380 protein-coding genes, 23 pseudogenes and 1 riboswitch (1 of these 404 running past the window's edge) are annotated in these 461,373 nt (G+C 61.1%); of the genes and pseudogenes, 236 read left to right on the top strand and 167 right to left on the bottom strand.

Annotated elements, in window-relative coordinates; translation table 11 throughout:
* The 4 genes from F3Y30_RS23935 to F3Y30_RS23920 all read right to left on the bottom strand — a co-directional run.
* Window positions 1-74: the beginning of an SDR family NAD(P)-dependent oxidoreductase gene (locus tag F3Y30_RS23935; RefSeq protein WP_246753015.1), read on the bottom strand. It extends 715 nt beyond the left edge of the window; 74 of the gene's 789 nt are visible here — the first part of the coding sequence; its start codon is at window positions 72-74; its stop codon lies beyond the left edge, outside the window.
* A gap of 141 nt (window positions 75-215) precedes the next feature.
* Entirely contained in the window at window positions 216-728 is a 513-nt protein-coding gene (locus F3Y30_RS23930; RefSeq protein ID WP_203426787.1) for a DUF3833 family protein, read from the bottom strand.
* 168 nt (window positions 729-896) lie between these two features.
* Complete coding sequence (locus tag F3Y30_RS23925) at window positions 897-1,280, bottom strand: hypothetical protein (protein WP_246753014.1); 384 nt, start codon at window positions 1,278-1,280, stop codon at window positions 897-899.
* A 290-nt stretch (window positions 1,281-1,570) separates the two neighbouring features.
* Window positions 1,571-2,014, bottom strand: coding sequence for a DUF1810 domain-containing protein (locus tag F3Y30_RS23920; protein WP_203426785.1), 444 nt, complete (start codon window positions 2,012-2,014; stop codon window positions 1,571-1,573).
* A 454-nt stretch (window positions 2,015-2,468) separates the two neighbouring features.
* Here F3Y30_RS23920 and F3Y30_RS23915 point away from each other — a divergent pair, with 454 nt between their 5' ends.
* From F3Y30_RS23915 to F3Y30_RS23870, 10 genes are all read left to right on the top strand, one after another.
* Window positions 2,469-3,071: an amino acid synthesis family protein gene (locus tag F3Y30_RS23915; protein ID WP_203426784.1), complete on the top strand. Its 603-nt coding sequence runs from the start codon at window positions 2,469-2,471 to the stop codon at window positions 3,069-3,071.
* Window positions 3,072-3,087: 16 nt separating this feature from the next.
* Window positions 3,088-3,933, top strand: coding sequence for an alpha/beta fold hydrolase (locus F3Y30_RS23910; protein WP_203426783.1), 846 nt, complete (start codon window positions 3,088-3,090; stop codon window positions 3,931-3,933).
* Window positions 3,930-4,862 (top strand): flavin reductase family protein, encoded by a 933-nt coding sequence (locus tag F3Y30_RS23905; RefSeq protein ID WP_203426782.1) that lies wholly within the window; start codon window positions 3,930-3,932, stop codon window positions 4,860-4,862. Before F3Y30_RS23910 ends, F3Y30_RS23905 begins: the two co-directional genes overlap by 4 nt.
* Window positions 4,859-5,899: an LLM class flavin-dependent oxidoreductase gene (locus F3Y30_RS23900; RefSeq protein WP_203426781.1), complete on the top strand. Its 1,041-nt coding sequence runs from the start codon at window positions 4,859-4,861 to the stop codon at window positions 5,897-5,899. The genes F3Y30_RS23905 and F3Y30_RS23900 overlap by 4 nt, the downstream gene beginning before the upstream one ends.
* 5 nt (window positions 5,900-5,904) lie before the next feature.
* Window positions 5,905-7,371: an aldehyde dehydrogenase gene (locus tag F3Y30_RS23895; RefSeq protein ID WP_203426780.1), complete on the top strand. Its 1,467-nt coding sequence runs from the start codon at window positions 5,905-5,907 to the stop codon at window positions 7,369-7,371.
* Between the two features lie 5 nt (window positions 7,372-7,376).
* On the top strand, window positions 7,377-7,706 hold the full coding sequence (locus F3Y30_RS23890) for an NIPSNAP family protein (protein ID WP_203426779.1): 330 nt from the start codon (window positions 7,377-7,379) through the stop codon (window positions 7,704-7,706).
* 109 nt (window positions 7,707-7,815) lie between these two features.
* A complete protein-coding gene (locus F3Y30_RS23885) occupies window positions 7,816-8,826 on the top strand; it encodes an ABC transporter substrate-binding protein (RefSeq protein ID WP_203426778.1) in 1,011 nt (336 codons plus the stop codon).
* A 69-nt stretch (window positions 8,827-8,895) separates the two neighbouring features.
* Window positions 8,896-9,771, top strand: a complete 876-nt coding sequence (locus F3Y30_RS23880; RefSeq protein ID WP_203426777.1) for an ABC transporter permease — start codon at window positions 8,896-8,898, stop codon at window positions 9,769-9,771.
* Between the two features lies 1 nt (window position 9,772).
* A complete protein-coding gene (locus F3Y30_RS23875; RefSeq protein WP_203426776.1) occupies window positions 9,773-10,573 on the top strand; it encodes an ABC transporter permease in 801 nt (266 codons plus the stop codon).
* Entirely contained in the window at window positions 10,570-11,652 is a 1,083-nt protein-coding gene (locus F3Y30_RS23870; protein ID WP_203426775.1) for an ABC transporter ATP-binding protein, read from the top strand. Before F3Y30_RS23875 ends, F3Y30_RS23870 begins: the two co-directional genes overlap by 4 nt.
* A gap of 118 nt (window positions 11,653-11,770) precedes the next feature.
* On the opposite strand, the gene F3Y30_RS23865 is transcribed toward F3Y30_RS23870, so the two are convergent.
* The 7 genes from F3Y30_RS23865 to F3Y30_RS23835 all read right to left on the bottom strand — a co-directional run bounded on the left by F3Y30_RS23865 (window position 11,771) and on the right by F3Y30_RS23835 (window position 21,671).
* On the bottom strand, window positions 11,771-12,448 hold the full coding sequence (locus F3Y30_RS23865; RefSeq protein WP_203426774.1) for a GntR family transcriptional regulator: 678 nt from the start codon (window positions 12,446-12,448) through the stop codon (window positions 11,771-11,773).
* Between the two features lie 232 nt (window positions 12,449-12,680).
* Window positions 12,681-14,399 (bottom strand): cation:proton antiporter, encoded by a 1,719-nt coding sequence (locus F3Y30_RS23860; protein WP_203426773.1) that lies wholly within the window; start codon window positions 14,397-14,399, stop codon window positions 12,681-12,683.
* Between the two features lie 234 nt (window positions 14,400-14,633).
* On the bottom strand, window positions 14,634-16,028 hold the full coding sequence (locus tag F3Y30_RS23855; RefSeq protein WP_203426772.1) for a family 16 glycosylhydrolase: 1,395 nt from the start codon (window positions 16,026-16,028) through the stop codon (window positions 14,634-14,636).
* A gap of 435 nt (window positions 16,029-16,463) precedes the next feature.
* Complete coding sequence (gene fabI, locus F3Y30_RS23850; RefSeq protein WP_203426771.1) at window positions 16,464-17,249, bottom strand: enoyl-ACP reductase FabI; 786 nt, start codon at window positions 17,247-17,249, stop codon at window positions 16,464-16,466.
* Between the two features lie 27 nt (window positions 17,250-17,276).
* Window positions 17,277-18,455 carry an acetate/propionate family kinase gene (locus F3Y30_RS23845; protein ID WP_203426770.1) on the bottom strand — a complete coding sequence of 393 codons (1,179 nt, stop codon included), beginning with the start codon at window positions 18,453-18,455 and terminating at the stop codon, window positions 17,277-17,279.
* Window positions 18,456-18,458: 3 nt separating this feature from the next.
* The gene (locus F3Y30_RS23840) at window positions 18,459-19,415 is read right to left on the bottom strand and encodes a phosphate acetyltransferase (protein ID WP_203426769.1); all 957 of its coding nucleotides are present in this window, start codon (window positions 19,413-19,415) and stop codon (window positions 18,459-18,461) included.
* 21 nt (window positions 19,416-19,436) lie between these two features.
* Window positions 19,437-21,671 carry a DUF3141 domain-containing protein gene (locus F3Y30_RS23835; RefSeq protein WP_203426768.1) on the bottom strand — a complete coding sequence of 745 codons (2,235 nt, stop codon included), beginning with the start codon at window positions 21,669-21,671 and terminating at the stop codon, window positions 19,437-19,439.
* Window positions 21,672-22,049: 378 nt separating this feature from the next.
* On the opposite strand from F3Y30_RS23835, the gene F3Y30_RS23830 reads away from it, so the two are divergent.
* From F3Y30_RS23830 to F3Y30_RS23820, 3 genes are read left to right on the top strand one after another with little or no spacing between them, the layout of a single operon-like run.
* On the top strand, window positions 22,050-22,595 hold the full coding sequence (locus F3Y30_RS23830; RefSeq protein WP_203426767.1) for a sigma-70 family RNA polymerase sigma factor: 546 nt from the start codon (window positions 22,050-22,052) through the stop codon (window positions 22,593-22,595).
* Complete coding sequence (locus tag F3Y30_RS23825; protein WP_203426766.1) at window positions 22,582-23,355, top strand: anti-sigma factor; 774 nt, start codon at window positions 22,582-22,584, stop codon at window positions 23,353-23,355. The genes F3Y30_RS23830 and F3Y30_RS23825 overlap by 14 nt, the downstream gene beginning before the upstream one ends.
* A gap of 28 nt (window positions 23,356-23,383) precedes the next feature.
* Window positions 23,384-24,100 (top strand): Bax inhibitor-1/YccA family protein, encoded by a 717-nt coding sequence (locus tag F3Y30_RS23820; protein WP_203426765.1) that lies wholly within the window; start codon window positions 23,384-23,386, stop codon window positions 24,098-24,100.
* Window positions 24,101-24,205: 105 nt separating this feature from the next.
* On the opposite strand, the gene F3Y30_RS23815 is transcribed toward F3Y30_RS23820, so the two are convergent.
* From F3Y30_RS23815 to F3Y30_RS23770, 10 genes are all read right to left on the bottom strand, one after another.
* Window positions 24,206-24,976 (bottom strand): enoyl-CoA hydratase, encoded by a 771-nt coding sequence (locus F3Y30_RS23815; RefSeq protein WP_203426764.1) that lies wholly within the window; start codon window positions 24,974-24,976, stop codon window positions 24,206-24,208.
* Window positions 24,977-25,014: 38 nt separating this feature from the next.
* Window positions 25,015-25,911, bottom strand: coding sequence for a 3-hydroxyisobutyrate dehydrogenase (gene mmsB, locus F3Y30_RS23810; RefSeq protein WP_203426763.1), 897 nt, complete (start codon window positions 25,909-25,911; stop codon window positions 25,015-25,017).
* Entirely contained in the window at window positions 25,908-27,026 is a 1,119-nt protein-coding gene (locus tag F3Y30_RS23805) for an enoyl-CoA hydratase/isomerase family protein (RefSeq protein WP_203426762.1), read from the bottom strand. Before F3Y30_RS23805 ends, mmsB begins: the two co-directional genes overlap by 4 nt.
* The gene (lpdA, locus tag F3Y30_RS23800) at window positions 27,010-28,407 is read right to left on the bottom strand and encodes a dihydrolipoyl dehydrogenase (protein WP_203426761.1); all 1,398 of its coding nucleotides are present in this window, start codon (window positions 28,405-28,407) and stop codon (window positions 27,010-27,012) included. Before lpdA ends, F3Y30_RS23805 begins: the two co-directional genes overlap by 17 nt.
* 4 nt (window positions 28,408-28,411) lie before the next feature.
* Window positions 28,412-29,686, bottom strand: coding sequence for a dihydrolipoamide acetyltransferase family protein (locus tag F3Y30_RS23795; protein WP_203426760.1), 1,275 nt, complete (start codon window positions 29,684-29,686; stop codon window positions 28,412-28,414).
* 3 nt (window positions 29,687-29,689) lie between these two features.
* A complete protein-coding gene (locus F3Y30_RS23790; protein ID WP_203426759.1) occupies window positions 29,690-30,703 on the bottom strand; it encodes an alpha-ketoacid dehydrogenase subunit beta in 1,014 nt (337 codons plus the stop codon).
* A 1-nt stretch (window position 30,704) separates the two neighbouring features.
* Complete coding sequence (locus tag F3Y30_RS23785; protein ID WP_203426758.1) at window positions 30,705-31,937, bottom strand: 3-methyl-2-oxobutanoate dehydrogenase (2-methylpropanoyl-transferring) subunit alpha; 1,233 nt, start codon at window positions 31,935-31,937, stop codon at window positions 30,705-30,707.
* Window positions 31,938-32,008: 71 nt separating this feature from the next.
* Window positions 32,009-33,136, bottom strand: a complete 1,128-nt coding sequence (locus F3Y30_RS23780; protein WP_203426757.1) for an acyl-CoA dehydrogenase family protein — start codon at window positions 33,134-33,136, stop codon at window positions 32,009-32,011.
* A 25-nt stretch (window positions 33,137-33,161) separates the two neighbouring features.
* On the bottom strand, window positions 33,162-34,349 hold the full coding sequence (locus F3Y30_RS23775; protein WP_203426756.1) for an acetyl-CoA C-acyltransferase: 1,188 nt from the start codon (window positions 34,347-34,349) through the stop codon (window positions 33,162-33,164).
* Between the two features lie 29 nt (window positions 34,350-34,378).
* On the bottom strand, window positions 34,379-35,146 hold the full coding sequence (locus tag F3Y30_RS23770; protein WP_203426755.1) for a 3-hydroxyacyl-CoA dehydrogenase: 768 nt from the start codon (window positions 35,144-35,146) through the stop codon (window positions 34,379-34,381).
* Between the two features lie 198 nt (window positions 35,147-35,344).
* On the opposite strand from F3Y30_RS23770, the gene F3Y30_RS23765 reads away from it, so the two are divergent.
* Window positions 35,345-36,355: an AraC family transcriptional regulator gene (locus F3Y30_RS23765; protein ID WP_203426754.1), complete on the top strand. Its 1,011-nt coding sequence runs from the start codon at window positions 35,345-35,347 to the stop codon at window positions 36,353-36,355.
* A gap of 7 nt (window positions 36,356-36,362) precedes the next feature.
* Here the strand turns inward: F3Y30_RS23765 and ugpC (F3Y30_RS23760) are convergent, their stop codons facing one another.
* The 6 genes from ugpC (F3Y30_RS23760) to F3Y30_RS23735 all read right to left on the bottom strand — a co-directional run bounded on the left by ugpC (F3Y30_RS23760) (window position 36,363) and on the right by F3Y30_RS23735 (window position 42,548).
* Window positions 36,363-37,430 carry a sn-glycerol-3-phosphate ABC transporter ATP-binding protein UgpC gene (gene ugpC, locus F3Y30_RS23760; protein WP_203426753.1) on the bottom strand — a complete coding sequence of 356 codons (1,068 nt, stop codon included), beginning with the start codon at window positions 37,428-37,430 and terminating at the stop codon, window positions 36,363-36,365.
* A 5-nt stretch (window positions 37,431-37,435) separates the two neighbouring features.
* Entirely contained in the window at window positions 37,436-38,269 is an 834-nt protein-coding gene (locus F3Y30_RS23755; RefSeq protein ID WP_203426752.1) for a carbohydrate ABC transporter permease, read from the bottom strand.
* 4 nt (window positions 38,270-38,273) lie between these two features.
* The gene (locus tag F3Y30_RS23750) at window positions 38,274-39,197 is read right to left on the bottom strand and encodes a sugar ABC transporter permease (RefSeq protein WP_246753013.1); all 924 of its coding nucleotides are present in this window, start codon (window positions 39,195-39,197) and stop codon (window positions 38,274-38,276) included.
* Window positions 39,198-39,365: 168 nt separating this feature from the next.
* Window positions 39,366-40,625, bottom strand: coding sequence for a sugar ABC transporter substrate-binding protein (locus F3Y30_RS23745; RefSeq protein WP_203426750.1), 1,260 nt, complete (start codon window positions 40,623-40,625; stop codon window positions 39,366-39,368).
* A gap of 34 nt (window positions 40,626-40,659) precedes the next feature.
* Window positions 40,660-41,829, bottom strand: a complete 1,170-nt coding sequence (locus tag F3Y30_RS23740; RefSeq protein WP_203426749.1) for a PLP-dependent transferase — start codon at window positions 41,827-41,829, stop codon at window positions 40,660-40,662.
* A complete protein-coding gene (locus F3Y30_RS23735; protein ID WP_203426748.1) occupies window positions 41,826-42,548 on the bottom strand; it encodes a FadR/GntR family transcriptional regulator in 723 nt (240 codons plus the stop codon). Before F3Y30_RS23735 ends, F3Y30_RS23740 begins: the two co-directional genes overlap by 4 nt.
* Before the next feature lie 198 nt (window positions 42,549-42,746).
* Between F3Y30_RS23735 and F3Y30_RS23730 the strand changes: the two genes are divergently transcribed.
* Window positions 42,747-43,562: a class I SAM-dependent methyltransferase gene (locus F3Y30_RS23730; RefSeq protein WP_203426747.1), complete on the top strand. Its 816-nt coding sequence runs from the start codon at window positions 42,747-42,749 to the stop codon at window positions 43,560-43,562.
* A gap of 187 nt (window positions 43,563-43,749) precedes the next feature.
* Window positions 43,750-44,139 carry a low affinity iron permease family protein gene (locus F3Y30_RS23725; protein ID WP_203426746.1) on the top strand — a complete coding sequence of 130 codons (390 nt, stop codon included), beginning with the start codon at window positions 43,750-43,752 and terminating at the stop codon, window positions 44,137-44,139.
* 82 nt (window positions 44,140-44,221) lie between these two features.
* Here the strand turns inward: F3Y30_RS23725 and F3Y30_RS23720 are convergent, their stop codons facing one another.
* Entirely contained in the window at window positions 44,222-44,743 is a 522-nt protein-coding gene (locus F3Y30_RS23720; protein ID WP_203426745.1) for a winged helix DNA-binding protein, read from the bottom strand.
* Between the two features lie 104 nt (window positions 44,744-44,847).
* Between F3Y30_RS23720 and F3Y30_RS23715 the strand changes: the two genes are divergently transcribed.
* On the top strand, window positions 44,848-48,501 hold the full coding sequence (locus F3Y30_RS23715) for a hydantoinase B/oxoprolinase family protein (protein WP_203426744.1): 3,654 nt from the start codon (window positions 44,848-44,850) through the stop codon (window positions 48,499-48,501).
* Window positions 48,502-48,543: 42 nt separating this feature from the next.
* Here F3Y30_RS23715 and F3Y30_RS23710 read toward each other — a convergent pair whose 3' ends face one another.
* Both F3Y30_RS23710 and F3Y30_RS23705 read right to left on the bottom strand, forming a co-directional pair.
* A complete protein-coding gene (locus tag F3Y30_RS23710; RefSeq protein WP_203426743.1) occupies window positions 48,544-49,092 on the bottom strand; it encodes a HutD family protein in 549 nt (182 codons plus the stop codon).
* 306 nt (window positions 49,093-49,398) lie between these two features.
* A complete protein-coding gene (locus tag F3Y30_RS23705) occupies window positions 49,399-50,028 on the bottom strand; it encodes a TetR/AcrR family transcriptional regulator (RefSeq protein ID WP_203426742.1) in 630 nt (209 codons plus the stop codon).
* A gap of 138 nt (window positions 50,029-50,166) precedes the next feature.
* On the opposite strand from F3Y30_RS23705, the gene F3Y30_RS23700 reads away from it, so the two are divergent.
* The 4 genes from F3Y30_RS23700 to F3Y30_RS23685 are packed head-to-tail and all read left to right on the top strand — an operon-like array spanning window position 50,167 to window position 56,509.
* On the top strand, window positions 50,167-51,249 hold the full coding sequence (locus F3Y30_RS23700) for an efflux RND transporter periplasmic adaptor subunit (RefSeq protein WP_203426741.1): 1,083 nt from the start codon (window positions 50,167-50,169) through the stop codon (window positions 51,247-51,249).
* Entirely contained in the window at window positions 51,246-52,328 is a 1,083-nt protein-coding gene (locus F3Y30_RS23695) for an efflux RND transporter periplasmic adaptor subunit (RefSeq protein ID WP_203426740.1), read from the top strand. The genes F3Y30_RS23700 and F3Y30_RS23695 overlap by 4 nt, the downstream gene beginning before the upstream one ends.
* Window positions 52,325-55,408: an efflux RND transporter permease subunit gene (locus tag F3Y30_RS23690; protein ID WP_203426739.1), complete on the top strand. Its 3,084-nt coding sequence runs from the start codon at window positions 52,325-52,327 to the stop codon at window positions 55,406-55,408. The genes F3Y30_RS23695 and F3Y30_RS23690 overlap by 4 nt, the downstream gene beginning before the upstream one ends.
* A gap of 51 nt (window positions 55,409-55,459) precedes the next feature.
* Window positions 55,460-56,509, top strand: coding sequence for an adenylate/guanylate cyclase domain-containing protein (locus F3Y30_RS23685; RefSeq protein WP_203426738.1), 1,050 nt, complete (start codon window positions 55,460-55,462; stop codon window positions 56,507-56,509).
* Window positions 56,510-56,580: 71 nt separating this feature from the next.
* Here the strand turns inward: F3Y30_RS23685 and hutU are convergent, their stop codons facing one another.
* From hutU to hutI, 4 genes are read right to left on the bottom strand one after another with little or no spacing between them, the layout of a single operon-like run.
* Window positions 56,581-58,254 carry a urocanate hydratase gene (hutU, locus tag F3Y30_RS23680; RefSeq protein WP_203426737.1) on the bottom strand — a complete coding sequence of 558 codons (1,674 nt, stop codon included), beginning with the start codon at window positions 58,252-58,254 and terminating at the stop codon, window positions 56,581-56,583.
* Between the two features lie 16 nt (window positions 58,255-58,270).
* Window positions 58,271-59,071, bottom strand: coding sequence for an N-formylglutamate deformylase (gene hutG / locus F3Y30_RS23675; RefSeq protein ID WP_203426736.1), 801 nt, complete (start codon window positions 59,069-59,071; stop codon window positions 58,271-58,273).
* Window position 59,072: 1 nt separating this feature from the next.
* The gene (gene hutH / locus F3Y30_RS23670; RefSeq protein ID WP_203426735.1) at window positions 59,073-60,608 is read right to left on the bottom strand and encodes a histidine ammonia-lyase; all 1,536 of its coding nucleotides are present in this window, start codon (window positions 60,606-60,608) and stop codon (window positions 59,073-59,075) included.
* Window positions 60,605-61,861, bottom strand: coding sequence for an imidazolonepropionase (gene hutI, locus F3Y30_RS23665; RefSeq protein ID WP_203426734.1), 1,257 nt, complete (start codon window positions 61,859-61,861; stop codon window positions 60,605-60,607). The genes hutH and hutI overlap by 4 nt, the downstream gene beginning before the upstream one ends.
* A gap of 102 nt (window positions 61,862-61,963) precedes the next feature.
* Between hutI and F3Y30_RS23660 the strand changes: the two genes are divergently transcribed.
* On the top strand, window positions 61,964-63,310 hold the full coding sequence (locus F3Y30_RS23660; RefSeq protein WP_203426733.1) for a formimidoylglutamate deiminase: 1,347 nt from the start codon (window positions 61,964-61,966) through the stop codon (window positions 63,308-63,310).
* Between the two features lie 99 nt (window positions 63,311-63,409).
* Window positions 63,410-64,138: a histidine utilization repressor gene (gene hutC / locus F3Y30_RS23655; protein WP_246753012.1), complete on the top strand. Its 729-nt coding sequence runs from the start codon at window positions 63,410-63,412 to the stop codon at window positions 64,136-64,138.
* A 15-nt stretch (window positions 64,139-64,153) separates the two neighbouring features.
* Here hutC (F3Y30_RS23655) and F3Y30_RS23650 read toward each other — a convergent pair whose 3' ends face one another.
* Window positions 64,154-65,266, bottom strand: a complete 1,113-nt coding sequence (locus F3Y30_RS23650; protein WP_203426732.1) for a histidinol-phosphate transaminase — start codon at window positions 65,264-65,266, stop codon at window positions 64,154-64,156.
* 126 nt (window positions 65,267-65,392) lie between these two features.
* Between F3Y30_RS23650 and F3Y30_RS23645 the strand changes: the two genes are divergently transcribed.
* The 16 genes from F3Y30_RS23645 to eutC all read left to right on the top strand — a co-directional run bounded on the left by F3Y30_RS23645 (window position 65,393) and on the right by eutC (window position 83,643).
* Window positions 65,393-66,166, top strand: a complete 774-nt coding sequence (locus F3Y30_RS23645; RefSeq protein WP_203426731.1) for a glucose 1-dehydrogenase — start codon at window positions 65,393-65,395, stop codon at window positions 66,164-66,166.
* A gap of 255 nt (window positions 66,167-66,421) precedes the next feature.
* Window positions 66,422-67,561 carry an ABC transporter ATP-binding protein gene (locus tag F3Y30_RS23640; protein WP_203426730.1) on the top strand — a complete coding sequence of 380 codons (1,140 nt, stop codon included), beginning with the start codon at window positions 66,422-66,424 and terminating at the stop codon, window positions 67,559-67,561.
* Window positions 67,562-67,593: 32 nt separating this feature from the next.
* Window positions 67,594-68,709 carry a PotD/PotF family extracellular solute-binding protein gene (locus F3Y30_RS23635; protein WP_203426729.1) on the top strand — a complete coding sequence of 372 codons (1,116 nt, stop codon included), beginning with the start codon at window positions 67,594-67,596 and terminating at the stop codon, window positions 68,707-68,709.
* Window positions 68,710-68,772: 63 nt separating this feature from the next.
* On the top strand, window positions 68,773-69,717 hold the full coding sequence (locus tag F3Y30_RS23630; RefSeq protein ID WP_203426728.1) for an ABC transporter permease: 945 nt from the start codon (window positions 68,773-68,775) through the stop codon (window positions 69,715-69,717).
* Window positions 69,714-70,514: an ABC transporter permease gene (locus F3Y30_RS23625; protein ID WP_203426727.1), complete on the top strand. Its 801-nt coding sequence runs from the start codon at window positions 69,714-69,716 to the stop codon at window positions 70,512-70,514. Before F3Y30_RS23630 ends, F3Y30_RS23625 begins: the two co-directional genes overlap by 4 nt.
* A 39-nt stretch (window positions 70,515-70,553) precedes the next feature.
* On the top strand, window positions 70,554-71,882 hold the full coding sequence (gene hisD, locus F3Y30_RS23620; protein WP_203426726.1) for a histidinol dehydrogenase: 1,329 nt from the start codon (window positions 70,554-70,556) through the stop codon (window positions 71,880-71,882).
* A gap of 3 nt (window positions 71,883-71,885) precedes the next feature.
* Complete coding sequence (locus tag F3Y30_RS23615; RefSeq protein WP_203426725.1) at window positions 71,886-72,899, top strand: alcohol dehydrogenase catalytic domain-containing protein; 1,014 nt, start codon at window positions 71,886-71,888, stop codon at window positions 72,897-72,899.
* Window positions 72,900-73,041: 142 nt separating this feature from the next.
* Complete coding sequence (gene hutC, locus F3Y30_RS23610) at window positions 73,042-73,773, top strand: histidine utilization repressor (RefSeq protein ID WP_203426724.1); 732 nt, start codon at window positions 73,042-73,044, stop codon at window positions 73,771-73,773.
* A 54-nt stretch (window positions 73,774-73,827) separates the two neighbouring features.
* Window positions 73,828-75,120 (top strand): hypothetical protein, encoded by a 1,293-nt coding sequence (locus F3Y30_RS23605; RefSeq protein ID WP_203427590.1) that lies wholly within the window; start codon window positions 73,828-73,830, stop codon window positions 75,118-75,120.
* Window positions 75,121-75,124: 4 nt separating this feature from the next.
* The gene (locus F3Y30_RS23600; RefSeq protein WP_203427589.1) at window positions 75,125-76,270 is read left to right on the top strand and encodes an alpha-hydroxy acid oxidase; all 1,146 of its coding nucleotides are present in this window, start codon (window positions 75,125-75,127) and stop codon (window positions 76,268-76,270) included.
* A 419-nt stretch (window positions 76,271-76,689) separates the two neighbouring features.
* Window positions 76,690-78,525 carry an adenylate cyclase gene (locus F3Y30_RS23595; RefSeq protein WP_203427588.1) on the top strand — a complete coding sequence of 612 codons (1,836 nt, stop codon included), beginning with the start codon at window positions 76,690-76,692 and terminating at the stop codon, window positions 78,523-78,525.
* Window positions 78,526-78,762: 237 nt separating this feature from the next.
* Window positions 78,763-79,530: a DUF2092 domain-containing protein gene (locus F3Y30_RS23590; RefSeq protein ID WP_246753084.1), complete on the top strand. Its 768-nt coding sequence runs from the start codon at window positions 78,763-78,765 to the stop codon at window positions 79,528-79,530.
* Window positions 79,527-79,739 carry a hypothetical protein gene (locus tag F3Y30_RS23585; RefSeq protein ID WP_203427586.1) on the top strand — a complete coding sequence of 71 codons (213 nt, stop codon included), beginning with the start codon at window positions 79,527-79,529 and terminating at the stop codon, window positions 79,737-79,739. Before F3Y30_RS23590 ends, F3Y30_RS23585 begins: the two co-directional genes overlap by 4 nt.
* A gap of 199 nt (window positions 79,740-79,938) precedes the next feature.
* Window positions 79,939-80,937 (top strand): HAD family hydrolase, encoded by a 999-nt coding sequence (locus F3Y30_RS23580; protein WP_246753076.1) that lies wholly within the window; start codon window positions 79,939-79,941, stop codon window positions 80,935-80,937.
* A gap of 554 nt (window positions 80,938-81,491) precedes the next feature.
* Complete coding sequence (locus F3Y30_RS23575) at window positions 81,492-82,883, top strand: ethanolamine ammonia-lyase subunit EutB (protein ID WP_203427584.1); 1,392 nt, start codon at window positions 81,492-81,494, stop codon at window positions 82,881-82,883.
* Window position 82,884: 1 nt separating this feature from the next.
* On the top strand, window positions 82,885-83,643 hold the full coding sequence (gene eutC, locus F3Y30_RS23570; RefSeq protein WP_203427583.1) for an ethanolamine ammonia-lyase subunit EutC: 759 nt from the start codon (window positions 82,885-82,887) through the stop codon (window positions 83,641-83,643).
* 26 nt (window positions 83,644-83,669) lie between these two features.
* On the opposite strand, the gene F3Y30_RS23565 is transcribed toward eutC, so the two are convergent.
* On the bottom strand, window positions 83,670-84,686 hold the full coding sequence (locus F3Y30_RS23565) for an AraC family transcriptional regulator (RefSeq protein WP_203427582.1): 1,017 nt from the start codon (window positions 84,684-84,686) through the stop codon (window positions 83,670-83,672).
* 128 nt (window positions 84,687-84,814) lie between these two features.
* Here F3Y30_RS23565 and F3Y30_RS23560 point away from each other — a divergent pair, with 128 nt between their 5' ends.
* The 4 genes from F3Y30_RS23560 (at window position 84,815) to F3Y30_RS23545 (ending at window position 90,086) form a co-directional block, all read left to right on the top strand.
* Complete coding sequence (locus F3Y30_RS23560) at window positions 84,815-86,260, top strand: APC family permease (RefSeq protein ID WP_203427581.1); 1,446 nt, start codon at window positions 84,815-84,817, stop codon at window positions 86,258-86,260.
* Window positions 86,257-86,439, top strand: coding sequence for a hypothetical protein (locus tag F3Y30_RS23555; RefSeq protein ID WP_203427580.1), 183 nt, complete (start codon window positions 86,257-86,259; stop codon window positions 86,437-86,439). Before F3Y30_RS23560 ends, F3Y30_RS23555 begins: the two co-directional genes overlap by 4 nt.
* A gap of 75 nt (window positions 86,440-86,514) precedes the next feature.
* Window positions 86,515-88,500 (top strand): primary-amine oxidase, encoded by a 1,986-nt coding sequence (locus F3Y30_RS23550; RefSeq protein WP_203427579.1) that lies wholly within the window; start codon window positions 86,515-86,517, stop codon window positions 88,498-88,500.
* Between the two features lie 305 nt (window positions 88,501-88,805).
* Window positions 88,806-90,086, top strand: coding sequence for an O-antigen ligase family protein (locus F3Y30_RS23545; RefSeq protein WP_203427578.1), 1,281 nt, complete (start codon window positions 88,806-88,808; stop codon window positions 90,084-90,086).
* Between the two features lie 53 nt (window positions 90,087-90,139).
* On the opposite strand, the gene F3Y30_RS23540 is transcribed toward F3Y30_RS23545, so the two are convergent.
* From F3Y30_RS23540 to F3Y30_RS23530, 3 genes are all read right to left on the bottom strand, one after another.
* Window positions 90,140-90,997 (bottom strand): sulfotransferase, encoded by an 858-nt coding sequence (locus tag F3Y30_RS23540; RefSeq protein ID WP_203427577.1) that lies wholly within the window; start codon window positions 90,995-90,997, stop codon window positions 90,140-90,142.
* A 49-nt stretch (window positions 90,998-91,046) separates the two neighbouring features.
* Window positions 91,047-91,955 (bottom strand): glycosyltransferase, encoded by a 909-nt coding sequence (locus F3Y30_RS23535; protein ID WP_203427576.1) that lies wholly within the window; start codon window positions 91,953-91,955, stop codon window positions 91,047-91,049.
* Between the two features lie 470 nt (window positions 91,956-92,425).
* A complete protein-coding gene (locus tag F3Y30_RS23530; RefSeq protein WP_203427620.1) occupies window positions 92,426-93,592 on the bottom strand; it encodes a dihydrodipicolinate synthase family protein in 1,167 nt (388 codons plus the stop codon).
* 301 nt (window positions 93,593-93,893) lie between these two features.
* On the opposite strand from F3Y30_RS23530, the gene F3Y30_RS23525 reads away from it, so the two are divergent.
* From F3Y30_RS23525 to F3Y30_RS23505, 5 genes are read left to right on the top strand one after another with little or no spacing between them, the layout of a single operon-like run.
* A complete protein-coding gene (locus F3Y30_RS23525; RefSeq protein ID WP_203427575.1) occupies window positions 93,894-94,943 on the top strand; it encodes a LacI family DNA-binding transcriptional regulator in 1,050 nt (349 codons plus the stop codon).
* On the top strand, window positions 94,940-95,941 hold the full coding sequence (locus F3Y30_RS23520) for a Gfo/Idh/MocA family oxidoreductase (protein ID WP_203427574.1): 1,002 nt from the start codon (window positions 94,940-94,942) through the stop codon (window positions 95,939-95,941). The genes F3Y30_RS23525 and F3Y30_RS23520 overlap by 4 nt, the downstream gene beginning before the upstream one ends.
* A 10-nt stretch (window positions 95,942-95,951) precedes the next feature.
* A complete protein-coding gene (locus tag F3Y30_RS23515) occupies window positions 95,952-97,565 on the top strand; it encodes an acyl CoA:acetate/3-ketoacid CoA transferase (RefSeq protein WP_203427573.1) in 1,614 nt (537 codons plus the stop codon).
* Window positions 97,558-98,337, top strand: coding sequence for an enoyl-CoA hydratase/isomerase family protein (locus F3Y30_RS23510; protein ID WP_203427572.1), 780 nt, complete (start codon window positions 97,558-97,560; stop codon window positions 98,335-98,337). Before F3Y30_RS23515 ends, F3Y30_RS23510 begins: the two co-directional genes overlap by 8 nt.
* Window positions 98,337-99,845: an aldehyde dehydrogenase family protein gene (locus F3Y30_RS23505; protein ID WP_203427571.1), complete on the top strand. Its 1,509-nt coding sequence runs from the start codon at window positions 98,337-98,339 to the stop codon at window positions 99,843-99,845. Before F3Y30_RS23510 ends, F3Y30_RS23505 begins: the two co-directional genes overlap by 1 nt.
* Window positions 99,846-99,889: 44 nt before the next feature.
* Here F3Y30_RS23505 and F3Y30_RS23500 read toward each other — a convergent pair whose 3' ends face one another.
* On the bottom strand, window positions 99,890-100,942 hold the full coding sequence (locus F3Y30_RS23500) for a LacI family transcriptional regulator (RefSeq protein ID WP_203427570.1): 1,053 nt from the start codon (window positions 100,940-100,942) through the stop codon (window positions 99,890-99,892).
* 376 nt (window positions 100,943-101,318) lie between these two features.
* On the opposite strand from F3Y30_RS23500, the gene F3Y30_RS23495 reads away from it, so the two are divergent.
* The 10 genes from F3Y30_RS23495 to F3Y30_RS23455 all read left to right on the top strand — a co-directional run bounded on the left by F3Y30_RS23495 (window position 101,319) and on the right by F3Y30_RS23455 (window position 112,343).
* Window positions 101,319-102,533, top strand: coding sequence for an ABC transporter substrate-binding protein (locus F3Y30_RS23495; RefSeq protein WP_246753083.1), 1,215 nt, complete (start codon window positions 101,319-101,321; stop codon window positions 102,531-102,533).
* Window positions 102,534-102,704: 171 nt separating this feature from the next.
* Entirely contained in the window at window positions 102,705-103,586 is an 882-nt protein-coding gene (locus F3Y30_RS23490) for a sugar ABC transporter permease (RefSeq protein WP_203427568.1), read from the top strand.
* Between the two features lie 22 nt (window positions 103,587-103,608).
* On the top strand, window positions 103,609-104,463 hold the full coding sequence (locus tag F3Y30_RS23485; protein ID WP_203427619.1) for a carbohydrate ABC transporter permease: 855 nt from the start codon (window positions 103,609-103,611) through the stop codon (window positions 104,461-104,463).
* Between the two features lie 4 nt (window positions 104,464-104,467).
* Window positions 104,468-105,583 (top strand): sn-glycerol-3-phosphate ABC transporter ATP-binding protein UgpC, encoded by a 1,116-nt coding sequence (gene ugpC, locus F3Y30_RS23480; RefSeq protein ID WP_203427567.1) that lies wholly within the window; start codon window positions 104,468-104,470, stop codon window positions 105,581-105,583.
* Window positions 105,584-105,592: 9 nt separating this feature from the next.
* Window positions 105,593-107,101, top strand: coding sequence for a GMC family oxidoreductase (locus F3Y30_RS23475; RefSeq protein WP_203427566.1), 1,509 nt, complete (start codon window positions 105,593-105,595; stop codon window positions 107,099-107,101).
* On the top strand, window positions 107,098-107,874 hold the full coding sequence (locus tag F3Y30_RS23470) for a 3-ketoacyl-ACP reductase (RefSeq protein ID WP_203427565.1): 777 nt from the start codon (window positions 107,098-107,100) through the stop codon (window positions 107,872-107,874). Before F3Y30_RS23475 ends, F3Y30_RS23470 begins: the two co-directional genes overlap by 4 nt.
* Window positions 107,875-107,957: 83 nt before the next feature.
* Window positions 107,958-109,613, top strand: a complete 1,656-nt coding sequence (locus tag F3Y30_RS23465; protein WP_203427564.1) for a GMC family oxidoreductase N-terminal domain-containing protein — start codon at window positions 107,958-107,960, stop codon at window positions 109,611-109,613.
* A 10-nt stretch (window positions 109,614-109,623) separates the two neighbouring features.
* Window positions 109,624-109,941, top strand: coding sequence for a Dabb family protein (locus F3Y30_RS26525; RefSeq protein WP_246753075.1), 318 nt, complete (start codon window positions 109,624-109,626; stop codon window positions 109,939-109,941).
* A 6-nt stretch (window positions 109,942-109,947) separates the two neighbouring features.
* Window positions 109,948-111,210, top strand: a complete 1,263-nt coding sequence (locus F3Y30_RS23460) for a glycerate kinase (RefSeq protein WP_246753074.1) — start codon at window positions 109,948-109,950, stop codon at window positions 111,208-111,210.
* Window positions 111,211-111,326: 116 nt separating this feature from the next.
* Window positions 111,327-112,343, top strand: a complete 1,017-nt coding sequence (locus F3Y30_RS23455; protein WP_203427563.1) for an AraC family transcriptional regulator — start codon at window positions 111,327-111,329, stop codon at window positions 112,341-112,343.
* Between the two features lie 42 nt (window positions 112,344-112,385).
* Here F3Y30_RS23455 and F3Y30_RS23450 read toward each other — a convergent pair whose 3' ends face one another.
* A complete protein-coding gene (locus F3Y30_RS23450; RefSeq protein WP_203427562.1) occupies window positions 112,386-114,389 on the bottom strand; it encodes a tyramine oxidase in 2,004 nt (667 codons plus the stop codon).
* Window positions 114,390-114,752: 363 nt separating this feature from the next.
* On the opposite strand from F3Y30_RS23450, the gene F3Y30_RS23445 reads away from it, so the two are divergent.
* The 7 genes and pseudogenes from F3Y30_RS23445 (at window position 114,753) to F3Y30_RS23415 (ending at window position 122,914) form a co-directional block, all read left to right on the top strand.
* Window positions 114,753-117,731: an AAA family ATPase gene (locus F3Y30_RS23445; protein WP_246753073.1), complete on the top strand. Its 2,979-nt coding sequence runs from the start codon at window positions 114,753-114,755 to the stop codon at window positions 117,729-117,731.
* Between the two features lie 158 nt (window positions 117,732-117,889).
* Entirely contained in the window at window positions 117,890-118,273 is a 384-nt protein-coding gene (locus tag F3Y30_RS23440; RefSeq protein WP_246753072.1) for a cytochrome c family protein, read from the top strand.
* A 197-nt stretch (window positions 118,274-118,470) separates the two neighbouring features.
* Window positions 118,471-119,286, top strand: a complete 816-nt coding sequence (locus F3Y30_RS23435) for a cytochrome c oxidase subunit II (protein ID WP_203427559.1) — start codon at window positions 118,471-118,473, stop codon at window positions 119,284-119,286.
* Between the two features lie 52 nt (window positions 119,287-119,338).
* A pseudogene (ctaD, locus tag F3Y30_RS23430) lies at window positions 119,339-121,113 on the top strand (cytochrome c oxidase subunit I).
* Window positions 121,113-121,819 (top strand): annotated as a pseudogene (locus F3Y30_RS23425) (cytochrome c oxidase subunit 3). The pseudogenes ctaD and F3Y30_RS23425 overlap by 1 nt, the downstream one beginning before the upstream one ends.
* Window positions 121,820-121,830: 11 nt before the next feature.
* Complete coding sequence (locus F3Y30_RS23420; RefSeq protein ID WP_203427558.1) at window positions 121,831-122,550, top strand: heme-copper oxidase subunit III family protein; 720 nt, start codon at window positions 121,831-121,833, stop codon at window positions 122,548-122,550.
* Window positions 122,551-122,560: 10 nt separating this feature from the next.
* Window positions 122,561-122,914 carry a cytochrome C oxidase subunit IV family protein gene (locus F3Y30_RS23415; RefSeq protein ID WP_203427557.1) on the top strand — a complete coding sequence of 118 codons (354 nt, stop codon included), beginning with the start codon at window positions 122,561-122,563 and terminating at the stop codon, window positions 122,912-122,914.
* 138 nt (window positions 122,915-123,052) lie between these two features.
* Here the strand turns inward: F3Y30_RS23415 and F3Y30_RS23410 are convergent, their stop codons facing one another.
* The 8 genes from F3Y30_RS23410 to iolG all read right to left on the bottom strand — a co-directional run bounded on the left by F3Y30_RS23410 (window position 123,053) and on the right by iolG (window position 134,575).
* Window positions 123,053-124,261, bottom strand: coding sequence for a TIGR03862 family flavoprotein (locus tag F3Y30_RS23410; RefSeq protein ID WP_203427556.1), 1,209 nt, complete (start codon window positions 124,259-124,261; stop codon window positions 123,053-123,055).
* Window positions 124,262-124,433: 172 nt separating this feature from the next.
* On the bottom strand, window positions 124,434-125,459 hold the full coding sequence (gene adhP / locus F3Y30_RS23405; protein ID WP_203427618.1) for an alcohol dehydrogenase AdhP: 1,026 nt from the start codon (window positions 125,457-125,459) through the stop codon (window positions 124,434-124,436).
* A gap of 76 nt (window positions 125,460-125,535) precedes the next feature.
* Window positions 125,536-126,648 (bottom strand): ABC transporter permease, encoded by a 1,113-nt coding sequence (locus tag F3Y30_RS23400; protein WP_203427555.1) that lies wholly within the window; start codon window positions 126,646-126,648, stop codon window positions 125,536-125,538.
* A 1-nt stretch (window position 126,649) separates the two neighbouring features.
* On the bottom strand, window positions 126,650-129,442 hold the full coding sequence (gene rbbA / locus F3Y30_RS23395) for a ribosome-associated ATPase/putative transporter RbbA (RefSeq protein ID WP_203427554.1): 2,793 nt from the start codon (window positions 129,440-129,442) through the stop codon (window positions 126,650-126,652).
* On the bottom strand, window positions 129,439-130,500 hold the full coding sequence (locus tag F3Y30_RS23390) for an HlyD family efflux transporter periplasmic adaptor subunit (protein WP_203427553.1): 1,062 nt from the start codon (window positions 130,498-130,500) through the stop codon (window positions 129,439-129,441). Before F3Y30_RS23390 ends, rbbA begins: the two co-directional genes overlap by 4 nt.
* A 766-nt stretch (window positions 130,501-131,266) precedes the next feature.
* Window positions 131,267-132,610 carry an adenylate/guanylate cyclase domain-containing protein gene (locus F3Y30_RS23385; protein WP_203427552.1) on the bottom strand — a complete coding sequence of 448 codons (1,344 nt, stop codon included), beginning with the start codon at window positions 132,608-132,610 and terminating at the stop codon, window positions 131,267-131,269.
* A 291-nt stretch (window positions 132,611-132,901) separates the two neighbouring features.
* Window positions 132,902-133,399: a DUF2721 domain-containing protein gene (locus tag F3Y30_RS23380; protein WP_203427551.1), complete on the bottom strand. Its 498-nt coding sequence runs from the start codon at window positions 133,397-133,399 to the stop codon at window positions 132,902-132,904.
* Window positions 133,400-133,579: 180 nt separating this feature from the next.
* On the bottom strand, window positions 133,580-134,575 hold the full coding sequence (iolG, locus tag F3Y30_RS23375; protein ID WP_203427550.1) for an inositol 2-dehydrogenase: 996 nt from the start codon (window positions 134,573-134,575) through the stop codon (window positions 133,580-133,582).
* 223 nt (window positions 134,576-134,798) lie between these two features.
* Between iolG and F3Y30_RS23370 the strand changes: the two genes are divergently transcribed.
* The 7 genes and pseudogenes from F3Y30_RS23370 (at window position 134,799) to F3Y30_RS23340 (ending at window position 143,977) form a co-directional block, all read left to right on the top strand.
* Window positions 134,799-135,617 (top strand): MurR/RpiR family transcriptional regulator, encoded by an 819-nt coding sequence (locus tag F3Y30_RS23370; RefSeq protein ID WP_203427549.1) that lies wholly within the window; start codon window positions 134,799-134,801, stop codon window positions 135,615-135,617.
* A gap of 126 nt (window positions 135,618-135,743) precedes the next feature.
* On the top strand, window positions 135,744-137,660 hold the full coding sequence (gene iolC / locus F3Y30_RS23365) for a 5-dehydro-2-deoxygluconokinase (RefSeq protein ID WP_203427548.1): 1,917 nt from the start codon (window positions 135,744-135,746) through the stop codon (window positions 137,658-137,660).
* Window positions 137,657-139,480 (top strand): 3D-(3,5/4)-trihydroxycyclohexane-1,2-dione acylhydrolase (decyclizing), encoded by a 1,824-nt coding sequence (gene iolD / locus F3Y30_RS23360; protein WP_203427547.1) that lies wholly within the window; start codon window positions 137,657-137,659, stop codon window positions 139,478-139,480. The genes iolC and iolD overlap by 4 nt, the downstream gene beginning before the upstream one ends.
* A 1-nt stretch (window position 139,481) precedes the next feature.
* Window positions 139,482-140,408 carry a myo-inosose-2 dehydratase gene (gene iolE, locus F3Y30_RS23355; protein ID WP_203427546.1) on the top strand — a complete coding sequence of 309 codons (927 nt, stop codon included), beginning with the start codon at window positions 139,482-139,484 and terminating at the stop codon, window positions 140,406-140,408.
* A pseudogene (iolB, locus tag F3Y30_RS23350) lies at window positions 140,401-141,212 on the top strand (5-deoxy-glucuronate isomerase). The gene iolE and the pseudogene iolB overlap by 8 nt, the downstream one beginning before the upstream one ends.
* Before the next feature lie 154 nt (window positions 141,213-141,366).
* Window positions 141,367-142,485 (top strand): Gfo/Idh/MocA family oxidoreductase, encoded by a 1,119-nt coding sequence (locus F3Y30_RS23345; protein ID WP_203427545.1) that lies wholly within the window; start codon window positions 141,367-141,369, stop codon window positions 142,483-142,485.
* Between the two features lie 451 nt (window positions 142,486-142,936).
* Entirely contained in the window at window positions 142,937-143,977 is a 1,041-nt protein-coding gene (locus F3Y30_RS23340; protein ID WP_203427544.1) for a glutamine synthetase beta-grasp domain-containing protein, read from the top strand.
* 241 nt (window positions 143,978-144,218) lie between these two features.
* On the opposite strand, the gene F3Y30_RS23335 is transcribed toward F3Y30_RS23340, so the two are convergent.
* Window positions 144,219-146,291 (bottom strand): ATP-dependent helicase, encoded by a 2,073-nt coding sequence (locus tag F3Y30_RS23335; protein ID WP_203427543.1) that lies wholly within the window; start codon window positions 146,289-146,291, stop codon window positions 144,219-144,221.
* A gap of 298 nt (window positions 146,292-146,589) precedes the next feature.
* The gene (locus F3Y30_RS23330) at window positions 146,590-147,870 is read right to left on the bottom strand and encodes an FAD-binding oxidoreductase (RefSeq protein WP_203427542.1); all 1,281 of its coding nucleotides are present in this window, start codon (window positions 147,868-147,870) and stop codon (window positions 146,590-146,592) included.
* Between the two features lie 299 nt (window positions 147,871-148,169).
* Here F3Y30_RS23330 and F3Y30_RS23325 point away from each other — a divergent pair, with 299 nt between their 5' ends.
* Together F3Y30_RS23325 and F3Y30_RS23320 are read left to right on the top strand one after the other, a co-directional pair.
* On the top strand, window positions 148,170-149,123 hold the full coding sequence (locus F3Y30_RS23325) for a DUF1403 family protein (protein ID WP_203427541.1): 954 nt from the start codon (window positions 148,170-148,172) through the stop codon (window positions 149,121-149,123).
* Between the two features lie 3 nt (window positions 149,124-149,126).
* Window positions 149,127-149,795 (top strand): SMC-Scp complex subunit ScpB, encoded by a 669-nt coding sequence (locus F3Y30_RS23320; protein ID WP_203427540.1) that lies wholly within the window; start codon window positions 149,127-149,129, stop codon window positions 149,793-149,795.
* A 95-nt stretch (window positions 149,796-149,890) separates the two neighbouring features.
* Here F3Y30_RS23320 and F3Y30_RS23315 read toward each other — a convergent pair whose 3' ends face one another.
* On the bottom strand, window positions 149,891-151,012 hold the full coding sequence (locus F3Y30_RS23315) for an NAD(P)/FAD-dependent oxidoreductase (RefSeq protein WP_203427539.1): 1,122 nt from the start codon (window positions 151,010-151,012) through the stop codon (window positions 149,891-149,893).
* Between the two features lie 239 nt (window positions 151,013-151,251).
* On the opposite strand from F3Y30_RS23315, the gene F3Y30_RS23310 reads away from it, so the two are divergent.
* The 7 genes from F3Y30_RS23310 (at window position 151,252) to F3Y30_RS23280 (ending at window position 159,034) form a co-directional block, all read left to right on the top strand.
* Complete coding sequence (locus F3Y30_RS23310; RefSeq protein WP_203427538.1) at window positions 151,252-152,238, top strand: BMP family protein; 987 nt, start codon at window positions 151,252-151,254, stop codon at window positions 152,236-152,238.
* A gap of 24 nt (window positions 152,239-152,262) precedes the next feature.
* Window positions 152,263-153,720: an amidase gene (locus F3Y30_RS23305; protein ID WP_203427537.1), complete on the top strand. Its 1,458-nt coding sequence runs from the start codon at window positions 152,263-152,265 to the stop codon at window positions 153,718-153,720.
* A complete protein-coding gene (locus F3Y30_RS23300; RefSeq protein ID WP_203427536.1) occupies window positions 153,717-155,252 on the top strand; it encodes an ABC transporter ATP-binding protein in 1,536 nt (511 codons plus the stop codon). The genes F3Y30_RS23305 and F3Y30_RS23300 overlap by 4 nt, the downstream gene beginning before the upstream one ends.
* Window positions 155,242-156,291, top strand: a complete 1,050-nt coding sequence (locus F3Y30_RS23295) for an ABC transporter permease (RefSeq protein ID WP_203427535.1) — start codon at window positions 155,242-155,244, stop codon at window positions 156,289-156,291. Before F3Y30_RS23300 ends, F3Y30_RS23295 begins: the two co-directional genes overlap by 11 nt.
* Complete coding sequence (locus tag F3Y30_RS23290) at window positions 156,288-157,232, top strand: ABC transporter permease (RefSeq protein ID WP_203427534.1); 945 nt, start codon at window positions 156,288-156,290, stop codon at window positions 157,230-157,232. Before F3Y30_RS23295 ends, F3Y30_RS23290 begins: the two co-directional genes overlap by 4 nt.
* 52 nt (window positions 157,233-157,284) lie before the next feature.
* Entirely contained in the window at window positions 157,285-158,583 is a 1,299-nt protein-coding gene (locus tag F3Y30_RS23285; RefSeq protein ID WP_203427533.1) for an amidohydrolase family protein, read from the top strand.
* 103 nt (window positions 158,584-158,686) lie between these two features.
* Entirely contained in the window at window positions 158,687-159,034 is a 348-nt protein-coding gene (locus F3Y30_RS23280) for a hypothetical protein (RefSeq protein ID WP_203427532.1), read from the top strand.
* 78 nt (window positions 159,035-159,112) lie between these two features.
* On the opposite strand, the gene F3Y30_RS23275 is transcribed toward F3Y30_RS23280, so the two are convergent.
* Both F3Y30_RS23275 and F3Y30_RS23270 read right to left on the bottom strand, forming a co-directional pair.
* The gene (locus F3Y30_RS23275; RefSeq protein ID WP_203427531.1) at window positions 159,113-159,412 is read right to left on the bottom strand and encodes a DUF2934 domain-containing protein; all 300 of its coding nucleotides are present in this window, start codon (window positions 159,410-159,412) and stop codon (window positions 159,113-159,115) included.
* Between the two features lie 220 nt (window positions 159,413-159,632).
* Window positions 159,633-160,229 carry a CDP-alcohol phosphatidyltransferase family protein gene (locus F3Y30_RS23270; protein ID WP_203427530.1) on the bottom strand — a complete coding sequence of 199 codons (597 nt, stop codon included), beginning with the start codon at window positions 160,227-160,229 and terminating at the stop codon, window positions 159,633-159,635.
* 138 nt (window positions 160,230-160,367) lie between these two features.
* Here F3Y30_RS23270 and F3Y30_RS23265 point away from each other — a divergent pair, with 138 nt between their 5' ends.
* The 15 genes and pseudogenes from F3Y30_RS23265 (at window position 160,368) to F3Y30_RS23195 (ending at window position 176,882) form a co-directional block, all read left to right on the top strand.
* Window positions 160,368-162,134, top strand: a complete 1,767-nt coding sequence (locus F3Y30_RS23265; protein WP_203427529.1) for a bifunctional alpha/beta hydrolase/class I SAM-dependent methyltransferase — start codon at window positions 160,368-160,370, stop codon at window positions 162,132-162,134.
* A 7-nt stretch (window positions 162,135-162,141) separates the two neighbouring features.
* The gene (locus F3Y30_RS23260) at window positions 162,142-163,473 is read left to right on the top strand and encodes a phosphatase PAP2/dual specificity phosphatase family protein (protein ID WP_246753071.1); all 1,332 of its coding nucleotides are present in this window, start codon (window positions 162,142-162,144) and stop codon (window positions 163,471-163,473) included.
* Entirely contained in the window at window positions 163,470-163,910 is a 441-nt protein-coding gene (locus F3Y30_RS23255) for a hypothetical protein (protein ID WP_203427528.1), read from the top strand. The genes F3Y30_RS23260 and F3Y30_RS23255 overlap by 4 nt, the downstream gene beginning before the upstream one ends.
* Window positions 163,904-164,563 carry a lysophospholipid acyltransferase family protein gene (locus tag F3Y30_RS23250; protein WP_203427527.1) on the top strand — a complete coding sequence of 220 codons (660 nt, stop codon included), beginning with the start codon at window positions 163,904-163,906 and terminating at the stop codon, window positions 164,561-164,563. Before F3Y30_RS23255 ends, F3Y30_RS23250 begins: the two co-directional genes overlap by 7 nt.
* Window positions 164,560-165,492 (top strand): phosphatidate cytidylyltransferase, encoded by a 933-nt coding sequence (locus tag F3Y30_RS23245; RefSeq protein ID WP_246753070.1) that lies wholly within the window; start codon window positions 164,560-164,562, stop codon window positions 165,490-165,492. The genes F3Y30_RS23250 and F3Y30_RS23245 overlap by 4 nt, the downstream gene beginning before the upstream one ends.
* 205 nt (window positions 165,493-165,697) lie before the next feature.
* Window positions 165,698-166,570 carry an AraC family transcriptional regulator gene (locus F3Y30_RS23240; RefSeq protein WP_203427526.1) on the top strand — a complete coding sequence of 291 codons (873 nt, stop codon included), beginning with the start codon at window positions 165,698-165,700 and terminating at the stop codon, window positions 166,568-166,570.
* Between the two features lie 145 nt (window positions 166,571-166,715).
* Window positions 166,716-167,158 (top strand): annotated as a pseudogene (locus F3Y30_RS23235) (SRPBCC family protein).
* Between the two features lie 12 nt (window positions 167,159-167,170).
* A complete protein-coding gene (locus F3Y30_RS23230) occupies window positions 167,171-167,971 on the top strand; it encodes an FAD binding domain-containing protein (RefSeq protein WP_203427524.1) in 801 nt (266 codons plus the stop codon).
* A 46-nt stretch (window positions 167,972-168,017) separates the two neighbouring features.
* Window positions 168,018-168,500 (top strand): (2Fe-2S)-binding protein, encoded by a 483-nt coding sequence (locus F3Y30_RS23225; protein ID WP_203427523.1) that lies wholly within the window; start codon window positions 168,018-168,020, stop codon window positions 168,498-168,500.
* A 9-nt stretch (window positions 168,501-168,509) separates the two neighbouring features.
* Window positions 168,510-169,876 (top strand): annotated as a pseudogene (locus tag F3Y30_RS23220) (xanthine dehydrogenase family protein molybdopterin-binding subunit).
* A 3-nt stretch (window positions 169,877-169,879) separates the two neighbouring features.
* On the top strand, window positions 169,880-170,893 hold the full coding sequence (locus F3Y30_RS23215) for a molybdopterin cofactor-binding domain-containing protein (RefSeq protein ID WP_203427522.1): 1,014 nt from the start codon (window positions 169,880-169,882) through the stop codon (window positions 170,891-170,893).
* Between the two features lie 9 nt (window positions 170,894-170,902).
* Window positions 170,903-171,784 carry a MoxR family ATPase gene (locus F3Y30_RS23210; RefSeq protein ID WP_203427521.1) on the top strand — a complete coding sequence of 294 codons (882 nt, stop codon included), beginning with the start codon at window positions 170,903-170,905 and terminating at the stop codon, window positions 171,782-171,784.
* Window positions 171,781-172,941, top strand: a complete 1,161-nt coding sequence (locus F3Y30_RS23205) for a VWA domain-containing protein (protein ID WP_203427520.1) — start codon at window positions 171,781-171,783, stop codon at window positions 172,939-172,941. The genes F3Y30_RS23210 and F3Y30_RS23205 overlap by 4 nt, the downstream gene beginning before the upstream one ends.
* Window positions 172,925-173,812 carry an amidohydrolase family protein gene (locus F3Y30_RS23200; protein ID WP_203427519.1) on the top strand — a complete coding sequence of 296 codons (888 nt, stop codon included), beginning with the start codon at window positions 172,925-172,927 and terminating at the stop codon, window positions 173,810-173,812. Before F3Y30_RS23205 ends, F3Y30_RS23200 begins: the two co-directional genes overlap by 17 nt.
* Before the next feature lie 370 nt (window positions 173,813-174,182).
* Window positions 174,183-176,882 carry a DNA translocase FtsK gene (locus F3Y30_RS23195; protein ID WP_203427518.1) on the top strand — a complete coding sequence of 900 codons (2,700 nt, stop codon included), beginning with the start codon at window positions 174,183-174,185 and terminating at the stop codon, window positions 176,880-176,882.
* A gap of 33 nt (window positions 176,883-176,915) precedes the next feature.
* On the opposite strand, the gene F3Y30_RS23190 is transcribed toward F3Y30_RS23195, so the two are convergent.
* Genes F3Y30_RS23190 through F3Y30_RS23180 form a run of 3 tightly spaced genes read right to left on the bottom strand, consistent with a single transcriptional unit; the run spans window position 176,916 to window position 180,118 of the window.
* A complete protein-coding gene (locus F3Y30_RS23190) occupies window positions 176,916-178,457 on the bottom strand; it encodes a DHA2 family efflux MFS transporter permease subunit (RefSeq protein ID WP_203427517.1) in 1,542 nt (513 codons plus the stop codon).
* Entirely contained in the window at window positions 178,450-179,664 is a 1,215-nt protein-coding gene (locus tag F3Y30_RS23185) for an HlyD family secretion protein (RefSeq protein WP_203427516.1), read from the bottom strand. Before F3Y30_RS23185 ends, F3Y30_RS23190 begins: the two co-directional genes overlap by 8 nt.
* Complete coding sequence (locus F3Y30_RS23180) at window positions 179,657-180,118, bottom strand: MarR family transcriptional regulator (protein ID WP_203427515.1); 462 nt, start codon at window positions 180,116-180,118, stop codon at window positions 179,657-179,659. Before F3Y30_RS23180 ends, F3Y30_RS23185 begins: the two co-directional genes overlap by 8 nt.
* A 191-nt stretch (window positions 180,119-180,309) precedes the next feature.
* On the opposite strand from F3Y30_RS23180, the gene F3Y30_RS23175 reads away from it, so the two are divergent.
* Window positions 180,310-180,516, top strand: coding sequence for a hypothetical protein (locus F3Y30_RS23175; RefSeq protein ID WP_203427514.1), 207 nt, complete (start codon window positions 180,310-180,312; stop codon window positions 180,514-180,516).
* A gap of 81 nt (window positions 180,517-180,597) precedes the next feature.
* Here F3Y30_RS23175 and F3Y30_RS23170 read toward each other — a convergent pair whose 3' ends face one another.
* Together F3Y30_RS23170 and F3Y30_RS23165 are read right to left on the bottom strand one after the other, a co-directional pair.
* Entirely contained in the window at window positions 180,598-180,876 is a 279-nt protein-coding gene (locus F3Y30_RS23170; protein ID WP_203427513.1) for a hypothetical protein, read from the bottom strand.
* 156 nt (window positions 180,877-181,032) lie between these two features.
* Entirely contained in the window at window positions 181,033-181,533 is a 501-nt protein-coding gene (locus F3Y30_RS23165) for a ferritin-like domain-containing protein (protein ID WP_203427512.1), read from the bottom strand.
* Window positions 181,534-181,717: 184 nt separating this feature from the next.
* On the opposite strand from F3Y30_RS23165, the gene F3Y30_RS23160 reads away from it, so the two are divergent.
* On the top strand, window positions 181,718-182,449 hold the full coding sequence (locus tag F3Y30_RS23160; RefSeq protein ID WP_203427511.1) for a glutathione S-transferase: 732 nt from the start codon (window positions 181,718-181,720) through the stop codon (window positions 182,447-182,449).
* Between the two features lie 17 nt (window positions 182,450-182,466).
* Here the strand turns inward: F3Y30_RS23160 and F3Y30_RS23155 are convergent, their stop codons facing one another.
* Window positions 182,467-182,904: a CBS domain-containing protein gene (locus F3Y30_RS23155; RefSeq protein WP_203427510.1), complete on the bottom strand. Its 438-nt coding sequence runs from the start codon at window positions 182,902-182,904 to the stop codon at window positions 182,467-182,469.
* A 91-nt stretch (window positions 182,905-182,995) separates the two neighbouring features.
* Entirely contained in the window at window positions 182,996-184,813 is a 1,818-nt protein-coding gene (treZ, locus tag F3Y30_RS23150; protein WP_203427509.1) for a malto-oligosyltrehalose trehalohydrolase, read from the bottom strand.
* 205 nt (window positions 184,814-185,018) lie between these two features.
* Here treZ and glgX point away from each other — a divergent pair, with 205 nt between their 5' ends.
* Both glgX and F3Y30_RS23140 read left to right on the top strand, forming a co-directional pair.
* Window positions 185,019-187,118, top strand: coding sequence for a glycogen debranching protein GlgX (glgX, locus tag F3Y30_RS23145; protein WP_203427508.1), 2,100 nt, complete (start codon window positions 185,019-185,021; stop codon window positions 187,116-187,118).
* Window positions 187,119-187,159: 41 nt separating this feature from the next.
* A complete protein-coding gene (locus F3Y30_RS23140; RefSeq protein ID WP_203427507.1) occupies window positions 187,160-188,209 on the top strand; it encodes a DNA topoisomerase IB in 1,050 nt (349 codons plus the stop codon).
* Window positions 188,210-188,253: 44 nt separating this feature from the next.
* Here the strand turns inward: F3Y30_RS23140 and F3Y30_RS23135 are convergent, their stop codons facing one another.
* The 3 genes from F3Y30_RS23135 to F3Y30_RS23125 are packed head-to-tail and all read right to left on the bottom strand — an operon-like array spanning window position 188,254 to window position 189,321.
* Window positions 188,254-188,568 (bottom strand): DUF2934 domain-containing protein, encoded by a 315-nt coding sequence (locus F3Y30_RS23135; protein ID WP_203427506.1) that lies wholly within the window; start codon window positions 188,566-188,568, stop codon window positions 188,254-188,256.
* 58 nt (window positions 188,569-188,626) lie between these two features.
* Window positions 188,627-188,893, bottom strand: a complete 267-nt coding sequence (locus F3Y30_RS23130) for a DUF982 domain-containing protein (protein ID WP_203427505.1) — start codon at window positions 188,891-188,893, stop codon at window positions 188,627-188,629.
* On the bottom strand, window positions 188,890-189,321 hold the full coding sequence (locus F3Y30_RS23125; protein WP_203427504.1) for a CBS domain-containing protein: 432 nt from the start codon (window positions 189,319-189,321) through the stop codon (window positions 188,890-188,892). The genes F3Y30_RS23130 and F3Y30_RS23125 overlap by 4 nt, the downstream gene beginning before the upstream one ends.
* Window positions 189,322-189,690: 369 nt before the next feature.
* Between F3Y30_RS23125 and F3Y30_RS23120 the strand changes: the two genes are divergently transcribed.
* Both F3Y30_RS23120 and argE read left to right on the top strand, forming a co-directional pair.
* Window positions 189,691-190,470, top strand: a complete 780-nt coding sequence (locus F3Y30_RS23120; protein WP_203427503.1) for an SDR family NAD(P)-dependent oxidoreductase — start codon at window positions 189,691-189,693, stop codon at window positions 190,468-190,470.
* 232 nt (window positions 190,471-190,702) lie between these two features.
* The gene (gene argE / locus F3Y30_RS23115; protein WP_203427502.1) at window positions 190,703-191,854 is read left to right on the top strand and encodes an acetylornithine deacetylase; all 1,152 of its coding nucleotides are present in this window, start codon (window positions 190,703-190,705) and stop codon (window positions 191,852-191,854) included.
* Between the two features lie 282 nt (window positions 191,855-192,136).
* Here argE and F3Y30_RS23110 read toward each other — a convergent pair whose 3' ends face one another.
* The 8 genes and pseudogenes from F3Y30_RS23110 to F3Y30_RS23075 all read right to left on the bottom strand — a co-directional run bounded on the left by F3Y30_RS23110 (window position 192,137) and on the right by F3Y30_RS23075 (window position 200,465).
* Window positions 192,137-192,574, bottom strand: a complete 438-nt coding sequence (locus F3Y30_RS23110; RefSeq protein ID WP_203427501.1) for a YqaA family protein — start codon at window positions 192,572-192,574, stop codon at window positions 192,137-192,139.
* 43 nt (window positions 192,575-192,617) lie between these two features.
* On the bottom strand, window positions 192,618-193,136 hold the full coding sequence (locus F3Y30_RS23105; RefSeq protein WP_203427500.1) for a DUF992 domain-containing protein: 519 nt from the start codon (window positions 193,134-193,136) through the stop codon (window positions 192,618-192,620).
* Between the two features lie 360 nt (window positions 193,137-193,496).
* Window positions 193,497-194,393, bottom strand: coding sequence for a sugar phosphate isomerase/epimerase (locus F3Y30_RS23100; RefSeq protein WP_203427499.1), 897 nt, complete (start codon window positions 194,391-194,393; stop codon window positions 193,497-193,499).
* Between the two features lie 288 nt (window positions 194,394-194,681).
* Window positions 194,682-195,620 (bottom strand): ABC transporter substrate-binding protein, encoded by a 939-nt coding sequence (locus F3Y30_RS23095; RefSeq protein WP_203427498.1) that lies wholly within the window; start codon window positions 195,618-195,620, stop codon window positions 194,682-194,684.
* Between the two features lie 70 nt (window positions 195,621-195,690).
* Window positions 195,691-196,674, bottom strand: coding sequence for a ribose ABC transporter permease (locus F3Y30_RS23090; protein WP_203427497.1), 984 nt, complete (start codon window positions 196,672-196,674; stop codon window positions 195,691-195,693).
* 35 nt (window positions 196,675-196,709) lie between these two features.
* Window positions 196,710-198,259, bottom strand: a pseudogene (locus F3Y30_RS23085) (sugar ABC transporter ATP-binding protein).
* Entirely contained in the window at window positions 198,256-199,686 is a 1,431-nt protein-coding gene (locus tag F3Y30_RS23080) for a carbohydrate kinase (RefSeq protein ID WP_203427496.1), read from the bottom strand. The pseudogene F3Y30_RS23085 and the gene F3Y30_RS23080 overlap by 4 nt, the downstream one beginning before the upstream one ends.
* Window positions 199,683-200,465: a DeoR/GlpR family DNA-binding transcription regulator gene (locus F3Y30_RS23075; RefSeq protein ID WP_203427495.1), complete on the bottom strand. Its 783-nt coding sequence runs from the start codon at window positions 200,463-200,465 to the stop codon at window positions 199,683-199,685. Before F3Y30_RS23075 ends, F3Y30_RS23080 begins: the two co-directional genes overlap by 4 nt.
* Window positions 200,466-200,671: 206 nt before the next feature.
* Here F3Y30_RS23075 and F3Y30_RS23070 point away from each other — a divergent pair, with 206 nt between their 5' ends.
* From F3Y30_RS23070 to F3Y30_RS23060, 3 genes are read left to right on the top strand one after another with little or no spacing between them, the layout of a single operon-like run.
* The gene (locus F3Y30_RS23070; protein ID WP_203427494.1) at window positions 200,672-201,751 is read left to right on the top strand and encodes a class II aldolase/adducin family protein; all 1,080 of its coding nucleotides are present in this window, start codon (window positions 200,672-200,674) and stop codon (window positions 201,749-201,751) included.
* Between the two features lie 4 nt (window positions 201,752-201,755).
* Window positions 201,756-203,027 (top strand): FGGY-family carbohydrate kinase, encoded by a 1,272-nt coding sequence (locus F3Y30_RS23065; protein ID WP_203427493.1) that lies wholly within the window; start codon window positions 201,756-201,758, stop codon window positions 203,025-203,027.
* A complete protein-coding gene (locus tag F3Y30_RS23060) occupies window positions 203,027-203,872 on the top strand; it encodes a TIGR01459 family HAD-type hydrolase (RefSeq protein WP_203427492.1) in 846 nt (281 codons plus the stop codon). Before F3Y30_RS23065 ends, F3Y30_RS23060 begins: the two co-directional genes overlap by 1 nt.
* Before the next feature lie 71 nt (window positions 203,873-203,943).
* On the opposite strand, the gene F3Y30_RS23055 is transcribed toward F3Y30_RS23060, so the two are convergent.
* The 11 genes from F3Y30_RS23055 to F3Y30_RS23005 all read right to left on the bottom strand — a co-directional run bounded on the left by F3Y30_RS23055 (window position 203,944) and on the right by F3Y30_RS23005 (window position 213,828).
* Window positions 203,944-204,132 carry a hypothetical protein gene (locus F3Y30_RS23055; protein ID WP_203427491.1) on the bottom strand — a complete coding sequence of 63 codons (189 nt, stop codon included), beginning with the start codon at window positions 204,130-204,132 and terminating at the stop codon, window positions 203,944-203,946.
* 234 nt (window positions 204,133-204,366) lie between these two features.
* The gene (locus F3Y30_RS23050; RefSeq protein ID WP_203427490.1) at window positions 204,367-205,554 is read right to left on the bottom strand and encodes a saccharopine dehydrogenase NADP-binding domain-containing protein; all 1,188 of its coding nucleotides are present in this window, start codon (window positions 205,552-205,554) and stop codon (window positions 204,367-204,369) included.
* A 162-nt stretch (window positions 205,555-205,716) separates the two neighbouring features.
* A complete protein-coding gene (locus tag F3Y30_RS23045) occupies window positions 205,717-207,222 on the bottom strand; it encodes an aldehyde dehydrogenase family protein (RefSeq protein WP_203427489.1) in 1,506 nt (501 codons plus the stop codon).
* A 224-nt stretch (window positions 207,223-207,446) separates the two neighbouring features.
* A complete protein-coding gene (locus tag F3Y30_RS23040) occupies window positions 207,447-207,794 on the bottom strand; it encodes a cupin domain-containing protein (protein WP_203427488.1) in 348 nt (115 codons plus the stop codon).
* 22 nt (window positions 207,795-207,816) lie between these two features.
* Window positions 207,817-208,164, bottom strand: a complete 348-nt coding sequence (locus tag F3Y30_RS23035; protein ID WP_203427487.1) for a cupin domain-containing protein — start codon at window positions 208,162-208,164, stop codon at window positions 207,817-207,819.
* Window positions 208,165-208,172: 8 nt separating this feature from the next.
* Window positions 208,173-208,535: a cupin domain-containing protein gene (locus tag F3Y30_RS23030; protein ID WP_203427486.1), complete on the bottom strand. Its 363-nt coding sequence runs from the start codon at window positions 208,533-208,535 to the stop codon at window positions 208,173-208,175.
* On the bottom strand, window positions 208,528-209,820 hold the full coding sequence (locus F3Y30_RS23025; protein ID WP_203427485.1) for a glycosyltransferase: 1,293 nt from the start codon (window positions 209,818-209,820) through the stop codon (window positions 208,528-208,530). Before F3Y30_RS23025 ends, F3Y30_RS23030 begins: the two co-directional genes overlap by 8 nt.
* 18 nt (window positions 209,821-209,838) lie before the next feature.
* Entirely contained in the window at window positions 209,839-210,885 is a 1,047-nt protein-coding gene (locus F3Y30_RS23020) for an ABC transporter ATP-binding protein (RefSeq protein ID WP_203427484.1), read from the bottom strand.
* Entirely contained in the window at window positions 210,882-211,730 is an 849-nt protein-coding gene (locus F3Y30_RS23015) for an ABC transporter permease (RefSeq protein WP_246753069.1), read from the bottom strand. Before F3Y30_RS23015 ends, F3Y30_RS23020 begins: the two co-directional genes overlap by 4 nt.
* Window positions 211,727-212,524: an ABC transporter permease gene (locus F3Y30_RS23010; RefSeq protein WP_203427614.1), complete on the bottom strand. Its 798-nt coding sequence runs from the start codon at window positions 212,522-212,524 to the stop codon at window positions 211,727-211,729. The genes F3Y30_RS23015 and F3Y30_RS23010 overlap by 4 nt, the downstream gene beginning before the upstream one ends.
* A gap of 293 nt (window positions 212,525-212,817) precedes the next feature.
* On the bottom strand, window positions 212,818-213,828 hold the full coding sequence (locus F3Y30_RS23005; protein ID WP_246753068.1) for a spermidine/putrescine ABC transporter substrate-binding protein: 1,011 nt from the start codon (window positions 213,826-213,828) through the stop codon (window positions 212,818-212,820).
* Between F3Y30_RS23005 and F3Y30_RS23000 the strand changes: the two genes are divergently transcribed.
* The 6 genes and pseudogenes from F3Y30_RS23000 to F3Y30_RS22975 all read left to right on the top strand — a co-directional run bounded on the left by F3Y30_RS23000 (window position 213,827) and on the right by F3Y30_RS22975 (window position 219,833).
* Window positions 213,827-214,096, top strand: a complete 270-nt coding sequence (locus F3Y30_RS23000; protein ID WP_203427482.1) for a hypothetical protein — start codon at window positions 213,827-213,829, stop codon at window positions 214,094-214,096. The two genes, F3Y30_RS23005 and F3Y30_RS23000, sit on opposite strands and share 2 nt — an antisense overlap.
* Window positions 214,086-215,018 carry a GntR family transcriptional regulator gene (locus F3Y30_RS22995; protein ID WP_203427481.1) on the top strand — a complete coding sequence of 311 codons (933 nt, stop codon included), beginning with the start codon at window positions 214,086-214,088 and terminating at the stop codon, window positions 215,016-215,018. The genes F3Y30_RS23000 and F3Y30_RS22995 overlap by 11 nt, the downstream gene beginning before the upstream one ends.
* Window positions 215,019-215,023: 5 nt before the next feature.
* Window positions 215,024-216,295, top strand: coding sequence for a glycosyltransferase (locus F3Y30_RS22990; RefSeq protein WP_203427480.1), 1,272 nt, complete (start codon window positions 215,024-215,026; stop codon window positions 216,293-216,295).
* A gap of 41 nt (window positions 216,296-216,336) precedes the next feature.
* Window positions 216,337-217,823, top strand: a pseudogene (locus tag F3Y30_RS22985) (aldehyde dehydrogenase family protein).
* Between the two features lie 273 nt (window positions 217,824-218,096).
* Complete coding sequence (locus F3Y30_RS22980; RefSeq protein WP_203427479.1) at window positions 218,097-219,341, top strand: AGE family epimerase/isomerase; 1,245 nt, start codon at window positions 218,097-218,099, stop codon at window positions 219,339-219,341.
* 84 nt (window positions 219,342-219,425) lie between these two features.
* Entirely contained in the window at window positions 219,426-219,833 is a 408-nt protein-coding gene (locus F3Y30_RS22975; RefSeq protein ID WP_203427478.1) for a DUF3307 domain-containing protein, read from the top strand.
* A gap of 54 nt (window positions 219,834-219,887) precedes the next feature.
* Here F3Y30_RS22975 and F3Y30_RS22970 read toward each other — a convergent pair whose 3' ends face one another.
* Window positions 219,888-220,784 (bottom strand): hypothetical protein, encoded by an 897-nt coding sequence (locus F3Y30_RS22970; protein ID WP_203427477.1) that lies wholly within the window; start codon window positions 220,782-220,784, stop codon window positions 219,888-219,890.
* 372 nt (window positions 220,785-221,156) lie between these two features.
* On the opposite strand from F3Y30_RS22970, the gene F3Y30_RS22965 reads away from it, so the two are divergent.
* The 3 genes from F3Y30_RS22965 to F3Y30_RS22955 all read left to right on the top strand — a co-directional run bounded on the left by F3Y30_RS22965 (window position 221,157) and on the right by F3Y30_RS22955 (window position 225,085).
* A complete protein-coding gene (locus F3Y30_RS22965) occupies window positions 221,157-222,206 on the top strand; it encodes a helix-turn-helix domain-containing protein (RefSeq protein ID WP_348649879.1) in 1,050 nt (349 codons plus the stop codon).
* Window positions 222,207-222,299: 93 nt separating this feature from the next.
* Entirely contained in the window at window positions 222,300-223,700 is a 1,401-nt protein-coding gene (locus F3Y30_RS22960; RefSeq protein ID WP_203427475.1) for a transaminase, read from the top strand.
* The gene (locus F3Y30_RS22955) at window positions 223,697-225,085 is read left to right on the top strand and encodes a glutamine synthetase family protein (protein ID WP_203427474.1); all 1,389 of its coding nucleotides are present in this window, start codon (window positions 223,697-223,699) and stop codon (window positions 225,083-225,085) included. Before F3Y30_RS22960 ends, F3Y30_RS22955 begins: the two co-directional genes overlap by 4 nt.
* Here F3Y30_RS22955 and F3Y30_RS22950 read toward each other — a convergent pair.
* From F3Y30_RS22950 to F3Y30_RS22940, 3 genes and pseudogenes are all read right to left on the bottom strand, one after another.
* Window positions 225,067-226,425 (bottom strand): O-antigen ligase, encoded by a 1,359-nt coding sequence (locus F3Y30_RS22950; RefSeq protein ID WP_203427473.1) that lies wholly within the window; start codon window positions 226,423-226,425, stop codon window positions 225,067-225,069. The genes F3Y30_RS22955 and F3Y30_RS22950 overlap by 19 nt on opposite strands.
* A 7-nt stretch (window positions 226,426-226,432) precedes the next feature.
* Window positions 226,433-227,704 (bottom strand): polysaccharide biosynthesis/export family protein, encoded by a 1,272-nt coding sequence (locus F3Y30_RS22945; protein ID WP_203427472.1) that lies wholly within the window; start codon window positions 227,702-227,704, stop codon window positions 226,433-226,435.
* Window positions 227,705-227,757: 53 nt separating this feature from the next.
* A pseudogene (locus F3Y30_RS22940) lies at window positions 227,758-228,434 on the bottom strand (sugar transferase).
* 721 nt (window positions 228,435-229,155) lie between these two features.
* Between F3Y30_RS22940 and F3Y30_RS22935 the strand changes: the two are divergent.
* On the top strand, window positions 229,156-229,443 hold the full coding sequence (locus tag F3Y30_RS22935) for an exopolysaccharide production repressor protein (RefSeq protein ID WP_203427470.1): 288 nt from the start codon (window positions 229,156-229,158) through the stop codon (window positions 229,441-229,443).
* Between the two features lie 137 nt (window positions 229,444-229,580).
* Entirely contained in the window at window positions 229,581-230,597 is a 1,017-nt protein-coding gene (locus F3Y30_RS22930; RefSeq protein WP_203427469.1) for a glycosyltransferase family 2 protein, read from the top strand.
* On the opposite strand, the gene F3Y30_RS22925 is transcribed toward F3Y30_RS22930, so the two are convergent.
* Window positions 230,588-231,538 (bottom strand): polysaccharide pyruvyl transferase family protein, encoded by a 951-nt coding sequence (locus F3Y30_RS22925; RefSeq protein WP_203427468.1) that lies wholly within the window; start codon window positions 231,536-231,538, stop codon window positions 230,588-230,590. The two genes, F3Y30_RS22930 and F3Y30_RS22925, sit on opposite strands and share 10 nt — an antisense overlap.
* A gap of 74 nt (window positions 231,539-231,612) precedes the next feature.
* Complete coding sequence (locus F3Y30_RS22920; RefSeq protein WP_203427467.1) at window positions 231,613-232,578, bottom strand: glycosyltransferase family 2 protein; 966 nt, start codon at window positions 232,576-232,578, stop codon at window positions 231,613-231,615.
* Window positions 232,579-232,703: 125 nt separating this feature from the next.
* Between F3Y30_RS22920 and F3Y30_RS22915 the strand changes: the two genes are divergently transcribed.
* The 22 genes from F3Y30_RS22915 (at window position 232,704) to F3Y30_RS22810 (ending at window position 258,542) form a co-directional block, all read left to right on the top strand.
* Complete coding sequence (locus F3Y30_RS22915) at window positions 232,704-234,185, top strand: lipopolysaccharide biosynthesis protein (RefSeq protein WP_203427466.1); 1,482 nt, start codon at window positions 232,704-232,706, stop codon at window positions 234,183-234,185.
* Window positions 234,186-234,590: 405 nt separating this feature from the next.
* Window positions 234,591-235,700, top strand: a complete 1,110-nt coding sequence (locus F3Y30_RS22910) for an acyltransferase (RefSeq protein WP_203427613.1) — start codon at window positions 234,591-234,593, stop codon at window positions 235,698-235,700.
* Between the two features lie 64 nt (window positions 235,701-235,764).
* Window positions 235,765-236,508 carry a glycoside hydrolase family 16 protein gene (locus F3Y30_RS22905; RefSeq protein WP_281435475.1) on the top strand — a complete coding sequence of 248 codons (744 nt, stop codon included), beginning with the start codon at window positions 235,765-235,767 and terminating at the stop codon, window positions 236,506-236,508.
* 84 nt (window positions 236,509-236,592) lie between these two features.
* On the top strand, window positions 236,593-237,789 hold the full coding sequence (locus F3Y30_RS22900; RefSeq protein ID WP_203427465.1) for a glycosyl transferase family 1: 1,197 nt from the start codon (window positions 236,593-236,595) through the stop codon (window positions 237,787-237,789).
* On the top strand, window positions 237,786-238,784 hold the full coding sequence (locus tag F3Y30_RS22895; protein WP_203427464.1) for a glycosyltransferase family 2 protein: 999 nt from the start codon (window positions 237,786-237,788) through the stop codon (window positions 238,782-238,784). The genes F3Y30_RS22900 and F3Y30_RS22895 overlap by 4 nt, the downstream gene beginning before the upstream one ends.
* Complete coding sequence (locus F3Y30_RS22890) at window positions 238,781-239,728, top strand: glycosyltransferase family 2 protein (protein ID WP_203427463.1); 948 nt, start codon at window positions 238,781-238,783, stop codon at window positions 239,726-239,728. Before F3Y30_RS22895 ends, F3Y30_RS22890 begins: the two co-directional genes overlap by 4 nt.
* A complete protein-coding gene (locus F3Y30_RS22885) occupies window positions 239,725-240,735 on the top strand; it encodes a glycosyltransferase family 2 protein (protein ID WP_203427462.1) in 1,011 nt (336 codons plus the stop codon). The genes F3Y30_RS22890 and F3Y30_RS22885 overlap by 4 nt, the downstream gene beginning before the upstream one ends.
* A gap of 4 nt (window positions 240,736-240,739) precedes the next feature.
* Window positions 240,740-241,645, top strand: coding sequence for a UTP--glucose-1-phosphate uridylyltransferase (locus tag F3Y30_RS22880; RefSeq protein ID WP_203427461.1), 906 nt, complete (start codon window positions 240,740-240,742; stop codon window positions 241,643-241,645).
* Between the two features lie 161 nt (window positions 241,646-241,806).
* Window positions 241,807-244,152 carry a polysaccharide biosynthesis tyrosine autokinase gene (locus F3Y30_RS22875; protein WP_203427460.1) on the top strand — a complete coding sequence of 782 codons (2,346 nt, stop codon included), beginning with the start codon at window positions 241,807-241,809 and terminating at the stop codon, window positions 244,150-244,152.
* A 729-nt stretch (window positions 244,153-244,881) separates the two neighbouring features.
* A complete protein-coding gene (locus F3Y30_RS22870) occupies window positions 244,882-247,800 on the top strand; it encodes a monovalent cation/H+ antiporter subunit A (protein WP_203427459.1) in 2,919 nt (972 codons plus the stop codon).
* Window positions 247,800-248,138, top strand: a complete 339-nt coding sequence (locus F3Y30_RS22865) for a Na+/H+ antiporter subunit C (RefSeq protein WP_203427458.1) — start codon at window positions 247,800-247,802, stop codon at window positions 248,136-248,138. Before F3Y30_RS22870 ends, F3Y30_RS22865 begins: the two co-directional genes overlap by 1 nt.
* Window positions 248,135-249,760, top strand: a complete 1,626-nt coding sequence (locus tag F3Y30_RS22860) for a monovalent cation/H+ antiporter subunit D (RefSeq protein ID WP_203427457.1) — start codon at window positions 248,135-248,137, stop codon at window positions 249,758-249,760. The genes F3Y30_RS22865 and F3Y30_RS22860 overlap by 4 nt, the downstream gene beginning before the upstream one ends.
* Before the next feature lie 2 nt (window positions 249,761-249,762).
* On the top strand, window positions 249,763-250,239 hold the full coding sequence (locus tag F3Y30_RS22855; protein WP_203427456.1) for a Na+/H+ antiporter subunit E: 477 nt from the start codon (window positions 249,763-249,765) through the stop codon (window positions 250,237-250,239).
* A complete protein-coding gene (locus tag F3Y30_RS22850; protein ID WP_203427455.1) occupies window positions 250,236-250,517 on the top strand; it encodes a K+/H+ antiporter subunit F in 282 nt (93 codons plus the stop codon). Before F3Y30_RS22855 ends, F3Y30_RS22850 begins: the two co-directional genes overlap by 4 nt.
* Complete coding sequence (mnhG, locus tag F3Y30_RS22845; RefSeq protein ID WP_203427454.1) at window positions 250,514-250,903, top strand: monovalent cation/H(+) antiporter subunit G; 390 nt, start codon at window positions 250,514-250,516, stop codon at window positions 250,901-250,903. The genes F3Y30_RS22850 and mnhG overlap by 4 nt, the downstream gene beginning before the upstream one ends.
* Window positions 250,904-251,050: 147 nt before the next feature.
* Window positions 251,051-251,710: a GntR family transcriptional regulator gene (locus F3Y30_RS22840; RefSeq protein WP_203427453.1), complete on the top strand. Its 660-nt coding sequence runs from the start codon at window positions 251,051-251,053 to the stop codon at window positions 251,708-251,710.
* A gap of 110 nt (window positions 251,711-251,820) precedes the next feature.
* Window positions 251,821-252,555: an SDR family oxidoreductase gene (locus F3Y30_RS22835; RefSeq protein WP_203427452.1), complete on the top strand. Its 735-nt coding sequence runs from the start codon at window positions 251,821-251,823 to the stop codon at window positions 252,553-252,555.
* 244 nt (window positions 252,556-252,799) lie between these two features.
* The gene (locus F3Y30_RS22830) at window positions 252,800-254,185 is read left to right on the top strand and encodes an aspartate aminotransferase family protein (protein WP_203427451.1); all 1,386 of its coding nucleotides are present in this window, start codon (window positions 252,800-252,802) and stop codon (window positions 254,183-254,185) included.
* Window positions 254,186-254,252: 67 nt separating this feature from the next.
* On the top strand, window positions 254,253-255,305 hold the full coding sequence (locus F3Y30_RS22825) for an ABC transporter substrate-binding protein (protein ID WP_203427450.1): 1,053 nt from the start codon (window positions 254,253-254,255) through the stop codon (window positions 255,303-255,305).
* Between the two features lie 207 nt (window positions 255,306-255,512).
* Entirely contained in the window at window positions 255,513-256,583 is a 1,071-nt protein-coding gene (locus F3Y30_RS22820) for an ABC transporter ATP-binding protein (RefSeq protein ID WP_203427449.1), read from the top strand.
* On the top strand, window positions 256,580-257,755 hold the full coding sequence (locus F3Y30_RS22815; RefSeq protein WP_246753066.1) for an ABC transporter permease: 1,176 nt from the start codon (window positions 256,580-256,582) through the stop codon (window positions 257,753-257,755). The genes F3Y30_RS22820 and F3Y30_RS22815 overlap by 4 nt, the downstream gene beginning before the upstream one ends.
* Before the next feature lies 1 nt (window position 257,756).
* Complete coding sequence (locus F3Y30_RS22810; RefSeq protein WP_203427447.1) at window positions 257,757-258,542, top strand: ABC transporter permease; 786 nt, start codon at window positions 257,757-257,759, stop codon at window positions 258,540-258,542.
* Window positions 258,543-258,566: 24 nt separating this feature from the next.
* On the opposite strand, the gene F3Y30_RS22805 is transcribed toward F3Y30_RS22810, so the two are convergent.
* Window positions 258,567-260,522 (bottom strand): FUSC family protein, encoded by a 1,956-nt coding sequence (locus F3Y30_RS22805; protein ID WP_246753082.1) that lies wholly within the window; start codon window positions 260,520-260,522, stop codon window positions 258,567-258,569.
* Window positions 260,523-260,527: 5 nt separating this feature from the next.
* Window positions 260,528-260,995 (bottom strand): MarR family transcriptional regulator, encoded by a 468-nt coding sequence (locus tag F3Y30_RS22800; RefSeq protein WP_203427445.1) that lies wholly within the window; start codon window positions 260,993-260,995, stop codon window positions 260,528-260,530.
* Window positions 260,996-261,139: 144 nt separating this feature from the next.
* Between F3Y30_RS22800 and F3Y30_RS22795 the strand changes: the two genes are divergently transcribed.
* From F3Y30_RS22795 to F3Y30_RS22745, 11 genes are all read left to right on the top strand, one after another.
* The gene (locus tag F3Y30_RS22795) at window positions 261,140-261,607 is read left to right on the top strand and encodes an Lrp/AsnC ligand binding domain-containing protein (protein WP_281435474.1); all 468 of its coding nucleotides are present in this window, start codon (window positions 261,140-261,142) and stop codon (window positions 261,605-261,607) included.
* Window positions 261,608-261,942: 335 nt separating this feature from the next.
* A complete protein-coding gene (gene putA, locus F3Y30_RS22790) occupies window positions 261,943-265,632 on the top strand; it encodes a trifunctional transcriptional regulator/proline dehydrogenase/L-glutamate gamma-semialdehyde dehydrogenase (RefSeq protein ID WP_203427443.1) in 3,690 nt (1,229 codons plus the stop codon).
* 33 nt (window positions 265,633-265,665) lie between these two features.
* A complete protein-coding gene (proC, locus tag F3Y30_RS22785; protein ID WP_203427442.1) occupies window positions 265,666-266,487 on the top strand; it encodes a pyrroline-5-carboxylate reductase in 822 nt (273 codons plus the stop codon).
* Window positions 266,488-266,925: 438 nt separating this feature from the next.
* Window positions 266,926-268,092: a PAS domain-containing protein gene (locus F3Y30_RS22780; RefSeq protein WP_203427441.1), complete on the top strand. Its 1,167-nt coding sequence runs from the start codon at window positions 266,926-266,928 to the stop codon at window positions 268,090-268,092.
* A complete protein-coding gene (locus tag F3Y30_RS22775) occupies window positions 268,092-269,495 on the top strand; it encodes a sigma 54-interacting transcriptional regulator (RefSeq protein ID WP_203427440.1) in 1,404 nt (467 codons plus the stop codon). The genes F3Y30_RS22780 and F3Y30_RS22775 overlap by 1 nt, the downstream gene beginning before the upstream one ends.
* A gap of 172 nt (window positions 269,496-269,667) precedes the next feature.
* Window positions 269,668-270,600: an extracellular solute-binding protein gene (locus tag F3Y30_RS22770; RefSeq protein WP_246753065.1), complete on the top strand. Its 933-nt coding sequence runs from the start codon at window positions 269,668-269,670 to the stop codon at window positions 270,598-270,600.
* 83 nt (window positions 270,601-270,683) lie between these two features.
* Window positions 270,684-271,796: an ABC transporter ATP-binding protein gene (locus F3Y30_RS22765; protein ID WP_203427439.1), complete on the top strand. Its 1,113-nt coding sequence runs from the start codon at window positions 270,684-270,686 to the stop codon at window positions 271,794-271,796.
* Window positions 271,793-272,659 (top strand): ABC transporter permease, encoded by an 867-nt coding sequence (locus tag F3Y30_RS22760; RefSeq protein ID WP_203427438.1) that lies wholly within the window; start codon window positions 271,793-271,795, stop codon window positions 272,657-272,659. The genes F3Y30_RS22765 and F3Y30_RS22760 overlap by 4 nt, the downstream gene beginning before the upstream one ends.
* Before the next feature lie 13 nt (window positions 272,660-272,672).
* Window positions 272,673-273,455, top strand: a complete 783-nt coding sequence (locus F3Y30_RS22755) for an ABC transporter permease (RefSeq protein ID WP_203427437.1) — start codon at window positions 272,673-272,675, stop codon at window positions 273,453-273,455.
* A gap of 24 nt (window positions 273,456-273,479) precedes the next feature.
* Window positions 273,480-274,985 carry an aldehyde dehydrogenase gene (locus tag F3Y30_RS22750; protein ID WP_203427436.1) on the top strand — a complete coding sequence of 502 codons (1,506 nt, stop codon included), beginning with the start codon at window positions 273,480-273,482 and terminating at the stop codon, window positions 274,983-274,985.
* A 238-nt stretch (window positions 274,986-275,223) separates the two neighbouring features.
* Window positions 275,224-276,000 carry a diguanylate cyclase gene (locus F3Y30_RS22745; protein ID WP_203427435.1) on the top strand — a complete coding sequence of 259 codons (777 nt, stop codon included), beginning with the start codon at window positions 275,224-275,226 and terminating at the stop codon, window positions 275,998-276,000.
* Window positions 276,001-276,120: 120 nt separating this feature from the next.
* Here F3Y30_RS22745 and F3Y30_RS22740 read toward each other — a convergent pair whose 3' ends face one another.
* From F3Y30_RS22740 to F3Y30_RS22720, 5 genes are all read right to left on the bottom strand, one after another.
* On the bottom strand, window positions 276,121-290,199 hold the full coding sequence (locus F3Y30_RS22740) for a VCBS domain-containing protein (protein WP_203427434.1): 14,079 nt from the start codon (window positions 290,197-290,199) through the stop codon (window positions 276,121-276,123).
* Window positions 290,200-290,598: 399 nt separating this feature from the next.
* A complete protein-coding gene (locus F3Y30_RS22735; protein ID WP_203427433.1) occupies window positions 290,599-291,249 on the bottom strand; it encodes a ribbon-helix-helix domain-containing protein in 651 nt (216 codons plus the stop codon).
* Window positions 291,250-291,252: 3 nt separating this feature from the next.
* Window positions 291,253-292,545: an HlyD family type I secretion periplasmic adaptor subunit gene (locus F3Y30_RS22730; protein WP_203427432.1), complete on the bottom strand. Its 1,293-nt coding sequence runs from the start codon at window positions 292,543-292,545 to the stop codon at window positions 291,253-291,255.
* Window positions 292,542-294,704, bottom strand: a complete 2,163-nt coding sequence (locus tag F3Y30_RS22725) for a type I secretion system permease/ATPase (protein WP_203427431.1) — start codon at window positions 294,702-294,704, stop codon at window positions 292,542-292,544. Before F3Y30_RS22725 ends, F3Y30_RS22730 begins: the two co-directional genes overlap by 4 nt.
* Before the next feature lie 26 nt (window positions 294,705-294,730).
* Window positions 294,731-296,173: a TolC family outer membrane protein gene (locus F3Y30_RS22720; protein WP_203427430.1), complete on the bottom strand. Its 1,443-nt coding sequence runs from the start codon at window positions 296,171-296,173 to the stop codon at window positions 294,731-294,733.
* Between the two features lie 627 nt (window positions 296,174-296,800).
* Here F3Y30_RS22720 and F3Y30_RS22715 point away from each other — a divergent pair.
* From F3Y30_RS22715 to F3Y30_RS22675, 9 genes and pseudogenes are all read left to right on the top strand, one after another.
* Entirely contained in the window at window positions 296,801-297,226 is a 426-nt protein-coding gene (locus tag F3Y30_RS22715; RefSeq protein WP_203427429.1) for an OsmC family protein, read from the top strand.
* 358 nt (window positions 297,227-297,584) lie between these two features.
* A pseudogene (locus F3Y30_RS22710) lies at window positions 297,585-298,639 on the top strand (ABC transporter ATP-binding protein).
* 2 nt (window positions 298,640-298,641) lie between these two features.
* A complete protein-coding gene (locus F3Y30_RS22705; RefSeq protein WP_203427428.1) occupies window positions 298,642-299,568 on the top strand; it encodes an ABC transporter permease in 927 nt (308 codons plus the stop codon).
* Window positions 299,561-300,373 carry an ABC transporter permease gene (locus tag F3Y30_RS22700; protein WP_203427427.1) on the top strand — a complete coding sequence of 271 codons (813 nt, stop codon included), beginning with the start codon at window positions 299,561-299,563 and terminating at the stop codon, window positions 300,371-300,373. The genes F3Y30_RS22705 and F3Y30_RS22700 overlap by 8 nt, the downstream gene beginning before the upstream one ends.
* Before the next feature lie 19 nt (window positions 300,374-300,392).
* Window positions 300,393-301,427, top strand: a complete 1,035-nt coding sequence (locus F3Y30_RS22695) for an extracellular solute-binding protein (RefSeq protein WP_203427426.1) — start codon at window positions 300,393-300,395, stop codon at window positions 301,425-301,427.
* 66 nt (window positions 301,428-301,493) lie between these two features.
* Entirely contained in the window at window positions 301,494-302,675 is a 1,182-nt protein-coding gene (locus F3Y30_RS22690; protein WP_203427425.1) for a serine hydrolase, read from the top strand.
* A 66-nt stretch (window positions 302,676-302,741) separates the two neighbouring features.
* Complete coding sequence (locus F3Y30_RS22685) at window positions 302,742-304,370, top strand: amidohydrolase (RefSeq protein WP_203427611.1); 1,629 nt, start codon at window positions 302,742-302,744, stop codon at window positions 304,368-304,370.
* A 190-nt stretch (window positions 304,371-304,560) separates the two neighbouring features.
* The gene (aguB, locus tag F3Y30_RS22680) at window positions 304,561-305,433 is read left to right on the top strand and encodes an N-carbamoylputrescine amidase (protein WP_203427424.1); all 873 of its coding nucleotides are present in this window, start codon (window positions 304,561-304,563) and stop codon (window positions 305,431-305,433) included.
* 126 nt (window positions 305,434-305,559) lie between these two features.
* Window positions 305,560-306,459: a DMT family transporter gene (locus F3Y30_RS22675; protein ID WP_203427423.1), complete on the top strand. Its 900-nt coding sequence runs from the start codon at window positions 305,560-305,562 to the stop codon at window positions 306,457-306,459.
* A 20-nt stretch (window positions 306,460-306,479) separates the two neighbouring features.
* On the opposite strand, the gene F3Y30_RS22670 is transcribed toward F3Y30_RS22675, so the two are convergent.
* The 7 genes from F3Y30_RS22670 to speB form a co-directional block, all read right to left on the bottom strand.
* On the bottom strand, window positions 306,480-307,088 hold the full coding sequence (locus tag F3Y30_RS22670) for a 2-hydroxychromene-2-carboxylate isomerase (RefSeq protein ID WP_203427422.1): 609 nt from the start codon (window positions 307,086-307,088) through the stop codon (window positions 306,480-306,482).
* 195 nt (window positions 307,089-307,283) lie between these two features.
* Complete coding sequence (locus tag F3Y30_RS22665) at window positions 307,284-308,063, bottom strand: carbon-nitrogen hydrolase family protein (protein ID WP_203427421.1); 780 nt, start codon at window positions 308,061-308,063, stop codon at window positions 307,284-307,286.
* Between the two features lie 9 nt (window positions 308,064-308,072).
* A complete protein-coding gene (locus F3Y30_RS22660) occupies window positions 308,073-308,873 on the bottom strand; it encodes an ABC transporter permease (RefSeq protein WP_203427420.1) in 801 nt (266 codons plus the stop codon).
* Entirely contained in the window at window positions 308,870-309,724 is an 855-nt protein-coding gene (locus tag F3Y30_RS22655; protein WP_203427419.1) for an ABC transporter permease, read from the bottom strand. Before F3Y30_RS22655 ends, F3Y30_RS22660 begins: the two co-directional genes overlap by 4 nt.
* Window positions 309,721-310,758 carry an ABC transporter ATP-binding protein gene (locus F3Y30_RS22650; protein WP_203427418.1) on the bottom strand — a complete coding sequence of 346 codons (1,038 nt, stop codon included), beginning with the start codon at window positions 310,756-310,758 and terminating at the stop codon, window positions 309,721-309,723. Before F3Y30_RS22650 ends, F3Y30_RS22655 begins: the two co-directional genes overlap by 4 nt.
* Window positions 310,759-310,970: 212 nt before the next feature.
* Window positions 310,971-312,059 (bottom strand): ABC transporter substrate-binding protein, encoded by a 1,089-nt coding sequence (locus tag F3Y30_RS22645; RefSeq protein WP_203427417.1) that lies wholly within the window; start codon window positions 312,057-312,059, stop codon window positions 310,971-310,973.
* A gap of 74 nt (window positions 312,060-312,133) precedes the next feature.
* Window positions 312,134-313,183, bottom strand: a complete 1,050-nt coding sequence (speB, locus tag F3Y30_RS22640) for an agmatinase (protein WP_203427416.1) — start codon at window positions 313,181-313,183, stop codon at window positions 312,134-312,136.
* A 189-nt stretch (window positions 313,184-313,372) separates the two neighbouring features.
* Here speB and gcvA point away from each other — a divergent pair, with 189 nt between their 5' ends.
* From gcvA to F3Y30_RS22610, 6 genes and pseudogenes are all read left to right on the top strand, one after another.
* Complete coding sequence (gene gcvA / locus F3Y30_RS22635; RefSeq protein ID WP_203427415.1) at window positions 313,373-314,389, top strand: transcriptional regulator GcvA; 1,017 nt, start codon at window positions 313,373-313,375, stop codon at window positions 314,387-314,389.
* A gap of 27 nt (window positions 314,390-314,416) precedes the next feature.
* Window positions 314,417-315,585: pseudogene (locus F3Y30_RS22630) on the top strand (aminotransferase).
* A 320-nt stretch (window positions 315,586-315,905) separates the two neighbouring features.
* A complete protein-coding gene (gene repA, locus F3Y30_RS22625; protein WP_203427413.1) occupies window positions 315,906-317,156 on the top strand; it encodes a plasmid partitioning protein RepA in 1,251 nt (416 codons plus the stop codon).
* Between the two features lie 282 nt (window positions 317,157-317,438).
* The gene (repC, locus tag F3Y30_RS22620; RefSeq protein WP_246753081.1) at window positions 317,439-318,602 is read left to right on the top strand and encodes a plasmid replication protein RepC; all 1,164 of its coding nucleotides are present in this window, start codon (window positions 317,439-317,441) and stop codon (window positions 318,600-318,602) included.
* Window positions 318,603-318,898: 296 nt separating this feature from the next.
* Entirely contained in the window at window positions 318,899-319,528 is a 630-nt protein-coding gene (locus F3Y30_RS22615) for a TetR/AcrR family transcriptional regulator (protein ID WP_203427411.1), read from the top strand.
* 97 nt (window positions 319,529-319,625) lie between these two features.
* On the top strand, window positions 319,626-319,853 hold the full coding sequence (locus F3Y30_RS22610) for a heavy-metal-associated domain-containing protein (RefSeq protein ID WP_203427410.1): 228 nt from the start codon (window positions 319,626-319,628) through the stop codon (window positions 319,851-319,853).
* Window positions 319,854-319,894: 41 nt separating this feature from the next.
* Here the strand turns inward: F3Y30_RS22610 and F3Y30_RS22605 are convergent, their stop codons facing one another.
* Window positions 319,895-320,332 carry a helix-turn-helix domain-containing protein gene (locus F3Y30_RS22605; protein ID WP_203427409.1) on the bottom strand — a complete coding sequence of 146 codons (438 nt, stop codon included), beginning with the start codon at window positions 320,330-320,332 and terminating at the stop codon, window positions 319,895-319,897.
* Between the two features lie 51 nt (window positions 320,333-320,383).
* Window positions 320,384-320,575: a hypothetical protein gene (locus F3Y30_RS26520; protein ID WP_246753095.1), complete on the bottom strand. Its 192-nt coding sequence runs from the start codon at window positions 320,573-320,575 to the stop codon at window positions 320,384-320,386.
* A gap of 15 nt (window positions 320,576-320,590) precedes the next feature.
* Here F3Y30_RS26520 and F3Y30_RS22600 point away from each other — a divergent pair, with 15 nt between their 5' ends.
* The 5 genes from F3Y30_RS22600 to F3Y30_RS22580 all read left to right on the top strand — a co-directional run bounded on the left by F3Y30_RS22600 (window position 320,591) and on the right by F3Y30_RS22580 (window position 328,932).
* Window positions 320,591-322,675 (top strand): heavy metal translocating P-type ATPase, encoded by a 2,085-nt coding sequence (locus F3Y30_RS22600; protein WP_246753080.1) that lies wholly within the window; start codon window positions 320,591-320,593, stop codon window positions 322,673-322,675.
* A 150-nt stretch (window positions 322,676-322,825) separates the two neighbouring features.
* Complete coding sequence (locus F3Y30_RS22595; RefSeq protein WP_203427407.1) at window positions 322,826-324,682, top strand: adenylate/guanylate cyclase domain-containing protein; 1,857 nt, start codon at window positions 322,826-322,828, stop codon at window positions 324,680-324,682.
* Window positions 324,683-324,783: 101 nt separating this feature from the next.
* Complete coding sequence (locus F3Y30_RS22590; protein WP_203427406.1) at window positions 324,784-327,357, top strand: heavy metal translocating P-type ATPase; 2,574 nt, start codon at window positions 324,784-324,786, stop codon at window positions 327,355-327,357.
* A gap of 1 nt (window position 327,358) precedes the next feature.
* A complete protein-coding gene (cueR, locus tag F3Y30_RS22585; RefSeq protein WP_203427405.1) occupies window positions 327,359-327,769 on the top strand; it encodes a Cu(I)-responsive transcriptional regulator in 411 nt (136 codons plus the stop codon).
* A gap of 392 nt (window positions 327,770-328,161) precedes the next feature.
* Window positions 328,162-328,932 (top strand): CHAP domain-containing protein, encoded by a 771-nt coding sequence (locus F3Y30_RS22580; RefSeq protein ID WP_203427404.1) that lies wholly within the window; start codon window positions 328,162-328,164, stop codon window positions 328,930-328,932.
* Window positions 328,933-329,116: 184 nt separating this feature from the next.
* Here the strand turns inward: F3Y30_RS22580 and F3Y30_RS22575 are convergent, their stop codons facing one another.
* Window positions 329,117-329,509, bottom strand: coding sequence for a nuclear transport factor 2 family protein (locus tag F3Y30_RS22575; RefSeq protein WP_203427403.1), 393 nt, complete (start codon window positions 329,507-329,509; stop codon window positions 329,117-329,119).
* A 23-nt stretch (window positions 329,510-329,532) separates the two neighbouring features.
* A complete protein-coding gene (locus F3Y30_RS22570; protein ID WP_203427402.1) occupies window positions 329,533-330,159 on the bottom strand; it encodes a TetR/AcrR family transcriptional regulator in 627 nt (208 codons plus the stop codon).
* Between the two features lie 141 nt (window positions 330,160-330,300).
* On the opposite strand from F3Y30_RS22570, the gene F3Y30_RS22565 reads away from it, so the two are divergent.
* From F3Y30_RS22565 to F3Y30_RS22535, 7 genes are all read left to right on the top strand, one after another.
* On the top strand, window positions 330,301-331,383 hold the full coding sequence (locus F3Y30_RS22565) for a spermidine/putrescine ABC transporter substrate-binding protein (RefSeq protein ID WP_203427401.1): 1,083 nt from the start codon (window positions 330,301-330,303) through the stop codon (window positions 331,381-331,383).
* A gap of 196 nt (window positions 331,384-331,579) precedes the next feature.
* On the top strand, window positions 331,580-332,452 hold the full coding sequence (locus F3Y30_RS22560) for an ABC transporter permease (protein WP_203427400.1): 873 nt from the start codon (window positions 331,580-331,582) through the stop codon (window positions 332,450-332,452).
* Between the two features lie 2 nt (window positions 332,453-332,454).
* Window positions 332,455-333,243, top strand: coding sequence for an ABC transporter permease (locus F3Y30_RS22555; RefSeq protein ID WP_203427399.1), 789 nt, complete (start codon window positions 332,455-332,457; stop codon window positions 333,241-333,243).
* On the top strand, window positions 333,240-334,322 hold the full coding sequence (locus F3Y30_RS26790) for an ABC transporter ATP-binding protein (protein WP_203427398.1): 1,083 nt from the start codon (window positions 333,240-333,242) through the stop codon (window positions 334,320-334,322). The genes F3Y30_RS22555 and F3Y30_RS26790 overlap by 4 nt, the downstream gene beginning before the upstream one ends.
* A 150-nt stretch (window positions 334,323-334,472) precedes the next feature.
* A complete protein-coding gene (locus F3Y30_RS22545; RefSeq protein WP_203427397.1) occupies window positions 334,473-335,207 on the top strand; it encodes an MBL fold metallo-hydrolase in 735 nt (244 codons plus the stop codon).
* 14 nt (window positions 335,208-335,221) lie between these two features.
* Window positions 335,222-336,655, top strand: coding sequence for an aldehyde dehydrogenase family protein (locus F3Y30_RS22540; RefSeq protein WP_203427396.1), 1,434 nt, complete (start codon window positions 335,222-335,224; stop codon window positions 336,653-336,655).
* Between the two features lie 158 nt (window positions 336,656-336,813).
* Window positions 336,814-337,713, top strand: a complete 900-nt coding sequence (locus F3Y30_RS22535; RefSeq protein ID WP_203427395.1) for a DMT family transporter — start codon at window positions 336,814-336,816, stop codon at window positions 337,711-337,713.
* 75 nt (window positions 337,714-337,788) lie between these two features.
* Here F3Y30_RS22535 and F3Y30_RS22530 read toward each other — a convergent pair whose 3' ends face one another.
* On the bottom strand, window positions 337,789-338,220 hold the full coding sequence (locus F3Y30_RS22530) for a nuclear transport factor 2 family protein (protein WP_203427394.1): 432 nt from the start codon (window positions 338,218-338,220) through the stop codon (window positions 337,789-337,791).
* A 271-nt stretch (window positions 338,221-338,491) separates the two neighbouring features.
* Between F3Y30_RS22530 and F3Y30_RS22525 the strand changes: the two genes are divergently transcribed.
* The gene (locus tag F3Y30_RS22525) at window positions 338,492-340,315 is read left to right on the top strand and encodes a methyl-accepting chemotaxis protein (protein WP_203427393.1); all 1,824 of its coding nucleotides are present in this window, start codon (window positions 338,492-338,494) and stop codon (window positions 340,313-340,315) included.
* Between the two features lie 117 nt (window positions 340,316-340,432).
* Here F3Y30_RS22525 and F3Y30_RS22520 read toward each other — a convergent pair whose 3' ends face one another.
* Window positions 340,433-342,220: an IlvD/Edd family dehydratase gene (locus tag F3Y30_RS22520; protein ID WP_203427392.1), complete on the bottom strand. Its 1,788-nt coding sequence runs from the start codon at window positions 342,218-342,220 to the stop codon at window positions 340,433-340,435.
* Window positions 342,221-342,495: 275 nt separating this feature from the next.
* Here F3Y30_RS22520 and F3Y30_RS22515 point away from each other — a divergent pair, with 275 nt between their 5' ends.
* Entirely contained in the window at window positions 342,496-343,404 is a 909-nt protein-coding gene (locus F3Y30_RS22515; RefSeq protein ID WP_203427391.1) for a DMT family transporter, read from the top strand.
* A gap of 6 nt (window positions 343,405-343,410) precedes the next feature.
* Here F3Y30_RS22515 and F3Y30_RS22510 read toward each other — a convergent pair whose 3' ends face one another.
* The 5 genes and pseudogenes from F3Y30_RS22510 to F3Y30_RS22490 form a co-directional block, all read right to left on the bottom strand.
* Window positions 343,411-344,325: an SMP-30/gluconolactonase/LRE family protein gene (locus F3Y30_RS22510; RefSeq protein ID WP_203427390.1), complete on the bottom strand. Its 915-nt coding sequence runs from the start codon at window positions 344,323-344,325 to the stop codon at window positions 343,411-343,413.
* Between the two features lie 15 nt (window positions 344,326-344,340).
* Window positions 344,341-345,290: pseudogene (locus F3Y30_RS22505) on the bottom strand (ABC transporter permease).
* Window positions 345,287-346,234, bottom strand: a complete 948-nt coding sequence (locus F3Y30_RS22500) for an ABC transporter permease (RefSeq protein WP_203427389.1) — start codon at window positions 346,232-346,234, stop codon at window positions 345,287-345,289. Before F3Y30_RS22500 ends, F3Y30_RS22505 begins: the two are co-directional and overlap by 4 nt.
* Window positions 346,231-347,694: a sugar ABC transporter ATP-binding protein gene (locus F3Y30_RS22495; protein WP_203427388.1), complete on the bottom strand. Its 1,464-nt coding sequence runs from the start codon at window positions 347,692-347,694 to the stop codon at window positions 346,231-346,233. Before F3Y30_RS22495 ends, F3Y30_RS22500 begins: the two co-directional genes overlap by 4 nt.
* A gap of 73 nt (window positions 347,695-347,767) precedes the next feature.
* Entirely contained in the window at window positions 347,768-348,784 is a 1,017-nt protein-coding gene (locus F3Y30_RS22490; protein WP_203427387.1) for an ABC transporter substrate-binding protein, read from the bottom strand.
* Window positions 348,785-349,062: 278 nt separating this feature from the next.
* Here F3Y30_RS22490 and F3Y30_RS22485 point away from each other — a divergent pair, with 278 nt between their 5' ends.
* Together F3Y30_RS22485 and F3Y30_RS22480 are read left to right on the top strand one after the other, a co-directional pair.
* Window positions 349,063-350,325: a sensor histidine kinase gene (locus F3Y30_RS22485; RefSeq protein WP_203427386.1), complete on the top strand. Its 1,263-nt coding sequence runs from the start codon at window positions 349,063-349,065 to the stop codon at window positions 350,323-350,325.
* A complete protein-coding gene (locus F3Y30_RS22480) occupies window positions 350,322-351,053 on the top strand; it encodes a response regulator transcription factor (protein WP_203427385.1) in 732 nt (243 codons plus the stop codon). The genes F3Y30_RS22485 and F3Y30_RS22480 overlap by 4 nt, the downstream gene beginning before the upstream one ends.
* A 161-nt stretch (window positions 351,054-351,214) precedes the next feature.
* Here the strand turns inward: F3Y30_RS22480 and F3Y30_RS22475 are convergent, their stop codons facing one another.
* The 3 genes from F3Y30_RS22475 to F3Y30_RS22465 form a co-directional block, all read right to left on the bottom strand.
* The gene (locus F3Y30_RS22475; RefSeq protein ID WP_203427384.1) at window positions 351,215-352,786 is read right to left on the bottom strand and encodes a GMC family oxidoreductase; all 1,572 of its coding nucleotides are present in this window, start codon (window positions 352,784-352,786) and stop codon (window positions 351,215-351,217) included.
* Window positions 352,787-352,858: 72 nt separating this feature from the next.
* Window positions 352,859-353,389 carry a gluconate 2-dehydrogenase subunit 3 family protein gene (locus tag F3Y30_RS22470; RefSeq protein ID WP_203427383.1) on the bottom strand — a complete coding sequence of 177 codons (531 nt, stop codon included), beginning with the start codon at window positions 353,387-353,389 and terminating at the stop codon, window positions 352,859-352,861.
* Window positions 353,390-353,475: 86 nt separating this feature from the next.
* On the bottom strand, window positions 353,476-353,871 hold the full coding sequence (locus F3Y30_RS22465) for a VOC family protein (protein ID WP_203427382.1): 396 nt from the start codon (window positions 353,869-353,871) through the stop codon (window positions 353,476-353,478).
* 216 nt (window positions 353,872-354,087) lie between these two features.
* Here F3Y30_RS22465 and F3Y30_RS22460 point away from each other — a divergent pair, with 216 nt between their 5' ends.
* Together F3Y30_RS22460 and F3Y30_RS22455 are read left to right on the top strand one after the other, a co-directional pair.
* Entirely contained in the window at window positions 354,088-354,396 is a 309-nt protein-coding gene (locus F3Y30_RS22460) for a ribbon-helix-helix domain-containing protein (RefSeq protein ID WP_203427381.1), read from the top strand.
* 141 nt (window positions 354,397-354,537) lie between these two features.
* Entirely contained in the window at window positions 354,538-355,305 is a 768-nt protein-coding gene (locus F3Y30_RS22455; RefSeq protein ID WP_203427380.1) for an SDR family oxidoreductase, read from the top strand.
* Between the two features lie 46 nt (window positions 355,306-355,351).
* Here F3Y30_RS22455 and F3Y30_RS22450 read toward each other — a convergent pair.
* Window positions 355,352-356,175 (bottom strand): annotated as a pseudogene (locus tag F3Y30_RS22450) (MerR family transcriptional regulator).
* Window positions 356,176-356,373: 198 nt separating this feature from the next.
* Between F3Y30_RS22450 and F3Y30_RS22445 the strand changes: the two are divergent.
* Both F3Y30_RS22445 and F3Y30_RS22440 read left to right on the top strand, forming a co-directional pair.
* Window positions 356,374-357,651 (top strand): 4-aminobutyrate--2-oxoglutarate transaminase, encoded by a 1,278-nt coding sequence (locus F3Y30_RS22445; RefSeq protein WP_203427379.1) that lies wholly within the window; start codon window positions 356,374-356,376, stop codon window positions 357,649-357,651.
* 91 nt (window positions 357,652-357,742) lie between these two features.
* On the top strand, window positions 357,743-359,224 hold the full coding sequence (locus F3Y30_RS22440; protein ID WP_203427378.1) for an NAD-dependent succinate-semialdehyde dehydrogenase: 1,482 nt from the start codon (window positions 357,743-357,745) through the stop codon (window positions 359,222-359,224).
* A 198-nt stretch (window positions 359,225-359,422) separates the two neighbouring features.
* Here the strand turns inward: F3Y30_RS22440 and F3Y30_RS22435 are convergent, their stop codons facing one another.
* On the bottom strand, window positions 359,423-360,439 hold the full coding sequence (locus F3Y30_RS22435) for a fumarylacetoacetate hydrolase family protein (protein WP_203427377.1): 1,017 nt from the start codon (window positions 360,437-360,439) through the stop codon (window positions 359,423-359,425).
* 118 nt (window positions 360,440-360,557) lie between these two features.
* On the opposite strand from F3Y30_RS22435, the gene F3Y30_RS22430 reads away from it, so the two are divergent.
* Window positions 360,558-361,118 (top strand): DUF2585 domain-containing protein, encoded by a 561-nt coding sequence (locus F3Y30_RS22430; RefSeq protein WP_246753062.1) that lies wholly within the window; start codon window positions 360,558-360,560, stop codon window positions 361,116-361,118.
* Window positions 361,119-361,150: 32 nt separating this feature from the next.
* Here the strand turns inward: F3Y30_RS22430 and hmgA are convergent.
* A pseudogene (gene hmgA, locus F3Y30_RS22425) lies at window positions 361,151-362,508 on the bottom strand (homogentisate 1,2-dioxygenase).
* An 88-nt stretch (window positions 362,509-362,596) separates the two neighbouring features.
* Between hmgA and F3Y30_RS22420 the strand changes: the two are divergent.
* The 4 genes from F3Y30_RS22420 to fba all read left to right on the top strand — a co-directional run bounded on the left by F3Y30_RS22420 (window position 362,597) and on the right by fba (window position 366,931).
* A complete protein-coding gene (locus F3Y30_RS22420) occupies window positions 362,597-363,076 on the top strand; it encodes a MarR family transcriptional regulator (protein ID WP_203427375.1) in 480 nt (159 codons plus the stop codon).
* A 269-nt stretch (window positions 363,077-363,345) separates the two neighbouring features.
* On the top strand, window positions 363,346-364,563 hold the full coding sequence (repA, locus tag F3Y30_RS22415) for a plasmid partitioning protein RepA (protein WP_203427374.1): 1,218 nt from the start codon (window positions 363,346-363,348) through the stop codon (window positions 364,561-364,563).
* Complete coding sequence (repB, locus tag F3Y30_RS22410; RefSeq protein WP_246753061.1) at window positions 364,560-365,591, top strand: plasmid partitioning protein RepB; 1,032 nt, start codon at window positions 364,560-364,562, stop codon at window positions 365,589-365,591. The genes repA (F3Y30_RS22415) and repB overlap by 4 nt, the downstream gene beginning before the upstream one ends.
* 293 nt (window positions 365,592-365,884) lie before the next feature.
* A complete protein-coding gene (gene fba / locus F3Y30_RS22405) occupies window positions 365,885-366,931 on the top strand; it encodes a class II fructose-bisphosphate aldolase (protein WP_203427373.1) in 1,047 nt (348 codons plus the stop codon).
* A gap of 55 nt (window positions 366,932-366,986) precedes the next feature.
* Here fba and F3Y30_RS22400 read toward each other — a convergent pair whose 3' ends face one another.
* Complete coding sequence (locus tag F3Y30_RS22400; protein ID WP_203427372.1) at window positions 366,987-367,823, bottom strand: amidohydrolase; 837 nt, start codon at window positions 367,821-367,823, stop codon at window positions 366,987-366,989.
* 195 nt (window positions 367,824-368,018) lie between these two features.
* On the opposite strand from F3Y30_RS22400, the gene F3Y30_RS22395 reads away from it, so the two are divergent.
* Complete coding sequence (locus tag F3Y30_RS22395) at window positions 368,019-369,296, top strand: L-fuconate dehydratase (RefSeq protein WP_203427371.1); 1,278 nt, start codon at window positions 368,019-368,021, stop codon at window positions 369,294-369,296.
* A gap of 119 nt (window positions 369,297-369,415) precedes the next feature.
* Window positions 369,416-370,498: an alpha-hydroxy acid oxidase gene (locus F3Y30_RS22390; protein ID WP_246753078.1), complete on the top strand. Its 1,083-nt coding sequence runs from the start codon at window positions 369,416-369,418 to the stop codon at window positions 370,496-370,498.
* Window positions 370,499-370,859: 361 nt separating this feature from the next.
* Here the strand turns inward: F3Y30_RS22390 and F3Y30_RS22385 are convergent, their stop codons facing one another.
* Together F3Y30_RS22385 and maiA are read right to left on the bottom strand one after the other, a co-directional pair.
* The gene (locus F3Y30_RS22385; RefSeq protein ID WP_203427369.1) at window positions 370,860-371,315 is read right to left on the bottom strand and encodes a MarR family transcriptional regulator; all 456 of its coding nucleotides are present in this window, start codon (window positions 371,313-371,315) and stop codon (window positions 370,860-370,862) included.
* A 67-nt stretch (window positions 371,316-371,382) separates the two neighbouring features.
* Window positions 371,383-372,057, bottom strand: coding sequence for a maleylacetoacetate isomerase (gene maiA, locus F3Y30_RS22380; RefSeq protein ID WP_203427368.1), 675 nt, complete (start codon window positions 372,055-372,057; stop codon window positions 371,383-371,385).
* A 684-nt stretch (window positions 372,058-372,741) separates the two neighbouring features.
* On the opposite strand from maiA, the pseudogene F3Y30_RS22375 reads away from it, so the two are divergent.
* Window positions 372,742-373,579, top strand: a pseudogene (locus F3Y30_RS22375) (DDE-type integrase/transposase/recombinase); the annotation flags it as partial.
* Window positions 373,580-373,686: 107 nt separating this feature from the next.
* On the opposite strand, the gene F3Y30_RS22370 reads toward F3Y30_RS22375, so the two are convergent.
* The 5 genes from F3Y30_RS22370 to F3Y30_RS22350 form a co-directional block, all read right to left on the bottom strand.
* Window positions 373,687-374,931 (bottom strand): hypothetical protein, encoded by a 1,245-nt coding sequence (locus F3Y30_RS22370; RefSeq protein ID WP_203427367.1) that lies wholly within the window; start codon window positions 374,929-374,931, stop codon window positions 373,687-373,689.
* Between the two features lie 277 nt (window positions 374,932-375,208).
* Entirely contained in the window at window positions 375,209-376,132 is a 924-nt protein-coding gene (locus tag F3Y30_RS22365) for a hypothetical protein (protein WP_203427366.1), read from the bottom strand.
* A 545-nt stretch (window positions 376,133-376,677) separates the two neighbouring features.
* Window positions 376,678-377,370: an amino acid racemase gene (locus F3Y30_RS22360; protein WP_203427365.1), complete on the bottom strand. Its 693-nt coding sequence runs from the start codon at window positions 377,368-377,370 to the stop codon at window positions 376,678-376,680.
* 24 nt (window positions 377,371-377,394) lie between these two features.
* Window positions 377,395-377,619, bottom strand: a complete 225-nt coding sequence (locus tag F3Y30_RS22355) for a 4-oxalocrotonate tautomerase family protein (protein WP_203427364.1) — start codon at window positions 377,617-377,619, stop codon at window positions 377,395-377,397.
* A gap of 25 nt (window positions 377,620-377,644) precedes the next feature.
* Window positions 377,645-378,388 carry a glutamine amidotransferase gene (locus tag F3Y30_RS22350; protein ID WP_203427363.1) on the bottom strand — a complete coding sequence of 248 codons (744 nt, stop codon included), beginning with the start codon at window positions 378,386-378,388 and terminating at the stop codon, window positions 377,645-377,647.
* Between the two features lie 119 nt (window positions 378,389-378,507).
* Between F3Y30_RS22350 and F3Y30_RS22345 the strand changes: the two genes are divergently transcribed.
* Window positions 378,508-379,383, top strand: coding sequence for a LysR family transcriptional regulator (locus F3Y30_RS22345; RefSeq protein WP_203427609.1), 876 nt, complete (start codon window positions 378,508-378,510; stop codon window positions 379,381-379,383).
* Between the two features lie 409 nt (window positions 379,384-379,792).
* Here F3Y30_RS22345 and F3Y30_RS22340 read toward each other — a convergent pair whose 3' ends face one another.
* From F3Y30_RS22340 to F3Y30_RS22330, 3 genes are all read right to left on the bottom strand, one after another.
* Window positions 379,793-380,518, bottom strand: a complete 726-nt coding sequence (locus tag F3Y30_RS22340) for a L,D-transpeptidase (RefSeq protein WP_203427608.1) — start codon at window positions 380,516-380,518, stop codon at window positions 379,793-379,795.
* 126 nt (window positions 380,519-380,644) lie between these two features.
* A complete protein-coding gene (locus F3Y30_RS22335; RefSeq protein ID WP_203427362.1) occupies window positions 380,645-381,571 on the bottom strand; it encodes a LysR family transcriptional regulator in 927 nt (308 codons plus the stop codon).
* Between the two features lie 345 nt (window positions 381,572-381,916).
* A complete protein-coding gene (locus tag F3Y30_RS22330) occupies window positions 381,917-383,113 on the bottom strand; it encodes a succinylglutamate desuccinylase/aspartoacylase family protein (protein ID WP_203427361.1) in 1,197 nt (398 codons plus the stop codon).
* Between the two features lie 790 nt (window positions 383,114-383,903).
* On the opposite strand from F3Y30_RS22330, the pseudogene F3Y30_RS22325 reads away from it, so the two are divergent.
* The 3 genes and pseudogenes from F3Y30_RS22325 to F3Y30_RS22315 all read left to right on the top strand — a co-directional run.
* Window positions 383,904-385,877: pseudogene (locus F3Y30_RS22325) on the top strand (alkyl sulfatase dimerization domain-containing protein); the annotation flags it as partial.
* Between the two features lie 247 nt (window positions 385,878-386,124).
* On the top strand, window positions 386,125-386,718 hold the full coding sequence (locus tag F3Y30_RS22320) for an ankyrin repeat domain-containing protein (RefSeq protein ID WP_203427360.1): 594 nt from the start codon (window positions 386,125-386,127) through the stop codon (window positions 386,716-386,718).
* Between the two features lie 13 nt (window positions 386,719-386,731).
* The gene (locus F3Y30_RS22315) at window positions 386,732-387,244 is read left to right on the top strand and encodes a YHS domain-containing (seleno)protein (RefSeq protein WP_246753060.1); all 513 of its coding nucleotides are present in this window, start codon (window positions 386,732-386,734) and stop codon (window positions 387,242-387,244) included.
* 19 nt (window positions 387,245-387,263) lie between these two features.
* Here F3Y30_RS22315 and F3Y30_RS22310 read toward each other — a convergent pair whose 3' ends face one another.
* From F3Y30_RS22310 to F3Y30_RS22290, 5 genes are all read right to left on the bottom strand, one after another.
* Window positions 387,264-389,435: an adenylate/guanylate cyclase domain-containing protein gene (locus F3Y30_RS22310; RefSeq protein WP_203427606.1), complete on the bottom strand. Its 2,172-nt coding sequence runs from the start codon at window positions 389,433-389,435 to the stop codon at window positions 387,264-387,266.
* 473 nt (window positions 389,436-389,908) lie between these two features.
* Window positions 389,909-390,715 (bottom strand): GNAT family N-acetyltransferase, encoded by an 807-nt coding sequence (locus tag F3Y30_RS22305; RefSeq protein ID WP_246753059.1) that lies wholly within the window; start codon window positions 390,713-390,715, stop codon window positions 389,909-389,911.
* Between the two features lie 61 nt (window positions 390,716-390,776).
* Window positions 390,777-391,250 (bottom strand): nuclear transport factor 2 family protein, encoded by a 474-nt coding sequence (locus F3Y30_RS22300; RefSeq protein WP_203427359.1) that lies wholly within the window; start codon window positions 391,248-391,250, stop codon window positions 390,777-390,779.
* Window positions 391,247-391,870: a pyridoxamine 5'-phosphate oxidase family protein gene (locus F3Y30_RS22295; protein ID WP_203427358.1), complete on the bottom strand. Its 624-nt coding sequence runs from the start codon at window positions 391,868-391,870 to the stop codon at window positions 391,247-391,249. Before F3Y30_RS22295 ends, F3Y30_RS22300 begins: the two co-directional genes overlap by 4 nt.
* Before the next feature lie 123 nt (window positions 391,871-391,993).
* On the bottom strand, window positions 391,994-392,977 hold the full coding sequence (locus F3Y30_RS22290; RefSeq protein WP_203427357.1) for an MBL fold metallo-hydrolase: 984 nt from the start codon (window positions 392,975-392,977) through the stop codon (window positions 391,994-391,996).
* Window positions 392,978-393,279: 302 nt separating this feature from the next.
* Here F3Y30_RS22290 and F3Y30_RS22285 point away from each other — a divergent pair, with 302 nt between their 5' ends.
* The 3 genes from F3Y30_RS22285 (at window position 393,280) to F3Y30_RS22275 (ending at window position 396,742) form a co-directional block, all read left to right on the top strand.
* Entirely contained in the window at window positions 393,280-395,181 is a 1,902-nt protein-coding gene (locus tag F3Y30_RS22285) for a PAS domain S-box protein (protein WP_203427356.1), read from the top strand.
* Complete coding sequence (locus F3Y30_RS22280; protein WP_203427355.1) at window positions 395,171-395,791, top strand: response regulator; 621 nt, start codon at window positions 395,171-395,173, stop codon at window positions 395,789-395,791. The genes F3Y30_RS22285 and F3Y30_RS22280 overlap by 11 nt, the downstream gene beginning before the upstream one ends.
* A 717-nt stretch (window positions 395,792-396,508) precedes the next feature.
* Window positions 396,509-396,742 (top strand): hypothetical protein, encoded by a 234-nt coding sequence (locus F3Y30_RS22275; RefSeq protein ID WP_203427354.1) that lies wholly within the window; start codon window positions 396,509-396,511, stop codon window positions 396,740-396,742.
* 214 nt (window positions 396,743-396,956) lie between these two features.
* On the opposite strand, the gene F3Y30_RS22270 is transcribed toward F3Y30_RS22275, so the two are convergent.
* The 5 genes from F3Y30_RS22270 to F3Y30_RS22250 form a co-directional block, all read right to left on the bottom strand.
* Window positions 396,957-397,742: an SDR family oxidoreductase gene (locus tag F3Y30_RS22270; RefSeq protein WP_203427604.1), complete on the bottom strand. Its 786-nt coding sequence runs from the start codon at window positions 397,740-397,742 to the stop codon at window positions 396,957-396,959.
* 50 nt (window positions 397,743-397,792) lie between these two features.
* Entirely contained in the window at window positions 397,793-398,743 is a 951-nt protein-coding gene (locus tag F3Y30_RS22265; protein ID WP_203427353.1) for a sugar-binding transcriptional regulator, read from the bottom strand.
* A 22-nt stretch (window positions 398,744-398,765) separates the two neighbouring features.
* Window positions 398,766-400,235, bottom strand: coding sequence for an FGGY-family carbohydrate kinase (locus tag F3Y30_RS22260; protein ID WP_203427352.1), 1,470 nt, complete (start codon window positions 400,233-400,235; stop codon window positions 398,766-398,768).
* Window positions 400,236-400,311: 76 nt separating this feature from the next.
* Complete coding sequence (locus F3Y30_RS22255) at window positions 400,312-401,283, bottom strand: transketolase family protein (RefSeq protein ID WP_203427351.1); 972 nt, start codon at window positions 401,281-401,283, stop codon at window positions 400,312-400,314.
* Window positions 401,283-402,092 carry a transketolase gene (locus tag F3Y30_RS22250; protein ID WP_203427350.1) on the bottom strand — a complete coding sequence of 270 codons (810 nt, stop codon included), beginning with the start codon at window positions 402,090-402,092 and terminating at the stop codon, window positions 401,283-401,285. The genes F3Y30_RS22255 and F3Y30_RS22250 overlap by 1 nt, the downstream gene beginning before the upstream one ends.
* A gap of 212 nt (window positions 402,093-402,304) precedes the next feature.
* Between F3Y30_RS22250 and F3Y30_RS22245 the strand changes: the two genes are divergently transcribed.
* The 6 genes from F3Y30_RS22245 (at window position 402,305) to ribB (ending at window position 408,369) form a co-directional block, all read left to right on the top strand.
* A complete protein-coding gene (locus F3Y30_RS22245) occupies window positions 402,305-403,279 on the top strand; it encodes an ABC transporter permease (RefSeq protein ID WP_203427349.1) in 975 nt (324 codons plus the stop codon).
* A gap of 125 nt (window positions 403,280-403,404) precedes the next feature.
* The gene (locus F3Y30_RS22240; protein ID WP_203427348.1) at window positions 403,405-404,337 is read left to right on the top strand and encodes a substrate-binding domain-containing protein; all 933 of its coding nucleotides are present in this window, start codon (window positions 403,405-403,407) and stop codon (window positions 404,335-404,337) included.
* 26 nt (window positions 404,338-404,363) lie between these two features.
* Window positions 404,364-405,851: a sugar ABC transporter ATP-binding protein gene (locus F3Y30_RS22235; protein WP_203427347.1), complete on the top strand. Its 1,488-nt coding sequence runs from the start codon at window positions 404,364-404,366 to the stop codon at window positions 405,849-405,851.
* 14 nt (window positions 405,852-405,865) lie between these two features.
* A complete protein-coding gene (locus tag F3Y30_RS22230; RefSeq protein WP_203427346.1) occupies window positions 405,866-406,654 on the top strand; it encodes an SDR family oxidoreductase in 789 nt (262 codons plus the stop codon).
* A 5-nt stretch (window positions 406,655-406,659) separates the two neighbouring features.
* Entirely contained in the window at window positions 406,660-407,406 is a 747-nt protein-coding gene (tpiA, locus tag F3Y30_RS22225; RefSeq protein ID WP_203427345.1) for a triose-phosphate isomerase, read from the top strand.
* An 83-nt stretch (window positions 407,407-407,489) separates the two neighbouring features.
* A riboswitch (FMN riboswitch) is annotated at window positions 407,490-407,636 on the top strand.
* Window positions 407,637-407,745: 109 nt separating this feature from the next.
* Window positions 407,746-408,369: a 3,4-dihydroxy-2-butanone-4-phosphate synthase gene (gene ribB / locus F3Y30_RS22220; protein ID WP_203427344.1), complete on the top strand. Its 624-nt coding sequence runs from the start codon at window positions 407,746-407,748 to the stop codon at window positions 408,367-408,369.
* Between the two features lie 426 nt (window positions 408,370-408,795).
* On the opposite strand, the gene rpsU is transcribed toward ribB, so the two are convergent.
* Window positions 408,796-409,029, bottom strand: coding sequence for a 30S ribosomal protein S21 (rpsU, locus tag F3Y30_RS22215; RefSeq protein WP_203427343.1), 234 nt, complete (start codon window positions 409,027-409,029; stop codon window positions 408,796-408,798).
* A gap of 422 nt (window positions 409,030-409,451) precedes the next feature.
* Between rpsU and F3Y30_RS22210 the strand changes: the two genes are divergently transcribed.
* The 9 genes from F3Y30_RS22210 to F3Y30_RS22170 all read left to right on the top strand — a co-directional run bounded on the left by F3Y30_RS22210 (window position 409,452) and on the right by F3Y30_RS22170 (window position 418,098).
* The gene (locus F3Y30_RS22210) at window positions 409,452-410,870 is read left to right on the top strand and encodes an LLM class flavin-dependent oxidoreductase (protein WP_203427342.1); all 1,419 of its coding nucleotides are present in this window, start codon (window positions 409,452-409,454) and stop codon (window positions 410,868-410,870) included.
* A gap of 5 nt (window positions 410,871-410,875) precedes the next feature.
* A complete protein-coding gene (locus F3Y30_RS22205; protein ID WP_203427341.1) occupies window positions 410,876-411,643 on the top strand; it encodes an ABC transporter ATP-binding protein in 768 nt (255 codons plus the stop codon).
* Window positions 411,644-411,653: 10 nt separating this feature from the next.
* Complete coding sequence (locus F3Y30_RS22200; RefSeq protein ID WP_203427340.1) at window positions 411,654-412,535, top strand: branched-chain amino acid ABC transporter permease; 882 nt, start codon at window positions 411,654-411,656, stop codon at window positions 412,533-412,535.
* A 3-nt stretch (window positions 412,536-412,538) separates the two neighbouring features.
* A complete protein-coding gene (locus F3Y30_RS22195) occupies window positions 412,539-413,606 on the top strand; it encodes a branched-chain amino acid ABC transporter permease (RefSeq protein WP_203427339.1) in 1,068 nt (355 codons plus the stop codon).
* A 98-nt stretch (window positions 413,607-413,704) separates the two neighbouring features.
* Window positions 413,705-415,048, top strand: coding sequence for an ABC transporter substrate-binding protein (locus F3Y30_RS22190; RefSeq protein WP_203427338.1), 1,344 nt, complete (start codon window positions 413,705-413,707; stop codon window positions 415,046-415,048).
* A 24-nt stretch (window positions 415,049-415,072) separates the two neighbouring features.
* Window positions 415,073-415,846, top strand: a complete 774-nt coding sequence (locus F3Y30_RS22185; RefSeq protein WP_203427337.1) for an ABC transporter ATP-binding protein — start codon at window positions 415,073-415,075, stop codon at window positions 415,844-415,846.
* A 29-nt stretch (window positions 415,847-415,875) separates the two neighbouring features.
* On the top strand, window positions 415,876-417,129 hold the full coding sequence (locus tag F3Y30_RS22180; RefSeq protein ID WP_203427336.1) for an acyl-CoA dehydrogenase family protein: 1,254 nt from the start codon (window positions 415,876-415,878) through the stop codon (window positions 417,127-417,129).
* Window positions 417,130-417,203: 74 nt separating this feature from the next.
* The gene (locus F3Y30_RS22175; protein WP_203427335.1) at window positions 417,204-417,395 is read left to right on the top strand and encodes a hypothetical protein; all 192 of its coding nucleotides are present in this window, start codon (window positions 417,204-417,206) and stop codon (window positions 417,393-417,395) included.
* A 100-nt stretch (window positions 417,396-417,495) separates the two neighbouring features.
* Entirely contained in the window at window positions 417,496-418,098 is a 603-nt protein-coding gene (locus F3Y30_RS22170; protein WP_203427334.1) for a carbonic anhydrase, read from the top strand.
* A gap of 336 nt (window positions 418,099-418,434) precedes the next feature.
* Here F3Y30_RS22170 and F3Y30_RS22165 read toward each other — a convergent pair.
* Window positions 418,435-419,703, bottom strand: a pseudogene (locus F3Y30_RS22165) (SfnB family sulfur acquisition oxidoreductase).
* A 661-nt stretch (window positions 419,704-420,364) separates the two neighbouring features.
* Between F3Y30_RS22165 and F3Y30_RS22155 the strand changes: the two are divergent.
* The 3 genes and pseudogenes from F3Y30_RS22155 (at window position 420,365) to F3Y30_RS22145 (ending at window position 421,704) form a co-directional block, all read left to right on the top strand.
* On the top strand, window positions 420,365-420,838 hold the full coding sequence (locus tag F3Y30_RS22155) for an ATP-binding cassette domain-containing protein (RefSeq protein WP_281435473.1): 474 nt from the start codon (window positions 420,365-420,367) through the stop codon (window positions 420,836-420,838).
* Window positions 420,816-421,136, top strand: a complete 321-nt coding sequence (locus F3Y30_RS22150) for a TOBE domain-containing protein (protein WP_203427331.1) — start codon at window positions 420,816-420,818, stop codon at window positions 421,134-421,136. Before F3Y30_RS22155 ends, F3Y30_RS22150 begins: the two co-directional genes overlap by 23 nt.
* Before the next feature lie 73 nt (window positions 421,137-421,209).
* A pseudogene (locus tag F3Y30_RS22145) lies at window positions 421,210-421,704 on the top strand (RbsD/FucU domain-containing protein).
* An 87-nt stretch (window positions 421,705-421,791) separates the two neighbouring features.
* On the opposite strand, the gene F3Y30_RS22140 reads toward F3Y30_RS22145, so the two are convergent.
* The 7 genes and pseudogenes from F3Y30_RS22140 to F3Y30_RS22110 all read right to left on the bottom strand — a co-directional run bounded on the left by F3Y30_RS22140 (window position 421,792) and on the right by F3Y30_RS22110 (window position 426,685).
* Window positions 421,792-422,175 carry a type II toxin-antitoxin system VapC family toxin gene (locus F3Y30_RS22140; RefSeq protein ID WP_203427330.1) on the bottom strand — a complete coding sequence of 128 codons (384 nt, stop codon included), beginning with the start codon at window positions 422,173-422,175 and terminating at the stop codon, window positions 421,792-421,794.
* On the bottom strand, window positions 422,172-422,372 hold the full coding sequence (locus F3Y30_RS22135; RefSeq protein ID WP_203427329.1) for a type II toxin-antitoxin system VapB family antitoxin: 201 nt from the start codon (window positions 422,370-422,372) through the stop codon (window positions 422,172-422,174). The genes F3Y30_RS22140 and F3Y30_RS22135 overlap by 4 nt, the downstream gene beginning before the upstream one ends.
* A 273-nt stretch (window positions 422,373-422,645) precedes the next feature.
* Window positions 422,646-423,511 (bottom strand): annotated as a pseudogene (locus F3Y30_RS22130) (SDR family NAD(P)-dependent oxidoreductase).
* Window positions 423,508-424,293, bottom strand: a complete 786-nt coding sequence (locus F3Y30_RS22125; RefSeq protein WP_203427328.1) for a hypothetical protein — start codon at window positions 424,291-424,293, stop codon at window positions 423,508-423,510. The pseudogene F3Y30_RS22130 and the gene F3Y30_RS22125 overlap by 4 nt, the downstream one beginning before the upstream one ends.
* Window positions 424,294-424,302: 9 nt before the next feature.
* Window positions 424,303-424,896 carry a protein-S-isoprenylcysteine O-methyltransferase gene (locus tag F3Y30_RS22120; protein ID WP_203427327.1) on the bottom strand — a complete coding sequence of 198 codons (594 nt, stop codon included), beginning with the start codon at window positions 424,894-424,896 and terminating at the stop codon, window positions 424,303-424,305.
* Between the two features lie 62 nt (window positions 424,897-424,958).
* Complete coding sequence (locus tag F3Y30_RS22115) at window positions 424,959-425,549, bottom strand: hypothetical protein (RefSeq protein ID WP_203427603.1); 591 nt, start codon at window positions 425,547-425,549, stop codon at window positions 424,959-424,961.
* 557 nt (window positions 425,550-426,106) lie between these two features.
* Window positions 426,107-426,685, bottom strand: coding sequence for a L,D-transpeptidase (locus F3Y30_RS22110; RefSeq protein WP_203427326.1), 579 nt, complete (start codon window positions 426,683-426,685; stop codon window positions 426,107-426,109).
* Window positions 426,686-427,082: 397 nt separating this feature from the next.
* Here F3Y30_RS22110 and F3Y30_RS22105 point away from each other — a divergent pair, with 397 nt between their 5' ends.
* Window positions 427,083-427,838 (top strand): SDR family NAD(P)-dependent oxidoreductase, encoded by a 756-nt coding sequence (locus tag F3Y30_RS22105; protein ID WP_203427325.1) that lies wholly within the window; start codon window positions 427,083-427,085, stop codon window positions 427,836-427,838.
* Between the two features lie 765 nt (window positions 427,839-428,603).
* The gene (locus F3Y30_RS22095; protein WP_203427324.1) at window positions 428,604-429,497 is read left to right on the top strand and encodes a GGDEF domain-containing protein; all 894 of its coding nucleotides are present in this window, start codon (window positions 428,604-428,606) and stop codon (window positions 429,495-429,497) included.
* Window positions 429,498-429,900: 403 nt separating this feature from the next.
* Here the strand turns inward: F3Y30_RS22095 and F3Y30_RS22085 are convergent, their stop codons facing one another.
* Window positions 429,901-430,791 (bottom strand): alpha/beta hydrolase-fold protein, encoded by an 891-nt coding sequence (locus F3Y30_RS22085; RefSeq protein ID WP_203427322.1) that lies wholly within the window; start codon window positions 430,789-430,791, stop codon window positions 429,901-429,903.
* A 751-nt stretch (window positions 430,792-431,542) separates the two neighbouring features.
* Here F3Y30_RS22085 and F3Y30_RS22080 point away from each other — a divergent pair.
* Together F3Y30_RS22080 and F3Y30_RS26500 are read left to right on the top strand one after the other, a co-directional pair.
* Window positions 431,543-432,859: a replication-associated recombination protein A gene (locus F3Y30_RS22080; RefSeq protein WP_203427321.1), complete on the top strand. Its 1,317-nt coding sequence runs from the start codon at window positions 431,543-431,545 to the stop codon at window positions 432,857-432,859.
* A gap of 332 nt (window positions 432,860-433,191) precedes the next feature.
* A pseudogene (locus F3Y30_RS26500) lies at window positions 433,192-433,281 on the top strand (ATP-binding protein); the annotation flags it as partial.
* Between the two features lie 221 nt (window positions 433,282-433,502).
* Here F3Y30_RS26500 and F3Y30_RS22070 read toward each other — a convergent pair.
* Window positions 433,503-433,724 (bottom strand): annotated as a pseudogene (locus F3Y30_RS22070) (ABC transporter permease); the annotation flags it as partial.
* A 64-nt stretch (window positions 433,725-433,788) separates the two neighbouring features.
* Between F3Y30_RS22070 and F3Y30_RS22065 the strand changes: the two are divergent.
* On the top strand, window positions 433,789-434,415 hold the full coding sequence (locus F3Y30_RS22065) for a BtpA/SgcQ family protein (protein ID WP_203427602.1): 627 nt from the start codon (window positions 433,789-433,791) through the stop codon (window positions 434,413-434,415).
* A 39-nt stretch (window positions 434,416-434,454) separates the two neighbouring features.
* A complete protein-coding gene (ugpC, locus tag F3Y30_RS22060) occupies window positions 434,455-435,576 on the top strand; it encodes a sn-glycerol-3-phosphate ABC transporter ATP-binding protein UgpC (protein WP_203427319.1) in 1,122 nt (373 codons plus the stop codon).
* A 153-nt stretch (window positions 435,577-435,729) separates the two neighbouring features.
* Here ugpC (F3Y30_RS22060) and F3Y30_RS22055 read toward each other — a convergent pair whose 3' ends face one another.
* From F3Y30_RS22055 to F3Y30_RS22040, 5 genes and pseudogenes are all read right to left on the bottom strand, one after another.
* Window positions 435,730-435,963 carry a hypothetical protein gene (locus F3Y30_RS22055; RefSeq protein WP_203427661.1) on the bottom strand — a complete coding sequence of 78 codons (234 nt, stop codon included), beginning with the start codon at window positions 435,961-435,963 and terminating at the stop codon, window positions 435,730-435,732.
* A gap of 50 nt (window positions 435,964-436,013) precedes the next feature.
* Window positions 436,014-436,769: an SDR family oxidoreductase gene (locus F3Y30_RS22050; protein WP_203427318.1), complete on the bottom strand. Its 756-nt coding sequence runs from the start codon at window positions 436,767-436,769 to the stop codon at window positions 436,014-436,016.
* Window positions 436,770-436,940: 171 nt separating this feature from the next.
* Window positions 436,941-437,885, bottom strand: a complete 945-nt coding sequence (locus tag F3Y30_RS22045; protein WP_203427317.1) for a LysR family transcriptional regulator — start codon at window positions 437,883-437,885, stop codon at window positions 436,941-436,943.
* A 290-nt stretch (window positions 437,886-438,175) separates the two neighbouring features.
* Window positions 438,176-438,337: pseudogene (locus F3Y30_RS26495) on the bottom strand (Fic family protein); the annotation flags it as partial.
* Between the two features lie 653 nt (window positions 438,338-438,990).
* Window positions 438,991-439,194, bottom strand: a complete 204-nt coding sequence (locus F3Y30_RS22040) for a cold-shock protein (RefSeq protein WP_203427316.1) — start codon at window positions 439,192-439,194, stop codon at window positions 438,991-438,993.
* 201 nt (window positions 439,195-439,395) lie between these two features.
* Between F3Y30_RS22040 and F3Y30_RS22035 the strand changes: the two are divergent.
* A pseudogene (locus tag F3Y30_RS22035) lies at window positions 439,396-439,968 on the top strand (redoxin domain-containing protein); the annotation flags it as partial.
* A gap of 471 nt (window positions 439,969-440,439) precedes the next feature.
* Here the strand turns inward: F3Y30_RS22035 and F3Y30_RS22030 are convergent.
* Both F3Y30_RS22030 and F3Y30_RS22025 read right to left on the bottom strand, forming a co-directional pair.
* The gene (locus tag F3Y30_RS22030; protein ID WP_203427314.1) at window positions 440,440-440,712 is read right to left on the bottom strand and encodes a hypothetical protein; all 273 of its coding nucleotides are present in this window, start codon (window positions 440,710-440,712) and stop codon (window positions 440,440-440,442) included.
* A 417-nt stretch (window positions 440,713-441,129) separates the two neighbouring features.
* Complete coding sequence (locus F3Y30_RS22025) at window positions 441,130-441,369, bottom strand: hypothetical protein (RefSeq protein WP_203427313.1); 240 nt, start codon at window positions 441,367-441,369, stop codon at window positions 441,130-441,132.
* 582 nt (window positions 441,370-441,951) lie between these two features.
* Between F3Y30_RS22025 and F3Y30_RS22020 the strand changes: the two genes are divergently transcribed.
* Window positions 441,952-442,578 (top strand): TerC family protein, encoded by a 627-nt coding sequence (locus tag F3Y30_RS22020; RefSeq protein ID WP_203427312.1) that lies wholly within the window; start codon window positions 441,952-441,954, stop codon window positions 442,576-442,578.
* A gap of 494 nt (window positions 442,579-443,072) precedes the next feature.
* Here the strand turns inward: F3Y30_RS22020 and F3Y30_RS22010 are convergent, their stop codons facing one another.
* Window positions 443,073-443,399 (bottom strand): hypothetical protein, encoded by a 327-nt coding sequence (locus F3Y30_RS22010; RefSeq protein WP_203427310.1) that lies wholly within the window; start codon window positions 443,397-443,399, stop codon window positions 443,073-443,075.
* Window positions 443,400-443,571: 172 nt separating this feature from the next.
* The gene (locus F3Y30_RS22005; RefSeq protein WP_246753057.1) at window positions 443,572-443,814 is read right to left on the bottom strand and encodes a hypothetical protein; all 243 of its coding nucleotides are present in this window, start codon (window positions 443,812-443,814) and stop codon (window positions 443,572-443,574) included.
* Between the two features lie 1,022 nt (window positions 443,815-444,836).
* Between F3Y30_RS22005 and F3Y30_RS22000 the strand changes: the two genes are divergently transcribed.
* The gene (locus F3Y30_RS22000) at window positions 444,837-446,576 is read left to right on the top strand and encodes a transglycosylase domain-containing protein (protein WP_246753077.1); all 1,740 of its coding nucleotides are present in this window, start codon (window positions 444,837-444,839) and stop codon (window positions 446,574-446,576) included.
* Window positions 446,577-446,795: 219 nt separating this feature from the next.
* On the opposite strand, the gene F3Y30_RS21995 is transcribed toward F3Y30_RS22000, so the two are convergent.
* Window positions 446,796-447,773, bottom strand: coding sequence for a DMT family transporter (locus tag F3Y30_RS21995; protein ID WP_203427308.1), 978 nt, complete (start codon window positions 447,771-447,773; stop codon window positions 446,796-446,798).
* A gap of 182 nt (window positions 447,774-447,955) precedes the next feature.
* On the opposite strand from F3Y30_RS21995, the gene F3Y30_RS21990 reads away from it, so the two are divergent.
* From F3Y30_RS21990 to F3Y30_RS21975, 4 genes are all read left to right on the top strand, one after another.
* Window positions 447,956-448,669 (top strand): helix-turn-helix transcriptional regulator, encoded by a 714-nt coding sequence (locus F3Y30_RS21990; protein ID WP_246753056.1) that lies wholly within the window; start codon window positions 447,956-447,958, stop codon window positions 448,667-448,669.
* A gap of 248 nt (window positions 448,670-448,917) precedes the next feature.
* Window positions 448,918-449,739 (top strand): SDR family oxidoreductase, encoded by an 822-nt coding sequence (locus tag F3Y30_RS21985; RefSeq protein ID WP_203427306.1) that lies wholly within the window; start codon window positions 448,918-448,920, stop codon window positions 449,737-449,739.
* A gap of 53 nt (window positions 449,740-449,792) precedes the next feature.
* Window positions 449,793-450,419: a VOC family protein gene (locus F3Y30_RS21980; protein WP_203427305.1), complete on the top strand. Its 627-nt coding sequence runs from the start codon at window positions 449,793-449,795 to the stop codon at window positions 450,417-450,419.
* Window positions 450,420-450,520: 101 nt separating this feature from the next.
* The gene (locus tag F3Y30_RS21975; RefSeq protein WP_203427304.1) at window positions 450,521-451,480 is read left to right on the top strand and encodes a GlxA family transcriptional regulator; all 960 of its coding nucleotides are present in this window, start codon (window positions 450,521-450,523) and stop codon (window positions 451,478-451,480) included.
* Between the two features lie 71 nt (window positions 451,481-451,551).
* Here F3Y30_RS21975 and F3Y30_RS21970 read toward each other — a convergent pair whose 3' ends face one another.
* A complete protein-coding gene (locus F3Y30_RS21970; protein WP_203427303.1) occupies window positions 451,552-452,514 on the bottom strand; it encodes a DUF808 domain-containing protein in 963 nt (320 codons plus the stop codon).
* Window positions 452,515-452,883: 369 nt separating this feature from the next.
* On the opposite strand from F3Y30_RS21970, the gene xth reads away from it, so the two are divergent.
* Together xth and F3Y30_RS21960 are read left to right on the top strand one after the other, a co-directional pair.
* Window positions 452,884-453,684: an exodeoxyribonuclease III gene (xth, locus tag F3Y30_RS21965; RefSeq protein ID WP_203427302.1), complete on the top strand. Its 801-nt coding sequence runs from the start codon at window positions 452,884-452,886 to the stop codon at window positions 453,682-453,684.
* Window positions 453,681-453,899, top strand: a complete 219-nt coding sequence (locus F3Y30_RS21960) for a hypothetical protein (RefSeq protein ID WP_203427301.1) — start codon at window positions 453,681-453,683, stop codon at window positions 453,897-453,899. Before xth ends, F3Y30_RS21960 begins: the two co-directional genes overlap by 4 nt.
* Before the next feature lie 40 nt (window positions 453,900-453,939).
* Here F3Y30_RS21960 and F3Y30_RS21955 read toward each other — a convergent pair.
* Window positions 453,940-454,185, bottom strand: a pseudogene (locus F3Y30_RS21955) (CorA family divalent cation transporter); the annotation flags it as partial.
* A 202-nt stretch (window positions 454,186-454,387) separates the two neighbouring features.
* Between F3Y30_RS21955 and F3Y30_RS21950 the strand changes: the two are divergent.
* Genes F3Y30_RS21950 through F3Y30_RS21940 form a run of 3 tightly spaced genes read left to right on the top strand, consistent with a single transcriptional unit; the run spans window position 454,388 to window position 455,983 of the window.
* Complete coding sequence (locus F3Y30_RS21950) at window positions 454,388-454,906, top strand: DUF4142 domain-containing protein (RefSeq protein WP_203427300.1); 519 nt, start codon at window positions 454,388-454,390, stop codon at window positions 454,904-454,906.
* On the top strand, window positions 454,875-455,237 hold the full coding sequence (locus F3Y30_RS21945) for an amicyanin (RefSeq protein WP_246753055.1): 363 nt from the start codon (window positions 454,875-454,877) through the stop codon (window positions 455,235-455,237). Before F3Y30_RS21950 ends, F3Y30_RS21945 begins: the two co-directional genes overlap by 32 nt.
* A 38-nt stretch (window positions 455,238-455,275) precedes the next feature.
* Window positions 455,276-455,983, top strand: coding sequence for an RNA polymerase sigma factor (locus F3Y30_RS21940; protein ID WP_203427299.1), 708 nt, complete (start codon window positions 455,276-455,278; stop codon window positions 455,981-455,983).
* A gap of 61 nt (window positions 455,984-456,044) precedes the next feature.
* Here the strand turns inward: F3Y30_RS21940 and F3Y30_RS21935 are convergent, their stop codons facing one another.
* Genes F3Y30_RS21935 through F3Y30_RS21925 form a run of 3 tightly spaced genes read right to left on the bottom strand, consistent with a single transcriptional unit; the run spans window position 456,045 to window position 459,897 of the window.
* Window positions 456,045-457,010, bottom strand: coding sequence for a substrate-binding domain-containing protein (locus F3Y30_RS21935; protein WP_203427298.1), 966 nt, complete (start codon window positions 457,008-457,010; stop codon window positions 456,045-456,047).
* On the bottom strand, window positions 457,007-458,323 hold the full coding sequence (locus tag F3Y30_RS21930) for an ABC transporter permease (RefSeq protein ID WP_203427297.1): 1,317 nt from the start codon (window positions 458,321-458,323) through the stop codon (window positions 457,007-457,009). Before F3Y30_RS21930 ends, F3Y30_RS21935 begins: the two co-directional genes overlap by 4 nt.
* Window positions 458,320-459,897 (bottom strand): sugar ABC transporter ATP-binding protein, encoded by a 1,578-nt coding sequence (locus F3Y30_RS21925; protein ID WP_203427296.1) that lies wholly within the window; start codon window positions 459,895-459,897, stop codon window positions 458,320-458,322. The genes F3Y30_RS21930 and F3Y30_RS21925 overlap by 4 nt, the downstream gene beginning before the upstream one ends.
* 216 nt (window positions 459,898-460,113) lie before the next feature.
* Between F3Y30_RS21925 and F3Y30_RS21920 the strand changes: the two genes are divergently transcribed.
* Window positions 460,114-461,139: a LacI family DNA-binding transcriptional regulator gene (locus F3Y30_RS21920; RefSeq protein WP_203427599.1), complete on the top strand. Its 1,026-nt coding sequence runs from the start codon at window positions 460,114-460,116 to the stop codon at window positions 461,137-461,139.
* The last annotated feature ends 234 nt before the right edge of the window (window positions 461,140-461,373 follow it).

The following is a 461,373-nucleotide window of genomic DNA, read 5'->3' as shown; positions in this document are numbered from 1 at the left end:
CCGGAGCTTGCTCCCGTTATCCAGGCGATCCTGTTTCGGTCGCTTTTCGCAGACGAATGTTCGGAACTGTTCACGAGCGATCTCACCGTTGCTGTTGTCACCATTGCGATACGAAGGCGTGGTGGCGACGGTTCAGTGGGGAAGGGGCGTGTGATGCGGCGATGCCAGTCCGGCACGCCAATCGCATATGGTGCTGATCTGTATTTGCATGCGCCTCATGGACGCCTGAATTCGACACGGGTCCAGGCAACGGGCAAACCGATCTTAGTGATCCAGGCTGTATTGAGCACCGTGCCGTCCGAATTCAGGGTCATGGTGTCATGGAAACGGACCTTGTTCTTCCTCTCTCCGGGATCGAGATAGACGAGGTAGCTGAAGCGGGCGACGTTGGCATCGATGCGGACGTGAGTCTGGCCGACAACGTCTTCGCGAGTGCCAGTATATCTTCCCGGGCCGGTCCTCACGAAGCGCCATGTCTTGCGGTCGCGCTCGCCGTCGTCGAACACGAAATCTTCCCTGAGGGCGAGCGTTTTGCCGTCCCACTTGCCGTGGAGCGTCACCGTGAAGTCGCGCTTTACGCCGTTGATCGCCCGGAAGTGGCCGCGGGCGATGGTTCTGCCGGCGAACTGTTCCTCAAGCCTGAGCTCGCTGGCGGCCTCAGCCCGCGAAATTGATGGCATCGATCCGGCCAAGATGAGTGCCGCAAAAATGGTTGCGAGAATTCGCATTTCTCTTCCTCCGATGCTCGCCGGATGAAAGAGGCCGGGGCCACTGGCGCGCCCGACACATCATCCGTTCAGGCCGGTCATTGCCGATAGATCTGCCTTGCCGTGCGACGCAAGGGAGCGCGTCGAGCGGACGCCCGGGGCCCGCCGACGCTCATCGGCCGGTTGCGTTCATAGCGAGGGGCCAATGCGCGCCGTTCCCGTCTTTCCGTCGTTGCGCAGCCATCGGAGGCGCGTGGAACCGATCGGGTAGAGTTCGAAGCACATGGGTTTGCCCCGGTACCATGTCCGGAATTTCTGGCAGAGCCGGTCGCCCTTGATCCACCACGTGCCGGAGTCCCTTGGCTTTGCGAACCGACCGAGCCCGAGTGCCTCGCCCGAACCGTCAACGGTCCCGCCGGAGCGATAGTTGAGAGGAAACTCGCCGCCGAATGGCGCCGCGAGATAGATCCGTTTTCCGACGATCCTTTCGCGGATGTCCGTTTCCGAAAAGCGTTGTCCATTCGCGTGCGCTGTCGTGCAGGCGAATAGGGAGATCAGAACTGCGACGAACATGGGCATGGTGATCCTCGCCGTGCCTGCCAAGGCGAAGGCTTCGTTTCCTTCATCGTGTTGACCTTCATACGGCGCCGGCAGGCTTTCGGATCTTTTGCTTCGGCTGTCGGACGACGGATTTGTCCCGCCCGTACGCAATTGGTATCGATCGGGTGGATCGGCGTCCGGGACGATCTGATATTCCGGAGTGGCTGCGCGAAAAGGCTCGGCAGCCGCAAGGAAGCGCCGGGCGGGACCGACCTCACCGTTGGCGCTCCATCAGGGCTGCATGTTCGCGCAGGATCCCGTTCTCACGGGTTGCCTGTCTCGCCTTCGAGGATTGCCAGCGTCCTTGGATCCGGCTTCCCTTCGTAGAAGCGCGAAAGGGCTTTCAGGAACAGGCTGGGATCATCGGCCACTGAGGCAAAGAGTGTGAGCGAGGATCTGAGCTTTCGGTCGTCCGGCGATCCAAGGATTTCGTACGCCGACTTCTCGGGTATCGAAAGCATGGCCAGGATGCATTGTTCAAGCCTTCGCCCGAGCTCGGGGTCCTCCAGGTAGGCCCTGGCTTCGCCGGCGGAGCGAATGGCGTAGTGCTGCGCCGTCGGCGACAGGCCGAGGCCGGCCATCTGCGGAAATACAAACCACATCCAGTGCGTTTGCTTGCGCCCGGCCTGCAGTTCGCTCAGCGCCTGTTGGAAGACGTGCGCCTGTGCGTCGTGGAAACGGGATAGATCGTGGACTGGCGGCGACATGGATCACGGACCATGGAGTGTCTGGGGCGGCGGACTATAGCACGGCAGCGTGGTTGCAGCATGGGGTGCGCCCGTCGGCGTGCAAGGTCTAGCCTCGTGGTCTATGTCGTCTCTCCCACGCGAACGTGGGCCGGCGCACGCCCCATTGTCCCTTCCAGCATCCAGGTTAACCCGTGCAAGACGAGGCGAGCCAACTGTGAGGGCTCTCGACTCGGGCCGCGGTTGTTCACCTTGACATCGGTTTGAAGGCGATATGATGGCATGCCATATTCAGTAATATATTGATCTTTTGAATGAACGTAGCACGTGGGCATCTCAGAAGCCAGACGTAACAAATTGAAAAGAAGTAACAAACGTAATTTGAGGAACCCTTGGCTCAAGTGATTGAAGAAAGGTTCTTGACAGTTTAATATTATGGCATACCATCATACCTAACATGAAATTGAGGTGTGAGATGACCATCGAAATCCGCAAGACGCTGTTGCAGATCGAAACGACGCTGATCGAGGGCGGGAAGGCGGCTCCGACGCCACTGAAGCTCTATTCGGCCTTTGCCGTCGTGAAGAACCCCTGGGCGGGTCGCGGCTTCATCGAGGACCTCAAGCCGGAAATACATGCGGCGGCGCCGGTGCTTGGCGAGCTTCTGACCGGCATGATCATCGACGCGGTCGGCTCGGGCGAGGCTGTGGAAGCCTATGGCAAGGCGGCCGTCGTTGGCCTCAGCGGCGAGATCGAACATGCCTCCGCGCTCATCCATACGCTGCGCTTCGGCAATCACTATAGAAATGCGGTGGGTGCCAAGTCCTATCTTGCCTTCTGCAATACGAGGGGTCCGGCAAACGCACCGATCATGATCCCGCTGATGGACAAGAACGACGAGGGGCGCCGATCGCACTACCTGACCATCCAGACGGCTATTCCTGATGCCCCGGCTGCAGACGAGATAGTCGTCGCACTTGGCGCTTCAGTCGGCGGCCGTCCGCACCATCGCATTGGCGACCGGTATCAGGATCTGAAGGATCTCGGCCAGAACGTCTCGAATCCCGCAGGCATCTAAAGAGAGGCGCGGTTCGATGTTCACGGTCGGTACGACATCTTCGGACGCCAGCGAGCAAGCGTCAGACGGCGCATTTGAACGCTTGAGAACTTCCGGTGGCGCCGCTTACCACGAAGCGGGAAGCGGCGAGCCGCTCGTGCTGATCCACGGCGTAGGCATGCGGCTGGAAGCATGGGCACCGCAGATAGACGTGTTCGCGAAAACCCATCGCGTGATCGCCGTCGACATGCCGGGGCATGGCGAGAGTGACAAGCTGCACAGAGGTGCAGACCTGGAAGCGTTCGTCGGGTGGTTCGGCGGGTTTCTCGATGACATCGGTCTCGCTAGGGCGAATGTCGCCGGTCATTCCATGGGTGCGCTGATTGCCGGCGGTGCAGCGGCAACTTTCGGGAGGCGCGTCGCCCGGGTTGCCTATCTCAACGGCGTATACTGTCGTGATTCGGAGGCAAAGGCAGCCGTGTTGGCCCGGGCGGCGGCGATCCGCACCACTGGCGTGGATCGGGAAGGGCCGCTCCTTCGCTGGTTCGGAGACGATCCGCAAAGCGACATTGCCCGTCAGCTGACGCGAGGCTGGCTGGAAATGGTCGATCCGGAGGGATATGCGATTGCCTATGCGGCCTTTGCCGGTGGTGATGCGACCTATGCCGCCCGCTGGCCTGAGGTGGAATGCCCGGCGCTCTTCCTGACCGGTGCCGACGATCCCAATTCGACACCGTCGATGGCGGAGCAGATGGCAGACCTTGCGCCGAATGGCTGGGTCCGCATCGTCGATGGCCATCGCCATATGGTCAATCTTACCGCCCCGCAGATCGTCAATGCGTTGATGGCGGAGTGGCTGGCAACGGAGGAGAAGCCGGAATGACTGAAGCTATCGATCCCCGCGCCCTGCGCGATGCCTTCGGTGCCTTTGCGACCGGTGTCACGGTCGTGACCGCCCGAGACGAAGCCGGAAAACCGATCGGGTTCACGGCAAACTCCTTCACTTCGGTTTCGCTCGATCCGCCGCTGCTCCTCGTTTGCCTGGCGCGGACGTCCCGCAATTTCGCGATCATGACGAGTACCCCGCGATTTGCCGTCAACATTCTCTCCGAACTGCAGAAGGACGTGTCGAACACCTTCGCCCGACCGGTCGAGGACCGGTTTGCAGCGGTCAATTGGAGAGCCGCGCCCGGTGGCTCCCCAGTCTTCTCCGATGTCGCCGCGTGGTTCGAGTGCACCATGGAGGAGGTAATCGATGCTGGGGATCATGTGATCCTCTTGGGACGGATCGGAGCCTTCGAAAACAGCGGGCTCAATGGTCTCGGATACGCCCGAGGGGGCTATTTCACACCGACTCTTGCCGGGAAGGCCGTATCGGCGGCGGCAGAAGGTGAAATCCGCCTCGGGGCAGTCCTCGAAAGGCATGGATCGGTGTTCTTGCTCGGCGATCAGACCTTTTCTCTTCCGGGCTGCGCCCTCGAAGGTGGCGACCCCGCAAAGACGCTTTCTGCCTATCTGGAGGAACTCACCGGGCTCACCGCGAGCATCGGCTTCCTTTATTCTGTCTACGAGGGCAAGAGCGATGGCCGCCAGCATGTCGTCTATCATGCGCTCGCCGGAGAGGGAGAACCGCTGAACGGACGGTTCCTGGACCGGGCGGAGATCGCCAACGCGTCGTTCGACACCAGCGCGACCGCCGACATCGTCAATCGCTTCGCACTGGAGAGCTCGATCGGCAACTTCGGTGTGTATTTCGGCAATGAGACAGCCGGCAAGGTTCATCCCATTGCCAAGAAGGGGGCCAGCGCATGAAATTCTCTCTCTTTGTCCACATGGAGCGCCTAGACGCGTCGCAGGATCACAAGACGCTCTATGAGGAGTTCGTCACACTGTGCGAAATCGCGGACAGGGGCGGAATGCATGCCATCTGGACAGGTGAGCATCACGGCATGGATTTCACCATCGCGCCGAACCCGTTCGTGACGATCGCCGATCTGGCCCGCCGGACCAAGACGGCGCGGCTGGGGACCGGTACGGTGATCGCGCCGTTCTGGCACCCGATCAAGTTGGCCGGCGAAGCGGCGATGACCGACCTCATTTGCGATGGCCGTCTCGATATCGGCATCGCACGCGGCGCTTACTCCTTTGAGTACGAGCGGCTTCTGCCGGGGCTCGACGCCTGGGGCGCGGGGCAGCGGATGCGCGAATTGATCCCCGCGGTCAAGGGCGTTTGGGCAGGCGACTATGCCCACGATGGAGAGTTCTTCAAGTTTCCCTCTACCACTTCAGCGCCGAAGCCTCTGCAGCAGCCTCATCCGCCCATCTGGGTCGCGGCGAGAGACCCGAACTCCCACGACTTCGCCGTCGCCAACGACTGCAACGTGCAAGTGACGCCACTCTGGCAGGGCGACGACGAGGTCGAGACCCTGATGGGGCGCTTCAACGATGCCTGCACCAGGAATCCGGACAAGGCGCGGCCGAAGATCATGCTCCTGCGCCATACCTATGTGGGATCCGACGAGGTCGACATCGAACAGGCCGCCCACGAGATGAGCGTCTACTACAACTACTTCTTTGCCTGGTTCAAGAACGAGAAGCCGATCCGGCAAGGGCTGATCGAACGAATACCGGAGGCCGACATTGCTGCAAACGCGATGCTTTCGGACGAGGTCATGCGCCGGAACAACGTCGTCGGCAACGCGAGCGAGGTCATCCAACGCCTCAAGACTTACGAGGCCATGGGCTATGACGAGTATTCGTTCTGGATCGACACGGGCATGAGCTTCGAGCGGAAGAAGGCCTCCCTCGAGCGCTTCATTGCCGACGTCATGCCGGCATTTTCGGAGTAGAAACGATGCGTCGCTTCCAGTGCTATATCGACGGGCGATTTGAGGACGGCGAGGCGCGTTTTGCCAGTCTCGACCCGGCGACGGGCGCTCCCTGGGCCGAGATGCCGGAAAGCGGTGAGGCGGATGTCGCCCGCGCCGTCGAAGCCGCGCACCGGGCGCTCTACGTGGATACCGTGTGGTCGAAGCTGACGGCCACCCAACGCGGCAAGTTGCTCTACAGGCTCGCCGAGCTCGTCGCGGAAAACGCCGGAACGCTGGCCGAACTGGAAACGCGCGATACCGGCAAGATCATTCGGGAAACGTCGGCGCAGATCGCCTACGTCGCCGACTACTACCGCTACTATGCCGGGCTTGCAGACAAGATCGAGGGGGCCTACCTGCCGATCGACAAGCCGGACATGGAGGTATGGCTCAGGCGCGAACCGGTGGGTGTTGTCGCGGCCATCGTGCCTTGGAACAGCCAGCTCTTCCTGGCCGCAGTCAAGATCGGCCCGGCGCTTGCCGCCGGCTGCACCATCGTCGTCAAGGCGTCGGAGGACGGCCCGGCACCGCTTCTCGAGTTTGCACGGCTGGTGCACGAGGCGGGCTTTCCGCCAGGTGTCGTCAATGTCGTCACCGGCTTTGGCGCGTCCTGCGGCACGGCGCTCACCACGCATCCGAAGGTGGCCCATATCGCTTTCACGGGTGGCCCGGAAACCGCTCGTCATATCGTGCGCAATTCTGCAGAGAACCTTGCCTCCACGTCGCTGGAGCTAGGCGGAAAGTCACCGATCCTGGTCTTTGCCGATGCCGATCTCGAGAGCGCCGCCAATGCCCAGGTCGCCGGCATCTTCGCGGCGACCGGTCAGAGTTGTGTCGCCGGCTCCCGCCTGATCATTGAAAGAACCGTGAAGGATCGCTTTCTCGCGATCCTCAAGGCAAAGGCGGAAGCGATCCGCATCGGCTCCCCGCTCGACATGGCGACGGAAGTCGGACCGCTCGCAACTGACCGCCAGCGCAAGCACATCGCGTCGCTCGTCTCGGCCTCGGTCGAGAAGGGGGCCCGGATCGTCACGGGTGGCAATAGCGTCGAAGGCGAAGGTTTCTTCTATCGCCCGACGATCCTCGATTGCGACGGCATCCGCTCGCCATCCATGGAGAAGGAATTCTTCGGTCCCGTCCTCTCGGTCGTCTCTTTCGAAACCGAGGCCGAAGCGATCGCGCTCGCCAACGACACCGTCTATGGCCTTGCTTCCGGTGTCTTCACGCAAAACCTCACGCGGGCCCATCGCCTGATGAAGACCATCCGCGCCGGCATCGTCTGGGTCAACACCTATCGCGCCGTTTCTCCGATCGCGCCCTTCGGCGGATTCGGGTTGTCCGGTGATGGCCGAGAGGGAGGTCTTGCTGCCGCGCTCGACTACACGCGTACGAAAACCGTCTGGTTGAGGACGTCGGACGACCCCATTCCCGATCCCTTCGTGATGCGGTGAGGCCGATGTTCTACGAGATCCGTACCTACCGGCTGAAGAATGGCGCCATTCCCGCCTACCTCAAGGTGGTCGAGGAGGAGGGAATAGCCATACAGAAGAGCCATCTCGGCGAACTCGTCGGCTATTTCTCTTCCGAAATCGGCCCCATCAACGAGATCGTCCACATATGGGCCTTCTCCAGTCTCGACGACCGGGATGCACGCCGTCAGCGCCTCGCAGCCGATCCGTCCTGGCAGGCGTTTCTGCCGAAGATCCGGGACATCATCGAAACCGCCGAAAACAAGATCATGAAACCGGCACCCTTCTCACCCGCGGGAGGAACTCGACCCGCCTGAGAATGCGCCGTTCTTATCGAGGGGCAGCCCTCCGCGGCCTTCCCGAAAGGGAGACCGCACTCCACTGCAAGACTGCAAGAACAGTAAGCCAAAAATGGAGCATGGGAACATGAGCAAGCTATTCACGATCGCGACGATTGCAGCACTCGTTGGCGTGGGAAGCCAGGCCAGCGCTGCTGACATGGTTTTCACGAGCTGGGGCGGCACCACGCAGGATGTCCAGAAGGCCGCCTGGGCGGACAAGTTCAGTAGCCAGGAAGGCGTCAACATCATCCAGGATGGTCCTACCGACTACGGTAAGATCAAAGCCATGGTGGAAGCCGGCGGGGTGACATGGGATGTCATAGACGTGGAAGGCGACTATGCCGTCCAGGCCGGCAACAACGGACTGCTCGAAAAGCTTGATTTCTCGGTGATCGACAAGACCAAGCTCGATCCGCGCTTCGTGACCGACTATTCTGTCGGCAGCTTCTACTATTCGTTCGTCATCGGCTGCAACAAGGATGTCGTCGACGCCTGCCCCAAGACATGGGCCGATCTCTTCGACACGGCGAAGTTCCCGGGCAAGCGCACCTTCTACAAATGGTCGGCGCCGGGGGTAATCGAGGCCGCCTTGCTTGCCGATGGTGTGGCGCCGGACAAGCTCTATCCGCTCGATCTCGACCGGGCTTTCAAAAAGCTCGATACCATCAAGTCGGACATCATCTGGTGGTCCGCGGGCGCACAGTCCCAGCAACTGTTGGCCTCCGCCGAGGCGCCATTCGGCTCCTTCTGGAACGGACGTCTGACGGCACTGGCGGAATCCGGTGTCACCGTCGAGACATCCTGGGAACAGAACATCACCGCTGCGGACGTCCTCGTCGTGCCCAAGGGCGCGAAGAACAAGGATACGGCGATGAAGTTCATCGCGTTCGCGACATCGCCCGAGGCACAGGCCGAGATGGCCAAGGGTACAGGCTATGCCCCGACGAACGTCGACTCCTCCAAGCTGATGGACCCCGAGCTCGCCAAGACGTTGCCCGACCAGCAGACCGCTTCCCAGATCAATGCCGACATGAGCTACTGGGCCGAGCATCGGGATGAAATCGGCGAGCGCTGGTACGCCTGGCAGGCAAAGTAACCGGGCGGCGCGGGTGCCGGACCGGCCCCGCGCACCATCCCTGCACAGTCGATACGAAAGGGGGCCGGCATGGTTTCGCTGACCGACACTGCATCCTATACCCGAGGTAGGCGTCGCCCGCTGTTGCGGCTGGGAAACTTCGGCCTGACCCTGCCGGCGCTGTTGCTGATCATCGTGTTCTTCGTGCTGCCCGTTCTGGCGCTCCTGGTGCGAAGCGTGACGGAACCCGTCTTCGGGCTCGGCAACTATGCCGAACTTCTCGGCAGCGCGACCTATCTGAAGATCTTCTTCAACACCTTCGTCGTCTCGGGCGTGGTCACGATCGTTTCGCTCGCAATCGGCTTCCCGGTCGCCTGGACGCTTGCGATCATGCCGTCGCGTCTCGCCTCCATCGTCTTCGCCATCCTGCTTCTGTCCATGTGGACGAACCTTCTTGCCCGCACCTATGCCTGGATGGTTCTCCTGCAGCGAACCGGTCTGATCAACAAGACGTTGATCGCCTTGGGCCTGATCGACAAGCCGCTGCCGCTGGTCAACAACCTGACCGGAGTGACCATCGGCATGACCTACATCATGCTGCCGTTTATCATCATCCCGCTCTACGGCGTGATCCGGAAGATCGATCCGGCAATTCTGCAGGCGGCGGCCCTCTGCGGCGCGACGCGGTGGCAGGCGCTGACCCGCATTCTCATTCCGCTCGCCGCGCCGGGCATGATTTCGGGCGCGCTCATGGTCTTCGTCATGTCGCTCGGCTACTTCGTTACGCCTGCGCTTCTTGGCGGGACCGCAAACATGATGCTGGCCGAACTGATCGCCCAGTTCGTGCAATCGCTGGTCAACTGGGGAATGGGCGGCGCCGCGGCATTGGTGCTGCTTGTCGTCACCCTGACGCTCTACGCAATCCAGCTCAAACTCTTCGGCACGGCCGGGGCAGGGGGGCGCTGATATGCTACTGAACTTTCACAGTCTCGGCAGCTGGAAGTGGCTGCTGCTTGTCGTCACCTTCCTGACTGCCGCGTTCCTGATCCTCCCGATCCTTTTTATCGCGGCGCTGTCGTTCGGCTCCTCGCAATGGCTTATCTTTCCGCCCCCCGGCTGGACGCTCAAATGGTATGCCGACTTCTTCGCCGACCCGCGCTGGCTTGAGGCGGCATGGACCAGCTTCCGCATTGCCATGATGGTGACGGTGTTGTCCGTCCTGATCGGTCTGGTGGCGTCCTTCGGTCTCGTACGCGGTCGCTTCTTGGGGCGGGATGCCCTGCGCGCGCTGTTCATGACGCCAATGATCCTGCCGGTCGTGGTGCTTGCGGTCGCGCTCTATGCCTTCTTCCTGAGGGTCGGACTCAACGGCACGACGACGGGTTTCGTCATCGCGCATCTGATCGTCGCACTGCCGTTCTCCATTCTGGCGCTCACCAGCGCGCTGGAAGGGTTCGATCGCTCTATCGAAAATGCTGCGGTGCTGTGCGGCGCAAGCCCGCTCGAGGCGAAGATCCGCATTACGCTGCCTTCGATCAGCCATGGTCTGTTTTCGGCGGCGATTTTTTCGTTTCTCACCTCGTGGGACGAGGTCGTGCTGGCCATCTTCATGGCGAGCCCGACACTTCAGACCCTTCCCGTCAAAATCTGGTCGACGCTGCGGCAGGACCTGACGCCGGTGATAGCTGCGGCGTCAACGCTCCTCATCGCCGTCACCATCCTGTTGATGCTTATCGTCGCGGCCGTGCGAAAAGGAATGAAATCATGAGCGCTCCCTTCCTCCAGATCCGTGGTATCCGCAAGCAGTACGGACCGGTGGTCGCCGTCCACGATGTCAATCTCGACGTAGAGCGCGGAGAGTTCATGACTTTCCTTGGTCCGTCCGGCTCCGGCAAAAGCACGACGCTCTATATCCTGGCCGGTTTCGAGCAGCCGACCACGGGAGATATGCTGCTGAACGGCGAGAGCCTGCTGTCGACGCCCTCGCACAAGCGCAACATCGGCATGGTGTTCCAGCGCTATACGCTGTTCCCGCATCTGTCGGTGGGAGAGAACATTGCCTTCCCCCTCAAGGTTCGCCGGCGACCGAAGGCGGAGATCACGGAACGCGTCAGGGAAATGCTTCGCCTCGTTCGGCTGGAAGGCTTCGAGGATCGAAAGCCGGCGGAGATGTCCGGCGGGCAGCAGCAGCGCGTCGCGCTCGCAAGGGCGCTGGCCTACGATCCGCCGGTCCTCCTGATGGATGAACCCCTCTCGGCACTCGACAAGAAGCTGCGCGAGGAAATCCAGTTCGAGATCCGGCGCATCCACCAGCAGACCGAGGTCACTATTCTCTACGTCACCCATGACCAGGAGGAGGCCTTGCGTCTCTCCGACAGGATCGCCGTCTTCTCGAAGGGCGTGATCGACCAGATCGGAACCGGACCTGAACTCTATGCGAGCCCCGCGACCCGCTTCGTGGCCGAGTTCATCGGCGACAGTGATTTCATCACCTGCGATCTCCTGTCTGTCGCCGATGGAAAGGCGACGGTTTCTCTCGGCGGCGATATCGTCTTCGATCGCATTCCGATGCACGGACAGGCAGCCCCCGGCAACAAGGCAGCTCTCATGCTGAGGCCCGAGCGCATCCGTCTCTCTCAGGGTGTCGGCAGCACTGGTACAGGTTTCCACGCGATGGTGAACGACATCACCTTCCTTGGAAACAATGTCCATGTCGCCGCTGAAACGGCCGCCGGAGAGGCGCTCGCAGTGCGCCTGCCTTTCGGCCATGCGGCGATCTCAGGGCTCGGCCGTGGCTCGCGCGTTCATCTCGAGTTCGACCCGGCGACCGCACAGGTCTTCTGCTAGAGTATTCTTGCAAAGGAGGAAATCAATCGGATGGAGCGTGCGAGGCGACCCCCGCGTCGCACGCGCAAAAGAAGAGCAGAGGCGTGACCCTGCGGCACGCATCCGCAAGGGAAACATCCTATTCCTTGGAGAGCAATTTCGCGGCAATCGCCGAAGCGCTGCTGATATGTCCGACGGCGGCATCTTGCGCAGCCTTTCCGTCGCCCGCGCGAATGGCGTCGATCAGCAACTGCATCTGGGCCGGGCCTTCCTTGTCTCGACCGGGCGTCTTGATGGTCATGGAGCGCAGATGATTGATCCGGACGGTGATCGAGCTGACGATGCCCCAGGCAACGGACCGTCCTGATGCGGCAAAGAGGATACGGTAGAATTCGCTCGTCTCCGCGAGCACCCGTTGAAGGTCGCCGCGTGCATAGGCGTTGCGGATCTCAGACAGGACGCCTTCCAGTTGTTCGGCGGTGACCAGGTCTTTCTTATCTGCGCAGGCCTTCGCCGCGATGCCTTCCAGGACGCCGCGGATCTCGTAGATCTGCCGGGCTTCCTCCGGTGTCGTCTGGGCAACGATGGGGCCCCGATTGGGCAGGATCGAGACCAGGCCCTCGGATTCCAGGTGCCTTAGGACCTCTCGCACAATCGTCCGGCTGACGCCGAGCTGTTCGCAAAGGTCGCGCTCGACGAGACGCTCTCCAGCCTTGAAATGCATGTCGAGAATGGCACCACGCATCTTGTCGTGCGCAAGCTCGCGAAGCGTTTTTGCAGGGCGTGAAACGCGCATTTCCTGATCGGACAAGGCCATCGAACCGAATCTCCCCAAAAGTCTGGAATTCTATATTATGGAATACCAAAAAACCAAACCATGTGCAACCACATGTCAGGCTGCAATAATTGCAAGTTCCACATGCACACGATGACCTTAACACGTCCAAGGCTCGAAGCGGGTATCTCCTGTCTGAACCTTCATCCCATCTAGAACAAGAAACGAATGCACGCAGATCCGTCGCCTAGACATCGGATCCGGCGGACAGATATCACCGGTTCATCTGCCGGCGATCCCGCGCCATGTCGCTGACGACGGCGCGCAGGCGCGGGTGATGCGACATGAAGATATTGAAATCACGCCGGTCCAGTCTCAGCAACTGGCAGAAGTCGATGGCGACGACATCGGCTGTGCGCGGGGTCCCGGTCAGGAGAGCCATTTCTCCAAAGAAGGATCCCGCCTCGAGACGTATGGTGCCCTTTTCGAGGAGCACTTCCACGGCTCCGGATGCCACGAAGTACATCGCGTCACCCCTCTCACCGACGCGGACTATGCGGTCACCTGGCGACGCCGACATCGGTTGAAACAGCAGGAGCAATTGATCGAGGGCGTGGTCATCGATCCCGGAAAACAGCGGGAAGGTCTTGACGAGCTGCTGCTTCTTCAACTGCTGGCGCTCTTCCCTTTCCTCGTTGCGTGCATTGATGACCTCCAGCCTTTGTTGCAGGGCGGCGAGATTTGTGGCGCCCAGCCGCATGGATGAGGGCCATCTGCTGCGGATCTTCTTCTTGGCCCACTCGGCAATCTCGAAAAGGAGGGGATTGAGGGCGATCGAAAGAATGGCTCCTCCCAGGATCAGATCGTAGCCTTCCTGCGGCAAAATCCCGAGAGAGATCCCGAGGCCCGCCAGCACGAAGGAAAACTCGCCGATCTGGCCGAGGCCGGCGGCAACCGTTAGCCCCATGCCCAGGGGGTATCTCAGGAGAAGCACGAGGCATAGCGCGATCAGCGACTTCCCACAGGTGATGAGGGCCAGGACGGCCACGACGGCGATGGGCTCGCGGATCAGGATGGAGGGGTCGAACAGCATGCCGACCGATACGAAAAACAACACGGAAAAGGCATTCTGCAGGGGAAGGGAATCGGCCGCGGCCCTGTGGCTGAGGTGCGACTCGCTCATCACGACGCCTGCAAAGAAAGCTCCCAGCGCAAACGACACGCCGAACACGATTGCCGAGCCGAACGCGATGCCAAGCGCGATTGCGAGAACCGTGAGGGTGAACAGCTCGCGCGAACCGGTGCGGGCCACGAGCGTCAGGAGTTGCGGAACAAGCCTCGGGCCAAGGGCTACGGCGAGCAGCGCGAAACCTCCCACCTTGACGAGCGTCAGCGCGATTGCGATGGCTACCTGCCAAACTCCGCCCGCAGCCGGACCGTGCGCGGCCGCGGAAGCGGCGCCACCTCCGGAGAGACTTGCAATGCTGGGCAGGAGCACGAGGGCGAGGACCATCGCCAAGTCCTCGACGATGAGCCAGCCCATGGCCACGCGACCATTGGCGGAGGCGATCAGGTTGCGTTCACCCAACGCCTTCAGCAGCACGACCGTGCTGGCGATCGAGAGGCTCAGGCCGAATACCAGTCCGGCCTCAGGCTTCCAGCCCCACAGGTGGCAGAGGCCGATGCCGAGCAATGTCGCCAGAACGATCTGAAACACTGCCCCCGGGAGGGCAACGCCCCGAACGGCCATCAGATCGGAGGTCGAGAAATGCAACCCGACACCGAACATCAGCAGGATCACGCCGATTTCGGCGAGCTGGGAGGCCAGCGCGCTGTCAGCGGCGTAGCCGAAGGTGAACGGCCCGATCACAATCCCGGCGACCAGATAGCCGACCAGGGCGGGAAGGCGCAGACGATCGGCGAGATAGCCGAAGACCGCGGCAAGCACGAAGCTTATTGCAACCGTTGCAACGAGAGCTACTTGGTGATGCACGTCTACCCCACTTGTCCACGATGCACGAATGCCTCCCCTTTCGCATCGTATGCCGCGAAGAGGCGGTTGACAAAGCCGGTTCTTTGCCAAGTGCATTTTGTCGTGGATTAGGGCGTCAGGCCGACCGAAATTGACCGAGACGTTGCCGCTATAGTGGCCTGATTCTCCCCTCCTGCGAGGCGTGCATCAGGCCCTCCATGCCGTGGCCACACGAAATGTGTGACCGGGACGTGTTTACATGTACCAGTCGTCTACCGAATAGGCGCGAATGTAGTCGATCTTGAGATCCGATCCGCCGCTCAGGCCGTTCGTCGGCGTGCCCGCCATGCCCCCGACTGCGAGGTTCGCGAGCATGTACATCGGTTTGTGCATGTCGGACGGCGTGTCCGCGTGTGCAACGGCCACGTCGTCGAAAAACCACACGATCTCGTCCTTGCCCCAGAGAACGCCGTAGGTATGGAAGCCGTCCGTGCTTGGAACCTTGACGGAGGTCGACTCCATCGTGCGCGTGCCGGTCTCCTTGGTGTGGACCGTCGTGAGAACGCTGTTCGGATCCTGGCCCCGCATTTCGACCACATCCAGTTCCGGCGGCCATGAGCCGTCGGCGGGAAGCAGCCAGAAGGCAGGCCATGCGCCTTGTTCGGTGGGCATGTCGGCGCGCATCTCGAAGTAGCCGTACTTCTGGGAAAACGAGGAATAGGTGTTGATTAGACCCGAAGTGTACTTGAAGTTGTCAATCTGTCCCTTGATCGACGCTGGCGTCTGCTCTGCCGTTATCGTCAGCACGCCGTTCTGGACGGAGAATGGATTGACGGCCTTGGTTCCCGCATAGTTGGGATTGATGTACCACTGAAGTTCGCCGTTGACGTCGATGGTGCTGCCCTTCTCGGGCGCCCACCAGAACTTGGCGTCCCAAGTGCCCTGGTTGCCCTTGCGAAGCGAGAGCGAGTTGAAATCGTCTCCGAATGTCTTGTGGAGGGCAGAGCGGTCGAGGGAGAGCTCGAACTGGTCGGCCTTAAGGTCGGCGATTTTCTTGTTGGCGAGAACAAGGCTCTCCCCGTTGCCAAGGTTCAGCCTGACGTTGGAGCCTTCCTGCTTCGACTGGCTGAGAACCTGCGCGAAAGACGACAATCCATATCCGTTCAGGCGGATCGTGTCGTTGCTGCTGAGGTCGGTGATGAGGTCGCTGCCATTGCCGCGCGTGAAGAGGAAGGTGTCGACGCCGCCGCCGCCGATCAGCACGTCGTTGCCCCCACGACCGTCGATCGTCTGGCTACCGGATGCACCCGAGATGATGTTGTTGGCGCTGTTGCCGAAGGCGAAGCGGCCGTCGCCCGTGACGGTCAGGTTCTCGAAGTTGGTGGGAAGCGTGTAGCTCATCCAGGTGTTGATCGTATCGACGCCGGAATTGGCGGATTCCTCGGCACGATTGATGCTGGAATAGATGTAGTAGATGTCATCGCCCGTGCCGCCGCGCATCGTCACGTTCACGGCGCCGTCGCCCCAGATCGAGTCATTGCCGGCTGTGCCGTATAGCGTGGGGCCGGAGCGCGTCGCCGAAAACCATGCGGTGGATGTGCCGCCGTAAAAGAGGGATGCGCCAGTGGCATTCTGAATGAACTTGGACAAGGCCAGCTCCTACTTTTTTGTCTTGCCTCAGGCGGTCATGGGGAGCCCGGAGTGGCCCCTCTCAAGCCTGGAAGCTGGAGCCCTTAGTTTGGACGACGCGGCAAGGCGTGTCGCATCCCTAAACTTTGGACCCCTAGATTTAGGGGGTGTGGGAAGGCCTCTAGATTGCGAAATCGGGCCGGTTTACGCAACGGAATGCTGAAATTTGAGCATTTGCGGACCTTTGGCGCAGAGCTTCGGGGATGGCACGCCGCCTGCTACAGGTCGTTGTTTTCACGCAGGTCTTTTCCCGGGGGCACCGAAGCGGTGTCCATCTCATCCGAGGAATGTGAGACACGTCGCCGCAGGTAGGTGCCGCAGCCGGACCAGGGGCGATTTGAGGAGGGTTCCCGTCACGTCAGGCTTAGCCCATCGGGTGGGACGGAGCATCCTTGATCAGTCAACGATGTGGTAGCCGCCGTCGACGTAAAGCACCTGGCCGGTGATCAGGCGGGCCGATTCGTGGGCAAGAAATGCGGTCGCGATGCCCACGTCATCGATGCTGACGAGCTCGCGCGCGGGCGCTTTCAGCTTCGTCTTTTCGAGGAGCTCGTCGAACTCGGGAATGCCCGAGGCGGCGCGCGTCGCCAGTGCGCCGGGGGAGATGGCATGGACCCGGATGCCCTTCGGGCCGAGCTCCGCGGCAAGGTAGCGCACGGCGCTTTCGAGCGCTGCCTTCGCGACGCCCATGACATTGTAGTTCTCCACGACCTTCTGCGAGCCGTAGTAGGTCATGGTGAACAGCGTCCCGCCATTCTTCATCAGGGGTTCGGCAAGATGAGCCATGCGGATGAAGGACCAGCAGGAGATTTCCATCGTTTTCAGGAAGCCGTCGAGCGGCACATCGACGACGCGTCCGCCAAGGGTGTCCTTTGGGGAAAAGGCGATCGAGTGGACAACGAAGTCGAGCCCACCCCACTCCTCGGTTACGCGCTCAAATACCGCTTCGAGCTGGCCCGGAACCGACATGTCCATCGGCATGAAGATGGGCGCTTCCAACTCCTTGGCGAGCGGCTCGACATGGGGCTTTGCCTTGTCGTTGAGATAGGTCACCGCAAGCTCGGCGCCGAAGGCGCGAAAGGCCCGCGCGCAGCCCCAGGCTATGGAACGATCATTGGCGATCCCGACGACCAGGCCCCTGCGCCCCTTGAGAAGCTTTGCATCGACGAAGGGAATGGGCATCGAATGCTTCTCCTGTGAGACGGCGCCTCATAGCGCATTTATGAGTGCAAGGGTGTGGCGGGCGATCATCAGCTCTTCGTCCGTCGGCACGACGTAAAGCGCGACGCGGCTCGCCGGAGTGGAAATCAGGGTGGCGCCTGCCTCATTGGCCTCCGGATCGAGTTCGGCGCCCAGCCATTGAAGCCGCTCGGCAATACGGGCACGGATCAGGGCGGAATTCTCTCCGACACCCGCTGTGAAAACGAAGGCATCCAGGCCTCCCAGCGCGGCTGCAAGCATGCCGGCGCTGAGCGCGCAGCGATGAATGAAGTGATCGATGGCGAGAACGGCATGCGGTTCGTCGCTGGACAGCAGGTCGCGCATGTCGCTGGAGAGCCCGGAAAGTCCCTTGAGGCCGGAAGACCTATAGAGGAGGTCGGTGACCTCAGCGCTGCTCATGCCTTTGTGGTCGATCAGATAGAGCACGACGCCGGGATCCATCTGGCCCGGCCGTGTGCCCATCGGCAGCCCGTCGAGTGCGGTGAACCCCATCGTCGTTTCAAGGCTGCGTCCTTCGAGAAGCGCGCACATCGAGGCGCCGCTGCCGAGGTGGGCGACGATGATACGTCCGCGGGCGACCGCGGGTGCCACTTCGACCATTCGTTCGGCGATATACTCATAGGAGAGGCCATGGAAGCCGTAGCGGCGAACGCCGGCTTCGTAAAACGCCCAGGGGAGGGCATAGCAGTCCGTATGCTGGGCATGGCCGCGATGGAACGCCGTATCGAAACAGGCGACCTGCGGGACATCGGGATTGATTTCCATGGCAAGGCGGATGGGCGCCAGGTTGTTGGGCTGATGCAGGGGAGCGAGTTCCTGATAGGAGGAGAGCCGGTCGAGGATCTCGTGGTCGATCAGGGTCGGCTTCGCATAGTCAGGGCCGCCGTGGACGACGCGGTGGCCGATGGCCTTCAACGCGAAGCCGCCCAGCGATTGCAGCCATGTGCGGGTTTCGGCAATCGCCATGGGCAGGTCGTGGACGACCTCCGGCGCATAGTGCCGATCGAGCAGCACCGCACCGTCCGCCGCTTTCGCGACCAGGCGCGGGCGCGTGCCGATGCCATCCATCTGTCCGCGAATGCTGCGTACCGGACCTGTCTCGGTAATCCCGAAGATCTGGAACTTGAGGCTGGAGGAGCCGGCGTTGACGACGAGGATTGCGTCCATGTATCACGCCGCCACTTGCGTCTGTCGCCGCAGTGCGGCCGCATAGAGGGTCGCGACGGCACAGGAGGCGAGGCGGCTGCGGACCGAGTCCGCCCGTGACGTGAGCACGATCGGCACGCGCGCGCCGAGGACGATCCCCGCTGCATCCGCATGGGCGAGAAACGTCAGGTTCTTGGCCAGCATGTTGCCTGCTTCGAGATCGGGAACCACGATGATCTGCGCTCGACCGGCAACGGGAGACTTGAGCCCCTTTATCTCGGCTGCCTCCGGACTGATCGCATTGTCGAAGGCAAGAGGCCCGTCGAGAACGCCCCCGGTTATCTGGCCTCGTTCAGCCATCTTGCAGAGAGCCGCGGCTTCGATGGTGGAGGGGATCTTGGTCGTGACGGTCTCGACCGCCGAGACGATCGCCACACGTGGCTCGCCGAGCCCGATCGTCACCCAGAGGTCGATGGCGTTCTGCACGATGTCGCGCTTTGCATCGAGGTCGGGGAAGATGTTGATCGCCGCATCGGTAATGAACAGCGTGTCGGCATGACCGGGAACGTCCATCACGAAGACGTGGCTGACACGCCGCTCGGTGCGCAGTCCCGTTGCCGATGTGGTCACTTCCCGCATCAGTTCATCCGTGTGCAGGCTGCCCTTCATAAGGAGCTCGCCCTTTCCCTCCCGTATGAGAGAAACGGCCTTCGCCGCGGCGGCATGGCTGTGCGGTACATCGACGATCTCGTACGACTTGAGGTCCAGCCCGTGTTCGGCCGCCACCTTGCGGATCTTCGCTTCGGGCCCCACCAGAACCGGGACGATCAGTTCGCTTTCGGCGGCCTCGAGTGCGCCGCGCAGCGAGGTTTCGTCGCAGGGATGCGCGACGATCGTGATCGCCGAGGGGGCTTCCTGTGCGGCGGCGATCAGCCGGTCGTACTTGGAGGTCTGTGGTGAAGTCTTGGTCTGTTCAGACAATGGAAACTCCTCCGGTCGCGGTCACGATGCGTTGCGCGTGCGGGTGGTCGTGCGCGTGGCGATGGGCACCGGCTCGCTGGCGGCTACGGGCTCGTCAAGCTTGAAGAGAGCAGTAACCTGTTGGAAGCGCTCGGCCGCCGTACCGGTAAGTGGGCCCGACGCTTCGAGCACGCCGCGCATCACGTCGAACGCGGCCTTGCGTTCTTCCACGGCTTGCGGAAGCATTTCCGGAATTGCGGCGAGGGCGGCCTCCTCGTCTATGAGCAGTATGTAGTATTGGTCCCGCATCACCGACTTGAATTCGGTGAGTGTCAGTCGGCTGGCATCCGAATGGACTCGGCGAACCCTGCGGATCGCTTCGAAGCCGCGTTCATCCGCTCCGCCTCGCGCCTTGCCGACGAAAAGCAGTGAACGGATGAGCCCCTCGACAAGGCCGCCATGGGTGATCCTGGCTTTGAGGGCGTTGGTCCTTGCCTCTATCAGGGCGGTGGTCAGAAGGCTTTTCTCTGCCTTGCGCGGCGGACGGGTAGAGTTCGGATCGATGCCGAGAGCTGCTTGAAGCGCGGGCGCGCCGTAAACGATGCGGAACGTCTCTTCCGAAACTTTTTCAGCGAGTTTGCGCCAGGCCTCCAGGCCGTCCACAATTCGTGCCGACATCTGCTCCTGCAGGGCCAGCAGGGGGTTGTCTGCCTCGACCGGGCGGCGGTTCTCGCGCACGAGCGCGGCGGCTCCCTCCACCCATGTCATGAACGGGTTGGCTCGGCCGAACATTTCATAGGTCAGGCGAAGTGGGTGAAGGTTTCGCATTGCCTCGGCCATCTGCGGATTGACCGCCGCGCGAACCGCAGGCTGGGCGTGGGCCCGATAAAGCGCGAGGTTGATCTCCGAAAGACGCGCCGCAGCGTCAAAGCGATGCTCGTCCGCGATGTCGTTTCCGCCAAGGGCGCGGATATCGTCGAGAGTGCGTGCCTCGCAGCGCATGATCCACTCGCCGCCGATCAGTTCCGAGTGCTCCCCGGCCTCTCCTTTCGGCGTGAGGACCGCCTCGTAGAGGCCGGGCGGAAGGACATCGATAAGATCGATGTTGGAAGCGAACTCGTCGTGTTCCTTTCGGGCGACGCCGGCCGACACGAAGATGCCGAGATGGCCAACCTTCTCATGAACGACATAGACGATCGTCTGGCCGAGAGACCGTATCTCGTCGACACTGTCGTATAGGTCGAGAATCCAGTCCAGCGCCTGCTGCGGAGGCGTGATGTTGTCGCCCTTCGAGCAGAAAACCACGATGGGTGACCGGATCGTCCTGAGGTCAACAGCCGTACCGTCGGACGTGCGGATTTCTCCTGCTGCAAGCTTGTTGCCGACGAACAGTTCATCGACGATGAACTGCATCTCCTCGGCGTTGAGTGTCACATGTCCACCCCACCAGCGTTCGAAGCCAAGGTAGCGATCGGCTTCGGTGTCGATCTTGGAATAGAGATTATACTGCTTGGTCCAGAGCGTGTTGGCGGGGTTCTGGTTCTCGAAGTTCTGGACCAGCCATGCGCCGTCGAACTTTCCGGCACCAAGATCGCCCGTCAGCGCCGTCAGCCAGCTGCCGCCGAGAAGACCGCCAGAATAACGCATGGGATACTGTCCCCGCACGCCCGCCCAATAGGAGAGGGGCGTGCCGGCGATGATGATCGGGCCGAAGAGTTCCGGCCGCAGTGCGGCCAGCATCATCACTGCCCAGCCCGCCTGGCAGTTGCCGATGACGCAAGGCTTTCCGTCGGCCTCCGGATGGCGGGCGATCACGGTCTCCAGGAAGATCGCCTCGGCGCGCGCGATGGTTTCGATCGTCTGGCCAGGCATCGGATCGGGGAGGAAACCGATGAAGTAGCAGGTGTGTCCCGCCTTCATGGCCACGCCAATCTCGCTGTCAGCCTTGAAACCGCCGATGCCCGGTCCGTGCCCTGCGCGAGGATCAACAACGACGAAGGGCCGCTTCTGCGGATCTATCGTGACGCCGGCGGGTGGGATGATACGGACGAGCGCGTAGTTCACGGGTTGATCGAGGGTGCGACCGTCCAGGACAAGCTCGGCTTCGTAGTCGAGAACGTGCGGAGCGTTCTGCGCTGCGTGTTCCTCGTATTGCTCGGCGCGTCTGCGCATGACGTCGAGAAACAGAATGGAGCGTTGCCACGCATCCAACGAGTAGTTGGCGAACGCATCTGCGAATTTCGGCGTGGAAGGAATGTTGGATAGCTCAGACGTCATGACCACTCCCCTGCAATCGAATACGGGATGGACCGTCCGGCAATACCCTCGGAGGATCCCGTGATGCTGCACTGCGTCGAAGGAAAAAGGCTTATCTGTGCAGATGCACCATACATACTTCGGCACCCGCACGCCAGAGTACGACAATCAAGTTTCATGCGCTTCAGGAAGTGGAACGATACTCCTCGAAGATTGCATTTCCATGATCTCTGTCAATCGCGCCCGACGGGCTTGCGGCACGGCAAGGTCCGACGACCCGTCGATCCCTTTGCCTAGCCGGCGGTGATCTCTCGCGGCTGCCGTGGTGGCGTGAGATGGTCGTCAAAAAAATCTTGGGTCAGATGGAATTGCTGCCTCGCCGGCATCGTATATGTGGGTATGGAACGGAAAGCACAGCCATTCAATGTTATCGGGCAACTCGCGGCACTACGCCGTTATGCCCTGTCGCTCGTGCGAAACCCTGAAGACGCCGAGGATCTCGTCCATGATTCCCTGGTGAAGGCCTACGAGCGCCAGTCGTCCTTCCGAACGGGCGCCAACATTCGCAACTGGCTGCTGTCTATCGTCCACAATACCCATGTGGATCGTCTGCGCCAGCGCCGCGCCGTAGACCGCAGGCATGAGGCGGCGGCGCAGCTGGCGGAGCAGTCACTGCCGGCGAATCAGGATCACTCCGTTCGTCTCAAGCAGGTCCGTGAAGCCTTCTTCTCCCTTCCCGAAGAACAGCGGGAGGCTCTCCATCTCGTGGCGATCGAGGAGCTGTCCTACCAGGAAGCGGCCAATGCGCTCGGCATCCCGGTCGGAACGCTGATGTCACGTGTTTCACGCGCCCGGGCACGGCTGCGAGCATTCGAGCAGCCGGAAACGGAAGCTACCATCCATCATCTCAGAATCGTTGGAGGCAGCAGCGATGACCAGCAATGATCCAATTCTAGACGCTGACCTCCACGCCTATGTCGACGACCAGCTGGACGTCGGACGTCGTATCGAGGTGGAAGCCTTCCTATCCGAACGTCCGTCCGTCGCGGCAAAGGTGATGGCCGATCTGCGCGTGCGCGACGAGCTGCGGCTCGCACTTGCCGACCACAGGCCGGTGAACCGGCAGGCGACGCGCGATGCCGCCCGCATGCTGGAACGGTCACTTTCGCGCAGGCGGCTCTTCGATCTGCTGAGGCGTGCGGCGGTCATTGCCGCTTTCGTCGGTGCCGGCTGGGCGGGGCATGCACTCATCGGTCCCTTCGGCGCAACGGCAGTTGTCGCATCGGTCCCCGCGCCCGCCTTCGTCGACGAGGCCGTACGTGCGCATCGCACCGCCATGCTGCGGGAAACGATGCCGCACAGCCGTGAGGAGGCCGTGTACGATCCGGCGGAGGTGCGCTCGGCAACGGGCATCGTGTTGCCGGAGCTTCCGAAGAGCTGGAAGGTCGTCGACGTCCAGATCTTTCCTTCGGCCTTCGGCCCCAGCGTCGAACTGGCGGTCGAACCGAGCAAGGGCGAGCGCATGTCGCTCTTTGCCGTCAGGCCGGGGACGTTCGCGGTACAGCAGGTTCTTTCCCGTCACGCCGACGAGACCCAAGCTGCCTACTGGCAAATTGGTGAGGTCGCCTACGCCCTGGTCTCCGATCAGCGGAAGGTGGAGGAACTCTCCGAAGCGGCAAGCGGCCTTTTTCGAACTCTCTACTGACAGTCAATAACCACCAAGGAGAAACACAATGAATCCAATGCAACAGGGCTACGGTCACAGCGCGCGGGCACAATCCGCCGCGTTGTTCGATGAAGGCCTTCGGCAGCATATGCTGCGCATCTACAACTACATGGGCGCCGGCTTGGTGATCACGGGCCTCGTAGCCTTCATCGTCGGATCGACCCCGGCCCTCTACGTGCCCATTTTCTCGTCGCCGTTGAAGTGGGTGGTCATGCTTGCGCCGCTCGCTTTCGTGTTCTTCTTCTCGTTCCGCATCCAGACAATGTCGGCCAGCGCTGCACAGATGACGTTCTGGGCGTTCTGCGGAGTGATGGGGCTGTCGCTCGCTTCGGTGTTCCTGGTCTTCACCGGCACCAGCATTGCCAGGACCTTCTTCATCGCTGCGACGATGTTCGGCGCAACCAGCCTCTACGGCTATGTGACGAAGCGTGACCTCGCCAAGTTCGGCTCGTTCCTGATGATGGGCCTCATCGGCGTCGTCATCGCAAGTCTGGTCAACATCTTCCTCGGCTCCAGTGCGCTCCAGTTCGCAATCTCGGTCATCGGCATCGTCGTCTTCGTCGGCCTGACCGCCTGGGACACGCAGAACATCAAGCAGCAGTATGCCGAGAATTTCGATCAGGAATCGCAGCAGAAGCTGGCTGTATTCGGCGCGCTGTCGCTATATCTCAACTTCGTCAATATCTTCCAGCTGTTGCTTAACTTCACGGGTGAGCGCGAATAGCGCGACCCTTGAAACAACAAGAACGACCGGCGCCACTCGAAAGGTGGCGCCAGTTTTGTTGTCTGGCTGGCGTTCCACTCGATCGACGGCGGGTGGAGAACCTTCTCACTTTCCCTGAAAGTTCGGCGAACGCTTCTCTACGAAGGCCGCCATTCCTTCCTTCTGGTCGGCGGTGGCAAAGAGGGCATGGAACAGGCGCCGCTCGAACAGGATGCCCTCCCTGAGACCTCCCTCAAGCGCTCTGTCCACCGCCTCGCGCGCAGCGATGGTGGCTGCCTTGCCGTAGCCCGCTATGGTCTGGGCGGCGGCAAGAGCTTCGTCCATAAGCTTCTCGGGCGGAAATACGCGCGAGACGAGGCCGCAGCGTTCCGCTTCGGCCGCATCCATCATCCTGCCCGTCAGGATCAGGTCCATTGCCTTCGACTTGCCGACGAGCTTCGTCAGCCGCTGGGATCCGCCCATGCCTGGCATGACGCCGAGCTTGATTTCCGGCTGGCCGAACATCGCCGTTTCCGAGGCGTAGATGATGTCGCACATCATGGCCAGTTCGCACCCGCCGCCGAGCGCATAGCCCGCAACGGCGGCGATTTTTGGCGTGCGCAGGCTCGCGAAGCGGTCCCAGGCGGCGAAGAAATCCTCGCCGAACATTTCGGCGAACGACTTGTCTGACATTTCCTTGATGTCGGCGCCGGCAGCAAAGGCCTTGTCGGAACCCTTCAGCACGAAACACCCGACGTCCGGATCCCTGTCGAGCGGCGATAGCTTCTCCGCCATGGCCCACATGATTTCGGTGTTCAGCGCGTTGCGCGCGGCGGGCCTATTCAGGCTGACGACGACCACGCGGCCCTGGCGTTCGACGATGATCGGTTCTTCCAACTCAGTTCTCCCGTTCTGTGCCTGCACACGCTCGCCGGTTACGCGGCGCCGCTGCCCGATTTATCCCGCAACAGATTGATGATGCCAGAGAAATCCTTGTCTCCGAAACCAAGTTCGGCGAATTGCTCGTAGAGCCGGGCGGCCTCGGCGCCGAGGGGCGTCATTGCGCCGGTGGCCTTGGCTGCCGCGCGTGCGAGCTTGAGATCCTTTAGCATGAGGGCGCCGGCAAAGCCCGGTTCGTACTGGCGGTTCGCGGGCGAGGTCGGAACCGGTCCCGGCACGGGGCAATAGGTCGTCAGCGACCAGCACTGGCCAGAGGAGACGGAGGCCACGTCGTAAAGCGCCTGATGCGAGAGACCAAGCCGCTCACCCAGTACGAATGCCTCGCCGACGGCGATCATGCTTATGCCGAGGATCATGTTGTTGCAGACCTTGGCGGCCTGTCCCATGCTCGCCTCGCCACAGTGGATGATCCGCTTTCCCATGGCCGAAAGCAGCGGCTGGGCACGGGTGAAGACGTCGCGCTCGCCCCCAACCATGAAGGTCAGCGTACCGGCTGCGGCGCCGCCGGTGCCGCCCGACACCGGTGCATCGAGCGAGGGGCATCCTTTATCGGCGGCCATCGCGTGGGCCTTGCGCGCACTGTCGATATCGATCGTCGAGCAATCGATGAGCAGCGTACCCGCTGGAACGCTTTCGAGAAGTTCCTTCCAGACAGCAACCACATGTTCGCCGGCCGGCAGCATGGTCACCACTATCCCGGCGTCCGCGATCGTCTCGGCAAGACCGCTCGAGACGATCACGCCAGCCTGTCTGGCCGTCTCCATCGACTGCGGGGACAGATCGAAACCCTTGACCGTGTAACCCGCCTTGACGAGGTTCGCCGCCATCGGGCCGCCCATATGGCCAAGGCCGATGAATCCAATGCTGGTCATGTGTTCAATCCTCCCTTGGCCGTGTCCGCGAAGAGCGTTTCGGTCGACGGTTCGAAAAATGGAGCTAAAGCGGCGTCCGTGACCTTTTCGAGCGTCGCGGGCTGCCACTGCGGATTACGGTCCTTGTCGATGATGGCGGCGCGAACGCCCTCATAGAAATCGGGGCTGCGCAGCACGGCAGTGGTCGCGGCAAATTCCCGTTGAAGGCAGGCCTCCAGCGTTCTCGACTCTCGTCCAAGGCGCAGGAGCCGCATCGTAACCGCGAGGCTCAAGGGCGACTTCGTTCGAAGCACGCCCATGACTTTCTCCGCGAACGGGCTTTGGACGCGTTCGAGCGCCTCGAGGATCTCCTCGACGGAGGTAAAATGGAACAGGCGGTCGATCTCTGCCTGCTTCGGCTCGAGCGCCCCTGGCTGAGGCGTCTCGCAGAACCTTAGAATGGCGTCCGAAATTGCCTTTCCGGTGGCGTCCGGAGGAAGGTTCGTCAACGCTTCGATGAGGGCTGGTAGGCGGTCTGACGGGACATAACGGTCGGCCAGGCCGAGTGTCAGCGCATCAGCAGCGCCCAGGGGTTCTCCGGTGAGCGCCACATAGGTCCCGAGTTCGTTCGGCTGCCGCGTGAGGAACCAGGATGCTCCCACATCCGGGAAGAAGCCGATCCCTGTCTCCGGCATGGCAAGGCGGGTACGTTCGGTGACGACGCGGTGGCTTCCGTAGACCGACACGCCGACCCCGCCGCCCATGACGATCCCGTCCATCAGGGCGACATAGGGCTTCGAATAGCGGTTGATCCGGGCATTGAGGCGATACTCTTCGCGCCAGAACGTTCGCGGCAGATCCGACCCGGTCCGGCCGGCATCGTGGATTGCACGGATATCGCCGCCGGCACAGAGGCCGCGTTCGCCTTCGCCCGTCACCAGAACCGCGGCCACGCCAGGGTCACGCTCGAACGCGTCGAGGGCGGCCTGCATATCGCGCACCATTTCGAGCGTCAGGCTGTTGAGCGCCCTGGGGCGATTGAGGCGAATGCGCCCGATCGCCCCGGATCGTTCGACGATCGTCTGTGGTTCGGGGCTGGCGGCGGGTGACGGGGTCGCTTCAGATGTGGAGGGCATGGCCAAGTGCTTTCAGTGCTGCTTCCTGCAGGGCTTCGCTGCGTGTGGGATGAGCGTGGATTGTCGCTGCTATGTCTTCGAGGCGGGCGCCCATTTCGATGGCGAGCGAAAAGGCGCTCGACAGCTCGGAAACACCAGCTCCGACAGCCTGGAGGCCGAGAACGAGATTTGTGTCGGCGCGCGCGACCGCCCGCACGAAGCCCTCCTCGGCGAGCGTCGTCATCGCCCTCCCGTTTGCATTGAACGGAAACAGGCCGACGCGGATCTCGTAGCCCTGCGCGCGTGCCTCGTCCGGCGACAGCCCGGCAGTCACGATCTCCGGATCCGTGAAGCAGACGGCAGGGATGCAGCGCTTGTCCCAGCTCCGCTTCCGTCCCGCCACGATCTCGGCGACCATTTCACCCTGCGCCATGGCACGATGTGCAAGCATCGGCTCGCCGGTGACATCGCCTATGGCATAGACGCCGCGCATCGAGGTCCGGCAACGGTCGTCGATGCGCAGGAACCGTCCGGCTCGATCGAGGTCCAGCTCATCCAGGCCGGAACCCTCTGTTCTCGGCTTGCGCCCGACGGTCACGAGAACCCGGTCGGCGGGGAGCTGTTGTTTCTCTCCGCTCTCTGTCTCGACGACAAGAGCACTACCATCACTCGAAAGCCCGATCGCCTTTGCCTCGGTCAGGACTCGAATTCCCAGCTCGCCCAGACGCTTGGCGACCGGGCGGACCAGCTCGGAGTCATACAGCGGCAGGATCTTAGGCGTCGCCTCCACCACCGTCACCTGCGAGCCCATCTTGGCGAAGGCGGTACCGAGCTCCAGCCCGATGTAGCCGCCTCCAACGACGACGAGATCCTTCGGTGGAACAGTCAGTGCCAGCGCCTCTGTTGAAGAGATCACCGGACCGCCGAAGGGCAGGGATGGCAGTTCCACGGGCTCCGAGCCCGTTGCGATCACCACCGTTTCGGCGCGGATGATCTGGGTCCCCGTTTCCGTCTCGACCTCGACTGTCTTGCCGTCCCGGAAACGGGCGCGGCCATGGACGATCTTGACCTTCGCCTTGCGCAGCAGGCCCACGACGCCGCTGTTCAGCCGCCCGACGATCCCGTCCTTCCATGCGACGGTCTTGGCGAGATCGATCGAAGGGGCCTCCACGCTTATTCCCATCGCGCTCCTGCCGGCTGCCATGTGACGGACCTTCTCGTACTCCTCCGCCGCGTGGATGAGTGCCTTGGAAGGAATGCATCCGACATTGAGGCAGGTGCCGCCTGCCTTGACGGCCTCGACGATGACCGTATCCAGGCCGAGTTGGCCCGCACGGATCGCACAGATGTAGCCTCCGGGACCCGCACCGATGACGAGAAGCTTGCAGACGATTTCCTTCATGGGATCAGCTTTCGATGAAAATCAATGCGGGGGTCTCGAGCAGCGCCTTGATCCGCTGGATGAATGTCGCCGCATCCCATCCGTCCACGACGCGATGATCGAAGCTCGACGAGAGGTTCATCATCTTGCGGGGGACGAACTGGCTGCCGTCCCAGACCGGGCGCATCATGATCTTGTTGACGCCAACGATCGCAACCTCCGGATGATTGATGACGGGTGTCGTGACCACGCCCCCGATCGCGCCGAGCGAGGTGATCGTGATCGTGGAGCCGGAGAGTTCCTCGCGTAGCGCCGTGCCCGTGCGCGCCGCTTCGGCAAGCCGTGTCAGCTCCGCTGCGCAATCCCAGATGCCGCGCGCCTCCGCATGGCGCACGACCGGTACCGTCAGTCCGGCCGGCGTCTGGGTGGCGATGCCGATGTGCACTGCGCCGTGGCGCGTGATGATGCCGGCGTTGTCGTCAAACGTGGCATTGACGCCGGGCTGCTCGGAAATGGTCTTTACCATCGCCCGCATCAGGAAGGGCAGGACGGTCAGTTTCGTCTGCTCCGGCTTGCGGTCGCGGTTCATGGCGGCCCGCAGATCCTCCAGATCCGTCACGTCGACTTCCTCGACATAGGTGATGTGCGGAATTCGCGAGGCGGCCAGCGTCATCTTTTCCGCGATGCGGCGGCGCAGGCCCGTAACCTTGATCTCCTCGACTGTCGTATTCTTGGAAAGCCCTGCCGGTGCAGACGCCGGCTGGGTGCCTCTCGCGAGGAACTGGTCCAGGTCGTCGTGGGTAATGCGGTCGGCCGGACCCGAGCCGGTGACCTGGCGAAGGTCTATGCCGCTCTCCTGCGCCCGAAGCCGGACGGCCGGGGAGGCTAGCGGCCTCTCGGCCGGCTCATGAACCGGTGCGCGCGCGGGGACAGGCGGCTGCACCGCGGCGACCCGTATTGGAGGCGCCTTCTCCGGCTCTGCGCGGTGCGGCGTCTGCTCCGCGTTTGCGGCACTCTCCTCCGATTGAGGTGCCGTTTCAGCCTGCTCGCTGGCATCGCCGTCGACGGCAATCCGCACGAGGGGAGCCTTGACCGCCACCGTGTCGCCGATTTCGGCACCCAGCCAGAGAATGGTGCCGCTGACCGGAGAGGGGATTTCCACCGTCGCCTTGTCGGTCATCACGGCAGCGATGACCATATCCTCGCGCACCGGATCGCCGGGCTTCACGTGCCATTCCACGAGCTCGGCCTCGGCAACGCCTTCGCCCACGTCCGGCATCTTGATGACGAATTCGCCCATAAATCAGGCCTCCATGACTTCGGCAAGCGCACGCCCGACGCGAAGGGGGCCGGGAAAGTAGTCCCATTCCTGGGCGTGGGGGTAGGGAGTGTCCCAGCCGGTCACGCGCAGGACGGGGGATTCGAGATGGAAGAAGCAATGCTCCTGGACGAGGGCGGCGACCTCGGCCCCGAAACCGGAGGTCAGCGTTGCCTCGTGGACGACCACGCACCTGCCAGTTTTCTTTACCGACTGGACGATCGTCTCAAGGTCGAGCGGCAGGAGACTGCGAAGATCGATGACTTCCGCGTCGATACCTGTTTCCTCCGCCGCCGTCAGCGCAACGTGCACCATCGTTCCGTAGGCGATGACCGTCACTGCCGTACCCTGCCTGCGCACTTCGGCCTTCCCAATTGGAATCGTGAAGTGTCCTTCCGGAACGTCGCCCAGCTCATGCCTTGACCATGGAATGACCGGGCGCTCGTGGTGACCGTCGAAGGGGCCGTTGTAGAGCCGCTTCGGTTCGAGAAACATCACGGGATCGGGGTCCTCGATCGCCGCGATCAGCAAGCCCTTGGCATCATAGGGGTTGGACGGTACGATGACCTTGAGGCCGCACACATGAGTGAAAAGTGCCTCCGGACTCTGGCTGTGGGTCTGGCCGCCGAAGATACCGCCCCCCGTCGGCATCCGCAGCACGATCGGGCAGGTGAAGTCGCCGTTCGATCGATATCGAATGCGGGCGGCCTCCTGCGTGATCTGGTCGTAGGCTGGATACATGTAGTCGGCGAACTGGATCTCGACGCAGGGCTTGAGCCCATAGGCGGCCATGCCGATGGCGGTGCCGACGATGCCGCTCTCGCTGATCGGTGCGTCGAAGCATCGCGTCTTGCCGTATTTCGCCTGTAGTCCCTGGGTACAGCGGAATACGCCGCCGAAGTAGCCGACGTCCTCGCCGAAGACGACAACGTTCTCGTCGCGCGCCATCGAGACATCCATGGCGCTGCGCACGGCTTCGATCATTGTCATGCGTGCCATATCAGTACCCTGCCTTTTGGCGCTGGCGCCGGATGTGGGAAGGCATTTCCGCATAGACACCTTCGAATATGTCGCGAACCGAGGGCCTGCCGCCCGCATGCAGGGTGCCGTGGCCTTCCGCCTGCTTCTGCGCCTGGATCACTTCATCCATGATCTCCGCCTCGGCCTGGGTGTGCCTCTCTTCCGACCAGCTCCCCCTGAGGATCAGATGCTTCTTCAGCCGCAGCACAGGATCGCCGAGCGGCCAGGCTTCCGACTCCGTCTTCGGGCGATAGGCGCTCGGATCATCCGAGGTCGAATGCGCGCCGACGCGGTAGGTGACGTATTCGATGAGCGTCGGACCGAGGTTCCTGCGCGCCCGCTCGGCCGCCCAGCGCGCGACCGCATAGACGGCGAGATAGTCGTTGCCATCGACGCGCAGGGCCGGGATCCCGAAACCGAGGCCCCGGGCGGCAAACGTACCCGAGCCGCCACGGGCAATGCCCTGAAACGTCGAGATCGCCCACTGATTGTTGACGATGTTCAGGATGACAGGTGCCTTGTAGGTCGAGGCGAAGACGAGCGCGGAATGGAAATCGGACTCCGCCGTTGAGCCGTCACCGATCCAGGCGGCGGCAATTCGGGTGTCGTTCTTGATGGCCGAGGCCATCGCCCAGCCGACCGCCTGCACGTACTGCGTGGCGAGATTGCCTGATATCGTGAAGAAGCCGTGCTCCTTGGACGAATACATGATCGGCAGTTGCCGACCGCGCAACGGGTCGCTTTCGTTCGAGAAGATCTGGTTCATCATTTCGACCATCGGGTAGTCGTCGGCAATCAACAGGCCGGCCTGGCGGTAGGTGGGGAAATTCATGTCTCCCTTCTCCAGCGCCTTGCGAAAGGCGCAGCTGACCGCTTCCTCCCCCAGATGCTGCATGTAGAAAGACGTCTTGCCCTGCCGCTGAGCCATCAGCATGCGCGCATCGAAGGCGCGAAGCTTCATCATGTTGCGCAGGCCCGTCAGCAGGTCCTGGTCGGTCAGGAGGCCGGCCCATGGGCCGACGGCCTCGCCGTCCCGGTTGAGGACGCGAATGATGGAGTAGGCAAGGTCACGGATCGTTTCGGGCGCCGCGTCGACGTCCGGACGCGGCACAGCGCCGGCACGCGCATTCTTGACGTTGGAGAAATCCGGTTGGCCTCCCGGCCGGACCGCCGGCTCCGGGACATGCAGGCTCAGGTGAGCGTGTTCGTTCATTTGTTGTCGTTCCTCCCTCGCAATCCGCAACACCCTCCTCGATCGAGTGTCCCGGCGCGCAATAGTGTGCCTTACAGTCCCCGCGCGATCACCATCCGCTGGACGTCGCTCGTTCCCTCGTAGATCTTGCAGATGCGCACGTCACGGTAGATCCGCTCGACCGGGTAGTCGGACATGTATCCGTAGCCGCCGTGGATTTGGATGGCGTCGGAGCATACGCTTTCCGCCATTTCGGAGGCGAAGAGCTTGGCCATGGAGGCCTCCGCCAGGCAGGGCTCGCCGGCCTCCTTGAGTTCGGCGGCATGGAGCACGAGATGGCGCGCCGCTTCGATCTTCATCTTCATGTCGGCCAGTCGGAAGGCGACGGCCTGGTGCTCGATGATCGGCTTGCCGAAGGCGCCCCTCTCTCGGGCGTAGTCCCGAGCCGCCTCGAAGGCCGCGCGCGCCATGCCTACCGCCTGCGCCGCAATCCCGATGCGTCCGCCCTCCAGGTTCGACAGCGCGATCTTGTAGCCCTCTCCCTCCTCGCCCAGGCGAAGGTCCGCCGGCACCCGCATGTCGGTGAAGGCAATCTGGCAGGTGTCGGAGGAATGGAGACCGAGCTTCTCCTCCACCCGCACCACCTCGTATCCGGGCGTATCCGTCGGAACGATGAACGCGGTAATGCCCTTCTTGCCGGCATCCGGATCGGTGACGGCGAAGACGATGATGACCTGGCCGTTCTTGCCCGACGTGATGAACTGCTTGGCACCGTTCAGCACGTAGTGTTCGCCGTCGCGCCGGGCGCGGGTCTTGAGATTTGAGGCATCGGAACCCGCCTGGGGTTCCGTCAGGGCAAAGCCTCCGATCCATTCGCCGGAGGCGAGCTTTGGCAGGAAACGCTGCTTCTGTGTTTCGGTGCCGAACTTCAGGATAGGCACGCAGCCGACCGAACTGTGAACGCTCATGATCGTTGAGCAGGGACCGTCGCCGGCAGCGATCTCCTCGACGGCGAGCGCATAGGCGACGACGCCGGTCTCAGACCCGCCATAGGCATCCGGCACCAGCATGCCAAGGAAGCCGAGCTCTCCCATTTCCTTCAGTTCGTCTCTGGGGAACGCGTGCGTACGGTCGCGCTCTGCTGCGCCCGGCGCCAGACGATCGCGCGCGAAGTCGCGCGCAACGTCCCGGATCTGGATCTGCGATTCAGACAGCATCATATCTACGGTTTCCTCCCGAACCCGTTCAGTGGCGTTCTATCGCGACCGCGGTCGCTTCGCCGCCGCCAATACAAAGCGATGCCATGCCGCGCTTCATGTCGTATCGCGAGAGGGCCGCGAGCAGCGTGACGATCACCCGTGCGCCGGAGGCGCCGATGGGATGGCCGAGGGCGCAGGCGCCGCCGTGCACGTTGACCTTGTCGTGGGGCAGGTCGAGATCGCGCATCGCGGCCATGGCGACAACCGCGAAGGCCTCGTTGATTTCGAACAGGTCCACGTCCTTCAGATCCCAGCCGGTACGCTCGCTGAGCTTTCTCAGGGCGCCGATCGGGGCGGTGGCGAAGAGATTGGGCGCCTGGGCATGCGTCGCGTGGCCGACGATGGTCGCGAGCGGTCGCAGTCCGTTGCGCTCGGCATGCGATCGCCGCATCAGAACAAGGGCTGCCGCGCCGTCGGAAATCGAACTGGAATTGGCGGCGGTCACCGTGCCCCCTTCGCGGAAGGCGGGTTTGAGGGTTGGTATCTTTTCGAGCCGTGCCTTTCCTGGCTGCTCGTCGCGACTGACGATCTGTTCGCTTTTTCCCGCCTTCACCGTCACGGGAGCGATCTCCTCCTCGAACAGGCCCGTGTCGATAGCCCGCTGCGCACGGGTCAGCGAGGCAATGGCATATTCGTCCTGTGCCGCGCGGGTGAACTGATACGCTTCGGCGCAGTCCTCGGCAAAAGTGCCCATCAGGCGCCCCTTGTCATAGGCATCCTCCAGCCCGTCGAGGAACATGTGATCGATCACGCGGCCGTGACCCAAACGGTAGCCGCCGCGGGCCCTGTCAAGGAGATAGGGCGCGTTGGTCATGCTTTCCATGCCACCCGCCACCGTGATCGAAGCGCTTCCGGCCATCATCAGGTCGTGCGCCATCATCACGGCTTTCATTCCCGAGCCGCACATCTTGTTGACGGTGGTTGCGCCGGCGTCGAACGGAAGGCCGGCCCCGATCGCCGCCTGCCTCGCCGGTGCCTGTCCCTGGCCCGCAGGCAGCACGCAGCCATAGACGACTTCCTCCACGGCTTCGGGGGCGACACGGCTGCGCTCCAGTGCGGCGCGGATTGCGGCCGCACCGAGCTCCGGTGCCGTCGCGTCCCTCAACTCGCCCTGGAAACCGCCGATTGCGGTGCGTGCGGAACCGACGATCACGACAGGATCATGGACAGTCATCGAAAATCCTCCCGGGAAAGCATTGCGCGTTACCGCGCTCCCATCCGTAGTGCGCCGTCGAGGCGGATGACCTCGCCGTTCAGCATGGTGTTCTCGCAAATGTGCCGCACCAGCGCGGCAAACTCCTCCGGCCGGCCGAGGCGCGGCGGGAAGGGAACGCTCTTTGCAAGCGAGTCCTGGACCTCCGGCGGCATGCCCGCCATCATCGGTGTTTCGAAGATACCCGGTGCGACTGACACAACTCGGATGCCGTAGCGTGCGAGTTCGCGAGCGATCGGCAGCGTCATGGCCGCCACGCCACCCTTTGAGGCGGCATAGGCGGCTTGCCCGACCTGGCCGTCAAAGGCAGCGACGGATGCCGTGTTGACGATGACGCCCCGTTCGCCTTCGGTGTCCGCCTCTTCAATTTGCATTGCCGCAGCAGCAAGCCGGATCATGTTGAAGCTTCCGACGAGGTTGATAGCGATGGTCCGGGCGAAGCTTTCGAGTCGATGCGGGCCGTCCCGGCCGATGACTTTTTCAGCCGGCGCGACGCCGGCGCAGTTCACCAGTCCATGCAAGTGGCCGTAGCCGTCGATGGTGGCCTGTACGGCTGCCGCGGCGTCCGATTCGCTCGTCACGTCCGTGCGGACAAAGCGGGCGCTTTCGCCGAGTTCGGAAGCCGTCCAGCCTCCCGCATCCGGATTGATGTCGGCGATCACGACCAGCGCACCCTCGGCGACAAGCATGCGGGCAACCGCAGCTCCCAGTCCCGAGCCGCCGCCTGTGACCAGAAAGACCTTGTCGCGGATCAGCATTGTGGCGCCCCGAAACGAAGAGCGCAGGGCGACGTCATTTGCCGGTATCTCATGCAGCCCTCCCGTGCCGCTTCGATTGACGGTTTCGGCTCTCGGCCTTTCCGTCTTGCCTGACTCTATGTCGACGCGGTATTGCAAGCGATGACCATAGCGTCTGCATTTATCGGCCAGTTTTACCATATTTCGAGGAGACTGCCCATGGCGGAACCGGATCGCCGGATGATCTCCACCTCCTTCGTCGAGGAGGCGCTCGATTGTCTGCGACGGCATGGAAAGCCGACCGCGCCGCTGCTGGAATCGCTCGGTCTGCCCCCGGTCATAGACAGGCCAATTTCCGCCGAGCTTTACGGATCGCTCTGGCTGGCGGTCGCGGCGGAAGTCGACGACGAGTACTTCGGTATGGGCGGACGACCGATGCGGCGCGGCAGCTTCACGCTCCTATGTCACTGCGTGTTGCACGCCGAGACGCTCGAACATGCCATCCGGCGCGCGCTCAGGTTTCTCGCAGTGGTGATCGAGGACCCGAGTGGCGAACTCCTCATCGCGGACGGGCTCGCCCAGATCATCCTGACCGATCGGGGAGGGCCGCGCTCGGCCTTTGCATATCGAACGTTCTGGATCCTTCTGCATGGGATCGCCTGTTGGCTCGTCGGACGCCGGATACCGATCCGAATGGTGGATTTCCGCTGCAGCGAGCCGGTACAGGGGGCGGACTACCGCCTGTTCTTTGGAGCGCCGGTGCGGTTCGACCAGCCGGCGAGCCGCCTGGCGTTCGATCGCTCGATCCTTGCGCTTCCGATCTCGCGAAGCGAACAGGCGCTGAAGCAGTTTCTGCGTGGCGCGCCCGCCAACATTCTCGTGCGTTACCGATACGATGCAGGCCTTGCTGCAAATGTTCGCAAGCGACTCCGCAAGACACCGCCTGCCGCCTGGTCCGGTTTCGAGGAACTCGCCGCGCAGATGCGGATCTCGCCATCGACTCTCCGCCATCGCCTTCAGGTCGAGGGGCAGAACTATGCCGGGATAAAAGACGAGATCCGCCGGGATCTGGCGATCGACATGCTTCTGAACAGCCAGAGCGGCGTTGGCGAAATATCTGCGCAACTCGGCTTCTCGGAGCCGAGCGCGTTTCATCGCGCCTTCCGCAAGTGGACGTCGAAAAGCCCCGGTGCATTCCGTCGGGAAGCGCTTCTCGCTTCCCGACGATAGATTGAATTCAGTCGGCCCGGTTGCCGGACGGGTCGAACAGATGGAGATACTTGCCCGGGAAGTCCACCCGGACCGTCGGGCCAGCGCTCAGCGCCTCGCGGTTGAGCGTAAAGACCTTGAAGGGCAGGCCGTGCAGCGACAGGTGCAGGATGATGCCGAAGCCCGTCGGCTCGACGAGTTCGACGCTCGCCTCTATGCCACGTTCCTTCTCGAGAACGACGTGTTCGGGGCGTATGCCGAGCGTGACACTCGATCCGGACTCGAGCCCCGACCGTTTGCTGACCGGAATGAGCGTTCCGTCCGATAGCCGGATGTCCGCATGGTCTCCTGATACCAGGTAGCGGCCCTCGAGAAAATTCATGCCCGGCGAACCGATGAAGCCGGCGACGAACAGATTGGCCGGCCGGTCGTAGAGATCGAGAGGTGACCCGACCTGCTGGACGATGCCGCCGTTCATGGCGACGATGCGGTCGGCAAGCGTCATCGCTTCGATCTGGTCGTGGGTGACGTAGATCGAGGTCGCCTTCAGGTCCGCGTGCAGTTTCTTGATTTCGGCACGCATCTGCTCGCGCAGGCGTGCGTCGAGGTTCGAGAGCGGCTCGTCGAACAGGAAGGCCTTCGGCTGGCGAACGATGGCGCGGCCCATGGCGACGCGCTGGCGCTGGCCGCCGGAGAGCGCCTTCGGACGGCGTTCCAGCAGCGGATCAAGACCCAGCTTTGTCGCAGCCGCGCCGACCGCGCTCGTGATCTTGTCCTTGGCCGTCTTCCTGAGGCGCAGGCTGTAGCTCATGTTGTCCGCGACACTCATGTGCGGGTAGAGCGCATAAGACTGGAACACCATGGCGATGTCCCGGTCCTTGGGAGCCAGATCGTTGACACGGTTGCCGGAGATGCGGATTTCCCCGGAGCTCACCTCCTCAAGCCCGGCGATCATGCGCAGAAGCGTGGACTTGCCGCAGCCCGAGGGACCGACGAGCACGATGAATTCGCCGTCCCTGATAGACAGATCCACGCCGTGCAACACCGGAAAGTGGCCGTAGTTCTTGCGGACGCCCGCAATATCGATGGATGCCATGGGAATTATCCTTTGACGGCGCCGGCCGTGAGGCCCTGCACGAGATAACGCTGGATGAGCAGGAAGAAGAGGCAGGCGGGGATCAGCGCAAGCACGCCCGCCGCCATCATCTGCCCGAAATCGACGGAGAATTTGGAGACGAAGGTGAGCAGCCCGACCGGGAAGGTGGCCGCGTCGTTGCCGGAGATCAGCATCAACGCGAAGAGCAGTTCGCTCCAGGCAGCCGTGAAGACGAAGCCGAGCGTCGCAGCAATTCCGGGCAACGTCAGCGGCAGAATGATCTGGCGGAAAGCGACGAACTGGGTGGCTCCGTCGATCATCGCCGCCTCCTCCAGATCCTTCGGGATTCCGTCGAAGAAGGACTGCATCAGGAAGGTGGCGAACGGAACGTTGAAGGCCGAATAGACGATGACGAGACCGGTCAGGCTGTTCGTCAGCCCCAGAGGCGAGAGCATCTTGAAGATCGGCGCCACAAGCATCACCAGCGGGAACATCTGCGTGATCAGCATCAGCGCCACGATCCAGTATTTCGCCCGGAAGGAGAAGCGCGAGAGCGCGTAGCCGGAGAGGGACGCCAGAATGGTGACCACAATCGCGGTCGCACCGGAGACGATCAGGCTGTTCTTGAAGAAGGTCGGGAAGGCGCTATGGGCAATGACGAACTCGAAGTGCTCGAAGGTGGTACGCGACGGCCACATGCGAACGCCCTCGCTGTAGAGCAGGTCGTTCGGCGTCACAGATACCTTGAGCAGCCAGAACAGAGGGAACAGCGCGAAAACGATGTAGGCCAGGATCGCGAGGCGATGGGCGCCGGTGAGGAGGAGGCTTCGGGATCTCATGTCTTTAGCCCTTGTTCAGCATGGTCTGGCGAAGCAGCACGATCAACATCGAGTAGACCAGCAGCAGCGCGAGCAGCACGAGCGCGATGGCCGAGGCATAGCCGAAATCGAGCCGCTTGAAGGCCTGGGTGAAGATGTAACTGGCAACGATCTGGGTTCTGTCCGCCGGTCCGCCGTTGGTCATCACCACGATCAGGTCCGCGAAGTTCGAGATCCACACGGTTCGAAGCAGGACCGTGATCGCAATCGTCGGGGCGAGGAAGGGCAGCGTGATGGACATGAAGCGCTGGACTGGCCCGGCGCCGTCGATTGCCGCTGCTTCGTAGAGGTCGCGCGGGATGGCCTGCAGCGCGGCAAGCAGCGTGATTGCGAAGAAGGGAATGCCCCACCAGACGTTTGCCGCAATGGGTCCCCACATGGCGAGATGCGGGTCGGAGAGGATGTTGTTCGGCTCAGCGAGGATGCCTAGCGCATGAAGCCAGTGTGGCAGGGGGCCAATGACCGGATTGAACAACCACGCCCAGTTGAGGCCCGCGAGAAAGCTCGGCACCGCCCATGGTAGGAAGACCAGTGCCTGCACCAGGCCTCGCCCATAGAAGGGTTTGTCGAGCAGCAATGCGAGGATCAACCCGAAGGTGAACTGCAGAAGAACCGAGGCGCCCGTCCACCAGAGCGTGTTTCGGAGTGCCCGGAAGAAGGCCTCGTCCTGCCCAAGGGCACGGAAGTGATCGAGACCCACGAAGCCACCGGAGAAGGGGTTGAGCAACTGGATATCCCGGAAGGCGTAGGAGATGCCGACAACGAGCGGCACCAGCATGACGGCCACGATCAGTACCAGCGCCGGTGCGCTGTAGAGATAGGGCTCGGAGGCGTCCGCAAGCCGCTTCATCAGCGGTCGCCGTTCATGCGGGATGGTTTGGTGCAGCATCGGCATTCTTTCCGATTGTAGAAGGACCGGCCTGCAGCATCGTGCTTCGCCATGTGGCAGGCCGGGTCGAATGGGGCTCGCCACGGCACGCGCAGGTGCGCCACGGCAGGCCGGCTTGCGAAGCGGATTGGGCGGCGCGCTTGTTCGCCGCCCGACCGCTCGCGGCGCCTACTTCTTTGCGAGGAACTTCTGCTGGGCCTTGGTCAGATAGTCGGCCCACTGGTTGGCAAGGTCCTCAGGCGTGATGTCGCCGAGCAGGGCTTCCTGCGAGGTCTTGATCACCAGGGAATCCTTGAAGAATGCGAATTCCTCGAGATGCGTCGGCATCACCGTTGGGATGGCGTTCTTGTCCTCGAGCTCGGCGAACCAGCCCTTGAACTGCTCGCTCGCATAGAACGGATCCTTCTCGGCGGACTTGTGCACTGGCAGCGCGCCCGTGCGCTTGTTCCATTCGATGTTGCCTTCCGGCCCTTCCAGCGTTTCGATGAGCTTCCAGGACAGATCCTTGTTTTCGCTCGACGCCATCATCGACCAGCCTGCATAGCCGATTGTCGGGAAGGTCTTGCCGTCCGGACCCTTCGGCATGGTCATGATGCCATAGTCTTCCGGCTTCATGCGCTCCGCGATCGCGATGAGCGCGTCCGGATCCTGGTCGAGGAAGGCGCAGGTGCCGCTGTAGAAGCCGGCGACGATCTCGTTGAAGCCCCAGTTGACGCTGTCCTTCGGCGCGTAACCGTTCTTGTAGAGGTCGATCAGCCAGGTGAGACCCTTGACCCAGCCCTCGCTGTTCATGGTCGAGGTGCCGTCCTCGTTGAAGAACTTGTTGTCACCGGCCATCGAGGCACCGAACATCACCCAGCCGTTGAGGCCGCCAGGTCCACCGCGCAGGCAGTAACCATATTTGCCGGGAAGTGCGGAGACCTTCTTGGCGGCTTCGGCGAACTCGTCCATCGTCTTCGGCGGCTCGGAAACCCCGGCTTCGGAGAGCAGCTTCTTGTTGTAGAACATCGCCCTCAGGTAAAAGCCATAGGGCAGCATGTAGGCGGTGTCTTTGATGTCGCGACCGAGTTCGAGGGCGCGGTCGGTCAGGCCTCCCGTGTGTTCCCACTTGGACAGGTAGGGCTCCAGGCTTTCGAGCATGCCGTTGTTGGCGTAGAGCGACAGCCAGGTGTCGGGCATTTCCATCACATCCGGGATTTCTCCGGCAGAGACCATGGTTGCGAATTTCTGGAACGCTTCACCCCAGGGGAGCGAAACGATCTCGACCTTGGTGCCAGGGTTCGCCGCCTCGAATTTCGCGACGATGGACTTCAGCGTTTCCGTCCGCTCGGGGCTGGTGATGACTTCGACGAGCTTCAGCGTCGTGTCGGCAAGGGCGGTTCCGGACATCAGCGAAGCGAAGATGGCCGCGGTCAGTAGTCTCTTCATGGTCGTTCCCCTTTTTGGGCTTGGTTCATTGCTTTCAGTCTTGGGAAGCGGCAATCGCCGCCTCCAGATCACCCCACAGCGCCTCGGTTCCTTCGAGGCCCACGTGGAGGCGTACGGACCGCGGATGCACACCGAAGGCATGCGCGGAATTCGGCTGGGCCTTCTGCTCCAGGACGACTTCACCCGGCACGATCAGGCTCTCATGCCCGCCCCAACTCACACCCAGCTTGAACAGGGTGAGAGTGTCGGCAAAGGCGCGAATGTCGATGCCTTCCCGGAAGACGAAGGAGAACAGGCCAGAGGTGCCGGTCAGGCCCGGCGGCAGGCGATTGGAAAGGGCCGGGTGGTGCACGGCTTCGACCACGTCGAGGTCCTTCAGGCGCCGGGCGATCTCCAGCGCGGAAGCCTCGTGCGCCTTCATGCGGACCGGAAGCGTGCGCATGCCGCGGACGAGAAGCCAGGCGTCGAAGGGCGACAGCTTGCCGCCGAGATAGGGGTAGGCCTCCGCGCGTATCCGGCCGATCAGCTCCTTCGAGCCTGTCACGACCCCTGCGACGACGTCGCTGTGGCCACCGAGATACTTGGACGCCGAATGGAGGACGAGGTCCGCGCCGAGAGACAGGGGACGCTGGAAAATCGGGCTCGCCCAGCTGTTGTCGATGACGCTCAGAATGCCGTGGCGCTTGGCAAGTGCCGCAAGTGCGCCCACGTCGTGGGTATCCATCACCCAGCTCGTCGGACTTTCCATGTAGAAGAGCTTCGCCCCCGGCAACGCACGAGCGACCTCCTCCTCGTCGCGACCGTCGACATAGGTGACCTCGACCTTCATGCGCTTGAGCAATGTGCCGAACAGTCGGAACGCATCGGGATAGACGTGCTTCACCGCGACGAGCCGGTCGCCCGGCTCGACGAAGGAGAGGACGGTCGAGGAGATGGCGGACATGCCGCTCGCGAACCCGATCGCATCCTCGCCACCCTCGAGCTTTGCCAGCATTTCCTCGAAGGCGCGCACCGTCGGGTTGAGGCCGCGGGTATAGATCGGGCGCACGATCTCTCCGCGATAGGCGGATACCATCTCGTCATAGCTCGAGAAAGTGAAGAGGGAGGTCTGCACGATCGGCGGCACGACGGCCTCAAAGGCGTTGCTCTCATCGTGGGCGACGATGAGGGAGGCGCGTTCGAACGGATCGGATCCGTTGTTCATCGGGACATTTCCTTGATGTCTTCCTCGACCACGTCGAGGATCTTGAGGGTTTCTCGGCGCGCAGCTTCCGTGTCCTGGGCGGCGATCGCGTTGAAGAGCGTTCGGTGGAAGGGGAACGACCGACGGGCGAAGTCCGGTCGATTGAAGGGTTTCTCCCAGAAGCGTTCGAAGGCTTCGCGCATCTGCTCGAGGAGTTGCCGGAACAGCGGATTATGAGTGGCGTCGTAGATCGCCAGGTGAAAAGCCAGGTCTTCCGGACCCGAGGTGCCCTTGGCGAGGTGCACGCGTTCCATTTCGTTGAGCCTGTCTTCTATGATGACAAGGTCGTCGGCGCTGCGCTTGCGAGCCGCGACCATGCCAGCCTCGGCTTCAATGCCGCGGCGAACCTCAAGGGTCTGCAGGAGAGCGTCGCGCAGATGCGCCGCATCGAGCGAGAGGGGCATGTGTATCGTCGCCGTCGTAACGGGCTTCAGCAGATAGGTGCCGCTCCCCTTGCGGGTTTCCATCACCCCGAGAGCCTGAAAATGGCGGATCACCTCGCGGATCGTCGAGCGGCCGACAGCAAGGGCTGCCATCAGTTCGCGCTCGGCGGGCAGCCTGTCTCCGGCCTTCAGGTTCGCCTGGCCGATATAGGTGGCGAGGGCCTCGGTAACCTGCCGGGCACGATCCATCGGCGGTAGCGGCAAGATCGCCGGCCTGCTGTCCACGCGTGCCGTCATGCGGCCAATGCTCCCCGTTATACGTCAGCTTCTCCAAATTGGTCTGACATCTTAGCATTTCTCAAAAATATCCCGACGTCAACGGGGTGAGAATGACGATCCCGCTAGTTACACAGCCGCTACGGGCAGGGCTTTCGATTATGCGCTCGCGGGCCTATGATCGCTGAGGGGCTGCGCACTCTTGGCTGGAGGAGCGAGATGAATACGACGCATACCCTGTTTGCCGGTGCGATCCCTGACGTCTATGACCGAATCCTCGTGCCCCTGCTGTTCGCGCCCTATGGGGCCGACATGGCCGCGCGCGTCGCTGCGCTGAAGCCTGCCAGCCTGCTGGAAGTCGCCGCCGGAACCGGCGCGCTGACCCGGGAAATGGCGTCACGGATCGACACTCCGGTCTGTATCGTGGCCACCGATCTGAACCAGCCCATGCTCGACGTCGCAATGTCCAAGCTCGGGGATGATGACAGGATCGTCTTTCGGCAGGCCGATGCGCTGGCTCTCCCCTTCGAGGCGTCGACCTTCGATGTCGTCGCATGCCAGTTCGGCGTGATGTTCTATCCGGACAAGGTCCAGGGATATCGCGAGGCGTACCGTGTCCTGAAGCCGGGCGGACATTTCCTTTTCAACGCCTGGGACAAGATCGCGACCAGCGAGATCCCGCTCGAAGTAATGAAAGCGCTCCATCAGATTTTTCCGGAGGATCCGCCCCGCTTCATGGAGGTCACGCCGCACGGCTACTGGAATACGGACCAGATTCGCCGGGAACTCGCGGAAGCGGGTTTCCACTCCATTACTGTCGACAATCTCGATCTGCCGAGCGAGGCGGCCTCCGCGAGTGATGCGGCAGTTGCCTTCTGCCAGGGAACTCCGATGCGCGGGGAGATCGAGACCCGCGCGCCGGGCGATTTGAATGCTGTGACGGCCAAGGTGACGGAGGCTTTGGAGCGGCGCTTCGGCAGGGGCCCTATCGAATCCACGATGAGAGCCAATGTTGTGACCGCTCTGAAGTCGTAGCGCGCGCTATTCCCGCAACCCCTGCGGAACCGAATGAAGCACCCGGATATTATCAAGCTGGACCTGAAAGGGAGTGGCCGCGCTCGTTCGCTTGTCTCCACTTCGGAAGGCCGAGACTTGTGCCGACGTCAACCGGTAGAGGGCGAGGCAACCAGGTCCGGGATTGTTTGCCGCAGGGAGGCTTGCCATGAAAAATTTGCAGCACATGTTCGTCAAGTTTTCCAACCATGTCGCGGAGATCGCCGGCAGGCCGGGCACCTTCATCCTGGCGGCAACGGCGATCGTGGTGTGGGGCGCGTCAGGACCAATCTTCGGCTATTCGGAGACCTGGCAGCTCATCGTCAACACGAGCACGACCATCGTCACCTTCCTGATGGTCTTCATCCTTCAGAACACCCAGAACCGAGACGGCAAGGCATTGCAGACCAAGCTGGACGAATTGATCCTGACGAGCCATGCGGAAAACCGGTTCGTCGGCGTCGAGCGGCTGGACGAGGAGGAACTCCTGCGCTTGAGCAAGCTTCTGTCGGAAAGGGCGAAGGAGAAAAGCGAGCGCGGAGCGGAAGGGTCGCTGTAAAGGAAGGGGCTGGAAGGAAGAGTCCGCAACCGCATCGAACTCATTTCGCTGACGAGCGACGCCATTGTCGGGAATAGCGCGGCTACATGCTGGCCGCGCCGCGAGCCGCCTGATCGTACTGACCGGAAAGGACGCGCATGAGGGCGGCAAGCTTGCTCATCTCCTCCTCGTCGAGCCGCAAGGTCTTCATGCCCGAGACGAGGAGGGCCTCCCGCATCTGCCCGTAGCGCTCGCAGGCATCCGCACCGGCCTCGGTTACCTTCAGTGTCTTTTCCTTGCCGCGCCTGCCGGTCGTGATGAGACCGCTGCCTTCCAGCTTCTTTGCGGCGTATGTTACGACATGGGTATCCTCGATATTGAGCATGACGCACAGGTCCGAAAGCGATTTCTCGCGTTCCCGATGATTGGTGGCGTGCAGGATCAGCACCTCTATGTGCCCGAGACCGGGATAACCTGCCGCCGCCATGCAGCGAACGATCCAGCGATGGAAGGCATTGCCGGTGACAGTCAGCGCGAATTCCACTTCCGACAGGGCCGGCATCTCGCCTTTCGCCAGATGTGAGGACGACACGATCGGGCCGATGGAAAACGGAGGACTGTTCATTGATTGCCTTTCTCATCGAGAATATATCGATATTTTGTTGACATAATAACGGCATTTGGCACGTTATGTCATCCTTAGTTTCCATGCAGTCGCGGAGTTTCGAAATGAGCGGAAAGTGGGATTTCTGGATCGATCGTGGCGGCACATTCACCGATGTCATCGGTCGCGATCCGTCGGGTGCCCTTCACCCGAGAAAGCTACTTTCCGAGAATCCGGAAGCCTACAGGGATGCGGCGATCGAGGGCATCCGCTCGCTGCTCGGCGTGAAGGCGGGGGATCCCATCCCGTCGGGACGCGTGGGCGATATCAAGATGGGCACGACGGTTGCCACGAACGCCCTTCTCGAGCGCAAGGGCGACCGTGTCCTTCTCCTGATCACCAAAGGCTTCCGCGACGCACTGCGCATCGCCTACCAGGCGCGCCCGGATATCTTCGCCAAGGAGATCATCCTCCCCGAGCAGATTTATGAGCGCGTCATCGAGATAGACGAGCGCGTCCGGGTTGACGGAACGGTGGAACGGGATCTCGATGTCGCCACCATCGAGGCCGAAGTCGCCAGGGCCAAGGGAGACGGCATCGATGCGGTAGCGATCGTCTTCATGCACGCATGGAAGTACCCGGAACACGAACTCAGGATGGCTGCCCTCTGCCAATCGATCGGCTTTACCCAGATTTCGGTGAGCCACAAGGTTTCTCCGCTGGTCAAGCTCGTCGGGCGTGGCGACACATCCGTGGTCGATGCCTATCTGTCGCCGATCCTTGGCCGCTATGTGCGCCAGGTGGCTGAGCAGCTCGGCGTGGGGCCCGGCGATGCATCGCCCGGTCAGGTCGATGCCGAGGGATCGCCGCGGCTGATGTTCATGATGTCGTCCGGCGGACTGACGGCCGCGGATCTCTTCCAGGGAAAGGATGCCCTTCTGTCCGGTCCCGCAGGTGGCGTCGTAGGAATGGTCGAGACTGCCAAGCTCGCGGGCTATGACAAGGTGATCGGCTTCGACATGGGCGGGACCTCCACGGATGTCGCCCACTATGACGGCGAGTATGAGCGCGCCTTCGACACGGAGGTCGCGGGCGTGCGCATCCGCGCGCCGATGATGCGCATCCACACGGTCGCGGCCGGCGGCGGATCCATTCTTCACTACGAGGCCGGTCGCTTCCGAGCCGGTCCGGATTCCGCCGGCGCGGATCCGGGACCCGCCTGCTACCGGCGCGGCGGACCGCTCGCAGTTACCGATGCCAACGTCATGCTCGGCAAGTTGCAGCCCGAGTTCTTCCCCGCAATCTTCGGGCCGGACCAGAACCTGCCGCTGGATGCCACTGTCGTGCGCGCGCGCTTCGAGGCCCTCGCGAGCGAGATCGGCGACGGCCGCAGCGCCGAGAGCGTCGCGGAAGGCTTCATCACTGTCGCTGTCGAGAACATGGCGAATGCGATCAAGAAGATCTCGGTGCAGCGCGGATACGACGTCACCGAGTATCTCCTCAACTGCTTCGGGGGCGCTGGTGGACAGCATGCCTGCCTCGTCGCCGATGCACTCGGCATGGAGGCGGTGCTGATCCATCCCTTCTCGGGGCTTCTCTCGGCATACGGCATCGGACTGTCCTCGGTCTTCGCCTCGCGCCAGCAGGCGCTGATAAGGCCTGTCGCCGAGGCGACCCTTCCCACCATCGACGCGCTGATCGAGGAGCTTCGCGGCGGCGTGCTCGCCGAACTCGAAGGGCAGGGGATCGTTGGAGCCGAGGTCCGTACGCGGGCAATTCTGCATATGCGCTATGACGGCACCGATACGGCGCTGCCGGTGGGCTTCGAGACGGGCTCGCTCGATCAGGCGCGCCGGGATTTCGAGGCGTTGCACAAGGCGCAGTTCGGCTTCGTCTACACGGACAAGGCGATGATCGTGGAACTCGTCGCCGTGGAAGGCCAGGACGGCGGGGGAAGGGGGCTTGGCGAAGAGGACCTGCCCCTCCACGAAGCCGAGGCATTGTCGACGCAGACGCGCAGGATCTTCACCGAGGGAGCCTGGCACGACGCGGGAATATTCTTTCGGGATGACCTTCGCCCCGGTCATCGCCTGTCGGGACCGGCCCTGGTCGTCGAGAAGAACCAGACCATCGTGGTGGAACCGGGCTGGCAGGCGACGATCACCGCCAAGGATCATGTGGTCATGCGGCGTATCGAGAAGAAGCGGCGGCAGGCGGCTCTCGGCACCGAAGCCGATCCGGTCATGCTCGAGGTGTTCAACAATCTTTTCATGTCGATTGCCGAGCAGATGGGCGTGACGCTTCAGAACACGGCCTATTCGGTCAACATCAAGGAGCGTCTCGATTTCTCCTGCGCGGTCTTCGATCGCACCGGCGCTCTCGTCGCCAATGCGCCGCATATGCCGGTGCATCTCGGTTCGATGGATCGCTCTGTCGAAACCATCATCCGGTTGAACGAAGGCAGGATTCGGCCCGGCGATGTCTATGCCCTGAATGCGCCGTATAACGGCGGAACGCATCTGCCCGACATTACCGCCGTCACGCCGGTCTTCGACGAGGCGGGCAGGGAGATCCTGTTCTATGTCGCTTCGCGTGGTCACCATGCCGATGTCGGCGGCACGGCACCCGGTTCCATGACGCCACTTGCGACGACCGTGGACGAGGAGGGGGTCCTGTTCGACAATTTCCTTCTCGTCGAACAAGGGCGGTTCCGCGAGGACGAACTTAGGCAGCTCTTGACGGACCATCCCTATCCGGCGCGCAACCCCCAGCAGAACATTGCCGATCTGAAGGCGCAGATAGCCGCCAACGAGAAGGGCGTCGGGGAGTTGCGCCGGGTGATCGCGCATTTCGGGCTCGATGTCGTGGAGGCCTATATGGGGCATGTCCAGGACAATGCCGCCGAGAGTGTACGCAGGGTGCTGTCGCTCCTGCCCGACGAAAGTGCCTGCGAATATCCGACCGATACGGGGCAGGTGATCAGGGTCAGGATCTCCGTGGACAGGCAACGGCGCGAGGCGACGGTTGATTTCACCGGCACGTCCCCGGTCATGAAAAACAACTTCAATGCACCCGAACCGGTGGCCCGTGCCGCGGTTCTCTATGCCTTCCGCGTGATGGTCGAGGACATGATCCCGATGAATGCCGGGTGCCTGCGCCCGATCAGGATCGTCATACCGGACGGGTGCATGCTGAAGCCGTCCTATCCTGCCGCCGTCGTCGCCGGAAACGTGGAGACGTCACAACACGTGACCAATGCCCTGTTCGCCGCAATGGGTGCCCTCGCCAATGCGCAGGGCACCATGAACAACCTTACTTTCGGCAATGCGACCTACCAGTACTACGAGACGATCTGCTCGGGCTCACCGGCGGGCCGCATGAACAGCGGCCGCGGATTTCCCGGCACGTCCGGCGTGCACACTCACATGACCAATTCACGGTTGACCGATCCGGAGATTCTGGAACTGCGCTTCCCGGTACTTCTCGAGGATTTCCGCATTCGCGAGAACTCCGGCGGAAAGGGGAAGTGGTCCGCGGGCGACGGCACGGTGCGCACTCTCCGCTTCCTCGAGAGAATGGAGTGCGCGATCCTTTCCTCCCACCGTTCTCGTCCGCCGCGCGGGCTTGACGGCGGAGGGGACGGCGAGCCGGGTAGTACGCAGGTCCGCCGCGGCGATGGCACGGTCGAGACGCTCAAGGCCTGCGATCAGACCGTGCTGGAAGCGGGCGATGCCGTTACCGTGACCACGCCGACGCCGGGGGGATATGGACGTGCGTGAGGTCCAGCCGCCCCGGCGGCTTCGGCCGCCCGGTCGCTGCCACTAGCCTGCAACGCGTTCGAGCGAGACGAGGAAAACGTCGGCGGGGATGTCAGCGGAAAGGCGGAGGGACTGGCCCTGCACGAGATCCACCACCGCGTCCATTGAGGCTGCGGACAGAACGTTGCCTTCGTCCTCGACGCGCACTGCCCCGTTGAACACGATGCAGGCCTCTGGACTCTCGATCGCGACCTCGACAGTTCCGTTGATGGCAAGTCGCCGAAGGGTGTGGCGATAGTTCGTGCGCAGGGTCATGACGTTAAGGTCGGTTGTCTCGCCGCCAAGGCTTTCGGCGTGGACGACAGCCTCTCCCGCGAAGCGGTAAGGGTCGGCCTGCTGGGTGAGCGGCGACTGTGTCTCCCCGTCAGCGGTCAGCTGCATTCCGTCCCCCCTCAGGACGGCAATGGTGCGGTCGATGCCCGGGAAGAGAGAAAACGGTCCGGACCCGCGCACCGTGGCCAGGCTGATGCGCCAAAGAAACACCGCCGGATCATGCGGCGCCGGGCAGGCGATGACTTCTCGGGTCACGCCCAGGCCGTTCTTCCAGGGCATTTCTTGATGATTGTTCGCGCTGAGCAGCCGCATTGAAAACCTCGGTATGAATTCGCTGGCGATTTTGGAACCCACCGGCCCGATCCGTCTCTCGAATTGTGCTTCGGGATATGACCGTGTGAGACCTCTTTCGCCGCGGGTATAGACCGGGGATGGCCCCCAGATAAAGGGCCTATAAGGAAAGCCGTTGTGCTTCCGTTGTATGGGCCGGTCGAGTCTGCGGACCGCAAGTGACGCGTAAAGTGCGGGCATGCCTCGACCCGGAGCCGATCGCTTTCGATCCGTCGTAGGCAGGTCACCGCACTGTCAGTTTCGGGCAACCAGCCCATTCATCATGAGATCGAGGTGGGCGTCGATGAAGGCTTCCACATCGTGAGGCCTCCTGTCGGAAAAGATCATCTGCCACACCATCAGGAGCATCGTCGGGCTGAACGCGATTTCCGGAATCCTGACCACCGGCGAGTTCCTCAGTTCACCCGCCGCTACGCCGGCCTCAAGCAACTCCCGTGCCGCATCGAACATGGGGACGATGTGTTCCTCGTAGTGCCGGTCGGCTGCCTGAGGGAAGCGCGCGCCCTCGGCGATGATGAAGCGCAGCAACTCGCGCGAGTTCCGATCCGTCGAGATCCTATCATAGATCAGGCGGGCAAAGGCCTTGATCTTCTCCTGATAGCTGCCCGTAAGGGTGCCCAATTCCTGTTTCAGGTCCGAAAACGGAACCGAGATGTGCCGAAGCATTTCCTCGAACAGGATTTCCTTGGTCTCGAAGTAGAAATAGACCGTACCCTTGGTCACGCCGATGCGGGCGGCAATGTCCTCGACCCTTGTCGCGGCATAGCCGTTTTCCACGAACTCCTCGAAGGCCGCGTCTAGAATTTCCCCGGGTCGCTCCGCCTTGCGTTGAGCCCTGACGCCCGCCTGCTTTTTGTCTGTCATCTTGCTCCTTGCCTCCCCGTAAGGTGATACGCGATGTGGCAAAATCTCGAAACATTATTTCATTGACTTACGAGTCAGTCAAACGTATTGACGGTCCTGACAGTACCTCCCACGTTCCACGCCAATACGGTCGACCAGATGAAAGTTGCAAAAAATATTCTCGGCGCGAGCGCCGCGGCGCTCTTGCTCGCCGCTTGCAGTCCGCAAGAGGAAGAAGCCAAGACAATCCCGCAGCTTGTCGGTGCCCAGGAAGTGGCGAGCGCCACCTACACGACCAGCGCCACCCTGTCCGGTGAGGTGAAGGCACGGGTCGCATCGGAGCTGTCATTCCGTGTCGCCGGCCGTATCGCCGAACGGACCGTCAACGTCGGTGACCATGTTAAGGCGGGTGATCTGCTGGCGAGGATCGATCCGAAGGAGCAGCGCGCCGACGTCGCCGTTGCCAAAGCCACCGTTCAGTCCGCAGAAGCACAATACAGGCAGGCATCCCTCTCGTTGGAGCGGCAGAAGTCCCTGCTGGCGAGCAAGGTGAGTACCCAGGAAACCTACGACAATGCGGAAGAAACCTACCGCACGGCGAAGGCAGCGCTCGACGTGGCGAGGACAGGGCTCGCAACGGCCGTTGATGCGCTAACCTACACGGAGCTGCATGCTGACGGCGACGGCGTCATCACGGCGCGCAACGCCGAGGTCGGTCAGGTGGTTCAGGCGGCCGAATCCATTTTCACGCTGGCACACGACGGACCGCGCGATGCGGTCTTCGATGTATTCGAGGGCCTGCTGCTTCGCAACGAGCGCGACAGCAAGATAGGGGTCTCCCTGCTTTCCGACCGGACGCGGGTGATTGCCGCGCCCGTGCGGGAAGTCGCGCCGACGATCAACGCTGCAACGGGTACCATACGCTTGAAGGCCGACCTGGCCGATAAAAGCGATAGCATGCCTCTGGGCGCGGCGGTCAGCGGCGTCTTCTCCTATACGCCGCGCGAGCTGATCGTGCTGCCGTGGAGCGCCATGGCCTCCGTAGGCGGCGAGCCCGCTGTCTGGCTGATCGATCCCGGCACCAAGACGGTCTCGCTCCGCAAGGTCGAGGTCGGGGACTATGAAACCGAGAGGTTTACCGTCACGGGCGGCCTTCGTCCGAAGGACCTTGTCGTGACCGACGGCGCCAAGCTGCTCGCGCCGGGAGAAGCAGTCTCCATCATTGGAAAGGACGCGCAATGAACGGCCGCTTCACAACGGTATTGCTCACAATCCTGCCGCTCGCGCTCGCAGGATGCGATTCGGAAGGGGAGGCAGCCGCCCCCGTCAAACCTCGTCCCGTCATGTCGGTCGTCGCCGCCTCCCGGCCAGTTCACGACCTCCGCCTTGCCGGCGTGGTCGAGGCCCGCATCCAGGCAGACCTCGGATTCCGTGTCCTTGGCCGAATAATGCGAAGGGACGTCAATGTCGGTGACTCCGTGACAAAAGGCCAGGTCATCGCTTCGATTGATCCGCTCGCGCTCGAACTCGCCGTGAAGAGCGGCGAGGCGGATCTCTCGAGCGCCGAGGCCCAGCTCGTCAACGCTTCCGTCATCGAGCAGAGGCAGCGAAAGCTCGCGGCAATCAACAGCGCCAGCCAGGCCGCGCTGGAAAGCGCGGAACAGGCGAACGCCAGCGCCACGGCCGAGGTGGCCAAGGCGCGAGCCAATCTCGACAAGGCCAGGGACCAGCTGGGGTATGCCTGGCTGGAAGCCGAGTTCGACGGGGTTGTGACGGGCACCTCCGTCGAGGTCGGTCAGGTCGTTTCCGCCGGCCAGACGGCGATCACCATTGCCCGCCCGGATCTGCGCGACGTGGTGGTCGACGTGCCCGAGGACGAGATTTCCGGACTGACGAAGGGCCTGCCGTTCACGGTCATGCTTCAACTGGATCCCTCGATCAGGACCACGGGAATGGTGCGGGAAATCGCGCCGGAATCGGACGCAACGACACGTACGAGACGCGTCAAGATCACCCTGGACAGCCCGCCGGAAGCCTTCCGCCTCGGCTCCGTCGTCTCGGTCGTGCCGGCGACACAGGGAGCGCCGGTCATTTCATTGCCCGAGGCCGCGATCCTTCGCGAGGGGGCGAAGGCAAGCGTCTGGATCGTCGATCCCGACAAGAAGACGGTAGCAAAACGATCAGTGACGATCGAGGCAGGAAATGGCGCGTCGATTGCCATCCTGTCCGGCCTCAAGGAGGGGGACCGCGTCGCCGTCGCCGGTGTCAACCGGCTCGCGGAAGGCCAGCAAGTGAGAATAGAGCAGGAGCGCAATCAGTGAAGTCGTTTAATCTTTCCGACTGGGCGTTGGAACACCGTTCGCTCGTCTGGTACTTCATGATCGTCTTCCTGATCGCCGGGGCCGTGTCCTATGTTGGCCTCGGCAGGGAGGAAGATCCCAACTTCACCATCAAGACCATGGTGATCCAGGCACAGTGGCCGGGCGCTTCCGCCGAGGAGGTGACGAAGCAGGTTACCGAGCGGATCGAAAAGAAGGTCGAGGAGCTCGATTCTCTCGACTACACGAAGAGCATCACCATTGCGGGACAGACGACGGTCTTCGTCGAACTGCTCGCGACGACCAAGGCAGAAGACGTCCCCGCCACATGGTTGCGCATCCGCAACATGATCGGCGACATCCAGGGTGATTTTCCCTCCGGTGTCGTCGGACCGTTCTTCAACGACCGCTTCGGCGACGTTTTTGGCAACATCTTTGCCTTTACCAGCGACGGATTGAGCCACAGGCAGCTTCGGGACCAGGTCGAGGAGGCCCGTGCCAAGGTGCTGACGGTGCCTGACGTCGGCAAGGTGGATATTGTCGGCGCGCAGGACGAGGTGATCTATCTCGAGTTCTCGACCCGCAAGATCGCTGCCCTGGGGATCGACCAGCAGGCAATCTTGACCACGCTCCAGGCCCAGAACGCGGTCACTCAATCGGGCTTCGTCCAGGCCGGTCCGGAGCAGATCGCCCTGCGTGTCAGCGGCCAGTTCACGTCTGAGGAAAGCCTCAGCGGGATCAACCTCAGGGTCAACGACCGGTTCTTTCCCCTGACCGACGTGGCGACCATCCGGCGCGACTACGTCGATCCCGCGTCTTCGTTCTTCCGCTTCAATGGCGAGCCTGCCATCGGCCTTGCCATTGGCATGAAGACCGGTGCCAACCTCCTGGAGTTCGGGAAGGCACTCGAGCAACGCATGGACGGCATTATCGAGGAGCTTCCGATCGGGGTGGACGTGCATCGTGTGTCGGACCAGCCGGCCGTCGTGGAAGAAGCGGTGTCCGGATTCACGCAGGCCTTGTTCGAAGCAATCGCCATCGTGCTTGCGATCAGCTTCCTCAGCCTGGGTTTCAGGGCGGGCCTCGTCGTCGCGATCTCGATACCCCTGGTGCTGGCGATCACCTTCCTCGTCATGGCCTATACCGGGATCTCGCTGCAGCGCATCTCGCTCGGAGCGCTTATCATCGCGCTGGGACTTCTCGTCGATGACGCGATGATCGCCGTGGAAATGATGGTCGCGCGTCTCGAGGCAGGCGACGACCTGCGCAAGGCCGCAACCTACGTCTATACGTCCACCGCCTTCCCCATGCTCACGGGGACACTGGTGACGGTCGCCGGTTTCATCCCGATCGGTCTCAACAACAGCGCCGCCGGCGAGTTCACCTTTACCCTTTTCGTGGTGATTGCCGTTTCGCTTGTCGTGTCGTGGATCGTGGCGGTCCTGTTTACGCCCCTGCTCGGCGTCACGCTGCTTCCTAAATCCATGGCCAAGCACCACGAGCACAAGGGCTGGTTCGCCGCCGCCTTCTCCCGGATGCTCACCGTGGCGATGCGGTTCCGCTGGATCACGATCGCCGTCACACTCATCGCGTTCGGCGGTTCCGTTGTCGGCATGGGGTTTGTCCAGCAGCAGTTCTTCCCGTCCTCGGACCGCCCCGAACTCGTCGTCGACTGGAGTTTGCCGCAAAACGGCTCGATCGCCGAAACGGACCGCCAGATGGCGCAGTTCGAGAAGGAGATGCTGGCCGGCAACGATGCGGTCGATCACTGGTCCAGCTATGTCGGACAGGGAGCGCCCCGGTTCCTTCTTTCCTTCGACGTGCAGCCATCGACGGTCACGTTCGGGCAGACGGTCATCGTCACCAAGGGACTTGAGGTGAGGGACACGCTACGCGCTGAGCTCCAAGCCTACCTCAAGCGCACGTTCCCCGGCACCGATGCCTACGTCAAGCTCCTGGACATCGGCCCGCCTGTCGGCAAGCCCGTGCAGTATCGCATCAGCGGTCCGGACATCCAGACGGTCCGCAGCATCGCCCAGGATGCGGCCGCCATCGTCGGAGACAATCCGAACCTCACGAGCGTGACCTATGACTGGAACGAGCCGGCGCGCGTGGTGAAGGTGGACGTGCTGCAGGACAAGGCGCGCCAACTTGGCGTCACCTCGCAGGACATTGCCTCGGCGCTGAGCGGCATCATAGACGGTACGACGGTTACCCAGGTCCGTGACGACATCTACCTCGTCGACGTGGTCACACGGGCACAGGGTTCCGAACGCGGATCGATCGAGACGTTGCAGAACCTTCAGCTGCCCGGGTCGAACGGTTCCGTTCCGCTGTCAGCCGTCGTCAACTTTCACTATGACCTCGAACAGCCGACCATTTGGAGACGGGATCGGATTCCCACGATCACTGTAAAGGGCGGCGTCGTCGGTTCGATGCAGCCGGCTACGATCGTTGCCCAGCTGGCGCCGAAGATGGCCGAACTCGAAAAAACACTTCCGGCCGGTTACTCGATCGTGGTCGGCGGGGCCGTCGAGGAGAGCGCCAAGGCACAGGGGCCGATTGCCGCCGTTGCTCCGCTGATGCTCTTCGCCATGGCCACCATCCTGATGATCCAGCTTCAGAGTTTCCACCGGCTGTTCCTGGTGTTTGCGGTCGCGCCGCTCGCTTTGATCGGCGTGGTGACAGCCTTGCTGCCGAGCGGCTCACCGATGGGCTTCGTCGCTATCCTCGGTATCCTGGCCCTGATCGGGATCCTCATCCGTAACTCGGTGATTCTGATCGTGCAGATCGAACAATTGCGCTCCGAGGGGGTGCCTCCATGGCAGGCCGTGGTGGAGGCGACCGAGCACCGCATGCGCCCGATCATGCTCACCGCAGCCGCGGCGACGCTGGCCCTGATCCCGATCTCGCGGGAAATCTTTTGGGGGCCGATGGCCTACGCCATGATGGGCGGCATCGTGGTCGGCACGATCCTGACGCTGCTGTTCCTGCCAGCGCTCTACGTTGCCTGGTTCCGCATCAAGCGACCGGCCGGCGATGCGGCGGAACCAATGCCGGAGGAGGCCGTGGCCGCGCACTGAGCGCCGGCCACGGTCGCAAGACGGCAGACACTACCGGAACGGCAAGGGTAAATGAAACTGCGATCAAGTATCGTATGGCTTGCCGTTCTCGTCGTCGTCTACGTGAGCGGCTCGGTCTATGGCCTCGTGCGCTATGGGACGCCCGCCCTCGGCGGCTTCTACTCGCTTTCGGTTTGCCTTCCGCTGATCGCGTTCGAACGTGGACTCTTCCTGCGCGGATTGCGGCGGTGGCTGCACGATCTTCCGACGTGGGCTTACCTGATCGGGCAGCTCACATTTTACTATGTCATGATCACAGCCGGCATCGCGTTTGCCGGCTCGCTCCTGTGGCTGATGCGTGGAACAGAGATGCCCTGGGTTCAGGCCGCCTTTCCGCCGCTCACCGACCTCGCCTACAGCCTCTCGGTCACGCTGGTCATGACCGCGACGTTGCGAGTTCGCGATCTTCTCGGCAAGAAAGTCTTCCTCAATCTTCTCGTCGGGCGCTATCGCCGGCCCATCAGTGAGGAACGGGTCTTCCTTCTTGTTGATCTCGAGGGGTCGACAGCGCTCGCGGAGGAGTTTGGCGACCTGCGTGCGATGGAGTTCCTAAGCGCGCTATTTTCCACGATGGCCGAACCCGTCGCGCGCCAAAGAGGATCCATCGACGACTACATCGGCGATGCCGCGATCATCTCCTGGCCGATGAAAACGGGTCTGGAGAATGCGCGCTGCGTGCGCTGCCTCTTCGGCATTCTAAAGGCGGTGGATGAGAAGAAGGTGCACTGGCTGGAGACTTACGGGAGAGTGCCGGTGCTTCGGGCCGCCCTGCACGGAGGGCCGGTCGTCACAGCGGAAATCGGCAGGGACCATCACAAGATCGCGTACTTCGGCGACACGATCAACACGACGGCGCGCATCGAGAACATTTCGCGGCTGCTCGGCAGGCAATTCCTCATGTCGAAGCACCTTCGCGACCGTATCGATCTGCCAGCTTCGGTAACGGTGGAGGAATTGGGGAGCCATCCTGTTCGCGGACGCGACCAGCACATCGACCTGGTTTCCCTTTCGTGCGCGAATACAAGGCAAAAGCGTGAATCGCCAGCATTGGAAGCTCAGTAGCGAACGCCCGGACGAAGGGCGGTGGTTTGCCATTCGTCCGGGCGGTCCAATTGAAGCGGGCGTTCGCCCACTTAGTTGCCGAGAATACCGGGCAGGCGCAGGCCCTTTTCGCGGGCGCAGTCGAGCGCGATGTCATAGCCCGCATCGGCATGACGCATGACGCCGGTCGCGGGGTCGTTCCAGAGCACGCGCTCGATGCGGCGGGCCGCATCGTCCGAGCCGTCGCAGCAGATGACCACGCCCGAATGCTGCGAGAAGCCCATGCCGACGCCGCCGCCATGGTGCAGCGATACCCAGGTCGCACCCGAAGCAGTGTTGAGCAGCGCGTTCAGGAGCGGCCAGTCGGAAACAGCATCCGAGCCGTCCTTCATCGCTTCCGTCTCGCGGTTCGGCGAGGCGACGGATCCTGAGTCGAGATGGTCGCGGCCGATCACGACAGGGGCCTTCAGCTCGCCGTTCTTCACCATTTCGTTGAAGGCGAGCCCGAGGCGATGGCGATCGCCGAGGCCGACCCAGCAGATGCGTGCCGGCAGGCCCTGGAAGGAGATGCGCTCTCGGGCCATGTCCAGCCAGTTGTGCAGGTGCTTGTTGTCGGGCAGCAGTTCCTTCACCTTGGCGTCGGTCTTGTAGATATCCTCCGGATCACCGGAAAGGGCGGCCCAGCGGAACGGACCGATGCCGCGGCAGAACAGCGGGCGGATGTAGGCCGGGACGAAGCCCGGGAAGGCGAAGGCGTTTTCGAGGCCTTCCTCCTTGGCGACCTGGCGGATGTTGTTGCCATAGTCGAAGGTCGGGATGCCCATGTCCTGGAAGGCGATCATCGCCTCGACGTGCTCGCGCATGGATGCGCGGGCCGCCTTTTCGACCGCCTTCGGATCGCTGACGCGCTTTTCCTTCCACTGAGCCATCGTCCAGCCCTTCGGCAGATAGCCGTTGACCGGGTCGTGGGCGGAGGTCTGATCGGTGACCATGTCCGGACGGATGCCGCGACGCACCATTTCGGGCAGGATTTCCGCGGTGTTGCCGAGCAGGCCGACGGACTTTGCCTCGCCGTTCTTGGTCCAGCGGGCGATCATCTCCATCGCCTCGTCAAGGGTCTCGGCCTTCTCGTCGACATAGCGGGTACGCAGGCGGAAATCGATCGAATCCGGATTGCATTCGACTGCAAGGCACGAAGCGCCGGCCATGACGGCGGCGAGAGGCTGGGCGCCGCCCATGCCCCCGAGGCCGCCGGTCAGAACCCACTTGCCCTTGAGGTTGCCGCCATAGTGCTGGCGGCCGGCCTCGACGAAGGTCTCGTAGGTGCCCTGAACGATGCCTTGTGTTCCGATATAGATCCAGGAGCCCGCGGTCATCTGGCCGTACATGGCGAGACCCTTCTTGTCGAGCTCGTTGAAGTGGTCCCAGGTCGCCCAGTGGGGCACGAGGTTAGAGTTGGCGATCAGTACGCGCGGGGCATCCTTGTGGGTGCGGAACACGCCGACCGGCTTGCCGGACTGGACAAGGAGCGTCTCATCCTCGTTGAGGTCCTTGAGCGTTGCGACGATCTTGTCGAAATCCGCCCAGGTACGCGCTGCCCGCCCGATGCCGCCATAGACCACCAGCTCGTGCGGGTTTTCAGCCACGTTCGGATCGAGATTATTCATGAGCATGCGAAGCGGCGCTTCGGTCAGCCAGCTCTTGGCGTTGAGTTCGGTGCCCTGGGGCGCGCGGACGTCGCGGATGTTGTGGCGAGGATTGGTCATTCCTGTTCCCTCCGGGTCAGTGTTCGAGGTTGAGCGCGATCCGTTCGATCTGCTCGAGGATGGTTTTGAGGTGTTTGCGAAGCCGGTCCGCCTTTGCCGGGTCGTAGGCAAAGGGTAGCGTTTCGGTGGCAAGATGCGTGGACTGGGCAAGCTCCATCTGGATGGTATGCACACCCATTTCTGGCCGGGCATAGTGGCGCGTCGTCCATCCGCCCTTGAACCGTCCGTTCAGGATGCTCGTATAGCCATCGGCCTTGGCGGTCGCCTCGACAACGGCTGCCTCGATCGCCGGTGCACAGGTCCTGCTCATGTCGGTGCCGATGTTAAAGTCCGGCAGCTTGCCTTCGAAGAGGAAGGGGATGTGCGAACGGATGGAATGGCAGTCGTAGAGGACCGCAATTCCGTGGATTGCTTTCACCCGCTCGATCTCGGCCGCGAGCGCCGCGTGATAGGGCGCGTGAAAGTCGCGGAGCCGCGCGGCGATGTCTTCCGCGCGGGGAGATTCTCCGTCCTTCCAGATCGCATTTCCGTCGAAATCTGTCTCCGGCACGAGGCCGGTTGTGTTCTGACCGGGATAGAGGCTGACGCCTTCAGGATCCCGATTGGCGTCGATGACGTAGCGGTGAAATGTCGCCCGCACCGTCGTCACATTGTCGAGCAGTCCGTCATAGAGCTCGTGGATGTGCCAATCGGTATCGGCGAGAATCTTCCCATTGTCGTTCAGGCGTGCCCAGATGTCGGCGGGGACGTCGGTTCCGGTGTGCGGAAATCCGAGAATGACCGGCGATGTGCCCTGGCGGGTTTCGAAGACGGCCATATTACGCTTCCAGTGCCGGCAGGATACCGGCGGAGACGGACGCGTTCAGCGCTCCGGTCGCAACCAGATCGCCGGCAGCCTTCAGGTCGTCGGCCATGTAGCGATCTTCCTCGATGGAGGGCGAGACGGCGCGAAGGGCGGCGGCCGCCTTCTGCAGCTCGGGGCTGGTCGCCAGCGGTGCGCGGCACTCCACACCCTGGACGGCGGTCAGCGCCTCGATGCCGATGATCGAGAAGAGGTTCTCCGTCATCGGAAGCAGGCGACGCGCACCGTGGCAGGCCATGGAGACATGGTCTTCCTGGTTGGCCGAGGTCGGCGTCGAATCGACCGATGCCGGATGGGACATCTGCTTGTTCTCCGACATGAGCGCTGCCGATGTGACTTCCGCGATCATGAGACCGGAGTTGAGGCCCGGCTTCTTGGCGAGGAACGCCGGGAGCCCGTAGGAGAGCGCGGGATCGACGAGCAAGGCAATGCGGCGCTGCGCGATTGCGCCGATCTCGCAGATGGCAAGCGCGATCTGGTCGGCCGCGAAGGCGACCGGTTCGGCATGGAAGTTACCGCCCGAGACGACCGAATTGTCGGAGAGCACCAGCGGATTGTCGGTTACAGCATTGGCCTCGATCTCGAGCGTGCGTGCGACGGAGCGCAACAGGTCGAGGCAGGCGCCGTCCACCTGCGGCTGGCAGCGGATGCAATAGGGATCCTGCACACGCTCGTCGCCCTCGATGTGGCTCTGGCGGATCGCCGAACCTTCGAGAAGGGTGCGAAGGGCAGCAGCCGTGTCGATCTGGCCTTGATGCCCCCTCAAGGTGTGGATGTCCGGATGGAATGGCGCCGAGGAACCCATTGCCGCGTCCGTGGACATGGCGCCGGTGATGAGGGCTGCCTGGGCGGCGCGGTGCGCGCGGAAGAGACCTGCGAGTGCCAATGCCGTGGAAGTCTGGGTGCCGTTGATCAGCGCAAGACCTTCCTTGGCGGCGAGCTTGACCGATGCGAGCCCCGCTATCTCCAGTGCGGCCGCACCGGACATCCGCCGGCCGTCGAAGAAGGCTTCGCCATGACCCATCATCACCGCCGACATGTGCGCAAGCGGCGCCAGGTCGCCCGAGGCGCCGACCGAGCCTTTTTCCGGAATGACCGGAATGACGCCCTTTTCGAGCATCGCCTCGATGAGGCGGACGATTTCCAGCCGGACGCCGGAGGCGCCACGCCCGAGAGAGACGAGTTTCAGCGACATGATCAATCGCACGACGTTCTCGGGCAGCGGTGCACCCACCCCGCAGCAGTGTGACAGGATCAGGTTGCGCTGGAGCGTGGCGACATCGGCGGCGTCGATCTTGATCGAAGCGAGTTTACCGAAACCGGTATTGATACCGTAGACGGGTGCGTTGCCCGCCGCGATCTCCGCGATGCGCGCGGCGGCCTTGGCGATGCCGGCATCGAACGACTGATCGAGCCGAGCGGCTTCACCGGTCCAGTAGATGGATTCGAGATCCTTGAGGGGTACGGAGCCCGGGTGCAGGATGATGGTCATGAATTCGTCCTCTGTCCCTTGAAGACACGGCTGTGCAGTGGGTTGAAGCCGATGCGGTAGACGAGCTCCGCCGGCTGTTCGATGTTCCAGACGGCGAGATCCGCCGATTTTCCGACCTCGAGCGTGCCGGTTTCGCCGAGGAGGCCGAGGGCCCGGGCGGCTTCCCGCGTCGCACCCGCAAGGCACTCCTCGACGGTAAGCCCGAAAAGCGTCGCCGACATGTTCATGGTCAGGAGCAGGGACGTCAGCGGGGAGGTGCCCGGATTACTGTCGGTGGCAATCGCGATCCTGGTTCCTGCCTCGCGCAACGCCTTGACCGGCGGAAGCTGCTTTTCACGCAGTGTGTAGAAGGCACCGGGCAGCAGGACGGCGACCGTGCCGGCGGCGGCCAGTGCGCGCGCGCCGCTTTCGTCGAGATACTCGAGATGGTCGGCGGATAGCGCGCCATAGGAGGCGGCAAGTTTCGCACCACCAAGGTCGGAGAGCTGCTCGGCGTGAAGCTTGACAGGCAGTCCCAGTTTCCGGGCGTGATCGAAGACGCGGGCGATCTCGTCGGTCGAGAAGGCGATACCCTCGCAGAAGCCGTCAACCGCATCGACGAGGCCCTTCGCATGAGCTGCATCGAGACCGGGCAGAACGACATCGCTGATATAGTCGCCATTGCGGCCCTTGTATTCGGGCGGAGTCGCGTGGGCTGCCAGATAGCTGGTGACGACACGGACCGGGCGAAGGCTTCCAAGCCGGCGTGCGGCCTCGAGCATCCTTGTTTCGGCTTCGATGTTCAGCCCGTAGCCGGATTTGATCTCGACGGTGGTGACGCCTTCGGAAATCAGCGTATCGAGGCGGGGAAGGGCGGCGGCGACGAGTTCGTCGACCGAGCATGCATTGGTCGCTTTCACCGAGGAAACGATCCCGCCGCCGGCGCGCGCAATCTCTTCGTAGGTCGCGCCCTCGAGACGCATCTCGAACTCGCGGGCGCGATTGCCGCCATAGACGAGGTGGGTGTGGCAATCGACGAGGGCAGGGGTGATCCAGCGACCCTCGCAATCGTTGACGACCTCCGCCTTGGCTAGCTCGGCCGGCAGGTCGCATTCGGGTCCGGCATAGGTGATGCGGCCATTGCTGGCGGCGACTGCGCCGCTTTCAACGGTGCCAAGCCCGCCCAGGCTTGCGTCGAGTGTTGCGAGGCGCGCATTGCGCCAAAGCTGGCTCGCCCCACCCATCGCCGTTTCAGAAAAATTGTTCCCGGTCATCAGCTTTCGCCTTTCCTTCGTTGAGATAATGTATATACATAATAACGAGAGTGACAAGCGGAAAAATTTGAGTTCCGCTACACAGAGACGAAAGGGAAGGTCATGACGGTCATTCATGCGGGTAGGGCGTTGTTGCCGGAAGGATGGCGGAACGACGTGCGCCTCACGCTGTCGGGCGGCGTTATCGAGGAGATCGATGTGGGTGCCGCGCCGCTTCCCGGTGACGAGCAGCGTGCGGTTGTCGTGCCGGGCATGCCGAACCTCCACAGTCATGCCTTCCAGCGGGCAATGGCTGGTCTCGCGGAAGTGCGCGGGCCGGCCGACGACAGCTTCTGGAGCTGGCGAACCGTCATGTACAAGTTCGCGCTTTCAATGACCCCGGAGCATGTCGAGGCGGTCGCGGCGCAGCTCTACATGGAAATGCTCGAAGCCGGCTTTTCGCGCGTTGGAGAATTCCACTACCTCCATCATGACAAGGACGGTTCTCCCTATGCCAACATAGCGGAGATGGCGGAGCGCGTCGGCGCGGCCAGTGCCGCGACCGGCATCGGGCTGACGCTGCTTCCGGTCTTCTATGCCCATTCCGGTTTCGGTGGCGCCGCGCCGATCGAGGGACAGCGCCGCTTCATAAACTCAGTGGAGAGCTACGGCCGACTCATGGAAGGGTGCGCGCGGATCGTGGGCGACCTGCCGGGCGGCATGCTCGGCGTGGCACCCCACAGCCTTCGAGCCGCGACGGGAGAAGAACTCGCGGTAGTCGCTCCCCTCGCGAACGGTGGCCCCATCCATATCCACATCGCCGAGCAGGTGAAGGAGGTCGAGGACTGTGTTGCCTGGTCGGGTGCCCGCCCAGTCGAATGGCTTCTGGACAACGCGCCCGTCGATGCGCGCTGGTGCCTGATCCATGCGACGCACATGACCGAAAGCGAAACGAGGCGGATGGCCGCAAGCGGCGCCGTCGCCGGCCTCTGCCCCATTACCGAGGCGAATCTCGGCGATGGCATCTTCCCGGCGCCACTCTTCCTCGAAGAGGGCGGACGCTTTGGCGTCGGTTCTGATTCCAACATCCTCATCTCCGTTCCCGAAGAACTGAGGACACTCGAATATTCGCAGCGCCTGACGCTGAGAGCGCGCAACGTGATTGCCGCACCCGGATCGTCGACGGGCCGCATGCTGTTCGAGCGTGCGCTGGCGGGCGGTGCAGCCGCCCTGCAGGGCGATGCCGGACTGCGCGTCGGCGCTGCCGCGGACATCGTAGCGCTGGATGTGTCGAACGTGCCCTACCTGAACGAGGACAGGCTTCTCGATCACTGGATCTTCGCCGGCGGGGTTACCGTCGACAGCGTGTGGGTGCGCGGCAGGAAATGCGTCGAGGGAGGCCGTCATTCGAAGCGGGATGAGATTTCCGCGCGGTTCCGGTCCGCAATGACGGATCTTCTGAAAGCTTAGGACGCGTTGCAACCGAGGCGCGTCGGCGCAAACATTTCGTTTCGAATATTGCCTGGGCTGCGTTACATCGGGACGGGTAATCTGACGAAGAGCGAGCAAGTGGCTGAAAAGAACGGCAAGGAAGCGACCCTGCACCAGCGCATTCTGGGCGAGATCGAAGGTCGCATCATGTCCGGCGAATGGCCACCCGGGCACAGGCTGCCGTTCGAGGTGGATCTTGCCACCCACTACGACTGCTCGCGCATGACCGTCAACAAGGTGATGACGCAGCTCGCCAAGTCCGGTCTGATCGAGCGTCGGAAGAAATCCGGATCCTTCGTCACTCAACCCCAGGCGCAGTCAGCCGTTCTCGAGATCCACGACATCGAGGCGGAGGTGAGGTCCCTCAACCTGCCCTATTCCTTCGAGGTCACCCGACGCGTTCGCCGCAAGGCAACGGCCGCGGACATAAGGCAGTTGGAAGTTTCGGCCGGCACGATGGTCCTGCACACGGTGTGCACTCATTTTGCCGGCCAACGGCCATTCTGCGTCGAGGAGCGGCTGATCAACGTTGCCAACGTTCCTGAAGCGATCGAGGCTGATTTTCAGAACCTTTCCCCAGGACAATGGCTCCTCAGCCAGGTTCCCTGGAGTGCCGCGGAACACCGGATACAGGCGGTCGCGGCCGGTCACGACATGGCGCAGATGCTCGGCATTGCGAGCGGAACGGCGTGCCTCGTCGTAGAGCGGCGGACCTGGAGCAGCCTAGGGCCGATCACCCATGTGCGCTTCACCTATCCCGGCGACAGGCATGCGCTCGTCGCGCGATTCACGCCTGCCTCCCAGTAGGCCGTCACATGTCCTTTATCGGCTGGACTTGATGTCGCGCAGCGCTTGCAGGAAGTGATTGTTCTCTTCCGCGCTGCCGATGCTGACGCGGACGAACGTGTCGAAACCCGCCTGCTTCCAAGGCTTGACGATAACGCCGCGCTTCAGGAACTCCTCGCTCAGGCGGGACGCGTTCTCCGTTGCATCAAAGAACAGGAAATTTCCTTTGGAAGGAGCCATGCGGTAGCCGAGCTCGGTGAGTGCGGCAGCGACGCGGATTCTTTCGCGAAGCGCGAAATCGATGGACTGGCGCAGATGGTCCGTATCGGCAAGTGCGGCCAGTGCGGAGAGTTGGGCGATCACGTTGGTGTTGAAGGGCGTGCGTGTCCGGTTGAAGAAGCCGCAAAGGCTCTGGTCGCTGACGATGCCATAGCCGATGCGCAGTCCGGCAAGCCCGTAGGCCTTCGAGAACGTCCTCAGCACCACCCAGTTCTTTCCCGTGTCGCGCAGCATCTCGACGGCCGAGGGGTAGTCCTCACCCTTCGCATATTCGGCATAGGCCTCGTCGACGACGAGGAGCGTCTCGTCATCGAGAGCCTCGATCACCTTCGCGAATTCGTGCGGCGCAAGCCAGCTGCCGACCGGGTTCATCGGATTGGAGAACATGACCATGCGCGGCTCGGCGCGGACGCAGGAAACGAGCGTGTCGAGATCGATGGTGAGATCGGGCTTCACTTCGACACGTTCGACTTTGCCGCCCATGAGGGTCGTATAGTCTTCGTGGAGCGGGAAGGAGGGGTAGAGGGTCGTCACCGTGTCGCCGGGGCGCACGACGGAGCGGCACAGAACGGCAATCAAATCTTCCGAGCCATTGCCGAGAATGATCTGCCCGTCGCCGACGCCGAAATCGCGGGCAAGCGCGGCGCAGAGTTCGCGGCCCTCAGGGTCCGGATAGAGCCGCGCGAGGTCATGAATTCCATCGAGAAGACCGCGAATGGCCCCGCTTGGTCCGAGCGGATTCTCGTTTGATCCGAGCTTCGCTATGACGTCCACCTTGTAGCGCTGGCGAACTTCGTCAAGCGTCAGGCCGGCGTTGTAAGGCGCGATCAACCGCACTTCGTCGCGGATTGCTCGGGTGGGATCTGCCATTTGCGTTCTCCGTAGGAACCTGTTTTGACAATATTCATAGGCCACGAATCCTGACCTGTATATATGTATAGACATGTTTTTGAAAAAATGCTGTGATCCCTTAAAGACAGCTTGAAAGGAGCCGCCATGACCCGCCAGCCATTGTTCGATCTCACCGGACGCCGTGCATTGGTCACCGGTGCCAGCCGGGGCATAGGCCGGTCCATCGCGCTTGCCTTGGCAAAGGCAGGAGCGGATGTCGCGGTGACCTCGCGTCAGATAACAAGCCTCGAGGAGACGAAGTCCGCCATCGAGGGGGCAGGGCGCCGATGTGTCACAAAGGCCCAGGACGTCCGCGACGTGGCATCCTGCACCGGGGTCGTGGAGGAGGTGGCTGCGGAACTCGGCGGTCTCGATATTCTCGTCAATAATGCGGGCTTCGAAAGCGTCAAGCCGTCGGTCGATGTGGATGAGGCTCTCTGGGATGCGATCGTTTCGACCAACCTCAAGGGTGCGTTCTTCTGTTCTCAGGCGGCCGGTCGTATCATGGCTGCCGGTGGCTCAGGAGGGGCGATCGTCAACCTGTGCTCCCTGACGTCGTTCGTCGGTATCCCGACGGCAGTCCCCTACGGGGCGTCGAAATCAGGGCTGCTGGGCGTGACGAGGGCGCTTGCAACCGAGTGGGCGTCGCACGGCATCCGGGTCAATGCGATTGCGCCCGGCTATTTCCGCACTGCAATGACTGAGGTGTTCTACGAGGACGCCGACTGGCAGGTTCGCATGCTCTCGAAGATCCCGCAGGGCCGGTTCGGTGACGAAGGGGATATCGGCGGTGTTGCCGTGTTTCTCTGCAGCGACGCCGCATCCTACGTTACCGGACACTGCATACCTGTCGATGGCGGGTATCTGGCCTCTATCTGACGGCCATCACTTCTTGCCTTTTTTGGCGGCTGGGTCGAATACTCCTTCGGCTTCAGCTGGTGTGTTTTTTCGCATATGCACAATTAATGAGCAAGCGCAAAAATCATGCAAAGTCGGTTGACGGCACTTGTACGCATATGTATAGACAACATCACGTGCAACGTTAGATCGCCGACCTGGTCGGCTGGATTGGAAAGTCCGGTCATCGCGTCGGAAGAGTGCCGACGAAGCGCTTGAGTAAGACAGGGGAAGAGAATGGGATTTGTTTCCACCGATGCTCGCCTGAACGGCGAACTCAACCCCATAGCGGTGTCCGTCAAGGATGTCGGTATGGTCTTCGGTGATTTCCATGCGGTGAAGAGTGCCTCCTTCGATCTGCCGAAAGGAAAGTTTCTCACCATTCTCGGTCCGTCCGGCTCCGGCAAGACCACTCTCTTGCGCATGATTGCGGGCTTTGATGCTCCGACGAGCGGCGAGATCTTCATCAATGGCCAGCCGGTCAGCGCTGTGCCGCCGCACAAGCGCCAGATCGGCATGGTCTTCCAGAAGCTTGCGCTCTTCCCGCATATGACGGCTGCCGAAAATGTGGCCTTTCCCCTCAAGATGCGCCGCCACGATGCGCGCACGATTTCCGACAAGGTGGAGCGCTACCTCGAGCTCGTGCGTCTTGGCGGTTACGGTTCGCGTCGGATCCATGAGCTCTCGGGTGGACAACAGCAGCGCGTCGCGATTGCCCGTGCGCTCGTCTTCGAACCCGACCTGCTCCTCCTCGACGAGCCTCTTGCGGCACTCGACCGCAAGCTTCGCGAGGAAATGCAGCTGGAATTCCGCCGCATCCAGAAGGAACTGGGCGTCACCACCATCAACGTCACCCACGACCAGCGGGAAGCGCTCGTCGTTTCGGACGAGATCATCGTCATGAACGGTGGCGAAATCCAGCAGAAGGCGCAGCCGGTGCGGGCCTACAGGGCGCCGGCAAACGCCTTCGTGGCCAATTTCATCGGCGTCACAAATTTCATTGACGGCGTCGTTGCCGAGGCGGCCGGACAAAACATCACTTTCAATGCGAACGGAAACAGTCTGGCGGGTGTCGTTGCGGGCCTCGACGAGACACTTGCGGCGGGAGCTGCCTGTTCGGGCGCAATACGGGCTGAGCAGATCCGCATTGCCCCGTCCCGGGAGCGGCTTCAGTCACTCGAGACGACTGTGGACGGCAAGGTGCTCGACGCCATCTTCGAAGGTGAGCGAATCGTCTACGAGGTGGTCGTCCCCGCACTCGACGGTGCTCTGCTGCGGGTCTTCGATCATGATCCCGTAACCCACTTGCAGTTCGAACCGGGCGACGAAGTCAGCCTGGGATGGGATGCCAAGGATTTGCATGTCTTTAAAAAGTGACCAGTGAAGGTCCAGCCAGAGGAGAATGTAGAATGTCATACGATAAGTTATTGTCCGCACAGATCCGCCGCCGCACCCTTCTGGGGTCGATGGCTGCAGCAGGCGCATCCGCGGGCCTGTCGACGCTCGGCGTCAGCAAGGCATTCGCGCAGGAGCCGGAAAAGCCTTCCGAAATTATCGTCCGCGCCTGGGGCGGCAGCTGGGTCGATAGCCTGAAGGCGGGCGTCTCCGACAGCTTCACCAAGATGACGGGCATTGCGGTTCGCCACGACCTTACCGAAGACAACGAAATTCAGCCGAAGGTATGGGCTGCTGTCGCGCAGAAGCGCACGCCGCCGATCCACGTCAACTGGGATACGACGACCAATGCCACGAAGTCGGCGCTGCGCGGCGTTACGGAAGATCTCTCCGACCTGCCGAACCTGAAGAACACGACCGACCTTGCCAAGCCGATCGGCCTGGATGGCTACCCGATCGTCAACACATACGGCTATGTCTATGTGCTGGCCTATCGTCCGGAGGCCTTCCCGAATGGCGCTCCGAAGTCCTGGAAGGATCTGCTCGACCCGAAGCTGAAGGGCCGTATCGCTCTCTACAACGATGGGATCGGCTTCCATTTCCCTGCGCAGGTCGCCGGCGGCGGCAAGCTCGAGGATATCCCCGGCAACATGCAGCCGGCCTGGGATTTCATTTCCAAGATCAAGGAGCAGCAGCCGCTTCTCGGTGAAGATCCGGACTTCACGACCTGGTTCCAGAAGGGCGAAATCGACGCGGCCTGCACGATTTCCACCAACGCCCGCGAAGCCAAGAAGAACGGCATCGATCTCAAGTGGGTGGTTCCGGAGGAAGGCGCCAAGTTCGATACGGACGGGCTCTGGATTCCCAAGGGACTGCCGGAAAACGAGCTCTACTGGGCCAAGCAGTACATCAACCATGCCCTGACCAAGGAAGCCCAGCAGATCTGGCTCGATGGCCTGGGCCTGCCGGGCGTCGTTCCGGGACTGACGCCGCCGGCCGATCTCGTCAACGACCCGTCCTATCCGACCAAGGAAGAGGACTTCCAGCACCTCATCCGCATCTCGGCGAAGGTACAGGTCGAGAACGAGAGCCAGTGGTTCGCCAAGTTCAAGGAAATCATGCAGGGCTGAGGTTCTGCTTCCCGCCGCGCCCCTCTCGCGGCGGGATCCCTCCTGTAATCTAGGATTGGTATCATGCGCCCATCCCGTGCAGCATATCCCTTGACGTGGCGCGTCATGGATGCGCTGGAGCGCCTCGCAGCGCTCGTCTGGCCGTCGAACTTTCAGGCGGCATTGCCCTACGTCATGCTGCTTCCTGCCATATTGCTCGTCGGCATTCTCGTGCTGGGTCTTGTCCAGATCGGCGATGCGAGCCTGCGTGTCCTCGACACCAGCACCTTCTTGATGTCGGAAACCTACACGCTGGCCAACTACAAGCGGGTGCTGACCGAATCCTTCTTCGCCACGGTCGCAGGGCGCAGTCTCATGGGCGCCGTCATCGTGACTGTGGTGACGCTGATCTTCGCCTTTCCCTATGCCTACCTGATGGTTCGCACGCAGTCTTCGGCCCTGAGGAAGTTCCTCCTGGTGGCGCTCTTCCTGCCGTTCTTCATCGGACAGGTGGTTCGTGCCTATGGCTGGCTGATCATTCTCGGCAACCAGGGCATGGTGAACGAGGCGCTCGGGCTGGTCGGTGTTCCGCCCATGCGGCTGCTCTACAACTATCCTGCAGTTCTCTTCGGTCTGGTGCAGTACATGCTGCCTTTCGCGGTGCTGATGCTCGCGCCGGCGCTGACCGCCATCCCGGCGGAGCTTGAATCGGCGGCGAGTTCGCTCGGTGCCGGCTGGGTGCGCACCTTCCGCCATGTCGTGCTGCCGCTTGCCCGTCCGGGCCTGGTGGGCGCCGGACTGGTGGTTGTCACCCTGTCGCTGACGGACTTCGCCATTCCCGCCATCCTCGGTGGCGGAACACAGGATTTCATCGCCAACGCCATCTATGACCAGTTCTTCCGCACCTCCGACCAGGGGCTCGGGGCAACGCTCTCGCTGATGCTGGTTGCCGTGGGCTCGATCGTGGTGGGTCTCGTGTTCATGATGTTCGGCGCGGGCACGCTTGCCATGGGAAGGGATCGCAAATGACCGGAAGCAAGAGCAAGTCGGCCGTCATCTGGTTCTTTGTCGTAACTACGCTCGTGATGCTGTCCGCTCCGACGATCGTCGTGCTCGGCGCATCGTTCACCGCCGGAAACATCATCACCTTCCCGCCGGAAGGCTTCTCACTCAAGTGGTACGCGGTTATCACGCAGGCAGGAGACCTTCGGCAGGCTTTCTTCCGGTCGCTCTTCGTATCGGCGATCTGTACCCTGGTATCGATCCCTGTCGGCACGCTCGCAGGCATTGCGCTTGCCAAGTACACCGTCCGACTGGAACGCACCATCCAGGTCTACCTGCTTCTTCCATTCACCATTCCCCTGATCGGCTCGGGGATCGGAATGATGCTGGTGTTCGGCAACATGGGTGTGCTCGGTCAGCTCTGGCCGGTCGGCATCGCCTGCTGCGTCATCAACCTTCCGTTCATGATCTGGGCGATCACCGCCGCAGCCAGCAATCTGAGCCCCGACCTCGAGCTCGCGGCCGCCAATTGCGGAGCACCGCCGCTCCAGAGGTTTCTATACATAACGCTTCCGGCGGTGCTGCCGGGGATCATCACCGGCTCGCTGCTCATGTTCATCCTGGCGCTCAACGAGTTCCTCGTCAGCCTGCTCCTGGTTGATGCCCGTAGCGTCACTCTGCCGGTCCAGATCTACAACTCCATTCGATCGATCATCACCCCGGACCTCGCCGCAATCTCGGTGGTGTTCATTGCCTGTGCGGGCGTCGCGATCACGCTGCTCGACCGCCTCGTCGGCCTCGACATCTTCCTGAAATCGAAATGACCAGACGGCCCCGATGGGCCCAGCATCAAGGACAAGACGATGACCAACGTGTCTTTCTATGAGTATTCGAAACTGGACGCGGACCAGAAGGCGGCGCTGCTGCGACGCTCCGAGACGGACATCTCGAGCTTCATCGAGAAAGTCGCCCCCATCCTGGAAGCCGTCCGCACGGAGGGAGATGCTGCGCTCGCCCGCTTCGGCCGCGAGCTCGACAAGGCTGCTGTCACGGAAGCGAACCTGAAGGTAACGGATGCCGAGTTCGACGCGGCCTTCAAGATGGTCGACGCCGAGGTCATCGAGTCCATCACATTCGGTATCGAGAACATCCGTCATTTCCACGAAGAGCAGAAGCCGGAGGCCATGTGGCTGAAGGAGATCCGGCCGGGCGCCTTCGCGGGTGATCGCTTCACGCCGATCCAGTCCGTTGCGCTCTACGTTCCGCGCGGGAAGGGGTCGTTCCCGTCGGTGACCATGATGACGGCCGTACCAGCCGTCGTTGCCGGCGTACCGAACCTTGCGATCGTCACTCCGCCGGCCCCGGACGGTACGGTCGATGCGGCGACACTCGTGGCCGCGCGCCTCGCAGGCGTCGAGACTGTATACAAGGTCGGCGGCGCGCAGGCGGTAGCAGCCGTTGCCTACGGCACCGAAACCGTGAAACCTGCACTGAAGATTGTCGGTCCGGGCAGCCCCTGGGTCGTTGCGGCCAAGCGTTCGCTTGCCGGCGTCATCGATACGGGTCTTCCTGCCGGCCCCTCCGAGGTGATGATCCTCGCAGATGACAGCGTTCACGGCGGACTGGCTGCCCTCGACCTGCTGATCGAGGCGGAGCACGGACCGGATTCCTCTGCCTACCTCGTCACCCACAGCCGTCGCGTGGTCGACGAGGCGCTGGCGGCTCTTCCCGAGCATTGGGCCCGGATGACCGAACAGCGCGTCGCCTTCTCGAAGACCGTGCTGACCGGCAAGACCGGCGGGATCGTGCTGACCTCCTCGATCGAGGAGAGCTATGACTTCGTCAATGCCTATGCTCCGGAGCATCTGGAAATCTTGTCCGAGGCACCCTTCACGCATCTCGGCCGCATCACCGAGGCCTCTGAAATCCTGCTGGGCACCCACACGCCGGTCAGCATCGCCAACTTCTCGCTCGGCCCGAACGCGGTCCTGCCGACCAGCCGCTGGGCGCGCACCTTCGGACCGCTGTCCGTAACCGATTTCGTCAAGCGCAGTTCGATCGGATACGTGACCGAGCCGGCCTATCCGGAGTTTGCACGGCACTCTCACAAGCTTGCGATCTATGAAGGTTTCTCCTCGCACGCGAACGCGGTTTCCCCCATTCGCGACGCCTACCTGAAGAAGGGTGCCTGACCAATGAAAGCCGTCCGGCTCTATGATGCTGGAGATCTGCGGGTGGAGGAGATCGATGCCCCGTCGTCTCCGCCGGCAGGTTTCGTGAACCTGAGGATCAGGGCCGCAGGCATCTGCGGCTCGGATCTGCACAACTATCGTACCGGTCAATGGATCACGCGCAGCCCCTCGGTTGCGGGGCACGAGTTCTGCGGCACGGTTATGGCAGTGGGTGAGGACGTCGAGAACCTCAAGGTCGGTGACGTCGTGGCTGCAGATTCCCGGATGTGGTGCGGGAAATGCCCGGCCTGCAGAAGCGGACGCAGCAACATCTGCGAATCCCTTGGATTCGTGGGCGAGGTCTGCGACGGCGGGTTCGCCGAGGAAGTGCAGCTTCCTGAGCGATTGCTCTTCCCGCACGACGCGGCTTTGCCGGCAAAGGTTGCGGCAATGGCCGAGCCGCTTGCGGTAGCGCTCCATGCCGTACGCCGCCTCGCAGCTACACCCGGCGAGCCTGTGCTCGTCGTCGGATGTGGAACGATCGGCGGGCTCAGTGCGCTGCTGCTGTCGCGCCTCCATGACGGCCCGATCCTGCTCGCGGACCTCAATGCCGCGCGCGCGAAAATGGTGGCGGACCTGGTCGACGGCGTCTGCGTCGAACCGACGAAGGCTGCGATCGAGGCGGTGTTGCAGGAAAAGCGCTTGCGCTACGCACTCGACGCGACGGGCAATGTTCGCGCGATTTCGTCGGCACTCGATCTCTTGTCGGGTGGTGGTGCGCTGGCACTCGTCGGTATCAGCCATGGCAAGCTTGATCTGGATCCCAACATCCTGGTCGAGCGGGAGATCTCGCTGGTCGGCTGCCATGCCTTCAGCGATGAACTGCCCCATGCAGTTTCGATGCTGCCAGGACTCTCTTCGGCGCTGGCGCAGCTCTCCGAGACGCTGTCATCTCTCGACGATGTGCCGGACGCCTATGGCCGCCTGCTGAAGGGCGAGAGTTCCCGATTGAAGACGATCGTCGAGGTGTCGGATTGAACGAAGCCGGTTTTCCGGAGCAACGACCGGCACCGCGGCACCGCCCCGAGCGGATCTGTATGCGGTGCGGAACTTTCTGAATTGCGCATGATGCGCCCGAAAATCGGGTCGGATTTCGGGGCATGCGCTGGAGGCACGCAGCATGGACACACTCTCGGACTCCGCATCTCCTCTCTACGAGAAGGTCAAGGACTTCGTCCTCGGCAATATCGGCAGCGGCAAGTGGGCGCGCAATGCCCGTCTGCCCTCGGAGCACGAACTCGTTTCGACGCTGGGTGTCTCGCGCATGACCGTGCATCGCGCGCTGAGGGAGCTGACCTCGGAGGGGCACCTGCGCCGCATCCAGGGCGTCGGTACCTTCGTGGCTCCACCGAAACCGCAGTCCACGCTCATCGAAATCAGCAACATCATCAATGAGATCAGAGCGCGCGGCAGCAAGCATCGTGCGCAGGTGGTCGTTCTGGAGAGGATCGAGCACCCGGAACCAGAGCTCCTGCTCGCCTTCGAATTTCCGACATCGAAGCCGGTCGACCACTCGGTGGTGATACATTTCGAAAACGATCTCCCGGTTCAACTGGAGGAGCGATACGTCAATCCGGACCTCGTCTCCGACTATATCAGCCAGGATTTCACCTCTTCGGCGACGTACGACTATCTGCAGCATTCGACACCGTTGACGGAAGTCGAGCATCTCATCAGTGCGGTCCCGGCCGGAGATGAGAACGCGCGTCTCCTCCATATCCGACCGACCGACAGCTGCCTCGTCCTTCACCGCAAGACATGGACAGGTCCTGTGGTCGCCACCGTCAACACTCTGACATACGTTGGCAGCCGCTACTCGCTGGGCAGCCGATATCTCCACGCCAGCAAGTGACCCTGCTGTCGTGAAACTCTTCGAACACACCTGGAATGCCTGGAGCTTCTTGTCATGACGCAGCCCGAAAGCAGAACCGCAGAAATCAGAAGGCTCGCAAAGGCCAGGAACGGTGATGCGGAGAAACTGCTCGCTGAACTGTTGCGCGACCTCTTCAAGGTTGAGCCGGTACACCTGGCGATCAATCACGACCAGTACAGCCTGAATTCGCTGAATGGCTTCTTCGATACCGCCGATGGGCAGTTCTTCTTCAAGTTCCACCAGGAGGAGGGCGAGGAAGCGATGAGCGGCGAATACTACCGTGCCGACATCCTCGCACGTGCCGGCCTGCCCGTGGACCAGCCGGTCCTGATGTCCGTGCTGCCGGGCGAACAGATCCTCGTCTACAAGCGCCGGACGGATCCGCGGTTTTCCGATGTGCTGCGCGCACTCGACCTCGCTCCGAACCCCGTAAAGGCTTCGCTGGCGGCTTCCGCGGAGGCAAAGCTGTCCGAGGCGGTGCTTTCCGTCTATCTCGAAACGCTGCATCCGGTCACGGTGGAGCAGGTGTCTGCAGAGCCGATCCATCGTCTGTTCTACGAGCGACTGATCGAACCCGCGACGGGTTCCTATCCCGGCGGGCGACTGGGCCGCTTCTATGTCGGACAGGAATTCGCTTTCCCCGGCGTCACGCTCGGTTGGGAGCAGTTCTCGTCGGCCCGTTTCGTGGTAAACGGCGTCCGCTATGAAAAGAGCGTAGGCGAGCTTTTCGATGCAGCGTTCGAGCGGCTCAACCCCTTCCGCCTGGCAGATGCAGGCGGCGTCACGGCGCACGGGGACGCGCACAATGCCAATGTCTGGTACCAGGAAGTTGGACAGGAAGCGTCGCTGTCGTTCTTCGATCCCGCCTTTGCAGGCGAGCACATTCCGACGTTGCTCGCGGAAGTGAAGACGACCTTCCACAATATCTTTGCTCATCCCCTGTGGCTCTACGATCCCGCTGAGGCAGCGCAACTCTTCGTGGCGAGTGCGCACTACGCGGACGGCACGCTCGATATCACCACGTCCTGGGCGCCGAGCGACGTCAGGATGGATCTGCTGCACGTGAAGGCGGAGAAGATCTGGCGTCCGCTTCTCTTGAAACTGAAGCAGGCGGGCTTGCTGCCCGCCGACTGGCGGAACGTCGTCCGGCTCGGGCTATTCCTCTGCCCGACGCTGGTGATGAACCTTCGCGCCGGGGCGACCACCCACAATCCGGTCTCCTCGCTCATCGGCTTTTCGATGGCAGTGATGGCCGGAAGCGAGCCGGTCGATGGCGAAGACTTCGTCTCCCGCTTCCTCGACGCAATCGATCCGGAAAGGGTCTGATGCGATGACCCTGGTCAACGTCAACGACTATCGCGAGCGCGCGCGGCGGCGCCTGCCGAAGATCTTCTTCGATTACATCGACGGGGGGAGCTTCGAGGAGGAGACGATGCGCGCCAACCGGGCGGATTTCGGCGGGTTCAAGCTCCGGCAGAACGTACTGGTCGAGCCGAAGGAACGTGATCTGGCAACGAGCTTTCTGGGCGAGCGCCATCCTCTGCCGTTCATGCTGGGACCGGTCGGATTCCTAGGGCTCTATGCGGGCAGGGGAGAACAGCAGGCGGCACAGGCCGCCCACGCTGCCGGCATCCCATTCTGCCTCTCGACCTTTTCCATCGCTTCCCTCGCCGACGTCCGCCAGACGACGGACGGCCCCCTGCATTTCCAGCTCTACGTGCTCGAAGATCGATCGATGTGCGAGGAACTGCTGGACGCCGCGGAGGCCGCCGGGGTTGATACGATCTTCGTGACGGTGGACACGGCCATCACCGCAATTCGCGAGCGTGACGTCCGGAACGGATTTCGCTCCCTGACGCGCGTCACGCCGAAGCTGTTTTTAAGCCTTGCACGCAAGCCGAGATGGCTTCTCGACATCGCGCATCGCGGAACGCCTTCTGTGCGTGCCGTCGAGCACCGACCGGACTTCGGTCGTGGCGCGCTGGAACAGGCTGCAAACCTCTCCCGGCGCATCGACAAGACGCTGTCCTGGAAGGACATCGAATGGCTGCGCGGCAGGTGGCGGGGCAAGCTGGTGATCAAGGGTGTCCTCGCGCCCGAGGATGCGAAAAAGGCAAAAGCGGTCGGAGCGGACGCCGTCGTCATCTCGAACCATGGCGGCCGGCAGCTGGACGGCGCGCTCAGTACGATCCGCGCCCTTCCAGCGATCCGCGCCGCCGTCGGTCCGGATTTCTGCCTGATGATCGACAGCGGGATCCGTCGTGGGACGGATATCATCAAGGCGATCGGACTTGGTGCCGATGGCGTAATGCTCGGTCGCGCGTACACCTATGGCCTCGCGGCTGCGGGCCGCAGAGGGGTCGAAGAGGTGATCGCCATCCTGACCCAGGAAATCGGCATCGGTCTGGCGCTCATGGGGGTGTCGTCGATTGAAGAATTGAAGGCGCTTGGCAGCCAGGCCGTATACGAGGCCTAGGCCGGCCATTCCTCCGATGGAACGTTTTGGCCGGATGCGCTGTATCCGCTCAGGCCTTTTCAGTGCACGGCTCCGGAAGGATTGAAGTCATTTTACTTTGGTGTCTTCTTGTATTGATTTATTTAACTGATTTAAATTAATGAATTTAAATCGAAAAATTTATTTCAGATGCTCTCCCCGACCAATCGAATTCTGGAGCGGGTATGCCATCCCGTTTTGAGCAGGCTACTCGCAGTGGTTTAGTTATTCGGCTGTGCGTCGATCATGGATAGAGAGCTCGCCATCTCGTGCCAATGGTTGGAGCTTGCGAACGCCAGATGATCATGGACCGGACGGTGATCGTAGGGTAGCCTATAAAAGCAAGTTCTAACAAAAAACCGCTGAGAACGTGTGCCATGAGTGGCAGGTGAGGAGCACGCATGCGGACCTCAATGTCAGCGGAGCGTGATCTGGGCCGCCATTTGGCGGTATCGCCGCCCACCCCGGATGACATACGTGCCCAACTGGAGCGTATCGTCACCAGTCCGGAGTTTCCCGCAGTCGGCCGTGGATCAGCGTTCCTGAGTTATGTGATCGAGGAGACGCTCGCCGGCCGCGCACAGCGGATCAAGGGCTATTCCGTCGCCATCGAGGTGTTCAAACGGGACCAGGGATTTACCCAGGACGACCCCGTCGTACGGATCGAGGCCGGCCGGCTGCGGCGGGCCTTGGAGCGCTACTACCTTGTTGCCGGTCAGAACGATCCGGTTTGGATCGAGATCCCCAAGGGTGGCTATGTGCCGTCCTTCGCCTGGAACGACCCGGTGGCCACTGAACCCCATGAGGCCGCGCCCGCCTTGCCGGCGGCACCGGTAGAAACGGCCTTGCCCCCTTCGAGATGGAGGAGGTTATTGACTTCGCTGGGGTCGGCCGTGGTCGCCGCCGCAGCTGTCGTATTCGTCTACTGGGTCGCCGACCGGCCGGAAAGCGGCGCGTCGCTCAGGGGGAGCAATGCGCTCGCTCCCGAAGGGCCGACGCTTGTGGTTGCGCCCTTTGCCGATCTCGGCGAGGGGCCCGAGGCTAGGCTTTATGCCGCAGGACTGACCGAGGAACTGCTGACGGCGCTACCGCGCTTCAAGGAGCTCACGGTGTTCGGCCGTGAGACATCCAAGTCCCTGGTTCCGGAGGTCGACGTGGCCACTGTCCGGGGCGAGCTCGGCGCCCAGTATCTGCTCGCCGGCGGGCTTCGTGTCGCCGGGAGCCGGGTGCGGGTGACGGCGCGTCTCCTCGAAACGGAAACCGGCACAATTCTGTGGTCGCAGATTTATGACGACGACCTGCAAACCCGCGGCTTGTTCGCTATCCAGTCCGACGTGGCGGACAAGGTCGCAACGGCCGTTGCCCAGCCTTACGGTATCATTTCGCAGGCTGATGCCGCAAATCCTCCGCCTGATGACATCGACGCCTATGGCTGCACGCTGCGCTTCTATGCCTACCGCGCGGAATTGAGCATGAAGCCGCATGCGGAGGTCCGGGAGTGCCTGGAGAGCGCAATCGCGCGCTATCCATCCTACGCCACTGCCTGGGCGATGCTGTCGATCGTCTACCTCGACGAGGACCGCTTCAAGTTCAATGTGAGATCCAGTTCGCCCAAGCCTCTGGAGCGGGCGTTGCGCGCGGCCCGCCGGGCGGTGCAGCTCGATCCTGGCAATACGCGTGCCCTCCAGGCGCTGATGACGGCTTTGTTTTTCAATCAGCAGCTGGAGGAGTCCCTTCGAGCCGGCGAGCAGGCGCTTGCGACCAATCCGAATGATACGGAACTCATGGGAGAATTCGCAACGCGCCTCGCTCTGGGCGGCCAATGGAAACGCGGTGCGGAGATTTTGAACCTCGCGCTTGCCCGTAACCCCGGCGGCGCAGGCTACTACCATGGGATGCTTGCTCTGGCAGACTATATGCAAGGAGACTACGAGGCCGCGGCGACCGAGATCAAGCTCGCCGACCTGCAGAAGTTCCCGTTCTTTCATCTCGTGGCCGCCGTCATCTACGCCGAGCGCGGCATGACAGGGGAGGCGGCGCGCGAGGGGGCAGTGTTCGTCGAGATGCGCCCGCAGTTTCTTGCAAACATCACGGCCGAACTCGCCAGCCGCAACGTCCGGCCCGGGGACCAGATACGTCTCGTCGATGCGATGCGGAAAGCGGGCCTGCCCGTACCGGAGGGTGAGGTTGCCATTTCGGAGGTGCCGGCAATCGGATCCGACCTCCAGCCTCGTTAACCCAGTCCTGCGGTTCCAGGGCGGGGCCCAAGGTGCCGATACCAGATCCTACCGGATGTTACGAGCGTACCGGCCGGATAGGGCGTAGAGTTCTTCCCTCGTTACAATGTCGGGGCGCGATCGAGTGCGTGACGCATATATGTCCGCACCGGGTCAAGGCCGAAGACATGCACCCGTCCGGAAAGGCATCTACCTATGAGAGCGCTAGTTGGGAAGACCGCAAAACATGTCGTTTCCATGTTTTCATCCGCGGCGCTGATACTGGTTTTCGTGACAGGACCTCCATCCGGCGCGTTGGCCGACGAGGCGGAGGCCAAGCAGCTCCTAAAGGCAATGTCTGACTACCTCGCAACGGAAAAAGCTATTTCATTCGAGTTCGATACAACGCTTGAGGTCGTCACCAAGGATCGCCAGAAGCTGCTGCTGGCAAGTTCGGGCAAGGTCGAACTCGGACGTCCGGACAAGATCCGCATTGCGCGGACAGGCGGATTTGCCGATGTCGAACTCGTATTCGATGGGAAGACGGTAACGTTGCTCGGCAAGAATGCCAATCTCTACGCTCAGGCCGAAGTTCCCGGTACGATCGACCATCTCGTCGACGAAATGAGAAACAAGCTTCACCGACCTCTTCCGGGCGCGGATCTCATCCTGCCGGACGTCTATGGGGAGCTGATGCGGGACGTGGTCGACGTCAAGGACCTCGGCAGCGGAGTGATCGGCGGCGTCGAGTGCGATCATCTTGCGTTCCGCAACAAGGAGGTCGACTGGCAGATCTGGATCGCCCAGGGCGAACGCCCCTATCCGTGCAGGTATCTGATAACGTCCAAGCAAGTCGATGAAGCGCCGCAATACAGCATTCAGATCCGCGACTGGAAGACGGGTACCGAAGTCACGGCCACCGAATTCGCGTTCAAGAATGCGAGCAATGCCAAGAAGGTTGATCTGAAGGAGTTGGGCGACATCGACGAACTCCCGGACCACCTGCAGCCAGGAGCTAAGAAATGACCCGGGCACGAAAATTCAAGATTGCGCTGTTTGCCGGCATCGTCGCGCTGCTCTCTTTGGAAGCGGGAGAGAAACTCCAGATTCCTGGAGTCGATATTTTCGTGGGAACCGCTGAGGCGCGCGTGGGTCGTCCGCTAACCCCTGTGAGCGTCGCAGGGGTGGCACGACGCACCGCGCGGCGCTGCGCCGTCGGTGTCTATTACTGTTAGGATCCCAAGGGCGCACCGGACCCGAGAAATCGGGAAAACAATACCGGCACCAGGTCATAGACCGATCGACGGGCGGCTCGCAATAGGCCGCCCGCTTTTCTTGCCACACGTGGCTTTGTTTTCAGTTATACTGTCAAACATTGCATGGTGCGAAAGTAAAGGCTGGGAGAAGGCGATGTTCGAAATCTCGAGACGCATAATGCTGAAGTTGTCGGCCGTATCGTTGCTTGCCACATCTGCGGTAGCCCCAGTTGCGCTGGCGGATGACCCGGACCCTTTGCCGTCCTGGAACGAAACGGCCAGTAAGAAGGCGATTCTTGATTTCGTGGGAAGCGTAACGAAGGAGGGGTCTGCCGATTTCGTTCCCGAGGAGGAACGGATTGCCGTATTCGACAACGATGGGACGCTGTGGGCGGAGCAACCCATGTATTTCCAGCTCCTGTTCGCTATCGACCGTGTCAAGGCGCTGGTCCCGCTGCATCCCGAATGGCAGACCGAGGAGCCGTTCGCCTCGCTGCTCAAAGGGGACGTCAAGGGTGCGCTGTCGGGGGGTGAACCGGCCATCATGAAGCTCGTGATGGAGACGCATTCGGGCATGAGCGCCGACGATTTCGACAAGATCGTCCTCGATTGGCTGGCTACAGCCAAGCATCCGGTGACCAACCGACCTTTTACGGAGATGGTCTACACACCGATGCTGGAGCTGCTTGCCTATATGCGCGCTTCCGGCTTCAGAACCTATATCGTTTCAGGCGGGGGTATCGATTTCATGCGCCCGTGGGCAGACAAGGTCTATGGTGTCCCGCCGGAGCAGGTTGTCGGCAGCAGTGGCGAGACCAAGTTCATGGTGCGTGACGGAGTGCCGATACTCATGCGCCTGCCGGAAATAAATTTCATCGACGATGGACCCGGCAAGCCCGTGGGCATTCACCAGCACATCGGCCGCCGCCCCATTGCCGCCTTCGGAAACTCCGACGGAGATTTCGAGATGCTCGAATACGCAACCCGCGGAGAGGGACGCCGGTTCGGGCTGATCGTCCACCACACGGATGATGTGCGCGAATGGGCGTATGATCGCAATTCTTCGATCGGGCGCCTCGAAAAGGCACTCGACCTTGCCAACGAAAGTGGCTGGACCGTCGTTGACATGAAGAACGATTGGAAGACGATTTTTCCATTTGGCGGCAAGCAGGACTAGAACTAGCCCGGGCGGTTGAATGCCGTCCGGTCTGGCAGGTCCAAAGCGTCCGTCTATAGGCGAATCAACGACCGAAGAACGCAGTCGCCGCAACAACTCCGGTTGGCGAGCGGGAAACCTTGCGCGCAAGATCGAGCAATGTCTGATGCAAGGCCGCCTCGCCGTCGCCTCTATGACGTCGACGGGCGCGCCTGACAAGACAAGGCAGTCTCACCTCAAGCACGTTTCCAGGTGGCTCTTCCGACAATCTCCGTTGAGAGGGAATGGCCGCGCTCAAGCGGCGGTCTACAGTCTCACAGCTGCGTCGGTTCGGCGGGAATTGCTATATCTGCGGATTGCTCTCCTCCGATGACTGCGACATTGTGCTTGAAACAGGAGTTCAGCCGTACGATTACAAAGCACTGGTGCCGGTGATGCGAAGCGCGGGAGGCTGCATCGCCGATTGGGAGGAATAGGAACCGACGATTCACTCGGAGAGTGGGGTGCGGCCTCGGCCACACACTTGGCTTCACCCGAAGCCCCTGGCTCTCCTCAACCGATAGATTCTGCCTCCCATGCCCTACAGCACGACAATCGAACATACGGTCTTCCGCTTCGAGGACCTCAAGGACCTGCTCGCCAAAGCCACGCCCGAGAGATCGGGAGACCAGTTGGCCGGAATTGCTGCCGAGGGACCGGTCGAGCGGCTGGCTGCGCAGATGGCGCTGGCGGACCTCCCCCTCAAGACCTTTCTCTCCGAGGAGGTGATCCCCTCGGAGACGGACGAGGTGTCGCGGCTGATCGCCGAGCAGCACGATCTCTCCGCGTTCAGCCCCATCTCGTCATTGACGGTGGGAGAGTTCCGGGAGTGGCTGCTCAAGCCGGGAACGGGCCAGCGTGAACTCGAGGCGGTCACCTATGGCCTGACACCGGAAATGGTCGCTGCCGTCTCGAAGATCATGCGCCTGCAGGACCTTATTTCGGTCGCGGCCAAACGGGAGGTGGTTACCCGCTTCCGCAATACGATCGGCCTCAGTGGCAGGCTGTCCACCCGCAATCAGCCGAACCATCCGACCGACGACAGCCGGGGCATCGCAGCCTCCGCGATTGATGGATTGCTGATGGGATCGGGCGACGCCGTGATCGGTGTCAACCCGGCAACCGATAGCGTCGAGGACTATGTACGCATCGTGTCACTCCTAGACGAGTTGCGCGAACGGCTTGCGATCCCGACCCAGACCTGCTGCCTTGGTCACGTGACCACTGCGATCTCGGCGATCGGGGCGGGAGCGCCCGTCGATCTGGTATTCCAGTCCGTGGCGGGGTCGCAGAAAGCCAATGCGGGCTTCGGCATTGATCTCTCTGTCCTGCGGGAGGCCTACGACGCCGGCCGCTCGCTGAAGCGCGGCATGCCTGGCGCAAATGTGATGTATTTCGAGACCGGACAGGGCGCGGCACTGTCAGCAGACGCGCATTTTGGCGTCGACCAGCAGACGATGGAGGTGAGGGCCTACTCGGTCGCGCGCGAGTTCGACCCGCTGCTCGTCAATACCGTCGTCGGCTTCATCGGCCCCGAATACCTGTTCAACGGGAAACAGATCATCCGGGCGGGACTCGAGGACCATTTCTGCGGCAAGCTGCTCGGCCTGCCGATGGGGGTGGATGTCTGCTACACCAACCATGCGGATGCCGACCAGGAGGACATGGACACCCTGCTGACGCTTCTGTGTGCCGCGAATGTCAATTTCGTGATCACGGTTCCGGGCGCCGACGACATCATGCTGAACTATCAGTCACTCGCCCACCATGACGCCATCTACTGCCGCGAGACCTTGAACCGCCCGCCTGCGCCGGAATTCGAACGCTGGCTGAGGGAAGTCGGCCTGACCGACGCGGCCGGAGCGCTGGTGGGGGCGCCGGCGATGCTCACGGACTACCTTTCCCATTCAAACCTCGTCGGAGCATGACATGGCCGATAGTCTTGTGAAGAAACGCGCTGCAAGTGTGGCGGACCTGAAGGAAATGACGGACGCGCGCGTGGCGCTCGGGCGGTTCGGTGCGGGCACGCCCACGCGGGCCGCTCAGGCCTTCCTTCTCGATCACGCGCGTGCGCGGGAGGCTGTCTGGTCCACGGTCGATCATGCCCGGTTGCGCCGGGGGCTCGAGGGCCTGCCGATTGCAGTTATCGATGTCGAGAGCCAGGCGGAAGACCGCAGCAGCTATGTCCGTAGACCCGATCTCGGCAGAAAGCTGTCACCGGCATCGACCGAGAAGCTTTTGGCTTCGGCAAACGGTTTCGATGTCGTCGTCGTCATCGCGGACGGTCTCTCATCGAGTGCCGTCGACATCAACGCCGCCCCCCTCGTGCGCTCCCTTGTCGAGCGCCTGATGGCCCTCGGGCTTTCGGTCGGCCCGGTCGTTATCGCCAGCCAGGCCCGTGTCGCGCTTGCCGATCCCGTCGGAGAAGCACTTGATGCAAGGGTCGCAATCATGCTGATCGGGGAACGGCCGGGCCTCTCTGCCGCAGATAGCCTCGGTGCCTATCTCACGCATACTCCTCGTGCCGGAACACCGGACTCGCGACGCAATTGCGTGTCGAACATTCGTGAGGGCGGACTGTCGGTCGAGGCGGCTGCCGAAACCATCGTCGGGCTGGTGACAGACATGATGAGAGCCGGCATCAGCGGTGTCGGCCTGAAGGAAGCAGTGGGACGACTTGCCCCATAAGACCTGTGGACCCCGTCGGAAGTGCTCTACTTGCCCTGCCGCCGGTTCCAGGACCGGTGGGCTCGCCATAGAACCGTCGAATCCGCATAGCCAAGGGCATCGGCTATGCGGGCTTTCTTGACGTCGTTTGCGAGGTGCAGGGCGGCAAGCGACAGGCGATGCTCCCGCATCAGCGACCGCAACGAAATGCCTTCATCCGCCAGGCGGCGCTGGAGAGTGCGCGGTGACAGGCCGAGCTCCTTGGCGATGGTCACCACCGTGATCGGCCTGTGGCCCAGATAGATGCCGATGAGCGCGCGCACTTTTTGCGCAACCGTAGGGTCGAAATCGGTTTCTCCGACAAGATCGGCGATATGCCGCTCCAGAATGGTGGTGAGGCTCCTGTCCTCCTGCCGGTAGATCTTGTCTGCGTCAGCCTTGCTGATGACGATGCGGTTGCCCGACTGCCCGAACAGCACGGGCGCCCGGAAGATCCGCTCGAGCGGCAGCGGATCGCGCGGCGGCTGGTGCTCGAAATGGACCTCTAGCGGACGCCAGCCATTGGCAAAGCACGACCGAACCAGCTGGCAGGAGGCAGCCAGCGAATATTCGCTGTCCTGCCGGCGCGGCCACATTGCAGGATCGACAACCCGGTAGTTCCAGACGAGATCGCCATCCTCCTCGAACAGGCCCGAGCTCGTAGCGCCCTGCACTGAATTGACGTATTTCGACATCCTCTCGAAGGCGTGGCGAATGGTCGGAGAGAGCGAGAACAGCATACCGATCGGGCCGATGTCGGCGGGCTTGAAGGCCGTGCCCATGCGTGCCCCGAACGTGGGCTCGCCGATGAGGAGCGCGGCCTCCTCGAACAGCGCAACATAGCGGCCCATCGGGACAACGGCATAAGGATCTTCCAACTGGGAGCGCAAAATGCCGTGCCCGGCCAGCAGCAGATCCGCTTTTCCTGTCTTCTTGTCGATTTGTTGTACCAGCGGAGCCAGCACTGAGGCGCGAATTGAAGCAAACGCGGGCATGCGGCTGATGAAATGCGGGGCAGCTGCCATTTTCGAAGTCTCCGGGAAATCCCGTGGCGCGAATTATCGAAACATTGGCGCATCGTGCAATTTTGGGGCCAGCCTGACGGAATTACCTTTTTTGACGATTGCCAATCAGAACGAAAAGAGGGGTTCCCATGTCATACGAAGAAAGCATGCCGGCCGCGCCGCCCGAGCGTTTGGCCAAGAATTCCGTTGGTCTCGCCCATATCGTCTTCTTCGTGGTCGCCGCAGCCGCACCGCTGACGGCCGTGGTCGGTGCTTCTCCCGCCGCCTTCGCCTTCGGTAACGGCGCCGGAGTTCCCGGCGCATTCGTGCTGGCCGGCATACTCTATCTCTTGTTTTCCGTTGGTTTCACGGCCATGAGCCGCCACGTCGGTGGGGCAGGGGCGTTCTACACCTACATCACGCAGGGCATTGGCAAACCTGCCGGTGTCGGCGGCGCACTGATGGCGCTCGTCACCTACAATGCCGTCCAGATTGCAGTCTACGCCCTATTCGGCGTCTTCATGGCAGGCGCGGTCGAGCCCCTCGGCCTCGCGTTTCCATGGTGGGTCTGGTCGTTCGCAGCACTCGTCGTGGTGCTCATCTGCGGGCAGCGCAACATTTCCTTCAGCGGCGCAATTCTCGGGGTCTGCATGATCGCCGAAATTCTCATCCTGTTGCTGCTCGATCTCGGCATCCTGTTTACCGGCGGCGGACCGGAGGGCTTTACGGCAACGTCCTTCACGCCTGCCGCGGTTTTGGCGCCCGGCCTCGGCGTGGCTCTGGTCTTCGTCATCGGCTCGTTCATCGGCTTCGAAGCGACCGCGATCTTTGCCGAAGAGGCTGAGAATCCGGAAAAGACCATCCCGCGTGCAACCTATGTCGCCGTGATGCTGATCACCCTGTTCTATGCCTTCTCCACCTGGGCGATCGTGCAGTTCTACGGTCCGTCCGCCGTTCAGAAGACGGCCGAGAGTGGGCTCGAGACCTTCTACTTCAATGCGGCGGGCGCTGTGCTTGGTGCATGGTCGGTGGATGTCATGAACGTGCTGCTGATCACCAGCCTGTTTGCCTGCGTGCTGTCTTTCCACAATACCATCAACCGCTACTTCTTCGCGCTTGGCCGCGAAGGTCTCGTCCTGAGGGCACTGGGCAAGGTGCATGCAAAGCATGGTTCTCCTCATGTGGCGGGTATCGCCCAGAGCGCGACTGCGGCCCTTATCCTGCTCGGCTTTGTTGTCGGCGGTGCGGATCCCTACGCCGTCGTCTTCTCCTGGATGTCGGCCCTTGCTGTCATCGGCATTCTCGCGGTGCAGGCCCTGGTGTCGGTTGCGGTGATCCTGTTCTTTCGCAGGAACGCCACCGGCCACGGCGTCTGGACGACGACGATCGCGCCGGCTCTGGGGCTGCTTGGACTTGTCGGTTCGCTCTGGCTTGTCATCTCCAACCTTTCGCTCCTTTCCGGAAGCGACAGCCCGATCGTCGCATCGTTCCCCTACCTCATGGCGCTTGTCGGGTTCCTCGGCGCCGCCTTTGCCGTCCAGCTCAGCAAGAGCCAGCCAGAACTCTATGCATCCCTCGGAAAGGTGTTCGAATGATCGCCTACGCCACCTCCGGCCTTTCGGACCGGCTCCTCGCAGGTCTCTTTGCCAGCCTGTTGACCGCGACCGTACTCATGGCTGCCGCCGAGGCTCACCTGCTCTGCTCTCTTCTCTGCATTCACGGCGAGAGCGGAATGGTCCCGGGAGAGATCTGCTCCAGTGCTTCTGCACCCTGAGTGACGCAGGCTTTTCGCAATCACAGTGACGCGCCGCCGGCGCGTCGCTCTCCAAACATCAGGAAGGGTATCGTCATGGACGCCACTGTCATCACCAGCCACCCGCTCGACCCGCTGAGCCTTTCGGAAATCGCAGCTGCGGTCGCGCTGTTGCAGGAGGAGAGGGCACTTGCCGCAACCTGCCGTTTCCCGATCATCCGCCTGGAAGAGCCGACCAAGACCGATCTCGCTGCCTTCCGCGATGGCACCCCGTTGCCGCGGCTTGCCTTCCTTCTCGTGCTGGATGTCGCGACAGGGGAAACCAGCGAGGCGATTGTCGACATCAAGAGCGGCAAGGTCGCAAGCTTTGACCGCCTTCCGCTCGATCAGGCTCCCTATGGCCAGCCACCGGTGATGCTCGAGGAGTTCATGCGGGTGGAAGAGACGGTGAAATCCGATCCCCGATGGATTGCCGCCGTCAAGAAACGCGGCATCACCGACGCGGATATACCGCTCATCCAGATCGATCCCTTTTCCTCCGGCTACTTCGGCCGGGATTTCGAGAAGGGCAGGCGTATCGTGCGGGCCGTCAGCTACTGGCGCGAGGACCTTCGTGACAACGGCTATGCCCATCCGATCGAGGGTGTCGTCGCCGTAGTCGACCTGATCGCCAACACGGTTGTCGACCTGGTGGACGACGAGAAGGTCATTCCGGTACCGAAGAAGAAGCGCAACTACGGGCGCGAAGCGTTCCCGGAAACCCGCAAGGACGTCAAGCCGCTCCATGTCGTCCAGCCGGACGGTCCGAGCTTCACGGTCGATGGATGGAAGGTCGAGTGGCAGAACTGGAGTTTCCGCGTTGGCTTCACGCCGCGTGAGGGCCTCGTGCTGCATGAGCTCGGCATCAAGGATCAGGGCAAGGTCCGGCCGGTGATCTTCCGCGCGAGCGTCACCGAAATGGTGGTGCCCTATGCCGATCCGACCGCGAACCACTACTGGAAGAGCGCCTTCGACGCTGGCGAATACGGTCTCGGGCGGCTTGCAAACTCCCTCGAGCTCGGCTGCGACTGCCTCGGCCACATACACTATTTTGACGTGCCCTCGGCCGACGATCTCGGTCAGCCCGTCGTCATGAAAAATGCCATCTGCATGCATGAGGAGGACTATGGCATCCTCTGGAAGCACTATGAGTTCCGCAACGACATCTTCGAGGTGCGCCGCTCGCGCCGGCTGGTGATTTCCTTCTTCGCCACGGTCGGCAACTACGATTACGGCTTCTACTGGTATCTCTATCAGGACGGCACCATCCAGCTGGAGGCGAAGCTGACGGGCATCATCCAGACTGCTGCCGTGGCGCCCGGCGAGACGTATCGCTGGGGCGGCATGGTTGACGACAATCTCGGCGGCCCGACGCACCAGCATTTTTTCAACGCACGTCTGCACATGGACGTCGACGGTGGCGGTAACACCGTGAGCGAGCACGAGTTCGTGCCGCGTCCCTGGGGCGAGGACAATCCGTATGGCAACGTCTTCGACACGACGGCGCGCGTACTCAAGCGCGAACTGGACTCGCCGGCCATCGCCAAGGGTGAGACCGGACGCTACTGGAAGGTGAGTAACCCGAATGCCACGAACAGTGTCGGCAAGGCGCCCGGCTATAAGGTGGTGGTCATGCCGTCACCACTGATGCTTGCCCAACCGGACTCGACGGTTTCCCAGCGCGGCGGATTTGCCCGCAAGCACATCTGGGTCACGGCCTTCGACCCGGCAGAAAAATATGCGAGCGGCGATTACCCGAATGTCCATGCGGGTGGCGATGGCTTGCCGAAGTATGTGAGCCAGAACCGGCCCATCGAAAATGCCGACGTTGTCCTCTGGCACTCCTTCGGCCATACCCATGTGTGCAAGCCCGAAGACTTCCCGATCATGCCTGTCGAATATGCAGGCTTCACCCTGAAGCCCAACGGCTTCTTCTCGTCCAACGTGGCGATGAACCTGCCACCGGAAAAGAACGCCCACAGCCGGGACAATCGCGACGACCCTTCCGGCGACGGCAGTTCGAAGTCCTGCTGCCACTCCTGAGGCTTTGTCGCGACGGGAAAGCACTGACCACGACGACCGCAGACCATGGTCGGGCATCGCCCCGACCATGGGGCGGGAACTATAGGGCGAGGGGCGGGACCCAGCCGTCCGAATAGCTTCACTCATAGCAGCAAATGTTGCCATGAGCGCGCCTTCCCTGTTCGAGGTGGCAACCGCGTTCGTCGGCCATCGTGGCGCATGCTTGTTTCTCCCTAACGTCCCACGAAGTTCCCTCTGCAACGTGTACACGGGATTTCATTTTCGATCTTTTTCGCGTACTCTTCCCGCAAACGTGGAACTATCCCATGAAGGCTTCCGGTCATGTAATGCGCGGGGATGGATTCCGTAGAAATTTCTACGGAAGGGCCGAACCATCAAAATATAGTATTGCCAGTACTATTGAACATTTTTTGCTTTGCGCGGCTGTTTTCACTTCTCCGGCGAATATTCTTCGTCTCGATTTTTTCTATTTCACCCTGAGTGACTTCCTGTTCTTGCTTTGCTTTGCGCTGGCGGCGCTTCGAGGCGGCATCAATATTCATCCTCTGGGGAAGGTAAGCACTGCAGTCTGGACATTTGGCTTGTCGATGCTGGTGATCGGGCTCACGGTCAGCAGCATGATCGGACCGGACCCTTCTCGCGGTATCGCGTTCGGCGCACAGTATTTCTTTGCATACTATTTCGTTCTGGTGCTGATCGGCGGGCGCAGCCTCGACGAGCTCGTTTCACTGGCGAAGGTCTACGTGCTCTCCATGTGCCTGATGTGCGTTCACGGCATGTATGTCGTCAATGTCCTGAACGAGAGGAACACGGTGTATGTTTCCGGCGCGGGCCGGTTCCAGGGGTTTGTCGAGCGCGAGAACGCCTGCGCGGCGCTGATGGCCTTCACTGCACCCCTCCTGCTGCTGCTGGTCGCGGCGGGGCGCCTGAGCCGGATTTACCTCTTCATCGGCCTACCGATCCTCGCCTACGGTGTGATGCTCACCGGTTCGAATTCAGGGCTTATGGCTCTCACGTTCGGCGTCGCCGTCTTTGCCCTTGTAGGCATCACAGTCCGGCGGGTTGTCATCGGACTGACCGTGGGCCTTGCCATCGTGGCGCTGAGCGGCGACTGGATGACCGACTACTTGCCGGATGTCTTCCAGAAGCGGGTCCTTGGTGCAATCGAGACGGGGGATCTCAGTCAGGCTGGCACGTTTGACGATCGAATGGAGCTGATACACGAGGCGGTGCAATACGCCGATCGCACGATGTTTGTCGGTGTTGGCGCAGACCAGTATCGCAAGCTTAGCTCGTTCGAGAAGCCTGTTCACAATGTCTATCTGTTGCTCTGGATGGAGGGCGGCGCGATCTCGGTGCTCGGCTTCATCGTAATGACGCTCGCGTCCTTCGGGCCCGCGGTGGTCGCGCTTCGAACGCCTGGAGGACTCCCTTTCGCGATCTGCATCTTCACGAACATAGTGGCGTTCATGATGCTCGTTAACGCGTTCACCCACGTCTACGGCCGCTTCTGGTCCGTACCGGTCATCCTCTCGGTTGCGTTGGCATGCGCACACAATGCGCGATATGTGGAGCAATCACGCTAGGACGCGGTCGCGATGTTCGGCGTGCCGGCGCGGCTTCCTTGATTTTCACTTGGTCAGGCGGCCTGGTGCGGGCCGCGGACGGAGGAGACGTTGGTCAGCCAGCCCGACAGATCTCTCCTCATGAACTTGCCGAGCATTTCGGCCTCAGGCGCGTAGAAATCGATCATACGCTCGTAGAGTTCCGTGCCGAGGGGAGTGTACTTGGTTTCGCGCGCGATCATCGAGCGAAGCCCCTTCACGACGGGGTTGCTGCGGAAGGGCGCAACTATCGGCTTCAGGGGGTGCAGGACGCGCCGCAGGCCCGGTGATATTACAGGCACGGTCTTGTCCTTGACCTTATTCGATACCGGCGTGATCCGAAGCTCCGACTCCAGTCCCAGGAACCGGCGCACCGTGTCGAGTTGGCGTTGCGGGTCGGCAGGCACGTCCTCGTACAGCAGAACCTGCATGCATTCCGCTGGGAACAGGTCGAGATAGACCTGAAGTTGCCGGTAGTAGAGGCCTCCATTGAGGAACCGTCCGCCGGCGGCATAGCGGGGGTCGAGATATTGCCTGATGTCGCGCCCGACGTCCCCCCTTCTGAATAGCATGCAGTAGTCCGAATAGGCCCGATCCACGGGGTTGCGCAGTTGTGCGATCAACTTCACGTTGGGGATCGACCGCTTTATCCGTTCGGCAGCGCCCGGGGTGTCGAGGTAGGAGTTCGATTTCTCGCCGATCAGAACCTGGTCGTCCGGAGGGGTAAACTGGGACTGATACCAGGCATCGCCTTTGTCATAGCTACGGCTGAAATAGTGGAGTTCAGGCCCGGGCATGTAGACGGAGTGATCTTGCTGCAGCGATTGCTGTAGCCACGTCGTCGCGCTTTTCGCAGCACCAATGATGATGAAATCGATATCGGCAACCTGCATTATCAATTCCCTTCACTCGATGTGCGGGGTGACGATCTGCCCGCAGTGTTCAGTGCGGCCGCCCATTGACCTGATCTCTTCCCAGTATGTGCTGGTAGAGGCGGGTGATGCCGTTTACATGATACTCCACGCCGTAGGATGCCAGCGCGGAGACCCGCGCCGTCTCGCTGATGCGGCGCCATTCTTCCTCGTTCATCAGCAGCGTTTCCATCGGCTCGACGAAGGCCGAGGGATTTTCCGGCTCGACAAGATAGCCGTTCCGGCCATGATCGATGGCTTCCGGATTGCCGCCATGGTTGGTCGCGATCACCGGCGTGCCAAGCAGCATGGCCTCGATCAGCGTCCTGCCGAACGGTTCGTTCAATGCAGGCACGAGGAGGATGTCTACGGCCCGCATGTACGGAGCAACAGGCAGGCGGAAGCCCATCAGGCGTATCTTGTCCGCGATGCCAAGCGATGCAGCGAGCGCCTGTGCATCCTCATCCAGCCTCAGCCCTCCTTTTTCCGGCCGGCCAAAAAGCAGGCCCACCAGAGGAAAATCGGGGTTCTTCTTATGGAAGGCGTGGACGGCCTCCACGAACCTCAATGGTTTCTTCCGGTCGATCAGCGATCCGAAATAGCCGACGAAATGCGTCCGCGGATCGAGCCCGAGTTCCTGTGCCAGGGCGAGCCGGCACTCCTCCCTGTCGGGTAGTTCCTGGGGGTGGTCGAACGGGCTGTGAATGACGGAAATTCTGTCGTTCAGCGGGATCAGGGGATTCGAAGGCTGAGCAAACTTCGAGACGGTCACGACATGGCTTGCAAGCAGCGGCGCCAGCATGTTCGCACCCCTGGCCTGCGGGTCGCCGCGGTGATGCCAGAAAAGCTTGGCACCGGCCAGCACCGTGGGCAACGCCCAGGTCGCGTGCATCGGACCGTCGTTCGTGTGAACGATCTCGACGCCATGTTGGCGCAACACCCGCCAAAACCTGAAAACCGCAAAGGGATAGCGTACCGCATCGAAGGCGGCCTGAGCGCGCGTCCTGTTCCGCAACGGCCTCAAAACCACGTCGTCATCGAGTGCAACGAAGTTTATGTGCCTGTCAGACAAATACTTCGATAGTGCTTCGTTTGATTTGTGAAGAAATATCTTCGGCTCTACTTCTGATTGCTTGAGCGATGCGATGAGGTTCACGGCCGAGATGTGGCTGCCCCCGATCTGGTCGCCGATAAAAGGAAACCCGACTACTATCGGCCTGTGGCTCACGCAGTTAAATCCTCATCACTGCCGAGAAGTTTTTTTGAGTATAACGTCAGTTTGCAGTAAACGTCGAGAGAATAAAATAGCAAAGAATCTTCGCCGCGCACAGCCATCCCGGCGCAAATGCCGGGATAGTTTGGTGTCGATCGGCGACCGCCTCGCGGGAAGAGGGGCTGGCCGGATCCTGCTCAGCAGTCGATGCCGTGAACGCCCGCGAAGTGCTGCATGCGGCGCACTGCCAACTCCGGCCGATCGAGCACATTGGCCTGGTCCGCAAGGCGGAAAATGTCGGCATAGTGCAGGAAACCGCGTGCGGACTGCATACCTGCTGGGAGCGTGAAATGGCTCTGGTGGCCGTTCAGCCAGGCCAGGAACACCACGCCGGCCTTGTAGTATTGTGTGGGCGCCTCGAAAATCTTGCGTGACAGCGGCACCGTCGGTTCGATCGTCGAGCGGAACGTCTCGATGTCGTGGTCGGCCAGGGCGGCCAGTGCCTTTGATGCGGAAGGCGCAACGGCGTCGAAAATGCCGAGCAGTGCATGAGAATGACGGTTGCCGTCCCCCTCGATCAATTCGGCGTAGTTGAAGTCGTCCCCCGTGAAGCAGAGAACGTCTTCCGGCAGGCGGTTGCGCAGCACCACTTCCTTACTGTTGTCGAGGAGGGAAATCTTGATGCCCTCGACCTTCCCCCTGTTGCTTTCGATGATCGAGAGCACGGTCGCGAGAGCCGTCTCGAATTCGCGGCTACCCCAGTAGCCGGAAAGTTGCGGGTCGAACATGTCGCCGAGCCAATGGAGGATGACCTTGTCCTTCGCCTGGGAAAGAATCCTAGAGTAAACGCGGATGTAGTCGTCCGGCGATCGCGCCACACGCGCAAGTGCCCGGCTTGCCATCATGATTGCACGGCCGCCGTGCTTTTCCACGAATTCAAGCTGGGTTTCGTAGGCGGCCACCACGTCATCAAGCGTACCCGCATCGCCGGGATTAAGGTGGTCTGTTCCCGCGCCGCAGGCAAGGTCGGCGCCGGCGACGGTGCGCGCCTCTGCAAGCGAGCGCCTGATCAGTTCCTGCGCTCCCTGCCAATCCAGCCCCATGCCGCGCTGGGCGGTATCCATCGCCTCGGCAATCCTGAAACCAAGGGACCACAGGTGATGGCGGAAGGCCATGGTGGCATCCCAATCGACCGCCGGACGGTTCCAGGGATCGACTTCATGCTGCGGGTCGGAAACGACGTGGGCAGCTGCATAGGCGATGCGGCTGAAACGCGGGGCCGTCGCGGGCCTGGCGATAGGGTGACCCGTCAGGCGATATTCTTCGATGGAGCCATCCTTGGTCGGAAGTTTCAGCATCATAATGGTGGTCTCCTCCTCACGATGGACAGGGAAATAATTTAGATCGTTCCAAATTGCAAGAGGTGACGGATCTATTGAGGAAGGTGCGAATGGTGGTGGCTTCGGGATTGTCGGCATTCGTTTGGAAGGCTCTATGCGCCTAAGTAACGGAAAATATGACGTATAATTCGGATGACGGGATTGGATTCCTGGCGGAGTATCCTCCAATCTTGGCTTGATAGATTTTTTCATTTGGCTGCTTGACAGATTTGGAACGTTCCAATTATCTTGTGTTCATCAGGGCGGGAGGCCCTCGGAGGAGACTATGAGCGAGAAGCGGGTTACGGTTGTGGAGATTGCGCGCGCCGCCGGCGTGTCGAAGTCGACCGTATCGCTCGTGCTGCAGGGCTCTCCGCTGGTCAACGAGGCGACTCGCGCCAAGGTGAATGCTGTCATCCGCGACCTTGGCTATGTCTACAATCGCGGTGCCGCCAATCTTCGGCAGTCCAATGCGAAATCGAAAATCATCGGCATCGTCGTAAACGATCTGACGAACAGCTTCTTTGCTGAGCTTGCCGTCGGCGTCGACATGGTCGTGCAGTCGGCGGGCTACGTCCAGTTCCTCTCCAATACGGGCGAGAGTATCGATCGTCAGCGCGAAGTCATCGCGTCGATGCGCGAGCACGGTATCTCCGGTCTGATCGTGTCGCCGGCGCGGGGGACGGAAGCGATCGATCTGAAGCCGCTGGTGGCGAGCGGTATTCCGGTCGTCGTCGTGGTGCGCAACGTGCCGGGCGCAAAGGTCTCCTCACTGGTGTCGGACAATCGCGCGGGGTCCTTCGCTGCGGTCGAGCACCTTGCAGCTCTTGGCCACAGGCGCATCGCCTTTCTGGGTGGCTTTCCCGACACAGCCGTCTTCGCCGAGCGTCTTGAGGGCTATCGCGATGCCATGCAGCAGGCGGGGCTCGACCCCGACCGCAGCCTGGTGATCGGCTCCGCGCCGTCTCGCGCTGGGGGTGTCGATGCAATCGATCGCGCCATGCTGGTTCCCGATGCGCCGACGGCGGCGCTCTGCTTCAACGATGCCGTGGCTTTCGGGGTCTGCGACGGTCTGAGGGCCAAGCGGATGGAGCCCGGAGAGGATTTTGCCGTGGTCGGATTCGACGACGTGATCGAAGCAAAGACGGCGGTGCCGGCGCTGACCACGGTCTCGGTCGATCCGCAGGGCATGGGGCGCCGGGCAGCACAGCTTCTGCTGAAACAGATCAATGCAGGCCGGGCCGATGCGGAAGCAATCATCAGCTCGGTGCGTCTCATGGTTCGCCAGAGCAGCGGCGAGCAATCGATGGGTCTTGAACGGAGGGTTTCTCCATGACGAAATGGGGATTGATCGGGGCAAGCACGATTGCCCATGAATGGGTCATCGACGCTATCCGCGCCACGGGCGGTGAAATCGTCTCGGTCATGAGCACCAATGGCGAACGCGGCGCAAAATATGCTGCCGATCACGCTATTCCGAAATCGGTGACGACGCTCGAGGGCCTTGTCGGCGATCCGGATGTGGAGGCCGTCTATATCTCCACTACCAACGAGCTCCATCGCGATCAGGCGATCGCTGCCGCACGTGCGGGAAAGCACATTCTGTGCGAGAAGCCGCTTGCCATGTCCCTGGAGGACGCCCGCACCATGGTGAAGGCAGCGACGGATGCCGGCGTCGTTTTGGCGACCAATCATCACCTCCGCAATGCCGCCAGCCACCGTGCCATGCGCGATGCCATCGCTGCCGGCCGGATCGGCCGACCGCTTGCCGCCCGCGTGTTCCATGCCGTCTACCTGCCGCCGCACCTGCAGGGCTGGCGGCTCGACAAGCCGCAGGCCGGCGGCGGCGTCATCCTCGACATTACGGTGCACGATGCCGACACGCTGCGTTTCGTGCTCGGGGACGATCCGGTCGAGGCGATCGCATTCTCCCAGTCCGGCGGCATGGGCAAGGGCGGGCTGGAAGACGCCGTGATGGGCGTGATGCGCTTCAAGTCCGGCGTCATTGCGCAGTTCCACGATGGATTCACCTCGAAATATGCCGAGACCGGCTTTGAGGTGCACGGCACGGAAGGGTCACTGATCGCCCGCAATGTCATGAGCCAGCGGCCTGTCGGCAGCGTCATCCTGCGCAACGCCGAAGGCGAGACCGAACTGCCGCTCGAGCAGCACAATCTCTATGAGGCGGGGCTTGCGGCCTTTCATTCCGCCATCGGCGGGAAGGGCGGGCCTTCTGCCACCGGCGAGGATGGAATCTGGTCGCTGGCCACCGGGCTGGCGGTCGTAGAGGCCGCGAAGACCGGCAAGGCCGTCAAGATCGAACCCGGACTTTGAGTTTAGCGACATGAGCAAGCATATCACCCCTTCGGAAGCCGCCGCCCTAATACCTGACGGCTCCATCGTCTCCGTTTCGTCCTCCTCGGGACTCGGTTGTCCGGACCTGATGCTGAAGGCAATCGGCGAGCGCTTTGCTGCAACCGGTCATCCGCAGAACATTACTACTTTGCATCCGATTGCCGCCGGCGACATGAGCGGTATCAAGGGCGTGGATCACATCGCGAGGAAGGGGTTGCTTGCGAAGATCATCGGAGGCTCATACCCGTCCGGTCCATCGTCCGCCGAGCCGCCCCTGATCTGGCAGATGATCACCGACGATCAGATTCCGGCCTACAATATTCCCTCCGGCATCCTGTTCGACATGCACCGCGAGGCCGCCGCAAAGCGTCCCGGGGTCCTGACCAAGGTCGGCCTCGATACCTTTGTCGATCCGTCGCGCCAGGGTTGCGCCATGAACGGGAAAGCGGCATCCGCGCCGGTGGTGAAGAAGATCCAGTTCGAGGGCGAAGAGTGGCTTTACTTCCCCGCGATCGTGCCGCAGGTCGCGATCATTCGCGCCACCACGGCCGATGAACGCGGCAACCTTACCTATGAGCATGAGGGCGCCTATCTCGGCGGTCTCGACCAGGCTCTCGCCGCACGAAACAACGGCGGCATCGTGATCGCCCAGGTTAAGCGCATCACCAAGGACGGCTCCCTGCGTCCCCATGACGTTCGCGTGCCGGGAATGCTCGTTGACTATGTCGTCGTCGATCCCGACCAGAAGCAGACGACGCAGACCCTCTACGATCCGGCCATCTCCGGCGAAATCATGCGTCCGCTGGACACGTTCCGGGTGCCGGAGTTCAATATCCAGAAGGTGATCGCCCGCCGCGTTGCGCAGGAACTTCAGGCAGGCAGCTGCGTCAATCTCGGCTTCGGTATCTCGGCCAACGTCCCGCGCATCCTCCTGGAAGAGGGACGGCATGGCGAGGTCACCTGGGTGATCGAACAGGGTGCTGTCGGGGGCGTGCCGCTGCTCGACTTCGCTTTCGGGTGTGCCTCGAACGCCGATGCCTTCATGCCTTCGCCCTATCAGTTCACCTACTTCCAGGGTGCGGGCTTCGATGCCTCGTTGCTTTCCTTCCTGGAGATCGGGCGTGACGGCTCGGTCAACGTGTCCAAGCTCTCCTTCCGGCCACATGTGACGGCCGGTGCCGGCGGCTTCGTCGATATCACCGCCCGGGCAAGGAAGATCGTCTTCTCGGGTATGTTCAATGCCGGGGCCAAGCTCGGCATCGAGGGCGGAAAGCTCGCGATCGAGAAGGAAGGCAAACTCAAGAAGCTGGTCAACGAGGTCGAGCACGTCACCTTCTCCGGCCGCCGTGCCATCGAGCAGGGACAGGACATTACCTATGTCACCGAGCGTTGCGTGATGAAGCTCACACCCAAGGGAATTGTGCTGACCGAAATTGCGCCCGGCGTCGACCTGCAGGCCCATATCCTCGATCAATCGGAGTTTCCGCTGATTGTCTCTGATAGCCTCAAGGTTATGGACGGCGCGCTCTTTGTTGATGCGCCGCTGGGGCTGGCTCTGTCGCGCAAGGCCGAGCGGAAGCTGGAAGGGGCGGGACATGTCTGAAACGCGCATCCGGATCGCCATTGACGGCACTGTCGCGATGCTGACCGTCGCGCGGCCGGAGAAGCTCAATGCCTTCGACATCGACATGTTGAAAGAGCTTTCCGCCGCTTGTGACGAGATAGAGGCGAATGCTTCCGTCCGCGTCGCCATACTGACGGGTGAGGGCAAGGCCTTTTCCGCCGGTGGCGACATCAGGGCCTGGGCCGGCATGGAGCCGAACGAGTTCGGACACGCCTGGGTGCGCTTCGGGCACCGCGTGTTCGAGCGGCTGGCGACGCTTCGCATGCCGTTGATTGCCGCCGTTAATGGCCATGCTCTCGGGGGTGGGTTGGAGCTCGCTGCGGCCGCGGACATACGGATCGCGGAAAGCCAGGTGAAAATCGGCCTGCCTGAGGCAGGTCTCGGCATGGTTCCCGGCTGGTCGGGCACGCAGCGGCTCGTCAAGCGCTTCGGCGCGCAGGCTGTACGCCGCATGCTAGTCGGTGGTGAGGTGCTGACCGCAGCGGAAGCGCAATCCCTCGGGATCGTGGACCAGGTCGTGGAGACCGGTACGTCGGTGCAGGCGGCAAGGGATTATGCGGCGCGCATCGTCGCGCGCAGCCCGGCCGCGACGGAAATCTCGAAACTCATGATCGCGGTCGCAAATGGCGAGGACAATGGCAGCGCGGTCGAAGCCCTCGGCTCGATTCTCGTTGCAAAGACCGGGGACCTGAAGGAGGGCGTGGCCGCCTTCACAGGAAAGCGCCCGGCGGAATTCAAGGGAGAATGGTGATGACAGTGACGGTGCAACCGAAGCCGCTGACGAACTACAAGGCACGCGACTATCGCATGCTGATCGATGGCGCATGGGTCGAAGCCGCGGATGGCAAGACGCTGGAACGCGTGGCCCCTGGCCATGGGATCGCCGTCAGCCGCTATCAGGCTGGAACCAAGCGGGATGCAGAGAAGGCGATCGCAGCCGCTCGTCGCGCATTCGACGATGGTCGCTGGCCGCGCATGACTGGTGCAGAGCGCTCCAACATACTTCTCAAGGCTGCCGACCTCATCGCGGCGCGTGCCGATGATCTCGCCTATCTCGACACGATCGAGAGCGGGAAACCGATCAGCCAGGCCAAGGCTGAACTTGGCGGCGCCGCCGATATCTGGCGATATGCGGCAGCCCTTGCCCGCGACCTCCACGGCGAGAGCTACAATACGCTCGGGGAGGGTACGCTCGGCGTGGTTCTTCGCGAGGCAATTGGCGTCGTTTCGATCATCACGCCGTGGAATTTCCCGTTCCTGATCGTCAGCCAGAAGCTGCCCTTCGCGCTCGCGGCCGGCTGCACGACCGTCGTCAAACCTTCGGAACTCACCTCCGGCTCGACGCTCGTCCTTGGTGAAATTCTGGCCGAGGCAGGGGTTCCCGCCGGCGTCGTCAACATCGTCACGGGCACCGGCCCTGAGGTCGGCGCAACGATGACAACCCATCCCGATGTCGACATGGTCTCTTTCACCGGCTCGACCGGCATTGGCCGCCTGACCATGGCCAACGCCGCGCAGACGCTGAAGAAGGTCTCGCTTGAGCTTGGCGGCAAGAATCCGCAAATCGTCTTCCCCGATGCCAATCTCGACGAGTTTGTCGATGCCGCCGTCTTCGGCGCCTATTTCAACGCCGGCGAATGCTGCAACGCGGGTTCCCGGCTCATCTTGCACAAGAGCATTGCGTCCGATGTCATTGGCCGTATTGCAGAAATCTCGAAGCAGGTGAAAGTCGGTGATCCGCTTGACGCCTCAACTCAGGTTGGTGCGATCATCACGCCGCAGCATCTGCAGAAGATCCAGAGCTACGTGGCCGGTGCGTCCGACGGCGGCGCGACCCTTGCCCATGGTGGCGAAGCGCTCGACTTCGGCATCGGTCAGTTTATGACGCCAACGATCCTCTCGAACGTGACGGCGGATATGGCGGTTGCCCGCGAAGAGGTGTTCGGCCCCGTGCTCTCGGTGCTGACATTCGAGGCGGCGGAGGAGGCGATCCGTATTGCCAACTCCATCGACTACGGCCTGTCCGCCGGCGTCTGGAGCCGGGACTTCGATACCTGCCTGACGATCGGACGGAAGGTCCGGGCCGGCACGATCTGGATGAACACCTTCATGGACGGCGCATCCGAGCTGCCGTTCGGCGGCTACAAGCAATCCGGCCTCGGGCGTGAGCTCGGGCGTCATGCCGTCGAGGACTACACGGAGACAAAGACACTCAACATGCATATCGGCGCACGGACCGGATGGTGGATGCCGCGATGACAGTGAACGTTCCAACGCCCTTCGCAGGAGGCGCCTGCGCCCCTTCAGGGCGTCGGAAAGCTTGGCTGCGGCGCCTGCAGCATGTTCAATTCGGCCGCATCTTCGCCGGCGATGCGCCGGAGGAGAAGCTCTCCCATCGCCTCTCCCGCGGCGGTCAGGTCCTCGTAGATCGTCTCGACCTTCGGCTGGATCTGCGTAAGCAGATGCGAGGTCTGCTTGGCAACGATGTCGTATTCGACGCCGAGACTCAGATCGCAGTCGCTCATGCCGGTGATCGTCGCAAGCGCAGAGACCTCGCCCGGGCAGACGATACCGTCCGGTGCGTCGACGTCCGCCGTGCGCCTGCGCACGTGATCGCGGATCTGGTCGGCGGGACAGTCAAGGTCCACCGCGTCGGGAACTTCATAGGCGACACCCGCCTCCCGCACCGCCGTCATGAAGCCGTGCAGCATATGTTGGGAGAAGGTCAGGCGCTTGGGCGGCGGAATGATCGTCACCTTGCGCCGACCCTTGGCGATCAGCCGGCGCACAGCCTCGTAGGCGAAACCGAAATTGTCAAAGTCGACGTAAGCGTGCGGCGTTGTGAATTCGGTGCGCCCGTGGGTAACGAAAGGAAAGCCGTTTTCAAGCAACAGGCGGACACGTGCATCGAAGGGTTCGGTGCGAGACAGGATCAGCCCGTCGGCCATGCCGTTGCGGATGATGTAGTTGACCGCATCGACATTGTTTCCCTCGATGAAGCTCGGCGTGACGATGAGGTGATAGGGCGTCGATTGCAGTGCGCGGGCGAGGCCGTGGATGAGGGAAGTGCCGAATCCGAGGATCTCCTCATGCGGGTCGAGCAGCACGGAAATGACGTTGGTGCGGCCGGTCTTCAGGCGTTGGGCGGCCCGGTCCGGCAGATAGCCGATCTCGCTGGCAACCTCATGCACGCGCTTGCGCGTCGCCTCGGAAATCTGGGGGGCATTGCCGAGCGCGCGGGATACCGTGGTAATCGCAAGCCCGGTGAGGTCGGCAATCGTCTTCAGCGTCGGCTTGCCGGCACGCGAAACGGTTTTTGTCACCTCGTTGTCGGAAGACTTCTCGCTTCGGGGCACGGCGCTTTTCTTCGGCTGGGGTTTTCAATTTCGGCCGCACCTTACAAACAGGTCGTGCGCGAAGCAATCCTGCAATGCAAACGTTTTAAATCGACTTATGTGCATTGCACAATGGCGAACGACGTCTCCGCATGCCCGGATAAATGTTGGAATTCAGGGTCTTTTGTCGCAGCGCGGATGAAAGTCTCGGAGTGCTTGACTTAAGGGGATTTATAACGTTTTAAATTGAGCCGACGGCTATGGCCGTAGCTCCAACGTCGTCGCCGGAGGGCCGGTGGCGACTGGGAACGGCGGGAGGAGGTTCCCGCCTGGGAAACTTGCAAACGGGAGGAAATCGATGCGCAAGTTTGTAACGACGACCGCAATTGCTGCGGTGATGATGACGCTCGGCGGCGGCGTTTCCGCGCGCGCTGCGGAGAACGTTGAAGTTTTGCACTGGTGGACATCCGGCGGCGAGGCAGCCGCACTCGACGTCCTGAAGAAGGACCTCGAATCCAAGGGCATCACCTGGACCGACATGCCGGTCGCAGGCGGCGGCGGTACCGAGGCCATGACCGTGCTTCGCGCCCGCGTCACTGCGGGTAACGCCCCGACGGCCGTACAGATGCTCGGCTTCGACATTCTCGACTGGGCCAAGGAAGGCGCGCTCGGCAACCTCGACGAAGTCGCAGGACAGGAAGGATGGGACAAGGTCGTCCCAACGGCCCTGCAGCAGTTCTCGAAGTATGACGGCCACTGGATCGCAGCTCCTGTTAACGTCCACTCGACCAACTGGGTGTGGATCAACAAAGCGGCGCTCGACAAGGCCGGCGGCAAGGAGCCGCAAAACTGGGACGAGCTCGTCGCACTCCTCGACAACTTCAAGGCTCAGGGGATCACCCCCGTCGCCCATGGCGGCCAGCCCTGGCAGGACGCGACCATCTTTGACGCGGTGGTTCTTTCGCTCGGCAACGACTTCTACAAGGCCGCATTCATCGACCTCGACCCGGCCGCTCTTGGTGGCGACAAGATGAAGGAAGCCTTCGACCGCATGACGAAGCTGCGCTCCTATGTGGACGACAACTTCTCGGGCCGCGACTGGAACCTTGCTTCGGCAATGGTCATCGAGAACAAGGCCGGGCTTCAGTTCATGGGTGACTGGGCGAAGGGCGAGTTCCTGAAGGCCGGCAAGAAGCCGGGCGCCGACTTCGTCTGCATGCGCTTCCCCGGCACCCAGGGATCGGTCACCTTCAACTCCGACCAGTTCGCGATGTTCAAGGTCGCTGACGACAAGGTTCCGGCTCAGCTGAAGATGGCTTCGGCAATCGAAAGCCCGACGTTCCAGTCGGCCTTCAACGTGGTCAAGGGTTCGGTCCCGGCCCGCACCGACGTTCCGGATACCGACTTCGACGATTGCGGCAAGAAGGGGATCAAGGACCTCGCCGAGGCCAACGCCAACGGCTCGCTTTACGGTTCCATGGCGCATGGCCATGCCAACCCGGCTGCCGTCAAGAATGCGATCTACGACGTCGTGACGCGTCAGTTCAACGGTGAACTTTCCTCCGAGGAAGCAACCAAGGAACTGGTCGCAGCAGTCGAAGGCGCGAAGTAACAGGCTGAGGGGTGACAACCCCTGCCTGACCCTCTCCCTGCAAGGGGGGAGAGGGAAGGGAAGTGCCGCGGCAGATGCCTTCTCCCCGACTGCGGGGAGAAGGTGCCGGCAGGCAGAGGAGGGACGGGCGTCCCTCGCATGCAAACGACACGTCAACGGTGGTAACTGATCATGGATAGCCGCAGCCGGCTGCAGGAGCTTCTCCCGAAGCTCGTGCTCGCCCCCAGCTTTCTCATCGTCCTGGTGTTCGTCTACGGCTTCATCGCCTATACGGGCCTTCTGTCTCTGACAGACAGCAGGATGCTGCCCTCCTACAACTTCGTCGGGCTGTCCAACTATGTGAAGCTCTGGGCGCTGCCACACTGGTGGCGTGCGATCACGAACCTGGCGATCTTCGCCTCGCTCTATATCGTCATATGCAGCGTTCTCGGCCTCGGCCTGGCGATCCTGCTCGACCAGAGGATCCGCATCGAGGGCCTGCTGCGACCGATCTATCTCTATCCGATGGCGCTTTCGTTCATCGTTACCGGCACGGCGTGGAAGTGGTTCCTCGATCCCGGCATCGGTCTCGAGAACACCATGCACCTGTGGGGCTGGGAAAGCTTCTCGTTCAACTGGATCAAGGACCGCAACTACGCGATCTACTGCGTCGTCATCGCGGCTGTCTGGCAGTCTTCCGGCTTCGTCATGGCGATGTTCCTGGCCGGCCTTCGCGGCGTCGACAACGAGATCATCAAGGCCGCCCAGATCGACGGCGCCACCACCGTGACCGTTTATCGCCGCATCATCATCCCCTTGATGCGTCCCATCTTTCTCTCGGCCTTCGTGGTCCTCGCGCACCTTGCGATCAAGGCCTACGACCTGGTCATCGCGCTCACGGGTGGCGGTCCGGGACAGGCGACCGAACTTCCGGCGACCTTCATGTATTCCTACACCTTTACCCGCAACCAGATGGGCATAGGCGCGTCCTCGGCGATCATCATGCTGATCATGATCTTCTCCATCATCGTCCCCTATCTCTATTCCGAAATCCGTGGAGGCAAAGGACGATGAGCGCCGCTAGCCCGAAAACGTCATCAGCCATGATCGCCTGACGCGCGCGCTCATCTATACGGCGCTGATCATCTTCGCGATCTACTACCTGTTGCCGCTCTATGTGATGCTGGTCAACTCGTTCAAGCCGCTGGAGGAAATTCGCCAGGGCGGCATGCTGAACCTTCCGCAGGTATGGACGATCGATCCGTGGCTCTCGGCCTGGTCGACGGCTCAGATCGGCGTGCAGCCGACAGGCCTTCGCCCATTCTTCATCAACTCGATCCTGATGGTCGTCCCGGCCGTGGCGATATCCACGATCGTCGGCGCGCTGAACGGATACGTGCTTACGAAATGGCCTTTCCGCGGTTCGAACGTGTTCTTCGGCCTGCTGCTGCTCTCCTGCTTCATTCCCTTCCAGATCGTGCTGATCCCGATGGCGCGCATGCTGGGCATCTTCGGGATTGCCGGCTCGATCTGGGGCCTGATCATGGTCCACGTGATCTATGGCATCGGCTTCACCACGCTCTACTTCCGCAACTACTATGAGAACTTCCCGACCGAGCTGGTGCGCGCCGCACAGATCGACGGGGCAAGCTTCTTCCAGATCTTCCGCCGCATCCTCCTGCCATCATCAGGGCCGATCATCGTCGTCTCCGTCATCTGGCAGTTCACCAACATCTGGAACGACTTCCTGTTCGGTGCCTCCTTCTCCGGCCCCTATTCCACGCCGATGACCGTCGCGCTGAACAACCTCGTCTCCTCGTCGACCGGCGTGAAGGAATACAACGTCCACTTTGCGGGCGCGATCCTCGCCGCCCTGCCCACCCTGATCGTCTACATCGTCTCCGGTCGCTATTTCGTGCGCGGCCTGATGTCCGGCGCCGTGAAAGGATAACACCATGTCGTTTCTCAAGATCAGCAGTCTTCGCAAGTCCTATGGCGCGCTGGAAATCCTCAAGGACATCAACCTGGAAATTGAGCAGGGCGGGTTCCTCGTGCTCGTCGGCCCTTCCGGCTGCGGCAAGTCCACGCTGCTCAACACCATTGCCGGACTGGAACCGATCACCTCCGGTGACATCGCCATCGATGGTCGCTCGGTTGCAGGCCTGCATCCTTCGAAGCGCGACATCGCCATGGTTTTCCAGTCCTACGCGCTCTACCCCAACATGACCGTCGCCGGAAACATCGCCTTCGGCATGGAAATTCGCGGAGTGCCGAAGGAGGAGCGCGAAAAGGCAATCAAGCAGGTCGCCGAAATGCTACAGATCGGTCACCTGCTCGATCGAAAGCCGGGCCAGCTTTCCGGTGGCCAGCGCCAGCGCGTGGCCATGGGCCGGGCGCTGGTGCGCGATCCAAAGCTCTTTCTCTTCGACGAGCCGCTCTCGAATCTCGACGCCAAGCTGCGCGTCGACATGCGCACCGAGATCAAGCGTCTGCACCAGCGCATGAAGACAACCATCGTCTACGTCACCCACGACCAGATCGAGGCAATGACGCTGGCGACCAAAATCGCAGTGTTGAAGGATGGCGTGCTGCAGCAGTTCGGCACGCCCGCCGAGATCTACAACAATCCCGCGAACATATTCGTCGCCGACTTCATGGGCTCGCCCGCGATGAACCTGCTGAAGGCGAAGATCGAGGGCGACAGTTCCAGCCTTTCCGTCACCCTTAGCCGCCAGCAGGCCGAGCCTTTGCGCCTGTCCGTGCCCAACGCACCGCAAGGCCTCGGAGGCTATCGCGGCCGCGAGGTCGTCTTCGGTATACGTCCCGAAGCACTGACCGATCCTGATGGTGCCGACCGCAACGCCAAGACCCTCGTCGAGGGAGATTGCATGATCGAGGTTGTCGAGCCTGCCGGCGCTGACACCTTCGCGGTCACTCATCTCGGCGGCAAGGAGATCGTTGCGCGCCTTCGCGCCGACGCCCGCATCGCCGCCGGGCAGAAGACGAGGCTCGCTTTCAATCTCGACAAGGCGGTGTTCTTCGATCCCGAGAGCCAGCGCCGCATCGCTTGAGACGACACAATGACCTCGCATCCCGATATCGTGATCATTGGCTCGGGCATTGGCGGCGCGACCATCGCCGCCGGCCTTGCGTCAACCGGAGCCAGCATCCTGATCCTCGAGGCCGGCGGCCATATCGAGGACCGGCCTGAAAACCGCGACCAGCGCGCCATCTTCCAGCGCGGACACTTCAGGCCCAAGGAGACCTGGTACGAAGCCGACGGGGAGGAATTCAACCCCGGAAATTACTACAATGTCGGCGGCAATTCGAAGTTCTATGGCGCTGTTCTCGTGCGTTATCGCCGGGAAGACTTCGATGAGATGCAGCATAGGGAAGGGGTTTCGCCGGCGTGGCCTTTCCCGTACGAAGAGCTCGAACCCTGGTACAGCATGGCGGAGCAGATGTACCAGGTCCGCGGCGCGCTGGACGAGGATCCGACCGAACCACATCATTCCAGGCCTTATGCATTTCCGCCCGTCCCCGACGAGGCGCCGATTGCCGACGTCCGCGCGCGACTGAAGGCTCGCGGGATGCACCCCTATTCCCTGCCGCTCGGCGTCGACATCGATCGATGGCTGAAAAAAGGGCAGACGCCCTGGGACGCCCACCCGAATTCCTTCGATGGCAAGATGGATGCGGAGACGGTGGCTCTGGCGCTGGCACTCCAGCATGGCAACGTGCGCCTGCAGACGAACTCCACGGTCACGCGGCTTGAAACCTCTCCCGATGGGAAGCGCATCGCCACCGTTCACTTTACCAGGGACGGTGAGGCAAGGACGGTGTCGCCGAAGCTCGTCATCCTTTCCGCGGGCGCGGTGCAGTCGTCGGTGCTGCTGCTGCGCTCTGCCGACGGGAAGAACCCGACCGGTCTTGCCAATTCCTCCGACCAGGTCGGCCGCAACTTCATGAACCACAATTCTTCCGCGGTTCTTGCGATGTCCCCCTGGTACCGCAACACCTCCATCTATCAGAAGACGTTCGGGTTCAACGACTTCTATCTCTCCGACGGCAACGGCGGTCCACCGCTGGGCAATGTGCAACTTCTGGGTCGTATCTCAGGCGCCATCCTCAAGGCCAACATGCCGAGCGTGCCTGAATGGCTGCTCAATCGCATTTCCGCCCACGCGATCGACTTCTATGCGATGAGCGAGGATATCCCGCATCCGGAGAGCCGGATCATGGTCAATGGCGATCGGATCGTGCTCAAGTGGCATCGGACCAATTGGGACGCACATCTCGACCTCGTGGCAAAGCTCAAGACGGTGCTGAAGTCGGCAGGCTTTCCAATCGTACTGTCGCGTCCCTTCGACAAGAAGACCCCCTCGCACCAGTGCGGGACGATCAGGATGGGGAACGACCCGGCCACGTCGCCACTGGACGTCTATTGCCGTGCCTATGACCATCCGAACCTATTCGTGGTCGATGCGAGCTTCCTGCCGACCTCCGCGGCCGTCAATCCGGCCCTGACAATCGCGAGCCAGGCTCTGCGCGTCGCCGACCACATAACCGAGAAGGATCTGCGATCATGACGACGCGCGGGCGACCCGTTGCCTTGATCACCGGTGGCCGGCGCGGGATCGGCCTCGGCATCGCGACGGCTCTGGCAAAATCCGGTTATGACATTGCGCTCACCGGCATCGGTGATCCAAGCCCGACCGATACGGTTCTGGACGAACTGAGGGCGCACGGCGCCGAGGCCATCTATCTGAAGGCAGATCTCGTCGAAGTTTCCGGTCACCAGAAAACCGTCGAGGACGTTATCGCGAACCTGGGTCGCATCGACTGTCTCGTCAACAATGCAGGCATGTCCTCGGTCGTACGCGGCGATTTTCTTGACCTCCGCCCGGAGAACTTCGACACCATTCTTGCAACCAATCTGCGCGGGACGATCTTCTTCACCCAGGCCGTCGTGAGAGCCATGCTGGCGGACGCGAGGCCATCCGTTTCGCGTTCGATCATCAATATAACTTCCGTATCCGCATCAATGAGTTCTCCGGAAAGGCTCGACTATTGCATCAGCAAGGCGGGACTCTCGGCATTCAGCCAGGGGCTTGCGCTGAGGCTTGCAGAAACCGGCATCGGTGTCTTCGAGGTCCGCCCCGGTATCATCCGCACCGACATGACGGCAGGGGTCTCGGCCAAATACGACGCGCTGATCGACGGCGGACTCGTTCCGATGAAGCGCTGGGGAGAGGCCGGCGACATCGGTGCGATATGCGCGGCGCTTGCGTCCGGAAGTTTCGCATTCGCCACGGGCTCCGTCATCCAGGCGGATGGAGGGCTGGCGATCGGAAGATTGTGACGGCTTCCTCTTGGGAGGCGAGGACGAGTGTTGCAGGCGCCCCGCATGGAAGACGCGCAGCAGGAAGATTTGAGGAAACGTGAATGACCTATGACTACATCATTACCGGCGCGGGTCCTGCGGGATGCGTTCTCGCCAATCGGCTGAGCGAAGATCCCTCGGTTCGTGTGCTGCTGCTGGAGGCAGGCGGTGGGGACTGGAACCCGCTCTTCCACATGCCGGCGGGTTTTGCAAAGATGACCAAGGGTGTGGCCAGCTGGGGCTGGAACACGGTACCGCAGAAGCACATGAAGGGTCGCGTGCTTCGCTACACCCAGGCCAAGGTCGTCGGTGGTGGCTCATCGATCAATGCCCAGCTCTATACGCGTGGCAATGCCGCCGACTATGATCTCTGGGCGTCGGAGGAGGGTTGCGAAGGCTGGGACTACCGCTCGATCCTCCCCTATTTCAAGCGTGCAGAGGACAACCAGCGCTTTGCGGACGACTACCACGCTTATGGCGGTCCGCTCGGGGTTTCCATGCCGGTCTCGCCACTTCCGATCTGCGATGCCTATATCCGTGCGGGCCAGGAACTTGGCATCCCCTACAACCACGATTTCAATGGAAGGCAGCAAGCGGGCGTCGGCTTCTATCAGCTGACGCAGCGCAATCGCCGCCGTTCGTCCGCTTCGCTCGCCTATCTCGGCTCAATCAGGGACCGCAAGAACCTGACCGTCAAGCTCGGCGCGCGCGTGGCCAGGGTGGTGCTCGAGGGGCGCCGCGCCGTCGGCGTCGAAGTCGTCACGTCAGGAGGGACCGAAGTCATTCGTGCGGAGCGAGAGGTGCTGGTCTCCTCCGGAGCGATAGGTTCGCCGAAGCTGCTTCTGCAATCGGGTATCGGACCGGCCGATCACCTGAAGTCGGTCGGTGTCAAGGTGATGCATGACCTGCCTGGTGTCGGTTCCAACCTTCAGGATCACCTCGACCTCTTCGTGATATCGGAATGCACCGGTGACCATACCTATGACGGGGTCGCCAAACTCCACCGTACCCTGTGGGCGGGCATCCAGTATCTTCTGTTCCGCACCGGGCCGGTTGCTTCCTCGCTATTTGAAACCGGAGGATTCTGGTATGCGGATCCCGATGCGCGTTCGCCCGATATCCAGTTCCATCTGGGCCTCGGGTCCGGCATCGAGGCGGGTGTCGAGAAGCTGAAGAACGCAGGTGTCACGCTCAATTCCGCCTATCTGCATCCGCGGTCGCGCGGCACAGTCCGGCTTTCCTCGTCGGATCCTTCGGCGGCACCATTGATCGACCCCAACTACTGGTCGGACCCCCATGACAGGACCATGTCGCTGGAGGGCTTGAGGATTGCGCGCGAAATCATGCAGCAGGCAGCGCTGAAACCCTTCGTCCTTGCGGAGCGCCTGCCCGGGCCAAAGGTGGTGACCGAGGAGCAGCTCTTCGACTACGGCTGCGCCAACGCAAAGACCGACCACCATCCCGTCGGCACGTGCAAGATGGGAACCGGATCCGATGCGGTGGTCGGCCTGGATCTCAGGGTGCACGGGCTCGAGGGACTGCGTGTATGCGACAGTTCCGTCATGCCGCGAGTTCCCTCGTGCAACACGAATGCACCGACGATCATGATCGGCGAAAAGGGTGCCGACCTCATCCGTGAGGTTCCGCCATTGCCGGCGGCTATCTTCTCTCACGAGCGAAACGATACCCGTCCACGCGCCCGCGCCGGTGTCAGATAGGAGAACCGCCATGATCCGCCATTGTGTTTTCATCCGCTTCAAGCCGACAATCTCCGTCGCGCACAAGGCCGAGATCTTCGATGAGATCGCGGCGCTGAAGGACCGTCTGCCGGGCCTGCTCGCCGTGCACGCCGGCACCAACGTCAGTCCCGAGACCGGTATGGACAAGGGCTTCTGTGACGGCTTCATCGTCGACTTCGCAGACAGCTTCGCCCGCGACGCCTATCTCGTCGATGAGGAGCACAGGAAGACCGGCGCGAAGATCGTTGCGGCGGCCGAAGGCGGGCTCGCGGGGGTACTTGTCTACGATCTTGAAACAATGGACTAATGCGGCATGGTTCCCGATCCCCGCGCCTTTCTCGTTTCGCTTTTTGAAAGTGCCGTCGATGCCGCCGACTCGCTCGCGGCGATCCGTGCCAATCTGCCTGCTCGACCGAGGGGACGTACCGTCGTGATCGGGGCGGGCAAGGCTGCGAGCCAGATGGCTGCAGCGCTCGAAAGTCTCTGGGAAGGGCCTCTCGAAGGGGTGGTGGTGGACCGCCACGGGCCCATCGCGACCTGCAGGAGCATCGAGATTCTGCAATCGGCCCATCCGGTGCCCGATCTTGCGGGGATTGCCGCCAGTAATCGCTTGTTCGAGGCGGTGAAGGACCTCTCGGAGGACGACCTGGTCATCGCACTCATTTCTGGTGGGGGTTCGTCGCTGCTGCCTGCGCCCGCCGGCACCCTGTCGCTTGACGACGAGATCGCGGTCAACAAGGCTCTTCTCGCATCCGGGGCGCCGATTTCGGCCATGAACGTGGTGCGCAAGCAAGTATCTACCATCAAGGGCGGCCGGCTCGCCCGTGCCGCCGCGCCGGCCCGGGTCGTGAGCCTTATCGTCTCTGACGTTCCAGGGGATAATCCCGCGCTCGTCGCTTCCGGGCCGACGGTGCCGGACAGATCAACTCCGCAGGATGCTCTGAACATCATCGCTGAATATCGCATGGATCTCCCCGCGCAGGTCCTTCGGCACATCGAGGCATCGACGGCACCGCTTCCGGACGATCCGGCATTCGCCGGCAACGAGGTCCACGTGATCGCATCTGCCCGTGTTTCGCTGGAGGCCGCAGCTGCTCGAGCACGGGATTTCGGGATCGACGCCGTCATCCTTTCGGACGCCATCGAGGGAGAGGCGCGCGACATTGGCCGCATGCACGCTGCCATCGCGCGCGAGGTCCAAAGTCGAAACCGTCCCTTTGCCAAGCCCGTCGTGCTCCTGTCAGGCGGCGAAACGACCGTGACGATAGGTGGCGGAAGCTATGGCAAGGGCGGGCGCAACAGCGAATTCCTGCTTTCCTTCTGCCTCGACATCGACGGTTTGGACGGCATCCACGCTCTGGCAGCCGATACCGATGGTATCGACGGATCCGAGAACAACGCGGGAGCTTTCGCCGACGGCGGTTCGGCCCCGCGCATGAGAGCGCTCGGAGGCGATCCGCGGGCGTACCTTGCGGGACACGACGCTTGGTCTGCCTTTTCGCTTGCCGACGATCTGTTCGTCCCCGGGCCGACGGGGACCAACGTCAACGATTTTCGCGCCATTCTCATCGTCTGAGGGCCGCTTCCGCGTCGAGTTTCTCGGATATGCGCCCGGTGGCGGGCACTTGAAACGCAAGCGTCTCTCCCGATACTGTGCTAGGTCTGCTTACAGTCGTCAGGGGAGGATTGGCGATGGAGCATGCAAGACAGAGCGGCCGTATCGACAGACGCATTCTCGCCGGCGTCGGTGCGGAGCTGCTCGCGAGGGGTGTGGACCCGGATCTGATTGCCCAAAAGACCGGCAGCGGGGAGGATCCGGCTTCTGCCGGGGCAGGTACGGTCGGCCTGGCCGAGTTTGTTGGATTCCTTCAACGCGCAGGCACGACGATGCCCGACCCGGCAGCGGTCTGGCGGTGCGGCCGGGCCTATGTGCCCACGGGCCTGCCGGAACTGTTCCCGGGCTTCCGCCGCGGCACGCGTCTTCACCAGGTTCTTGCCGGTGTCGTCGATGCCATGAACGAACTCCAGTCCGCCAGCCTCATTCGATTGAGGGTCAGCGATGCGCTGGCGCTGATCGAGTACCGCATTCTGGATCCGGCCATATGGCCGCGCGCCTTCGACGTGGAGTTTACATTCGGCTTCTTCGACGGGGTGATACGCGATTTCTTCCTCCCCGATTTCCGGCCCGACAGTATCGTGTTCGAGCACGAGGCGGACCGTCGGCGGGGTGTCCTGGACGCATCTTTCGGATTGACGTGCATCTACGGCTTCCCGAGCAACATCCTCGCGTTTCCGGCGGCACTGCTCTCAATGCCTGCGCTGCACGACAGGCCGGCCCGGGCGGCGGGATCGTTCGTTACCGTACCCGACGACAGCGCGGACGGTGGATTGGCGACCCGGCTTCGGCAGGCCGTTTTAATGCGGATAGGCGAGGGACCCATGGACCAGACTGCCATCGCGGCCATGGTCGGTCTCTCCACCCGCACGTTGCGGCGGCGGCTTCTTGCGGAAGGGCTGTGCTTCCGTGACGAGATCGAGCGCCTGCGCATGGAATACGCCAGTGAGATGATCCTGCGTACGAACCTGCCGCTCATGGAGCTTGCGTGCCGCCTCGGCTATAGCCAGCAGTCAGACTTCACCCGGGCCTTCCGCCGGTTCGCAGGCATCCCCCCGAGCGCGTTCAGGAACGGCCGCGGTACGCATTCCTGAGCAGGCCGGCAAATTTCGCCGGCCTGTCGATTACATGCGGGATCACGAAGGATTGCGTATCCCGATTGACGGATTGTGGTCGAAGAAATTGTAGGGCATCAGCGTGATCCCCTTCCACATTGTCGACATCACCGGCCAGTCCTCCATGTGCGGCACATGGTGGAACCCCATCGTGTACCAGGTCACGATATCGGTGTCGTGGATGCTTCGATCCTTCTTGACCCAGGCGGGGAGGCTGTCGGAGCCGTCGCTCTGGAAGGCATATTCGCCGCCCGCGTAGCGTTCCTTCGGATCATAGGGCGTGTTCCAGAAGGTGTATTCGATGTAGGCGTTGCGGCGTGCCGGAGGATCGTTCTCAACGTCGAGAGGCGAGTAGGCGACGCTGTTTTCCGGCAGGATCATGTAGGCCGGATGATGGCCGAGCTTCGTTTCCTTTCCCATGTTCATCACGTGATACATCGCAGGTGTCGCCGGATTGACCTTGTAGCGCCCCTCCATCTCGGTCATCGGCATCTCGTCCTTCGTTTCCCAGAAGGAGCGGCGCGGTGTCCCTTCGGGCGACTTGCCCGCCACGAGCGCAGTGCGGGCGAACATGTTCTTCTGCCCGTCGATGTCGAAGTCGAAGCGGAAGTTGAAGAAATGGTCGTGGTTCGGCGCCACCAGGTTCGGGGCGATCAGCGTCCCGTACCTGGTGTCGGCGGCGGCTGTTGCATCCTTCATCGACTTCGAAGCGACACCCTTCACCGCGTCAAGACCGGTCGCTCCAACCATGACCCGTATCATCCCGTTCTGCTGGAACGCGTAGTCGAGAAGGTAGTCGTAATTGCCGACCTCCGAAGCAGAGCGCACGACGAGTTCCGTTGCCGGCCGGCCTTCAGCCGGGAGCGGGGTCTGGGGCGTCTGCGCGAATATCTCGTAGTGGCGCCAGGCGGGGTCGCCGATATTGCGCTCGAATATGCAAAGCGCATTGGGTATCTCGACGGGCGAACCGTCGTCAGCATGGACTGTCGCGGGGAGGAACGTCGCGTATTTCGGGCAATCCACCCCGGCCGTCAGCGGGCTGAGGAAAATGCCGAAGCCATATTCTCCGCTGTCCATATAGGTCCGCCAGTACCAGCCGTCGCTCGGGTCCATGTAGGGCACGAACACCTCGGAAAGATTGGCCTGGTAGAGCACCTGGCGGGGGCCGCTGCCGTCATTGGCCCGGATCTCGGAGAGGACGACGCCAGGGCGCTTGTCGACCCGCCAGCGGAAACTCCACATGTCCCAATTGACCAGGCTTCCGTTGACTGTGAAGTTCGCTCCGTCTGGCTGGGAAAGGGTTGCTGCCTTGATTGCTGGCGCCAGCTTGACATCCTTCCTCGCCGATAGCTCGGCTTGCGTGTAGCCCCACCCGTCCTCGGGCAGCGGAACGACACCCTCGTCGACGACCTCGACAACCTCCTTGCCGTTAAGGTCGACCACGGCAAAGAGACCTTCTATCGGCTTGGCGTAGAAGTTGCTCTCGGTCGGGCTGACGTAGCAGGGCACTTTCATCAGCCGCTTTCCGGCTTCTTCCGCCCCGCCGAAAGCGCCTGCGGTCAGCGGCAGACAGAAGACCTGCTCCGGCTTCAGCCCGCGCTTCTCGAGCCCGGCTATGAAGGTGGGGTTCTTCAGCGCTAGATCCATCGCTCCGAGGAATTCCTCGAGCAGCAGCATCGGCTGTCCGCCTGCAGGCTCCCACGAAAGAACCTTCCGCGCGGAAATGTCGACCTCTCCCTTGAAGACGCCGGCGGCGGTCTTCACGTTCACCACTGCACGGCGTTGCTCGGGATCTCCCTCCTTCCAGGAAAGCACGGCCTCCTTAGGCGGTTCCTGAAGCTCGATCAGGGGGTAGCGGCTTTCCTTGTCGGTCTTTCCTTCGGCTTGCAGGATTTCGACCACGGTCGAAATCTCCTTGGTCGAAAGACCGTCGAGCGGATGCGACAATGCTGGACCGCATCCCGCCGCACCGATTGCGGCTGCGGCAAGGAGCAAGCGCCCCGTTCTTCTGAGTGAATATGACATGGTGATTTTCCTCCGGCTCCCATAGTCGTCGCGTCGGGGACACCGCACCCGACCGCTCGCCAGTCTAGCGAGAGGGCAAAGTTGGCATTTGGCATTTCCGGCCAAACTTGCTGTGTCCGCAGCGTGGCACCATCAAAATACGGCCCGTGCTGGGTGCTGGGGGCCGTGTGCGGTTGCCCTGCCGACGTGCCGGCGGCGAATCGAAAATCTTTGTGCTATGGTCCTTCAGCGGGAAAAGAGTCCGGAAACCACGTACTAGCGGGGTGGTTCATGGAGCGCGAGGGGGGAGTTGCGTCGGCGCAATCGATGAATCCAGCGCGGCGTAGAGCGCGGTCATCGAACGAGCGTAGCCGACCACACACCGTGACGGCGCTGTCCTACGGTATCGCGGGATCGACGGATCTGCTGCATGTCGTCGACATCGATGATTTCCAGGAACTGGTCGCCTCCGTGCAGGGGGTTGCGCAGGAGGCGATAGCATCGTGCTCGGGCGTGTTGCGGGCCGAGTCGGGCGATGGCGGTATCGCTGTCTTTCCCGCGCAGCAAGGGTCGGGCGATGCCGCCTCGCTTGCCATCCGCGCCGGTCTCAAGATCGTGGAGGCCTGCAAACGACTGGGGCGCGATGCTGGCCATGTCGATCTGAGCGTCCGCGTCGGTGTGGCTACTTCCGTTGAGTTCGGGCCGGACAGGCGCGGGGAGAATACGAAGCCGCAGGGGTATGCGGACATGGCGCTGACACTCGCCTCCCGCCTTGAAGCCGCGGTCCCACCGGACAGTGTCTTCGTGTGCGAGGAATCCCGGCGGCTCGCGGGACGTTCGTACACGTTCGTCTTCGAGGGAACCCGGACACTGGAAGGCATCGAGCAGCCTGAAAGGGTGTGGCGCGCGCTGGACCATCACAAGAAGGTCGACCGGCCGCACGTGTTCAGGAAGCGTGGCGGAAATCTCATAGGCCGCGCGGCCGCGCTTCAGAAGATCGCTGCCATTTGGGACAGCGTCCGCGCCGGGCGCGGTGAGGTGCTCTGTATCGAAGGCGAGCCGGGTATCGGCAAGTCCCGGCTGTTGCGCGAGGTGCGCCGGCTCACGCGCGAAAAGCAATCGAAATTCCTTTTGTTTCAATCCCAGCCCGAAGGGCTGCTTTCACCTCTGCATCCATTTGTTTCCAGCCTTCCCTCTAGCGCGACGGATGAGGGAGACACCTTGCAGATCCCCGCAGCCGTGGTGGCGAGACTGTTCGAACACCACGGCATTCGCGATGCAGAGATCGTAGACCTTTTCGCCCATCTCCTGGGAGCGAGGGATGCAGAGCCGACTTTCTCGGACATAAGCCCCTTGGCGATCCGGATGAGGGCCTTGCGCGCCGTCACCGGGGCGCTCCAGCTGTTGTGCGCGACAGGACCGCTGGTCCTTGCGGTTGAAGATGTTCACTGGCTCGACCGGACATCGAAGGACCTGCTCTTCGAAGCGATACGGGTCGCACGGCACTTCCCGGTCCTGATCGTGATGACCTCACCAACCGCATTCGAGATGGATCGGTCGGACGCTGCCCACACGACCCGCCTTTCGCTTGAGCCTTTCAGCCTGGAGGAGGCAGGGCTGGCAATGCGCGCACGGGGAATCGGGCAGCGCCGAAAGGTACGGCCCGAGCTTATCGAGATGGCGGAGCATATATCGGGGGGCGTTCCGCTCTTCGTGGAGGAAGTCTGCAGGTGGATTTCCGACGGGTTGGCCGCCAAACCGGAGAACGTCCCCGATCGGGCAGCGGTGTCGCACCGCGCGGACTTCGACGCAATGCTCGAGGCAAGGCTGTCCCATCTAGGGGGTACGGCGAGGACTGTCGCGAGCGCCTGTACGGTCGCGGGTTCGCAAACCACTCTCCCGTTGCTCAGGATCCTCTTGCCCGACAGTGGCAGGAAGTCCCTTGCGCGCGCTGTGGAGACGTTGGTGGAGGCTGGGTTTCTCGTGCGAACGAGAACGCCGGGAAGCGTGGCCTACGGTTTTCGCCATACGTTGCTCCGCGAAGTGATCTATGGCGGCATGCCGCAAAAGCAGCAGCAGTTGTTCCATCGCCGGCTCTTTCTTGCCGTCAGTCGGGATCGCATGCTCGCGCCCTGGATCGATTCCGTTGCCCTTGCCGGCCATGCGGAACAGGCCGGGCTCACAGCAGAGGCGGCTGAGCTACTGATCGGCGTGGGGGACGAGTTCGCACGGCGATCGGCCATGATAGAGTCCCGCCATCATCTCGAACATGCCTTGAGCCTCTGCGCCACGATGCCTCAGAGCAGCATGATGGACACGCTGCAGCTATCCGCGCTCATAGCTCTTGGCCCCGTCCTTTCCGCAACGGGCGGCGCCAATTCGCCTGCTACCAGCAAACTTTACGAGGACGGTGTGGCTGTCGCTCGCCGCCAACCGTTGGAGGACCAGCCGAAGTGGTTTCTGGTCTATTGGAGGTGGTGCTTCGCAGGCCGGGACTTCCGCGACAGGCACGAGCGGGCCCTGCAACTGCCGGGAATGCTCGCGGGCGTCGTCGATACGGAGATCAAGCTCCAGATCCGGCACTGCATCTGGTCGATCGACTTCAATCTGGGCCGGCACAGGGAAACGCAGGATGCGATCCGGGAGGGGCTGGCGCTCTATGATGCGAAGGCGGCGAAAGCCAGCCGGACTGTGTTCGGCGGACACGACGCCAAGGTGTCCGCTCTCGGGCAGCTGGCACTTTCCCTGTGGCTGACCGGGCAGAGGAAAGCCTCCGACGAGACCCTGTCGCGCATGGTTGCCTATGTTCACGAGATATCCCATGTGCCGAGCAAGGCGTATTCACTCGATATCGAGGCGGTCTCCGCGTTCTACCGCGACGACCATCGCAGGCTCATCGATCTCTCCGAGCGAATGTCCGAGTTTGCGGAAGAGCACGAGATGCAATCGCTTGCAGGCATGTCACGCCTTTTCGCCGGATGGGCGCTTGCGCATCGCGGGGATCTCGTGATGGGCCACGACATGTTCCGTGACGGGCTTTCGCAACTGAGGGAACTCGGAATTGTCGTCGACCTGCCGATCTACCTTTACATGCACGCGACCATGCTCGGGCTCGCCCACCGATACGAAGCGGGCATCGAGATTGCGACGGAGGCGATCGCGCAGGCGCAGGAAACCGGACACACCTACTGGCTTGCCGAACTGTATCGCCGCCGCGCGGTCCTTCGTTCCCAGGGTATTTCTCCGAGGGAAGCGATAACCGCCGATCTGAAATCGGCCATCGCCATTGCCGAGGAGCAGGGCGCCATCGCCCTCCTGCAACGGACCCGACATTCCACGCGGGAACTCGGCCTAGTGGTCTGACGCTCGCGAAGGCAGGCCGGTATCGTTTTGTTGCCGCCTTCGATCGGCGTGGGCCGGCGGAATGTTAAATCTGTAACGCCGGTCTCGCCCGGCATTGACATGTGCGCGGATCGGCACATCTTCATTCTGGACGTATCTCAAGGAGGATGAGGCGCGCCATGCGGTACCGTGTTTTGCTGTTCTGCTGTCTTGCCACGCCTTTTGCGTCCAGCGTCGCCGCGCAGGAGGGAGATGCAACTGCGGGTGCAACCGTCTTCAAGAAGTGTTCCGCCTGCCATGTGGCCGATACCGACAAGAACAAGGTCGGCCCGTCCTTGAACGGGGTCTTCGGACGGAAGGCCGGTACCCATCCGGATTTCAACTATTCCTCGGCGATGAAGGAAGCGGGTGAGGGCGGGCTCGTCTGGGACGATGCGTCGCTCCGGGACTATCTGCACAGTCCGAGAGCCAAGGTGAAGGGTACGAAGATGGCCTTTGCCGGCATCAAGAACGACGACGACATCACCAATCTCCTTGCCTACCTGAAGCAGTATTCCAAGTAGATCGTGACAGGTCAGGTGTTCGATGGCGCATCGGGCACCGGGGCGTGAAATACGGCTCGCCGCGGCGGGCAGCCGGCGAAATACACAGCCTCGATAGGCGTAATTGCCCGGAATCATTGATTGTGAGAGAATGAAGTCGGAATTTCGCAGTCTGCAGTTTCATGTCCACAGCCGGATGGCTCAGGGAGGGACAGGAAATGGCCGTGGTGCTGATTCTCGTATTGCTGGTAGTCGGCTCGGTGGTTTTCCACCTCGTCAGCCCTTGGTGGTGGACGCCGATTGCGTCCAACTGGGGCTACATCGACAGCACGCTGGTCATCACCTTCTGGATCACCGGCATTGTGTTCGTGGCCGTCGTTTCCTTCATGGCATACTGCGTGATGCGGTTCCGGCATCGCCCGGGAAACGTCGCCGCCTATGAGCCCGAGAACCGGCGTCTCGAGTGGATTCTTGCGGGCGGAACGGCGGTGGGCGTAGCGGCCATGCTGGCGCCCGGCCTGGTTGTCTGGCACCAGTTCGTGACCGTTCCGAACGAGGCGACACCTGTGGAGGTTGTTTCGCAGCAGTGGCTCTGGAGTTTCCGTCTGCCTGGCGCCGACGGAAAGCTGGGGCACGCGGCTACCAGCGAGATCTCCGCGGAAAACTCGCTCGGTGTCAGCAAGAGCGACTCCTCCGGCCTCGACGACGTCGTCGTCGAAGGGGGAGAGCTGCATCTTCCCGTCGGAAAACCGGTTCGCGTCCTGCTTCGCTCGATCGATGTCCTGCATGATTTCTACGTGCCGGAATTCCGCGCGAAGATGGACATGATCCCCGGCATGGTGACCTATTTCTGGTTCACGCCGACACGGACGGGGACGTTCGACATCCTGTGTGCCGAGATGTGTGGGGTGGGGCACTCGCAAATGCGTGGAACCGTGGTGGTCGACACCGAGGAGGACTATCAGGCCTGGCTTGCGCAGCAGCAGACATTCGAGCAACTGCAGGTGGCCTCGCAGGAACAGGCGGCCAACTGAGGCCGTCCATCTTTGAAATGGCAGTGCATCGGGAGGAACAGGGAGGTCGATCATGGTCGACATTCGATCCGGCGCCGGCGAGGTCATCCGGCCCGCCGAAGTCGAGGACGTGGAACTCTATCATCCGAAGAGCTGGTGGACGCGCTATGTCTTCAGTCAGGATGCGAAGACCATCGCGGTACAGTATTCCGTGACGGCAATGGCGATCGGCTTCGTGGCGCTGGTCCTGTCGTGGCTGATGCGAATGCAACTCGCATTCCCGGGCTATCTCGAATTCATCGACGCCGACCATTACTACCAGTTCATCACCATGCACGGCATGATCATGGTGATCTACCTGCTGACTGCACTGTTTCTCGGGGCTTCGGAAACTATCTGATCCCGCTGATGCTCGGCGCGCGGGACATGGTGTTCCCCTATGCCAACATGCTGAGCTACTGGATCTACCTTCTCGCGGTTCTCGTGCTCGTGACGGGCTTCTTCGCGCCGGGCGGACCGACCGGTGCCGGATGGACGCTCTATCCGCCACAGGCCATTCTCTCGGGAACGCCGGGAGGCAGCGACTGGGGCATCATCATCATGCTGTCGTCGCTCATCCTCTTCATCATTGGCTTCACCATGGGCGGCCTGAACTATGTGGTAACGGTGCTGCAGGGACGTGCGCGCGGCATGACGCTTATGCGCATGCCGTTAACCGTGTGGGGCATCTTCACTGCGACTGTCATGGCCCTTCTGGCTTTTCCCGCGCTCTTCGTCGCGGCTGTCATGATGCTGTTCGACCGCCTGCTCGGCACGAGCTTCTTCATGCCGGCGATCGTCGAGATGGGGCAGCAGCTGCAGCATGTCGGCGGCAGTCCGATCCTGTTCCAGCACCTTTTCTGGTTCTTCGGCCATCCCGAGGTCTACATCGTCGCGCTGCCCGCTTTCGGCATCGTCTCCGACCTGATCAGCACTCACGCCCGCAAGAACATCTTCGGCTATCGCATGATGGTCTGGGCGATCGTGATCATCGGCGCGTTGAGCTTCGTCGTCTGGGCACACCACATGTATGTAAGCGGAATGAACCCGGCCTTCGGCTTCTTCTTCGCGACGACCACGCTCATTATCGCAATCCCCACAGCCATCAAGGTCTACAATTGGGTTCTCACGCTCTGGCGCGGCGATATCCACCTGACCTTGCCCATGTTGTTTGCGCTCGCCTTCATCGTCACTTTCGTCAACGGCGGCCTCACTGGCCTGTTCCTCGGTAACGTTGTGGTCGACGTGCCGTTGTCCGACACGATGTTCGTCGTCGCGCATTTCCACATGGTCATGGGCGTGGCGCCCATACTCGTGATCTTTGGGGCCATCTATCACTGGTATCCGAAGGTCACCGGGCGGATGCTGAACGAGGCGCTTGGGCATTTCCACTTCTGGGTCACGTTCCTCGGTGCCTACGCGATCTTTTTCCCGATGCACTATCTGGGACTGCTGGGCATTCCCCGGCGCTACTATGAGATCGGCGAGACCTCGTTCGTTCCCGAATCCGCCCACACGCTGAACGTTTTCATCACCGTCATGGCGCTCATCGTCGGCGTGGCGCAGATCGTGTTCCTGTTCAATCTGGTCTGGAGCCTGCGCAGGGGCCGGCCGGCGGGTGGCAACCCCTGGCGCGCGACGACACTCGAATGGCAGACGCCACAGACGCCACCGGCCCACGGCAACTGGGGGAAGGAACTCCCGGTGGTCTATCGCTGGGCCTATGACTACAGCGTCCCCGGTGCCGCGGAGGATTTCATTCCGCAGAACCAGCCTTCCGCCGGCGGCGTGACGAGGGAGGCAATCTGATGCAGGTCATGCTGCTGTTTCTCGCGGGGTCGGCCTGGTCATGCTCTGGTGGCTGGCAGGCCAGCGACTCTTGTCGAAGCCCTGGCTTGAGGCGGAGACAGCACATGCGGGACCGGTCCACGAGCGGCCGCCCGTTGCTCCCGTCAGGATCGGCCTCTTCGTCTTCCTGGGAGTGGTCGGCGCGCTCTTCAGTCTTGCGATCAGCGCCTATTTCATGCGCATGGCGTCGTCGGACTGGTGGGCGGTTCCCGTCCCGCGCCTGCTATGGGTGAACACAGCCGTGCTTGTCGCCAGCAGCGCCTGCCTGCAATGGGCGAAGATCGAAGCGGGCCGGAACCATTTGCAAGGCATGCGCCAGTCCCTCGGCGTGGGCCTGTTGTTCGCCATCCTCTTTCTCGTGGGGCAGATTCAGGCATGGCGTGAACTCGTGGCGGCTGGCTATGGGCTTGCGGCAAACCCCGCCAACAGCTTCTTCTACATGCTGACCGGTCTGCACGGCATTCACATTCTCGGTGGGCTTCTGGTGCTCGGCCGGACCACGGCAAGATCGTTTTTCACGCGCTCAATCCCCGGATTGTTACGCCAAAGCGTCGATCTCTGCGCAATCTACTGGCATTTCATGCTCATCGTCTGGCTCATCCTTTTCGCGCTTTTCGCCGGATGGGCCAACGACTTCGCCGACCTCTGCCGGCAGTTGCTCACCTAGGGAGTTGCAGGATGTCACAGCCCGCCTCGATACACAGGGATCAGCCGGCCGGACCCGGGGGACTTGCAGGTTTTGCCGCGGACTGGGCGTCCGACCAAAGGACATTCAAGAACGTCTCCTGGGGAAAGGCCATGATGTGGATCTTTCTCCTCAGCGACACCTTCGTCTTCGGATGCTTCCTGCTGGCCTACATGACCGCTCGCATGTCAACGACCGTTCCCTGGCCCAACCCGAGCGAGGTTTTTGCGCTGACCATCGGCGGACACGAGATCCCGCTGATCCTCATCGCCATCATGACCTTCGTCCTCATATCGAGCAGCGGCACCATGGCGATGGCCGTCAACTATGGGTATCGGCGTGACCGCCGCAAGACGGCAATCCTGATGCTGGTGACCGCGCTGTTCGGGGCGACCTTCGTGGGCATGCAGGCATTCGAGTGGACGAAGCTGATCACAGAAGGGGTGAGGCCCTGGGAAAATCCGTGGGGTGCGGCCCAGTTCGGCTCTGCGTTCTTCATGATCACCGGCTTTCACGGCACGCACGTGACCATCGGCGTGATCTTCCTCTTGATCATCGCACGCAAGGTCTGGCGAGGCGACTTCGACACCGGACGCCGAGGTTTCTTCACCAGCCGCAAGGGCAACTACGAAATCGTCGAGATCACCGGCCTCTACTGGCACTTCGTCGATCTGGTCTGGGTGTTCATCTTCGCATTCTTCTATCTCTGGTAAGGAGAGCGTCATGGCAGAGACTACGGTGCATGCAACGGCGCAGGCACATTCCGGACAACAGCATCCGATCAAGCTCTATCTGTTCGTCTGGGGTTTGCTGTTCGTGCTCAGCGCCTTCTCCTACCTGGTCGACTACTTCGGCGTTCACGGCTACCTGCGATGGACGCTCATCCTCATTTTCATGATGCTGAAGGCCGGGCTGATCGTGGCGGTGTTCATGCACATGGCCTGGGAGCGGCTTGCCCTGATCTACGCCATCCTCCTGCCGCCGATCGCGATCCTCGTCTTCGTGGCGATGATGGTGTCGGAGTCGGACTATACGATCATGACGCGCATGGCCTTCTTCGGATTGGCGCCCCATTGATCAGCGGAGGGCCTGTTTCGGAGCTGCGGGGCGGGGAACGCGCCCTAGCCATTTTTTGAACACACGTGGCAGGAAACAGGGCGAACCATCTGAGATAGTGCCGAAAAACGCTCTTCGACCGTTTGATCTCGGGAAGACCTAGTGGGCGAGCCATTCCCCGATGCCGTGTGCGGCAGCCCGGCCCGTTGCCAGGCATGCCGTCAGCAGATATCCCCCCGTAGGCGCTTCCCAGTCGATCATTTCTCCGGCGGCGAATACGCCCGGTATTGCCTTCAGCATGTAGTTCGCGTCGACGCTGTTCCAGCCTATCCCGCCTGCCGTAGAAATGGCCTCGGCAATGGGGCGCGGCCGCAGGACGGGAACCGGCAGCGCCTTGATGACGCGGGCGAGGCGGAGCGGATCACCGCGATCGCCGGCACTCGCAAGCTCGCGCACCAGCCCGGACTTGACGCCGTCGAGCCCAGCCGCCTTTCGAAGGCGATTGGAAAGGCTCGCCTTGCTGTCCTGGCGGGCGAAGTCGCGCGCCAGTCGGTCCTGTGTCCGCCCCGGGGCCAGATCGAGGAGGAGACTGGCGGATCCATCCTTCTCCAGAGCGTCGCGCAGGCTTGCCGCGTGCGCGTAGACGAGGCTTCCCTCGATCCCGTGCCGCGTGATGACGAATTCTCCGGGAATCGCGCCTGCTCCCGAGGATGCGACCGTCCCCTTTACGGGTGCGCCATGGAAACGCTCGCGGAAACCCTCGCTCCAGGTAAGATCGAAACCGCAATTGGCGGGGCGGAAGGTGCTGACCTCGACGCCCTTCACTCTCAGCCAGTCCACCCAGGCCGCGTCGGATCCGAGCCGTGGCCAACTCGCGCCCCCAAGCGCAAGGAGTGCTGCATCGAAACGAACGACCTTCGATCCTTCCGGGGTCTCGAAACGCAGCACGTCCTCGCCGAACCCGACCCACCTGTGCCGGGTTAGAATCCGCACGCCCTGTGCTTCCAACCGGGCGAGCCAGGCTCGAAGTAGGGGCGATGCCTTCATGACCTTCGGAAACACGCGGCCGGATGAGCCGACGAAGGTTTCCGTCCCCAGGCCTTCCGCCCACTCTCGGACATCGGCCGGGGTGAAACCGTCAAGGGCAGCGCGCAGTCTTTCGGCAGTTTTGCCGAAGCGGGTTACGAAGCGTGAATAGTCTTCGGAATGGGTGAGGTTGAGTCCCGACTTGCCCGCGAGCAGGAATTTGCGCCCGACCGTCGGCATCGCCTCGTAGATGGTTACGGCGTGACCGTGGCGGCTCAACTCCTCTGCCGCCATCAGGCCCGCCGGACCGCCCCCTACAATCGCAATCTGCTTTGCTGCCATGATCGTGCCCGCGCGTTCTCTCTTCGGCCCTCATTGGCCTGTCGAGGGAACGCGTGCAAGGGGCCGTCGTCACTGCACGGGCTACCTGACGGAATTTTGGGTTGGTCGGCTGAAACGGGCGGCGCCGGTAAAGTCGTGCGCGCCGCCCCCGCGGTTCCGCAGCGTATCGTACTTAGTCGAGATTGAGGACGATACGTCCGTCGATCTTGCCTTCTTCCATCCGGTGGAAGATGTCGTTGATATTGTCCAGCTTGTCCCAGGAGAAGTGGGCGGCAACCTTTCCTTCCGCTGCGAAGGCAAGCGATTCCTCGAGATCCTGACGCGTCCCGACTATCGAGCCGCGCACCGTTATGCGCTTGAGCACGGTGTCGAACACCGGCAGGGAAATGTAGCCCGGCGGCAATCCGACGAGAGCCATGGTTCCCTTCGAACGAAGGAAGCCGTAGGCCTGTTCCATGGCCTTCGGCGAGACGGCCGTCACCAGTGCGCCGTGCACGCCGCCCGTGGCCTTCTGCACCTGGTCGATCGCATCCGGCGCCTTGCCGTTGACCACGAGATCGGCGCCCAGCTTCTTGGCGAGTTCCAGCTTGTCGTCGAAGATATCCGCCGCCGCGACATGCATACCCATGGCCTTGGCGTACTGGACGGCCATATGGCCGAGGCCGCCGATACCGGAAATGACCACCCATTCTCCGGGCCGGACCTCGGTCTCCTTGAGACCCTTGTAGACGGTAACGCCGGCGCAAAGCACCGGAGCCGCCGGACCAAATTCGAGCCCCGCGGGCAGATGTCCGACGAAACCGGGATCGGCGAGACCATATTGCGCGAACGTTCCGTTCACTGAGTAGCCGGTATTCTGTTGCTGCGCGCACAATGTCTCCCACCCGGTGCGGCAAGGCGAGCAGCATCCGCAGGCAGTGTAAAGCCAGGGAACACCGACGCGGTCCCCTTCCTTGACGCGGGTGACGCCGGATCCGAGTGCAGCGACATAGCCGACGCCTTCATGTCCCGGAATGAACGGCGGATTGGGCTTGACCGGCCAGTCGCCGCTAGCAGCATGCAGGTCCGTGTGGCAGACACCGGTCGCTTCATACTTTACTACGATCTGTCCCGGCCCAGGGGTCGGAACATCGACTTCCTCGATTGTCAGGGGCTTGCGGAACTCCCTGACGACTGCGGCCTTCATCGTTTTTGCCATGACGATCGTCTCCTCGTTCATGTAGTGCCCCGGAGGGCCTTGGTGCGGACACGGTCCGCGTCGTTCGTCAGTCCCCCTACCTCAAGAACTGCCGGAATCTGTGCAGCGAGAAGTAGAAGAAGATAGACCCAATGGCCGCCAGCGCAAGAAATTGTGGCCAGACCACTGAGATGCCTGCGCCGCGGAAAAGGATTGCCTGCGCAAGTATGACGAAATGGGTGTCGGGTGCTGCCAGCATGATGTACTGGATGAAGTCCGGCATACTTTCGCGCGGGGTGAGGGCGCCCGACAGCACTTTCAGCGGAAGCAGGACCAGCATCAGCAGCAGCCCGAACTGCGGCATGGATCCGGCGACCGTCGCCAGGAATATGCCCATGCACGTGGTCGCGAAGAGTTGAAGGGCGGTTCCCGCGAGGAAGAGACCAATCGAGCCCTGGATCGGCACGTCGAGCAGTCCCTGGACGACAAAGACGAGCGACAGCGCGGATGCAATCAGCACCACAAGTCCCATCGACCAGATCTTGCTGACCATGATCTCCGTGGGCGAGACGGGCATGACCAGCAGGTGCTCGATCGTTCCGTGCTCGCGCTCGCGGATCAGGGCCGCACCGGTGAGGATGATCGCCAGCATCGTGATCGAGGAGATCACGTTGGAGATGGGCATGAACCACCCCTTGTCGAGCTGCGGGTTGAAGCGCGCCCTCAACACGAGCTCGACTGGCAGCGTATCGCTGCCGCGGTGGCGATTGAGGAACTCATCGATCTCGCCTGACACGATCGACTGGACATAGCTACCGCCCGTGAAAGCTTGCGACATGCGCGTGGCGTCGACGTTGAGCTGGATGACGGGCGAACGCTGGGCGAGCAGGTCCCGCTGGAAGTTCGGTGGGATGTCGAGGGCGAAGGTATCGAGCCCTGCATCCATGCGGCTGTCCATCTCGGACGGGCTGATCAGTCGGGGGACCGCGAAATAAGGAGGATAGAAAGCAGTGATGATCCGGGAGGACACCGGCGATTGATCCTCGTCGACAATGGCGATTGCGGCGTGATTGAGGGTCTCCGGCGTAGCGTTGGAGGCGCTGTAGATGGAAAGCGAGAATGTGTAGATGATCAGTATCAGGAGGACGGGGTCACGCATGAGCCCGCGTATTTCCTTGATCCCCAGTTGAAAGGCGTTCGCGATCCGCATCTCAGGTCGCCTGTTTCTTGAGGAAGGCCGCTCCGCAACCGAGCAGCACCGGAATGGCGATGATGAGGGGAATGAACGACTGCGACAGGTCGCTGAAATCGAGGGCTTTCGAGAAAGAGCCGCGCGAGATCGTCACGAAATAGGTCGTCGGAAAGATATTGCCGATGAAAGCGCCGAAGCCCTGGAGCGAGGAGACCGGATCGATGAGGCCGGAATACTGGACGGCGGGAACGATGGTGATGATCGCGGTGAAGAAGATAGCGGCAATCTGGCTACTTACGAAAGTCGAGATCACCAGCCCCATGCTCGTCGTAACCACGACGTAGAGCAGGGCAGCGGTCCCGAAGACCAGGAAGCTCCCGGTGAATGGGACGCCGAACACGAAAATGGCGAAGGCGGTGAGCATCACCACATTCAGTGCGGCGAGAATGACGTAGGGAATCTGTTTGCCCAGGAGGAATTCGAACCGCGTCACGGGCGTGACGTAGAAGTTGATGATCGAGCCGAGTTCCTTCTCGCGAACGACGCTCAGTACGCTCAGCATCGATGGGATCATCAGCAGCAGGATCGGGATGATGGCCGGAACGATGGCGATCAGGCTCTCGACGTCGGGATTGTAGCGATAGCGGATCTCCAGCTGGTAGTCGCCGATCGTGGCGGCATTTCCGTATAGTTCACGCGCCTTCTGGGTAAGCCAGGTCTGATGCATGCCCTGGGCGTAGCCGCGGACGGTTTCGGCACGGGTCGGCATGGCGCCGTCAATCCATGCGCTCACCTGCGCGTTGCGGCCGCGCGCGACGTCTCTTCCGAAACCCGGCGGAATTTCGATCACGAGGCTGAGCTCGCCGTCGCGCATGCGCCGGTCCATTTCGCCGTAGTCGCTGATCGGTGCTTTTTCGATGAAGTAGCGGGAGCCGGCGATCTGCAGCGCGTAGTCGCGGCTGGTCGACGTGTCATCGCGATCGAGGACGGCGAAGGAAAGATCCTCCACGTCCATGTTGATGCCGTAGCCGATCACGAGCAACAGAATGACGCTGCCGATAATGGCAAGCGTTGCCCGGATCGGATCGCGGCGGAGCTCAAGCGTTTCGCGTTTGCTGTAGGCAAGCATCCGGCGCGGGTCGAAGTGGCGTTCGGCCGCGGGCTTCGCGCGGTCGCCAGTGTCAGCCGCTTCGGCATCGGGTGTTGGCGGGACCTGAGCGACGGCAGGCGCAGGTTCCTCGCTTTTCTTCTCGCCGATCGCATCTTCCAGATAGGCGATGAACGCTTCTTCGAGGGTGGTGGCCGAGCGGGTCGCGACGATCGCGGCCGGCGTATCGCTGATCAGCACCTTGCCCGCATGCATGAGCGAGATGCGATCGCAGAGCGCCGCCTCATTCATGAAATGGGTGGAGACGAAGATCGTCACGTTGTCCTTGCGCGAGAGATCCGCAAGAATCTCCCAGAAACCATCGCGGGCGACCGGATCGACGCCTGAGGTCGGTTCGTCGAGGATGAGGATTTCCGGCGCGTGGACCATCGCCACGGCAAGGGAGAGGCGCTGTCTTATACCGAGCGGAAGGGCTTCCGGCATCGCGTCCATGAAGCCTTCAAGATCGAAGCGTCTCGCCATGTAGGCGACGCGGGAGGGAATGGCGGACGGTTCCATGTCGAAGAGGCGTGCGTGGAGTTCCAGGTTCTGCCGGACCGTCAGCTCGGTGTAGAGCGAGAATGCCTGGGACATGTAGCCCACGCGGCGGCGCACCTCGATGTCGTTGGGGTCGACGGCCTTGCCGAAAAGACGGGCCGTCCCCTCGCTCGCGGGCAGCAGACCGGTGAGCATCTTCATCGTCGTCGTCTTGCCGCAGCCATTGGACCCAAGGAAACCGAAGATCTCGCCGCGCGTGATGCGGAAGCTTACATTGTCGACGGCGGTGAAATCGCCGAACCGCATCGTCAGGTTCTCGGCCTCGATCGCCACCTCGCTGCTTGCGGCATCCGACCGCGGCGGAATGACGACGTTCGTGTGGCCTGTTCGCTTCGCTTCCGGCAGGAGTGCCACGAATGCGGCGTCGAGGTTGGTTTTGCCCGTCTGTGCGAGGAGCTCCTGCGGCGTGCCCGTTGCCAGAATCTTCCCCGCATCCATCGCCACCAGCCAGTCGAAACGTGCGGCCTCTTCCATGTAGGCGGTGGATACGATGACGCTCATGCCCTTGCGGCTTTCGCGAATGTCGTCGATCAGCTCCCAGAACTGCCTGCGCGACAGGGGATCCACGCCCGTCGTCGGTTCATCGAGTATGAGCAGGTCCGGGTCATGGATGAGCGCGCAGCAAAGTCCGAGCTTCTGCTTCATGCCGCCGGACAGTTTTCCTGCCGGCCGGTCGGCAAAGGGGGATAGCCCCGTGCTGCGCAGAAGCTCGGCGATGCGGCGCTGACGCTCCTCGCTATCCTGACCGAAAAGGCGGCCAAAGAAATCGACATTCTCGAAGACCGACAACGTCGGATAGAGGTTCTTTCCCAGCCCCTGGGGCATGTAGGCGATGCGCGGAGATGTCCGGCGGCGATGCCCAGCGTCGGACATGTCTCCGCCGAGGACGTCGATATGTCCTTGCTGCAAGGCCCTTGCACCGGCGATCAGGGAGAGGAGGCTCGACTTTCCGACCCCGTCCGGTCCGATCAGCCCGATCATCCGGCCCGATGGAACGTCCAGGGATATCCCGTCGAGCGCACGAGTCTTGCCATAGGAGAGCGCGACGTTCTCGATCCTTGCAACAGGCGGCGAAGATACCCTCCGGTCGACCGGTGCGTCTGTCATTTGACCAGGTTCCCGAGGCTTTCAGGCCACTCCACATTCGGATCCAGCTGTACATAGGCCATGCCGGGGAGCCCGGTCTTGACCAGCTGGACGTATTTCCGGAGGAGATCAGGATTGATCCTCGCCTTTACCCGGAACATGAGCTTCTGCCGCTCTTCCTGCGTTTCGACCGTCTTTGGGGTGAACTGGGCCACGTCGGCAACGAAAGTGACCTTGGCCGGAACCACGTACTCGGGCGCCGCATCAAGCACAAGCCTGACATCAGCACCGATCGGCACGCGTCCGGCCTGCTCGGTCGGAAGGAAGAAGGTCATGTAGACGTCGCCGAGATCGACAAGGTTGAGCACCCGGCCGCCGGCAGACAAGACCTCGCCCGGTTGGGCAACCCGGTACTGGACCCGTCCCGCACGCGGCGCCCTGAGCGTGCTGTCCCTGATGTCCGCATCGATGCTCTCGATCGCGGCCTTCGCCGCATCCACTGCGGCTTCTGCGTCGACCACCTGGGCCTCGCCGGCGCTGACGGCGGCTTCCGAAGCAGCCACCTGCGCCTTGGCGGCCGCAAGCGTCGCCTGCGCCGCTGCGGCCGCGGCCCGATCATCGTCGAGAACCTGTTGTGACACGGTGTTCGATCGCGAAAGCTGCTCGGATCGGGCTAGCCGCGTCTTCGCGGCATCCAGCTCGGCTTCGCGTTGGGCGACCACCGCAACTGCTGCCTCCTGCTCGGCCCTTCTCTGCTTCACGAGGCTGTTGGCCGTTCCGACGCTGATCGTGGCGCGCCTGAGCTCCGCTTCCGCCTGACGGCGCTTGGCCTCGAGTTGCTCGGTGTCCATGCGGGCGAGTTCCTGGCCGGCTTCGACGAAATCTCCTTCGTCGACCAGGATGTCGACGATCCGGCCTGCGGTCTTCGTCGATATGTCGATCTCGACTGCCTCTATCCGGCCGTTGCCGCTGGCGATCCCGGCCGGGATGCCGCTTCCTCTGAGCGTCGTCCATCCATAGTAGGCCGCTCCTGCAAGTACGGCGACGATCAGGGCGACGAGCCAACCCTTTCTGGTCATGAGCTGTTTCCTTCATGTTGGCGCCCGAGGCCGGTAGGGCTGTCTGCTTGAGCGGGGATGCGATCAAAAACCCCGGCCAATGGACAAACGAATGGGGACCCGTTTCCGCGAGGCGTAGTTCGAAGCGAGAAAACGGCGGCTAGAGAAGCCGAGAAGAAGGGGAGGAGCTGGCGTATCGACCGGTGCCGAGGTGCGGCACCCGCTGTCCGTCTACGACAAACTGGTTGAAAGGCAGATGTGGAGTGGTCGAGATATGCAGGAGGGACGCCCGTATGGTCGCGTCTCGAGGTTCATCTGACGCGTGGGGAGAAAGGGTGCTGCGCCCATGAAGTCGGCTCAAGTTGAGCGTCGTATTGTCTTCTCTTGCCGGCTCGGCGTGATGCATCCCGTTGTCGGTCGCCATTGCAGATCTCCTGAAAGTTCAAGCTATGCGATGCGGAGAGACTTTTATGCGGGGCCGGTTTTCCTCCTATGACATGGATCAACCCGTAGTGACGGATACTAGAAACAGCATTCTCTGGTGGCAATCACTTTTTGGATGGTACCGCAACGCGAAGAGCCGTGGTCAGGCACGGCGAGGGGAAGTGGCTGCGTACGAGACCGGCCACAGTTCTGCCGAACGATCGTAAAGCAACGTCGCCCGGCGGGGAGTGCCGGATCTGGAATGGGGAGCAGCGCCCGGCGGTGGCGATGCCTCGGATGGCGGGAGGTGCGGGAAACTGTGCAGGCGACAGTCTCTCCAGGGGAAAGACTGTCGCCTCTGAGTCTATTGCAGGAACTTGTCGAGCAGCGGGCGCTGCTTCACCGGCGTCTTGGTGCCGCGATGGAGGAGAATGACGCGCTCCGCTTCCGATAGCCCGTCCTCGGCCGCGCCGTCGAACGCGGCCTCGATGCCGACCAGCTCCTTCGTGGGTTTCGGCCGCAGGATCGTGACGCGCTGGCCGACGCCGCGAAGCTTCTCGTCCCCAAGCGTCATCCAGTCGCCGCCGCAGTAGCCGGCAAAGGCCTGGCTGGCGATGACCTCGCTCGAGTACTTCTTCGTCAGCGACTGCAGTCGCTGCACCTCGTTCACCGCCGATCCGAAGGCCGAGAAGGTGAGCCGGTCCTTGAGGCCGACATTTCCGAACATGACGTTGCCGACATGGAGGCCGATGCCATAGCGGATCGTGCTGAGGTTCTTGCCCTGCCGTTCCCGATTGAGCGCGGCGACCCGGGCCTGTGCATTGTAGACGGCGGAAAGCGCGGAATCGCAGGCGACCTTCGAGGGATCCTTGTGTCTTCCGCAAGGATAGACGGCCAGGAAGCCGTCCCCGAGGAAGCTCAGGATTTCGCCGCCATTGCGGTTGAAGGGCGATGCGATCGCATCGAAGAACTGGTTCAGGGTGTCGATGTAGGCCTGCCGGCCCTCGCGGTCGGCAATGTTGGTGGACTGGCGCATATCGCCCATGACGAGCGCGGCGCGGATCGTCTCGCCGTCGCCCCGGCGGATCTGGCCGTCCAGCACGCGCTTTCCGGCACCGCCACCGAGATAGGTAGTCAGCATGTTGTTCGCGAGCTTGTCGAGCACGGCCATTTTCGCCGCGACGGCAAGATGGTCCTGCATTCGCAGGAGCGCAGCGATCATGTCTTCGCTGAACCCGCCTTCATTGTCGGTCGACCACGATCCCATCATTCCCTGGACCGACTGGTCGCCGAAGGGCTGCAGGAACGCAATGTAGTCGGTAATGCTTTCCTTGCGGAGATCATCGAAGATCGGGAATTCCGCCGGTCCGTCAGCCGGGATGCGGCGACGGATATATTCGAGATTGTTACTCAGTAGATGGTAGTACGGGCTTCTTAGAAAGACTTCCGGCTTGTCGTGGTCGTGACGATAGCCTTCCACGGAAAGTCCGCTCGAGCGCCGCCAGGTAAAGCCGAGCGCATCGTAGAGCGGATGAAGCATCGAGAAGGAAAGGTGAATGCGGGCGATCGGCATGCCTGCCGCGGCTATGCGCTCGCAGAATCCCCGGACGAGATCCTCGAGGTTGTCGCCGGCAAGCGCAGAGCGCATCAGCCAATCCGCCACTTTGTCCATGAATATGGTGGAAACGGTACCGGAAACGATGTTCATGCGGGGCCTTGTCATGTGATGGCACGTCCGTTTCCAGCCGGATGAAAGCGGCGCGGAATCCTAGCGCCGCCGCGAAGTGCAGGGCGTCAGGATGTCTGAACGTTCCTATGGTGTCAACGAGCGCCGACATGCGACGCAACTCTCGGATTCAGCTGTCAGAGTACCGTTCGGTTGCCTCAGTCGCTTCTTTCAAATGTCAAATAGGCATGGAGAAGAGTCGAAACAATGGTCCCGCCGATATTTTCCCGCCATACCTGTGCGCGGGGAACGCGTGGTCGCGAAGCGATCGCTTCAGAGGCTCTGGATCTTCTTGGCCTTGGCCAGTCGCTGGCGCTCGAGTAGCGCGCGGTCGTAGGCGATCTGCCGGAGCATGGCGTGACCGGCAAGCATGATCTCGAACAGAAACGAGATGAAGGCGCCCACGAGTGCCGTGACGGCGCCTCCGAAGAACCAGAGCAGCATCTGTTCACGGAATTCTTCGCGCACAGCTCCGAGCAAGAGCCCGAGTGTCGCGAAACACGTGCAGACGCCAGATGTCGTGCCGAGGATCACCGCCAGCTCGAGGGCGAGAGTCCGCGATCGCAAGTAGACGAGCTGTACGAGGCGTGCCTCGTCCGGGTCGTCCGATTCATTCAGTTCGGCGAAAAGGTGGTTCACCCGGTCCGACACGCGGGCGAGCCGGGCCGTGAACACGTTGAGGCAGCCTGCGGTACCGGCCAGCAGGAAGACGGGCGTGAGCGCGATCTGGATGACGGCTGCGGCATCGGAAGCAATCGGCTCTAAGTCCATTCCCATCTCCCTATCCGTCCCGCCGGGCGGGTTGGCCGTCACCCGTCAAGTCTCGGAGCGGCACACGATGTGGCCGAATTGCTCAAGGCCGCAATGAACCGCAACGGCTCCTGCGTCGGCCGCACTGCCAATCAAGCAGCCGGCCGGCCCGAGATCCCTGCAATCCCTGCGCGATCGGAATCAGATGCTGACACGCACGGCCGCACCTTTTTGTACGGACTGGACGGCGGCATCCGCAAGTGTGAGCGCGATCAATCCGTCCTCCGCCGAGGGAGAGGGTGCAGTACCTTTTTCGAGGGCGTCAATGAATGCCGATATTTCCGCCGCATAGGCCGCGGTGTAGCGGGTCATGAAAAAGTCGTGCAGCGGCGGACGCGTATAACCGTCTTTCGTGGCGATCTCGATCGAAACAGGGCGCTGGTTCTCCGCCGAGACGGAGCCAAGAGACCCGTGAACTTCGATCCTCTGGTCATATCCGTAGGAGGCACGACGGGAATTGGAAATGACGCACTGGCGTCCGCTTGCGGTCGTCAGGATCAGGCTGGCGCTGTCATAGTCGCCGAGCTCACCGATCTTCGGATCGACAAGTACGGATGCAGTGGCCATGACGCTGACGACCTCCTCACCGAGAAGAAAGCGCGCCATGTCGAAGTCGTGGATGGTCATGTCGCGGAAGATACCGCCTGACACCTTCACGTATTCGGCAGGCGGCGGGCCGGGGTCGCGGCTGGTGATCGTCACCATCTCGACCTTGCCGATTTTGCCGTCATCGATCGCCTGGCGGACTGCCCGGAAGTGTGGGTCGAAGCGGCGGTTGAATCCGAGCATAACCTTGGCACCGGTCTTCTTCACCGCCTCGACGCATGCTGCCGCACGGGCGACATCGAGGTCGATTGGCTTTTCGCAGAAGATGGCCTTGCCGGCACGCGCAAAGCGCTCGATAAGATCCGCATGCGTGTTGGTCGGCGTGCAGATGACCACCGCATGGATGCTCTGATCTGCCTCGATCTCGTCGATGGTTCTCACCGCACATCCCGAGGTTTCAGCGATGGCATTGGCGGCATCGGCAAATGCGTCGGCCACGGCCACGAGTTTTGCCCGCTTGTCCTCGGCAATGGCCTTTGCGTGTACCTTGCCGATGCGTCCGGCGCCCAGAAGAGCCAAGTTCGTTACCATCGTTTCCTCCTCTTTCCGCTTGGCAGACGGACGGGCCAAGCGCGCTTTGAAATCGTTCGTTTCCTGTTTCCCGGCAGGTCTCTTCCTCGATAGACCGCTCGCCCTCTGGTGGCGCGGAGATCCCTTGTTCCGTCGGACGGGAAATCTCCATTTGGAATATACATTCCATTTTGCTAGATTGCGATATCGTTTATGTCAAGTGCCGAGAAGCGGGGTAACAGGAATGACAGGCATCGGAAGTCCGGACACGGTGAAGGCGTTCGAGGAGAGGCTTCTCGACGTGTCGGACAAGCTGCCGAAGCGGCTGCGGCAATGCGCCGACTACGTTGCTGCCAATACCGATCGTATTGCCGTTTCGACCGTGGCTGAGATGGCGGAAGGGGCGGGTGTCCAGCCGTCAGCCTTCATGCGTTTTTGCCAGATCCTTGGGTTCTCGGGCTTCTCCGAGATGCAGAAACTGTTTCGCGATTCGTTCGTGGGCGACTGGCCCGACTATTCGACCCGCCTCAGTCATCTCCGACAGAAGGAGGAAGGTAGCCCGTCGGCGCTCCTTGCCGAATTCGTCGACGCAGGGCGCACATCGCTCGAGGGCTTGCTGAAGACCGTTGATCCGCAATCCCTCGACAAGGCGGTCGACGCGCTGACCGGCGCCGGCATGATCCATATCATCGGCTTGCGCCGCTCCTTCCCCGTCGCAAGCTACATGGCCTATGCCTTCGAGAAGATGGGCGTCCCGGCCATGCTCCACAGCGCAGTCGGCAAGCTCGACAGCCGCCATGCGATCCGTCCCGGCGATGTGCTCCTCGCGATCACCTTCTCGCCCTATACAGCGGAGACGGTGGATCTCGCGCAAGCGGTCGCCGCGCGCGGAATTCCCGTCGTGGCCGTGACGGACACGATCGTAAGCCCTCTTCGAAAATTCGATGCAATCACATTGTCGGTGGCCGAGGTGGATTTCGGGGCGTTTCGTTCGCTTTCGGCCACGCTCTGCCTGGCAATGGCTCTGTCCGTCGCGGTTGGAACGGCACGCCAGATTGGCTGAATATTTGTATTGAAAATCTGGAAAATAGAATTTAATATCCATTTTTAAGAGGAGAACAGTGTCCGTTCCATGCGGGCACGTATGAGGAGCCGGCAGGGACGCCCTGCCGCTCAGAGGGAGGGATTGTTGACGTCACTCGATCTGATCACGATCGGCCGCTCATCCGTGGACCTCTACGGCGCCCAGGTTGGCGGCCGTCTCGAGGACATGGCTTCCTTCAACAAGTACATCGGTGGCTCGCCCACCAATATTGCGGCAGGTACGGCTCGGCTCGGCCTGAAGTCCGCGCTCATCACGCGGGTCGGCGACGAGCACATGGGCCGGTTTATACGGGAGCAGCTTGAACGCGAGGGCGTCGACGTTCGCGGTGTGAAGACCGATCCCGAGCGGCTGACGGCGCTCGTGCTGCTCGGCATCCGCGACGACAAGCAGTTCCCGCTGATTTTCTATCGGGAAGATTGTGCCGACATGGCCCTCTGCGAGGAGGACATCGATCCGCAGTTTGTTGCAGAGGCGCGCTGCGTCTGCGTCACCGGAACCCATCTGTCACATCCGAATACCGAGGCGGCTGTCTTGAAGGCGTTGGCCTGCGCACGAGACAGTGGCGCAAGAACGGCCCTCGACATTGACTATCGTCCGAACCTCTGGGGGCTTGCAGGCCACGGTGCCGGCGAGAGCCGCTACATCGAATCTGAAAAGGTGACAGCGAAGCTTCAGTCGACGTTGCACTGGTTCGATCTCATCGTCGGCACGGAAGAGGAATTCCACATCGCCGGCGGATCCACGGACACGATCGAGGCGCTGAGGGCGGTGAGGAAAGTCTCCGGCGCGACGCTGGTCTGCAAGCGTGGTCCGATGGGGGCGGTCGTTTTCGAAGGAAACATACCGACCAGTCTCGACGAAGGACAAACAGGGGAAGGTTTCCCCATCGAGGTCTTCAATGTCCTCGGCGCCGGTGACGGCTTCATGTCCGGCCTGCTCAAGGGATGGCTCACGGGCGAGGACTGGCCCACCAGCCTGAAGTTCGCCAATGCCTGCGGCGCCTTCGCGGTCTCCCGGCACGGCTGCACGCCAGCCTATCCTAGCTGGACGGAGCTGCAGTATTTCTTCCGGACCGGCATTCGCGACCGGGCGCTGCGGAAGGATGTCCTCCTGGAGCAGGTTCACTGGTCGACGAACCGCACCGGCGAATGGCCGGAGATGCGGGTCTTTGCCTTCGATCACCGGATGCAGCTGGAGGCGATGGCCCGCGAGGCCGGTGTCGGCAACGAACGGATAGGCGCCTTCAAGACGCTCTGCCTCGATGCCGCGCTCGAGGTTTCAGCAGGCAAAACCGGCTACGGCATTCTCTGTGACGGACGGCTCGGGCGTGACGCACTTTACAAAGCTGCAGGCTCCGGATTGTGGATCGGCCGGCCGGTGGAGTGGCCGGGTTCCCGCCCGCTGACGCTGGAACCCGAGATCGGCGTCGATTTCGGTGGACTCGTCGAGTGGCCCGTCGACCATGTGGTGAAGGTCCTCTGCTTCTATCATCCTGACGACAGCGAGGATATGCGGGCAGAACAGGAGGCCACCATCAGGCGCCTTTTCGCGGCTGCCCGCCGCAATCGCCTGGAACTGCTCCTCGAGATCATTCCTTCGAAGGTCGGCCCTACCGACGACAACACGACGGCAGCGATCATCGAGCGGTTCTACGAGATCGGAGTCTATCCGGACTGGTGGAAACTCGAACCGATGAAATCGGAAGCATCCTGGGCGAACGCCTGCGACGCCATCTCACGTCATGATCCATACGTCCGCGGTATCGTCGTACTGGGGCTCGATGCTCCGTCGGTCGAACTCGAGCAGAGCTTTGCAATCGCCGCCAAGTTCGACTTGGTGAAGGGTTTTGCGGTCGGCCGGACAATTTTCGGCGAAGCGGCCCGCAGGTGGCTAGCCGGCGAGATCACGGATGCCGCGGCAATCGAGGACATGTCCAAAAAATACCGGGAGCTCTGCCAGGTCTGGGACCGCGCGCGTGCCCCGAAGGGGGAGGAACGATGAAAACCATCAGATTGACCGCCGCCCAGGCGACCGTCCGCTATCTTGCGAACCAGCTAAACGAGGAGGGAGAGGCGTTCATCGCCGGTGTCTGGGCGATCTTCGGGCATGGAAACGTCGCCGGGATGGGAGAGGCCCTCTACGGCATCCGCGAAAGCTTGCAGACCTATCGCGGCCAGAACGAACAGACGATGGCTCATGCGGCGATCGCTTATGCCAAGCAACTCGGGCGCCGCCGCGCGATGGCCGTGACGTCCTCGATCGGACCAGGCGCTACCAATATGGTGACCGCCGCCGCGCTTGCCCATGTGAACCGGCTGCCCGTGCTGTTCCTGCCCGGCGATGTTTTTGCCAATCGGCATCCCGATCCCGTGCTCCAGCAGATCGAGGATTTCGGCGACGGGACGGTGACGGTCAACGATTGCTTCCGCCCAGTCAGCCGCTATTTCGACCGCATCGTGCGTCCCGAACAACTCTTGAGCGCCTTGCCCCGCGCAATGCGGACGATGACGGATCCGGCGGATTGCGGCCCCGTGACCCTCGCACTCTGCCAGGACGTCCAGGCGGAGGCCTATGACTACCCCGAAAGCTTCTTCGAGCCGAAAGTCTGGCATCGCCGCCGCCCGCGTCCGGACGAGCAGGAGCTCGCAGTCGCGGTCGAGGCGATCAGAAAGGCCCGGAAGCCGCTCATCGTGGCAGGAGGAGGCGTGCACTTTTCGGGTGCCACGGAAGCGCTAAAGGCGTTCGTCGAGAAGCATGGCATTCCTGTTGCCGAAACGCAGGCCGGCAAGTCGGCCCTTCCCTGGGACCATCCGCTGAACTTTGGTCCGATCGGCGTCACCGGCGCTTCGAGCGCCAATGCCATCGCCGAGAGTACCGATCTGGTGATCGGGGTGGGAACGCGGTTCCAGGATTTCACGACGGGCTCCTGGGCCCTCTTCCGCAACACGGATCGGCGCATCCTCTCGCTCAACGTCCAACCCTACGACAGTGTGAAGCACGACGCCCTCCCGCTGGTATCGGACGCAAGGGTGGGACTCGAACTCTTGAGCGAGCATTTGGGAAGCCATCGGTTCCCTGCGCCCGACGCCGGATTGAAGGCCGACTGGTTCGCTCGTGCGGACAAGTTCACCGACGCTCCGGAGGAGGGCAATCGGCTTCCGACCGACATGCAGGTGATCGGCGCGGTCCAGCGGACCGCCCGGGACGACACCGTCGTCATGTGTGCGGCCGGAACGATGCCGGGTGAACTGCATCAGCTCTGGAAGGCCGGGCGCCCCTTGTCCTATCACATGGAGTACGGCTTCTCCTGCATGGGCTATGAGATCGCCGGCGGTCTCGGCATCAAGATGGCAGAACCTGAACGCGACGTTGTCGTGATGGTCGGCGACGGTTCGTACATGATGGCGAATTCGGAACTTGCAACAGCCGTCGCAATGGGTGTGAAGCTCACGGTCGTGGTTACGGACAATCGTGGCTACGGCTGTATCAATCGCCTGCAGATGGCGACAGGTGGCGCCGAGTTCAACAATCTCCTCGAGCATAGTCATCATGTGAATCCGTCGCGGATCGATTTTACGGCGCACGCCGCATCGATGGGCGCCAGGGCAATCAAAGTGGCGACCATTGCGGAATTGGAGAGCGCCCTGAAGGACGCGCGAGGTGAAACGCTTCCGACGGTGATCGTCATAGACACCGACCCCTATCCGGCGCCGGATGTCGGGGGGTACTGGTGGGATGTCGCAGTGCCGGAGGTGTCGGAGCGCAGGCAGGTCAATGAGGCACGTGCCCGCTACGAGGCAGCAGTCAAGGAAAGAAACTAGAATGATACTCTACGGCACAAATCCGATCGCCTGGTCGAATGACGACGACCGCAGCCTAGGTGCGCACATAGGCCTTGAGCAATGCCTGGACGAAACGGCCGAGATCGGGTTCGACGGGATCGAGAAGGGGCACAAGTTTCCGGAGCAACCCGCGGCCCTGAAGGCCGTGCTGGAACCGCGCGGCCTGCGCTACGTGTCCGGGTGGCACTCGTTGAACCTCCTCGTCAATCCGATCGACCAGGAGAAGGCGGCGATGCAGCCCGCACTTGACCTCCTCAAGGCGATGAGATCGAAGGTGATCATCGTCTGCGAAACGTCCAATGCGATCCATGGCAACGATTCCGTCGCCGTGAACGACCGGCCGCGGCTTGCCGATTCCGAATGGGCATCCTTCGGGGCGGGTGTGGAAGCGCTTGCCCAGCATGCTGCCGCGCAAGGCATCACGCTCGTCTACCATCACCACATGGGCACGGTCGTCGAAAGCGAGGACGAGATCGACAGGCTGATGGCGAACACCGGGCCGGCAACGCATCTTCTGCTTGATACCGGGCATTGCCTTTTCGGCGGAGGCGATCCCGCACGCGTGGGCCGCAACTACATGAGCCGCGTGGGCCATATCCATGCCAAGAACGTCAGGCCAGAAATCGCACGGCAGGTGCGCTCCGAAAACCTGTCCTTCCTCGAAGGAGTTCGGCGGGGCGTGTTCACCGTTCCCGGCGATCCGGAGGGAGGCGTCGACTTTGCGCCAGTCCTGAGAACCGCAGCCGAACACGGCTATCAGGGGTGGCTCGTCATCGAAGCCGAGCAGGACCCCGATGTCCGAAATCCATTCAAGTACCAGAGCCTCGGCTTGCGCTCCCTGAAGGCGCTGGCGCGGGAGGCTGGCCTGGACAAGGGCGGTTCCGAAGGGGAGGAGGGCCGTGGCTGATCTCCTGAGAAGACCGGCGGGAAAGGCTGGAAAGGTACATGACATTACCCCGAGACCGCGGGCTGGAAGTATGTCGGATTTGGCCTCTATCATCTGAAGGCAGGCGAGACGGCGAGCGAGGACACCGGCAGCAATGAGGTCATTCTCGTCCTTGTCGAGGGCAGGGCGGAGATCGCCGCCGGTGGGAAGGCGTTCGGCGAGCTCGGTGACCGGATGAACGTCTTCGAGCGGAAGCCGCCACATTGCGTCTTCGTTCCTGGGGCAAGCGGCTGGAGCGCGAGCGCGACGACGGACTGCACGCTGGCCATCTGCACCGCTCCGGCCGGCGCCGGTACTCGCGAGCCCGCGGTCATCGGTCCGGCGGGCATTGCACTTGCCGAACGCGGCAAGGGGGCGAACACCCGCTACATCTATCCGATCGCGATGGAGGAGCGGGACGTCGCCGACAGCCTTTTGGTGACGGAGGTCTTTACGCCGGCCGGCAACTGGTCGTCCTATCCGCCGCACCGGCATGACGAGGACAACTTCCCCGAAATGACCTATCTTGAGGAAACGTACTACCACCGGCTCAATCCGGCGCAGGGGTTCGGCTTCCAGCGCGTCTTCACCGAGGATGGGATGCTCGACGAGACGATGGCGGTTGCCGACGGCGACGTCGTTCTCGTGCCGAAGGGTCATCATCCGTGCGGGGCACCCTACGGCTACGAGATGTACTACCTCAACGTCATGGCGGGGCCCGTGCGCAAGTGGCGCTTCAAGAACCACCCCGACCACGACTGGATCTATCGGCGCGACAATCCCTGAGGAATGTCTCCCGATAGCGTTACCTGTTCCGGGAGGACGCGCCTCAAAAGTAATGACCTGAAGCGTGATGAGCGGGAGGGATGGGCCGCGACGCGGCTGGTTGGATCGCGAACCGTATCGGCAATCGGGCCGAGAAAACAATCGGGAGGAAAGAATGGCGGCACTGGGTATTGGTCTGATCGGGACAGGCTATATGGGAAAATGCCATGCCATGGCCTGGAACGCGGTCTTGCCTGTCTTTGGCGATGTCGAGGCACCGCGTCTTCTGCATCTCGCAGAAACCAGCGACGAACGCGCCCGCCAGAGAGCGAGCGAACTTGGCTTCGAAAAGGCGACGGGCGACTGGCGGACATTCCTGGACGATCCGCTTGTTGATGTCGTCTCGATCACCACGCCGAACCAGTTCCACGCGGAAATGGCGATCGCCGCGTTGGAAGCCGGCAAGCATGTCTGGTGCGAGAAGCCGATGGCAACTGCGCTCGCCGATGCCGAGCGGATGCAGGAAGCCGCGGCACGGTCCGGCAAGGTCGCCGTTCTGGGATACAACTATATCCAGAACCCGGTCATCCGACACATCAGGCGCCTGCTTTCGGAGGGAGCGATCGGAGAGGTCAATCACGTCCGCATTGAAATGGACGAGGACTTCATGGCTGACCCGACGACGCCGTTCTCTACCAGAAGCGCACTTGCCTCCGGCTATGGGGCGCTCGATGACTTCGGCGTCCATCCTCTGTCGCTGCTTTTTACCCTGTTCGGCCACGTCGAATCTGTCGTCACCGACATGGTGAAGCCTTCCGAGGAGCGACCTCTTTCAGGCGGCGGCGCTCGCAAAGTGGAGAACCATGATGTCGCGAGCGTGCTGATGCGCATGGAAAGCGGAACCTCTGTGGTGTTGATGGTCAACCGCGCGGCCTGGGGGCGCAAGGGACGGATTGCCCTGCAGGTCTTTGGTTCCACCGGTTCCATTCTGTACGATCAGGAGCGGATGAACGAATTCGAGATCTACCAGGCGAACGGTCCCACTGAGAACCAGGGCTTCCGGAAGGTTCTGGCGGGGCCGTATCACCAGCCCTACGATCGCTTCGTGCCCGCTCCCGGCCATAGCCTCGGCTTCAACGATCTCAAAGTTATAGAATGCCGGGAACTGATCGCGGCTATTGGCGGCAAGCCGGCCAATCTCATCGACTTCAAGGACGGGCTGCGCATCGAACGCAGCGTTCATGCCATGGCACAGTCTTTTGCCGATCGCGGTTGGGTGCGGGTCGAGGCATAGTTCGAGCGAAATTCTTTTGGCCGGCGCGACGCGGCGCTGGCCACAAGCATCCAATGCGACTAAAAAATTCGCTTGTGACTATATTTTGATCAGATTTTTTGACGCTGCAGCGCAACATTTAGGCGGACGCCTCGCTTCGGCATTCGTGTTCACGATTGTTTAAGCCTCAAGGACGCGCGGCACGCCGTGGCCGGCTGCGACATTTGGTTTCACCTCCTTTCTGTCGGTTCAACCGGTTGCCCGTTGAAAGGCCTAAATAACGCGTCGTCCGTTGACCTGTGCGCAACGCACTCGTCTCGGTTGGGTGCCTGTGTCACCCCACATTCGGGGCGCCGCAATTCGATCTGGCACGGTAAATGCATAATGGTAAGCAGCCGTTGATGGCGGAACGCTGGATGTGGGGCTGTTTTCGACCCCTGCCAGTAACATCATGACCGATGAAAGGTTCGAAATGACAAAATTTAAGCTCGAGTACATCTGGCTTGACGGTTATACCCCGGTTCCCAATCTGCGCGGCAAGACGCAGATCAAGGAATTCGATGCGTTTCCGACGCTTGAGCAACTCCCTCTCTGGGGCTTTGACGGAAGCTCGACGATGCAGGCCGAAGGCCGCAGCTCCGATTGCGTCCTGAAGCCCGTCGCGGTCTATCCCGATCCGGTTCGCACGAACGGCGTGCTCGTGATGTGCGAAGTCATGATGCCGGACGGCAAGACCCCGCATCCGTCCAACTCGCGCGCAACCATTCTCGATGACGAGGGCGCGTGGTTCGGCTTCGAACAGGAATACTTCTTCTACAAGAACGGCCGCCCGCTCGGCTTCCCTGAAACCGGCTATCCCGCGCCGCAGGGCCCGTACTACACCGGTGTTGGCTACAGCAACGTCGGCGACGTCGCACGCAAGATCGTCGAAGAGCACCTTGACATCTGCCTCGCTGCCGGCATCAACCACGAAGGCATCAACGCCGAAGTGGCCAAGGGCCAGTGGGAATTCCAGGTTTTCGGCAAGGGTTCCAAGAGGGCCGCTGACGAAGTCTGGATGGCTCGCTACCTGCTGCAGCGCCTGACGGAAAAGTACGGCATCGACGTTGAATACCACTGCAAGCCGCTCGGCGACACCGACTGGAACGGTTCGGGCATGCATGCCAACTTCTCGACCGCATACATGCGCGAAGTCGGCGGCAAGGAATATTTCGAGGCGCTTATGGCTGCTTTCGAAAAGAACCTGCATGACCACATCAACGTTTACGGCCCGGACAACCACATGCGTCTGACCGGCAAGCACGAAACGGCTCCGTGGAACAAGTTCAGCTATGGTGTTGCCGACCGTGGTGCCTCCATCCGCGTTCCGCACTCGTTCGTGAACAACGGCTACAAGGGCTATCTCGAAGATCGCCGCCCGAACTCCCAGGGAGACCCCTACCAGATCGCTTCGCAGATCCTGAAGACGATCTCGTCGGTCGACACGGGCGCCAAGGTCTCGCAGGCCGCCTGATTTTCGGAAGCTGACGGGGCCGTCTTGCGGCCCTGCCATCTCGCTGCCGGGCTTCTCTGTGAGCAGTCTCTGAATAGGCAGCCCGTCACAGGTCTACAGGCAAATCGCATTGGAAAGCCGCCCTCCGGGGCGGCTTTTTGCGTAACTGCGAGGTTTTGGAGAGCCGCTGCGCGTGGTCAGCCCGACGGTCGGCATCCTTTCGTGGTGCCGGTTCACCGGACTTTAAAGGCTGCGTGGAAATTCACCGCCACATTCCGCGCATACGTGCTCCGGCATCGATCCTGATGTCTCGGCGGCTTCTCTGGCCATCTGCGGCCGGCGCCGCGACCGGCCAGGTCAGGCACTCGAAAAACTGGAGGAGGGTTGCGGGGAGGAAGCGGGTACGCGACGCATAAACATGGCGGTCCCCCTTGGCATTCTGCCCGTGCGTGAAGAAGCGCTGTGGTGTCACGAGATGCAGTCTGTCTTTCGCACGCGTCATCGCCACGTAAAGCAGCCGCCGTTCCTCCTCGATTTCGGCGGTCGTGCCGGTACCGAGGTCGGAGGGAATGCACCCGTCGACACAGTTCAGCACGAAGACTGACTTCCACTCCTGCCCCTTGGAGGAATGGATGGTCGACAGGATGAGATAGTCTTCGTCGAGCAACGGAACGCCGGACTGGTCGCTGGTCGCATCCGGCGGGTCGAGGGTCAGTTCTGTCAGAAAGCGCTCGCGCGAAGGGTAGCCCGCCGCAATCTGCTCCAATTGCAGAAGATCTGCCTGCCGGGTGTCGGCATCCTCATGAATCCGATCGAGGTGTGGCTCATACCAGGCGCGCGCCTCGGCGATTTCGGCCGGCCAACCGGTTGCCCCGGCGTGCACCCTGCGCAGCATTTCGATGAGGGCAGGCCAGTCCTCCCCGGAACGCGGTGGCGGCGGAACCTCGGCCAACGCGAAGAGTGGTTCGGGATTGTCCGCCATCACGTCCAGAATGCGACCCGCGGTCTGCGGGCCGACGCCCGGAACGAGTTGCATCAGCCGGAAGCCTGCAACGCGGTCACGCGGGTTCTGGGCAAAGCGCAGGATCGCCAGCAGATCCTTGACATGGGCGGCATCGAGGAATTTCAGGCCACCAAACTTGACGAAGGGAACGTTGCGGCGGGTGAGCTCCACTTCCAGCGGGCCACTGTGATGCGAGGTGCGAAAGAGCACGGCTTGCTGCTTGAGCGGTGTTCCGGTTTCGCGGCGCTCCAGCACCTGCTCCACGATGTAGCGAGCCTGGTCGGCCTCGTCGCGAACCGTTACCAGCGCCGGCCGGTCGGCTGCTTCCCGCTCCGTCCAGAGGTTCTTGGTGAAGCGCTCGCGCGCGAGGTCGATCACGCCGTTCGCTGCCGCGAGAATGGGCTGGGTCGAGCGATAGTTCCGGTCGAGGGTGATGATGTCGGCGGCAGGGGTGAAGGCGCTGGGGAAGTCGAGGATGTTTCTAACCGTCGCCGCGCGGAACGAGTAGATCGACTGGGCATCGTCGCCCACGACCGTCAATCCGCCACCGCCGGGCCGGAGTGCCATGAGAATGGAGGCCTGGAGCCGGTTCGTGTCCTGATACTCGTCCACAAGGACATGGTCCCAGCGTCCGGCGATGTCGTCGGCCAGAACAGGATCGCTCACGGTCGTCGCCCAGTAGAGCAGCAGGTCGTCATAGTCGAGCACGTTTTGGGCCTGCTTGGCTTCGACATAGGACGCGAAGAGCTCTCGCAACTCTTTCTCCCAGCCCGCGCACCAGGGGAAGAATGTCTTGAGGACCTGATCGAGCGGTTCCTCGGCATTGACGGCGCGCGAGTAGATGGACAGGCAGGTACCCTTGGTGGGAAACCGGCTTTCGGTTTTCGAAAAGCCCAGTTCGTGCCGGATCAGATTCATGAGATCTGCCGAATCTTCCCGATCGTGGATTGTGAAGTCGGGGTTCAAGCCGATCTGATCGGCGTAGTCCCGCAGGAGCCTCGCACCGATGCCGTGAAATGTGCCGGCCCAGGTCAGCGCATCCGTCATGATCCCCGCATTCGCTCCAAGCACCTTCGCACAGATCCGTTCGACCCGGTGCGCCATTTCTGACGCGGCACGGCGCGAGAAGGTCATCAGCAGGATGCGCCGCGGATCGGCGCCATTGACGATCAGGTGAGCGACCCGGTGCGCCAGCGTGTTGGTCTTGCCGGAGCCTGCGCCTGCGATGACGAGCAGCGGTCCGGCCGTCGATCCGTCGGGCAGGTTCGACCCGTATTCGACGGCCCTGCGTTGGGCATCGTTCAGTTTGTCGAGATAGGCTGCCGCGCTCATTTAAACTCCAGCAGATTGCGTGTTCCGGCTTGTCGTTCCCTTGGCCGAGTCATCGAATCGAAAGAAACGGCGGAACATAGTGGGAACTTATGGCAAGCGCGCGTGCTTGGAAACCCTTGCCGAAACGCCCGTCGGCGGCCGGGCCGGAAACTCTTGAGGTCGCACTAGCGGCCTCGCGTCAATTGCACGAAATGCGCCAGACTACCGCCGGCAAAAGTTCGAGGCGGCCCTGGGTGAGGAACTACCTTAAGTCAAAGGGCTGGAGGATTTCCCCGACGCGGAGAAACACGAAAATGCGCTAGACGCTGAAAGCATCTCGCAAGCGGCCATAGAAAATCCGCGCCGCGACTCCGAACCGATGCAGCCCGTGAAACGGAATGGGGTGCAACCCGATATCGACCGGCATGGGAAAGGGCTGTGTCGCCCCGGTGGCGATGCGCTCCGCAAGCAGGCGCCCCATGAGGGTCGCCATCGCCACCCCGCGACCGTTGTATCCGAGCATCAGGTGGAGGCCTGCTTCCGGTTCGGTCAGGTGCGGGTAGTGGTCGGTGGTGAGCGCCACCTGTCCGCTCCATCGCCATGGCCACGCAACTCCTTTCAGTGATGGCCAGAGGCGTTCGGCATGCGAAACCAGATGACCGGTCCGTTCCTCTCCGCTGGTTTTCCCGGAGCTTCGGCCCCCCATAAGCAGCCGCCCCTGATGGTCGACGCGGTAGTACACGGTATTCCAGCCGATCTCATAGACAGAGGATCGGCTCGGCATGATGTCAGCGAGCAGGGCAGGTGGGAGTGGATCCGTGGCGACGATCGCGCTCATGACCGGAATGATGGTACGACGGAGGCCGGGCCACAGGTTATCGGTGTAGCCGTTCGTGCAGAGGATCGCATGCGGCGCCGTGACGGTGCCGGTGGGAGTTCTGACCTTCCAGTTCACCCCTTGTCTTTCGATTGTCTGGGCAGGCGAGAATGCGTGAATGCGTGCTCCAGCCCGAAGGGCGGCTGCCGCAATGCCGCGCGCATAGGCAAGCGGGTTGATGTGACCGCCGCGAGGATCGAACAGGCCCGACACGTAGTGGCGCGTAGCCGTTCTTCGCACCATCTCGACCGCCTCCAACCTTTCGACGGGTATGCCGCGCAGCGAGAGCTGGCGGAAGAGATCCTCTTCGCCTTTCTGCGATGGAAGATTGATCGCCGCCCGCAAGGTACCTGACCGCACGGGCGAGCAACCGATCTCGAGTCGCTCGATGAGATCGAACACTTCGTCGGGTGCCCCCTGGGAGAGCGCAAACATCCGTTGGCCGAGGTCGCTGCCGTGATCCGCCTCCAACTGGTCCGGCGGGACCTTAAGTCCGGGGTTGACCTGACCGCCATTTCGCCCCGAGCATCCGTGGGCAAGGTCATGCGCTTCGAGAACCAGCGGCTTCAGCCCTCGTTCGGCAAGGTGCAGGGCAGAGCTGAGACCGGTATAGCCGCCGCCCACGATAACGACGTCCGCGCTCGTTTCTCCGGTCAACGGCACAGTGGCCGATCCAGGTGCCGTGCTCTGCCAGTAGAGGTTCAGCGCGTTGGGTGATGCCATGTAAAGGGAGCCTGCAGTAAACGTGGGATCGACGGGCGTCGTGGTCGGGAGAGGGGAAACAGGGTGATGGAAAGCCTTCCGGGTACTGCCGGGTGCGTGTGGAGAGTATGGGCGGTTTTGTTTCTGCACAAGCGGCCAATCCTGCGTTGCAAACGAAAAGTGAAGAGGCACGCCACCGTCGTCAGCCTCTGAGCCGGGCCCGAAGCGGAAGACCGGTGGACAACAGCGCTCATGGCATATTGCGGCGCTTTCCCGCTTTGGCCGTAGGTCAAAACGCCGCCATTTGCTATTCTCCAAGCATGGTTCGATTCGACAAGTCTATCCACGATCAAGCGCGTGCAACGAGAGAGCCCCAGCCGTTTCCCGGTTGGGCGCGGTCGCGGGTTGCCCTCGAAAATCCGCTGGAGGCTGCCTTCGCCGCCGGGGCAGCCCTTGCATCCATTCACCCGATCGCGATGCAGGACGAAGGGATTGGCCTCTTGTGGCGCCGCCGGCTCGCGCTCAGGAACGCGGCGGAGATGGTCAGGATGCAGGGCCGCAAGGAAAGCGAGGCCGACCTGCGCGATGCCTGGGTGCTGCGTCGTCCCGGCGACGATCCGGGGCCGGCGGGGCGCGTTCTCGAGGCATGGCGCAGGCTTGCGACAAAAGCTTCGCTCGATGGCGAGAGCTGGCAGGCATCGGTTGCAGACTCGCTGGCGCCCGGGCGAGGGGAGCGACTTCCCGACTTGCTGATGAGCGTGACAGAGGTCGTCGGTGCAAGCCAGGGCCCGCTTGCTGCCGCGGGACAGGCCGCCGCGCGTGTCATGCAGGCGATGCCGGAAGCCGAAGCGCTTGCATTCTGGTTTGCGGATGCGGCCCTCGCGATCCGCATGAAATGGCCGGCACCGGTGCCGCTCCTCGTGCCTTACGTGAAGCGGTCGGAGTTGCGCTGTGCTGCGGCTTCCCCCGAGGATGGTGGTAGCTGGATGCGGGTCTGCAGCCTGGCCTATGCACGGGCGGCGGCGGACGCCTTTGATCTTCACGCCGAGATCACCCGGCGCGCCGACATGTTGATCGCAGTCGCACCCAAGCTTCGCGCCAAGGAGGCCTCGACGCTCGTGGCCGCACTGCTTTCGGAGGATGCCCACGCGGCCGGCTCCGCAACGGACAGGACGACGGACCGTTCGGGCCGCAGGTTCTTCGATCGACTGCAATCTCTGGGCGCCGTCCGGGAACTCACCGGGCGCACCACCTTTCGCTTATACGGGCTTTGACCGATGGCGAAGCGGCTGCAACAACTCGCCCTTATCGACGTCGAACTCGCCGACCTCCCACCTGAGCGTCGCTGGCGTGAATGGAAGAACCGCATCGAAGCAGTGATCTTCGCCTCGGCCACGCCGGTGTCGCGGGAGACCCTCAGCCGTGTCGTCGGCAGCGAGTGCAACATCGAGCTGATTATCGACGACATCTGTGACGATCTCCGCGAACGGCCCTATGAACTCGTGGCGGTCGCCGGCGGATGGCAGCATCGCACGAGACCCGGCTACGCCGGAGTGATCAGGGCTTCGGGCGCCCCCACGGAACCCCTGCACGAGGTCTCGCAGCATGAGGCCACGGTCCTTATGGCGATCGGCTACTTCCAGCCGCTGACACGGTCCGAGATCTCGGTGATCTTTGGAAAGGAGGTCAGCCGCGATACCATCGCGAACCTCCGCCAGGCCGGGTTCGTGACCTATGGTCCGCGCAGTCCCACGCCGGGCGCGCCCTATACCTATGTCACCACGCCTGCCTTCCTCTCCGCATTTGGCTTCGACAGCCTGCGAGACCTCCCCGATATCGAAATGCTCGAGGATTCCGGGCTTTTGAGCCGCAGGGAGTTCACTTCGGAGTTCGGGAGCCCAGCCGGTGACGATCGGGACGAAACGGTCGAGCAGGACATGGAGTAGGGGGCCGCATCCTCCTCGCTTGTCGTCCGCCACCTTCCAAAGATGATTGTGGCCTGTGCCGAAACTTGAGGACTCCGCTTGGGAAGCCAGATGGGTCAGGACCGGAGCGTTGCGAGATCCATCACATACTCGGCAATGGCAAGGCACGATGTGAGGCCGGGGCTTTCGATGCCGAAAAGATGCACGAGCCCGCTTGCCCCATGGATCGCCGGACCGTGGATCGCAAAATCGGCGGCGGGAGCGCCTCGCGGCGCGAGCTTGGGCCTTATTCCGCTATAGGCCGGCTGCAGGCAGTCGTCCGGAAGATCGGGCCAGTAGCGGCGGATCTCTTTGAAGAAGTCCCGACACCGTTCAGGATCGACCCGGTAGTCGATCCTGTCCGTCCATTCGACATCGGGGCCGAACCGCATGTTTCCGCCAAGGTCCATCGTGAGATGCACGCCGAGCCCGCCTTCCTGCGGCACGGGATAGATCAGCCGTGAAAAGACGTTTCGCGCCGGCGCGGAAAAGTAATTCCCCTTGGCGAGGTAGAGGTTCGGTACCTTGGAGCGGTCGGTTCCTTCGACGGCCATGGCAAGTGCATTGGCGGAAAGACCGGCGGCGTTGATGAACGTCCGTGCGGCAATTTCGAAATGCGTTCCGCTGGTCGTGTCGCGCGTGGCCAGAACGAGGCCGTCGTCCATTCGCCTGCGGGCGGATACGATTTCCGTGTTGAAGGCGAGGGCGGCCCCGCTGTCTTCGGCGTCGGCGCGCAACGACATCATGAGCGCATGGCTGTCGATGATGCCTGTCGATGGGGAAAGAAGTGCAGCCACGCAGGAGAGCGCGGGTTCAAGAGCGCGGGCAGCGTCGTCCGAAAGCAGCTCGAGATCTGTCACGCCGGCCGCCTCGGCAGTCTCCCGGATCTTCTGCAATCCCGCGCGCTGGCTCTCATCCGTTGCAACGATCAGCTTGCCGCAGCGCCGGTGCGGAACGTGCATCTCCTCGGCGTAGCGATAGAGACGCTTTCGTCCCTCCACGCAGAAGCGCGCCTTCAACGAGCCACGGGGATAGTAGAGCCCGGCATGGATGACTTCCGAGTTTCGGGAACTCGTGCCTGCGCCAATAATCGGCTCGGCCTCGATGACGAAGGTCTCCAGCCCCCGCCTTGCAGCCTCGCGGGCGATCGCAAGGCCGACGACGCCGGCTCCGGCAACGACGCATTCGACTTCTTCCATGCTGGACCTCCGATTCAGTGCCCTCCGAGTTCAGACCACCAATCGGGCTGACAATCAACGGCTCGCGGCATGGACGGGTTTGGGTGCCCGCTGAGCCGGGTGATTGTTTGGAAACGCCCGTCCGGAGTGTGGCTGATTTTGGTGCATGATCATTTATTATGCAGTGCGTTTGCTTGACTCGGTTTTGTGCGAATCCTATGGTTTTTGAACCAGTTGGTAAAAAAGATGGGGACCCGCCGATGACCAATCGCATTCTGATTTCACGCCGTGCCGTTCTGGCGACCGGACTTGCCGTTGGGGTGAGTGGCCTGGTCCCGTCAGCGCGCGCCCAGGCACCACTCAAGGTCGCCGGCATCCACGCTTCCCCCGTCGAAAATGCCTGGAACTCGCGTCTTCACGAGGCGCTGCAGGCAGCGGCGGCAGAAGGCGTGATCGAATACAAGTTCTCCGAGGGCGTGTCGGGAACGGACTATCCGCGGGCCATGCGCGAATATGCCGATCAGGGTTTCAAGCTGATCGTCGGCGAATCCTATGCCGTGGAGCGTGAAGCGCGGCAGGTCGCGGCGGACTATCCGGACACCGCCTTCCTGATGGGGTCGAGCGGCGACGCCGCGGGCGATAATTTCGGCGTCTTCGGAACCTGGAACCACGACGGGGCATACCTCGCCGGCATGCTCGCCGGGAAGATGACCAAGTCGAACGTCGTCGGCTCCGTCGGCGCGATTCCGATCCCGGAAGTCAACATGCTGATCAACGCCTTCGCCGCCGGCGTCAAGGAAGTGAACCCCGACGCGAAGCACCTGGTGTCCTTCATCGGCACGTTCTTCGATCCGCCGAAGGCGCGGGAAGCCGGACTTGCGCAGATCGACGCCGGTGCGGATATCCTCTTCGGCGAACGCATCGGGACGGCCGATGCGGCCAAGGAACGGGGTATCAAGTCGGTTGGCTCTCTGCTCGACTATACACCGCGCTATCCGGACACCGTTTTTGCGAATGCGATGTGGTACTTCCGGCCTATTCTTAATGCAGCGGTTGCGGATGTGAACGCTGGAAACCCCGTCGGCAAGAGCTACACGGCCTACGGCCTGATGAAGGACGGCGGCAGCGACATCGTCTATGTGAAGGGTGTGGCGCCTGCGGACGCCGAAGCCGCGATGGAAGCAAGACGTGCAGAGATCAAGGCCGGAAGGTTTGAAGTGCCGATCATGATGGAAGAGCCGAAGTAAGCGGCGAACGCAGATCGGTCGGACATGAGCAGGATGGAACAGCCTCGGCAGTCGCCAGTCGTTTCGGCGGCCGGCGATGCAACGTCGCTTGCCGCGGCGATCGCGGCCGGTTCGCTTTCGTGCGCCGAGGCCATGGAAGCGGCGCTGGAGGCGGCGGAGCAACGCCGCGCCGAGGGTGCCATTTGCCATATGGATGCGGAGGCGGGCAGGGCTGCGGCCAGAGGCATGGACGCGGCGCAGCTGTCTGATCCGGAAGGGTTCTCCCGGCGGCGCTTCGCCGGTGTGCCGACCCTTGCCAAGGATCTCGGAGGTCCTTTCGCCGGATACCCGGTTGTAGCCGGTTCTCGGGCGCTCGAAGGTCGCGTGGATGGCAGCGCGGATTCGGATCTCGCGGTCCGGTTTCGCAAGGCCGGCTTCTGTCTGTTCGGTGTGACGACCAGCCCGGAGTTCGGGCTTTCGCTGTCGAGCGAACCGATGCGAGGTCCCGTGTGCCGCAATCCGCTCGCGCTTGACCGGACGGCGGGGGGATCATCCGGCGGTGCGGCGGCTGCGGTCGCGTCCGGCATAGTAGCGATTGCCCATGCGACGGATGCGGGTGGGTCCATCCGGGTGCCCGCCGCCTGCTGTGGGCTCGTCGGGTTGAAGCCTACCCGCGGCCTGATCCCGGGCGGTCCCGCCTTCGGAAACCATCTGGGAGGAATTGCCAGCGAACTTGCGGTTTGCCGTTCTGTCCGCGATGCGGAAGCGATACTCGGCGCAATTGCGGGGAAGGTGCGCGGACCCTTTGCGGATCCGCAGACCGATGAGGTCGGTCCCGGTTCACTGCGGATCGGCGTGCTCGAGGATACCGGCGTCCTTTATCCGACAGATGGCGAGCGCTTTCACGCTGTTGCCGAGGCTGCCAGAAGTCTCGAGGCGGCGGGGCACACGCTCATTCCACTGAAATGGGAGGCGTTGGAGCACGCGGTCAACATGAGCCAGCGGGCATTCGCCGATATCGTGGCCGTCAATCTCGCAAATCTTGCTACCTCCGCCGATCTCGACTTGGAAAAAGTGGAACCGATGTCGCGCGCCTTCGTGGAAAGGGGAGCAGCCCTTGCGGGCACCACGCTTTGGGAGACCCTCAATCAGGGCGTTCTTGTCAGCGCGGCGCTCTGGAGCCTGTTCGATACGGTCGATTGCATCCTCGCGCCGATGCTTTCCTGTGCGCCGCCGCCCATTGGTTCCTTCCCGTCCGACCATGGGGATACAGACCTTCACCTCCAGCGGATGGCCCGTTTCTCACCGACTGCCGCCCTTGCGAACGTTTCAGGCTTCCCGGCGATAACGCTGCCTTTCGGCCGTGACGATGAAGGGCTTCCGTTGCCCGTGCAACTGATCGGTCCGATGGGGCAGGACGCCCTGCTGTTGTCGCTCGCCGCGCGTCTCGAAGGCGAGGGACGTTGGACCCACGCGTTTCCTGTTGCGGGGTTTGGAGCATGACCGACCGTCTCGTTCTCGAACTTGTCGGGATCACCAAGCGCTTTGGTACCATCGTCGCCAATGACGACATCTCCATCGGTCTTCGCGAGGGAGAGCTTCTGGCGCTGCTTGGCGAGAACGGCGCCGGTAAGACAACGCTCATGAGCGTGCTCTTCGGTCATTATGCACCGGATGCAGGCACGGTGTATGTCCACGGCAAGGAACTTCCACACGGCAAGCCCAGGGCGGCGATCCGCGCGGGCGTCGGCATGGTGCACCAGCATTTCTCGCTGGCCGCCAACCTCACCGTGCTCGAGAACGTGATGACGGGCACCGAGACCCTCTGGTCGCTGCGGTCCGACCGGTCGGGCGCGCGCGCGAAACTCCTCGATATCTCGCGACGCTTCGGCCTGACCGTCGATCCCGATGCGCGGCTGGGCGATCTTTCCGTCGGAGAGCAGCAGCGCGTCGAGATCCTGAAGGCGCTCTACAACGATGCGCGCATCCTCATCCTCGACGAGCCGACCGCAGTTCTCACCAATCTCGAAGCGGAGCGCCTGTTCCAGACGCTCAAGGAAATGGCCCGGCAGGGCCTCTCTCTGATCTTCATTTCCCACAAGCTCGATGAGGTCATGGCGGCGGCGGATCGCGTGATCGTCCTGCGCGGCGGCAAGGTCGCGGCCGAGCGCCGTGCGAGCGAGACCAGCAAGGCGGAACTCGCGGAACTGATGGTCGGCAGGCGCGTCACCCGTCCGGTCCGCGAACCCGCGACACCCGGTGCGGTAGCCTTCGAGGCCACCGGCGTGACGGTCGTGGAGAACGGAGTTGAGAGGCTGACGTCGGTTGATTTCTCCCTCCGCGAAGGTGAAACGCTCGGGATCATCGGTGTTTCCGGCAATGGCCAGGCGGCACTCGCGAAGCTCATGTCGGGCGTCATCGGTCCGAATAGCGGAGACATGCTTCTGTTTGGCCAGCCGATCCCGGGTCTCGACGTCAAGGGAGCCATTGAGGCGGGCATCGGACGCATTCCCGAGGACCGCAACAAGCAGGGCGCCATCGGCGAGATGGCGATCTGGGAAAATGCCATTCTTGAGCGCGTCTGGTCGTCTGAATATTCAAGGAATGGCCTCGTTGACAGGTCCGCTGGTCAGGCCTTCGCGCAGCGCATCATCCAGGAATTCGACGTGCGCGGGGCGACCGTCGCGAGCCGCACGCGGTTACTGTCTGGCGGAAACATGCAGAAGCTCATTCTGGGGCGCAACCTTCACCAGCGTCCACGTATTCTAGTCGCCGCACAGCCGACGCGCGGTCTTGACGAGGGAGCGGTGGCGGCGATCCACGCCCGCATCCTGGAGGCGCGCAGGCAAGGAACTGCAGTTCTGCTGATATCCGAGGATCTCGACGAAGTAATGGGCCTTGCGGATCGGATACAGGCAATCGTGAAGGGCAGGCTTTCGCCCCCGGTCGCAGCTGAAGACGCGAACCCGCGCCTGCTTGGATTGATGATGGCAGGCGAATGGCAGGCGACCGGAGCTTACAGTCATGCGTCTTGAGCGCCGCGATCACCGTCCCCTCTATCTCATCCTGCTCGCGCCCGTCCTTGCGGTCGTGGCGGCACTGGCTATCGCCGGCATCCTCATTGCTCTTGCCGGTGCGCCCGTGTTGGAAGCCTATTGGCGAATTCTTGCAAGCGCGTTCGGGACGCGGCTTGCGGCCACGGAAACATTGACGCGCGCCACGCCGCTGATGCTGACCGGACTTGCCGCTGCCGTCGCCTTCCGGGCGCGGCTCTGGAACATCGGGGCCGAGGGGCAGTTCTATCTCGGCGCGATCACGGTTGCTGCGCTTGGCTCAAGCGCGCTCTCGGCGCTTCCCGCGCCACTGTTGGTCCCGGTGCTCTTCGCCGGCGGGGCCGTTGCCGGCATGCTGCTCCTGCTGCTGCCGCTGTGGCTCCGCCTCCGCTTTTCGGTGGACGAGGTGGTGACCAGCCTGCTCCTCAATTTCGTGGCGGTCCTCTTCGTGTCGATGCTGATCGACGGCGTGCTGAAGGATCCGCTCGCTTTCGGATGGCCGCAGTCGCTTCCGGTCGCTGACCATGCGCAGCTTCCGAAGCTGATCGCGCGCTCGCGCCTGCATATCGGACTGGCGGTGGCTGTCGCGGTGGCGCTGGGCATCTATTTCCTGCAGTCGCGCACCGTCTTCGGCCTGCAATCGCGGGCGGCAGGCCTCAATCCGGACGGGGCGGTGTTCGCGGGCGTTCCGCTCGCGCGCACCCTCGTCAAGGTCGCCTGCATTTCAGGTGGCCTTGCCGGATTGGCCGGTGCCATCGAGGTCATGGGCGTCAAGGGCTATGTGACGACGGATCTGTCGCCGGGATACGGCTATTCCGGCATCATCGTCGCCATGCTTGCCAACCTCCATCCTATCGGGGTGATCGCCGCCGCGCTCTTCACGGCCACGATGTTCGTGGGTGCGGACGGCATGAGCAGGGCGCTCGGCATACCGACCTATATCGCCGACGTGACGGTTGCGCTGTCGCTGTTGACCATGCTCGTCGCGCTGTTCTTCACCCAGTACAGGCTGCGCAGATGACGGCACTTTTCGACATCATCGCCTCGGCGGGATTGTGGGCCGCGGTTCTCCGGATCGCGACGCCGCTCATATTCGGTACGCTCGGAGCCGTTCTCAGCGAGCGCTCCGGGGTTCTCAACCTCGGCATCGAAGGCATCATGACGTTCGGCGCCATGATTGGGTGGCTGGCGGTCTTCAACGGTGCGGATCTGTGGACCGGGCTGCTCGTGGCCGCACTGGCGGGCGGGCTGTTCGGCCTCCTGCACGCGCTCCTGACCGTTACCCTCGGCTTGTCGCAGCATGTAACCGGTCTCGGCATCACCCTTTTCGCTTCGAGCCTAAGTTACTTCATCTTCCGGCTTGTCGTGCCGCTTGCCTCGACCCCGCCGACGATCGTGCCGTTTCAGCCGATTGCGATACCGGGCCTTTCTGACCTGCCGTTTTTCGGCCCCGCATTGCTCACCCAGACACCGCCGACCTATCTTGCCATCGTCATTGCCGCGATCCTCGCCTATGTGCTCTTCCGCACACCCCTTGGGCTCGCGGTGAGGATGGCGGGCGAGAACCCGCACGCTGCGGAGGCCCAGGGGCTCAATCCAGTCCGGTTGCGCTATGGGGCTATCGTCGTGGGGAGTGCGCTGATGGGAATGGGCGGCGCGTTCCTCACCCTGTCCGCCTTCAACAGCTTCTTTCCGACCATGGTGCAGGGGCGCGGCTGGATCTGCATCGCTCTTGTCGTCTTCGCGTCCTGGCGGCCCGGCCGGGCGCTCCTCGGAGCGCTGCTCTTCGCCTTCTTCGATGCTTTCCAGCTCCGGCTGCAGACCGTTCTCGGTGATCTGGTCCCCTACCAGATATTCCTGATGATACCCTACATCCTGTCCATTCTCGCACTGGCCGTGATGGCGCGGCGCGCGCGGGTTCCGCAGGCTCTTATGCAACCATATCGCAGGGGCGAGCGATAAGCCGTTCGTGCGCAGAACCTCCCGATCAACTCCGAAACAAACCGGTGCCGTCATGTCCGATCTCATTGTCCGAAATGCAAACCTTCCCGATGGCCGCACCAAGATCGACATCCTGATCAGGGACGGAAAGATCGCCGAGGTCGGTCATGGCATCGAAGCAACCGCGCGCGAAGAAATCGATGCCACCGGCTGCCTTGTGACGCCGCCCTTCGTGGATCCGCATTTCCATATGGACGCTACTCTGTCCCTGGGACTTCCGCGAATAAACCGCTCGGGCACGCTGCTCGAGGGGATCTCGCTCTGGGGCGAACTCCGCCCGATTCTCACGCGCGAGGCTCTGGTCGAGCGGGCCCTTCGGTACTGCGACCTTGCCGTCAGCCAGGGGCTTCTGGCCATCCGCAGTCATGTGGATACCAGCGATCCGCGTCTTGTCACCGCCGAGGCGCTGCTGGAAGTGCAGGAGAAGGTTGCGCCCTACATAGATCTTCAGCTCGTGGCGTTTCCGCAGGACGGCTACTACCGCGCCGCTGACGGAGTTGCCTCGCTCAATCGTGCACTCGACATGGGGATCGGCATCGTCGGGGGCATCCCCCATTTCGAACGGACGATGGCCGATGGCGCCGCGTCGGTCGAAGCGCTGTGCCGCATCGCGGCCGAGCGGGGACTGCCGGTCGACATGCATTGCGACGAAACCGACGATCCGATGTCCCGCCATATCGAGACGCTTGCCGCGCAGACGGTCCGCTTCGGATTGCAGGGCCGGGTGGCGGGTTCCCACCTGACCTCGATGCATTCCATGGACAATTACTACGTTTCGAAGCTGATCCCGCTGATGGCGGAAGCCGAGATCAACGTCATCCCCAACCCCCTTATCAACATCATGCTGCAGGGCCGCCACGATACCTACCCGAAGCGCCGCGGCATGACGCGCGTTCGCGAACTGATGGATGCGGGTCTGAACGTTTCCTTCGGCCACGACTGCGTGATGGACCCATGGTACTCGATGGGCTCGGGCGACATGCTCGAAGTCGGTCACATGGCAATCCACGTGGCCCAGATGGCAGGCATCGAAGACAGGCTGAAGATCTTCGAGGCCCTGACGACGAACTCCGGCAAGACGATGGGCCTTGAAGGCTACGGGCTCTCCAAGGGATGCAACGGTGACCTCGTCGTGCTGCAGGCAAGGGATCCGATCGAGGCCCTGCGGCTGAAGGCGAACCGCCTCGCGGTGGTTCGCCGCGGCAAGGTAATCGCGCGCGCCCCGCGGCGCGTGAGTGAGCTGTTCCTCGACGGGCGTCCGGCTTCGGTCGACGGCGCAGCATATGCCCCGCGCCCTGCCACTGCGGATTGATCTTCAATTTGCAGGTTCGCCTGTCTCGGGAACTTTCGAGGCAGGCTGCCGTTTTCTCTCAATGCCATGGCCTTCGCCATGGAATGGTAGGGAGATACAAGAGATGGCACCGGAATTGGATGAACGTGGCGACGATGTCGCCGCAAGTCATGACGCTGATCGGAAGACCTATTCGGCGGTGGAGACCAGACAAGGGCTGCTCGGCCGGCCTGTTTTCATCGTCCTGGCAGCTGCCATGGCGCTGGTGCTGGTTGCCTGGGCCGGCGCGGAAATCTGGGGCGAAAGCACCGATACCGACCAGACCACCCAGTCGGAGCAGACGAGCCCGGAACAGACAGGCTCCATCGACAACGGCGCTCCGGCTGGCGGAGCGACCCACTCTACGCCGCAGACCTCGCCGATGGAGGGTGGTTCGACGCTCGATACGGGTACCGGCGGTCAGGGCCAATAGACCAATTCTGACGGCTTAGTGCGGTAATCCTGTCGGACCGGCCGGCCGAGGCAATGTCCTTGGCCGGCAGGAAGAGATCTACTGTTTCGTTGCCCCGGGAGTAACTTTACCGCGCCGCGCCTTGCTCGGCGTCTTTTCCAGTTCGACGATGCCTGTTTTCTTCTTCGATGCGGAAATCTTTGTCGTCGGGCTTTTTTCCGACTGTGTTTTTGTCGCTTTCGCTTTGCCGCCAAAGCCTGGCAGCGCTACCCGTTCCAGTTCGTCTCGCTCCCGAACAGCTTGTTTCCAGTGTTCATCATCTCGGCCGTGTGGCCTACCTTCCAACTCCCAGATGGAGTACGCACGCTTGCTGATCCATTCCGTTCGCGTATCGCTCATGTTTTATCCTCATTTGCGAGTGGGCAGGGGAACTTGGTACTCGGTGGCGAGATGACCGCCGTTGGAAAAGCAATGAACGCCGAACTGGTCTGGCCCAATCAGGCGAGTCACCTGTACATCAAATGTAAAGCGCACCCGGAACGATTGAAAGCTAATTCCGGCTCGACGCTGCAGGCCCGCAAGCCTCGCGCATACCTCCGGCGAGGACCCTGGCCGTCGATCAGCCGGAAAGACCGATACCGGCGCGTACCCGGTTGATCGTCGTCATGATCAGCGCCAGGCACACGACAGGCTGGAGATAGTAAGCCCAGGGCGCGAGCAATTCGGCGGCGACGAGGAGACCTAGTGCGCCGAACAGTACTGCGCGATCGCTCTTGCCCAGTGGACCATCGTAGCGGCGCGGCCCGCCCTGGGCAGAGCCAAGAACGCCCGCAAACTCGGTCACGACGGAAAGGAAGATGATTGCCGAGATCCATTCCGGCGTGAACGGGGAGATGACCGCAAAGGGCATGTAGAGAGCCGCATCGGAAACGACGTCGCCAAGTTCGTTCAGGAAGGCGCCGAGCCGGCTCTGTTGCCCATGCTCGCGGGCAAGCATGCCGTCCATCGCATTCAAGGCCATCCTGAGGAGCATCCAGAGCGGAATGAGCGCAAACCAGCGCGGATCCGCGCTCCATGTCAGGGCGGCTCCAAGCACCACCGATACAGCAGCCGCAAGCACGGTCACCTGATTGGCCGTCACTCCAATGGCCGCGAGTTTCGCCACCAGTGGCCGGAGCACATTCTGAAATGCGGATTTCAACTTGTAGACCGACATTTTTTTCCCTCGAATCGAAGGGCTGATTCGTTCTTGAAACATGAAGCGGCATCGGCGGCAATCCGGATAGGGGCCGGAGCCGCAAATCGCGGGCAGATCCGCAACGGGATTTGCCCATTGTGGGGCGAGGGGAGCTACGTGCTGAACACATTGGAACGCGCGCGAGAGTGCCGGGAGGCCGAGTTCGCGACGCATGACGGAACACGGCTGTTCTATCGCACATGGCCGGCCGAGATCCCCCGTCCCAGGGGAGCTATCGTGCTTCTCCACCGCGGACATGAACATGGTGGCCGCGTGGCCCACATCGTTCCCGAACTCGACCTGCCCGACTTCGCATTCTACGCGTGGGACGCCCGCGGTCATGGGCGCTCCCCGGGCGTGCGAGGGTACTCGCCATCGTTCGGCGCCTCCGTGAGGGATCTTGACTGCTTCATCCGCCATATTGCCGAAGAGGATGGAGTTCAAGTCGAGGACATAGTTGTCGTGGCCCAGAGCGTCGGCGCTGTTCTGGCGTCTACCTGGGTCCATGACTATTCTCCGAAGATACGCGGGCTCGTGCTCGCATCGCCGGCGTTCGACGTAAAGCTCTATGTGCCGTTCGCCCGTCAGGGCATCGCATTGCTGCAACGCCTCAAGGGCACCTTCTTCGTCAACTCCTACGTCAAAGCCCGGTTTCTCACCCACGATCCGGAGCGGATCGCCTCCTTCAATACGGATCCGCTGATAACCCGACCGATTGCTTCCAACATCCTTCTCCAACTCTATGAAGCGGCCGAGCGCGTTGTCGGTGACGCGCGGGCAATCACGGTTCCGACCCAAGTGCTCATATCCGGCAGCGATTTCGTCGTCCGACACGCTCCCCAGCACCGCTTCTATGAGCAACTGGGCAGCCCCATCAAGGAGCGGCATGTGCTTCCCGGTTTCTACCATGACACGCTTGGGGAACGGGATCGTGCGATCGCGATCGAGAAGGTGCGGAGTTTCATCGAGGGACGGTTCTCGGAGCCTTCTGCGGCGGTCGATCTTCGCGGCGCCCACAGACAAGGTTACACGCGCGATGAGGCGGATCGGCTGACGACGCCATTGCCGGCCACGACGTTGCGAGGCCTCTACTGGCTTGCGACGCGCGCCTCGATCCGGGTCGGGGCGCTGATCTCGAAGGGTCTCGGAGTCGGACGCAAGACCGGATTCGATTCCGGTTCCACACTCGACTATGTATACGAAAACGACGCGCGAGGGCTCGGTCCGGTCGGCAGGCTGGTCGATCGCCAGTTTCTGGACGCGATTGGTTGGCGTGGCATCCGGCAGCGCAAGATCCATCTGGAGGAACTGATTGCCACGGCGTTCGCCCGTTTGAACGAGGCGGGACGGCCTGTGCGGCTGCTCGATGTCGCCGCCGGACACGGACGCTATGACCTCGACGCAGTTGCGGCATGCGAGACGAGACCGGAAAGCATTCGCCTGCAGGACTATTCGCCGATCAACGTCGAGGCGGGGAGCCGGCTGATCGCGGAACGCGGGCTTTCGGACATTGCGCACTTCTATGAGGCCGATGCATTCGACACGAGTGGGTTGGCGGCAATAGAACCCCGTCCGACCGTCTCCATCGTGTCCGGGCTGTACGAACTCTTCCCCGACAATGCGTTGATAGAGGCCTCGCTCTCCGGTCTGTCGCAGGCCATGGATCGAGGCAGCCTGCTGATCTACACCAACCAGCCCTGGCATCCGCAGCTCGAGATGATTGCGCGGGCGCTGACGTCGCACCGGGGCGGTGCCTCGTGGATCATGCGCCGGCGGACGCAGCAGGAGATGGACCAGCTCGTCGAGGCAGCAGGCTTCCGCAAGCTCGAGCAGCGGATCGACCAGTGGGGCATCTTCACCGTCTCGCTGGCCGAGCGAACCTGAGGTCGCGGTGGCAAGTTCGTTCGCACCGACCCCCATCCTGCCAAGTCGCGCCGTTTCCGTTCGGGCGGCGCTCTGGCTGCTGTTCCTCGCACCGTTCTTCTATGCGACTTACGGAGCGGCGAACTGGCTCGCCATGCAGCGGGAGCACGTGCCAAACCTTGCCTTTTCATGGGAAGGCAGCATTCCGTTCCTTCCGTGGACGATCCTGCCCTACTGGTCGATCAACGCCTTCTACGGGCTGTCACTCTTCATCAACGATACGACCGAAGGGGTCGATCGCCTCGCCAAGCGCTATCTGACTGTCCAGCTCGTCGCCGTGAGCTGCTTCATTGTCTTTCCTCTGACGGCGACGTTCGAGAGACCGCCGACGAGCGGGTTGCCGGGCTTCATGTTCGATGTGCTCGGAGGCTTCGACAAACCATTCAACCAGGCACCGTCGCTTCACATCGCATTGCTCGTGATCATCTGGGACCATCTGCGACGCAGGATCGCGCGATCCTGGCGCTGGTTCTGGCACGGCTGGTGTGCCCTGATCGGGCTCTCGGTGCTCACGACCTGGCAGCATCATGTCATCGACATGCCGACGGGCGCACTCCTCGGTCTCTTCGCGCTCTGGCTCATTCCGGTTGCCGGGACCTCACCGGCGGCAGGGTTCAAGGTAACGGCGAACCGCAAGGCGAGGACGCTCGCGATTGCATACGGATGCGGAGTGGCGCTGTTCCTCGCCTTGACGGTTTTATTGACGCCGCGCTCGGGCGCCGCTCTCCTGCTGCTGTGGCCGGCGCTCGCGCTCGCAATCGTCGCGTATGGCTACCTCGGCGGTGGTCCGGCTGTATTCCAGAAGGGTGGCGACGGTCGTGTGACGCTGGCAAGCCTGCTTCTGCTCATGCCCTATCGCCTTGGGGCATGGCTCAATATCGCGGCGTGGACACGCAAGCTGCCATCCTCGGTGCCCGTGGCAGCTGGCGTTCACCTGGGTCGGTTTCCGACGGTGCGCGAATACGCCCGTTTCGCTTCCGTCGTCGACATGACGAGTGAATTTCCCGGTCTCGCGCCGCCGCCCACCGTCTGGGTCGCCATTCCCGCGCTCGATCTCTTGCCGCTCGACAGGTCGCAGCAATTGGCGGCCGCAAGCGCAATCGAGACGGCGCGAGAGCGGGGTCCTGTCCTGGTTTGCTGTGCGCTCGGCTTCCAGCGCAGTGCCGTTGCCGTGGCGAGCTGGCTGATGGCGACGGGGAGAGCCCAGAACGCAGCCGAAGCGATAAGAATGGTGGGAGAGGGTGGACGCCGCATTCACCTGACCGAGGCGATGATCGGTTCTGATGGAGATTGGCAATGAGTCAGTCCGATCTGTCGGCAGGGGAGGCGGCGACGTATTTTCGACGACGCGCGATCGCCGGCGGAGCCGTCGCAGTTCTGTCCATCCTTGCCGCACCGCTGCTTGCCGGCAGATGCGCGCAGGCGTCGCCATTGGCATGGCTGCTGCTGTCGGGTGCTGCGCTTGTCGCGCTGGCCCTCGCGGTTCACCTGCTGCTCGACGCTGCGCTCTTCCGCCTGTGTGCGAGCTACGAGGAGGAGGCGAGGGGTCTGGCGTCATTGGATGAGGTTCTCGCGAGAACTGGACTGCGCGCGGCGCCAGGCGAACTGCGTGGCCTCGCACCGCGTATCGCAGGATCGCGGCGCATTCTCTGGCACCTGAGGATCTCCGTCGCTGCCTGCCTGATACTCCTGATCGCCCTGCTTCTCGAAGGAACGGACGGTCTGCTACGATGCTGAAATCAAACTTCAGGCCGGCCGTTCAGGCGATGACCAGTGCCGTTCTCGCGGGGATGGCCCGCGCCATCACCGGGGTGCGTCCCATCTGGGCAGGTTGCGGGCCGTCACACCGCCAGCGCATCTACTTCGCCAATCATTCGAGCCATGGTGATTTTATCCTTCTCGCCTCCTGCCTGCCGCCCCAGGAGCGGGCGCGCACCCGTGCCGTCGCAGGGGCGGACTACTGGCGCGCCGGCCCGATCCGTCGGTTTTTCGCGGAGGTCCTGCTGCGCACCGTGCTCGTCGAGCGCAATTGGGTGGAGCGCACGGAGGATCCGATCGCGGTCATGCTGCGGGCGATCGACGAGGGGCAGTCCCTGATCTTCTTTCCCGAAGGCACGCGCAATATGGGCGAAGAGCCGCTGCAACGCTTCCGTTCCGGCCTCTACAATCTCGCCATTGCCCGTCCCGACGTGGAGTTGGTCCCCTGCTGGATCGAGAACATGTCCCGCGTACTGCCGAAGGGCGCCTTCCTGCCGGTGCCTCTGCTCTGCCGGGTGATCTTCGGATCCCCGATCATGCTTGAGGAAGGAGAGGAGCGGCAGGATTTCCTCCAGCGCGCGCAGCAATGCCTGCTGGCGATCAACCCCGACAACCGGAAAGAGGGAAAATGAACGCGGAGACGACCAGGCTCTTCCTTGCACTGATGGGCGTGCTTTCGAGCGCAAGCCTGGTCGCCGGCGTGCTCTCGTGGCGCAGCCCCAAGCCACTTTCGCCGACCCTTCTGAACCTCAACGCCCGGATAAAGGCCTGGTGGCTGATGGTCGGCGCGCTCTGCCTCGCCTTTCTCTTCGGCAGGGGCGGCGTGATCGTGCTGTTTGCCCTCGTCTCGTTCGCGTCGCTTCGCGAATACGTGACGCTCACCCTTACGAGGCGCAGCGATCACTGGGTCCTGCTCGGCATGTTTCTGGTCGTCATCCCGGTGCAGTACTACCTGATCTGGATCGATTGGTACGGCCTCTACTCGATCTTCATCCCCGTTTACTGCTTCCTTGCCATGCCCGCCCTGACGGCGCTTTCCGGCGATACGTCGCGTTTCCTTGAACGCATCTCGGAACAGCAATGGGGCATCATGCTGTCTGTTTACTGCCTCAGCCACGTGCCCGCGCTGATGACGCTGCACGTGCAGGCATACACGGGAAGCAGCCTGCTGCTCATCGCCTTCCTGATCGCGACAGTGCAGGGAAGTGACGTCCTTCAGTACATCTTCGGCAAGCTCTTCGGGAAGCACCGGATCTCGCCCTCGGTCTCGCCATCGAAAACCTGGGAAGGCATGATCGGCGGCACCGCCAGTGCCTCTCTGCTGGGCGCCGGCCTGTACTGGCTGACGCCGTTCTCCCCGCTTGAGGCGGGGTTGCTCGCAATGCTCTCATGCGTCATGGGCTTTCTCGGAGGGCTGGTTGCATCCGCGATCAAGCGTGACCGTGGCGTCAAGGACTGGGGCCATATGATCGAGGGGCACGGCGGGATGCTGGATCGGGCCGACAGCCTCGTCTTTGCCGCGCCAGTCTTCTTCCACGTCGTCCGTTACGCCTGGACGTGACGCTGGTTACCAGTCTAGGCGGAGCGGATTGCGCCGATCGGTCAGCCAATCAATCAGTCTGAAATTCGTTTCCTCTGCTTCCCTGTCCCGAAGCGATCATACGGCACGGCTTGACGAACGGCCGGCAACCCCACAGACTCCCCCGCGCGGATGACGGCGTGCGCAAGCATGTCGAAAAGGGAGGTCTCATCTGCGGGAGGAACATATGACGGAATCCATCAGGCTCTTTCGGGGCCGGTTCGGGCATGTTTCGCTTTTGAATGTCTGCAGCAATCTCGTGACACATGCCCATCCGGAGCTGCACATCGTCCTCTGGCTCGCGGGCGACGGTGGCGAGATGACGGTCGGCAGCGAACGTGTCTCGGTCTCGCCGGGTATGGCCATAGGCATAAACTCGTTCCAGCCGCACAATCACGTTTTCGACGAGAGCAAGACGCCAGGCACGTTTCTGGCTTTCTACATTGATCTGGAGTGGCTCAAGGAAAGGCGAAACCTCGCCTCCGGAAAGCAAGTCTTCGCGACGCCGCTCATCCCGCTGGAGCCCTGGCTCAGCGAAACCGCCGCCCTTCTGCCGCAAAAGCTCTCCTGCGGCGAGGACGATTACGAGTTGGTTGCCTACGAGCTGGAGCGGCTGATCGACCATCTGTTGGATGCCGCCGATGCTGCGAGACCTCCGGTTTCTGCCGCCCATCCCGTCCGATCCGCACGCGATTTTCGCGTCCGCAAGGCCATTGCGCTTATGGAAGCCAATGTCGGGGAGCGTATCTGCTTCGATCAGGTGGCGCGCAGTGTCGGCCTGTCGCGCCCGCATTTCTTTGCGCTCTTCAAGGAGCACATGAATGTCACGCCGAACGTCTATTGGAACACGCTCAGGATCGCCGAGGCTGTACGCTGTCTGCAGACTTCGAACGAGTCGCTGATCTCCGTAGCCTGCAATCTCGGCTTCACGACGCAGGGCAACTTTTCCCGCTTCTTCCGCGAGCATACAGGCGTGCCGCCGACCGTCTATCGCTCGGCTGCAAGCGAGGGGCCGCATTCCCAGCAGGCCGGGCGGGAGCGTGACGGCCTCTGTCCCTGAAGTGGCGCGAATTTCAGACTTATCGATAGGTTGTCGAGACTGATCGATAAGCCCATGTGCAAGGCCTCCCTATACTCGGCCGTGTTGAGGGCCTGCAGACTGTGCGGGCGCCACAGGACCGGACCTTGGCACAGGGAGCCTTTTCATGACCAAAGTCACCATTTCCTCCGTCATTGCAGCTCCGATCGAAAAGGTGTGGGAGCGCATTCGCGACTACAACGGCCTGCCGTCCTGGCATCCGCGCATGGTCAAGAGCGAGATCGAGGATGGCCTGCCAGCGGACCAGATCGGCTGCGTGCGAAAGTTCGAACTCGTCTCCGGCGCGACGATCCGCGAGGAGCTCATTGCGTTTTCGGACAGCGACCGCTTCGTTACCTACAGCATCCTCGAAACCCCGCAGCCGATCAGCAACCATCAGGCCACCCTCTCGCTCCGGCGTATCACTGACGGCGATCATACATTCGCGGAATGGACCGCGTCGTTCGATGCGCCTCCTGAGGAAGCGGAAAAGGTAGCCAAGGGCATGGGCGAGAACGTGTTCCAAGGGGGTTCAATGCGTTGAAGACCTTCTTCTCAGGCAAGGCATGAAGGAGGGGCGGTATGGGACTGCTTCTGAGAACCTTCCAGACGGCTGATGAGGCGAGCGCGACGCTCAAGGCGGACCATGCGTCGCGTTACCTCGGCGGCGGGACGCTGCTGGTGCGGCGGGCGAACGAGGGTGACATCTCGTTTTCGAGCTATGTGCGCGTGGTCGACAAGGCGTTGTCAGAGATTTCGATCGCGGACGGGCGCGTGCGTGTCGGCGCATCTGTGACGATGGCACAAATTCTCGCCAGCACGGAACTCAGTCCCCTTGGGCCGGCGGCACGCGCTGTGGGTGGCCCGGCAATCCGGAACATGGCGACGGTCGGCGGCAACCTTCATGCACCACCGCCCTACGGGGACTTCGCAGTGGCGCTCATCGCGCTCGGCGCGCTGGTGGATTTCGACGGCCGCGAGGTTCCGGTCACTGACTTTCTGGCCGGGCGTGATGGTGTGTTTTCCTCCGGTGTCATCCGTTCGGTGAGCTTCGCCCTGCCGGCGGAGGGCAGCTTTCGCTTCGCGAAGGTGTCACGCGTGAAGCCCAAGGGCACGGCAGTCGTCACGATTGCCGCGGTTATCGAGGAGGATAGCGGCGTCATCACGTCGGCCCGCGTCGCCTACGGCTGTCTGGCGGACCGCCCCATCCGGGCGAAAGTCGTGGAGGGCGCGCTTGTCGGCAAGGAGCGCAGCAGGGATGGAATAGCTGAGGCACTCGCCGTCGCTCACGAGGGAACGACGCCGATAACCGATGCAGTTGCAAGCGCCTGGTATCGCGGGGAGGTACTGCCCGTGCACCTCGCGCGCCTGCTTCTGGGCTAACAGGAAAAGGACGAGATATTCGGGCGCATGGTTTCGGGAGGAAACGATGACCAAGGTTCCGGTGCAATTCACGCTCAACGGCGAGGAGAAGGCCGAATTCGCAGAAAGCGGCGCAACGCTGCTCAAGGTGCTGCGTGAGAAGATCGGAGACATGTCCGTCAAGGGGGGCTGCCAGCAGGGAACCTGCGGAAGCTGTTCCGTGATCATCGATGGCGCGCTTCACCTCTCTTGTCTCACGCTCGCGGAAACCTGCGACGGCAGGTCGGTCCAGACGACCGCGGGGCTGGAAGATGCGGGGGTGCTCCATCCGCTGCAGCGGGCCTTCAATGAGGGGTTCGCGACGCAATGCGGCTTCTGCACGCCGGGAATGCTGATGGCGGCCAAGGCGCTGCTCGACAGCAATCCGGCGCCGAGCCGCGAGGACGTAATCGAGGCGATCGCGGGGAACATCTGTCGCTGCACCGGCTATGAGCCGATCATCCAGGCGATACTTAGCGCGGCGCACGCCAATACTCTCAATGCCGCGTGAGGACGAAACATGGAACTTCGCAAGGAATACTTCGCGGGAGAGCGGAAGGACGACCTCAAGGAAATCGGGCAGCCGCGGCTTCGCTCCGACGCGCTCGGGCACGTCACGGGCAAGACAACCTTCTTCGCCGACCGCAACCTGCCAGGACTGCTTCACCTGAAGATGGTCCGCAGTCCTCACCACAATGCCCGCATCCGCTCGATCGACCTTGCCGATGCGGCGAAGCATCCAGGTGTCGTCCGGATATTGACCGCCGGTGACGTACCGCACAATGTCTACACGATCCTCACCCTGATCCAGGTCGGGCCGGAAGACGAGACGGTACTTGCGACAGACAAGGTGCGCTTCAAGGGAGAGGCCATTGTCGCCATTCTCGCCGACACCGAACGTGCCGCGCACGAGGCGGCCGCCAAGGTCAAGGTCGACTACGAAGTCCTACCAGCGGTTCTCTCAATCGACGAGGCGCTGGCCCCAGGCGCTCCCATCGTCAACGAGTATCACGGGCGGAACTACTATCTCTACGACAGCGGTGAATGCCGCAAGGTTCGCTTTGGCGATGTGGAGGCGGGCTTTGCCGGGGCGGATCATGTCCTCGAGCAGACCTATTCGTCCGGGCCGATCGAGCACGCCCCGACGGAAACGACGGGCTGCATCGTCGTGCCCGAGGGAAGCGGTCGTTTCACCTGCTACACGAATACCCAGGCGATGTTCTTCACGCTCGACAATACCTCGATCATCCTGCAGATGGACGGCGCCAAGCTTCACATGGTCGGCGGTACGGTCGGCGGTGGTTTTGGGGGCAAGGTGGACGTGATCGTGGAGCCGATCGCCATCCTCGGTGCGAAGCTCACCGGGCGCCCCGTTTCCTTCGTCTACAGCCGTGAGGAGGAGATGCAGGTCTCGTCTCCGCGCGCGGCCGAAAAGCTGGTGATCAAGGATGGCGTCATGAACGACGGGCGCATCGTCGCCCGCTATGTCAAGGCTTACATCGATGCCGGCGCCTATTCGCGCCACTCTCCCTACGGGGCGCAGAAATCGGCGGCGCATTTCCGGGGCCCTACACCGTTCCCAATGTTTGGGTCGACAGCTATTGCGTCTACACCAACCGCACGCCGTCCAGCGCCATGCGCGGCTTCGGGGTGACGATCGGCGACTTCGCTCTCGAGGTCCAGATGGACAAGCTCGCCAGGCTGATAGGAATGGACGCTCTCGAGTTCCGCTTCATCAACGCCTATCGTGACGGCGACATGAAAGCCCACCGCCAGCCGACGGAGGGCGCTGCACTGATCGAGTGCATGCAGGAGGCCTCCCGCGCCGCCAACTGGCCGGTGGCTGACAAATACATGAACATGTCCTCCGCGATACGGGAGCGTTGAAGCATGGCAGTCAAGCGGGGCCGCGGCGTTGCGGCGATCAACTATCCGACCGGCATGAACCTCGGTGGCGATCCGACACAGGCGCTGGTGCACTCCACGCCGACCGGCAACTTCATGGTGTCGCTGTCAAGCGTCGACCTCGGGCAGGGGATGAAGCAGATCATGGCGCAAATTTGCGCCGAGACAATCGGCGTTCCAACCGATCGCGTGATCGTCGATACCGCCGACACCGACACCGGCCCTCACTGCATGGGCACATTCGCCTCGCGCGGAACGCACCGTGCGGGCAATGCCGTTATCCAGGCGGCAAAGGAAGCGCGGCAGGTGATGCTCGAGGTGGCGGCTGAGGAGCTCGAGGTCAATGCGTCCGATCTCGACACCGACGGTCTAGGCAATATCCATGTGAAGGGTGCCCCGCAGCGCTCGATATCGATCTTCGACACGGCGCTCTCGGCCCATTTCAAGCGCGGGCGGTCGATTTCCGGTCGCGGCATGTTCCTGATACCCCGGTCCTATCCGGATGCCGAGACGGGGGCGATGAAGCCGTCCACCTGCTATGCCCACGCCTGTACTGTGGCCGAGGTTGAGGTGGACGACGAGACCGGCGAAGTGGATGTGCTGACGATCAAGAACGTCTTCGAGATCGGCCGCGCGCTGAACCCGAAGATGGTCGAGCAGCAGCTCGTCGGCGGCTCCTGGATGGGCATCAGTCACGCCCTCTACGAGACGACCGAGCCCTACTATCCCGATCGCAGCCATGGCGGGAGGGACTTCAACGAATATCTGATGCCGGGACCGGGCGATCTGGCGGAGACCGAGATCATCGTCCTGGAGCGGCCTGCGGCTGACGGACCCTTCGGGGCGAAAGGGCCGGGCGAGATGTGCGCCAACCCGCAGATACCAGCCGTTGCGAATGCAATATATGATGCAGTCGGCGTGCGCATCGACACGCTACCGATCACGCCGGAGCGTATTTTGCGTGCGCTTAAGGAACGCGCTGCTGGCGACGCGAGCTGAGGAAGCAACATGACGGAGCAGGAAGCGAAATCCGTCGTCAATTCTCCATCGGCCGTCGCGGCCGGTTTCGCCTCTTGCCGCTACATGGCGGACGAAGGCCTCTCCACGGCGGTTTTTCTTGCGATCGAACTCGGGAAACCGCTCCTGCTCGAAGGAGCGCCCGGGGTCGGCAAGACGGAAGCGGCGAAGGCCATCGCCGCCATGCTCGACCGCGACCTCATCCGGCTCCAGTGCTACGAGGGCATAGACGCCCAGCATGCGCTCTACGAGTGGAACTACCAGAGACAGCTTCTGGCGATCCGTCAGGCTGGGGAGCGGGAAATCGACATCTATGATGACCGCTTCCTGCTGGCACGGCCCCTTCTGCAGTCGCTGCAGGCTCCGCAGGAGACCGTGCTGCTCATCGACGAGATCGATCGCTCCGACCATGAGTTCGAGGCGCTACTGCTGGAGTATCTCTCGGATTTCCAGATCACGATCCCGGAGAGAGGCACCGTTTGCGCAAAAGTGAAGCCGATGGTCGTTCTGACCTCGAACCGGACACGCGAGCTTGCCGAAGCGCTGCGCAGGCGCTGCATCTACCACTGGATCGCCTATCCCGATGCCGAACGCGAAGCGTCCATCATCATGATGCGCTCTCCGGATGTCGCCTACGAGACGGCGAGGACGGTTGCCGCCGCCGTCGGCTCTCTGCGAGCGCGCCCACTCGCCAAGCCTCCGGGAATCTCAGAAGCCGTCGAGTGGGCGAACGCGGCGACGGTTCTCGAAAAGAGCGGAAGCGCCTGGCCCGAGGCCTTCCGGCGCGCGATAGGTGTCCTCATCAAGGATGAGGAGGATCTGGGCTTCATCGCTACCGACCTGGGGCAGATCATCGAGGAGGCGATGGCATGAACCTGGCCCCCGCCTTGCCCCTTGCCGCCGAGCCCTTCCTTCGGCTTTCCGGTCTCCTTCGCGAAAGCAGCTTTTCCATCGCACCCGAGCAGGTCACCGCATTTCTCGCTTCGGTATCGCTTCTCGGTCCCTGCTCGATCGAAGACATCCGCCAGGCGGGCATCGCAACGCTCGCGCCGTCGCCGGACCGGATGGGGGAGTATGATGCGATCTTCCGTGCCGTGTTCTTCGGCGATGCCGTCATCGCCGCCGGTGCGGAAGATGAGGACGACGAGACGCGCGTCAAGGACAGTATGGGAAGAGAGCAGCAGCGTGAGATGCTGGTGAAGCGGGAAAAGGGCGGGGCCCTGTCTTCCGGCGCCGAACGGCTATCCACCCGTGAACTCGACGGCGGAGCGGAAGAAGGCGAACTACGGCAGTTCCGGCGCAGTCTCGGCCGCTGCCTGCCACGGCGCCGCAGCTTCCGGTATCTGCCGACCCGATTAGGTGGCCACATCGATCTGCGCCGGTCGCTGCGGGAGATCGTGCGTGCCGACGGAGACATTCCCGATCTGCGGTTGCGCAAGCGCGAGATCGTGCTGCGACGGATCGTATTGCTCATCGACATCTCGGGATCCATGAAGCAACATACTCTGGATCACCTGAAGGTCGCGCATGCCGTGGTCCAGGGCGCCGGATCTGCGGAGGTCTTCACGTTCGGAACGCGCCTGACCCGGCTGACAAGCGCCCTCAGGATTCGCGACAGGGCGCAGGCGTTGGAGATGGCGTCCCGTCAGGCGGAGGACTGGGACGGCGGAACGAGGATAGGGCCGGCGCTTCTCGCCTTCCTTGCCGTTCCGCGGTTCTCGTCCATGGCGCGCGGTGCTGCGGTCGTCGTACTGTCAGACGGACTGGAGCGGGGAGCGCATCAAGATATGGAGACGGCGATGCGGCGGCTTTCGGCGCGCGCCTTCCGCCTCTCCCTTTGTACCCCGCTTGCCGGCGACCGGCGCTTTCGGCCGGTGACCGCGGCATTGCGGGCGATACTTCCAATTCTCGACGATCTCGTCGACGGTTCTTCGATTGCGACACTCGCCGATTTCATTCTGTCGCTCGACAAGCCGGCGCCGCGAGCCGAGGCGATCTGGGGGAGGAACGCCGATGCAGGGCATTGTTGACGCACATTTCCACATCTGGAGGCAGAAGGACCTGCCCTGGTTGAATGGGCCGATGGTGCCGCGCATCTTCGGTCCGTATGAGCCGATCATGCGCGACTATCCGATCACCGAATACCTCGGTGACCTTCAGGGCGAAGGGGTTGAAAAAGCGGTCTACGTCCAGACCAACTGGACCAGGGACGACTACGAAAAGGAGGTCGCCTGGGTAAGCGAGACGGCGAACGAATATGGCTGGCCTCATGCGATCGTCGGTTATGCCGACATGACGGTGAAGGACGTCAGGCCCCAGCTCGATCGCCTGAAGGCCTATCCGCTCATGCGCGGCGTGCGCATGCAGCTTCACTGGCACGATGTGCCGGAGTACCGCTTCGCCGCCTCAGCGCGGCAGGTGATTGATCCCGCGGTATCCCGCAACGTCGCGCACCTGAAGAACTACGGACTTTCATTCGACCTGCAACTGTTCCCTGGGCAGATGGAGGACGGGGCACAGCTCGTTGCCGACAATCCGGGGACCGATTTTATCCTGACGCATGCAGGCATGCTGGTGGACGACAGGCCGGCGACGGTGGATGCCTGGCACCAGGGGCTTTGCCGCTTCGCCGGGATGGACAATTTCCATGCCAAGCTCTCCGGCCTCGGCACCTTCGTGCACGCCAATGACCCGACGCTGGTGCAACGGATTATCGACGATGCGATCGACATCCTCGGGAGCGAACATCTGATGTTCGGCTCCAACTTCCCGATCGAGAAGCTGTGGACGGACTACCGCACGCTGCTGACGACTCACAAGCAGGCCGTCGACGGCCACGGCGTGATCGACATGGAGAACATCTTCCGCAAGACCGCGACAAGGGTCTACCGGCTGGCCTGATTTCACCAACCAGCCGGCTCCACCGACACCCCCGCGAGACGGTGCGCAACAAAAAATTTCTCGCGTGGCGTCGGCGCTCCGGCGGACGTGTAGCGGCTTCTTGCGAAGCCTGTCCGGTGTGTCGGTGCCGGCTTCGGCCGTCATGAAAATTACTCCGCGAACTGCTCGGCCCGAGATTGTTCAAATGTGGGTACTGAGAAGATATTATCTAAAATAAATCAGCAAGATAACGTTCTCATTCGCTCACGTTTCGGCTGGCAATGCCGGGTCGATGCCGTCAATCTGATGCATTTTCCAAAGGGATTGTTAACCTTCATTTCCTATCGATCAGGGCAGCCCATCGGCAATGTGTCTCGTGCTTGAAGGTCCCATGCGTATTTCCAGAAACAACTTCTCATCCGCAGCCCTGGCCCATGACGGGTACGAGGCGGTAACACCGGACAACGATAGTGGAGACGACGGCTGGGACGACGCGACCGAGGCGCCCGCCGAAGAGGACCTGCAGTGGTACGATTCGCATGCGGAGATCGCCAACGATGCGGCGAAATCCCGTTTTCGTTCGCCGGTTCTGCAAGGTTACGACCCGGCGCAGAACGCCGATGGAACATGGGAAAGCCACTTCTACCTCGCACCCAATGTGCGCTTCACCCGGACGCCCGACCGTGTCGGCGCGGAGCGGCGGCTGGCCGAACAAGCTGAAGCCATTCCGCAGCCAAAGGATCCTGTCCCCGCCCAGACGCTGCCCTCGGAGACAGCACTTCTGCAAAAGCTGAGGGAAGCCCTCAACGAGCGGCGGCGCAAGCCGGAGCCGATCGTCGAACCCGATGCGCCAGCTCCCCTGGCGGTGGCCTCCACTCCGGAGCCGACCCCGCAACTCGAAGTAAAGCCAATTCAAGCGAAGCCGATACAGTCAGTGACCATACCCGTACCCCAATTCGCAAGACCCGTCGTCAATCCCCCGGCTGCACCAGCAGCCCCGAGGCAGACTAACCCAGAGGCGGCAACTCCGTCTCGCTTCGTCAATCTTTCCGATTTCGCGTTCTTCGAGACGATGGCAATCGACGTCGATCTCATTCCCGAGCGCGCGCCCGTCCGGAAGGACGTCGCGATCGCCCCCGCGCAGAAGGTGAATGTTGCACCAGCGGCGCCGGCGCCGGTGTCCGTTCCTCAGCCCCAAGTCGAGTCGATTGCGCACCTCTTCCGCGTGGTCGAGTGCCGCAAGCCGTCCGTTGCCGAAACGCCTGCCGCCGACGTGAGTGAAACCGCCGCCGTAACTCCGGTTGTCGAGATTGCCGCACCGGCGCCGTCCGGCCCGGAAGCTCCGGCTCTTGTGGCCCAACAGGCAGGTATTGCTCCGGTGCCGGCTGTCCATGCCGCAAATGCGGTCCAGCCGGTGGTCGAAAATGTCGAGCGGCCGCGCGTGGCGGTGACGTCCGGCGTGGCGATTTCGAAGCCCTTCCAGATCAATCTGGATGCAATGCCCGTCGCGTCCGACCCGGGTTACGAATTCCCCCCGCGCGACCTGCTTCAGGAACCGCCCCTTTCTGCCGGCTACGTCCTGTCGCAGGAAACGCTCGAGCAGAATGCGGGCCTTCTGGAAAGCGTGCTCGAGGACTTCGGTGTGCGTGGCGAGATCATCCACGTGCGGCCCGGTCCTGTCGTGACGCTCTACGAATTCGAACCGGCGCCCGGCGTCAAATCCTCGCGCGTGATCGGCCTTGCGGACGACATTGCCCGCTCCATGTCGGCACTCTCTGCCCGCGTCGCTGTTGTGCCCGGCCGCAATGTCATCGGCATCGAACTGCCGAACGCGACCCGCGAGACCGTCTACTTCCGCGAGATGATCGACTCCCAGGATTTCGCAAGGACGGCGTTCAAGCTGCCACTCTGCCTCGGCAAGACCATCGGCGGTGAACCCGTGGTGGCGGAACTGGCAAAGATGCCGCACCTGCTCGTCGCCGGAACTACCGGCTCCGGCAAGTCGGTCGCCATCAATACGATGATCCTGTCGCTGCTCTACCGGTTCCGGCCGGAGGAATGCCGACTGATCATGGTCGACCCCAAGATGCTGGAACTGTCGATCTACGACGGCATCCCGCATCTGCTGACGCCGGTCGTGACGGACCCGAAGAAGGCGGTGATGGCTCTGAAATGGGCCGTGCGTGAGATGGAGGACCGCTACCGCAAGATGTCGCGGCTGGGCGTGCGCAACATCGATGGCTACAACAGCCGTGCCGCCGCCGCCCGGGCAAAGGGCGAGACGATCATGGCGACGGTCCAGACCGGCTTTGACCGGGGCACGGGTGAAGCCGTCCACGAGCAGCAGGAGATCGACCTCGATCCCATGCCCTACATCGTCGTCATCGTCGACGAAATGGCCGACCTGATGATGGTTGCCGGCAAGGAGATCGAAGGTGCGATCCAGCGTCTTGCGCAGATGGCGCGCGCCGCCGGCATCCATCTCATCATGGCGACCCAGCGTCCTTCGGTCGACGTCATCACCGGCACGATCAAGGCGAACTTCCCGACCCGTATTTCGTTCCAGGTGACGTCGAAGATCGACAGCCGCACCATTCTCGGCGAGCAGGGAGCTGAACAGCTCCTCGGCCAGGGCGACATGCTGCACATGGCGGGCGGCGGACGGATTTCCCGCGTACACGGCCCCTTTGTTTCGGACGAGGAGGTAGAGAAGGTCGTCCTCCACCTGAAGGCGCAGGGCCGACCGGAATATCTGGAGACGGTTACGGCCGACGAAGAGGAAAGCAAGGAAAGCAAGGAAGGCAAGGAAGTCGAGCCGCCCGCAGGCGCCGTATTCGACAAGAGTGACATGGCTGCCGAAGACGGCAATGATCTCTACGAGAAGGCAGTCAAGGTGGTGATGCGCGACAAGAAGTGCTCGACTTCCTACATCCAGCGCCGCCTGGCGATCGGCTACAACCGTGCGGCTTCCCTCGTAGAGCGCATGGAGAAGGAAGGACTGGTCGGGCCTGCCAATCACGTTGGCAAGCGCGAGATCATCAACGGCGAACGCGATGCATTCGGACCGATCGCACCCGACGAAGCCGAGTAATCCGCAAGTAGTGAAGCACCGGAGCCCGGCGCTTCACTCCATCACGGCACTATGGTCTGCCACCGGCGGGGCCGTGGGTTTGCGCAGCAGGAGAACCAGCGGCAATGCTGCGATGGACATCAGCATCAGCAACTTGAAATCGTCCATATAGGCGATGATCGTTGCCTGGAGGGTTATCGTGTTGTCCAGGGCGGCCCGGCCCGCTGCAGTGAATGGACTGAGCGACTGCGCCGCCGCGCTGTGGAAGGCATGGTTGAACGGCGTCACATAGGCCGCGATCGTTTCATGGTTGGTCTGGACGTTTTCAGTGATCAGGGCGGCGACCACCGAAATTCCGACGCTGGAACCGATGTTGCGGGACAGGTTGTAGAGGCCGGTGCCGTCGCCGCGCATCTGGGCCGGCAGCGTCGAGAAGGCCATGGTGGTCAGCGGCACGAAGAGGAAGCCGAGACCTGCACCCTGAATGAAGCCGACGGAGACGATGGTCCATTGCGAGACATCCGGCGTCCAGCCGGTCATGTCGTACATGGCCCAGGCGGTCAGTGCCAGGCCGATCGCCAGCAGGAAGCGGGTATCGATCTTGCCCATCAGCTTTCCGACGAGAAACATGCAGACCATTGTGCCGAGGCCACGCGGGCCCATGACGATACCAGCAGTTATGACCGGATAACCCATCAGTGTCTGGAGATAGGGCGTCATCAGCGCAAGCGACGCGAGATAGGTTATGCCGATTATGAAGATGAAGACCATGCTGACGGTAAAGTTCCGGTCCAGGAACAGTCGCGGATTGACGAAGGAATTGTTCGCCGTGAACGTGTGCACCAGAAGCAGATAGAATGCGCTCACGCAGACAACAGCTTCGACGAGAATTTCACCCGAGTGAAACCAGTCGAGTTGTTCACCGCGGTCGAGAAAGAGCTGCAGCGACGCGATGAAGAGGCTCATCATCCCGAAGCCGAACCAGTCGAGCTTCGCCAGTCTGTCCAGCTTGGTTTCCGATACGAAGACGGTGATGCCGAAGAAGGCGAGCGCCCCGATCGGCACATTGATGTAGAAGACCCAACGCCAGCTGATGTTGTCCGTGAGCCAACCGCCGATGACCGGTCCGAGGACAGGGCCGACCATGACCGAGACGCCGAAGAGGGCCATGGCGGATCCACGCTCCTCGACGGTGTAGATGTCGAGCAGAATTCCTTGCGACAGCGGGACGAGCGCTGCGCCGAAGAGTCCCTGCAGCAAGCGGAAGGCGACGATCTGGTTGAGTGACTGGGCGATGCCGCACAGTACGGATGCGAAGACGAACCCGGCAATGGCCGCCAGAAGAACACGCTTGCGCCCGAACTTGGCGGCGAGGAAGCCCGACGGCGGCGTCATTATCGCAGCCGCGACGATGTAGGAGGTCAGAACCCAGTTGATCTGGTCGGCACTCGCCGCCACGCTGCCCTGGATGAATGGCAGGGCCACGTTGGCGATGGTCGTGTCCAGCGCCTGCATGATGACAGCGAGGATCACGCAAGCCGTAATCGCGCCACGGTTCGCGATCGGAGCCGTGGCCGAAACGCCCTGGCTACTCATGGTCGCTGCCGCTGAGCGCGCTCACCAGCTTCTCCGCGGATTCCGGCAGGCCTCGTGCATGGCCGGTATCGACATCGACGATCGCGCTCATGCCGACGCGCAGCGGCGGCTTGCCTTGCTGATCGTCGATGCTGACGCGCATCGGGATCCGCTGGACGACCTTTACCCAGTTGCCGCTGGTGTTCTGCGCGGGCAGCAGCGAGAAGCTCGAGCCGGAAGCGGGGCTTATGCTTGCAACCTTGCCCTTCCACTCGACGCCCGGGTACGTATCCACGTAGATCGATACCGCCTGTCCGGGAACGACGTGGGTGAGTTCGGTTTCCTTCGGATTGGCCGCGATCCACATGTTGGTGTCGGAAACGAGCGAGATCGCCTGTTGGGACGCTGTCAGGTATGAACCGGACTGGAGGCTGCTGACATTCGTGACGATGCCGTCGAAGGGCGCCTTGACCACGCTGTGGTCGAGTTCCCGCCGGGCCTTGTCCACGTCGGATTTCGCCTGGAGATAGAGCGGATTGGACTCAAGTGTCTGGCCCGGGTCACCGCCAACCTGGGCAAGCGTGGCCTTGGCTTCGGCCTTGGCGACGGCGACCTTCTGTTCGGCCGCCTCCAGGTCATGCTTGGCCTGGTCGTAGGCGGCATGCGAGGCAACAGCGCTCGACAGAAGATCCTCCTGCCGCTTCAGGTTGGTCTGGTAGTAGGGGATGTCTGCTTCCGCCTGGGTAATCTCCGCAAGCGACTGCTCGTAGCTGGCCTTCAGGTTCAGTATCTGGTTCTTGACGACCCCTAGCTGCGCCTCCGCCCCGGCAAGGCTGATCTCGAACGGCTCGGCTTGCAGCTTGAAGAGCGTCTGTCCGGCCTTCACCGCCTCGTTCTCGTGCACGTCGATCTTTTCGACAATGCCGGAAACATCCGTGGTAATGCCGACCATGTCCGCTTGGATGTATGCGTTGTCCGTCGACATCACCTGTCCGCCGGTCACGTAGGAATATCCTCCGATCGCGAGGCACACGGGAAGCAATGCGAAGAGAATTGGGCGTTTGAGACTGCGCCGGCGGCGGACCTGAATGCCGCCGGGCGCAGTCACTTCAGCAGCGGGCACCGCGGAGACCGGTGTTTCCGCTACTGTATCTCGGAGTTCGGAGGTTGGAGCGTCGGCTGCATTTGCGTTGGCGGCGACGCGCAGGGATGAATTTGCTTCAGACATTCGAGGACTCTGTTTCTGTCGCCGGGTTACGGCACGCTTGCACAAGATTGGTCTTCATGAGGGACAACGTCGCGAAGAGCTGTTCCCTTTCTGCGGCCGAAACGCCCTGAAGGGCTTCGGCCCTGGTCTCGTCGCCTAGCACCCGCATTTCCGCGATAAGCGGCAGGGCCTCCTCACGCATGTAGAGCAGCGAAATCCGGCGGTCGGTCGGGTGCTGGCGTCGCTCAACCAGGCGCCGGGCCACCAACTTGTCCAGGATGCGCGTGAGTGAAATCGGTTCGATCTCCAGCATGTCGGCGAGCGCTGCCTGATGAATCCCGTCGTTGTTCAGGAGATAGGCGAGTGTCTGCCACTGCGCGCGCGTAAGGCCCAGGCACTTCGCGCGCTGCTCGAAGCGCTTCCTCAACAGGCGCGCCACGTCATGCAGAAGGAAACCGAGAGTGGGCGCGCCCATGCGTCATTCCATAAGCAAGTCTGTTATAGTCGTATATATAATAAGCATGCTAATAAATGCAACGGCTATTTTGCACTGCAACGACAAAAGGAGGCGGAATGTCGGGCGAGGGGCCGATGGGGCGCCTGCCCGGGAGAGGGGAACTTTCCCGCAGTGATCTCGTTCGACCAACACGTGAAGGGAGAACGAAGATGCACGAGAGACTCAATTTTCAGCTGTATTTCGATGTCCTGAGCAGGAGGGCTCTGCTTTGCTGCGACGGACAGGACTACATGTTGCCGGACGTCTACGAGAACAAGGAAATGGCCGAAGCGGCGGCGAGGAAATTCGCGGCGGATAAGTTCGGTTCGGGCAAAAGGGGCGACGAAGCGTCCGAGATCGCCATCTGGCCCCGCTAGGGCGCGAGGGCGGTAGATTCCGACTGCTTCTTTGCGCTCAGGATCCGCTCGGCGGCCTACCTATTTTGGCGACGTGGGGAGTTATGCCTGGTTCGGCCAGTACTCGTCGGATCGGAAGTCTTCGGGAATGGGTTCCAGTTCGGCGAGGGTTTCGGCGACAAACTCGATCTGCATGCGCAGGAAGGCAATCGAATTCGGCACGCGCCCGCCCGTCGCAAGCTGGCGGGCATACATCGTGCCGTATCCAGCCAGACTAAGCCGTCTTTGCGCCTCACGCCGAACGTCTTCCGAAGTCGGTCCGACACGACCGTCGATCATATCCGTCCCGGCGACGATCCGGAGTCTGAATCCCTGTGACATCGGGCGATCCTGTCCAACCTTTCTCTGCTATCGCCGTTATCACATTTGGACGTCTGCAAGCTATCGCGAGATCTGGTGACATTGCATCCGTGGAGCCCGACAATAGCGAACGGCGGACACTGGGCCCGCCGCTTTTCACCCGAAAGCACAGAATGCTTACGCGACTTTTTTCTGCGCTGCTGCGTTGACAGCCGTTTCAGCGAGTTTGGTCAACGCGTCGTCGGTCTTGGACTCTTCACGAAGCGTTGCGTCGAGCAAGGTTACGGCTTCGGTATAGCCCAGCCGCTGTGCCCAAGCCTTCAGAGTTCCGTAGCGCGTTATTTCGTAGTGTTCGACGGCTTGGGCAGCGGAAATCAGGCCGGCATCGAGTGTCGGCGTTCCCTTGAAGTCCTCCATGATCTCCTCGCCTTCGGCGATGATGCCCTGAATGGCTTCGCAGGTCTTGCCCTGCGCGCGCTTGCCGATTGCCTCGAACACCTGCTGGAGGCGCTCCACATGACCTTGTGTCTCTTCCAGATGCTTTTCGAAGGCCGCCTTGAGCTTCGGGGCCTGTGCGGCTCGGGCCATTTTCGGCAACGCCTTCAGGATCTGCCGCTCGGCGTAGTAGATGTCCTTCAGCGTGTCGTAGAACAGGTCGTTGAGTGTCTTCTCTGCCATGTCGGGGGTCTCCTCTCGGTTGGACCGCGTCACCGCGGTGAGGAGCGTTAACCGGCGAGGGTCCCGATTGTTCCTTGCGAAGCGAGAGCGGGCGCGTGGACCAGTCAGTACAGGGGTGGCAGTATCGCGGGCCCGCTCTAGATCGGAAGGCTGGTATACTCTTTCGAGCGGAGGCGAGGCGGCGATGACCTACGAGCTCTTCTACTGGGATGAAATTCCGGGGCGTGGCGAATTCGTTCGCCTGGCTCTGGAGGAAGCCGGCGCAGACTATGTCGATGTGGTTCGGGGTAGCGAAGCGCAGGGCAGGGGCATTTCCGCGATGTTTGAGATCATGCAGTCGCAGACGGCGCCCTTCATCCCGTTCGCGCCACCCTTTTTGAGGGATGGCGAACTCGTTATCGCGCACGTGGCCAACATCCTATTCTACCTTGCTCCCCGGCTCGGTCTCGCGCCGAAGGAGGAGGGATTGCGCTTCAGCGCCAATGGCCTGCAATTGACTATCGCGGATCTTGTCGCCGAGATACACGATTGCCACCATCCGATCAGCGTCGAGCTTTACTATGAGGATCAGATGGATGCAGCGCGGGCGCGCGCGCAAAGCTTCCTACAGCATCGGCTGTCGAAGTTCCTGACCTATTTCGAGCGGATCCTCCGCCAGAACCCGGCGGGGCCGGCTTTCTGTGTCGGCTCGTCCCTAAGCTACGTCGATCTATCCGTTTTCCATTTCATCGAAGGGCTCCGATACAGCTTTCCGAAGGCAATGGAAAAGCAGGAGCCCGCGATCCCGCACCTGATCGCACTGCACGATGCCGTCGCCCGCCGCCCGCACATCAAGAGCTATCTGGCGTCCGGGCGAAGGCTTTCGTTCAATGAGGCCGGTATCTTCCGATACTATCCGGAGCTCGACCTCAACTGACCGCCTGAGCGTTGCGATCAGGGGAGTGGTCTGTAGGTCGCACCCTCGGTCGGCTCGACGATTTCCTTCAGTCCACTGCCGGCCGCGTCAGGGGCGGCCCGGGCCGCATCTGCAAGCGAAACGACCCCAGCGAGGCGGTTGTGCCGATCGAGAACCGCCAGCCGCCTCACCTGCAGGGCGCCCATGTGACGCACCACGTCTTCGACCTGCTCGTCAGAGAAGCAGTAGGTAACGCTTGTCGACATCGTATCGCCGACCAGCGTTTCTCCGTCACGTCCGGGGGCTATGGCCCTCACGACGATGTCGCGATCGGTGATCGTGCCCACCAGCCCGCTCTCGTCGGCGACCGGCAGGAATCCGATATCGTGGTCGGCCATCATTACAGCGGCCTCGTGAAGCGTGTTCTCCGGCCTTGCCAGATGAACGTTGCGTGTCATGATTTCAGCGATTTGCATGATCGCCTCCTCTTTCGGTCTTCTGTTTGAACTGTCGGCAACCGTGCAAGTTCCCGACCGCATCTTCGCGCTGGTCTGCCTGCCGAGGCGATCAGGTCGCTTCGGGGGGATCGAGCGTGACCACAATTCCGGGCCTTCCCACGATCCGGTCCCGCCGCCAGGTACCCGTGCCGTCGACATTGGCGACAATCTCCCCACGTGCCGGCGGCAGCGCGGCTTCCCGGGACGTCAGATTCGCCCGCAGGCGCAGGACGCCCTGCGAAAACGGCCAATCGATGGCCACCGTGCCGTCCGCCGTCGGGTGAATTTCTGCACGGACGCCGCTCGATTGTATGAGCAGCGGGGCGATGAAGGACTGCCTCAGGGCGATGAGCCTGCGGACAAAATCGGTTGTCCGACGCCCATCGGGGCTGGCTGCCCGGTTCCAGTCGAGCTTGGAATCCTCGAACGTCTGGGCGGAAATCGGGTCGGGAAGGTCCTCCGCCGACTTCCCTTCTCCTATGCCGCCGAAGTTCTCGACTTCCTTCTTGCGCCCTTCCCGGATTGCCGCCGCAAGGTCGCCTGCATAGTTGGCGAAGAAATGGAACGGACGTGTCTCGCCGTACTCCTCGCCCATGAACAGCATCGGTATCTGTGTAACGAGCAGGAGCATTGCCGTGAGAACTGAAATGAGACTGCTGTCGGCAATCGTCGTCAGCCGCTCTCCAAAGGCACGGTTTCCGGTCTGGTCGTGGTTCTGGAGGAAGTTGACGTAGGCAGTGGACGGCAGACACAAATCCTGCTCCCCGCCATCAGCGAGCGAGCCCTCCTTGGAAAAGATGAAGCCATCTGCAAGGGCGCTCGCCAGCATTGGCCAGCGGTCTTTGCTGAAAGGTTCGTAGTAACCTATGGCTTCGCCCGTGGCGATCACATGAAGCACATGATGGAGGTCATCGTTCCAGCCGGCCGTATAGAGCGGCGCGGATCCATCCTCACGCCGCCTTAGCAGGCTGCGTCGGCTGCGTTGGTCTTCCACGATGAGGTAGGGCTCGCGAAGCGGAAAGGCCCGCCGCAGTTCCTCGGCCAACTCTTCGAGAAAGGGGCGCGGTCCCGTATCGCTGATATGTTCGACCGCATCGAAGCGCAGGCCGTCGAAGCGAAAGTCGCCAAGCCATTGAAGGGCATTCTCGATGAAGAAGCGTCTTACCGGCTTCTCGTTGAAGGCGATCGAAGGTCCCCAAGGAGTCGGTTCGTCTTTCCGGAAGAAAGCGGGAGCGTAGCGAGGGAGGGCGTTACCTTCCGGTCCGAAGTGATTGTAGACCACGTCGAGAACGACGGCGATGCCAAGCCCATGTGCGGCATCCACGAAAGCCTTCACGTCGTCGGGCGTACCGTAGGACGTGTGAGGCGCATACAGCAGCACACCGTCGTAGCCCCAACCCCGCCCACCGGGAAACTGTGCAATCGGCATGACCTCGATGACGGTTATGCCGAGGTCGCGCAGGCGGGGCAGCATGCCTATCGCTGCCTGGAACGTACCCTCCGGAGTGAACGCGCCGATATGGATCTCGTAGAGAACGGCTTGGTTCCACGAACGGCTGCAGTGCCCGTTCTTCCAGACATAGGCGCTTTTATCGACAAGAAGGGAGGGGCCGGTGGCATCCGACTGCTGCTGCCTGGAAGCAGGATCGGCGACTGCCGTCCCATCCGCCAGACGGAAGAAATAGGCATCTCCGGATTTCACAGATTCCACCGTCAGCTCGAACCATCCCCTGGGTCGGCTCTCCATCGGCCGGCCCCGGCCGTTCACCACCAGCGTCACGTTTGCTTCGGCTGGCGCCCACAGTCGGAACCGGGCGACATCGGCACCGACGAAACGGGCGCCCCATAAATTGCCGCGAGCGTCGTCGAGAGGCGCTGCGTCCGTCATCTGGTGCTGTCTCCCTATGCTGGGCCACGGGGATATAGACCGACGTTCCCCATGTGACCGGACCGCAACTTTCCGCCGCACGAAAAGTTCCCTGTCCATTTGCCCGGACCTGAGCAGCGGGAACCTTTTCCGGCTCATCGCGTTGGATGGTGTCCGTTGGGCACGGTGATTTCACAGGCAAGCATGACGAACCGATGAGGCGACCATGAGTCTTTCATTCTCGGAACTCGACTTCCTGAAGCCTGAACTCGGAGCTGAGTATACCGGTGCGGGGACGCACTTCGCGGTGTTTTCGGCCCATGCCGAAAAGGTCGAGTTGTGCTTGTTTTCCAGCGATGGAACGGAGGAAACCGCCCGCCTTGCGCTTCCCAAGCGCGAGGGCGATATCTGGTCGGGATACATTGCGGGGATCGGCCCGGGAACGGTCTACGGCTACCGTGTCCACGGACCGTACGATCCGAAGACCGGTCACCGGTTCAATCCCCACAAGCTTCTGCTGGACCCTTACGCGAAGCAGACCACAGGCAAGCTGCTCTGGGACGACGCCCTGTTCGGATACAGGATCGGGGCTCGGAACAACGACCTGTCGTTTGACGACCGGGACAGTGCACCCTTCATGGTCAAGGGCGTGGTGCAGGATCCGGCTTTCGACTGGGATGGCGACAAGGCGATCCGGCGGCCCTGGACGCAAACGATCATCTACGAGGCACATATCCGCGGGATGACGATGACGCATCCCGGAGTTCCGGAAAAGCTGCGGGGCACCTTCCTCGGCATGTGCAGTGATCCCATCATCGAACACCTGACCAAGCTGGGCATTTCCGCCGTGGAACTGCTGCCGATCCAGTACTTCGTCGACGACCGCTATCTCCTGGACAGAAATCTCCGCAACTACTGGGGCTATCAACCCCTCGGATACTTTGCGCCCCAGCCGCGCTACATGGCGGGCAGGGACATCACCGAATTCAAGACCATGGTCAAACGCTTCCATGCGGCCGGCATCGAGGTGATCATGGACGTGGTCTACAACCACACGGCGGAAGGGTCCGAGCGGGGTCCGACACTGAGCTTCAGGGGGCTGGACAACCTCAGCTACTATCGCCTGTCGCCGGAGAACCCGCGCCATACCTTCGATACGACGGGCACGGGAAATACGCTGAACGTGGCGCATCCGATGGTTCTTCGGATGGTCCTCGACAGCCTGCGCTACTGGGTTGGCGTGATGCACATCGACGGCTTCCGTTTCGATCTCGCAAGCACGCTCGGGCGTGCGCGACACGTCGCCTTCGACCGGGAGGGCGGCTTCTTCGATGCAATACGCCAGGATCCGATACTGGCGGGCGTCAAGCTGATCGCCGAACCGTGGGATGTTGGCGACGGCGGCTACCAGGTCGGTGGATTTCCCCCACCTTTCCGGGAGTGGAACGACAAGTATCGCGACAACGTGCGTCGGTTCTGGAAGGGCGAGGGCGGGCTCGTGCCGAAGCTCGCGCAACGGCTTACCGGCTCGGCGGTACAATTCAACCATTCCGATCGCGGCGCAACCTCATCGATCAATCTGCTGAGCGCCCATGACGGTTTCACGTTGATGGACACGGTCTCCTTCAACGACAAGCACAACGAGGCGAACGGCGAGGACAACCGGGACGGACACTCCGACAATCATTCCGATAACATGGGCGCCGAAGGCCTGACCGACAACGACGGTATCAATGCCGCGCGGGCACGGCGCCGCCGGAACATGATCGCTACGCTTCTGCTCAGTCAGGGCATTCCCATGCTTCTCGGCGGTGACGAAGTCGGAAGCAGCCAGGGCGGCAACAACAACGCCTATTGCCAGGACAACGAAATCGGTTGGATCGACTGGCAGGGTCTGGACGATTCCTTCCCTGGGTTCTGCAGAGATACCGTTGCCTTTCGCAAGGCCCATCCCGCGCTGTGTCAGGAGCGTTTTCTCACGGGCGAGGGCGGAGAAGACGATTTTGTCGACATCGCCTGGTACCGGCCCGATGGCAGCCACATGAGTGACGACAGCTGGAACGAGGGCGAGCTCCGCGTCCTCGGCGTCTACCTCGCGAGAGGTTCCGCTTCCGACGGGGCCCCGGCCGACCAGATCTTCATGGTCTTCAATGCCGGCGGCGACTGTCAGTTTACGTTGCCCGATATGAACAACACCAGGACATGGCAGAGGGTTATGGATACCGGAGCGGAAGAGGCGATGGCGATCCACGAAGCGGATAGTCCGACGATGGTCTATGCGGCGAGCGTGGCGGTCTTCGCGCCCCAGGGAGAACCGGTCAAATAGCGGAGGCGGTGGTTCTCAGGTCTTCACCACCCGACAAACTGATGTTCGCCACGATATCCTCGTCAACTGCGCCGTTTACCGATACGGGGCTTGTCTATGTGTCCGATTCCCAACCGGGCATAAAGCGTCGACGGAAGGGAAGGGGGTTCTGCTACACGCTGCCGGACGGAAGCCTGCTGAAGGATCCGACACAAAGGGCCCGCATTGCCGCCCTTGGTCTTCCGCCGGCCTATGAGAATGTCTGGATCTGCCTCGAGGAGAACGGACATCTCCAGGCAACGGGGCTGGATGCGCGCGGCCGCAAACAGTATCGCTACCACAAGGACTGGCAGGCCTTGCGCAGTGGCGACAAGTTCGGACAGCTGATAGCGTTCGGCAAGGCCTTGCCGCGGATCCGCCGGTGCGTCGCACGCCACGCCGAAGGGGTGCCCGGCGAAATGACGACCGTTCTGGCGGCGCTGACAATGCTGCTTGATGACGCCCACCTTCGTGTCGGCAACAGATCCTATACCGAACAGAACAATACCTACGGTGCGACGACCCTTCTCAAGCGCCATCTGAGGATCGTTGATGGAAGCGCGGAACTCCGCTTCATGGCCAAGGGAGGAAAGCGGGTCCGCAGGATCCTGCGCAGACCGCGGCTGCAACGGCTGCTGGAAGCGATCGCCGATCTGCCGGGCCATCAGCTGTTCGTCTGGCGCGATAATGATGGCGCAGTCCGCCCCATCGATTCGGGTCGGTTGAACGGCTATCTGGCGGAGATCGCGCGAATTCCGGTGTCGGCAAAGACATTTCGCACCTGGGCTGGAAGCGTCGCTGCATATGCCGCAGCTGCGTCAGCCCTGAACGAAGGGCGGCGTCCGACCATCAAGGAGATGGCCGAGGCGGCGGCGGCAGTCCTGCACAACACGCCGGCCATCTGTCGATCGAGCTATATCCATCCGCATATCCTCGAACTGGCTGGGGAGACAATGCCTGTCGGCGCGAAAGCGCGCGGGTTTTCGGTCAAGCTGCCGAAGGGCCTTCTGGCCGACGAGAACCGGATGCTTCAGCATCTGATACGCAGGCTCCGCCGCCGCCCGTGCCCCTAACGCCCGCGCAACTGCCGAATCCGTAAGGAGCGGGCAGTTGGACGTCAGGCAGACTTGGTAGGAGGCGCGCTTGCGTTCTTTTTCCGCGCCGCGGGCGCCTTCTTTTCTGCACCGGCCTGCACTTCTGTTTCTTTGTCGGCCTTGGTTGCAACCTTTGTCGCTGATGATCTTGGCGCGCTCTGAGCCTTCCGGGGCTTCTTTCCTTTTTCCAGGTAGTCAGGAAGGGCAACACGTTCGAGATCGTCACGTTCACGAGACGCCTGCTCCCAATGTTGAGCATCCCTCCCGTGCGGTCGGCCCTCCGCCTCCCATATCGCGTAGGCGCGCTTCCTTATCCATTCCAGTCGGGCATCGCTCATGTTTCACCCCGGACGCGATCAACATCGCTCTCTAGAAGACCTGATTGGTTCGAAGACGTCAGACGGGCATCCACGAGTTGACGCGATAGCCCGCCTCTTTGGCAGCTTCTATGAAAGCTGCCTTGGCGCGATCCGGCAAATTGTCGCGGCTGATCACATCGTCGCAAGCGGCCAGCGCGAGTCGCTTTGCTTTCCCGTCGGCAAGAGCCCAGTAATACCTGAGACACAGGACCGCATCCCTGGTGCTCTTGACGCTCAACACCTGTGCATTCCCTTCAAGGGTCACGGCCTCGTCCCAGAACCGGTCGGTAGACAGTGTTCTCACGGCACGCTCCTTTCTCGCGGGGCGATCGAGCTCTGCGCAAAGCGGTCTGTGAGTTCCGGCAGTGCGTAAGTTAGGTCGGACTGCGAAAGGACGCCGACCACCTGGTGCGCGTCATTCACCACCACGAGCCGCCGGAGCTGTAGTCGTGCCATCCTGTCGGCGGCGGAGTGTATGTCCATGGTCTCCTCGCAAACTTCAGCCGAGACCGTCATGAATTCGCAGACTGTCGTAGACGTCGCCCGGCCCTTCGACAGGGTGGCAAGAACGATATCCCGATCCGTAACGATCCCGATCACGGCGCCTACGCCGGCGGCTTCCACGGGCAATGCTCCCACGCCCGTTGCTGCCATGAGCCGCGCTGCCGACTGGGCCGTGTCGCTCGGAGAAATCGTGTACACCTGGGCTGACATGACGTCCCTCACGCGCATTCGCGGTCCCCTTTTCTATGGTCGGCCAGTGGAAAGATCTGTGCCATTGACCGAAGCGGGGACAATGACTTCATCGACGGGTTCCTTCTTCAGGGGGAGATCCACCCGATCGGCGGCGGAAACCTGCGGTTCCGCAACATTGCGACGCCGGGGTGGTACAGCGCTCCTCCTGTCGGGAGTTTTCGTCTTCAATCTGGTGGAAGTGATTTGCTTTGCCACGGGCGGATCCTTTCCGGGGTAGCGGGTCTAACCTGTCGAGAACGCCTTACGGGCGCGCTGGTTCCGCCTCTCGGCAACGCGGGAACTTAGCCATGTGGACGGCGTTGAAACCCCGGATCGACTGCATTTGCGACAGGTGGGGTAGGGTGAATGCTACATGACAAGGTGGTGCTGGTCACGGGCGCTGGCTCCGGCATAGGCCGCGCGTCGGCGCTCGCCTTTGCGAGGCAAGGTGCGACTGTTGCGGTCCTGAGCCGCACGGGCGACGAAGTGTCCCGTGTCGCTGAAGAGATCCAGGGTCTCGGCGCGAGGGGAGTGCCCCTGGTCGCCGATGTCGCGGACGAAGGCCTCATGCGCAAGGCGATCGCGACGCTCGCAGACAGCTTCGGGCGTCTCGATGTCGTCGTCGCGAATGCAGGCATAAACGGCGTGTGGGCCCCGATCGACGAACTCCAGCCGGCGGAATGGGATCGCACGATCGAGGTCAATCTTCGTGGCACCTATCTCACGCTGCACCTCACGGTGCCACTTCTGCGCAAGAGTGCAGCTGGGGCCATCGTGATAATCAGTTCGATCAACGGCACGCGTACCTTCACGACGGCCGGTGCCGTAGCATATTCCGCTACCAAAGCCGCCCAGCTAGCGATGGCGCAGCAACTTGCCCTCGAACTCGGCAAGGACGGGATCACGGTGAATGCGTTGTGCCCCGGCGCCATCGATACCGAAATCGACCAGAATACCGAAAGGCGCCACACGGAAGACGCAGCGATCCCCGTGATCTGGCCGGAAGGCGACATCCCTGTAACTCATGGCAAGCCCGGCCTGCCGGAAGACGTCGCGGACGCCGTGGTTTTCCTCGCCTCGCCGGCTGCGCGGCACATCACCGGCATTCCCTTGTGGGTGGACGGCGGACAGAGCCTCCTGCGATGAAAGCCGCAAACCGCATCGTTCTGCGCCGGTAGACTGTCGAGGCAACTGGATTCCTGGACCTCTGGTTTTGTTTATCCGAATCAGGAATGAGCCAAACTGTAATTTTCCTCGAGCTGCATCCGAAGGATATGTGAGCCGGTGGCTGAGCTCGGCCACCTCGGCCAACCTGGACAAGGGCAGATGATGCCATCTGGCGGGCAGGGGCGCAGTTATTCGGAAGAAGGATGAACATATGGACAAGGCTCTGGCGATCCTCGACAAGCTGATTTCCTTCCCCACCGTCAGCCGCGACGGTAATCTGGAGCTCATTCGCTACGCGGCGTCCCTGCTGGAAGGCGCAGGAATTGAGGCCCGGCTGTTTCCGGGTGAGGGAGGAGACCGCGCCTCGCTCTTCGCAACCGTCGGGCCAAAGGGGACGGGAGGTGTCGTACTCTCCGGCCATACGGACGTCGTGCCTGTCGAGGGGCAGGCCTGGTCGAGCGATCCCTTCCGGATGGCGGAAAGAGACAGCAGGTTCTTCGGACGCGGCGCGGCAGATATGAAGGGTTTTATTGCTTGCGCGATTGAATCCTTTCTGGCTGCCGCGCGGGCGGATCTGGCAAGGCCGCTGCATCTGGCGCTCTCCTATGATGAGGAAATTGGCTGCGTCGGTGTCCGTCCGATGCTCCTGGAGCTCGCGGGAGCCGGCATCCGTCCGGAATGGGTACTTATCGGCGAGCCGACCGGAATGCAGGTGGCGACTGGACACAAGGGCAAGACGGGTATTCGCGCGGCTTGTTGCGGGCAGGCCGCGCACTCGGCCCTTGCCCCGACCGGGCTCAACGCCATCCATCTTGCCTCAGACTTGCTCACGGAAATCCGCGCGATACAGGCCGACATCGAACGGATCGGCGCCCGCGATGCAGACTACGACGTGCCGTTCACCACGCTTCATGCCGGGGTGATCAAGGGCGGCACGGCGCTCAACATCGTGCCGGACGCCTGCGAGATGCTGTTCGAGATCAGGAACATCGCCGAAGACGATCCGAAAGAGATCCTGGACCGGCTGTTCGAAAGCACCGGTGCGATCGTCAGCAAGGCCCGCAAGCAGTTTCCCGCGGCCGATATCCGTCTCGATATCTTTAATGAATATCCGGGGCTCAACGCGGATCCCGGCGGCGCGGTGACCCAGAAGGCAATTGGCCTCTCGGGTCAATCGAGCCGCATCAAGGTCGCATTCGGCACCGAGGGAGGTCTGTTCGAAAGCAGCCTCGGCACCACCGCCGTCGTCTGCGGTCCGGGCAGCATGGAACAGGGTCACAAGCCGGATGAGTTCGTGAGCCGCGACCAGCTGCAGCAGTGCCGCGCCATGCTCGCGCGCCTGACTGGCGCAATGGCGGCTTGACTGCTGCTTTCATCGGCGCGCGCACACATTGACGCTGCCGGCGGGCGCCACCAGTTCCCGACGTCAACAAAGGCGCGGGGAGAGTGACATTCCAACTTTGCAGAATCAGGACACTTCATCCTTGAACCCACCCCGCTACAAGCACTCAGGTGCATAACGTATGTTATGGAACTCAATTTCCCACTGAGATCCCGAGCACGTTGGCTTCTTTCGCGTATCGCGAGAATACTCCAACCCTGCGTTTTCGCGTGCTTTCGAACGCAAGACGCTTTTGAGATTGCGCTAGATCCAGCTGGTCGTCGCCATGGCCAGAACCACGTATCGTCCGACCTTCGCGATGGAAACCAGTACGAGAAACGCCGCGAACGGCTCCCGCAGGACACCGGCCGCTACCGTGATAGGATCACCGACGAGCGGCAGCCAGCTGGCGAGCAGAGACCACTTGCCATAACGGCGATACCAGAGCTTCGCGCGCTCCAGTCTCTGGGGTGAAACCGGAAACCAGCGTCGGTCGGAAAAACGCTCTATGCCACGCCCCAGAAGCCAGTTGATGCAGGAACCGAGAACGTTTCCAACGCTGGCGACAAGAACGAGAAGAGCGGTAGAGTATTCCCCCGTCAAGAGAAGCCCGACCAGGGCTGCCTCGGATTGCATCGGCAGAATGGTCGCGGCGGCGAGCGCCGCGACGAACAGGCCAGCATAAGTCGCGAGCTCGGTCATCTATGGCCTGCAAATGACCGGCCTGCGGGTCCTGTCATATGGCTCAGTTGACCGAAGTGAGTGTCACGGAGGTTCCGGTGGCGGCTACGTTGAGGCCCAGCTGGCCGGTCACGCTCACCGTCTGGAGGTGGATTGACCCTGTGGTGCCACCTATCAGGATATTTGCGCCCACGCCTGCACCGAGTGTCGCCTCCGCGGTGGCACCCTGATAGATGCCGCTGAGAGAGCCGTGGTGATAGCCCGCCGTCGGTGCGAACACCGCCCAGATGAGCCGCCCCTGCGTCGTGAAGCCGACATCGACGCCGAATTTCCTGATGGCGCCGGCATAATGGTCGGACGGTTCACTGTCCATGGCTGTCCGGAAGACGCAGTTGACCTCCTTGGCCGATCCGAGCACATAGCCAGCGCCGCCTCCGATCGTGCAGTCGAGGTAGCCGATCCTGACGCCGTTGACGGCATCCGGTTCCTGGGGGATGACGACCGGGTCCGCGGCGTGAACCGCGGCTCCGCCGGCCAAAAGCAACGAAGCGGCGGCGACTGCGGTGGCAAATGTCTTTCTCATTCCAATTCTCCTTGTTCGCTTGTCGGTGCGCCGCCGGACGGGAGCACTCGGGCAGCGGATCGGCCAAGTTGGCGAGAGGTAACGTCTCTTCGTCCAGAAAGATCCAGACCGCCAAGCTTGCATCGCATGTGCCGAAGTGTTTGGGCGCGCGGGTGACAAGGTCCCCACAGTTCAACTTTCATTGAGACTTTTCAAAGGCATCTTGCTGCCGGGTTGGCGGCGAGACGCGATCGCGAGCGCGAAGGAGAAACGGCGCGCCAATGTCTCGCCGGCGCAGATGAACCGAGAATGGCGCCTATTGAACGAGCATGGCGACCGCAGGAACGTCCTGCGATCGTCGATCGTTGATTGTCGTTTCGGTCAGGAAGGCAGGTGGGCCTGCTTGACGAGATCGGCCTTCAACTGGGCTGTCTGCAGGCCGAGGGTGATAAACTCCCTGGCATGACGCGCGAGTGCGACATTGTCTTTCCAGAGGTCTCTCCAGATTGCGGTCTTCAATGAGAGATCCTTGTCGACGATCGCAGACGAGAATGACTCGAAGGTCACGTAATCGTTCCAGCCGATCGCAACGAGCGCATCGAAGATAGCAGGGAAATCGATACTGCCGGTGCCGAGATAGCCGCGATGGCTCTCCCCAATATGTACATAGCCGATCTTATCGGCCGCGTGGCGTATTGCCAGCCCGACGTCGGCCTCCTCGATGTTCATATGGAACGTGTCGAGATGGAGGAAGACGTTGCTCGCCCCCGTGTCGGCAATGTAGGCCATGCCCTGCGCCGCCGTGTTGAGCATGTTGCTCTCGAAACGGTTGACGATTTCGAGATTGAGCGTGACACCCGTCGTGCGGGCGCGATCGGCGACCTTGGAAAGCGCCGAAACGCTCGTATCCCAGGCCTGGCGGGTGAGCGCCCTCTCCTGCTTGCCATGGGCGGAACTGAGAATTCCGGCAAGCTTGGTGCCGCCGAGGTCGCGGGTCAATGCCACCGCCTTGTCCAGGATTTCCTCGCCGCGGGCAACGACTGCCGCATCGTCGCTTGAAATGTCGCCCTCTGGTGGAAGTCCCATGCTGATCGCAACATCGAGGCCGAGCTCGCGGATACGGCCCGCGAGCCAAGCCACGTCCACCTGCCGCGGATCCAGGTAGGAGAATTCAATGAGCTTGTAACCGAGTTCGTGTGTTCTGTTCAGCGCCCTTTCTAGGTCGTCTCGTGACGAGCCGGCGCTCCAGACAAAGGAATGAACACCAATCTTGGACATGATCCTGCCGCTCCTGATCGCCCGCCACGGGCGCCACAGGTAGGGGCCGCTCCGCGAGAGGTCTTTCCATCAATTGAAATCGGGAGAGTGCCCGACATCTCGCCCGGGAGAGAGGGCGGCGAATGTCGGGTGCTCCGGGAAAACGGGCCCGCCGCATCGAAGGCTGGGCGAACCCGGTTTGAAGCGCGTTGCGATGAAAGGATCATCGCAACGCCCCTCAACTCTTCGTTTCACGCATGTCTTGTTCCCTTGGTCTCTTCAGTTCTCGGGAACTTGGCATCGGGTCTATCAGCGGGCTGCGGTCCACCCCTGGTAGTCCTTGATGTTCTCGGCCGTGATCAGCTTCGGATCGAGAAGGATTGTAGGTTCCGCGGGCTTCTGGCCCTTGAGGACCTCAACGCCCATTTGCAGCGCCTGGCCGGCCATGACGTAGGGATCCTGCGAAGCGGATGCCTTGATCATGGAGGTGCCGCTCGCCAGCGACTTCTCGATATCGGGAGCGCCATCGACTGCCGTGATGATGAATTCATTGCGATTCAGCTGCTTGGCGGCAAGTTCGGCACCGATGCCGGTCGGATCGTTGATCGCGAAGATGGCATCGATCTTGTCGAAGCGGGTCAGCAGACCCTGCATGACCGCAAGCCCGCCTTCGCGCGAACCCTGGCCGTTCTGGTCGTCGGAGAGGATCTTGATGTCCGGGCTCTTGGCGAGCACGTTCTTGCATCCCTGGACTCGGTCGAGGATCGAGGACGAGGCAGGCCCGTTGATGATGACGACGTCGCCCTTGCCGCCGAGCTGGTCGACGATGTACTGGCACGCTTCTTCGCCGGCCTTGATGTTGTTGGTCATGACAGTCACGTCGGCGCCCGGCGCGGAAACGTCAAAGGCGGCGACCACGACACCGGCGTCCTGCGCCTTCTTGACGGCGGGCGCGATGGCCTTCGCGTCGACGGCGTTCAGCATGATGATGTCGACGCCGGCAGCGATGAAGCTGTCAATCTGGGAAACCTGCTTGTTAAGGTCATAGTCAGCCGAAACCGAGGTTACCTGCACGTTCGGATTGATTTCCTTGGCGCGATCCTCGATGCCCTTGATGGTTGCCACGAAGAAGGGATTGCCGAGCAGGCCGACGGAAATGCCGATCTTTTCCAGATCCTTGGCCGCAGCCGGTGCGGAAAGTACCGCCGCGAGCGCCGTGCTGATCATGAACTTTTTGAATACACTCATGTTTTTCCTCCTTGGTTGATGACGCTCCCGGCGCCCTTTTTCCGGTCAGTTCCGGTTCTCCCTGCCGCTGTCAGGTGCGGCTAAGCCCTTTGAGCCGATAGCGATCGAGCGCCACCGCGATGATGATCACCAGGCCCTTGATGATGTACTGCCAGATGTCCGAGACACCGACGAGGATGAGGCCGTTCGACAGGACGGCGATGATCAGCGCGCCAATGAGCGTGCCCCAGATGGAGCCGACGCCGCCGACGAAGCTCGTTCCGCCGAGAATTACGGCCGCGATGGCATCGAGTTCATACGCCTGGCCGAGTTGGAGACCATTGGCCGCATAGAGACGCGCGGCCGACATGACGCCTCCGACACCTGCGAGGAGGCCCGACATGCTGTAGACGAACAGCAACACCAGTGGCACCTTGATGCCGGTCAGCCGCGCCGCCTCGACGTTGCCGCCGACGGCGTAAATCCACGTGCCGAGTACCGTTCGCTTGAGGATGAACCAGGATATGACGATCGTGGACAACGCGATGATGGCAAGCCACGGCACCCCGAGAAAACTGCCATTTCCGATGAAGTCGAACGGCAGGTCAGGATTGAAGACCGTGGTGTCGTTTCCGAGCAGACGCGCGATGCCGCGCATGGCGGTGAGCGAGCCAAGCGTCACGATGAATGGCGGGAGCTTGAGATAGGCGATGACGCTACCGTTGGCGACACCGCAGGCCAGACCGACCGCGATCGCCGCGGGAATGCCGAGCATGCCATGATCGGGAACCAGCGAGACGATGACGCCGATCATGGCCGATGCCGCAAGGATCGAGCCGACTGACAGGTCGATGCCGCCTGTGAGGATGACGAAGGTCATGCCTGCCGCAAGGACCGTGTTGATCGAGGCCTGCTGCATGACGATCGACAGGTTGTTGACCGTCAGGAAGCGTCCGCTGAGCAGGTGGAAGCCGATCGCCAGGATCACGAGAACCGGCAGCATGCCCAGGGCGGTCAGCGTGGAGCGGAACCTCGCCTTTTCGATACTTGCCTTTTCGGTCTGTGTCACAGTCATTGTCTCGTCCCGTCTTTTTACTGTTGCCCGTGATCTCAGTCGTGGTGTTCGGAAACACCTGTCGACAGCGCCATGATGGCTTCCTGGGCGACAGGCTGCTCTGGCGTCGCCCTCACCTCACCCGCAATCCGGCCTTCGCGCATCACGAGAACCCGATCCGCTATCCCTATGATTTCCGGGAGATCACTGGAGATGACGATGATGGCTATGCCACTCTTCGCGAGTTCATCGATGATCCGGTAGATCTCCGACTTGGCGCCGACGTCGACGCCGCGCGTCGGTTCGTCGAGGATGACGACACGCGGTTTCGTTTCAAGCAGGCGGGCGATCAGCGCCTTCTGCTGGTTACCGCCGGAAAGCGCTCCGACATTGATGCCGGTGCTGGTCGTGCGGATCGAAAGGGCCGAGACGGCTTCGTCGGCCCGCTTCCTTGCTGCGTTGAAGTTGAGAACGCCGGGAGAAAAGGAGTCCGCTCCGATGACGCCGATGTTGATGTTTTCGCTGATGGTCATGTCGAGGAAGAGACCGAGGTTCTTGCGGTCTTCCGTCAGGTAGGCGATCCCCGCATCGAGCGCATCTCGAGGTCTGGAGACGGACAGCTCCCGACCGTCGAGCGTGACGGTGCCGCTCGTCTTCGCGTCGGCGCCGAAGATCAGGCGCGCAAGTTCCGTGCGTCCGGAGCCCACGAGCCCGGCAATTCCCAGGACCTCGCCTGCATGCGCATCGAAGCTGCAGTCATGGACGCGTTGTTCGTCGCCGACGTTTCTGACGGATAGCACCGTTTTCTGGTCGGCAGCCGGGGGCGGTGCTCCTTCTTGTAGAAGGAGGAGAGGTCGCGGCCGACCATCATGGATACGAGTTTCGACGCCGAGAGCTGGTCTCGCTCCAGCGTGCCGACGTATGCGCTGTCGCGCAGGACACTGACACGATCCGCGAGCTGGTAGATCTCTTCCATCCGGTGGCTGATATAGATGATGGCGATGCCATGATCCTTGAGGCTTGCAATGACCTCGAACAGCCTGTCGGTCTCCCTGGTTGTCAGGGATGTCGTCGGCTCGTCCATGACGATGATGCGGGCGTCAGTCGTCAGCGCGCGGGCGATTTCCACCATTTGCCGCTCTCCGAGCGACAGGCCCGAAATGAGCTGCCCCGGTCCGAAAGTGGTGCCGAGCCGGTTCAGGATGGGCTCGGCACGCTTGCGGGTCTCGGCACGGTCAACGACGCCGAAGCGCGATGGCTCCGCGCCAAGGAACATGTTCTGCGCGACGGTGAGATTGGGAGCGAGCGACAGTTCCTGGTAAATGACGGCAATGCCGCTTGCCTTGGCCCGGATGGGATCGCCGGTCACGACTGGGTGCCCGTCGATGAGGATCTCGCCGCCCGGATCGGCCTTGTAGGCACCCGAGAGAACTTTCATCAGGGTCGACTTGCCGGCTCCGTTCTCGCCCATGAGGGCATGAACCTCTCCGGCATGCACTGTCAGGGAGACATTCGACAGCGCGCGTGCCGCACCGAACGTCTTGCTGATGTTGCGCATTTCCAGCACGGGCGCGCCGCCGCCCTTCAGCGTTGCCATGGCGATCATCGGTTGGCCCTCCGTTGTTCGGCGCGGCCGTCACCAGTGACGCCTTCGCGTGCATTGGCGAGTTGCTGCCAGGCCGCCCGGTAGGCGGCGAGCCCTTCGATGGAGACCGGCGCAACAGGCTGGCACTGGTTCTCGAAGGGTTTGATGCCGATCTCTTCAAATGCGAGTGCGGCCGCACCGAAGGCGCTTCCTTCAGCATTGGCGCTGGTCAGGATCGGCTGCCCCGGGCGAAGTGCCGCGAGGAGTTCCGCATAGAGGCCGGTCTTGACCAGCCCCCCGTCGATGACGATCGGGTTCTTGGACCGGATGAGGTCCAGCGACAGGTCCGTCATGAGGACAACATAGAGGAGTGCCGCGGCGGCGCGCTCCTCCCCTTCTGCTTCGGGTCCCACGAACCGCCCGGCCATATGGGGAATCGGGCCCCCCGGGGCGAAGGACGGGAGAGCGAAGATGCTCTTGGCGACAACAGCGGCGATCGCGGCCGTCGATATCGGCCGGTTCCAGCCATCGCTTGCGGCATCATACTCGCGCCCGCCCATGAAGCGGATGGTTGCGGCCGGTTGGTGATCGACAGTCACGTTCGCGAGCATGTCGCGATCACGATCGAGTGCCTCGAGCGGGCATTGCGAGTTGAAGATGATCACCCAGGTGCCGGTGGAAATCAGCGTGAAATCATCAAATCCGAGCGACCGGTAATAGTAGAGGGAAGCATTGCTGTCGTGCACGCCATTGTGGACGGTGACCTGGGTTTGGCTCCCGTCCGCGAGGAGGACGGTGTGCTGCCCGAGCGCAGCCCCTGCCCTTGCGAATTCGGGCATCTTGCCGCGCCAGCCCCTGTTGTCGACGAGACTGCTGAAATCGTCGTTGAGGGGTGCCCAAAGATGAGAATGGCAGCCGAGATAGGATACCTCGGAGACCTTGCGGCCCGAAAATTTCCAGGACCAGAACTGAGGATAACCCAGAATGGAGTCCGCCTTCTCCAGAACAGAGCCGTCGCGATCCTCCAGCCAGAGGATGTGTCGCCCATAGTTGAAACCGAGCGGCAGGCGCGGCGAAAAGGTCTCGTCGAAGTCGGGTATAACTGTATCGATGCGCTCGGAAACCTCTGCAGGAGGCTCCTGTTCGTAGTCGAGGACCGGATGGGCAAGGCTCGCCCCTTGCGTGAGGGCGAACGTGCAACCGTGTCCGGAGAACATGATGCGGTTGACACCGTGTTCCACGGCTGCCGCTGACAGGCTTGCCTCCATCCAGGCGAACAGGTGCTCGTCGTCCAGAACCCTCAGGCCGCCCTCATCTTTCCAGACGGGCCGGGTCCTCGCCTCGCCAACGACTTCTCCATCGGCTGAAAAGACGAAAAGCTTCGAGTTCGTCTTGCCGAGGTCGAAGACGGCGAGAACTTCGGGTGTCTTGGTGCCGGACGCGGTCAATTCTGATCTCCCGCGACATTGGCAATCAGGATCGTCACGCCGGCATCCTCTAGAGTCTTGGCATCGGCATCGGAGAGCCCGTCATCGGTAACGATCGTGCCGATGCGCGACAGAGGCAGGACCAGGTTTCGTGGCTGCATGGAGAACTTGCGGCTGTCGGCCAGGAGCACGATCTCGTCGGCGCACTGGCTGAGTTCGCCGATCGCCTTGACCAGCAGCGGGTGGGATTCCAGAAGTCCTTCGCTGTTGATGCCCTGGGTTCCGACGAAGAAGCGCGAGGCGAAGAAATCCGGCGGGCCGCCGGCTGCATCATGGATGATGCCCGGCTCACGATAGAGCTCGCCTCCCGAGATGGTGAGATGGCAGGTGCCGTGCTCCCCGAGATGGGCGGCGAGCGGCATGGAATTGGTGTAGATCCGCACGTTGCGGCGCGCCAGGAGGGTTCCGAGCTGGTAGCAGGTGGAGCCGGCGTGGACGATGATTGAATCCCCATCCCGGATGAGCCCCTCCGCCTTTGCGGCGATAGCGCGCTTCGCCTCGACCGCAAGGTCCCGGTTTTCGTCGTAAGGACGCGCCGCGTGACGACTGAGCGCCGCGCTATCGCTTGCCGAGATGCCGCCATAGACTTTCCGGGCTTTGCCGATTTCGTGTAGCTTGTCGATGTCGCGACGGATGGTGGCTGCCGAGACTCCGAGGCGCTCCTGCAGATCGCGCACGGAAGCGAAAGGCCGCTCGCGCAATAGATCCGTGATGATCCGGTGACGATCCGAGTCGCTCACAAATGTCTCCTCCCTCGATGCTCCTCACGGCAATCGATGATTGAATATAATCATACTTTAGGGCGATCGAGCAAGGCCGACGATTGAAAAACTTCACGGTTGACGAAAGTTGATCAGCTTCCTAACATTGATGCAGAAATATGACCACGTCTGCGCATCCTGGCATGTGTCACGTGCTCGATGTGATACACGGGAGGAATCTGATCATGTCTCCAGCGACGCCGTCGCGAGGGCCGCAGGCTCTCGAGAGCTTTCTCGATCTCTCTGCCGCGGTCGGGCAGGACATTCTGAAGACTCAGGGGGCCGGCGGAAACACGTCGATCAAGCAGGATGGGATCCTGTGGGTGAAGGCTTCGGGAACCTGGCTGGCGCATGCCAAAGAGCGCAACATCATGGTTCCCGTCGAGATCGCTCCCCTTGTCAAGGCTCTGCGGCAGGGCGACCCGCGTGCGGAAAAAGCCACCGATTTCGTGGTTGCGGAGCTTAACGAGAGCGGTCTTCGGCCATCGATCGAGACCAGCTTCCATGCCGCGCTCGAGCAGCCGGTCGTTGCGCATTTCCATTGCGTCAACACGATTGCGCTTGCGGTATCAGCACGGCGCGAGCAGCTGCTCGCCAAGCGGATGTCGGAAGTCTCCGATCTGACATGGAAGAGCATTCCCTACCGTCGGCCTGGCACCCCGCTCGCCGGTGAGATCGACCGCGTCGCCTCCGAGCGGCCGGATGTTCTGGTCCTTTTCAATCATGGGCTCATCGTTTGCGGCGATACTGTCGAAGAGGTGTCTGAACGCATCGAGCGCGTGACGAGCGCTCTTTCAACTGCCCCGCGGGAGACTCCGGAGGCGGATCGCTCGGCACTCGAGGCTGTCTGTCACGGTTCCGGCTTCCGGCCGGCCGAGGATGCCGAAAGCCACAAGGTTGCGCTGTGCCCGGTGAGCCGGGCGATCGCAATGGGCGGCTCGCTCTATCCCGACCATGTGATCTTTCTCGGAACCAAGCTGGGTGTGCTGGCCGAAGGTCAGACGGTCGAAGATCTCCTTCAGGGGTTCAAGCGTCGCGGCGAAGCAGCCCCGAAGATGATTATCGTTCCCGGCAAGGGTGTTCTTCTGTCGACGGATCTGACTGCGGGTGGCGAGGCCATGGCGCGCTGCCTGGCAGAGGTGACGTTGCGTATCCCCGCGGACGAGGAAATCGTCTATCTGAGCGCTGCCGACGAAGCCCAGTTGACCAACTGGGAAGCCGAGCAGTATCGCCAGGCCCTCGACCGCAAGTCTGCCGGACGTTGAGCCTATGACCGCAGATATCCGGGCAATTGCGATCGGCATCGATGTCGGGACGACTGGGGTGCGTGCCGCCGCACTCACCAAAGAAAGCGTGGTAGTCGCCCTCGCCGCCGTTCCGTTTCGGTCACCATCCGAAAGCCGCGAACCGCGGAGCTGGTGGGCGGGCGTCTGCGATTGTATCGCCCAGATTGCCGGGCAGATTTCCCTGACGACGATCGAAGGATTGGCGGTAGACGGTACTTCAGGCACCGTGCTTGCGATCGATGCCGACGGACACCCCGTGGGGGACGTCCTTATGTACAACGACCCCTGCCCTGACAGCCATATCGTCGATCGGATAGCGGCGGTTGCTCCCGCAGCGAGCCCTGCCCGGGGTGCCAACTCCGGTCTTGCCCGCGCCATCCATCTTGCGCGCCGACCGGGCGTCGTCCGGCTCGTCCACCAGGTGGACTGGATCCTTCTGCAGCTCGGGCTTGAGACGCCGTTGTCGGACGAGAACAACGCATTGAAATCCGGCTACGATCTGCGGTGCGAAGATTGGCCCGACTGGATCGAGGCTGCGGGGCTGGAAAGGCACTACCTTCCCACCGTCAAGCGGGCGGGCACTCCCCTCGCCCCGGTCGGTGCAGCGGGGCGGCGTCTAGGTCTGCCCGAGGGGTGCGTTCTGCATGCGGGAACGACTGATGGCTGCGCCTCGTTCCTCGCGACTGGCGCCTCGGCCGTCGGCGACGCAGTGACTGCGCTCGGGTCCACGATGGTCCTTAAGCTTGCGTCCGATCATCCGGTCGATGCGCCTGAGTATGGCATCTACGCCCATCGCGTGCTCGATTTCTGGCTGGTCGGTGGAGCCTCCAACAGCGGGGGCGCAGTCATTCGGGCACTCGTCGGTGACGATCGCCTTGAGGCGCTGTCCGACCGTTTGGATATCGACAGGCCGACAGGTCTCGACTACTACCCCTTGCTGAAACCCGGCGAGCGCTTCCCGATCAACGACCCCACATATGCGCCCCGATTGGAACCGCGACCACAGGACGATGCGGTGTTCTTCCAGGCAATTCTCGAAGGCATCACGGCAATCGAGAGGCTCGGATACACGCGCTTGGAAGGCCTCGGCGCTCCGCGGCTCCGTTCCGTGCGTACGGTGGGAGGAGGAGCGCGCAATCCGGTCTGGCGCGAGATGCGCCAGCGTGCGCTCGGGGTGGAATTTCTTGAACCGCATTCTCTCGAGGCTGCGGTCGGCACAGCCAAACTGGTCCTTGCAGGTAGACAGAGCATCTGATGAACCATCCGCAACGCATTCATTTCGATACCCTCCTCGATCGCTACGACGTTTTCCTGATTGACCAGTTCGGCGTGTTGCGGGACGACGCTGGCCCCTATGAAGGGGCGTCGAGAGCCCTCGTGCGGCTGAAGGCCGCCGGCAAGACGGTGGTTATCCTGTCCAATTCCGGCCGGAGCGGCGCCTTCAACGCCAATCGCATCCGCACGCTCGGCTTCACCCCTGAGATGTACGACCATTTCCTGACGTCCGGCGACGTCGCCTACTCGCTGCTGTCGCGGCCGGGCTCACCGGTCCAGGACAGGCGGAACTGCTTCACCATCTCCAGTGGAGGCGACACCGAGCTTGCCGACCGGCTGCATCTGACCAGCGTTCCTACGGCCGACGATGCCGATATCGTGGTCATAGCCGGCAGCGAAGCAGAGAGCGTCTCTCTGGCGACCTATCGCGACATGCTGCGCCCGGCGGCCGAGCGCGGACTGGCCTGCTTCTGTACCAATCCGGATTTCCACAAGCTGGCAAACGGTTCGACGGCGCCTGGCGCCGGCACGATCGCTAATCTTTATGAAGAGCTGGGCGGCAAGGTCACGCGGATCGGCAAGCCCTATCCGCAGATTTACGACCGCGCGCTTGCGCTATGCGGCAATCCCGACAAGCGCATTGTCGCCTGCATCGGTGACAGCATCGATCACGACGTGGCGGGCGCTTCGGGAGTTGGCCTGGATTCTGTTCTTGTCGAAACGGGAATTCTCTCCGGCAAGAGCGATGCCGAGAGAACGGAACTGATGCAGCATGCCAACGCCACGCCGACCTACATGATCGCGCGGTTGCATCCCGACTGCTGACGGGCTTCGCCCTGCCGGCAATTGAGAGCGTCGCTAGTGGTGGGTAGGTAAGTAGAAGCCTGTCGTCGCCTTCAACCTGCAAGGCCGAAGATGAGAGCGGCAACGAAGAGAAACGACGCAACACAGATCGTGCCGCTCATCACGCCCTGAAAGAGCGAGCGACGCCGCAGCCGCTGGAAATGCGCCTGGCGTCCCGATGACATGACCAGTTCCCGGTTCGTTTCGTGGCAGTTGCTCGTTTCAAAAGCGACATTGGCCATGGCGAGACCTTTCTCCTGGGTTCCGGTCCGCATCTCCTTAGAGAGCGGTCGTCAGGGCCGGACTTCATGCCCGGTCATTTCTTTCGCTATTGATACATTATCTCTATAAGATTGGTAGGGTATGATTTTCTCATTTTCGCCACAATCGCGCACGGGTGTTTCAAGAATGCGCATCGTGGCGGGGCTGCTTTCACATGAGGCGGCGCCCTGCTATAGCGCCGCCGATTTGCTCTATCAGGCAACCGACTTTGAAATTCGGAACTTGCGCTTCTCGAGTTCCGGGAAATAGGTGGCGACGTCGAAATAGCTCTCAGGCGCATAGACACCCGGCTTCTTCGGGTGCTTGAGAATGAGTTGCGCGGCGATCGAGGCGTTCATCGAGGTGCAGGCGTCGACGTAGGGGCTGTACATCGGATCTGGCGTCACCGTCACCTCGACGCGGACCGTTGCAGGTTTGCCGTCCTTGCGGCCACGGCCGATCGCGAAATGGATCTCGTGGCTATCCTGCGCGGGGATCTTTTCGGCGTTCTTCCTGATGTTGCGCTCGATCACCTTGTTCAGCACGTCAAGCGGTTTGACGCTGACGCCGCCGATCTCGACCGGCTCGTTGAAGTCCCCGAATCCGGCCTTCACGAGGCCGACCCAGGCCTCGTGCTCGCGATGCGGAAGGTGCAGCTTCCAGGAAAATTCCTTGATCCCTTTCTCCTTTATGCCTTCGGCGAGCGGAACGGTGAGCTGTTCCGAATGCGGGGAGTGCATGAATTCGCAGCGCCCCCAAGGCTCAGGCAGGTCAAGGAACTCGCTGCCGCTCATCGGCGGGCATTCGACGTGCTTGCCGCCGTAGAACTGGGTGCTCGGATGGGCATACTCGGCAAGAACGGTGGAGACGCTATAGGGCGGCACGAGCACCGGGTTTTCCTCGCCCGTTAGTTCTGCGGCCCAGTAGAGGTTGATCCGGTCGATTTCATCGAGCTCATCGGCGACGGCGCGGCAGATGACGTTGGACATGCCGGGATCGGCACCGACGCCGATGACGGCAGTGACGCCGGCCGCCTTGAAGCGCTCATGCTCGGCCAGTTGCTTGACGGTATAGGTCCCGAGCCCACCGAGATCGACGTATGGCACCTTTGCCGCAAGGGCCGCCTCGAAGATCGTCATCTGGAAGCCGAGCAGGGTCGGCACGCAGTTGATGCAGATGTTGGCGCCGGCAATGGCGGCGGAAAGCGCCTCTGGGTTGGTTACATCAAGGTCGACAAGCTCGATGCGGGGATCGCCAAGCTCGGATGCCAGCGCCTCCATCTTCTCGCGCGAGGCGTCGCAGAGGCGGATCGTCGTGATGTCGATGATGGCGCGGTCGGAAACAAGGTCGCGCACGATACCCGCGCCCATGAAACCCGCGCCGCCGAGAAGGGTGATGATCATGATGTCTTCCTATGTCACTCGTTCAATATGCATGGTGCGGTTTGGGCTCTCGCCTCTACCTTGCCCTCTTAGGAAAGTTTGGGGGCACAGGGAGGCTTGAGTGGCGCTTCCGATACACGGAGCGTCGGGTCGCTTACGCTCTGAAAACGGGGGCTCTCTGCCTCACACATGCTTGCGCCCCTCCTCCTCGTAGAACCATTCGTCCGGATAGGGGTACCACCAGCTCTGGACCACCGGCTTGTGGTCGATGATCACCATTTTCGAGCGGCGAAAGGCATCCAGGCCTAACCTGGAGAGTTCCCGCCCAAGTCCGGATTTCTTCCATCCGCCGAAAGGCAGCGCGTCGTTGTCGATCAGCGGGTTGTTTACCCAGACCATACCGGCTTCCAGCCTGTCGGCGGCTTCCATCGCCTCTTCCAGCGAAGTAGTGAAGACGGATGCACCGAGGCCGAATTCGCTGTCGTTAGCCTTTTCAATAGCTTCGTCGAAATTCCTAACCTTCATTATGGCGGCGACCGGTCCGAAGCATTCCTCCTGCATGATGGCCATGTCGGGGGTGCACCCGGTGAGGATCGTGGGCTCATAGAACCAGCCAACCGGCTCGCTTTCAGGAATTTTGCCGCCGGTAACCACCGTGGCGCCCTTGGCCTTGGCGTCCTCGATGAGATGCATCACTTTGGCGCGGGCCGTTCCGCTGACGAGTGGCCCGATCTCCGCCTTGGAGAGACCGTTGCCGATGCGAAGCCGCCGGGTCTCGGCTGCAAATTGCTCGACGAAGGCGTCGTGCACACTTTCCACGACGAAGAAGCGCTCCGCCGAGGTGCATACTTGGCCGGACATATGGAAGGCCGCGGTAACAGCGCCCGCTGCCGCGACGTCGATCGGCGCGTTCGCGGTGATGATCATCGGGTCCGAACCTCCCGCCTCGATCACTGCCGGTTTCATCTGTCCTGCCGCCGCCATCGCGACGGCCTTGCCGGCCGCGACCGAGCCGGTGAAGGCGACAGCATGCGTTTTCGCAGAAGCGATGAGCGCCGATCCGAGCTCCGAGCCACCCGGCAGGCAGGCGATAAGACCGGCGGGCAGTGCCTCGAAGACCTGCATGAATTCGAGCGTCGAAAGCGTGGTCGCCGGTGCGGGCTTGACGATGCAACCATTGCCGGAGGCAAGCGAGGCGGCAACAGTCCAGCACATGAGCAGGATCGGGAAGTTGAAGGGCATTATGTGGACACTGACGCCAAGCGCCTCGTAGCGGGCGTGCTGGAACGAACCCGCCTGCGTGGAGCCCGCCACCTTGCCGGCTTCGTCGCGAGCAATCTCGGCGAAGTAGCGGAAGGCACCAGCGCAGTTGGCGACCTCACCGATTGCTTCCGGATAGGGCTTGCCCATTTCGCGCGACATCAGCTCGGCGCAGCGGCGCATGTCGGTCGCCTCGATGCGGTTGGCGATTTTGTGCAGGATTGTCGAGCGCGTCTTTGCGTCGAGTTTCTTCCAGTCCCGCTGTGCAGCGTTTGCGACGTCGAGCGCCTTCTCCATTTCGGAAAGGGTCGTGACTGCGATTTCGCCGACTGGTTTCAGTCGCGCCGGATCGATCACCTCTTGTCGAGGTCCCTTGGCCGGGACGTAGGCCGGATGGAGATAGAAGGCGGGTTCGGCTGGGTTGAACATGGAAGTCCCTCTCTGTTCCGGATGGGTGGACCCATCTTCGAGTTTGTCGTCAGGAGCGCAGGTGGCCGTGCGGAGCCTGCGCCTCGCCTATTTCCTCCCCGCAAGCGGAGAGAGGGGTTGCGGCGGTGCGGTTTGCACCGTGCCGGAGGACGAGGTGACCGGCGGATCGGGGCGCCGAGATGCGCAATAGTTCGCTGCTCGCGACGCCCCCTGCCCTATGGTCTCTACCGGATCATGTAGACCTTCTTGATCGTCTCGTGGACGGTGCATTCACCCTTCCAGTCCTGTGGGAAGAAGGCTGCGGTGTCCGGAGTAATCTCGATCACTTCGCCGCTTTCGTGCACATAGGTGCAGCGACCCTCCAGGAAGTGGCAGAATTCGTCGCGCGTCACGTGGCAGAACCATTTGCCCGGTGTGCAGACCCATAGCCCGCATTCCGAGTCACCGTTCGGTCCCTTGTGGATCAGCTTGCCGGATACGTGGCTTTCCCCCTCGATCATGGTCGGGATGATGCCCCAGTCGACGAGGTCGACCTGTTCGAGCGGTTTCTTCAGGAAGGGGGTGATCGGCATGTTTATGTTCCCTTTTTGCTCTTCAGGCGCCGCGGCTCATGAAGGCTTTGGTCAGTGTTTGCGTGATGATTGATGTGCCCGTCCATCCAGCGGGAAAGAATACGGATGCGCCGGCAAAAACCGGAATCTCTTCGCCGCTCTCGTGCACGTAAGTTCCCTTGCCTTCGAGGAAGTAGCAGAACTCGTCGCTGGGGATCGTGACCTTCCGCGTCCCGGGTGTGCATGACCAGAGGCCGCATTCGCTGGTACCGTCGGCATTGACGGAGAGGACCTTGCCGCTCATGCGCGGATTGCCTTGCGTGGCCGTGGCACTCGTGCCCCAATCTTCGAGGGCAACGGATGCGGTATCTGGCCAATAGGGTGTCGTCATGTCTTTCCTCATACGAGCATGTATATGTTGCGCATCGTCTCGATGACGGTGCATTCGCCGGTCCAGCCGCCGGGAAACATCACGACGGTACCGGCCTCGATCTCGATAACCTCCCCGTCGTTAGAGCGATAGACGGCGCGGCCCGCGACAAAATGGCAGAATTCGTCGCGTGGGATCGACAGTTGCCAGCGGCCCGGTGTGCAGACCCAGATGCCGCATTCGGGCTGGTTGTTCGGTCCCTTGAAGACAAGGCGGCCGGAGGAATGCGATTGACCCTCGACGGAATCGGGCTGGCTGCCCCAGTCGACAAGGTCAGAATAGGTGCTGGCGCCCTGAATGTGCGGCGCCGACGAAGTGGTGGTCTCAGCCATCGAACTTGCCCGTCGTGACGAGTTCGTTGAGGATGCCGGCAGCCTTTTTCGGACCGCTGCGTGCCTGCATGTGGACGCTGGTCGCGGCGAGCTTGGTCTTCATCGCCGGATTGTTGATGCAGGCGTCCAGCTTTGCGGCAAGGTCGGCATCGCTCCAGTCGTAGCGCGGCATCTTGAAACCGTGGCCGGTCTCGTCGACACGGGTGGCGTTGTCGTGACCGTCCCAGACGTAGGGCATGATGATCGCCGGCTTGCCGAAATAGAGGCACTCGGTGAACGAGTTGTTGCCGCCGTGGTGGATGACGGCGTCGACCTGGGGAATGACGGAAGGCTGTGGGAACCAGCTGTCGACAATGACGTTGCCCGGCAGGTCCTGGTACTGGTCCTTGTAATCGCCGACATTCACAAGTGCCCGGTAGGGCAGCTTGCCGATCGTTGCGATCAACCGCTTGAGGAGATCCGTGTCCCCTGCCCCGAGCGAACCGAAGGAGATGTAGATCAGCGGCTTGTCGTTCTTCTCGGCGAAGACCGGCACCTCATATGGCTTCTCCGTGCGAACGCAGCCTTCGAGGTACTGGAACTGGTTGGGGGCGAGTGGATGCTCGCGGTGGAACTTCACGGGTTCCGGATAGAGGAGAAGGTTCATGAAGGGCGAGGCCTCGAAGAACTGGCCGATGGGATAGGCCGCTTCCCTGTTTTCAGCGAGAAAGGCGTTGAAGTCGTCATGGATCGGCTTGATCACAGCATTGAAATGATTGCGGTAGGCCTCGTGGCCGTCATAGTCCTTTTCTCCGCAGCCGGAGAGATGGGGCGGGATCTTCGGATCTTCGATCTCGTTTTCGGAGCAGGAGATGATGCGCACCCACGGCTTGCCGAACTGCTTGATCGCCGGGAAAAGGATGACGTTGTCGACGCAGATAAGGTCTGGCTGGATTTTGGCCAGAACACCGGGCAGGTCCTTCTGCGCCCACTTCGCGCTGTCGACGATCGCCGTCCAGCAATCCTTGACGTAGTTGTCCACTTGGTCGATGGGTGACTTGCGGAAGTTCGGGATATGACCATTGATGAAGTCCTCCCAGAATTTTGCCATCTGCTCCGGCGGCATCGGCTCCGAAAGGTTCACGGGGTGCGCTTCGAAACCGTAGCCCTCATAGACCGAGACGAAGCCTGGATCGGAGAGAAACACGGCCTTGTGGCCAAGGGCTTCGACGGCCTGGGCAATGCCGACCGAGTTCAGCGCAGGCCCGAAGGCCGCTTCCGGAAAAAATGCGATGGTCTTGGACATGGTGTTCCCCGTCGTTGCTTATTGGAAGAGCCGGCATTTGGCCGGATCGATCTTGAGGCTGAGTGCATCGCCGACCTTGTGGGCTGCGGCACCGTTCGCCTGGACACGGACTTGCAGTGGGATTGGCGACGCTGGGGTCGCCACGTGCAGGACGCGATCAAGGCCGTGATAGGCGATTTCGGCGACCGTCCCCGCAAGCCCTTCACCCGGCGCCGCTATGGCGATGTTCTCCGGCCGGACCGCAAGCGCTGCGGCGCCGGCAGAAGCCCTGTCGAAGGGTAGCGTCAGGCCGGGCACCTCGAAGACGCTACGGTCGTTCACCCTGCCATCGATGAAGTTCATGACGCCGATGAAATTGGCGACGAAACGGTCGGCGGGAGCCTCGTAGATCTCCTCGGGCGATCCGCATTGCAAAAGCTTGCCGTCCTTCAGGATTGCCATCCGGTCAGCCATCACGAGGGCTTCTTCCTGATCGTGCGTGACGACGATGAAGGTGATGCCGGCCTCGTGCTGCATGCGCTTGAGCTCGAGCTGCATCTTCTCACGCAGCTTCTTGTCCAGCGCCCCAAGCGGTTCATCCAGGAGCAGCACCTTCGGCCGCTTGACGAGCGCGCGGGCGAGTGCGACGCGCTGTTTCTGCCCGCCGGAGAGCTGATCAGGCTTCCGGTCCGCGAAAGTGGTGAGGTCCGTTGTCGCGAGCGTTTCGTTCACGCGGCGAACGATCTCGCTCTTTGCCAACCTTTCCATTTCCAACCCGTAGGCAAGGTTCTGGCGGACGGTCATGTGCGGGAACAGCGCGTAGGACTGGAACATCAGGTTGAGCGGCCGCTTTTCGGGCGGGAGCGGCGAGATGTCCCTGCCTTCCAGCAGGATCTGGCCGGAGTTCGGGGTCTCGAAACCGGCGAGCATGCGCAGCAGCGTCGTCTTTCCACAGCCCGAAGGCCCGAGCAGGGCAAAGAACTCGTTCTCGCGGATATCGAGTGAGACCCCACCGACGGCGGTGACCGGCCCGAACGTCTTCGATACGCTGTCGATACGAAGAATGGGTGTATTCTCTGCGTTCATTTAGCCTGCTCTTTGTTGAGCCATTGCGAGATCATGAGTGCGGTGGCGCTGACGCCCATCACGATGGTGGCGAGTGCATTGACCTCGGGCGTAATGCCGAAGCGGATCATCGAGTAGATTTGCATGGGAAGGGTGATCGACGAGCGCCCGGCGCCGGCGGTGAAGAAGGCGATGATGAATTCGTCGACCGACAGCGTGAAGGCAAGCAGTGCGCCGGCGATGATCGAGGGCAGGAGCACCGGGAAGGTGACGCGCCAGAAGGTGGTCCAGCCCGACGCGCCGAGGTCGCGCGAGGCTTCCACGATCGAGAAGTCGAAATTCTTCAGCCTTGCGCGCACAACCGAGCAGACGAAGGCGAGATCGAAGACCACATGGCTGACGATGATGGTGTGAAGACCCATCGTCACGTTCAGTCGCGAGAAGAAGGTCAGGAGCGATACTGCGAGCACGATGTCCGGAATGACCATCGGTGCGAAGGCCAGGGCTTCCAGTCCATTGCTCCGGCGGCGTCGCGTTTCCATACCAAGTGCGAGAAGCGTGCCCAGAATGGTCGAAATGAGCGTCGCGAAGACTGCGACGACCAGCGTGTTCCAGGCCGCATGCAGGATGTCGGCGTTGCTGAGAAGCGATGCGTACCAGCGCGTCGAGAAGCCCGACCAGGAGGTCGGCAGGCCGCTGTCGTTGAAAGAGAGCATGACGAGGACGGCTATCGGCAGGTAGAGGAAGCTGAAGACGAGCAGCAGCACGATCCGACCCGGCAGTTTTCGGCGGAAGGCGCTTTTTGTCGCGGGACTTGTGGCGACTGCCTCCGGCATCAGGGTTGCGGTTGTCGAGGACTGGCTCATGCGACCCCTCCCTGGTGCTCGCCGCTTGCTTTCGCGGTGGCGCGGGCCTGGATGAACAGGAGCGCGATCATGGTCGCGATCAGCGCCATTCCGAGGGCCGCGCCGAAGGGCCAGTCGTTGGCAGTGAGGAACTGGTCGTAGACGAGGTTGCCGATCATCTGGAAGCGGCCGCCGCCAAGTAGCGCCGGCGTCACGAAATTGCCGATCGAGAGGACGAAGACGAAGACGCCGCCAGCGGCAACGCCGGGCATGGTCAGAGGCAGCGTGACGCGGAAGAAGGTGCGGATGGGGCCGGCACCCAGGTCGCGGGAGGCCTCCATCAATTCCGGATTCAGCCGCGACAATGTCGAATAGATCGCAAGGATCACGAACGGCAGATAGTTGTAGACGAGGCCGATGATGACGGCGGCCTCGGTGTACAGCAATGATAGCGGTTCGCCGGTATAGCCGAGCGAACGCAGCAGATTGTTGACGAGGCCTTCGCGGTTGAGAAGCACGATCCAGGCATAGGTGCGGATCAGATAGTTGCTCCAGAATGGCAGGACGGCGAAGAAGAGCAGGATCGGCTGGCGCATCCGCGGCGCCCGGGCAATTGCGTAGGCCGCCGGATAGGCGATGAGGATCGCGATAATCGTAGTGGTCAGAGCGATGCGCGCCGAATTCAGGAAGATCTTCGCATAAAGGGGATCGGTGACGCGGGCAAAGTTTTCCAGCGTGAAGGTGTACTCGATGCCGCCCCAGACGCCGCGTTGGAAGAAGGCATAGGAAAGGACCAGCAGGCACGGCACGACCATGAAGGTGACGAGCCAGGCAACGCCGGGAGCGGCGAGCAGGTTCGGTCTGGTGGCATTGGAAGACACTTCGGATTTCGCCTTGCTGCTGTTTCATGAGGGAGTGGCGCCACCGCGCCGCTCGTTGGTCGGGAAGTATTGGCTGCAGCGTGCAAGCAACCGCCGTCCCCTCTCCCGCTTCAAGGGGAGAGGGCCAGGGCTCACGAATGTCTGCAGCCGGAGCGGCCACTTCAGTCGGGACTTCGTCCGCTCGGCGGTGCCTTCTCCCCGCAAGCGGGAAGAAGGATCGAAGCGGTTCAGTTCGCGGCTTTGATCTCGCTGACTGCGCGCGAATAGTCCTTCTGGTTCGGGCCGAGGTCGCGCAGCAGCTCGTACTTGGCAAGATCCGAGGGCGGCACCTTCATGTTCGGATATTGCTCGCCGAGCGCGGCTGGCAGGCTTTCCATGGCGGCCTTGTTCGGCACCTTGTAGAGGATGTTTTCGGCCGCCCAGGCGTGGTTCTTGGCGTCGAGGATGAAGTTGATGAACTTCATCGCGTTTTCCTTCTTCTCCGAATTCTTCATGACGACGATGGTATCGACCCAGAGATCGGAACCTTCCTTCGGCACGACGAACTTGATGTCCTTGTTCTCGGCGATGCCATAGTTGCACCAACCGTCCCATGCCTGCACGAGAGAGGCCTCACCGGAAACGAGCTTCGAGTAGAAGGTCGTGTCGTCATAGGCGAGCAGTGTCTTCTTCGCCTCGATCAGGAGATCCCGCGCCTCGCTGATCTTTGCAGGGTCGGTTTCGTTGACCGAATAGCCCTTGGCAAGCAGGCCTGCGGCCATCAGCCAGCGGTCGGTTGCCAGCATCGTTGTCTTGCCCTTCAGATCGTCCGAAGGTTGGAGCAGGCTCATCCAGCTGTCAGGTGTGCCGTTGACTTTGTCTGAACGGTAGCAGAGGCCGGTCGTGCCCCACGTGTAGGGAACCGAGAAGACATTGCCGGGGTCATAGGCGAGAGCGGCCGCTTCCGGATAGAGATTGGCGAGGTTCGGGATCGCCGCCTTGTCAAGCGGTTCAACGAGGCCCTGATGGTTGAGGACTTCGGCGAAGGGCGAGGAGACGAACACGACATCGTAGCCTTTGCCCTGGCCGGCCATCAGCTTGCCCATGATCTCTTCGTTGGTGGCGTGGTTCACCACTTCGATTTCGAGCCCGGTCGCCGCCTTGAAACTTTCGGCGATGTCCTTCGCCATATAGCCATCCCAATTGGAGATGACGAGGTCGGCGGCCGACGCCGTCCCCGCGGCCAGGCTCGCGGCCATGAACGCCGACGCCGCGCACAATGCGGCCATTCCGTTTTTCGTTTTCACGAAAGACTCCCTTGTTTCGATTGTTCCAACCTCTTTGTGGCCGGTTCGTTTTCCCGAACTCTTTCCACGAGGTGGCAGTATTATTTATAAAAAAAATACGTCAATAGGCTTTCTCCAAAAAGACGGGACAGGCAATTTTGTGGAGCTGGAGGCTTGCGGAACGCCGTCGCAAAAGGCAGCATGCGCGGTGACGGAGGCCTTTGCAGCGCATGAATTCTGAAACGAAACGCCCCAACTATCGCCATGTCGAACTGGCGCAGAAAATACTGGATATCGCCGGCGAGCGGGGCATTTCGCCGGGAGAGCGGTTGGCCGAACAGGCTCTCGCCTCACTCTGTAACGTCTCAAGAACGCCGATACGCAAGGCACTTCAGGTGCTGGCGGAGCGCGGGCTCGTCACCGCCGAGACCGAAGGTGGTTACGTGCTTTCTGCGGATCCGGTGGTTACCGCGCGATTGGACAATAGTTCCGAGGGGGATGGCGAGAGCGAAATTTATGGAGCGATCCTGCGCGATCTCGCGGCCGGTCGTATCGCCGAGACGCAGACTGTTGCGGCACTCCAGAGACGGTATGATGTCTCCCGGCAGGTGGTACAAAATGCGCTGATGAAACTGTCCGAGGAAAATCTGGCGGAACGCGGTCCCGGCCAGCAGTGGGTTTTGAAACAATTCGCCATCAATAGCGATGCAGCAGCAAAGAGTTACGAGTACAGGCTCGCCACCGAACCGCTGGCGTTGACGCTACCTGATTTTCGTCGTGACCTTCCGGCGCTGATCTCCCTTCGGCAATCCATGCTGATCCTGAAGGGCATGAGCGAGAAGAGCTTCGATCAGAAGCTGTTCGAGCGTACGGATTTCGATTTTCACATGCTGATTGCCAAGGGCTGCGGCAATCCGTTCCTTTGCGAGGCCCTCGTCAATCATCATCGCCGCCGCCGGGCGGTGCCGCTTGCCGGCCACGTGGCGGTTTTCCGGTTGATGCAATCCAACCTGGAACATCTGCAGATTCTCGAACAAGTGGAGCGCGGACAGATGGAACTGGCGGCGGATCTCATGCGCGTGCATCTGCAGCTGTCGCGCTCCCAGCGTCCCCGGCTCGCCGGTCGTGGCGTACCGCCTGCGTTCAAGCTGGTGTCACGTTGATCGCCATGGACTCAGCAGCGACGATCGCCCTTTTCCCGGAAGCAAGCTACGGCGCCGCGCTCAACTGCGTGGGCATCGCTCAGGAGCTTCGCCGCCTGGGTGCCCGGCCCGTATTCATATGCCATCCGGGCTTCAGTGGCGTGTTCGCGGAATACGGCTTTCCGGAGTACCAGCTCCCGGATTCGGCCAGCGGCACGCCGACGGACTGGACCGGCTTCATCGAGCGGCACCAGGACGCATTCCGCCAGTCGCCATTCGAGCAACTGGACAGCTACATCGGGCCGACGTGGGAAGCCATCGTCGACACGGCGATCCGCGTCGAGGAACCTTTGCGCCAGCTACTTGCCCGCTTGAAACCCGATGCCATCGTTCTCGACAACGTCGTGACGTTTCCGGCGATCCTCAACGCCGGTGTGCCATGGGTCCGGGTCGTCTCCTGCGCGGAGACGGAGATCGCGGATCCCCTGGTGCCGCCCTATGTTTCTGGCTGTGGGGCCGAACCCTCAGACGAATGGACTGCCTTTTCGGCCGGATACCTGAAGGCGACTGCGTCGGCGCACCGGCGTTTCCAGTCCTTCGTCACCGATTGTGGACTGAGGGCACCGGCGGCTGCCAGTTTTCTGGACCCCTCCCCCTGGCTCAACCTGTTGCTCGCGCCGGAGATCATCCGTCATCGCAGGAGCGTGCCGCTCGATCCCGAGAAATTTGTCTTCCTCGACGGTTGCGTCCGCCACGAGAGTCCCTTCACGCCGCCGCGGTTCGCGAGCCACAACGATGCGCCGCTGGTTCTCACGAGCTTCGGATCGCTCGGAGCAATGGACGTCGAGATGACGAAGCGGATGATCGAGGTGTTTTCCACCCTCCCCTATCGCTTCCTTGTGAATGCCGGGCACTGGCGCGATGAGTACCGCGAGGTTCCGGACAATGTCTTCATGGACAGTTGGTTCCCCCAGCCCTCGGTGGTGGAGCAGGCAAGCCTTTTCATCCATCACGGCGGCAACAACTCGTTCTGTGAGGCGCTCTATTACGGCGTGCCGTCGCTGGTCATGCCCTATTGCTGGGACGGACACGACAATGCGCGTCGCGCCGATGAGGCAGGGGTTGGACGGAGGGTCGACCGCTATCGCTGGACGGACGCCGAACTTCGCGCGGCGATCAGCGCCTTGCTTGAGGATGACCGAATGGCGCGGCGGCTGCGCACCAATGCCAGGAAGATGCAAGCCGCCTCTGGCGCGACGCTCGCGGCTGAAAGAATTTTAGCGGTGACCGTGGCTTGAAGGGGGCGGTCGCCGGAATTTTCGAAAAGGTGGAGAGAATAATGCGGGACAGGCTTTTCATTGACGGAAAATGGGTTGCGCCGGTCAAGGGGGGACGTTTTGACGTCGTTGATCCAGCGACAGAGGAAGTCATCCATCGGGCGCCCGCGGGCACCGGGGAGGACATCGAACTCGCGGTCTCGGCCGCACGTCGTGGGTTCGACACAGGCCCATGGCCGCGCATGACCGGCAAGGAACGCGCGATCTATCTGCGCCGCATCGCCGACAGGATCCTCGCGCGCAAGCAGGAACTGGCTCGGCTCGAGGTTCTGGACAATGGCAAGCCGTTGCCGGAGGCAATCTGGGACATGGAGGATGCGGCCGGGTGCTTTTCCTTCTATGCCGGGCTCGCTGAGGAAATGGACGACCAGCCTGACGAGACGATCGCATTGGGGGATGCCCGTTTCTCGTCCAAAGTGGTGCGCGAACCAATCGGCGTTGCGGGTGCGATCATACCGTGGAACTACCCTCTGCTGATGGCGTCATGGAAAGTTGCGCCCGCTCTTGCCGCCGGCTGCACCATGGTGCTGAAACCTTCCGAGCTCACTTCGCTGACGGCGCTGGAACTCGGGGCGATCTGCGAAGAGGTTGGGCTGCCCGCCGGCGTACTCAACATCGTGACGGGTCTCGGCGCTGATGCCGGCCAGCCTCTCTCCGAACATCCTGGCATCGACAAGATCGCCTTTACGGGCTCTGTTCCGACGGGGTCAAGAATCATGACAGCGGCAGCCCGCGACATCAAGAATGTCAGCCTCGAACTGGGCGGCAAGTCGCCCTTTGTCGTCTTCGCCGACAGCGACATCGAAAAGGCCGTCGAATGGATCATGTTCGGCATTTTCTGGAACCAGGGGCAGGTCTGCTCGGCGACATCGCGCGTGCTGGTCGAGGAGAGCCTTTATCCCGCACTCATCGAGCGGCTGGTTGCCGAAGCGGAAAAGATCCGGATCGGTAACGGCCTGGATGAGGGCACGCTCCTCGGTCCACTCGTGTCCAAGGGGCAGTACGAGAAGGTTGTTGCGGCGATCGAGCGTGCGAAAGCGGACGGCGCCACCATCGCAGGCGGTGGCAAGAGACCCGCGGGCTGAATACGGGCTTCTATCTGGAGCCGACCATCATCACCGACATGGGCGAGGACAGCCACATATGGCGGGAGGAGATTTTTGGCCCGGTTGTTTGTGTGAAGTCCTTCGCAACCGACGCGGATGCAATCCGGATGTCGAATGACAGCCGCTTCGGCCTTGCGGCCGCGGTCATGTCGAATGACCGGATGCGTTGCGAACGGGTCGCCCGGGCGTTTCGTGCCGGAATCGTGTGGATCAATTGCTCTCAGCCTACGTTCACCGAGGCGCCCTGGGGCGGTTACAAGCAATCTGGTATCGGCCGGGAACTCGGCCGGTGGGGCCTGTCGAACTATCTGGAAACGAAGCAGATTACCGCTTTCGACAGCGAAGAACCCTGGGGCTGGTATATCAGGAAGAACAATTCATAGGCCGTCAAGAGCTTGCGACGTCGGTCGTTCTGGGCCATAACTCCCCTCCCTACCTGTTCGAGGCCAGCCAACTTTATTGAGTTGCAGGCCGGGTGCAATCGTGCGCCGCGGCGTCTCAAACCTGCTTCATGTGGCTGACACTTGTATGTCTTACAGGGTTGCATCCGGCGCAATGCGGGATGTGGCGGTACTTGGAAGAGCGCTGGATTCGGATATCCCTCTCGTTTTGAGAGTCTTTTCAGAGCGCTGCATCAAACATGAGGAGCAATGACCATGGGCGCAACGGGACACCTTGATACGGCTTGGCGTGAACGGACCTATCACCGTGAGTGGCTTTGGACCCAGGCGAGTCGGCTCTTCGACTTCTTCCAGAACCGCGCCTTCAATCCTGGAGGCGGCTTCCACGAACTCGATGTCGAAGGTCGGCCGATCAATCCCGGTAACCCGATCCGCGGCATTCATTCCACCGCCCGCATGGTGCATTGCTTTGCCATCGGCAGCCTCCTGGGGCGCCCGGGTTCCGACGATATCATCGATCATGGAATGAGGTACCTGTGGGAGAAGCACCGGGACCATGAGCGCGGTGGCTATCACTGGTCGCTCGACAACTCCGGCCTGCTCGACGCCTCGAAGCAGGGATACGGCCATGCCTTCGTTCTGCTTGCGGCTTCGAGCGCGAAAGTGGCGGGACATCCGGATGCCGACCGCATGATAGCGGACGTTACCGAAGTCCTGGATCGGCGCTTCTGGGAAGAGGAGCACGGTGCGATCGCAGAGGAGTTCAATGCGGACTGGTCTCCGGTACCGGGCTATCGCGGGCAGAACTCCAACATGCACCTGACGGAGGCCCTCATGGCGGCCTTCGAGGCAACCGGCGACAAGGCATATCTCAACAAGGCCGAGAGAATTGCGGATCTGATCATTCGCCGAAAGGCGGGCGAGAACGGCTATCGGGTCCCGGAGCACTTCCATGAGAACTGGAAGCTGGACAAGGACTACAAGGGCAACGAGATGTTCCGCCCCTCCGGTACGACGCCAGGCCATTGGCTCGAATGGGCGCGGCTTATCCTGCAACTCTGGTCGCTGGGCGGGAAGAAGCACGCATGGATGCCGGATGCGGCCAAGGCGCTTTTTTCCCAGTCGATCAAGCTCGGCTGGGACGAGGAGCGCGGCGGGTTCTTCTATACGCTGGATTGGAACGATGGGCCGGCGAAGCGCAACAAGCTTTGGTGGCCCATGGCGGAAGGTGCTGGCGCGGCGGCGTTCCTCTGCGAACACTTGCCGAGCTCTTTCCATGAGACCTGGTACAGGAAGATCTGGGACGGGATCGCTCGCCACTTCCTCGATCAGGACCGCGGGGGATGGCACGAGGAACTCACGGAAGAGATGGTTCCGAGCTATACGCTCTTCGCGGGCAAGGGCGATATATATCATGCCCTACAGGCGTGCCTGATACCGCTATACCCTGCAACCGGCAGTCTCACCCGGGGCATCGTCGCCGCCGAAGGGAAAATGTGAACGTGGCGCCGAAGGCGCCACAACTTTCATTTTTCGTTACGGAACTTCTGGAATAAGCTTGCCTTGTGAAAGGCAGGGCTTTGGATGACCGTAATCCCGGAGCAAGTATCAACACTCTGGTTCGCCGTCTTCTCGGCGTTGTTCATCCTGAAGCATTACTTCGGTGACTTCATCCTGCAGACGCATTGGATGGTGGTGCGCAAGGAAGCCGACACGAACTGGTTTGCTCCCCTGCTCGCGCATGCGGGGGTGCACGGTGCCCTGACCGGACTCATCTGCCTGATCTTTGCCCCGGCTTACGTCTGGTTCGGCGCGGTTGACTGCATCGTTCATGCAGCCATCGACAGGGTGAAGTGCAACACGGGCCGGCGCATCGGCGCCCGCCCAGACCAGTCGGCATTCTGGTGGCTCTTTGGTGCAGACCAGACGCTGCACCATTTCACTCACCTCGTCTTCGTGGTGCTCTTGGCAGCAAAGGTCGGCGCCAGCTGACCCACACCGGACGGCCTGTCCTGGGTGGACAGCCGCCCCAGACCTGCAAAGCACTCAGGCGGCGATCTTTCCTCCCGCCCGCTCGGCTCTCGCCTCTCCGGCGATAAGCTCGACCATGGCCAGTTCCTCGGCGAACCACTGGTCCGCAACATCCCACATCGCAGGCGTCAGCTGGATGTCGTGACCGCCCCGCCCGGAGAAGGAAAGAAGCCCCTTGTCGCGGACGGCCTCGAGCAGGCGGCGGACATGGGTGCGGGAAACACCCGTCTGCGTGGCCAGCCGCTGGAAGCAGGTGTTTGCGCGCATGCCGCCGTTCTTCGCCGCGTTTGACAGCAAGATCAGCAAGATGAGGTAGCCGCAATCGTGGTCGAAAAAGGCCGAGAGCTTGCTGTGGCTGTGCATCAACATATCGATGTCCTGCAAACGCTCGACGCTCGCACGACGTATCGCGCGATGGAAGTCAGGCGACAAGACGCTGTTGAAGGCCGAGGGATCGCCTTCCAGTTCTGCGAGCGCGGCGAGCTGGAGGCGCACGACCGAAGCATCGCGGGCGAGCATCTTGGCGGTGGGCTGAAGGAGCCGGATACGCCGATCGGCGGCTTGTGGTTGCTGCGCCAGCAGGCCGTACTTCTTCAGGGCGGAGACCTGCGCTTCCACGCGGTTTCTGCTCGCGAACCCATGTTCGGTGATCTCCCGCTGGAGCTTGCCGAGGGTCAGCCATGTCGATGGTGTGTTGGGGTCTTGCGCTGCATGCAGGCAGAGGACGGTCAAGAACGACATGTGGCGCCCCTGCTCGAGCAGCAGGCGATTCGTGAGATGGTCGCCAGCGTAGACGGCGAGTATCCCCTCGACCATGCGATTGCGGACTTCGGTGAATTTCGGGTGCCTGCGCAGGTTATCCGGCGAAAGCCGATAGTTGAATGCAATGCGTTCAAACGAAAGCTGATCCATCGGTCCTTATTCCCCAATAAACATCATCAATGGTGACTTTTGTTGTTTTGCGTTCGCCGAGAACTCCTAATCCCTCAAAAGACGTAACGTATGGGACATGATGGGGGGTGCAAGTAAGCGATGTGTCAATGATGTTTTGCGTGCAATGCAGCAATATGAGACGGAAGGCATAAAGAATGAGACGCCGTGCCTATGTTTCAGAAAGCACAGTTTCGTGAACTGATCAGAATTTTTTGGACTTCTGTCGCGTTACTATCTTAGCTTGTAGTTACGGAGACGAATTTGATTTTCGATGTCGATAGATACCATTGCCGCGGCAAAACCGCCCCGGTAACAAGTGGCAATTTGTCCAGTTTAAGCTGATATATTACTATGGCTCCAGACAGCAGAATTCCCGTTTCAAGTGTTGGTCTTTCTTTTTCCGGCGACTGGCGCCGGGCATCGGAGATTTTCACCGAAACGCTTGACCCGTTATGCTCGACCCGCGTGTCGGTTCCCGAGGATGAGACGGAAGCGCGCGCAGATATAAGCTCTTTCTTCATGGGGCCGGGCGTTTTCTTCTCCGGGCATGTCAGCGGTACTTCCTATGAGTTCGTTCGCGAAGCGAGCAGGATCGCCCGGACGGGATTGGATCTGATCCTCATTGAGGTCGTTCTCGAGGGAGGCGAGATCCGCACCATTGACGGCAAGACGTCGAGATCGGAACGGGGTGATGTCTGCGTCATCGATCTTGCGAGGCCAACGCGTACGCAGACGGCCCACAATATCTTTCTCACGCTGGCCATACCTCGCCAGTTGCTGTTCGCGCAGGAGAGCCAGATGGATGGACTGCACGGCATGCTGCTCAAGAGCGATTCAGCCGCAGGTCGGCTTATCGGCAGTCATTTCCTTTCAGTTTATCGCGTGCTTCCCGACCTGACCCAAAGCGATGCCCCGGCGATCGTCCAGGCAACTGCCGACCTGGTGGCACAACTCGTGTCCGGAAAGCCCGAGAATGTGGGAGATACGTCCGTCGCGCTTCGTGGTGCTTTGATCGTTCAGATCAAGGATCATATCGACAAGCATCTCTCGTCCCATGAATTGGGTCCGGAATATCTTTCCAAGACGTTCGGTCTTTCTCGTGCTTCGCTGTACAGGTTGTTCGAGCCGATTGGAGGGGTGACCGAGTATATCCGTTCGCGCCGCCTGCGCTGGGCGTTCGATGCTCTTGCCGATGGCCGCAAGCGCACGATTGGCGAAATCGCCTATAGTTGCGGCTTCACTGACGTATCGGTCTTTTCCCGCGCCTTCCGGAACCGCTTCGGGATCAGTCCCAGCGAGGCACGGGGCGCAAACGGCGGGTTGCCGGCTGGCGTCTACTTCCCGCCGCATGCGGAGGCTGCCTCGGTTCATGAATGGTTGAGGATCGTCAGTGCATTTTGATGCCGGGTCTTTGGCGCTCGCTCCGCAGCGTTTGACAAAAAAGATCACAACCAATTATATGTGATCACATTTTCGGTGTGGGAGCGATGTGTGATGCTTGCGAGCAGAGGGCTGGACTCGGCCCATAGGGAAGCAATCGAAGAGCGGGCACGGGCGATCATCGCTGAGGAGACGGGGACCTTCGTTCGCCGCAGGCCGAAATCCCAGTCAGCCCACAAAATCGAAACGTCTGGGTTCTTCGACGGCGTGCCCCAACACTGGATGCTTGACTGGCCGATGCCCTTTCCGATGGTGATCGAAGAGGCCTCCGGCGTCCGCCTGAGGGATATCGACGGCAACGAGGTCATCGATTTTTGCCTTGGCGACACGGGAGCGATGTTCGGGCACGGACCCGAGCCGGTACTGCAGGCCCTTCGCACCTCGGGAACGCGCGGGCTCACCACGATGCTCCCATCCTCCGATGCGGCGCATGTCGGCAGGATGCTTGCCGATCGTTTCGGACTTCCGCGGTGGCAGCTTGCAGCAACAGCAAGCGATGCCAATCGCTTCGCCATCCGGGCCGCGCGGGCGGTGACCAAACGCTCGAAGGTTCTCGTGTTCGACGGCTGCTATCATGGCGCGGTCGACGATACGCTGGTCGACGTCGTGGATGGTCGGACCGTTTCCAGGAAGAACCTCCTCGGTCAGGTCCGCGACCTCGGGGAGTTCACGATCGCCGTACCATTCAATGACGAGGCGACACTGGAGGCGGCGCTCTCCTCCGGCGACATCGCATGCGTCATTGCGGAGCCGGTCATGACAAATTGCGGCATGATCCTCCCGCAGCCCGGTTTCCACTCCACGCTTCGGCGCCTGACGCGGCTTCACGGCACGCTCTTGCTCATAGATGAAACGCACACGATTTCGAGCGGCCTCGGCGGATACAGTCGCGTGCACGGCCTCGAGCCCGACATGATGGTGATGGGCAAGCCGATCGGCGGGGGTGTGCCGGTTGCGGTCTGGGGCATGAGCGAGGCAATCTCCGAACTCCTCCACGATATTCGCCGGAGCCAGAGCGGGCATGGACATTCGGGGATCGGAACGACACTGTCGGGCAGTGCCCTGCAACTCGCCTGCCTCAGGGCATGCCTGGAAGACGTGATGACGGAAGAGGCCTACGCGACGATGAACGAACGCGCCAGCCGGATCGAGGCCGGTTTTCGCGACGCCATCGCCGCGGCGGAACTCGACTGGACCGTCACCCGCGTCGGGGCGAGGCTCGAGGTGGTGTTTTCGCCGGAACCGGTGCGCAACGCGCAAGAGGCCCGCGCCGTCGCTTCTGATGTCCTTGAGGCAGCACTTCATCTCTCTTTGCTCAATCTCGGCTATCTCTTGACGCCGTTCCACAACATGGTGCTCGTGAGCCCGGTCCTGTCGGAAGAAGAGGCGGATGGGCTGGTGGTCGCGTTCGCGGCAGCCACGGGGCGGCTCACGGGTCGGAGGGCTGCTGCTTGAGCGAACTGGCATCCATCCGCCCGGCAGGTGTAGCGGCTGTCGAGGAGGCCGAGGCATTTCTGGCTGCCCATCCGGACATCACGGCGTTCGACCTGGTCCTTGTCGACGCCAACGGCATCGCGCGGGGCAAGATCATTCGGCGCCATGAACTTTTGCCTCTCTTTCGCTCCGGGCGACATCTGCCGGGATCGATTCTCGGCCTCGACGTGACTGGCGAGGATGTGGAGGAAACCGGTCTGGTGTGGGCCGACGGCGATGCCGATCGCCGCGCATGGCCGATCGCGGGGTCCCTGGTCAGGCTTCCCTGGACGTCGCCACCGCGTGGCGAGGTCCGCCTCGCGCTCTACGAACTCGACGCCAGTCCCATGGCCGCCGATCCTCGCCATGCGCTCGCCCGTCGCGACAACATGCTGAAGGCCGAGGGCTATCATCCGGTGCTGGCCTATGAGCTCGAGTTCTACCTGCTCGACAGGCAACGGGATGCGGATGGCGGGTTCCAGGCGCTGCGACTGCCTCTCTCCGGGGAGCGGCCAGAAGGAATCCAGGTCTATGGTGTCAGCGAACTCGATCGGCTGGAGCCGTTCATCGATGCCGTCTACCAGGGCGCAGAGGTTCAGGGGTTGCCGGTCGAAACTCTGATATCGGAGTACGCGGAAGGGCAATTCGAGCTGACCTTGCGGCACGGGGCCGCGCTGCGTGCTGCGGACGACCTCGTGATGCTGAAGCGGCTCATTCGCGCCGTGGCGCTTCGCCACGGGATGATGGCCTGCTTCATGGCAAAGCCGTTCGCCGACCGGGCAGGATCAGGTATGCATGTCCATGCAAGTCTGAACGACGGCAACGGACGCAACCTCTTTGCCGACGAAGGCGGGGTACTCGTTGCCCCGTTGCGGCACGCCGTCGCCGGATTGCTGGAGACGATGGACGAGTCGATGCTGGTCTTCGCGCCGCACCTCAATTCGTGGCGGCGGTTCTCCGCGCAAAGCTATGCGCCGACGGCGCCCACCTGGGGCTTCAACAATCGCAGTGTTGCCGTGCGAATTCCGGCGGGTGCTCCCGGTGCAAGGCATCTTGAACAGCGCGCCGCCGGAATCGACGCCAACCCCTATCTCGTCGGAGCCACGGTCCTGGCCGGCATACACCGGGGCATATCCTCGAAATCCGATCCAGGACCCGAGGCAAGGAGCTATCGCCCGGGCGCAAGCGACGAACTGCCCCCCGACTGGCGAAGCGCAATCAGCGCCGCATCCTCCTCAGCCTTCCTGAGGGATGCCCTGGGAGAACGCCTGCATCACGTCTTCCTGGCGCTCAAGCGAGCCGAGTATCGGCGCTTTGCGGCAGAGGTTACGGCTCTGGAGCGGAAAATCTACGGAGAAAGCGTGTAGCCTCGCCGTTTCACGCCTACGCTGTTCCACGCGTCGCGTGCGGCGGCCAATCTCCGGACGGACCGGGCGGTGGGGACCTCGCCTGCCACGGTCCGACGCGATGGCCAGTCTGCCGCAGAGTTCGTGGTGCGGCGAGAGGGAATCGTCAGCTTGGCCGCCGAATAGTAGAGCAGGAACGAGCCGATCTGATAGGGCGTCATGATGTCGATCTCCACGAAGGAGCGGACGAAAAGAAGCATGGCGATGCCGAAGAGGATGGACGACTGAACATCCTCGTCGCGAGCAAGCAGATGCTTCAAATGTCCGAGCACATTCGTGATCAGCACCATGCAAAGAAGGCCGAGGCCGATGATGCCTGTCTCAACCGCAGCTTCGATATAGGTATTGTGGAAGTGGAAGCCGCTGCGGGACTCGATGAAGAAGTCGTCCCACAGTCGCTCTGCTTCCGAAAAGCCGGGAACCCAGAAGCCCTGGTATCCGACGCCGAACACCGGTGACTGCGCCGCCGCCTCCATCCCCTGTTGCCACAGATAAGTACGGCCCGTCAGGGTCGCATCCTTGCCGAACGCACCGAGAATGAGTTCGAACGCGCCGCCGTACAGGGCTGCGATCGCCGAAATCGTCCCGAATACGACGAGGGTGGTGAAGAAGATTTTCCGGTGGCGTGGCGAGAGCATGCCGAGGAAGCGCATGCCGACCGACAGCGCCAGGACGGCGGCAAGTGCCAGTACGGACGTGGCAGACTGGGATGCGATGAGGCAGTATCCGGCAAGCAGGGCAACCACGCCGTAGAGGGCGATCCAGATCTGCCGCTCCCGCAAAATGAAAACTCCGGCAAAGGCGAAGTAAACGCCAAGCGAAGCGTAGAAACCAAGCTGGTTCTTGGAGGAAAACTCGCCAACGAAGCTGAAAGTGCCATCAAGCGCATCGAAGAGATAAATCCCGAAGAGCAGCGAATAGACGAGGACGATGCCGGTGCCGACCATCATGCCGCGCGTAAGGGTGCGGATGTTGATCGTGCGGGCGGCGATCAGTGCGCAGACGACGTGGGTGAAATACTGCACGGCGGTGCGGCCACTGAACCCCGGAGCGCCGGACCAGAAGGCGGAGACGATTGCGAAAATCGCAAAGACGAAGAGCCAGGCATAGCGCTTGGGGTCGCCGATCACCCTGCGGTGATCGACGAAGAGCAATGGTAGCCACAGCCCATAATAGGCCAGGATCGCAATTGGTCCGAAGCGCGTGGAGTAGGCAAAGGCGAAGAGCGACAGCGCGACGGCGAAAATTCCGTAGTGCTGGTTCTGCTCCTGATCTATCAACCTTACCTTGGCTATCCGCATCGACGGCTCACTGCATCGGTATGCTGAGGGTGACCTTGATGACGTCGCCCGGCAGAACCTGCATGCTTTCGGCGGCCGGTATCTCCACCAGCTTGCCGTCTTTTTCGCGAACGACGGAGTAGCCCACGTTTGCTGCCGCGTTCTCGCTGCTGAGCGCGGCGGCATCGGCCGACTGCACCAGAGCCTCGGACATCAGGTTCTTGCTCGTCCCGAGTTTCAACGCGAGCGTTTCCAGCTCGTGCTCGGTGTTCTGCAATTCCTGGGCAAGCTCGGCGTCCCAATCGTTGCGCAGATTGGTTTCGTCTTGGCCGGCCTTGTTGATGTCCTGCTTCGCCTTCAGCGATGCCGTATCGATGTCCAGGAGCGCAGCCTGGAGATCGGCGACGCGCTGTTCGAGCGACAGCTTGCGGGAACTGATGGCAAGGCCCTTTTCGGCCAGTTCATCGACCTTCTCGCGATCGTCGAGGACGAGTTCGAGCTGCCGCGACTGGGTGTCGTTCTTCTTGGCGAGGGATTCGATCTCGCTCTGGAGCAGCGACTTGAGGTCTGCAAGGGCCGTCAGCTGGAGCTTCTGGCGCTTGTCGCGAGTAACCATCAGGGCCGTCTCGCTCTCAAGCAGGCTTGCCGCCTCCGGAAGATCCTTGATCTCCGCCGGTGCAGTGATGTTCAGCTTGTCCGCAATCTCGGCCTGCAGCCGGGCCCGGCGAACGAGCAGGCGGTTCCGTTCTGCAAGCAGGACGACCGTGTCTCCCTGGGCCTGGATGAAATCGCGAGCAAAACGTTGTCCGGTCTCGGTGCGGCGCAGGCCGCCACCGAGGCTGATGGCCTTCAGTACGGTCATGTTCGGTGCGAAGGGATATTCGCCCGGAGTCTGCACTTCGCCGGCTAGGTAGATCGGGCGATATTGCGCAATTTCGACGGAGGCGGACGGCCGGTCGCGAAGCCCGAAGAGCTTCTGCATCTTCAGCCCGATTTCTTCCGCTACTTCGTTCGTCGATTTCCCGGATGCCGGCAGTTCGCCGACGAATGGAATGGAAATGCTGCCGGACGAGCCCACTACGTAGTCGCCGCTGACCGCAGACCAGTCACGCACGGAGCCTTCGGCGGTCTGCCATTCAGCAACGCGTACACGCAACTTGTCCATCACGCCGAGGCGGTAGTCGTCGGCAGATGCAGGACCAATGAGCGCCACCAATACGGTGGCGCCCAAGGCAAGGCGGGAGATATAAGACTTCGCTTGGGAAAGTCCGAGTTTCCCGGCACTCTTTACTTCATTCATCAACTGGGTTCCCTGAGAGGGGCGAACGGCGGCGGTGCCGCGGGTTCGCGCTATCAGTAGCAGCCGCGCGACAGGCAGACGGCAGGGATGGTACGAACGACGATAATGACGTCCTTGAGCAGCGACCAATTCTTCACATAGTGCGTGTCGAAGGCGATGCGTGTGTCGTAGGAGACGTCGTTGCGTCCGCTGACCTGCCAGAGACCTGTGAGGCCCGGCCGGGTCTGAAGATAATACACTGCCGCCCCGCCGTACAGTTCCAGTTCGTCTTCAACGACTGGACGTGGGCCCACGATACTCATCTCCCCCCGGAGAATGTTCAAGAGTTGCGGAAGCTCGTCGAGGCTTAGTTTGCGCAGTATGCTGCCGATGATCGTAACGCGCGGATCATTCTGCAGTTTGCGTGTTTCGCGCCACTCCTCATAGGCGCCAGGATTCTTGCGCAGATATTCCTGCAACACGCGATCATTGTTTTCGACCATCGTCCTGAACTTCAGGCAATGAAACGGCTGGCCATTATGGCCGATACGACGGTGGCCATAGAGAACGCTACCTCCGTCAGACATTTTAACAAGAGCGGCGAGGAGCAGAAAAATCGGGCTCAAAAACGCGAGCGCGACAGCTGCAGCGGAAATGTCGAAGGCCCTCTTGGCAATCCCCCCAACGGGCGCACGCCCGGGATTATGGTGCTGAGAAACGGCGAATTGGCCGATCGACTCGCGGACTTCATAGAGTTGGCTCCATTTACGTTTGGCGATTGGTCGGGTCCGGATGGACGCGGGGGCCATCCAAAAGCAAGTGTATGGTCAGAATTTGTTTTTCACATACCCATTTTGTGGGGTGCCTGAATTGCAGCTCTATTTAAGGGATGATGAATATGAAAGTTGCATGTATTAAGGCAAAGATCAACAATATCGAAACCCGGTTGTGGCGGGCGTTTGATGCAGTAAACGCGAGTTATATTCTACCTCGCGAATTGTTACGTTCCCCGATAGGAACGCATTACAGCGAGGTGTATTTGTCACCATTTGGAATGCGTTACCTAGAGCGAAAGCGTGATCGATATAAACGAAAATGGGGAATTATTTTGCGTCGCATCATTATGCTGCACTGCACATTTTTCAATTAGTATTACCTAAAATTGTAACAAAAGTTGATCATTTGGTAACGATAAGCAACCCCGATAGGTCAATAACGCTGTCGCATTGTGTCCGCGAGGCGGAAATGTGGCAACTTTTGTCTCCGAATCTGACGCTAGGGTAGGTTTTCTTTGCTGAAAGGGAGGCTGATCCTAACCGGAGCTAAACCAGATTTCGTTATGTTACCGGTTACACGGGGTCGTGATCAGTACCCGGAATTGAAACCAGGCCTGGCAAAATGTATATAAAAACAGGGTTGGTGGAGGCAGCAGGCACGATGGCATTGGCACTCGAAATTCCTAGGCATTTTTAATGTATGCACCGAAAGTTTTTTTCAGCATGTTCGGCGCATTGGTCGCCTTTGCGGTGGCAACTTATATTCTCAATGGTTCGTTTTGGAGTACGGTCGGACAGACTTTGATCTGTGCCGTCTTGCTTCAGGTGGGCTATTTCGTTGGCGTACTGTTCCTTGTTCGCAAGGCGGCGCGCGAACGTGACGCGTCATCGCGAACCGGCGGGTCGACGACGGCGTCGGAGGATGTCCAGACAGCCAAAGTGCGTATATCAGGCCTTAACAAGCCGGGGCACTTCAACCAGTAACGAAGGCTGGACCGGATTTTCCTTCAAATGCGACCGGCATTCACGCCAGCGTCGCGTTTGCGACAAGATCACGTTTCATGGTGCGCGCGCAGGAGCCATGATGGCTCCTGTTCGACTATCGTGACATGGAGATCCCTTTGACTGCAGCCCAGGACGTTTGCGTCATTATCGCCGCCAAGAACGCCGCCGGGACAATCGGCCGTGCAATTGCCTCAGCACTCAATGAAAACGAGACTTCCCACGTCGTCGTCATCGACGATGCCTCTTCCGATGGGACAGATGCTGCTGCGCGTTCGGCCGACGACGGCAGCGGCAGGCTGGAGATTGTGCGCTTCGACGTCAACAGGGGACCGGCCGCGGCTCGAAATCACGCGATCAGCATTTCCCGGGCTCCGTTGATCGCCATTCTTGACGCGGATGACTTCTTCTTCCCCGGCCGCTTCCGGCAACTGCTCGCAGAGCCGGATTGGGACTTCATTGCTGACAATATTGCATTTGTCACCGAAGAGGCGGCGCCGAGTGCCGCACAGAAGCTGGTACGGTACGCCCCTCACCCTCGTCGTCTCGATCTCAGCGGCTTTATCGAGGGCAACATTTCAAGACGTGGGGCGCAGCGTGCGGAGATCGGCTTTCTTAAACCGGTGATGCGGCGGGCATTTCTGGACAGACACGACCTTCGCTACAAGGAGGACCTCAGGCTTGGGGAAGACTATGACCTCTACGCCCGGGCTCTCGCGCGCGGCGCACAATACAAGGTCATCCATAGCTGCGGCTACGGGGCGGTCGTGCGGAGCAATTCTCTGAGTGGTAGCCACAAGACACAGGATCTCAAGCGTCTCTATGAAGCGGATCGCGCAATGCTCGCCGATCCGAAGCTTGCACCCGAAGCGGGGAAACTTATCCGCAGGCACGAGCGCCACATAAGGGGCCGCTACGAACTGCGGCACTTCCTCGACCTCAAGAACCAGTCGGGACCGGCAGCGGCGCTCACCTACGCTCTGTCGCATCCGGCAGCACTTCCCGCCATTGTCGGCGGAATATTCGCCGACAAGACAGCACGGTTCCGCAAGAGTTCAACGGTAGCGCCGGCGCCTCGCGACGGCGCCCTGCGCTATCTCCTGACGGTTCCGGGCGCGTCAGCGCCTCAGAAGTAGTCGCGCTTTACGCCTTCCAGCACATTCATCAGGCGCGCTTTCCGGTCATCGAGGACCTGATCGCGGCTGAGTTCGGGGGTGGCGCGGCACGCCTGCCAAAGGGCGAGCGTGGACGGTGCCGCAAGCAGTTGCTTGGCAGCGGAGCGAAGCGGGGTCTGTTTGGGATCCCGTGCGGCGACGAGCAGTTCGTCGGAAAATTCGCGCTGGTTCGGATCTGCCGGCGGCGGCGCCTTCGTGTCGAAGTCCATTCCCCAGAACCGCTCGCCCTTGATTATGGCCTCGGCCCGGCTCGATATAGGAACGTGGCGCGGTTCATATTTCACGCCAAGCGTGGACGCCCAATCGTTCCATTTGAAATTGTTGATGCTGCTCGAGGTCGTCACCGCCACCCATGGAACGCGGAATGCATCGGCGAGGATGGCGCCGTGCATGGATTCCGCGATGATGAGCTCCGACTGCGCGATCTCGCGGATCACGCTTTTGGCTTCGCCCCTCGGATCGATGTAGTTGAGCCCGACCGTCGTGCAGATCGTGGGCCACAACCCGGCAATCGCGGATTCCCAGTGCGGCACGAAGCTTTTCTTATGCAGCTTCGGCAGGTTCTGGAACTCGGGCATGTGCGGAACCATTGCTGCGGGGTCGATAATGCCGAGCGCTTCTGCAACGCCGACCTTCGCTGCCGTCAACGGTCCTCGCACGCAACGGATATCCCATTCGGCCGCATTGCTCATGTCGGGAAGAGTGCCGTAGCCATAGCCGCTGCCCAGGACCAGCTTCTTGCGGCCTGCGGGGAGGAGTGCGCTGTTGAGGACGGTACCGACGCCGACGAGCAGGGTTTCCGGATGAACGTCGCGGAACCCTGGCAAGAGGAAGTCCCAAAGCCAGAGATTGAGATCGTCACCGAAGTTTCCGTGATGCGAGTGCCAGTAGTAAGGCTCCATGAGTGCTCCTTGAAGAGATGTATTGAGGTTGCGGCTGCGAGGGATGCGGGGCAAGCATTTGGCCTGCCCGGCGGCTATCCTCGGCGCGAAATTTTTCCGACCGCCAGTTCGACGGCGCTGTGAAGCAACTTCGGATCACGCCAGAACCAGCGCGCCAGAAGATTAAATTGCGGCATCTTGGCGCGTTTCACCAGGCGGGCCTGGCTCCAGAGGGCCTGTCGGCGCGCGGTGCTCTTGTAGGAGCGGATCGAGGCGATCTCTTCCGGCTTTCGGGAAAAGCGCGCCTCCAGCGTATCGAGCGCAACCCAGGTGTTGAACTGCTGTTTCAGGAACTGCGGCGAGTCGTTGTCGATCGCATGGAAGATATTTACGCCTTCCCCCCGCACCGCGCCCGCATCATCGCAGAGAACCACGCGACGGGCAGCAAGCGCGCAGTCGCAGAAGAAGAGCACGTCTTCCGCCGCAAGGCGCAGCTCCCGCTCGAAACGGATGGTGCGGTAGATCTCACGGCCGATGACCATGCAGGACAGGTGGAGGAAGCTCCAGTTCTTGAGCATCACCCGTGAAAATTCCGGAATCTCGATGAGCAGCGGACTGTCCGACAGCCGGTTCACCTTCTCGGTCTCTTCCAGATTGCGCATGCCGAAATGATAGTAGAACGCATCCCCGCCGGTGATCGTTGCCCAGTAGCAGTCGGCGTCAAAGCGCTTCATGCTCTCATAGGCGTTCTTGAGGTGAGACGGTGTCCACACGTCGTCGGAATCGAGAAACGCGACGAATTCGGATTCAGCGGGTACATTGTCGAGACCCGTGTTGCGGGCGCCACCGGGACCGGCGTTGGGCTGCTTGACGACAATGATGCGTTCCCTCTGCTCGGGATCGAGCGGAGAAAGCTCCTGATCAATCGGGTAAGGCGATTCATCGTCGACGACGACGATATCGAAATCGGTGAATTCCTGCGCAAACACAGAGGCCAGCGCGCGCCGCAGTATGCCCGGCTCCTTCTGGTAGTAAGGAATAATTACAGTCAGCCTTGCCATCTTTTCGCCCCTGCGGTTTCAGTAGATAGAGTTCGCGTCGTCCCCTCCCGCCGGGTTGCGGCCATGTTTCTTGGCGCTCCTCCTCAGCGCTTTTCCAAATCTCCGATTTATTACGGGAACCTGTCATGCCTCCAACTGTCAACGCGAAATCGGTCACGCGCAATGTCGGCTGGAGCGTCCTATCCAAGACAAGCACATTCGGGCTTAAGTTTGTCACGGTACCGATTCTTGCCCGCATCCTTACTCCCGAATCCTTCGGTGCCGTCGCCGTTGCGCTGACTTTGGTGCAGTTCCTCGCGATGATTGGCGGTGCCGGGCTCGCCTCGGCGCTGGTCATCCAGAAGGACGAAAATCTCGACACGATCCACTCGGTCTTCTGGGCAAATTTGGCGATTTCATGCCTGATGGCGGTGGTGCTCTATGTGGGTGCCGATCCGCTGGCTGCCTGGCTCGGAGCGCCTGAAGCGGCCGGTCTCCTGCGCATCATGAGCGTTCTGATCCCGCTCCAGCTTGGCGGCGACGTGGCCTACGCGCTTCTTGCGCGGAGGATGCAGTTCAGCAAGGACGCGGCCTGGAGCATGATCTCGGAACTGGCGGGTGCGGGGCTCGCAGTCATCCTTGCACTGCTCGGCGCCGGCGTGTGGGCGCTCGTGGCGCAGCTGTTCATTTCTGCGATCATCCGGCTCGCCGGCCTCTATGCGGTCTCGCGCTACCTGCCACGGTTCGTGTTCAAGCCGCGGCGCGTACTCGAGTTGAGCCGCTTCAGTCTCGGCATGATGGGGTCGGAAATTGCAAACTTCATCACCTTCCAGTCCCCCATGGTCGTTATTTCGCGCTTCCTCGGCCTTGCCGATGCGGGTGCCTATTCGGCCGCGAACCGCTTTGCGAGCATTCCCAACCAGGTGGTTCTCTCTGCCGTCATGGGCGTCCTGTTTCCCGCTTTCAGCAACATGATGCATGATAGGCAGCGCCGTTCGGATGCCCTCATGCTGAGCACGCAGGTCACGACCGTGCTGCTTGCGCCGATGATGTTCGGTCTCTGGGCGATCGCGGAACCGGCGATGCTCGTGCTGTTCGGGCATCAATGGGCCTATGCCTGGCCCGTGCTTGGCTTGCTCGCGCTGTCCAAGGGCGTGCTGACGCCGTGCAGCACGTTCATTCCTTATCTCAAGGGGGTGGGCCACGGCGGAGCGCTCTTCTGGTGGGCAGTGATCCGGGCGGTCGTCACCACTGCCGCTGTTGTGTACGGAGCTGCCGGCGGCACGCTGGTATCCGCGATGATCTGGCTGTGCATCGTCAATGTAGCGGTGCTTATCGGCTATTCGTGGGTCGTCTTCCGGGCCGATGGCATGCCCTTCCTGCGGGGCCTCTATCTTTCGACCCGACCGATGGTCACCGCCTTCCTCATGGCATTGATCGTCCGCTACACACTGGACATGCTTCGGGACCACCTGACAAATCCCGTTCTACAGATCGTCGTCGGTTCAATTCTCGGAGGCATAATCTACGGTCTGCTCGTACTACTGACGGAACGGGCGCTGAAGGACAAAATCCTGGAACTTGTCCGGTCGCGAAGAGCGGGCGAGGTCACTCCGCTGGCCGAGTAATTGTTCTGGAAATTTTCTTCGATTCGGTCGCCTTATTTCCATTTTTCATGCCTAGATTGGGTCTTTCTCACCTAAGGTAAGGAAAATTACGCTGCGAAACTCTTGAGAAAAGTTCAGAGTTTTTTCTCTGCAACCTCGCCCGTGCATAAGAATATGCGCAAATGCATCAACAACTTGGTTGCTGGACATTTTCGGGAGGTTTTGGGCGGGTTGTACTAGCGGGGTACGTTGTCAGGATCGAGGTTTCTCCACTGCGATGCGGAAAAGCTTCGATGTTTTTTGCTGCACTGCCATATTTTTCGCCCGGAGAGCGATCTAGTTTCACTCTGCGGGCTCAAGTCTGCTCTGGTTGAACAAGACTGCGATGGGGGCGCAGTCCAAATGGGGTGACGTGACATCGTGAGTATGGACGGCAATATTTCGGCGCGGATCAACTTCCTGCGCATCGTTCTGATCTCGGGGATCGTGCTTGTGCATATTCCCTACTCCCCGGCTACGTCTCCGTTCCTGGGTGCGTACGGCCTTTTCGACTGGCTGCGTGTGTTTCTGGGGGACAGTCTTTTCCGTATCGGCGTACCCTGCCTGAGCGCGATCTCGGGATATCTCCTGTTTTATCGGGGGCTCGCAGGATTCAACTATACGGCAACGCTTCGCAGCAAGGCTGTTACCATCCTCCTGCCATTTCTCATCTGGAACTTATCGTTCCTGCTCTTCGCGTTCGCGGTCCAAAAGGTGGGTGCGGGCCACAGTTACTTGCCTCATGTCTACGAGGCGTCTCCTCGTGAACTCGCAAACCTGGCCTTTGCCATTGAGAGCTGGCCGATCAATCTGCCACTCTTCTTCCTGCGCGACCTTCTGCTCTGCGTGGTGCTTTCGCCCGTATTGGCATTCCTGTTGAAGCGGTATCCGTTCGTTACGCTGGCGGTGCTGTTCATCTATGCGGTATTCCCCGTCCCGAATGGCATATTCCTGAAGAAGTCCATCGTTTTCGGTTTCAGCCTCGGCATATGGGCCAGCCTTCATTCCGTTGATGTCAAGAAACTTGACCGCTTTGCACCCTGGATCGTGTCCGCGGTCTTTTCCGCAGCGGTACTGCTTTCGGTCGGCGTCTACACACTTGGACCCGATTTTCCGGCTTGGCTGGACGTGTTGCGTAACCTCGTCGCGATTACCGGCATTCTGGGTTCATGGACGCTGTCGTCCATGATCATCGATACCCGTATCGGCCAGCGCCTGACGAAAACGGGTGGTCTGAGCTTCTGGATCTTCTGCGGACACTATCCAGTGCTCGTGTGCTTCTGGATGCTCTGGAGCGTACTGAATATCGGCCCCTACCCCGCCTTCTACGCCTTCGTGATTGTCGCCACCTTCGCAATTCTGATTGTTTCCAACAATCTCGCCCGGCGCTGGATGCCCCGGGTCCACAGCATCCTCACGGGGAGCCGGAAGGACAGTGCGCGCGGTCGCCCGCCTGGCAAGCCGGCCGCCGCCGAGGTCACTCTTCGAAATGTGTAACACAGTAAAAGGTAACTCTATGAGCACGACGCCCAAAACACCGTTCTTCCTGATCGCTCTGGTCATGACTGGTGCCTGCATCGCTGCCCCCGCTTTGGCGCAGGATGGAGTTAGCGGCAAGTCCTTCGTGGACAACTTCGACAGCTTGAACAAGGCGAGATGGTACATCTCCGACGGATGGAACAACGGCGCTCATCAGAACTGCACCTGGTCCAAGGAACAGGCGAAGGTGGTCGATGGTGTTCTGGAGCTGAGCTTCGAAAAGAGGCAGGCGGGTGAACGCGACTATGTTTGTGGTGAAATCCAGACCCACAAACGCTTCGGATACGGCACTTACGAGGCCAGACTGAAGTCCGCTGACGGCTCCGGGCTTAATTCTGCCTTTTTCAGCTTTATAGGTCCCACCGACAAGAAGCCGCACGACGAAATCGATTTCGAAGTGTTGGGCAAGAATCCCGCCAAAGTACAGGTCAATCAATACATTTCGGGGAAAGGCGGCAACGAGTTTCTCGCAGATGTTGCGGGTGGCGCGAATGGTGGTTTCAATGACTATGCTTTTGTCTGGGAGAGCGATCGTCTCAGATACTATGTAAACGGCGAGATGGTCCACGAGGTTACCGATCCCGCCAAGCTTCCCGTCAATGCGCAGAAGATTTTCTTCAGCCTCTGGGGAACGGACACGTTGTCCGACTGGATGGGGGCTTTCTCCTACACGGCGCCAACCAAGATGCAGGTCGACCGCGTCGCCTTCACGGCGCTCGGAGAGAAATGCCAGTTCGCCGAGTCGGTTGCCTGCCTTCTGAACTGAAACCCGAAACACCGTGGTGACCACGCCGCGAAACGCATTCTCACCTCCGGTCTCAGGCCGGGCAATTCGAACGGATAATTCTTAATGCTGCATGTCCTCTACCTGGCGCATGACCTTTCCGATTCCGCGGTGCGCCGCCGCGTACTTGCCTTCGAGGCAGGTGGGGCAAAGGTGACGCTTGCCGGGTTTCGACGGGGGACAAGAGCGCTGCCCTATGCGGCGGACAAGCAGCCAATCAAACTGGGCGTGACGAAGGACGCCCGCTTCGCGCAACGCACCGGTGCCGTCGCCAAGGCGTGGCTTCAGCTCGGTGGTTCGCTTGGCAACGTCACTCGCCCCGATGTGATTGTCGCGCGAAATCTCGAAATGCTGGCGCTTGCATCGCGCGCGCAGTCCCTTTTCGGTGGAGCGGACCTGCCGATCGTCTACGAGTGCCTCGACATTCATCGTCTGCTTCTGCGCAACGATTTCGCAGGCAGGGCGATACGTTCGGTAGAGGCGAACCTGGGTCGGAAGGTGAGCCTTGTCCTGACCAGTTCGCCAGCCTTCATCGAATACTATTTCCGGAACCGCTCCGGGATCGAGGCGCCACTGTCTCTGGTGGAAAACAAGGTGCTGGCCCTCGATGAGGCGGCCAACCAGGTGGTGGCGCAGCCACGGCCTCCGGCACCCGGCGAGCCTTGGAAGATCGGTTGGTTCGGCGCCCTGCGGTGTCGCAAATCGCTCGCCTTGCTGGCCGCGTTCTCGCGGGCGATGAAGGGCCGGTTCGAGATCGTGCTCAGGGGCCAGCCCGCCTACACCGAATTCGACGACTTCGACGGGTTTGTCAGGAACGAACCCTACATGACGTTCCACGGGGCCTATCAGAATCCCGAGCAGCTCGCCGAAATCTACAACGAAGTCCAGTTCACCTGGGCTATCGACTTTTTCGAGGAAGGCCTGAACTCCAGCTGGCTGCTGCCCAACCGGCTCTACGAGGGCTGCCGTTATGGTGCTGTCCCCATCACGATGAACGGTACCGAAACGGCACGCTTCGTTGCCGGCAAGGGTATCGGACTTGTCCTCGACCAGCCTAGCGTCCTGGCTTTGACGACGCTGCTCGGCGAGATGAGCGAGGCGCGCTACCTCGATGAATTCGACCGCGTTGCGGCGCAGGGCATCGGCACCTGGATTTTCGATCGCGCGGATTGCCAGGCCCTGGTGCGGCGCATCGGTTCGGTCGTGCGCCCGTCCAGCTCCATGGCGCAGGTGAAGTCGGTGAACGAAGGGGGACTGTCATGACCATTGATGCCTTGAAGTCCGTCAGGTGCCTGATCGTTATCCCCTGCCTCAACGAGGCGGCTCATATCGAACAGTTGGTCCACAAGTTGCGGTTTGCCCTTGCGGTCCTCGACGCCGATATCGTGATTGCGGATGGTGGAAGCATAGATGGGACGCGCGAAATCGTGACCCGGCTGGCAGCGGAAAACCCAGCGGTTACCCTGCTCCACAACCCGAAACGCATCCAGAGTGCTGCCATCAATCTCGTGGTGGACACGTACGGATCCCAATACGACTATCTCATCCGCATCGATGCGCATGGCGAGTATCCGGACGACTACTGCGAGCGGTTGGTGCAAGAGGCGCTGGCGACCGGTGCAGATTCCGTGGTCGTCGGCATGAAGACCGTCGGCTTCAGCACTTTCCAGAAGGCGACGGCCTTCGCACAGAACTCCAAGCTCGGAAATGGCGGATCGAAGCACCGCGTCGGCGCGCCCAGCCACTGGGCCGACCATGGCCATCACGCGCTCATGCGGATCGCGGCTTTTCGCGCCATCGGAGGATACGACGAGAGCTTCAGCCACAACGAGGATGCGGAGTTCGACTACCGTCTCAACAAGGCCGGCTACCGCATCTGGATGACTGACCGGACGAGCATGGTCTACTATCCGCGCAAGACGGTCGGGACGCTGTTTCGCCAGTATTTCGCCTATGGCCGCGGTCGTGCACGGAATTTCCTGAAGCACCGTGCGCTGCCGAGTGTCCGGCAGATGATCCCGCTTGCGGTCGCTCCCGTGGCAATCGGTGCCGTTCTTGCGCTCATCAACTGGATTGCGGTTGTCCCGCTGGGGCTATGGGTGGCCGCGTGCCTCGGCTACGGCATCTGGATGGCACTTGGCCAGCGCAATCCCTACGGCCCTCTGGCCGCGGTGTCCGCCATGGTCATGCACTTTGCATGGTCGGCCGGTTTCTGGCGCGAACTCCTCGATTTCCGACACAGGAGGATTTCGCAATGATCAGCCAGCGTTCCAACGCAGTCGCACCGTTGCGGGTCGATATCGCTGTCTGCACCTTCCGCAGACCGCAACTTGCAGAGACCCTGCGCTCCCTGGGCCGGCTTGCCGTTCCGGAAGGAACGACGCTTCGCATCATCATCGCCGACAATGATGTGACGCCGAGCGCCGAGCCGCTGGTCGAGCGCCTGCGAGGCGAAATTCCCTTCGCGCTGCACTACGTGCATTGCCCGGCGGGCAACATCTCAATTGCCCGCAATGCCTGCCTCGACAGTGCCGATGCGGATTTCCTCGCCTTTCTGGACGATGACGAGGTGGCGTCCGAACTGTGGCTGGTCAATCTTCTGAACGCCGCCGAGGCCACCGGCGCCGAAGTCGTGCTAGGCCCGGTAAAGGCTGTCTACCTTTCGAGCGCACCCGAATGGATGCGCAACGGCGACTTTCATTCGACGATGCCGGTCTGGGTCCGGGGCGAGATACGCACTGGCTATACCTGCAATACGCTTTTGCGCCCCGACGCACCTTCGTTGAGAGGGCGCCGCTTCAATCTCGCGCTCGGCCGTACGGGCGGGGAGGATACGGAGTTCTTCACGCATATGCATGAGGCCGGCGGGCGGATTGCCTTTGCGGAGGAAGCCTGGCTGGACGATCCGGTTCCCGAAAACAGGGCATCCTTTGGATGGCTGGCGAAGCGGCGCTTTCGCGTCGGCCAGACACATGGCCGGCTGCTTGCCGAGGGTGCTTCAGCGCTGAAGCGTCCGGCATCAGTTGCTTTGGCAGCTGCGAAGGCGACCGTCTGCTTCGTTTCCGGCGCGGTTTTCGCCCTGTCGCCGATCACGCGCAATCGCTTCCTCCTGCGAGGCGTCATGCACACCGGCGTCGTGGCAGGCCTTCTGGGAGCCCGTGAGATCCGCCAATATGGAGCACTGGAGGCGGCGTCCTCATGATCCGTTCGCAACCAGACGTGACCTTCGTCGTGGCGGCTTACAATTCCGCCGATACGATCGTGCCGGCGATCGAGAGTGCCTTGGCGCAGCGTGGCGTGACGGTAGAAGTTCTCGTCGTCGACGATTGCTCGTCCGACGATACGCGATCGGTCGTTTCCGCGATCGATGATCCGCGTGTCCGGCTGATTGCGCTTCAGCAAAACCGCGGCCCCGGTGGTGCGCGCAATGCCGGCTTGCAGCAAGCGAGCGGTCGATGGATCGCCACCCTCGATTCCGATGATACGATCCATCCGGACAGATTGCGCCGGATGCTCGATCGCGCCGAGCGGATGGACGCCGAGGTTGCGGTCGACAACATCGAAGTCGTGTCCGGCGATGGCCGCCGGCAGCAAATGTTCGAACGTGCTGAACTTCAGCGCCACCCGACGATCAGTCTCGCCGAGTTCATCGAGTCGAACGTCCTCTTCGAGGCCGAGCACAATTTCGGTTACTTGAAGCCGGTGTTCGAACGTGCGTTCATCGAGATCCATGGCTTGCGTTTCGATGAGACGCTTCGCATCGGCGAGGATTACATTTTCCTGGCGTCGGCGCTCGCCAAGGGCGCACGGTGCGCGGTCGAACCTGAGCCGGGATACGTCTACCACATTCGTGAAGGTTCGATCTCGCGCGTGCTGAAGATCCACCACGTGGATGCAATGCTTGCCGCCGACGAGACGTTCCTGCGGAGCCATCAGCTCGACGAAGCTGCAAAACTTGCGCAACGCAAGCGCAGCCGCAGCCTTCGGGAAGCCCGCTCATTCCTCACACTCGTCGAACAGTTGAAGACCAAATCGCTTGGTGGCGCCGTTCGCACCGCCTTCAGCAACCCTGCGGCGCTCAGGCATCTGCGTATGCCCATCGCCGCACGTCTGCGCCGTCTGACGGCGCCTCGCCCTTCCCCGGCGGCGACAGTGGTCGCCGCCGGTCAACCGAACCCGGGCAACAGCCCGCACAAGAGCAAAGGATAAAGACATGGATCGATCAAAGACCGTCAGGAAAGCAGTCATCCCGGTCGCGGGTAACGGAACGCGGTTCCTGCCGGCTACGAAAGCCATGCCAAAGGAAATGCTCACGATCGTCGATCGTCCGGTGGTCCAGTACGCAGTGGATGAGGCCCGCCAGGCCGGTATCGAGCACATCGTCTTCGTTACGAGCCGCAACAAGCAGGCGATCGAAGACCACTTCGACGACACGCCCGAGCTGATCTCTTCGCTTTCCCGTTCGGGCAAGAACGCTCAGATCTCCGAGCTTGAAAGCATGCTTCCGGCTGCCGGCTCGGTGAGCTTCACGCGCCAGCAGGCCCCTCTCGGCCTGGGGCACGCCGTCTGGTGCGCCCGTGACCTGATTGGTGACGAACCCTTCGCGCTTCTGCTCCCCGATATGATCTGCTATGGTACGCGTGGCTGCATGGCGGGCCTGATGGACCTCTACAACGAGGTCGGTGGCAACGTCGTCGGCGTCGAGCAGTGCGCACCTGAAGATGCATCGAAATACGGCATCGTTGGCCAGGGTGACTCGGTTTCACACGGGTTTTCAGTGACCAAGATGGTCGAGAAGCCTAGTGCTGGTGAAGCGCCGTCCAATTTCTACCTCAATGGCCGTTATATCTTGCAGCCGGAAATTTTCCCGATCCTCGCACACCAGCAGCGGGGCGCCGGAAACGAAATCCAGCTTACGGACGGCATGTTGAAGCTGTCCGAAGACCAGAACTTCCATGCGCATCCCTATCAGGGGCGGACATTCGACTGCGGCTCGAAGCACGGCTTCATCGAGGCCAATGTCGCATTCGCGCTCGCCCGTGCCGACATCGGCGGGATCGTGTTTGAATCTGTGCGAGAGATGGTTCTCTCGCATGAAGGCCGCATCCAGGCGGCATAACGTCGAAATAGTCGATAAGTCCGGACCTTGGTCCGGTTCAATCCTGCCCAGCTTCCCCCGATCGCGTAAAGATTTCGGGGGAGCTGAGGCGTTTCAAAGACTTGCCGTGTCCCTGGCTTCTCACCGGGCCGGGTACCAAAGGCGAAAACAGAGCGGTTGCCATGCATCAAAGAAGCCTGCCATTCAACAGTGTCGTGTCTCGTGAGGCGGAGAATGCCGACTCCTTCATCGACCTCGACCGGTTGATGGTGACCGTTCTCCGGCGGGCGAAGGCGATTGCCATCTTCGTGGTAGCCTTCGTTCTCCTCGGCATTGCCTATCTCGTGACCGCAACGCCGCTTTACACGTCGATGACGCAGATCTTGCTCGATGACGAACTCTCGCGTTACGCGGACGAGGACCGGTCGCCGCAAAGCCGACAGGAAGCGGATACGCGCATTTCGAGCGCTGTCGAGATCCTCAAGTCGAACACCCTTGCGTTGCGTGTCGTCGACGACGCGAAACTCGCCGACAACGAGACCGTCCTTGACCCGCCGCAGTCCCCGGCCGCAATCGTGAAGTCCTGGGTGAAGTCGCTGAGTTCGTACTTCACCGGTGAACCGCCGCTCTCGGACGAAGCCATCTACAATGGCAAGCGCTACAAGGCGGCAGCGTTCCTGCAGAAAGACATCACTGTCGAACGTGTCGGGCGAAGCGCGGTCGTGGCCGTTTCCTACGTCTCGCCGGATCCCAAGCTGGCTGCGGGGATCACCAATGCCTATGCCAGCGCCTATCTCACCGACCAGCTGAACGCGAATTTCGACGCTACCGAACGGGCCTCCCTGTGGCTTCAGGAACGCGTCGCCGACCTGCAGCGTCGTGCCCAGATCGCGTCCCTGGAGGTCGAAAAGTACAAGTCCGAAAACGGTCTGACCCAGGCCCGCGGCGAGTTGATGTCCGAGCAGCAGCTTGCGGATCTGAACAGCCAGCTGATCATCGCGCAGGCCGATACCGCAAGCGCTTCCGCGCGCTATCACCAGTTCCAGGCGATTCTCGCCCAGGGCCCGGACAATGCGGTCAACAACGCGACCATTTCTTCCAAGGATACCGACAATTCCGTTATCCAGGAGCTCAAGTCTCGCTATCTGTCGCTCGGCAAGCGCGAACAGGAAATAACCCAGAACTTCGCAGCCGATCATCCACAGGCTGTCGCTCTCAGGGATGAAAAGGCCGATGTCGCGCGTCAGATCTATCAGGAGCTGGAGCAGCTTACCTCGAGCTACAAGAACGAGTTCGAAGTGGCTCGTTCCCGCGAGGCATCGCTCAGGGAAAACATCGATCGCGTCGCCGGGAAGAACACGGAGGCGAGCAAGTCGCTGGTCCATCTGCGCGAACTGGAGCAGAAAGCTACAGCGCTGAAAACGCTCGCGGAAGCCTATCTCGGTAGGTATGAACAGGCATCCCAGCAGCGATCCTTCCCCATCGCAAAGGCCCGCGTGATTTCCGAAGCGGGTGTGCCGGTTTCTCCGTCGAGCCCTCGCAAGACAATGGTGCTCGCCCTCTCGGCAGTCCTCGGCCTCATGGCCGGCGCAGCCTACGCATTCATTGCCGAAGCGCGCGACCGTCATTTCCGCCTGGAAGGTGACATCAGGGCTCTTCTCGGCCACAAGTCGCTCGGATACCTGCCGCAGCTCGGCGGTGTTTCGAAGGGGACGATGCACTCGCTTCGCTCGCGCTTCTCCAAGGGTAAGTCGGATCCGCCGGGCGAGGCCGTCATTCCCTTCGAGCAGATGACGCGGGTGGTCCTCGATTCGCCACGTTCGGCATTCGCCGAGACGCTACGCAACGCAAAGCTCGCAAGCGAAGTGATGTTGCAGGGCTGCCCGAACAGGGTCATCGGCATTGTTTCCGCCTTGCCGGGTGAAGGAAAGTCCACGTTGGCCGCAAACTTCGCGATGCTGCTGGCGGCAAGCGGCAAGCGTACACTCCTGATCGACGCCGACCTTCGCCATCCGGGTCTCAGCCGCATGCTGCGGCCAAGTCCCCGCACCGGCATCATAGAAGTGGTTCTCGGTGAGGTTCCGTGGACGAGTGCCATCAAGTTCGACCAGCAGACCAAGCTTGCCATTCTGCCCGTCGGGCTGACCGCCTCTCACGAGATGCTCCACCACACCGACGAGCTTCTCGCATCTGCTGGCATGGCCGAGCTGATCGAGAACGCCCGCAAGACCTTCGACTACGTCATAGTCGATCTTGCTCCTCTCGGACCGGTGGTCGATGCCAAGGCGTTTTCCGTCCACGCGGACGGTTTCATCTTTGTTGTCGAGTGGGGCAAGACGCCGTCGCGCCTCGTTCGGGAACTCCTGGAGGCCGAGCCGCAGATCAGCAGCAAGATCCTCGGCGTCGTGCTCAACAAGACGGACATGACCGAGCTTGCACGCTACGGGGATTTCGGCGGCTCCGAAAAGTACCGGAATCACTTCGACAAGTATTACGTCAACAGTGGGCGCTCAAAGACCGTCAGCTAGGTCAGGGCATTCCCAATCGAAGCTACAAAGAGGTCGCAACCTTGTCATTCAAGGCTGCGACCTCTCGTCTTTTTCGCCTCTTGCGCTGGACATTGTCGTTTCGCCTAACGTATGGTCTCTACAGATGAATTCGTAACGGCAATCGATATGGTCCGGAGGTTGGAGATTTGACAAGGATGGAGGAACGACATCTGCGGCGAAGCTGCATGTCGCGTCCGACTTCCCTCCTACTCTCCATCCTCTTCCTGGTTTCGACCCTTTCCCTTCCGACTTCTGCGTTGGCCGCGCGGTTTCGCGTGCTCGACAGGCCGCTTGCTTCTCTCCAGACCAGCAGCGACAGCCCCCGATATCCCGAAAGGATGGTCGAGCAAGGCTCTTCTCAGATCGCGGATCTGATCTGCAATCCTGATTTCAGTATGATCGTTCCCGATTCGGTGGAGCTGAGTCTCGTAGCGCGGGGCAACACAGGCGCGGCAGGTTTCACGCACCGGCATGAGGGCGCGGCACCTTTTCTCGCAGCAGATCCGCGTGGTCCTCCTGAACGTTTCTTGGGTTTCTTGCTCGGTTAAAGCCTTGTCTGGCCTGCCCGAGCGGTTGTTCCGATTTTGCGCAGACTGCGAGTGCGCGTAAGGTTGGGAAAATCCGGCGCACTATTATCGCCGAACAAGCTGGCTGCGCCGTGGTCGCGCGATGCCGCCAATTCCAGACCCGAAGGCGATTCAGGAAAAGATGTCAGGAGAAATGTTGCTTTTGCCGTTGATCGCGTTGCCCTTCCTGGGCAGCGTGGCGGCGGCGCTCTTGTTGCGGACGGATTCGCGTGTCTTTCCGGCGTGGCTTGCGGGTGCGGTGGCATTCACTTGCCTCGCCATAACGGCCGCACTCTACCCGGCGATCGCCTCTGGTCGCGCATTGCGCTACGAGATCGCGTGGCTCCCAGAGCTTGATCTGAACTTTACGCTGCGCATGGACGGTTTTGCATGGATGTTCTCCATGCTGGTTACGGGCATCGGTTTCCTCGTGGTGCTCTACGCCAGGTACTACATGTCGGAAAGCGATCCGGTTCCACGCTTCTTTTCCTTCCTGCTTTCCTTCATGGGGGCAATGCTGGGGATCGTGATCTCCGGCAACGTCATCCTGCTCGCGGTCTTCTGGGAGCTCACGAGCATCTTCTCCTTCCTGCTGATCAGTTACTGGCATCAGAATGCGGCGGCGCGCGATGGCGCGAGAATGGCGCTGACGATTACGGGCGTCGGGGGCTTTAGCCTGCTCGTCGGGCTCCTCCTGCTCGGTCATATCGTCGGCAGCTACGATCTCGACCGCATTCTTGCCGCCGGCGATACGATCCGGCTGCATTCCCTCTACCTGCCCGCCCTGGTGCTGATCCTCATCGGAGCCCTGACCAAGAGCGCCCAGTTTCCCTTCCATTTCTGGCTGCCCAATGCGATGGCGGCACCCACTCCCGTATCCGCCTACCTGCATTCTGCGACAATGGTGAAGGCAGGCGTCTTCCTGCTGGCGCGGCTGTGGCCCGTCCTTTCGGGTTCCTACGAGTGGTTCATGTTGCTCGGGATTGCCGGTATCGTGACACTGCTGCTCGGCGCCTACTTCGCGATGTTCCAGCAGGACCTGAAGGGGCTCCTTGCCTATTCGACGATCAGCCATCTCGGGCTGATCACGACGCTGCTGAGCCTCGGCAGTCCGCTTGCCGCTGTCGCGGCAATTTTCCACATGATGAACCATGCGACCTTCAAGGCCTCGCTCTTCATGGCCGCAGGCATCATCGACCATGAGACCGGGACGCGGGATATGCGGCGTCTGAGCGGTCTTTTCCGTTTCATGCCGATCACCGCGACGCTCGCGATGGTCGCAAGTGCTGCGATGGCCGGCGTGCCGTTGCTCAACGGTTTCCTGTCGAAGGAGATGTTCTTTGCCGAGGCGGTAGAGACCCATGCGGATTCTGTTCTCGACCGAATTCTCCCTTATGTCGCGACGCTCGCGGGCGCCCTTGGTGTCGCCTATTCGCTGCGGTTCATTCACACGGTCTTCTTCGGTCCCGCGCCGACGGATCTTCCGAACAACAAACCCCACGAGCCGCCGCACTGGATGCGCTTCCCGATCGAGTTCCTCGTTCTCGCCTGCCTTGTGGTCGGGATCATTCCGGCGCTCTCCATCGGGCCATTTCTGCACACGGCGGTCGTGTCGGTGCTGGGAGCGCAGACCCCGGAATACAGCCTCGCCGTATGGCACGGTATCAACACTCCCCTCATCATGAGCGCCGTGGCGCTCGTCGGGGGCACTGCGATCTATGTGGTGTTCAACGACTATCTCGCGCGCTGCGAGGATGGTCCTCCCTATTTCCGTCATCTCATGGGACAGCGCATCTTCGAGCGCATTCTGGTTACGGTCTCGTGGAAGTGGGCCCGCTGGATGGAAAGCCATTTCGGAACACGCCATCTCCAGCCGCAGATGCGGCTCGTGGCTGCGGCCGGCTTTCTCGCGGGTTTCGTGCCGCTGTTCTTCGCAGGGTTCCATTCGGAGCTGCCGCCGCTCTCGACGGTCGACCCGGTCTTCGCGGTCGTCTGGGCGATCGGCATCTTCGCGGCGCTCGGCGCAGCTTATCAGGCCAAGTATCACCGTCTCGCAGCTCTCGTGCTGCTCGGTGGCGCAGGGCTTGTGACCTGCATAACCTTCATCTGGCTGTCGGCGCCGGACCTGGCGATAACGCAGCTGCTTGTCGAGGTCGTGACGACCGTTCTCATCCTGCTGGGCCTCAGATGGTTGCCCAAGCGCAAGGAGACGGTCGACGAGGGCATTACGCTTTCAGCGCGGATCCGAAGACTGCGTGACTTCGCCCTTGCGGTCGCTTGCGGCGTCGGAATGTTCATCGTTGCCGTTGCCGTGATGACCCTTCCCGTGCCGGATGCCATTGCGAACTATTTCCTCGAACACGCCTACACGGAGGGTGGCGGGCGGAACGTCGTGAACGTCATCCTGGTGGATTTCCGCGGCTTCGACACCTTCGGAGAAATCGCCGTGCTTGGCGTGGTGGCGTTGACCGTCTTCGCTCTTCTCCGCCGTTTCCGGCCTGCGCCAGACAGCGTTGGTGCCCCGGAGCAGCAGCTGATCCAGAACGCGATCGATGACGAGAGGCCGGATCGTTCCGCAGGCGACACGGTGCGCGACTATCTGCTGGTGCCCTCGATCGTGATGCAGTGGCTGTTTCCGGTCATCATCACCTTTGCGGTCTATATATTCATGCGCGGCCACGACCTTCCCGGCGGCGGATTTGCGGCCGGTATCACGATGGCCATCGGATTCCTGCTCCAGTATCTCGGCAGTGGGACACGCTGGACCGAGGACCATATCCGGATCCTGCCGCTGCGTTGGATGGGATTGGGCCTGCTGACGGCCTTTGCGACGGGTGCCGGCTCCTGGCTGCTTGGATACCCGTTCCTCACAAGTCATTCGCAATATCTCGAGCTGCCGCTTGTCGGAAAGGTGCCGGCGGCGACGGCGCTCCTGTTCGATCTCGGGGTCTTCTCGCTCGTCGTCGGGGCGACGGTTCTCATCCTGATCGCGCTCGCCCACCAGTCTGTCCGCGTTCATCGCGTACGAGCGCTCGAACCTGCCGGTGCGGAGGATATCTGATGGAACTCGTCGTCGCGATCGGCATCGGCGTCATGACCGGCTCGGGAGTGTGGCTCATCCTCCGCCCCCGAACCTATCAGGTCATCGTGGGCCTCTCTCTCCTCTCCTACGCGGTCAACCTTTTCATTTTCGGGGTCGGTGGTCTGCGCTCCAATGCGCCGCCGATCCTTGTCGACGGTGTCGATCCCACAACCCTCGCCGATCCCGTCCCGCAGGCGCTGGTGTTGACCGCCATCGTGATCGGTTTTGCCACCACGGCACTATTCCTTGTCGTTCTGCTCGCATCGCGAGGCCTGACTGGCACCGACCATGTTGACGGAAGAGAGCAGCCGAAATGAGCGGATGGCAACACCATTTGATCGTCGCGCCGATCCTCATCCCCCTCGTGTGCGGCGCGTTTCTCGTGCTCTTCGACGAGCGGCAGCGCGTCTTCAAGGCCATGATAAGCATCGTCTCCTGCATTGCGCTGGTAGCGGTCGGGATTACCCTCTTCCGCTTCGCGAGCGCCCTGGACCCCGCGCGCGCCGGCGAGAATGTCTATTTGCTCGGAAACTGGCCGGCGCCATTCGGGATCGTGCTGGTGGTGGACAGGCTTTCGGCGCTGATGCTGGTGCTGACCGCGATCCTGTCGATACCGACGCTGGTCTACTCTCTTGCCCGCTGGCATGCGGTCGGCGCCCATTTCCATACGATGTTCCAGCTCCTGCTGATGGGACTGAACGGTGCCTTCCTGACCGGCGACCTCTTCAACCTGTTTGTGTTCTTCGAGGTCATGCTTGCGGCGTCCTACGGGCTTCTGTTGCACGGGTCCGGATCCCTGCGCGTGAAGGCAGGCCTGCACTACGTCGCCATCAACCTTGCCGCGGCGCTGCTCTTCCTGATCGGGGTCAGTCTCATTTACGGTACCACCGGCACACTCAACATGGCCGACCTTGCCGTCCGCGTGACGGAACTCACGCCAAGGACACGGATGCTGATGGAAGCGGGCGCCGGCGTGCTGGGTGTCGCGTTCCTGATCAAGGCAGGTATGTGGCCGCTGAATTTTTGGCTGCCCACCGCCTACAGCGCTGCCGCCGCGCCGGTCGCGGGCATCTTTGCCATCATGAGCAAGGTGGGCATCTACGTGCTCATCAGGCTTTCGCTTCTCGTCTTCGGTGAAGGTGCCTCGGCGGGTTTCGGATTGAACGTCCTTCTCTACGGCGGGATGGCGACGATCGCCTTCGGGACGATCGGTGTTCTGGCCTCCCAGGCTCTGGGACGTCTCGCCGGCTTCTCGGTCCTCGTTTCCTCTGGAACGCTGCTAGCGGCCGTCGGTTTTGGAAATCCGGCCGTGACGGCGGGCGCCCTCCTCTACCTCGTGACCTCCACGCTGACCATCAGCGCCTTTTTCATGCTCATCGAGCTTGTCGAACGGGGCCAGGATGCCGGCGCAACCGTTCTTGCGGTTACGATGGAGGCCTATGGTGATGTCGACGAGGAAGAGGAGGAAGAACAGGTCGGCGTGACCATGCCAGCGACGATCGCAGTCCTCGGTACATGCTTTGCGGCGTGCGGCATCCTGCTTTCAGGTCTTCCGCCGCTTTCCGGTTTTATTGCAAAGTTCGCCATGCTTTCCGGCATGATCGGTATCGGCGCCGCTGACGCCGATACCGCGCCCTGGACGTGGGCGATCGTACTCCTCATCATCCTCTCGGGGCTCTCGGCCCTCATTTCGATGATGCGCGCCGGCATACGCACGTTTTGGGCATCGATGGAAGGTAGGGTTCCCCGCGTGCTGGTGCTTGAGGTCGCACCGGTCATGCTGCTTCTCGCCCTGACACTGCTACTCACCGTGCAGGCAGGACCGGCCATGCGCTACATGTCAGAGACTGTCGCCAATCTGCGCAGCCCCGGCGTCTATATCGAGGCCGTGATGGAGGCGCGCCGCGCAGGGCAACAGGCAGTGGGAGGCGAGGAATAGCCATGCTTCCCTATCCCCTGCTCACAGCTTCGCTTGTCGGCATGTGGCTGCTTCTGAACGGATTCTCGATCGGGCACCTGCTTCTCGGCACGCTGGTTGCGGTCTTCGCCTCCTGGGGCATGGCGGCGTTGCAGCCGACGAAGCCACGCCTGCGGCGCTGGTATCTCCTGCCGAAGCTCGTGCTGATTCTTCTCTACGATATCGCTCTATCGAACCTCGCAGTCGCCAGGATCATTCTCGGACGGCGAAGCGTTTCGAGGCAATCCGGCTTTGTTACCGTTCCTCTGGACCTATCGGATGATACGGCGCTTGCCGTGCTGTCCGTGGTTCTCACGAGCACGCCGGGAACCGCCTGGGTGGAGCACAACTCGAAAGAGAAGACCTTGCTCATCCACACTCTCGACCTCGCTGACGAGAACCACTGGCGTGACCTGATCAAGAACCGTTACGAAAAACTGCTGATGGGGATATTCGAATGAGCTCGACCATACTCTTATGGGCCATCAGTATTTCCCAGTCGTTTCTGGCGATCGCCATGGCCCTCGCCGTGTACCGAATGTTCATCGGCCCGCGTGCACAGGACAGGGTGCTTGGGCTGGATACGCTCTATGTCAATGCGATGCTCCTCCTCGTGACATTCGGTATCCGGAGCGGCCGCACGATCTACTTCGAGGCCTCGCTGGTGATCGCGCTTCTCGGGTTCGTCGCAACAGTAGCGCTTGCCAAGTTCCTCATGCGTGGCGAGGTGATCGAATGACCGACCAAATCGACCAGTTCCCCGTCTGGGCGGCAATTGCCGTATCGGCTTTCCTGGTTCTCGGGTCCACGCTTGCCCTCATCGGCGCGATCGGACTTGCGCGCTTCACGACGTTCTACGAGAGGATTCATGCCCCGACGCTCGGGACGAGCTGGGGCGCCGGTGGGATCGTCATGGCATCGATGATCTTCTTCACGATTTCCGAGAGCCGTATCGTCATCCACGAGATTCTGATCGGGATCTTTGTGACTGTCACGACGCCGGTGACCCTGATGTTGCTTGCCCGCGCCGCACTCCACCGGGACCGGGCTGAGAACAACCCGGTGCTCGGCAAGGCGGCCAAATCGGCGGCCGGGTCGACTGATGGGGCGGTCGAGGAGCGCTAGGGCCTTCGCCGCTCCGTTAGTCTTGACCGACCGCTCAATCCTGATTGTTCCACGGTCGCTCAGCCTCGCGATATTGCTTGATGCATCAAATGGGCTCATAGAAGAGCGGCGTGCTGTTTTACCAGTCGCCCCATTCCAGGTATCGCAATGTCAGATCTGGCAGCACTCGAGCACGACAATTTGGGCAATACCGTCTACGCAACGCTTTGCGATGCGCTGATGAAGGGACGTTTCCAGCCGGGGCACCGGTTGAAGATCCGGGACATTGCCGATCAGCTCGGAACGAGTGTCACTCCCGTGCGGGACGCCATCCTGCGGCTTACGCACGACGATGCCGTCGTCTTCCAGTCCGCCCGCAACATCTGCATTCCGACGATGACGGAAGAGCGCTATCTCGAAATCCGCTCCATCCGATTCAAGCTCGAGTCGCTCGCCGCCGAGACGGCGGCGTTGACGGCGACCAAGGCGGACATGGAGCGCCTGAGCGAAATCCTCGAAAGCAACGAAAAGGCGCTCGCGGACCGCGACCTGTTGCGTGGTGCCGAGCTCAACCAGGCGTTCCACTTCGAGTTGACGACAATAGCTGGATTGCCAGTGCTTCGCGGGGTCTTGCGCCGCCTCTGGCTGCAGATGGGACCGCTGATCGCCGACAGCTATCTCGACGGCGGACGCTCGATGATCGACTATCACTACCCGATCCTCGAGGCGATCCGCCACAGGGACGGGCCAGGTGCTGCCCGCGCCATGGTTGACGACATCGAGCACGGTGGGCGGTCGATTTTTGAACGCGTGCGCAATAACCGCTAGCGGAGGGCGCCCAACCGGTATCGCGCCAATGTGTGCGCTGCAGCAACAAACTGCTTGCGCGAGCATTAATTGCCAATATGATGCATCATACATCAAAAGCGAGGTTTTCGATGGCCGAGGGATACATGCTTCTGACCGGCGCAAGCCGCGGCATCGGCCACGCCACCGTGAAGCTTTTTCAGGCTCACGGCTGGCGGATTTTCACTGTTTCCCGCCAGCCCTTTTCCGAGGAATGCGCCTGGCCGGCGGCCCGCGAGAGCCACATACAAGCTGACCTCTCGGATCTTTCGCAGATCCACCGGCTGGTCGCGACGGTGCGGGAACGGCTGCCCGGAGGCAAGCTCAACGCACTGGTCAACAATGCCGGAATTTCGCCGAAGGGCCCCGCGGGAGAGCGTCTCGGCGTACTCGCTTCCGACGCGGCGACCTGGACCCGCGTTATGAATGTCAACCTTATCTCGACCGCCCTCATTGCCCGCGCACTTCTGCCCGAGCTCGAGGCTGCGCAGGGATCGATCGTCAACGTGACCTCCATTGCCGGTTCGCGTGTCCATCCATTCGCGGGCGTCGCATACGCCGCTTCGAAAGCGGGGCTCGCTGCGCTGACCCGCGAGCTCGCCCATGAGTTCGGACCGAAGGGTGTGCGTGCCAATGCAATTGCTCCCGGCGAAATCGGGACGTCCATACTTTCTCCTGGAACGGACAAGCTGGTCGAGCGCGAAGTCCCGCTCGGACGTCTCGGTACGCCGAAGGAAGTGGCAGAGACCATCTTTTTCCTATGCAGCAACGCATCGAGCTACATCAACGGAGCGGAAATCCACATTAATGGCGGCCAACACGTCTGAGGCTGTGTCTCCGAAAGGCAAGGCGCGCGGCGCTATCGGAGAGGCCGCATGAGAGCATGACGGGGCAAGGTGACTATTCCTTTGACTCCGTCGATGAAGCCAGAGCATGATGCATCATGCATCCATGGTGCGGCTTCTTGCAGATCTGTCATGGGATCGAAAGATCCTTGAAATCAACGAAGAGAGAGGTTGTCACAGTGCGGAAGAACGGTAGCATTCATGCGGAAAGCCGGGAGATTGCAGGATGATGGGAACGCCGAATTCTGCCGAGGCGCGAGACGTCGCTTACCATCTGCATGGATATACCAACGCCGTCAGGCATGAAGAAGTCGGTCCGCTGGTCATAGATCGCGGCGAAGGTATCTATGTCTACGACACGACAGGCAAGCGCTACATCGAGGCCATGGCGGGTCTGTGGAGCGTTGCCCTCGGGTTCAGCGAGAAGCGCCTTGTCAGGGCCGCGGCGGCCCAGATGGAAAAGCTCCCCTACTATCATACGTTCTCGCACAAATCGCATGGGCCGGTGATCGATCTTGCCGAGCGGCTGGCCAAGCTCGCACCGGTGCCGATGAGCAAGGTGTTCTTCACCAATTCGGGATCCGAGGCGATCGATACCGCGCTCAAACTCATCTGGTACCGGTCCAATGCACTCGGACAGCCGGAGCGCAAGAAAATCATCGTTCGCAATCGTGCTTACCATGGCGTGACGATCGCGGCCTCCTGCCTCACCAGCCTGCCGGGCAACCACCGTTCCTTTGACCTGATCGTGCCCGGCGTGCTTCGCATGACATGTCCGCATCACTGGCGCGAGGCGGCTCCCGGCGAGAGCGAGGAAGACTTCGCCACGCGGCTGGCCGAGGAACTTGAAAGCACGATCGTGGCTGAGGGGCCGGAAACGATCGCGGCATTCTTCGGCGAGCCGGTGATGGGAGCCGGTGGGGTGGTCGTTCCCCCTCGTACCTATTGGGAAAAGGTACAGGCTGTTTTGCGCAAGTACGATATCCTGCTCGTCGCAGACGAGGTCATTTGCGGTTTCGGCCGCACCGGCAATCTCTTCGGCAGCCAGACGTTCGGGATCCGTCCGGACATTATGGTGATGTCGAAGCAGTTGTCGTCCTCTTATCTGCCGGCTTCGGCGCTGATGATCAACGAGAAGATCTACGCGCCGATCCGGGAGCAATCGGGTGAGATCGGCACGCTCGGTCATGGTTTTACGGGTGGTGGGCATCCCGTGCCGGCCGCCGTCGCGCTCGAAACGCTGAACATCATCGAGGAGCGCCAGATCGTGACCCATGCTGCTGCCGTGGGAGAGCGGCTGCAGGCGGGCCTGCGGGAGCTTCAGGCCCATCCACTGGTGGGCGAGGCTCGGGGCGTCGGTCTGATCGCGGCGATCGAGTTGGTGACCAACAAGGAAACGAAGGAAGGTCTCGAACAGCCGGGCCAGTTGGGGGCGTTGGCAAATGCAAAGCTGCAGGAGGCGGGCGTCATCAGCCGGAACATGGGAGATGCTCTGGCCTTTTGCCCGCCACTGATCATAACCGAGACGCAGGTCGACGAGTTGCTCGCAGGCCTGCGCAAGGGGCTCGACAACACGCTCGCCGCGCTGCCGGCCCAGTCCGTAAGGGCATAGTCTCTGGTCTTTCGCATCGGCCCCGGCAAAAAATGCCGGGGCTTTTTACTAAGAAAAGGGGAATGACATGACACTGATAAAGACATCGGCCCTCCTCGGAGGACTTTTCGTTGCAGCTTTGGGCCTTTCGTCATTGCCGGCGGCGGCTCGCGATCTCACGATCGTCTCCTGGGGCGGCAACTACCAGGACGCCCAGCGGGAAATCTACTTCAAACCCTTCGCCGAAAAGCTCGGCAAGCCCGTTCTCGACGAAGCCTGGGATGGCGGCTTCGGCGTGCTGCAGTCGAAGGTGAAGGCCGGCACGCCGAACTGGGATGCCGTGCAGGTCGAGGCCGAGGAGCTCGCACTCGGTTGCGCCGACGGTCTCTTCGAGAAGATTGATTGGGACAAGATGGGCGGCAAGGACAAGTTCCTTCCCGAGGCTGTCGATGATTGCGGCATCGGTGCCATCGTCTGGTCGACGGCTATCGCCTATGACGGCGCCAAGCTCGCGGACGGTCCGAAATCGTGGGCCGATTTCTGGGACGTGAACAAGTTCCCGGGCAAGCGCGGTCTGCGCAAGGGTGCGAAGTACACGCTCGAATTCGCTCTCCTGGCCGATGGCGTCAAGGGTGAGGAAGTCTATGACGTGCTCGCCACGCCGGAGGGCGTAGACCGCGCATTCAAGAAACTCGACGAACTCCGCCCGAACATCGTCTGGTGGGAGGCCGGTGCCCAGCCGCTCGCGCTCCTCGCCTCCGGCGAAGTCGCAATGACCTCTGCCTACAACGGACGTATTACCGGTATCAACCGCACCGAAGGCAAGAACTTCAAGGTCGTCTGGCCCGGCAGCATTTTCGCCATCGACAGCTGGGTCGTCCTCAAGGACGCGGAAAACAAAGACGCGGCGCAGGACTTCATCGCCTTCGCCAGTGCGGCTGACAACCAGGTGAAGTTGCCGCAGTACATCGCCTACGGTCTCCCGAACCTCGAGGCCGCCAGCAAGGTCCCGGCGGAATTCTCATCGGAGCTGCCGACGGCCGCCAGCAATATGGAAGGCGCAATCTCGCTCAACGTCGATTTCTGGATCGACAACTCGGAAGCCCTCACCCAACGGTTCAACGCCTGGCTCGCCCAGTAAGGTGATTGTCGGACGACCCGGCACAGGCGGCACGTATGGTCCGCCTGTGCTCCACCTCGCGATCGATGGCGTACGTATCCGGTGGTGATATCGGACGCGGCTATGGACGCGCGGGTTCCGTTCAAGGAATATGACATCGTTCCACGCCTGCCGGCTTCCGGGCCGACAGGTCTCGCATTGTCATGACGAGTGAGCTGGAGATTGCTGTTGAGTGAAGTTCGCATTCGATTTGATGCCATCAGCAAATGGTACGGGCCCTTGTGCGTGGTCGATAGTCTCGACCTCGAAATAGCCAAGGGTGAATTCGTGAGCCTGCTGGGGCCTTCCGGTTCCGGGAAAACAACGCTGCTCATGATGCTGGCGGGTTTCGAGGCGCCCACGAAAGGACGCATACTGGTCGACGGGGAGCCAGTGGACGGCCTCCCCTCCTACAAGCGCGACATGGGGGTGGTGTTTCAGAGCTACGCGCTGTTCCCGCACATGAGTGTTGCCCGAAACGTTGCCTTCCCGCTCGAGATGCGTGGTGTCGGAAAGGCCGAGATCGAGGATCGGGTGGGACGGGTGCTGGACATGGTTCAGCTTTCGACGATGCGCGATCGCTGGCCGGCGCAGCTTTCCGGCGGGCAGCAGCAGCGCGTGGCACTTGCCCGTGCCTTGGTTTTCGAGCCGCGCGTAGTTCTCATGGACGAGCCTCTGGGTGCGCTCGACAAGCAGCTTCGCGAACAGATGCAGCTCGACATACGCGCGCTCCACGCGAGGTTGGGGCTGACGATCGTGTTCGTCACCCATGACCAATCAGAGGCCCTGACGATGTCGGACCGGATTGCAGTCTTCAACAAGGGGCGCATCGAACAGATTGGTACGCCGCGCGAGATCTATGACGAGCCGCACACGCGCTTCGTGGCCGAATTCATCGGTGAGACGAATCTCGCCGAGGGGACGATCGAGAGCGTCGACGGTGGCCACGTCCGCGTGGCCCTGAAACGGGGCGGCCATGTCGTCGCCGGGCTCGCCGGAGCGATGAAGACGGGCCAGGACGTACTCTTGTCGATCCGGCCGGAGAGGATCGAATTGCGCGAGACCGCCGGACGGCAAGACAACAGCCTGACTGCGACCGTCGCCGACTGTGTCTATCAGGGCGATCACCTGCGCGTTCAACTGGACGGCGCAGGCCACGACTTTGTCGTCCGCCTGGATCGCAAGGCGCATGAATGGCGGCCGGGATCTCCCGTTGTCGCCGAGTTCAGACCCGGCGATTGCAGGGTCATCGCGCCATGAGGTCGGGCTTTTCCCGAAATGCAGGCGCGATCGCCCTGCTTGCGCCGCTCCTCCTCTTCACCGCGCTGTTCTTCGTCTGGCCGTTGTTTACGATGATGTCGCAGGCAATCTCGGATACGGCCGTCCTCCACATCCTTCCCGAAACGGCCGTCGCCACCAAGGATTGGGACCGACAGTCGCCGCCCACTCCGGAAATGAAGGAAGCGCTCGTCCGCGATCTGCGCCAGGCGACGGACACCCAGGCGGTCGGCGACATGGTGAGGCGGCTCAACAGCGCTCAATCAGGTTTCCGCACGCTGATGTCGAAGACACTGCGCGCCATAGAAGATCCGAACGCCACGATCGACCTGGCGGCCGTCGATCCGCGCTGGGAGAAGCCACAGTTCTGGCTTGCGATCTCCGATGCCCTTTCGCCGACCACCGACCGCCATCTTCTGGCGGCCGTGGACCTGACCAGAGACGCATCGGGTTCGATCGTGTCTCTCCCCGAGGGAACGTCCGCCAACCGGGTGATCATGCTGCGAACCTTCTGGATCGCCGCACTGGTAACCCTGGCCGCGGCAGCGATCGGATACCCCTATGCGATGCTCGCTGCCTCGACCACCGGGTGGAAGCGCAATCTCTTGCTGGGCGCGGTTCTACTGCCCCTCTGGACGTCGCTCCTGGTGCGCACTGCTGCCTGGTTCATTCTGCTGCAGGAAAACGGGCTGATCAACGATACGCTGAAAGCGCTGCATCTGATAGATACGCCGTTGCCCCTGATCTTCAACCGCACTGGCGTCGTCATTGCCATGACGCATGTGCTCCTGCCCTTCATGGTGCTCCCGGTCTACAGTGTACTGATCTCGATCCCGCGGAATCTCATGCCGGCGGCTTCCTCCCTTGGTGCCAACCCCTTACGGGCTTTTTTTCGCGTGTTGCTTCCGCTCAGCCTTCGTGGACTCGCCTCCGGTGCGCTCCTCGTCTTCATGTCCGCCATCGGTTACTACATCACCCCGGCGTTGATCGGCGGGCCGAGCGACCAGATGATCAGCTCGGTCATTGCCTTCTATGCCATGGGATCGGCGAACTGGAGCATGGCGGGAGCGATGGGCCTTGTCCTCTTGGTCGTGACCATCGCGCTTTATGCGGTCTACGGACGCCTGTCCGCAGAAGATCCGAGGAGAAGCTGAGATGTTCAAAGGAGTGAGATTTCTCTTCGGTGCAGCCGTGGTCGTCTTCCTGATCGCGCCCTTGCTGGCAATCCTCCCGCTCGCCTTTACCTCGAGCGTATTCCTGACCTATCCGATACCGGAGTTTTCCCTGCGCTGGTTCCGCGAACTGGTGACGGCGGATGCGTGGAGGCGGTCGATCGTAAACAGTCTCATCGTCGGCGGCGGCACCACCGTGCTTGCGACCATGCTTGGTACGACTGCCGCCCTCGGCCTGCGCAATCGGCGTATTCTCTTTCTCGGTGCGGTGAAAACCCTGTTCCTCCTGCCGATGGTGGTGCCGGCGGTGGTTCTCGGTGTCGGCATGCAGGTGCTCTTCGTTCAAATCGGCATTGCCAACAGCTATCTGGGCGTGATCATCGCGCACACCATTGTTGCAATGCCCTTTGTGATCGTGAGCGTGAGCGGCGCGCTTGCGGGCATAGATCGGCGGGTGGAACTCGCTGCGGAAAGTCTCGGTGCTGCACCATTCACTGTCTTTCGCCGCGTGACGCTGCCGCTTGCAATGCCGGGTGTTCTCTCCGGTGCAGTGCTTGCCTTCGCCACATCGCTGGACGAGGTGGTCCTTACGCTCTTCGTAGCAGGCCCGAACCAGCGGACACTGGCGCGGCAGATGTTTTCGACGATCCGCGAAAACATCTCGCCGGCGATCGCGGCCGCCGCGTTCGTTTTCATCGTTGGCACGATCATCATCGCCTCGCTGGCGATGGTGGTGCGAAAGCGCAGCAGTTCGATTACCGCGGCATAGGTGGCGATGACGCGCGGCGTGAACTCAACGCTTTCTCGCGGCGCCCCGGCGGGCGCGGACGAAAAACGGACGGTTCTCGTCGATCGCCCGTGCCGCTGATTGCAGGAGTGCGGCCTCGCTCCCTCCGTCGTGCGCAACTCGCTCAGCCGCGCGTTCCAGCGCGGCGGAGGCACGGGCAGGATCCAGCGAGACGCGCTCGATCCTGCGCAACGCGATCGTGATTGCGCGTGTCGTGCCCGCTGAAAGTTCTCCGCGCTCTGCGAGTTCGCGCATGCTCAGGATCGATGCGCCTAAGGAATAGACGGCCATTCCGCCTTCGGCCGGAGACAGCTCGCGTTCGGCGGAACGATCTGCCCAACGTACAAGCCGGATCAGCCGGTGATAGAGTCTGGAACGCCATGCGACCTGGTGGCTGGTTGCGTCTCTCGCCGCGGCCATCCGTTCCAGGTCGTGGACCATCATGGCGATGAGCGTGTTCAGCCTTCTGTGCGCATCCGTCGGAAAGATCAGCCTGAAGGATATGAGCGCGATCATCGGAGCGAGAACGACCGCAGTCGCGGTCGCAAACGATTGGCCGAAGGATCCGGTGAGAGGAAAGGCTGGCTGCGAGAGCAGCAGCAGGATCAGCACATAATCGGTCCCACCCACGATCGGCCGCTGCAACGAGAGCGGGATGATACTGGTGAGCACGAACGGCATGATCATAAGGACGAGTTGGAACTCACTCGTCGCATGCGGCCAGACGAGCCACCGGCATGCAAGGGCTGCGATCGCCCCGCACAGCTGGGCCTGGAAGATTTGCCGCATGATCTGGGCGGGGTTCTCAAATGTCGAGAACAGGGAGATCATCACCGATGTCCCCAGCATGACATAGGCGCCGGAAGACCAGCCGGTCAGGATCCACACCACGCCGATCAGGAGAAGGATGGCGGTCGCACGTATCGCCGCCTGCCGGGCTCCGATCCAGTCCTGGTGCAGGATCACGGGATGCAACAGGCGAAGCTTGCCGAGTTCGCTTTCATCCGCGGGTTGGCTATGCCTGTCTACGACCGAGGCTCGCTCGAGCAATGCGGTTCGCATTCGCTCGATCACCGCATGCAGGGTAGTGCGATCCGCGGCGAGAGCTGCCGCCTCTTCCAGCGCCACGGCGATTTCGGCAGGCGATGCAGCTCCTTCGTGGGCATCGGCAGCACGCGCGAGGACCCGGCCAAGCGCCGGATCGCGTTTTGGCTGCGCCCTGCCCTTCATCCATAGCAACGCGGAGACATGTGCGGCGAGAACTGCGCGCAATGTCCGAGCGGATCGCCTGGAGCGAAGCGAGCCGGCTCCGTGGGGATCGAGGAGTTCGTCGATTACCGCAATCTCGCTCAACGTCGAGTTATGCCAGTCCTCTCCTTCTGTGGAATGGCCATCCACGCGGTCCGCCATTGCGCGCAACAGGCGCGCCGAAAGCTGGCGCACTCGCCCGGCAAGTTCGTCAGGTGCCTCTTTCGGCGTGAACAGCAGCCCCACGATCAATCCGACCAGGACGCCCGTTAGAACGGTGAGCGCCCTGTCCGCGCCGAGGGCGAAGATGTGTCCGGGGTGCGCGGTCTCCAGCAGCGCCACCATTGCGGCGGTGTAGCCCGCGAGAATTGTTCCGTAGGACAGAAAGCCGCGCAGAACATTTCCGAGGAATGCGCATATGCCTATCCATGCCGCCAGTCCTGCAACGAGGAGCAATTGGTGGCTTCCTGACGCGAGGATGAGAAGGACTCCGATCACGCTGCCGATTACTGTGCCGGCGGCACGGAAGAAGCTCTTCTCGACGAGCATGTTTCGGCTGGGTTGGGCGGCGGCGAAAACCGTCATGGCCGCCCATTGCGGGTGTTCGAGTTCCATCAGCCAGGCAATGACGAGTGCGGCGCAGGACGCGAGCGCCGTTCGGAAGCTGAAGGCGAGCCTTTCAGGATTGAAGCCGAGAGCGTGGGCTGCCGGCACCGGGATCAAGGTTCTCTCCCCGCGTGTTCTTTGGTCGCCCTCAGGCGTCCGTCTATCCTACGAAGAATCCCGAGCATGTTGGCGATCTCGTCGTCACTCACGTCGGCGAGAAAATGCGCCTCCGCCGCATTGAGAGCCTTGCGTACATGCGACACCTCCTTGCGACCTTCAGCGGTCAGGAAGATAAGCTTGGCGCGACGATCAGTCCTGTCCCCTTTCCGTTCGATCAGGTTCTTGGCAGCGAGGATATCGAGGAGCCGGACAAGGGAGGATCCGTCTATGCCGACGCGGGCGGCAAGGTCTTTTTGGCTTATGCCGTCGCCGAGTTCATGCAGGTGGATCAGAGGCGCCCAGGTGGCGTCGGTCAGCCCGTTCCTTTCCAGTTGCGTTTCGATCGAGCGCCGCCATTGCCGGGCAAGCATGGCGAATTCTATGCCGAACCTGAAGCGGGGCGGAAGTTCGTAAGTGTCCATTCTTAAATCCTAGGCGATTTAATTTAAAGTTCAAATCATTTATAATGCAATGTATATGTCGGAGGTGCGCAAAGGGCTTGCTTGAAACCGTTGGGGCTCGGCGGTATAGCGTGGAATATGTCGCAGACGAACAAAGTCACACCCATCCTGTCACTCGATAAGATCGACCGCAGAATCCTGGCGATCCTGCAGACCGACGGCCGGATCTCGAACACCGAATTGTCGCAGCGCATCGGGATCCCCGCGACATCCATGAGCGACCGTTTCAAGCGCCTGCAGCGGCAGGGTTTCATAACCGGATTTTCCGCTCGCCTCGACCCGACCCTGATGGGTTTTGACCTGCTGGTGTTCATCGAAGTCATGCTGGACAAGACGACACCTGACGTCTTCGAAAACTTCGCACAAGCGGTGCGCAAGGTGCCCGAGGTGATCGAATGCCACATGGTGGCGGGAGGCTTCGACTATCTGATCAAGACCAGACTGGCCAACATGGCGTCCTACCGAAAGTTCCTCGGAGAAGTTGTCCTCGCCTGGCCCGGCGTGTGCGAGACGCGCACTTACGCTGTCATGGAAGAGATCAAGAACGACGGGCCTTTGCCGATCGCGCCCTGATCGGCGCTGGCGGTGGAAGACGGCAAGCCCGCCAACTTCGACGATATTCGACCGCGGTTGTGACATTCCGCGACAGTCGCCTGCCAGCGGTGCGCCGAGAGCGATTGCGATCACAATAGCGTTCGTGGCATGATCGATTGAGCGGCCGAAAGTGGCCGAGGAAAACACGCAAGTTTGGCGCTAGTTTGGATTTTTTCTCCGGGTCATTTCGAAAAATCCCGCTATTTCTACGAGGAAACTGCAGATAGATACAGGTGGCAGTGAGCCCCGGCGGCTCGATGTTCATAGGGCGAAGGAGCGCCTTGTGACCATTGGTTTCAAAAAGGCAGGCACCGATGTCCATCCAGTCCAATTCGAACTCATCATCTTCCCTCACCCCTCCCGCCTCGCCTGCAGCTTTCTACGAAGCGCCGGCGCGTGATGCGCTTCGCCGTGCCATAACCTCTGCCTATCGCCGGCCGGAGGAGACCTGCCTGCCGCCGCTTCTGGATCTGGCGTCGATGGACGACAAGGAGGCGAAATCCGCATCCGCCCTGGCGCGCCGTCTGGTCGAGGGACTGCGGGCCAATGTTTCCTATTCCGGGGTTCAGGGACTGGTTCATGAGTATTCCCTCTCCAGCCAGGAGGGCGTGGCCCTGATGTGTCTCGCCGAAGCGTTGCTGCGCGTGCCGGATGCGGCGACGCGCGACGCGCTGATCCGCGACAAGATCGCCGGCGGTGACTGGCGTTCGCATCTCGGCAAGAGCGCTTCCCTGTTTGTCAATGCCGCAACCTGGGGCCTGGTCGTCACCGGCAAGCTCACGGCGACGGCAAACGAGACCAGTCTTTCTTCTGCCCTGACCCGTCTCGTCGCTCGTGGCGGAGAGCCGGTCATCCGCAAGGGTGTCGATATTGCCATGCGCCTCATGGGCGAGCAGTTTGTCACCGGCCAGACCATCGAAGAGGCGCTCAAGAACAGCCGCGCGCTGGAAGCGAAGGGTTTCCGTTACTCCTACGATATGCTCGGGGAGGCCGCGACCACTGCGGAGGACGCAGCCCGCTACATGAACGACTACGAGACGGCCATCCACGCTATCGGTCGGGCGTCGGCCGGGCGCGGCGTCTATGACGGACCCGGTATCTCGATCAAGCTTTCGGCGCTTCACCCCCGCTACTCCCGCGCGAAGTACCAGCGCGTTCTGGGTGAGCTCCTTCCGCGGGTCAAGAAACTCGCGGTGCTGGCCAAGAGGTATGACATCGGTCTCAACATCGATGCCGAGGAGGCCGACCGGCTCGAGCTGTCGCTCGATCTCCTGCAGGCGCTCGCCTTCGATCCGGATCTTGCAGGTTGGAAGGGCCTTGGCTTCGTTATCCAGGCCTACCAGAAGCGCTGCCCCTTCGTGATAGACTGGGTTATCGACCTCGCCCGCCGGTCCGGCCAGCGGCTCATGATCCGTCTCGTGAAGGGCGCCTATTGGGACTCCGAGATCAAGCGTGCACAGGTCGACGGGCTCGACGGATATCCGGTCTTCACGCGCAAGGTGCACACCGACGTTTCCTATCTTGCCTGCGCGAAAAAGCTGCTCGGTGCGCTCGACGCAGTCTTCCCGCAATTCGCCACCCACAACGCCTATACGCTCGCCGCGGTCATGACGATGGCTGGCCCGGAATTTGCGCCCGGGAAGTACGAGTTCCAGTGCCTGCACGGTATGGGCGAGCCGCTCTACAGCCAAGTAGTCGGCCGCGAGAACCTGAACCGCCCGTGCCGCATCTATGCGCCGGTCGGCACGCATGAAACACTGCTGGCATATCTCGTTCGCCGCCTGCTCGAAAACGGCGCGAATTCTTCGTTCGTGAACCGCATTGCCGACAAGTCCGTGCCGGTCGAAGAGTTGATCGCGAGTCCGATCGACGTTGTGCGGTCTGAACACCCCGTCGGGGCGCCCCATACTGCGATCCTTCATCCCATGCGCCTCTATGGAAAGAGCCGCAAAAACTCCGAAGGTCTCGACCTCAGCAACGAGGATGTTCTCGAGAACCTCGCCGTTTCCCTGAAGGAGAGTGCGGCAACGAAGTGGATGGCCGTTTTTGCGGACGGCGACACCGATCGCATTGCATGGCAGCCCGTGGTCAACCCGGCCGACAGAAATGACATCGTCGGCCATGTGAAGCTGTTCGACCCTGCAGATGTCGCGGTCGCGACCTCGCGTGCCGAGAAGGCGGCTGCTGGCTGGGCTAGCGTTCCGGTGGAGCGGCGCGCCGAGTGCCTTGCCGCCGCTGCCGATGCGATGGAGGCCCGCATGCCGGTACTCCTCGGCCTCATCGTCCGGGAAGCCGGGAAATCATATCCCAACGCAATCGCCGAAGTTCGTGAAGCAATCGATTTCCTGCGCTACTACGCTGCCGAAGCCATCCGGACTCTCGACAACGGAAAGGCGTCGCTGGGCCCGGTCGTCTGCATCAGCCCATGGAACTTCCCCCTGGCGATCTTCACCGGACAGGTTGCCGCCGCCCTTGCGGCCGGGAATCCCGTTCTCGCCAAGCCTGCCGAAGAGACGCCGTTGATTGCTGCCGAAGCGGTTCGTCTGCTGCATGATGCGGGCGTGCCTGGTCATGTGCTTCAGCTCCTCCCGGGAGCGGGCGACGTTGGCGCAGCACTCGTTGGCGATCCGCGGACGGCGGGCGTGATGTTCACGGGCTCGACGGAGGTCGCGCGTCTCATTCAGCGCCAGCTGGCCGGGCGGCTCACCCCGGCGGGCGTTCCCGTGCCGCTCATCGCCGAGACCGGCGGCCAGAACGCACTTGTGGTCGATTCTACCGCGCTGCCCGAGCAGGTCGTCGGCGACGTCATCGCATCCGCGTTCGACAGCGCAGGCCAGCGGTGCTCCGCATTGCGCGTACTTTGCCTGCAGGAGGACGTGGCGGACCGGACCCTCAAAATGCTGCGCGGTGCGCTGAACGAGCTCGAGGTAGGCAATCCCTCGCGGCTTTCCGTCGATGTCGGGCCGGTCATTACCGACGAGGCCAGAACAACGATCGAAACGCATGTCGAGCGGATGGCGGCGAACGGCCACCGCGTCACTCGTTTGGTTCTTCCCGACGAGACGGCCCAAGGGACTTTCGTCGCGCCCACCATCATCGAGATCAAGTCGATTGCAGATCTCGGCCGCGAAGTCTTCGGTCCGGTCCTGCATGTGGTGAAGTACAAGCGCGACAACCTCGACCAGTTGCTCGCCGCCGTGAACGCTACCGGTTACGGCCTGACATTCGGTCTGCATACCCGGATCGACGAAACGATTGCCAATGTCGTTGAACGCGTTGAAGCGGGCAACATCTACGTCAACCGCAACATCATCGGCGCGGTGGTGGGCGTACAGCCATTCGGAGGTCGGGGCCTTTCCGGAACAGGGCCGAAGGCAGGCGGTCCCCTCTACATCGGACGGCTCTCGGCCCAGGCACCCAAGGACGTCCTGTCCGGCGCCAGGAAGGAAGGCAAGCTCACCTCCCCGATCGAGTTCTATTGCGCGTGGCTGAAGGCCGGTAAACATTCCGATGCGGCGAAGCGCTGCGCGGACTACGCCGCAGAGTCGGCACTGGACGTTTCTATGGAGCTTCCGGGTCCCGTCGGCGAGACAAACGTCTATGCGCTTCATCCCCGCGGCAAGGTCCTGGCCCTGGCCGAGGAACCTCAGGAACTGCTTTCGCAGATCGGTGCCATCATCGCTACCGGGAATACGGCCGTCGTTGATGCCGCCAATCCCGCACGGGAAGCCCTCAAGGGCTTGCCTTCCGAAGTCGCCCGCCTCATCGAGACGGCCAAGGACTGGAAGACGGCCGAGGATCTCACAGCTGCCCTCTTCTCGGGAAGCGAGAGTGATCTGATCGAGGTCAACAAGGCGCTCGCCGAGCGAGCCGGTGCAATAGTTCCCGTCTATCCCCGCTTGGCGGAGACCGACTATCCGCTGCTGCGTTTGCTGGAGGAGCGCTCCATCAGCACGAACACAGCTGCCGCCGGCGGCAATGCAAACCTGATGACCATCGGTTGATTGCTGCCGCCTGCGAAGTGAAAGGCCTTTGGTATGAGTGAGTCAAACGAGATCGTCCTCGTCGGTTGCGGCAATATGGGATTCGCCCTGCTCAAGGGCTGGCTCGGTTCGGGCAGCGTGGAGACGCAGCTTACCCATGTTGTGGAGCCGGCGGAGGCGTTGCGCGAAAGGGCTGCTGCTACCGGCGTCAACGTACATGCGCCTGCTGACAGCCTGCCGGCGGGCCTTTCGCCGGCAATGGTGGTCCTCGCCGTCAAGCCACAGGTCATGGCGGACATCCTGCCTTCCTTCCGGCGGTTCGCGGGCGGCGCGACGTTCGTCAGCATTGCTGCGGGCATACCTGTGGCTATGATCGAGCGGTGCATCGGCGAATCCTCCGTCATCCGGGCGATGCCCAACACGCCGGCCGCGATCGGTAAGGGATCAACGGTCCTCTTCTGCAATCCGAGAGTCGCTCAAGGGCGAGCAGAGATGGCACGCTCGCTCCTTTCGGCAAGCGGCAGCGTGCACTTCGTGGAAGATGAGACCCTCATGGATGCGGTGACGGCAATCTCCGGTTCCGGACCGGCCTATGTCTTCCACCTCATCGAATGCCTCGCCAACGCGGGTGCATCGCTCGGCTTGCCGGCGGAAATCGCGCTGGCTCTCGCGAAGGAAACCGTCAACGGAGCCGGCGCTCTTGCCATCGAAAGCGCCGATGATCCGGAAACGTTGCGCCGCCAGGTTACAAGCCCCGGCGGTACTACGGCCGCGGGTCTCGAGGTGCTGATGGCGGCACCTGGGCTCCGTGATCTCGTCGCAAGGACGGCAGCCGCGGCCCATCGCCGGTCAGTCGAACTGTCCAGCCTCGGCTGAGGCCCGGCTAGGCTCTCAAAGCTTCTCGCCATTCCGACTTCAGGAAACGCCGCGATGCGTGCAGGAGATGCACGCATCGCGGCGTTTCTTCTGTGTCGTTCAGCCCTTTTTCGGTTCTCTATGGTCGCCCCGCTCCGCTGGTGAGAGCGGGCTTGGGATTCTCGTCGGACTTCGGCGGCGGCGCCGAGAGAGGCCGCTGATTTCATCAACCTCATCCGGGAACCCAAATCCTTCTCCGAAAAATGCGCGAAAATGCGCTGATGTGATGCGCTATTGCGCATTTTTGGAGCTCTCGGATTGTTTTTCGTACCGATACTCGGTCAACTGATTGCAATCCTCCCGCCATGTGCCTGACTGACGCCCGGTGCAAGGCAAATCCGCAACGGCGGCCGGGGGACTTCCGCATTGAACATCGGCAAAAGATGGATGGAACCCGATATGGCTGATGCCCTACGTCGCCTTGTGGCGAACGCACCGCTTCTCGTGGACTGGATCGCGGCTGACGGCCGCATCCGCTCCGTCAACGACCACGAAATGAACGAACTCGGGCTGGAGGCGGGGACGGTCCTCGATCAGCCGCTGGAAGTGCTCTACGGCGACGATTCCGCCAGGTACATCCGCTCCCTCCTTGATGGACGACGGAACCCGGGCGAACCCTTTCCCGTCTGGATGAATTCTTCCGCCTACGAGGAAGTGCCGATGGTGGCGGCCGCTGTCTCCGATGAGCACGGGGCGCTGGCAATCATCAAGATCCCGCTCGGTCCCGCCATGTTCGACGTTGGAAGCGAGCTTCTCGAGCGGGTCGAAATCCTGTCGCAGATGATCGGGGCGGCGACGGAGGCGTGCTGGTGCATCGAGTTCCTCGAACCCGTCGATGTCTCGCTCGGAGAGGACGAGATCGTCGATCGCATCTTTAGCAACCAGTCGCGCTGGCGCGCGTGCAATGCTGCGATGGCCGCCCTCTACAACGTCCCGGAAGGCCTCGACTTCAACACGCAGCCGGTTTCCCGCTATTTCCCTGCGACGGCTGTGAACCGGGCGATGGTCCGCGACCTTGTTAGATCCAATTATCGGCTGGATCACGCTGCAGCTGTCGACCAGCGGCACGACGGCAGCGAAATGCTGGTCGAAAACGATTTTCGTGCGGCGATCAAGGATGGCTTTCTCATTCGCCTGTGGGGAACGACGCGCGACATCGGCCCCCACCGCCGCCGCGAACAGCAGCTTTCCGAACGTGCAACGTCGATGCTCGACATCCTGAGTGCCGCCCCCGATCCGATCCTCGTTCTGGCCGAGGATGGCGTCATCCTTGCGGCGAACCCCGCCGCCGAACAGGCGTGGGGGCGCGGGAACGACTCGATTCTAGGCCGCCCATTCGAGCAGCTCGCCGAGATGCGCGGTGCAGTCGCCCGGCTAAAGGAGAGCGCGGAGGCCGAGGAAGACGAAGGCGGGGAATGCGATCTCTCGCTCGCCGGCGTGGACGGGGTGAAGGAAGGCTGGCGCTTTCGCGTCGCGCGCACCGAGGGCGAGTTTCGCCGTTATGTCCTGACGGCAAGGCGCAAGTCCCGCCGCAAGGCACGGATATCCGCGAGCGAGGTGCTGTGATGAAGTTCTACGGCAACGATATCGCGAATGTCGGCCATCGTCGGCTGCGCCCCGCCTTCATCGATGATCCCATGCTGAACACGTTGCTGGAAGCGCTTCCCGATGGAGCTGCGCTGCTGGAAATGGACGGCAAGATCAAGCTGGTGAACGGCAAGCTCGAGAAGTTGCTCAACCTCAACAAGGGCGAACTTGTCGGAACGGAGCTTGCCAAGCACGCCGCGACGGGCGGGACGATCATCCAGAAGGCGGCTGCAGCCCTGCAACAGCTGAAGCGCCTAGAGGTGTCGGGCACCCTCCCCTCGCAGCGCTTCGTTTCCGCAAGCCTCAATATCCTTCGCACGGCCGACGGCGGGGCCTACGCAGCCCTGCTGGTTCTGCGTGAGCCGAACCGGATGGTGCGCTCGGCCGAAGCGGCCCCCGATCGCTTCCGCTTCCAGGACGAGAGCGGCATCCAGGCCGGCACCCCACACGTCACGACGCCTGCGTTGCAAGGACTCTTGAAGCGTGGATCCCAGGCGCTCGCGCGTGGCAGCAACATCCTGGTTACGGGAGAAAGCGGTACAGGGAAGACCGATTTTGTCCGCCGGCTGTGCACAGCCGGCGAACAGGGCGGCTATCCTTTCGTTCACGTCAATTGCGGGATGCTGACAGATGCGCAGTTCGACATGGAGATGTTCGGGGTCGAACCGGGTGCTTCCTCGGATCCCTTGACGCGAGGAAAGCTTGGCTATGTGGAAGCCGCGGACGGCGGCGTCCTTTTTCTGGACGAGATCACGGACCTCTCGCCAATCTCCCAGATGAAGCTGGTCGCGTTCCTGGAGACCGGAACCTACAGCCGGGTGGGCTCGGTCCAGAGACGCCAGGCCAAGCTCAAGCTCGTCACGGCCACCAATCGCGCGCTGAGGCAGATGATTGCCGATGGCCAGTTCCGTGAAGACCTCTACTACCGCATGGCCGTGGTCATGCTGGAGTTGCCGCCGGTGCGCGGCCGGGCCGACTTCATCAAGTCTCTTGCGGACGCGATGCTGCAAAGGATCAATCTCGGTCGCCGGCAGGCATTCGTTCTGTCGGAGGGCTTCCGACGCAAACTTCTGGCCTACGACTATCCCGGCAACATCCGCGAGCTGTCCAACATCCTGCAGCATGCAGTCGCGAGCGCCGAGGAAGTCGCGGAAATCGAGCATTTCGTCGTGCCGCTGGGCACCGGCCGCCTGCCAGTGAAATCGGATGCCGATCCGTCACCGGCCGACGGCGAAAGCACGAGCTTCAAGGAGCTCATCCGAGAATTCGAGACCTACGTTCTCGAGAAATCCATCGCTGAGAATGGAAGCAAACGAAGCGCCGCAAAGGCACTCGGCATCGACATCGCAACCCTCATTCGAAAAACGAACAGGAAGCGATAGCCACCAACAGTCGAATTTCAGATCATCAAAAGGGGAACAATATGATGACGAAAGCGATAGCGAAATGGAGTACATGCGCATTCACGCTGCTTGCGATCCTTCCGCAGGCGGTGACAGCCTCTGCGGGCGAGCTCAACTTCCTGACGTGGGAAGGATATGCGGCCCGGAGTTCATGGCGGAGTTCGAGAAGGTTTCCGGATGCAAGGTCACGACGTCCTACGTCGGATCGAACGATGACTTCGCGCCCAAGCTCGCGGCCGGCGGTGGCGTCTACGACATCATTACGCCGTCGCTCGATACGGTGAACCTGCTGCGGCTCGCGGGCTTCGTGCAACCGATCGATACCGCCAAGGTTGAAGGCTTCGATGGCATTTATCCGGAGTTCTCGAAGACCGGCGATGTGGTGGCCGATGGCTCGACCTGGGCCGTGCCGCTCGTCTGGGGATCGGTCTCGCTGATCTACCGGCCCGACAAGTTCCCTTCCACTCCGGATTCGATCGGCGTCCTTTTCGACCCAGCGAACAAGGGCAAGGTGTCGCTTTGGGATGACAAGTCCGCGATCTACTGGACGGCTCGCTATCTCGGCTACGACAATGTGTTCGACCTGACGGACGAACAGCTGGATGCAGTGAAGGCCAAGCTGATCGAGCAGAAGCCGCTGATCCGCAAATACTGGGCTTCCGCCGGAGAGCTCACCGAGTTGATGGCCAATCAGGAGGTCTTCGTCTCGAATGCCTGGACCGGTCTGACCAGCAAGGATGTCAACGGCCTGAAGAAGGACTTCGTGGTTGCCGAGTTCTCTCCGAAGGAGAAGGCCGAGGGCTGGATGGACTCCATGATGCTGGTGAAGGATACACCGAACGAAGAGTGTGCCTACAAGTTCATATCCTTCATGCAGTCGGCAGCCGGCCAGTGCGGCATCGCGACATCGACTGGCTACTTCCCCGTCAATCCGAAGAGTGTGGCTGGCTGCATGTCGGACGAGTTGAAGAAGGAGCGGCAGGTCGACAACGTCGAATTCGTCAAAAGCCTCGTGATGTGGCAGCAACCGAAGCGCCTCGACAAGTATCTAGAGGTCTGGAACGCGGTCAAAGCCGCGCCCTGACGTCATCCGCTTCGAGCAGGCATCCGTCCGTGGATGGAGCCTGCTCGCAGTGACGACAATCTTATCGATACCTCGGAGCACAAATGACATCGCGACCGATCGTGACGCTGAAAGGTGTTGCAAAGACATATGGGAATTTCACAGCGCTCGATGAGACCGATCTCGCGCTCGGTGAAGGGGAGTTTGTGACCCTGCTCGGACCGTCAGGGTGCGGAAAGACGACGACGCTTCGCCTGATCGGGGGCTTCGAACTGCCCGACCGCGGAACGATTGAGATCGGTGGGGAAGACGTAACGCATCGGGCGCCCTATCGTCGTCCGGTCAACACGGTTTTTCAGGACTATGCGCTCTTCCCGCATATGAGCGTCAGCGAGAATGTCGGGTACGGCCTTTCAGTCAAGGCGAACAAGGTGCCGGCTGGAGATCGTTCGCGGCGGGTCGCGGATGCACTGGCCATGGTCGGGCTGGAAAAGATGGGGGATCGGCGGCCGGGCGCGCTTTCCGGTGGACAGCGTCAGCGGGTGGCGATGGCCCGGGCCCTCGTTCGCAGCCCGAAGGTTCTGCTGCTCGACGAGCCGCTCTCGGCGCTGGACGTGAAACTGCGCGAGGGGATGCAGGTGGAACTCAAGCGGCTTCACCGTGAACTCGGCATCACCTTCCTGATGGTGACGCACGACCAGACCGAGGCGCTGGCGCTTTCGGACCGGATCGTCGTGATGAACCAGGGCCGTATCCTGCAGATCGGGTCGCCGGCGGACCTCTACGATGAACCGGCAACGCCCTTCGTTGCGGATTTCATCGGAGCGACCAATCTATTCGATGCGACGTTCGTCGGTCGCGATGGCGATTGCGATCTGCTGCGGCTTTCCGACGGCAGCGAGATCCGCCGCCGACGCCGGCCGACGTGCCTGTCATTCCTGCCCGGCCAGCCGATCATCGTGGGCATTCGTCCCGAACGGCTGCAGACCAGTGCATTCGATACCTCCAACAAGCTCCAGGCCCGCGTCGTCGAAACCCTTTTCCAGGGCGACAGGATCCGGATGGAGCTGATGAGCCAGGGCAACCACAGGCCGTTCTTCGCCGATGTCCCGCGCGTCGCCTATGGGGCAGCCGGCCCCTCCTGCACGGACGCGGAGGCCGAATTCCACGTTGCACCGACCGATGTCATGGTGTTTCCACCGGAGAGACGTTCATGATCAGCCGGCGCAGTTTCCCGTCCTTTGCGGCGATCTTTTCCCTGCCCTTCACCTGGGTCCTTCTGTTCATGATCATTCCCTACGTGATCATGATCTCCGTCAGTTTCTGGACGAGGCAGTTTCCGCTCTTCTATCCCGATTTCCAGTTTGGAAATTTCATCCAGATATTTAGCGACCCGCAATATACCATTGTAATTCTTCGAACTCTCAAGATTGCGAGCATCGTCACCGTTGGCGCTCTGCTTCTCGGCTATCCGCTCGCCTACTTTCTGGTCTTCACCGTGAAGACGCCGGAGCTCAGGAACCTCCTCTACATGTCGGTGATCGTTCCGCTCTGGGTGTCCTATCTGCTCAGGGCCTATACCTGGAAGATCATTCTCGGCACTGACGGCGCTCTCAATTCTCTTCTCATGACGATGGGGCTGATCCGGGAGCCCTTGTCCATCTTCCTCTACAACCAGACGGCAATGGTCATCACCCTTGTCTACATCTTCGTTCCGTTCATGGTCATGCCGCTCGTGACCGTGCTGGACAACATCCCGAAGGCGCTCATCGAGGCCTCGGAAGACCTCGGGGTCGGACCCTTTCTCACATTCTGGAAAGTCATTCTTCCCCTCTCGCTGGGTGGGGTGGTGGCCGGGGCGACGATGACCTTCTGCCTGTCCTTCGGAGATTTCGTGGCGCCTGTCCTCGTCGGAGGTCCCGACGGAATGATGGTGGCAAACATCCTGCAGAGCCAGTTCGGCGCGGCGCTCAACTGGCCGCTTGGCTCCGCCCTCGCGACGCTCGTGCTCACCATGGTGCTCGTCATTCTTCAAGTCTCGACCCGCATCGATCGGGCGGGACATGTGGACATAGGCTGAAGGGGGAACCGCCATGCATACTCTCAGATGGTGGCAGAAAGGCATGGTCGGCGTGAGCCTTGCAGTGCTCGCCTTCCTCTACCTGCCGATCGTCATTCTTGTGATCTTCTCCTTCAACGACAGTTCGGTCACATCCTTCCCGCTCTCGGGCTTCACGCTTCACTGGTACGACGCGGTTCTCGAAAACAGCGCCATGCTGACGGCCTTGGGGAACAGCCTGATCGTCGCTGTGTTCGCGACCGCAATCAGCGTGATCGTCGGGGTTCCGGCCGCGCTTGCGCTCGATCGCTTCGAGTTCCCGGGCAAGTATCTCTTCCGAAACGTCATTCTCCTGCCGCTGAGCCTGCCCGGCATCGTCACCGGTGTCGCCATGCTGAACTTCTACAAGCAGATCGGCATTCCGCAGAGCCTGCTTGCGGTGGTCATCGGCCATGCGACCGCCCTGCTTGGCGTCGTCGTATCTCAGGTGCTTGCACGACTTCACAAGTTGAACCGAAGGCTGCTCGAGGCCTCCGCGGACCTCGGGGCAACGCCGATCGAGACGTTCGTCCGCGTCGTTCTGCCCGCGATCCGTACCTCGATCCTCGGATCCGCGCTGCTGTGCTTCACGTTGTCGTTCGACGAGATCCCGGTCACCTACTTCCTGACCGGCAGGGATGTGACCTTGCCCATCTATATCTACTCGACGCTCAGACGCGGCATCACGCCCGAAATCAACGCCATCGGCAGCATGATCGTTGCCGCGTCCTTCATCCTCATCGTCATGTCCGTCACGCTGCTGCGCGACCGCAAGTAATCCAATCAAACTGGGAGAACAGACATGGATAGCTCGACCTACACCCGCGATTTCTGGCACGGAAAAGCCTCTGAGCTGAAGTTCCGCACCAATCACTTCATCGACGGGGCGTATGTTCCGTCGGCGGACGGCAAGACTTTCCCGACCATTAACCCGGCGACGGGTACGACGATCGCGTCGGTTGCGCGCGGTGGGGAGGCGGAAGTCAACCGTGCGGTGGCTGTTGCCCGCAAGGCCTTCCGCTCCGGGGCCTGGTCGCGGATGGAACCCCGCGCGCGCCTAGCAGTTCTCGAGCGGTTTTCGGCCCTGATCGAAGCCAACGCCGAGGAATTTGCCGTCCTGGACAGTCTCGACATGGGCAAGCCCGTGATGGACATGATGAACATCGACATTCCGGGGTCGGTGACGAGCCTGAAGTTCTTCGCCGAGACGATCGACAAGATCGATGGCGCGGTAACATCCACGGCCTCCACCGCGCTGCACTACATCCTTCGCCAACCTCTCGGTGTCGTCGGACTGATCGTACCCTGGAACTATCCGCTGATGATGGCGGCATGGAAGCTCGGTCCGGCGCTTGCGACCGGCAATTCCGTGGTGCTGAAGCCCGCCGAGCAGACGCCTCTCTCGGCCGGACTGCTGGCCGAACTCTTCATCGAGGCCGGCGGTCCCGCGGGCGTGCTGAACGTCGTGCATGGGCTCGGCGAGGAGGTTGGCAGGGCATTGGCGCTGCATCCGGACGTGGACAAGATCGGCTTTACCGGTTCGACGGAAGTCGGCAAGCTGCTGATGATCTATGCTGGCCAGTCCAACATGAAGCGCGTGACGACCGAATGCGGTGGAAAGACGCCGCAGATCATACTGGGCGACTACGACGATCTCGACACAGCGGTGACCTATGCGGTGAACGGTATCTACGGGAACCAGGGGGAGGTCTGCAACGCAGGCTCGCGCATTCTGGTGGAAAAGAGCATCCATGACGATTTCGTCGAGCGGTTCGCGGCGCGCACGTCGGAGAACTTCGTTCTCGGCGACCCTCTCGATCCGCAGACGACAGTCGGGCCGCTCGTGACCGCATCGCACCAGCGGCGCGTGCTGAGCTATATCGACATAGGTCGCAAGGAGGGAGCGGCGCTCCGTTTCGGCGGACAAGCCCCGGGCGCCTATCCGGCAGGCGCCTATGTGGAGCCGACCCTGTTCACGGGCGTCAACAACTCGATGCAGATTGCGCGCGAGGAGATCTTCGGGCCTGTCGCGACGATCATTCCGGTGGATGGAGTCGATGATGCCATCGAGATCGCAAACGATTCGATCTACGGCCTCGCCGCTTCGATCTGGACCCGCGACATCACCAAGGCCCACCGTTTCGCCCGTGACATCGAGGCCGGTGTGGTCTGGGTCAACTGCTTCGATCACGGCGACATGACCTCGATCTGGGGTGGCTACAAGCAGACAGGCAACGGCCGGGACAAGTGCCTGGAGGCATTGACGCAGTACACCCAGACCAAGTCCGTGTGGGTCAATCTCGGTTGATCGGCAGACTCAGTCATGTCGGGACCGTCCGCGCCTTGCGGGCGGTCTCCGAGCTTTTCGATGGGCCTGCACGGGATCCGTGCGGGGTTTGGTGCTCCACCCGTTTCGCAGGCGCCTAACGGCCTTGCATGCCCTCCATCCACAGGTCACTTGTCGAATTTGACGAGATTTCTTTACTTCTCCTGCACGGCCAGCTGATATGCGTCGCTCAACCGCACTCACTCGGGTTGGTCTTGAGATGGATTCTTCCAGAAAGCCTGGACGCCGTTTGCTCCGCGTGGCTGGCATCGCCGCCGGCGGTGGCCTGGCCGCCATGGCATTGGCTCTCGTCATTCAGTCGGTTCTCTATCTCGCGCTTCCGGAAGCCCCCGTGCTTGCCGGCTTCCTCGGTACGGGCGTCGTCGCGCTTCTGGCAAGCCTCCCCCTCCTCTCCACTGTTCTCTGGCAGGGCGAGACACTGAGGCTCGCTCGGATGCGCCGTTCCGCCGAGCTGGGCAGAGATGCCGTGACGAAGGTCATGAATGGCCGGGTGTTCTCCGCCCAGGTGGAGCACTTCGCCGAGCAACGCATTCAGACCGGCGAGAACGCAGGCGGAATCGTCGTTGGCGTGACGGTTGGAGGCCTCGATGCAATCAACCGCCACTACGGTCACGAGTGGGGTGACGAGGTGATGCGTTCGCTCGCCGCGATCATCCGCGCCTCGGTTCGCAAAGGCGACCTCGTTGCCCGCATAGGCTTCAATCAGTTCGGGATACTGCTTGCCGGTGCGGATGCCAAGAACGCCCAGGTCATTGGCGCGCGCATTCTCAAGCGCGTTTCGGATGCGGCCTTCAGTGCGGCGGAAGCGGGCCCGGGTATGGATATCCTCATCGGCGGCGTGCTGTTCGAGGAGCCGATCGATTTCACCTCGCTTCACCGGATGTTGGACGAAGCAGCACAGCCGGCCGATCCGCAGGCGACCATCCATGTGCCCGTGCGGCGTGTGGAGGACATCGGAATGTCCGCGCCGATCTGACGCTCGAAGCCAGCAGATCCTACCACCTTAAAAAACCGACGCCGCACACCCATAGGGTTGCGCGGCGTCGGCAGGTTCTGTCCGCGGCCACGGGATTGGACGTGGCCGCAGTCTGAATTATCAGGCGGTCGGCGTATGGTTCACGGTGTGCTCGTCATCATACAGGATCTTCACGGCCGCGGTGGAGTTCTGGAGCACGGCAACCGCGTCCCACGTACCGTGGTCGTTGACGCTGATCGTCGTATGTCCGCCGCTGACCGTAGCCTTGATGTTGGCCTGTGCTTCCGCCAGGCTCGCATCGTGACCGAGGAGCGAGTTGAGCAGGTCGGAAACGTCGAGCGTATCCTCTCCGCTCTTGTAGTCGGTTATCACATCGACAAGGTTGACCTCGTTCAGCGCCGACGGATCGATGACGAAGGTATCCTTGCCCGTGCCACCGGTCAGGGTGTTCTTCCCCGCTCCTCCGTAGAGCGTATCGTCATCGGCACCGCCAATGAGCGTGTCATCACCTAGCCCGCCATAAAGCTTGTCGCTTCCGGAACCGCCATGGATCCAGTCGTCGCCGCTGCCACCGGTCAGGGTGTCCTTGCCGCCAAAGCCATAGATCACCTGGTCGTTGGACTGCGACGATCTGTTGATCGTGTCGGCACCGTTGTTGTCGCCCAAAATGAGAGTAACAGTTTCCTGGTGTGACGCGCCGTGGCTGTCCGTCACGGTCAGCGAGAGGTCCGTGGCCTTCCAATCCTTATAACTGTGCTCGCTGGACGCCTTGACAACACCGCTTGAAGATACGCTGAAGCCGTTGGGTGTGTTGTTGCCCTGATAGCTGAATCCGCTGGTATCGTCCGGATCCACCGCCGAGAGCGTGAAGAGGGTCGAACCGTTGGCTACCTTGGTATTCTGGCCACTGTCTGTTGCGGACAGTTCCTGATTTCCGGCAGCGAAGATGTCTGTTGGCGCATCGTTGACGCTGACCACCTTGACGGTCGTATTGGCCGTGTTGGAGTCCGCCTCACCATCGTTGACCGTGATCGAGAAGACGCGATCGGCGGTCGAGGGCTGGTCCGAGGTGCTGGAGAACCGGACAGCCTCGATGGCAGCCTCATAGCTCGCAATGGCGGCCGCTCCGGAGAACACGATCGTACCTCCGACGATCGAGAAGGAGATGCCCCCGATCGTGCCGGTGGTGCCGCTCTTGCCGGCGATCGACAACTGGTCCCCCGCCTGCATGTTGGTGAGAACGACGGTCGCCTTGTTCATCTGCGTATCGGTCGTGTCGGCAATCGAGGCATCGCCAACGATCGCTACCGCGGTGCCATTCTCCGTGTAGGTCGGCGTCGACGAGTAGGCGATCTTGACGTTATCGATCAGGACACGGTCATCCGATTCCAGGCTGTCCGTGGCAACAAAACGGATAGTCGTGCTCGCCGAGATGTATTGGCTGAGATCAATACTGCCGGAAGAGACAAAACCGCTTTCCGTGCCAGGGCCGGCGATGGTCTTGAGATCCTTCCATTCGCCGTTGCTCCAGACCTGGACAAGAACCTTGTCATCGGCCTCGAGTCCGACGCGCTGGAAGTCGAATGTCAGCACCGCGGACGTAGCCCCGGAGAGGTTGACTGTTCGTTGGATGGCATCCCCGCCGTCAGCGCCGAAGTCACTATCCGACAAGACCAGATAGCTGTTTCCACCAGACGAACCGATCTTGATGTCCCCGCTGTAGGGTAATCCCGGCCAGTCGTTTGTTTCCGTCCAGTCGGAGGCCCAGTTGGCGGTACCGTTGTTTCCTTGGTAGTCGCCGCTCTGGAAGGTATCGAGGACGTAGTTGGTGGTCGACAATGTCAGCACCGGCGCGGTGTTTTCATCGACATTGGTCACGTTGATCGTGATCAGCTGCTGGGTGGTTGTCGTACCGTCAAAGACGTTGACGGTCACCTTGTAGCTGTTGTTGTGGTCGCCGTCCGCGGGTGCTTCGTAGTCCGGTGCTGTATTGAAGACGAGCTTGCCGGAGTCCTTGTCGATGGAGAAGAGGGCTCCGTCTCCTCCGCTCGCAATGCTGTAGGAGAGTTTGTCGCCCGTATCGACGTCGGTCGCGGTGACCGTGCCGACGGCTGTGGTGTTCTCCGACACGTTGAAGCTGCTTGCGGAGGTTACGACCGGTGCGTCGTTCGTACCGGTGACCGTCCAGCTGACGCTCGCCGCCGTCGATGCAATGCCATCGGAGACCGCGTAGTTGACGGTCACCGTCGTCGTGGCGTCCTTCGCCAGCGACTGGAAGGCTGCATTGGTCGGATCCAGCGTGAAGGAATGCGTTGCCTCATTCCAGGTTACGCCGGCTGGCAGGGTGGACTGGATGTTGACGACCTTGAGCGTCGTGCCGGCATCCACGTCGGAAGCAGCGCCGAGGGCGTTGAGGGTAACCGCCGAGCCGTCCTCGGTGGCGGAGCCTGTGACGGTCCCGGTGACATCCGGCGCATCGTTGACCCCATTGAGGGTAACGACGACGTTCTGTGTCGTGGTACCGCCGTGGCCGTCGCTGATCGTCACGGTATAGGTCTGCGTAAGCGTCTCACCCTGGCCGAGCGACTGCAAATCCTTCTCGTCGACGACGAGGCGCCATGCAACCTTTCCGACACCGTCAGTCGTGGCACTGTCGGTGATCGAGGTGATGAAGGTGCCGAGGTAGCCGGCTCCAGCCGGCGTCGCCGACACGGTGTGCGTGTCGCCGATATCGGCATCCGTGAAGTTGATGACGCCGTGAGTGCTCTCGCTTGCGGTGGCCTTTACCGAGACGTTGTCGAGCTGCAGGCTCCCGTTCACCCCATAGGCGGAGAATGTCAACTCGGTGGAGCTGGACGTTGCCACAGCCTTGAAGCTGTACCAGGTCATAGCGTCATAGCTGCCGCTGGCGGGCAGAGCGGCGATGGCGAAGTACGTCTGTCCGTTCCACGTCACCGTGAGCCCGTTCTGGCTGTTGGCATATGCGTTGCCCAGCTGGAAGCGGACTTCGTAAAGCGCCCCTTCCGTCGTGGCGAGGGTCTGAGACAAAGAGTCAGGCGTCGTGGAGTGCGTGTAGAACGTGACCGCATTGCTGCCGTTTACGTAGGCTCCGCCGGTGGAGCTCGACTCCGAGCCCTTCGTCAGTTCCCAACCGGTAGGCACACCGCTGACAAACGAGCCGAAGCCGCCGTTTGACACCAGCTCAACAGGCGCCGGAGCGGCTGTCGCATTTTCCGTAACCGCTCCGCTGACAACATTGGCCGTGGCCACGATTGCCGGATTGTCGTTCGCGCCGGTGATGTTGATGGTCAGGTCGGCCGTCGAGGTTGCGCCATGTGCATCCTTCACCGTGTAGGTGAAGACTTCGCTGGCAGCGGCATCCTTGACGAGCGCCTGGGTGTCCGCATCCTCATCATCCAGCGTGTAGGTGTAGCTGCCGTCCGCATGGATGGTGAGCGTGCCGTACTTGCCGATGACCGTGGTGCCGGCCTCATCCGCCGATACGGCCGTCGAGCTGCCGTTGTAGGTGATCTTCGTGACCACCTTCGTGTCGAAGGTATCGGCATCGGTGTCGTTCGCCAGAACATTGCCGGTTGCCGTCGAGTCCCCGGGCGTGCCGTTGTCGACGCCGCCCGCTTCCACGACCGTATCGCTATCTCCGACAGCGACAGGACCGTCGTTGATGAGCTCGGCTGCAGTGAGCGTTCCGCCGGTACCGCCATTCTCGCCCTGGAAGAAGAAGTTCTCGACGTTCTTCGTGCTGACCACCACGGAATTGTCGGCGATGCGCGTCACCGTGTAGAAGCCGGAAGTGGCGTCATAGGTGACGTTGTAGTCGATCCAGCGGCCGGCCAGCTTGACGGTGTCCGTGTCGCCGGATGTCGTCGGATCGACGTCGTTGATGACGACGCTCGTTCCGGCAAGGTTTCTGAGGTCGATCGTGTCGTCGCCTGTGCCGCCGTTGACGACGATGGTCGACGGAGCGATCGCGGTGCCGGTCAGGTCTCCGATGATGACGGTGTCACCTGCCGAGCCCGTGTTGATCACGACGCGTTCGATCTCGTCTGCACGCACCGTCGCTGCACCCGTGCCGGTGTAGCTCACGATCACGTCAGCAAGGTCACTCGGATAGGCCTGGATATTGGCAGCGTCGCCAATCGCACCCTTGCCTATCGTGAACGTCCGCTCGGCGGCGTCACCGGTGATTTCGAGCACATCGTAGTTCGGATAGCTGGTACCTGTTTCCGAGCCGCCATTGATCCGGTCGTTGCCGTCGCCGACTGCGTAGATGAAGCGATCGTTGCCGGCCCCGCCGATCAGCGCATCGTCGCCCTTGCCGCCGATGATGATGTCGTCGCCGTTGCCGCCGTCGATGCGATCGTTGCCGTCGCCACCGTCCAGCGTGTCGTTGCCGTCACCGCCGCGCAGGATGTCGTTGCCCTTGCCGCCGAAAATGGTGTCGTTGCCGATGCCACCCTCGAGGGTGTCGTCGCCCGCGCCGCCATCGATGACATCGTCACCTTCGCCGCCATAGACGGTGTCGTTACCCGCACCGGTGCGGATCTCGTCGTTTCCGGAGCCCGCATTGACGGTCATCGGCGTTGCGCCGACGTTGGCAGCCAGCACGTGGTCGTCGCCGTCTCCACCTTCGATCGTGATCGCCTGGATCGAGGTTCCGGCCAGGCTCGTGATCGTGACCGTGTCGCCTGCGTCGCCAAGGTTGAGCTCGAGGTTTTCGACCTCATCGACCCGTGTCGCCGTCGTGCCGTAAGCCAGCTGAACGTCGACCCCGTTGCCGGCGCCCTGGTTGATCTCCTGGCCTCCGGTGATCGTTCCGATGTTGAGGTTCAACTGTCCTGCCGTGTTCGTCACGACAAGCGTGTCGATGCCGGCATTGCCGACGATGCGATCGTTGCCGTCGCCGATGGCATAGATGAAGCGGTCGTTGCCCGCGCCACCGATGAGAGCATCGTCGCCCTTGCCGCCGTTGATGACGTCATCGCCGTTGCCGCCGTCGAGCCGGTCATTGCCGTCTCCACCGTAGAGCGTGTCGTTGCCGTCGCCGCCGCGCAGGATGTCGTTGCCGTCGCCGCCGTAGAGGCGATCCGAACCGCTGCCGCCATCGATCGTGTCGTCGCCGCCAAGGCCCGCGAGCACGTCGTCGCCTTCGCCACCGAGGAGCTCGTCGGCACCCGCGCCGCCCTGCAGATAGTCATTGCCTGCAGCGCCATCGATCCGGATACCGCCACCGACGGCGTCGCTCAGATAGTCGGAGCGGACGAGGATGATGTCGTTGCCTTCCGTGCCGTCGATGCGCTCGATGCCAGAGAATGTGGGAGCGCCGGACAGGGAGGCGTCGAAGACGAAGCCCGCGGAACCCTCCGCATCAAGCTGGATCTTGTCGTAGCCACTGCCGCCGATCACGGCATCGCCCGTTCCGGCAAGGCCGGCCAGGGACAGCGACAGCGTGGTGCCGTCGCCGAGCATCATGGTGCGCGGACCGTAGTTTCCGGCATCGGTGATGTCGGCACCCAGCTTGAACGTGTCGTCGCCGGCTCCGCCCTCGAGCGTGTCGTTGCCCTTGCCGCCGATCAGGATGTCATTGCCGCCGTTGCCGACGAGGTGGTTCGCCTCGTCACCGCCGATCAGGATATCGGCGGCCTTTGAGCCGTAGGCATCTACGGTGTTGCCGAGCGCGTCCTTGCCGACAACATTGCCCGAGCCAAAGTCTTCCGCCGTGTTCGCCTGAACGGTCTTGCCGTTCTGCGTCTTGGCGCTGTCGCTGAGGTTTACGAAGACACCGGTGTTGAGGTTGTCATAGTGGATCGTTCCGGTTGGGTCGATCGATCCGGCCGCATCAACGCGAACGGTGAAGGTGCCGGAGTCGGAGTCTCCATCGTTGTCCGTGGCAGTGTAGCCGAAGGTCAGATCGATGAAGTGGTTGCTGCCGTCCGGCGCCGGATGGTCGAGCGGCTGACGCAGTTCGAAGGAGTAGCTGCCGGCGGCCGCGTCCGAAACCGTAAGGATGAAGACGATGTTCACAGCGGTCGTCACCGCCGGTGCACTGCCGGTATAGCCGACGAGAACCCCGTTGATGAGCGTCGTGCGGACCTGGAGACCGTTCGAGTACAGGTTCGTCATGGAGCTGGAGCCGGTCGCGGTGACACTGTTCGCCAGGGTCACGGAGCGGTCCCGTGCCTGACCGTCATTGTTCCCGTTGTCTGCACCCCATGAAATGTCGAGCGAAACGTTGTTGAGCTTGCGCGCGCCGTCTTCGAAGACGGTTGTCGCCTCGGTCGCCGGCTTCGTGTCGACGACGACGGGTGCGTCGTCGTGAACCGTCGTGCGGATGATGCCGGTGACGCTGTCGCCGTCTCCATCGGAGAAGAGGACGGTCGCATCGATCCTGAGGGTGGTGATCGCCGAGCCATCCTCAGCCGCAATGTGGTCGATCGGCCTGAAGAGGGTCGTCGTCGCATTGCTGTCGGTGTCCGTCAGCTTGATTTCGATGACAGTGGAATGACTGCCATTGCCAAGGGTGATGTAGCCGCGGATGGTGTTTTCGTCGATCAGTTCGAAGACGATGACATGGCCATTGGAGGTCAGCTTCGACGAGCTTGCGGGGCCGTTCGACACGTCAAGCGTCACATTGCCGGCGAGACCGCCGCCGATATCGAGCTTCAATGCGCCGGTGAAGGCCGTCGCGCCATAGCCGTCGGCGCCGTATTTCACCGCAAACGTGCTGCTGTCCGTGCCTGTCGCCGAGCCGATGCCGGATTCGTAGACATCGTTGTAGCGGTAGATCTGCGTCAACGTCGGCGTGTCGTCGTTGACGTTGACCGTCAGCGAGCCCTTGGAGATGTCGCCATCGCCGTCAGTGACGGTGAAGCCGAACTTGAGCGCCAGGTTCTCTTCCGTCGTGCCGGCCGTCGAATGAGCGAGCGGCTTCAGCACCGAGAAGGTGTAGGAACCGTCGGCATTGATCGTTAGCGTGGCGACTGCATTGCCGCTGGTCAGGCCCGTTGCGGTCCAGGTGGTCGCTCCACCTTCGACCGTTGCGGTGCCCCACTTCACGGTTTCGGTATGCGCAACGCCGTTGGCATCCTTGTAGATGGCGCTGAACGCGGTGGTATCGCCGAGCGAGACGCTCTTGAACCCATCGGCACCGGCTGTGAACAGGGCGCCTGCGCCACCGCTGACCGACGTCCTGTCGGCAACATCGCCAGTCCCGTCGGCATTGCCGGCAAACAGCGTCTGGGCATCGTCGTCGAGCTTGTCGGCGGCCGTCACAGTGTTGGCAACCGGCGTGTCGTCATTGACGTTGACGGACAGCGAGCCATTGGAGGTGTCGCCGTCGCCGTCAGTGACGGTGAAGCCGAACTTGAGCGTCAGGTTTTCTTCGAACGAGCCCGCAGCCGAATGAGCGAGCGGCTTCAGCACCGTGAAGGTGTAGGAGCCGTCGGCATTGATCGTCAGCGTGGCGACCGCATTGCCGCTGGTCAGGCCCGTTGCGGTCCAGGTGGTTGCCCCACCGTCGACCGTTGCGGTGCCCCACTTCACGGTTTCGGTATGCGCGACGCCATTGGCATCCTTGTAGATGGCGCTGAACGCGGTGGTGTCGCCAAGCGAGACGCTCTTGAACCCATCGGCACCGGCGGTGAACAGCGCACCTGCGCCGCCGCTGACCGACGTCCTGTTGGCAACGTCGCCAGTGCCACCGGCATTGCCGGCAAACAGCGTCTGTGCATCGTCGTCGAGCTTGTCGGCGGCCGTCACAGTGTTGGCAACCGGGCTGTCGTCGATGACGTTGACGGTGAAGCCGCCTGTTGCGGTGTCTCCGTCACCGTCGCGTGCGGTGAACTTGAAGGTGAAGGAGAGCGTGTCTTCCTGGGCGGCGCTGTTGCCCTTGACCGGATGGTCGAGCACGCCGTCGAGGTCGAAGCTGTAGGAGCCGGCGCCCTTGTCGGAGAGCGTGACGGTGAAGACGGTGTGGCCGCCGGCCGAGGCCGTCAGCACGGTGCCGTTGGCCGACAGCGTGAAGGTCAGCGCCTGGCCTTCGGAGGTGAGGCTGGAGAGTGCGATGGCGGTGTTGCCGCTCTTGACCGAGAGGAACTCGGAGGCCTGTGCGGCGGTCAGCGCGACGGCTGCTCCGGTGCCGGTGGCGAAGACCACCGAGCGGTCGCCGAGGACCTGTGTGCCGGTGAAGCCGCCGTTCTCGATCTTGTTGGAGTCGTCACCGCCCCAGCCGATGTTGAGCGAGGCGCCGATCTTGTCGGTGATCGGTCCGCCATTGGCAAGCACGGCGCCGATCTCGACGCCGAGCGGCGAGGCATCCTCGTTGCCGCCGGGAAGCGCTTCCTCCTCGACATAGCGGTCATGGATCGGGCCGAGGGTGACCGGCGTGTCGTCGATGACGTTGACGGTGAAGCTTGCCGGAGCGGTGGTGTCGCCGTCGCTGTCGGTGGCGGTGAACTGGAAGGTCAGCGCCTTGGCGTCCTCGCCGGCGCCGCTGTGGTCCAGCGTGTCGATCAGCGTGAAGGTGTAGGAGCCGCTGCCGTTGTCGGACAGGCTGACGGTGAAGACAATGTGGGCCGCGGCCGCGGCTTCGGCATTGGCCGGAACCGAGGTCGGCGCGACGTTGCCGGTGTAGGCGAGCAGTACCTGGCCGCCCTCGACGGTGACGACCGTGTACTTCACGGCCTCGCCGCGCGAGGTGAGGCCCTCCGGCGCGACGGTGCCGGCGGCAAAGGCGACCGAGCGGTTGCCGAGGCCGGTCTTGCTCTCGTCGTCGGCATTGTCGGCACCCCAGGAGATGGCCAGCGAGCCACCGGTGGTCTGGGTGGTGACGTCGTGGAACTTCAGCCCGAAGTGGCTGGTGTAGTCGCCGTCGGAACCGGTGTCCTCGTTGCCGGCGCCGATGACGGCCGGCTGCTCTTCCTCGACCAGGCCGCCGGACGTCGGCGTGCCGATCGTCGCCACGTCATCGACGACCTTCACGGTGAAGGTGTTGGACGAGGTGTCGCCGTCACTGTCGGTGGCGGTGTAGTTGAAGGTGAGCTGCAGCGTGTTCTCGCCGTTGCCGCTCGCATGGTCGAGCGGCTTGACCAGCGTGAGGCTGTAGGAGCCGCTGTCGGCATCCGACAGCGAGGCGTGCAAGACGACGTTGCCGGAAGCAACCGAAGTCGGAACGGTGTTGCCGGTGTAGCCGACCAGCGTGCCGTTCGCGAGAATGGCGAAGTGGACGGTCTGGCCGAGCGAGGTCAGCGTCTGGCCATAGGCGCCCGAGACGCCGACATTGGCGTTGGTGAAGGCGACCGAACGGTCATTACTGCCGCTATTGTTGGCGTCGTCTGCACCCCAGGAGACGTTGAGCGAACCGCCGGCCGTGGCCGACAGACCATCGTCCTCGTTGTTGCCGAAGTTGACGGCTTCGTCCTCGACCGTCGAGCTGGTGCCCTTGCCCGCAACCGGGCTGTCGTCGATGACGTTGACGGTGAAGCCGCCTGTTGCGGTATCGCCGTCACCGTCGCGTGCGGTGAACTTGAAGGTGAAGGAGAGCGTGTCTTCCTGGGCGGCGCTGTTGCCCTTGACCGGATGGTCGAGCACGCCGTCGAGGTCGAAGCTGTAGGAGCCGGCGCCCTTGTCGGAGAGCGTGACGGTGAAGACGGTGTGGCCGCCGGCCGAAGCCGTCAGCACGGTGCCGTTGGCCGACAGCGTGAAGGTCAGCGCCTGGCCTTCGGAGGTGAGGCTGGAAAGTGCAATGGCGGTGTTGCCGCTCTTGACCGAGAGGAACTCGGAGGCCTGGGCTGCGGTCAGCACAACGGCTGCTCCGGTGCCGGTGGCGAAGACCACCGAGCGGTCGCCGAGGACCTGGGTGCCGGTGAAGCCGCCGTTCTCGATCTTGTTGGAGTCGTCGCCGCCCCAGCCGATGTTGAGCGAGGCGCCGATCTTGTCGGTGATCGGTCCGCCATTGGCAAGCACGGCGCCGATCTCGACGCCGAGCGGCGAGGCATCCTCGTTGCCGCCGGGAAGCGCTTCCTCCTCGACATAGCGGTCATGGATCGGGCCGAGGGTGACCGGCGTGTCGTCGATGACGTTGACGGTGAAGCTTGCCGGAGCGGTGGTGTCGCCGTCGCTGTCGGTGGCGGTGAACTGGAAGGTCAGCGCCTTGGCGTCCTCGCCGGCGCCGCTGTGGTCCAGCGTGTCGATCAGCGTGAAGGTGTAGGAGCCGCTGCCGTTGTCGGACAGGCTGACGGTGAAGACAATGTGGGCCGCGGCCGCGGCTTCGGCATTGGCCGGAACCGAGGTCGGCGCGACGTTGCCGGTGTAGGCGAGCAGTACCTGGCCGCCCTCGACGGTGACGACCGTGTACTTCACGGCCTCGCCGCGCGAGGTGAGGCCCTCCGGCGCGACGGTGCCGGCGGCAAAGGCGACCGAGCGGTTGCCGAGGCCGGTCTTGCTCTCGTCGTCGGCATTGTCGGCACCCCAGGAGATGGCCAGCGAGCCACCGGTGGTCTGGGTGGTGACGTCGTGGAACTTCAGCCCGAAGTGGCTGGTGTAGTCGCCGTCGGAACCGGTGTCCTCGTTGCCGGCGCCGATGACGGCCGGCTGCTCTTCCTCGACCAGGCCGCCGGACGTCGGCGTGCCGATCGTCGCCACGTCGTCGACGACATCAACGACAAAGGTGCCGGTGAAGCTGTCGCCGTCACTGTCGGTTGCCGTGTAGCCGAGGGTCAGCGACAGGCTGTTCTCATCGCTGCCTGCTGCGTGGTCGAGCGGCTGCACGAGGGTGAAGCTGTAGGAGCCGTTGTCGGCGTCCGAAAGCGAGGCGTAGAAGACGACGCCCTTGGATCCTTCGCCGGTCAGCGCGGTCGGTGCAGTGTCGCCGGTATAACCGACCAGTACGCCGTTGATGATTGCGGTATGGACGACCTGGCCGAGCGAGGTCAGGGTCTCACCGTAAGCACCGGAAACTGCCACGGATGCGTTGGTGAAGGTAACCGAACGATCGTTGCTGCCGCCATTGTTGGCGTCGTCGGAACCCCAGGAAATGTTGAGCGAACCGCCGGCCGAAGCCGAGAGACCATCGTCCTCGTTGTTAGCGCCATTGACGGCTTCATCCTCGACGGTGCCGCGGACCTCTTCGCCGCGCTCCGGAACGTCGTCGACGACATCGACGACGAACGAGCCAGTGATGCTGTCGCCGTCACTATCGGTTGCCGTGTAGCCGAAGGTCAGCGACAGGCTGTTTTCCTCGCTGCCGGTAGCGTGGTCGAGCGGCTGAACGAGGGTGAAGCTGTAGGAGCCGTTGTCTGCATCGGAAAGCGTGGCGTAGAAGACGACGCCCTTCGAGCCTTCGCCGGTTGCTGCGGTCGGTGCCGTTTCTCCGGTATAGCCAATGAGCGTACCGTCGGCGAGGACTGCGAAATGCACCGTCTGGCCGAGCGACGTCAGGGTTTCGCCGGAAGCACCGGCTACGGCGACATCGGCGCTGGTGAACGCGACCGAGCGGTCGTTGCTGCCGCCGGCATTGGCGTCGTCTGAACCCCAGGAAATGTTGAGCGAGCCGCCTGTCGAAGCGGAGAGACTATCGTCCTCGTCGTTGCCGTTGTTGACGGCCTCGTCCTCGACGGTGCCGCGGACCTCTTCGCCCCGCTCCGGGACATCATCGACGACATTGACGGTGAAGGTGTTCGAAGAGGTGTCGCCGTCGCTGTCGGTCGCGGTGTAGCCGAAGGTCAGCGACAGGCTGTTTTCGTCGCTGCCGGTAGCGTGGTCGAGCGGCTGAACGAGGGTGAAGCTGTAGGAGCCGTTGTCTGCGTCGGAAAGCGTGGCGTAGAAGACGACGCCCTTCGAGCCTTCGCCCGTTGCTGCGGTCGGTACCGTTTCGCCGGTATAGCCGATCAGCGTACCGTCGGCGAGAACAGCGAAATGAACCGTCTGGCCGAGCGACGTCAGGGTTTCGCCGGAAGCTCCGGTTACGGTGACATCGGCACTGGTGAACGCAACAGAGCGATCGTTGCTGCCGCCGGCATTGGCGTTGTCCGAGCCCCAGGAAATGTTGAGCGAGCCGCCGGCAGTGGCGGAGAAGCCATCATCCTCGTCATTGCCGAAGTTGACGGACTCGTCCTCGACGGTAGAGCTTGTTCCGACATTGGCGATCGGGGCGTCGTCGACGACGCTGACGGTGAAGCTGTTCGAGGCAGTGTCGCCGTCGCTGTCGGTTGCCGTGTAGCCGAAGGTCAGCGAAAGGCTATTTTCGCCGCCCCCGGCGGCGTGATCGAGCGGCTTGACGAGCGTGAAGGAGTAGGAGCCGTTGCCGCTGTCGGAAAGCGAGGCGTAGAAGACAACGCTGCCCGCCGATGTCGTCGTCGGTACGGACTCGCCGGTGTAGCCGATCAGCGTGCCGTCAGCGAGAATTGCGAAATGAACGGTCTGGCCGGCCGATGTCAGGGCCTCGCCGGAGGCGCCGGTGACGGAGACGTTGGCGTTCGTGAAGGCAACCGAGCGATCGTTGGTACCGCCGGCATTGGCATTGTCGGCGCCCCAGGAAATGTTGAGCGATCCGCTGGCAGTGGCGGAGAAGCCATCATCCTCGTCATTGCCGAAGTTGACGGACTCGTCCTCGACGGTAGAGCTTGTTCCGACATTGGCGATTGGGGCGTCGTCGACGACGCTGACGGTGAAGCTGTTCGAGGCAGTGTCGCCGTCGCTGTCGGTTGCCGTGTAGCCGAAGGTCAGCGAAAGGCTATTTTCGCCGCCCCCGGCGGCGTGATCGAGCGGCTTGACGAGCGTGAAGGAGTAGGAGCCGTTGCCGCTGTCGGAAAGCGAGGCGTGGAAGACAACGCTGCCCGCCGATGTCGTCGTCGGTACGGACTCGCCGGTGTAGCCGATCAGCGTGCCGTCAGCGAGAATTGCGAAATGAACGGTCTGGCCGGCCGATGTCAGGGCCTCGCCGGAGGCGCCGGTGACGGAGACGTTGGCGTTCGTGAAGGCTACCGAGCGATCGTTGGTGCCGCCGTTGTTTGCGCTGTCGGCGCCCCAGTCGATGTTGAGCGAACCGGTGGCGGAACCGAGCGAGCCGCCCTCGTTGTTCCCGCCGCTGAGGGCTTCGTCGTGGACGGTCGTGGAGACACCGGCCGCCGCGGTCGGGCCGTCATCCAGGATGTCGATGGAGGCAGTTCCGGTGGCGGTATCGTTCTGCTCGTCGGTCACGGTATAGGTGAACTGCAGGCGCAGGATGTCATTGGCGCCGAGTTCGCCCTTGTCCGGGTGATCGATCGCCGCAAGCTGCTGGAAGGTAAAGGCGCCGGTCGCCGGATTCGTGACCGTGAGTATGAACACGACGGTGCCATCGGCGGTAACGCCGGTAAGCGTCAGTCCACCGTTGGAGACTTCGATGGAGATTGCGCTGCCACCCGACGTCAGGCTCGTGGCCGTGCCGGTGCCGGCGGCTTCGTCGAGATCAAGGGCGCCGTCGAACCCGACCGAGGTGATTTCGCCGTTGCTGTCGCCGGGATCGAACCCGAACGTGCCTTCGATCGTCGTGGCTTCGAAGTCACCGTCGCCGTTTGCCGTTTCTGTGAGGGAGATGGTCAGGGTGTCGGTGGTCTCCGGATCGGCCGGCAGGGCGCTCGCGGCTTCCTCGTCGTTGGCGTCGAGTTCGCCAAAGTTGAGTTCGGTATCACCCAGCAGGCTCGCCAGAGGATCGGTTGAATTGTCGTAGCCTGGAAGATTGTCTTCAAACTCTGCGCCGGAGCTCGGCGTTCCCGCGCTCGCGGTGTAGCCGTTTGGCCCGGCTGCGACGTCGACGCCGTTGGATTCCATGGCGGCGAGGAGAACCTGCTGCGGGATCTGCACATCGTCGATCATGAAGGTCGGGATGTTGAGTGCGCCGTTGACGATCCGGATCTCTGTTCCGTCGGCCTGGACGAGGACGAGATCGGTTCCTTCAACCTGGATATCGTCGATCGATACGTTTGCAGGCAGGTGCACGGTGTTGCTGGCGTCCGCAGTCACCTGCGCGGGAAACGCTGGGGTCTCAACCGGCTGCTGGGGGACACGATCCGTCTTGGTGCTGTCATTCTCCGCCTGGGCTATTTCTACAGCCTCAACGTGTTCCTCGCGTGGATCGGAGAAAGTCTCATTGGCTGCGATTTCGCTGTCGCTGACGGTAAAGCGCGGATCTTCGATATTCATTGCAGCAATCCCTAAAACAATACACTGCTGCACTGAAATCGCGTCAGGGGTCCTTTTGCAATACTTCCTTAACTGTTGAGATATAACCGGTTATGCATCGCCCCAAAAATGTATAGAAAAGGTTAACCCTGGCGCTGGTTTTGCTGCGTTTTTTCGTCGTCGGAGCGTAGGTCTACTGACTGAAATACTGCTCGGGCGCGGTGTCGGCGCTTGGTGATTCACGTAACGTGAGGTCTGCGGCGCGATTCATTTCCAGTCGACGTGACCTCCCGGTTGAAAAATGGCGGCGGATTGCCCGATTCGCGCGAAACATCAGGGATGGCGGTCGATCGTCGAGCGCAGCCCAAAATGATAACAGTTCACCCGTTTTGGTTGAGGGAGACGACTGCCCGTCCGCGATCAGGTTTTCGAAACGAAGCCCAGCAACATCGACCGCTCATGAGTGGGGGCGAGTGCCAGCCGGATCTGGCCGCGGATCGTCTGCTGGTTCACGCTGATGCTGAAGCCCGTGCTTATGGCTTTGCCCTTGTTTTCCTCGAGCGCCTTCAGCGCATCCTCGACATGGAGGTCGATCGACAGGGAAAGGCCCTTGGCTGCGGACGTTGTGGGCTGCTGCATCCGGTTGCGCAGCATGGCCAGGAACGGTTCGTTGAAAAACTGGATCTTCTTCTCGCGGGTCAGCGCGATCGTCGGCGACGGCGATGCCTGCACCAGCGCATTGATATTGGCAAGGGTCGAGACATCCTCGAGCGCAGTCAGTCGCTTCAGCGCCCATTTCAGGCTGACGACCCGCAGCAGCGACGCGAGATTGCCGGTTTCCCTTAACTGCGAGGCCGTATGCTGGACCAGTTCGGCGGTCGTCATTTTGCCGGCTGCCGCCATGCGGCTCAGGCCGTCCCAATAGATGCGCTCGAGACGGATGCCGCGGCGCTCTCCGTTCGTTCCAACGACCACCCTGAAACGGGGTTCGGCCTCGTCCGCGCCGACGCTGGGCAGCGGGCCCTCGACCAATTCAACCGGCATGGTGTCGTCGGGGGGCGCCTGTTTCATCCGTCAGCGCTCCGTCAGTGCTTCGGAGCGGGCCTTGTTGATCGGCTTCAGGAGATAGCTGATAATTGTCTTGCGTCCGGTGAGGATCTCGACGGAGGTCACCATGCCCGGCATGATCGGGTAGCTCTTGCCGTTGCGCTCCAGGGCCGAACGATTGGTCTTGGCCTGCACGAGGTAGTAGGCTTCGCCTTTCTCCTTTTCGACAAGGCTGTCGGCCGAGACGTTGACCACCTCCCCTTCCAAGCCGCCGAAAATCGAGAAGTCGTACGCCGTCACCTTGATGATGGCGGGTTGCCCGCGGCGGACGAATGCGACATCCCGGGGCGATATGCGGGCCTCGACGAGCAAGGTATCCGCCGTCGGAACGACGCCGGCGATCACCTTGCCGGGCTCGACATAGGCGCCGATCGTGTTGACGTCGAGGGTGTTGACGATACCGTCGACCGGCGAACGGATGTCGGTGCGATTGACCCGGTCCGAGGCGCCGCGGATCGTTTCTTCGACGATACCGAGTTCGGCGAGCGTCTGGGCCTTTTCACTCAGCGCCTCCTGGCGGAGTTCGAGGGTCAGTTCGCCAACCTGCAGGCGAGCCTCCTCTACTGCACCTTCGAGGCGCTGAAGGCTTTCCTCATACACTTTGAGCTGGCCACGCTGGTCGGTGAGATCGCGTTCGATGCGCAGCACTTCCGTCTGGGCGACCAGCTTCTTTTTCGCAAGCGGCCCGATCAGGTCGCGCTCGCCTTCGGTCGCCGTGATGTTCTCCTTGAGGCGATCGATATTGGCGTGCGCTTCGCTCAGCTCGGTCTGGCGCTGCTTCAGCCGTTCCTGGAGAACCGAAACCTTGTTGAGGTAGTTGGCCTTGGTGGCGGAAAACAACATCTGTTCGTTGTCGCAGACGGCACGCGCCGCTGCCAGGATATCCGGCGGGCAGATGAACTGGCCGTCGTACTCGCCGGCCTCCTGCAGTTTGAGGCGTTCGATCTTGGCCTGCAGTGCGCGGGACTTGGCCACGGATTCGCCGAGCGTCGACGAGGTCGTCGTGTTGTTCAGCTGAACGAGAAGCTGGCCCTTCTTCACGACCTGGCCCAGCGAGACAGCGATTTCCTGGACGATGCCTGGCTCGCTCGACTGGACGATCTGCGTCTTCGATATCGGAATGACCTTGCCGTCGCCCCGCGCAATCTCGTCAACTTCCGCGAGGGTGGCCCAGGCGATGAAGGTGGCGACGAGCAAGGCGACGATGCCGAGAATTGCTCTGGCGAAGAAGGGCGGGCGATCGAGCGTGTTCGCGTTCACTGTTGCTCCGTGGGCTTGCCGCGCTGCATTGCCTCGATCACGCTGCGTTTCGGGCCATCGGCAACAATACGGCCCTTGTCCACGACGATCAGGCGGTCGACGAGATCGAGCATGCTGAAACGGTGTGTCGCGATCACCAGGGTGGTATCCTTTTCGAACGCACCATTGAGGCGCGCGATCAGATGCCGTTCGCTGGCGAGATCCATTGCGCCTGAGGGTTCATCGAGGAAGACGATCTTGGGTTTGGCAAGGAGCAGGCGGGCAATCGTCAATGCCTGTTTCTGGCCGCTGGAAAGATTGGTGCCGCGTTCGCCGACCGGCATGTCGAAGCCGCGTGGGTGGGAGGCGACGAACTCGTCGACGCCAGTCATCCTGGCGACTGCCAGCAGTTCCTCGTCGGTGGCGTCCGATTTGCCGAAGAGAAGGTTTTCCTTGACCGTCCCGGAAAAGAGCTCGGACGACTGGCCGGCAACAGCAACGGCGCTGCGCACTTCCGCCATGTGGTACTGGCGAATATCCACGCCATCGATGAGGATGCGACCCGACGTCGGCGGATAGAGGCCGCCCATGAGGCGGCTCAGGGTCGTCTTGCCGGAGCCGATACGTCCGATGATGCCAATGCGTTCGCCGGCCGTGGCGGTGAAGGAAAGGCCGTTCAGGACGGGGTGATCCGAACCGGGATACTGGAACACGACGTTCTGGAAGCTGAAGCTGCCCTGGGCAATGCGGCGGTTGACGAAGCCGGCGGTCACCGGCCGGTCCTCCGGCTGTTCCATGATCTTGTTCAGGATGCGTAGCGACAACGTCGCCTGCCGGAAACGCGCAAGCGTCATGGTGATCTGGCCGAGCGGTGCGCCTGCCCTTCCAGAAAGCATCACGGCCGCAATGATTGCACCCATCGCGATGCGTCCCTCCGAAAACTCGTAGGTTCCGGCGACGACGATGGCCACGCTCACCATCTGCTGCAGAAACTGTGTCGCGTTTACCGCATTGGACGAGATATGCTTGATCTCTTCGCTGGTACGGGAAGAGTGGTGCGTCAGTTCCTGCCAGCGGCGGAGCATCGGAGCTTCCGCCCGCAGGCTCTTGATGGTCTCGATGGTGGATATCGCCTCAATCAGCAGCGACTGCCGACGTGCGGACTCGTTGGCGGCCGCGGCCATGCGCCGCCCGATCTTGTGCTGGGCATGGAACCCGATGGCGATCGCCAGCAGGAAGGCGACAGCCGGGATCACGACCAGCCAACCCGCGATAAAGAATATGACCGCCAGGAAGATGAACACGAAGAAGCTGTCGATCATCACGCCGATCGTGTTCGAAGTGAAGAACTCGCGAACGAACTCATACTGGCTGACGCGGCTGGCATATTCACCGGTCGACAGTGGCCGGGACGCCATTGTGGAATTCAGCACCTTGTCGAAGAGCAACTGCGAAAGACGCATGTCGGCCTTGCGGCCGGCATAGTCTATAAGAGCTGAGCGTGCGGTCTTGAGCAGGAAATCGAAGAGATACGCGAGCGAGATGCCGATCGCGAGAACCCAGAGAGTGGGGATCGCCTTGTTCGGCAGAACCCGGTCGTAGACGTTCATTACGAACAGCGGTGAGCCGAGCGCGATGATGTTGATGAATAGCGCGGCCGCGATAACCCTCAGGTAGGTCCGCCAGTAGGGAGCGAGCGTGGTCGAGAGCCAGTGCCGCCGCTCAATTTCTTGCGCGGTGCCGACGACACCGTCTTCGGACGCGTTCTCGTAGTGAAGCGTGAAGCTGAACGCCCCGACAGGCTTCATCTCGAAGAGCTCTTCACGCGTGAGCGCCGGCGGCGCGTCCACGTCGCGAACGAGATCAAATACGAAGGAGCCGTCTTCCTGCGCTTCGAGCAGCGGCAATGCACTGCCGTCGGCAAGCATGACGATCGCCGGGCATTCGAAATCGCCCCGCCGGCAATCCCGTTCAGAATGATGGATGCATTGAAGGCCGATGCGTTCCGCCAGGCGCTCCACGTCGTCGAATTGCGCGGACTCGATGTCCTCCTCCGGTACGCCGGAAAACAGCACCGTGTCGGAACTCGGGCGACCGTAGAAGGCCGCTATGGACTTGAATGCATTTCTGAACGTCTGCTGCGCGCGGCTGCCGGAACTCCTGCTTACGTAATCCAACATGGCTTCCAGTCCGAGCGGGCAGCGCTCTATTTCTGTCTGATAGGTGTCAGTAGATCTATCGGCATGTCGGCAGTCTGGTGCGAATCGATTTCCTTGTAGCCCGGGTTGTCACCGAGCGACTGGACGCCGAACTCCTGGCGCGCATAGGCATCGGACTGCGATACCGCCTTGAGCCCGAGGCTCTTCACGAGGCTGCCGCTTGCAGCGAGAATCTTGTACTGCGCGAAAAGCGAAGCGTACTGCGCGGTCTTGGCGAGGACGCCCACGTTGAACTTGGTGTTCTGTGCGTCCAGAACGTCGAGCAGCGAACGCTTCCCAACCTGGAACTGCTCCTGGTAGCTGGAAACGAGCTGGGCGTTGGTCGCGGACTGCGCACCGAGAGTCTTGGCGAGATCGGAGCGGGCTGAGCGCTCGTTCCACGAAGAACGAACGGATTCTTCCACTTCTCTGTGGACCTGGTGAAGGTTGTAACGCTGCTCGCTGGCGCGGCGGATACGCTCCTGCTCGCGCGCCACATCGATCCCGCCGCGGTAGAGATTCCACTTGGCAACGATACGGCCCTGCAGGTCGTTCGTGTTGCCCTCATCACCGTTGACGTCGTTGCCGGTGCGCGCCGTGCCTTCCAGATAGACCTTGGGCAGGTAGTTCGCGCGCGCGCCACGAACGTTCGCATCTGCCGCGTCGACATCTGCGCCGGCCGAATAGACGCGCGGGTTGTTCTCCCGTGCAACGAAAATTGCCTCGTCCAGGGTTGCGGGAAGGAACTTGCTCATCGGCGGCGGCATCTTCGTCTTGCCAATCGGCTGGCCGACGGTCGCGCGGAACCGGATGTTCGCGGCCTCGAGTTCCTCCTGGGCCTGCCGAAGCTTGGCCTGGGCGGACGAGAGGCGTTCCTCACCCTGCAGCAGGTCGGCGTCGGTCAGCGTGCCGCCCTGGATGCTTTGCTTGATGTTGCCGATCATGTTGCGATGGAAGCCGACGTTCTGCCCTGCTTCCGCCACAATCTGTGCCTGCAGCATGTATTCGAGATAGTCCTGCACCACACGCAGAGCGAGCGATTCGGATCGCTCAAGCACCCGGAACGATGCGCCATCCACACGCGAGGCCTGGGCCTCTACTTCGGCGCGTCGCTCACCGCCGTCGAAGAGCGTCTGGGTGATCGTGATGCCCGCGTCGGTCGGGTAAAGCTCTTCAGGTCCGTTGCCGAGCGCGCGCTCGGTCGGGCCTTCCAGGCGCCGGGCTCCGGTGCTTGAATCGAAGTCGATTGTGGGCAGATAGAGCCCCCGGGCCTGGCGCAATTCGAACTCGACCGCTTCACGATTCTGTGCAGCCTGCATAATCTGCGGGTTGTCCGTCAGGGTCTTTTCAATCGCTTCGTGCAGCGTGATTGCATTTGCCGGGCCAAAAGAAAAAAACAAAAATGAAACAGATGCATAGGCCGAAGCCAAATACGAAATTCTCTTATTCATAGAGTCTAGTCCCCAGCAGTCGCATTACGTAACGTTGGGGGACTCTATATAGAAGTGTTGCTCATAGTAAATGCCAACTTTCTCATCGAGTGACTATTATTGGGGCATGATTAATGCTGTGATGTAAATGCAACATACGCGGGCGTGTATCGCACGCCTGCTCGCCATCTTGCCGCGCATCGACGCTTTTAACGTCATCCGCAACTGCCTGGTTTGGCAAAGCAAAGAAAGCTGATGTTACAGAAGGTCTCGGCCCAAGTCGGCCCTTCGGTGCGGGGTAGAAATGCACCTGCGCTCGCCAATGTAAGCGTAGGCGTCTGCAATTTAAGGGTGTTTTCGAGCAGCGAAGAAGATGAGAAAAGGCATAGATCTATTTAGCTACATTGTCATGTATTGACAGAAGACGCCCGAGTTGATCCTTCGGTTTGCGGTATTCTAATCTGGAAGTATTTGCGAGCGCACGGCAATACGTCATTTGTCCGGCGAGATTGGGTCGACGGTGAGGCGCGGATATGGCGCTCAGCGGGCGCCGAGTAGAATAATGTGCCACTACGCGGGACAGCAATCTTGCAGCTTCGCGTCTTTTTCGGAAGTAGAATTAGCGAGCTGAATAAAAGGGAGAATCGAATGGACCCGAGAATCACTGAGAGACCCGTGGGTGCCGAGGCGGTCCTTGGGCGTACAGGCTTCCCGATCGTTACATCGGCGACCGGCGGAGAGATCGCGATCGTGACGGGTGCTTCTCAAGCCGGGTTCAATCCGCTTGACCTGCTTTATGCATCGTTGGCCGCCTGCCTGGCGATGAGCGCCCGTGTTGCTGCGAACCGAATGGGCCTTCTCGGCCGTCTTGAGGAAGTGCGAGCCGAGGTGACGGGGGAAAAGGCGGTTGAGGGACTGTCTCGTGTCGAAACCTTCCAGATCGCCATTACCATCAAGGGCGACATCGACGCCGAAACGCGTGCCTTGATCGTGAAAGCAGCGGAAGAAGAGATCTGCACGGTGAGCAATACCATCCGGGCAACGCCGGCTTTCGTGACCACCATCTCCGACTAGAGGCCGATTCCCTTTGGCCATGTTCCAGACACTCCGGTCAGGATCTTCTGCCCGGAACGGTTGTCTTATGGATGGCGTATAGCCTTCTTCGTGCCATTCTTCCGGTGCAGCCTTAGGGTGGTGTGCTGATGGAATGCAATTTTGGCTGTTATTTTTGCATGCTCAAAAAATGGCCCTTTACAGTTTTCATCCGACTATGATTTGTTGTGATCATAAATTCCGTAAGCCTATCACTTTGGTCTGAGGGGAGTCCGGGTGTCCGCCCGTCACCAAAGGGATCAAGGCTTCGGAGGCGGCATAAAACGGGGAACAGATGGATCAAATCCACGCCAAGAGTGCCGGTGGCGGAGCCATAGGCATGCAGGGAATCTCGAAGTGGTTCGGCACGTTTCAGGCCGTCGACAACGTATCCCTCGACATCAGGGCCAACGAGTTTTTCACCCTTCTCGGTCCGTCCGGTTGTGGAAAGACCACCCTCCTCCGGATGATCGCCGGGTTCGAGCTTCCAACAGAAGGGCATGTGCTGCTCGACGGTAGAGACATTTCGAGCCTGCTGCCGAACCAGCGGCCGGTCAACACGGTGTTCCAGAACTACGCCCTGTTTCCGCACATGTCGGTCGCCGATAATATCGGCTTCGGCTTGAAGATGCTCGGGAAGCCGAAGGCGGAAATCCAAGCGGTCGTCAGCGAGATGCTGAAGCTGGTTCGCCTCGAGGGGCGTGGAAACAATCCGGTGGCGCAGCTTTCCGGGGGCAGCAGCAGCGGGTGGCGCTTGCGCGGGCACTCGCACCGCGGCCCAAGGTGCTGCTGCTCGACGAGCCTCTGTCGGCGCTTGACCTCAAGCTTCGCAAATCGATGCAAATCGAGCTGAAAAGACTTCAGGCCGAAACGGGCATCACGTTCGTCTTCGTTACGCACGATCAGGAAGAGGCTCTGACGATGTCGGACCGGATCGCGGTCATGTCGCATGGCACGGTGCGGCAGATCGGGACCCCGTGGGACATCTACGATCGTCCGGCCGAGCGCTTCGTGGCGGATTTCATAGGCGAGACGAATTTCCTCGAAGCCACGGTCGTTTCGGCGGATGCCAAATTCGCCCGGGTCAGGCTGTCCTCTGGCGCTGAAATTTCCGCGACCTATCCGGCCGATGTCACTCCGAGCGGCAAGGTGAGCATCGTCATTCGCCCCGAGCACGCCCAGGCGGTCGCAGCCGGCGCGGAGGCTTCGCTTTCCGGCCTCGTGGACAATGTCGTCTATCTCGGCACCGACACGCATTTCCACGTGCGTCTCGACGACGGAACGCTTTTCACAATCCGCGAGCAGAATGCCAGGAGCGGTCACCGCAGCTTTCCCGAGGGGGAACGGGTCGGCGTCCTTGTCAATGAAAACGTCGCCCAGATCTTGAAGGACTAGAGATGGCCGTCAGTGCAGCGGAAGCCGGTGAAGCCCGAAACAAGAAAGAAACCCGCGACCGGTGGCTGCTGAGTGCGCCGGCCCTGCTTTTGATCCTGGCGGCGAGCGTGGGCCCCCTTCTCGTGGTCGTGCTCTATTCATTTCTCGCGCCCGGCAATTATGGGGACGTGAAATGGGAATTCTCCAGCGAAGGCTGGTTCAACGTTCTCTTTTCCCGCGACATCTTCGATGAGACGGTCTCTCTCGCGACAGCCCATTTCTCGATCTTCTGGCGATCGATCAAGCTCGCGGTGGTGACGACCGTTCTTTGCGCGGTCCTCGGTTTTCCGACCGCCTATTTCATCGCGACGCGTCCCCCGCACAACCGTACGATCTGGCTCTTTCTCATCACCATCCCCTTCTGGACGAACATGCTGATCCGCGCCTTCGCCATTCAGGAGGTCATCCGCAGTGAAGGAATCGTCAACTCGCTGCTCCTGAAACTGGGTGTCATAGCCGCGCCGATCCAGATGATGTTCACGGATTTCGCCATCCTGCTCGGCATGACCTACGTGTTCCTGCCCCTGATGGTCCTGCCGTTGTATGCGAGCCTCGAAAAGCTCGATTTCCGCCTGATTGAAGCGGCCTACGATCTCTATGCGAGCCGGTTCGGCGTGCTGACCCGCGTTATCATTCCGCTGGTCAGGCCCGGCCTGATCGCTGGCTCGATCCTCGTCTTCATCCCTGCCCTTTCCTCTTACGTGATCCCCCGCGTGCTGGGTGGAGGCAAGAACCTCATGATCGGCAACCTGATCGAGCTGCAGTTCGGCCAGGGGCGCAACTGGCCGCTCGGCGCGGCACTTTCGGTGGCGCTGGTGATCGTCGTCCTCTTTGCCATGCTCTTCTACGTCCGCAATGCCGGAAAGGCAGGAGGGAGCGCGCATGGCTGAGAAATTCTCCATCAAGAGGCAGCCCGGCTTCGCGACAGTAGCGATGCTCTGCTTCTTCATCCTCTACCTGCCGATCTTCACCCTCGTCGTCTACGCCTTCAATGCAGGAACCTCGATCGCGACATGGGAAGGCTTTTCCCTGCGCTGGTTTGCGAGCGCCTGGCAGAACGAACAGGTGATCGAGGCCTCGCTCAGGTCGCTTCAGATTGCGATCATTGCCGCCATCGTCGCCACCGCGGTCGCGACGATGGCGGCACTCGCGACCACCCGCACACCCGCCTATCGCGGGCTCACGTTCAAATACGCCTTCATCAACCTGCCGCTACTCGTGCCGGAGATCGTCACTGCGGTCGCGCTGCTCATCGTCTTTTCGCGCATCAAGATATGGACGGGCTATTCCGGGCTCGGCTACCTGATTGCCGCCCATGCGGCTTTCTGCGTGCCCTTCGCCTACCTGCCGATCCGGGCGCGGCTGGAGAGCATGGACCTGTCCCTCGAGCGGGCCGCCGCCGACCTCTACGCAACGCCTTTCAAGGCGTTCCGCTATGTCACGTTGCCGCTGCTCTTTCCGGGAATTCTGGCCGGGTTGATGCTTTCCTTCGTGATTTCGCTCGATGACGTTGTCATCACCGAGTTCGTGAAATCCGGCGGCCAGGACACGTTGCCCACCTACATGCTCGGCCAGCTCCGTCGCAACGTGACGCCGGAGATGAACGCCATATCCACCGTTTTCCTGCTGCTGTCGCTGGCGATCGTCACGATCTTCTTCTTCCTCAGCAGGCCATCTCGGAAAGACAACGAATAATTCAACCAGGAGAACAGCAATGACGCGTAAAGTGGGACTTGCAACGCTTGCCTTGGGGCTTCTCGCATCGACGGCGGTTGCCCATGCGGAGGGTGAGCTCAACATCTTCAACTGGGGCAACTACACCAGCCCGGAGATGATCAAGAAATTCGAGGATACCTACAAGGTCAAGGTGACGATCACTGACTACGATTCCAACGACACCGCGCTGGCCAAGGTTCGTCAGGGCGGCCACGGGTTTGACATCGTCGTTCCCTCGGCAAGCGCCATGCCGATCTTCATCTCCGAGGGCCTGCTGCTCGAATCTCGCCCCGACGAAATGGAAAACTTCAAGAACGTCGATCCGAAGTGGGTCGACGTTCCCTTCGACCAGGGGCGCCACTATTCGGTTCCGTGGCAGTGGGGCACGACCGGCGTGACCGTCAACAAGGCGGTCTATCACGGCGACATCAACACCTCGGCGATCTTCATGGACCCACCGCCGGAGCTCGTCGGCAAGGTCAACGTGCTGCCTGAAATGGCCGATGTCATGCATATGGTGGTGACCTATGCGGGTGGAGAGCCCTGCACCGGCGATCTCACCGTGCTGAAGAAGGCGCGCGAGCTTCTTTTGGCCGCGAAGCCCAAGTGGATCTCGATGGACTACGGCAACATCGAGAAGTACTCCAAGGGCGACCTCTCGGCCGGCACGAACTGGAACGGCGCATCCTTCCGTTCGCGTCTCCAGAACGAGAACGTTGCCTATGGCTATCCCAAGGAAGGCTATCCGATCTGGATGGATAATGCTGCCATCCTGAAGGACGCCAAGAACGTCGAGAACGCCAAGCTGTTCCTGAACTTCATCATGGATCCGGAAAACGCAGCGATGCTGTCGTCCTTCGCCCGTTATGCGAATGGCATCAAGGGTTCGGAGGCCTTCATGCCGGAAGACATGAAAGCTGCGCCCGAGATCGTCATCCCGGAAGAGTTCAAGGCAGCCGGCAAGTTCAACCTCGCCTGCCCGCCGGAAGTCCAGCAGCTCTACACCAAGATCTGGACAGAACTGCAGAAGTAACGATTTTCCTTCACGAAAGGGATTGCGACGCGGGAAGTTATGCTTTCCGCGTTCGCTACAAATGCGATGATACCTACATTCAATGACGCGAACGGCTTCGCCAGGGCTGACGTGACGCTCGAGACCTGGCGCAGCGCGCCGTATAGCCGCTGGTCCTTCCAAAACCTGCGTGACCTCGTTCCGACCGCCGAGATCGCTTGCGAGACGGTCGAGGCCGAGGTGGCGGTGGAGTCCTCGCTCTTCCTCGCCGGCAGCATCGACGCCGGCCTCGAAGATGTTTCGACGATTTCGGGCTTTCTCGACTATGCCCATACCGACGCCTTCGTCGTGATGCGCGACGGCCGGATCGTGGCGGAGCACTATGCGCCCCATGCTGACGTAAATGCACGCCACGTCGTCTTTTCAGTTTCCAAGTCACTCACCGCCGTTGTCTCGGGCATTCTGGAAGCCGAGGGCGTGATCGATCCCGACAAGCCGGTGACCCACTATCTGCCGGAGGCTGCAGGGAGTGCCTATGGGGACTGCAGCTACCGCGATGTCCTCGACATGCGCGTCAGCCTCGATTTCGAGGAAGTCTACCTCGACAGGCTCGGCGCCTTCGCGCGCTATCGCCGCGCAATGCTGTGGAACCCGCCGGAACCCGGGCTACCCGCAGAGACGCTGCCCTCTTTCCTTTTTACGCTCAGGAAGGCCGAACGTCCGCATGGAGGTCCGTTCTTCTATGCCTCGCCGAATTCGGACCTTCTCGGGGTGATCATCGAGCGCGCGACCAAGATGCGTTTCCCGGAGCTGATGTCCGATCTTCTGTGGAAACCGATGGGCGCCAAGAACCACGCCTATGTGACCGTCGATGCGATCGGCACGCCGAGAACCGCCGGCGGGATCTGCGTGACTGCCCGGGACCTCGCACGTGTGGGCGAGCTTCTGCGCACGGGCGGCGCGTCGGCCGGCAGACAGGTCGTGCCATCGGCATGGATCAAGGACATGAGGACGGCGGGTGATCACGATGCCTGGGCCGCAGGCAGCAATACCAGCCTTCCGAACGGTCGCTACCGCAGCCAGTGGTATCAGTCGGGCGAGGCCGACGGAGCCTATTGCGCCATCGGGATCCACGGCCAGTGGCTTTATGTCGATCCAAGTACCGATACCGTCATCGTCAAGCTGTCGTCCCAGCCCAATCCGCTCGACGACGAACTCAAGCAGGACAATTTCGCATTCTTCAGGGCCATCTGCCAGATGGCGTTCTGAAACAGAGAAAATCGAGGAGACACCGTGCAGAAAGAAGCAAGCTTCATCATCCGCAATGCGCGGATCATGACGATGGATGACGCCAATCCGAATGCCGAAGCAATCGCTATTGCGGGCAACCGCATTCTGGCCGTCGGTTCGGAGGCCCAGGTTGATGCCTTCAGCGGGCCGGACACTCATGTGATCGACGCCAAGGGAGGGACCGTGCTTCCGGGCTTCAACGAAGCGCACATGCACATCTTCGGTGGATCCGTAGGGCTCACCCAGCTGTCGCTTTTCGGTGTCAGCGGTTACGAAGCGCTGGAAAAGGCGGTTCGCGACTACGCTGCCGCCAACCCGGACCTGCCGTTGCTCGAGGCGCAGTATGCCGATTACACGATCCTGTCGGTGGACGAACGCGTCACCCGTCACCACCTCGACCGGATCATCGTTGACCGCCCGTTCATGATGGTCGCGCCTGACCATCACACCGCCTGGGCGAACACGATCGCCCTCAAACAGGCAGGGATCCTCGAGGGGGGAGACGTCGGCGTCGGAAACGAGATCGTCATGGGGCCGGACGGCCTCGCAAACGGGGAACTTCGGGAATCCAACGCGATGCGCCCGGTGGCGGCGCTGAGTGAAACCGGTGGCCGCGAGATGCTTGGCGTAGGTACGGGCGGCGACCCGGAGAACCTGACGCCGGATGAACGCGCCAAGGACATTGCCGTGATCAAGCGCGGCCTTGCCTACTGCGCCTCCCTCGGCATCACGTCCATCCAGAACATGGACGGCAGTCTCTACCAGCTCGAAATGCTGGACGAGATCGAGAAGGTCGACGGGCTTCCGGTCAGGGTCCGCATGCCTTTCCACATGAAGAACTTCATGCCGCTTTCCGATCTTGAGGATAAGGCTGCCGCGTGGCGCAAACGCTTCGACACGGACAAGCTGCGTTGCGACTTCGTCAAGCTCTTCATGGATGGGGTGACGGAGTCGGGCACGGCGGTGTTCGTCGACGACTATTCAAATCAGCCGGGGTGGAAGGGTGATCCTCTCTTCACGCAGGACCATTTCAACAACGTCGCAATCGTTGCCGACAAGCTAGGTCTACCGGTGGCGGTTCATGCCATCGGTGACGGCGCCGTGCGCATGGTTCTGAACGGCTATGAAGCGGCCGCGAGTGCGAACGGAGGGCGCGACGCCCGCAACCGGATCGAGCATATCGAGGTCATCCACCCGGACGACATTCCGCGCTTCGCACAGCTCGGCACGATCGCCTCGATGCAGCCGACACATCCGCCAGGCAATGCGGGCCTGCCGCTCGAGCCGTATCTCTCCTGCATCGGTGAGGAGCGCTGGCCCTATGCCTTCGCCTGGCGCACGCTGACTGACGCCGGCGCCGAGATCGTCTTCGCAACCGACTGGCCGGTCTCTCCCCTCGATCCGATGAGCTGCATCTACGACGCCATGACCCGGAAGACCTGGAAGGACGGCATGCCGGACCAGCGCCTGTCTCTGAAGGAGACGCTTGCCGCCTACACCAGGACCAGCGCATGGGTCGAGTTCATGGAGGACCGGAAGGGCGTGCTCAAGCAGGGATATCTGGCGGATATCGTCGTGCTGTCCGGTGATGTCGAGGCCGCTGCATCAGAGGCGCTGGCGGGGATCCGCCCGGTCACCACGATTTGCGACGGACGGATCACCCATCAGGCATAGGCCCCGCCTGATGAAATGCGAGATGGTCTTCGGGAGAAGTCATGCCCGAAGACTATGACGCAAGCGGACGGAGCGGGCACCGGAATGCGCTGCCCGTGCTGCCTTTCGTGTTCGTCGGAGGCTGGCATATAGGGAAATCAGGCCACTCCCGCCCTCGGTGCGGAAGTGGCGAATTCTTGGGAGACGATAAATGCGGAATGTGACGCTTGCGGCCACGCAGATGGCCTGCAGCTGGGATATCGAAAAGAACATTGCAACGGCCGAGCGTCTCGTGCGCGAGGCGGCCGGGCGCGGTGCCAACATCATCCTGATCCAGGAGCTGTTCGAGACACCCTATTTCTGCCAGGAGCAGTATTTCGGTTTCTGCGAGCTGGCGAAACCGCTCGAGAACAACCCGCTCGTCGCTCATTTCTCGGCTCTCGCGGCCGAACTCGGTGTGGTCCTGCCGGTGAGCTATTTCGAAAAGGCTGGCCGGGCCTTCTACAATTCAGTGGCGATCGTTGATGCCGATGGTTCGGTGCTCGGAAACTACCGCAAGAGCCATATCCCGGATGGTCCGGGCTACACGGAGAAGTTCTATTTTTCCCCGGGCGATACCGGTTTCAGGGTCTGGAAGACCCGGTTCGGCACGATCGGCTGTGGAATCTGCTGGGACCAGTGGTTTCCGGAAGCTGCTCGCAGCATGGCGCTCCTCGGAGCTGAAATCCTGCTCTATCCCACCGCGATCGGTAGCGAACCTCACGACGCCACGATCGACAGCGCGGCACACTGGCAGCGTGTCATGCAGGGGCATGCCGCTGCCAACATGGTTCCGCTCGTGGCATCCAACCGGATCGGCACCGAAGAGGGGCGCAACGACACGGCCCTCACCTTCTATGGCTCGTCCTTCATCGCCGACCAGACGGGTGCCAAGGTGGCAGAGGCCGACCGGGAGAACTCCGGCGTGCTGCTTGCGACCTTCGATCTCGATGCCATAGAGCGGCAACGCTGGGGATGGGGACTTTTCCGGGATCGGCGGCCGGATCTCTACGGCCCTGTGGCGACACTCGACGGGCGTGCATAGGAAGGGCCTAGGTGGCATTGAGATATGACGCGCGATTTTCTTCTTCGGGCGTGCGTGAGCGCTGGAATCCGGGATGCTTTTGACTTAGGACCAGCGCGCACTTCCCACTGCAGGATCTCCTGAGTCATGTCCGAACTGTTCGCGATCTCCGCCGCCATCTGTATTGCCATGAGCGGCATGCTGATTGGCGAACTGAACGGACGCGTGCACGTTCTGCGCCTCGCGCGCTGGCAGATGATCGCTGCCTTCCTGATGACCGGGGCCGTTTCGCTTTTCCTGGGCGGTTGGCAATCTGTGGCGGCGTGGCAGCTGGGCTACCTGGCCGCGTCCAGCTTCTTCGGAATCATCGTCGCAAGCACCACCTATTTTGCGACTATCTATGCGATCGGTGCACGCAATACGGCGCTGATGTTCTCATTGACTGCACCCTTTGCCGTTCTGCTCGGCTATGTAGTGTTGGGCGAGACAATCAGCATCCAGCAAGGCGGGGGGATCTTGCTGGTCCTGGCGGGGATCATACTTGCGATTGGTCTCCGCGGTCGTCAAGGTGAAGGCGTTTCGTCTCCGTCCGAGGGACGCCAGGTGCCGGTGCGTCTGCCATGGCATGGGATCGCGCTCGGAGCGATCACGGCCTTTGGCCAGGCGCTCGGCAGCCTCTGCGCACGTCCGGCCATGGCGACGGGTGTCGAACCCTTTACCGCGATGGCCATACGGTCCGGCATCGCGATGGTCTTTTTCCTGATGTTGTCGGTCTTGCCCATCGCTGCACTGAGGCGGGCTCCGGCGGTAGCTCTCAAAACGGTTGGCATTGCCGTGCTGGCTGCGTTTCTCGGAACAGGGCTTGGCATGTCACTGCTGATGGCGGCGCTTGCGCACGGAAACGTCGGGATCGTTTCGACCCTGTCGTCGATGACGCCCGTGGTGATTTTGCCGATGGTGTGGTTTCGAACCGGGGTTTGCCCGCCCGCGCAATCCTGGCTCGGTGCGTGCCTGGCCGTCCTGGGTACGGCGCTGATCACACTCTAGTGCCGCTCGGCGATGCGATTTCAACCCGGCGTCGCTCTGTCGAGATTGTTTCGCCAACTGATCGCGTCATCGAGGCGGTCGTGCCCCCAGAAGAGCTCGTCGTCCACGATGAATGAGGGGGATCCGAAGATGCCGAGACCCCTCGCCTCTTCCGTCGCCTGATAGAGCGCATCGATGCCGTCGGTGGAATCGGCGAGTTCGAGAACCCGTGCGGGATCGTGGCCGGCCTGGCTTATACTCGCCGAAAGGTTTGGTTCGCTGCCCGGAGCTTGGCCCTGCGTGAACCATCGTCGGTATGCTTCTACGGTGTAGGCTTCGCACCAGCCCTCATTCGCTCCGACAATCGCGACGCGGTTGGCCCGCTCGAGTTCGGGAAGGGGATACGGGATTGGAAGGTGGGCGGGCAGGCTGTACATCGCAGCGCGGCGTTCGATGTCCCGCCACATGTAGGCCGCCTTCACCGGCTTCTTCGCGAAGGGGATGTTGTCCATCTCGATCATGATTGCGCGGACATTGAACGGTCGCCATCGGAAATCGATTCCGGACTTCTCCGAGATCTGCGGCAGGCGCATCACCGCGAGGAAGGTATAGGTGCTTCCGAGCGTGAACCAGAAATCGATGGTGGCCATGACATTCACTCCCTCCGGCAATTGTCGAGGTCGCGAAGGAGCATCGCTATCGGGAAAACCCGTGGGCGATCTATAACCGGTTTCTGCCGTTCGGCTGCCCAGAAACCATCGACGGTGGCCTATGTCTCCGGACGCGTTCGCTTGGCGGATCCGGACTGCAGACGGGCCGTGTGCTTCGTACCTTCGGCCTCAAAATTATACCTGCCGCGCGAGATCCGCCAGATAGGTGTTTTCCGCTTTCGACGCGACGTAGTCGCCAGGTCTGATGTCTGCGTAGATCAGCGCCTCGCCATCCGCGGGGGCCTCGGCAAGCACACTGCCGTCAGGCGCGACGATCCGCGACAGGCCTGCATAGGTGAAGCGGGAGTCGGCGCCGCAGTGGTTGACGTAGGCGACGAAAACCTGGTTCTCGAAGGCCCGGACCTGGATCATCCGGTCGGCGATGAAGGTACCCGAGGCACCCTTGGGCAGTGCCGTGGGCACGACGACGAGTTCGACGTCGGCCTGCGCCAGCCGGCGGACATTTTCCGGGAATTCGACATCGTAGCAGATGAGCATGCCTACCTTGATGCCCTCGACGTTGGCGACGACAGAAGTCGGTGCCTCCGGCTGGAACCAGATGCGTTCGTATTCGCCATAAAGGTGCGACTTGCGATAAATGGCGGTGTTGCCGCTGCCATCGGTGAGCAGCGCGCTGTTGTAGGTCGTCTGACCGTCTGTCTCTGCAAAGCCGGCCACGATCACCACGCGGTTTTCCCGGGCGATGGTCGCGATCCGCTCGACGGTCCGTCCCGTGGCTGTAGACGCTAGTTGCGGCAGCGCGTCCCCTGCCCCGTATCCGGTCACCGCGAGCTCCGGCGCGATCAGCAGCTTCGCGCCGTTCGCCGAGGCTTCGGCTGCGGCACCGGCAATGCGAGCGAGATTGGCTTCCACATCGCCGGCAACGGCGCGCATCTGAAGGGCAGCGATCTTCACGGCAGGCTCCTATTTCTCGTTCGTCGACATCGCGCCAAGCAGCTTCGGCAGATCGCCGAAGCGGGCGACGAGCCCGAAGACGGTGGCAGCGATCGCGACGAAGACGATCGTCACCGAGGCCATCGTCGGCGTATAGCCGTAGCGCAGTGCGTTGAAGATCTTGATCGGCAGCGTTTCCATCGTGAAGCCGATGGTCATGTACGCAACGATGTATTCGTTGAGCGATAGCACGAAGGCGAAGGCGTAGCCGGAGACGAGATAGGGCAGGATGAGCGGCAGGACGACCGTCCGGAAGATCGTTCGATCATCGGCCCCCATCGTGGCGGCGGCCTCGACGAAAGAGCGGTCGATGGACGAAAAGCCGAGCGAGAGCGTGACCAGGGGGAGCGTGACAAAGAAGATGGCGTGGCTGATGACCGCGGTCCATGGCTGGCCGTAGAACCCGGTCGTCGCCCAGAACGTCAAAAGGCCGAGGGCGGTAATGACCGGCGGCAGCGTGAAAGGCGCGATGCCGAGCAGTTGGAAAATGTTCGCCCACGGGGCGACGCGGCGCCACAGGAACCAGGCGAGCGGCAGGGCGATGGCGAGCGCGAGAGCTGCCGAGAGGGCGGCGAGCGTCACGGATGCGAGAAGCGCATTGCGCCATTCGGGGTTGGTGAAGATCTCACCGTACCATGACAGGGAGAAGCCTTCTGGCGGAAAGGCGAGCGTCTGCTTCGCGTTGACCGAAACCCCCGCGACGACGATGAGCGGCAGCGCCAGAAACAGGCCGACGAGGGAGAAGTAGAGCCGCTGGAAGAGAGTATTCATGCGGCTTCTCCCTTGCGTCCGGCGTAGATCGTCAGACCGACGAGGCCGAGAGTGACGAGTACGAGGAACACGGCCATCGCGGCGGCGAACGGCATGTTCGATTGATAGATCGCCTGGTCGGTAATCAGGACCGAAAGCGTCCAGTGCTGTGGCCGGCCGAGGATTTGCGGCAGGAGGTATGAGCCGAGAGCGAAGATGAAGACCATGATCAGCGTGGCGAGTATGGTGTTCCTGAGTGCAGGCACGACGACCGTGAAGAAGGCGCGTACCGGCGAGGAGCCAAGTGTGCGCGCCGCCTCGGTCAGTGTCGGGTCCAACCGCACGAGCGCAGGATAGAGGACCAGCACCGTATAGGGCAAGGCCTGGTAGACCATCGCAGTGAGGACAGCGCCAAAGCTTGGGTTGAGCGCGACTGCCTCGTTCATCAGGCCGATTGCTACAAGCAGGTTCGTAATGCCCGCGGTGCGGGAGAACAGCGTCGACCAGGCAAAGCCGATGATGACCTCGGAGAGTGACAACACCGAAAGCAGGGCGACGAGCCAGAGAACCTGGGTCCTGCGCTTCGAGCGCGACAAGAGATAGGTAAAGGGCAGCGCAATCACGACGCAGCAGACCGCGACCGCAACGGCAAGGAAGAGCGAAAAGCCAAGGACCTTGCCGAAGAAAAGGCTGAGGAACCGGGCGTAGTTGTCGAAGACGAACGCGGTCGAATAGAAACCTGCCGGATCACGCTGGAAGAACGAGACGGCAATCATCGTCGCGAAGGGGACGACGAAGAAAATGATCAACATCCCGGCCGGGAAGAGCAGCGGGCCATAGTCGGCGATCGTTTGCGGTTTTTCGCGCCTCATGATTTGAGCACCACGCAAACGTCGGGTGAAAGCTGGATGCCGACAGTCTGGCCGACGGAAACTTCCGGACGGGCGCGCGGCGTCGAGACCGCAATCATCTGCTTGCCGGCCACGTCGAGGAACGTCTCGATCGTGCCCCCGAGATCGCGCACGAAGGTGACGGTGCCGTCCAACGGGCCGTTGCCCGGTGCCGTCAGATGCAGGTCTTCCGGGCGCACGGAAATGATCCCCTTCGCCAGGCCGGCAGGGATTGAAAGTCCCTCCACCGGCCGGCCAAGAACCGTGGCGCGTCCCGCGGCATCGGCCGTGAAGTCGACGAGGTTGGTCGAGCCAATGAAGTCTGCAACGAACGTATCGGCGGGCCTGCGGTAGATTTCCACCGGCGGTGCGGCCTGACGGATCTCCCCGCCATTCATCACGACGACCGTGTCGGCCATGGTCATTGCCTCACGCTGGTCGTGGGTGACGACGATCGTGGTGATACCGAGCTGTTGCTGCAATTGCCGGAGTTCCACCTGCATGGCTTCGCGCAGCTTGGCGTCGAGCGCGGAAAGCGGCTCGTCGAGCAGGAACAGCTTCGGCGAGATGGCAAGTGCGCGGGCAATTGCTACGCGCTGGCGCTGGCCCCCGGAGAGTTTAGCGACCGGGCGGTCTGCATAGCCCGGGAGGTGGATCATCGAAAGAAGCTCATCGACGCGCTTTCGCTGCTCCTCCTTGCCAACGCCGCGAATGCGCAGCGCATAGGCGATGTTCTCGCCGACGGTCAGATGCGGAAAGAGCGCCAGCGACTGGAAGACCATTCCGAGATTGCGCTTGTGCGTTGGAACACGGGTGATGTCTTCGCCGTCGAGCTTGATTGCGCCGCCGGTCGGCAGGTCGAGGCCGGCAACCATCCGCATCAGTGTGGTCTTGCCGCATCCGGACGGGCCGAGCATGCACACGAAGGTACCGTGCGGCACGGTCAGGTTCACGTTTCTGACGGCGGTGAAGGTGCCGAATTCCTTGGTGACGTTTTGAAGGGTCAATCCGGACATGGTGTTCCTGTGTGTGTTCGTGTCACGCGGGGCAGGTATGCGTCATCAATAGAATGGTCGCTGGACGCCTGCCCTGCCGCGAGTTGTGTCTTGAGCGTCCGATGCCTCACCACGAGGGTGGGGCCGCGCGACACGCGCGCGAGGGGTGAGTTCGGTTCGACCGATCCCCCTCGCGACGCGCAGATCATCCTCCGTTGGAGGAGGAGAGTGCCTTAGCCGACGATGAGTTCGGTCCACTTCTGGTTCAGCCAGTCCGACTTGGTCTGGTAGAGGTCGTAGCGCGGAATGATCGGCTCGATATCTGAGGACACCGCGGCGAATTCCTTGTCCGACAGGTCGAGAAGCTCGCGCTTGACCGTCGGCGAGGTTCCGACCTTGCGGGCCAGCGTCGCCTGAATGGCCGGCTGGCACATGTAGTCGATGAAGACGTGCGCTTCCTCGGACTTCTGGGACGCCTTCGACACTGCCCAGCAACCGGAATCCTGAATGCCGCCTTCCTTGGGAAAGGTGGACCGTACGGGGTGCCCGTCAGCGGCCGCAAGACCGGTAACGTCGTGATAGTACTGGCCCATCGGGATTTCGCCCGACTTCAGTGCCTGCTCGAACTGTGCTTCGTCGCGGTACCACAACCGAACGTTCGGCTTTACCTCAGCGAGCTTTTCGAAGGCCTTCAGGATGCCTTCTTCGGTGTCCAGCGCGTTGGTGCCGCCCATGAAGGTCTTGGCGGTTACCTCGAGCAGGAAGGAGTTGGAGACCAGCGCAAGCAGGCCAAGCTTGTCGGCATTGGCCGGATCCCAAAGAGCGGTCCAGGAGGTCGGCGCTTCCTTGTAGACGTTGGTGTTGGTGACGAGCGTGATGTACCACGCAACCGCGCCGATGCCCGCCACGCGTCCATCTGGATACTTGTTGACGAAGTGGTCGATCAGATTGCCGGCATTCTTCATCTTGGTGGTATCGATCGGCGCCCAGAGCTCGGTTGCCTGCCCCTTGAGCATGGCAACCTGGGACATCATGGAAACGTCGGCCGGAGCCTGCTTGGCGCGGGCTGCCTGCTCGAGCTGAACGAGCCAGGCTTCGCCCGTCGGCTCCGCAATGGATTCAACCGCGATGCCGGTTGCCTTGGTGAACTCAGGGAAAATGTTCTTGTCGAACGAATCCTTGAAGTAACCGCCGTAGACGCCGATCTTCAGCGATTTGTCCTGTGCGCGAAGGATCGACGGCATCGCAAGCAGCGATGCTCCGGCCGCGCTTGCGGCAAGAAGGCCGCGGCGGCTGATGTTGGAGTTGAAGTTGTTACCCATTTTTTTCTCCTTTTATGTGCCGGAGCCCAGAGCGTGCGCCGGCATGTTCCCACATTGCTTTGGTGTATTCTACGTCAGGCCTTGCCCTTTACCGAGGGGCTGAAGACCATGAGGCTCAGAATTTCGAACAGTACCTGCGCGCCCGCATGTGCGGTGTTGGTGGTTGCATCGTACTGCGGCGCGACTTCCACGACGTCGCCGCCCACAAGGTTGAGCCCCTTGAGCCCGCGGAGCAGTTCGAGGACTTCGCGCGTCGTCAGTCCGCCGATTTCAGGCGTGCCGGTGCCGGGAGCGAAGCTTGGGTCGAGGCTGTCGATGTCGAAGGAGAGGTAAGTCGGGCCGTCCCCGACGATCTGCCTCGCCTTCTCGATGATGGCGGGGATGCCCATGCCCGTCACCTCTTCCGCGTGGATCACGGTCATGCCAGACTCATAGGAAAACTCCCATAGATACTCGGAAGAGCCGCGAATGCCGATCTGGATCGTGCGGGTCGGATCGAGAACGCCATCAAGGACGGCGTTGCGGAACGGGCCGCCGTGGTGGAATTTCGTCTGGTCGAAAGAGCCGCCGGTGTCGCAGTGAGCGTCAATGTGGATCATGCCGACGGGCGTCTTCTTGCCCACGGCCTTCATGATCGGGTGGGTGATCGAGTGGTCACCGCCGACCGCAAGCGGGATGACCCCGGCGTCGACGATCTGGTTGAAACGCTTCTCGATGTCCTCATGGCTGAGTTCGAGCCTGTAGCGGCTCTGGAACGGCACGTCACCGATGTCGGCCACGCGCAATTCCTGCACGGGTGCGCAATCCAGTACATGGTTGTAAGGGCCGATGCGTTCGATGGAGCGCATGGCGCGGGGTCCGAAGCGCGAGCCCGTACGGTTGGTTACGCCAAGATCCATCGGAACGCCCGTGATGGCGACCTGGAGATCACCGAAATCGGGGTTATTGGCATCGACAGGAAGATAGGGAGCAGACAGAAATGTCGGAACTCCGGCGTAGGGTGCGACGCGCGTGCCACCCGAGAAGATCTTGTCGGCAACCTTGCGGTAGGCCGGATCGTAAAAATCGGTGCCGTTGCTGTATCTCTGTCTCAGTTCCTGCAACTTGCTCGCGTCGAACGCCATGCCTGCCTCGCTATACGGTTTGATCAGCCGGAGAGCGGGCGGTCAGAAGATGGCAGCCCAATTTTTAGGTTCCCCGGCTTATTGCACTTGTTTTGGCCATTATCGTCGTAAATCGAATAGAAAATCAATTGACAATGTTATAGTCATTCGTGTGAGAAAAATTCACCAACTACACTTGCCCGGATCGTGATGATGTCGCGTCTTCCACCGCTCAATCCCCTGAGAGCCTTCGAGGCGACGGCCCGTCGAGGGTCCGTGTCCGCCGCGGCGCGGGAGCTGAATGTCACGCACGGTGCGATCAGTCACCAGATCCGCGCACTGGAGGAGTCGCTCAACACTCCTCTGTTCGAGCGCGGGGGAAAGCGGCTCAAGCTGACTTCGGAGGGGGCCCTCTTGCTGCCGGCGGTTACGCAGGCCTTTGGCGGCATCGCCGCGGCCACCGCGCAGATGAAGCGCCCGACTACGAGCGGTGAACTCAAGATCACCTGCGTCCCGGCGCTTCTGTCCTTCTGGATCATTCCCCGCCTCAACCGCTTTACGGAGCAATATCCCGGTATCCGGCTGAACCTCGTTGCAGCGAACGACCCGGCTGATGTCCATGCGCCCGACGTCGACGTCTGTATCCTTTACGGCGACGGAAACTGGCCGGACTGCTGGACACGGCTGTGGAGCCACCTGCGTCTGTTCCCGATCGCCAGCCCTACCCTGCTCAACAGCCGCCCGTTGCGCTCGGTGCGCGACCTTTCCGACCATGTTATCCTGCATGGTGATGACGGACGGGAGTGGCACACCTGGCTTTCGGCCGCGGATGCCGTCGATCTTGCGCGCGGGCAACAGCATTCGATGAGCGATGCACGGCTCTCCACCGAGGCGGCACTCCATGGCCAGGGTGTGGCGCTCGGCGATACCATTACCGCCAGCAGTCTGATCGCCAAGGGCGAATTGGTCGTTCCCTTCGATCTCAGTGTGCCGGCCAACGATGCTTTCTATGTCGCTTGTCGGCATGAGGTGCGTGCCGCCCCCATTGCCAAGGTGTTCATAGATTGGCTTTTCGCCTCGCTCGAGGGCGATGCCCTGCCAGAACCGCAGACCTCCGCAAGAACGCTGATCCGGACTCGGGGCCGTAGTGCGGAAGATTACAAACCGGTCTCGGCGCCGGCTCAACGGCGCACCAATTCCGTCCAGAAACGCAAGTCCCGGCTGTGAGCCGGACAGAGTTAAAGAGAAACTTCAATGGCCCACTTCAATCCGCTCGTCGAAACGCTCGCCCCCCGCCCGTGCCCTCCGTCCTGGCATGGGCGAAGTCCTATGATGGCCGGCACGGTCCGCTGATCGACCTGTCTCAGGCCGTCCCGGGCTACCCGGCTCATCCGGAAATGCTGGCGCTGCTCGGGCAATACGCCGCGTCGACCGCCTTGACGGGATATGGCGCGATTGAAGGAGAGGCGGTCCTCAGGAGCGCCTACGCCCTTCATGTCTCGCAGGTCTACGAGGCAAGCATGGAACAGGGCAACATCCACATCACCTCCGGCTGCAATCAGGCCTTTATCTGTGCGGCGATGGCCGTGGCAGGCCCGGGCGACACCGTCTTGATGACCAATCCCTACTATTTCAACCAGGAAACGACGCTCGCGATGATGGGTGTGAAGACCCGTTTCGTGGCGTGCGATCCGGCTCTTGGCTTCCTGCCCGATCCGGCAGCTATCGCCGAAGCGATTGTTCCTGGCGTGCGGGCACTGGCGCTGGTGTCTCCCAACAATCCGACGGGCTCGGTCTATCCTTCCTCCCTGCTCAACGAGATATTCGATCTCTGCAAGGCACGAGGCATATGGCTCATCCTGGACGAGACGTATCGCGACTTCCTGCCGGAGGCTGGCGTTCGCCCACACGAACTTTTTTCCCGCGAGGGCTGGCAGGACACGGTCATCGGTCTCTACAGCTTCTCGAAATCCTTCTGCATCCCCGGGCATCGGCTCGGAGCGATCACGGCCGGTGCCGCGGTGGTCGAACAGGTAGCTAAGATCATGGACAACCTGCAGATCTGTGCGCCTCGGGCGGCCCAGGTCGCCGTTGCCGAGGCGCTGCCGAAGCTTGCTGCCTGGCGCGAAGGTAATCGGCAGGAAATCGTCAGGCGTGCGCAGGCATTGAGGGAAACCATGCAACTGCTGCCTGATTGGAAGGTCGATGCGCTGGGAGCCTACTTTGCGTTCGTAAGACATCCCGCGGCGGGGCGTGGCTCGGCAGACGTCGCCGAACGGCTTGCGAAGTCCGTGGGCATTGTATGCCTGCCCGGTGACTATTTTGGTGAAGGCCAGGACAGATACCTGCGGTTCGCCTTCGCCAATGCGGACGTGCCGACCATCTCCCTGCTGGGCGACCGGTTGCGGTTGTTCGGGTTCTGACAGCGGCGGTCAGGGCAATGTGCCCGCGCGGCATTGATTGATATTGTCTTTTTGGCTGGTGGCGCGTCCTGGATGCGCCACCTTTCCGTTAGAGCGCCGTTAACCAAATATATCTTGACGGGAATCGGGAATCGTCTCAGGGTCCTGTAACGGAAATTTTGTATTTTCTGCCGTCTTCCGTAACTGGCAGGTTTGCCTGTTAGAAAATCGTTTTCGCGTAGATTGTTTGCCGGAGCGTGACTGCCATGGCGCCGGCCGAGCCCATGGTCGACGGTTTGAGAGTCCAAGGCAAGCACAGAATGCCCTGAAGGATACAACGGATGGCCCTGGCCCCCGACATGACAGACCGAGAGATCGTACCGGCCGACGAAGCAATCGCGGCGGATGCGCAATTGCTGTCGCTTCAGCTCAAGGGCATGCGGGAGCGTTTCTTCATGCCTGCCACCCGCAAGACGCTCCGTTCGTTTTCATCCGGAGAGGCGGCACGACTGATCGGTGTTTCGGATGGCTACCTCAGGCAGCTCTCGCTCGCCGGCGAGGGCCCGCAGCCGGAAACCGGAGCGGGCGGGCGCCGCTACTATTCATTGGCCGATATCAATGCCTTGCGCGCCTATCTCGCTGACCAGGCGCTTGCCAAAAGCAACACGGCAAAGGCTTCGACTTATCGGAAATGGCGCGATCCGGGCCGTGGCGAGCACCTTCAGGTAATCGGTGTGACCAACTTCAAGGGGGGCTCGGGCAAGACGACGTCGGCAGCCCACCTCGCTCAATACCTTGCTCTCGCGGGGTATCGCGTGCTGGCCGTGGATCTCGATCCGCAGGCCTCGCTTTCCGCCCTTTTCGGCTACCAGCCCGAGCTTGATCTCGAAGGCAACGACACGATTTTCGGTGCGATCCGCTACGACGACGAGGCGCGGCCCCTCAGCAAGATCATTCGCAAGACCTACTTTGATGGCCTGGATCTGGTACCGGGGAATCTGGAGCTGCAGGAATTCGAGCATGTGACGCCGCGCGCGCTCGCCAATCGGCAGGGTAGTGCGGCCGGTCAGCCGCTGTTCTTCGCCCGGGTGCACGCCGCCTTGCGCTCGGTGGAGGCGGACTATGACGTGGTGGTTCTCGATTGCCCGCCGCAGCTCGGCTACCTGACGCTTTCGGCTCTTTGCGCGTCGACGTCGGTGATCGTGACCGTTCATCCGCAGATGCTGGACATCGCGTCCATGAACCAGTTCCTGTTCATGACATCGGACCTGCTTTCCGTTGTGCGGGAGGCCGGCGGGCGGCTGAACTTCGACTTTCTGCGCTATCTCGTGACCCGCTTTGAACCGAACGATGGCCCGCAGGCCCAGATCGTCGGTTTCATGCGGTCGCTTTTCGGCGAGCGAGTCCTGACAGCGCCCATGGTCAAGTCCACGGCTGTTTCGGATGCGGGACTGACGAAGGAGACGCTCTATGAAGTCGGAAGAGAGAACTTCACCCGCTCGACCTATGACCGGGCGATGGAAAGCATGAATGCCGTCAACGCGGAGATTGAAGCTCTGATGCTCTCCGCCTGGGGGCGGACTGCGCCCTGAATGAGAATTCGGCCGCTCGATTGCGGCTGGCTACCGTGACTGAACAGGAAAGGATTGAAGCAAGAAAAAAGGCCTCCAAAACGTCGCCATTCCGGAAGCCCTCTTCAATGTAGCAATTAGAGAGAATCACTTCCGACAGCCAAAGTCAAGCGTTTGCCTCGGTTTTCCCGTGGCGAAACGATGCTTGCTGTCCTTTTGAGACGTCAAGGTCGGCCTCTTGCCTCCATGAGGGGATGACCAATGATTGAGAGAGTTGCGACGACGCCATTTGGCGGCGGCAGGATGACTGTGCGCCATTTCGCGCTGCAGGAACGGGTTGCTAAAGCGCAAGAGCGCCTTCGCGATGCCGACGGCGGTAACGAGACAGGCACTGCCGACAAGTGGCAGTTGATCCGTGCACTGACGGAAGCAAGGGTGTCGTTCGGTCTTTCTGACCGGACGATAACGGTGCTGGAGGCACTCTTGAGCTTCCACCCGTCAAAGGTTCTCGATGGGAAGGAGCCGATCATCGTCTTCCCGTCCAACGCGGAGCTCGCTGTCCGGTCGCGAGGGATGGCGCCGGCGACGCTCAGGCGCCATATCGCTGCCCTGCAGGACGCGGGTTTCCTGATGCGTCGCGACAGTCCCAACGGGAAACGATACTGCCGACGCAATGAGGAGGGGCAGATGGAGGAAGCCTTCGGGTTCGATCTGGCACCGCTCGCGCTGATGGCGGGGACGATCCACGAGAGCGCCGAGCGGGCGCGTATCCTGGCCCGCAAGCAACAGGCCTTGCGCGGAGAGATCACAATCTATCTGCGCGATATCTCGAAGATCATCGAGGCAGCGCTTGAGGAAGCGCGTTCGGGTGACTGGCTGGAACTTGCCCAGCGGCTTACCGACCTTTCGGGGAGAGTCGGGCGCACGACTTCGATCGAAGACCTTCAGAAACGTAAGGAAGGACTGGCAGATCTTCGTCGCTTGGTGGAAAGGGAATACCTGAACTCGATCCCTGAACAAGAAATGAGCGCCAATGACGCGCATTTCGATCACCATATTCAGAATTCAAAAACAGACCTACCAATTGAATTAAACGGCCAAGAAAGAGTCAATCCGGGCGATCCCGAGACCAAGCCACGTCCGCTGGAGCGAAAGGCAGCCCCTATCGATCTCAAACGGGTGCTGGCCGCCTGCCCTGAGGTTGGCGATTACGCGAAAGACGGCATCTCCACCTGGGCCGACATGATCAAGGTCGCCGGTCTCGTTCGATCGATGCTCGGTATTTCTTCGGATGCCTATGATAAGGCCCGCGCCGCGATGGGCGAAAGTGCCGCCGCGGTTGTTATCGCGGCCATGCTCCAGCGTGCAGAACATATCCGTTCGCCTGGGGGTTATCTGAGGGAACTCACCCGACGTGCCGAGGAAGGGAAGTTCTCTGTTCTCCCGATGATCAAGGCGCTGGAATGAACCATGGCGGTCGGCGATGGATTGCCGGTGTCGGCGTGGGATAGGTCTAGGAACTGGACTTTGCTGAGTCATGTCCGATAATGCATTCGAATGAGCTCATGCATAGGCATTCATCCAATTGGCTAGTGGCTGTAAGCGCCTGGCCGTCACAAAAACGTGATCACGTGTCATGTCGTGGTATGTGATCATGTATTCGAACTTCGAAATGCATCTTGCCGTTGATCCAGCTCTGCGCTGCCTGCGTATGGTATCGCTGACGGGCAAACCCCAGGTGTTAGGTGAGAGGTGGTTCGGGAATGTCTGGTGAAGTCGAAACCTATGCTCAATGTCTGCGCCGGCACCCGAAACAGGAGCGCAGCCGCGAACGCGTCGAAGAAATCCTGAAGGTCGCCAAGCAGCTGATAGGCGAGAAGGGCATCGATGGTTTGACGATGCGCGAAGTCGCCGCACTGACCGGCGGTCCCATCGCATCGGTCTACCAGTATTTCCCGAACAAGTCGGCGATCATCTCGATGCTGTTTCAGCAGTATTCGGCCGAGACCCGGGCTGTGATCATGGAAACGCTTGCGAACGTGCTGGTTCTTTCGGATATCCGAAACGCCGCCGATGCCATTCTGGACGGCTACTATTTCCGGGTAGCCGGCGACCCGGCGATCCAGGATCTTCTGAATGCCATACAGGCGGACAAGGCGCTGCAGGATCTGGACATCGCGGAGTCCAGGCAACAGGCTGAAATGTTCTCTGATCTCGCCATTCACATAATCGGCAGCGATGAGCAGGAACGTTTCAGGCGTCTCGTCTTTCTCCTCTTTCATCTTGCTGGCAGCATGGTGCGGCTGGCGATCACCTTGCCCCCGGCGGAAGCCGAGATGATGCTTCTGGATTTCAAGGACATCATTCACGGTGAACTGCAGCGCTTCGCGTAAGGTGCGGCCTTTTCCGAGACCTCGAAGCGAAAAGGGGCTTGACCTTCCAACGTGGGAAGGGTTCAGGGTCATCGCCAGTTAGACAAGAGACCTGCCCATGACCCTCAGCCCTGACACTGTTCCGTCGATCGAATTCACCGTATCGGATATGACCTGTGGTCATTGTGTACGTGCGATAACCACTGCGATCGAGACGGCGCTTCCGAATACAAGGGTAGATGCGGAAACGCAGACACATCGCGTCACCGTTTCTGGCGCCGACAACGCGGACAAGATTGCGGAGATCATCGCGGCCGAGGGCTATACTCCCGTGCTGGTCCGCTGAAACGGACCGCCCTCCGGCGGAGACGCTGTGACACTTTCAATTCAGTTTCGAGAACGACGGTGTTCGCGTTCGCAGGCGCCGCAACGGGCCAGCGCCTCGATGACGCTGCATTGCGAAATTGTCCCATGGCTGCAGCTCTCAAGCGTTTTCTCGAGTTCCGCCTCCAGCAACTTCAATCGGGCAATGCGCTTGCGGACGTCTTCCAACTGACGCTCGGCAATAGCGTCGGCATCCTGGCAGGGCGCTTCTGGGTGTCGTGAGAGTTCGATCAGCTGCCGGATCGACTCGATGGACAATCCGAGGTCGCGGGCGTGCAAGATGAAGACCAGCCTGTCATAGTGGCCCGCGGTGTAGCGACGCTGATTGCCGGCATTTCTCTCTGGCTCTGCAAGCAGCCCGATCGACTCGTAGTAGCGGATCGTTTCGATCTTGCAGCCGCTGTCGGCCGCGAGTTTGCCGATCGAAAATGTGGTTTCCATTGGAATTTTCTCTTGAACCTCTAGTTACTAGAGGAATTACGGTGAGGCAAATCAAGGAGATTTGCAATGCACGAACGGGATGAAGCCGGTATCGCGGGAGTGGACCGACACGCCGGCTCTGGTCATCAGCACGATCATTGCTGTGACCATGACCATGACCACGGGCATCACCATGATCATGGTCCTGAGGAACCGACTGCGGTGGAGAGCGAAGCGGCGGTTGACCTGAAGGGGTATCGCCAATTCCGGGTAATCGGGATGGATTGCGCGAGTTGCGCGGCGACAATCAGGACTGCGGTCGGCGGTATGCCGGGAGTCTCCGACGTCCGTGTTTCGCTTCCGCGCGAAATGATGTTCCTCGAAGTCGACGAGGCGCGCACACCGCTGTCGAAGGTAGGCGATGCCGTTAGCAGGCTTGGTTATCAGGTGGAACTGTTGGAAGACGGGTCGACGGAGACCAAGCATGCGGCACGCGCGCCATGGTGGCGGACCGCGAAAGGCATCCACGCCATCATCGGTGGGCTCGCGACCGCATTGGCCTTTGCGGTTTCCCACGTTTCGCCAGAATTCGGTCATTGGTTTTTCATTGCAGCGGCCTTGCTGCTGAGCGTTCCGATTGCCCGCCGCGCGGTGAATGCCGCGATGCTCGGAGCGCCTTTCACCATCGAGATGCTGATGACGATCGCGGTGGTCGGCGCTGTGATCATCGGCGAACCCGCCGAGGCAAGCGTGGTCGTTTTCCTCTTCGCAACCGGCGAAGTCCTGGAAGGCTATGCCGCCGGTCGCGCGCGCGCCGGCATCGAGGCACTCGCATCGCTTGTTCCGGACAGGGCATTCATAGAGGTGGACGGCGAGATCCGCGAGGTGCGCGCCGCAGATATCAAGCCAGGTCAGATCGTACTGTCGCGACCCGGCGATCGCGTCGCGGTCGACGGAGAGGTTGTGGACGGTCGGTCTTATCTGGACGAGGCGGCCCTAACGGGAGAAAGCATGCCTGTGTCGCGCGGGCCGGGCGAGCAGGTCTTCGCAGGCTCCGTGAACATGGATGCCGCTCTCAGAATTCGGGCCGATCGGACCGCATCGGACAATACGATTGCCCGCATCGTCGCTCTCGTGGAGGAAGCGCAGGACGCGAAGGCTCCAGCAGAACGGTTTATCGATTCATTCTCGCGAATCTATACCCCGCTGATCGTGGCGATCGCCGCCCTCGTTGCACTCGTTCCTCCGCTGATGATGGGAGGTGAGTGGCAGAGCTGGATCTATCGGGCGCTTGCACTTCTGCTGATCGGTTGCCCCTGTGCGCTGGTGATTTCGGTTCCGGCGGCGATCGCGTCCGCACTTTCTTCCGCTGCCCGTGCCGGCATTCTGGTCAAGGGGGGTGTCGTTCTCGAGACCCTGGCGAAGGCGAACGTTGTTGCCTTCGACAAGACGGGTACGCTTACCAAGGGCGCACCTGCGGTAACGGATGTCTTCGCCTTGGACGGAGACGAGCGCCAGCTGCTTTCGATCGCCGCCGCAATCGAAGTGGGCTCCAGCCATCCGCTTGCGGAGGCCGTTCTTGCGGAAGCCGAGGCGCGGTCGATCTCACCGGCAGCTGCCACGGATGTGAAGGCGATCGCCGGGCGGGGTGTGTCCGGCCGGACCGGAGGAAGGGATGTCTTCATCGGCGCGCCGCGCTTTGCCGCAGAGATGGGGACGATCGGCGATTCCCTCGCCCGCCGGATCGAGACGTTCGAACAGGCGGGAGCGACGGTTGCAGTCGTTGTCGAGGACGGCCGCGGTATCGGGGCGATCGCATTGCGCGACGAGCCCCGGGCCGACGCGGTATCGGGCGTCGCGGCGCTTCGGGCGTTGGGCATCGAGACGATGATGCTGAGCGGCGACAATCCGGTGACGGCGGCGGCCATCGGACGCGCGATCGGGATTGACGATGTCCGCGGCGGGATGCTGCCTGCGGAAAAGGTGGAGGCACTTCGTTCGGTCTCGAAGGGGCGCAACACCGTCATGGTCGGAGACGGCATCAATGATGCGGCGGCGCTCGCGGCTTCGGGCACGGGTGTGGCAATGGGGTCCGGCACGGGGCTGGCGCGCGAGACGGCCGGCGTTGCACTGATGGGCAATCGCGTCGGCGATGTCGCAAGGGTGATCGCGCTCGGCCGGGCGACGATGGCAAACATCCGCCAGAACATCGCAATCGCACTCGGCCTCAAGGCGGTGTTCCTGGTCACGACGATACTCGGCATGACCGGTCTCTGGATCGCGGTGTTTGCCGACACGGGCGCGACCGTGCTGGTGACGATGAATGCAATGCGATTGCTGCTTTCTCGGGGCGGAAGGGAATAGTTCGGGCCGACTATCCGTCATACATGCAGGCGCCCTTGCGGGCGCCTTTTGCTGTGGCCACCGCCAATCCTCGCGCGAGATCTTCAGGACAGGACTTCTGCTAACATGTACAGTAAAAGTCATTTGAAACTCCTGCGATCGGAGGGGTATTTGGAGCGACGGCTTGCTGCCATTCTTGCCGCCGACGTCGTCGGCTTCAGCCGGCTCATGGGCATCGATGAAACTGGAACGCTTGCCGCTCTGAGCCGCCATCGCTCGGAGTTGTTTGACGTGAAGGTTGCAGAGTATGGCGGCCGCATCGTGAACGCCGCCGGCGACGGAATGCTCGTCGAGTTTGCCAGTGTCGTTAAGGCAGTGGCTTGTGCCTCCGATATTCAGCGCAGCATGATTGCACGTAACGAGGACGTTCCGCCGGAGCATCGGTTGGAATTTCGCATGGGCGTCAATCTCGGGGACGTCCTCGTCGAGGATGGCAACATCTTCGGCGACGGCGTGAATGTCGCCGCGCGGCTCGAAGCCATATCCGATCCGGGCGGAGTAGCAATATCGGCGTCGGTGCGTGACCATGTCGGCTCGCGGCTGAACCTTACCTTCGAGGAGAGAGGCGAGCACTCGCTCAAGAATATCAGGCAGACGGTGAAGGTGTACGCGGTGGTTCTCGATCCTCCGGGAACGACCCGGAGCGCACATGCGCCGGGCCGATCTGCGGAAACGCGGAAACGCTTCATCGCCGCCTTGCCGTTCACGAACATGAGCAGCGATGCGAACGATGAATATTTCTCCGACGGCATCACCGAGGACATCATTACCGACCTGTCGAAAGTGTCCGGCCTTCAGGTTGTCCCCCGCAATACGGTCTTCCTCTACAAGGGAAGTTCGGTCAACGTGAAGGAGGTCGCCGAGGAACTCGGTGTTCGCTACGTTCTGCAGGGAAGCGTGCGGATGGCAGGAATGCGGGTTCGCATTTCCGCTCAACTCATAGATGCGATGAACGGCGACCATATGTGGGTCGACCGGTTCGACCGCGACCTCACGGATATCTTCGCCATTCAGGACGAAATTACGCACTCCATCGTCACGCAGCTGAAGGTGAAGCTGCTGCCCGAGGAGGAAAAGGCGCTTCAGCATGCCCAGACGGGCAATGCCGAGGCCTACACCTACTATCTGCGCGGCCGGCAGCTTTCACATGCGTGGACGAAGTCCTACCTGTTGCTGGCACGTCGGATGTTCGTCAAGGCGGTGGAACTTGATCCGGGTTATGCTAGGGCCTATGCGGGCATTGCCGATTGCGATGCCGCGATCAGGGATTGGGATGCTGCGGAAATCCCCCTCGGGCGGATTCTCGAGATGAGTCTCAAGGCGCTCTCGCTCGATCCGGATCTCGCGGAGGCGCATACGTCTCGCGGTATCGCCCTCCACCAGAGCGGGCATGACGAAGAGGCCAGGGCCGCCTTCGAACGGGCTCTGGAACTTGACCGGAATCTCTACGAGGCCAATTTCCACTACGGACGGTTCTTCTTCACGCGCGGCGAGTTCAATGCGGCCATCACGTTCTTCGAACGCGCCGCCCAAATTCGCTCGGACGACTATGTCTCGCCGATCCATCTGATGAGCGCCTATCGGTCTCTTGGCGACGAGTCCTCGATCGAGCGGTGGGCGCGGCTCGGGATTGCCCGCGCGGAGCAGGCGCTGAACCTCAATCCTGAAAATTCCGGGCCGGCGCACCGTGGGGCCTTGGCCCTTGCGCATCTCGGCGATGGGGACCGTGCGCGCGACTGGGCGGAGCGAGCGCTCGCGATAGACCCCGAGGACGTCGTCGCCCAGTACAATATTGCCTGCGTTTACGCCGTACTCGGTGATCTCGAGGACGCACTAAGCCTTCTCGAAGACCTCGTGCCGCGCAGTTCCGCCTATCATCGGGCGTGGTTCAAGAACGACCCGGATCTGTCTGCCATTCACGATACACCGCGCTTCCGCAGGCTGGTCGATACGGTCGACGACAGGTAGCCGCATTAGAAGCATCGACATGTCGCAGTCGAAAAAAATCCCTTGACCTTGACACGATGGGAAGGTGCACGATCTAAGCCTTATTAAGGAAAGAGCGTGCAATGCTTACCGTCAGCGAGCCGGAACGCCGGCAAACCATATCACTCCCGATATCCGACATGACCTGCGCCTCGTGCGTGCGGCGTGTGGAGACAGCCATTGGAAAGGTGTCGGGTGTCTCCGGTGCGTCGGTCAATCTCGCCACCGAACGGGCGGATGTAACCTTTGCCGGAGTTCCCGACGTCGGCGCCGTTGCCCAGGCCGTGCGCAAGGCGGGCTACGGGATTGCCGAGGCCACGCTTGAATTCCCGGTCGAGGGAATGAGCTGCGCCTCGTGTATCGCGCGCGTCGAAAAGGCGCTGAAGGCGGTTCCGGGCGTGCTCGACGCGACGGCAAACCTTGCTCAGGAACGCGCGCGCGTGCGGTTCATTGCCGGAACCGCCGGTTTCAGCGACTTTGCCGCTGCACTTGCAGGCATCGGATACACGGCGATCCGCGAGACTGAGAAGGCCCAGGCCCCTACCGAGGAGGCCCGGAAGGCTTCCGAGCTCTCGTCGTTGAAGACGTCGATGATCATCGCGGCTCTTCTGACCGCTCCGCTTTTCGTGATGGAGATGGGCGCGCACGCGTTCCCGCCCTTCGGGCATTTCATTCACGGGACGATCGGCGTTGAGGCGAGCCGGTTCGTCCAGTTCGTGCTCGCCACACTGGTGCTTGCCGGGCCGGGTCAGCGATTCTTCCGCAAGGGTGTGCCGAGCCTGCTGCGCGGTGCGCCTGACATGAATGCGCTCGTGGTCATCGGAACGTCGGCCGCCTGGAGTTTCTCGACCGTCGCAACCTTTTTGCCGTCGCTCCTGCCGGGAGGGACAGCAAACGTTTACTTCGAGGCCGCCGCGGTGATCGTGACGCTTGTTCTTGTGGGGCGCTACCTCGAGGCGCGCGCCAAAGGAAGGACCGGCGCGGCGATCCGCCATCTCGCGGGGCTTCGGGCAAAGACTGCCCGCGTGCTGCGTAATGACGGCCCGGTTGATGTAGCCCTGGAAACGGTCGTTCCCGGAGATATCGTGCTCGTTCGCCCGGGCGAGAAGGTTCCCGTCGATGGCGAAGTGACGGAGGGCAGTTCGTTCGTCGACGAATCCATGATCACCGGTGAGCCGATGCCGGTGGAGCGGGTTGCCGGCGACACCGTCACCGGTGGAACGCTGAACACTACCGGTTCCTTCTCGTTTCGAACCACCCGCGTTGGGGCCGATACGGTCTTGTCCCAGATCATTCGCATGGTGGAGGATGCGCAGGCGACGAAGCTGCCGATTCAGGCGCTTGTCGACCGGGTCACGCAGTGGTTCGTTCCGGCCATCATTGGTGTCGCTTTGGCGACCTTTGCAATCTGGCTGGCCTTCGGACCCAGTCCGGTGCTGGCGCACGCCCTCGTCAATGCGGTCGCCGTTCTCATCATCGCCTGCCCCTGCGCGATGGGCCTTGCTACGCCCGCGGCGATCATAACCGGGACCGGCCGGGCTGCCGAGCTGGGCGTGTTGTTCCGTCAGGGAACAGCGCTCCAGACTCTTGGCGCGACCGGGATCGTCGCAGTGGACAAGACCGGGACGCTGACGGCTGGACGTCCCACACTCACTGAAACCGTCTGCGCGGACGGTTTTGAGAGAGATGAGGTTCTGGCCTTGGTCGCAGCGGCAGAAGTCAGATCCGAGCATCCTATAGCGACTGCTATTTGCGAGGCGACGAGGGAGTTTGGGATCGACATTCCCATCGCAGAGAAATTCGAGGCTGTTTCGGGCCAGGGAATTTCCGCGCGGGTCTCCGCCCGCGTGGTCGAGGTGGGTTCGTCCGGCTTCATGGCGGGGCATGGTCTCGACGTGTCGATTTTTGCGGCAGACGCCGAACGGCTCGCCAGTGAGGGGGCATCGCCGCTTTATGCGGCCATCGACGGTAAGCTCGCCGCGCTTTTTGCTGTTACCGACCCTGTAAAGCCGACGTCAAAAGAGGCGGTCTCCGAATTGAAGGCACTCGGCGTAGAGGTCGTCATGATTACGGGCGACAATCGGCGAACGGCGGAAGCTGTCGGCAGATCGCTCGGGATCGACAAGGTGATTGCCGAAGTGCTTCCGGCAGGCAAGGTGGAGGCCGTTACGTCACTGTCACGCGATGGCCGCAAGGTTGCGTTCGTAGGCGACGGGATCAATGACGCCCCTGCCCTGGCGGCCGCGGATACCGGCATCGCAATCGGGACTGGAACCGACGTTGCGATCGAGAGCGCGGACGTGGTACTGATGTCGGGCGACATGCGCGGTGTTGCGACGGGCATTGCATTGTCGCGGGCGACGATGCGCAACATCCATCAGAATCTCTTCTGGGCTTTTGGCTACAATGTGCTCCTGATCCCGGTGGCGGCGGGAGTGCTCTATCCGGCATGGGGAATTCTTCTCTCGCCCGCCCTTGCGGCAGGGGCAATGGCGCTTTCCAGCGTATTCGTCGTGACGAACGCGCTTCGGCTGAGGCGATTTCACTCAGCCGGAAGCGGCGCGTTGGCAAGCGGTAGCCCCGAGAGCGGAACATCCGCTCGTCCCGCGGCTGGGACGGTCGGAAAGAAGGCCTCTGCCATGGAAGGGAGTGCGTGAGATGAATATCGGTGAAGCGGCTGCGGCGTCGGGCGTGACGGCCAAGATGATCCGCCACTATGAAGCGATCGGACTGATCAGGTCGGCGGGCCGCACCGGCTCCGGCTACCGGACCTATGGGCCGAACGACGTGAACACGCTGACGTTCATTCGCCGCTCGCGGGATCTCGGCTTCTCCATTGCCCAGATCCGTGACCTTCTGGCTCTTTGGCAGGACCGCAGTCGCGTTTCAGCCGACGTCAAGCGGATTGCGCAAGAGCATATCGGCGAGCTTCAGGCCAAGATGCTGCAGCTTGAAGATATGGTGATGACGCTCAACCACCTCGCGGCCAACTGCCACGGCGACGACCGGCCGGACTGTCCTATTCTCGAGGGACTGGCGTCCGGCGGCAAGGAAGGCCGATGCTGCTAGCGTTTTCTTACTGTTTCATGGGTGGCGGACGTCATTGTGAGTCTTAGTTTGGCCGAATCCCAGACGATTGGTCCGTGCGGAGTTTTGCGCCCTTCCAGAAAGTCCGTCTGGGGAGGCATTTCTTCCAGAGATGCTGCGAGATTGTGACACCTGTAAGTTGCATAAAATGCATAAGCAATCAATGATTGACAAAGTCAGCCGTTACGCCGATAAATAGCGAATGGGGCGTTTTGCCCTGACGCTTTCTCTACCTGTTTGCAAGTTCACCAACGGAGTTGTTGCCGGAGGTAGGTCGGTCGCGGCCTTCTCATGGCTTCAGTGTGGGTTGTCTCGAGACGGAATGCTTGCCGGCGCCCCCGGCAAGCCAGGTCACGATGTGGGAGGAGGTTGGCATGCTGCTGAAGCGGGGAATGATCGGTGCGGCGGTCGGCGGTCTGGTCAACGACCTCATCGCGGTGGGATTTTCACCGGATAGTGGACCTGGCAACAATTTCAATGCGGGGGTGGAGCGGGCCGTCAAGGCGTTCCAATCCGCGAACATTGGGCCGAACCTGCTGCCCCTCGTGATCGACGGGCAGGTGGGGCCACTGACGCGGTATGCGCTCGACGTCGCGCTCGGGCATATTGCAGCCCCCGTTGTCCCGAATGTGCCGCTGTCGTCGAACGGAATGCCGGCATCATCGTCCCAGACGGGCTGGAATGCACTGCAGGTGGCGAGGAGGGAGCTGGCGAGCAATTCCGGCGAGACGTCGGGCGACAATCTGGGACCCGATATTGACCGATATCGAGCCGTCACGGGAGCCGCAGCCGGAGCGAGCTGGTGCGCCTCGTTTGTCTCGTATTGTTTTGACGATGGGAACCCCGGACACATGCCATTCGCTCCCGACGCCGGGGCACGGGCGGTGCTCAAGAAGTTCAAGCAGAAGGGGTGGGACTACGAGGGAAGCCTGGTAAGCCCGCCGGCCCCCGGAGACATCATTGTCTGGTGGCGTGTCGCGCTAAACCACTGGATGGGGCATATCGGGATTGTCGATTCATATGAGCATGGGATCGTCACGACGATCGAGGGGAACCGAGGAGCGTTTCCCTCCACAGTGCGCTCCTACTCCTATGTGCTGGGGAAGATCGACAAGCTGCTTGGCTTCGGAAGAGCGGCGCCCTGAGGCGTGCCAATCCAAAGCACTTCGTTTACAAGGCGTGACACCATTGTTTTCACACGTGTTTCCTTGGAGCCGCTCCAAGGCGCGGGAGAGACTGGGCGTGCCGGCTCATCGCCTCTGCCGCGAAACATGGTTCGGGCGGGCGAACATACGACGTCGTGACGTCCGCCCCGGCATGTCTCACGGTTCAGCCGGCCGGCGACAAATGCTCGTGAACGGCCATCCAGAGGCCTTTCTCGTCACGGGAGAACACGATGGTCTCGCGCTCACGGTTGGTGAGCATCTCGCCTCCAAGGGAAAGCTCGGTTTCAACGGCGTGCGTGAAAATCGCGGCGTCGCCGGCAAGTTGAACCCTGCGTTCGCTTGAGCGGCAGCCGAGCACGCGGAAGCCGTCTCGTTCCTCCCAGACGCGCCACTCGGCTTCGTACTCGGCGCGACTTGCGAGCGTGCGGTCGAGGTTGTGGAACACAAACGTCGCATCGGTCGCAAAAGCGGAGAAGTAGGCGTCACGGTCGTGACGGGCAAAGGCCGATACGAGAGTGTCGGCCGCCGCGAGCACGGCATTCAGTGTGTCGGTCATGATTGTACCGTAGGTTGGATGTTTCAAACGGCCTTGACGCTACTGATCAGCGCGGCAATCGGCCTGTGCTGAGCCGCGACGCGGGTCTTCAGGACCTCGAGCGGCATTGCCTCGACCTTGGCGAATTCGATGAACATCATGTTGAGATTGTTGAAGATAACTTCGCCGATCGCTTGAGCCTCGATCGAGGCGATGACTGCGCCGCGCTTTTGCAGCGTGGCGACGAGGCGAACGATCTGCGCGGAGAGTTCACTGTCGAGTTCCGTATAGCGCCTGCTCAGCGGCGTCTCCGGCTGCTGGATCGAAATCGCCATTGCCGTCCGCCACATCTCCTTGCTGAGATAGAACAGCGAATGGTCGTAGTACTGCTCGATCAGGGTACGCAGAGCTTCCTCGACGTTGAGGGGAGGATTGGCGATGACGCGTTCGCCGGCCTCGAGCACCTCGGTTACTTCCATCGAGACGGTGGCGACAAGGATGTCGCCCTTGTTCTGGTAGTAATTATAAAGCGTGCCGACCGAGACTTCGGCCATCTCGGCGATGTCCTCGATGCGGGCGTTGTCGTAGCCGGATTCACGGAACAGGGTCGTGGCGGCTTCCAGAATCCGGCGGTTCTTGTCCGCCTTCTGCTTTTCCCTCAATCCGGCCATTCGACGCTCCTTGAATTCCCTCAAGTTTGATATTGACTTAAAAAATGAATTCGTTCAATCTTTTTCTCAAGACGCCGAAACGAGCGTCGCAATTTGCACGCAAGCCTTGCATGCAGGGCTTCGAACCAGAGGGATAGTACAATGACGAAAACCATTTCACGTCTCGCCCGCCGCTCGCTTCTGGCCACCGCGGCCGTTGTCTCCGGCCTTGCGGCGACGACGCTTTCGGCCAGTGCCCAGGAGGAACTGAACGCGCTGGTGTGGTGCGACCATACCGATCCCGCGCTGATCGAGCCCTTCGAGAAGGCGAACAACGTCAAGGTTAACCTCAAGGAATACGAGGGGACGGGCGCCGGTCTTTCGATCGTCGAGCAGTCCCGCCCCGGCGACTGGGATGTCTTCGTAATCGACGGAGTTGACGTGCCGCGCGCCGTCGACATGGGCCTGATGGCAGAGATTCCGGCGGACAAACTGCCGACCGCGGACATCTTCCCGGAGGTCCGCATGGAGCAGAACAACACGAAGGACGGCAAGATCTACGCGGTCACGGAGAAGTTCGGCTACAACACGATTTCCTACGACAAGACCAAGGTCGATCCAGCCGACATGGAAGACTTCTCCGTCCTCTGGTCGGACAAGTACAAGGGCCGCATCGCACTTTATGACTACTATCTTCCGATGATCGGCCTGACGGGCCTTGGCATCGGCAAGAAGACGGCGGACCTGACCCCGGACGATCTGCCGGCGATCAAGGAAAAGCTCTTCGAGATGAAGACGATGTCGCGCCAGGTGAGCGACGTGGTCGCCTCGCAGACGGCACTCGTCACCGGAGAGGTAGACATCCTGGTCGGCGGCGGAGAGTGGGTGACGGCAGGCCTTTCGGCCGAAAAGCCGAACCTCGACTGGACCGTTCCCAAGCAGGGCGCGCTTCGCTGGGCGCAGTCGATCGGCGTCTTCAAGGATTCCACCAAGCAGGACCTGGCGCTGAAGTTTGTGCAGTATATCCTGAGCCCCGAAGGCCAGGCGAAACTTGCCACCTCGTCCTGCTACTGGGGCATGCCCGCAAACAGCAAGGCGGGTGAGCAGCTTACGGATCAGCAGAAGACGGCGCTGCGCTGGGACAAGCAGCCGGAGTATCTGAAGAACACCCAGCTCTACCCTGTTGCGGATGCCGATTTCGATGCCGCGATGCAGGACGTCTGGACCGAAGTGCTGCAACAGTAGGAACATTTCCTTTCTGCGGAAGCACGCAAGTTAGCCTGAGAGTGAACGTGGCGCCGCGCCACACGGGGTTCCGTTTCGGTCCGGCACAAGCTCTGCCCCTCCCCTCCAGCGGTCGGGCGCAGTTTGCGGGGTTGCTCCCTATTGCCGGACCTTCGGACACTGCTCTCACATGCGGGGCCATTGGAGACGCCTGTTCATGACCGCCATAGCCACACAATCGCTGGAAAGCGTCGATCGTCGCAAGGCATGGGCCTTCGTGGCACCCGCGCTGCTGTGGACGGGGGCGTTCTTTCTCGTTCCCTTCCTCTACATGATCGCGATCAGCTTCTGGACCCGCAAGGGACGGGAGATCGTCGCGACGTGGACCCTCGACAACTATCTCGCCTTCTTCGGCAAGCCGCACCTGCTGAAGGCTCTCTTCGTCTCGCTGGAGATTACGGCGACGGTCACGATCATCTCGATCCTGCTCGCCTACCCGCTTGCCTGGATCATCGCGGAGCGGGTGCCGAAGCGCTGGCAGCGCTTCGCACTCGTGATGGCGATCCTGCCGTTCTGGACGTCCTATGTCGTGCGCTCCTATTCCTGGCTTCTGGTGCTTTCCAAGGGGGGCGTCGTCAATCAGGCGCTTCTGTCCGTCGGGATCATCTCCGAGCCGCTTGAACTGGCGGCCAACCGGACAGGGACGGTCATCGGCTTCGTGCATTTCTTCGTCATGCTGCTGACGCTGACGATCTACGCCAACCTCATCCAGCTTTCGCCGAACTACCGGCGTGCGGCGGCGGATCTCGGCGCAAACGCGTTCCAGACGTTCCGGCACGTGATCCTGCCACTGACATTGCCCGGCATCATGGTCGGGGCGTTTCTCACCTTCGTCCTCTGCATCGGCGACTACATCACCCCGCAGATCCTCGGCGGCAACAACGAGCTGGTCTTGCCGCAGGTCATCATGCTGCAACTCGGCCGGCGCGCGGACTTCCCGATGGCGGCAGCCCTCTCGCTGGTGCTGATGGTCGTCGTCACCATCGCTTATCTCGCCTGCGCACGCTGGCTGAAGATGGAGAGGACCTGATCATGCGCTCCCTGCAAACCGTTCTGGCCTGCCTCTACGCAGGCGCGATCTATGTCTTCATCTTCCTGCCCGTTGCGGTGCTCGTTCTCTTCTCCTTCCAGGATGGAACACTGCCGGTCCCGCCATTGAACGGGCTGACGCTGCGCTGGTACGGTGAGATCTTCTCCGACAGCCGCCTGATGTCGGCCCTCGGCCATTCGCTTGTCGTCGCGATCCTCTCGTCCCTCGTTGCCTGTTTTCTGGGCTTTCTGGCGGCTTATGCCTTCGCACGCTACCGGCTTCCCGCATCGGGGCTTCAAAGGGCGCTGATCGTAGCCCCCATGACTGTCAGTACGTTGATCATCGGGCTTGGACTTCTCGCGCTTTTCAACCGACTGAACCTGCCGCTGTCGTTGCTGACGGTCGGCATCGGTCACGTGGTGATCAACCTGCCCCTGTGTTTCGCCATCATCTACGCCTCGATGGGGGGCCACCAGGTCAACATCGAGCGGGCGGCACGCGATCTCGGCGCCAGCGACGCAAAGGTGATGCTGCTTGTCACAGCACCGATGCTGATGCCTTCGATCCTTGCGGCCTTTTTCCTGTCCGTGACCTTCAGCTGGGACGAGTTCATCGTGGCCTTCCTGCTGTCGCGGTTCGATGTAACGCTGCCAGTGGAGATCTGGAGCATGCTGCGTTCCGGTCTCGATCCGAAGACAAATGCGATTGGCAGCGTCGTGTTCCTCATCTCGGTCGCGCTCCTTCTTGTGCTCGAGCTCGCCGTCTTCAGAAAATCCGGGAAAGCATCATGACCGCAGACGTCTCCATCAAGAACGCCACAAAGATCTTCGGCAAGTTCCGTGCGCTCGACAACGTTTCGCTGGAGATTGCCGCGGGCGAGTTCATCGTGCTGCTCGGCCCCTCCGGCTGCGGCAAGACCACGCTATTGTCCATCCTCGGAGGATTTCTCGACCCGACCTCCGGAACGATCTCGATAGGCGGGCGCGACATGACGCATGTTGCGCCCGCCAAGCGCCCGACCACGACCATGTTCCAGGACTATGCGCTGTTTCCGCACATGCGCCTTTGCGACAATGTCGGTTTCGGCCTGAGAATGCGCGGGCTGGCGAAGGGAGAGCGTGACGAGAAGGCCCTCTCCTACCTCGATCTGGTCGGCCTCAAGGCATCGGCGGCGAAGAAGCCGCACGAACTTTCCGGGGGCCAGCGTCAGCGAGTGGCCCTTGCCCGCGCGCTTGCCGTCGATCCGGACGTGCTGCTGCTCGACGAGCCGCTGGGTGCGCTCGACCTCAAGCTTCGCCGCCAGATGCAGGATGAACTGAAGGCCATCCAGAAGCGGGTCGGTACCACTTTCGTCCACGTGACCCACGACCAGGAAGAAGCAATGGCGATCGCTGATCGCATCGTCGTCATGAACCAGGGTCGGATCGAGGATGTCGGGGCGCCGTCGGCGATCTATATGCGTCCACGCTCGCGATTTTCGGCGGGCTTCATGGGAGAGGTGAATTTTCTTCCGGCGACTGTCTCCGGAGCGTCGGGCGAAGAAGCCATGGTGGAAACGGCACTCGGGCGCATCGTGCTGCCGGCTTCGGCCTTCGTTGCGGGCGCCCCTTCGTCAGGGGCTGCCGTGACGCTCTGCATCCGGCCGGAGCATTTTCGCGCGACCGCCGAGAACGCGACAACCATATCGCTCGGCAAGGCCCGGATCACGGGCAGCGCGTTCTTCGGCACCCACCATCGCTGCCACCTCGCGGCAGATTCCGGAGCCGCGACGCAATTGACCGCGCATCTGCCGCAAACGGCCAAGATCGAGCACGGGCAGATGATCGATCTTAGCGTGAACGCGAAGGACCTGATTGCACTTTCAGCGTGAAGGGGTCAGGGTGGGATAATGGTATCTCGATCGTCTGAACTGATTTTCTGCCCTCCCTGTCTGCGTCGTCCGCCGATGCGGCGAGAAGCGATCGTCTGCGCCGGCGGGCAACCGAACGCCGGACCGCGAACCGTGCCCGGCTCCTGACCCATGCAGCGCATTCGACCGGAGAACTGGTACAGCGTCCGCCGCCTGCAAGACGATGTGACCTATATTTGCGAGCCCTACATCCAGGAGTTCTACCGCTGCAACATCTGGCACGTGCGCGGGCGCGATCGCGACATGCTGGTCGACAGCGGCATGGGTGTCGTCTCCCTGCGCGAGTGGGTTCCGCTGGTGAGCGAACGCGATCTGATCGCTGTGGCAAGCCACACGCACTTCGACCACATCGGGTGCCATCACGAGTTCGAGTGCCGCGCGGTTCATTCCGCGGAAGCCGATATTCTTGCCCATCCGACGCGCTCGAACACGCTTGCCGATCCCTATGTCACCGACGAGATCTTCGATGCGCTGCCGCCCGAACCCTACTGCTCCAAATGCTATGGGGTAAGGAAGGCCCCGGCGACACGGATTCTCTCCGACGGCGATCTGATCGATCTCGGTGACCGGTCATTCGAAGTGATCCACACGCCGGGACACTCCCCTGGTGGTATTGCGCTCTACGAGAAGGTGACCCAAATTCTCTTCTCGGGCGACATACTCTACGACGGACACCTCATCGAAGACACCTACCATTCCAACGCCGCCGATTACACTGCCTCGATGGAACGCCTGCTCACCTTGCCCGTCCGTGTGGTGCATGGGGGCCACTTCCCGAGCTTCGACGGTGACCGTTACCGCCAACTCATTCTGAAATGGCTGGACGACAAACATAAGAACATATGACAGGAGAACAGTGCATGCTCGACAAGCGCAAATTCTATATCAACGGTGAATGGGTAGCGCCGCTGAAGGCAAACGATCTCGAGGTGATCAATCCCGCGACGGAAAAGCCGATCGCAGTCATCTCCATGGGCACGGCGGCCGACATCGATCGGGCCGTTGCCGCGGCAAAGAAGGCGTTTGCAACCTACAGCCAGACGAGCACGGAAGAGCGCATCGCCCTGCTCGAGAAGCTCCTCGCGATCTACAAGCGCCGCTACGACGAGATGGCGCGCACGATCACGCTCGAACTCGGCGCACCGATCACCATGAGCACCGAACAGCAGGCTGATGTCGGCGTCGGCCATTTGCAGGGCTTCATAGATGGATTGAAGCGCCTGAAGAGCCGTGAAGTGCTCTCGAACGGCGATGTCGTGCGTCGCGAGCCGATCGGCGTCTGCGGCCTTATCACGCCGTGGAACTGGCCGATCAACCAGATCGCGCTCAAGGTCGTGCCGGCCCTCGCAACGGGCTGCACCTGCGTGCTGAAGCCGTCAGAGTTTACCCCGCTCAACGCGCTGCTCTATGCCGAGATGGTGGAGGAGGCAGGTTTCCCCGCCGGCGTCTTCAACCTGGTCAATGGCGACGGAGTGGAATGCGGCGCGGCGCTTTCGAAGCACAAGGACGTCGACATGATGTCGTTCACGGGCTCCACCCGTGCCGGCATTGCCGTCAGCAAGGATGCAGCCGACACGGTCAAGCGCGTCACGCTGGAACTCGGCGGGAAATCGCCGAACATCGTCTTCGAGGATGCCGACCTGGACGACCGCGTTGCCGGTAGCGTCATCGAGTGCTTCAACAATTCCGGCCAGTCCTGCGATGCGCCGACCCGCATGCTCGTGCAGCGTTCGGTCTACGACAAGGTCGTCGCGATTGCCGAGAAGACCGGCAAAGAGGCAAAGGTCGGCAATCCGGAAGTGGAGGGCAGCCACATCGGCCCGCTCGTCTCGCATATCCAGTTCGGCCGGGTCCAGGCGCTGATCGAGGCCGGTGTGGCCGAAGGCGCGCGCGTGCTCGTCGGAGGTCCCGGAAAGCCGGAGGGATTCGAGACCGGCTATTTCGTCAGGCCGACCATCTTTGCGGATGTAAACAACGAGATGCGCATTGCGCGTGAGGAAGTGTTCGGGCCGGTGCTGTCGATCATTCCCTTCGACACCGAGGAGGAGGCGATCGCGATCGCCAACGACACGAATTACGGCCTTGCCGCGTATCTCCAGACCGGCAATCCGGATCGTGCGGAGCGCGTTGCCTCCAGGCTTCGTGCGGGAATGGTGCACATCAACGGCGGTCCGCACCGCTACGGCAGCCCCTTCGGCGGCTACAAGCAATCCGGAAACGGACGCGAGGGTGGAGTTTTCGGTCTCGAGGATTTCCTTGAAGTGAAGACCGTGCATCGCCCCGACGCCGCCTGATCTCAACGGGAGGAGCCGGACGCCGGCTTCTCCCACATTTCCCGTCTCAGCGTCGAAACTATGCCGCCATCCCCTGTTTCGGATGACGCCGATCTGCTAAGTCGCGGTGTACTGCCTTCGCTCCCTGCGACGTGGACAAACCGCGAGACAAACCTTCCGTGACACAATCCCCCGCAATTGCCCAGTCTCAGCCGGAGAACCGGCTTGCGCTTGCCGCCATCCTGCTGGGTGGCGTTGCGATCAGCGGGTCCCCCATCTTCGTCCGACTGTCGGAGGTCGGACCGATCGCGACCGCTTTCTGGCGAGTCTCTCTGGCACTGTTGCCGCTGCTGTTGTTTGCGGGATTCAGGCGCGGGAAATCGGGGAACCCCATCCAACCGCAGAGCCTGGCCGACTGTGCCATATTGGCAGTGCCGGGCATCATGCTCGCACTCAACCTCGCGACATGGCATCTGTCGCTGCATATCACTTCGGTTGCCAACTCCACTTTGCTCGCCAATCTGGCCCCTGTCTTCGTGACGATCTTCGGGCGCATGCTTTTCAACTTCCCGATCACGCGCACGTTCCTTGCGGGACTGGCCATTGCCGCGGTCGGCATCGTCGTGCTGAAGGGCGGTCCTGCGGCAATCGGTGGCGGCAACCTGTTCGGAGATGCGGTGGCCATCTTTGCTGCGATGCTCTACGCCGGCTACATTCTGTCGGTCGGGCGCTTGCGCAACCGCTACAATACGCTGCAGATCATGATCTGGGGATCGATCGCGGCCGCCCTTTGCCTGCTGCCGATGGCGCTTATCTTCGAGCCAGTCCTGTTGCCGTCCAGCGCCTATGGTTGGAGTGTGGTCTTCGGGCTTGCCTTCGCGAGCCATGCGAGCGGACAGGTGCTGATTACCTATGCGCTCGCCTACCTCCCCGCTGCCTTCTCGTCGCTCACCCTGCTGCTCCAGCCGGTCATAGCCTCCCTGCTTGCCTGGGTCGTGCTCAACGAACCGATCGGCATCATGCAAGGCATCGGCGGGATCATCGTCCTTGCCGGCATTTTGACCGCGCGTCGGGGTTGAGCGCCCGGCGCGGCGCGCCGCGGGACGGCGCCCGTTACAGCAAAAAAGATCGAGGTCCCCGGGGCAGCGAACTCGCTATTGCCTCTGGGCCGCCGAGGTGAGCAGGCCGGCGGTTTCCGCAATGAGCATCGTATCGGCAAACTCAAGGAAATCGACGATCTTGTCCCCTTCGAAGGTGAACTTGTCCATCATGTCCGTATTGATCCAAGTGTCCGAAGGGATGAAGCGCACCCTTCCCGCACGATGCACGTATACCGTGTTTTCGTCTACATGCAGGCTGACGATGCGGGCGTCCGCGAGATCCCAGTCGTTCAGCAATTCCTGAAGGGTCGCTCGCACAGCCTCCACCCCTCGCACAGGCTTGGTTATCGGCCCCATGCCCTCGTTTCCTACGATGCGGAAAGTGCCATCGGGACCCCAATTCGCCACGATGGTTTCGACATCGTTCTCGTCACGGGCCCTGTAGACGGTGCGCACGACGCTCTCGAGCTTGGTTCTGTCGGTCATGACTTCCTCCCTCATGATCTCCGTCAGTGTGCGCCCAACTGGTCGGTCCCGCAACTGAAAGCGGAAAGGTCGGCAACCTGCCCGTCACCTTACGCGGCCCAATTCGTGGGTTTTAAATTATCCGTTTATTTAGTGTTCACCACTACAACTCATGAAGGATGCGATGCAGCACCTTGTTGCGCAGGAAGCGCTTGAACCATTTACGGTTGCAAAGGTGCGCTCCCACTGACATCAGGATCCGCCGAACGACAACCATTGTCCGAGAGGCGAGATGAAAAACCTGAAAATATCGATGCAGCTCATCCTGCTGGTCAGTGCGCTGATGGTGGCGTTCGCGCTCGCCACCTTCTATCAGATCCGCTCCGCATCGACGGCGATCTACAATGAACGCTCCGAGATGCTGAGAACCGAGGTCGAATCGGCAATTTCCGTTCTTGAGGGCTTCAATGGAAAGGTCCAGGCCGGCGAGATGCCATTGGAGCAGGCCAAGACGCAGGCCTACGACATCCTCACGAAGATGAAGTTCCAGCCGGACGGCTACTTCTTCGGCTATGACTATGACGTGACCCTGGTGTTCCATCCGGACCCGGAGCGGGTCGGCAAGAATTCCAAGGGCAAACCCGACAGCCATGGCTTCAACTATCGCGATGAGCTGGTGAACGTCGGTCGTGCCGGTGGCGGGATCGTGGACTTCTACGGTCCAAAGCCAGGCGAACAGGGCGAGGATTTCCGCAAGCGTTCCTATGCCAAGGTCTTCGAACCCTGGGGCGTGGTCGTTGCGACCGGTCTATACATCGACGATCTCGAGGCACAGATCCGCGGCGACGTCATCGGCGCGATTTCAGTCGGCTTGCTTGTCCTGGTACTGGGACTTGTTGCCGCCGCCTATGTGATCCGTGGCATCTCGCAGCCGCTCAATGCCATCCACAATGCGCTCGAAGCCGTGGCCGATGAGGACGTCAACGTCGTCATTCCCCATACCGACTTGGGCAACGAGGTCGGCATGATGGCGAAGGCGACGCACTCGCTTCAGGACAAGATCCGCGACCGTCACGCAATGGCCAAGCGCCAGGCGGAACAGGAAGCGGCGCTCAATTCCGAACGCCAGCAGAACATGGAGGTTCAGCGTTCCGATGCCGCGCAGCAGGCGCATGCCGTTGCCACGATCGGCACTTCCCTGCAGCAACTGGCACATGGCGACCTGACAGTGCGCTGCGCCGATCTCGGCCCGAAATATGCAGAGCTGCGGCAGAACTTTAACGATGCCCTGTCGCGCCTCGAACAGGCCATGGGACGCGTCAGCGCGAAGGGCAATGATATCGGCGTCAGCAAGGAAGAAATCCGCCGGGCATCGAACGAACTTGCCCAGCGTACCGAGCGTCAGGCCGCAAATCTCGAGGAAACGTCAGCCGCCCTCGACGAGCTGACGGTTGCTGTCCGCCAGACGGCTGATGGTGCCCGCGAAGCCGCTGGTCGCGTGAAGTCCGTGAGCGGCGAGGCGCGCGAGAGCGACGCCATCGTAGAGCGGGCGATCGCTGCGATGAGCAGTATCGAGTCCTCCTCGGCCGAGATCACGAAGATCATCGGGGTGATCGACGACATCGCCTTCCAGACCAACCTGCTGGCGCTGAACGCAGGCGTGGAAGCGGCTCGCGCCGGTGAAAGCGGCAAGGGCTTTGCTGTCGTCGCGCAGGAAGTTCGCGAATTGGCGCAGCGCTCGGCTGCCGCAGCCAAGGAGATCAAGACGCAGATCGACCGCTCGTCGGCCCAGGTGAGCGAAGGAGTTCAGCTGGTCGCCCAGACCGGCGAGGCCCTGAAGCGAATTTCCGGCCAGATCGAAAGCGCCAACGACGTGGTGTCGAAAATCGCCTTCAGCGCGCAGGAACAGGATACGACCCTGCGGAGCATCTCGGGCGCGATGAACCAGCTGGACACGGCCACTCAGCAGAATGCCGCGATGGCAGAGGAAACGACGGCTTCGGCCGAGGTCCTCGCCAACGACACCGGCGATCTGCTGGATCTGATCCGTGGCTTCAAGGTCTCCACGACGAGCGGCCTTCACGGCATTGCTCACCAGATGCGCAAGGCGAGCTGAGCCAAAGCCTTGCTCTCTTCGAACGAAAAGGCCTGCCGGGATCACTTCCGGCAGGCCTTTTGTTTTGTTGGGAATTGGTCCGTCACCCGCGTCCTGCATGGTGGCGCTTCGCTCTCCCTAGTGATTGTGCCTTGGCGGGGTCTCCGCGATGCCTCGGAACTCCGGCGCGCCTTCGATTACGGCGCCGTCTGAAAGCTGGGTAACGGTCTGGCGGTAGATCCGTTGCCAAGGCGTCGCGTCCGGTGGCACGGCAGGAATGCCTTCCGTTTTCCGTCTTTCGATCTCGACGTCCTCCACCAGCATGTCGCACCTCCCTGCATTCAGGTCGATGCGGATCGTGTCGCCGGTCCTGATCCAGGCGAGCCCGCCACCCGCCGCACTTTCCGGCGAGGCGTTTAGGATTGACGGGCTGTCGGCGGTGCCGGATTGCCGGCCGTCACCGATCGTCGGTAGGCTCTGGATGCCTCGCTTCAGCAAGTGGTCCGGCGGCTGCATGTTGACGACCTCAGCCGATCCCGGCCAGCCAAGCGGGCCAGCGCCACGAATGACGAGGATGCTGCTCTCATTGATGTCGAGTGCCGGATCGTTGATGCGCCGATGATAGTCCTCGGAGCCGTCGAAGACTGCGGCCCTCCCCTCGAACACGCCCTCACGGCCGGGTTGGGTAAGATAGCGTTCGCGGAACTCCGTCGAGATCACCGAGGTCTTCATGATCGCGAAGTCGAAGAGGTTGCCCTTGAGTACGAGGAAGCCGGCTCGTTCCCTCAGCGGATCGGAGAAGGGACGGATGACCTCGCGGTCGGTCGCCATGCGGCCTTCGAGGTTCTCGGCTACCGTCCTGCCGGTGACGGTTGGACAGCTACCGTTGAGCTTACCCGCGTCGAGCAGTTCCCGCATGATCGCTGGAACGCCGCCCGCGCGATGGAAGCGTTCGCCCAGAAAGCGGCCCGCAGGCTGAACATCGGCAAGCAGCGGTATGTCGTAGCCGTGTATCTGCCAGTCCTCGGGTCGAAGTTCGACGCCGGCATGCTTTGCCATGGCGGCCAGATGAGGTTGTGCATTGGTGGAACCGCCGATCGCCGAGTTGACCCGTATCGCGTTGAGGAAGGCTTCGCGCGTGAGAATGTCCGAAGGCTTGATGTTTCCTAGGACAAGTTCCACCGAGCGTCGGCCGGTGCGGTAGGCCATCTGGCCGCGCTCCCGGTACGCGGCCGGGATTGCCGCACAACCTGTCAGCGACATGCCGAGCGCCTCGGCGATGGCATTCATCGTTGAGGCGGTGCCCATCGTGTTGCAGTGGCCGATCGAGGGTGCGGATTCCATGACCGCATCGACGAATTCCGTCGCATCGATTTCACCGGCCGCAAATTTCTTGCGTGAACGCCACAGAACTGTTCCGGAACCCACTAGGTCGCCTTCATACCAGCCGTCGAGCATTGGACCGCCGGAGAGCACGATTGCCGGAATATCGACTGTCGAAGCCGCCATCAGGGCGGATGGCGTGGTCTTGTCGCAGCCGGTCGTCAGCACCACCCCGTCCAGCGGATAGCCGTAGAGCACCTCTACGAGCCCGAGATAGGCAAGATTGCGGTCGAGAGCGGCGGTCGGACGCTTGCAGTTCTCGAAGATCGGATGGGTCGGAAACTCGATCGGGATCCCGCCCGCGTCACGGATCCCGTCACGCACCCGCTTGGCAAGGTCGATATGGTGCCGGTTGCAGGGGGTGAGGTCGCTGCCGCTCTGGGCGATCCCGATCACCGGTTTGCCCGAACGCAGTTCTTCCGGGGTAATCCCGTAGTTCATGAACCGTTCGAGGTAGAGCGCTGTCATGTCGATATGGTCCGGATTGTCGAACCAGTCCTGCGAGCGCAGCCGGCGGATGCCGTTCTTTCGATCATCTGTCATGCTGTCGTCCTGCCCATTGCGACCAAGCCTCGGGCTGCGGCCGCCTCCTCGTTTGCGGCAACCATTTCATCACCTTTGGGGTGGTTCAATTGCGTCGACGCGTCTCTTTTGATTTTTTTGCCTTGCCGGCCGATCGCTTTGCCTGATGAGACATCAATTTTGTTGACTGGAACGCCGTGGCGGAATGTGTCAGAGCCGGATGACGCAGATCCTGCGGCTCTCTTGCATGACGTCAACCCAACCGGCCCGCCACGTGCGCCCCGAAATGGACGCCTATGACCACTATTTCCCTGACCACGGCCCCTACGAGCAATGCTGTCCGCAGCGGCGTCCTGCTGATGCTGCTCGGAATGGTGATGTTCTCGCTGAATGACGTGCTCGGCAAATGGCTGGTCGCAAGCTACTCGGTCAGCCAGCTCATGCTGATCCGCAGTCTCGCTGCGCTGGTCGTGCTTTCGCCCTATCTCTGGAAGACGGGCGTGAAACGGCTCTATCAGGTGGACCGGCCCGGGCTCCACTTCGTGCGCTGCATGCTCTTCGCTTTCGAGGCGCTGGCGTTCTACTTTATCGTCTTCTACATGCCGCTGGCGGACGCGATGACCTATTGGCTCGCCGCGCCGATCTATGTGGCCGCGCTCTCCCCGCTCCTGCTTGGAGAAAAGGTCGGATGGCGCCGCTGGTGCGCAATCGTCCTCGGCTTCGTCGGCGTTGTCATCGCATTGGAGCCCTCGTCGCAAAGCTTCACTCTGCCTGCGCTGGTCGCGATTGCCGGAAGTTTCGCCTTTGCACTGGCCATGGTTCTCGGACGGACGCTGCGTGCCGCGCCGGACAGCACACTCGTATTCTGGCAGATTGCCGGTGCCGCCGTGGTCTCGGTCGTGGGTGTCGTCGTCGAGCCGAACGGCTGGCGTCCGATGAGCGGGATCGATTTCGGTCTGCTCTGCCTTCTCGGCGTGGTGGCGATGAGCGCTCATATGCTGGTCAACCGCTCGCTGAAGCTCGTGGACGCCGCAACGGTCGTGCCTCTGCAGTACACGCTTCTCCTCTGGGCAATTGTCTTCGGCTGGCTGTTCTTCGGGGATGTCCCGCGGCCTGCCATGCTGGTCGGCTCCGCCGTCATCGTCGCATCGGGCCTCTTCATCTTCTTCCGCGAACAGCAGCTGAAGCGACGGGGACGGCAATAGCAACCCTCACGGCATTTGGGCGCCGGTTGCCGTCACGTAGATCGAGTAAAGCGAATTCGTCGCCGCGATGAAAAGTCGGTTCCTCCGGGGGCCGCCGAAGGTAAGATTTGCAACCGTCTGCGGTACGAGGATCTTGCCGATAAGAGTTCCGTCCGGAGCAAAGCAATGGACGCCATCGCCCGCGCTGGACCAGAGATTGCCCTCGAGGTCCAACCGGAAGCCATCGGGGATGCCGCTGTTGATGAGCGCGAAGACGCGCGGGTTTTCCAAGATCCTGCCATTCTTCACGTCGAAGGCGCGGATATGGCGCGGCGCGCCGTCGTCGTGGCTTGCCCCGGAATCGGCGACATAGAGGACGGTTTCGTCCGGTGAAAAGGCGAGCCCGTTGGGCTGAAGGAAATCAGTGACGACCGCCGTGAGATTGCCTGTGGTGGGATCGAGACGGTAGACGTTTCGGGTGGGCTGTTCCGGTTCGGCCCTGTATCCCTCATAGTCCGAGAGAATTCCGTAGGTCGGATCGGTAAACCACACGGTCCCGTCTGAGCGAACGATGACGTCATTCGGCGAATTAAGCCGGCGGCCTTCGAAGCTGTCCGCAAGAACAGTGATGGAACCGTCGATCTCGGTTCGGGTCACGCGCCGCAGGCCGTGCTCGCAGGAGACGAGGCGCCCCTGCCTGTCACGTGTATGCCCGTTGGAAAAATTGGAATGGGCGCGGAAGACGGAGACGCCGCCGTCCGGCGTCCAGCGCAGGATGCGCTGGTTGGGGATGTCGCTCCACAATAGCTGGTTGGCATCGTCGAACCAGACCGGGCCCTCGGCCCAGCGGCAGCCCGAATAGAGTTCCTCGAGGCGGGCGCTCGAGACGATCAGCGACTTGAAGCGAGGATCGTGGATCTCATAGAGGGGATCGTGGGACATGAGAGTGTTCCTGTGCTATCGCGCGCCGGGCTGCCGTCCGCCGGCAAGCATGATGACGCATATGATGATGAGACCGGTCATGATCAGCCGGATGCCAGCGCCAAGACCGTAGGTATTGAGCATCGACACGACGAGAAACATGAAGAGCGACGCTCCCCAGATGCCGGGAACGTTGGAATCTCCGCCCGCCACTGCGGTGCCGCCGATCACGACCACGGCGATCGACATCAGCAGATATTCCGCCCCCATGTTGAGCGCGGCGCCGCCGGAGAAGCATGCGACGAGATAGCCGCACAGTGCCGCCAGCACGGCGCAAAGGACGTAGGTCGCGAAGCGAACGCCATCGACCGGAATGCCTGCCATGCGGGCGGCCGGAGTGCTCTGCCCGATCGCGGAAATCCAGCGTCCATAGATCGTCCTGTGCAGGATGAACCACGCTGCGAGAGAAATCAGCAGCGCCACGAGCGCCACGTTCGGGATGCCAAGCGTTGAAGAGGTGGTGAAGTCGGCCAACACCTGGGGCGGCTTGATGCGCAGCCCGCGGTTGGTCCAGATCGCCGCCGATTGCACGATGAAGCTCATCGAGAGCGTGGCGATGATGGGAGGAATCTTCAGGAGCTTGATCAGCGCGTAGTTGCCGATGCCGACCGCGACGCCGATCAGGATCGCCACGAAGAGGCCGGGCACGACCATGCCGTTGTCGACGTCCATGAGCTTTAGCGCGACCGTTCCGGCGAGCGTCATCGTCGATGGTACCGAAAGGTCGATGTTGCCCGGCCCGAGCGTGATCACGAACATTTGGCCTATGCCGACGATGACGGAAAAGGCGGCAAAGGTGAGCGCGGCCTGACTGAGACCGAGCGTGCTGGCACCCCGGTAACCATGATCGTGGCGAACCACACGAGGGCGGCGGCAAGGTACGACCAGATCCAGGGCTTGCGGAGAGGACCGGCGAGTGCGCTCATCGGCGTTTCTCCCTATTCTCCAGGCGGTTGAGCAGAAGACGGAGTCCGAGAACGATGATCAGGATCGCACCCTGGGCGCCGATCTGCCAGTCGGGCGATATGCGCAGGAACGAGAGGAACGACCCGGCAAGCGTAAGTGTCAGCGCACCGATTACTGCTCCGACGGGGGAAACCCGTCCGCCGATGAATTCGCCGCCGCCGAGAATGACGCCTGCAATCGAAAGCAGGGTATAGCGCAATGCAATGTTCGCATCGGCCGAAGTCGTCAGTCCGACCAGCGCGATGCCGGCGAGGACCGCGAAGGTTCCGGCGAGTGCATAGGCCGTCGCACGCGCCGCTACGACCGACCATCCGGCACGCTCCACGGAGCGTTCATTACCGCCTACGCCGCGGATCAGCACGCCGACCGACGAGCGCATAACGACGAAGTGGGCGAGTGCGGCGATGATCACGCTCGCGATGATCGCCATCGGAACCAGGGGCGGCTTTGCAACCATCAAGGCGCGCGCCCACTCCGGCGCCTGCCCGCCGGGAGCCGGCAGGATTAGTACCGCCAGACCGGACCAGACGAAGCTCATGCCGAGCGTCACGACTATCGAGGGCAGATTGCGGATATAGATCACGACGCCGAGAGCCGCATATGCGGCAATGGACGCAGCGAGGATCAGAACACCGAGGGCAGGATTGGCCTGGAGAAAGGTTGCGGCAACGCAGGCGACGAAGCTGACAAAGGTGCCCATCGACAGGTCGAGGTCGTTGACCGACATGATCAGCATCTGCGCGATCGTCGCAAGGGCGATCGGGACTGCGAGGTTGAACAGCAGGTTGAGCCCCACATAGCTCATCGCGCGAGGTTGAAGCCAGAACACGGCGGCGAGCAGCAGCACGAGCGAAAGCGCCGGGATGACGAGCCGCATCGTCTCCGAAGATAGCCGGAATTTCATGCAGCCTCTCCATGGAAGGAGGCCGCGAGAATGTTTGCCTCGTTGATCTCGTCCCCGGTTAGTTCAGCGGCGATGGCGCCGTCACGGAAGACATAGACTCGGTCGCAGAGGCAGATTTCTTCCATTTCCGTAGAGTACCAGACGAAGGTGCGGCCCTGCTCTGCCTCCTCCCGGAGAATGGCGTAGACCTCCTGCTTCGTGCCGATGTCGACGCCACGCATGGGGTCGTCCATCAGGACGACGGGTGCATGGGTGGAAAGGGCACGGGCGAAGAGCACTTTCTGCTGGTTGCCGCCGGAGAGTGACAGGATGCGGTTGTCCATGTTCTGCGTGCGGATCTCGATCCGGCTCTTCCAATTCGCGGAGGTTTCCCGTTCGGATTTTTCTGCGACGACACCGCGCCGGGAATGGTCGCCGAGCGAGGCGATCGTCAGGTTCTTTAGGATGCTCCAGAGTTCGAACACGCCGTTCAGGCGTCGGTCTCCCGCAACGAAGGTCACCGTCGGGTCACGGGTAGGCAGCCAGTTGCTGCTCTTCATCGCGTGAAGCTTCAGCAACATCTCCGTCTGACCGTGACCGCCGAGACCCGCGAGCCCGATGATCTCGCCCTTGCGCGCGGCAAAGGAAAGGGCGCCGGGTTCGGCGGCGGGCAGCTCCAGCACAGCAGGCACGGTGCGAAAATCACGTTCGGTGCGGCCCCCTCTTTCCTCCTTCACCACACTGCCCATGGCCTCCACGAGACTGCGCGTGGTGAAATCGGCGGCCGCCTTGTCGCTGACGATGCGGCCGTCCTTCATCACGACGATGCGATCGGCAGTCGAGAGAATCTCGCCGAGAATGTGCGAGATGAAAACAACGGAACCGCCTCGGGCGATGAAACCGCGCACATGGGCGAGAAGCTGGTTGGCGAGGCTTGCGTCGAGTGAGGAGGTCGGCTCGTCAAGGATGACCAGGCGAGGTGCGACGCCCGCATCGGAGAACGCCATGGCGATCTCGACCATCTGACGCTCCGATATGGAGAGGTCGCCGATCGTCAGCCCGCAATCGATGCCGTGGCCGGGGAAGATCGCGTCGAGGCTTGCCTGGATGATCTTCGCCGCCCGGCCCCGCCAGCCGAAACCGCCGAGGTTGCGGTGGGTGATGCGCGCATTCTCGATGATGGTGAGGTTCGGACAGAGCGACAGTTCCTGGAAGACGCAGCGCACGCCGCGCGCGCGTGCCATCTTGATGCCGAAGTGGGGTAGAGGTTCGCCATCGCTTGAAACGCTGCCGTCGTGCGGCGTCAATCCGCCGTTGATGACGCTGACGATGGTCGATTTTCCGGCGCCGTTGTGCCCGACGAGCCCGACGCATTCGCCGGGCATGATGCGCAACGTTACACCGTCGAGCGCCTTGACCGCGCCGAAGCTCACCTTCACGCCTTCGACTTCGATCACCGCCTTGCGGGAGCCACCAGTCATTTCTGCCGTCTTTGCCTGGAGAAGACGCCGCGCGGAAACCGGCCGGAGCCGATAACCGCGCGGGTCAGGGAGATTACTTGGCTGCTTCGATGACCTTGAGGGCGTCGGCCTGGGAATATTCCACGTTGGCTACGCCGCCTGCCTGGGTATTGGCAAGATTGGCTTCAAGGTTGTCCTGATCGATGCGGAGGAACGGCACGACCAGATCCTTCTTGACCTCCTTGCCGTCGAGGATCTGCTGGGCGACCCAGAATGCGAGCGTGGAAACACCCGGTGCGATGGAGACGGACATGGTCTCGTAGGCGTTCTTGTCCTTCTGTTCCTTCCACCACTTCAGCTCGTCCTCGCGGTTGCCCATGACGATCACCGGCATATCGCGCTTTGCCGCCGCGATGGCCTGTGCTGCGCCATAGCCGTCTCCGCCCTGCGTCACCACACCGACGATTTCCGGCAGGCTCGGCAGGATGCCTGCGACTGCCTTCTGGGCGACGTCCTGGGCCCAGTCGCCGTGCACCGATCCGGCGATCTTGAACTGCGGGAACTGCTCGACCCCGGCATGGATCCCGGCAGAGATTTCGTCATCGACGAAGACGCCAGCAAGCCCTCGGATCTCGAGCAGATTACCGCCCTGGGGAAGTTTCTTGGACAGATACTCGACCTGGCTGCGACCCATTTCCTTGAAGTCGACCGCAATGCGCCATGCGCAGGGTTCGGTCACGATGCCGTCGAAGGAGACGACCACGATACCTGCGTCGCAGGCTTCCTTGACCGCACCGTTGATTGCGGTCGGGGAGGCTGCATTGACAACGATCGCGTCGTAGCCCTGCAGGATCATGTTCTGGATCTGGGCTGCCTGTTCGGTCGCCTGGTTCTCGGCGGTCGTGAAAGGATCGGCTGCGGCGACGACGCCGGACTTGACCGCCTCTCCGGTTACCTTCTCCCAGCTCGTGAGCATGGCCTGGCGCCAGGAGTTTCCGGCATAGTTGTTGGAAAGGGCAATTTTCTTGCCCGCAGTATCGGCCTGGGCGGAAATCGGCATTGCGGCGCACACGATCGCGGCCGATGCCAGAAGCATCTTGCTGATATTCATGTCTCTCTCCCTCAAGATCCGCTCCAGGCGGATCGCTTCATCTGCGCCGGAGGCGGGATGAAAATTGTTCTTGCACTGAGCATCCTCCTCTCAGTAAGGGCAGCATGGAACAGTTGGTTGTGCCTGTACAGGAGCTTTGCGGCAAGCCGTTTGCCAATTCTACCGGCGATGGTGCGGGTTTATGCAAGACGCCGGGAGCGGGAGGGCGCTTACTGACTGTCGCGCGCGGACTCATTGAGGAGGAGTCCATGCGTCACACGCGGGGAGGAACTGCGGACATGCTTCAGATCGCTTCGCCGGCGCTGCTCGACCACTATCTCGGCATTTCGAGACTGCTTGCCGGCCAGCCGGATTTCCGCTCGGCGATCCGGGCAGTTGCGGCGGAGGTCGCCCACATCGTACCGCACGACCATCTCGACGTCTGCGTCGTGATGGTGGATGGGAAATATCACACTGCCTACGAGACCGGCATGGAGACGGCATGGGGTGGTCTTTCGGCCGCGCCGGTCAGCAACAGTCCGATCCGGACGCTTCTGTGGGGCGACGTCGACTTTCTATTGACCGACGACGCGACCACCGACGAACGCTTTCACTTCGAAGGCGCATTCAAGCGGCCGATTGTCGAACAGTCGCTGAAAAGCCGGCTGCACGTCCCCATGAAGGTTCAGGGTGACATCATTGCGGCTCTCAGTTGTTCGTCGCAGACGCCGGGTCTCTACACAATGGAGGACGTCGCGAAGGCGCGGGCGATCGCCGATCTGCTTTCCCCCTATTTCTTCGCCCTGAGAGCCGCCGAGCAGGCGCAGCGCTCCGCGATCGTGGAAGCAGAGGCACGGGCTCGCGAGGAAGGGCTCCGGCAGGGGGCGTTGAAGCTCACCGAGGCGCTCGAACAGGAGCGCCAGCGCATCGGCATGGATCTGCACGACCAGACGCTTGCCGACCTGACCCGCATGGCGCGTCGCGTCGAGCGTCTCTCCAAGACGGGCGACATCACGGCCGAAGCCCTGGAATCGCTATCCCGCGGCCTGCAGCACTGTATGCAGGACCTGCGCCAGATCATCGAGGAAGCCAAACCCTCCATCCTTCAGCTCTTCGGTCTCGCCCAGGCACTGGAAAATCATCTCGACCGGTCGATCCGTGAGAGTGGCCTGCCGATCCAGTGGACCTTGACCGACGATAGCGAGGGCGCGCTCGAGACGCTCGAACAGACCGTCAGCATTGCACTGTTCCGGATTGCCCAGGAGGCGATCAACAATGCCGTGCGGCATGCGCAGGCCACGTCGATCATCGTTCACTTGCGGGTCGAGGATAGCCGGATCGCCATCGACATCTGCGATGACGGCGAAGGTTTGAAGGGGCCGGAGGGCCGGATCGGCGGGGGGATCGACAACATGCGCACCCGGGCACGCTTGATCTCTGCGCGGTTTGCAGTCGGTCCGGGGCAATGCAACGTAGGCACGAGGGTGAGCGTATCGCTGACCCTGCCGCGCAGGTCAGGCCCGACCGAGGGAGAACGAGGCGCTATGGAGGCACGTCAATGAAGGTCTTGATCGTCGAGGACGATCCGCTCCATCGTTCGTACCTGCACGAGGCGGTGTGTGCGGCGCTTCCCGAATGCGACACCGTGATCGAGGCCGACAACGGCACGACGGGGGAGAGGCTCGCGCGCGACCACAAATCCGCGCACATCGTAATGGACCTGCAGATGAACGTACGCAACGGCATCGAGGCCGCGCGCACCATCTGGAAGGAACGGCCGGAGACCCGGATCCTCTTCTGGTCGAACTATTCCGACGAGGCCTATGTGCGGGGCGTCTCGCGCATCGTACCTGATGGTGCGGCCTATGGGTATGTGCTGAAGTCGGCATCGGACGAGCGGTTGAAGCTGGCCTTGCGCAGCATCTTCGTCGAGAGCCAGTGCGTTATTGACCGCGAAGTGCGCGGCTTGCAGCAAAAGAGCCTCGGGCAGGCCAACGGCTTTACCGACAGCGAATACGAGATCCTCGTGGACATCGCGCTCGGGCTCACGGACCGAGCCATCGCGAAGCGCCGGAGCCTCTCGCTGCGCAGCGTGCAGAACCGGCTCCAGCAACTCTACGACAAGCTGGACGTCTACCAGAGCGCAGGCGAGGAGGACGACGGCCGCTTCAATTTGCGTGCCCGTGCCGTAACCGTGGCGTTCCTTCGCAAGCTGTTGAACTACAGCGCGTTGGAGCGGGCCGAAGCCGAGTTGCAGGAATGGCGAAAGGGTGTCGGTTCTGACTGGTAGACTGGACCGATGGCGGCGAGCCATGGTCCGGTCCGGATAATCGTCCGTCACCAAAAAGGCTGGCCGGCGGGGCCGGCCAGAGGTAGCGCAAGCGCGTCTTGGGGGCCGTCGCTCGCGCACGTCTCCGGCTGCGCCGAAGCGCAGCCGGGGCGGATTTCGCGCTAGATCGAGCCCGCCGACATCTCGGAGGCGATGTGGTCAGCCTGCCGGATGGCCAGCGTCACGATCGTCAGGGTCGGGTTTTCGGCCCCTCCCGTCGTGAACTGACTTCCGTCCGATATGAACAGATTCTTGATATCGTGGGTCTGACCCCACTTGTTGACGACGCCATCCTGCGGCTTTTCACTCATCCGGTTGGTTCCGAGATTGTGGGTCGACGGATAGGGCGGGGTCGGGAAAGTGCGCGTCGCGCCGACCGCGGCATAGAGCGCCTGGCCCTGGGCGTAGGCGTGGTTGCGCATCGCCACGTCATTCGGATGGTCCGTGAACCACACGTCAGGAATGGGCATCCCGTACTGGTCCTTCAGTTCGCCGTGAAGCTTCACGGCGTTCTGCTCCTGGGGCATGTCCTCGCCGACGATCCACATCCCCGCCGTGTTGGCGTAGCCGTCCATGGCGGAGGTGAACGAGCGTCCCCAGCCGCCGGGGTCGAGGAACGCGGCCATGAAAGGAATGCCGAGCGCCAGCGTTTCCATTTCGTACCCGCCCACGAAGCCGCGTGACGGATCGTGCTTGGCCTCATCCCTAATAATGCCGGCCATCGTGGTTCCGCGATAGAAGTGCACGGGCTTTTCGAAGACGGCATAGACCGAGCCGGTGGTGTGGCGCATGTAGTTCTTCCCGACCTGGCCGGAGGAATTGGCAAGTCCGTCGGGGAACATGGAGGAGGCGGAGTTCAGGAGAAGCCGCGGGCTCTCGATCGAGTTTCCGGCGACGCAGACGATGCGGGCCTTCTGCTCCTGCAGCTTGCCATCCTTGTCGGCATAGACGACGCCCGTTACCTTGCCGTCCTTGTTGTGTTCTATCTTCACCACGTGCGAATTGGGGCGCACCTCGAGCCGGCCCGTCGCTTCGCCCTTCGGGATTTCGGTGTAGAGCGTCGACCATTTTGCGCCCCACTTGCAGCCCTGGAAGCAGAAGCCGGTCTGCTGGCATGACATGCGATCGTCGCGGTCGGCCGAGTTGATGGCCATGTGGCCGGTGTTACATTCCTTGTAACCGAGCTTGTCCGCACCCGCCTTGAAAATCTTGAAGTTGTTGTTACCCGGCAATCCCTCGATGCCGTTGGTGCGGGTCACGCCCATCTTGTCCTCGGCCTTGGCATAGTAGGGTTCGAGGTCCGCGAGCGTGATGGGCCAGTCGAGGAGGTTGGCGCCCTCGACCTTGCCGTAGTGCGTCAGGGTGTTGAATTCGTGCTCCTGGAACCGCAGCGAGGCGCCGGCCCAGTGGGTCGTCGTTCCGCCGACCGCCTTGACGATCCACGCAGGCAGGTTGGGGAAGTCCTTGTGTACCCGCCATCCGCCGCCGGTGGTGCGATGGTCGAGCCATGCGAGCTGGGCGAAACTGTCCCACTCGTCGTTGATGAAATCCTCGTGCTCGATGCGCTTGCCGGCCTCCAGGATGACGACGTCGATGCCTTTCTGCGCGAGCTCATTGCCGAGCGTGCCGCCGCCCGCTCCGGAGCCGATGATGACGACCACTTTGTCGTCGTTGAGATTGTAAGGGGCTGCCATGTCTATCCTCCCAGTCTGCCAGGCGAACCATAGGCCGCAGTCGCACCTCCTCCGGTGCGAGCGGTATCGCCGTCAAAGCCACTCGATGTCGTTGAAGCCGCGGTTGATGTAGCCCCCCTTTGAGTAGGACTCGCCCTCGTAGCCGAAGATCGGCCAGAGCTCCTTCTGATTGTAGAGGCTTACGACAAGGTCGCCGCGAACGGCCTGGAAGAAGGGTGTCGTCTCGATATCGCGCAGGATCGCCACACGGTCGTCCTCCCAGCCAAGGGCGCGATAGCCGCCCGGTCCCGCCCGCTTATCGAGATCGGCGATGCCCTCCTCGATCAGCGTCTTGTGGGCAGCATCCGTGCCGGCCTTGGTGTCCTGCCCCTTTACGGCGATGGCATAGAAGCGATCGGCAAGATTGTCGTGCGGATAGATGTCCCGGGCGAGCACGATCAGCGTTGCCATGGTCTCGGGTTTGAGCGCCGTGGTTTCTAACCCCCAGGCGTAGGTGGGACAGAGCACAGCATTGCCGCTGACGAGCAGCACCGCCCCCGCGGTTCCGCGCTTCAGGAGCTCGCGGCGCGATAGTCCCGGCCGTTTCTCGTAGATCGTGGTCATAAATGTTCCTCCCTTGCTGGCCTTGAAGCACCTCTCCTCAGGGGTGCACATGCAAGGCGGCGGACCGAGGCCCGCCGCCTGCAAATTCACTTGAAGCGGCCATGCCTCTGCAGCACTTCGATCTTGTAGCCGTCGGGATCGGCCATGAAGAAGAAGCGCGCAAGCAGAGCGCCGTCGCGATTGAATTCAACGATCTTGTTGGGGTTGAGCCCGGCATCCGTGACGCGGACGTGGGCTGCGTCGAGGTCGTCCACGGAGACGGCGAGATGGCCATAGCCGTCGCCCAGCGCATAGGGCTCGGTCCGTCCCTTGTTGATGGTGAGTTCCAGTTCGAACTCGCTCTCGGGATTGCTCAGATAAACGAGCGTGAAGGTCTCGAAATCGAGGCGTTCCGCGATGTCGAGCCCGAAGGCCTTCTTATAGAAATCCACCGACCGCGCTTCATCGAGAACACGGATCATCGAGTGTATTGCCTTTGCCAACTGGGCCTCCTGCACTGCCTGCACTTTCTGTCTGTTCGTGAAAATGCACCAATGGGCAGCGCGGTGGGTAGCAGCCCATTACCGCAAGCAGAATTTTTGCTTTCTGGAGCGCAAGAGGCAGTTTTTTCTTCGATGAGGGACCGCACAAAGAGAAATTGACCGCTGCAGAGACGCTGTTCATACTCAGCGCATAAGAACAAGAGCGGAGGTAATGCCATGTGTGAGGTCTTCGCGGGCCAGGACCCGCAGCGATACCGTGCGGTCAATCGATCGGTAAGGATTGGAGGCCACTCCACCAGCATCCAGATCGAGGCGGCCTTCTGGGATCTGATAGACGAAATCGCAGAGAACCAGAACATGTCGACGTCGCGGTTCCTCTCGACCCTCTATGACGAAGCGCTCGAGATTAACGGCTCTGTCTCGAATTTCGCCTCGCTCCTGCGTACAAGCTGTCTGATCTACCTGATGGGTGGCAATGCCAAGGGCGACAGCATGCGCCCATTCCACATCGTCGCAGCCGTGTAGGCACGCCGCCGGGCTTCGGGCTTGCTCCTGCACCGGAAATCCCGAGGCCCGTCCTTATTCCCATTGCGCAGTCCCCGACGATCTGCATCATCGATGCGCGGTCACCTGAAGGCGGGCCGTCGTTCAACGAGGGGACAGGTCATGGCAGGCAGGCTCAGTGGGAAGATTGCGATCATATCAGGCGGCGCGACGGGAATGGGCGGAGCGTCCTCGCGGCTCTTTGCCGCCGAGGGCGCCAAGGTGGCGATCATCGACCGCAACGGCGAGGCTGCCGCCCAGACGGTAGGCGAGATTCGCGCGGCGGGCGGCGAAGCCGAATACTGGGTCGCCGATGTTTCTGACGAAAGAGCGGTAAACGAAGCGGTCAGCGGCGTGGAAGCACGCTTCGGGCCGGTCACCGTCCTGTTCAATCATGCGGGAACAATCGTCATCAAGCCGTTTCTCGAGACCACGCTCGAGGAATGGGAATGGCTGCATGCCGTCAATGTCCGATCCATGTTTCTCATGACACGGGCGGTGCTGCCGGGGATGATCGCTGCCGGCGGCGGCTCGATCGTCTGCACCTCTTCGATATCAGCGGTTGCAGCTACGCCCATGGAGGTCCTCTACGATACGACCAAGGGTGCCGTGCATATGTTCGCCCGCGCGATCGGTGTCGAGTTCCGCGACCGTAACATCCGCTGCAACGCCGTCTGCCCAGGGTTCATCCGGACGCCGCACGGGCTTCGCGAGGTAGCGGAACTCACGGCGCACGGCGTGGATGTTTCGGAGGCGGCGATCGCCGCGCAGCAGGGCCGCATCGGCGAACCCGAGGACGTCGCGCGTGCCGCGCTGTATCTTGCAAGCGACGAGTCGAACTTTGTAAACGGAGCGCATCTCTTCGTAGACAACGGCTTCACGGCGATCTGAGGCTTCGCCTGCGTGTCCATGAGTTGCTGCATCGGGACGGCCGGTATCAGAACGTCGGCGGGGTATTGATCCAAAGGAGCACGGTCTCGCCGTCGTGCCGGTTGCGCCAAGAATGCTGCCTGCGGCTGTCGAAGTAGAGCGAGTCGCCCGGTCCGAGATCGTGGAACTCCTGGCCGTCCAGTATCATCTCGATACTGCCCGACAGCACATGGACGAACTCTTCTCCCTCGTGCCTGTAGGCTCCATCGCTGGAGGCACCGGGTGCGAGGACGAAGCGATGGCAGTCCATCATGTTTCGCCCGTCGGCCAGAACCTGCACCGTGACGCCCGGTGATGTTTCCGGCCAGAGCTTCCACTCTCCGGAGCGCACCAGGCTGCGGGTGTCGCCCTCTTCCTCTCCCGAGAGCTTCGAGACCGTCGTGCCGTAATAGTCCGCGAGGTCGTGCAGCATGCGGAAGGTCACGCCCTGGGAGGTTCTCTCGAATGTCGAGAGGACGGAGATGGCGAGGCCAACGTCTCCCGCGACCTGCTCCAGCGTCTTGCCGGCCGCATGCCGGAGGCTGCGGAGCTTTCTCCCGATGCCTTGCGGCGGCTCGCCCTCATGGGAAACGTGCTGTGCCCCTCCCCGGCAGTGTCTTCCGCTTCCAGTGCTTCGCGAATGGCGGCCGGATTGAGCCCACGCTCGGCACGATACCAGGCGATGCGCTTCAGCCTTGCAACATCTTCTCCGCTGTATTGACGGTGGCCGGTTTCCGAACGGCCGGGAACGACAAGACCCTGGCTTTCCCACAGGCGTAGCGTCGATGCCGACACCCCCGCCAGTCTTGCCGCTTCCGCCACCTTGTAGTTGACGGGCGCCGGATTGCCCATGAGCCAATTTCCCTGATTCTTGTGCTAGATTAGTATCGCAGACGGCTTTCGTTCGCGACCCCCTGCTATCGCGCAGGCCATGTTCGTTTCTTCGAAAATTCCATTTGCATTCTTACAGAAAAAATGTAGGTATTCCACTCATATCTTGCAGAAAAAATGCAAGTTATGCCTTCAGCTCCAAGCGCAGGATGCCCCATCATGACCTCGACCACCCTTACCGACCGCAAGAACGCCGCCATTTCCCGTGGTGTTGGCATGACGACCCAGATCTACGCAGATCGCGCTGAGAATGCCGAGATCTGGGACAAGGAAGGCAACCGCTACATCGATTTTGCCGCCGGCATTGCCGTCGTCAACACCGGGCATCGTCACCCGAGAGTGATCGAGGCAGTCAAGAAGCAGCTCGACCGTTTCACCCACACCTGCCACCAGGTAGTGCCGTACGAAAACTACGTCGAGCTTGCCGAGCGCCTCAACGCACTGACCCCCGGCGACTTTGCCAAGAAGACCATCTTCGTCACGACCGGTGCGGAAGCCGTCGAGAACGCCGTCAAGATCGCTCGCGCCGCAACCGGCCGCCAGGCGGTCGTCGCCTTCGGCGGCGGGTTCCACGGGCGTACCTTCATGGGCATGGCTCTGACGGGTAAGGTCGTCCCCTACAAGGTCGGCTTCGGCGCCATGCCGGGCGACGTCTTCCATGTGCCCTTCCCGATCGAACTGCAGGGCGTTTCTGCGGAGCAGTCGATGGCTGCAATCAAGCGGCTCTTCGCTGCCGACGTCGATCCGAACCGCGTGGCTGCGATCATTCTCGAGCCGGTGCAGGGCGAAGGCGGTTTCTATCCGGTGCCGACGGCCTTCCTCAAGCAAATCCGCGAGCTTTGCGACCAGCACGGCATTCTCCTGATCGCCGACGAAGTCCAAACCGGCTTTGCGCGCACGGGCAAGCTTTTTGCGATGGAGCATCACGGCATTGCAGCCGACCTGGTCACGATGGCCAAGGGGCTGGGTGGCGGCTTCCCGATTGCGGCGGTAACCGGCCGCGCCGAAATCATGGATGCTCCCGGCCCGGGCGGACTTGGCGGCACCTATGCCGGTAACCCGCTCGGCGTTGCAGCGGCGCACGCCGTCCTCGACGTGATCAAGGACGAGGATCTCTGCAATCGTGCGACCAGCCTTGGCAACCGGCTGAAGCAGCGCCTTGAATCGCTGCGCGAAAAGGCTCCGGAAATCGTGGACATCCGCGGTCCGGGCTTCATGAACGCAGTGGAGTTCAACGACGCGACCACCAAGCTGCCGAGCGCCGAATTCGCCAACAAGGTGCGGCTGAAGGCACTCGACAAGGGTCTCATCCTTCTGACCTGCGGCGTGCACGGAAACGTCATCCGCTTCCTCGCGCCGCTGACCATCCAGGACGAGGTGTTCGCGGAAGCGCTCGACATTCTCGAAGCCTCCATCCTGGAAGCACGCACCGCCTGATAGGGCGGAGCGCAATTCTCTCTCACGATCGAAGCAGCGCCCGGGGCATGTTCCCGGGCGGAGCCTGCTTCATGCCTGAAGGAATGACGAAATGGCCTTCTATGACGCACTGACCAGACATCTCAAGTCGACGGAATTCCTGCGCGACTGTGGCTATGTGAACGGCAACTGGATCGGAGGGAACGGGACCGAGACATTCGACGTCCTCAATCCCGCAACCGGCGAGAGGCTCGCGACGCTTCCCGAAATGGGTGCTGCCGAGACCGCTGCGGCGATCGACGCCGCATATGTGGCCCAGGTCGGCTGGGCGGCCAGGCCTGCCAAGGACCGCAGCGCGGTGCTGCGCAAGTGGCATGACCTCATGATCGCGAACGCCGACGAACTGGCCGCAATCCTGACGGCCGAAATGGGCAAGCCGCTCCCCGAAGCGAAGGGCGAAATCCTCTACGCCGCCTCCTATGTGGAATGGTACGCGGAGGAAGCAAAGCGGATCAACGGCGAGACCATCCCTGCCCCGAGTGCAGATCGCCGGATGTTCGTCATCAAGCAGCCGGTGGGCGTCGTCGGCACGATCACACCCTGGAACTTCCCCGCGGCAATGATCGCACGCAAGGTCGCGCCGGCGCTCGCGGTCGGCTGCACGGTCGTCTCCAAGCCTGCGGAACAGACCCCGCTCTCGGCAATCGCGCTTGCGGTGCTGGCTGAGAAGGCCGGACTTCCCGCGGGCGTCTTCAATGTGATCCTCGGCACGGATGGCCCCGCCATCGGCAAGGAGATCTGCTTCAATCCGAAGGTGCGCAAGATCAGCTTCACCGGCTCGACCGAGGTCGGCCGCATCCTGATGCGCCAGTGCTCCGACCAGATCAAGAAGGTGAGCCTGGAACTCGGTGGCAACGCGCCCTTCATCGTTTTCGACGACGCGGATATCGATGCGGCGGTCGAAGGTGCCCTGATGTCGAAGTACCGCAATGCGGGCCAGACCTGCGTTTGCGCCAACCGGATCTATGTGCAGTCGAACGTTTATGACGCTTTCGCCGAAAAGCTGGCCCGCAAGGTTCGCGAATTTTCGGTCGGAAACGGCTTCGAGAAAGGCATCTCGATCGGTCCGCTGATAGAGGAGGCTGCCATCGCCAAGGTCGAGGCGCACATTGCCGATGCCGTTGCCAAGGGTGCAAAGGTGATTGCCGGCGGAGAGCGTATCGCCGGGGAAGGAACGTTCTTCGAGCCGACGATCTTGACCGGGGTTGATCGCACCATGGCCGTGGCGCGCGAGGAGACTTTCGGCCCCGTCGCTCCTCTCTTCCGTTTCGACACGGTCGAGGACGTGATCGCCCAGGCCAACGACACAGAGTTCGGTCTTGCCGCCTACTTCTATGCCGGTGATCTTCGCAAGGTCTGGAAGGTCGCAGAGGCTCTGGAATACGGCATGGTCGGCATCAACACCGGGCTGATCTCCTCCGAGGCTGCACCGTTCGGCGGTATCAAGCAATCGGGTCTCGGCCGCGAAGGCTCAAGCCATGGTGCCGACGACTATCTGGAGATGAAATATCTCTGCATGGGCAACGTAGCCTAAGCCCGATCAGAAATGGAACCCTCCCGCCGTCGGCGGGAGGGTTCATTGAGGCTCATGCGGCACTGCTCTTGCGGACCGCGGAGAGCCGATCCGCCACTTGTCGGATTCCGGATACCTGGCATATAGCGCCATGCACCTCCTCAGAGGATATGCTGATGCATGGTCCGACGCGCCGCAGCCCGCTGGCGGCGGTAAAGGTCACTCTCGCTCATATGGCTTCAGGGTCTGCTCTATGGCGCCGAAGATCGAGTGGCCGGTCTTGTCCTTCATCTCGATGCGCACGGTGTCGCCGAACTTCATGAATGGCGTTTTCGGCGCTCCCGTCTCGATCGTTTCTATGGTCCGGACCTCGGCTATGCAGGAGTAGCCGACGCCGCCGGCGGAAATCGGCTTGCCGGGGCCGCCATCAAGCTTGTTGGAGACGGTGCCGGAACCGATGATCGAGCCTGCGACGAGCGGACGGGTCTTGGCCGCATGGGCGATGAGCTGCCCGAAATCGAAGGTCATGTCTATTCCGGTGTCGGCCTTTCCGAAGGGCTTTGCATTGAGGCTGACAAGCAGCGGGAGGTGCAGCTTGCCGCCATCCCAGGCGTCACCGAGTTCGTCCGGGGAGACCGCCACGGGTGAGAAAGCGGAAGAGGGTTTTGACTGGAAGAAACCGAAACCCTTCGCAAGCTCTGCGGGTATGAGGCCGCGCAGCGAGACGTCGTTGACGAGCATGATGAGCCGGATCGCTGCGCGCGCCTCCTCTGCGCCGGTACCCATCGGCACGTCGTCGACGATGACGGCGACCTCCCCTTCCATGTCGATGCCATAGGCCTCGTCGGCCATGACGATTGGATCGCGCGGGCCAAGGAAACTGTCCGAGCCTCCCTGGTACATCAACGGATCTGTCCAGAAGCTCGCAGGCATCTCGGCATTGCGCGCACGGCGCACCAGCTCGACGTGGTTGACATAGGCCGAACCGTCCGCCCACTGGAATGCGCGCGGAAGGGGTGAAGACGTCTCGTGTTCATGGAAGCGCATTGTCGGTTGCGAGCCGGTCTCCATCCCCTCGGCCACGCGGGCGAGCCGCGGTCCGACGTGCGCCCAGTCGTCGAGCGCAGCCTGCAGCGTGCGGGCAATATGGCCGACCTCCGAGCAGCGCGTGAGGTCCTTCGATACAACGACCAACTTGCCATCGCGGGTACTGTCCTTGAGTGTTGCGAGTTTCATGCGCCCTCCCTTGAGCTTGTCTTCGCACGCGCCAGTATGTCATCTTCGCGCCGACCCGTCCCCTCCCCTTAAATGCGGTGGAGAAATCCGTCGCGTTTCATCCAGGAAAGCCCATCCGTTGAACCGTACCGTGCTCAGATCCGTAGGTGTGGCGGCGGCCGCCATCGGTGTTACAGCTGTAATCCTGCATCTGATGGGTCGCATCTGGATCTGCAAATGCGGTTATGTGAAGCTCTGGCACGGCGTGGTCGTCTCCTCGGAAAACTCCCAGCACCTTTCGGACTGGTACACGCCGAGCCATATCATCCATGGCATCCTGTTCTATGCGCTGTTCACGGCTCTGCTGCCCCGCGTGAGCATAACCCTCCGGCTGGCGCTGGCGCTGCTCGTCGAATGCGCCTGGGAGATCTTCGAGAACACCGATCTCATCATCAACCGCTATCGCGAGGCGACAATCTCGCTCGATTACTACGGCGACAGCATCATCAATTCGGCGGCCGACATAGCGGCAATGGTGATCGGGTTCTTCCTCGCCTCGCGGCTGCCGGTGTGGGCAAGCGTCGCCATCATCGTCTTCTTCGAGGCGCTGACGACATGGCTGATCCGCGATGGATTGGCCCTGAACATCCTCATGCTCGTCTGGCCCCTCGAAGCGGTGAAGCAATGGCAGGGCGGCTGATCGGCTTCTTGCGCTGAAGAACGGCTCCACCCTCACTTGATGCCCGGCGTGCCGTCGAACTTGCGCTCCAGGCCGTCCCAGCATTCGAGGTAATTCTCCTGGAGCGTCTCCAGCTCGGCGGCAAACCTCGTAAGCTGCTGCGGGTAGCGGGTCTCGAACATGAACGCCATGGTGTGATCGAGCTTCACCGGTTTCAACTCGCTGTTCGAGGCTTTCTCGAAGCCCATCGTGTCCGGCCCGTGGGGTAGCATCATGTTATGCAGGCTCATGGCGCCTGGGACGAAGCCCTCCTCCTTTGCATCGTACTGGCCGTGTATCAGTCCCATGAACTCACTCATGATGTTGCGGTGATACCAGGGGGGACGGAACGTGTGCTCTGCAACGAGCCAGCGCGGCGGGAAGATGACGAAATCGACGTTGGCCGTCCCAGCTTCCTCCGTGGGGGCTGTCAGAACCGTGAAGATCGACGGGTCCGGATGGTCGAACAGGATCGCCCCGACCGGCGAGAACGTGCGCAGGTCATACTTGAACGGCACGTAATTGCCGTGCCAGGCCACCACATCAAGCGGCGAATGGCCGATCTCGGTGATGTAGAACTTGCCGCACCATTTTACGTGCACGCGGCAGGGGGTCTCCTTGTCTTCGAAGGCTGCGACCGGCGTCTTGAAATCACGCGGATTGGCGAGGCAATTGGCTCCGATCGGGCCGCGATCGGGCATGGTGAACTTGGCGCCGTAGTTCTCGCAGACATAGCCCCGCCAGCTCTCCCCCTCCCCCTGACGGGAAACCTTGAACATCATGCCGCGCGGGATCAGGCAGATCTCCGATGGCTCGATATCCATGATGCCCATCTCCGTGAAGATGCGCAGGCTGCCCATCTGAGGCACGATCAACAGCTCTCCGTCGGCGTTGAAGAAGTAGTCGTCCACCATGTCGGCGTTGAAGATATAGGCGTGTGCTGCCATGCCGACCTGCGTCAGGACGTCCCCTGCGGCCGTCATCGTGCGAATGCCTTCGGGGAAGGTCAACTCCTCCGTCGGCTCAGGCAACGGTCCCCAGCGCAACTGGCCGAGGGGGAGCGAATGATCGTCGATGCAGGGCGCCGACTTCCAATAGGGACAGGATGCGTTGGAGAAACGACGGGTATGGCGAACGCTCGGACGGATCCTGTAGAGCCAGGAGCGTTCGTTCGTGCCGCGGGGGCCGTGAAGGGCGATCCCGAAAGCTGTTCTGCATAGAGGCCGTAGTTGCATTTCTGTGGACTGTTCTGGCCTTGCGGCAAGGCGCCCGGTAGCGACTCTGTCTCGAAGTCGTTACCGAAACCCGGCATGTATTTTACGCTGTTGGTGCTCGCCGCGCTTTCCGCTGTTGCGTCTTCGGTCCTGTCCAGCATGGCTTGCACCTCCTCTGCAATACTGCCATACACGTGAATTAGTTACACTCGTAACTGTCTATTTTGTAACTATCAAGGCGACGGCATGGACGGAGATTTTCACCTCGAGGCCTTCATGCCCTACAGGCTCAATCGCGCGGCGGAGCTCGTCAGCATACGCTTTGCCGCGCAATACAAGGCCCGCTACGACATGACCCGTCCGGAATGGCGCACGCTTGCGGCGCTCGGGTCATACGGACGGATGACGGCGACGGCAGTGGGGGCAAACTCCTCGATGCACAAGACCAAGGTCAGTCGCGCGGTTAAAGGGCTGGAAGATCGGCGGTGGTTGCGCAGGACGGAGGATCTCGACGACCGGCGCGTGGAGCACCTCGAGCTGACACCGGCGGGGCTACGCATCTTTCGCGAAATGGTGGAGATGGCGCAGAGCTACGAGCGCGAGCTTTCCGGCCTGTTGGGAGCGGCGGGTCTGAAGCAGCTGGAGGCGGGCATGGCAGCCATTGAAAGGGCGATGGTTACGGCCATCGATGTCCGTGAGACTTCGTCGAAAGGAGCGGATAGATAGCAGTCCCGGCCTTGGCCGAATTAAAAGCAGTGCGGTCTATCCAGTTGCGCTTGAACCATTGCTGCGAAAATTCCCGGAGAGAAGCGATTCAGATCTTACATTGGACGGTGCGTGGCCGAGTGGGCTGTCACCGGCCGCGACCGATTTCCCCTCCTCTCCCCAGCGTCGACTATACCTTTGCGATAAACCGTTTGACCCTTTGGGCAAATCAGTTGAAAACGGTCGCGACGGATTTTTCCCGATGAATCAATATTAACCGTCGGAATGACATGGAAAATACTTTGAGAACCCAATCGCTCGCCGAGGCCTCAGGCGCCAAGATCATGCGCCATTCCCAGCTGCTCTCGGCACAATTGCAGCACCTGCGCCAGCAGATGTATCCGCCGGAGGCAATGAAGTCGCTCAAGACCTTCTCGTCGCGCGATGCGGCGGCACTGCTTGGAGTGGCGGAGTCGACCCTGAGGCAGATGTCTCTCGATGGCGAGGCAGCTATCCCCGATCGCCAGGACAATGGTCGACGGTTCTACACGCTTTCCCAGCTGAACCAGATCCGGTCCTATCTTGCCAACCGCCGTCCGTCGGACGCCCTGCAGTTCATGCCCCGTCGGCGCCCCGAAGACAAGCTGCAGGTTCTCGCGATCGCCAACTTCAAGGGCGGCTCGGCCAAGACGACGACCACGGTGCATCTGGCGCACTATCTTGCCCTTCAGGGCCTGCGCGTGCTCGCCATCGACCTTGACCCCCAGGCATCCCTCTCCACCATGTTCGGCTATCAGCCGGAGTTCGATGTTGCCTCGAACCAGACGCTCTATGCTGCAATCCGCTACGACGACGCGGAGCGGCTGCCTCTGCGCTCGGTGATCCGGGAAACCTATTTCGACGGTGTCCATATCTTGCCCGGCAATCTCGAGCTCATGGAGTACGAGCACGAAACGCCTCAGGCGATTGCAAAGGGCCTGTCGAGGGGCGACGGCATGTTCTTCCGGCGACTGAAGACGGTACTCGCCGAAGTCGACGAAGACTACGATGTGGTCCTGATCGACGCGCCCCCTCAGCTCGGTTACCTGACGCTTGGGGCGCTATATGCGGCGACGGGCCTGCTCATCACCGTCCATCCGGCCATGCTGGATGTGGCTTCCATGAACCAGTTCCTGGCCATGACCAGTGACATTCTCGATGTGATCGAGGAGGCCGGCGGCGAACTCGAGCACGACTTCATCCGCTACGTGCTGACCCGGCACAATCCGCATGACGTGCCCCAGGTCAACGTGGTCGCGCTGCTGCGCTCGCTTTTCGGCGAGGACGTGCTGGCGGCTTCGGTCGTGGACACCACCGCAATCGCCAGTGCGGGGCTCGAAAAGAAAAGCCTCTACGAGATAACCCGAGGCAGCATCGGGCGTGATACTCTGAACCGTGCGCTCGAATCGGTGGATGCCGTGAACGCCGAGATCTTCCAACACATCAGAAAAGTCTGGGGACGCCCGTGAACAATGCCAGCGACCGCTCCAAGAAAATGAAAGCCATGTTCGGCGGCATCAACCCCGCCGAGCTTGCCCAGTCGGTAGCGCCCTCGCCTCTTTCGCAAACCGGGCGCCGGGTTTCGTCCGGTGCCGTTCGCTCGATGCAGGATTCGTTTTCGGCGATCGAAGACGAGAACGTGCGGCTGCGCGAGCAGCTCAGCAATGCCGAGGCGATCATCGACATACCTGCCGAACGGATCGACCCATCCTTCGTCAAGGATCGCATGGATGACGAGAGCGATCCCCGTTTCGAGGATCTCGTGTCGAGCATGCGTGAGCATGGGCAGCAAGTCCCTATCCTCGTGCGGCCGCACCCCACGGCTGCCGATCGCTACCAGATTGCCTATGGCCATCGCCGTTGGCGTGCGGCAGACCGCCTTGCCCGCCCGGTCAAGGCGATCGTCCGCACCCTCACCGACGATGCTCTCGTGGTCGCGCAGGGCAAGGAGAACACGGAGCGGAAGGACCTCTCGTTCATCGAGCAGGCGCTGTTCGCGCAGGAACTGAAGGAGCGCAGCTTCGACCGCCAGACGATCGCAGCGGCTCTCGGGCGCGGCGAGGACCGGGGGCTGGCCTACATCTCGATCCTGACGTCGCTCGCAAGCAGCCTGCCGCAAGACCTCGTTCGCAGGATCGGCCCCGCGCCAAAAACGGGACGACCCAAGTGGGAAAAGCTGGCGACGCATTTTACCGACCGCAAACTGCCGGCCGCGCGTAGCTCCGCAGCCAACGGACTGATGTCGTCCGAGAAGTGGCAGGCCGCGGATAGCGACAGCCGCTTCGCCATGTTGCTTGCTGTCCTTGAAAGCAAGGAGAAGGTTCCGGCCGCAAAGAGCGTGGTCAAGGCATCAAGCGGCCGCGACGCAGTCAGCATCGAGCGCAATGGAACGGTCACGCGATTCGCAATCGATGATCGTAATGTTAAGGGGCTCGCGGACTGGCTTGCCGCAAAGCTGCCCGAACTCGTCGCCCGCTTCGAGCAGGACGGGCACTGACCCGTCTTGCCTGGGAGGCGCCGCACCGGAGCGCCTCCCGATTGCCGCTTGACTCCCCGTTTCAGGGGCTGAGTCGAATCGGTTCTTCTATTTATCTGAAAATAAACGAAAAAATTGAAGGGCGTTTCAGCTGTAACGCAGCCCCTGCCCTTCGGGGTGCTTTTTAAGCCCTCACTTTCTGCTTTTTCACGGCTTTTGTTCCCCCTTGAAACAGCCATCAATGTTGCATCGGCGAAGCCTTCGGTGAATATTGGCGCCGACCTTTAAGCAACACGTACCCCCGGGAGGACTGAATGGCATTGATCACCATGAGGCAATTGCTCGATCATGCTGCGGAAAACGATTATGCGCTGCCCGCGTTCAACGTGAACAATCTGGAATACATACAGGCAGTGATGCGTGCGGCCGATGCGACCGACTCGCCGGTGATCCTGCAGGCCAGCCGCGGCGCCCGCGCGTATGCCGGCGATGCGTTTCTCCGCCACCTCATTCTCGGCGCTGCGGAAGAGTATCCGCACATCCCCGTCTGCATTCACCTCGATCACGGCGACCAGCCCTCGACGTGCATCTCGGCCATCACCAACGGCTTCACGTCGGTCATGATGGACGGCTCGTTGCTGCCCGACGGGAAGACGGTTGCCGACTATGAATACAACGTCGGGGTCACGGCCGAGGTCGTCAAGATCGCACATGCGGCCGGCGTTTCGGTAGAGGGCGAGCTTGGCTGTCTCGGAAACCTCGAGACGGGTGCCGGCGAGAAAGAGGACGGCCACGGCTTCGAAGGCAAGCTGTCGCGCGAGGAGCTTCTGACCGATCCGGACCAGGCGCTCGATTTCGTGACGAGGACCGGCGTGGATGCCCTCGCCGTTGCCATTGGAACCAGCCACGGGGCCTACAAGTTCACGCGTGAGCCGGATGGCGAAATCCTGTCGATAGAGACGATCGCCAAGATCAACAAAAAGCTGCCGAATACCCACCTCGTCATGCACGGGTCTTCGTCGGTCCCGCAGGATCTCCAGGAGCTTTTCAACGCCTATGGCGGGCAGATGAAGAAGACCTGGGGCGTGCCGGTGGCCGAGATTCAGAAGGCCATTCCGCTCGGAGTGCGCAAGGTCAATATCGACACGGATCTCCGTCTCGCAATGACCGGTGAGATCCGTCGCAACTTCACCGACAAGCCGGACAACTTCGACCCCCGCACGTACCTGAAGCCCGCGGTCGCACGCATGGCCGAGGTCTGCAAGGAGCGCTTCGAAGCGTTCCGTTCTGCCGGCAAGGCCTCGAAAATCCGTGTGAAGCGCTTGCCCGATATGGCGAAGTTCTACACGTCGGCGAAGTAGTCGAAAGAAATCCTCCGGGGCCGTCACCAATCGGCCCCGGACGCTCATTTGTCCTTCAGAGATCCCAGAGGCGCTTCGCGTTCGAGCGGTAGAGCTTCGCCCTTTCTTCCGCGGAACACTTCCCGAAGATTGCCTGGGTCGCAGCCACCCAGATCGCCAATCCGCCCCCAAGTGTGCAGACCGGCCAATCGCTGCCCCAGACCACACGGTCCCAACCAAAGGTCGAGACGACGTGCTCGGCGTAGGGACGGATCGTCTCCACAGTCCAGGACTCTGGCTCGGCGTAGGCGACAATGCCGGAAATCTTGGCGGTCACATTGGGCCTGCGGGAGATATCGGTGACCCGTCGCTTCCAGACCTCGAATTCGCCCGAAGTGATGTCCGGAACGCCGCAATGGTCGAGGACAAACCGGGCGCGGGGAGCAGCGTCAATGAGCGCTGCGGCGAGGGGGAGCTGACGGGCGAGCATGCATATGTCGAAGGTCAGGCGGCTATCCTGAAGGCGCTGCACATTCTCGCGGAAGAGGGTGCTCTCCGAGACCTCATCGGGCACCACGTGCAACACCCGGCGCAATCCCTTCACGAGGGGATCGGCTTCGACGGCCTCGAGATAGCTGGGAAATTCGCCGTCCTCCGGCCGACAGGCCGCGATTGCACCACGCACCATGCTGCCCGGCTGGTGGGAGAGCTCTCGCACCATGTCCGTTTCGGCCCTCATGTCCGATGGATCGACATCGACCTCCATATGCAACGCCGCCTCGATTCCGACCCTTTGGGCCTGTCTGCTGTACTCCTCGTAGGAAAAGTCCCGATTGAGGCTGCCGGCGCCGGCAAGCCAGGGATAGGCAAGCCTGCCGCGGTCGATCAGATGCAGATGGGTGTCGATCAGCAAGCAAGTATCCTCCCTTGTGCTTCCCCCGGGCGCACTGCGACGCCCTGTCTTGCTCGCGGCCGGATGCTCCCACATCGTTTGTTGACAGCGGCAAATTGCGTCCTTTATGTATAAAGTACAGTTTTAGAAACACAAGCGGCGAAGCCTGCCCGGTATCTCCCGGATGGTGCTGATCGCCGTGCCTACGGAGGAAACATGGCCCGCATAACCGGCATGCGCGTGCACGACTTGCGCTTCCCCACGTCCAAGAGCCTCGATGGCTCCGATGCCATGAACCCGGATCCCGACTACTCGGCAGCCTACGTCGTCCTGGAGACCGATGTCAGCGGCCTGGAGGGCCATGGACTGACTTTCACCATCGGGCGCGGCAATGACATCTGCTGCATGGCGATCCGCGCAATGGAGCACCTCGTGGTCGGTACGGATCTCGATACCGTCCGCGCCAATCCGGGCAAATATTGGCGCCACCTGACCAACGACAGCCAATTGAGGTGGATCGGCCCTGACAAGGGGGCCATCCATCTGGCAACCGGTGCCGTGGTCAATGCAGTATGGGACCTGCTGGCGAAGCAGGCTGGCAAACCGGTCTGGCGGCTCGTTTCCGAGTTGTCACCGGAAAAGATCGCAGACATCATCGATTTTCGCTACCTGACGGATGTCCTGACCCGCGACGAGGCGGTAGCAATTCTGCGCAAGGCGGAAGCCGGCAAGGCAGACCGCATCGCAACGCTCGAAGGCGAGGGCTACCCCTGCTACACCACGTCCGCAGGCTGGCTGGGCTACCCCGAAGAGAAGCTTCGCCGCCTCTGCAAGGAGGCCGTGGACGCGGGCTTCAACCATGTGAAAATGAAGGTCGGTCGGGACCTGGACGACGACATTCGCCGCCTGACGATCGCGCGCGAAGTCATTGGCCCGGATCGTTATCTGATGATCGATGCCAACCAGGTCTGGGAGGTCGATGAGGCGATCGACTGGGTGAAAAAGCTCTCCTTCGCGAACCCGTTCTTCATAGAAGAACCCACGAGCCCGGACGACATCGCGGGGCACCGCAAGATCCGGCAAGCCATCGGCCCCGTGAAGGTCGCGACAGGCGAGATGTGCCAGAACCGCATCATGTTCAAGCAGTTCATCGCGGAAGGCGCGATCGATGTCGTGCAGATCGACTCCTGTCGCATGGGAGGGCTGAACGAGGTTCTGGCGGTGCTTCTCGTGGCTGCGAAATACGGCCTGCCCGTCTGGCCGCACGCGGGTGGGGTAGGGCTCTGCGAATATGTCCAGCATCTCTCGATGATGGACTACATCGCCGTATCCGGGACGAAGGAGGGCAGGGTGATAGAGTACGTGGATCACCTGCACGAACACTTCCTCGACCCCTGCGAGATTCGCAATGCGGCCTACATGCCCCCGCGCAAGGCCGGATTTTCGATCGAAATGAAGCCGGAATCCATTGCGGCCTATACATTCCGGCCCTAAGACTACGCCGTCCATACGGGGCCGGAAGCCAATCCCGCCCGCACTGCCAGGAGCATGAAGTGAAAGACGAGCTGACGATCGCCGATCTCAAGGAGCGGGCGAGAAGACGTGTACCGAAGATGTTCTTCGACTATGCCGATTCCGGCGCCTGGACGGAGGGCACCTACCGTGCGAACGAGGAGGACTTCCACAAGATCAAGCTTCGCCAGCGGGTTCTGGTGGACATGACGAACCGCTCGCTCGCAAGCGAGATGATCGGCGAGAAGGTCTCCATGCCGGTTGCCCTTTCTCCGACCGGGCTAACCGGCATGCAGCATGCCGACGGCGAGATGCTGGCGGCGCAGGCGGCCGAGGAATTCGGCGTTCCGTTCACGCTTTCCACCATGAGCATCTGCTCGATCGAGGACGTCGCTTCGGTATTGAAGAAGCCGTTCTGGTTCCAGCTCTACGTCATGCAGGACCGCGATTTCGTGCTCAATCTCATCGATCGCGCAAAGGCGGCGAAATGCTCGGCACTCGTCCTGACGCTTGATCTGCAGATCCTCGGGCAACGCCACAAGGACATCCGCAACGGCCTGTCGGCGCCGCCAAAGTTTACGCCGAAGCACATCTGGCAAATGGCGACGCGTCCGCTCTGGTGCATGCAGATGATGGGTACCCAGCGGCGTACTTTTCGCAACATCGTCGGCCACGCGAAGAGTGTGACGGACCTGTCTTCGCTCTCCGTCTGGACTTCCGAGCAGTTCGATCCGCAGCTTTCCTGGAAAGACGTGGCCTGGATCAAGGAGCGTTGGGGCGGCAAGCTCATTTTGAAGGGCATTCTCGACGAGGAGGACGCCCGCATGGCTGTTTCGACGGGGGCGGACGCCATCATCGTTTCCAACCACGGCGGTCGCCAGCTTGATGGCGCACCGTCCTCGATCAGCATGTTGCCGCGCATCGTCGACGCCGTCGGAGGCCATATGGAGGTGCATCTCGATGGTGGCATCCGCTCCGGCCAGGACGTGCTGAAGGCGCTCTGCTACGGCGCCAAGGGCACCTATATCGGCCGTCCGTTCCTCTATGGCCTGGGGGCAGGGGGCAAGGCGGGCGTTACCAGGGCACTCGAAATCATCCGCAAGGAGCTCGACATCACGATGGCCCTGTGTGGCGAACGCGACGTGCGCAACCTGTCGCGCCGGAACCTGCACCAGGGAGCGTAGCGAGCGCTTTGGCGCTTGCAAATGCTCGCGTCCGGGGCAAATGACTGCCAAATTGTCGCACCTGCGGCAATGCAGCATGATTGGGATTGATTTCGCTGCATTGCAGCATTATCTTGAACTCATCGAAGCGGTTCACCTCCTCCCGGATCGCTTCGGTCGGACTGACGACACTCCTCCTCCCAGTTGTCAGTCACATATCAAAGCCCGGTGCACCTCCTCCCGCACCGGGCTTTTTGCTGTCTGGCGGTCACGCCCCTCAGGCTGTCTCCCGGAATCGTCGTGGGAACGAGAACCGGTAGCCGTAGCACGCTACAGAATGGTCTCTCGGAGCCCCAAACTATCTGTATGGCATTGATTTTTCTCAGTCTATGGGTTGGATCGGCGCCGACGTGATGTCGTTGTGCACCTGCGCAAGCTGGCTGAGCAGTCGCAGGAATTCCTTGCGATCCTCTGCTGCAAGAGGTTCGAGCAGCCGCTTCTGGGCCCGCTGCACGGCACTTTCGACACGCTCAACGAGGTTCTCTCCCTCGGGCGTCAATCGCAGAAGCTTCACGCGCCGGTCTTTGGGGCTTGATACGCGCTCGATCCAGCCCTTCGCCTCCATGCGCTCCAGGACGCCGCCAATTGTCGCCCTGTCGAACGCAATCAACCGCGAGAGCCGTGTCGCATCGAGCGACTCGTGCATGCCTATGGCGCAAAGAGCCGAGTATTGGATGGCCGTTACGTCGAACGCCATGCATTCTTCCGCGAAGATGGCCGTGCTGATCTGGTGCGCGCGGCGAATGAGGTGTCCCGGCATTTCGTAGATGGTCTTCATGATGCGATCCTGGATACTTCTCTTCGGGTTCGAAGCCTTGCGATCGTCGCCAGGCTTCTTCGTCTCTTCATTCCGCGTCGACCTGGCGCGACGGCACAGCCTCAATGAAGGCGGCGAGCCCGGCACATGCCGCCTCAGCGGCAAGCAAGCGTGGAAACTGCTCGACCGTCACGCCGAAACGGCGTGCATTGCCGAGCTGGGGGACGAGGCAGATATCCGCAACACCAGGACTGTCGCCGAAGCAGAAAGGACCTTCCGTGTCGCGCAGGAGCGCCTCGCAGGCGGCAAGGCCTGCGGCATTGACCTCTGCGGCCCACTTCTGGACTTGAGGTTCGGCGATCCCCATGGCGCGCAGGCGCGCGAGCACCGCAAGATTCTGGACAGGGTGGGTATCGGCCGCGAGAACCAGCGAGAATGCCTCTACCTTTGCCCGTTCGAGGACGTCTTTCGGCCGGAGAGGGGGATCGGGATAGGCGTCGTCAAGCCAATGAATGATTGCCAGAGACTGCGTGAGCACGGTTCCGTCGTCGAGTTCGAGTGTGGGCACCAGGCCCTGGGGATTAAGGCGGAGGTAGGCCGCCGACCGCTGCTCGCCCTTGCGAAGGTGGTGTGCGACGTGATGGACCGAAAGCCCTTTCAGGCGGAGCGCTATGCGCACGCGCCACGATGCGGAGCTGCGAAAGTAGCCGTGCAGAACGGCCGGGCGAGGCTGCGAGGGGAGGGGAAACTCGTCGGCCGTCATCTTCTTCCTCCTTCGTCAGTCCATCGCGCTACAGCAGCCCAGGACTATTTGAACGCATACTGATAGTCTGCATGCAGCCGATGTTCAATGTGAAGCGAAAAGCGCTCCGCTACTGCATGTGCAATCGGCGGACGAGGATATGTGAAATGTCGACCCGGGATGAAGGCTCTGCAAAGTAGTAGGGAAGAGGGGATGCCTCCATCCTCGGATGAAGGTGTTCTTCGTTCTGGGGAGGGGGGCCGCGGCGCGCGGCGTTCCTGCAGCTCGTCAGAGATGGAGTCTCCACTCCGGACCAAGCCCTGTGGGCATCGGGCGGGAAGTGCCGGACACAGCGGACCGATGAATACGACAGAGGCTATCCATTCGCGATTTTCTTGATCCACAGTCATTCGCACCTTGTTATCCTTGGCTTGAGGTAAGGGCTGGCGAAGCGCGATCCGGCATGCTTTACTTCGAATTGTCCGAATGTGAAGGCACTTCGCGGTCCTCTCAGGAGGCGCTCTTTCGCCTGTACGGAGTGCTTGCGGACGAAGTTCTGCACAATGTCTGATAAGCCGGGATTATCGGACATCTCAGGCGGACGACGGGCGCGGCGGTTTGTCCGTCAGATCCTGTCAAAAGCGCCGCTGGGATGCACGGCGAGAGGTGCGCAATCCGTCGCCTGAGCTCCGCCGAAGTCGCCACCGACTGTGTCGCCTTCATGAGGAGAATGCCAAGGTGAGGAAGCTACTGGCCGGGCAGATGCCGGACGTAGCTGCGCTCCGCGAGATTCCTACAAAAGAATGGTAGGGCCTCCACCAAGTGTGCAGCCGTCGGACATCTGAAGGTCATCATGGGCTTCTCGACGGCTGATCTGCGGGCCAGGCTGATCGATTTCGCCCACGGGCGACGGCGCTTTGGCTTCCGGCGGCTGTTCATCCTGCTCGAGCTGTCCGGCGTCAACCGCATCTACCGGCCGCACCGCGAGGAGGGGCTGTCGGTCTGCAAGCGGAAAGCTCGGCGGCGTGCTGTCGGCGGGCGTGCGCCAATCCTGGCCGAAGCGAAGGCCAATGCGCGCTGGTCATTGGATTTCGTCCACGACCAGTTCGGCGGCTGAATGAGGTTTCGGGTGCTCAGCATCGTCGATGACGTGACGCGCGAATGCCTTGCAGCAATCTCTGATGCTTCGATCTCAGGCCGCCGCGTCGGACGGAAACTGATGGCGCTCCTCGATCGGCGCGGCAAACCCGGCGTGATCGTCTCCGACCACGGCACGCAGTTCACATCGAACGCGATCCTTGTCTGGTCGAAGTATCACAAGGTCGAGGGGCATTACATCGCACAGGGAAAGCCGATGCAAAACGGCTATGTAGAGTCCTTCAATAGCTGCATGTGTGACGAACTGCTGAACGAGAGTCTCTTCTTCGGTCTTGGCTACGCCCGTAGCGCCATTTCCGAATGTGTCGGCGTCAACAATATAATCTGGTCGCACTCGTCGCTGGGATACCGGCGCCTCGCGGCCTATGCCGTGACCATCGTCGCAGGCGCGAATATCGGCCGCGGGACTACTGATCTGCGTGGAGCGTTGACTACGGAGACCAATCACCGATCCACATCGAGCGAGACTTGAAGCTTAAGGCCACCAACGGGTTACCCGCTCCACGGCGAAGAAGGTGTGTTGGGTGCCGATATCCCCCCAACACGTGTGATCATCGGAGCCAGCAAGTACAGCTTGGTCATCGCAACGTTTCTGCGTAGCGTTCCGAGTGCGCGCTGGGTCTCCATCCAGCACTGCTTCACAAAATTGTCGTCCTCCGCGAGGCATGCCGCCACAGCGTCCCGCATCTCGGTGTCGGTCCCGACGTCCGCCGATGCACGGACCGCAACATCGAGCGCCTGGCGGAGAAGATCCCGATAGTGGGGGCCCCACGCCTTCGCGCATGTTAGGAGGACCGTGGTTAGGTCGTCTCCGTCCAGTTTCCTCCGCGCGATGTGGAGAACCCGTTCGCGATCGGGTGAGGAAATCTCCTGTGCCAGTCCTTTTAAAGCATTCCGAACGCTGGAGTTCGACATCTCCTCGTCCTGTTCGAGCGCGACCAGGGCGTCAACGGTGTCGATGTGTGGAAGCAGCCAGCCGACTGCTGTGTCTTGATCACTACGCGAGCGTAGCTCCTCGACGGCTTCGAACGGGAAGTTTAGCCCCCCTCCCGTCCACGCGTACCCAAGGATACGGTACATCGGGTCCTTGATCCCGGCAACGAGATCCCGGATGCGCACCAGCTCTGACCGTGTCGCTTGGTCCGCCAGCCGACCGAGCACATGGGGGCGGTCGGCTTCCTCGAGAGAAAAAACACGAGACAAGATCTCATCAAACAACTCGGGGTGGGTCTCAGGGTCTACTCGGGGAAGCAAGGCCAGGCAGGCGCAGGCCACGGCCCAACCATCGTCATTGGCTTTGGAAGCCAGGCCGCGTGCGGCTTCGAGCATCGCCGGAGGGACGTCCCCTTCAATATCGGACAGCCACGCCTCAAAGATCCATCCGACACGTTCGCCGTCCGTCATCTGGGCCGTGATCGCAATCGCCTCTTCGAGCCACTGTTGCCGCTCCGTTGGTGGGGCTCGCCTATAGAAGCCGCGCAGCGCCGCTTCTGCCCGGCCGAAATCATTGTCAATCCGGCCGAGGACCTCCCGTGCCTTCCGCATTAAATCGTCCGAGAGGGCAGGAACGAGTGCCTCAAGTGCCATGCACCGCACGTAAGAGTTATCGAGCCTATCGATCCGCTGGAGAAGCCTGCCATGCGCATCGGGGTCGATCCCGCGAGCCATCCGAGACAGCGTCGCCATAGTCGCGTCCTCGTCGGCGACTCTGCGGGAGAGGTCAAGTAGCTTCGTCAATGTGGCCGGCCCCACGTGGGGCGCGAATAGGCCGACGGCCTCGCGTACATTCTCGACTCGCATCGACCCCAGAATCTGAAGAGTTGACTCCTCTCTCTTGGCAATTTCACTGGCTGAGGGAGCGAGTTCATAAGGCTCCGCCCCCCGGAAACCCCGAAGAGGGCAAGCAGACGATCGATCATGGGCTCCGGCGCAGGGGAGCACGCCGCCACCGCCTTGGACAGTATGGACGCTCGCGGAAACTCATCCAGCTCGTCAAGGCGCTCGAGGATCCGCTTCACCACGTTCCGCGGGCTGGTCCAGTCTCGGGGAGTTTCGAGAGGAGGTGAGCCGAGCCAAGGATGGCAAATTGGGCGTCGTCGTCCGCGAGTGCTTCCGCAACAAGTGGCTCGGCGACGGAGGAGTCGAGTTTCGGAGCAAGTTGCTCAACGAGTTCAGCCCGCCATGAACGGCTGGCGATCGAGGCCATTATGATGGAGCGGAAAGGCTTATCGTAGATTGAAAGAGCCGACTCGAAGTCTGATCGCCACGCCGTCTCCCCGTAGTCGCGCATTGCGGCCAAGGCAGCAGCAATGTGCGGTCCGGGATTTCGCGAATGCGCAGCTAGCGACGCGTGGGCCGACGCGCGGTTGGAGGCGTTCCCTATTGTCTTCGCGATCTCCTTGGCGATCTCAAGTTCACGGGAGGCCATGCCGTCCACCACCACAGCGCGCACGGCGTCCGCGAAGAGATCCACGTGCATTTCTTCGGCGGCTCTAGCGATATTCTGCAGCGCCTCGACGGAAAAGTGAGGAAGCATCGGCGAAATTGCTGCAGCGCGAAACACTTCTCCCGTGGAGGCGATCGTCTCAAGCGCTGTCTGCATAACCTCGGGGGTCATCGGCAACGCGGCGAGAGCGGCCGTCGTCGGATCACCCGGTTCAACGTGGTCGATAAGTCCTCTGGCCTCCGCCACCAACCCCCTCGCAACCAATCGTGGCACAAGGAGCGATGCGATTTCGTACTTTTCGGATTCGAGAGTGGTCACCACCGCAGCCGCCCGCCGCAGTAAACTGCAACCGAGAGTTTTATCGGCGTGCTCGGCCAGAATCGCGAAACACCGGGCCCTGTTGGCTGGGTCGGTGTTGATTTCGACCGATGCGAACCTCTCGATGGTGGCGTCTGCGAGGAGCGTGAAGCACACTGACGCCGTTGCCTTCATTGTCGTACCTGAGGCTGCGGACTCTCAGTGACCTGCTTCCTACCTTTCGGACCGAGCGTATCTTGAACGGCCTATTTAAGATGGCGGCTTGCGGTGACGCCTTGCCGCCCTGGACCGCGATCCAATAGGCTGACTGAACCGCAATGGCGAGGCGAACCTACTACGGTCTGTTTTGAAGGTTTCCGGGGTTCTCAATCTCTGTAGTAACGAACGACCAAAATGAGGTCAGATCACGTAAATCATGATGCGGATTTGAACGTCCGCATTATAAGATCCAAGACCAAGGCTGCCATTCCGCTTCCGGCGCCACATCGGTCATTCCCTCTCGGCTGAGGCAAGGTCAGCTACTGGAGCACTTGAGATAGAGGGCTGCTGTTAACAACGGGGTCGATGGTTCGAATCCCATCAAGGCAAAGGATAGGGGCGAGCGTCTTAATTGGGGCCGACTGCCGACCGTCCGCTGCTAGGAAATGCGATACCACCAGTGGACGCATGGCCGTCCGATGCCAAGGTCTTGAATTGGGCCTAAAGCGGACAATTGAAGGCTATCTAAGCGAAGCTTCCAGCAGTGCGTCGATGTGAATTTCCATCGTATCCAGCGTCTGCAGGGGCAGTGGGGTGCCATTTAACAGGAGCGGTAGTTCCGTGCAGCCTAATACCAGTGCATCAATTCCATGCTCGCCCCTCATCCGCTCGACAATGGCCAGGAACCTCGTCCGGGTTTCGTCCTTAACGATCCCCCGCTCCAGTTCGCTTGCGATCTTGTCCGCGATATAGTCGATCTCCGGTGCGGTAGGCGCAATCACGTCGATGCCGACGTCCCGAAGCGGTTCCTTGAAGAAATCGGCCTCCATGGTGAAGCGCGTACCGAGCAAGCCGATACGGTTGACAGTCCGCCGCAGCGCCTCCTGGCGGGTCGCCTCGACAATGCTGATCAGTGGGACGCACGATTGCGCCCGCAACTCGCCGAAGACGATGTGGGGCGTGTTGCCGGTCAAGGCGACGATTTCGGCCCCGGCAGCGATCAGGTTGTTGATGCCGGTCATGAGATAGGCGGTTAGTCCGTCGTATTCCTTCGCTTGACAGAAGCGGAATACCTCGAAGACGTTGAGACTTTCGATCGTCAGGTTGGGAAAGAAGTGCTCGCCGATCCGCTCATGTGCGGCATAGACCAGCTTTCGGTAGTAGAGCAGCGTGGACTCCGGCCCGATGCCACCGATAAGGCCTAGTTTCTTCATCTGAAGCTCCTTGTCAGGAGTTAGCTAGCTATTGTTCTGGGATTTGGCTTTCTGCCTGCGCACGGTCGTGGTTTCCCCGCCGACGCCCCAGTTGTCCATAGCAACCTCATCGATGATGACGACGGTCGTCGCTGCGTTCTTGTTGAGAACCCGCCCGAGGAGTTCGGTCACGCCACGGATCAGTTCCGCCTTCTGCTCCGCGGTCGGGGCCTCGGAACCGCCCGTCACCTTGATGTTCACGTAAGGCATCGTATTCCCTTCTCAAAAAAAATGGCTAGGCGTTGGCAAGAGCATCCTGGCCGCTCACCGTCAGCGCAACGAAGCGCCGCAGCAACTTGAGCGGCTCTGGGGCATCCTCGACGGCTGCAAGCAGCGTATCGGGATCACGACCTTCCCCGGCCAGCACGTCAGCGCGCAACCTGATGACCGCGGCGCAGATGTCCGGCGTGAATTCCGGATGAAACTGGGTCGAGATGGCGTTGCGTCCATAACGGACGATCTGATGCGGATCGTGATCGGAACCCGCGAGGGCCTGCGCTCCGGCCGGCAAGGCAATCACCGTCTGCATATGGGTCAGATGTGCCGGAAACGCAGCAGGCACCGTGTCCAGCAACGGATCGGCCTGTGCGCTCGCATGGAGGCGGACTGTCTGCGTCCCGATTTTGCGGCCGCCGGGATGGTAGTCGACCTGCCCACCGAGAGCATCAGCCATCAGTTGATGACCATAGCAGACACCGAAAATCGGCAATTCAATTGCCATGGCCTCGCGTATCCACTGGGCTGTCGCTTCGCTCCATGGCAGCCGGTCCGTCACCATGTCCCACGACCCGGTTATGACCGCTCCTGCAACGGCTTCGGGGGCAGGCAGCAGCTCTCCCTCGAAGACACGAACAACCAGGATCGCCTCCGCGTGGCGATGAAGGGCGGCGGCGAACCAGAGCGAGAGATCGCCATGGACATTTCGAATTTCATCGGGAGGCGTTCCTGCCTGGATAAGCAGCAAGGGTTTACTGGCCACGGTCGATTCTCACGCAACAGGGGTATCGTCTGCGATACCCGGATTTCGATTGATCTTCGTGGATTTAACTTGTACTGATCATCATGAAAAATGAATAATTAAGATGCATGGTTCTCAAATTGAGAAACATTGACTTGGATTCCCTTGAAATTTTCAAGGCTGTTGTCGACTGCGGTGGCATTACCAGGGCGGCTGCACGGCTCAACAGGGTCCAGTCCAACGTAACGACAAGGGTCAAGAACCTTGAGGAACGGCTGCAGGTGCCGCTGTTTCATCGCGAGAGCGGCAAGCTTGTCCTGACCGCCGAAGGACAAAAACTTCTCACCTATGCTGAACGGCTGTTGCGACTGTCGGCCGAGGCCGAAGCGGCCTTGATGTCGGGCTTGCCCAGCGGAATATTGAGAATAGGAACGCTGGAGAGCACGGCCGCCGCGCGTCTGCCGCCGCTGCTCTCGTCGTATCACGAACGCTATCCCGAGGTTCGGATCGAGCTGGTGTCTGGTGACACGACGTCGATGATCGAGCGGGTACGAAACTTCGACGTCCAGGCAGCCTTCGTTTCAGAGCCATTCCAGGCCGAAGACTTGGAGGCATGTCCGGCCTTTTCGGAGGAACTCGCGCTAATCGCGCCGAAGAATGCGGTATCGATCACTGAAGCGCGAAAATTGGCCCAGCGCACCGTAATTGCCTTCGCGACGGGCTGCTCTTACCGGCGCGTACTTGAAAACTGGTTGTCGGCGTCCAGAATCATGCCGGATCGGGTTCTCGAACTTGCATCCTATCATGCGATCACGGCCTGCGTTGCCGCTGGTTCGGGTATCGGGATCATGCCGCGTTCTGTACTGAAGGCCGTGAATGCCGAAGGTCAGGTGCAGGCACTCTCGCTGTCTTCCGAGTTTTCGCGGACCCGTACGCATCTTGTGTGGCGCGCGGGTTATTCATCCCTGGCACTGGAAGCGTTACAGGCAGAGTTAAGGCGCTTCGATAGCGACTGACTGGACACGACACGCCATATGCGTCGCTTGGGTCTATCAGTCGCCTAATGCGTCACCGACGCGGGCCATGTCCGCTTGTGGCAGCGCGCTGTCGCTGGCGACGTCTGCTTTCGGGGGAGCAACCAATTCGCTCTCTACGGCCGACTTGGAGGCGCGTTGCAGACAGAAAGGGGCCGAAAGCGGTCCGTCTCCTGCAAGGACACGCAACGGGAAAAGCGGAGATGTGGGGGCTCAGCACCAAGTTTAGGCTCGGCCCTATGCAGTCAGTCCACTATCGACCCTTGGACCGAGCAATCTCCGTTTCAGCCGTGAACGCTGTCGACAACCGGAAGCATGAACCGCTACAATCAATTTGGGTATCCTCATCGCAACGCGCCTGCGCCTGAATACCGGTTGGTTAGCACAAGCCCTATACCTGTCCTGCCATCGGAGTTTGATGAACAACTATGCGCGCGTGATAAGGAACGCGTTCATATAGGTCGACGATATCGTGGTTCACGAGGCGCACGCATCCCGACGAAACCGCCTTGCCGATGGATTGCCATTCCGGACTGCCGTGAAGGCGGTAAAGCGTATCCTCGCCGTTGCGGAAGATGTAGAGTGCTCGTGCCCCAAGCGGGTTCATGACGCCCGGGTCCATGCCTCCGTTCGCGACGGAGTACTGCTCCAGTTCCGGCTTTCGGGCAATCATTTCGGCTGGCGGCTTCCATCTGGGCCACGACTGACGCCAGTGGATGACCCCATCGCCCTCCCACGCGAAACCCTCGCGACCAATGCCAACGCCGTAACGCATGGCGGTGGCCCCGGGTTCGACGAGATAGAGAAAGCGGTTCGGGGTATCCACCACCACCGTCCCTGGCTCTTCGCCCGTGGGATCGGCAACCCGCTGACGCAGATACTGCGGGTCCATGTTCTTGTAAGGAATGGCCGGCACGAGATGTTCGTCATCCTCGAACGCGGCATAGCGCCCCTCAAATTCCGGATCAGCGGGCGATTCAGGCGGGCTGGAATCCACCTTGGCGGATACTGTTGCTGGACTATTGGTTTCTGACGTGGCGCAGCCCGTCAGAAGAGCCGGGGCCGCGAGGGTTCCCATCAGCAGTGCACGTCGTGAAATGATCATTTGCCTGGCTATGGATCGATGAATTCTTTTGGGTACCATTGCCAAGGCAACGGCGGTTCGTGGGCGACACAAACCGCGATACGACACGATAGTCCATTGCTCTCCGGATTATACCTTGGATAACCGACGGTTATGCTTCTACCCGACAGCCAGCGGGTCCTGTGAAATTCCGTCGATTGCCCGAAGACGGGGCATGACGAAGTCGGTGAATGCCCGTACGACCGGCCGCATGAATTTTGTCGACGGATAGGCCAGGAAGGCTTCCGTAGGCTTCACGGCGTAGTCAGGAAGAACCCGAACCAGATCACCCTTGGCCAACGGGTCGGTGACGAGGTTGCGCTGGACCTGTCCAATACCTCGGCCGCGCAGAAGTGCGTCGATAATCACATGGGCATTGTTGGTCTTGAGGACCGGTTTGATCGGCACTTCCTCGACAGTTTTATCGAAGCGCACGAGAGACAAGTTGTTCTTCGACGACAACATCGTGAAGGTCGAGACAAAATCGAGCTCAGACAACTGTTGTGGAGCGTTGATGAGCCCGACCCTTTCCAGGAATTTCGGGGAGGCCACCAGAATGCGTTGCACCCATCCGATACGCCGGGCAACGACCTCCTGCTGTTCGATCTTTCCGTAACGAATTGTAAGGTCGAAATTTTCGTAGACTAGGTCGACCGAACGGCCGTCCAGCACAAGGTCGACGCTGATACGGGGATGCTGATCCTGGAATTCCATCACAAGCCGATGGAGATGTTGCACTCCAATACATGATGGCGCGTGGATGCGCAGCCCCCCTTCGATCTCGCCCATGTTGAGCCGCACGCCCTCTAACGCGGCATCGATTGAAGCAATTGCCTGCCGGCTTGCCTCGTACAGTTCCATTCCGTGGACAGTGGGATGAACCCTCCTCGAAGACCGATCGAGCAAGCGCGCACTCACGTGTTTTTCGAGGTTCACGATGTGCTTCGTGACAGCTGGTTGTGAAATGCCGAGATCACGGGCCGCTCCGGTAATTGAACCCTTTTCCACCGTCCGGATAAAGGCCTTCAAGGCGGTATTGAGGTCCATGCATAATTCCTGGCTATTTATTGCTAGGGGCCATAACCGGGGCAATTGTGGCGCGACGATGACCTGCCGAAGTCGTTTCCATGCAACTCGACCATCGTCGTAGTCAGGTGGTCCGTCTCGGCCTGTCAGTCTCGGGGACCGTCAGCTTCCAGCTTCGAATCTACATGAGCGGACGTTCAGGTTGAGCGTAGGGATCGTCCTAACATGACCCAAGACGGACGTTCGCTCGCCCCAGGCAGAACTAACGCCCATGACTCCGATCCGGTCGTTCGACGTGCAGGCGCGAACGTCAAACAGGATTCGAAACTGGCAGCAGATCGTTGACGTTCGCTCGCGCGGGTGAACTCACTCTGGGTAAACCTCACCGCCCTCCGGCTCTGCTTTCTGGAAGAGGACAAAAACCAGGGGGTTGCCGGGCTCGGACATCGCATCGCTGCGCTGGCCCGCTATCTCTCCGGCCACGCCACTCGTATATTCCGCAACCACTTCGCCAAAGCTATTGCGCTGGATCGCCACCTTCTGTCCGGCTTGGACCTTGTCGTTGAGCTTGATCAGATGCTCGACGATCCCGCCCGCGGTGGCCAGGATCGGGAACAGACTGTCGCCGACAAAAACGGTCACGTCCTTGCCTGTGCGGCCCATCGGCCCGGCGACGATGCCGTTATGCTTTAGGACGTTCATCGTCCCTTCCACGAACAGAGCGATCATCTCGAGGTTCAGCACGCGCCCAGCGCCGACCTCTGGGCAAAAGGCCGGTATGCCCACGTCTGTGAAAGCGTTGTGCAGAACACCTGGATAGACGTGGTTGTCGAAGATCTGGCCGACGGGATAGAGCTCCACCATCGCCTTGACCTCGGGCACGTCCATCACGGCAAGAATGAATGCGGTGGCTTCGAGTCCGGTCGTCCCGGTGTGGAAGTCGATCGCGAAGTCGGCGTTCGGCCGCAGCAGCCGGTTAAACACGAGCCCGGCGTGCCGGCTGGGCGCGGTGGCGGCGTTCTCGTTGCCGGGCCACTCCCGGTTCATGTCGATCAGGTCGATGCCCCTGCCCTGGTTGGGCCATCTGCGCTGCATGCTTTCCAGGGCCGGGCGGGATATGTCCGTGACCGCCATCACCGTGCCCGACATCTCCGCCGGGTCGAGCTGGTTCATCACGGTCTGGACCGTATGGATGGAACTCATCTCGTCGCCATGCACGCCACTGGTAAGGACGCCGCGCTTGCCGGGCTTCGCCCCCTTGACGACCATCACGGACACATACCAATGCTGTCCGGTGGGCGCCTCAACACCCTGAAAGTACAGAAGATGTTTCCTGCCCGGTTCCAGGTCGTTGACGTCGAGCGCGCTGACGACCTTCTTCCCCTCGATCACGTCGCCGGTATAGACCGTGCCCGATGATGCCTGACCTGCGGCGGGAGCGGCCGTGTCTTGTGCCTTCGCAGAGCCGGCATTGGCGGCAACGGCGGCTGCGGTGCCGACGGTCGCGATGGATGCGATAATGAAATCGCGGCGATCGAGGCCTTCCCTAAGGTTATCCGACATGATGGAGGTCCTTTGTGATCTGAAAATATGTAGTAGATCAACGGCAGCTGTCTCGGTCGTATGGGTCCCGTGTGACTGCTTAGTGCGGATATGCTGTTGAACTGGCAAGCTCGCATGAATTTTGCGGGAGCCTTTGGCGAACCTTCGACATGGAGCCGCAACGCGCCTGTTGAAAATAGCACGTCAAGCGCTCGTAAAGCATCCGCCAGGCATGATGTCGCCCACGTGACACGTGCGCGCTGTTTTGTCGGGCGGCCTTGCCGGATTATGCCTCGACAGTGTGAGCCGAGATGATGGCAATGTCGCTCCTGACGCGCGAAGTTGGCGTTATAGTCCCTTCGTTCAATGGCGGCTGATGGCGCAACTGCGACCTCCAGCGTGGTCGACGGGAGTGTCAGTTTTCAGGCGGCGGCAGAACTCGCCGCCATGGCCGACATGACGGCGCGAAGCGGACGAAAACGGAGGAGTGCTCCCGGCCCCTAAGCGAATGAGTGCAGCCAATCGCTTTTGCGCACTAATTGCCCTGTGCTGGCAGAACCGGTGCTGCAAAGCTGGATGGGCTGTCGGATTGCAATGGGCCCGACAGCCTTTCGTTTTGGCAGGCTATCTGTAGCAGTGCTGATCAACTGATTTTGTTCAGTTTATTTCTCGACCTCTCTTTTCAAGATTGTTTGCCGCCCTACAACTATAGCATGTCGCGGTACCGACGCGACAGGACTGTAGACGCATCTCAATCGATGGTGGAGCGCACCATCCTTGTTCCTTCCAACCTTGCAGCGGAGAAACGAGAATGCGCATCAGAAAATACCTTAGCAGTCTATCGATTGTCGCCCTTGTCGCAGGCGCGGCCATCCCCGCATATGCGCAGAGCCAGGAGCCGAAAGACGCGACCGAAGCGACACGCGCCGCTAACAACGCGTTTCTTTCACAGTTGCCGTTCAATGACACGTCAGATTTCGAAGACGCCAAGCGTGGGCTCATCGCTCCACTGCCCCCGGAACTGATCAAGGGAGAAAGCGGAAACGCAATCTGGAATCCCCAGCAATACAGCTTCATCACGGAAGGGTCCGAAGCCCCGGCGACGGTCAATCCCAGCTTGTGGCGGCAGTCCCAGCTCATCAACATGAGCGGCCTGTTCGAGGTGACCGACGGGATCTATCAGGTGCGTAATCTGGACCTCTCCAACATGACCATCATCGAGGGAACGGAAGGCATCACCATTGTCGATCCGCTCGTTTCGGCTGAAACCGCAAAGGTCGGACTGGATCTCTATCGGAAGCACAGGGGGGAGAAGGCGGTCAAGGCGGTGATCTACACCCACAGCCATGTTGACCATTATGGTGGCGTGCGCGGCGTGGTCGACGAGGCAGACGTCACGTCCGGCAAGGTTAAGATCTATGCGCCCGAGGGCTTCCTTGAAGCGGCAGTTGCCGAGAACGTCATGGCGGGGAACGCCATGAGCCGTCGTGCGAGCTACATGTACGGCAACCTGCTGAAGCCCGATCCCAAGGGTCAGGTTGGGGCTGGCCTTGGCACGACGACGTCCGCTGGAACAGTGACGTTGATAGCGCCGACCGACATCATCACCAAGACAGGCCAGAAAGAAACGATCGACGGACTGACCTACGAGTTCCTCATGGCTCCGGGGTCCGAGGCACCCTCGGAGATGCTGTGGTTCATCGAGGAAAAGAAGGCCATCTCCGCCGCAGAGGATGCGACGCATACGCTCCACAACACCTATTCGCTGCGCGGTGCGAAGATACGCGAACCGCTGCCGTGGTCGAAGTACCTGAACCAGGCGTTGACGATGTGGGGCGACAAGGCCGAGGTCATCTTCGCCCAGCACCATTGGCCGAACTGGGGTAACGAAAAGGTCCGGGAACTGCTGACGAAGCAGCGCGATCTTTACCGCTACATCAACGACGAGACGCTTCGGATGGTCAATCAGGGCATGACCATGCGGGAAATCGCCGAGGCCTTCAAACTTCCCGACAGTCTTGCCCACTTTTGGGCGAACCGGGGTTACTACGGGTCGGTTTATCACGATGTGGCCGCGACCTACGTACTCTATCTCGGGTGGTTCGACGGAAACCCGTCAACGCTGCATGAACTGCCGCCCGTCGAAGCCAGCAAGAAGTATGTCGAGTTCATGGGTGGTGCCGACGCGGTCCTCGAAAAGGCGAAGAAGTCCTACGATCAGGGCGACTATCGATGGGTGGCCGAGGTGACCAACCATGTCGTCTTTGCCGATTCCAGCAACCAGGCGGCCAAGAACCTGACGGCGGACGCACTGGAACAGCTTGGCTATCAGGCCGAAAGCGGCCCATGGCGCAACTTCTACCTGACCGGTGCACAGGAACTTCGCAACGGGGTTGCCAAGCTGCCGACGCCGAATACGGCCAGCCCCGACACCGTCCGGGCGATGTCGCTTGATCTCTTCTTCGACTATCTCGGCGTGCGGCTGAATGCCGAGAAGGCGGGCGATGCGAAGATGACGCTGAACTTCGACTTCGGGGAACAGGGGAAATACCTCCTTGAGCTCGAAAACGGCGTTCTCAACAACACGTCCGGCAAGCAGGCCGACAAAGCCGATGCGACAGTCACACTGGATCGCGCCAGCCTCGACGGTATCATGCTGGGTGAAGCGACACTGGATAAGGCTGTTGTAGACGGCAAGGTCAAGGTGACGGGTGACAGCGCCAAGCTGGGCCAGCTTGTTTCCATGCTCGACACGTTCGAGTTCTGGTTCAACATCGTGACGCCTTCAACTCTTTGCCAAGCCTCCCGTCTCCAATGGGCGGCGGGAGGCAATTCAGTGGTGGCATGTCCGCTTCTGCGCGATCCAGTCGTTCGGCCTTGTCGCTGGCAACGTCTGCTTTCGGGAAGTAGCCAAGCTGGTCTCTACGGCCGAGACGGCATCCGAACTCGGTGGGCATTTCGCCACATAAGTTCGGACTCGTGCTGCCGAGGGAAAGAAGTTAAACTTTCTTGATAAGCGCTGAGACCAAATCATGCGCGTGTTGATGGTATCGGTACTGCTGGTTTTCACGGCGACGACGGCCGCTGCGGGGAGTCCTTTGTTCGATGCCCTTGCCGCCGGAGACGCTGCCGCCGTCGAGCAGGCGTTGGCTGCGGGTGCCGATGTCGACAGTCGGGCGCGAGACCAGGCGACGCCACTCATCAATGCCGCCCTCAGAGACCAGCCCTCTATTGCCGAATTGCTGCTGAGCAAAGGTGCCGACGTCATGGCGCGCAACTCGGGCGGCTTTACGCCGCTTCATGCCGCGGCCTTTTCCGGCAGTGTGCCGGTCGCCAGACTACTGCTCGACCACGGCGCGATACTCGACGACGCGTCCAACAAGGCGGGCGTGACACCGCTGATGGTGGCCGGCGAGGAAAACCACGTCGCGCTCGCCACATTTCTACTCGCTGAAGGGGCGGATGTGGGTCATGCCGAGGTTCATGGCTACACCCCGCTTACGCGAGCATTCTGGAAGGGCAATGCGGACGTCGTCCGGTTGTTCAAGCGGTATGGCGCGACTTGCCCTCCGGCCAGCTTCCTCGGTGACGAGGCGTACGCAAACTGCATGAGAATTCACGATTGATCAGGAGGCTCAGATGGACTCCGAGACCAGAGACGCTTGCGCGCGAGGCAAAGGCCGCCGTTTCCCCATAATCGTGCTGGCCGCGGCAGCCATTGTCGGCGTACCGCCGGCTTTCGCCGACGACTCGCTCAACACGGGCTACTTCGGCGGCGTGGCGATCATGGGATACGACCCGGTCGCCTATTTCACCGAAGGCAGGGCGGTCAGAGGCTCCGAGAAATTCTCGTACGAATGGTTGGGGACACCATGGCATTTCGCCAATTCGAGACATCGTGAGATGTTCATCAGCGAGCCGACCAAGTATGCGCCGCAGTATGGCGGCTACTGCGCGGGCGAAGTCGCTTTCGGATCGGTTACAGTCAACATCGATCCGGAAGCATTCAAGATCATCGACGGCAAGCTATACCTGATCTACGACAAAGGGTCGGCGGAGTGGTTCGCGGCACACGCCGCCGAGGCTGTGCCGAAGGCCGATGGCAACTGGCCCAAGATAGCGACCGATCTCGAACGGGATCGCCACCATTGAAGTCGCCGTCGATTGCCGCTTACTTGGCCGGCGAGAAGTAGAAGACCTTGCTCGAATTCACGTAAGCATATCTGGTTTCATCAGGCGAGTTTCTACGTCTGTAGACCGGACCGCAATCGGCTCGGCCAAAGGCACTTTCGCTCTGCTCGCAGAGCGTGTTGCTTCTGACGAAAACCGTCTCGGTGATCATTTGCGTCGCTGAGCGGAATGCTGCCCGGCCATCAACACCGACCTGCAGGAGTGCTGGACTTCCCGAGGGCTCGATTTTGCCCTGTAACAGTCTACCCATGACGATGCCTGCGATCTCGTCGCCGTTCAGTCGATCATGGTCGTCGCCCTTGAAACCGAATGGCCATTCCGGCAGGCCGGCTTCGCGCAGAGCGTTGAGAATGAACTCCAAATCCTGTTGGTTGCGGAAGTGAGCGAAGCCGATCCGCCAGCACGCCAGGCAGTCGCGTCCAGCGAGAAGCCGGAGTGCTTTGGCGATCGCCGCGCGCGCGTCGTCAAGACGGCCGACACGAACATAGCCCATGGCCACAGGCGTAACGAAGGAGCCGTTTCCAGGCGATCCGTCGCGAGCGTGCTCGAAATTGTCGATGGCCTTGGGATAGTCGCGCAGCAGGTAGAACACGAGGCCAGCAGTGAACCGGTCGATTGCGGAGAGGTTTGGATCGTGTCTCAGCGCGATCTCGATCGCCGCGGCGGCTTCGGCATGGTTTCCGGAAAACAGTTGGACATAGGCGAGGGCCATTTGCGCTTCGACATTGGCGGCCCCGAGTGACACCGCCCACCGCGCGGAGGCGAGAGCCTCGTCATAGCGGCGCTCGACGACCTGCATGACGGCGAGGACAGCGTATGGCGAGGAAAGATCGGGGTCGAGCGCCAGGGCGCGGCTTGCCTTGTCGTAGGCTCTTTTTCTTGCCAACGCGCTCTGGAGAACGTCGTCGTAGATACTTTGCCAGACATAGGCGCTGGCCTGCGCGTCGGCCGCGAAGGCCTCGGCGAAATCGGGGTCGAGCGTTTCCGCCCTGTCAAACAGCCCCAGCGCCTCCAGCATCCGGGAACGGCGGCCCGTGCGCATCGCCTGCTCGGCCCGCAGGTAGTAGTCGTATGCTTCGAGATTGTCCGTCGGCGGACGGCCGATCCGCTCGGTCTCGGCCGAGGTCAGCTCCAGTCCGAGCGCTTCGGCGATCTGCTGGCTGATCGCGTCCTGCACGGCGAACACATCCGCCGCGTCGCGGTCAAACCGGTTGGCCCACAGATGGTCGCCGCCGGCGACATCGATCAGTTGCGCATTGACACGGATTTGGTCGCCGGTCCGCCGCACGCTGCCCTCGACGAGAAATCGGACACCAAGGTCGCGTCCAATGTCGGCTAAAATAAGCGGTTTTCCTTTGTAGGCGGCCACTGAACCGTAGGCGATGACGTCAAGCTCCGAAAGCCTTGCAAGATCGGTGATCAGGTCGTCGGTAATACCATCGCTGAAATAGTCTTGGCTCGGGTCGCCGCTCAGATTGACGAAGGGCAGCACTGCGACGGATGGACGTTGCGGTTCCGTTGACCATCGCCATGCGAAGATTGCAACGGTCGCAATCAGCAACACTGCGATCGTTCCAAGGAACAGAACCCGCCGGCTTGGCAGACGGACCGCGGGGACGACTTTTCCCGCCTTGGAGGGCTCGAGCAGAACCCGATAGACGCGAACCGGATCGGCGATGTTCTTCAGGTGCTGCACGCCGAGGGCCGCGAAGCCGACATCGGTCTTGTGCACAGCGTGATCGAACGCTGTCCCGGATATGCAAATACCGCCGGGTTCAGCCAAGCTTTGCAGTCGGGCGGCAATGTTGACACCGTCGCCGTAGATGTCGTCGCCCTCGACGATGATGTCCCCGAGGTTGACGCCGATACGAAACCGGATTCGCTGGCTTTCGGGAACGTCCTGATCGTGGGTGGACATTTTTCGCTGGATCACGGTAGCGCACTGGACGGCGTCAACCACGCTTGCGAACTCGACCAGCGCACCATCACCCATGAGCTTGATGAGGCGGCCATGGAACTTGTCAATGGTGGGATCGACCAATTCCCGGCGGCAGGCTTTCAGCCGCTCAAGCGTGCCGACCTCATTCGCTCCCATGAGACGACTATAGCCGACCACATCGGCAGAAAGTATCGCACAGAGCTGCCTCTCCATATCTCTGCCCACCCTTCAATCGTCGATCGGGCGACAGCCGCGTATCCTAACATGTCGGAGGTAAGACGTGAGGTGGAAATGATTCTAGACGAGCTGGTCGGATATCTCTTCCCAGCTCATAGTCATCGTTGCGGGCGCAAACTCCAACGTCCGCCTTTGACGCAATCAAGTCGTCCAGCCCTGTCGCTGGCGACGTCTGCGTTCGGGCAGCGGCCAAGTCGGGGTCTACGGCCGACTTTGGGGCGCGAAGCGGTAATTAATTCCGCGCTCCGGCCCTAAGCGGGGGCCAGGGGAGTGCTGGATAGAGGCTTGAGGCGAAACATAAGAGAGATGGCGGTTCACTGTGTCGTCGCGGAAGACCTCCCGACAATCAGCATCTGCGATGATCAGGACGCAATGCAGTTGCCCTGAAACCTTACAGGAACAGGCTTCTATGTGACGATCCAGGAACTCACCCGCTGGCCGGAAGGATGCTACAGCTTGAAGTTCTTCCGGTCGTACGCGTGCTGGAAGCCCATTTTTCTGAGGTTGTCATAGGAGATATTGGGTTTGCCAATTGAGGGTACTTCTGTTTCGACGACGAACGTCAAAACGCCCTGTGCGATACCGCAGTCGGCACGAGCCTGAATGAGCGCTTTTTGAACGCCCCGGTTCCGAAACTCGGGGACTGTGGCACCGCCACCCAGCCACGCATATGACCCCGACACGTACATGGCGCCGGTGCCGATAGGCGTTTCATCATCAAGAGCGAAAAAACACGACCAGCCCTCTTTACCCACAATGGCTGACCAGAGGGCGGCCAAGCTTGGCGGGAAGTTGAAACCCTTGCACATCATCGATCCGAAGAGCAGGGATTCGTCGTCTTGAACTCTTCGGGTACGCACACTGACCGGCGCATCGAGGTTGCTAAAAGGCGCGCTGCGGGTAAGCTTTGCCCATCCGGGACCGTGCTCAGGCAGACCTTTGATCTGGATCCAGTTTCTCACCTCGTCCGAGACAGCGTCTACATTCAATTGCAGGAAGCGGTTCCCCGCCCTTGCTCGAATCCAATCATATGCTTTGTCCAGATCTTCGACAGAGCCCAACCCCAGAACACGATTTAGACCGATCGCCGGTGAGCTTGGCAACGAGATCGCGCATCCTCCTTTGATGGCAATGCATCCGAAATCCTCCTCAGCCCGGAGATATTCCGGTGAGAGCCTGTGCAGGCTGACGAAGGCATGGGCCTCAATGGCGTCTTCGCGCGTCGGGAAAATGCGTTCTGAAAACCGAGGATGCAAGACAGGCTCCTGAGCCGCTTCCGTTGGCGGAAAAATACAATGAGAGACTGGCTGTGATCGACTAAAAGCCGAGGGCGCTGAGACTAGGATGATCATCTGGCCTGCGGCCAAGCGGCCAGCGGAAGCTGCGGTCGTCGGCCGGAATAGGCCGGTCGTTAATGCAGGCATAGCGCCTTTGCATCAGGCCGCGATCATCGAACTCCCAGTTCTCGTTCCCGAACGATCGGAACCAGTTGCCACTGTCGTCATGCCACTCGTAGGCAAATCTGACGGCGATCCGATTGCCGCCAAAAGCCCAGAGCTCCTTGATCAACCGGTAATCCAGCTCTCGCCGCCATTTTGCCGAAAGAAACGCAAGAATTGCTTCCCGCCCGGTCACAAATTCAGCACGGTTTCGCCACTGGCTGTCTACGCTGTAAGCCAAAGCGACCCTGGCAGGGTCGCGGCTGTTCCAGCCGTCTTCGGCAAGCCTGACTTTCTCAGTTGCGCTCTCGAATGTGAAAGGGGGAAGAGGTGGTCGTTCAGCTTCGATCATGGTTCGGGGCTCTCCAGATGTGAGCGCAAGGTGGCGTTCTCGGTTTCCAGTCGCTGCAGCCGCTCACGAAGAGGAGCGACCGCCTGTTCGACCTGTTGCTCGGTGTAGCGCGGAATGATGTGCTGAGGGCAGTTCCAATCGAACGCCTCGAGCCGGAGCTTGAAGATCCGCTCCGCCCTTCCTTTGTACGTCGGGTCGGACACCAGTTCCGTGAGTTCCTGATCAGCATCAAGCGCTAGTCGCTCCACATAGGCATAGATTTTGAGCCGGGCCCGCCGCACATAATCCATCAGGAACAGACAGGCCCGATCGTTGGCCGCAAGATTGCCGGCGCTGATGTACTGACGGTTACCTCGGTAGTCGGCGAAGGCCATTGTTCGCTGATCTATGACCTTTAGGAAGCCGACGTTCCCTCCACGATGCTGAACGTATGGCCAACCCGCTTCCGAGACCGATGCCATGTAGAAGCTGTCACGTGAGGCAATGAAGGCGATCTCGTCTTCGGTGAGGGTGTCTGAAGGGCGGCTGTCGCGGCCCAGCCAAATCTGGTCCACGCCCATCTCCACCTGAGCAGCCCTGACGCTAGGCGTCACGGCAACCTCAAGGAAATGATATGGCATGCCTAGTCTCCTTGATAAGGCCAGCTTGCATGGGCATCGCGCCGTACCGGCCTGGATCTACCCTTTGGCCAGCCGAATTCTGGGCTTGGTAATCTTTACCTTCAAGGCCGCCAAGTGCCGACGTCAGTCCTGCAAGGCCCAGTCTGCCACCTCCCACCGCATCTGCCCGCGATCGGAGACGACACGGCCGAGCCCAGGGAACGGCATGTGCGTGGCGGCGATGAGCGCTCCCTCCGATGCGGCACGCGGAAAGAAGCGATCGCGCATGGCCTTCGCAGCGTTACGGTCCTGCTCGAACAAGAAGAACACATCGGTCGCGCCCGGGTGCACGACCGGAAAAATCATGTCCGAAACCATGATCAGGCTCTTGCCGCCATCTTCTATCCGCACGCCGATATGGCCGGGTGTATGACCGGTCAGGTCGACGATCGAAACGCCCGGCGCGATCTCCCGCTCTGCGTCGATCGCCTGGAGCCTGGGATATAGCCGCACGACCTCCTCTGCCATTCTGAAGCTGGTCTGCAGAAAGTCAGGTGCTCCGTTGCGTTTGGCCGGATCGGTCCAATGGGTGACGTCGCGACGGTCGATGTAAAGCTCGGCTTCCGGGTATTGGTTCTTGCCTCCCAGAACCAGCCCGCCCATATGGTCCTGGTGCATGTGCGTCACGATGACAGCGTCGATCTGAGCAGGCTTCAGACCGAGCGCAGCGAGTGCCTGAGGTAACTGTCCGGTCTGTCCGATCGAGCCGGCAGCACCAGCATCGATCAAGATGCGGCGCTCGCCATCCTCGACGAGATACTGATTGAAAAGGAACCGAACCCCACTCGGCCGGGCGGTAAACTGTGCGCTTGCCGCCTTTTCGACCTCGGGCGCCGAGCGTCCCGGAAAGTAGTCATAGGGCATGTCGGCGTACCCATCCGTCAGGGCCGTCACGGTGAACCGTCCGAGGCGGATCTGTGCGAGTGGGGTCACCGCAGCAGGTGCGCTTGCGGCCTCCTGCGTCGCCGCATGGGCTAAGGAGGAACTTGTCAGACCTCCGCCGAAGAAGCTCCCACCGATGAGGCCGATGGGCAGGGTGCCGAAGGCGCGACGTGAAAGTTGAGGCATGCGTGTTCCTCCGGAACGATCGACGATGTTGGCGGCGTTGGCCAATGTGCAGGTATGGCTGCTGCAGTCGGAAAGTGCTTTGACCATGGCTGGAATAGGCGACCCCATTGGGCTCAACCACTTGCTTTCCTTATGAATAGGCCGGTTCAAGCCGGCTCTCAATTGCGATCTAGGTCACATGAAACTAGACCAAGGCAGTGCGAAAATAGACCTTCGTCTATCAATCTCGCCTAACGCGGCGGCGCAAAACCGCGTAACCTGAGACAGGGCGGTTGCGCCGCACACACTGTTGGGGGACGACGTTGGACAAGCACGAGGAAGCCGATGCGATCATTGATTTGATCCCGGCAATGGCATGGTCGACTACGTCCGACGGCATGCTCGACTTCGCTAGTCAGCACTTTCTTGAATATGTCGGATTGCCGCTCGCAGAGATCGCCGGGGAGAATTTCTATCGGCTGTTCCATCCGGCAGACACCACCCGTCTGGCCTTCGAATGGCGCAGCATCATGGCTGCCAAGACAGGGAGGGAAGTCGAGGGTCGGCTCAGGCGCGCGGACGGCGAATACCGCTGGTGCTCCCTCCGGCAAAGACCTCGGCTGGATCCTGAGGGGAACGTCGCCAAATGGTACGGGGTCGTTCTAGATATAGAAGATCGCAAACGCGCCGAAGATGCGCTCAGGGAGACAAAATCTGCGCTTGCGGCAAGCGAAGAGAACCTCAGGCTCATCATCAATTCGCTTCCGGTGCTCGTCTGGTCAGCGCGCCCGGACGGGAGCGCCGATTTCGTCAACCAGAGTTGGCTGGACTATGCCGGGCGGCCTGCCGACCAGATCCTCGAATGGGGGTTTCTGGATCTCTATCATCCCGACGATATTCCCGAGATGGTGGAAATCTGGAAGCGCGACCTCGAATCTTCAGATCATACCCGGTTGAAAGGGCGCATTCGGGGTGACGATGGGCAGTACCGGTGGTTCTATTTCTCAGGCAGAAAACTGACGGATGCGAATGGCCTCGTGCGCTGGTACGGCGTCAATATCGACATCGAAAATCTGCAGCGGGCCGAGATCGCTCTGAGAGAGAGTGAGGCGGCGCTGAGGGAGAGCGAACACAAGCTTAAGCTCATCATCAACACGATCCCCGCCATGGCCTGGTCATGCACGCCCGACGGGCAGCTCGAATACTGGAACCAGCATCTCACCAACTTTGTCGGACTGCCTTTCGAGGCGATTGTCGGCTTTGGCTTCTATCGCATGTTTCATCCCGATGACGTTGACCGGATGCGTGAGAGTTGGGAACAGGTCGTTGCGACGAAGCAGCCTAATCCAGTCGACGCACGTATCAGACGATTCGACGGCGAATACAGGTGGTTCAACCTGCAACAGAGTCCGCTTCTCGATCCGGAAGGGAATGTCGTGCGGTGGTACGGCGTCGTTGTCGATATCGAGGATCGCAAACAGGCGGAAGAATCTCTTCGCCAGAGCCAGAGCCACCTTGCGCATGTTACACGGTTGACGACCATCGGCGAACTGGCGGTTTCCATAGCGCACGAGATCAATCAGCCGCTGATGGCGATCGTGACCAATGCCGGAACCTGCCTCCGCTGGCTTAGGGATGGACATAGGGATCTGGAGCAGGCTCGCCTGGCAGCTGAACGTGTCGTGCAGGATGGGCATCGTGCTGGCGAGATCGTCGCCAGCATACGCGCGATGGCCCAGAGATCGCCGGTGCGGATGGAAAGGACCGACTTCAAGCAGGCTTTACATGATGTGCTTTTTCTTCTGCGGGAAGAGCTGCGATCGCGAGGCTTGCAGGTCGTCACGGACCTTATGCCAGAACCCGTCGATATCCTGGGTGACCGCACGCAGCTACAGCAGGTTCTTCTCAATCTGATCATGAACAGCGCTGAGGCAACACCTCGTGGTGCAGAAGCCCTCGTGACGGTCAGGTGCAGGCAAGTTCCAAAAGGCGAAGTCGAGGTCAGTGTTTCCGACACTGGCCGGGGGATACCGCCCGAACAGCTCGAGCGGGTGTTTGAGCCATTCTATACCACGAAGTCCGACGGGATCGGGATGGGCCTTTCTATCTGCCGCTCCATCGTTGAAGCGCACGGGGGGCGCATCTGGGCAACAACCAACCACCCTCGCGGAAACTCATTCACCTTCACGCTCTCGCAATTCAAGGATGCAGCCGTTGATCGATGACAGGAAGAACAGGCAACCCACTGTCATCGTCATAGATGACGATCAAAGCGTGCGCGAAGCCCTGAAGGGCCTCTTCGAGTCCGTCGGGCTCGCCACTGAGGCACACGGCTCGGTTAAGGATTTCATAGCCGCGGACGATCCCGAAAAGGCCGGATGCATCGTCCTCGACATCCGCCTTCCCGGTCAAAGCGGACTGGAGTTTCAGGAGGCATTGGCAAAGAGCGATCTTCCTCGGTCCGTCGTCTTGATCAGTGCCCATGTCGATGTGCCCATGGCAGTGCGGGCGATGAAGGCGGGTGCCATAGACGTTCTTAGCAAGCCGGTTCGTGAGCAGGATCTGCTAGACGCCGTCAACCGCGCAATCGCCAATGACGCCGCCCGCCGAGATGAAAAAGCAGCGAAAGCTGCCACCCAGACACGGTATATGACGCTGACTGAACGCGAGCGACAGATTATGACATTGGTGATCGCCGGTAAACTGAACAAGCAGATTGCAGCAGAGCTGCAGCTTGCAGAGCCAACGGTGAAGCTACACAGAGGCCACATGATGCGAAAGATGAAGGCAACATCAGTCGCCCACCTTGTCAAAATCGCTGGTGGCCTGTTGTAGGTGAAATCGATGGCCGCTGGCTCGCGAGGTGCTGGCATTTTCGGGAGCGATTGCCACATATATGATTTCCTTTGGCGCGAAGGCGACAGGGCGCCTTTTCCAAGACGATGTCTGCTTCCAGGCAGGGGCAACGACTTGCCTTATGACTGTTAAGAGGGCGCAATGCTGCCGTTCACGGACTTAAGCGTGGGCGGCGCTTTAGGGGCAGACAGAATGTGCTCCCACGAGCCCTGCCCGGCGTGTTGCGAGGCTGTTCACGCTCTGGCCATCATGATCGCATAATGTTTCGACTGAAAAGTGCCCGCTTCAGTCTCTGAGGCGGCTCGTCCTCCTGCGTTGAGGAACGGCTCGGCCCACTTTAGACCGACTACGGCGAGCTCAAGCGGCTGATCAAGCCGACGCCCGGTTTCAAACCGATGAAGACGGCCTACTGGATAAACTCATGGAGTCGCTTTCCGGTACTGACGGCTACTTCCATCCAGAGACTGTTATAAAAAATAGTTATCGAGAGAGTTCGTCGCGGTCCCGCACCCTCTCGCCCATCTCAAGCCTCTCAATTGCAAGGGGCGGGTCGCGCCGGTCTGCCTCTAGTGCCACATGTCTTCGACTGCGGACCGAAGGATTCAATCCATCGCCTCCCATTGACGTGGGCATTTTTCACTACAATAGGATCAACCACCAAAATGTAGCGGGCGCCAGCCAAAAGGGAGAACACTCGTGAGTGAGCCGACCGTAGCAGATGCAACAAACCGGATATATGAATCGCTCCAGGCGGACAATGCTGACATCGACCTGCATATCGCGACCCTCAAGGCAGCTTTGGCGCGGGCGGGTTTGAAAGAGGCTGTGTTCGACCCCGCTAAGCTCGTGCAAAACAATCGTTCTGGCAGGAAGCTTATGCAGGCCTACTTTCGCCAGCGCGGTGTGACGGTGACGTTCCAGGCTTCATGAAGCCTCCATCGACGCCAGAAAGGCCGCAGCAGGGCGGCCGGATCACCCTGAATGGCCTGACACCCACGTTTTGATCTCAAACGCGAATTGAAGTGCCGCCGCGAACCGGGGCATTGGTTCTGATCCCGTCAAGACCATTGACTTCGTAACGATGGTCTCGCGCGCCTCGCAGGAAGCGCGCGAATAATAGTCGAGAGCTTGTGAGCGCGAGCCACTATGACATTATGAGGCCACCATCGACGTTGATGGTTTGCCCAGTGATGTAGGCTGCGTCGGCCGACGCAAGGAACGCGACAAGGGCACCAACCTCGGCCGGTGTGCCGGCCCGGCCCATCGGGATACCCTCGACCCATTCGGCCATAAGCTCCCCCGGCCCGTATTCCCCGAGCATTTTACCCCAAACGCGATCGTTGTAGTCCCACATCTCGGTGTGGATGATGCCCGGGCAAATTGCGTTTGCTGTAATGCTTTCACGCGCGAGTTCTTTTGCGAGGCTCTGTGTCAGGCCGACCACGCCGAATTTCGAGGCGGCGTAGTGCGGCGTGTAGATGAACCCTTGGCGAGCCTGTCCAGACGCCGTGTTGATGAGGCGGCCTTTGGTGCCGGTGGCGCGAAATCGGCGAATCGCCTCCTGGCAGCACAAGAAGACACCCTTGGTATTGACATCAAGGTTCAGGTCCCATTCGCGCTCGGTCAGGTCTTCCACTTTCGCGATGGTGATGACGCCGGCGTTTTGCACGGATACTGAAAGGGCGCCAAGCTTTGCTTCGGTCTCGCCATAAGTCTCCTTGATCGCCTTGATGTCGGTCACGTCAAGAGCGAAGCCGATGACCTCGGAGCCGGTTTCAGCCGCAAGTACTTCGGCGACGCTCGGCGTATCCTTTTCAATCGCGGCGATAGCGACTTTGGCGCCTTCCTCAGCAAAGCGCTTGGCAATGCCCCGGCCGATGCCCTTGTTGCCTCCGGTCACGAATACGGTCTGGCCTGCGAAACGTCTCATGGTCTTATCCTCCATAATATGCAGCAGGCCGAATATTGATCCCGGATGGATCAGGCGGTGAGCCGTGCTGCTGTGAACTTGTCGGTGACAAGCACATCGATGACGCCCAGTTTCAGGGCGCCGGCGATGGCTTGGGTTTTGGATTCTCCGCCGGCCAAGGCCATGACGCGGTCGGTCTTTCGTAGCTCTTCGAGGGAAAGACCGATGACCCGATCGTTGAGCGGGGTTTCGACCGGTTTTCCATCCCTGTCGTAAAAGCGATAGGAAATCTCGCCGACGGCTCCGGCCTCATGCAGCATCGCCATTTCCTGGCGAGAAAAAGTGTTGCCTGATCGGGCCAGCAATTCCGATGGTTCGACCGCGCCAATACCAACAATGGCGAGGCTGAGACGGCCAAACAGGTCCATCGTTTCACGCACCACGGGATCGGCGAGCATGACAAGCTTGGCTTCCCGTGATGAGGTGATGCCTTGCACGAGAAGGAGTCGCGGCTCACCGCCAGTGAGCTTTGCAAGTCGCGCGGTTAGCTGGGTTGCGTGGGTCTGTACGGAAGCGTCGCCCATGCCGCCGAGGATCTGCACGATGTACTTCGCCTTGGCGTTTTTGAGCGGGTGGATATTGTCCACCATGCGCAGGATCGTCTGGCTCCAGCTTGAAACGCCGACAATCTCGTCCTGCTGCAGGGTAACCTCAAGAAAGTGGGCGGCTGCCTCACCGATCCGCGCCATGATCGCACCGTCGCGATCCTCGGAACAGTCAATGACAATGGCTTCGGTCAGATTGTAGCGGTCGCGCAGAGCGGTCTCCAGATCGGCAAAGGTACCTGCTGGCGGAATGACGGTCGTTCGGACAATATCTTCCTGCTCTGCGCGCTTCAGCATGCGTGAAACGGTCGCTTGCGACATATGCATGATCTCGGCAATCTCTGCCTGCCGCTTGCCCTCGACGTGATACATCTGGGCAATTCGGGCGATCAGTCGCAATTCGTTCAGCCGTCCCATGGAGACCTCCAATAGTGAATTTTTATTCACTCATAGATGAAGGTCGTGAGACGGTCGAGCGGTAGATTGCGTCCTGCCACACCTGAAGGCGCTCCGGCGTATCTGACGCGCGTGGCGCGATCTTGTTGCCCATGCGGGGCAGGGCTGCGATTGCCGCCAGATCCTGCCAGATGCCGAGTGAAAGGCCGGCAAGATAGGCCGCGCCAAGGGCCGAGGCTTCTGGTGCGTCGCACTGAATGATGGTGTGGTTCAGCGTGTCTGCCACGCATTGCATGAGGAATTCATTCTTGCTGGGGCCGCCATCCGCATAAAGGCGACCGAGTGGTGTCGGTGATTGGGAGGCCATGGCTTTGAAGACGTCGTGAACCTGAAAGGCGATGGAATCCGTCACGGCGCGTGCCATCTGGGCGCGCGTGGTGTTGAAGGTGATGCCGGAGAATAGTGCCCGCGCATCGGAATGCCAGTGGGGAGCGCCAAGGCCGACAAAGGCGGGGACAAAACCGGGGCCACCGGATTGAGCGGTCGCCGCAAGTTCGGTCAGCGCCTGCACATCTGGGAGCCCGAGCATGTCGGCCATCCACGGCAGCGATGCGGCGGATACCAGTATGTTGCCCTCGAAGGCATAGGTCGGTTTTCCGCCGATCGACCAGGCGATCGTCGTGGTGATGCCCTTTTCCGGCGCAATGAACTGCGGGAGGGTTGTCATGATCGACGAGCCAGTGCCGAAAGTCACCTTGCCGTCGCCGGGATTGAAGGCTCCGTGACCGAAGAGAGCGGCATGGCTGTCACCGATCGCCGAAGCGATCGGGATACCGTCGGCGAGGCCCGGCACATTTTTAGTCACGCCAAACTGTGCCGCGCTGTCGCGGACCTCGGGCAGCGTGGATTTCGGAACGCCGAAGAGTGCGCAGAGTTCGTCGCTCCAAACCTGCCTGTTGAGATCATAAAGCTGACTGCGGGCAGCATTGGCGGCATCACAGGCATGAACCGCCCCATCTGTGAAGCAATGGATAAGCCAGGCATCAATCGTGCCAAGGCGGATGTCATGGCCTGCGGGAACGCGATCCAGCAACCACCTCATCTTGGGGCCTGGAAACATCGGATCGATTGGCAAGCCGGTAAGCGCCTGCACGCGTGGCGCATGGCCGGCAGCGACGAGTTCGGCACAGACAGGTGCACTGCGTCGGCATTGCCAACTGACGACGGGACCGAGCGGTTTGCCGGTGGCAGCATCCCATACGGTGACGGATTCGCGTTGGTTGGAAATTGCGACACCCAGAATATCGGCGGCGGGGCCAGCCTCAAGGCAAGCAGCAATCGCCTCTTTCACGGAGTCCCATAGGCGTATCGGGCTCTGCTCGACCCAACCCGGCTGGGGATGTTCAATACCGACCGGTGAGGCGCCGCGTGACAGGATTTCGCCTGATGTCGAGACCAGCACCGCTTTCGAGTTCGTCGTACCTTGGTCGATGGCGAGAATGGCGGTCGTCATGGCGGCTCCGGTAGGCAGGAATTGGGGGCGCGACCAGGGAGGTCTCGTCGCGCCCGACACGGAATCTAAACGCACATCAGGATGGGCGGGAAGATGTCCGTGCAATGAGGGCAACCGCCGCATCGGCGATGGATGCAGGGGACATTCCGAATTCATCGAGCAGGAACTCGGCCGATCCAGTCGGGGCAAAAATACCCGGAACCCCAAGGATTTTCATCGGCACGGGGGCTTCCGCGACCACAATCTCGGCAATGGCTGAACCTAGGCCGCCAAAGGTGGAATGCTCTTCCGCGGTCAGGATCGCTCCGGTCTCGCGGGCAGCGGCGACAACAGCGTCGACATCAATCGGACGAACCGTCGCCATGTTCAGGACACGCGCCTCGATGCCCTGTGTGGAGAGAATTTCGGCAGCCTTCATCATGCGATGGGTCAGCGTGCCGTTGGCGATCAGCGTGATGGCATCGCCGTCACGCAACAGATTGGCCTTGCCGACCTCGAACTTGTGATCTGGCGGAAGCAAATCCGGCACGCCGACACGCGAGAGACGAAGGAAAACAGGACCATCGTAGTTTGCGGCCCATTCAACGGCAGCAGCGGTCTCGATGGAATCGCACGGTGCGATCACCGGCAGGTTCGGAAGCACGCGGGTCCAGGCGAAGTCTTCGATGGAATGATGTGTCGGCCCAAGTTCACCATAGGCCATCCCAGAGGAAATGCCGATTAGCTTCACATTGGCGTTGGAGTAGGCGATGTCTGCCTTAATCTGCTCCAGCGAGCGACCGGTCAGGAAGCACGCAGCGCCGCAAACGAACGGCAGCAAGCCGCCATTGGCGAGGCCGGCGCCCACGCCGACCATGTTCTGTTCGGCAATCCCGACATTGACGAGCCGTTCCGGCCACTTGGACTTGAAGCCGCCAAGCTTGGAAGATCCGACGGAGTCGTTGCAGACGGCAACGATTTTTGAGTTATCCGCGCCGAGGCGCTCCAGCGTGGCAACGAAGGCGTCACGGCAGTCATGCAGCTTGGGAGAGATCATCACGTCTTTCATCACAGCGCCTCCGAAAGCTCAGCAACGGCAATTTTGTATTGATCGGCATTCGGTACCTTGTGGTGCCAATCAACAGTGTCCTGCATGAAGGAAATGCCGTGCCCCTTGTTGGTATGGGCGACAACGCAGTGCGGCCGGTCGCCTCGCTTTTCCAGCGCGGGAACGATCTCGTCCATGGCATTGCCGTTGATCTCGGTGACATCCCAGCCGAATGCTTCGAGTTTGGCTGGAAAGGGCGCGAGATTGTTGGTGTCCTTCAGCGAAGCACCCTGCTGAAAGCGGTTGTGGTCGATAATGAGGGTTAGATTGTTGAGGCCGAACTGCGCGGCCGATGCGATCGCCTCCCAGTTCGAGCCTTCCTGCATTTCACCATCGCCGGTCATCACGTAAGTATGGTATTTCGCGCCCGTCAGCTTGGCGGCCTTCGCCATGCCGACTGCAACAGGCAAACCATGGCCGAGTGGGCCGGTATTGGTCTCAACACCGGGGACCTTGTTGCAGTTCGGGTGCCCATTGAGCCGCGAATGCGGCTTGAGAAACGTGCTGACCTCCTCCTCAGGGATGAAGCCACGCCTGGCGAGCGTCACGTAGAGAGCCAGCGCAACGTGACCTTTCGATAGGACGAAGCGGTCGCGCTCCGGGTTCCTGGGCTGGTCAGGCCACACACGTAGAACACGGAAATAAAGCGCCGTCAGAATGTCGATCGCCGACATTTCCCCGCCGATATGGCCGGCGCCGGCTTCGAAAACCGCCTGCAGATCGCGAAGTCGGATCTGTCGAGCGATGCGGTCGAGATCGTTCGGCTGCATGAAACCCTCTCAGTGAATAAATATACAGGTGGCTTTATATTTGCACGTAATGCCCGCAAGTCAAGTCGAAATGAGCGGGAGTGGTCAAAAAATAAGCCGCCTGCGATGTATTGACAGGCAGATTAATGGCGGTTTAGAATTTACACACGTTACTGAATATTTATGCGTGACAATGAATTGTTACGGTGGTCGGGCTTGGAGGAGAGGCGCTGATGGTGGCGGCAGTAAAAGAAAGACAGGCGTTTGTCGGCGGAATTCTTCCGTCCCTACGTGGGGCGACTGGCCCGCTCATCGGGCTTATCGTGCTCTGCCTCTTCCTCACCTTTGCGACGGACAAGTTCTTGTCGGTGCGGAATTTCCTCAATGTTCTGGATCAGATCACGGTGCTTGGCGTCATGGCTGTCGGCATGACGCTGGTGATTCTTATCGGCGGCATTGATCTCGCCGTTGGCTCGGTGATGGCGCTGGCGATGATGGTGCTGGGTTATCTCAACGTCGTGGCCGGGGTGCCGATGGAACTGGCAATCCCGCTTGCGCTGGCTGCCGCTTCTGTGAACGGTTTACTCGCCGGATTGTTAATCACGCGTTTTAACGTGCCGCCTTTCATAGCGACGCTTGCCATGATGTCGATCGCGCGTGGCCTTGCCAACATGATCACCGACGGCCAGCAGATCATCGGCTTTCCGGCGTGGTTCAACATGATGGCCATCGTGCGCTTCGGCGGCTTCCTGACGTTGACGGTTGCCGTGATGGTCGTAGTTTTCATCATCGGTCTTCTCTATCAGCGCTATCGCCATGGCGGACGCGTGCTTTATGCCATCGGCGGCAATCCGGAGGTGGCGCGTCTCGCGGGCATCAATGTTCAGCGCGCAACCGTTCTCGTCTATGTGGTGTGCAGCTTTCTCGCCGGCCTTTCCGGCATGGTGCTTGCAGCACGCCTCGACTCCGTCCAGCCGTCCTCGGGTGTTTCGTATGAGCTCGACGCCATCGCGGCGGTCGTCATCGGCGGCACCTCGCTGTCGGGCGGTACGGGTGGCATCGGCGGTACCATTATCGGTGTCCTGATCATCGGCGTGCTGCGCAACGGCCTCAACCTGCTCAGCGTTTCGCCCTTCATGCAGCAGGTCATTATCGGCGCCGTCATCGTTCTCGCCGTTACGGCGGAAACCTACCGCAAAAGAAAATAAGAAATTTCATCTGGCCGCTGGAACGCGGTGAGGTGGTGAAAACGGTCCGCAATGGTGCGGACCGGCAAAAGGGAAGGTGCCACCTGCGAGGGCAGGGGTCACCGGGTCAACTCGGAGGAGAAACTATGAAACTGTCCAAACTGTTGCTGGCGGCAACTGCCGTGTCGATGCTCACGCTTCCGGCGACCGCTGCCGAAGTCAAGAAGATTGGCCTTGCTGTACCGAACCTGCAGGCTGACTTCTTCAACCAAATCAAGCTCGGCGTCGAAAAGCATGCCAAGGAGAAGGGCATCGAGGTCGTTGTGGTCGATGCGAAGAACGACACCAACACCCAGGTCAGCCAGGTACAAGACCTGATGACGCAGGATATCAACGCTTTCATCTATATTCCGGCTGGTGCGGCTGCAGCCGCTGTACCGACCCGGCTTGCCCGAGATGCCGGCATTCCTGTTATCAATGTCGACCGCACGCCGGAAGGTGCGCCTGGTGATACGTTTATCGCTGGCGAGAGCGTCGAATCTGCTTACGAAGTGTGCAAGTACATCATCGGCAAGGCTGGCGGCTCGGGCAAGATGGCGATCATCCATGGCCAGAAGGGCACGACACCGGAAGTCGATCGCTTCACCGGTTGCAAGCGCGCTATTGACGAGAACAAGGGCGTCGAACTGGTCGATCAGCAGTGGAGCAACATGTGGTCGGCGGATGAGGGTTTCTCGATAGCCCAGAACATGCTGCAGGCAAATCCGGACATCACGATCATCTTTGGCCAGGCTGACGGTCTTGCCATGGGCGCTGCCAAGGCTGTCGATGTCGCCAACCTTTCCGACAAGGTGATCATCGGTGGCTATGACGGCGACGTGTCGGCCCTCGAATACCTCGCAAAGTGCAAGGGGCCGTTCATCGCGACCGCGACCCAGAGCACGCAGAAGATGGGTGTCTTGGCTGTCGAATCCGCAATCGCTGTCGCTGCCGGCCAGAAGGTTGAAGAGCGCCAGACACCGAACGCGGTTCTGACAACCTGCGAAAACGCCCCGGAATTCGTCAAGAGCCATCCGTAACACATCCTGATGCGAAAGGCAGTGCCATGACGACCCGTTCTCCCATCCTCTCGCTCCGTGGGGTCCAGAAATCCTACGGTCCGATCAAGGTTCTCCACGGTGTCGATCTCGACATCTATCCGGGAGAGGTTGTGGCGCTGCTCGGTGAAAACGGCGCCGGAAAATCGACATTGTCGAACATCATTTCCGGTACCGTTCAGCCGTCCGAAGGAGAAATGACGTGGTCGGGGGCAGCCTATGCCCCCGCCAATCCCCGCGCCGCTCTGGACGAGGGCGTGGGCATGATCCATCAGGAGCTCAAGCTTCTCCCCAAGCTTTCAATCGCTGAAAACGTCTTCGTCGGCCGCTATCCCATGAAGGGTGGCCGTATCGACCGCAAGGGGATGGAAGAGCGCGCCAGAAATGGCCTGAAGAGGCTCGGCCTCGATGTTTCGCCGGACCGACTTGTCGAAGGTCTCTCCACCGGAAAGCAGCAGCTCATCGAAATCGCCAAGGCGCTGACGCTCAACGCGCGCCTTCTCATCCTCGACGAACCGACGGCGGCACTCGGTGGCGAAGAAACCCAGCTCCTGTTTCAGCAGATCGCCCGGCTGAAGGCGGATGGCGTCGGTATTATCTATATTTCGCATCGTCTTGAGGAAATCCGCCAGATCGCCGACCGCATCGTTGTCATGCGCGACGGGGCGAAGGTGCAGGAATTCGACACTGGCGACGTTCCGATCCGCACCATCGTTGAGGCGATGGTCGGCCGCTCGCTGGAGCGCATGTTTCCCACCCTTCCTGTACCCTCGGAGCATATAGCGCTTGAGGTTCGCGGGCTTTCCGCGCCCTCCAATGAGTTTCGCGACATCAATTTCTCCGTCCGCAAGGGCGAGGTATTCGGAATTGCTGGCCTTATGGGTGCAGGACGCACCGAGCTTGTACGCGCCATCACCGGAGCCGATCCGATTTCCGCCGGTGAGGTCTTACTGCACGGCAAGCCGGTCACGCCGCGGTCGCCGATCGATGCTATCCGCAACGGCATCGTTCTTGTGCCGGAAGATCGCAAGCTGCAGGGCGTCGTGCTTGATCATTCAATCGCAGAAAACATTGCTTACGCAAATCTCGAGAAAATTTCCCCAAACGGCTGGATATCGAAGCGCCGCATCAGCGAGTTCGCCGACGAGTTTATCAAGCGCTTTGGCGTCAAGGGTCGTGGCGGACAGAATGCCGGCGAATTGTCGGGCGGCAATCAGCAGAAAGTGGTGCTTGCGAAATGGCTGGCGCGCAAGCCACAGGTGGTGGTGCTGGATGAGCCGACACGCGGCATCGACGTCGGCGCGCGCTCATCAATCTACGACCTTATCATGGATCTCGCCCGCGAAGGCGTCGCCGTGATCGTGGTTAGTTCCGATCTCGAAGAAGTGCTGGGTGTCTCCGGTCGTATCATGGTCATGGCTCAGGGAAAACAGGCCGGTATCCTGAATCGCGAGGACGCAAACGACGTCTCGGTTATGGAACTGGCAACGATCTGAAAAGGAAATACTTAATGTCTGACATCAAGCTCAATGCGCCAAAGCTGTTCGATCTTTCGGGGAACGTCGCGATCGTGACGGGTGCCGGCAGTGGTATAGGCCAACGCATTGCGATTGGACTTGCCCAGTGCGGGGCAGATGTCGCCTTGCTCGACCGCCGCACGGATGACGGTCTCGCCAACACGGCAGATTTCATCGCACGGGCAGGGCGTCGAAGCATCCAGATCGCCGCCGACGTTACTAGCGGTGCAGCGCTCAACGAAGCGGTTGCGCGAACCGAGGCGGAACTCGGTTCTCTGACGCTTGCCGTCAATGCGGCGGGCATTGCCAATGCCAATCCGGCGGAGGAGATGGAAGAAACCCAGTTCCAGACTATGATGGACATCAACCTGAAGGGCGTATTCCTGTCTTGCCAGGCGGAAGCGCGGGCGATGTTGAAGTCCGGACGCGGTTCTATCGTCAATATCGCCTCAATGTCCGGTGTTATCGTCAATCGTGGGCTCAACCAGTGTCACTACAACGCTTCCAAGGCAGGCGTCATCCACATGACCAAGTCGATGGCGATGGAATGGGTCGCTCGCGGCATTCGCGTAAACACGATCAGCCCGGGATACACAGCAACACCAATGAACACCCGGCCTGAAATGGTGCATCAGACGAAGCTGTTCGAAGAGCAGACGCCGATGCAGCGCATGGCGGACGTCGACGAAATGGTGGGCCCTGCCGTGTTCCTGTTATCGAACGCTTCGAGTTTCGTTACCGGAGTTGATTTGCTTGTCGATGGTGGCTTCTGCTGCTGGTGATGGAAATGCGTAAGAAACTGCTTGTAGGAAACTGGAAAATGAACGGTCTCTCCTCGTCACTGGGAGAGATCAAAGCGATGGCTGACGCTGCGGAACGGCTGACATGCGGTCTCGTCGTCGTTCCTCCATTCACGCTCATCGAGCGCGCCAGCGTCGTCTGCTGCAGCTCGAAGCTTTCGGTTGGAGGCCAGGATTGCCACCCTCAACGATCGGGCGCGTTTACGGGGGACACTTCGGCGGAAATGCTTCTGGACGCCGGTGCGAGGTATGTCATCCTTGGTCATTCGGAGCGTAGGTCGGACCACCGTGAGACTGATAACCTGGTGTCAACTAAAGCGGCTGCAGCAACACAGAGTGGCCTGGTGGCCATCATTTGCGTTGGCGAAACGCAGGAAGAGCGCGATGCCGGGCGAACAATTGAGATTGTCGAGCGACAGCTCGCGGCCTCCGTCCCCGCAGTTGCCACCGCCGCAAACACCGTCATTGCGTACGAACCTGTATGGGCGATCGGCACGGGGCGGGTGCCGACAGTTGCGCAAATAGGAGAAGTTCATCTGGCGATGTACGAAGCTCTTAAGCAGCGATTTGGAGGCTCAGGAGGCTCGATCTCCTTGCTATATGGTGGGTCGGTAAAGCCAGACAATGCTGCATCAATTTTCGCTGTCGATTATGTGGATGGTGCACTTGTTGGGGGAGCATCGCTGAAAGCGTCCGACTTCGTGGCGATAGCAGAGGTGCTATCAGCGCATTGACGTCACCTCGGTGCGTGTTGCGATGGTGAACAGATTGTTGATGCTTTTTTCTTGAATCTGTCCCGGTGTCGGAGCTATTTAAACAGTGTTCTCAGGGCGGGGTGAAACTCCCCACCGGCGGTATCCGGAGTGATCCGGGAGCCCGCGAGCGCTTCCGCGAAAGTGGAAGGTCAGCAGACCCGGTGAGAGGCCGGGGCCGACGGTTAAAGTCCGGATGGAAGAGAACATGTCTGTAGAGCCGCTCGTTCGAGCGGTATGCGGGCCTGTTCGCCCAAGGGATGAATAGCGGTCGAAAGCCGCGGTTTAACGCCGAAAACGGCACCCTTGAAAGGCAATGAAATGGCAATCTCGAAAATTGAAGACGCAATCGCGGCATTGGCGCGTGGCGAGATGATCGTCGTGGTGGATGACGAGGACCGCGAGAACGAAGGCGACATCATAGTCGCTTCGGAGGCGGTGACTCCGGAGACCATTGCTTTCATGATGAAATATGCGCGCGGACTGATCTGTGTGGCGATGGAAGGTCAGCGTCTCGACGCTTTGGATATCCCGTTAATGGTTCCGCAGAACACAGAACTGCACAAGACGGCTTTCACCGTGTCCGTCGATTACCTGCCCGGAACGACCACTGGTATCTCCGCATCCGATCGCGCCGCGACGGTCAAGGCTCTGATGGACCCCGAAGCCCGATCTTCGGAATTTGCCCGTCCCGGTCACATTTTCCCACTCCGCGCCCACCCTGGCGGTGTTTGTGCTCGCCCCGGTCACACGGAAGCGGCCGTGGATCTCGCGCGTATGGCTGGTATGGCAGGGTCCGGTGTGATCTGTGAAGTCGCAAATGATGATGGAACGATGGCTCGACTTCCTGATCTTTTGTTGTTCGCCGAAGTACACAAAATGCCGCTCATAACGATCCAAGACCTGATTCAGTTCATGGAACAGAACATGGTTTCCGCTGCGTAAGTCAGACCTCTGAAGCCTCCGGGGGGCCATGTCGGCATCCCGGGGGCTATAACACAAAAGGCAAGGGCTCCATTATGCGGGCCACATTTTCGTATCTCATCGGGAGTAAACTGACTGCAGGCTCCTAGAACTTCTCGATGTGTTACCCCGAACCGTTTTCTTGCCGCGTATTCCACCGATTGACATTTGCCGCCGGGAATTTCACCCAAAGCTGCAAGCGGGACATCCAGCAAGATGCCAAGAGGGCGCGCCAAATGAAGCGCGCCGTTTTGGAGGGCTGCTGCGACTATCTCTTCGACTCGAATTTCAGAGAGGCGATTGAACTGCCTCCGCGGCTGTCATCTCTGCTTTCGTCATCAGGTGGGACCGCGAGATCGGACGCGGGACCAGATTTTCGTGAACCGCAATGCGTCTGATCGTTCGGGATTATCTGCCAGGTTTCTTCTTAGGGGAGGGCAAGAGACCTTCACGCTGCATCTTTTTGCGCGCAAGCTTGCGCTGGCGGCTGATTGCCTCTGCCTTTTCACGTGCTTTCTTCACGGATGGCTTTTCGAAAGCCTCGCGCGTGCGCATTTCGCGAAAAATGCCTTCCCGCTGAAGCTTCTTCTTTAATACGCGGAGCGCCTGATCGACATTGTTGTCGCGAACCAAAACCTGCATGGAACTTCCTTTGAACTATCGAAAATTGTCGCACGCAAATTACAAACTCTGGTTCTTAAACCAAGGAAAATTTTGCTGGCGGCTCCTTAAGAAGTGGAGAAGTTCTCTTTATTAGCGCAAGCCAAAGATCATCTGAAGCAGGGTTTGCGACCGCATGGGATGTCCCCCATGGCAAGCCGGGTCGTTATCCCGCGTGAAACGGAGTGTTGGTTCTGTTCTTTTCGAGTGTGTAAGTCAGACAAGCCTGTTCTCTATATAGCCACCATCGATGGGGGCCTAAACGGTCCAAGAACCAGCTTATGCTCTCCACAGACCGATCTGAGGAACGAATTTTTTGAAAATAGTACATATAAAATATAGAGAAACTGTATTAACATCTCGTCGCCAACTAGGCTTCCTCATCGCAAATAAGGGGCCGAACGATGACCAGGGCAATCCGCTTCAACGCCTTCGACATGAACTGCGTGGGCCATCAGTCGCCCGGTCTATGGGCGCATCCGCGTGACAAATCGTGGAAATACAAGGATCTGGATTACTGGCAGGATCTCGCCCGCACGCTGGAGCGCGGTATTTTCGATGGTATCTTCATCGCAGACGTTATTGGCTATTATGACGTCTACAAGGGCTCGAACTACCACGCGATCCATCAGGCAGCGCAGATCCCGGTCAACGACCCGCTGCAGCTCGCAGCCCCAATCGCGCTCGCGACCGAACATCTCGGCATAGGCATCACCGCTTCGACATCCTTTGAGCATCCCTACACGTTTGCCCGTCGGATCGCGACTGCGGACCATCATTCGAAGGGTCGCGTCGGTTGGAACATTGTCACGTCCTATCTCGAAAGCGGCGCCAAGAACATCGGAGAAGGAGGACTGCGCCGCCATGACAATCGCTATGATGTGGCGGGCGAATATGTCGAGGTCCTCTACAAACTGCTGGAGGGTTCATGGGAAGAGGGCGCGGTGGTGCGCGATGGCGACAAGCGCATCTTTACCCATCCGGAAAAGGTTCATGAGATTGGGCACAAGGGCAAATATTTCGATGTTCCCGGCTACAGCCTGACCGAGCCTTCGCCGCAGCGCACACCGGTTCTCTACCAGGCGGGCGCATCCGGTCCCGGCAAGTCCTTCGCGGCTCAGCATGCCGAATGTGTCTTCGTTGCCGCGCCAACCAAGTCGGTGCTCAAGGCCTATGTGGCGGAGATCCGCCAGCGTGCGGCGGCGGCAGGGCGCGATCCGAGCAAGGTCTATATCTACACCCTGCTGACGATCATCACCGACGAGACCGAGGAAAAGGCGCAGAAGAAATTCGAGGAGTACAAGAGCTACGTCTCCTATGACGGCTCGCTCGTCTTCATGTCCGGCTGGAGCGGTATCGACTTCGGTCAGTACGCGCCCACCGATCTCGTCAAGAAGGTCGAGACCAATGCGATCCAGTCGGTGGTCGAACACCTGGCGGGTGGTGACAAGTCCTGGACCATTGACGAGCTTGCGCAGTTCGGCGGCATCGGCGGTCTCGGACCGGTCATTGTCGGTTCACCCGAACGCATCGCCGACATCCTGCAGGAATGGGTCGAGGATACCGATGTCGATGGCTTCAATCTCGCCTATGCGGTGACGCCGGACAGCTTCGAGGATGTCGTCAATTTCATTGTGCCGGAACTGCAGAAGCGCGGAGCTTATCCAACGGCCTACAAGCCGGGCACGTTGCGCGAAAAGCTCTTTGGCGACGGTCCCTATCTTCCCGCCAGTCATCCGGGTGCGGGATATCGCGATATCGAAGCCGTGAAGCGACGCGAAGCAGGTGCCGTCGTGACCGCCCTGAAGAGCGCGAAGGGCTGAGGTTCATGACAAACCTGCTTGAGCTGAATGACGTCTCGCTTTCCTTCCGTGGTGTGAAGGCGCTGAATTCACTGAGTTTCACGGTTGCCCAGGGCGAAATTTGCGCACTAATCGGCCCGAATGGCGCCGGCAAGAGCTCATTGCTGAACGTTATCAATGGCGTTTATCGAGCCGATTCTGGAGATATCGTCTTCGATGGTAGCCATTTTGGCGCGATCCGGCCGGGCACCGCCGCACGTCTCGGCATCGGGCGCACCTTCCAGCACAATGCGCTGTTTCGCCGGTTGAGCGTACGGGAGAACGTCCTTTCTGGCCTTTCCCGCCGCGGTGAGGCGAGCTTCTTCGAAAACGTCTTCCGTTTCGGCCGTGACAGGAAAGAGCGCGGTGATTTCAGCGCGCGGGCCGAACGGGTGATCGCCTTCCTCGGATTGGAAACCTACGTCGGGCGGATCGTCTCGACGCTGCCCTATGGCATCCAGAAGCGGGTCGATCTCGCGCGCGCCCTGGTTTCCGAGCCCAAGCTCCTGCTGCTCGACGAGCCGATGGCCGGCATGAACCAGGATGAAAAGCAGGACATGAGCCGCATCATCAGCGAGGTTAATCGCGCCTTCGGCACGACCATTGTGTTGATCGAGCATGATGTTGGCATCGTGCTCGGGCTCGCCAGCCATATCGTCGTCCTCGACTACGGACGAAAGGTTGCCGATGGCGCACCGGATGAGGTGCGCAACAATCCCGATGTCATCGCCGCCTATCTCGGCACAGTTCACTAAGGGGACGGGCGTGGCCTATTTTCTCGAAACTCTGATCGCCGGTCTTTTTGCCGGTCTGATGTATGGCCTCGTCGCCATTGGCTTCGTGCTGATCTACAAGGCTTCAGGCGTCTTCAACTTCGCCCAGGGCGCCATGGTCTTTCTGGCGGCGCTGGTGTTCGTGACGCTCGTCGAGCGCGGGATAAATTTCTGGGTCGCCTTCGCGGCAACCTCCGCACTGATGATCGTGACGGCTGTCGTCATCGAGGCGCTGGTTCTGCGTCCGCTTCGCAACCGCGATCCGCTGACCCTGTTCATGGCCACGCTTGGACTCTCCTTCGTCATCGACGGCGCGGCGCAGTTTTTTCTCGGAACCGACGTGCATATGCTCGACATCGGCATCGAGGATATCGCCGAGGATTACGGCGGATTGTTTATCAGTTGGTTCGATATCGTCGCCTCGCTCATCGTCATTGCTCTCGTCGTTGTGCTTGCGATCGTCTTCAGCAAGACACGCATGGGCGTGTCGCTTCGCGCCGTGGCCGACGATACGCTGGCCGCCCAATCGATCGGCATCCGTCTTCCCGTCATCTGGCGCATTGTCTGGAGCGTTGCCGGTATAGTCGCTCTGATCGCCGGCTTGCTCTGGGGCGCGCGGCAAGGCGTCCAGTATTCGCTGTCGCTCATCACGCTGAAGGCGCTGCCTGTTCTGATCATTGGTGGCTTCTCCTCGATCCCCGGCGCCATCGTCGGCGGGCTCATCGTCGGCGCCAGCGAGGCGCTGGCCGATATCTATCTCGGCCCGCTGGTCAACGGCAGCGTTTCGACCTGGTTCGCCTACATCCTCGCCGTCGCATTTCTCCTCGTTCGTCCCGCCGGTCTTTTCGGCGATCGCGACATCGAAAGGGTCTGACCCATGACCACCGTTCAGGACAACATCTTGGATGTCGGCGCTGCCTCCTCTGTTCCATCCGGCTCGACGCTTCTGCGGACTGCCCTCGTCATTGCAGGCCTCGCCATCGCCTTCGGCGTCGTGCCTGCGATCGCGACGGACTATTGGCTGAGCTCGATCATCATCCCCACAATCGTCATGGGGCTGGCTGGCATCTCGCTCAACCTTCTGCAGGGCTATGCCGGGCTTGTCTCGCTGGGTTCCGCCGCCTTCATGTCGGTCGGCGTGTTTTCTGCCTATAACCTGATCCTGCGTGTGCCGGGGCTCCCGCTTCCGCTCGTTCTGCTGCTGGCTGGCGTGATCGCGGCCGCGGTCGGGATCTTCTTCGGCCTGCCGGCGCTCAGGATCAAAGGGTTCTACCTTGGTGCCTCCACGCTCGGCGCGCAGTTCTTCTTCCAGTGGCTGTTCACCAACTATCCGTGGTTTTCGAACAACAGCCAGTCGCTCACCATTTCGGCCCCGCGTCTGGAGATTTTCGGATACGGCCTGCAGTCGCCCGTCGGGCGTTATCTGCTGGTTGCGACAGTCACGGTCCTGCTGATCGGTCTTGCCTTTCTGGTGGTCAAAAGTCGGCTCGGGCGTGAATGGATGGCGATCCGTGACATGGAAACGGCGGCGTCAGTGCTCGGCATCCGGGTCGCTCGCCGCAAGCTGCAGGCCTACGCAGTCAGCTCCTTCTTCCTCGGAATAACCGGCGTGCTCTGGGGCTTCGCCTATCTCGGCACGGCCGATGCCTATACCTACAATCTCGACAAGTCGTTTCAGGTCCTGTTCATCGTGCTCATCGGCGGGACGGCGACGATCTTCGGCAATTTCCTCGGTGCGGCCTTTATCGTGCTGACGCCGATCCTGCTCGATCATCTCGTGCTTGCCTCCAACGTTGCCTATCTCAGCGATCAGGGTGCGATCACCAATCTCCAGCGCGTGATCTTCGGTGCGATCATCATCTTCATCCTGATCAAGGAGCCGGACGGGCTTTCCGCCTGGATACGGCGCGGCGTGGAGGCACTTCAGGCGCGGTTCAGACGCTAGCCACCCAGTTCCGCGTGCGGATCGGGCTTGGCGCCGGATCTTCCGCCCGTTCCTATAACCATCGGCGCCATTCTCGAAGCGACACACAAGGGGTAACCATGTCGATACTCTCGAAATCCATCGCCCTTGCGGCCGGAGCCTTGATGGCTGCCGCAAGCCTAAGCGCGCCGGTGCAGGCAGAGGACGGTGCCGGTCAGCAGCTCTATCCGCTCTTCACCTATCGCACTGGTCCATACGCACCGTCCTTCATCCCGTTCGGCGCGGGCAACATCGACTATCTGCGCTACGTGAACGAGGTCGAGGGCGGCGTGAACGGCGTCAAGATCCTGATCCAGGAATGCGAAACCGCCTATACGATCGAGCGCGGCATCGAGTGCTACGAGCGCTATAAAGGCGGCTATAACGGCGCGCTGACGGCCGCGATCTATCCACATTCGAGCGGTCTGGACGTGGCGCTCACAGACAAGGCGCGCATCGACAAAATCCCGATCGTCAGCCCCGGTGGCGGCCAGAACATCGCGACCGACGGCCGTGTGTTTCCCTATCAATACCCGCTGATTTTCGACTACTGGAGCGAAGCCCAGATCATCGTCGACTACATTGCCCAGCAGGCCGGCGGCTACGAAAAGTTGAAGGGCGTCAAGATCGCGACGCTCTATCATGACTCGGGCTACGGCCGCGATACGATCGAACCACTCGGCATTCTCGCGAAGAAATACGGCTTCGAGGATATTCAAATCCCTGTTCCGCATCCCGGCGAACAGCAGCAGGCACAGTGGCAGCAGATCCGCCGCGCCGGTGCCGACTGGGTATTCCTCCGCGGCTGGGGTGTCATGACGCCGGTCGCTATCAAGACCGCCGCCCGCGTCGGCTTCCCGGCCGATCGCATCATCGGCGATATCTGGAGTGGTTCGGAAGATGATGCCCGCCCGGCGGGCGCTGCCGCCAAGGGGTATCTTGCCGTCTCGGTTTTCCCCCCGGGCACCGACTACGGCATCCTGAAGACACTCAAGGAAAACATCCTCGACAAGGGCAAGTCGGACCTCAAGGACAACAGCAAGTTCGGTACGGTCTACTACAACTACGGCGTGATCGAGGCCATCACATTCGTCGAGGCATTGCGCACTGGACAGAAGAAGTTCGGCAACAAGCCGCTCAACAACGAAGAAGGCCAGTGGGCGCTTGAAAACCTCAATATCGACCAGAACCGCATTGCTGAACTCGGCGCCGAGGGTCTGATCAGCCCGCTGAAGACCACCATCGACAACCACAAGGGCGAGACCATCGCGGCCAAGATCATCCAGTGGAACGGCGAATCCTGGGATACCAAGACCGACTGGATCAAGGCGGATTCCACACTCTTTGCCGACGTGATCAAGGCGAAGGCTGCCGCCTACGCTGCGGAAAAGGGCATCACGCCGCGCGAAGCGGCCAGCAACTGAGCCAACAGGCAAGGGTAGCCGACCATGACTGACCAGACGACAGCCGGATTCCTCGAGGTCCGCAATGTGGAAGCCCTCTATGGACAGGCGATCCTGGCCGTCAGGGATGTGTCGCTCAAGATCGAGGAGGGCAGCATTGTTGCCCTCCTCGGCGCCAATGGCGCGGGCAAGACGACCACGCTGAAGGCGATTTCCAATTTGCTCGGTCCGGCGCGCGGCCGCGTTAGCAAGGGCGATATCCGGTGGCGCGAGGAATCGATCAGCAATCTTTCCGCTTCCAAACTTGTTGCCCGCGGCATCGTGCAGGTGTTGGAGGGACGTCACGTCTTTCCGCAACTGACCGTGGAGGAGAACATCCTCTCAGGTGGGTTCGTCGGCAGGCCTTCACGCAAGGCCCTGAACGACAGCCTTGAACAGATCTACACCTGGTTTCCGCGCCTGCAGCAGAAGCGCAAGACCAAGGCCGGCCTCACCTCCGGCGGTGAACAGCAGATGGTGGCGATCGGGCGCGCATTGATGACGAAGCCCAAGCTCGTCCTGCTCGATGAACCCTCGATGGGGCTTGCTCCGATCATCGTGCAGGAGATCTTCGAGATAGTGCGAACTCTGAACAAGGAATCGGGCGTGAGTTTTCTGCTCGCAGAGCAGAACGCAAACCTGGCGCTGAAATATGCCGACTATGGCTACATCCTCGAAACGGGACGAGTCGCTCTGTCCGGTACGGCCGAGGAACTGCGTGCCCGCGATGATGTGCATGATTTCTACCTGGGCGGCGCGAAGTCCGCCGTTCCCCACTGATTTTTAATGAACAGGGAGCCGTCATCACCATGACCTTCGCCTATAGGGAAAACATCCAGGCTCTTCGGCCGGACCTTCTGGAAAAATATGGTCCGGTCTTTCGCCGGATCGCCGATGGCACGCTGGAACGTGAGCGTCAGCGTATCCTGCCGCGCGAACAGATAGCGTGGCTGAAGGAGGCAGGATTTCCCGCAGTCCGAGTTCCGCGGGAAGAGGGCGGGGACGGCGGCTCGATCGTCGATCTGGCGGCGCTGCTGATCGCGCTTGCCGAAGCCGACCCCAACATTCCCCAGGCCCTGCGCGGCCATGTCGTCTTTTCCGAAGACCGGTTGTTTGCCGATCCCGGTCCGGAACGCGACGTCTGGCTGAAGCGGTTTGCCGATGGTGAGATCGCTGGCAATGCCTGGACGGAGATCGGCACGATCGGTCTTTGGCAGACGGCGACAAGCGTTAAAAAGGACGGCGATGCGCTACGCCTCGACGGTCGCAAATTCTATACGACAGGCAGCATATTCGCAGACTGGATCGATGTGCTGGCGCGCCGGGAAGATGGCGCAGACGTCCTTGCGTTGGTGCGAAAAAACTCCGAGGGCGTGAAGGTCAGCGACGATTGGGATGGTTTCGGCCAGCGCACGACGGGCAGTGGCGAAGCGGTATTCCAATCGGTTCTTGTCGAGCCACAGAACGTCCTTCTCTACGAGGAGCGCGTTCCCTATCAACATGCGCTTTACCAGCTCGTTCTCCTGGCAAGCCTTGCAGGCATCGGCCGCGCCATCGTGCGCGACACGGCCGAACAGATACGCAACCGCACGCGTGTCTATAGTACCGGTGCCGGCCCTTCCGACCGGCAGGACCCCCAGATCCAACAGGTCGTGGGTCAGCTGGCGGGCCTCGCCTATGCGACGGAATCGAGCACTTTGCGTGCTGCCGCCGCTATCCAGCGGGTCTTCGAGGCGAAGGCTGCCGGCCCGGATGCCGTGAAGGCCGCAAACGATACCGCCCATGTCGAGGTCTATTCCGCACAGATCATCGTTACGGAATTCACCCAGCGCGCCGGCAGCTTGCTGTTCAACGCGCTCAGCGCTTCGGCTGCCCGCGAAAGCCATGCACTTGATCGTCACTGGCGCAATGCCCGGACCATTTCGTCGCATAATCCGGTGATCAACAAGGAACGGATTGTCGGTGACTGGCACATCAACGGCACGGCGCCTCCGATCAACTGGTCGATCGGTGTGCCGTTGGCGACGCAGGGCACCGGGGAGACTGCCGCGGCAGCGCAGTAGGTTTGCCGAGGCCGGCCCCGCTGTCGAACTGTGCGGTCGGTCGTGATCACAGCAGATACAGCAAAGGGTTTGCCATGCAGCAGGAGACATTTGCGAACAAACAGGCGCCCAATGAAGGTGAGGTGGCCGACATGCAAAACGTGCATGAATTTGCCCGCCGATTTCGCCTTAGTCCGCAGGAAGAGCATCGGCTCGTTGCCCGTCACGGCGTGACGGCGCCGCGCATCGATCTGCTGGTAGACGCTCGGCGAGAACTTGCGAGCTAGTCACAGCACTCAAAGCCACCAGAACGTCATCCCGGTTGAAAAACGGGCAAAAGCCCAGCCCCAGCCCGATCAAACAGTCGATAAAAGGAGGAGAAGTGCCATGAGCGATACCAAGACGTCGAAAGTCCACAGTGAAGTTCTCTCTGCAAACGAAACCTATGTGGCCTCGTTCGGAGACAAGAAGGATCTCGCACTTCCGCCGGCGCGCGGCTTCGCTATCCTGACCTGCATGGATGCCCGCCTCGACCCCGCGAAGTATGCAGGGCTCTCGGAAGGCGATGCTCATGTGATCCGCAATGCTGGCGGCAGGGCGAGTGATGATGCAATCCGGTCCCTTGTCATTTCGCACAAGCTTTTGGGCACGAAAGAATGGTTCGTGATCCATCATACGGATTGCGGGATGGAACTGTTTTCGGACGAGGTGATCGGTGATCTCCTGGCTGACAGCCTCGAGACGGCAAGCTTCGATGGAGAGGCATGGTCAAACCCCAAGCATGGCGGCGGCTGTGTGCATGGTAGGTTTCTGAAGTGGCATACGTTCAAGAACAACGAGGCAAGCGTTGTCGATGACGTACGCTGCATCCGCGAGCATCCCCTCGTGGCAGCTCACATTCCTATTTATGGCTATATCTATGATGTGCGAACCGGCCGGCTGAACGAAGTCTCTGATGCGACGGAAGCTGGGCGGCCCAAAAGCCGATAGTCAGATGTGACATCCTGCATCAACGAGGCTGTCAACAACAACTTGATTGCGCATCTCATCCTGACTTGGCATCGGGAAGACTGCCCACTCAAGAAGGTTTCGCGCGCTCGAGAAATTGGCTGAGTTCTGCCGGCAGCCGTGGTGTTCATGCGTGGCCGGCATGATCGGCAATCCTGAGGCGTACTTTCAGCCTCTCAGGCCACCACCCACCGTCCTCCTCAGCTCGAGGCAATCGTACCGAGTTGCTGAGCTGTGAGGCGTTGACATGGTTGTCCCTCTCACAGTCGCGATGACAGCGAGGGCGCCGGATCAATTTGAGCGACGCCCTCACGCCCCTTAGTTCCAGGGATGTCGGGGAGGATTGATGTCGTTCAAGTAGAAGTTTCCGACATGGAAAAACTTCCAGCACACAGGATCATGTAGCGTGTGTGCACGAGCATTGCGCCAATGCCTGTCGAGATTGTGCTTGGCGAGTGTCGAGCGTGTACCGGCGAGTTCGAACAGCTTGTTCGTAGCCAGTATGGCGATCTCCGTTGTCAGCACCTTTGCCTCGGCAGTCTTGATCGTAGCGTCGGCAATAACTTCTTCCGTCGGATTTTCTACGCCGCGGTCGATCGCCTCGCCTGCGATATCCAGCAACGCTTCAGCCGCATGCAGCTTGATCTTCAGGTCGCCGATCGCGGCGATAGTGAAGGGATCTTCGCCGGCCGTCTCCTTGCCGCTGTCAATCCACGGCCTGCTCTGCGTCTTGATGAAGGCGATCGTGTCCTCGATCGCGCCGCGCGCGATCCCAGCATCGACGGCCGCCTGAATAATCTGCGAAACGGGGCCTGCTACCGTCGGTCGATCGAAAGCGGCGACGGGAAGAAGACGGCTCTTTGGAACCCGCACGTTTTCGATCTTCACCGAACCGGAAGCCGTCGTGCGCTGGCCGAAGCTGGATCAGTTGTTGGTCACCGTGATGCCCGGTGCGTCACGATCGGTGAAGACGAGAAAGCCCTTGTCGCCTTCATCCACGGCGACGATTGGAATGACATGCGAGAGCAGGGCGCCTGTGGTGTAGAACTTTTCGCCGTTCACGACGGCGAAATCTCCATCATAAGTAACGCGGGTCTCAAAAGCGGCCACTGTCTTGCTGTTGAGTTCTGAGAAGGCATTGCCGAAGCGCAGGCCGGAAAGGACCCAGCCAAAAAACTCCTTTCTCTGCTCCTCGGTGCCGTCAAGATCGATGTGCCCATTGATGGCCAGGTGGTTCTGGGTGATCTGGGCGATCGACGGATCTGCGGCCGCAAGGATCGCGATCACCCGAGCCAGCGTTTTATAGGACACCCCCGGGCCGCCATAGGCCTTGGGAATATTGATACCCCAGAGCCCGCTCTGGGAATAAGCGTCGATCTCCTCCAGCGGTAACAGTCCTTCACGATCACGCAGGGCCGCACCAGCGGCGAACTTGCCAGCGAGTTTCTTGGCAACGGTGATTGCCTCCTCGTCGCTGGCGATGATGTGGGCTGGCGTCTCAGGGCGCGGGCGTGGCGGAACCGGGTCGCTGGAGTTAACCCGTGGATGTAGCGTGTAGTCTATGGCCTGCTGTTCGATCACTCCCATGGGGACGCTCCTTGTTGTTGACATCACAGCTTGGCAGAAGTGTTGTATAGTCTATAGAAAATATATATTATTAAATGTGCCAGACGTGAAAATCCATGTCCGCCAGCAGACACGCAACGCAATGTTGCCGTAACGGCGTATCGTCACTCGGCCTGCGAGCGGTTCCGGCTAGGGCGCTGTGCCCGCCGACCGTGATGAGTTCGGTCACCGAGAAGATGCCGAGCCTGCCCCGGCACTCCGGCTCCTTGGTCTGATTCAGCTCAAGGTGGGCAAAAAATCGCTCCCAGGGATCTAGACAGGCGGCGAATGCATGCCGACGCGATTTCAAAACGTGGAAAACATCTGAAGTGACCTTGCCATCGCTTGTAACTAGAACAGTTGTTCAGCCACTGCGCTGAAAATCCCGTAAAATGCAGTCGTCACCAGCGCGCTAGAAGCATGCCGCAACTTGCGAATGCCACGGCGTCCGGAGAGGCTGTCAACGTTCTGGCTATGCCCATGGCGTGAGATGTCGTCCCTAGAGAGAATGCCCGATCCTCCGCATCGCTGCTCCGGGCGAACAGCCAGACGGCTTGCGAGACGACCACGCCACCTATTCCATTGAACATGACAGCGAGCATGGTGGGGCTTTCCCAGCCGCCCGTGGACCGGGAGAGAGGAAGTGCAACGACAGGAAGCCATGGCGGCTGTCGGCGGTCAGCGGCAGCGTGTTGCAATGGGCCGCGCCTTGGTCCGCAATCCAAAGCTTTTCCTTTTCGACGAGCCGCTTTCAAACCTTGACGCCCAGCTGCGCACAGAAATGCGCATCGAGATCAAGCGACTGCATCAGAAGCTCGGAGCGACGATCGTCTACGTTACGCATGACCAGGTCGAAGCGATTACAATGTCGACAAAGATCGTCGTCATGAACGGCGGCAAAATCGTCCAGATCGGTACGCCCGATGACATCTCCAATTCCCCGGCGGACCTGTTCGTCGCAAGGTTTGTCGGCTCGCCAGCAATGAATCTCCTGGAGGGAACGATTGAGAACATCAGGGGTGGCCAGATGCTTCGCGTTTCACCGCAACTCGCAATTTCGCTTCCGGCGGGGTTTGCGGCCAAACGGTCAGTCCGTGACGCTTGGTGTTCGACCTGAAAACATCTGCATCGGCGATACACTGGACGAACCTTGCCTGGTTATCGACGCTCGCGTCGACCTGGTAGATCCGACGGGTGCCAATACGCTCGTGATCTTCGACGTGGCGGGTAAGGAAGTGACGACCAGGACCGCGCCGACGGTCAAGATCAGCGCAGGTAAAACGCTGAAGTTTGGGTTTTCGCAAAGCAGCTTCCACTTGTTCGACACGAAATCGGGGGCACGTCTCCACCAGCGTGGCACCATCTCGGCAGCTTCGCCGTCGTTCGCAGCAATGAGTTCAGCTCAGCCCATCTGACAGGCCACAGCTAAAATAGAGTTGGGTCGCCCGATTGAGGCGGCCCAATTCCTTTCGTTCTTGCCGAGGTATCATGCTCAAGAACATTCATCCTTCAGTGAATTCGCAACTTCTCAGTGCCCTTAGCGAAATGGGCCATGGCGACGAGATCGTTATCGTGGATGGGAACTTCCCGCTCTATTCTCACGCCTGACGGGCAATCAGAGTGCCGGCGATAACGTCTAAGGAGATGCTCCAGGCAATCCTCACGCTACTTCCTCTCGACGATTTCGTGGACACCCCGACCGCGATGATGACCCCGGTTATTCCTCGTGATGCGTCCAGAATATTTGGCGAGTTCCAGCGGGAGTGCGACAGCGCTGAGGGCAGGGAAGTGCAAATCGAGCAGATTGAGCGCTTCGCGTTCTACGACGGCGCTCGCACTGGCTTCGCGATCGTCCAGACGGACGAGCGTCGCTTGTACGACAACATCATCCTGAAAAAAGGGGGTCATCCGGCCGAAGTAAGCTTCCCTCGGCACTATACACGTGGGTTGTTGCAGTCATGTTCACCATTTGGGCCAAGATGATCGCATAATGTATCGACCGGAACTCTGCGCTCTGGCGGCTCAACCCTCAGACCAGCATGAGCAACGGCTATCGCTTTGATTCAGCATTTAGTTCCCCGAATTGGCGGAGGTATACAGTAAAGCCCCCGCCTTTTCAGCCGCTGCCCACAGACGCTTGTCTCTGGTCCACAAGGCCGCTCGCTGATCAAGGAGTATTGAGGCCAGCAAGTGGGCATCCGTGTAGCCGATGCCCATACTGAAAATGGCGTGGCGATCAATCATCATCATGACTTCGTCGTGCGTTGCGACGAACGCTTCGCGTTGAGCCGCCAGAAAAGCTATCACGCTACCCCGGTCCCGAAGGCTGCCAAGTGCCAATTCACCAATCACGGCCGGATGGCAGAGGAGACGATCGTCCTCAATAATCCTACGCAACTCTGCATCGCCACGTCGGAAATGATCAATCCAGATGGAGGTGTCAGCAAGTATCACTCGGCCGCTGCGCTCCGGCGGCGTGGGGCTGCCTCCGCATCCGGCATAGTTCCCCCGAGCGCGATGAGGCGTTTTCCCGACTCAACACGAACAAGCGTCTCTAGCGCTTGGCGGACCAGAGCGGCTGTTTCTTTTATGCCGGTTAAGGACCTAGCCTTTTCCATGAGCGTATCGTCGAGGTTGATAGTCGATCGCATCGTTTGGTTTCCCGATTTTGGTGCTTAAAAATAGCACCATTTGGTGATGAAATCTACGCCTGGTCCCACTCTGATACGTCCGTCGTAGGATGTGCAAAACCGGCAACACGGGGCATGTTTGACCGTCGTGGGAGCCCCTAAGCGCAAAGCGAATGCGCGGCGTATCACTCAAAAACTGCAGGAGTCGCGGGTTCGTTTCCGGTCAAGAGCTCAGGGATTTGGTACCCGGGCACTAACATTTCAACCGGATCACCCAATCGGGACAGGCCAATTTCAGTTGCGACCATGTCTGCGCCCGCCGCAGCACGCACCAAACCGCTTGCCTGAACCGCACGAGCAAGGATCGCTGCTACGGCGTTGCAATCGGCCTACGAGCGAGAGCAAAATCGAAGACGGCAACACGGACGCTGTCAGCGCCACCAACTTGGCCGAAGCCCCTGGAATAACGAGCCTGCGGCCGGCCTTGAAGCCGCTCCAAGCACATTCGGCGACATATTCGGGCGTCTGCCTCGGCAGGATCCTGAACAGCGCCGCACGTGCAGCACCTGAGCGCTCAAGAAATTCCGTCGCCACTGGCCCAGGAGCGACACATGTGACGGTGATTCCGTTGGGGCGAAGTTCCTCATGCAATGCTTCAGAGAAGGAGCGCACAAAGCTCTTGCTCGCGTAATACATGGCCATACCAGGGCCGGGCGTGAAACTGGCAATCGAGGCAAGATTGATCACACCGCCACGTTTGCGCGCCAGCATGCCTGGTACGAAGCGAAGCGTGAAGTCGCTGAGGGCGCGGATGTTGACATCAACCATTCCAAGCTGATCGCCCATTGGAAGCGTGGTTGCTGCCCCCGAAGACCGTATCCCGCGCTATTGACGAGGACATTGCAAACAAGGCGGTTCTCAAAGAGGAATGTCTCCAACCGAGCCGAGGCATCACCCGAAAAAAGATCGAGATCCAACACATAAGGAGCACCGCCGGCTGTTCGGACCTCGGTCGCTGCTGCCGCCAAGTTCTCACGCGACCGCGCGACGAGTACGACCGGACCGCCTTCCGCAGCTGCGACCTTCGCGATCGCACGGCCGATCCCCCGTGACGCGCCAACGACGACCGTTGCGAGCCGTGATTCTTCATCGCCCCTCATACCTTTGTCCTCGCCGTCGAGTGGGCGCCGATCGTTTCTTGGCTGGCGAGACTGTTTGCTTCGGAAGCAACTTTGCCGTTCAGAATTTCCTCGAAGCGAACAAGGGCGCGAGCGACGGTGGCTCCATCCATTACCCGGTGATCATAGAGGATTCGGACATTGACCACTCCGTCCTCACTGATCGGCCCCCAGTTCAGAAGCGTTGTCAGTGGTGTCAGGGGATTCAACGATTCCGCCCCTAGCCCGGAGTAGACCGAGAGTTGGAACGTACCGAAATGGCGCGCCCGCCGCCCAGCGATATTAAGGCCGAGCCACATCAGCATCCATCTCATCGGTGCCGGCAGGCGGGCAAATTTCAGCGCGCGTCGGAACTCTTTGATGCCGAGCACCGGCTGCGTACGCGCCGTCTCCATCATAGCTTGCAGGTCTACGATCTCTCGGCGCTCGGGTCCCCTGATCGTGCCGAGAAGAACGACACGCTCGCCGTCGAACTCACGCTCATGGGCGACGGAGGCGACACTCATCGGGTATTCGTAGATCCGCGGCCAGGGAAACTTCAAATAGGCGCGGCGCAGTTCGGGTACCTCCTGTGCGAGGAGACCATATCCCTTGAGAAAGAGAACCGTCCAGGACAGCCGGATCGGTTGCTCCATCCGTGCTTCTAGAAGAGGGGCGAGGTTCATTTGCCGCTGCACTGTGATCCGCGGAATGCCCACCGAAAACCGCATCAGATCACATACGAGCCGTCGTGGCGCCGAAATCTTCAGGGTCCGACCTCGCATCGTGACACCTCAGTAGAGACAGGGGATGATACGCTTAGTCATTTTCATGTAGTCGCCGTAGCTGGAGCCGAAGGTTTCCAGCATCATTTGCTCCTCCTTGCCCACCCTAAGGAAGAACAAAACCAAAAAGCCGGCAAGACCCGAGAGCCCTGCGACCCAGTTCGACAACAGGAAGGCCTGGCCAAGCGCCAACAGCAGGAAGGAGCTGTACATGGGGTGCCGGACGAGCGCATAAGGGCCGGTCACAACAAGCTGGTGCTTGTCGCGAATTTGCAGCGTTATCGACCAATTCTTGCCGAGTTCCTTGTGGGTTCTTCGAAAGACCCATAGACCGCAAAAGAACAGGATCGCGCCGAGGGCAATCGCCCAAACATGCACAGGGTGATCTGCGACCTTGGGCTTGCCAGTCAGCACGTAGAATCCCGGAACGAAGGCCTGCCCCAATAGTGCTGCCGCGAGGCCGATCATGTCGACTGGAGAGCGACGACTGTCCACTACCCGAACGCGTTTTGCGCGCCGCTCGAAAGGATAGCGGATCACATACCAGGTCACGATACCGAATACCCATAGAATTTCGCCGGCGGACCCCACGGACGCACTCATCTAGGTCACCGGATGCGCGTTAAGCTTCCTCGGTGTGATCGCCATTGCGCCCCCCCATTCGCTCAACCGCCGTTCATCTCCCGAAGCCTGGTGATGAATTGTTGTGGCCGTAGCCATATCGAAGGGGTTTTATAGCCCATCGAGCGCGCGATGTCCGCTACGAACGCGTTGCAATTGCTAACTGACGCCATCCAAAATTTGGACTTGGCCTTTAATTCACGGATGTGGGCTACGACCTTTCTGTATTCAGCCTCCGTCAACATAACGCGCCAGCTTGCAGAACGGTATTTCTCTTCCAAGTCTCCATCACTTGCGCCGGTTTCTGCGGGTACTGGAAGGAAATGACCAACAACGTATGGACCTGAGTCATTTGTGGCAGGCGCAAGTCCTGCAACCTCCGGATTGACCATTTTGCCGTTGTTGCCTAGGCGCCCAAACACCACATAGGAATGCCCATAACTCAGCGCATAGCGTGAGCGGAATTCAATGAAGTACCGGCCCTCGGTGCGCTGGAGGGGTTTGACAAGCGTTCCGGAATAAGGGCGGTAATCCGATACGTATTGTGGCAGAGCCGGTTTGTCTTCTCCTTGGCAAGATGCCACTATGAAGGGCAGAAAGAAAACAAACAGGACAAGGCCATTTCTCGGCGTCATCAGCAAGCCTCATATCCAACGTTACGAGGAATTTGGTGTGAGCCCACTTTTGGCACCTTCCCGAACGCCAGCGGCATTAAAGCGAGGTTTGGCGGGGGAAGCATCTCTGGACGCTTCCCCGGACCAATTCTGCGGCTTACTTATAGACCGCCGGCTGCTCTACGGGCGGAGGTGCTTTACCCATCGACCCGCAGGCACTCAAGCCAGCCACCGAAAGAACCGCCACTGCTACAATCAGAAGTCTGCTCATGAAGATCTCCTCTCCTGGTTGCGGAATAGGTTATTCAAGGCAACGACTATAGTAATAGCCGCAAAAGGCTATTGGGCATAGCTCATAAATGCCACACAGTTAATTGCTCCAGCGAACACCCCTTCTTGAACCGCGCCGAGAATTTCGCCATGTTTTCTTCCTCCCGCGGACCATCAGCACGGCGATTAGCATTCACTGAAAGCCTTTACTTCGCCGCCGGTTGTCAGATGGACGTTAAGTCTGGGCAGCGAGGTGGTCCTCGCTCAGGCGAGCGCCCAGATCTGCTCTGGCATTTCCTGAGGTGCCGTCAAATGACCAATACTTTCGTCCCGATAGGCGTTCGGTTGTAGAGGTGAACGATGTCTTTGTTCGTCAACCGAATGCATCCGTTCGACACCGCATGACCAATAGACCAGGGCTCGTTCGTCCCGTGAAGACGAAACATGGTGTCGTGGTCGCCACGATAGAGGTAAAGAGCCGCCGCCCCGAGCGGGTTGTGCAGACCTCCCTCAACGCCGCCCGCATATTGTTGTAAACGAGGCTTGCGCTCAATCATGTTGGCGGTTGGCGTCCACGAAGGCCATTCCGCCTTGCGGCCCACGGTCGCCTCCCCCTTGAGCGACAAACCGGCTTCTCCAACTGCAACCCCGTAGCGCGTTGCCCGGCCGCCTCCCTCAACATGGTAGAGGTATCGTTCTGCTGTGTTGACCACGATCGTGCCGGGCTCTTCGCCTCCGGCATAGGGAACGCGGCGCCTTCGATATTGTGTCGCCACTCGGTAATTCGAAATGTACGGTATCGACCAATATGTAGAACTACAACCGGATACCGACAGCATCAAACTAACGAGCGAGAACGCCCGACGTGTCATGAAGCTCTTGTCCATTTCTACCTATAAGTAGTTGGATGAGTTCCTGGCTCATTGCTGCGTCATGGCTGACAACAGCAGTATCGACGTTGTAAGGCATTGAAAATTCGATGCAGGTCCTCCCGCACAACATGGTAGCCATAGCACCTCGCCGCACTATGGCCAATAGTCACCTCGGCTGGCCCGACGGTGCGGACCGCCTGACGGCCTGCAATGCCATCTACGTCTTACAATGAGAAGATCGCCGTTTCGCATCAAAGTTGCGCTTGTCGGACGGCGTTCGAAACACGAAATTGAAGTGATAACGGTGTGGCGACTGCGCAGCTCCCCGCTTGTTGTTTGAAGACGAAATCGCTTGCACCCGTTGCGGGCCTCTGTTCCACTGGCACTCAACGCGTGCTCGGGGGATAACGCGATGACGCTCGATCTGGAGGGAAAGGTAGCCATTGTAACCGGTGGCGGTTCGGGCATTGGTGCGGCCATTTGCCGGCGTCTGGCTCTGCATGGTGCCGAAGTTATCGTGGCCGATCTAGACAGCGAAGCAGCGCGAAAGGTATCCTCAGAAATCTGCGCGAATGGGCAAACTGCTCATGATATGGCGGTCGACGTCACGGACGCGGAAGCGGCTAAAGCAATGGTCGAATTCGCGACCAAGAGATGCGGCGGCCTGCACCTTGCCGTCAACAACGCGGGCATGCCTGGGCTTCGGGCGGCAACAGCGAGCTATCCACTCGACGAGTGGCGAAAAGTGCTCAATGTCAACTTGGACGCCGTTTTCTACTGCATGAAGCATGAGATTACCGCCATGCTGGAATCGGGTGGAGGAGCGATCGTGAACATGTCGTCGGTACTGGGATTTGTCGGGCTACCGACGACGGCGGCCTACGCTGCGGCCAAGCACGGTGTTGTGGGACTAACCAAAGTCGCCGCTCTTGAGTACGCGCGGCAAGGCATTCGGATCAACGCCGTAGGCCCGGGTTGGATTGAGACACCCCTTCTGGCGGCGAATACGAAGATCGCGAACAACCCACGAATGGAGGCGCTGCAGCCGATGGGCAGACAGGGAAGGCCGGAGGAAGTCGCCGCGCTCGTGTGCTTTCTTTTGTCTGAAGACGCTAGTTTCGTTACCGGAAGCTATCATCTGGTCGATGGTGCCTATAGCGCGCACTAGGCGGATTTAGTAGTTCGCCGAAGGAAGCCACTTGCCGGGGCGCATCGCTATGACGAATGGAAGGGACAAGTGCCCCGGTTGATCGAATTTTGATCGATCAAATGCCGCCAAGGCGGAAAGTGCAATCGGGCATGGTCGACGATTTCACTCCAAGGACGCCTTCCACCGAGTTCCTGTCTGGTCGGCAGAGTATTTCGTCGGAAATGGCGGCGGATAGTTCCGATGCCGAGATAGGTCAGACCGTTGATGACGATTATCCAGGCAAAGAAGAAGGGCCAACGCCTGCCGGTCGAGAGGTCACAATACCCGGGCATCGTCATCCAGGCGGAAAACGCACGCGCCTGGGGATGCCATTCATTTGAGGCACGCCGAGGACACCGGATGTGTTCAGCGTCAGTGCTCCGACATGGCTAAGGCCCCTTAGTTGCGTTCCGTCTTCTACTGCCTCGATCGAAATGAAGGCGGGATCGTAGTCGGCTCCGTACTTACCCCAGTAGAGGGCCGGATGAGAGTTGAGAATCTGCAGCCCACTCAGCAGCAGAAACGACATGCAAATGACACTCAGCCAATGCGAAAGCCTCACCGGTAGGATGTGGCGATAGATCTTGCGGACAACCGCATCGATGTCATTTTCCCCATTTGCTGCGGATGCTTTCCACAGGCGACAATGCCGATCGTTAAGACTTTAGTGGTCCAATTAACAATCATGGAGAAGCATACCTTTAGGTTCCCATCCGCAGGGGTGGATTGTTCGAAAGGAATAAAATGCTCGCCAAAATTCGGTCATCGCTGACACTCAAATTGTTCTTCGCGTCGTTCGTGAGCACCCACCTCCCACTTGCAGTTGCACTGATCTATTTCGCCTATAACCAACATCTTGAGCCGACAACGACAATCGTTCTTCTTCTCGTTGCTACCGTCGCGGGGACCGCCCTTTGCCTCGGATCCCTTTGGTCGCTGCTTCATCCTCTCAGGCAGTTGCGAGTCGCCATACTGCGGTTTCGAAAATCGAAGGTCGCCTGCGACATGCGCTCGGAACGCAGGGATGAGATTGGGCTTGTCACAAATGCTTTTTCGAGCTTGACGAGTGATCTGTCGCGAACGATCGAGAAGTTGGAACGTCAGGCAACCTTTGATGTCGTTACCGGTCTTCGCAACAGGCGTTGGCTTGTCGACAATGCTGCCGCAGCTCTCGCACGCGCCCGACGCGAGGGAACTGGCATTGCGGCGATCGTCATGGATATCGATCACTTCAAATCCATCAACGATCGTTTTGGACACGATATGGGTGACAAGGCTCTGAGCGCTGTCGGCGCGGTGGTGCTGTCAAGCGTTCGGCCGTACGATCTCGCGGCACGAATCGGCGGCGAGGAGTTTGCCATTCTTCTTCCCGGCTGCGACGAGGTGTCCGCCGCCGAGATTGCAAATCGAATGAGAGCACAGCTGACCCGACTGTCGGTTCTACCAAATGGGGTACCACTAACCGCGAGCTTTGGCGTCTGCGAAGCTGCATCAGATGCCGACGACCTCGCCACGATGCTGAAACATGCAGACAAAAATCTGTACCTGGCCAAAAGTGGGGGCCGCAACCGGGTCGTTTGCTCGGCAAAAAACGAGCTCGAAGGCTCGTTCAGTGCCAGTCGTGAACCGGCCCGCTGAAGCGCGTCGAAGAAGTGGTCGCAATGTGATGGGCAAACTGCGGAGAAGGCAAGGCGGCACGGCTATCCTCATGGTCGACGCCAAGTAGGTCGCCGAGGAGCGTTTCGAGTAGACAATTCTAGCCCGCTGTCCTTGGAGTTCGACGCAGCAAACTTCTTCTTCCACTCAAAGGTCGAATGCTGGCCCACACAGAGCCGCTGCGAAACCTCTGCAACCGGATAGCCTCGTCCGGTGATCTGACGCAAAGCATCACGTTTGAAATCAACGCTGAAATTGGCTTTGCCCATATAGACCTACAACCTAGAATTTAGGAAAGAAGGCGTCTATAAGTCTAGGGGCTATTCACATCTCTTCCTCGGACTTCAGCGGGGTCACGGTATTTCCTTTTAGATTTGAACGTTGACTATCGGGTCCGCAGCCGACCATCATCCGTGCTACCACGTTCAAACGCGATACCCACGGCTCGATTGACGGCTGGTCCGAGCACGGACATGTGGTCCTGACCCGCAAAGAGTTCAAATTGCGTTCGAATCCCGGTCGCAGGATCATTTAGCCGATCCGCCATTTCCTGCGCCAATGCCACGGTGCGTTCGATTTTTCTTTTCTCGACACGGGATGCGGCATCCTCGTTGCGATACTGGAAGGGAGCAAGCTCATCTCCCTCGTACTCGCCGGCTGACAGGTGAAGGAAGACCGCAGGGCCCGAAATCGGTTGCCGGCCCGCCTCGTTATTCAAGATTTCGCTTGCCTCCCAGTAGATTGTCGGACTGGCGGCAATCCAGTTGACGAAAAGCGCTGGGCGTTCGAAGAGAGCATAAAGCGTAAAAAGTCCGCCGAAAGAGTGCCCGAAAAGCGATCTGCGCGTCAGATCGATCAGTGTCATCGCATCAAGCCGCGGTAAAAGCCGATGTTCGATAAAGTCGAGGAGTTGCCCGCTCCCGCCGATGCGAACAGGAGGCCCCCCCTCGAAATAGGGCGGATAGGATTTGATGGGTGGAGGGCCAAGGTCCCAGGCCCTCCGGAATGCATCGTAAGGTTCGTCGGAAGGATAGCCGATGGCGGCAATGACTCCCCAATCGACGTTTGTCACGGTTGGGTAAGGTGCTTGCGTCACGATGCTGGCAAACGCAAAAGGGAAGGTCGCGTTGCCGTCGGTTGTGACCAAAAGAGGCCAGCCGCCGGCAGGCGGCTCGCCTTTGGGTATAAACAGGAAGATCCGGTAGGGATCGCCACCGTCCGTCGGTTCCAGATCAAAATAAACTGTTCCGGGCAGGGCGTAGGCTTTCTCAGTCATATGCGTTCCCTTATCGCATTGGTCTATCGGCAAGTGGCAACCAAGAATCGTTACCACTTGAACTTCAGCGAACCCTTAACCGTGCGACCCTGGCCGGTATAGCAATAGCCTGGCATCTCGGGACTATTTTAGGGGAAGAGACGCCGGTGGGGGTGCGGCTTGAAGCCCTGCAGGCGGAAACCGGCGACACTATTATTTGCCACACGCGCAGTCTCAAGACCGAATGACGAAGCCTGGAGCCCTATGCCTCTCGAGAGTTCGAATATCTTCTTGAGGGGGTGGGCGACTGGCAATGGAAGAGTATTCGGGTCTTCGTTAAAAATGAACACCATGCCGTCTGCATCGACGGTTGTCTCGTTACTCCAGTCCGGGTTTGATCGCGGTGCTCGATGCGCAAAACTTGCCCCCGCTGACGACGCTGGCGGATGTGACCGATGGGCTCGACGTGGTGATCGTTGCTGTTCCAGTTCTCGATGAGGTATGGAGGAGCGCCGCTGGCCGCAAAGCTCTTGGGTCTCGAGGGTTCGGCATCGCTAGCGATCGGGCAATGGGAGCCCGAAGGCGCAAGGGTATCAGCTGGGAGGATGATAGTGTTTCAAAAGGCGGGAGGGCAACTTAAAGATCCGTCCTGGACCACTGAGCGCCCTGTTGTGATTTGACCCTGCATATCCGGGCCGGTAGACGAGCGTTATCCAGACGGTAGCGGCGCAGATGAAGCTCTCGGAATGGAAACCCTTTCGACGAGGCTCGCATGACCGATCTTTTCGATGCCGCACCCCGCACCGGCTCTATGCCTTTAGCCGCAGAATTGCGCCCGACGACGCTTGACGAAGTCATCGGCCAGGAGAAGGTTCTCGGGGAAGGAACGATGCTGCGCCGGCGCATTGCCGCCGGACGGCTCGGTAGCATCATTCTCTACGGCCCGCCCGGTCTAGGGAAGACCTCCATTGCTCGTGCCATCGGCAACATGCTGGGCAAGAATTTCAGGCCGCTGAATGCTGCGCACAACAATGTGGCCGATATCCGGAAGATCTCGGACGAGGCACGCATGCGCCCGACGCTGTTGTTTGCCGACGAAGTGCATCGCTTCAGCGCGACGCAGCAGGATCATCTTCTGGCGCTCTGTGAGGAAGGTGTCGCCGATTTCATCGGGGCGACTACGGGCAATCCCTATCACACGCTGACACCTGCTCTGATCTCCCGTTCGACCATCCTGAAGCTGGAGCCGTTGGCCATCGAAGAGATGGAGGAGGTCCTGCGCCGCGGTCTCGATCATCTCGCCGCCCGGGGCACCACGGTGCAACTCGCCCCGACACTCCTGCGGCGCATCGCCGGGCGCTCCGGCGGCGATGCGCGCCGCGCCCTCACCGTGCTGGAAAGTCTCTCCATCGGCCATCCGGCGGGCAAAATGGTCCTTGTCACGGAAGCGATGGTCGACGAAGCCTATGCGGCCGCGCCGGTCAATCACGATCGATCTGGTGATGCGCACTATGATGTGGTGTCAGCCTTCGTGAAGTCCATGCGCGGCTCGGATCCGGACGCGACGCTATACTGGCTAGCTCGCTTGATCCACGGCGGCGAGGATCCGCGTTACATCGCTCGCCGCATCATGATCCATGCGTCAGAAGATGTCGGGCTGGCGGACAATTCCGCGCTTCAGACAGCTGTCGCGGCACTGCATGCAGTAGAGAAAATCGGTTATCCGGAAGCGCAGATTGTGCTGGCCCATGCTGCACTTCACGTGGCTCGCGCGCCGAAGTCTAATTCGGCCTGCCGCGGCATTTCGCTGGCGCTTGCCCATGTGACAAACGAGGCGCCGTCAGCGGTGCCGATGCATCTGCGCGACGCGCACTACAAGGGTGCCGCGGCGCTTGGCCATGTCGGCTATGCATTTCCTCACGACGATGGCCGCGGCTGGAGCGACCAGGTCTATGCGCCAGACGTTCCGCGCGGCGCGTTCTACCAGAGCGATGCGCGTGATGCGGCAACCTTCGAGCGGCGGGCGGACGAACACTGGCAGCATGTCACCGGCCGCGCCACGGCGCGCCGTTTCGACGACAAAAAATGATTCCCCGGCATTGAGCAGTTCCGATCGAGAAGACCGGCCCGCATCCGGTTGACGACGATCCAGACCACCAGGACATACGATTAGCTGGGATAGGCCAGGTCCAGACTGGCAGCAATTGCTGGTTCAGTTCTTTCCATGCCTTTCGTACTTAAGCTAAGGCTCACGTCAAGGCTTGACCGGAATCTTGTGACCGATGGTCAACCGTTAACATCCCGGCAGCCGCACAGATGAATCCCGATCCGTTCGGTTACGATACCCGTCACTTCGCAAACGCCATCTCCTCTTTTGCCTCTTTCCACTTCTCGCCGAACCTCCCTGCGGGCAAACCGGTACTGCTCGATCGCCCGACCCACCATTGCCACATCCTTGACCCCGGAAACGACAAGTTCCGCTTTAAGGACAGCACAGCCCGTGAACCCAAATCAACGAAGGAGAAGAACAGGAACTTGATCGCGACCCAAGACCCGCAACCTATCTATTCAGCGGGTCAATTCTGGGCTCAAATACCGAGGCAGTCCCCAGCGCAAATCAACACCCACGCTTTTCCGGCTCCCCGGCAACTTGCTCGTTCGCATCGCTTCGGCGACGATCAACATGCCGTTGACCAGGCAGTTTGCGACAAGCCCTTTCTGCTATTGCAAGCTTAGCGGGGCAGATAGCGTGTAAGGCGGGCTTCGAGCAGCCGGACGAAGGTGATCAGCACCAGATTGATCAGGAGGTAGAGCACGCCGGCGATGGCGAATATTTCGAGGATCGCATAGGTCTGGCTCATTAGACGCTTTGCATGGCCGGTGATTTCCAGAACGGTGATCGTTGAAGCAAGGCTCGTTCCCTTGACGAGCAGGACGAGTTCGTTGCCATAGCTGTCGAGGAAGCACTGACCCTCGAACAGGGGGGGCGACGCCGTTCTTCTCGAGAACGCAGGCGACATTCCCTTTCTAAAACCGAACGAGATCGACTTTGAAACCGTTGGCGGCATGTCGGTGATCGGCGACCGAATCCGTCGTGCTTCGAAACTACCGCTTGGCTTCAACATCGTCGCCAACGCGGCCAAGGCGTCGCTCGCCTGCGCGAGGGCATCCGGTGCACAATTCGTCCGTGTCAACCAGTGGGCCAATGCCTATGTCGCCAATGAAGGTATTGTCGAAGGTGCGGCCGCGCGGGCCCTGCGCTATCGCAAGATGCTGAGTGCCGAGGACATCGCGATCCTGGCCGACGTCCATGTCAAACACGGCAGTCACGCTATCGTTGGCGACCGCGACATTGAGGATCAGGCACGCGACGTTGAATTCTTCGGCGCCGATATCCTGATCGCCACCGGCACACGGACCGGCCATGCCACCGCATCTTCGGAGGTGGAGAACATCCGCGCTGGCGCCAACAATCCGATCCTCGTGGGCTCAGGCTTCAGCGCGGAGAACGCAGCGGAACTTCTTGCTGTCGCCGATGGCGCCATCGTCGGTAGCTCCGTGAAGGGCAACGGCAAGATGCATGGGGACAAGGTCGTTCTGGAAAAGGTCCAGATCCTGATGGACGCAGTCCTGAAAAACAGATGAGCCGGCAACGGCGGTTGTTGGCCTAGGGGAAAGCAGACTATGGCATCCATTGAATTGCGCGGCGTAACAAAGTCATTCGGCTCCGCCGACATTATCAAGGGTATCGATCTGGATATCGCGGACGGCGAGTTCGTGGCGCTTGTTGGCCCATCCGGCTGCGGCAAATCCACATTGTTGAGGATTATTTCCGGGCTTGAGTCTGCAAGCGGAGGCGATATTGCGCTCGACGGTCGCATCGTCAACGAGGCAAATCCTCGCGAGCGCAACGTTGCCATGGTCTTCCAATCCTATGCGCTCTATCCGCACATGACGGTTGCCGAGAATATGGCGTTCAACCTCAAGCTTTCCGGCAAAAGCAAGCAGGAGATACGCGAGCGGGTTGACGAGGCTGCGCGGATGCTCGATCTGACCGGGCTTCTTGAGCGCAAGCCCGGCCAGCTTTCCGGCGGCCAGCGTCAGCGCGTCGCGATGGGACGCGCGATCGTTCGCAACCCCTCTGTGTTCTTGTTCGACGAACCGCTATCCAATCTGGACGCGAAGCTTCGCGTCCAGATGCGGGGGGAGATCAAACTGCTGCACCAGCGCGTCAAGACGACAGCTGTCTATGTCACCCACGACCAGATCGAGGCGATGACGCTTGCCGACCGCATCGTTGTCCTCAACGGAGGCAATATCGAGCAAATAGGAACGCCGCTTGAACTCTATAACCGGCCGGCCAACATGTTTGTCGCGGGGTTCATTGGCTCTCCGGCGATGAACTTCCTCAATGCTCAATTGAAACGGACGGAACGAGGCATTTCGGCGCTGCTCGGCGGCGGTTTCGAAATTCCGCTGCCGCGCCGCGAGTACGATCCCGCAATGAAGGACATCGTTATCGGAGTTAGACCCGAAGATGTTCGCATACATCCGAAGGAAGCCCCGGTGCAGGGCATATTGAAGATCTCCGAGCCGACCGGTCCACAGACGCATCTGGTCATAGATGTCGGAGGAACCGATCTTCTCGCGATAACCGATGCGAGTTTCTCGACAGCTCTCGGCTCATCCATCCGGCTCGCTTTCGATACGGAGCGGCTGCATGTATTCGACAAACAGACAGGGCGAGCCCTGCTTTTTGCCGCCCGGATGGATGGCTACAATGGTTCAGCTGGTGTTGCCCTCTAAGGAGCTGCGCGTTCATCCAGTCGCTGAATGCTCTTGCGGCCGGCCCGTGTTCGGCCGCTTCAGGATGGAACAGCACGATCAGTGCCGACTTCGACACGAAATTTGAGGAGGCACAGCAGCCGGCCTTTCTGCGACCTGCGCGGTGATGTCTGGTTAACCGGCAATGAAGTTGTCGGCTGGTAGTTGGCTGTCATGATCGAGGCCACTGCCAGTTAAAGGCATCATCGTTTCCCACCCGCAGTGATCGCCCATGCTGTCTGGCGCTACCTCCGATTTCCGCTGAGCCTGTGTCTGGCGGATGAGATCCTGCTGCGTCGGATCTTCGACTTCGACGGCCTGAAGAACGTCCTCGGGCCTTCCATGCTTGTAGTAGACTGCAGCACGCATTGCTGGGTCTCCGAGAAGGGGAGCGGCCGTTGACCGCTCCTGTCGCGAGATCAGACTTGGGCTTGGCCGCCGTCGACGAAGAGCTCTGCGCCGTTGACGAAGCTTGCGTCGTCGGAGGCGAGGAACAAGGTCGCTTTGGCGATTTCGTTGGGTTCTCCGACGCGGCCGAGCGGGATGCGCGAGGCGAGGTAGTCAAGCAGGCCCTGCTGCTGTTCCTTGTCGTCGCCAGCAAGCTCGACCAAGCCGGGCGTGCGAGTGGCGCCGGGGGAGACGACGTTGATGCGGATGCCGGTGCCCTTGAGGTCAAGAGCCCAGGAACGGGCGAGGTTGCGGACGGCCGCCTTGGAGGCCGAGTATACGGAGAAGGCAGCAGTCCCTTCTTGTCCGGCGGTCGAACCGGTCAGCACGACCGACGAACCCCTGCTCAGCAGCGGCAGCGCCTTCTGGACGGTGAAGATGACGCTCTTTACGTTGCGGCCGAAGGTGTCGTCGATCTGTTCCTCGGTGATCTGACCGAGCGGGAGCATGGTGCCGCCGCCGGCGTTGACGACGAGGACGTCCAAGCGTCCTTGTTCCAATTTCACTTGCGCGAAAAGCTTGTCCAGATCGTCGTTGTTCGAAGAGTCGGCCTGCACACCGACCGCACCGTTGCCGATCTCTGCCACTGCTTTGCCCAGGGCATCCTTACGGCGGCCCGAGATGTACACGCGTGCGCCCTCGGCGGCAAAGAGTTTGGCGGTCGAAAGCCCGATGCCGCTGGTGGCGCCGGTAACGACAGCGATCTTGTTTGCAAGTCTATTGGTCATTTCGCTCTCCTATTGCTGGTCGTGCGGAAGGGTTCAGCCCGAGTGCGCGCGGCCTGTTAAAGCTCTAAAACTGGTCGGGAGGTTGCGCGGGCCTCTAGCCTGTCGTCGCCGTCCGATGTGAGGAAACTAGATTGTCACTCTGGCAGCGAGAAGCCGTTCAGAATGGACACATTATCCATTCACGTGGATGGTGTCGGACACCGGTTCGCCGCGCCTGGCGTCGACGCGCTCGAATACCTTCGTCGCCCAGTCAGCGAATGCCCGCAGCCGAGGGTTCGGAAATCTGTCCGCAGGGTAGACGAGGTGTAGCTCATGATTTTCCGGCTTCCAGGCGGGAAGGAGTTCGACCAGCGAGCCGTCCTCGATAAAAGGTCTTGCCAGGAAGCCGAAGCTTTGTCCGATCCCCAGCCCGGCCAGCAGCGAGTTGAGATGCGCCGTGCTTTCATTGACCGAGATGCCATTTGAAGTCGGCAAATACTCGGTTCGTTCTTCACCGCGCTGGAAGCGCAACGGGAAGCGTTTACCGGACGAAGCTGAAAAATAGCTCACGACCCGGTGCGCCTGGATATCGTCTGGATGTGTGGGAGGGTGTCGGCCATCGAGGTAGGAGGGTGCCGCGCATAGGACGTAATCCAACTCGCACAGCTTCCGCGCCTTCATCGAGGAATCGACGAGGTAACCGCCCCGGACGACGCAATCTATTCCTTCGCCTATAATATCGGCGGAGCGATCGCTGACACCCAGAAGGAGATCGATGTCCGGATACTGGCGCTGGAAGTCCGAGAGAGAAGGAATGAGGATCAGGTTCGCCAGAACGGAGCCGATGTCCACGCGGAGCCTCCCTTTCGGAGCGGTACGAGAACCGGCGACGGTGCTGTCCATGTCGTCGAGATCAGCAAGGAGGCGCAAGGCACGCTCATGATAGGTGATGCCTTCCGTGGTCATCGTCACCGACCGCGTGGTGCGTTCCACGAGTTTGGTCCCGAGATGCGCCTCGAGATCCTGTACGAGCTTGCTCACGGAGGACCGGGGCAGGTTCATAGAGTCCGCGGCCTTGGCGAAAGAGCCGGCCTCGGCGACGCGGACAAAGGTTCGTATGGCGAGTATCTGATCCAATTGAGAGCCTATTTGATCGGAGCGTTGAGACGAATGTACCCAGGCCATTTCGGGAGGCCACTTATGTTTTGCGCTGAAATGTAAGTCCCTTCCTTGCGAAGCGGTCGTCTGAGTGGATGCACTCCGACAACCGAGTTGGCGATCACGTGCAGCAGTCCGGCAATAAGCATCTTACGGTCGAACTATATTCGAATGGGAGGATCTGCGTAGTAGGAGGCCGCGACCATCCTGTGCCGAGTTTGTTTCCGGTTTTTGCGTCCGGGATCGCATAATGTATCGACGGGAACCATTTAGCCGCTTGCTCCGTCGCTGAGGATTTCCATGTACGCGCGATAGACGAAAACCCGCCCACGCCGTCGCCCCGTTGTCTGTTCAACGATCCCGAGTTTCTGGAGTTGGTCGAGAGCCGCGTTGACGGTCGGCATGGTCAGCCCACTTCGCTTTCCCGAAGCGACCCAGCCGACCGTTGATGTTAGGGTCGTTTCTATCCATCGCCGATCAGTGCCGCACGTTGTTGAAGGAAAAGGCGGTATTGTCAGTTAGTGCACTCGCCTACTTAGTCATAGGGCGACAGCGGGTTGATTCGAATGCCGGCGGCGGTCCGAATCTCATTCAAGACCCACCGATTAGCAACTAACGGCTTCAAACCCCCGTGTACTTTCTGCACGGGGTAGTTTCACCGCAGCAAGAGGATGGAGGCTCTGCTAGTCTCAACGTTTTAATCGAGATAGGGAGAGGCCCTTTCACGGTCGCCAGCCTGGAGCATACCCAGAGCCCTTGGCAATCACAGCAAGAGCCAGACGCTCTTCCAAAACTGTCTCGCTCGGCAGCAAAGTTCGTAGTGCCTCCAACGCATTGCCCTTGTGAAGCTAGCACTTGAACAACCTCGTTTTATTGTTGTTTTTATGTTTTCCCTGACGATCATCGCGCTGCGGTGGCGACCTATGACGAAGTAGGTAGACAGGGCGAGCGTTTCCAGGCGTTTGGTTCGACGCGCAAGAATACGCTCACGCAGAGCCCTCGAAGCCATCACTGTGGTGAGGGCATTCGCAACAACAATCGCCGTATACCCGATCCAATTCGGGCACCCCGCATGGAGTGATGTTCAGGCAGGCCGGACGTTTTCGGCTTTGGACTTACCCGTCTTGCGGTCCTGCCCAAGCTCATAGGTGACCTTCTGGCCATCGCGCAGCGAACCACCGCCCTGCAGCGCCGACACATGGACGAATACATCGGGGCCGCCACCGTCCGGCGTGATAAAACCGAAACCCTTATCCTGATTGAAGAATTTTACTGTTCCAGTAGCCATAAGAACCCTCGCAAGCAGGCGGCGCGCTTGCCGCAGACAGAGCCTATTCGGCCTCGAGGCATCTCGCAACCAACCCATACCCTAGATTTTAAGCAACTCTTGAGCCGGAGAGCGCGTCACTGCACTCCGCGACCCTGAACAACACGGTCGAGCACGATCGCACATAGCAGGATGGCGACGCCCGCCAGCCTCCACGGTCACCCGTTTCTGATCGCTTTCTTTCGCGGGCTGCACTGCCCGTTCTGCCGACGTCAGGTCGGACAGCTCGGAGGCCTACAACCTACCCTGCGCGCGGCGGGAGTGGAGACCGTGATCGTGATCAACACTCCTGTAGAGCGCGCCCGCATGTATTTTGGGCACCGGCCGACTCCGGCCGTGCTCCTGTGTGATCAGGATTGCTCCACGCACCGGGCCTTCGGCGTACCGCACGCCGAGTTCCTGCCCGAAAACAGCCGCGAGCGGCCTTCATGGCCCTACCGGGTAAGCATGGCGCAATTCGAGGCGGTTCGCATCAACCCGACTGGCGAATTGCCGGAAGCGCTACATCCAATGGCGGCCAATCCAGTACTCAATGCCCAGGACGCCTTCGAGCTCGATGATGCCGATCATGCGATGTTCACCAGTCACCCCACACAACTTGTCGGGCATTTCCTCGTCGACGCCGACGGCATCGTTCGCTGGGTGCAAATTGAAGCGCACGACGGGCCGGACAGCCTTTCCATCTTTCCTAACGCGGCGGAGATGCTCGCCGCTGCCGATAGCCTCCGACACTGAACGCGTCAATCTCCGACATGCGTCACGCGGGTATCACGTTTGGCGGGTGGGCATGGCTTGACCGCTGATGATGAAGATTAAAGCGCAGATGACCGCAACGGGCTGCCAGTTTAAGTTCCATCGGGTTCAGATGCACTTCCGCTTTGAGCCGGGATGTTACCTCGACCATGACCGGGTTGTGGCATAGCCGGACGCCGCGATCTTCAAATGCATTTGATGCCGTCAACCACGCTGGCAAACTCCAACAACGTGCCGTCGCGATGAGCTTCGCCACTCGGCCGTTATGCTCGGTAACGGCGGGGTTGAACAATGCCTCGCGGGGGCCTTTGAGGACGGCAAGCGTACCCGCCTCGTCCGAGCCCATCATCCGCGAACAGCCAACCACATTCGCAGCGATGATTGCCGCCAGCCGTCAGCTGGACGTTCCGCAGTGAGCGAAGTTTGAACGAGTACCCTATCTCGGCGGAGAGATTACCCCTTCGATTCGACGAGGATCACCAGAGACTCAGGCACGACCCCGTCGAAGGCCATCGCATCGGCGGCGGCCTTGCTCTGCATCGCCGCCTGCAAGGCATCAAGATCCGCAACGTCCATCATCACCGCAACGCGAGTCGGTTCTTGAGGATCAACAAACGTTCGAATGTTGGTCGCCCCGAGCGGACCGAAAAACTCCTTGCGCTTCGGTGAGGTGAGCCAATGTTTCGCGCCCTTTGTGATGTTGTGATAGCCAATAATCGTTGGCATAGCATCCTCCCTGCGACGACGCCGACGGCCGGATCAGGGGCCGCGCTCCATTTACAGTGCCCTGTTTCTGCTGACCTGTAAATTGTGGCAGTTAGGGCTCGAGGATGGTTGAGCAAGGGGCGCACCCACAGATGATGAAGTTCACAAGGGTCGACACTCAGCTACTGCCGTGTGGGGAAACGCCGGCCGACTGCCGGAAAGGCCCGAGCAGGTTGGGCGCAGCCGCACAGGACCGGGTGTAACCGAAACGGTATGGCTGCTCGGAAGGAAGGGCAGAGGCGGGTCGGATCGTCCGCTGAGCGCCGCAAGCGGGCCATTGGAATCAGCCACCAGATGGCGATGGAAGACTAGCCGGGCGGCTATGCCGACCGTTCCCAGACTATTCGAAGCTGAAAGGGCCGGGGGCAATCGGGCTCTTCAGATTCCGAGCATTTTCTTCGCCTCGCCAAGCGCTGCCTCGGAGCCTGCGTGATCGCCGGACTGGTGCAACTGTTCGCCTTGCTGGCGCAGCTGTTTGACCTTGGCCATGTCGGCTTCTGACAGGGAGGCGTTCGGGAGTGCCGCGTCAATTGCCGCCATCATGGAGGGGCACTGATTGGCGGAGGCATGCACAGGCGCGAGCGCCAAAAAAAGGGCAATTGAAATCCTGGCAATCATGGGGGTCGCTCCTCCAAAGCCGGAGCGCGGATGCCTCTCCGGCAACTAACGGATGATAGCCCAGCATCGGCCCAGCGCCAATGGTGGGCGACCAAGATGAGGCTGGGCAAAACGCGGTAGGCTTTGAGCTGACCATGGACTCTCAATACTGGACCCCAAGTTGCGGGCCTCATCGATCGCGCTGAATCCCCTTTATGATCGCAATTGCGCCACAAGCGGATATCGGCCCCCCGTGATGGATTCCGACTTTGGCGGAAAGGAGCCACTCGCCAGGTCATTAGCGACCGTCACAGCGGCTCTGAGCTTCGCAGTTGAACAACCGCGAAATTTTCCCCGGCCACGGCTGCGAGAGAAACTGGTCCATGGTGCTTGCCGTGCCTGACAGCCAGCTTTCTCGGTCATAGTTCAGCCGGATTGCATAGTCGCCAGTGGCGGAGTTGATGTCCGTCTGGCAAAGCCGCGGCAGTCGTAAAGTCTCTTCGGCTGATTTCACAACCGGCGGCGAAGCGTAGCAAAACTTACTTGCTCGACCTTCGCGCCGGCCCTAGTACTGGGCCGGTTATCCTTCACAAGGCACAAATCATGGAAATTTTCACGTCTGCCGGCCTGTTGGCGCTCCTGCAGGTCATTATGATTGACTTGGTGCTTGCGGGCGACAACGCCGTCGTTATCGGCCTCGCTGCTGCTGGCTTGCCGTCCGAGCAGCGCAAGAAGGCTATCCTTGTCGGCATCCTTGCCGCGACGGTCCTTCGCGTCGCGCTTGCGAGCGTCACCGTTCAACTGCTCGACATCATCGGACTGCTACTGGCGGGCGGCATTCTCCTGCTTTGGGTGTGCTGGAAGATGTGGCGAGAACTTCGCGCCGCGGTCGGTGCCGGCGATGCGTCTGATGCGGGCGGGACGACCACTCACAAGAAGACATTTTTTCAGGCTGCAACACAGATCGTCATTGCCGATATTTCCATGTCCCTGGACAACGTTCTGGCGGTTGCCGGTGCAGCACGCGAGCATCCGACCGTTCTTGTTATCGGCCTGGTCCTGTCGATTGCCATGATGGGTGTCGCGGCAAACTTCATTGCGCGTCTCCTGAATCGATATCACTGGATCGCGTATGTCGGTCTCGCACTCATCCTCTACGTATCGCTGCACATGATCTATCGAGGCTCTATTGAAGTGTGGCCGCACTTGGTCGCGCTCGCGGCGCTGTAAATCTGGCTTAGCGCCGCCTGACTGCTCAGGGTCCATGACGGCTTGTGGCGCAAAGCCGCTCAGTGACTGTTAAACTTCATATATCGGCTTGGGGCCACAAACGGACATCCTCGTTTGTCCGCCAAGCGCCGGCTGCAAGGAAGGGCTCCCTAGGGGTAAAAAGCTCGAAAGGGATGGAGGCTAGCCGCTGCCATACGTCAAGGTCGAGATCGCGAAAGGCATTGCCAGCGTTGATCGGAAGCGGCCGTCAGTCGAAGGATGACGGAAGTTATATTAGAGGAGTTGGGGCGCAATCCCGAGTATGTCTTCGTCGTGATCGACGAGGTGACACCGACAACTGGGGGAGAAAAGGAATCTCGCTGACCGATCTGTGGCAACAGGATAAGCCGGAATAACCCTAGAAATCGCCGACCCTTCGACATCCAGGGAGGGGAGGAAATGGGTCCGACGTATCGTGGCTGCTTTGGGGTCATAAAGGGCCATAGATTCCCGCTCTAGCGGAGTTGTCGATTCTGGTCCCCGATCAGTTCGCCCATTGCCTTAATGTCGTAGTGCAGGTTGCAGCGATCGGCGGAAATGTTGTCCACCTTCGGGCAGCCCTCAGCACGGGCGAGCCTGCCGATCAGCTCATGCATGCAGACGTCGCCAATCTTTGCCAGCAGGGTGTTGGCATCGTACCGCTTGCGCAAAGGGCACTTGCCGCATTTCACCCATATCTTTCTGCCTGCGTAGTCGGAGAGGTAGGGTAACGTGTACTGACGATGGAACGTGGGATTTCTGTGTGCGGTCTGCTTCTTTTTCGCTGCCGGGTCATTCGTCATCCGCTGGGCGGTGACCGCCGCAGAACCGGTCGGTGAGCCCTGCTGGCGGTTCTCGTGCCCAAACGAGTCCCAGCGCTTGCTCGCACCAGTGCTTAAAGAGAACGGGTGTGCGGCGTTCTGCCGGTGATTCAGCGTCGCTCATGCTCAACGTCTGTCGCATTAGCACTAGGCACTACTCCATGTCCGGGATCTCGCCGTGCTGATAGAGCACGATCGGAGGGCCATATTCTCCAGCGTTCGGGTCTGCATCACGTCTCCAGGCGACGACACCTGCATGGTATGTTGCAATGACCTTCGCATCACGGACAGCTCGTTCCTCTGTCTCGATCTGGCGGGGATCGAACGCTGGGATGATGCAGCCCTCATCGTTCCTATCGAACGCTGCCAACACGATCAGTTTGCTGGATTTGCTCATGATGCTCTCCCAACTCATGAAGGCCACCAATACGGGTGCCATTTGTTCTCTAAATGTTCTCATTTGGGAGAAGAGTCAAGTATGCACTTTGGGAGAACATCTGCAGGGCACGACAACAAAAACGTTACGCTGTGGTTTTGGGGCTAGGCTGGAAGCTTACCAAGCTCCAAGTGGCTTCCAACGCGGATGACGAGACCCGTCATTGTTGCCAGATGATGCCGCCCAGCGCGAGGATCAGAGATGTCCGGATCGTGCGCTGCGTTTGGGTCATCTCAGCTCGCATTTGTCGCCCTAGCTCTGCGGGGTTGCGACAATCAGCATTGGTGTCCGCCGTGCGAAGCACGCAACCTACAGAGACCACGGAAATACATTTCGGCTGCTGCATGTCTGGTGCGCAAGGTTTCCCTTTGAAAACAGTGCGATCGTCGGAATCTCAGCCTTCAAGTTTGTCCGTGCTTGCTTAAGCGGGCTATGGTTTCTGTGTTGCTGATAACGGCGTCTCTACCCGAGACCGCAGCGGGCGCCATCCGCTGCAGTCTCGAAGAGTTGGATCCAGTGGTGTATGCGATGCTCGGCGCTTCCCTTGCGGGTGGCCGCGGCCTTGTTGGCCGACGCCGATCGGTCAGCGGCAGCATGCCCTTGGCGAATTATCAGTTCGCATCGCTGCCACCGGGTACAGTGACCCATAAGCCGACAGCGCTGCATTGGCAGTATCGCGTTCCTCGGATTTGGGGCAATGTTATCTGCTAGGCCAACCCGCCAAATCTTTGTTCGGATAACCGGAGGAGGGGTTCGGGGTGAAACGGTGCCTTCTCGTCGCAGCATTATTTCTGCTAGCGCTCCGCGTAGCTCTGGAAGCGCATTCGAGAACAGATGGCCGAAATGCGTTTTTGCTACAGGTGTTGTCAACTTGCCAGCTCACGAATGAGTTTGAAAATGTGAGCGTTGGCGCAGCGGATCGGCTCCTATGCCCAAACCACTATCCTGTGGCTCACTTTCCGCCTCATCTCAAATCGGCGCTCATGGCCTCGGAGGACAAGCGCTTTCTATACCATAACGGCGTCGATTACTGGGGGCTGGCAAGGTCAGGGGGCTTGGCCATCACGTCAGGACGACTGACGGGGGCAAGTACCTTGTCAATGCAGCTAGCGCGTAGGTTGTTGCTGACCGATTTGGCCGATACCGGTTTCGTCCAAAAGGCAAAGAGGAAGGCATGGGAGATCGTCACGGCCTCGGAAATTGAGAACCTGGTTAGTAAGCACGATGTATTGCGCGCCTACCTCAATGTGGGACCTCTGGGTCGTGGCAGCTTTGGCTTTGAGGCCGCAGCTCAACGCTATCTGGGTAAAAGCGCGCGTGACCTCACCGTGATGGAAGCTGCTATGCTCGTGGGTATGTTGCCGGCGCCAGCGGCACGCGATCCTTGGCGGCATCCCGATAGGGCGCTGGCTGCTACTCTTCGGGTCCTCAAACGCATGGACACTCAAGGTTATTTATCGAGATCTACTGCAGATAATGCTGTCAACGAGGCCCGCCAGAGGCTCGGACATTCGATCGAATTGGTCGATCCCGCATCGCATCAGGTCTCAGGCCCCGAATTCAGGCGGGTCCGCGATTACGCGCGGGAGGAGCTGACTTCCAAGGGTGTCAGGCTCCCGGAACGGTACAGGATTTTCGTAACACTATCTCCGAGCTTGCAACAACACCTTGATGCCATTCAACAGAGCGAACCACGTGGCTATGGTTTGGCTGGCGTAGTCCTCGGCAGAGATGGCGCGATACTCGCCGTCGCCGGGTCATCATTTCCACAATCGCAATGGAACGCGGCGTGGAAAGCGAACAGATCGGTGGGTTCAATTGGAAAGATCCCAATCCTGCTTGCGGCAGCAAAAACGCCGGGGATGCTCGACCAGATTGTGTCTGCTGAGGCCCTTCGGGGATCCTACTCCCCAGCGGAACCCGATCATCGATGTCAGGGCCGTTTGTCTGTCCAGGACAGTTTGAGGTTCTCTTGCAATCGTCCTTTTGTTCGCCTTGCCTATGAGGTTGGCAACGAGGCAGCTCTTCTGTCGAAGGAACTCGGGTTTACCGTTCCCAACAATCATCTTTTGATCCCCACAGGGGGTCTCAATGGGAATCCTATGAAGATCGCCACTATGATGAACATGATTGCCTCCAACGGCAGGTTCTTTCGCCCTTATGCGACAGTGGCAATTGCGAAGGGCATGGGCGAAATCGTCTACCGCAAAAGCGAACCTTCTTCGCGCCGGGTAACATCGGTTGACGTCGCTCGGAAAGTGGGAAGTCTCCTTCGTCACCCGGTTAGGTCAGGCGGTACTGGCCATCTTGCCGCTGGCACGAGACGGGCCGCCGCCGTTTACGGCAAGACGGGGACCAGCGACGGCAACAAGGACGCAATCTTTGCTGGATACACGAATGACTGGACCGCGGTGATAACCTATCAAAGGTCCGGACCATCGCGCATTGCTCTGGCCGGCGGGGGAAAACCCGCAAGGGATTTTGGGGCTTTGGTCGACTGGTACTGGCCCGCCAAGAACCTGTCGGAAACTTCCAATGGGAACCAAACAATTGGAGAAACCGTGCATCGGCTTTGGCGGTTCGGGATCAATGCAGTTGAATGGGTTTTGTTGTGGGGAGCGTTGGCACTGGTACTTCGTGGAATCTCCGTGACCCTCGCAAGCCTGATGGGACTTCGCTACCGGTCAATCGTGATAAGGCGCCAATCACGGCAGATTGCGTAGACTGCGCAGCAGCGAGCACCAGACAAGATCTCGCCGACCTTGACGGGAAAAAATGAAGCGAAGCGTTTATCCGGCACATAGCGACAGGCAGTTTTGTTCCCGCGCCGCCGGCCCGGAGAATGGGCGAAAGGCCTTGCCATTCGAACTCGGCCATCGCGACGAACGCCACATAGGCGTTGCATGACTGGGTCTCAGGATGGGCGTTCATTGAATGAGCCTTTATAGTGCTCTGCCTGTAAACTGATGAAACTGATTACGGACGATAGGAAGAAGCCGGGAAACGATGACCTGAACGAGCCACGGCGAGGCGCTGACGATCACGATTCCCGTGATAACCGCGCAAGCGCCTGTGACGAACTCTTGGGCGAGATGCTCGCCGAGCAAGACCACGCCGAGCAGAACGCCGAAGATCGGCGTCATGAATGAGAAAACGCCAAGCTGCGAGGCTCGATATTTCGTGAGCATCCAGAACCAGGCGATGAAGCTGGCAAGCGACACAATGGCCGTCTGGAAGACCAGATTCGCGATCAGTGGCATCGAGATGGAAAATTGTGTTTGCCCGGTGGACCACGCCATTCCCGTTAGAACGACGAATGCCCCCGCGAGTTGATAGAAAAGAACGTTGGTGGCCGGGATCGCGCTCAGTCTCGTGGTCCGTATCACGATCGTCGTCAGACCCCAGACCGCGCCCGCGAGCGTCGCGAGGCCGTCACCCCACAGAAGAGACTTCCATCTCACAGCCTCGTCTGGCGTCCCCGAGGGGGCCAGAAACGCGTACACTATTCCCGCACCCGCTAGGGCTATGCCTCCCCACTGGAGAGTGGACAACCGCTCCGAAGGAGAATGCCAGTGCAGTCCGAGTGCCGCGAAAATCGGGGCGGTATAGAGAAACACGACTACGTGCGCGGCGGAGGTATGTCGCAGAGCCTCTCCGACGAGAAGGAACTCGAGGCTGAAGAGACCTCCGGCGACAACACCAAGAAGGGCGACCCTTCCGGTAAGCGGGATCGTCCCGCCCTTGAGCGCGACGACGGCAAACAGGCATGCGGCCGCGATCCCCGACCTGATGCCAATTTGATATATGGGGGCTGCCAGGTCTTCGGTGGCCTTGAGGCCTATCTGCTGCATCGCCCAGACCAGACATATCACTGTCATCAGGCCGATGGCCGTCACATCGATCGACTTGCGACTTTCCAAGCTGCTAACTCCACGTTGAGGCAAGGAGAGTAGCATTTGTCATCAACGGCATATATAAAGATTAAATGACAGTCGGTATCGAAACCCTGACACAGCCTCGCTCGGCTCCTGTTGGACCGATCCCCCAGGAAACTCCGTTCCGGGACGCGTTGCCCTACCCACTATATTTCCGGTTCGCCCGCATGCCGGAGAACGCAACCTACCCTCGCCACAGCCATCCATGGGGCGAGCTCGTCTACTCTTACAGCGGCATGATGGAAATCAGTCTCAACGACGGTCACTACCTCGCGCCGCCGCAATACGCGGTCTGGCTGCCTCCGGACGTGCAGCATCGAGGCCTCAACAGACAGGCTGCTGTCCATTGCTCGCTCTATGTCGATCCTTCCCTCTGCGAGACCCTTCCGAAAGACACGACCGCCCTGGAAGTTACTCCGCTGTTGCGGTCGATGCTGGAGCACCTTCGCTCCGAGGAGAGCCCGGATCACGGATCGGAGGAACGTCTCAGGTTTCTCCGCGTCGTCGTGGACCTGGCGACAGGAGCCCGCCGCGTTGGGACCTATCTTCCTTGGTCAACCGATCCGCAACTCGAGACGGTTCTGTCGGCACTCAATGAGAACCCGGCGGACAACAGATCGCTTTCCGAGCACGCGAGACTTGTGGGAACCGCCGAGCGGACACTGATCCGACGTTCTCTTCGGGATCTCGGTATGCCGTTCGCCGAATGGAAGCAACGGTTGCGGGTAACGAAGGCCATGCCGATGCTGGAAGAGGGCGCGACTGTCGAGACCATAGCTGCGGTTCTCGGCTACAGCAACGCGTCGTCGTTCATCGCCATGTTCAAAAGGATGACGGCATCGACACCTGACGAATACAGGAGTTCGGTGCGCGGACGGTAGTCAGAGTCATCAAGGTCGGTTCGACCGCCATCATTGCTGTTATGGTGTATCGTGCCTTCCGACGGCATTAAGGGTGCAGGGCATTTGCTATTGCGCTGAGCGTCGGGAGGCAGCCCCGAGATTTTCCGAGGATCGCTCGTTCGATCGGTCGAAGCTTTATGGCCGAAAATGACGGATATTCGACATTTGAGACATGCAGCTCTCCTTCTACTATCGAGGCTGGAAATTCCGACGTGATGGAGATTGCAATGTTTGAGAACGCGAAGGGTACCGCACTGATTACCGGCGCTTCGTCCGGTATAGGCGCGATTTACGCTGATCGCCTGGCACGGCGGGGGCATGACCTGATCCTCGTGGCGCGCAACAGGGCGCGCCTCAATGAACTGGCTCAGCGCCTCGCTGACGAAACGGGCCGCGCGGTGGAGGTGATCGTGGCCGACCTTGGCAACAGGGACGATCTCGCCGCGGTCGAGAAGGTGCTGCGCACGGATGCCGGCGTAACCATGCTGGTCAACAATGCAGGCGTCGGCGCGACTGCGCCGCTGTTGGAATCCGACATCGACAAGATGGACGAGATGATCACGCTGAACGTCAACGCGCTGACGCGGCTGACCCATGCTGCGGTGCCCGGCTTCGTGAAGCGCGGTACCGGCGCGATCATCAACGTCGCCTCGATCGTCGGTATCGCGCCGGAACGGCTGAACGGCGTGTACGGCGGAAGCAAGGCTTTCGTACTGGCCTTCACCCAGTCGCTTCAGAGCGAGCTTGCCGATAAAGGCATCCGCATCCAGGCCGTTCTGCCGGGGGCGACGGCGACCGATTTCTGGGGCATAGCCGGCACGCCGCTGGAGCATGTGCCGAGCGAGATCGTTATGTCTGCTGAGGACATGGTGGATGCCGCGCTTGCCGGCTTCGACCTCGGCGAGCGGATCACGATTCCGTCGCTTCCCGACATAAGCGATTGGGAAGCCTACGAAGCTGCGAGGCAGAAGCTCATGCCGAATCTTTCTCGCAATGCGCCTGCTGCCCGGTATCGCGTTGGGAGCATCACCGGTTGGCCCAGTCACTGAACGGGTGGTCGGAAGGGCGACGCACCGTCAATTCCCGAAACAAGGAGATAGCCATGAACACTGCAAGAAAGACCGCCTCGGCAGATCTGAAACTTGAGGTCGTTGTCATTCCTGTCTCGGATGTCGACCGCGCGAAGCGTTTTTATGACGGATTGGGGTGGAGGCTCGACGGCGACTTCCCAGTCGGTGACACGTTCCGCGTCGTGCAGTTCACCCCGCCGGGATCGCCGAGTTCGATCCATTTCGGCACCGGGCTTACATCGGCCGCGCCTGGCTCGGCGAACGGGTATCTCGTCGTATCGGATATCGAAGCCGCACGCGCCGAATTGATCGGTCGTGGTGCCGACGTGAGCGAGATCATACACCGCGCCGGTCCCGGACAGCCGGCGATCAGTGGTCACGATCCGGAGCGGCGCAGCTACCGCTCCTACGCCGCATTCAACGATCCCGACGGTAACGGATGGCTACTCCAGGAAGTCACCGAGCGCTTGCCTGGCCGCGTGGACACGGACATCACTGCCTTTACCTCGTCGACCGTGCTCGCGGCCGCGCTCCGGCGTGCGGCGGCCGCGCACGGCGAGCATGAGAAACGATCGGGTGGCAAGCACGATGAGAACTGGCCCGACTGGTACGCCGACTACATCGTGGCAGAGCAGGCGGGACAGCCGCTGCCGACGTGAGCCTTGGCTACTACGCCTGCGGGGCACGCAATCCAGGGCACCGGACTCCTTGTAAGGGCACAAATCTGATATCCGGCCTTTTCGCACACAGGTGGTTCGCCATGCAAAAAATCGGCTACGTTGTCTTTCCAGGATTCCAGCTCCTGGGGTTTGCGGCGGTAACTGCCTTCGAGATGGTCAATCTTCAGCTCGGCGAAGCCGCCTATGCGATAGAGCTACTTTCCGAAGCCGGAGGCGAGATCAAGTCGTCCGCCGGCTTCGGGGTCAATACGAAGGTTTTCGACTACCATACGGCCTATGACACCGTGATGTTTGGAGCGGGGACGACGATCGAGCCGGTAACGCCCGGGTTGACCGAATTCGCACGGTACTCCCTGCAAAGCGCGCGACGGCTGGCCGCTCCCTGTACAGGCGCCTTCATCCTCGCTGAGGCCGGATTGCTGGATGGGCGGCGCGCGACGACGCATTGGTACTTCGCACGCCAGCTCCGGGAGCGCTTCCCGGCCGTCAGGGTCGAGGAAGATCGCATTTTCATCGTCGACGGCTCGGTTTGGACGTCGGCGGGGATGACAGCGGGCATCGACCTTGCACTCGCCATGGTCGAGAAGGATCATGGGCAGGAGGTCGCTCGCTCCGTTGCGCGCAAACTCGTGGTCTATCATCGCAGAGCGGGTGGCCAGTCACAGTTTTCGGCGTTGCTCGAACTGGATCCGAAATCGGACCGGATCCAGAAATCGGTAGACTATGCGAAGGCTAACCTGCGCAGCGTCCTGTCGGTCGAGGAACTTGCCGACGCTGCGGGCTTGAGCCCGCGCCAGTTCAGCCGGGCCTTCCGGTCGGAGACGGGGCAATCGCCTGCGAAGGCCGTGGAAACCCTACGCGTCGAGGCGGCACGGCTGATGATGGAGCAGGGCCGGCACTCCATGGACGTGATCGCGGACGAGACCGGCTTTGCCGATACCGACCGGATGCGCCGAGCATTTTTGCGAACGCTCGGACAGCCGCCACAGACGATCCGGCGCAACGCGCGCGAAAGCATGTCGAGCCTTGGGATCGCTTGAAAAGCGGGGCACGGTTCGCCCCCCGGCTCGGCTGTATCGATAAACGAGATGTCGTTCGACAGCCAGCTGGGTCATGGATGGTCTGGTCGGAGCCATCTGATCAATGGGGCCGACGCATGCACCAAGATGATCGTGAAACCGCCGATCAGAATGGCCAGCACAGCCTGGACCGCGGATGTCGTAGTCCAGTGCAGGACCCTTGCGAGATAGGTCGACACGGCGCTGACGCCTACTGCAATCTCGTCGATGAAATGCTCCGGGCCATGGAAGCCCAGTTCGGTCATTCCGTGGACGAGTATGCTACCGCCGACCCAAAGCATAGCCGCAGTGCCAATCATTGCGAGGATACTGAGGAACACCGGGACGCCAACAACGAGACCACGCCCGAACGCTCTCACCAGACCGACTGAGGAAGTGGCGAGCGCGAGGCCAACGTCGTCCGCCTTTACGATGAGAGAAACGACGCCATAGACAGCCAAAGTGATCAGGATGCCGACTGACGCCAGGACCGCTGCCTGCGTGTAAATATTGGAAGCGGCGACGTTGGCGAGGGTCAACGCCATGATTTCGGCCGACAGTATGAAATCGGTTCTTATCGCGCCGGCAACTTTCTGGTTTTCCAAGGCGACCGGGTCGGATGTTCCCAGCACCGCAGCCTCATGTTTATGGGCGTCATGTGGCGCGAACACCTCGTATAGCTTTTCGGCACCCTCATAGCAGAGGTAGACCCCGCCGACCATGAGGAGAGGCGTTATCGCCCATGGCGCGAAATAGCCGAGAAAAATACAGGCCGGCAGAAGAAACAGAAGCTTGTTCTTCAAGGAACCGAGTGCGATCTTCGCGATGATCGGCAGTTCCCGCGCGGGCGACAGGCCGACCACGTATCTCGGTGTCACGGCCGCATCGTCGATAACGACGCCCGCCGCCTTCGTACCGGCCTTCGCCGTCTGGGCCGCGACATCATCCAGAGACGCGGCCGCAAGTTTCGCAATTGCCGCGACGTCATCGAGGAGCGCGAGAAGTCCGGTTGCCATATGAATTTATCCGTTTCGTCCAGATGCAGGGGAATTATCTAGAAGCATGTTCCGTTTGGATAGCGTGCCGCAGTGACTTTCTCGCAATCGCGCTGTTCGGCGAGGGTTCCGCGCATCTCCCAGACGGCCAACGACGGGTAACTTTTTAGCTTTTCGCGCGTTTCCGGTCGAACAATCAACGGAGGCTGTTACGACGAAGCGAGAACTCATCAATACCGGAGCCGACAAGCGTTACGTGCGGCGTGACGAGGAAGGAAATTCAAGAGGTCCGTAGACGTCGGGCGCTCGCTTCCCGCGAACAAGCGCCAGAAGGCGAAGCACGCCGCCAAGCCGGGGGAGGGCGACAAAGATGATCACAAGAGCTAGCCCGTGAAAATCGCCACCTACAATGTCAACGGCGTCAAAGCCCGCCTGGATGTCCTGCTGCGCTGGCTGGCGGATGCGTCGCCCGATATCGTCTGCCTCCAGGAACTCAAGGCACCGGACACCCGTTTTCCGGTAAAGGCGATCGAGGCGGCCGGTTATGGGGCCATTTGGCATGGTCAGAAGAGTTGGAACGGCGTGGCGATCCTTGCAAGAAGCCACAAGCCACTGCTCACCCGAAAGGGCTTACCCGGCGATCCCGACGACAGCCATAGCCGATACATCGAGGCCGCTATCGACGGAATGGTAATCGGCTGCCTCTACCTTCCCAACGGCAATCCGTATCCCGGTCCGAAATTCGATTACAAGCTCGCCTGGTTTGAAAGGCTGACCGCCTATGCGGGAGAACTGCTGGAACTCAAGGTTCCGATCATCCTCGCTGGTGACTATAATGTCATGCCGACCGAGCTCGACGTCTACAAACCGGAGCGTTGGATCAACGACGCATTGTTTCGGATAGAGGTGCGCGAGGCTTACCGCCGTCTCGTCGCGCAGGGCTGGACGGATGCCCTGCGGAAGCTCCATCAAGACAAGCGCATCTATACCTTCTGGGACTACTTCAGAAATGCCTACGAGAGGGACGCGGGGCTGAGGATCGATCACCTCCTGCTCAGTCCGGACGTCGCCGCCAGGCTCTCGAAAGCCGGGGTCGACAAGGAGGTTCGAGGGTGGGAACACACCAGCGATCATGCTCCGACGTGGATCGAATTGTCAGACACCTCTAAGAAGCGAAGGAGAACAGAATGACCAGCAACTGGCAGAGAGAACTGCGGATGGAACTGGCGGCCCTGGTCGACAAAGCCGTCGTTGCAGGCGCAGAGCAGACCGATGTCTATGCGGCAGTAATGAAGGAGATCGAGCGTCTGCGCATCGCGAACGACCGAGATCCCGATCCTGCGGATGATGTTTCGGAGCAGGACATCCAGGAGCCTGCCAATGACTGGCCCGCAGCCGAACGCTGACAAGTCTGTTCGCCTAAAGCATGCGATAGCACTCAATCTTCTACACCCTGCCGGCGTTTCTGAAGCGGGCATACGGGATCGCACAGAGTGCCACGATGACACTTAGGAGGACAAAGTAGCCGTAACGGGAATTCAACTCAGGCATGTTCTGGAAATTCATGCCGTAGATGCCTGCTATGGCAGTAGGCACCGCGAGCATAGAAGCCCACGCAGCTAGCTGCCTGGTTATCGTCCCCCGGCGTTGTTACTCAAGGAGATTGGAGGCCTCGAAAACCGAGGTCACAATCGAGGCCAACTTCCACCTGCGGTTACGCTTCCGCCTGCGTCTCATCATCATTCCTGCTGGTACAAACCAAGTGGCGCGCACCGACAAGGACTGCCGTACGGTGGGTGCGTACGAATTTCGGGAACCTTTTTTCGGAAACGGCATCGAACGGCTGTATCAGATGTGGACGGCATCTGGCGTTTTCAGAAGAGAGGAGACCAGGATGTTCACGAGATTTCTAACGGCAACCGCTATGGCGGCGTCGCTTGCAACTGCCGCATTCGCGGCCGATAAGCCAACCGATCCGCAGATTGCCCACATCGCCTATACCGCCGGCGAGATCGATATCGCGGCAGCCAAGCAGGCCCTTGAAAAAAGCAAGAATGCGGAGGTTCGCCAGTTCGCGGAGACAATGGAGCGTGACCACAAGGCCGTAAACGAGCAGGCGCTCGCGCTTCTCAAGAAGCTGAAGGTCAAACCCGAGGATAATGACACCAGCAAGTCGCTCTCGTCTGCCGCTGAGGCGGAACTGGCGAAACTTTCGAAGCTTCATGACGCAGCCTTCGACAAGGCGTATGTCGACAATGAAGTGGTCTATCACAGGCAAGTCAACGGCGCGCTCGAAACGCTGCTGATTCCGTCTGCTCAAAATGACGAACTGAAGTCCCTGCTGCAGACGGGTCTCAAGCTCTTCGAGGAGCACCAGATGCATGCTGAGCATCTCGCATCAATGGGCAAGTAGACTTGCCGTGCGCTGGTTCACTCGCAATCCAGTGACACTGGCCGTCTGCTGGCTTGCGATTGGAAATTCCGTCAGCGCGATGGCCGCCGAGCATGTAATCATCATCGCCAGGATGCAGTTCGGTACTGTGCCGGCATTGCGGGTGGGCGATGTGATCACGTGGCGCAATGATGATATATTCCGCCATACCGCGACTGCGCGCGACAAGAGTTTTGATATCGATCTGCCGCCTAAATCGGAGCGGAGCATGACGGTCAAGCAGGCGGGAGAAGCGGAGTTCTATTGCAGCTTTCACCCTATGATGGTGGGAAGGCTCGACGTTCACCCGTAGCAAGGCTGATGAAAGTACAGAGCTAGGCTGGAGCAATCATGGCTGGCATTTCTCTCTTGGTGTCGCAAGTTATCCCGGACATGGCGACGCTCTCCGACGCCGATCTCGTAGATCACGCCAGGATGGGTGACGAGAGAGCGATACGCACTCTGGTGCAGCGGTACAATCGTCGTCTCTTCCGGTCGGCACGAGCCATCTTGCGTAACGATGCTGAAGCGGAGGACGTTGTCCAGGCGACCTATGTTCACGCCTTTACTCATCTCGAGACATTTCGGGGCGAGGCCCAGCTTTCGACCTGGCTCACCCGTATCGCCCTCAACGAAGCGCTAGGACGCGTGCGCCGCTGCCGCCCCAGTGTTGGTCTGGAGGAAATCGATATGACGGCCAGACCAGGGTGTGGCGAGGTGTTGCAATTTCCGAACTCGCTTACCGTTGCCGATCCGGAGACCGAGTTCTCGCGCAGTGAGACACGTCAATTGCTCGAAAAGGCTGTTGATCGGCTGCCCGCTCAATTTCGCCTGATCTTCATTCTACGCGACGTCGAAGGCATGAGTACGGAAGAGGCTGCGTCTCATCTCGGCATCAAACCAGAAACCGCGAAGACCCGGCTGCACCGCGCCCGCAAAATGCTGCGGCTGGCGATCGAGAAGCAATTGGCCGGTTCATTCGTGTCGTTATTCCCCTTCGATGGAGAAAGATGTGTTGCCATGGCCGATCGTGTCGTTGCACAGCTGCGTGTAATTTGAGATCCGGCTGGCGAGTTCTTCAGGCAGCGCCCCAGCTTCCCTGGGACGCTGCTGGTCGTAGTCAGAGTCCGTTGTCCTTCATAATCTGCGCTGCGTTTTCCTTGGTAACCATCAGTGTGTCGAGAGTGATGGTTTTTTCCACTTTTTCGCCATTCAGGAATTTGATCGCCTGGCGGAGACCCTCTGCCCCTGGCGTTGCATAGAGGAATGTGGCTGTTAGTTCGCCGTTATTGACCCAGGTCACACCTTCAGCGGGTAGAGCGTCAATGCCGATGAATTTGATTTCTTTCTCACGACCGGCATCCTTGGCTGCAAGATAGGCACCGTACGCCATCGGATCATTGTGACCATAAACGAGGTCGATCTTTTCGTTGTTACGGAGAGCTGTTGCCATGATGTTGTAGGCTTGATCCTGCTTCCAGTCCCCGGATTGCTGGTCGAGCAGATTTTTGATGCCTGGCTCCTTGTCCGTGAATTCGTGGAAACCGTCATGGCGGTCGTGCGCGGGCTGCGTGCCCATGCCGCCCCATATCTCGACCACGTTCCCTTGGGCCTTGCCTTTTCCGCCAAGGACTTCGACTGCGTATTCACCCGCCGCGCGGCCGATCAGCTTGTTATCACCACCGACAAACTGCGTGTACTGGTCGGTCTCTACGTTTCGGTCGAGAACGAAAACCGGAATCTTGGCATCGATTGCCTGCTGTACTACTCCGGTCAGGCCGGCGGATTCCTTCGGCGAGATCAGGAGCGCATTAACTTCCTGCCGGATGAGGTTCTCGACGTCAGCTACCTGCTTTTCCGTTTTGTCTTCACCGTCGGTGATGATCAGCTCGACATCGGGGTGCTTGGCCGCCTCGGCTATAATGTCCTTGTTGAACTGGGCGCGCCAAGGCTCGATCGTCGTTGCTTGGCTGAACCCAATTCTCCATTTCTTGTCTTGGGCCGCGGCGTCTTTTGCAGGCATCAAGACGGTGGTTGCGGTGAGGACGGCTGCGAAGGCCGCCAACATAAGCTCACGACGTTTCATTCCTTCTTTCCTCCCATTGTTAGAGACACTGTCTCTGGCGACGACCGCTCCTCCGCGGCCGATCTCTGCGCTTCCGGCTGATGGCGCGAATGCCACAGACGGCTGAAAAGATCTCCGGTGCTGCGCTCCTGCACGAGCACGGTCCCGATGATGATGAGCCCCTTGAGGACCAACTGCAGATTGGAGTTGATATTGTGGAGTTGGAGAATGTTGGACAGCAGACCGAAGATGAGAACACCACAGAAGGTGCCCGCGAGACCGCCCCTGCCACCCATCAGGCTAGTACCGCCGATGACTACCGCAGCGATGGCGTCAAGCTCCAGCCCCGCGCCCGCATCGGGCTTTCCCTGGCGATACTGGGCCACGTAGAGAACGGCGGCGAGCCCAGCAAGCAGGCCGGATACTGCATAGGTAACGATCTTCACACGGCCGGCGTTGATACCGGAGAGCCTCGCAGCCTCTTCATTTCCACCGATTGCATAAACGTAACGCCCAAACGGCGTGAATCGGAGCACTGCACCGTAGAGGATAATCGCGACGATGAAGAATATGCCGGGCATCGGAACAATGCCAAAGACAAGCTGGCGCAGGATATCGAAATCCGCCGTCGCATTGGAGCCGGTATAGACGGGTAGCACGGCGTTGTTTTGTCCCGCCGTCAGCCGCGCAATGCCGAGCGCCGTGACCATCATCGCCAGCGTGACGATAAAGGGCTGCAATCGTCCGAACACGATTATCATGCCGTTGATTGCGCCAAAGACGAGGCCGACTGCGGGGGCGACCAAAAGGACACCCAGGACGCCGAATTTCGTCTGGACCTGGGGCAGCAAGAAGCTCAGCACCAATGCGCAAAGCAGGAGCCCGGCGACCGCAGGGAGCACGAGACCACGCATCCTGTCGAGGTGAATGTCACGGGTACTATCCTTGCCGGCTCGTACTTTCTCGATGTTCAGAAAAGCAAAGCGGACGATCACCGCTCCGGCGAGCAGGGACGCAGCGCTGACCGAGGGAAGCCCAAGAAAAACGGCTGGCGTCTCGCCTGGCACCGTCAGGAGCATCGCACAGACGACGCTACAGATCGCCATGAGGGAGCCGACAGAGAGATCGATCCCGGCAGTCAGGATTACGGCGGTCATGCCCGTTGCGATCAACCCGGTCGTGGACACCTGCCGGAGTACGTCCAGGAGATTGCCGGACGAGAGAAAGATGTTCTTTCCGGAGGAGGTCATCGGCGATGAGAGTACGCCGATCAGGAAGATGGCAATTAGCCCCCAGTACAATTTCGTCCGGGAGAGCAATCTGACCAGATTCATGCCACTGCCCTTCCGGCGCCGCGAGGCGCAGCGAGTTGCATGATGCGTTCCTCGCTTGCTTCAGCACGGGAAAGGATGCCGGTCTGCCGCCCCTCGGCCATCACAAGCACGCGGTCGGAAAGATGAAGCAGTTCGGGCAATTCTGAGCTCACCACGACAATGGCCAGTCCCTCCTCTGCCAGCTTGAAAATCAGCTCGTAGATCTCCCGCTTGGCCCCGACATCGATGCCGCGTGTCGGCTCGTCCAAAAGCAGGACGCGGGGGCGGGTGGCTAACCACTTGCCAATTACGACTTTCTGCTGGTTTCCGCCTGACAGAGTGTTCGCCGTCTGGTCCACCCCCTCGCAGTGCACGGTGAGGACATCGACCATATGTTCAGCAATTGCTGCTTCGCGCTTGGCGGACCGCAGCGCGAAACGCGCAAGCCGTCCCACGAGCGGCAATGCGATGTTGTCCGCAATCGTGTCATTCAGGTGCAATCCCTGCGTCTTGCGGTCTTCGGTGACCAATGCAATGCCTAGACGACGTGCATCGAGTGGCGAACGAACATGGACGGGAACGCCGTCCAGGCGGATTTCACCACCAGCACGCCCCCTGCTTGACCCGAAGATGGTTGTCAGAATCTCGCTACGCCCCGCGCCGAGCAGTCCGCCGATTCCGAGAATTTCGCCTGCATGGAGATCGAAGCTGACACCGCGCAACACCTCGTGCCTACCCCGCCGCCCGGCAACCGAAAGTGAAAGGTTGCGAATTGACAACACGCTTGGGCCGGATGACGTCACCGGTGATCGCTCGCCATCGAGGAGACTGCGGCCGACCATAGCCGCGATCACCATATCTTCATTCAAGTCAACGCGCGCACGTGTCCAGACATGCCGGCCGTCGCGGAAGACGGTGACGCGATCGCTCAGTTGCATGACCTCGTCGATCCTGTGCGAGATGTAGACAATCCCGACCCCACTCTTCGAAAGCTGGTGCATGATCTTGAAGAGACGCCGGCACTCACCGGGCGAAAGCGCCGAGGTCGGCTCGTCCATGATGAGGATGCGTGCGTTCAACGATAGCGCCTTGGCAATCTCCACCAACTGCTGTTCGCCCACACGCAAGGTTCCGACGCGCGCCTCCGGATCAAGGTGAATCCCAAGCCGTTCCAGCAGCGCGCGGGAAGAATTGAGACTTGCCTTGCGATCCACGAACAGGCCGGCAATCAAGCGTTCGCGGCCGAGAAAGATGTTGTCTGCAACACTGAGTTCGGGGACGAGGTTCAGTTCCTGGTGGATTATGGCGATGCCGGCGGCTTCCGCGTCACGGACGCTGCCAAAACGGACGGGAGATCCATCGACGCAGATCGTACCTTGGTAGCTGGTATACACGCCGGACAGGATCTTCATCAGCGTAGACTTGCCTGCACCATTCTCACCCATCAGCGAGTGAATCTCGCCGGCCATGAGGTCGAAGTGGACCGCACACAACGCCGCGACACCGCCAAACGACTTCGAGACGCCGTCAGCCGTCAGAAGCAGATCTTCCGATCGAGCAATGTTTGCAGGGGGCATCGGAACATCATTGCGCATGATATGGCGGCCTCCCTACAGCCAACATCCAACGCTTGAATTCTCCAATTCCTGTGAGGTTATTCGAAACGTTTAAATGGTGTCAAGCAAGCAGATTCAGGCTTCTCCGCCGGTGTTGCGAAAGGTTCGCCGCTAAAATATGGTTCTGACAGGCTTTAGATCGAAACGTTTTGATTGGCCATGCAACGTAGGATCCGCAAATCAACCGCACCCACGATGCTTGATGTGGCGAAATCCGCCGAGGTATCGGTGGCGACGGTTTCTGCGGTCCTCAATGGTTCCGCGCCGGTAAGCCCGGAACTGCGCTCAAGGATCCAGGAGGCCATTCACCGCATCGGCTACAAGCGCAATGCCATCGCGCGCAGCCTGAAATTGGGAACAACGCGCACGGTCGGGCTCATGGTCGCCGACATCACAAACCCTTTCTTCACCGACGTGGTTTCTGTCATCCAGGACGTTCTGCATCACGCAGGCTATGCAGTCATGCTCTGCTGCAACGACGAGGATGTCGGCATGCAGGATGAGCAGATCGAACTCCTGATCGACCGCATGGTCGACGGTTTGATCATTGCTCCCGCAGGTGACGACGCACATCTGAAACGGATTCTCGCCGCAGCCAAGCTTCCAATTGTCCTTATCGATCGCCTGTGTGAGGGTATCGACACCGATGCTGTGGTTCTCGACAACCATCGAGCCGTGCAGGACGCGGCCTCGTACATTTTGGGCCTCGGCCATCGGCGCATCGGCTACATTTCTGGGTCTCTGGAAACGTCGACGGGCCGCGACCGTCTGGCAGGCTATCGTGCGGCATTGGCTGCTGCCGGGCTGCCCTTCGATGACAACCTGGTGCGGCTTGGCAATTTTCGCGAGATGAATGCGTACACAGCCGCGATGCAGTTGCTCTCGAGCGCGGACCGCCCAACGGCGATATTCTCGGCAAACAATCTGATGGTGATAGGAGTCATGAAGGCCATTCGGGATCTCGGCCTTACTTGTCCTGATGACGTCTCTGTTGCCAGTTTCGACGATTTCCCCTGGGCGGACGTGTTCGAGCCGCACCTGACGACCATCGCGCAGCCGGTCCAGGCGATTGGGGAGCAGGCGGCACACCTGCTTCTCGAAAGACTGGCGGGGAAAAGCCCGGAAACGCCGCGGAGGCTGGTCTTGCAGGGGCGTCTAATGATCCGCGGTTCGTGTCGGACCAACATTCCTGTCGCGTTTGACGGTGGAGGCAATATCTAGCAAGCCGACATGAGGCATTGATGAAGTTGGCATCAAACCGCACGAGCCCGCGACAGCATTCGTCGTGGGGGTTGGTAAGCTAGCTTGCCTGTAATTTGTGTTGCACCGCTTCCACGAGAATGCGGGCCATTCAAAATCGCTCTTCCATTCGGCTGCTTATCGATCACGTGTGAATTTCTTTCCGTCGATAAAAATTCCTATTGACGTCGGATCTAAGGTTCCCCTATAAGCCCC

This window comes from Sinorhizobium sp. BG8, from assembly GCF_016864555.1.
In the GTDB taxonomy this organism is placed as follows: Bacteria; Pseudomonadota; Alphaproteobacteria; order Rhizobiales; family Rhizobiaceae; genus BG8.
The sequence above is the reverse complement of the archived record's forward strand: the minus strand, read 5'-3'. Positions and strand labels throughout refer to the sequence as shown.

What these genes read in the sequence shown, in the direction of transcription:
- F3Y30_RS23165 (WP_203427512.1), bottom strand. Translation starts at nt 181,533, where the DNA reads ATGGCAGAGAAGACACTCAACGACCTGTTCTACGACACGCTGAAGGAC.
- lpdA (WP_203426761.1), bottom strand. Translation starts at nt 28,407, where the DNA reads ATGAAGGAAATCGTCTGCAAGCTTCTCGTCATCGGTGCGGGTCCCGGA.
- F3Y30_RS23090 (WP_203427497.1), bottom strand. Translation starts at nt 196,674, where the DNA reads ATGACTGTGACACAGACCGAAAAGGCAAGTATCGAAAAGGCGAGGTTC.
- F3Y30_RS23505 (WP_203427571.1), top strand. Translation starts at nt 98,337, where the DNA reads ATGACAGTGACGGTGCAACCGAAGCCGCTGACGAACTACAAGGCACGC.
- F3Y30_RS22645 (WP_203427417.1), bottom strand. Translation starts at nt 312,059, where the DNA reads ATGGGTAACAACTTCAACTCCAACATCAGCCGCCGCGGCCTTCTTGCC.
- putA (WP_203427443.1), top strand. Translation starts at nt 261,943, where the DNA reads ATGTCCATCCAGTCCAATTCGAACTCATCATCTTCCCTCACCCCTCCC.
- rbbA (WP_203427554.1), bottom strand. Translation starts at nt 129,442, where the DNA reads ATGACAGACGCACCGGTCGACCGGAGGGTATCTTCGCCGCCTGTTGCA.
- F3Y30_RS22590 (WP_203427406.1), top strand. Translation starts at nt 324,784, where the DNA reads ATGCTTACCGTCAGCGAGCCGGAACGCCGGCAAACCATATCACTCCCG.
- F3Y30_RS22815 (WP_246753066.1), top strand. Translation starts at nt 256,580, where the DNA reads ATGAGGTCGGGCTTTTCCCGAAATGCAGGCGCGATCGCCCTGCTTGCG.
- F3Y30_RS23175 (WP_203427514.1), top strand. Translation starts at nt 180,310, where the DNA reads ATGCACGAGAGACTCAATTTTCAGCTGTATTTCGATGTCCTGAGCAGG.
- F3Y30_RS22555 (WP_203427399.1), top strand. Translation starts at nt 332,455, where the DNA reads ATGCGCTCCCTGCAAACCGTTCTGGCCTGCCTCTACGCAGGCGCGATC.
- F3Y30_RS23205 (WP_203427520.1), top strand. Translation starts at nt 171,781, where the DNA reads ATGAACCTGGCCCCCGCCTTGCCCCTTGCCGCCGAGCCCTTCCTTCGG.
- F3Y30_RS21985 (WP_203427306.1), top strand. Translation starts at nt 448,918, where the DNA reads ATGTTTGAGAACGCGAAGGGTACCGCACTGATTACCGGCGCTTCGTCC.
- maiA (WP_203427368.1), bottom strand. Translation starts at nt 372,057, where the DNA reads ATGACGGCCGACGAGTTTCCCCTCCCCTCGCAGCCTCGCCCGGCCGTT.
- F3Y30_RS23180 (WP_203427515.1), bottom strand. Translation starts at nt 180,118, where the DNA reads ATGGGCGCGCCCACTCTCGGTTTCCTTCTGCATGACGTGGCGCGCCTG.
- F3Y30_RS23100 (WP_203427499.1), bottom strand. Translation starts at nt 194,393, where the DNA reads ATGTCCAAGATTGGTGTTCATTCCTTTGTCTGGAGCGCCGGCTCGTCA.
- F3Y30_RS23560 (WP_203427581.1), top strand. Translation starts at nt 84,815, where the DNA reads ATGTCATACGAAGAAAGCATGCCGGCCGCGCCGCCCGAGCGTTTGGCC.
- F3Y30_RS22110 (WP_203427326.1), bottom strand. Translation starts at nt 426,685, where the DNA reads ATGGACAAGAGCTTCATGACACGTCGGGCGTTCTCGCTCGTTAGTTTG.
- F3Y30_RS21940 (WP_203427299.1), top strand. Translation starts at nt 455,276, where the DNA reads ATGGCTGGCATTTCTCTCTTGGTGTCGCAAGTTATCCCGGACATGGCG.
- F3Y30_RS22750 (WP_203427436.1), top strand. Translation starts at nt 273,480, where the DNA reads ATGGATAGCTCGACCTACACCCGCGATTTCTGGCACGGAAAAGCCTCT.
- F3Y30_RS23465 (WP_203427564.1), top strand. Translation starts at nt 107,958, where the DNA reads ATGACCTATGACTACATCATTACCGGCGCGGGTCCTGCGGGATGCGTT.
- proC (WP_203427442.1), top strand. Translation starts at nt 265,666, where the DNA reads ATGAGTGAGTCAAACGAGATCGTCCTCGTCGGTTGCGGCAATATGGGA.
- F3Y30_RS23905 (WP_203426782.1), top strand. Translation starts at nt 3,930, where the DNA reads ATGACTGAAGCTATCGATCCCCGCGCCCTGCGCGATGCCTTCGGTGCC.
- repA (WP_203427374.1), top strand. Translation starts at nt 363,346, where the DNA reads ATGGAAAATACTTTGAGAACCCAATCGCTCGCCGAGGCCTCAGGCGCC.
- F3Y30_RS23275 (WP_203427531.1), bottom strand. Translation starts at nt 159,412, where the DNA reads ATGAGCGATACGCGAACGGAATGGATCAGCAAGCGTGCGTACTCCATC.
- F3Y30_RS23775 (WP_203426756.1), bottom strand. Translation starts at nt 34,349, where the DNA reads ATGACTGTCCATGATCCTGTCGTGATCGTCGGTTCCGCACGCACCGCA.
- speB (WP_203427416.1), bottom strand. Translation starts at nt 313,183, where the DNA reads ATGGCGTTCGACGCGAGCAAGTTGCAGGAACTGAGACAGAGATACAGC.
- F3Y30_RS22475 (WP_203427384.1), bottom strand. Translation starts at nt 352,786, where the DNA reads ATGGCAGCCCCTTACAATCTCAACGACGACAAAGTGGTCGTCATCATC.
- F3Y30_RS23630 (WP_203426728.1), top strand. Translation starts at nt 68,773, where the DNA reads ATGCGCCCATCCCGTGCAGCATATCCCTTGACGTGGCGCGTCATGGAT.
- F3Y30_RS23110 (WP_203427501.1), bottom strand. Translation starts at nt 192,574, where the DNA reads ATGACCGAGCTCGCGACTTATGCTGGCCTGTTCGTCGCGGCGCTCGCC.
- F3Y30_RS22540 (WP_203427396.1), top strand. Translation starts at nt 335,222, where the DNA reads ATGCTCGACAAGCGCAAATTCTATATCAACGGTGAATGGGTAGCGCCG.
- iolG (WP_203427550.1), bottom strand. Translation starts at nt 134,575, where the DNA reads ATGGTAACGAACTTGGCTCTTCTGGGCGCCGGACGCATCGGCAAGGTA.
- F3Y30_RS23215 (WP_203427522.1), top strand. Translation starts at nt 169,880, where the DNA reads ATGGCAGTCAAGCGGGGCCGCGGCGTTGCGGCGATCAACTATCCGACC.
- F3Y30_RS23380 (WP_203427551.1), bottom strand. Translation starts at nt 133,399, where the DNA reads ATGGACTTAGAGCCGATTGCTTCCGATGCCGCAGCCGTCATCCAGATC.
- F3Y30_RS23045 (WP_203427489.1), bottom strand. Translation starts at nt 207,222, where the DNA reads ATGTTCAACCCAGCCGAACCCGCCTTCTATCTCCATCCGGCCTACGTC.
- F3Y30_RS22125 (WP_203427328.1), bottom strand. Translation starts at nt 424,293, where the DNA reads ATGCGAGGTCGGACCCTGAAGATTTCGGCGCCACGACGGCTCGTATGT.
- F3Y30_RS22395 (WP_203427371.1), top strand. Translation starts at nt 368,019, where the DNA reads ATGGCCCGCATAACCGGCATGCGCGTGCACGACTTGCGCTTCCCCACG.
- F3Y30_RS22570 (WP_203427402.1), bottom strand. Translation starts at nt 330,159, where the DNA reads ATGGCCGGATTGAGGGAAAAGCAGAAGGCGGACAAGAACCGCCGGATT.
- F3Y30_RS22050 (WP_203427318.1), bottom strand. Translation starts at nt 436,769, where the DNA reads ATGACCAATAGACTTGCAAACAAGATCGCTGTCGTTACCGGCGCCACC.
- repA (WP_203427413.1), top strand. Translation starts at nt 315,906, where the DNA reads ATGGCCCTGGCCCCCGACATGACAGACCGAGAGATCGTACCGGCCGAC.
- F3Y30_RS22895 (WP_203427464.1), top strand. Translation starts at nt 237,786, where the DNA reads ATGACCATTGATGCCTTGAAGTCCGTCAGGTGCCTGATCGTTATCCCC.
- F3Y30_RS23135 (WP_203427506.1), bottom strand. Translation starts at nt 188,568, where the DNA reads ATGAGCGATGCCCGACTGGAATGGATAAGGAAGCGCGCCTACGCGATA.
- F3Y30_RS23730 (WP_203426747.1), top strand. Translation starts at nt 42,747, where the DNA reads ATGAATACGACGCATACCCTGTTTGCCGGTGCGATCCCTGACGTCTAT.
- F3Y30_RS21935 (WP_203427298.1), bottom strand. Translation starts at nt 457,010, where the DNA reads ATGAAACGTCGTGAGCTTATGTTGGCGGCCTTCGCAGCCGTCCTCACC.
- F3Y30_RS23735 (WP_203426748.1), bottom strand. Translation starts at nt 42,548, where the DNA reads ATGACGGCACGCGTGGACAGCAGGCCGGCGATCTTGCCGCTACCGCCG.
- F3Y30_RS22290 (WP_203427357.1), bottom strand. Translation starts at nt 392,977, where the DNA reads ATGCCTCAACTTTCACGTCGCGCCTTCGGCACCCTGCCCATCGGCCTC.
- F3Y30_RS23755 (WP_203426752.1), bottom strand. Translation starts at nt 38,269, where the DNA reads ATGAGATCCCGAAGCCTCCTCCTCACCGGCGCCCATCGCCTCGCGATC.
- F3Y30_RS22210 (WP_203427342.1), top strand. Translation starts at nt 409,452, where the DNA reads ATGACCAGGGCAATCCGCTTCAACGCCTTCGACATGAACTGCGTGGGC.
- F3Y30_RS22670 (WP_203427422.1), bottom strand. Translation starts at nt 307,088, where the DNA reads ATGGCCACCATCGATTTCTGGTTCACGCTCGGAAGCACCTATACCTTC.
- F3Y30_RS23585 (WP_203427586.1), top strand. Translation starts at nt 79,527, where the DNA reads ATGACCCGGGCACGAAAATTCAAGATTGCGCTGTTTGCCGGCATCGTC.
- F3Y30_RS23095 (WP_203427498.1), bottom strand. Translation starts at nt 195,620, where the DNA reads ATGAGTGTATTCAAAAAGTTCATGATCAGCACGGCGCTCGCGGCGGTA.
- rpsU (WP_203427343.1), bottom strand. Translation starts at nt 409,029, where the DNA reads ATGCAGGTTTTGGTTCGCGACAACAATGTCGATCAGGCGCTCCGCGTA.
- F3Y30_RS22120 (WP_203427327.1), bottom strand. Translation starts at nt 424,896, where the DNA reads ATGAGTGCGTCCGTGGGGTCCGCCGGCGAAATTCTATGGGTATTCGGT.
- F3Y30_RS23605 (WP_203427590.1), top strand. Translation starts at nt 73,828, where the DNA reads ATGACGCAGCCCGAAAGCAGAACCGCAGAAATCAGAAGGCTCGCAAAG.
- F3Y30_RS23915 (WP_203426784.1), top strand. Translation starts at nt 2,469, where the DNA reads ATGACCATCGAAATCCGCAAGACGCTGTTGCAGATCGAAACGACGCTG.
- F3Y30_RS23550 (WP_203427579.1), top strand. Translation starts at nt 86,515, where the DNA reads ATGGACGCCACTGTCATCACCAGCCACCCGCTCGACCCGCTGAGCCTT.
- F3Y30_RS22105 (WP_203427325.1), top strand. Translation starts at nt 427,083, where the DNA reads ATGACGCTCGATCTGGAGGGAAAGGTAGCCATTGTAACCGGTGGCGGT.
- F3Y30_RS22080 (WP_203427321.1), top strand. Translation starts at nt 431,543, where the DNA reads ATGACCGATCTTTTCGATGCCGCACCCCGCACCGGCTCTATGCCTTTA.
- F3Y30_RS23920 (WP_203426785.1), bottom strand. Translation starts at nt 2,014, where the DNA reads ATGTCGCCGCCAGTCCACGATCTATCCCGTTTCCACGACGCACAGGCG.
- F3Y30_RS22935 (WP_203427470.1), top strand. Translation starts at nt 229,156, where the DNA reads ATGTATGCACCGAAAGTTTTTTTCAGCATGTTCGGCGCATTGGTCGCC.
- F3Y30_RS22270 (WP_203427604.1), bottom strand. Translation starts at nt 397,742, where the DNA reads ATGAGACGTTTCGCAGGCCAGACCGTATTCGTGACCGGAGGCAACAAG.
- F3Y30_RS22945 (WP_203427472.1), bottom strand. Translation starts at nt 227,704, where the DNA reads ATGAATGAAGTAAAGAGTGCCGGGAAACTCGGACTTTCCCAAGCGAAG.
- F3Y30_RS23635 (WP_203426729.1), top strand. Translation starts at nt 67,594, where the DNA reads ATGTCATACGATAAGTTATTGTCCGCACAGATCCGCCGCCGCACCCTT.
- F3Y30_RS21990 (WP_246753056.1), top strand. Translation starts at nt 447,956, where the DNA reads ATGCCGGAGAACGCAACCTACCCTCGCCACAGCCATCCATGGGGCGAG.
- F3Y30_RS22725 (WP_203427431.1), bottom strand. Translation starts at nt 294,704, where the DNA reads ATGTTGGATTACGTAAGCAGGAGTTCCGGCAGCCGCGCGCAGCAGACG.
- F3Y30_RS22735 (WP_203427433.1), bottom strand. Translation starts at nt 291,249, where the DNA reads ATGAAACAGGCGCCCCCCGACGACACCATGCCGGTTGAATTGGTCGAG.
- F3Y30_RS23005 (WP_246753068.1), bottom strand. Translation starts at nt 213,828, where the DNA reads ATGGCCGCGAGCCTGGCCGCGGGGACGGCGTCGGCCGCCGACCTCGTC.
- F3Y30_RS23555 (WP_203427580.1), top strand. Translation starts at nt 86,257, where the DNA reads ATGATCGCCTACGCCACCTCCGGCCTTTCGGACCGGCTCCTCGCAGGT.
- F3Y30_RS23370 (WP_203427549.1), top strand. Translation starts at nt 134,799, where the DNA reads ATGACAGGCATCGGAAGTCCGGACACGGTGAAGGCGTTCGAGGAGAGG.
- F3Y30_RS22525 (WP_203427393.1), top strand. Translation starts at nt 338,492, where the DNA reads ATGAAAAACCTGAAAATATCGATGCAGCTCATCCTGCTGGTCAGTGCG.
- F3Y30_RS22055 (WP_203427661.1), bottom strand. Translation starts at nt 435,963, where the DNA reads ATGCGTGCTGCAGTCTACTACAAGCATGGAAGGCCCGAGGACGTTCTT.
- treZ (WP_203427509.1), bottom strand. Translation starts at nt 184,813, where the DNA reads ATGACGGACGCAGCGCCTCTCGACGACGCTCGCGGCAATTTATGGGGC.
- F3Y30_RS22515 (WP_203427391.1), top strand. Translation starts at nt 342,496, where the DNA reads ATGACCACTATTTCCCTGACCACGGCCCCTACGAGCAATGCTGTCCGC.
- F3Y30_RS23710 (WP_203426743.1), bottom strand. Translation starts at nt 49,092, where the DNA reads ATGCCCTGGAAGAACGGCCTGGGCGTGACCCGAGAAGTCATCGCCTGC.
- F3Y30_RS23495 (WP_246753083.1), top strand. Translation starts at nt 101,319, where the DNA reads ATGATGACGCTCGGCGGCGGCGTTTCCGCGCGCGCTGCGGAGAACGTT.
- F3Y30_RS21950 (WP_203427300.1), top strand. Translation starts at nt 454,388, where the DNA reads ATGTTCACGAGATTTCTAACGGCAACCGCTATGGCGGCGTCGCTTGCA.
- F3Y30_RS22255 (WP_203427351.1), bottom strand. Translation starts at nt 401,283, where the DNA reads ATGAAAGACGTGATGATCTCTCCCAAGCTGCATGACTGCCGTGACGCC.
- ugpC (WP_203426753.1), bottom strand. Translation starts at nt 37,430, where the DNA reads ATGGCATCCATCGATATTGCGGGCGTCCGCAAGAACTACGGCCACTTT.
- F3Y30_RS22330 (WP_203427361.1), bottom strand. Translation starts at nt 383,113, where the DNA reads ATGTCGGATAACCTTAGGGAAGGCCTCGATCGCCGCGATTTCATTATC.
- F3Y30_RS22765 (WP_203427439.1), top strand. Translation starts at nt 270,684, where the DNA reads ATGACATCGCGACCGATCGTGACGCTGAAAGGTGTTGCAAAGACATAT.
- F3Y30_RS22020 (WP_203427312.1), top strand. Translation starts at nt 441,952, where the DNA reads ATGGAAATTTTCACGTCTGCCGGCCTGTTGGCGCTCCTGCAGGTCATT.
- F3Y30_RS23595 (WP_203427588.1), top strand. Translation starts at nt 76,690, where the DNA reads ATGCGGACCTCAATGTCAGCGGAGCGTGATCTGGGCCGCCATTTGGCG.
- F3Y30_RS23030 (WP_203427486.1), bottom strand. Translation starts at nt 208,535, where the DNA reads ATGGCTGAGACCACCACTTCGTCGGCGCCGCACATTCAGGGCGCCAGC.
- F3Y30_RS23695 (WP_203426740.1), top strand. Translation starts at nt 51,246, where the DNA reads ATGAACGGCCGCTTCACAACGGTATTGCTCACAATCCTGCCGCTCGCG.
- argE (WP_203427502.1), top strand. Translation starts at nt 190,703, where the DNA reads ATGGACAAGGCTCTGGCGATCCTCGACAAGCTGATTTCCTTCCCCACC.
- F3Y30_RS22695 (WP_203427426.1), top strand. Translation starts at nt 300,393, where the DNA reads ATGACGCGTAAAGTGGGACTTGCAACGCTTGCCTTGGGGCTTCTCGCA.
- F3Y30_RS22445 (WP_203427379.1), top strand. Translation starts at nt 356,374, where the DNA reads ATGACCTCGACCACCCTTACCGACCGCAAGAACGCCGCCATTTCCCGT.
- F3Y30_RS22560 (WP_203427400.1), top strand. Translation starts at nt 331,580, where the DNA reads ATGACCGCCATAGCCACACAATCGCTGGAAAGCGTCGATCGTCGCAAG.
- F3Y30_RS23825 (WP_203426766.1), top strand. Translation starts at nt 22,582, where the DNA reads ATGACCAGCAATGATCCAATTCTAGACGCTGACCTCCACGCCTATGTC.
- F3Y30_RS22755 (WP_203427437.1), top strand. Translation starts at nt 272,673, where the DNA reads ATGCATACTCTCAGATGGTGGCAGAAAGGCATGGTCGGCGTGAGCCTT.
- F3Y30_RS22740 (WP_203427434.1), bottom strand. Translation starts at nt 290,199, where the DNA reads ATGAATATCGAAGATCCGCGCTTTACCGTCAGCGACAGCGAAATCGCA.
- F3Y30_RS22860 (WP_203427457.1), top strand. Translation starts at nt 248,135, where the DNA reads ATGAGCGGATGGCAACACCATTTGATCGTCGCGCCGATCCTCATCCCC.
- F3Y30_RS22190 (WP_203427338.1), top strand. Translation starts at nt 413,705, where the DNA reads ATGTCGATACTCTCGAAATCCATCGCCCTTGCGGCCGGAGCCTTGATG.
- hutI (WP_203426734.1), bottom strand. Translation starts at nt 61,861, where the DNA reads ATGACCGGGAACAATTTTTCTGAAACGGCGATGGGTGGGGCGAGCCAG.
- F3Y30_RS22230 (WP_203427346.1), top strand. Translation starts at nt 405,866, where the DNA reads ATGTCTGACATCAAGCTCAATGCGCCAAAGCTGTTCGATCTTTCGGGG.
- F3Y30_RS23565 (WP_203427582.1), bottom strand. Translation starts at nt 84,686, where the DNA reads ATGGCAGCTGCCCCGCATTTCATCAGCCGCATGCCCGCGTTTGCTTCA.
- F3Y30_RS22910 (WP_203427613.1), top strand. Translation starts at nt 234,591, where the DNA reads ATGGACGGCAATATTTCGGCGCGGATCAACTTCCTGCGCATCGTTCTG.
- F3Y30_RS23650 (WP_203426732.1), bottom strand. Translation starts at nt 65,266, where the DNA reads ATGGCAGATCCCACCCGAGCAATCCGCGACGAAGTGCGGTTGATCGCG.
- F3Y30_RS22830 (WP_203427451.1), top strand. Translation starts at nt 252,800, where the DNA reads ATGATGGGAACGCCGAATTCTGCCGAGGCGCGAGACGTCGCTTACCAT.
- cueR (WP_203427405.1), top strand. Translation starts at nt 327,359, where the DNA reads ATGAATATCGGTGAAGCGGCTGCGGCGTCGGGCGTGACGGCCAAGATG.
- F3Y30_RS21980 (WP_203427305.1), top strand. Translation starts at nt 449,793, where the DNA reads ATGAACACTGCAAGAAAGACCGCCTCGGCAGATCTGAAACTTGAGGTC.
- iolE (WP_203427546.1), top strand. Translation starts at nt 139,482, where the DNA reads ATGATACTCTACGGCACAAATCCGATCGCCTGGTCGAATGACGACGAC.
- F3Y30_RS23345 (WP_203427545.1), top strand. Translation starts at nt 141,367, where the DNA reads ATGGCGGCACTGGGTATTGGTCTGATCGGGACAGGCTATATGGGAAAA.
- F3Y30_RS22500 (WP_203427389.1), bottom strand. Translation starts at nt 346,234, where the DNA reads ATGAAATTCCGGCTATCTTCGGAGACGATGCGGCTCGTCATCCCGGCG.
- F3Y30_RS23865 (WP_203426774.1), bottom strand. Translation starts at nt 12,448, where the DNA reads ATGGCCTTGTCCGATCAGGAAATGCGCGTTTCACGCCCTGCAAAAACG.
- F3Y30_RS22975 (WP_203427478.1), top strand. Translation starts at nt 219,426, where the DNA reads ATGACCGTAATCCCGGAGCAAGTATCAACACTCTGGTTCGCCGTCTTC.
- F3Y30_RS23280 (WP_203427532.1), top strand. Translation starts at nt 158,687, where the DNA reads ATGGCACCGGAATTGGATGAACGTGGCGACGATGTCGCCGCAAGTCAT.
- F3Y30_RS22360 (WP_203427365.1), bottom strand. Translation starts at nt 377,370, where the DNA reads ATGAAGAAACTAGGCCTTATCGGTGGCATCGGGCCGGAGTCCACGCTG.
- F3Y30_RS22660 (WP_203427420.1), bottom strand. Translation starts at nt 308,873, where the DNA reads ATGAATACTCTCTTCCAGCGGCTCTACTTCTCCCTCGTCGGCCTGTTT.
- F3Y30_RS23740 (WP_203426749.1), bottom strand. Translation starts at nt 41,829, where the DNA reads ATGAACAACGGATCCGATCCGTTCGAACGCGCCTCCCTCATCGTCGCC.
- F3Y30_RS23870 (WP_203426775.1), top strand. Translation starts at nt 10,570, where the DNA reads ATGAGCGCTCCCTTCCTCCAGATCCGTGGTATCCGCAAGCAGTACGGA.
- F3Y30_RS23070 (WP_203427494.1), top strand. Translation starts at nt 200,672, where the DNA reads ATGTCTCCAGCGACGCCGTCGCGAGGGCCGCAGGCTCTCGAGAGCTTT.
- F3Y30_RS22530 (WP_203427394.1), bottom strand. Translation starts at nt 338,220, where the DNA reads ATGACCGACAGAACCAAGCTCGAGAGCGTCGTGCGCACCGTCTACAGG.
- F3Y30_RS22315 (WP_246753060.1), top strand. Translation starts at nt 386,732, where the DNA reads ATGGACTCCGAGACCAGAGACGCTTGCGCGCGAGGCAAAGGCCGCCGT.
- mmsB (WP_203426763.1), bottom strand. Translation starts at nt 25,911, where the DNA reads ATGACCAGCATTGGATTCATCGGCCTTGGCCATATGGGCGGCCCGATG.
- ugpC (WP_203427567.1), top strand. Translation starts at nt 104,468, where the DNA reads ATGTCGTTTCTCAAGATCAGCAGTCTTCGCAAGTCCTATGGCGCGCTG.
- F3Y30_RS22175 (WP_203427335.1), top strand. Translation starts at nt 417,204, where the DNA reads ATGCAGCAGGAGACATTTGCGAACAAACAGGCGCCCAATGAAGGTGAG.
- F3Y30_RS23720 (WP_203426745.1), bottom strand. Translation starts at nt 44,743, where the DNA reads ATGAACAGTCCTCCGTTTTCCATCGGCCCGATCGTGTCGTCCTCACAT.
- glgX (WP_203427508.1), top strand. Translation starts at nt 185,019, where the DNA reads ATGAGTCTTTCATTCTCGGAACTCGACTTCCTGAAGCCTGAACTCGGA.
- F3Y30_RS22880 (WP_203427461.1), top strand. Translation starts at nt 240,740, where the DNA reads ATGGATCGATCAAAGACCGTCAGGAAAGCAGTCATCCCGGTCGCGGGT.
- F3Y30_RS23015 (WP_246753069.1), bottom strand. Translation starts at nt 211,730, where the DNA reads ATGAGCCAGTCCTCGACAACCGCAACCCTGATGCCGGAGGCAGTCGCC.
- F3Y30_RS21930 (WP_203427297.1), bottom strand. Translation starts at nt 458,323, where the DNA reads ATGAATCTGGTCAGATTGCTCTCCCGGACGAAATTGTACTGGGGGCTA.
- F3Y30_RS22010 (WP_203427310.1), bottom strand. Translation starts at nt 443,399, where the DNA reads ATGACGAATGACCCGGCAGCGAAAAAGAAGCAGACCGCACACAGAAAT.
- F3Y30_RS23020 (WP_203427484.1), bottom strand. Translation starts at nt 210,885, where the DNA reads ATGAACGCAGAGAATACACCCATTCTTCGTATCGACAGCGTATCGAAG.
- F3Y30_RS23155 (WP_203427510.1), bottom strand. Translation starts at nt 182,904, where the DNA reads ATGCAAATCGCTGAAATCATGACACGCAACGTTCATCTGGCAAGGCCG.
- F3Y30_RS23545 (WP_203427578.1), top strand. Translation starts at nt 88,806, where the DNA reads ATGAAGGCTTCCGGTCATGTAATGCGCGGGGATGGATTCCGTAGAAAT.
- F3Y30_RS22115 (WP_203427603.1), bottom strand. Translation starts at nt 425,549, where the DNA reads ATGACGCCGAGAAATGGCCTTGTCCTGTTTGTTTTCTTTCTGCCCTTC.
- F3Y30_RS22235 (WP_203427347.1), top strand. Translation starts at nt 404,364, where the DNA reads ATGACGACCCGTTCTCCCATCCTCTCGCTCCGTGGGGTCCAGAAATCC.
- F3Y30_RS23785 (WP_203426758.1), bottom strand. Translation starts at nt 31,937, where the DNA reads ATGAACGAACACGCTCACCTGAGCCTGCATGTCCCGGAGCCGGCGGTC.
- F3Y30_RS22510 (WP_203427390.1), bottom strand. Translation starts at nt 344,325, where the DNA reads ATGTCCCACGATCCCCTCTATGAGATCCACGATCCTCGCTTCAAGTCG.
- F3Y30_RS22970 (WP_203427477.1), bottom strand. Translation starts at nt 220,784, where the DNA reads ATGGATCAGCTTTCGTTTGAACGCATTGCATTCAACTATCGGCTTTCG.
- F3Y30_RS21975 (WP_203427304.1), top strand. Translation starts at nt 450,521, where the DNA reads ATGCAAAAAATCGGCTACGTTGTCTTTCCAGGATTCCAGCTCCTGGGG.
- F3Y30_RS22780 (WP_203427441.1), top strand. Translation starts at nt 266,926, where the DNA reads ATGGCTGATGCCCTACGTCGCCTTGTGGCGAACGCACCGCTTCTCGTG.
- fabI (WP_203426771.1), bottom strand. Translation starts at nt 17,249, where the DNA reads ATGCCCATTCCCTTCGTCGATGCAAAGCTTCTCAAGGGGCGCAGGGGC.
- F3Y30_RS23790 (WP_203426759.1), bottom strand. Translation starts at nt 30,703, where the DNA reads ATGGCACGCATGACAATGATCGAAGCCGTGCGCAGCGCCATGGATGTC.
- F3Y30_RS22715 (WP_203427429.1), top strand. Translation starts at nt 296,801, where the DNA reads ATGGACCCGAGAATCACTGAGAGACCCGTGGGTGCCGAGGCGGTCCTT.
- F3Y30_RS23285 (WP_203427533.1), top strand. Translation starts at nt 157,285, where the DNA reads ATGTCCGATCTCATTGTCCGAAATGCAAACCTTCCCGATGGCCGCACC.
- F3Y30_RS23160 (WP_203427511.1), top strand. Translation starts at nt 181,718, where the DNA reads ATGACCTACGAGCTCTTCTACTGGGATGAAATTCCGGGGCGTGGCGAA.
- F3Y30_RS23310 (WP_203427538.1), top strand. Translation starts at nt 151,252, where the DNA reads ATGACCAATCGCATTCTGATTTCACGCCGTGCCGTTCTGGCGACCGGA.
- hutC (WP_203426724.1), top strand. Translation starts at nt 73,042, where the DNA reads ATGGACACACTCTCGGACTCCGCATCTCCTCTCTACGAGAAGGTCAAG.
- F3Y30_RS22185 (WP_203427337.1), top strand. Translation starts at nt 415,073, where the DNA reads ATGACTGACCAGACGACAGCCGGATTCCTCGAGGTCCGCAATGTGGAA.
- F3Y30_RS23255 (WP_203427528.1), top strand. Translation starts at nt 163,470, where the DNA reads ATGAGTCAGTCCGATCTGTCGGCAGGGGAGGCGGCGACGTATTTTCGA.
- F3Y30_RS22745 (WP_203427435.1), top strand. Translation starts at nt 275,224, where the DNA reads ATGGATTCTTCCAGAAAGCCTGGACGCCGTTTGCTCCGCGTGGCTGGC.
- F3Y30_RS23415 (WP_203427557.1), top strand. Translation starts at nt 122,561, where the DNA reads ATGGCAGAGACTACGGTGCATGCAACGGCGCAGGCACATTCCGGACAA.
- F3Y30_RS22900 (WP_203427465.1), top strand. Translation starts at nt 236,593, where the DNA reads ATGCTGCATGTCCTCTACCTGGCGCATGACCTTTCCGATTCCGCGGTG.
- F3Y30_RS22850 (WP_203427455.1), top strand. Translation starts at nt 250,236, where the DNA reads ATGAGCTCGACCATACTCTTATGGGCCATCAGTATTTCCCAGTCGTTT.
- F3Y30_RS23290 (WP_203427534.1), top strand. Translation starts at nt 156,288, where the DNA reads ATGACGGCACTTTTCGACATCATCGCCTCGGCGGGATTGTGGGCCGCG.
- F3Y30_RS23600 (WP_203427589.1), top strand. Translation starts at nt 75,125, where the DNA reads ATGACCCTGGTCAACGTCAACGACTATCGCGAGCGCGCGCGGCGGCGC.
- F3Y30_RS22990 (WP_203427480.1), top strand. Translation starts at nt 215,024, where the DNA reads ATGGACTCAGCAGCGACGATCGCCCTTTTCCCGGAAGCAAGCTACGGC.
- F3Y30_RS23490 (WP_203427568.1), top strand. Translation starts at nt 102,705, where the DNA reads ATGGATAGCCGCAGCCGGCTGCAGGAGCTTCTCCCGAAGCTCGTGCTC.
- F3Y30_RS22295 (WP_203427358.1), bottom strand. Translation starts at nt 391,870, where the DNA reads ATGCCATATCATTTCCTTGAGGTTGCCGTGACGCCTAGCGTCAGGGCT.
- F3Y30_RS23540 (WP_203427577.1), bottom strand. Translation starts at nt 90,997, where the DNA reads ATGCAGGTTGCCGATATCGATTTCATCATCATTGGTGCTGCGAAAAGC.
- aguB (WP_203427424.1), top strand. Translation starts at nt 304,561, where the DNA reads ATGCGGAATGTGACGCTTGCGGCCACGCAGATGGCCTGCAGCTGGGAT.
- F3Y30_RS22575 (WP_203427403.1), bottom strand. Translation starts at nt 329,509, where the DNA reads ATGACCGACACACTGAATGCCGTGCTCGCGGCGGCCGACACTCTCGTA.
- F3Y30_RS22480 (WP_203427385.1), top strand. Translation starts at nt 350,322, where the DNA reads ATGAAGGTCTTGATCGTCGAGGACGATCCGCTCCATCGTTCGTACCTG.
- F3Y30_RS23580 (WP_246753076.1), top strand. Translation starts at nt 79,939, where the DNA reads ATGCTGAAGTTGTCGGCCGTATCGTTGCTTGCCACATCTGCGGTAGCC.
- F3Y30_RS22825 (WP_203427450.1), top strand. Translation starts at nt 254,253, where the DNA reads ATGACACTGATAAAGACATCGGCCCTCCTCGGAGGACTTTTCGTTGCA.
- F3Y30_RS23705 (WP_203426742.1), bottom strand. Translation starts at nt 50,028, where the DNA reads ATGACAGACAAAAAGCAGGCGGGCGTCAGGGCTCAACGCAAGGCGGAG.
- F3Y30_RS23420 (WP_203427558.1), top strand. Translation starts at nt 121,831, where the DNA reads ATGTCACAGCCCGCCTCGATACACAGGGATCAGCCGGCCGGACCCGGG.
- F3Y30_RS22385 (WP_203427369.1), bottom strand. Translation starts at nt 371,315, where the DNA reads ATGAAGACCATCTACGAAATGCCGGGACACCTCATTCGCCGCGCGCAC.
- F3Y30_RS22245 (WP_203427349.1), top strand. Translation starts at nt 402,305, where the DNA reads ATGGTGGCGGCAGTAAAAGAAAGACAGGCGTTTGTCGGCGGAATTCTT.
- repC (WP_246753081.1), top strand. Translation starts at nt 317,439, where the DNA reads ATGACTGTGCGCCATTTCGCGCTGCAGGAACGGGTTGCTAAAGCGCAA.
- F3Y30_RS23925 (WP_246753014.1), bottom strand. Translation starts at nt 1,280, where the DNA reads ATGTTCGTCGCAGTTCTGATCTCCCTATTCGCCTGCACGACAGCGCAC.
- F3Y30_RS23645 (WP_203426731.1), top strand. Translation starts at nt 65,393, where the DNA reads ATGACCCGCCAGCCATTGTTCGATCTCACCGGACGCCGTGCATTGGTC.
- F3Y30_RS22495 (WP_203427388.1), bottom strand. Translation starts at nt 347,694, where the DNA reads ATGACTGGTGGCTCCCGCAAGGCGGTGATCGAAGTCGAAGGCGTGAAG.
- F3Y30_RS22885 (WP_203427462.1), top strand. Translation starts at nt 239,725, where the DNA reads ATGATCCGTTCGCAACCAGACGTGACCTTCGTCGTGGCGGCTTACAAT.
- F3Y30_RS23330 (WP_203427542.1), bottom strand. Translation starts at nt 147,870, where the DNA reads ATGGCATCACCCAACGCGCTGAACCTCTACTGGCAGAGCACGGCACCT.
- F3Y30_RS23845 (WP_203426770.1), bottom strand. Translation starts at nt 18,455, where the DNA reads ATGGACGCAATCCTCGTCGTCAACGCCGGCTCCTCCAGCCTCAAGTTC.
- F3Y30_RS22435 (WP_203427377.1), bottom strand. Translation starts at nt 360,439, where the DNA reads ATGAAACTCGCAACACTCAAGGACAGTACCCGCGATGGCAAGTTGGTC.
- F3Y30_RS22950 (WP_203427473.1), bottom strand. Translation starts at nt 226,425, where the DNA reads ATGCGGATAGCCAAGGTAAGGTTGATAGATCAGGAGCAGAACCAGCAC.
- F3Y30_RS23335 (WP_203427543.1), bottom strand. Translation starts at nt 146,291, where the DNA reads ATGAGCGCGGCAGCCTATCTCGACAAACTGAACGATGCCCAACGCAGG.
- F3Y30_RS23025 (WP_203427485.1), bottom strand. Translation starts at nt 209,820, where the DNA reads ATGTCCAAGACCATCGCATTTTTTCCGGAAGCGGCCTTCGGGCCTGCG.
- F3Y30_RS22700 (WP_203427427.1), top strand. Translation starts at nt 299,561, where the DNA reads ATGGCTGAGAAATTCTCCATCAAGAGGCAGCCCGGCTTCGCGACAGTA.
- F3Y30_RS21970 (WP_203427303.1), bottom strand. Translation starts at nt 452,514, where the DNA reads ATGGCAACCGGACTTCTCGCGCTCCTCGATGACGTCGCGGCAATTGCG.
- F3Y30_RS22605 (WP_203427409.1), bottom strand. Translation starts at nt 320,332, where the DNA reads ATGGAAACCACATTTTCGATCGGCAAACTCGCGGCCGACAGCGGCTGC.
- F3Y30_RS21960 (WP_203427301.1), top strand. Translation starts at nt 453,681, where the DNA reads ATGACCAGCAACTGGCAGAGAGAACTGCGGATGGAACTGGCGGCCCTG.
- F3Y30_RS21945 (WP_246753055.1), top strand. Translation starts at nt 454,875, where the DNA reads ATGCTGAGCATCTCGCATCAATGGGCAAGTAGACTTGCCGTGCGCTGG.
- F3Y30_RS22810 (WP_203427447.1), top strand. Translation starts at nt 257,757, where the DNA reads ATGTTCAAAGGAGTGAGATTTCTCTTCGGTGCAGCCGTGGTCGTCTTC.
- F3Y30_RS23440 (WP_246753072.1), top strand. Translation starts at nt 117,890, where the DNA reads ATGCGGTACCGTGTTTTGCTGTTCTGCTGTCTTGCCACGCCTTTTGCG.
- F3Y30_RS22565 (WP_203427401.1), top strand. Translation starts at nt 330,301, where the DNA reads ATGACGAAAACCATTTCACGTCTCGCCCGCCGCTCGCTTCTGGCCACC.
- F3Y30_RS22650 (WP_203427418.1), bottom strand. Translation starts at nt 310,758, where the DNA reads ATGTCCGGATTGACCCTTCAAAACGTCACCAAGGAATTCGGCACCTTC.
- F3Y30_RS22705 (WP_203427428.1), top strand. Translation starts at nt 298,642, where the DNA reads ATGGCCGTCAGTGCAGCGGAAGCCGGTGAAGCCCGAAACAAGAAAGAA.
- F3Y30_RS22995 (WP_203427481.1), top strand. Translation starts at nt 214,086, where the DNA reads ATGAATTCTGAAACGAAACGCCCCAACTATCGCCATGTCGAACTGGCG.
- F3Y30_RS23835 (WP_203426768.1), bottom strand. Translation starts at nt 21,671, where the DNA reads ATGACGTCTGAGCTATCCAACATTCCTTCCACGCCGAAATTCGCAGAT.
- F3Y30_RS22205 (WP_203427341.1), top strand. Translation starts at nt 410,876, where the DNA reads ATGACAAACCTGCTTGAGCTGAATGACGTCTCGCTTTCCTTCCGTGGT.
- F3Y30_RS23745 (WP_203426750.1), bottom strand. Translation starts at nt 40,625, where the DNA reads ATGAAGAGACTACTGACCGCGGCCATCTTCGCTTCGCTGATGTCCGGA.
- F3Y30_RS23120 (WP_203427503.1), top strand. Translation starts at nt 189,691, where the DNA reads ATGCTACATGACAAGGTGGTGCTGGTCACGGGCGCTGGCTCCGGCATA.
- F3Y30_RS22960 (WP_203427475.1), top strand. Translation starts at nt 222,300, where the DNA reads ATGCTTGCGAGCAGAGGGCTGGACTCGGCCCATAGGGAAGCAATCGAA.
- F3Y30_RS23055 (WP_203427491.1), bottom strand. Translation starts at nt 204,132, where the DNA reads ATGGCCAATGTCGCTTTTGAAACGAGCAACTGCCACGAAACGAACCGG.
- F3Y30_RS22355 (WP_203427364.1), bottom strand. Translation starts at nt 377,619, where the DNA reads ATGCCTTACGTGAACATCAAGGTGACGGGCGGTTCCGAGGCCCCGACC.
- F3Y30_RS22000 (WP_246753077.1), top strand. Translation starts at nt 444,837, where the DNA reads ATGGCCTCGGAGGACAAGCGCTTTCTATACCATAACGGCGTCGATTAC.
- F3Y30_RS23900 (WP_203426781.1), top strand. Translation starts at nt 4,859, where the DNA reads ATGAAATTCTCTCTCTTTGTCCACATGGAGCGCCTAGACGCGTCGCAG.
- F3Y30_RS23225 (WP_203427523.1), top strand. Translation starts at nt 168,018, where the DNA reads ATGACCAAGGTTCCGGTGCAATTCACGCTCAACGGCGAGGAGAAGGCC.
- F3Y30_RS23820 (WP_203426765.1), top strand. Translation starts at nt 23,384, where the DNA reads ATGAATCCAATGCAACAGGGCTACGGTCACAGCGCGCGGGCACAATCC.
- F3Y30_RS22870 (WP_203427459.1), top strand. Translation starts at nt 244,882, where the DNA reads ATGTCAGGAGAAATGTTGCTTTTGCCGTTGATCGCGTTGCCCTTCCTG.
- F3Y30_RS23040 (WP_203427488.1), bottom strand. Translation starts at nt 207,794, where the DNA reads ATGCCGATCACCCCCTTCCTGAAGAAACCGCTCGAACAGGTCGACCTC.
- F3Y30_RS23770 (WP_203426755.1), bottom strand. Translation starts at nt 35,146, where the DNA reads ATGCTGATCCGCGACAAGGTCTTTCTGGTCACAGGCGGCGGCTCGGGA.
- F3Y30_RS23315 (WP_203427539.1), bottom strand. Translation starts at nt 151,012, where the DNA reads ATGGAAGAAGTCGAATGCGTCGTTGCCGGAGCCGGCGTCGTCGGCCTT.
- F3Y30_RS23750 (WP_246753013.1), bottom strand. Translation starts at nt 39,197, where the DNA reads ATGCTGCACCAAACCATCCCGCATGAACGGCGACCGCTGATGAAGCGG.
- F3Y30_RS23240 (WP_203427526.1), top strand. Translation starts at nt 165,698, where the DNA reads ATGACGGAATCCATCAGGCTCTTTCGGGGCCGGTTCGGGCATGTTTCG.
- F3Y30_RS22260 (WP_203427352.1), bottom strand. Translation starts at nt 400,235, where the DNA reads ATGACGACCGCCATTCTCGCCATCGACCAAGGTACGACGAACTCGAAA.
- F3Y30_RS22775 (WP_203427440.1), top strand. Translation starts at nt 268,092, where the DNA reads ATGAAGTTCTACGGCAACGATATCGCGAATGTCGGCCATCGTCGGCTG.
- F3Y30_RS22485 (WP_203427386.1), top strand. Translation starts at nt 349,063, where the DNA reads ATGCTTCAGATCGCTTCGCCGGCGCTGCTCGACCACTATCTCGGCATT.
- F3Y30_RS22170 (WP_203427334.1), top strand. Translation starts at nt 417,496, where the DNA reads ATGAGCGATACCAAGACGTCGAAAGTCCACAGTGAAGTTCTCTCTGCA.
- F3Y30_RS22365 (WP_203427366.1), bottom strand. Translation starts at nt 376,132, where the DNA reads ATGAAGGCAACGGCGTCAGTGTGCTTCACGCTCCTCGCAGACGCCACC.
- F3Y30_RS22005 (WP_246753057.1), bottom strand. Translation starts at nt 443,814, where the DNA reads ATGAGCAAATCCAGCAAACTGATCGTGTTGGCAGCGTTCGATAGGAAC.
- F3Y30_RS23325 (WP_203427541.1), top strand. Translation starts at nt 148,170, where the DNA reads ATGGTTCGATTCGACAAGTCTATCCACGATCAAGCGCGTGCAACGAGA.
- F3Y30_RS23450 (WP_203427562.1), bottom strand. Translation starts at nt 114,389, where the DNA reads ATGTCATATTCACTCAGAAGAACGGGGCGCTTGCTCCTTGCCGCAGCC.
- F3Y30_RS23510 (WP_203427572.1), top strand. Translation starts at nt 97,558, where the DNA reads ATGTCTGAAACGCGCATCCGGATCGCCATTGACGGCACTGTCGCGATG.
- F3Y30_RS23300 (WP_203427536.1), top strand. Translation starts at nt 153,717, where the DNA reads ATGACCGACCGTCTCGTTCTCGAACTTGTCGGGATCACCAAGCGCTTT.
- F3Y30_RS23895 (WP_203426780.1), top strand. Translation starts at nt 5,905, where the DNA reads ATGCGTCGCTTCCAGTGCTATATCGACGGGCGATTTGAGGACGGCGAG.
- F3Y30_RS23140 (WP_203427507.1), top strand. Translation starts at nt 187,160, where the DNA reads ATGTTCGCCACGATATCCTCGTCAACTGCGCCGTTTACCGATACGGGG.
- ribB (WP_203427344.1), top strand. Translation starts at nt 407,746, where the DNA reads ATGGCAATCTCGAAAATTGAAGACGCAATCGCGGCATTGGCGCGTGGC.
- F3Y30_RS23475 (WP_203427566.1), top strand. Translation starts at nt 105,593, where the DNA reads ATGACCTCGCATCCCGATATCGTGATCATTGGCTCGGGCATTGGCGGC.
- F3Y30_RS22545 (WP_203427397.1), top strand. Translation starts at nt 334,473, where the DNA reads ATGCAGCGCATTCGACCGGAGAACTGGTACAGCGTCCGCCGCCTGCAA.
- iolD (WP_203427547.1), top strand. Translation starts at nt 137,657, where the DNA reads ATGAAAACCATCAGATTGACCGCCGCCCAGGCGACCGTCCGCTATCTT.
- F3Y30_RS23210 (WP_203427521.1), top strand. Translation starts at nt 170,903, where the DNA reads ATGACGGAGCAGGAAGCGAAATCCGTCGTCAATTCTCCATCGGCCGTC.
- F3Y30_RS23525 (WP_203427575.1), top strand. Translation starts at nt 93,894, where the DNA reads ATGAGCGAGAAGCGGGTTACGGTTGTGGAGATTGCGCGCGCCGCCGGC.
- F3Y30_RS23065 (WP_203427493.1), top strand. Translation starts at nt 201,756, where the DNA reads ATGACCGCAGATATCCGGGCAATTGCGATCGGCATCGATGTCGGGACG.
- F3Y30_RS23305 (WP_203427537.1), top strand. Translation starts at nt 152,263, where the DNA reads ATGAGCAGGATGGAACAGCCTCGGCAGTCGCCAGTCGTTTCGGCGGCC.
- F3Y30_RS23125 (WP_203427504.1), bottom strand. Translation starts at nt 189,321, where the DNA reads ATGCGCGTGAGGGACGTCATGTCAGCCCAGGTGTACACGATTTCTCCG.
- F3Y30_RS23700 (WP_203426741.1), top strand. Translation starts at nt 50,167, where the DNA reads ATGAAAGTTGCAAAAAATATTCTCGGCGCGAGCGCCGCGGCGCTCTTG.
- F3Y30_RS23880 (WP_203426777.1), top strand. Translation starts at nt 8,896, where the DNA reads ATGGTTTCGCTGACCGACACTGCATCCTATACCCGAGGTAGGCGTCGC.
- F3Y30_RS22310 (WP_203427606.1), bottom strand. Translation starts at nt 389,435, where the DNA reads ATGGAGAGGCAGCTCTGTGCGATACTTTCTGCCGATGTGGTCGGCTAT.
- F3Y30_RS23105 (WP_203427500.1), bottom strand. Translation starts at nt 193,136, where the DNA reads ATGAGAAAGACATTTGCCACCGCAGTCGCCGCCGCTTCGTTGCTTTTG.
- F3Y30_RS23685 (WP_203426738.1), top strand. Translation starts at nt 55,460, where the DNA reads ATGAAACTGCGATCAAGTATCGTATGGCTTGCCGTTCTCGTCGTCGTC.
- F3Y30_RS23245 (WP_246753070.1), top strand. Translation starts at nt 164,560, where the DNA reads ATGAACGCGGAGACGACCAGGCTCTTCCTTGCACTGATGGGCGTGCTT.
- F3Y30_RS22865 (WP_203427458.1), top strand. Translation starts at nt 247,800, where the DNA reads ATGGAACTCGTCGTCGCGATCGGCATCGGCGTCATGACCGGCTCGGGA.
- F3Y30_RS23910 (WP_203426783.1), top strand. Translation starts at nt 3,088, where the DNA reads ATGTTCACGGTCGGTACGACATCTTCGGACGCCAGCGAGCAAGCGTCA.
- F3Y30_RS23885 (WP_203426778.1), top strand. Translation starts at nt 7,816, where the DNA reads ATGAGCAAGCTATTCACGATCGCGACGATTGCAGCACTCGTTGGCGTG.
- F3Y30_RS23660 (WP_203426733.1), top strand. Translation starts at nt 61,964, where the DNA reads ATGACGGTCATTCATGCGGGTAGGGCGTTGTTGCCGGAAGGATGGCGG.
- hutU (WP_203426737.1), bottom strand. Translation starts at nt 58,254, where the DNA reads ATGACCAATCCTCGCCACAACATCCGCGACGTCCGCGCGCCCCAGGGC.
- F3Y30_RS23060 (WP_203427492.1), top strand. Translation starts at nt 203,027, where the DNA reads ATGAACCATCCGCAACGCATTCATTTCGATACCCTCCTCGATCGCTAC.
- F3Y30_RS22040 (WP_203427316.1), bottom strand. Translation starts at nt 439,194, where the DNA reads ATGGCTACTGGAACAGTAAAATTCTTCAATCAGGATAAGGGTTTCGGT.
- F3Y30_RS22580 (WP_203427404.1), top strand. Translation starts at nt 328,162, where the DNA reads ATGCTGCTGAAGCGGGGAATGATCGGTGCGGCGGTCGGCGGTCTGGTC.
- hutG (WP_203426736.1), bottom strand. Translation starts at nt 59,071, where the DNA reads ATGGCCGTCTTCGAAACCCGCCAGGGCACATCGCCGGTCATTCTCGGA.
- F3Y30_RS22925 (WP_203427468.1), bottom strand. Translation starts at nt 231,538, where the DNA reads ATGGAGCCTTACTACTGGCACTCGCATCACGGAAACTTCGGTGACGAT.
- F3Y30_RS22615 (WP_203427411.1), top strand. Translation starts at nt 318,899, where the DNA reads ATGTCTGGTGAAGTCGAAACCTATGCTCAATGTCTGCGCCGGCACCCG.
- F3Y30_RS23830 (WP_203426767.1), top strand. Translation starts at nt 22,050, where the DNA reads ATGGAACGGAAAGCACAGCCATTCAATGTTATCGGGCAACTCGCGGCA.
- gcvA (WP_203427415.1), top strand. Translation starts at nt 313,373, where the DNA reads ATGATGTCGCGTCTTCCACCGCTCAATCCCCTGAGAGCCTTCGAGGCG.
- F3Y30_RS22840 (WP_203427453.1), top strand. Translation starts at nt 251,051, where the DNA reads ATGTCAGATCTGGCAGCACTCGAGCACGACAATTTGGGCAATACCGTC.
- F3Y30_RS22460 (WP_203427381.1), top strand. Translation starts at nt 354,088, where the DNA reads ATGTGTGAGGTCTTCGCGGGCCAGGACCCGCAGCGATACCGTGCGGTC.
- F3Y30_RS23930 (WP_203426787.1), bottom strand. Translation starts at nt 728, where the DNA reads ATGCGAATTCTCGCAACCATTTTTGCGGCACTCATCTTGGCCGGATCG.
- F3Y30_RS22030 (WP_203427314.1), bottom strand. Translation starts at nt 440,712, where the DNA reads ATGCCAACGATTATTGGCTATCACAACATCACAAAGGGCGCGAAACAT.
- F3Y30_RS21925 (WP_203427296.1), bottom strand. Translation starts at nt 459,897, where the DNA reads ATGCGCAATGATGTTCCGATGCCCCCTGCAAACATTGCTCGATCGGAA.
- F3Y30_RS23390 (WP_203427553.1), bottom strand. Translation starts at nt 130,500, where the DNA reads ATGACCAGAAAGGGTTGGCTCGTCGCCCTGATCGTCGCCGTACTTGCA.
- eutC (WP_203427583.1), top strand. Translation starts at nt 82,885, where the DNA reads ATGGCCGATAGTCTTGTGAAGAAACGCGCTGCAAGTGTGGCGGACCTG.
- F3Y30_RS22195 (WP_203427339.1), top strand. Translation starts at nt 412,539, where the DNA reads ATGACCACCGTTCAGGACAACATCTTGGATGTCGGCGCTGCCTCCTCT.
- F3Y30_RS22025 (WP_203427313.1), bottom strand. Translation starts at nt 441,369, where the DNA reads ATGATTGCCAGGATTTCAATTGCCCTTTTTTTGGCGCTCGCGCCTGTG.
- F3Y30_RS23340 (WP_203427544.1), top strand. Translation starts at nt 142,937, where the DNA reads ATGACAAAATTTAAGCTCGAGTACATCTGGCTTGACGGTTATACCCCG.
- F3Y30_RS22490 (WP_203427387.1), bottom strand. Translation starts at nt 348,784, where the DNA reads ATGAATATCAGCAAGATGCTTCTGGCATCGGCCGCGATCGTGTGCGCC.
- ugpC (WP_203427319.1), top strand. Translation starts at nt 434,455, where the DNA reads ATGGCATCCATTGAATTGCGCGGCGTAACAAAGTCATTCGGCTCCGCC.
- F3Y30_RS23725 (WP_203426746.1), top strand. Translation starts at nt 43,750, where the DNA reads ATGAAAAATTTGCAGCACATGTTCGTCAAGTTTTCCAACCATGTCGCG.
- F3Y30_RS22180 (WP_203427336.1), top strand. Translation starts at nt 415,876, where the DNA reads ATGACCTTCGCCTATAGGGAAAACATCCAGGCTCTTCGGCCGGACCTT.
- F3Y30_RS23515 (WP_203427573.1), top strand. Translation starts at nt 95,952, where the DNA reads ATGAGCAAGCATATCACCCCTTCGGAAGCCGCCGCCCTAATACCTGAC.
- F3Y30_RS22675 (WP_203427423.1), top strand. Translation starts at nt 305,560, where the DNA reads ATGTCCGAACTGTTCGCGATCTCCGCCGCCATCTGTATTGCCATGAGC.
- F3Y30_RS26525 (WP_246753075.1), top strand. Translation starts at nt 109,624, where the DNA reads ATGATCCGCCATTGTGTTTTCATCCGCTTCAAGCCGACAATCTCCGTC.
- F3Y30_RS23460 (WP_246753074.1), top strand. Translation starts at nt 109,948, where the DNA reads ATGGTTCCCGATCCCCGCGCCTTTCTCGTTTCGCTTTTTGAAAGTGCC.
- F3Y30_RS23190 (WP_203427517.1), bottom strand. Translation starts at nt 178,457, where the DNA reads ATGAGTAGCCAGGGCGTTTCGGCCACGGCTCCGATCGCGAACCGTGGC.
- F3Y30_RS23385 (WP_203427552.1), bottom strand. Translation starts at nt 132,610, where the DNA reads ATGAACATCGTTTCCGGTACCGTTTCCACCATATTCATGGACAAAGTG.
- F3Y30_RS23575 (WP_203427584.1), top strand. Translation starts at nt 81,492, where the DNA reads ATGCCCTACAGCACGACAATCGAACATACGGTCTTCCGCTTCGAGGAC.
- F3Y30_RS22980 (WP_203427479.1), top strand. Translation starts at nt 218,097, where the DNA reads ATGGGCGCAACGGGACACCTTGATACGGCTTGGCGTGAACGGACCTAT.
- F3Y30_RS23640 (WP_203426730.1), top strand. Translation starts at nt 66,422, where the DNA reads ATGGGATTTGTTTCCACCGATGCTCGCCTGAACGGCGAACTCAACCCC.
- F3Y30_RS26790 (WP_203427398.1), top strand. Translation starts at nt 333,240, where the DNA reads ATGACCGCAGACGTCTCCATCAAGAACGCCACAAAGATCTTCGGCAAG.
- F3Y30_RS23875 (WP_203426776.1), top strand. Translation starts at nt 9,773, where the DNA reads ATGCTACTGAACTTTCACAGTCTCGGCAGCTGGAAGTGGCTGCTGCTT.
- F3Y30_RS23195 (WP_203427518.1), top strand. Translation starts at nt 174,183, where the DNA reads ATGCGTATTTCCAGAAACAACTTCTCATCCGCAGCCCTGGCCCATGAC.
- F3Y30_RS22685 (WP_203427611.1), top strand. Translation starts at nt 302,742, where the DNA reads ATGACGATGGATGACGCCAATCCGAATGCCGAAGCAATCGCTATTGCG.
- F3Y30_RS23170 (WP_203427513.1), bottom strand. Translation starts at nt 180,876, where the DNA reads ATGTCACAGGGATTCAGACTCCGGATCGTCGCCGGGACGGATATGATC.
- F3Y30_RS23295 (WP_203427535.1), top strand. Translation starts at nt 155,242, where the DNA reads ATGCGTCTTGAGCGCCGCGATCACCGTCCCCTCTATCTCATCCTGCTC.
- F3Y30_RS22915 (WP_203427466.1), top strand. Translation starts at nt 232,704, where the DNA reads ATGCCTCCAACTGTCAACGCGAAATCGGTCACGCGCAATGTCGGCTGG.
- F3Y30_RS23890 (WP_203426779.1), top strand. Translation starts at nt 7,377, where the DNA reads ATGTTCTACGAGATCCGTACCTACCGGCTGAAGAATGGCGCCATTCCC.
- F3Y30_RS22875 (WP_203427460.1), top strand. Translation starts at nt 241,807, where the DNA reads ATGCATCAAAGAAGCCTGCCATTCAACAGTGTCGTGTCTCGTGAGGCG.
- fba (WP_203427373.1), top strand. Translation starts at nt 365,885, where the DNA reads ATGGCATTGATCACCATGAGGCAATTGCTCGATCATGCTGCGGAAAAC.
- F3Y30_RS22320 (WP_203427360.1), top strand. Translation starts at nt 386,125, where the DNA reads ATGCGCGTGTTGATGGTATCGGTACTGCTGGTTTTCACGGCGACGACG.
- F3Y30_RS23410 (WP_203427556.1), bottom strand. Translation starts at nt 124,261, where the DNA reads ATGGCAGCAAAGCAGATTGCGATTGTAGGGGGCGGTCCGGCGGGCCTG.
- F3Y30_RS23250 (WP_203427527.1), top strand. Translation starts at nt 163,904, where the DNA reads ATGCTGAAATCAAACTTCAGGCCGGCCGTTCAGGCGATGACCAGTGCC.
- F3Y30_RS22965 (WP_348649879.1), top strand. Translation starts at nt 221,157, where the DNA reads ATGGCTCCAGACAGCAGAATTCCCGTTTCAAGTGTTGGTCTTTCTTTT.
- adhP (WP_203427618.1), bottom strand. Translation starts at nt 125,459, where the DNA reads ATGGCAAAAACGATGAAGGCCGCAGTCGTCAGGGAGTTCCGCAAGCCC.
- F3Y30_RS23715 (WP_203426744.1), top strand. Translation starts at nt 44,848, where the DNA reads ATGAGCGGAAAGTGGGATTTCTGGATCGATCGTGGCGGCACATTCACC.
- F3Y30_RS22800 (WP_203427445.1), bottom strand. Translation starts at nt 260,995, where the DNA reads ATGGACACTTACGAACTTCCGCCCCGCTTCAGGTTCGGCATAGAATTC.
- F3Y30_RS22300 (WP_203427359.1), bottom strand. Translation starts at nt 391,250, where the DNA reads ATGATCGAAGCTGAACGACCACCTCTTCCCCCTTTCACATTCGAGAGC.
- F3Y30_RS22835 (WP_203427452.1), top strand. Translation starts at nt 251,821, where the DNA reads ATGGCCGAGGGATACATGCTTCTGACCGGCGCAAGCCGCGGCATCGGC.
- F3Y30_RS23520 (WP_203427574.1), top strand. Translation starts at nt 94,940, where the DNA reads ATGACGAAATGGGGATTGATCGGGGCAAGCACGATTGCCCATGAATGG.
- mnhG (WP_203427454.1), top strand. Translation starts at nt 250,514, where the DNA reads ATGACCGACCAAATCGACCAGTTCCCCGTCTGGGCGGCAATTGCCGTA.
- F3Y30_RS22905 (WP_281435475.1), top strand. Translation starts at nt 235,765, where the DNA reads ATGACTGGTGCCTGCATCGCTGCCCCCGCTTTGGCGCAGGATGGAGTT.
- F3Y30_RS23780 (WP_203426757.1), bottom strand. Translation starts at nt 33,136, where the DNA reads ATGATGCTGTCTGAATCGCAGATCCAGATCCGGGACGTTGCGCGCGAC.
- F3Y30_RS22920 (WP_203427467.1), bottom strand. Translation starts at nt 232,578, where the DNA reads ATGGCAAGGCTGACTGTAATTATTCCTTACTACCAGAAGGAGCCGGGC.
- F3Y30_RS22720 (WP_203427430.1), bottom strand. Translation starts at nt 296,173, where the DNA reads ATGAATAAGAGAATTTCGTATTTGGCTTCGGCCTATGCATCTGTTTCA.
- F3Y30_RS23185 (WP_203427516.1), bottom strand. Translation starts at nt 179,664, where the DNA reads ATGTCTGAAGCAAATTCATCCCTGCGCGTCGCCGCCAACGCAAATGCA.
- F3Y30_RS22690 (WP_203427425.1), top strand. Translation starts at nt 301,494, where the DNA reads ATGATACCTACATTCAATGACGCGAACGGCTTCGCCAGGGCTGACGTG.
- F3Y30_RS23010 (WP_203427614.1), bottom strand. Translation starts at nt 212,524, where the DNA reads ATGGTCGTGCCGTGCCTGCTGGTCCTTTCCTATGCCTTCTTCCAACGC.
- F3Y30_RS22240 (WP_203427348.1), top strand. Translation starts at nt 403,405, where the DNA reads ATGAAACTGTCCAAACTGTTGCTGGCGGCAACTGCCGTGTCGATGCTC.
- F3Y30_RS22135 (WP_203427329.1), bottom strand. Translation starts at nt 422,372, where the DNA reads ATGCGATCGACTATCAACCTCGACGATACGCTCATGGAAAAGGCTAGG.
- F3Y30_RS22390 (WP_246753078.1), top strand. Translation starts at nt 369,416, where the DNA reads ATGTTCTTCGACTATGCCGATTCCGGCGCCTGGACGGAGGGCACCTAC.
- F3Y30_RS22520 (WP_203427392.1), bottom strand. Translation starts at nt 342,220, where the DNA reads ATGACAGATGATCGAAAGAACGGCATCCGCCGGCTGCGCTCGCAGGAC.
- F3Y30_RS23230 (WP_203427524.1), top strand. Translation starts at nt 167,171, where the DNA reads ATGGGACTGCTTCTGAGAACCTTCCAGACGGCTGATGAGGCGAGCGCG.
- F3Y30_RS22085 (WP_203427322.1), bottom strand. Translation starts at nt 430,791, where the DNA reads ATGACTGAGAAAGCCTACGCCCTGCCCGGAACAGTTTATTTTGATCTG.
- F3Y30_RS23615 (WP_203426725.1), top strand. Translation starts at nt 71,886, where the DNA reads ATGAAAGCCGTCCGGCTCTATGATGCTGGAGATCTGCGGGTGGAGGAG.
- F3Y30_RS23795 (WP_203426760.1), bottom strand. Translation starts at nt 29,686, where the DNA reads ATGGGCGAATTCGTCATCAAGATGCCGGACGTGGGCGAAGGCGTTGCC.
- F3Y30_RS23320 (WP_203427540.1), top strand. Translation starts at nt 149,127, where the DNA reads ATGGCGAAGCGGCTGCAACAACTCGCCCTTATCGACGTCGAACTCGCC.
- F3Y30_RS23000 (WP_203427482.1), top strand. Translation starts at nt 213,827, where the DNA reads ATGAACGCCGACGCCGCGCACAATGCGGCCATTCCGTTTTTCGTTTTC.
- F3Y30_RS23470 (WP_203427565.1), top strand. Translation starts at nt 107,098, where the DNA reads ATGACGACGCGCGGGCGACCCGTTGCCTTGATCACCGGTGGCCGGCGC.
- F3Y30_RS23455 (WP_203427563.1), top strand. Translation starts at nt 111,327, where the DNA reads ATGGAGCATGCAAGACAGAGCGGCCGTATCGACAGACGCATTCTCGCC.
- F3Y30_RS23200 (WP_203427519.1), top strand. Translation starts at nt 172,925, where the DNA reads ATGCAGGGCATTGTTGACGCACATTTCCACATCTGGAGGCAGAAGGAC.
- F3Y30_RS23590 (WP_246753084.1), top strand. Translation starts at nt 78,763, where the DNA reads ATGTTTTCATCCGCGGCGCTGATACTGGTTTTCGTGACAGGACCTCCA.
- F3Y30_RS23270 (WP_203427530.1), bottom strand. Translation starts at nt 160,229, where the DNA reads ATGTCGGTCTACAAGTTGAAATCCGCATTTCAGAATGTGCTCCGGCCA.
- F3Y30_RS22420 (WP_203427375.1), top strand. Translation starts at nt 362,597, where the DNA reads ATGGACGGAGATTTTCACCTCGAGGCCTTCATGCCCTACAGGCTCAAT.
- F3Y30_RS23400 (WP_203427555.1), bottom strand. Translation starts at nt 126,648, where the DNA reads ATGCGGATCGCGAACGCCTTTCAACTGGGGATCAAGGAAATACGCGGG.
- tpiA (WP_203427345.1), top strand. Translation starts at nt 406,660, where the DNA reads ATGCGTAAGAAACTGCTTGTAGGAAACTGGAAAATGAACGGTCTCTCC.
- F3Y30_RS22770 (WP_246753065.1), top strand. Translation starts at nt 269,668, where the DNA reads ATGGCGGAGTTCGAGAAGGTTTCCGGATGCAAGGTCACGACGTCCTAC.
- F3Y30_RS22655 (WP_203427419.1), bottom strand. Translation starts at nt 309,724, where the DNA reads ATGAGGCGCGAAAAACCGCAAACGATCGCCGACTATGGCCCGCTGCTC.
- F3Y30_RS23035 (WP_203427487.1), bottom strand. Translation starts at nt 208,164, where the DNA reads ATGACGACACCCTATTGGCCAGATACCGCATCCGTTGCCCTCGAAGAT.
- F3Y30_RS22760 (WP_203427438.1), top strand. Translation starts at nt 271,793, where the DNA reads ATGATCAGCCGGCGCAGTTTCCCGTCCTTTGCGGCGATCTTTTCCCTG.
- F3Y30_RS22455 (WP_203427380.1), top strand. Translation starts at nt 354,538, where the DNA reads ATGGCAGGCAGGCTCAGTGGGAAGATTGCGATCATATCAGGCGGCGCG.
- F3Y30_RS22890 (WP_203427463.1), top strand. Translation starts at nt 238,781, where the DNA reads ATGATCAGCCAGCGTTCCAACGCAGTCGCACCGTTGCGGGTCGATATC.
- F3Y30_RS22250 (WP_203427350.1), bottom strand. Translation starts at nt 402,092, where the DNA reads ATGCAGCCGAACGATCTCGACCGCATCGCTCGACAGATCCGACTTCGC.
- F3Y30_RS23435 (WP_203427559.1), top strand. Translation starts at nt 118,471, where the DNA reads ATGGCCGTGGTGCTGATTCTCGTATTGCTGGTAGTCGGCTCGGTGGTT.
- F3Y30_RS22335 (WP_203427362.1), bottom strand. Translation starts at nt 381,571, where the DNA reads ATGGACCTCAATACCGCCTTGAAGGCCTTTATCCGGACGGTGGAAAAG.
- F3Y30_RS22855 (WP_203427456.1), top strand. Translation starts at nt 249,763, where the DNA reads ATGCTTCCCTATCCCCTGCTCACAGCTTCGCTTGTCGGCATGTGGCTG.
- F3Y30_RS23050 (WP_203427490.1), bottom strand. Translation starts at nt 205,554, where the DNA reads ATGATCATCACCCTTCTCGGCGGCGCGGGTTTCATGGGCGCGGGTATC.
- F3Y30_RS22440 (WP_203427378.1), top strand. Translation starts at nt 357,743, where the DNA reads ATGGCCTTCTATGACGCACTGACCAGACATCTCAAGTCGACGGAATTC.
- F3Y30_RS22600 (WP_246753080.1), top strand. Translation starts at nt 320,591, where the DNA reads ATGGATTGCGCGAGTTGCGCGGCGACAATCAGGACTGCGGTCGGCGGT.
- hisD (WP_203426726.1), top strand. Translation starts at nt 70,554, where the DNA reads ATGACCAACGTGTCTTTCTATGAGTATTCGAAACTGGACGCGGACCAG.
- F3Y30_RS23805 (WP_203426762.1), bottom strand. Translation starts at nt 27,026, where the DNA reads ATGCCCTCCACATCTGAAGCGACCCCGTCACCCGCCGCCAGCCCCGAA.
- F3Y30_RS21920 (WP_203427599.1), top strand. Translation starts at nt 460,114, where the DNA reads ATGCTTGATGTGGCGAAATCCGCCGAGGTATCGGTGGCGACGGTTTCT.
- F3Y30_RS22095 (WP_203427324.1), top strand. Translation starts at nt 428,604, where the DNA reads ATGCTCGCCAAAATTCGGTCATCGCTGACACTCAAATTGTTCTTCGCG.
- F3Y30_RS22265 (WP_203427353.1), bottom strand. Translation starts at nt 398,743, where the DNA reads ATGGGACGGCTGAACGAATTGCGACTGATCGCCCGAATTGCCCAGATG.
- F3Y30_RS23765 (WP_203426754.1), top strand. Translation starts at nt 35,345, where the DNA reads ATGGCGGAACCGGATCGCCGGATGATCTCCACCTCCTTCGTCGAGGAG.
- F3Y30_RS22610 (WP_203427410.1), top strand. Translation starts at nt 319,626, where the DNA reads ATGACCCTCAGCCCTGACACTGTTCCGTCGATCGAATTCACCGTATCG.
- F3Y30_RS23625 (WP_203426727.1), top strand. Translation starts at nt 69,714, where the DNA reads ATGACCGGAAGCAAGAGCAAGTCGGCCGTCATCTGGTTCTTTGTCGTA.
- F3Y30_RS22470 (WP_203427383.1), bottom strand. Translation starts at nt 353,389, where the DNA reads ATGACCACGATCTACGAGAAACGGCCGGGACTATCGCGCCGCGAGCTC.
- hutH (WP_203426735.1), bottom strand. Translation starts at nt 60,608, where the DNA reads ATGACCATCATCCTGCACCCGGGCTCCGTACCCCTCAAGGATCTCGAA.